Origin of the sequence: Streptomyces sp. R-07 (assembly GCF_049913175.1) — a bacterium.
Taxonomy (GTDB): domain Bacteria; phylum Actinomycetota; class Actinomycetes; order Streptomycetales; family Streptomycetaceae; genus Streptomyces.
The window spans coordinates 505,201-962,283 of sequence record NZ_CP183978.1 but is presented as its reverse complement, the minus strand read 5'-3'; the positions used below and the strand labels follow the sequence as shown (position 1 = coordinate 962,283).

At 73.3% G+C, this 457,083-nt stretch carries 389 protein-coding genes, 6 pseudogenes and 1 riboswitch (2 of these 396 cut by a window edge); of the genes and pseudogenes, 191 read left to right on the top strand and 204 right to left on the bottom strand.

Going from position 1 to position 457,083, the window contains the following annotated elements; genetic code table 11:
• Positions 1–940, bottom strand: partial view of an MFS transporter gene (locus ACN9M0_RS04480; protein WP_426403149.1) — the 5' portion only. The gene continues 311 nt to the left of window position 1, outside the view; only the first 940 of its 1,251 coding nucleotides appear in the window; its start codon is at positions 938–940; the stop codon falls past the left edge of the window.
• Positions 941–1,197: 257 nt separating this feature from the next.
• Here ACN9M0_RS04480 and ACN9M0_RS04475 point away from each other — a divergent pair, with 257 nt between their 5' ends.
• Positions 1,198–2,778: a glycosyltransferase family 39 protein gene (locus ACN9M0_RS04475; RefSeq protein WP_426403148.1), complete on the top strand. Its 1,581-nt coding sequence runs from the start codon at positions 1,198–1,200 to the stop codon at positions 2,776–2,778.
• A gap of 64 nt (positions 2,779–2,842) precedes the next feature.
• Here the strand turns inward: ACN9M0_RS04475 and ACN9M0_RS04470 are convergent, their stop codons facing one another.
• From ACN9M0_RS04470 to ACN9M0_RS04445, 6 genes are all read right to left on the bottom strand, one after another.
• Complete coding sequence (locus tag ACN9M0_RS04470; RefSeq protein ID WP_426403147.1) at positions 2,843–3,607, bottom strand: PP2C family protein-serine/threonine phosphatase; 765 nt, start codon at positions 3,605–3,607, stop codon at positions 2,843–2,845.
• The gene (locus ACN9M0_RS04465; RefSeq protein WP_426403146.1) at positions 3,604–4,362 is read right to left on the bottom strand and encodes an FHA domain-containing protein; all 759 of its coding nucleotides are present in this window, start codon (positions 4,360–4,362) and stop codon (positions 3,604–3,606) included. The genes ACN9M0_RS04470 and ACN9M0_RS04465 overlap by 4 nt, the downstream gene beginning before the upstream one ends.
• Positions 4,350–5,030, bottom strand: coding sequence for a 4Fe-4S single cluster domain-containing protein (locus ACN9M0_RS04460; RefSeq protein ID WP_426403145.1), 681 nt, complete (start codon positions 5,028–5,030; stop codon positions 4,350–4,352). Before ACN9M0_RS04460 ends, ACN9M0_RS04465 begins: the two co-directional genes overlap by 13 nt.
• Positions 5,027–6,985: an AAA family ATPase gene (locus ACN9M0_RS04455; RefSeq protein WP_366039753.1), complete on the bottom strand. Its 1,959-nt coding sequence runs from the start codon at positions 6,983–6,985 to the stop codon at positions 5,027–5,029. Before ACN9M0_RS04455 ends, ACN9M0_RS04460 begins: the two co-directional genes overlap by 4 nt.
• 64 nt (positions 6,986–7,049) lie before the next feature.
• Positions 7,050–8,354, bottom strand: coding sequence for a hypothetical protein (locus ACN9M0_RS04450; RefSeq protein ID WP_426403144.1), 1,305 nt, complete (start codon positions 8,352–8,354; stop codon positions 7,050–7,052).
• A complete protein-coding gene (locus ACN9M0_RS04445; protein WP_426403143.1) occupies positions 8,351–10,570 on the bottom strand; it encodes a protein kinase domain-containing protein in 2,220 nt (739 codons plus the stop codon). The genes ACN9M0_RS04450 and ACN9M0_RS04445 overlap by 4 nt, the downstream gene beginning before the upstream one ends.
• Before the next feature lie 262 nt (positions 10,571–10,832).
• Between ACN9M0_RS04445 and ACN9M0_RS04440 the strand changes: the two genes are divergently transcribed.
• The 8 genes from ACN9M0_RS04440 (at position 10,833) to ACN9M0_RS04405 (ending at position 17,737) form a co-directional block, all read left to right on the top strand.
• Positions 10,833–11,660 carry a PhzF family phenazine biosynthesis protein gene (locus tag ACN9M0_RS04440; RefSeq protein WP_399699876.1) on the top strand — a complete coding sequence of 276 codons (828 nt, stop codon included), beginning with the start codon at positions 10,833–10,835 and terminating at the stop codon, positions 11,658–11,660.
• Between the two features lie 74 nt (positions 11,661–11,734).
• Complete coding sequence (locus ACN9M0_RS04435) at positions 11,735–12,580, top strand: HipA family kinase (RefSeq protein ID WP_366039748.1); 846 nt, start codon at positions 11,735–11,737, stop codon at positions 12,578–12,580.
• Positions 12,577–12,960, top strand: coding sequence for a DUF3037 domain-containing protein (locus tag ACN9M0_RS04430; RefSeq protein ID WP_366039747.1), 384 nt, complete (start codon positions 12,577–12,579; stop codon positions 12,958–12,960). Before ACN9M0_RS04435 ends, ACN9M0_RS04430 begins: the two co-directional genes overlap by 4 nt.
• 168 nt (positions 12,961–13,128) lie before the next feature.
• Positions 13,129–13,890: a 3-oxoacyl-ACP reductase FabG gene (gene fabG / locus ACN9M0_RS04425; RefSeq protein WP_366039746.1), complete on the top strand. Its 762-nt coding sequence runs from the start codon at positions 13,129–13,131 to the stop codon at positions 13,888–13,890.
• Between the two features lie 32 nt (positions 13,891–13,922).
• Positions 13,923–14,690 (top strand): SDR family oxidoreductase, encoded by a 768-nt coding sequence (locus ACN9M0_RS04420; protein ID WP_366039744.1) that lies wholly within the window; start codon positions 13,923–13,925, stop codon positions 14,688–14,690.
• A gap of 148 nt (positions 14,691–14,838) precedes the next feature.
• Positions 14,839–16,416: an ABC transporter substrate-binding protein gene (locus ACN9M0_RS04415; RefSeq protein ID WP_366039743.1), complete on the top strand. Its 1,578-nt coding sequence runs from the start codon at positions 14,839–14,841 to the stop codon at positions 16,414–16,416.
• Between the two features lie 93 nt (positions 16,417–16,509).
• Positions 16,510–17,193, top strand: coding sequence for a uracil-DNA glycosylase (gene ung / locus ACN9M0_RS04410; protein ID WP_399699869.1), 684 nt, complete (start codon positions 16,510–16,512; stop codon positions 17,191–17,193).
• Between the two features lie 70 nt (positions 17,194–17,263).
• Complete coding sequence (locus tag ACN9M0_RS04405) at positions 17,264–17,737, top strand: hypothetical protein (protein WP_366039741.1); 474 nt, start codon at positions 17,264–17,266, stop codon at positions 17,735–17,737.
• Between the two features lie 74 nt (positions 17,738–17,811).
• Here the strand turns inward: ACN9M0_RS04405 and ACN9M0_RS04400 are convergent, their stop codons facing one another.
• The 3 genes from ACN9M0_RS04400 to ACN9M0_RS04390 form a co-directional block, all read right to left on the bottom strand.
• Positions 17,812–18,300, bottom strand: a complete 489-nt coding sequence (locus ACN9M0_RS04400) for a hypothetical protein (protein WP_399699866.1) — start codon at positions 18,298–18,300, stop codon at positions 17,812–17,814.
• A gap of 119 nt (positions 18,301–18,419) precedes the next feature.
• On the bottom strand, positions 18,420–18,956 hold the full coding sequence (locus ACN9M0_RS04395; protein ID WP_399699864.1) for a DinB family protein: 537 nt from the start codon (positions 18,954–18,956) through the stop codon (positions 18,420–18,422).
• 161 nt (positions 18,957–19,117) lie between these two features.
• Complete coding sequence (locus tag ACN9M0_RS04390; RefSeq protein WP_399699861.1) at positions 19,118–19,735, bottom strand: TetR/AcrR family transcriptional regulator; 618 nt, start codon at positions 19,733–19,735, stop codon at positions 19,118–19,120.
• A gap of 100 nt (positions 19,736–19,835) precedes the next feature.
• Between ACN9M0_RS04390 and ACN9M0_RS04385 the strand changes: the two genes are divergently transcribed.
• Positions 19,836–21,194 (top strand): FAD-dependent monooxygenase, encoded by a 1,359-nt coding sequence (locus tag ACN9M0_RS04385; RefSeq protein ID WP_399699858.1) that lies wholly within the window; start codon positions 19,836–19,838, stop codon positions 21,192–21,194.
• Between the two features lie 60 nt (positions 21,195–21,254).
• Entirely contained in the window at positions 21,255–22,160 is a 906-nt protein-coding gene (locus ACN9M0_RS04380) for a Gfo/Idh/MocA family protein (RefSeq protein WP_426403142.1), read from the top strand.
• Here ACN9M0_RS04380 and lnt (ACN9M0_RS04375) read toward each other — a convergent pair.
• On the bottom strand, positions 22,105–23,760 hold the full coding sequence (gene lnt / locus ACN9M0_RS04375; protein ID WP_426403141.1) for an apolipoprotein N-acyltransferase: 1,656 nt from the start codon (positions 23,758–23,760) through the stop codon (positions 22,105–22,107). The two genes, ACN9M0_RS04380 and lnt (ACN9M0_RS04375), sit on opposite strands and share 56 nt — an antisense overlap.
• 213 nt (positions 23,761–23,973) lie before the next feature.
• Positions 23,974–24,420, bottom strand: a complete 447-nt coding sequence (locus ACN9M0_RS04370; protein ID WP_366039733.1) for a nuclear transport factor 2 family protein — start codon at positions 24,418–24,420, stop codon at positions 23,974–23,976.
• Positions 24,421–24,498: 78 nt separating this feature from the next.
• On the opposite strand from ACN9M0_RS04370, the gene ACN9M0_RS04365 reads away from it, so the two are divergent.
• On the top strand, positions 24,499–25,092 hold the full coding sequence (locus ACN9M0_RS04365) for a flavin reductase family protein (RefSeq protein WP_366039732.1): 594 nt from the start codon (positions 24,499–24,501) through the stop codon (positions 25,090–25,092).
• A gap of 4 nt (positions 25,093–25,096) precedes the next feature.
• Here the strand turns inward: ACN9M0_RS04365 and ACN9M0_RS04360 are convergent, their stop codons facing one another.
• The gene (locus tag ACN9M0_RS04360) at positions 25,097–25,972 is read right to left on the bottom strand and encodes an undecaprenyl-diphosphate phosphatase (protein ID WP_366039731.1); all 876 of its coding nucleotides are present in this window, start codon (positions 25,970–25,972) and stop codon (positions 25,097–25,099) included.
• A 303-nt stretch (positions 25,973–26,275) separates the two neighbouring features.
• Here ACN9M0_RS04360 and ACN9M0_RS04355 point away from each other — a divergent pair, with 303 nt between their 5' ends.
• A complete protein-coding gene (locus ACN9M0_RS04355) occupies positions 26,276–26,731 on the top strand; it encodes a VOC family protein (RefSeq protein ID WP_366039730.1) in 456 nt (151 codons plus the stop codon).
• A 21-nt stretch (positions 26,732–26,752) separates the two neighbouring features.
• Here ACN9M0_RS04355 and ACN9M0_RS04350 read toward each other — a convergent pair.
• Positions 26,753–27,627 (bottom strand): IS5 family transposase gene (locus ACN9M0_RS04350; protein WP_426403140.1). Its coding sequence is split into 2 segments (ribosomal slippage): positions 26,753–27,244 and positions 27,247–27,627, totalling 873 coding nucleotides; the frame shifts between segments, so codons are not numbered across the junction.
• A gap of 44 nt (positions 27,628–27,671) precedes the next feature.
• Complete coding sequence (locus tag ACN9M0_RS04345) at positions 27,672–28,433, bottom strand: TVP38/TMEM64 family protein (RefSeq protein ID WP_426403139.1); 762 nt, start codon at positions 28,431–28,433, stop codon at positions 27,672–27,674.
• 96 nt (positions 28,434–28,529) lie between these two features.
• On the opposite strand from ACN9M0_RS04345, the gene ACN9M0_RS04340 reads away from it, so the two are divergent.
• The 3 genes from ACN9M0_RS04340 to ACN9M0_RS04330 all read left to right on the top strand — a co-directional run bounded on the left by ACN9M0_RS04340 (position 28,530) and on the right by ACN9M0_RS04330 (position 31,099).
• Positions 28,530–29,231: a DNA alkylation repair protein gene (locus ACN9M0_RS04340; RefSeq protein ID WP_366035639.1), complete on the top strand. Its 702-nt coding sequence runs from the start codon at positions 28,530–28,532 to the stop codon at positions 29,229–29,231.
• Between the two features lie 48 nt (positions 29,232–29,279).
• Complete coding sequence (locus tag ACN9M0_RS04335) at positions 29,280–30,149, top strand: patatin-like phospholipase family protein (protein WP_426403138.1); 870 nt, start codon at positions 29,280–29,282, stop codon at positions 30,147–30,149.
• A 104-nt stretch (positions 30,150–30,253) separates the two neighbouring features.
• Positions 30,254–31,099, top strand: a complete 846-nt coding sequence (locus tag ACN9M0_RS04330) for a spermidine synthase (RefSeq protein ID WP_366035637.1) — start codon at positions 30,254–30,256, stop codon at positions 31,097–31,099.
• Here the strand turns inward: ACN9M0_RS04330 and ACN9M0_RS04325 are convergent.
• Positions 31,061–32,497: an MFS transporter gene (locus ACN9M0_RS04325; RefSeq protein WP_366035636.1), complete on the bottom strand. Its 1,437-nt coding sequence runs from the start codon at positions 32,495–32,497 to the stop codon at positions 31,061–31,063. The two genes, ACN9M0_RS04330 and ACN9M0_RS04325, sit on opposite strands and share 39 nt — an antisense overlap.
• A 177-nt stretch (positions 32,498–32,674) precedes the next feature.
• Positions 32,675–33,796 (bottom strand): hypothetical protein, encoded by a 1,122-nt coding sequence (locus ACN9M0_RS04320; protein ID WP_366035635.1) that lies wholly within the window; start codon positions 33,794–33,796, stop codon positions 32,675–32,677.
• A gap of 106 nt (positions 33,797–33,902) precedes the next feature.
• On the opposite strand from ACN9M0_RS04320, the gene ACN9M0_RS04315 reads away from it, so the two are divergent.
• Together ACN9M0_RS04315 and ACN9M0_RS04310 are read left to right on the top strand one after the other, a co-directional pair.
• Entirely contained in the window at positions 33,903–34,358 is a 456-nt protein-coding gene (locus ACN9M0_RS04315; protein WP_399699834.1) for a DUF4442 domain-containing protein, read from the top strand.
• Positions 34,359–34,598: 240 nt separating this feature from the next.
• Positions 34,599–35,252, top strand: coding sequence for a DedA family protein (locus tag ACN9M0_RS04310; RefSeq protein ID WP_366035537.1), 654 nt, complete (start codon positions 34,599–34,601; stop codon positions 35,250–35,252).
• 95 nt (positions 35,253–35,347) lie between these two features.
• Here ACN9M0_RS04310 and ACN9M0_RS04305 read toward each other — a convergent pair whose 3' ends face one another.
• The gene (locus tag ACN9M0_RS04305) at positions 35,348–35,875 is read right to left on the bottom strand and encodes a gamma carbonic anhydrase family protein (protein ID WP_366035536.1); all 528 of its coding nucleotides are present in this window, start codon (positions 35,873–35,875) and stop codon (positions 35,348–35,350) included.
• A 131-nt stretch (positions 35,876–36,006) separates the two neighbouring features.
• Between ACN9M0_RS04305 and ACN9M0_RS04300 the strand changes: the two genes are divergently transcribed.
• Positions 36,007–36,774, top strand: coding sequence for an acyltransferase (locus ACN9M0_RS04300; RefSeq protein ID WP_366035535.1), 768 nt, complete (start codon positions 36,007–36,009; stop codon positions 36,772–36,774).
• 46 nt (positions 36,775–36,820) lie between these two features.
• Here the strand turns inward: ACN9M0_RS04300 and ACN9M0_RS04295 are convergent, their stop codons facing one another.
• Positions 36,821–37,684: an EamA family transporter gene (locus ACN9M0_RS04295; RefSeq protein ID WP_399699827.1), complete on the bottom strand. Its 864-nt coding sequence runs from the start codon at positions 37,682–37,684 to the stop codon at positions 36,821–36,823.
• A 104-nt stretch (positions 37,685–37,788) separates the two neighbouring features.
• Between ACN9M0_RS04295 and ACN9M0_RS04290 the strand changes: the two genes are divergently transcribed.
• A complete protein-coding gene (locus ACN9M0_RS04290) occupies positions 37,789–38,361 on the top strand; it encodes a helix-turn-helix domain-containing protein (RefSeq protein WP_399699825.1) in 573 nt (190 codons plus the stop codon).
• A 243-nt stretch (positions 38,362–38,604) separates the two neighbouring features.
• On the top strand, positions 38,605–39,168 hold the full coding sequence (locus ACN9M0_RS04285; RefSeq protein ID WP_366035532.1) for a YbaK/EbsC family protein: 564 nt from the start codon (positions 38,605–38,607) through the stop codon (positions 39,166–39,168).
• Positions 39,169–39,181: 13 nt separating this feature from the next.
• Here ACN9M0_RS04285 and ACN9M0_RS04280 read toward each other — a convergent pair whose 3' ends face one another.
• From ACN9M0_RS04280 to ACN9M0_RS04270, 3 genes are all read right to left on the bottom strand, one after another.
• Positions 39,182–39,622 carry a CoA-binding protein gene (locus ACN9M0_RS04280; protein WP_366035531.1) on the bottom strand — a complete coding sequence of 147 codons (441 nt, stop codon included), beginning with the start codon at positions 39,620–39,622 and terminating at the stop codon, positions 39,182–39,184.
• Between the two features lie 111 nt (positions 39,623–39,733).
• Complete coding sequence (locus ACN9M0_RS04275) at positions 39,734–41,233, bottom strand: carboxylesterase/lipase family protein (protein ID WP_366035530.1); 1,500 nt, start codon at positions 41,231–41,233, stop codon at positions 39,734–39,736.
• Between the two features lie 68 nt (positions 41,234–41,301).
• Positions 41,302–42,789, bottom strand: a complete 1,488-nt coding sequence (locus tag ACN9M0_RS04270; protein ID WP_426403137.1) for a long-chain-fatty-acid--CoA ligase — start codon at positions 42,787–42,789, stop codon at positions 41,302–41,304.
• Between the two features lie 198 nt (positions 42,790–42,987).
• On the opposite strand from ACN9M0_RS04270, the gene ACN9M0_RS04265 reads away from it, so the two are divergent.
• The 4 genes from ACN9M0_RS04265 to ACN9M0_RS04250 all read left to right on the top strand — a co-directional run bounded on the left by ACN9M0_RS04265 (position 42,988) and on the right by ACN9M0_RS04250 (position 49,463).
• Positions 42,988–44,388 (top strand): PucR family transcriptional regulator, encoded by a 1,401-nt coding sequence (locus tag ACN9M0_RS04265; RefSeq protein WP_426403136.1) that lies wholly within the window; start codon positions 42,988–42,990, stop codon positions 44,386–44,388.
• 9 nt (positions 44,389–44,397) lie between these two features.
• Positions 44,398–45,024 (top strand): YigZ family protein, encoded by a 627-nt coding sequence (locus tag ACN9M0_RS04260; protein WP_366035527.1) that lies wholly within the window; start codon positions 44,398–44,400, stop codon positions 45,022–45,024.
• Between the two features lie 228 nt (positions 45,025–45,252).
• The gene (locus ACN9M0_RS04255) at positions 45,253–46,419 is read left to right on the top strand and encodes an exonuclease SbcCD subunit D (RefSeq protein WP_366035526.1); all 1,167 of its coding nucleotides are present in this window, start codon (positions 45,253–45,255) and stop codon (positions 46,417–46,419) included.
• Positions 46,416–49,463, top strand: a complete 3,048-nt coding sequence (locus tag ACN9M0_RS04250) for an AAA family ATPase (RefSeq protein ID WP_426403135.1) — start codon at positions 46,416–46,418, stop codon at positions 49,461–49,463. Before ACN9M0_RS04255 ends, ACN9M0_RS04250 begins: the two co-directional genes overlap by 4 nt.
• Here ACN9M0_RS04250 and ACN9M0_RS04245 read toward each other — a convergent pair.
• The 3 genes from ACN9M0_RS04245 to ACN9M0_RS04235 all read right to left on the bottom strand — a co-directional run bounded on the left by ACN9M0_RS04245 (position 49,453) and on the right by ACN9M0_RS04235 (position 52,284).
• Positions 49,453–49,902: an Lrp/AsnC family transcriptional regulator gene (locus tag ACN9M0_RS04245; protein WP_366035524.1), complete on the bottom strand. Its 450-nt coding sequence runs from the start codon at positions 49,900–49,902 to the stop codon at positions 49,453–49,455. The genes ACN9M0_RS04250 and ACN9M0_RS04245 overlap by 11 nt on opposite strands.
• A gap of 131 nt (positions 49,903–50,033) precedes the next feature.
• The gene (locus tag ACN9M0_RS04240) at positions 50,034–51,737 is read right to left on the bottom strand and encodes a DUF885 domain-containing protein (protein WP_366035523.1); all 1,704 of its coding nucleotides are present in this window, start codon (positions 51,735–51,737) and stop codon (positions 50,034–50,036) included.
• Between the two features lie 49 nt (positions 51,738–51,786).
• Positions 51,787–52,284 carry an Lrp/AsnC family transcriptional regulator gene (locus ACN9M0_RS04235; RefSeq protein ID WP_030686247.1) on the bottom strand — a complete coding sequence of 166 codons (498 nt, stop codon included), beginning with the start codon at positions 52,282–52,284 and terminating at the stop codon, positions 51,787–51,789.
• Between the two features lie 59 nt (positions 52,285–52,343).
• Between ACN9M0_RS04235 and ACN9M0_RS04230 the strand changes: the two genes are divergently transcribed.
• On the top strand, positions 52,344–53,570 hold the full coding sequence (locus ACN9M0_RS04230) for a trans-sulfuration enzyme family protein (protein ID WP_399699808.1): 1,227 nt from the start codon (positions 52,344–52,346) through the stop codon (positions 53,568–53,570).
• Here the strand turns inward: ACN9M0_RS04230 and ACN9M0_RS04225 are convergent.
• The 5 genes from ACN9M0_RS04225 to ACN9M0_RS04205 all read right to left on the bottom strand — a co-directional run bounded on the left by ACN9M0_RS04225 (position 53,482) and on the right by ACN9M0_RS04205 (position 62,818).
• On the bottom strand, positions 53,482–54,936 hold the full coding sequence (locus tag ACN9M0_RS04225; protein ID WP_426403134.1) for a GNAT family N-acetyltransferase: 1,455 nt from the start codon (positions 54,934–54,936) through the stop codon (positions 53,482–53,484). The genes ACN9M0_RS04230 and ACN9M0_RS04225 overlap by 89 nt on opposite strands.
• A gap of 76 nt (positions 54,937–55,012) precedes the next feature.
• A complete protein-coding gene (locus tag ACN9M0_RS04220; protein ID WP_426405281.1) occupies positions 55,013–58,009 on the bottom strand; it encodes a DUF6493 family protein in 2,997 nt (998 codons plus the stop codon).
• A gap of 129 nt (positions 58,010–58,138) precedes the next feature.
• Entirely contained in the window at positions 58,139–59,509 is a 1,371-nt protein-coding gene (locus ACN9M0_RS04215) for an SWIM zinc finger family protein (RefSeq protein ID WP_426403133.1), read from the bottom strand.
• Positions 59,510–59,564: 55 nt separating this feature from the next.
• The gene (locus ACN9M0_RS04210; protein ID WP_426403132.1) at positions 59,565–61,157 is read right to left on the bottom strand and encodes an alkaline phosphatase D family protein; all 1,593 of its coding nucleotides are present in this window, start codon (positions 61,155–61,157) and stop codon (positions 59,565–59,567) included.
• A 251-nt stretch (positions 61,158–61,408) separates the two neighbouring features.
• Entirely contained in the window at positions 61,409–62,818 is a 1,410-nt protein-coding gene (locus tag ACN9M0_RS04205; RefSeq protein ID WP_426403131.1) for a PLP-dependent aminotransferase family protein, read from the bottom strand.
• 161 nt (positions 62,819–62,979) lie between these two features.
• Between ACN9M0_RS04205 and ACN9M0_RS04200 the strand changes: the two genes are divergently transcribed.
• Complete coding sequence (locus ACN9M0_RS04200) at positions 62,980–64,188, top strand: pentapeptide repeat-containing protein (RefSeq protein WP_426403130.1); 1,209 nt, start codon at positions 62,980–62,982, stop codon at positions 64,186–64,188.
• A gap of 7 nt (positions 64,189–64,195) precedes the next feature.
• On the opposite strand, the gene ACN9M0_RS04195 is transcribed toward ACN9M0_RS04200, so the two are convergent.
• Entirely contained in the window at positions 64,196–65,224 is a 1,029-nt protein-coding gene (locus tag ACN9M0_RS04195; protein WP_426403129.1) for a saccharopine dehydrogenase family protein, read from the bottom strand.
• Between the two features lie 108 nt (positions 65,225–65,332).
• Here ACN9M0_RS04195 and ACN9M0_RS04190 point away from each other — a divergent pair, with 108 nt between their 5' ends.
• Positions 65,333–66,322 carry a helix-turn-helix domain-containing protein gene (locus ACN9M0_RS04190; protein WP_366035516.1) on the top strand — a complete coding sequence of 330 codons (990 nt, stop codon included), beginning with the start codon at positions 65,333–65,335 and terminating at the stop codon, positions 66,320–66,322.
• A gap of 48 nt (positions 66,323–66,370) precedes the next feature.
• A pseudogene (locus tag ACN9M0_RS04185) lies at positions 66,371–66,775 on the top strand (EamA family transporter); the annotation flags it as partial.
• A 480-nt stretch (positions 66,776–67,255) separates the two neighbouring features.
• On the opposite strand, the gene ACN9M0_RS04180 reads toward ACN9M0_RS04185, so the two are convergent.
• Positions 67,256–68,086 carry an alpha/beta fold hydrolase gene (locus ACN9M0_RS04180; protein WP_366035515.1) on the bottom strand — a complete coding sequence of 277 codons (831 nt, stop codon included), beginning with the start codon at positions 68,084–68,086 and terminating at the stop codon, positions 67,256–67,258.
• A 143-nt stretch (positions 68,087–68,229) separates the two neighbouring features.
• Between ACN9M0_RS04180 and ACN9M0_RS04175 the strand changes: the two genes are divergently transcribed.
• On the top strand, positions 68,230–69,129 hold the full coding sequence (locus ACN9M0_RS04175; protein WP_426403128.1) for an RNA polymerase sigma-70 factor: 900 nt from the start codon (positions 68,230–68,232) through the stop codon (positions 69,127–69,129).
• A gap of 259 nt (positions 69,130–69,388) precedes the next feature.
• Entirely contained in the window at positions 69,389–70,129 is a 741-nt protein-coding gene (locus ACN9M0_RS04170) for a GntR family transcriptional regulator (protein WP_366035513.1), read from the top strand.
• A gap of 161 nt (positions 70,130–70,290) precedes the next feature.
• On the opposite strand, the gene ACN9M0_RS04165 is transcribed toward ACN9M0_RS04170, so the two are convergent.
• Positions 70,291–71,448 carry an ROK family transcriptional regulator gene (locus ACN9M0_RS04165; protein WP_366035512.1) on the bottom strand — a complete coding sequence of 386 codons (1,158 nt, stop codon included), beginning with the start codon at positions 71,446–71,448 and terminating at the stop codon, positions 70,291–70,293.
• Positions 71,449–71,610: 162 nt separating this feature from the next.
• Between ACN9M0_RS04165 and ACN9M0_RS04160 the strand changes: the two genes are divergently transcribed.
• Positions 71,611–72,048, top strand: coding sequence for a hypothetical protein (locus ACN9M0_RS04160; RefSeq protein ID WP_366035511.1), 438 nt, complete (start codon positions 71,611–71,613; stop codon positions 72,046–72,048).
• A gap of 42 nt (positions 72,049–72,090) precedes the next feature.
• On the opposite strand, the gene mug is transcribed toward ACN9M0_RS04160, so the two are convergent.
• The 3 genes from mug to ACN9M0_RS04145 all read right to left on the bottom strand — a co-directional run bounded on the left by mug (position 72,091) and on the right by ACN9M0_RS04145 (position 74,970).
• A complete protein-coding gene (gene mug / locus ACN9M0_RS04155; protein ID WP_399699787.1) occupies positions 72,091–72,585 on the bottom strand; it encodes a G/U mismatch-specific DNA glycosylase in 495 nt (164 codons plus the stop codon).
• Positions 72,586–72,647: 62 nt separating this feature from the next.
• On the bottom strand, positions 72,648–74,090 hold the full coding sequence (gene purB, locus ACN9M0_RS04150) for an adenylosuccinate lyase (protein WP_426403127.1): 1,443 nt from the start codon (positions 74,088–74,090) through the stop codon (positions 72,648–72,650).
• 97 nt (positions 74,091–74,187) lie between these two features.
• On the bottom strand, positions 74,188–74,970 hold the full coding sequence (locus ACN9M0_RS04145) for an SGNH/GDSL hydrolase family protein (RefSeq protein ID WP_366035508.1): 783 nt from the start codon (positions 74,968–74,970) through the stop codon (positions 74,188–74,190).
• A gap of 64 nt (positions 74,971–75,034) precedes the next feature.
• Here ACN9M0_RS04145 and ACN9M0_RS04140 point away from each other — a divergent pair, with 64 nt between their 5' ends.
• Positions 75,035–76,054, top strand: coding sequence for a maleylpyruvate isomerase family mycothiol-dependent enzyme (locus ACN9M0_RS04140; protein ID WP_426403126.1), 1,020 nt, complete (start codon positions 75,035–75,037; stop codon positions 76,052–76,054).
• 241 nt (positions 76,055–76,295) lie between these two features.
• On the opposite strand, the gene ACN9M0_RS04135 is transcribed toward ACN9M0_RS04140, so the two are convergent.
• The 8 genes from ACN9M0_RS04135 to bioB form a co-directional block, all read right to left on the bottom strand.
• A complete protein-coding gene (locus ACN9M0_RS04135) occupies positions 76,296–77,315 on the bottom strand; it encodes a hemolysin family protein (RefSeq protein ID WP_399699781.1) in 1,020 nt (339 codons plus the stop codon).
• On the bottom strand, positions 77,312–78,661 hold the full coding sequence (locus ACN9M0_RS04130) for a hemolysin family protein (protein WP_426403125.1): 1,350 nt from the start codon (positions 78,659–78,661) through the stop codon (positions 77,312–77,314). Before ACN9M0_RS04130 ends, ACN9M0_RS04135 begins: the two co-directional genes overlap by 4 nt.
• Positions 78,662–78,833: 172 nt before the next feature.
• Entirely contained in the window at positions 78,834–79,262 is a 429-nt protein-coding gene (locus tag ACN9M0_RS04125; RefSeq protein ID WP_366035504.1) for a GNAT family N-acetyltransferase, read from the bottom strand.
• A 41-nt stretch (positions 79,263–79,303) separates the two neighbouring features.
• Positions 79,304–79,966: a class I SAM-dependent methyltransferase gene (locus ACN9M0_RS04120; protein ID WP_426403124.1), complete on the bottom strand. Its 663-nt coding sequence runs from the start codon at positions 79,964–79,966 to the stop codon at positions 79,304–79,306.
• Positions 79,967–79,978: 12 nt separating this feature from the next.
• Positions 79,979–80,323, bottom strand: a complete 345-nt coding sequence (locus ACN9M0_RS04115) for a VOC family protein (protein WP_366035502.1) — start codon at positions 80,321–80,323, stop codon at positions 79,979–79,981.
• Positions 80,324–80,354: 31 nt separating this feature from the next.
• A complete protein-coding gene (gene bioD / locus ACN9M0_RS04110; protein WP_366035501.1) occupies positions 80,355–81,086 on the bottom strand; it encodes a dethiobiotin synthase in 732 nt (243 codons plus the stop codon).
• A gap of 203 nt (positions 81,087–81,289) precedes the next feature.
• Entirely contained in the window at positions 81,290–82,570 is a 1,281-nt protein-coding gene (locus ACN9M0_RS04105; protein WP_426403123.1) for an adenosylmethionine--8-amino-7-oxononanoate transaminase, read from the bottom strand.
• Positions 82,563–83,810: a biotin synthase BioB gene (bioB, locus tag ACN9M0_RS04100; RefSeq protein WP_426403122.1), complete on the bottom strand. Its 1,248-nt coding sequence runs from the start codon at positions 83,808–83,810 to the stop codon at positions 82,563–82,565. The genes ACN9M0_RS04105 and bioB overlap by 8 nt, the downstream gene beginning before the upstream one ends.
• 143 nt (positions 83,811–83,953) lie before the next feature.
• On the opposite strand from bioB, the gene ACN9M0_RS04095 reads away from it, so the two are divergent.
• From ACN9M0_RS04095 to ACN9M0_RS04085, 3 genes are all read left to right on the top strand, one after another.
• Positions 83,954–85,132, top strand: a complete 1,179-nt coding sequence (locus ACN9M0_RS04095; protein ID WP_366035498.1) for an 8-amino-7-oxononanoate synthase — start codon at positions 83,954–83,956, stop codon at positions 85,130–85,132.
• A 170-nt stretch (positions 85,133–85,302) separates the two neighbouring features.
• Positions 85,303–85,740, top strand: coding sequence for an ATP-binding protein (locus tag ACN9M0_RS04090; RefSeq protein ID WP_399699771.1), 438 nt, complete (start codon positions 85,303–85,305; stop codon positions 85,738–85,740).
• A 23-nt stretch (positions 85,741–85,763) separates the two neighbouring features.
• A complete protein-coding gene (locus ACN9M0_RS04085; RefSeq protein ID WP_366035496.1) occupies positions 85,764–86,282 on the top strand; it encodes a hypothetical protein in 519 nt (172 codons plus the stop codon).
• A 69-nt stretch (positions 86,283–86,351) separates the two neighbouring features.
• On the opposite strand, the gene ACN9M0_RS04080 is transcribed toward ACN9M0_RS04085, so the two are convergent.
• The 3 genes from ACN9M0_RS04080 to ACN9M0_RS04070 form a co-directional block, all read right to left on the bottom strand.
• Positions 86,352–86,828: a C40 family peptidase gene (locus ACN9M0_RS04080; RefSeq protein WP_366035495.1), complete on the bottom strand. Its 477-nt coding sequence runs from the start codon at positions 86,826–86,828 to the stop codon at positions 86,352–86,354.
• A 3-nt stretch (positions 86,829–86,831) separates the two neighbouring features.
• Positions 86,832–86,953, bottom strand: a riboswitch (cyclic di-AMP (ydaO/yuaA leader).
• A gap of 400 nt (positions 86,954–87,353) precedes the next feature.
• Positions 87,354–87,659, bottom strand: coding sequence for a hypothetical protein (locus ACN9M0_RS04075; protein ID WP_366035494.1), 306 nt, complete (start codon positions 87,657–87,659; stop codon positions 87,354–87,356).
• Between the two features lie 7 nt (positions 87,660–87,666).
• Entirely contained in the window at positions 87,667–88,284 is a 618-nt protein-coding gene (locus ACN9M0_RS04070) for an ATP-dependent Clp protease proteolytic subunit (RefSeq protein WP_366035493.1), read from the bottom strand.
• 65 nt (positions 88,285–88,349) lie between these two features.
• On the opposite strand from ACN9M0_RS04070, the gene ACN9M0_RS04065 reads away from it, so the two are divergent.
• Positions 88,350–88,628, top strand: coding sequence for a type II toxin-antitoxin system Phd/YefM family antitoxin (locus ACN9M0_RS04065; protein ID WP_366035492.1), 279 nt, complete (start codon positions 88,350–88,352; stop codon positions 88,626–88,628).
• Between the two features lie 75 nt (positions 88,629–88,703).
• Here the strand turns inward: ACN9M0_RS04065 and ACN9M0_RS04060 are convergent, their stop codons facing one another.
• Positions 88,704–89,702 (bottom strand): ABC transporter permease, encoded by a 999-nt coding sequence (locus ACN9M0_RS04060; protein WP_366035491.1) that lies wholly within the window; start codon positions 89,700–89,702, stop codon positions 88,704–88,706.
• A 105-nt stretch (positions 89,703–89,807) separates the two neighbouring features.
• On the opposite strand from ACN9M0_RS04060, the gene ACN9M0_RS04055 reads away from it, so the two are divergent.
• The 8 genes from ACN9M0_RS04055 (at position 89,808) to ACN9M0_RS04020 (ending at position 96,920) form a co-directional block, all read left to right on the top strand.
• Entirely contained in the window at positions 89,808–90,443 is a 636-nt protein-coding gene (locus tag ACN9M0_RS04055) for a TetR/AcrR family transcriptional regulator (protein ID WP_366035490.1), read from the top strand.
• A gap of 163 nt (positions 90,444–90,606) precedes the next feature.
• Complete coding sequence (locus ACN9M0_RS04050; protein ID WP_030686168.1) at positions 90,607–90,909, top strand: urease subunit gamma; 303 nt, start codon at positions 90,607–90,609, stop codon at positions 90,907–90,909.
• A 14-nt stretch (positions 90,910–90,923) separates the two neighbouring features.
• On the top strand, positions 90,924–91,319 hold the full coding sequence (locus tag ACN9M0_RS04045) for an urease subunit beta (RefSeq protein WP_426403121.1): 396 nt from the start codon (positions 90,924–90,926) through the stop codon (positions 91,317–91,319).
• Complete coding sequence (locus ACN9M0_RS04040; RefSeq protein ID WP_366035488.1) at positions 91,312–93,033, top strand: urease subunit alpha; 1,722 nt, start codon at positions 91,312–91,314, stop codon at positions 93,031–93,033. Before ACN9M0_RS04045 ends, ACN9M0_RS04040 begins: the two co-directional genes overlap by 8 nt.
• A complete protein-coding gene (locus ACN9M0_RS04035) occupies positions 93,033–93,695 on the top strand; it encodes an urease accessory protein UreF (protein WP_366035487.1) in 663 nt (220 codons plus the stop codon). The genes ACN9M0_RS04040 and ACN9M0_RS04035 overlap by 1 nt, the downstream gene beginning before the upstream one ends.
• 86 nt (positions 93,696–93,781) lie before the next feature.
• Positions 93,782–94,459 carry an urease accessory protein UreG gene (gene ureG, locus ACN9M0_RS04030; RefSeq protein ID WP_366035486.1) on the top strand — a complete coding sequence of 226 codons (678 nt, stop codon included), beginning with the start codon at positions 93,782–93,784 and terminating at the stop codon, positions 94,457–94,459.
• Positions 94,456–95,199 (top strand): urease accessory protein UreD, encoded by a 744-nt coding sequence (locus ACN9M0_RS04025; protein WP_426405280.1) that lies wholly within the window; start codon positions 94,456–94,458, stop codon positions 95,197–95,199. Before ureG ends, ACN9M0_RS04025 begins: the two co-directional genes overlap by 4 nt.
• A 143-nt stretch (positions 95,200–95,342) precedes the next feature.
• Positions 95,343–96,920, top strand: a complete 1,578-nt coding sequence (locus ACN9M0_RS04020) for an alpha/beta hydrolase (RefSeq protein ID WP_366035485.1) — start codon at positions 95,343–95,345, stop codon at positions 96,918–96,920.
• A gap of 61 nt (positions 96,921–96,981) precedes the next feature.
• Here ACN9M0_RS04020 and ACN9M0_RS04015 read toward each other — a convergent pair whose 3' ends face one another.
• Positions 96,982–98,019 carry an NAD-dependent epimerase/dehydratase family protein gene (locus tag ACN9M0_RS04015; protein ID WP_426403120.1) on the bottom strand — a complete coding sequence of 346 codons (1,038 nt, stop codon included), beginning with the start codon at positions 98,017–98,019 and terminating at the stop codon, positions 96,982–96,984.
• 64 nt (positions 98,020–98,083) lie between these two features.
• A complete protein-coding gene (locus ACN9M0_RS04010) occupies positions 98,084–98,788 on the bottom strand; it encodes a lysophospholipid acyltransferase family protein (RefSeq protein ID WP_399700020.1) in 705 nt (234 codons plus the stop codon).
• 93 nt (positions 98,789–98,881) lie between these two features.
• Between ACN9M0_RS04010 and ACN9M0_RS04005 the strand changes: the two genes are divergently transcribed.
• Positions 98,882–99,895 (top strand): DUF3048 domain-containing protein, encoded by a 1,014-nt coding sequence (locus tag ACN9M0_RS04005; RefSeq protein WP_426403119.1) that lies wholly within the window; start codon positions 98,882–98,884, stop codon positions 99,893–99,895.
• 15 nt (positions 99,896–99,910) lie between these two features.
• Here ACN9M0_RS04005 and ACN9M0_RS04000 read toward each other — a convergent pair whose 3' ends face one another.
• The 5 genes from ACN9M0_RS04000 to ACN9M0_RS03980 form a co-directional block, all read right to left on the bottom strand.
• Positions 99,911–100,111, bottom strand: coding sequence for a hypothetical protein (locus tag ACN9M0_RS04000; protein ID WP_366035482.1), 201 nt, complete (start codon positions 100,109–100,111; stop codon positions 99,911–99,913).
• A gap of 205 nt (positions 100,112–100,316) precedes the next feature.
• Positions 100,317–101,267, bottom strand: a complete 951-nt coding sequence (locus ACN9M0_RS03995) for a cytochrome c oxidase assembly protein (protein ID WP_366035481.1) — start codon at positions 101,265–101,267, stop codon at positions 100,317–100,319.
• 102 nt (positions 101,268–101,369) lie between these two features.
• Positions 101,370–102,395: a 6-phosphofructokinase gene (locus ACN9M0_RS03990; protein ID WP_366035480.1), complete on the bottom strand. Its 1,026-nt coding sequence runs from the start codon at positions 102,393–102,395 to the stop codon at positions 101,370–101,372.
• A gap of 158 nt (positions 102,396–102,553) precedes the next feature.
• Positions 102,554–103,282: a type 1 glutamine amidotransferase gene (locus ACN9M0_RS03985; RefSeq protein WP_366035479.1), complete on the bottom strand. Its 729-nt coding sequence runs from the start codon at positions 103,280–103,282 to the stop codon at positions 102,554–102,556.
• Positions 103,283–103,301: 19 nt separating this feature from the next.
• Positions 103,302–104,549, bottom strand: coding sequence for a Mur ligase family protein (locus ACN9M0_RS03980; protein ID WP_366035478.1), 1,248 nt, complete (start codon positions 104,547–104,549; stop codon positions 103,302–103,304).
• Positions 104,550–104,675: 126 nt separating this feature from the next.
• Here ACN9M0_RS03980 and def point away from each other — a divergent pair, with 126 nt between their 5' ends.
• The gene (gene def, locus ACN9M0_RS03975) at positions 104,676–105,242 is read left to right on the top strand and encodes a peptide deformylase (protein ID WP_426403118.1); all 567 of its coding nucleotides are present in this window, start codon (positions 104,676–104,678) and stop codon (positions 105,240–105,242) included.
• Positions 105,243–105,273: 31 nt separating this feature from the next.
• On the opposite strand, the gene ACN9M0_RS03970 is transcribed toward def, so the two are convergent.
• Entirely contained in the window at positions 105,274–105,921 is a 648-nt protein-coding gene (locus ACN9M0_RS03970; RefSeq protein WP_366035476.1) for a TetR family transcriptional regulator, read from the bottom strand.
• Positions 105,922–106,085: 164 nt separating this feature from the next.
• Here ACN9M0_RS03970 and ACN9M0_RS03965 point away from each other — a divergent pair, with 164 nt between their 5' ends.
• Entirely contained in the window at positions 106,086–107,300 is a 1,215-nt protein-coding gene (locus ACN9M0_RS03965; RefSeq protein ID WP_426403117.1) for an acyl-CoA dehydrogenase family protein, read from the top strand.
• A gap of 7 nt (positions 107,301–107,307) precedes the next feature.
• On the opposite strand, the gene ACN9M0_RS03960 is transcribed toward ACN9M0_RS03965, so the two are convergent.
• Positions 107,308–107,775 carry a VOC family protein gene (locus ACN9M0_RS03960; protein ID WP_366035474.1) on the bottom strand — a complete coding sequence of 156 codons (468 nt, stop codon included), beginning with the start codon at positions 107,773–107,775 and terminating at the stop codon, positions 107,308–107,310.
• Between the two features lie 144 nt (positions 107,776–107,919).
• Here ACN9M0_RS03960 and ACN9M0_RS03955 point away from each other — a divergent pair, with 144 nt between their 5' ends.
• A complete protein-coding gene (locus ACN9M0_RS03955; protein WP_366035473.1) occupies positions 107,920–109,293 on the top strand; it encodes a cytochrome P450 in 1,374 nt (457 codons plus the stop codon).
• 52 nt (positions 109,294–109,345) lie between these two features.
• Here ACN9M0_RS03955 and ACN9M0_RS03950 read toward each other — a convergent pair whose 3' ends face one another.
• Positions 109,346–110,113 (bottom strand): putative protein N(5)-glutamine methyltransferase, encoded by a 768-nt coding sequence (locus ACN9M0_RS03950; protein ID WP_366035472.1) that lies wholly within the window; start codon positions 110,111–110,113, stop codon positions 109,346–109,348.
• Positions 110,106–110,588: a glutathione peroxidase gene (locus tag ACN9M0_RS03945; RefSeq protein WP_366035471.1), complete on the bottom strand. Its 483-nt coding sequence runs from the start codon at positions 110,586–110,588 to the stop codon at positions 110,106–110,108. The genes ACN9M0_RS03950 and ACN9M0_RS03945 overlap by 8 nt, the downstream gene beginning before the upstream one ends.
• 36 nt (positions 110,589–110,624) lie before the next feature.
• On the opposite strand from ACN9M0_RS03945, the gene ACN9M0_RS03940 reads away from it, so the two are divergent.
• Positions 110,625–110,852: a DUF6011 domain-containing protein gene (locus ACN9M0_RS03940; protein WP_366035470.1), complete on the top strand. Its 228-nt coding sequence runs from the start codon at positions 110,625–110,627 to the stop codon at positions 110,850–110,852.
• Here the strand turns inward: ACN9M0_RS03940 and ACN9M0_RS03935 are convergent.
• Entirely contained in the window at positions 110,841–111,575 is a 735-nt protein-coding gene (locus ACN9M0_RS03935; protein WP_399699747.1) for a hypothetical protein, read from the bottom strand. The genes ACN9M0_RS03940 and ACN9M0_RS03935 overlap by 12 nt on opposite strands.
• Positions 111,576–111,724: 149 nt before the next feature.
• Between ACN9M0_RS03935 and ACN9M0_RS03930 the strand changes: the two genes are divergently transcribed.
• Positions 111,725–112,795 (top strand): RNA ligase (ATP), encoded by a 1,071-nt coding sequence (locus tag ACN9M0_RS03930; RefSeq protein WP_426403116.1) that lies wholly within the window; start codon positions 111,725–111,727, stop codon positions 112,793–112,795.
• Between the two features lie 10 nt (positions 112,796–112,805).
• Here ACN9M0_RS03930 and ACN9M0_RS03925 read toward each other — a convergent pair whose 3' ends face one another.
• Entirely contained in the window at positions 112,806–113,669 is an 864-nt protein-coding gene (locus ACN9M0_RS03925; protein WP_366035467.1) for an acyl-CoA thioesterase, read from the bottom strand.
• Positions 113,670–113,681: 12 nt separating this feature from the next.
• Positions 113,682–116,243, bottom strand: coding sequence for a DEAD/DEAH box helicase (locus ACN9M0_RS03920; RefSeq protein WP_366035466.1), 2,562 nt, complete (start codon positions 116,241–116,243; stop codon positions 113,682–113,684).
• Between the two features lie 83 nt (positions 116,244–116,326).
• Here ACN9M0_RS03920 and ACN9M0_RS03915 point away from each other — a divergent pair, with 83 nt between their 5' ends.
• Complete coding sequence (locus ACN9M0_RS03915; RefSeq protein ID WP_366035465.1) at positions 116,327–117,118, top strand: metal-dependent hydrolase; 792 nt, start codon at positions 116,327–116,329, stop codon at positions 117,116–117,118.
• A gap of 20 nt (positions 117,119–117,138) precedes the next feature.
• Here ACN9M0_RS03915 and ACN9M0_RS03910 read toward each other — a convergent pair whose 3' ends face one another.
• Complete coding sequence (locus ACN9M0_RS03910; RefSeq protein WP_366035464.1) at positions 117,139–117,897, bottom strand: TetR/AcrR family transcriptional regulator; 759 nt, start codon at positions 117,895–117,897, stop codon at positions 117,139–117,141.
• 110 nt (positions 117,898–118,007) lie between these two features.
• Here ACN9M0_RS03910 and ACN9M0_RS03905 point away from each other — a divergent pair, with 110 nt between their 5' ends.
• Positions 118,008–118,715, top strand: coding sequence for an NAD(P)-dependent oxidoreductase (locus tag ACN9M0_RS03905; RefSeq protein WP_426403115.1), 708 nt, complete (start codon positions 118,008–118,010; stop codon positions 118,713–118,715).
• A 60-nt stretch (positions 118,716–118,775) separates the two neighbouring features.
• Here the strand turns inward: ACN9M0_RS03905 and ACN9M0_RS03900 are convergent, their stop codons facing one another.
• Positions 118,776–120,560, bottom strand: coding sequence for an ABC transporter ATP-binding protein (locus ACN9M0_RS03900; protein WP_426403114.1), 1,785 nt, complete (start codon positions 120,558–120,560; stop codon positions 118,776–118,778).
• Positions 120,557–122,368, bottom strand: a complete 1,812-nt coding sequence (locus ACN9M0_RS03895) for an ABC transporter transmembrane domain-containing protein (RefSeq protein ID WP_426403113.1) — start codon at positions 122,366–122,368, stop codon at positions 120,557–120,559. Before ACN9M0_RS03895 ends, ACN9M0_RS03900 begins: the two co-directional genes overlap by 4 nt.
• Positions 122,369–122,560: 192 nt before the next feature.
• On the opposite strand from ACN9M0_RS03895, the gene ACN9M0_RS03890 reads away from it, so the two are divergent.
• Complete coding sequence (locus tag ACN9M0_RS03890; RefSeq protein ID WP_366035460.1) at positions 122,561–124,174, top strand: peptide-N4-asparagine amidase; 1,614 nt, start codon at positions 122,561–122,563, stop codon at positions 124,172–124,174.
• 50 nt (positions 124,175–124,224) lie between these two features.
• Here ACN9M0_RS03890 and ACN9M0_RS03885 read toward each other — a convergent pair whose 3' ends face one another.
• The 3 genes from ACN9M0_RS03885 to ACN9M0_RS03875 all read right to left on the bottom strand — a co-directional run bounded on the left by ACN9M0_RS03885 (position 124,225) and on the right by ACN9M0_RS03875 (position 129,307).
• Entirely contained in the window at positions 124,225–125,640 is a 1,416-nt protein-coding gene (locus ACN9M0_RS03885; protein ID WP_366035459.1) for a Gfo/Idh/MocA family protein, read from the bottom strand.
• A 241-nt stretch (positions 125,641–125,881) separates the two neighbouring features.
• The gene (locus ACN9M0_RS03880) at positions 125,882–128,806 is read right to left on the bottom strand and encodes an FAD-binding and (Fe-S)-binding domain-containing protein (protein ID WP_399699729.1); all 2,925 of its coding nucleotides are present in this window, start codon (positions 128,804–128,806) and stop codon (positions 125,882–125,884) included.
• A gap of 39 nt (positions 128,807–128,845) precedes the next feature.
• A complete protein-coding gene (locus ACN9M0_RS03875; protein WP_366035457.1) occupies positions 128,846–129,307 on the bottom strand; it encodes a MarR family winged helix-turn-helix transcriptional regulator in 462 nt (153 codons plus the stop codon).
• A gap of 89 nt (positions 129,308–129,396) precedes the next feature.
• Here ACN9M0_RS03875 and ACN9M0_RS03870 point away from each other — a divergent pair, with 89 nt between their 5' ends.
• Positions 129,397–131,241 (top strand): ABC transporter ATP-binding protein, encoded by a 1,845-nt coding sequence (locus tag ACN9M0_RS03870; RefSeq protein ID WP_366035456.1) that lies wholly within the window; start codon positions 129,397–129,399, stop codon positions 131,239–131,241.
• A 288-nt stretch (positions 131,242–131,529) separates the two neighbouring features.
• Positions 131,530–132,417, top strand: coding sequence for an endolytic transglycosylase MltG (gene mltG / locus ACN9M0_RS03865; protein ID WP_426403112.1), 888 nt, complete (start codon positions 131,530–131,532; stop codon positions 132,415–132,417).
• 9 nt (positions 132,418–132,426) lie between these two features.
• Here the strand turns inward: mltG and ACN9M0_RS03860 are convergent, their stop codons facing one another.
• The 6 genes from ACN9M0_RS03860 to ACN9M0_RS03835 form a co-directional block, all read right to left on the bottom strand.
• A complete protein-coding gene (locus tag ACN9M0_RS03860; protein WP_399699719.1) occupies positions 132,427–133,527 on the bottom strand; it encodes an NAD(P)-binding domain-containing protein in 1,101 nt (366 codons plus the stop codon).
• Positions 133,528–133,586: 59 nt separating this feature from the next.
• Positions 133,587–134,798 (bottom strand): LLM class flavin-dependent oxidoreductase, encoded by a 1,212-nt coding sequence (locus tag ACN9M0_RS03855; protein WP_426403111.1) that lies wholly within the window; start codon positions 134,796–134,798, stop codon positions 133,587–133,589.
• On the bottom strand, positions 134,798–135,829 hold the full coding sequence (locus ACN9M0_RS03850) for an ABC transporter substrate-binding protein (protein ID WP_366035452.1): 1,032 nt from the start codon (positions 135,827–135,829) through the stop codon (positions 134,798–134,800). Before ACN9M0_RS03850 ends, ACN9M0_RS03855 begins: the two co-directional genes overlap by 1 nt.
• Before the next feature lie 35 nt (positions 135,830–135,864).
• Entirely contained in the window at positions 135,865–136,599 is a 735-nt protein-coding gene (locus ACN9M0_RS03845; protein WP_366035451.1) for an ABC transporter ATP-binding protein, read from the bottom strand.
• A complete protein-coding gene (locus tag ACN9M0_RS03840; protein WP_366035450.1) occupies positions 136,572–137,432 on the bottom strand; it encodes an ABC transporter permease in 861 nt (286 codons plus the stop codon). Before ACN9M0_RS03840 ends, ACN9M0_RS03845 begins: the two co-directional genes overlap by 28 nt.
• Before the next feature lie 114 nt (positions 137,433–137,546).
• Positions 137,547–137,630 (bottom strand): putative leader peptide, encoded by an 84-nt coding sequence (locus ACN9M0_RS03835; RefSeq protein ID WP_351816447.1) that lies wholly within the window; start codon positions 137,628–137,630, stop codon positions 137,547–137,549.
• 180 nt (positions 137,631–137,810) lie between these two features.
• Between ACN9M0_RS03835 and ACN9M0_RS03830 the strand changes: the two genes are divergently transcribed.
• Genes ACN9M0_RS03830 through ACN9M0_RS03820 form a run of 3 tightly spaced genes read left to right on the top strand, consistent with a single transcriptional unit; the run spans position 137,811 to position 141,586 of the window.
• The gene (locus tag ACN9M0_RS03830; protein WP_366035449.1) at positions 137,811–138,947 is read left to right on the top strand and encodes a hypothetical protein; all 1,137 of its coding nucleotides are present in this window, start codon (positions 137,811–137,813) and stop codon (positions 138,945–138,947) included.
• Positions 138,948–138,987: 40 nt separating this feature from the next.
• A complete protein-coding gene (locus tag ACN9M0_RS03825; RefSeq protein WP_399699707.1) occupies positions 138,988–139,536 on the top strand; it encodes an FABP family protein in 549 nt (182 codons plus the stop codon).
• 58 nt (positions 139,537–139,594) lie between these two features.
• Positions 139,595–141,586 (top strand): prolyl oligopeptidase family serine peptidase, encoded by a 1,992-nt coding sequence (locus ACN9M0_RS03820; protein ID WP_426405279.1) that lies wholly within the window; start codon positions 139,595–139,597, stop codon positions 141,584–141,586.
• Between the two features lie 9 nt (positions 141,587–141,595).
• Here ACN9M0_RS03820 and ACN9M0_RS03815 read toward each other — a convergent pair whose 3' ends face one another.
• Complete coding sequence (locus ACN9M0_RS03815) at positions 141,596–142,579, bottom strand: LuxR family transcriptional regulator (RefSeq protein WP_366035446.1); 984 nt, start codon at positions 142,577–142,579, stop codon at positions 141,596–141,598.
• Between the two features lie 160 nt (positions 142,580–142,739).
• Here ACN9M0_RS03815 and ACN9M0_RS03810 point away from each other — a divergent pair, with 160 nt between their 5' ends.
• The 3 genes from ACN9M0_RS03810 (at position 142,740) to ACN9M0_RS03800 (ending at position 146,182) form a co-directional block, all read left to right on the top strand.
• Complete coding sequence (locus tag ACN9M0_RS03810; RefSeq protein ID WP_426403110.1) at positions 142,740–144,152, top strand: aminopeptidase P family protein; 1,413 nt, start codon at positions 142,740–142,742, stop codon at positions 144,150–144,152.
• A 148-nt stretch (positions 144,153–144,300) separates the two neighbouring features.
• Positions 144,301–145,704 (top strand): sialidase family protein, encoded by a 1,404-nt coding sequence (locus ACN9M0_RS03805; RefSeq protein WP_426403109.1) that lies wholly within the window; start codon positions 144,301–144,303, stop codon positions 145,702–145,704.
• Between the two features lie 28 nt (positions 145,705–145,732).
• Positions 145,733–146,182 (top strand): STAS domain-containing protein, encoded by a 450-nt coding sequence (locus tag ACN9M0_RS03800; protein ID WP_426403108.1) that lies wholly within the window; start codon positions 145,733–145,735, stop codon positions 146,180–146,182.
• On the opposite strand, the gene ACN9M0_RS03795 is transcribed toward ACN9M0_RS03800, so the two are convergent.
• The gene (locus ACN9M0_RS03795; RefSeq protein WP_366035653.1) at positions 146,113–146,826 is read right to left on the bottom strand and encodes a response regulator transcription factor; all 714 of its coding nucleotides are present in this window, start codon (positions 146,824–146,826) and stop codon (positions 146,113–146,115) included. The genes ACN9M0_RS03800 and ACN9M0_RS03795 overlap by 70 nt on opposite strands.
• A 2-nt stretch (positions 146,827–146,828) precedes the next feature.
• Positions 146,829–148,142, bottom strand: a complete 1,314-nt coding sequence (locus tag ACN9M0_RS03790) for a sensor histidine kinase (RefSeq protein ID WP_426403107.1) — start codon at positions 148,140–148,142, stop codon at positions 146,829–146,831.
• A 222-nt stretch (positions 148,143–148,364) separates the two neighbouring features.
• On the opposite strand from ACN9M0_RS03790, the gene ACN9M0_RS03785 reads away from it, so the two are divergent.
• The 5 genes from ACN9M0_RS03785 (at position 148,365) to ACN9M0_RS03765 (ending at position 154,287) form a co-directional block, all read left to right on the top strand.
• Entirely contained in the window at positions 148,365–149,066 is a 702-nt protein-coding gene (locus tag ACN9M0_RS03785; protein WP_366035441.1) for an ABC transporter ATP-binding protein, read from the top strand.
• Positions 149,063–151,480 (top strand): ABC transporter permease, encoded by a 2,418-nt coding sequence (locus tag ACN9M0_RS03780; RefSeq protein ID WP_426403106.1) that lies wholly within the window; start codon positions 149,063–149,065, stop codon positions 151,478–151,480. The genes ACN9M0_RS03785 and ACN9M0_RS03780 overlap by 4 nt, the downstream gene beginning before the upstream one ends.
• A gap of 81 nt (positions 151,481–151,561) precedes the next feature.
• Positions 151,562–152,077: a PadR family transcriptional regulator gene (locus ACN9M0_RS03775; RefSeq protein WP_426403105.1), complete on the top strand. Its 516-nt coding sequence runs from the start codon at positions 151,562–151,564 to the stop codon at positions 152,075–152,077.
• A gap of 102 nt (positions 152,078–152,179) precedes the next feature.
• The gene (locus ACN9M0_RS03770) at positions 152,180–153,394 is read left to right on the top strand and encodes a DUF2306 domain-containing protein (RefSeq protein WP_426403104.1); all 1,215 of its coding nucleotides are present in this window, start codon (positions 152,180–152,182) and stop codon (positions 153,392–153,394) included.
• Positions 153,391–154,287 carry a hypothetical protein gene (locus tag ACN9M0_RS03765; RefSeq protein ID WP_399699687.1) on the top strand — a complete coding sequence of 299 codons (897 nt, stop codon included), beginning with the start codon at positions 153,391–153,393 and terminating at the stop codon, positions 154,285–154,287. Before ACN9M0_RS03770 ends, ACN9M0_RS03765 begins: the two co-directional genes overlap by 4 nt.
• Before the next feature lie 36 nt (positions 154,288–154,323).
• On the opposite strand, the gene ACN9M0_RS03760 is transcribed toward ACN9M0_RS03765, so the two are convergent.
• On the bottom strand, positions 154,324–154,875 hold the full coding sequence (locus ACN9M0_RS03760; RefSeq protein ID WP_426403103.1) for a hypothetical protein: 552 nt from the start codon (positions 154,873–154,875) through the stop codon (positions 154,324–154,326).
• A gap of 132 nt (positions 154,876–155,007) precedes the next feature.
• On the opposite strand from ACN9M0_RS03760, the gene ACN9M0_RS03755 reads away from it, so the two are divergent.
• From ACN9M0_RS03755 to ACN9M0_RS03735, 5 genes are all read left to right on the top strand, one after another.
• Positions 155,008–155,586 (top strand): isochorismatase family protein, encoded by a 579-nt coding sequence (locus ACN9M0_RS03755; protein WP_366035435.1) that lies wholly within the window; start codon positions 155,008–155,010, stop codon positions 155,584–155,586.
• A gap of 520 nt (positions 155,587–156,106) precedes the next feature.
• A complete protein-coding gene (locus ACN9M0_RS03750; RefSeq protein ID WP_366035434.1) occupies positions 156,107–156,466 on the top strand; it encodes an ArsR/SmtB family transcription factor in 360 nt (119 codons plus the stop codon).
• Between the two features lie 68 nt (positions 156,467–156,534).
• On the top strand, positions 156,535–158,196 hold the full coding sequence (locus tag ACN9M0_RS03745; RefSeq protein ID WP_426405278.1) for a SulP family inorganic anion transporter: 1,662 nt from the start codon (positions 156,535–156,537) through the stop codon (positions 158,194–158,196).
• Positions 158,193–158,579: an anti-sigma factor antagonist gene (locus ACN9M0_RS03740; protein WP_366035432.1), complete on the top strand. Its 387-nt coding sequence runs from the start codon at positions 158,193–158,195 to the stop codon at positions 158,577–158,579. Before ACN9M0_RS03745 ends, ACN9M0_RS03740 begins: the two co-directional genes overlap by 4 nt.
• 197 nt (positions 158,580–158,776) lie before the next feature.
• On the top strand, positions 158,777–159,136 hold the full coding sequence (locus ACN9M0_RS03735; RefSeq protein ID WP_366035431.1) for an ArsR/SmtB family transcription factor: 360 nt from the start codon (positions 158,777–158,779) through the stop codon (positions 159,134–159,136).
• Positions 159,137–159,166: 30 nt separating this feature from the next.
• Here the strand turns inward: ACN9M0_RS03735 and ACN9M0_RS03730 are convergent, their stop codons facing one another.
• Positions 159,167–159,697: a carboxymuconolactone decarboxylase family protein gene (locus ACN9M0_RS03730; protein WP_366035430.1), complete on the bottom strand. Its 531-nt coding sequence runs from the start codon at positions 159,695–159,697 to the stop codon at positions 159,167–159,169.
• A 350-nt stretch (positions 159,698–160,047) separates the two neighbouring features.
• Between ACN9M0_RS03730 and ACN9M0_RS03725 the strand changes: the two genes are divergently transcribed.
• The 3 genes from ACN9M0_RS03725 to ACN9M0_RS03715 all read left to right on the top strand — a co-directional run bounded on the left by ACN9M0_RS03725 (position 160,048) and on the right by ACN9M0_RS03715 (position 163,730).
• On the top strand, positions 160,048–160,251 hold the full coding sequence (locus ACN9M0_RS03725) for a hypothetical protein (RefSeq protein WP_426403102.1): 204 nt from the start codon (positions 160,048–160,050) through the stop codon (positions 160,249–160,251).
• 69 nt (positions 160,252–160,320) lie between these two features.
• Positions 160,321–160,632, top strand: a complete 312-nt coding sequence (locus ACN9M0_RS03720) for a phosphoenolpyruvate hydrolase family protein (protein ID WP_426403101.1) — start codon at positions 160,321–160,323, stop codon at positions 160,630–160,632.
• Positions 160,633–160,778: 146 nt separating this feature from the next.
• Complete coding sequence (locus ACN9M0_RS03715) at positions 160,779–163,730, top strand: AAA family ATPase (protein WP_426403100.1); 2,952 nt, start codon at positions 160,779–160,781, stop codon at positions 163,728–163,730.
• Here the strand turns inward: ACN9M0_RS03715 and ACN9M0_RS03710 are convergent.
• Positions 163,712–165,472, bottom strand: coding sequence for a protein kinase domain-containing protein (locus ACN9M0_RS03710; protein WP_426405277.1), 1,761 nt, complete (start codon positions 165,470–165,472; stop codon positions 163,712–163,714). The genes ACN9M0_RS03715 and ACN9M0_RS03710 overlap by 19 nt on opposite strands.
• A 53-nt stretch (positions 165,473–165,525) precedes the next feature.
• Complete coding sequence (locus ACN9M0_RS03705; protein ID WP_426403099.1) at positions 165,526–167,256, bottom strand: hypothetical protein; 1,731 nt, start codon at positions 167,254–167,256, stop codon at positions 165,526–165,528.
• 323 nt (positions 167,257–167,579) lie between these two features.
• Between ACN9M0_RS03705 and ACN9M0_RS03700 the strand changes: the two genes are divergently transcribed.
• Positions 167,580–169,640, top strand: a complete 2,061-nt coding sequence (locus ACN9M0_RS03700) for a SpoIIE family protein phosphatase (RefSeq protein WP_366035424.1) — start codon at positions 167,580–167,582, stop codon at positions 169,638–169,640.
• A 6-nt stretch (positions 169,641–169,646) separates the two neighbouring features.
• Here ACN9M0_RS03700 and ACN9M0_RS03695 read toward each other — a convergent pair whose 3' ends face one another.
• From ACN9M0_RS03695 to ACN9M0_RS03680, 4 genes are all read right to left on the bottom strand, one after another.
• Positions 169,647–170,264, bottom strand: coding sequence for a DinB family protein (locus ACN9M0_RS03695; RefSeq protein ID WP_399695630.1), 618 nt, complete (start codon positions 170,262–170,264; stop codon positions 169,647–169,649).
• Positions 170,265–170,369: 105 nt separating this feature from the next.
• Positions 170,370–172,370: an ABC transporter permease gene (locus ACN9M0_RS03690; protein WP_426403098.1), complete on the bottom strand. Its 2,001-nt coding sequence runs from the start codon at positions 172,368–172,370 to the stop codon at positions 170,370–170,372.
• A gap of 134 nt (positions 172,371–172,504) precedes the next feature.
• A complete protein-coding gene (locus tag ACN9M0_RS03685; RefSeq protein ID WP_366035421.1) occupies positions 172,505–172,900 on the bottom strand; it encodes a TOBE domain-containing protein in 396 nt (131 codons plus the stop codon).
• A 277-nt stretch (positions 172,901–173,177) separates the two neighbouring features.
• Complete coding sequence (locus ACN9M0_RS03680; RefSeq protein WP_399695626.1) at positions 173,178–173,657, bottom strand: Lrp/AsnC family transcriptional regulator; 480 nt, start codon at positions 173,655–173,657, stop codon at positions 173,178–173,180.
• 182 nt (positions 173,658–173,839) lie between these two features.
• Between ACN9M0_RS03680 and ACN9M0_RS03675 the strand changes: the two genes are divergently transcribed.
• The 3 genes from ACN9M0_RS03675 to ACN9M0_RS03665 all read left to right on the top strand — a co-directional run bounded on the left by ACN9M0_RS03675 (position 173,840) and on the right by ACN9M0_RS03665 (position 178,952).
• Entirely contained in the window at positions 173,840–176,020 is a 2,181-nt protein-coding gene (locus ACN9M0_RS03675) for a PAS domain-containing protein (protein WP_426403097.1), read from the top strand.
• 268 nt (positions 176,021–176,288) lie between these two features.
• Positions 176,289–177,788: an FUSC family protein gene (locus ACN9M0_RS03670; protein ID WP_426405276.1), complete on the top strand. Its 1,500-nt coding sequence runs from the start codon at positions 176,289–176,291 to the stop codon at positions 177,786–177,788.
• 108 nt (positions 177,789–177,896) lie between these two features.
• Entirely contained in the window at positions 177,897–178,952 is a 1,056-nt protein-coding gene (locus ACN9M0_RS03665) for a lactonase family protein (protein ID WP_426403096.1), read from the top strand.
• 114 nt (positions 178,953–179,066) lie between these two features.
• On the opposite strand, the gene ACN9M0_RS03660 is transcribed toward ACN9M0_RS03665, so the two are convergent.
• Both ACN9M0_RS03660 and ACN9M0_RS03655 read right to left on the bottom strand, forming a co-directional pair.
• Positions 179,067–179,990, bottom strand: coding sequence for a sirohydrochlorin chelatase (locus ACN9M0_RS03660; protein WP_366035417.1), 924 nt, complete (start codon positions 179,988–179,990; stop codon positions 179,067–179,069).
• A gap of 50 nt (positions 179,991–180,040) precedes the next feature.
• Positions 180,041–181,156 (bottom strand): N-acetylglucosamine kinase, encoded by a 1,116-nt coding sequence (locus tag ACN9M0_RS03655; RefSeq protein WP_426403095.1) that lies wholly within the window; start codon positions 181,154–181,156, stop codon positions 180,041–180,043.
• 97 nt (positions 181,157–181,253) lie between these two features.
• On the opposite strand from ACN9M0_RS03655, the gene ACN9M0_RS03650 reads away from it, so the two are divergent.
• Positions 181,254–181,931 (top strand): uracil-DNA glycosylase, encoded by a 678-nt coding sequence (locus ACN9M0_RS03650; protein ID WP_366035415.1) that lies wholly within the window; start codon positions 181,254–181,256, stop codon positions 181,929–181,931.
• Positions 181,932–182,023: 92 nt separating this feature from the next.
• On the opposite strand, the gene ACN9M0_RS03645 is transcribed toward ACN9M0_RS03650, so the two are convergent.
• Positions 182,024–183,106, bottom strand: a complete 1,083-nt coding sequence (locus tag ACN9M0_RS03645) for a WD40/YVTN/BNR-like repeat-containing protein (protein WP_399695619.1) — start codon at positions 183,104–183,106, stop codon at positions 182,024–182,026.
• Between the two features lie 98 nt (positions 183,107–183,204).
• Positions 183,205–184,281 carry an NADH:flavin oxidoreductase/NADH oxidase gene (locus ACN9M0_RS03640; protein ID WP_399695617.1) on the bottom strand — a complete coding sequence of 359 codons (1,077 nt, stop codon included), beginning with the start codon at positions 184,279–184,281 and terminating at the stop codon, positions 183,205–183,207.
• A gap of 123 nt (positions 184,282–184,404) precedes the next feature.
• On the opposite strand from ACN9M0_RS03640, the gene ACN9M0_RS03635 reads away from it, so the two are divergent.
• Positions 184,405–184,764, top strand: coding sequence for an ArsR/SmtB family transcription factor (locus ACN9M0_RS03635; protein WP_366035412.1), 360 nt, complete (start codon positions 184,405–184,407; stop codon positions 184,762–184,764).
• Positions 184,765–184,773: 9 nt separating this feature from the next.
• Here the strand turns inward: ACN9M0_RS03635 and ACN9M0_RS03630 are convergent, their stop codons facing one another.
• Positions 184,774–185,424, bottom strand: a complete 651-nt coding sequence (locus ACN9M0_RS03630) for a DUF305 domain-containing protein (RefSeq protein WP_399695615.1) — start codon at positions 185,422–185,424, stop codon at positions 184,774–184,776.
• 176 nt (positions 185,425–185,600) lie between these two features.
• Here ACN9M0_RS03630 and ACN9M0_RS03625 point away from each other — a divergent pair, with 176 nt between their 5' ends.
• Positions 185,601–187,139 carry an LVIVD repeat-containing protein gene (locus ACN9M0_RS03625; protein WP_366035410.1) on the top strand — a complete coding sequence of 513 codons (1,539 nt, stop codon included), beginning with the start codon at positions 185,601–185,603 and terminating at the stop codon, positions 187,137–187,139.
• Here ACN9M0_RS03625 and ACN9M0_RS03620 read toward each other — a convergent pair.
• The 4 genes from ACN9M0_RS03620 to ACN9M0_RS03605 all read right to left on the bottom strand — a co-directional run bounded on the left by ACN9M0_RS03620 (position 187,118) and on the right by ACN9M0_RS03605 (position 190,380).
• Positions 187,118–187,789, bottom strand: a complete 672-nt coding sequence (locus tag ACN9M0_RS03620; protein ID WP_366035409.1) for a TetR/AcrR family transcriptional regulator — start codon at positions 187,787–187,789, stop codon at positions 187,118–187,120. The two genes, ACN9M0_RS03625 and ACN9M0_RS03620, sit on opposite strands and share 22 nt — an antisense overlap.
• Positions 187,790–187,918: 129 nt before the next feature.
• Positions 187,919–188,617 carry a phosphatase PAP2 family protein gene (locus tag ACN9M0_RS03615; protein WP_366035408.1) on the bottom strand — a complete coding sequence of 233 codons (699 nt, stop codon included), beginning with the start codon at positions 188,615–188,617 and terminating at the stop codon, positions 187,919–187,921.
• Positions 188,618–188,719: 102 nt separating this feature from the next.
• Positions 188,720–189,655: a M56 family metallopeptidase gene (locus ACN9M0_RS03610; RefSeq protein WP_366035407.1), complete on the bottom strand. Its 936-nt coding sequence runs from the start codon at positions 189,653–189,655 to the stop codon at positions 188,720–188,722.
• 140 nt (positions 189,656–189,795) lie between these two features.
• Positions 189,796–190,380, bottom strand: a complete 585-nt coding sequence (locus tag ACN9M0_RS03605) for a DUF5134 domain-containing protein (protein ID WP_366035406.1) — start codon at positions 190,378–190,380, stop codon at positions 189,796–189,798.
• A gap of 171 nt (positions 190,381–190,551) precedes the next feature.
• Here ACN9M0_RS03605 and ACN9M0_RS03600 point away from each other — a divergent pair, with 171 nt between their 5' ends.
• From ACN9M0_RS03600 to ACN9M0_RS03580, 5 genes are all read left to right on the top strand, one after another.
• Positions 190,552–191,103, top strand: a complete 552-nt coding sequence (locus ACN9M0_RS03600; RefSeq protein ID WP_366035405.1) for a GNAT family N-acetyltransferase — start codon at positions 190,552–190,554, stop codon at positions 191,101–191,103.
• A gap of 157 nt (positions 191,104–191,260) precedes the next feature.
• Positions 191,261–192,667, top strand: a complete 1,407-nt coding sequence (locus ACN9M0_RS03595; protein ID WP_366035404.1) for a DUF6421 family protein — start codon at positions 191,261–191,263, stop codon at positions 192,665–192,667.
• 32 nt (positions 192,668–192,699) lie between these two features.
• On the top strand, positions 192,700–193,461 hold the full coding sequence (locus ACN9M0_RS03590) for an SDR family NAD(P)-dependent oxidoreductase (protein WP_399695720.1): 762 nt from the start codon (positions 192,700–192,702) through the stop codon (positions 193,459–193,461).
• Positions 193,458–194,537, top strand: coding sequence for a threonine aldolase family protein (locus ACN9M0_RS03585; RefSeq protein WP_366035403.1), 1,080 nt, complete (start codon positions 193,458–193,460; stop codon positions 194,535–194,537). The genes ACN9M0_RS03590 and ACN9M0_RS03585 overlap by 4 nt, the downstream gene beginning before the upstream one ends.
• 74 nt (positions 194,538–194,611) lie before the next feature.
• Complete coding sequence (locus ACN9M0_RS03580) at positions 194,612–195,211, top strand: transglutaminase family protein (protein ID WP_399695605.1); 600 nt, start codon at positions 194,612–194,614, stop codon at positions 195,209–195,211.
• Between the two features lie 30 nt (positions 195,212–195,241).
• On the opposite strand, the gene ACN9M0_RS03575 is transcribed toward ACN9M0_RS03580, so the two are convergent.
• The gene (locus tag ACN9M0_RS03575) at positions 195,242–195,964 is read right to left on the bottom strand and encodes a lysophospholipid acyltransferase family protein (RefSeq protein WP_366035401.1); all 723 of its coding nucleotides are present in this window, start codon (positions 195,962–195,964) and stop codon (positions 195,242–195,244) included.
• 223 nt (positions 195,965–196,187) lie between these two features.
• On the opposite strand from ACN9M0_RS03575, the gene ACN9M0_RS03570 reads away from it, so the two are divergent.
• From ACN9M0_RS03570 to ACN9M0_RS03545, 6 genes are all read left to right on the top strand, one after another.
• Positions 196,188–196,499 carry a TlpA family protein disulfide reductase gene (locus tag ACN9M0_RS03570; protein ID WP_366035400.1) on the top strand — a complete coding sequence of 104 codons (312 nt, stop codon included), beginning with the start codon at positions 196,188–196,190 and terminating at the stop codon, positions 196,497–196,499.
• Positions 196,500–196,831: 332 nt separating this feature from the next.
• On the top strand, positions 196,832–197,362 hold the full coding sequence (locus ACN9M0_RS03565) for a flavin reductase family protein (protein ID WP_366035399.1): 531 nt from the start codon (positions 196,832–196,834) through the stop codon (positions 197,360–197,362).
• 199 nt (positions 197,363–197,561) lie between these two features.
• Positions 197,562–198,347: an electron transfer flavoprotein subunit beta/FixA family protein gene (locus tag ACN9M0_RS03560; protein WP_366035398.1), complete on the top strand. Its 786-nt coding sequence runs from the start codon at positions 197,562–197,564 to the stop codon at positions 198,345–198,347.
• Positions 198,348–198,410: 63 nt separating this feature from the next.
• The gene (locus ACN9M0_RS03555) at positions 198,411–199,373 is read left to right on the top strand and encodes an electron transfer flavoprotein subunit alpha/FixB family protein (protein WP_366035397.1); all 963 of its coding nucleotides are present in this window, start codon (positions 198,411–198,413) and stop codon (positions 199,371–199,373) included.
• A gap of 156 nt (positions 199,374–199,529) precedes the next feature.
• Entirely contained in the window at positions 199,530–200,819 is a 1,290-nt protein-coding gene (locus ACN9M0_RS03550) for a DUF6986 family protein (protein ID WP_426403094.1), read from the top strand.
• Positions 200,820–200,895: 76 nt separating this feature from the next.
• Positions 200,896–202,800, top strand: coding sequence for a serine/threonine-protein kinase (locus ACN9M0_RS03545; protein ID WP_426403093.1), 1,905 nt, complete (start codon positions 200,896–200,898; stop codon positions 202,798–202,800).
• A 125-nt stretch (positions 202,801–202,925) separates the two neighbouring features.
• Here ACN9M0_RS03545 and ACN9M0_RS03540 read toward each other — a convergent pair whose 3' ends face one another.
• Positions 202,926–203,960, bottom strand: coding sequence for a LacI family DNA-binding transcriptional regulator (locus ACN9M0_RS03540; RefSeq protein WP_366035394.1), 1,035 nt, complete (start codon positions 203,958–203,960; stop codon positions 202,926–202,928).
• 144 nt (positions 203,961–204,104) lie between these two features.
• On the opposite strand from ACN9M0_RS03540, the gene ACN9M0_RS03535 reads away from it, so the two are divergent.
• Positions 204,105–205,061: an ROK family protein gene (locus ACN9M0_RS03535; RefSeq protein ID WP_426403092.1), complete on the top strand. Its 957-nt coding sequence runs from the start codon at positions 204,105–204,107 to the stop codon at positions 205,059–205,061.
• Between the two features lie 12 nt (positions 205,062–205,073).
• Here the strand turns inward: ACN9M0_RS03535 and ACN9M0_RS03530 are convergent, their stop codons facing one another.
• On the bottom strand, positions 205,074–205,256 hold the full coding sequence (locus tag ACN9M0_RS03530) for a hypothetical protein (RefSeq protein ID WP_399695594.1): 183 nt from the start codon (positions 205,254–205,256) through the stop codon (positions 205,074–205,076).
• Between the two features lie 137 nt (positions 205,257–205,393).
• Between ACN9M0_RS03530 and ACN9M0_RS03525 the strand changes: the two genes are divergently transcribed.
• A complete protein-coding gene (locus ACN9M0_RS03525) occupies positions 205,394–206,428 on the top strand; it encodes an NUDIX hydrolase (protein WP_399695592.1) in 1,035 nt (344 codons plus the stop codon).
• Positions 206,429–206,556: 128 nt separating this feature from the next.
• Here ACN9M0_RS03525 and ACN9M0_RS03520 read toward each other — a convergent pair whose 3' ends face one another.
• Both ACN9M0_RS03520 and ACN9M0_RS03515 read right to left on the bottom strand, forming a co-directional pair.
• Complete coding sequence (locus tag ACN9M0_RS03520) at positions 206,557–207,258, bottom strand: MBL fold metallo-hydrolase (RefSeq protein ID WP_426403091.1); 702 nt, start codon at positions 207,256–207,258, stop codon at positions 206,557–206,559.
• A 97-nt stretch (positions 207,259–207,355) separates the two neighbouring features.
• Positions 207,356–208,720, bottom strand: coding sequence for a dipeptidase (locus ACN9M0_RS03515; protein WP_366035390.1), 1,365 nt, complete (start codon positions 208,718–208,720; stop codon positions 207,356–207,358).
• A 163-nt stretch (positions 208,721–208,883) separates the two neighbouring features.
• Between ACN9M0_RS03515 and ACN9M0_RS03510 the strand changes: the two genes are divergently transcribed.
• Positions 208,884–210,428 carry a geranylgeranyl reductase family protein gene (locus tag ACN9M0_RS03510; RefSeq protein ID WP_426403090.1) on the top strand — a complete coding sequence of 515 codons (1,545 nt, stop codon included), beginning with the start codon at positions 208,884–208,886 and terminating at the stop codon, positions 210,426–210,428.
• Between the two features lie 79 nt (positions 210,429–210,507).
• Here ACN9M0_RS03510 and ACN9M0_RS03505 read toward each other — a convergent pair whose 3' ends face one another.
• Positions 210,508–211,005: a nitroreductase family deazaflavin-dependent oxidoreductase gene (locus tag ACN9M0_RS03505; RefSeq protein ID WP_366035389.1), complete on the bottom strand. Its 498-nt coding sequence runs from the start codon at positions 211,003–211,005 to the stop codon at positions 210,508–210,510.
• A 140-nt stretch (positions 211,006–211,145) separates the two neighbouring features.
• On the opposite strand from ACN9M0_RS03505, the gene ACN9M0_RS03500 reads away from it, so the two are divergent.
• From ACN9M0_RS03500 to ACN9M0_RS03490, 3 genes are all read left to right on the top strand, one after another.
• The gene (locus tag ACN9M0_RS03500) at positions 211,146–211,841 is read left to right on the top strand and encodes a TetR/AcrR family transcriptional regulator (protein WP_426403089.1); all 696 of its coding nucleotides are present in this window, start codon (positions 211,146–211,148) and stop codon (positions 211,839–211,841) included.
• 135 nt (positions 211,842–211,976) lie between these two features.
• Entirely contained in the window at positions 211,977–213,188 is a 1,212-nt protein-coding gene (locus tag ACN9M0_RS03495) for a sensor histidine kinase (RefSeq protein WP_426403088.1), read from the top strand.
• Between the two features lie 71 nt (positions 213,189–213,259).
• Positions 213,260–213,925, top strand: coding sequence for a response regulator transcription factor (locus ACN9M0_RS03490; protein ID WP_366035387.1), 666 nt, complete (start codon positions 213,260–213,262; stop codon positions 213,923–213,925).
• 68 nt (positions 213,926–213,993) lie between these two features.
• On the opposite strand, the gene ACN9M0_RS03485 is transcribed toward ACN9M0_RS03490, so the two are convergent.
• Complete coding sequence (locus ACN9M0_RS03485; protein ID WP_426405275.1) at positions 213,994–214,749, bottom strand: maleylpyruvate isomerase family mycothiol-dependent enzyme; 756 nt, start codon at positions 214,747–214,749, stop codon at positions 213,994–213,996.
• A gap of 72 nt (positions 214,750–214,821) precedes the next feature.
• Positions 214,822–216,054 carry an MFS transporter gene (locus tag ACN9M0_RS03480; RefSeq protein WP_366035386.1) on the bottom strand — a complete coding sequence of 411 codons (1,233 nt, stop codon included), beginning with the start codon at positions 216,052–216,054 and terminating at the stop codon, positions 214,822–214,824.
• 82 nt (positions 216,055–216,136) lie between these two features.
• On the opposite strand from ACN9M0_RS03480, the gene ACN9M0_RS03475 reads away from it, so the two are divergent.
• Both ACN9M0_RS03475 and ACN9M0_RS03470 read left to right on the top strand, forming a co-directional pair.
• Positions 216,137–217,363 carry an ROK family protein gene (locus ACN9M0_RS03475; protein ID WP_366035385.1) on the top strand — a complete coding sequence of 409 codons (1,227 nt, stop codon included), beginning with the start codon at positions 216,137–216,139 and terminating at the stop codon, positions 217,361–217,363.
• 370 nt (positions 217,364–217,733) lie between these two features.
• Positions 217,734–218,183, top strand: a complete 450-nt coding sequence (locus ACN9M0_RS03470) for a hypothetical protein (RefSeq protein WP_426403087.1) — start codon at positions 217,734–217,736, stop codon at positions 218,181–218,183.
• A 177-nt stretch (positions 218,184–218,360) separates the two neighbouring features.
• On the opposite strand, the gene ACN9M0_RS03465 is transcribed toward ACN9M0_RS03470, so the two are convergent.
• The gene (locus ACN9M0_RS03465; RefSeq protein WP_426403086.1) at positions 218,361–219,830 is read right to left on the bottom strand and encodes an MFS transporter; all 1,470 of its coding nucleotides are present in this window, start codon (positions 219,828–219,830) and stop codon (positions 218,361–218,363) included.
• Positions 219,831–219,980: 150 nt separating this feature from the next.
• Between ACN9M0_RS03465 and ACN9M0_RS03460 the strand changes: the two genes are divergently transcribed.
• Positions 219,981–220,547, top strand: a complete 567-nt coding sequence (locus ACN9M0_RS03460; protein ID WP_366035382.1) for a TetR/AcrR family transcriptional regulator — start codon at positions 219,981–219,983, stop codon at positions 220,545–220,547.
• 115 nt (positions 220,548–220,662) lie between these two features.
• Here the strand turns inward: ACN9M0_RS03460 and ACN9M0_RS03455 are convergent, their stop codons facing one another.
• Positions 220,663–221,136: an SRPBCC family protein gene (locus tag ACN9M0_RS03455; protein ID WP_399695576.1), complete on the bottom strand. Its 474-nt coding sequence runs from the start codon at positions 221,134–221,136 to the stop codon at positions 220,663–220,665.
• Positions 221,137–221,247: 111 nt separating this feature from the next.
• On the opposite strand from ACN9M0_RS03455, the gene ACN9M0_RS03450 reads away from it, so the two are divergent.
• On the top strand, positions 221,248–222,030 hold the full coding sequence (locus ACN9M0_RS03450) for an SAM-dependent methyltransferase (RefSeq protein ID WP_426403085.1): 783 nt from the start codon (positions 221,248–221,250) through the stop codon (positions 222,028–222,030).
• Between the two features lie 52 nt (positions 222,031–222,082).
• Here the strand turns inward: ACN9M0_RS03450 and ACN9M0_RS03445 are convergent, their stop codons facing one another.
• Positions 222,083–222,613: a DUF4865 family protein gene (locus ACN9M0_RS03445; RefSeq protein ID WP_426403084.1), complete on the bottom strand. Its 531-nt coding sequence runs from the start codon at positions 222,611–222,613 to the stop codon at positions 222,083–222,085.
• Here ACN9M0_RS03445 and ACN9M0_RS03440 point away from each other — a divergent pair.
• The 3 genes from ACN9M0_RS03440 to ACN9M0_RS03430 all read left to right on the top strand — a co-directional run bounded on the left by ACN9M0_RS03440 (position 222,545) and on the right by ACN9M0_RS03430 (position 224,568).
• Positions 222,545–223,672 carry a recombinase family protein gene (locus ACN9M0_RS03440; RefSeq protein WP_426405274.1) on the top strand — a complete coding sequence of 376 codons (1,128 nt, stop codon included), beginning with the start codon at positions 222,545–222,547 and terminating at the stop codon, positions 223,670–223,672. The genes ACN9M0_RS03445 and ACN9M0_RS03440 overlap by 69 nt on opposite strands.
• Positions 223,673–223,982: 310 nt before the next feature.
• The gene (locus ACN9M0_RS03435) at positions 223,983–224,207 is read left to right on the top strand and encodes a hypothetical protein (RefSeq protein WP_366035378.1); all 225 of its coding nucleotides are present in this window, start codon (positions 223,983–223,985) and stop codon (positions 224,205–224,207) included.
• A 13-nt stretch (positions 224,208–224,220) separates the two neighbouring features.
• Complete coding sequence (locus tag ACN9M0_RS03430) at positions 224,221–224,568, top strand: hypothetical protein (protein ID WP_426403083.1); 348 nt, start codon at positions 224,221–224,223, stop codon at positions 224,566–224,568.
• A gap of 52 nt (positions 224,569–224,620) precedes the next feature.
• Here the strand turns inward: ACN9M0_RS03430 and ACN9M0_RS03425 are convergent, their stop codons facing one another.
• Together ACN9M0_RS03425 and ACN9M0_RS03420 are read right to left on the bottom strand one after the other, a co-directional pair.
• A complete protein-coding gene (locus ACN9M0_RS03425; protein WP_030224074.1) occupies positions 224,621–224,830 on the bottom strand; it encodes a hypothetical protein in 210 nt (69 codons plus the stop codon).
• Between the two features lie 454 nt (positions 224,831–225,284).
• On the bottom strand, positions 225,285–225,839 hold the full coding sequence (locus ACN9M0_RS03420) for a TetR/AcrR family transcriptional regulator (protein WP_399695717.1): 555 nt from the start codon (positions 225,837–225,839) through the stop codon (positions 225,285–225,287).
• A 168-nt stretch (positions 225,840–226,007) separates the two neighbouring features.
• Between ACN9M0_RS03420 and ACN9M0_RS03415 the strand changes: the two genes are divergently transcribed.
• The 3 genes from ACN9M0_RS03415 to ACN9M0_RS03405 are packed head-to-tail and all read left to right on the top strand — an operon-like array spanning position 226,008 to position 229,629.
• Positions 226,008–226,286 (top strand): SHOCT domain-containing protein, encoded by a 279-nt coding sequence (locus tag ACN9M0_RS03415; RefSeq protein WP_366035376.1) that lies wholly within the window; start codon positions 226,008–226,010, stop codon positions 226,284–226,286.
• Positions 226,283–227,074 carry an ABC transporter ATP-binding protein gene (locus ACN9M0_RS03410; RefSeq protein WP_426403082.1) on the top strand — a complete coding sequence of 264 codons (792 nt, stop codon included), beginning with the start codon at positions 226,283–226,285 and terminating at the stop codon, positions 227,072–227,074. Before ACN9M0_RS03415 ends, ACN9M0_RS03410 begins: the two co-directional genes overlap by 4 nt.
• On the top strand, positions 227,071–229,629 hold the full coding sequence (locus tag ACN9M0_RS03405) for an ABC transporter permease (protein WP_366035374.1): 2,559 nt from the start codon (positions 227,071–227,073) through the stop codon (positions 229,627–229,629). Before ACN9M0_RS03410 ends, ACN9M0_RS03405 begins: the two co-directional genes overlap by 4 nt.
• A 17-nt stretch (positions 229,630–229,646) precedes the next feature.
• On the opposite strand, the gene ACN9M0_RS03400 is transcribed toward ACN9M0_RS03405, so the two are convergent.
• Positions 229,647–230,240, bottom strand: a complete 594-nt coding sequence (locus ACN9M0_RS03400; protein ID WP_366035373.1) for an ATP-binding protein — start codon at positions 230,238–230,240, stop codon at positions 229,647–229,649.
• 208 nt (positions 230,241–230,448) lie between these two features.
• Complete coding sequence (locus tag ACN9M0_RS03395) at positions 230,449–230,748, bottom strand: hypothetical protein (RefSeq protein ID WP_366035372.1); 300 nt, start codon at positions 230,746–230,748, stop codon at positions 230,449–230,451.
• 187 nt (positions 230,749–230,935) lie between these two features.
• Here ACN9M0_RS03395 and ACN9M0_RS03390 point away from each other — a divergent pair, with 187 nt between their 5' ends.
• A complete protein-coding gene (locus tag ACN9M0_RS03390) occupies positions 230,936–232,066 on the top strand; it encodes a PLP-dependent cysteine synthase family protein (RefSeq protein WP_399695564.1) in 1,131 nt (376 codons plus the stop codon).
• Here the strand turns inward: ACN9M0_RS03390 and ACN9M0_RS03385 are convergent.
• The 3 genes from ACN9M0_RS03385 to ACN9M0_RS03375 form a co-directional block, all read right to left on the bottom strand.
• Positions 232,026–232,526 carry an SRPBCC family protein gene (locus ACN9M0_RS03385; RefSeq protein ID WP_366035370.1) on the bottom strand — a complete coding sequence of 167 codons (501 nt, stop codon included), beginning with the start codon at positions 232,524–232,526 and terminating at the stop codon, positions 232,026–232,028. The two genes, ACN9M0_RS03390 and ACN9M0_RS03385, sit on opposite strands and share 41 nt — an antisense overlap.
• A 390-nt stretch (positions 232,527–232,916) precedes the next feature.
• Complete coding sequence (locus tag ACN9M0_RS03380) at positions 232,917–233,354, bottom strand: SRPBCC family protein (RefSeq protein ID WP_366035369.1); 438 nt, start codon at positions 233,352–233,354, stop codon at positions 232,917–232,919.
• Positions 233,351–234,178, bottom strand: coding sequence for a DeoR/GlpR family DNA-binding transcription regulator (locus ACN9M0_RS03375; RefSeq protein ID WP_366035368.1), 828 nt, complete (start codon positions 234,176–234,178; stop codon positions 233,351–233,353). Before ACN9M0_RS03375 ends, ACN9M0_RS03380 begins: the two co-directional genes overlap by 4 nt.
• 134 nt (positions 234,179–234,312) lie before the next feature.
• Between ACN9M0_RS03375 and ACN9M0_RS03370 the strand changes: the two genes are divergently transcribed.
• On the top strand, positions 234,313–236,712 hold the full coding sequence (locus ACN9M0_RS03370; RefSeq protein ID WP_426403081.1) for a hypothetical protein: 2,400 nt from the start codon (positions 234,313–234,315) through the stop codon (positions 236,710–236,712).
• Here the strand turns inward: ACN9M0_RS03370 and ACN9M0_RS03365 are convergent.
• The 4 genes from ACN9M0_RS03365 to ACN9M0_RS03350 form a co-directional block, all read right to left on the bottom strand.
• Positions 236,682–239,087, bottom strand: a complete 2,406-nt coding sequence (locus ACN9M0_RS03365; protein ID WP_366035366.1) for a right-handed parallel beta-helix repeat-containing protein — start codon at positions 239,085–239,087, stop codon at positions 236,682–236,684. The genes ACN9M0_RS03370 and ACN9M0_RS03365 overlap by 31 nt on opposite strands.
• Positions 239,088–239,304: 217 nt before the next feature.
• Positions 239,305–239,913: an Rv1733c family protein gene (locus tag ACN9M0_RS03360; protein WP_366035365.1), complete on the bottom strand. Its 609-nt coding sequence runs from the start codon at positions 239,911–239,913 to the stop codon at positions 239,305–239,307.
• Positions 239,914–240,021: 108 nt separating this feature from the next.
• A complete protein-coding gene (locus tag ACN9M0_RS03355; RefSeq protein ID WP_426403080.1) occupies positions 240,022–240,855 on the bottom strand; it encodes an MOSC domain-containing protein in 834 nt (277 codons plus the stop codon).
• A gap of 79 nt (positions 240,856–240,934) precedes the next feature.
• Positions 240,935–241,432 carry a DUF6643 family protein gene (locus ACN9M0_RS03350; protein WP_366035363.1) on the bottom strand — a complete coding sequence of 166 codons (498 nt, stop codon included), beginning with the start codon at positions 241,430–241,432 and terminating at the stop codon, positions 240,935–240,937.
• Positions 241,433–241,748: 316 nt separating this feature from the next.
• Between ACN9M0_RS03350 and ACN9M0_RS03345 the strand changes: the two genes are divergently transcribed.
• The 3 genes and pseudogenes from ACN9M0_RS03345 to ACN9M0_RS03335 all read left to right on the top strand — a co-directional run bounded on the left by ACN9M0_RS03345 (position 241,749) and on the right by ACN9M0_RS03335 (position 243,711).
• A complete protein-coding gene (locus tag ACN9M0_RS03345; RefSeq protein ID WP_426403079.1) occupies positions 241,749–242,132 on the top strand; it encodes a hypothetical protein in 384 nt (127 codons plus the stop codon).
• A 91-nt stretch (positions 242,133–242,223) separates the two neighbouring features.
• Positions 242,224–242,667, top strand: a complete 444-nt coding sequence (locus tag ACN9M0_RS03340) for a DUF5819 family protein (protein ID WP_366035643.1) — start codon at positions 242,224–242,226, stop codon at positions 242,665–242,667.
• Between the two features lies 1 nt (position 242,668).
• Positions 242,669–243,711 (top strand): annotated as a pseudogene (locus ACN9M0_RS03335) (HTTM domain-containing protein).
• A 23-nt stretch (positions 243,712–243,734) separates the two neighbouring features.
• Here the strand turns inward: ACN9M0_RS03335 and ACN9M0_RS03330 are convergent.
• Positions 243,735–244,931, bottom strand: a complete 1,197-nt coding sequence (locus ACN9M0_RS03330; protein ID WP_366035359.1) for a glycosyltransferase — start codon at positions 244,929–244,931, stop codon at positions 243,735–243,737.
• Positions 244,932–244,989: 58 nt separating this feature from the next.
• Here ACN9M0_RS03330 and ACN9M0_RS03325 point away from each other — a divergent pair, with 58 nt between their 5' ends.
• The 8 genes and pseudogenes from ACN9M0_RS03325 to ACN9M0_RS03290 all read left to right on the top strand — a co-directional run bounded on the left by ACN9M0_RS03325 (position 244,990) and on the right by ACN9M0_RS03290 (position 251,538).
• On the top strand, positions 244,990–245,784 hold the full coding sequence (locus tag ACN9M0_RS03325; protein ID WP_366035358.1) for a glutamate racemase: 795 nt from the start codon (positions 244,990–244,992) through the stop codon (positions 245,782–245,784).
• Between the two features lie 75 nt (positions 245,785–245,859).
• The gene (locus ACN9M0_RS03320) at positions 245,860–246,426 is read left to right on the top strand and encodes a hypothetical protein (RefSeq protein ID WP_366035357.1); all 567 of its coding nucleotides are present in this window, start codon (positions 245,860–245,862) and stop codon (positions 246,424–246,426) included.
• A 118-nt stretch (positions 246,427–246,544) separates the two neighbouring features.
• On the top strand, positions 246,545–248,143 hold the full coding sequence (lnt, locus tag ACN9M0_RS03315) for an apolipoprotein N-acyltransferase (RefSeq protein WP_366035356.1): 1,599 nt from the start codon (positions 246,545–246,547) through the stop codon (positions 248,141–248,143).
• A gap of 41 nt (positions 248,144–248,184) precedes the next feature.
• Positions 248,185–248,667: an NUDIX hydrolase gene (locus tag ACN9M0_RS03310; protein WP_366035355.1), complete on the top strand. Its 483-nt coding sequence runs from the start codon at positions 248,185–248,187 to the stop codon at positions 248,665–248,667.
• Between the two features lie 55 nt (positions 248,668–248,722).
• Entirely contained in the window at positions 248,723–249,574 is an 852-nt protein-coding gene (locus ACN9M0_RS03305; protein WP_366035354.1) for a 3-hydroxybutyrate dehydrogenase, read from the top strand.
• 68 nt (positions 249,575–249,642) lie between these two features.
• A pseudogene (locus tag ACN9M0_RS03300) lies at positions 249,643–251,163 on the top strand (GAF domain-containing protein); the annotation flags it as partial.
• 51 nt (positions 251,164–251,214) lie between these two features.
• Positions 251,215–251,313 (top strand): annotated as a pseudogene (locus tag ACN9M0_RS03295) (PucR family transcriptional regulator); the annotation flags it as partial.
• On the top strand, positions 251,287–251,538 hold the full coding sequence (locus ACN9M0_RS03290) for a PucR family transcriptional regulator (protein ID WP_399695716.1): 252 nt from the start codon (positions 251,287–251,289) through the stop codon (positions 251,536–251,538). The pseudogene ACN9M0_RS03295 and the gene ACN9M0_RS03290, both read left to right, overlap by 27 nt.
• Before the next feature lie 58 nt (positions 251,539–251,596).
• Here ACN9M0_RS03290 and ACN9M0_RS03285 read toward each other — a convergent pair whose 3' ends face one another.
• The 6 genes from ACN9M0_RS03285 to ACN9M0_RS03260 form a co-directional block, all read right to left on the bottom strand.
• The gene (locus tag ACN9M0_RS03285) at positions 251,597–252,964 is read right to left on the bottom strand and encodes an MFS transporter (protein WP_366035352.1); all 1,368 of its coding nucleotides are present in this window, start codon (positions 252,962–252,964) and stop codon (positions 251,597–251,599) included.
• A 221-nt stretch (positions 252,965–253,185) separates the two neighbouring features.
• Positions 253,186–253,350: a DUF4389 domain-containing protein gene (locus tag ACN9M0_RS03280; protein WP_426403078.1), complete on the bottom strand. Its 165-nt coding sequence runs from the start codon at positions 253,348–253,350 to the stop codon at positions 253,186–253,188.
• A gap of 199 nt (positions 253,351–253,549) precedes the next feature.
• A complete protein-coding gene (locus ACN9M0_RS03275; protein WP_366035351.1) occupies positions 253,550–255,301 on the bottom strand; it encodes a beta-galactosidase family protein in 1,752 nt (583 codons plus the stop codon).
• Positions 255,302–255,448: 147 nt separating this feature from the next.
• Positions 255,449–256,789, bottom strand: coding sequence for an ABC transporter substrate-binding protein (locus ACN9M0_RS03270; protein WP_366035350.1), 1,341 nt, complete (start codon positions 256,787–256,789; stop codon positions 255,449–255,451).
• Positions 256,790–256,863: 74 nt separating this feature from the next.
• Complete coding sequence (locus ACN9M0_RS03265) at positions 256,864–257,817, bottom strand: carbohydrate ABC transporter permease (RefSeq protein WP_366035349.1); 954 nt, start codon at positions 257,815–257,817, stop codon at positions 256,864–256,866.
• 4 nt (positions 257,818–257,821) lie between these two features.
• Positions 257,822–258,748, bottom strand: coding sequence for a carbohydrate ABC transporter permease (locus ACN9M0_RS03260; RefSeq protein WP_426403077.1), 927 nt, complete (start codon positions 258,746–258,748; stop codon positions 257,822–257,824).
• Between the two features lie 272 nt (positions 258,749–259,020).
• On the opposite strand from ACN9M0_RS03260, the gene ACN9M0_RS03255 reads away from it, so the two are divergent.
• Positions 259,021–260,019, top strand: a complete 999-nt coding sequence (locus ACN9M0_RS03255; RefSeq protein ID WP_366035642.1) for a LacI family DNA-binding transcriptional regulator — start codon at positions 259,021–259,023, stop codon at positions 260,017–260,019.
• A gap of 97 nt (positions 260,020–260,116) precedes the next feature.
• Here ACN9M0_RS03255 and ACN9M0_RS03250 read toward each other — a convergent pair whose 3' ends face one another.
• Positions 260,117–261,112 carry a LacI family DNA-binding transcriptional regulator gene (locus ACN9M0_RS03250; protein WP_426403076.1) on the bottom strand — a complete coding sequence of 332 codons (996 nt, stop codon included), beginning with the start codon at positions 261,110–261,112 and terminating at the stop codon, positions 260,117–260,119.
• A gap of 429 nt (positions 261,113–261,541) precedes the next feature.
• Here ACN9M0_RS03250 and ACN9M0_RS03245 point away from each other — a divergent pair, with 429 nt between their 5' ends.
• On the top strand, positions 261,542–262,981 hold the full coding sequence (locus ACN9M0_RS03245) for an RICIN domain-containing protein (protein WP_366035347.1): 1,440 nt from the start codon (positions 261,542–261,544) through the stop codon (positions 262,979–262,981).
• A gap of 144 nt (positions 262,982–263,125) precedes the next feature.
• Positions 263,126–265,546, top strand: coding sequence for an RICIN domain-containing protein (locus tag ACN9M0_RS03240; RefSeq protein WP_426403075.1), 2,421 nt, complete (start codon positions 263,126–263,128; stop codon positions 265,544–265,546).
• Between the two features lie 36 nt (positions 265,547–265,582).
• Here ACN9M0_RS03240 and ACN9M0_RS03235 read toward each other — a convergent pair whose 3' ends face one another.
• A complete protein-coding gene (locus ACN9M0_RS03235) occupies positions 265,583–266,707 on the bottom strand; it encodes a cytochrome D1 domain-containing protein (RefSeq protein ID WP_366035345.1) in 1,125 nt (374 codons plus the stop codon).
• Between the two features lie 298 nt (positions 266,708–267,005).
• On the opposite strand from ACN9M0_RS03235, the gene ACN9M0_RS03230 reads away from it, so the two are divergent.
• On the top strand, positions 267,006–268,790 hold the full coding sequence (locus tag ACN9M0_RS03230; protein ID WP_366035344.1) for a fibronectin type III domain-containing protein: 1,785 nt from the start codon (positions 267,006–267,008) through the stop codon (positions 268,788–268,790).
• Here ACN9M0_RS03230 and ACN9M0_RS03225 read toward each other — a convergent pair.
• From ACN9M0_RS03225 to ACN9M0_RS03205, 5 genes are read right to left on the bottom strand one after another with little or no spacing between them, the layout of a single operon-like run.
• Positions 268,732–269,973, bottom strand: a complete 1,242-nt coding sequence (locus ACN9M0_RS03225) for an endo-1,3-alpha-glucanase family glycosylhydrolase (RefSeq protein WP_366035343.1) — start codon at positions 269,971–269,973, stop codon at positions 268,732–268,734. The two genes, ACN9M0_RS03230 and ACN9M0_RS03225, sit on opposite strands and share 59 nt — an antisense overlap.
• A complete protein-coding gene (locus ACN9M0_RS03220) occupies positions 269,970–271,295 on the bottom strand; it encodes a hypothetical protein (RefSeq protein WP_426403074.1) in 1,326 nt (441 codons plus the stop codon). Before ACN9M0_RS03220 ends, ACN9M0_RS03225 begins: the two co-directional genes overlap by 4 nt.
• A complete protein-coding gene (locus ACN9M0_RS03215) occupies positions 271,292–272,680 on the bottom strand; it encodes an alkaline phosphatase family protein (protein WP_426403073.1) in 1,389 nt (462 codons plus the stop codon). The genes ACN9M0_RS03220 and ACN9M0_RS03215 overlap by 4 nt, the downstream gene beginning before the upstream one ends.
• Positions 272,677–274,377 carry an ArnT family glycosyltransferase gene (locus ACN9M0_RS03210; protein ID WP_426403072.1) on the bottom strand — a complete coding sequence of 567 codons (1,701 nt, stop codon included), beginning with the start codon at positions 274,375–274,377 and terminating at the stop codon, positions 272,677–272,679. Before ACN9M0_RS03210 ends, ACN9M0_RS03215 begins: the two co-directional genes overlap by 4 nt.
• Entirely contained in the window at positions 274,374–277,037 is a 2,664-nt protein-coding gene (locus ACN9M0_RS03205) for a glycosyltransferase (RefSeq protein WP_426403071.1), read from the bottom strand. The genes ACN9M0_RS03210 and ACN9M0_RS03205 overlap by 4 nt, the downstream gene beginning before the upstream one ends.
• A 187-nt stretch (positions 277,038–277,224) precedes the next feature.
• Between ACN9M0_RS03205 and ACN9M0_RS03200 the strand changes: the two genes are divergently transcribed.
• The 4 genes from ACN9M0_RS03200 (at position 277,225) to ACN9M0_RS03185 (ending at position 282,062) form a co-directional block, all read left to right on the top strand.
• The gene (locus ACN9M0_RS03200; protein ID WP_399695530.1) at positions 277,225–278,040 is read left to right on the top strand and encodes a TetR/AcrR family transcriptional regulator; all 816 of its coding nucleotides are present in this window, start codon (positions 277,225–277,227) and stop codon (positions 278,038–278,040) included.
• A gap of 204 nt (positions 278,041–278,244) precedes the next feature.
• Positions 278,245–279,540, top strand: coding sequence for an esterase/lipase family protein (locus ACN9M0_RS03195; protein ID WP_366035337.1), 1,296 nt, complete (start codon positions 278,245–278,247; stop codon positions 279,538–279,540).
• 45 nt (positions 279,541–279,585) lie between these two features.
• Positions 279,586–280,611, top strand: coding sequence for an alpha/beta hydrolase (locus ACN9M0_RS03190; protein WP_366035336.1), 1,026 nt, complete (start codon positions 279,586–279,588; stop codon positions 280,609–280,611).
• Entirely contained in the window at positions 280,608–282,062 is a 1,455-nt protein-coding gene (locus ACN9M0_RS03185; RefSeq protein WP_426403070.1) for a carboxylesterase/lipase family protein, read from the top strand. The genes ACN9M0_RS03190 and ACN9M0_RS03185 overlap by 4 nt, the downstream gene beginning before the upstream one ends.
• Before the next feature lie 15 nt (positions 282,063–282,077).
• Here the strand turns inward: ACN9M0_RS03185 and ACN9M0_RS03180 are convergent, their stop codons facing one another.
• Together ACN9M0_RS03180 and ACN9M0_RS03175 are read right to left on the bottom strand one after the other, a co-directional pair.
• The gene (locus ACN9M0_RS03180) at positions 282,078–282,641 is read right to left on the bottom strand and encodes a DUF1707 SHOCT-like domain-containing protein (protein WP_366035334.1); all 564 of its coding nucleotides are present in this window, start codon (positions 282,639–282,641) and stop codon (positions 282,078–282,080) included.
• Positions 282,638–283,267, bottom strand: coding sequence for a TetR/AcrR family transcriptional regulator (locus ACN9M0_RS03175; RefSeq protein WP_426403069.1), 630 nt, complete (start codon positions 283,265–283,267; stop codon positions 282,638–282,640). Before ACN9M0_RS03175 ends, ACN9M0_RS03180 begins: the two co-directional genes overlap by 4 nt.
• Before the next feature lie 155 nt (positions 283,268–283,422).
• Here ACN9M0_RS03175 and ACN9M0_RS03170 point away from each other — a divergent pair, with 155 nt between their 5' ends.
• The 4 genes from ACN9M0_RS03170 to ACN9M0_RS03155 all read left to right on the top strand — a co-directional run bounded on the left by ACN9M0_RS03170 (position 283,423) and on the right by ACN9M0_RS03155 (position 287,503).
• Complete coding sequence (locus ACN9M0_RS03170; RefSeq protein ID WP_426403068.1) at positions 283,423–284,202, top strand: class I SAM-dependent methyltransferase; 780 nt, start codon at positions 283,423–283,425, stop codon at positions 284,200–284,202.
• 190 nt (positions 284,203–284,392) lie between these two features.
• Positions 284,393–284,890 carry a hypothetical protein gene (locus ACN9M0_RS03165; protein WP_426403067.1) on the top strand — a complete coding sequence of 166 codons (498 nt, stop codon included), beginning with the start codon at positions 284,393–284,395 and terminating at the stop codon, positions 284,888–284,890.
• 207 nt (positions 284,891–285,097) lie between these two features.
• Positions 285,098–285,652, top strand: coding sequence for a hypothetical protein (locus tag ACN9M0_RS03160; protein WP_366035330.1), 555 nt, complete (start codon positions 285,098–285,100; stop codon positions 285,650–285,652).
• Positions 285,653–285,841: 189 nt separating this feature from the next.
• On the top strand, positions 285,842–287,503 hold the full coding sequence (locus tag ACN9M0_RS03155) for a long-chain fatty acid--CoA ligase (protein ID WP_366035329.1): 1,662 nt from the start codon (positions 285,842–285,844) through the stop codon (positions 287,501–287,503).
• Between the two features lie 161 nt (positions 287,504–287,664).
• On the opposite strand, the gene ACN9M0_RS03150 is transcribed toward ACN9M0_RS03155, so the two are convergent.
• The 7 genes from ACN9M0_RS03150 to ACN9M0_RS03120 all read right to left on the bottom strand — a co-directional run bounded on the left by ACN9M0_RS03150 (position 287,665) and on the right by ACN9M0_RS03120 (position 315,087).
• Entirely contained in the window at positions 287,665–288,099 is a 435-nt protein-coding gene (locus tag ACN9M0_RS03150; protein WP_366035328.1) for a hypothetical protein, read from the bottom strand.
• Entirely contained in the window at positions 288,096–289,178 is a 1,083-nt protein-coding gene (locus ACN9M0_RS03145; RefSeq protein WP_366035327.1) for a flavin-containing monooxygenase, read from the bottom strand. The genes ACN9M0_RS03150 and ACN9M0_RS03145 overlap by 4 nt, the downstream gene beginning before the upstream one ends.
• Positions 289,179–289,321: 143 nt before the next feature.
• Positions 289,322–302,530, bottom strand: coding sequence for an amino acid adenylation domain-containing protein (locus ACN9M0_RS03140; RefSeq protein ID WP_426403066.1), 13,209 nt, complete (start codon positions 302,528–302,530; stop codon positions 289,322–289,324).
• Positions 302,531–302,669: 139 nt separating this feature from the next.
• Complete coding sequence (locus tag ACN9M0_RS03135) at positions 302,670–312,068, bottom strand: SDR family NAD(P)-dependent oxidoreductase (protein WP_426405273.1); 9,399 nt, start codon at positions 312,066–312,068, stop codon at positions 302,670–302,672.
• Positions 312,069–312,479: 411 nt separating this feature from the next.
• Complete coding sequence (locus ACN9M0_RS03130) at positions 312,480–312,833, bottom strand: hypothetical protein (RefSeq protein WP_366042418.1); 354 nt, start codon at positions 312,831–312,833, stop codon at positions 312,480–312,482.
• Positions 312,830–313,429 carry an RNA polymerase sigma factor gene (locus ACN9M0_RS03125; RefSeq protein ID WP_366042417.1) on the bottom strand — a complete coding sequence of 200 codons (600 nt, stop codon included), beginning with the start codon at positions 313,427–313,429 and terminating at the stop codon, positions 312,830–312,832. The genes ACN9M0_RS03130 and ACN9M0_RS03125 overlap by 4 nt, the downstream gene beginning before the upstream one ends.
• A 251-nt stretch (positions 313,430–313,680) precedes the next feature.
• Entirely contained in the window at positions 313,681–315,087 is a 1,407-nt protein-coding gene (locus ACN9M0_RS03120; RefSeq protein ID WP_426403065.1) for a PLP-dependent aminotransferase family protein, read from the bottom strand.
• Between the two features lie 55 nt (positions 315,088–315,142).
• On the opposite strand from ACN9M0_RS03120, the gene ACN9M0_RS03115 reads away from it, so the two are divergent.
• A complete protein-coding gene (locus tag ACN9M0_RS03115; protein ID WP_399695712.1) occupies positions 315,143–316,324 on the top strand; it encodes an MFS transporter in 1,182 nt (393 codons plus the stop codon).
• Positions 316,325–316,419: 95 nt separating this feature from the next.
• On the opposite strand, the gene ACN9M0_RS03110 is transcribed toward ACN9M0_RS03115, so the two are convergent.
• Positions 316,420–316,773: a PRC-barrel domain-containing protein gene (locus tag ACN9M0_RS03110; protein WP_366042415.1), complete on the bottom strand. Its 354-nt coding sequence runs from the start codon at positions 316,771–316,773 to the stop codon at positions 316,420–316,422.
• A gap of 398 nt (positions 316,774–317,171) precedes the next feature.
• Here ACN9M0_RS03110 and ACN9M0_RS03105 point away from each other — a divergent pair.
• The 5 genes and pseudogenes from ACN9M0_RS03105 to ACN9M0_RS03085 all read left to right on the top strand — a co-directional run.
• A pseudogene (locus ACN9M0_RS03105) lies at positions 317,172–317,324 on the top strand (DUF6766 family protein); the annotation flags it as partial.
• 125 nt (positions 317,325–317,449) lie between these two features.
• Complete coding sequence (locus tag ACN9M0_RS03100; protein ID WP_426403064.1) at positions 317,450–318,268, top strand: ribonuclease BN; 819 nt, start codon at positions 317,450–317,452, stop codon at positions 318,266–318,268.
• Positions 318,269–318,439: 171 nt separating this feature from the next.
• On the top strand, positions 318,440–319,525 hold the full coding sequence (locus ACN9M0_RS03095) for a chitinase (RefSeq protein ID WP_426403063.1): 1,086 nt from the start codon (positions 318,440–318,442) through the stop codon (positions 319,523–319,525).
• Positions 319,526–319,837: 312 nt separating this feature from the next.
• Positions 319,838–321,253: an amidase gene (locus tag ACN9M0_RS03090; protein WP_366042412.1), complete on the top strand. Its 1,416-nt coding sequence runs from the start codon at positions 319,838–319,840 to the stop codon at positions 321,251–321,253.
• A 149-nt stretch (positions 321,254–321,402) separates the two neighbouring features.
• Positions 321,403–321,828: a VOC family protein gene (locus ACN9M0_RS03085; RefSeq protein WP_366042411.1), complete on the top strand. Its 426-nt coding sequence runs from the start codon at positions 321,403–321,405 to the stop codon at positions 321,826–321,828.
• A gap of 31 nt (positions 321,829–321,859) precedes the next feature.
• Here ACN9M0_RS03085 and ACN9M0_RS03080 read toward each other — a convergent pair whose 3' ends face one another.
• The 7 genes from ACN9M0_RS03080 to ACN9M0_RS03050 all read right to left on the bottom strand — a co-directional run bounded on the left by ACN9M0_RS03080 (position 321,860) and on the right by ACN9M0_RS03050 (position 330,616).
• Positions 321,860–322,333 carry an SRPBCC family protein gene (locus tag ACN9M0_RS03080; RefSeq protein ID WP_366042410.1) on the bottom strand — a complete coding sequence of 158 codons (474 nt, stop codon included), beginning with the start codon at positions 322,331–322,333 and terminating at the stop codon, positions 321,860–321,862.
• Positions 322,330–322,851, bottom strand: coding sequence for an RNA polymerase sigma factor (locus ACN9M0_RS03075; protein WP_426403062.1), 522 nt, complete (start codon positions 322,849–322,851; stop codon positions 322,330–322,332). Before ACN9M0_RS03075 ends, ACN9M0_RS03080 begins: the two co-directional genes overlap by 4 nt.
• Positions 322,838–323,278 carry a DUF3995 domain-containing protein gene (locus tag ACN9M0_RS03070; protein WP_366042408.1) on the bottom strand — a complete coding sequence of 147 codons (441 nt, stop codon included), beginning with the start codon at positions 323,276–323,278 and terminating at the stop codon, positions 322,838–322,840. The genes ACN9M0_RS03075 and ACN9M0_RS03070 overlap by 14 nt, the downstream gene beginning before the upstream one ends.
• Positions 323,279–323,393: 115 nt before the next feature.
• Positions 323,394–324,668: a DUF2201 family putative metallopeptidase gene (locus ACN9M0_RS03065; protein WP_426403061.1), complete on the bottom strand. Its 1,275-nt coding sequence runs from the start codon at positions 324,666–324,668 to the stop codon at positions 323,394–323,396.
• Entirely contained in the window at positions 324,665–325,918 is a 1,254-nt protein-coding gene (locus tag ACN9M0_RS03060) for an AAA family ATPase (protein WP_426403060.1), read from the bottom strand. The genes ACN9M0_RS03065 and ACN9M0_RS03060 overlap by 4 nt, the downstream gene beginning before the upstream one ends.
• 41 nt (positions 325,919–325,959) lie before the next feature.
• Positions 325,960–327,411, bottom strand: a complete 1,452-nt coding sequence (locus tag ACN9M0_RS03055; RefSeq protein WP_426403059.1) for a hypothetical protein — start codon at positions 327,409–327,411, stop codon at positions 325,960–325,962.
• Between the two features lie 61 nt (positions 327,412–327,472).
• Complete coding sequence (locus ACN9M0_RS03050) at positions 327,473–330,616, bottom strand: AfsR/SARP family transcriptional regulator (protein ID WP_426403058.1); 3,144 nt, start codon at positions 330,614–330,616, stop codon at positions 327,473–327,475.
• A 231-nt stretch (positions 330,617–330,847) separates the two neighbouring features.
• On the opposite strand from ACN9M0_RS03050, the gene ACN9M0_RS03045 reads away from it, so the two are divergent.
• Positions 330,848–331,393, top strand: coding sequence for a hypothetical protein (locus tag ACN9M0_RS03045; RefSeq protein ID WP_366042696.1), 546 nt, complete (start codon positions 330,848–330,850; stop codon positions 331,391–331,393).
• Between the two features lie 242 nt (positions 331,394–331,635).
• Complete coding sequence (locus tag ACN9M0_RS03040) at positions 331,636–333,180, top strand: PQQ-binding-like beta-propeller repeat protein (RefSeq protein ID WP_366042697.1); 1,545 nt, start codon at positions 331,636–331,638, stop codon at positions 333,178–333,180.
• Between the two features lie 19 nt (positions 333,181–333,199).
• On the opposite strand, the gene ACN9M0_RS03035 is transcribed toward ACN9M0_RS03040, so the two are convergent.
• Positions 333,200–333,895: an NADPH-dependent F420 reductase gene (locus tag ACN9M0_RS03035; RefSeq protein ID WP_366042701.1), complete on the bottom strand. Its 696-nt coding sequence runs from the start codon at positions 333,893–333,895 to the stop codon at positions 333,200–333,202.
• A 180-nt stretch (positions 333,896–334,075) separates the two neighbouring features.
• Between ACN9M0_RS03035 and ACN9M0_RS03030 the strand changes: the two genes are divergently transcribed.
• Complete coding sequence (locus tag ACN9M0_RS03030) at positions 334,076–336,670, top strand: MFS transporter (protein ID WP_426403057.1); 2,595 nt, start codon at positions 334,076–334,078, stop codon at positions 336,668–336,670.
• 134 nt (positions 336,671–336,804) lie between these two features.
• Here the strand turns inward: ACN9M0_RS03030 and ACN9M0_RS03025 are convergent, their stop codons facing one another.
• The 4 genes from ACN9M0_RS03025 to ACN9M0_RS03010 all read right to left on the bottom strand — a co-directional run bounded on the left by ACN9M0_RS03025 (position 336,805) and on the right by ACN9M0_RS03010 (position 341,075).
• The gene (locus ACN9M0_RS03025) at positions 336,805–338,193 is read right to left on the bottom strand and encodes a DEAD/DEAH box helicase (protein ID WP_366042699.1); all 1,389 of its coding nucleotides are present in this window, start codon (positions 338,191–338,193) and stop codon (positions 336,805–336,807) included.
• A gap of 94 nt (positions 338,194–338,287) precedes the next feature.
• Positions 338,288–338,491, bottom strand: a complete 204-nt coding sequence (locus tag ACN9M0_RS03020; RefSeq protein ID WP_033201600.1) for a cold-shock protein — start codon at positions 338,489–338,491, stop codon at positions 338,288–338,290.
• Positions 338,492–338,744: 253 nt separating this feature from the next.
• A complete protein-coding gene (locus ACN9M0_RS03015) occupies positions 338,745–339,509 on the bottom strand; it encodes a DUF817 domain-containing protein (RefSeq protein ID WP_426403056.1) in 765 nt (254 codons plus the stop codon).
• Positions 339,510–339,629: 120 nt separating this feature from the next.
• On the bottom strand, positions 339,630–341,075 hold the full coding sequence (locus ACN9M0_RS03010; RefSeq protein ID WP_366040467.1) for a glyceraldehyde-3-phosphate dehydrogenase: 1,446 nt from the start codon (positions 341,073–341,075) through the stop codon (positions 339,630–339,632).
• A 138-nt stretch (positions 341,076–341,213) separates the two neighbouring features.
• Here ACN9M0_RS03010 and ACN9M0_RS03005 point away from each other — a divergent pair, with 138 nt between their 5' ends.
• Positions 341,214–344,159, top strand: a complete 2,946-nt coding sequence (locus ACN9M0_RS03005) for an AfsR/SARP family transcriptional regulator (RefSeq protein ID WP_366040466.1) — start codon at positions 341,214–341,216, stop codon at positions 344,157–344,159.
• Positions 344,160–344,229: 70 nt separating this feature from the next.
• Complete coding sequence (locus ACN9M0_RS03000; RefSeq protein ID WP_366040465.1) at positions 344,230–344,769, top strand: AMIN-like domain-containing (lipo)protein; 540 nt, start codon at positions 344,230–344,232, stop codon at positions 344,767–344,769.
• A 28-nt stretch (positions 344,770–344,797) separates the two neighbouring features.
• On the opposite strand, the gene ACN9M0_RS02995 is transcribed toward ACN9M0_RS03000, so the two are convergent.
• Together ACN9M0_RS02995 and ACN9M0_RS02990 are read right to left on the bottom strand one after the other, a co-directional pair.
• Entirely contained in the window at positions 344,798–345,829 is a 1,032-nt protein-coding gene (locus ACN9M0_RS02995; protein WP_366040464.1) for a serine hydrolase domain-containing protein, read from the bottom strand.
• A gap of 103 nt (positions 345,830–345,932) precedes the next feature.
• Positions 345,933–347,735 (bottom strand): VanW family protein, encoded by a 1,803-nt coding sequence (locus tag ACN9M0_RS02990; RefSeq protein WP_366040463.1) that lies wholly within the window; start codon positions 347,733–347,735, stop codon positions 345,933–345,935.
• 160 nt (positions 347,736–347,895) lie between these two features.
• Between ACN9M0_RS02990 and ACN9M0_RS02985 the strand changes: the two genes are divergently transcribed.
• From ACN9M0_RS02985 to ACN9M0_RS02965, 5 genes are all read left to right on the top strand, one after another.
• Positions 347,896–348,693 (top strand): IclR family transcriptional regulator, encoded by a 798-nt coding sequence (locus tag ACN9M0_RS02985; RefSeq protein WP_366040462.1) that lies wholly within the window; start codon positions 347,896–347,898, stop codon positions 348,691–348,693.
• Positions 348,694–348,738: 45 nt separating this feature from the next.
• Complete coding sequence (locus tag ACN9M0_RS02980) at positions 348,739–349,068, top strand: putative quinol monooxygenase (RefSeq protein WP_366040461.1); 330 nt, start codon at positions 348,739–348,741, stop codon at positions 349,066–349,068.
• A gap of 95 nt (positions 349,069–349,163) precedes the next feature.
• Positions 349,164–350,198, top strand: a complete 1,035-nt coding sequence (locus ACN9M0_RS02975) for a LacI family DNA-binding transcriptional regulator (RefSeq protein ID WP_366040460.1) — start codon at positions 349,164–349,166, stop codon at positions 350,196–350,198.
• 142 nt (positions 350,199–350,340) lie between these two features.
• Complete coding sequence (locus ACN9M0_RS02970) at positions 350,341–354,807, top strand: aminotransferase class I/II-fold pyridoxal phosphate-dependent enzyme (protein ID WP_366040459.1); 4,467 nt, start codon at positions 350,341–350,343, stop codon at positions 354,805–354,807.
• Positions 354,804–355,589: a class I SAM-dependent methyltransferase gene (locus tag ACN9M0_RS02965; protein WP_366040458.1), complete on the top strand. Its 786-nt coding sequence runs from the start codon at positions 354,804–354,806 to the stop codon at positions 355,587–355,589. The genes ACN9M0_RS02970 and ACN9M0_RS02965 overlap by 4 nt, the downstream gene beginning before the upstream one ends.
• On the opposite strand, the gene ACN9M0_RS02960 is transcribed toward ACN9M0_RS02965, so the two are convergent.
• The 4 genes from ACN9M0_RS02960 to ACN9M0_RS02945 form a co-directional block, all read right to left on the bottom strand.
• On the bottom strand, positions 355,584–356,672 hold the full coding sequence (locus ACN9M0_RS02960) for a glycosyltransferase family 4 protein (protein ID WP_366040457.1): 1,089 nt from the start codon (positions 356,670–356,672) through the stop codon (positions 355,584–355,586). The two genes, ACN9M0_RS02965 and ACN9M0_RS02960, sit on opposite strands and share 6 nt — an antisense overlap.
• Before the next feature lie 87 nt (positions 356,673–356,759).
• A complete protein-coding gene (locus ACN9M0_RS02955; RefSeq protein ID WP_426403055.1) occupies positions 356,760–357,632 on the bottom strand; it encodes a PIG-L deacetylase family protein in 873 nt (290 codons plus the stop codon).
• Positions 357,614–359,449 carry a glycosyltransferase family 4 protein gene (locus tag ACN9M0_RS02950; RefSeq protein WP_366040455.1) on the bottom strand — a complete coding sequence of 612 codons (1,836 nt, stop codon included), beginning with the start codon at positions 359,447–359,449 and terminating at the stop codon, positions 357,614–357,616. Before ACN9M0_RS02950 ends, ACN9M0_RS02955 begins: the two co-directional genes overlap by 19 nt.
• Positions 359,450–360,198: 749 nt before the next feature.
• Positions 360,199–360,993, bottom strand: a complete 795-nt coding sequence (locus ACN9M0_RS02945) for a glycosyltransferase (RefSeq protein WP_366040454.1) — start codon at positions 360,991–360,993, stop codon at positions 360,199–360,201.
• Positions 360,994–361,192: 199 nt separating this feature from the next.
• Here ACN9M0_RS02945 and ACN9M0_RS02940 point away from each other — a divergent pair, with 199 nt between their 5' ends.
• From ACN9M0_RS02940 to ACN9M0_RS02915, 6 genes are all read left to right on the top strand, one after another.
• Positions 361,193–363,034: a glycoside hydrolase family 15 protein gene (locus ACN9M0_RS02940; RefSeq protein ID WP_366040453.1), complete on the top strand. Its 1,842-nt coding sequence runs from the start codon at positions 361,193–361,195 to the stop codon at positions 363,032–363,034.
• 46 nt (positions 363,035–363,080) lie between these two features.
• Complete coding sequence (locus ACN9M0_RS02935) at positions 363,081–363,371, top strand: hypothetical protein (protein ID WP_366040452.1); 291 nt, start codon at positions 363,081–363,083, stop codon at positions 363,369–363,371.
• Positions 363,372–363,519: 148 nt separating this feature from the next.
• On the top strand, positions 363,520–364,593 hold the full coding sequence (locus ACN9M0_RS02930) for a phosphatase PAP2 family protein (protein WP_366040451.1): 1,074 nt from the start codon (positions 363,520–363,522) through the stop codon (positions 364,591–364,593).
• A 43-nt stretch (positions 364,594–364,636) separates the two neighbouring features.
• Positions 364,637–366,862 (top strand): NADP-dependent isocitrate dehydrogenase, encoded by a 2,226-nt coding sequence (locus ACN9M0_RS02925; protein ID WP_426403054.1) that lies wholly within the window; start codon positions 364,637–364,639, stop codon positions 366,860–366,862.
• A 119-nt stretch (positions 366,863–366,981) separates the two neighbouring features.
• Positions 366,982–367,275 (top strand): hypothetical protein, encoded by a 294-nt coding sequence (locus ACN9M0_RS02920; RefSeq protein WP_366040449.1) that lies wholly within the window; start codon positions 366,982–366,984, stop codon positions 367,273–367,275.
• A 108-nt stretch (positions 367,276–367,383) separates the two neighbouring features.
• Positions 367,384–368,868: a sigma-70 family RNA polymerase sigma factor gene (locus tag ACN9M0_RS02915; protein WP_366040448.1), complete on the top strand. Its 1,485-nt coding sequence runs from the start codon at positions 367,384–367,386 to the stop codon at positions 368,866–368,868.
• A gap of 10 nt (positions 368,869–368,878) precedes the next feature.
• Here ACN9M0_RS02915 and ACN9M0_RS02910 read toward each other — a convergent pair whose 3' ends face one another.
• From ACN9M0_RS02910 to ACN9M0_RS02895, 4 genes are all read right to left on the bottom strand, one after another.
• A complete protein-coding gene (locus tag ACN9M0_RS02910) occupies positions 368,879–369,703 on the bottom strand; it encodes a CAP domain-containing protein (protein ID WP_426403053.1) in 825 nt (274 codons plus the stop codon).
• 138 nt (positions 369,704–369,841) lie between these two features.
• Positions 369,842–370,714: a universal stress protein gene (locus tag ACN9M0_RS02905; protein WP_366040446.1), complete on the bottom strand. Its 873-nt coding sequence runs from the start codon at positions 370,712–370,714 to the stop codon at positions 369,842–369,844.
• Between the two features lie 198 nt (positions 370,715–370,912).
• Entirely contained in the window at positions 370,913–372,256 is a 1,344-nt protein-coding gene (locus ACN9M0_RS02900) for an acyl-CoA dehydrogenase (RefSeq protein ID WP_426403052.1), read from the bottom strand.
• A gap of 158 nt (positions 372,257–372,414) precedes the next feature.
• On the bottom strand, positions 372,415–372,870 hold the full coding sequence (locus tag ACN9M0_RS02895) for an RrF2 family transcriptional regulator (RefSeq protein ID WP_366040444.1): 456 nt from the start codon (positions 372,868–372,870) through the stop codon (positions 372,415–372,417).
• Between the two features lie 468 nt (positions 372,871–373,338).
• On the opposite strand from ACN9M0_RS02895, the gene ACN9M0_RS02890 reads away from it, so the two are divergent.
• Entirely contained in the window at positions 373,339–374,202 is an 864-nt protein-coding gene (locus ACN9M0_RS02890) for a glutathione S-transferase C-terminal domain-containing protein (RefSeq protein ID WP_366040443.1), read from the top strand.
• A 19-nt stretch (positions 374,203–374,221) separates the two neighbouring features.
• On the opposite strand, the gene ACN9M0_RS02885 is transcribed toward ACN9M0_RS02890, so the two are convergent.
• On the bottom strand, positions 374,222–375,259 hold the full coding sequence (locus tag ACN9M0_RS02885) for an NAD-dependent epimerase/dehydratase family protein (RefSeq protein ID WP_366040442.1): 1,038 nt from the start codon (positions 375,257–375,259) through the stop codon (positions 374,222–374,224).
• Between the two features lie 142 nt (positions 375,260–375,401).
• Here ACN9M0_RS02885 and ACN9M0_RS02880 point away from each other — a divergent pair, with 142 nt between their 5' ends.
• Both ACN9M0_RS02880 and ACN9M0_RS02875 read left to right on the top strand, forming a co-directional pair.
• Positions 375,402–375,641: a DUF5133 domain-containing protein gene (locus tag ACN9M0_RS02880; RefSeq protein WP_366040441.1), complete on the top strand. Its 240-nt coding sequence runs from the start codon at positions 375,402–375,404 to the stop codon at positions 375,639–375,641.
• A gap of 93 nt (positions 375,642–375,734) precedes the next feature.
• Entirely contained in the window at positions 375,735–378,122 is a 2,388-nt protein-coding gene (locus ACN9M0_RS02875) for an excinuclease ABC subunit UvrA (protein WP_366040440.1), read from the top strand.
• Positions 378,123–378,307: 185 nt separating this feature from the next.
• Here the strand turns inward: ACN9M0_RS02875 and ACN9M0_RS02870 are convergent, their stop codons facing one another.
• Together ACN9M0_RS02870 and ACN9M0_RS02865 are read right to left on the bottom strand one after the other, a co-directional pair.
• The gene (locus ACN9M0_RS02870) at positions 378,308–378,916 is read right to left on the bottom strand and encodes a DUF6058 family natural product biosynthesis protein (protein WP_366040471.1); all 609 of its coding nucleotides are present in this window, start codon (positions 378,914–378,916) and stop codon (positions 378,308–378,310) included.
• A 147-nt stretch (positions 378,917–379,063) separates the two neighbouring features.
• Complete coding sequence (locus ACN9M0_RS02865; RefSeq protein ID WP_366040439.1) at positions 379,064–380,326, bottom strand: D-alanyl-D-alanine carboxypeptidase family protein; 1,263 nt, start codon at positions 380,324–380,326, stop codon at positions 379,064–379,066.
• A gap of 490 nt (positions 380,327–380,816) precedes the next feature.
• On the opposite strand from ACN9M0_RS02865, the gene ACN9M0_RS02860 reads away from it, so the two are divergent.
• Both ACN9M0_RS02860 and ACN9M0_RS02855 read left to right on the top strand, forming a co-directional pair.
• Positions 380,817–382,775 carry a potassium channel family protein gene (locus ACN9M0_RS02860; protein WP_426405272.1) on the top strand — a complete coding sequence of 653 codons (1,959 nt, stop codon included), beginning with the start codon at positions 380,817–380,819 and terminating at the stop codon, positions 382,773–382,775.
• A gap of 109 nt (positions 382,776–382,884) precedes the next feature.
• Positions 382,885–384,090: a cytochrome P450 family protein gene (locus ACN9M0_RS02855; protein WP_366040469.1), complete on the top strand. Its 1,206-nt coding sequence runs from the start codon at positions 382,885–382,887 to the stop codon at positions 384,088–384,090.
• 114 nt (positions 384,091–384,204) lie between these two features.
• Here ACN9M0_RS02855 and ACN9M0_RS02850 read toward each other — a convergent pair whose 3' ends face one another.
• The 5 genes from ACN9M0_RS02850 to ACN9M0_RS02830 form a co-directional block, all read right to left on the bottom strand.
• On the bottom strand, positions 384,205–384,450 hold the full coding sequence (locus tag ACN9M0_RS02850; protein ID WP_366040438.1) for a hypothetical protein: 246 nt from the start codon (positions 384,448–384,450) through the stop codon (positions 384,205–384,207).
• A gap of 62 nt (positions 384,451–384,512) precedes the next feature.
• The gene (locus ACN9M0_RS02845; RefSeq protein WP_366040437.1) at positions 384,513–384,989 is read right to left on the bottom strand and encodes an NUDIX domain-containing protein; all 477 of its coding nucleotides are present in this window, start codon (positions 384,987–384,989) and stop codon (positions 384,513–384,515) included.
• Between the two features lie 66 nt (positions 384,990–385,055).
• A complete protein-coding gene (locus ACN9M0_RS02840; protein ID WP_426403051.1) occupies positions 385,056–386,261 on the bottom strand; it encodes an FAD-dependent oxidoreductase in 1,206 nt (401 codons plus the stop codon).
• A complete protein-coding gene (locus tag ACN9M0_RS02835; RefSeq protein WP_426403050.1) occupies positions 386,258–387,706 on the bottom strand; it encodes an FAD-dependent oxidoreductase in 1,449 nt (482 codons plus the stop codon). The genes ACN9M0_RS02840 and ACN9M0_RS02835 overlap by 4 nt, the downstream gene beginning before the upstream one ends.
• Positions 387,703–389,304 carry an FGGY family carbohydrate kinase gene (locus ACN9M0_RS02830; RefSeq protein WP_366040468.1) on the bottom strand — a complete coding sequence of 534 codons (1,602 nt, stop codon included), beginning with the start codon at positions 389,302–389,304 and terminating at the stop codon, positions 387,703–387,705. Before ACN9M0_RS02830 ends, ACN9M0_RS02835 begins: the two co-directional genes overlap by 4 nt.
• A gap of 302 nt (positions 389,305–389,606) precedes the next feature.
• On the opposite strand from ACN9M0_RS02830, the gene ACN9M0_RS02825 reads away from it, so the two are divergent.
• Positions 389,607–390,581 (top strand): hypothetical protein, encoded by a 975-nt coding sequence (locus ACN9M0_RS02825; RefSeq protein WP_366040434.1) that lies wholly within the window; start codon positions 389,607–389,609, stop codon positions 390,579–390,581.
• Between the two features lie 83 nt (positions 390,582–390,664).
• Positions 390,665–392,197 carry an amino acid permease gene (locus ACN9M0_RS02820; protein WP_366040433.1) on the top strand — a complete coding sequence of 511 codons (1,533 nt, stop codon included), beginning with the start codon at positions 390,665–390,667 and terminating at the stop codon, positions 392,195–392,197.
• 79 nt (positions 392,198–392,276) lie between these two features.
• Here the strand turns inward: ACN9M0_RS02820 and ACN9M0_RS02815 are convergent, their stop codons facing one another.
• Entirely contained in the window at positions 392,277–393,035 is a 759-nt protein-coding gene (locus ACN9M0_RS02815) for a GntR family transcriptional regulator (RefSeq protein ID WP_366040432.1), read from the bottom strand.
• Between the two features lie 184 nt (positions 393,036–393,219).
• Here ACN9M0_RS02815 and ACN9M0_RS02810 point away from each other — a divergent pair, with 184 nt between their 5' ends.
• On the top strand, positions 393,220–394,560 hold the full coding sequence (locus tag ACN9M0_RS02810; RefSeq protein WP_366040431.1) for a DUF2252 domain-containing protein: 1,341 nt from the start codon (positions 393,220–393,222) through the stop codon (positions 394,558–394,560).
• 138 nt (positions 394,561–394,698) lie between these two features.
• Here ACN9M0_RS02810 and ACN9M0_RS02805 read toward each other — a convergent pair whose 3' ends face one another.
• The 3 genes from ACN9M0_RS02805 to ACN9M0_RS02795 all read right to left on the bottom strand — a co-directional run bounded on the left by ACN9M0_RS02805 (position 394,699) and on the right by ACN9M0_RS02795 (position 398,819).
• Positions 394,699–396,093: an FAD-dependent oxidoreductase gene (locus ACN9M0_RS02805; protein WP_366040430.1), complete on the bottom strand. Its 1,395-nt coding sequence runs from the start codon at positions 396,091–396,093 to the stop codon at positions 394,699–394,701.
• 118 nt (positions 396,094–396,211) lie between these two features.
• Positions 396,212–396,757 carry a PadR family transcriptional regulator gene (locus ACN9M0_RS02800; protein ID WP_366040429.1) on the bottom strand — a complete coding sequence of 182 codons (546 nt, stop codon included), beginning with the start codon at positions 396,755–396,757 and terminating at the stop codon, positions 396,212–396,214.
• A gap of 46 nt (positions 396,758–396,803) precedes the next feature.
• Entirely contained in the window at positions 396,804–398,819 is a 2,016-nt protein-coding gene (locus ACN9M0_RS02795; RefSeq protein ID WP_426403049.1) for an FAD-dependent oxidoreductase, read from the bottom strand.
• Positions 398,820–399,138: 319 nt separating this feature from the next.
• Between ACN9M0_RS02795 and ACN9M0_RS02790 the strand changes: the two genes are divergently transcribed.
• Positions 399,139–400,458: a hypothetical protein gene (locus ACN9M0_RS02790; RefSeq protein ID WP_426403048.1), complete on the top strand. Its 1,320-nt coding sequence runs from the start codon at positions 399,139–399,141 to the stop codon at positions 400,456–400,458.
• 167 nt (positions 400,459–400,625) lie between these two features.
• Here the strand turns inward: ACN9M0_RS02790 and ACN9M0_RS02785 are convergent, their stop codons facing one another.
• The 4 genes from ACN9M0_RS02785 to ACN9M0_RS02770 all read right to left on the bottom strand — a co-directional run bounded on the left by ACN9M0_RS02785 (position 400,626) and on the right by ACN9M0_RS02770 (position 404,071).
• Entirely contained in the window at positions 400,626–401,057 is a 432-nt protein-coding gene (locus tag ACN9M0_RS02785; RefSeq protein ID WP_366041934.1) for a PTS-dependent dihydroxyacetone kinase phosphotransferase subunit DhaM, read from the bottom strand.
• The gene (gene dhaL, locus ACN9M0_RS02780) at positions 401,054–401,674 is read right to left on the bottom strand and encodes a dihydroxyacetone kinase subunit DhaL (protein ID WP_399695452.1); all 621 of its coding nucleotides are present in this window, start codon (positions 401,672–401,674) and stop codon (positions 401,054–401,056) included. Before dhaL ends, ACN9M0_RS02785 begins: the two co-directional genes overlap by 4 nt.
• A gap of 26 nt (positions 401,675–401,700) precedes the next feature.
• Positions 401,701–402,693, bottom strand: coding sequence for a dihydroxyacetone kinase subunit DhaK (gene dhaK, locus ACN9M0_RS02775; protein WP_426403047.1), 993 nt, complete (start codon positions 402,691–402,693; stop codon positions 401,701–401,703).
• Between the two features lie 505 nt (positions 402,694–403,198).
• Positions 403,199–404,071, bottom strand: a complete 873-nt coding sequence (locus ACN9M0_RS02770; RefSeq protein ID WP_426403046.1) for an alpha/beta fold hydrolase — start codon at positions 404,069–404,071, stop codon at positions 403,199–403,201.
• A gap of 440 nt (positions 404,072–404,511) precedes the next feature.
• Here ACN9M0_RS02770 and ACN9M0_RS02765 point away from each other — a divergent pair, with 440 nt between their 5' ends.
• Entirely contained in the window at positions 404,512–405,978 is a 1,467-nt protein-coding gene (locus tag ACN9M0_RS02765; RefSeq protein WP_426403045.1) for a chlorohydrolase family protein, read from the top strand.
• A gap of 71 nt (positions 405,979–406,049) precedes the next feature.
• Here the strand turns inward: ACN9M0_RS02765 and hutG are convergent, their stop codons facing one another.
• Both hutG and hutU read right to left on the bottom strand, forming a co-directional pair.
• A complete protein-coding gene (hutG, locus tag ACN9M0_RS02760) occupies positions 406,050–407,036 on the bottom strand; it encodes a formimidoylglutamase (protein WP_426403044.1) in 987 nt (328 codons plus the stop codon).
• A gap of 10 nt (positions 407,037–407,046) precedes the next feature.
• Positions 407,047–408,723 (bottom strand): urocanate hydratase, encoded by a 1,677-nt coding sequence (hutU, locus tag ACN9M0_RS02755; RefSeq protein ID WP_426403043.1) that lies wholly within the window; start codon positions 408,721–408,723, stop codon positions 407,047–407,049.
• Positions 408,724–409,001: 278 nt separating this feature from the next.
• Between hutU and hutC the strand changes: the two genes are divergently transcribed.
• Positions 409,002–409,778, top strand: coding sequence for a histidine utilization repressor (gene hutC / locus ACN9M0_RS02750; protein ID WP_426403042.1), 777 nt, complete (start codon positions 409,002–409,004; stop codon positions 409,776–409,778).
• Between the two features lie 10 nt (positions 409,779–409,788).
• Here hutC and ACN9M0_RS02745 read toward each other — a convergent pair whose 3' ends face one another.
• The gene (locus tag ACN9M0_RS02745) at positions 409,789–410,595 is read right to left on the bottom strand and encodes an IclR family transcriptional regulator (RefSeq protein WP_366041926.1); all 807 of its coding nucleotides are present in this window, start codon (positions 410,593–410,595) and stop codon (positions 409,789–409,791) included.
• 62 nt (positions 410,596–410,657) lie between these two features.
• Between ACN9M0_RS02745 and ACN9M0_RS02740 the strand changes: the two genes are divergently transcribed.
• The 3 genes from ACN9M0_RS02740 (at position 410,658) to hutH (ending at position 412,932) form a co-directional block, all read left to right on the top strand.
• A complete protein-coding gene (locus ACN9M0_RS02740; protein ID WP_426403041.1) occupies positions 410,658–410,987 on the top strand; it encodes a hypothetical protein in 330 nt (109 codons plus the stop codon).
• A gap of 8 nt (positions 410,988–410,995) precedes the next feature.
• Positions 410,996–411,184 (top strand): hypothetical protein, encoded by a 189-nt coding sequence (locus tag ACN9M0_RS02735; protein WP_426403040.1) that lies wholly within the window; start codon positions 410,996–410,998, stop codon positions 411,182–411,184.
• Between the two features lie 212 nt (positions 411,185–411,396).
• A complete protein-coding gene (gene hutH / locus ACN9M0_RS02730) occupies positions 411,397–412,932 on the top strand; it encodes a histidine ammonia-lyase (RefSeq protein ID WP_426403039.1) in 1,536 nt (511 codons plus the stop codon).
• Between the two features lie 258 nt (positions 412,933–413,190).
• Here hutH and ACN9M0_RS02725 read toward each other — a convergent pair whose 3' ends face one another.
• On the bottom strand, positions 413,191–413,958 hold the full coding sequence (locus tag ACN9M0_RS02725) for an IclR family transcriptional regulator (protein ID WP_366041922.1): 768 nt from the start codon (positions 413,956–413,958) through the stop codon (positions 413,191–413,193).
• A 169-nt stretch (positions 413,959–414,127) separates the two neighbouring features.
• Here ACN9M0_RS02725 and ACN9M0_RS02720 point away from each other — a divergent pair, with 169 nt between their 5' ends.
• Complete coding sequence (locus tag ACN9M0_RS02720; protein ID WP_426403038.1) at positions 414,128–414,694, top strand: HutD/Ves family protein; 567 nt, start codon at positions 414,128–414,130, stop codon at positions 414,692–414,694.
• A 77-nt stretch (positions 414,695–414,771) separates the two neighbouring features.
• Positions 414,772–416,094 carry a TerD family protein gene (locus ACN9M0_RS02715; RefSeq protein WP_426403037.1) on the top strand — a complete coding sequence of 441 codons (1,323 nt, stop codon included), beginning with the start codon at positions 414,772–414,774 and terminating at the stop codon, positions 416,092–416,094.
• A gap of 342 nt (positions 416,095–416,436) precedes the next feature.
• Here ACN9M0_RS02715 and ACN9M0_RS02710 read toward each other — a convergent pair whose 3' ends face one another.
• Entirely contained in the window at positions 416,437–416,559 is a 123-nt protein-coding gene (locus tag ACN9M0_RS02710; protein WP_426403036.1) for a DUF3885 domain-containing protein, read from the bottom strand.
• A 337-nt stretch (positions 416,560–416,896) separates the two neighbouring features.
• Between ACN9M0_RS02710 and ACN9M0_RS02705 the strand changes: the two genes are divergently transcribed.
• From ACN9M0_RS02705 to ACN9M0_RS02695, 3 genes are all read left to right on the top strand, one after another.
• Positions 416,897–417,784 (top strand): hypothetical protein, encoded by an 888-nt coding sequence (locus ACN9M0_RS02705; RefSeq protein WP_426403035.1) that lies wholly within the window; start codon positions 416,897–416,899, stop codon positions 417,782–417,784.
• A gap of 839 nt (positions 417,785–418,623) precedes the next feature.
• Entirely contained in the window at positions 418,624–419,850 is a 1,227-nt protein-coding gene (locus ACN9M0_RS02700; protein WP_426403034.1) for a globin domain-containing protein, read from the top strand.
• Complete coding sequence (locus ACN9M0_RS02695) at positions 419,847–420,647, top strand: pyridoxamine 5'-phosphate oxidase family protein (protein WP_399695430.1); 801 nt, start codon at positions 419,847–419,849, stop codon at positions 420,645–420,647. The genes ACN9M0_RS02700 and ACN9M0_RS02695 overlap by 4 nt, the downstream gene beginning before the upstream one ends.
• A 32-nt stretch (positions 420,648–420,679) precedes the next feature.
• Here ACN9M0_RS02695 and ACN9M0_RS02690 read toward each other — a convergent pair whose 3' ends face one another.
• Together ACN9M0_RS02690 and ACN9M0_RS02685 are read right to left on the bottom strand one after the other, a co-directional pair.
• Positions 420,680–420,808, bottom strand: coding sequence for a hypothetical protein (locus ACN9M0_RS02690; protein ID WP_399695428.1), 129 nt, complete (start codon positions 420,806–420,808; stop codon positions 420,680–420,682).
• 72 nt (positions 420,809–420,880) lie between these two features.
• Positions 420,881–421,453 (bottom strand): antibiotic biosynthesis monooxygenase, encoded by a 573-nt coding sequence (locus ACN9M0_RS02685; RefSeq protein WP_366041915.1) that lies wholly within the window; start codon positions 421,451–421,453, stop codon positions 420,881–420,883.
• A gap of 215 nt (positions 421,454–421,668) precedes the next feature.
• Between ACN9M0_RS02685 and ACN9M0_RS02680 the strand changes: the two genes are divergently transcribed.
• Complete coding sequence (locus ACN9M0_RS02680) at positions 421,669–422,154, top strand: VOC family protein (protein ID WP_366041914.1); 486 nt, start codon at positions 421,669–421,671, stop codon at positions 422,152–422,154.
• A 46-nt stretch (positions 422,155–422,200) separates the two neighbouring features.
• On the opposite strand, the gene ACN9M0_RS02675 is transcribed toward ACN9M0_RS02680, so the two are convergent.
• Positions 422,201–423,589: an FAD-binding oxidoreductase gene (locus tag ACN9M0_RS02675; RefSeq protein WP_366041913.1), complete on the bottom strand. Its 1,389-nt coding sequence runs from the start codon at positions 423,587–423,589 to the stop codon at positions 422,201–422,203.
• A gap of 213 nt (positions 423,590–423,802) precedes the next feature.
• Between ACN9M0_RS02675 and ACN9M0_RS02670 the strand changes: the two genes are divergently transcribed.
• Together ACN9M0_RS02670 and ACN9M0_RS02665 are read left to right on the top strand one after the other, a co-directional pair.
• Positions 423,803–424,249: an SRPBCC family protein gene (locus ACN9M0_RS02670; protein WP_399695425.1), complete on the top strand. Its 447-nt coding sequence runs from the start codon at positions 423,803–423,805 to the stop codon at positions 424,247–424,249.
• Positions 424,246–424,578, top strand: a complete 333-nt coding sequence (locus ACN9M0_RS02665) for an ArsR/SmtB family transcription factor (RefSeq protein ID WP_366041911.1) — start codon at positions 424,246–424,248, stop codon at positions 424,576–424,578. The genes ACN9M0_RS02670 and ACN9M0_RS02665 overlap by 4 nt, the downstream gene beginning before the upstream one ends.
• Positions 424,579–424,696: 118 nt before the next feature.
• Here the strand turns inward: ACN9M0_RS02665 and ACN9M0_RS02660 are convergent, their stop codons facing one another.
• Positions 424,697–426,166, bottom strand: coding sequence for a multicopper oxidase family protein (locus tag ACN9M0_RS02660; protein ID WP_426403033.1), 1,470 nt, complete (start codon positions 426,164–426,166; stop codon positions 424,697–424,699).
• A gap of 226 nt (positions 426,167–426,392) precedes the next feature.
• Between ACN9M0_RS02660 and ACN9M0_RS02655 the strand changes: the two are divergent.
• Together ACN9M0_RS02655 and ACN9M0_RS02650 are read left to right on the top strand one after the other, a co-directional pair.
• Positions 426,393–427,181 (top strand): annotated as a pseudogene (locus tag ACN9M0_RS02655) (sensor histidine kinase); the annotation flags it as partial.
• Complete coding sequence (locus ACN9M0_RS02650) at positions 427,166–427,813, top strand: LuxR C-terminal-related transcriptional regulator (protein ID WP_426403032.1); 648 nt, start codon at positions 427,166–427,168, stop codon at positions 427,811–427,813. The pseudogene ACN9M0_RS02655 and the gene ACN9M0_RS02650, both read left to right, overlap by 16 nt.
• Before the next feature lie 10 nt (positions 427,814–427,823).
• Here the strand turns inward: ACN9M0_RS02650 and ACN9M0_RS02645 are convergent, their stop codons facing one another.
• From ACN9M0_RS02645 to ACN9M0_RS02635, 3 genes are read right to left on the bottom strand one after another with little or no spacing between them, the layout of a single operon-like run.
• Positions 427,824–428,189, bottom strand: a complete 366-nt coding sequence (locus tag ACN9M0_RS02645) for a DUF952 domain-containing protein (RefSeq protein WP_366041908.1) — start codon at positions 428,187–428,189, stop codon at positions 427,824–427,826.
• A gap of 49 nt (positions 428,190–428,238) precedes the next feature.
• Positions 428,239–429,177 (bottom strand): LysR family transcriptional regulator, encoded by a 939-nt coding sequence (locus ACN9M0_RS02640; protein WP_399695418.1) that lies wholly within the window; start codon positions 429,175–429,177, stop codon positions 428,239–428,241.
• Positions 429,178–429,209: 32 nt separating this feature from the next.
• The gene (locus ACN9M0_RS02635; protein ID WP_399695417.1) at positions 429,210–430,196 is read right to left on the bottom strand and encodes a GlxA family transcriptional regulator; all 987 of its coding nucleotides are present in this window, start codon (positions 430,194–430,196) and stop codon (positions 429,210–429,212) included.
• A gap of 113 nt (positions 430,197–430,309) precedes the next feature.
• On the opposite strand from ACN9M0_RS02635, the gene ACN9M0_RS02630 reads away from it, so the two are divergent.
• Positions 430,310–431,260, top strand: a complete 951-nt coding sequence (locus tag ACN9M0_RS02630; RefSeq protein ID WP_366041936.1) for an NADP-dependent oxidoreductase — start codon at positions 430,310–430,312, stop codon at positions 431,258–431,260.
• A 31-nt stretch (positions 431,261–431,291) separates the two neighbouring features.
• On the opposite strand, the gene ACN9M0_RS02625 is transcribed toward ACN9M0_RS02630, so the two are convergent.
• On the bottom strand, positions 431,292–432,068 hold the full coding sequence (locus ACN9M0_RS02625; RefSeq protein WP_399695416.1) for a methyltransferase domain-containing protein: 777 nt from the start codon (positions 432,066–432,068) through the stop codon (positions 431,292–431,294).
• Positions 432,069–432,123: 55 nt separating this feature from the next.
• Here ACN9M0_RS02625 and ACN9M0_RS02620 point away from each other — a divergent pair, with 55 nt between their 5' ends.
• The 3 genes from ACN9M0_RS02620 (at position 432,124) to ACN9M0_RS02610 (ending at position 434,048) form a co-directional block, all read left to right on the top strand.
• Positions 432,124–432,558 carry a MerR family transcriptional regulator gene (locus ACN9M0_RS02620; RefSeq protein WP_399695414.1) on the top strand — a complete coding sequence of 145 codons (435 nt, stop codon included), beginning with the start codon at positions 432,124–432,126 and terminating at the stop codon, positions 432,556–432,558.
• A gap of 191 nt (positions 432,559–432,749) precedes the next feature.
• Entirely contained in the window at positions 432,750–433,646 is an 897-nt protein-coding gene (locus ACN9M0_RS02615) for a maleylpyruvate isomerase family mycothiol-dependent enzyme (protein ID WP_426403031.1), read from the top strand.
• 102 nt (positions 433,647–433,748) lie between these two features.
• On the top strand, positions 433,749–434,048 hold the full coding sequence (locus ACN9M0_RS02610; protein WP_366041904.1) for a DUF1876 domain-containing protein: 300 nt from the start codon (positions 433,749–433,751) through the stop codon (positions 434,046–434,048).
• Between the two features lie 326 nt (positions 434,049–434,374).
• Here ACN9M0_RS02610 and ACN9M0_RS02605 read toward each other — a convergent pair whose 3' ends face one another.
• Positions 434,375–434,977, bottom strand: coding sequence for a CBS domain-containing protein (locus ACN9M0_RS02605; protein WP_426403030.1), 603 nt, complete (start codon positions 434,975–434,977; stop codon positions 434,375–434,377).
• A gap of 186 nt (positions 434,978–435,163) precedes the next feature.
• Between ACN9M0_RS02605 and ACN9M0_RS02600 the strand changes: the two genes are divergently transcribed.
• A complete protein-coding gene (locus ACN9M0_RS02600) occupies positions 435,164–436,432 on the top strand; it encodes a YncE family protein (RefSeq protein ID WP_426403029.1) in 1,269 nt (422 codons plus the stop codon).
• A 65-nt stretch (positions 436,433–436,497) separates the two neighbouring features.
• Here the strand turns inward: ACN9M0_RS02600 and ACN9M0_RS02595 are convergent, their stop codons facing one another.
• From ACN9M0_RS02595 to ACN9M0_RS02580, 4 genes are all read right to left on the bottom strand, one after another.
• A complete protein-coding gene (locus ACN9M0_RS02595) occupies positions 436,498–438,567 on the bottom strand; it encodes a discoidin domain-containing protein (protein ID WP_426403028.1) in 2,070 nt (689 codons plus the stop codon).
• A gap of 123 nt (positions 438,568–438,690) precedes the next feature.
• On the bottom strand, positions 438,691–439,284 hold the full coding sequence (locus tag ACN9M0_RS02590) for a TetR/AcrR family transcriptional regulator (protein WP_366038229.1): 594 nt from the start codon (positions 439,282–439,284) through the stop codon (positions 438,691–438,693).
• A gap of 824 nt (positions 439,285–440,108) precedes the next feature.
• Positions 440,109–440,396, bottom strand: coding sequence for a peptidase inhibitor family I36 protein (locus ACN9M0_RS02585; RefSeq protein WP_366038230.1), 288 nt, complete (start codon positions 440,394–440,396; stop codon positions 440,109–440,111).
• Positions 440,397–440,972: 576 nt separating this feature from the next.
• Positions 440,973–442,073, bottom strand: a complete 1,101-nt coding sequence (locus ACN9M0_RS02580; protein ID WP_426403027.1) for a serine hydrolase domain-containing protein — start codon at positions 442,071–442,073, stop codon at positions 440,973–440,975.
• 224 nt (positions 442,074–442,297) lie between these two features.
• Between ACN9M0_RS02580 and ACN9M0_RS02575 the strand changes: the two genes are divergently transcribed.
• Positions 442,298–442,720 (top strand): DUF6193 family natural product biosynthesis protein, encoded by a 423-nt coding sequence (locus tag ACN9M0_RS02575; RefSeq protein WP_399695403.1) that lies wholly within the window; start codon positions 442,298–442,300, stop codon positions 442,718–442,720.
• Between the two features lie 160 nt (positions 442,721–442,880).
• On the opposite strand, the gene ACN9M0_RS02570 is transcribed toward ACN9M0_RS02575, so the two are convergent.
• Positions 442,881–444,380: an IS1182 family transposase gene (locus ACN9M0_RS02570; protein WP_426403026.1), complete on the bottom strand. Its 1,500-nt coding sequence runs from the start codon at positions 444,378–444,380 to the stop codon at positions 442,881–442,883.
• Positions 444,381–444,485: 105 nt separating this feature from the next.
• Here ACN9M0_RS02570 and ACN9M0_RS02565 point away from each other — a divergent pair, with 105 nt between their 5' ends.
• Entirely contained in the window at positions 444,486–445,838 is a 1,353-nt protein-coding gene (locus tag ACN9M0_RS02565) for a sensor histidine kinase (RefSeq protein ID WP_399695402.1), read from the top strand.
• Between the two features lie 53 nt (positions 445,839–445,891).
• Positions 445,892–446,536 carry a response regulator transcription factor gene (locus tag ACN9M0_RS02560; RefSeq protein WP_366038331.1) on the top strand — a complete coding sequence of 215 codons (645 nt, stop codon included), beginning with the start codon at positions 445,892–445,894 and terminating at the stop codon, positions 446,534–446,536.
• Between the two features lie 31 nt (positions 446,537–446,567).
• On the opposite strand, the gene ACN9M0_RS02555 is transcribed toward ACN9M0_RS02560, so the two are convergent.
• Together ACN9M0_RS02555 and ACN9M0_RS02550 are read right to left on the bottom strand one after the other, a co-directional pair.
• Positions 446,568–447,428, bottom strand: a complete 861-nt coding sequence (locus ACN9M0_RS02555; RefSeq protein WP_426403025.1) for a hypothetical protein — start codon at positions 447,426–447,428, stop codon at positions 446,568–446,570.
• A gap of 557 nt (positions 447,429–447,985) precedes the next feature.
• The gene (locus ACN9M0_RS02550; protein ID WP_426403024.1) at positions 447,986–448,567 is read right to left on the bottom strand and encodes a GNAT family N-acetyltransferase; all 582 of its coding nucleotides are present in this window, start codon (positions 448,565–448,567) and stop codon (positions 447,986–447,988) included.
• A 113-nt stretch (positions 448,568–448,680) separates the two neighbouring features.
• Here ACN9M0_RS02550 and ACN9M0_RS02545 point away from each other — a divergent pair, with 113 nt between their 5' ends.
• Both ACN9M0_RS02545 and ACN9M0_RS02540 read left to right on the top strand, forming a co-directional pair.
• Entirely contained in the window at positions 448,681–448,875 is a 195-nt protein-coding gene (locus ACN9M0_RS02545; RefSeq protein ID WP_426403023.1) for a hypothetical protein, read from the top strand.
• A gap of 802 nt (positions 448,876–449,677) precedes the next feature.
• Positions 449,678–451,954, top strand: a complete 2,277-nt coding sequence (locus ACN9M0_RS02540; protein ID WP_426403022.1) for a collagenase — start codon at positions 449,678–449,680, stop codon at positions 451,952–451,954.
• A 35-nt stretch (positions 451,955–451,989) separates the two neighbouring features.
• Here ACN9M0_RS02540 and ACN9M0_RS02535 read toward each other — a convergent pair whose 3' ends face one another.
• The 3 genes from ACN9M0_RS02535 to ACN9M0_RS02525 form a co-directional block, all read right to left on the bottom strand.
• Positions 451,990–452,658 carry a deoxynucleoside kinase gene (locus tag ACN9M0_RS02535; RefSeq protein WP_366038238.1) on the bottom strand — a complete coding sequence of 223 codons (669 nt, stop codon included), beginning with the start codon at positions 452,656–452,658 and terminating at the stop codon, positions 451,990–451,992.
• 399 nt (positions 452,659–453,057) lie between these two features.
• The gene (locus tag ACN9M0_RS02530; protein ID WP_366038240.1) at positions 453,058–453,735 is read right to left on the bottom strand and encodes a GntR family transcriptional regulator; all 678 of its coding nucleotides are present in this window, start codon (positions 453,733–453,735) and stop codon (positions 453,058–453,060) included.
• Between the two features lie 66 nt (positions 453,736–453,801).
• Complete coding sequence (locus tag ACN9M0_RS02525; RefSeq protein WP_366038241.1) at positions 453,802–455,007, bottom strand: CaiB/BaiF CoA transferase family protein; 1,206 nt, start codon at positions 455,005–455,007, stop codon at positions 453,802–453,804.
• A gap of 159 nt (positions 455,008–455,166) precedes the next feature.
• On the opposite strand from ACN9M0_RS02525, the gene ACN9M0_RS02520 reads away from it, so the two are divergent.
• A complete protein-coding gene (locus ACN9M0_RS02520; protein WP_399695394.1) occupies positions 455,167–456,348 on the top strand; it encodes an acyl-CoA dehydrogenase family protein in 1,182 nt (393 codons plus the stop codon).
• 22 nt (positions 456,349–456,370) lie between these two features.
• Here ACN9M0_RS02520 and ACN9M0_RS02515 read toward each other — a convergent pair whose 3' ends face one another.
• Positions 456,371–456,910: an FBP domain-containing protein gene (locus ACN9M0_RS02515; protein ID WP_426403021.1), complete on the bottom strand. Its 540-nt coding sequence runs from the start codon at positions 456,908–456,910 to the stop codon at positions 456,371–456,373.
• A gap of 35 nt (positions 456,911–456,945) precedes the next feature.
• Positions 456,946–457,083 carry the end of a PLP-dependent aminotransferase family protein gene (locus ACN9M0_RS02510; RefSeq protein ID WP_366038244.1) on the bottom strand. 1,332 nt of this gene lie beyond the right edge of the window, so only the last 138 of its 1,470 coding nucleotides appear in the window; its start codon lies beyond the right edge, outside the window; its stop codon occupies positions 456,946–456,948.

Here is a 457,083-nt window from a genome sequence, read left to right as displayed (position 1 = left end):
TGCCGAGCGGCACGCCGCGCGGTGCGTACGCCATGACGCCGGCGACGGCCGCGAAGACCCAGGTCGAGCCGATGACCAGGGCCCCCGGTGACAGCGCCGCCGCGTGCAGACGGTCGGCGATCAGGGCGCCCGCCAGGCCGCCCGCACCGAAGCACGTCATCATCAGGCCCATCTGCCCGGGCGCGACGTTCTCCTCGCCCGACACGATGAGGACGAGCACGACCAAGGTGTGGAACGCGAGGTTCACGCCGACGATCCAGGCCATCGTCGCCCGTATGGTCGGCATGCGCAGCAGCAGCCCGAACCCGCCTGCCCGCGGTGCGGCAGAGGCCGCGGCCTCCGCGTCGGCCGGCGGAGCGTCGGCCCGGCGCGGCAGGTGCAGCGCCGCCAGCGCCGCGAACGACACCGCGAGCGCCGACGTGTTCAGCGTGAACGGCAGCACCTCGTGCAGCCCGAACAGGAAGCCGGCCAGCGCCGGGCCGATCAGCAGCGCGGCGAACGGCCGGGCCGCGTTGCGCGCCAGCGCCTGCGGCAGCATCTTCTCCGGCACGACCTGGGGCAGGGCCGCGTTCTCGGCCGGTACGAAGATGCCGGCGGCCGCACCCTCGATCACCGCCACGAGCAGGATCTGCCACAACGGGCAGTCGCCCAGCAGGACGGCGACGGCGACGCTGAGCATCGCCACCGTACGGACGCCCTGGGTCGCCACCATCACGCGCTTGCGGTCCACGCGGTCGGCGAGCGCCCCGGCCGGCAGGCTGACCAGCGTGCGGGCGCCGGCAAGCACCGCGGCGACGCCGGAGACCGCGGCCGCCGAACCCCCGTGGGCGAGCACGAGGAGCGGAAACGCGATGTACGCGATCTCACCGGCCATCTCGGACAGGAACATGCCCGACCAGAGGATGCGGTAGTTCCGGTTGCGCGGCAGGGGTGTGGTCATGCCGTGCCTTCCCTGTGAGACGGCAGCAGTCGGCACCGAGTCTTCCGGCGGCGGGGCGGCCCCCGCCATGAGGTTGACCCGTGGACGAAACTCCGAGGCCAGCCGCGTCGCGCCCCGGGGGAAGGCCACGGCCTGCGCAATGTCGGCACGGTTCAAGTTCGTTGAGGACAGAGGTGCGCGCCTCGATATTTGAGGGCTGAGTCGTGTCCGACATCCGGCACGGCAGCGAGCTACGACGGAACGGAACGGAGTCCCCTATGACTTTCGTGAAGGTGGCCGCTTCCCCGGAACAAGAGGCGTCCACGCCGCCGGAGGGCCTGACCCCCGTGCCGTGGCGAACGGTTTCGCTGACCGCCGCCGCGATGACCGTGTGCCTGCTGGCGCTGGCCACCCGGCACGGCTACCACGTGGACGAGCTCTACACCCGGGCGGCGAGCCGCCATCTCGCGTGGGGCTACATCGACCAGCCGCCGCTCGTCGCGCTCGTCGCCAAGGCCGAGATGGCGGCGTTCGGGGACAACCTCTTCGGCTTCCGCGTGGTGCCGGCGCTGATGGCCGCCGTCGCCGTGCTGTTCGCCCCGCTGATCGCCCGCGAGCTGGGCGGCGGCTCCCGGGCCCAGGCACTCGCGGGGTTCATGGCCTTCGCCTCGGGCCTCGTCATGTACACCGGCCACATCATGGGCACGAACAACTGGGACGAGCTGTCCTGGCTCGCGGCGTCCTGGCTGCTGATCCGCATGGTGCGCACCCGCGACACCCGCCTGTGGTGGGCCGTCGGCGTCGTGGTCGGCGTCGGTCTGACCGCGAAGTACCTGCTGGTCCTTCTACTCCTCTGCCTCGGGGCGGGACTGCTGGTGTTCGGACCCCGGTGGGTGTTCCGGACCTGGCGCTTCCCGGCCGCGGTCGGCGTGGCCGTGGCCATCGCCTCGCCGGTGCTGATCTGGCAGATCACGCACGGCCTGCCGCAGCTGGAGATGAGCGCAGCCCTGTCCAAGGCGCTGGAGACCCTGTCCCGCAGCACCTTCCTCCCGATGCAGCTGCTCCTCATCGGCCTCTTCCTGAGCCCGGTGTGGATCGCCGGTCTCGTCGGACTGCTGCGTCGTCCCGAGTGGCGCCCCTACCGGTTCGTCGGCTGGGCGTACCTGCTGATGGTGGTCGTCCTGCTGGTCATCGGCGGGCAGGGCGCGTACACGACCTCCCTGCAGTTCGTCCTTCTCGCCGCGGGGGCCGTGGTCGTCGACCGGTGGGCGCGCGGCGTCACGCGGCTCGCGGTGATCGGCGGGCTGACCGCGCTCAACGCGGTGAGCAGCGCGGTCCTGCTGCTGCCGACGCTCCCGATCGACACGTACGCGAACACTCCCGTCCTCAGCGACATGGCCATCGTCCAGTTCGACCAGGTCGGCTGGCCCGCGATGACCCGGCAGGTGAACGACGTCTACCGGTCGCTGCCGCCGGAGGAGCAGGCGCACACCGTCATCTACGGCAACCACTACGGCCAGGCCGGCGCGATCGACAAGTGGGGGCCGCAGTACGGGCTGCCGAAGGCGTACAGCGGCCACAACTCGTACGCCGACTTCGGCCTGCCCGGCGAGGACAAGACGACCGTCATCACGATCGGGGCCGACCCGAAGCAGTTCGGCACGCTCTTCCGGTCGTGCGAGAAGCGCGGCGCGTACAGGAACGACCTGCCGGTCTCCGACGACGGCCAGGGGTTCATGGTGTGCCGCGGCCCGCTGAAGCCCTGGCCGCAGCTGTGGGAGCAGCTGCGCTGGATCGGATTCCAGTGCCCGTACACGGCCGAGGCGGTGACGGCCGACAGCGCCAAGAGCTGCGACTGATCCGGTACGGGGGACGGGACGCGGGGGACGGAGCCCCCGGTACGACGGCCCCCGCCGTCCCCTCTCAGCAGCGCACCAGCAGGGCGGTGATGTTGTCCCGGCCGCCGGCGTTCATCGCGGCGACCCAGAGGGCCTTCACCGCCCTGACGTCGTCCCGGGAGTTCTCGGCGAGGATCCGTTCCATCTCCGCCACGTCCACCAGGTCCGACAGCCCGTCACTGCAGATCAGCCACCGGCCGCCGGGAACGAACCGCTCGGTGCCGGTGTGCGGGTGGACGGGCTCGAAACGGGCGGCACCGCCGAGCGCCTGCAGGACCAGGTGCGTACGGTCGACGGCTCGTCCCGGCCCGTCCCGGTCCGCCGCCGGGGAGTCGTCCACCGACACCTGGCCCAGATAGCCGTCGTCCTCGCGGTAGAGCCGGGAGTCGCCCACGTTGAACCAGGACACCCGGTGGGGGGTCAGCCACAGTCCCGCGGCCGTGGTCCCCGCACCGGCGCACGCCGGATCCGTCTCGGCCAGCTCGTACAGCTCCGCGTTGATCTCCCGGAGCAGGTCGCCGGCCCCGGCGCTCCGGGGCGCGCGCTCCGCCAGCCTGCGGACGGCGAGGGCCGAGGCGACCTCGCCGGCGCTGTGGCCGCCGAGCCCGTCGGCGACCGCGACCACGGTCGCCTCCTCGACCAGCAGGCGCACCACGACGGGATCGACGGTGTCCACACCGGCGGCGGTCAGCGCCCCGATGACGAACGCGTCCTCGTTGCCCTCGCGGACGGCTCCGCGGTGCGTCATCGCGGTGACGGTCACCTCGACCACCTCGCGCGACCCGGTCATCGCCGGTCCGCCTCACCCGGCCGCTCGACCGTGATCCCGAGGTTGCAGTCCGCGGCCAGCCGGAGAACGTCGCCGTCCCGGAGGGGTGTCCGGGCACCGGGGCCGATCGGGCTGCCGTTCACGAAGGTGCCGTTGGTGGAGTGCTCGTCCCGCACCCATGCCGTGCCGTCCGGTTCCAGACCGACGGTCGCGTGCTGCCGGGACACGTTGTCGTGGCGCTCCAGCAGGCCGCGCGTCGTGTGGGCGGCCGGAGCGCGGCCGAGGAGCAGGGTGCTGCCCGGCGTCACGGTGCGCTCCACCGCGCCGAACCGGATCCGCAGGACGGTGGTGGGGACGTCCCGGCGGGTCGCCCGCACCTCCACGGCCCGTTCCCCGGAGACGTCGGTACGGGACGGGCGCACCTCGCCCGAGACGTCGGTACGGGACGGGCGCACCTCGCCCGAGACGTCGGTACGGGACGGGCGCACCTCGCCCAGCATCCGCTGGCAGACCACGCACACCTGATTGGTCGGCACCGGGACCGCGGCTCCGCAGTGCGGGCAGACCCGGGGCTCCTCCTCCCCGGCCCGATCGGCCCGATCGGCCTCGTCCACGGGCCCCGGGGTCTCCACCCCGGCGGCGGGCGTGTGCGGGGGCGGCCCGGGCAGCGGGTACCGGGCGACGACGGGACGGCTGAGGTTTCCGGAGCATCCCCGGCAGACGAGATCGTCGTCCTCCGCCGCCAGGCCACAGGTCGAACAGGTCAGCTGCGCCACGACACCTCCTCCATGGTGATGCCGGCCGACCTCAGCCGGGCGCTCAGGCGGTCCATGTCGCCCCGGCGGGGGACGCCGATGAACCAGATGCGGCCGTCGGCCACCGCGACCTGCATGGGCGGTGCGTCGGCGACGGAACCGGTCGTCCCCTCGTACCGCTCGCGCCCCAGAGCGGTCAGCGCGGTCAGACGCTGGTTGCTCGACCCCCTCCAGCTCGGTCCCGGGGTGTTGAGGCGCTCGACGTACGGACCGGTGAGCACCGCGTCGCACAGGCCGAGGAGCGCGGAGTGATCCTTCTCCAGCCGGGCCAGGGAGTACCCGCTGTAGACGAGCACGTCCACGGGCGCCGGCCGCTCGCGGCGCCAGGCGTGGACCCACTCCAGGAGTGCGCCGAGCGCCTCCGGCTGCTGGAAGGGCTCTCCCCCCGAGACGGTGATCCCGTCGAGCGGATCGGGCAGGCCGGAGAGCCAGTCCTGGACCTCCGCGAGGTCCACGAGCGTGCCGGGGTCGGCTGCCCAGGTGTCCTGCGAGACGCACCCGGCGCAGCCGATCGTGCAGCCCTGCGTCCAGATCCCCGCCCGGGTCCCGGGGCCCAGCGAGGTCACCGGGTAGTGCGCCTTGTTCAGCATCAGCCGGACGGGGCGGGGGGAGGAGGGGGAGTCCGTCATGCCAGCTCCACGGAGACGATGTCGCCCTCGCGCCGCAGGCCGGTCACCCGGACGCGCTCACCCGCCGCCGGGTCGCGGTCGAACAGGGCACGGGCGAGGGGATTGACGAACTGCGATTCCAGGGCCATGCCGATGCCCCGGCCGCCCATGTGCGGGTCGTCGGTGCAGCGCTTGCGCAGCACGGCCCGGGCCTCGGATCCGACTTCCAGGACGATGCCCTGCTCCTCGTGGACCCGGGAGACGATGTTGTCGAGCTGGAGGTCGAAGATGCGGGCCGCCGCCTCGCCGTCGACGAAGTCGAACACCACGATGTTGTCCCCGAAGCGGTTGAGCAGCTCCGGCCGGCCGAGGATCCGGGTGAAGTGGTCGTTGATCGCCGCCTTCATGCGCTCCTCGATCTCCTCGTACGGCATGCCGGGGTGAACGTGCGGCACGAGCCGCCCGTCGCCGTCCTCGACGCTCGTGCCGAGGTTGGAGGTGAACACGAGGACGGACTCGGAGAAGTGCACCGTCGAGCCACGGCCGTCCGTCAGCCGGCCGTCCTCCAGGATCTGCAGGAACTTGTCCAGGATCCGCGGGTGGGCCTTCTCGATCTCGTCGAACAGGATCACCCTGAAGGGCCGCTGACGCACCGCGTTGGTCAGCTCGCCCCCCGCCTCGAATCCGACGTACCCCGGTGGCGCCCCGATCAGCCGGTCCCCGGCGTGCTCCGAGGAGAACTCGCTCATGTCGAACCGCAGATAGGCGGACTCGTCCGCGAAGACCAACGACGAGACCGCCTTGGCCAGTTCGGTCTTGCCCACGCCCGTGGGGCCGGCGAAGAACAGTACGCCACGCGGCCGGGCCGAGGACCGGGACTGCTGCGCGCCGGACAGGCCGAGGGCCGCCCGCTTCAGGATGTCGAGGGTCTTGGTGACGGCCTGCGGCTGCCCGACGACGCGCTGCGGGATCGAATGCTGGCCGTCGGTGATCCGCTTGCGGAGGTACTCCCGCTTCCACGGGTTGTCCATGACACCGAGTTTGTAGATGCGGATGGCGTCCGGAAGCTCCGCCATCGTCAGGCCGCGGTCCCGGGCCAGGCGGGTGACCTCGATCATCGCCTGCAGGGTGAGTCCGTCCGTCTGCGCCGCGAACGCCTCGCACGCCTCGGTCGCCCGCGCGTCCGAGTCGAGGTCCGTGACGCCGAAGAGCTTCATCAGCAGGCGCGCGGTGGCCTGCCGGTCGCCCAGATCCGGCACCGGGAGCCCGATGGACCGGATCTGGTCGTTGCCGGAGGTGAGCCAGGCCGGCAGGTCACCCTCGCGGTCCGCCAGCCAGATCACCGGGTTGTACAGGGGGGTCGTACGGCCGCTCGGCGCGCCCACCGGGACGGCGATCCGGGAGAGCCTGGCGGAGAACCTGAAGAAGTCCCGCTCGTTCGGCTCCATCTCGGTCGCACTGCGCGCGATGCGGGAGGCGTCGTCGATCGCGAGCGCGGCCCGGATCTGCTGTGCGGGACGGGCCAGTTCGGCCATGAGGGCACGCAGGGCCTCCAGCGAGGGAGGCACGCCCGGCCGCGGAGGCCGGGGAAGCAGCCGGGACATGGCCGCCTCGGCTCGTGCGGTCTCCTCGGCCGAGGTCCCGGCCGGGAGGTGCACCCGGAGACCGTCCACGGGGTCGTGCACGAGCAGGCACGCGTAGCCGTTCGTACGGAGCGTCTGCCAGAGCAGGTCGAGCAGCGACAGCAGACGCGGGCGTGCGTCGCCGGACTCCCGGACGAGGAAGCTGTCGTGGCGGTTGCCCCACAGCACGAACTGCGCGTGGACGGGCAGCGTCGCCTCGAACTCCCGGACGAACGGCGGCCCCGATGTCGGCGGGAGCGGCCCTGTCGTCGGTGGGAGCAGCCCTGCCGTCTGCGGGATCGGCCCCGCCGTCGGCGGGACGCCGGCAGGTGCGCGTGTGTCCTCGGCGGACAAGGAATTCCCTCCAAGTGTTGCCGGCTTCCGGTCCGGAACCTGTCAGTTCAGTCGTTCGGGCGGATCAACGATCGCGCTCCCGGTACCTGGGCCGGGCCCGTGTGCCCGCCGCCACCGGGGGCACGACCAGGGGCACGGGAACCTGTCCGGGCGGGACCGCGACCTGAACGTCCGTGCTCAGCCCCGCCCGTGCGAGCCGGTCCCGCAGTTCATGGAAGTCCTGGCACCACCGCTCCTCGCGTTCGACGTCGATGTGCGCGTCGTCGTCGCCGCCTCCGGCCGCGGTGCGCACCACCGCCGTACGCATCTGACCGCCCTGCTGGTCGATGACCAGGTTGACCGCGTGCTCGGGCCACTCGCTCCGGGACAGGCGCAGGGAGCCGTCCCTGACGGTGAGCGTCTCGAAACCCTGGCCGACGTGATAGCCGAGGTCGGTGAGGGCGTCGGTCACCGTGTCGACCACGTACTGCTGCTCGGCCTCCGCGTCGGCCGCCGCCCGGCAGTCGGCCACCCGCCGGCGCAGTGGCTCGTCGAGGGCGCGGCGGCCGGCGGCGACCTCCGCGAGCAGAGCCCGTACCGGGTCCACGTCCGCCTCCCGGGCGTGCTCGAGGTCATGGAGGAGCCCGATCGCCTCGTCGGCATCGCGTCGCCTCGTCTCCGCGGCCGCGTTGGCACGCTGCACCCGGAGCCTCGTCTCGGTCAGCCAGGTGCGTGCTTCGTCGAGCGTGGCCGCCTCGGCCGCTCGCGCCGCGGCCAGCCGGGCGTCCGTCCGGTCGCCGGTGCCGCAGTCCGGGAGGAGGCGGGACAGGACCCGGGTCAGGGTCCGTTCGACATCCTCGCGCGCGGTTTCGTCCGCGTGCTCGGCTTCGGCCTCGTGCGCGGAGCCCACGGTGCCGGAGGCGTCCGGCTGGTCCGCGAACAGCTCGGCGGCATCGACCGGACGGCGCTCGGCCGTGCGCCCGGTCATGCCGGCGAACAGTTCCGTCGCGACGGCGCGAGCGGTCTGTTCCTGGAGTTCCCGCTCCGCGGTCGCCAGCGTGCGGTCGGTCTCGGCGCACCAGGCTTCCAGCTCGGCCGTGGACTGCGTGCCGAGGCGCAGCGGCTCGGGAGGCCGCACGGTGATGGCGGAGCCGTACTGCTCCCCGAGGTCCTCGCGGGACGCGGTGAGAGCCGCGAGGCGTGCGTTGCGCGTCCTCACCGCGCGTACGGCCGCGTCCCGGGCGGCCGCGGCGCGGAGGGCCGCCTCGCGGGCGGCGTCCTCACGGCGCCGGGTGGCCTCGCGCAGCGCGGCGTTCCGTGCGACCGCGCGCAATGCCTCGGGGCTGAGGGACTCGTCGAACTGGTACGCCGTGCATTTGGGCCCGCTCATCGTTCCCCCAGAACCTGTGTCCGCTGTGCCTCGTGCGCCGTACGCCAGTCCCGGTACCGGACGAAGGACCACATCCCGTATCCCGCCGCGACCAGGAGGGGAATCGGCGACCAGACCCGCAGTGTGACGATCGCCCAGGTCACGGTGGCGAGGGCGAGGTAGAGGAGGCAGCCCCCGCCGCAGGCGATCGTGCTCCGCCGCATGGGCTGCAGGTGCGTCGCCACCGCTCTCCGCCGGCCGGGCAGGCGACGGAGCACGTCGGCGAGGCGGGACTGGAGGGACCACCCCGGGTGGTAGGCCTGTCCGAGTCCCGCCGCCAGTACCAGTTCACAGGCGAGCGGAACTCCGCAGGTCACCGCCGCGGCGGGGATGAACCGCGGCAGGAACTCCTCGTCGCCGATCAGGGCTCCCAGGATCAGCGGCAGACCGACCGGCAGGGCGAACAGCAAGGCGACTCCGCCGAGGGCGCGCAGCATGGCCCCTCCGGTGGCGGACTGCCTGTGTTCCTCGGCTTCCCGCCACTCGCGCCGATGGGTCGTCGCCGCGGCTTCGTGCGCGCGGCGCAACTCCTCCAGGCGGCGGGCCTCGGCGACGGCGGTCGGCAGCGTGCGCGTGGCCGCCAGGTGACGGACGGGGTCCCCGCCGTCGGCGAGCAGCGCGTCGAACCAGCCGGTCCTGCCCCGTACGGACGCCGCGGAGGATTCGACCCGCTGTCGTAGGGCCCGGGCCCATTCCGGGGCCACCGCGATGGCCAGCGCCTCCACCCGGATCTCGGAGTCCATGAGTTCTCTCCGGATCCTGGGCGGCAGCACGGTCGACTCCCGCAGCCCGTCCCACCGGGCCTGCAGGCCGCGCCAGCGGTGGTTCACGTCGGCGAGCCGGTCGGCACCTTCGCCGAAGGTCGCGAGGGTGGCGAGCACGTCGCGGTCGTACAACTCGTCGACGAGCTCTCGCGCGGTCCGGCGTCCGGCGTCGTCCTGGGTGGAGGAGGCCTGTTCGGCGAGTGCGAGCAGATCCTCGGGAAGCATGCGCCTGCCGCGGTAGACGGGCGGCATCGTCGGATCGAGCCAGTGCAGCAGCCGCAGCACCTTCGCGTCCGGCGCGTCCGGCCCGGGCAGGTGGATGTCGATCAGGTCCACGAGGTCTTCGAGGTCGTCGTGCTCGGGATCCTCGAACTGCGCCAGCCAGTTGCGCAGTTGGCGCCAGCCCTGGCTGGGGTCGTCCCCGTCTCCCATGGAGACGAAGAACCGGCGCGCGGCGGTCTGCCAGTCCGCGGCCAGGGCCCGGGCCAGCGCTGTCCGCTCCGTGTACTTCACCCCGTGGAACTGCAGGGGCTTGAGGCCGGTCGTGCCCGCCGCCTCCGTGCCGGGGGCGGGTGATTCCTCCGCCACCTCCGGGGTGCCGCCGCCGAGCCACCCCCGCACCTCGGAGGCGCCCCACCGGCGGCCCGGGTCCCTGACCAGCAGCCCGCCGCACAGCAGCCGTACCCGCTCGTCCGGCACATCCGACACGTCGACCGGCCGGGTGGCCAGATGGTGCCGGACCGCCTGCTCCGACAGACCGTCGAACGGCGCGCGTCCCGTGGCCAGTTGGCGGGCGATCGCCCCCACCGCCCACCAGTCCTGCGAGCCGGACACCTCCGCGCCGAACAGATACTCCGGGGCCGCATACGCCAACGTCCCGAACACGCGCTGCGTGAACCGGGACGTCTCGTCCAACGACTTGCTCACGCCGAAGTCCGCCAACGCCAACTCCAGCGGTTCCCTGCGGCGTAAGAGCACGTTCGAGGGCTTGAGGTCGCCGTGCACGATGCCCGCGCCGTGCAGCTGCGCCACCGCCTCCGTCAACTGGGAGACGACACCGGACAGGGCGGCCGGCGACATCACGGCCCCGGCCCCGACCAGGTCCTCCAGCGAGCCCGAGGAGAGGTACTCCGACACCTCGAAGTCACGCCCGTCCGAGAAGCCCGTCTCGATCACCCGCACCACGTGGCGGGTGTCGAGACCCCGCAGGCGCTCCCAGACCTCGGGGGCGACCCGGACCCCGCTGCGGTACACCTTCGCGACGAACTCACCCCCCGCCGCGTCGCGGACCAGCAGCACATCCGCCTCACGCCCCTGGTGGGGTAACTCCCCGACCACCACGAACCGTTCGGCCAGGGCCGCCGGCAGTCGCAGCAGAGCCGCGGACGGTCCGCCGTCGTCGCGACGCGTCACCGCGGCATCGGGCACCCCGCCGGGACGGGCATCGTCGCGACGCGTCACCTCAGAGGACACAGCCCACTCTTCCAAACCCGTCACCCCCGCCGGAGGATCTTATCCGTCCGGGTCTCTGCCCGAACGTGCCGGAGATGAACATCAGCCCCACTCGATCTCCTCGCAGCCGCGCACGGCGTCGGGCCCGCCGGAACTGCACACCAGTCCACTTCCCTCGGATTGGACTTGGTCCGGTCGTGATTGGCGCCCCTAGGGTCTCGGTATGCGAATCCACGTCGTAGACGCCTTCACCGACAAGCCCTTTGCCGGAAACCCCGCGGGTGTGTGCCTGCTCGATGCCGGAGACTGGCCCCCGGTCGCCTGGATGCAACAGACCGCCACCGAGATGAACCACTCGGAGACCGCCTTCGTGCGGCCGCTCCCCGACGACGAGAGCGCCGACTGGGAGATCCGCTGGTTCGCCCCACTCGTCGAGACCAATCTGTGCGGCCATGCCACATTGGCCACGGCGCACACGCTGCGGCGGGAGCGGGGGATCGTCGGCGCGATGCGCTTCCGCAGCCGGTTCAGCGGCATCCTCACCGCCCACGCACACGAGGACGGCAGCATCACCCTGGACTTCCCGGCCGCGCCCGGCACCGAAGTCCCCGTGCCGACAGGCCTGTCGGAGGCTCTGGGGGTGAAGCCGGAGGCCACCTTCCGCACCGGTGCGCTCGGTGACCTGTTGACCGTCCTGCCCGACGAGGCCACCGTCCGGGCCGTGACCCCCGACCTCGACGCGACAGCCGACCTGACCCGCCGTGAAGGCCTGCGCGGCGTCATCATCACGGCCCCTGCGTCCGGACCCGGCCTGGAACACGACTTCGTCTCCCGCTTCTTCTCACCCGCCGAGGGCATCCTCGAGGATCCGGTCACCGGCAGTGCCCACACCGCTCTGGCCCCCTACTGGTCGGCCCGGCTCGGCAGCAGCCGGCTCACCGGCCTTCAGGTGTCCGCCCGCACCGGGCTCGTCAGGACCGCCGTGCACGGTGACCGCGTCCATCTCACCGGGTACGCCGTCACCGTCCTCGACGGAACCCTGCACGTCTGACCGGCCGGCCCGTCGAGCTCCCGAGGATCGTGCCTCTTCGATGGTGAGGCCGACTGAATGGATAGCCTGGGAAAATGCTTACCGAAGTGACAGCGACCCGCTATGTCACGCCCTTGCGTGAGGGCGGCTCGCTCCCCGGGATCGTCGAGGCCGACGACTCCGGCACGTACGTCATGAAATTCACGGGCGCCGGCCAGGGCCGCAAGACCCTGGTCGCCGAGGTCATCTGCGGCGAGCTCGCCCGCAGGCTCGGCCTGCGGGTGCCGGAGCTCGTCACCATCCAGCTCGACCCGGTCATCGGGCTCTCCGAGCCCGACCAGGAGGTGCAGGAGCTGCTCAAGGCGAGCGGCGGGCTCAACCTGGGCATGGACTTCCTGCCCGGCTCGCTGGGCTTCGACCCGCTCGCGTACGAGGTCGACCCCCGGGAGGCCGGCCGGGTCGTCTGGTTCGACGCGGTGATCAACAACGTCGACCGGTCCTGGCGCAACCCGAACATGCTCGTCTGGCACGGCGACCTGTGGCTCATCGACCACGGCGCCACCATGATCTGGCACCACAACTGGCCGGGCGCCCAGACCTCCGCCGCGAAGCCGTACGACGCCTCCGACCACGCGCTCGCCCCCTTCGCCCCGGACGTCGCCGCCGCGGCCGCCGAGCTCGCGCCGCTCGTCACCCGCGAGCTCCTGGAGGCGGTCGCCGCCGACGTCCCCGACGAGTGGCTCGTCGACGAGCCGGGCTTCGACAGCACGGACGAGGTGCGCGCCGCGTACGTCGGGGCGCTGCTGCCGCGCGCCGCCACCATCCACGAGCGGATCACGCTCGGACCGCGCACCGACGGCCGGCCGCAGCAGCCGCCCGGCTGGCTCGCCGAGCGCCTCGCGCCCCGGACGCACTCCACCGAGAAGGACAGCACGACGTGACCGACCGCGATGTCTTCGAGTACGCGCTGCTGCGCGTCGTGCCGCGGGTGGAGCGCGGTGAGTGCTTCAACGCGGGAGTGGTCGTCTACTGCCGCGCCCGGTCCTTCGTGGCCGCCCGTACCCATCTGGACGAGGCCAAACTGAGTGTGCTCGACCCGGCGGCCGACGTGACCGGGGTGCGGGCCGCGCTGCGCGCCGTCGAAGGGGTCTGCCTGGGCGGTGACGCGGCGGGTCAGGCCGCGCGCGACGACGCGGGGCGGCGCTTCCGCTGGCTGATCGCGCCGCGCTCCACGGTCGTGCAGCCCGGCCCCGTCCACACGGGTCTGACCGCCGACCCCGAGGCCGAGGTGGAGCGGCTCCTCGACCTGCTCGTCCGGTAGGGCCGGGCGAGTGACCTGGTGCACCCGGTGGGCCGTTGACACCGGGTGCCAGGGCTTCTAGCGTCTCGTTCTGCGGACGATACTAAGCGGTCGCTCATGTGCGGGACGCAGGAGCGGCGACCGGTCCGGCCGCGACCAGGGACGAACCAAGGGCGAGGAGAACCAAGCATGTCCACCACCGAGCAGCGCGTAGCCGTCGTCACGGGTGCCGCACGGGGTATCGGCGCGGCCACCGCGCTCCGCCTCGCGGCCGAGGGCCGCGCCGTCGCCGTACTCGACCTCGACGAGGCGGCCTGCAAGGACACCGTCGAGAAGATCACCGCCGCGGGCGGCACCGCTCTCGCGGTCGGCTGCGACGTCTCGGACAGCGCGCAGGTGGAGGCCGCCGTCGCGCGGATCGCCGCCGAGCTCGGCGCGCCGACGATCCTCGTCAACAACGCGGGCGTGCTCCGTGACAACCTGCTCTTCAAGATGTCCGAGTCCGACTGGGACCTCGTCATGAACGTCCACCTCAAGGGCGCCTTCCTGATGGCCAAGGCCGTCCAGAAGCACATGGTGGACGCGGGCTTCGGCCGGATCGTCTCGCTCTCCTCCTCCTCGGCGCTCGGCAACCGCGGCCAGGCCAACTACTCGGCCGTCAAGGCGGGCCTGCAGGGCTTCACCAAGACCCTCGCCAAGGAGCTCGGCAAGTTCGGCATCACCGCCAACGCCGTCGCCCCGGGCTTCATCGTCACCGAGATGACCGCGCAGACCGCCGAGCGCGTCGGCATGGGCTTCGAGGAGTTCCAGGCGGCCGCCGCCTCCATGATCCCGGTGCAGCGGGTCGGCCGCCCCGAGGACGTCGCCCACGCGATCGCGTTCTTCACGGGCGACGACGCCGGCTTCATCTCCGGCCAGGTCATGTACGTGGCCGGCGGCCCGCTCAACTGACCCGTCGGCATCGGCATCCAGAGGAGACGGACATGACCGCACAGGAACGGCCGGAGCTCTCCGGCAAGGTCGCCCTCGTCACCGGCGCCAGCCGGGGCATCGGCTACGGCGTCGCCGAGGCGCTGGTCGCCCGCGGTGACCGGGTCGTCATCACCGGGCGCGGTGAGGAGGCCCTCAAGGAGGCCGTGGAGCGGCTCGGGGCCGACCGGGCCATCGGCGTCCCCGGCAAGGCGCACGACGAGGCTCACCAGGCCGCCGCCGTCGAGGCGGCGATGGACGGCTTCGGCCGTCTGGACTTCCTCGTCAACAACGCCGGCACCAATCCCGTCTTCGGGCCCATCGCGGACCTGGACCTCGGAGTGGCCCGCAAGGTCTTCGAGACGAACGTGATCTCCGCGCTCGGCTTCGCCCAGCGGAGCTGGCACGCCTGGCAGAAGGAGCACGGCGGGGCGATCGTGAACATCGCCTCGGTCGCCGGCGTCTCCGCCTCGCCCTTCATCGGCGCGTACGGAATGAGCAAGGCCGCGATGATCAATCTGACCCTCCAGCTGGCGCACGAGTACGCGCCGCTCGTGCGGGTCAACGCGATCGCCCCGGCCGTCGTGAAGACGAAGTTCGCGCAGGCGCTCTACGAGGGCCGTGAGGCGGAGGCGGCCGCCGCCTACCCGCTCGGTCGGCTCGGCGAGCCCGCGGACATCGGTGGCGCGGCCGCCTTCCTGACCTCGTCCCAGTCGGAGTGGATCACCGGCCAGACGCTCGTCGTCGACGGCGGCATTTTCCTGAACGCCGGAGTCGGGTGACCGATAATCGGACACTTTCCGGATTTCGTGTCCGGATTGACCCCGGTTATCTATTGAATGCCTCAAGTGCCCCGTCAGACTCGAACATTGACCTGGCGGGGTGCTGCGGTATCGTCGGCCGACCCCTGGCTGAACGAGGAGCGTGCACGTGTTCAACCGGACCAGTCTGCAGGCCGCTGCAGCCCTTGTGTCCATATCCCTGGTAACCGGATGCGGTGTCTTCTCGGACAGTGAATCCGCCGGGGATCAGAGAATCACCGTCGGTACGACGAGTTCTCCCACCACGCTTGATCCGGCCGCTGCCTGGGACAATTCCTGGGAGCTTTTCCGGAATGTCTTCCAGACCCTGGTGGCTTTCCCGACCGGCAGCACCACCCCGCAGTCGGACGCCGCCGAATGCAAGTTCACGGACACCTCCAGCCGGGTCTTCGAGTGCAAGCTCGTGGAGGGCCTCACGTTCTCCAACGGGCACAAGCTGGACGCCACGGCCGTGCAGTACTCGATCGAGCGCATCCGCACGATCAACCACAAGGGCGGCCCCAACGGCATGCTCGGCTCGCTCGACAAGATCGACACCGTCGGCGACCGCACCGTCGTCTTCCGGCTCAACAAGCCGGACGCGACCTTCCCCTTCGTCCTCGCCACTCCCGCGATGTCGCTGGTGGACCCGGCCGAGTACCCGGCCGACCAGCTCCGCAAGGACGGCAAGATCATGGGCTCCGGGCCGTACGTCCTGGACTCGTACACCGAGCGCGAGAAGGCGGAGCTGACGAAGAACCCCACCTACAAGGGCTTCGCCGACCGCAAGAACGGCGGCGTCACGATCCGCTACTTCGACGACTCCGACGCCATGGTCGCCGCCCTCCGCAAGAAGGAGATCGACGCCACCTACCGCGGCCTCACCGCCGAGGAGGTCGTCGCCCTCCAGGAGGACAAGCCCGAGAACAAGGGCCTCCAGATCGTCGAGTCGACCGGCGCAGACATCCGCTACCTGGTCTTCAACACCCAGGACGAGTCCGTCGCGAAGCTCCCCGTCCGCAAGGCCATCGCCCAGCTCGTCGACCGCGACGAACTGGTGAACAAGGTCTACCAGGGCACCGCCGAGCCCCTGTACTCGATGGTGCCCAAGGGCATCGCCGCCCACACCACCAAGTTCTTCGACCGCTACGGCTCGCCGAGCCAGGAGAAGGCGAAGAAGATCCTCCGCAAGGCGGGCATCACCGAGCCCGTCGAGCTGGACTTCTGGTACACCACCGACCGGTACGGCTCCTCGACGGCCGCCGAGTTCACCGAGCTCAAGCGGCAGCTGGAGGAGTCCGGCCTCTTCAAGGTGACCCTGCACGGCAAGCCCTGGAAGGAGTTCCAGGCGGGTTACCAGAAGGGCGAGTACCCGGTCTTCGGCCGCGGCTGGTTCCCCGACTTCCCGGACCCGGACAACTTCGTCGCCCCCTTCGTGGGCAAGGAGAACGTCCTCGGCACGCCCTACGAGAGCCCCCGGATCACCAACGAACTGCTGCCGAAGGCCCGCCGCGAGAGCGACCGCGGGACCGTCACGGACGAGTTCGTGGAGGCCCAGGAGATCATGGTCCAGGACGTCCGGCTGCTGCCCCTGTGGCAGGGCAAGCTGTACATCGCGGCCGGCGAGGACATCGGCGGCGGCGAGCGCGCCCTCGACCCGCAGACGGTCATGCAGATGTGGGAGCTGAGCCGCCGGGCCAGCTGGTAGACGACCCCGGTCAAGGCCCGCGGGGGCCACTGTCAGTGGCCCCCGGTAGGTTCTCGGACGGAGCAACAGGAACGTCCACCGGAGGTTGAGACCGTGACCGACACCAGCATGCTGCCCGAGTCCTGGCGGGGTGTCCTCGGCGAGGAGCTGCAGAAGCCCTACTTCGCCCAGCTCACCGAGTTCGTCGAGGAGGAGCGCGCCAGGGGACCGGTCTTCCCGCCGAAGGACGAGGTCTTCGCCGCCCTCGACGCCACCCCGTACGACAAGGTGAAGGTCCTGATCCTCGGTCAGGACCCCTACCACGGCGAGGGACAGGGCCACGGCCTCTGCTTCTCCGTCCGCCCCGGCGTGAAGACCCCGCCCTCCCTGCGGAACATCTACAAGGAGATGCAGGCGGAGCTCGGCCACCCCATCCCGGACAACGGCTATCTGATGCCCTGGGCCGAGCAGGGCGTCCTCCTGCTCAACGCCGTCCTGACGGTCCGCTCCGGCGAGGCGAACTCGCACAAGAACAAGGGCTGGGAGAAGTTCACGGACGCGGTGATCACCGCCGTCGCCTCCCGCCCCGACCCCGCCGTCTTCGTCCTGTGGGGCAACTACGCGCAGAAGAAGCTGCCGCTCATCGACGAGGAGCGGCACGTCGTGGTCAAGGGCGCGCACCCCTCGCCGCTGTCGGCGAAGAAGTTCTTCGGATCGCAGCCCTTCACCCAGATCGACGCGGCCGTCGCGGCCCAGGGACACGAGCCGATCGACTGGCGCATCCCGGACCTCGGCTGAGCCTCGGCCCGATCCGGGCCGGGTGCGGCTAGCGTCGTCACTCCCAGTGGGTGAGCGGGTGGAGGTCGCGGTGACCGAGCAGCAGCAGGTGTCGGACGACGGAGTCATGACCAGGATCGGGCAGGCCATGATGCTGCTCCACGGCGGCGACCGCGAGGAGGCCCGCAACCGCTTCGGGGTGCTGTGGCAGCAGATCGGCCCGGACGGCGACCCCCTGCACCGCTGCACCCTCGCGCACTACATGGCGGACGCCCAGGACGATCCCGACACCGAGCTGGCCTGGGACCTCCGGGCGCTGAGCGCGGCCGAGGGCCTCGCCGAGGAGCGGCTCGCCGCGCACGACTCGGCGGCCGCCCTCCGGGCGCTCTACCCCTCGCTCCATCTGAACCTGGCCGCCGACTACGTCAAGCTCCAGCGGCTCGACGCCGCGCGGGTCCATCTGGACCGGGCCCGCGCGGCGTCGGACCACCTCGACGACGACGGCTACGGGAGCGGTGTCCGGGCCGCGATCGAGCGCCTGGAGCTACGACTCAGGGGCGCGTGACGGGGTGCGTCACGGGGCGCCCTGGCCGGGCGTACGACGGGGTACGTGACGGGGCCGGGCCGTACACCGGGGGCTCACCGGCCGTACGTGCCGTGGCAGATCCTGGCCTGATCACTGCCGGGGTCCCAGCCCCCGTACCGCTCGCCCAGGTCGCAGACGTCCGCCCGGGAGACGGGCGGGTTCTTCGGCAGCCCCCTGAGCTCGGGGAGTCCGGGAAGGTCCGGTCCGGCCGCCGGACGCGAACGCTCACGCTGCCGCGGTACGGAGTCGGGGTGCGGGAGCTCCGGCCCGGGAGGCGTCGCCGCACGCCGGTGCCGCCCCGCCGGAGGTGACGCGCGGGGCGCGGCCGACGGCGGGGGAGAGGGGAGCGCCGCTTCGAGGGCCTCGCGGGCCGGGCCCTCGACGATCTGCGGTGCCACGTCCTGGGCGGGGCTCACGGTGTCGGCCGCGGGCGCGGGGGCGGGGGTGGGCGCCGACGGCGGGGCGTCCACCGAGACGCAGCCCGCCAGAGCGGCGACCGCCGCCCCGACCAGGATCTTCGCTGTGGTTCGGGTTCCATGCACCCGCGCAACTCTGCTGGGCCGGAAGGGATCTTCGCGCCCCTACCGGCGGGGAATGCCCCGCACGGGTGGGTCGCGGGCCCGATCTTGACCCGCGCCCCCGTCGCCGGTCGCGCCGGCCGTCAGTCGCCGGTGGCGCCGTCGATCCGCTCGCGGACGAGGTCCGCGTGGCCGTTGTGGCGGGCGTACTCCTCGATCATGTGGAGGTAGATCCACCGGAGGTTGAAGGTGCGGCCGGTGCGGTGCTTGCCCACGCCCAGGTCGTCGAGGTCGTGGCCGGCGGCGAGGGTGCGCGCGTGGGCGATCTCGGCCTGCCAGGTGGCGTAGGCCTCCTCGTAGGTGTCCTCGTCCGTGACGTTGATGTCCCGGTCGTGGTCCTCCTCGGTCTTGTAGATCCAGGGCAGGTCCTCCCCGGAGAGGACCTTGCGGAACCAGCCGCGCTCGACCTCGGCCATGTGCCGGACGAGGCCGAGGAGGTTGAGGTCCGACGGCGGGGCGGACGGGGTGCGCAGCTGGGCGTCGTCGAGCCCCTCGCACTTCCTCGCGAGGGTCACGCGGTGGAAGTCGAGCCACTGCTCCAGCGCCTCGCGCTCGCCCGTGGTGGTGGCCGGGTCGACGCGCGGGACGGTTTCGGTCTCTTCGGTGGTCATGCGGCGCATCGTCCCCCATGATCGCGGGCGACGCCAGCGGTTTCGCGGCCGGCGGGGGGTGCAGGGTTCGCGGCCGGGTGGGGGATCGGTTCGCGGTGGGCGGGGAGGCGGGTTTCGCGGTCGGCTCGAGGTGGGCTCACGGATGACGCGAAACCGGCTCGCCGCTTGCCTCAGGGGCGGTCTCCGAGCATGCCGCGCAGCAACTCGTCGAAGCCGGAGCGCAGTTCCGCGCGGCTCGGCACGGCCGCGTGGAAGGAGCCCGCCGCGCAGGAGAACATCAGCCCCTCGCTCCAGGCGATCAGGGAGAGCGCGTGCCGTTCGGGCTCCGGCGAGCCGGCCGCCGTCATCATCGCGATCAGCGGGGTGTGGAAGACCGATCCGGCCGAGTCGAAGAAGCTCCGGAGCTCGGGGCGGCGGGTGGCCTCCAGGGCCAGCTCGTAGCGGGAGACCAGCAGCGAGCGGTGGTCGGTGAGGTAGCGGTGCAGGGCGAGGGCGAGCGCGTCGACGAGCGCCTCGCCGCCGCTCTCCGGGCCCGGCAGTTCGTGCGGGGTGAGCACCTCGGACTCCCGCTGGACCTGGCGCCGTACGGCCGCCTCCAGGAGGGCCTGGCGGGTGCGGGCGTGATTGGACGTCGAGCCCTGCGGCAGGCCCGCCCGCTCGTCCACGGCGCGGTGGGTCAGGCCCCGCATCCCCCGCTCGACGAGGAGGGCGAGGGCGGCGTCGCCGATCCGCTCGGCGCGGGAGGCGGGGGACTCCGGGGCCGGGGTCCCGGCGATGGCTGCGGTCATGGGGACAACCTACTACCGGCGGGACTACACCTGTAGTACGGTCACGGTGTCGGGCTCACTACACCTGTAGTTGCCCGCCGTCCTGATCCGAGGAGCAGCCATGGAACAGCACCAGCACCGTGCCGTCGTCGTCGGAGCCGGCATCGGCGGACTCACCGCCGCCGTCGCCCTCCACCAGCGCGGCTGGCAGGTCACCGTCCTCGAACGTGCCACCGACCTCACCCCCGTCGGCGCCGGCATCGCCCTCGCCCCCAACGCGCAGCGCGCCCTCGACGTCATCGGCCTCGGCGACCGCGTCCGCGCGCTCTCCGCCTGGCAGGGCGACGGCGGCATGCGCGTCCCCGGCGGCCGCTGGCTCGCCCGCACCGACGCCAAGGCCGCCGCCGCCCGATTCGGCGGGCCCCTCGTCCTCCTCCACCGCGCCACCCTCGTCGAGATCCTCACCTCGGCCCTCCCCGGGGGCGTCGTCCGCACCGGCGTGGCCGCCACCGTCACCGACCCCGGCGACGACCACCGCCCCGCCCGCGTCACCACCTCGGACACCGGGACCGGGGCCCGCAGCGAACTGGAGGCCGAACTCGTCCTCGGCGCCGACGGCATCCACTCGGCGACCCGCAGGACGCTCTTCCCCGACCACCCCGGCCCCCGCTACTCCGGCAGCACCAGCTGGCGCGTCGTCGTCCCCGCCCCCGCCCGGCCCTTCGCCCCGCACGAGACGTGGGGCGCCGGCAGGCTGTGGGGCAGTCAGCCCCTCAAGGACGGCCGGGTCTACGCGTACGCCATGGCCGTCGCGCCCGCCGGCGCCCACGCGCCCGACGACGAGAAGGCCGAACTGCTCCGGCTCTTCGGGGACTGGCACCACCCCGTCCCCGAGATCCTCGCGGGCGTCGACCCCGACCGGATCCTGCGCCACGACGTCCACCACCTGCCCGACGCGTTGCCCGCCTTCCACCGCGGCAGGGTGGCCCTTCTCGGCGACGCCGCGCACGCGATGATGCCGAGCCTCGGCCAGGGCGGGAACCAGGCGGTCGAGGACGCCGTCGTCCTCGCCCACCACGCCCGCACCGCCCCGGACTTCATGCCGGGCCGCGCGCTCGCCGCGTACACCGCCGACCGCCTGCCGCGCACCACCGCCATCGTCCGCAAGGCCGCCCGCACCGGTGCGCTCACCATGCTCTCCGCCCGCCCCGCTGTCGCCCTGCGCTCCGCCGCCGTCAGCGCCGCCTCCCTCTTCGGGCCCGGCCTCGCCCTGCGCGGATTCGACGGCATCTGCGACTGGCACCCGCCCGTCGACCCGGGCACCCCCGCCGAGACCGGGACCGAGACCGAAGCCGAGACCGAAGCCGGGACCGAAGCCGAGACCGAGGCCGAGACCTCAGCCGGGACCGAGGCCGGGACCGGGCCCGAGGCCCGGACCGAGGCCGGCACCGGGACCGATGCGGCGACCCGCCCCAAGTAAGCTGACCTGCGCGTACGGCCGTTACGGCCATGGCCTGCGAACGACGACAAGGGAGACACCGTGAAGGTTGGCTGCATCGGACTCGGCGACATCGCGCAGAAGGCCTACCTTCCCGTCCTCAGCACCCTCCCCGGGGTCGAACTGCACCTCCAGACCCGCACCCCGGCGACCCTGGAGCGGGTGGCCGGCACCCTGCACCTCCCCGCCGACCGGCGCCACGCCGACCTCGACTCGCTGCTCTCCGTCGGGCTCGACGCGGCCTTCGTCCACGCCTCCACCGCCGCCCACGCCGAGATCGCCGGCCGGCTCGTCGAAGCCGGCGTCCCCACGTACGTCGACAAGCCCCTCGCGTACGACTACGCCGACTCCGCGCGGATCGTGGAGCTCGCCGAGAAGCACTCGGTCAGCCTCGCCGTCGGCTTCAACCGGCGCCTCGCCCCCAGCTACGCCCAGTGCCTCGACCACCCGCGCGAGCTGATCCTCCTTCAGAAGAACCGCATCGGCCTGCCCGAGGACCCCCGCACCTTCGTCCTCGACGACTTCATCCACGTCGTCGACACCCTGCGCTTCCTGCTGCCCGGCGAGGTCGAGCACATCGACGTCCGCGCCCGGATCCGCGAGGGCCTCATGCACCACGTGGTGCTCCAGCTCTCCGGCGACGGCTTCACCGCCATCGGCATCATGAACCGGATGAACGGCTCCACCGAGGAGATCCTGGAGGTGTCGGGGCAGGACACCAAGCGCCAGGTGCTCAACCTCGCCGAGGTCATCGACCACAAGGGCCAGCCGACCGTGCGCCGGCGCGGCGACTGGGTGCCCGTGGCCCGGCAGCGCGGCATCGAGCAGGCGGCCGTCGCCTTCCTCGACTCGGTACGGGACGGCCGGGTGCTCAGCGCCCGCGACGCGCTGCTCACCCACGAGCTGTGCGAGCGCGTCGTCCGCGAGGCCCTGGCCCAGGCCGGCTGAGCGCGCCCGCGCCCTCGGCGGCGCACACCGCGCCCACCGTCGCCATCGCGCCGTACAAGGGCCAGTCGCCCCACCGCTCATAGCCCGTCGTCGTGTCCGAGAGCGGCAGCTCGCGCACGACGGCCGCACTCGCGTCGGTGCCGAGCACCGGCCCGGCCAGGCGCCCGTCGGGACCGTACGCGGCGCTGATCCCGGTCAGCGTCGCGTGGACGACGGGACGGCCCGTCTCCGCCGCCCGCAGCGCCGCGAGCGAGGCGTGCTGGGCCGGTGCCCAGCTCTTCTGGAAGGTACTGGTCGACGACTGCACGACAAGCAGGCCGGCGCCGTCACGGGCGAGGCGGCGGCTCATGTCGGGGAAGGCGGACTCGAAGCAGACGAGCGGCCCGACGCGGAGCGGCGGCGCACCGGCCTCGCGGGCGGGCAGGGCCATCACGACGGGACCCGCGCCGCGCCGCCGGTCCTCCTCCGCCGCGCGGCCCGCGGACGTCACCCAGCCGAGGACACCGCGCGCGGGGACGTACTCGCCGAAGGGGACGAGCCGCATCTTGTCGTAGCGGTCGCCCGTGAGCCCCGCAGGGCCGACCAGGACGGCGCTCTTGTAGATGCCGGGCCGATCGGCGCCCCGCGCGTCCACGTTCACCAGGAGCGGCGCGTCCACCGCCCGCGACAGCGCGGCGAGCCGGGCCGCGAGCACCGGGTCACCCGCCGGGTCGGCGCCCACCCCGCTCTCGCCCCACACGACGAGGTCGAGCCGCTGCCCGGCGAGGGAGCGGGTCAGCGCCTCGGCCCGGGCCAGGCGCAGCGCGGGCCCGTCGGGGCCGCCGAACACGCCGGGCTGCACGAGGCCGACCCGTACCGTCCCGCTCTCGCGGGGGACCGGTATGCCCCAGGCCGCCGTCCCCGTGACCAGGGCGCAGCCGGCCAGCCCCGCGACCCCGAGGAAGCGCAGCCCGCGTGCCGTCACCAGCAGGACCACGGACGTGTTCACCGCCACCACCAGGAGGCTCACCAGCCAGACCCCGCCGACCGAGGCGAGGCGCAGCGCCGCCGGGACCTGCCACTGGCTCGCGCCGAGCAGCCCCCACGGGCCGCCGAGTCCCTCCCAGGAACGGGCCAGTTCCACCAGCAGCCAGCCCGAGGGCACCGCGAGCAGCGCCGCGGCTGCCCGGAGCGGCGACGGGGTGCCGCCGAGCAGCGCCCTGACGAGCCACCCCCAGGGCAGCCACAGCAGGCCGAGCAACGCGGCGAGCGGAAGCAGGAACACGTGCAGGCTCGGCAGCAGCCAGTGGTGCAGGGCCAGCATGAATCCGAGGCCGCCGAACCAGCCGTCGAGCCCGGCCCGGCGGGCGTCCGGCGCGGTACGGATCAGCGACAGCCACGGTACGAGCGCCAGGCAGGCCCACCACCAGAGCCCGGGAGCGGGGAACGCGAGCGCGGGCAGGGCGCCGCAGCAGACGGCGAGCAGCGAACGCCAGGCCCCGCGACCGGCGCGGCGGCGGTCGCCGGGGACGTCGCTCCGGCCCGTGCTCCGGCGGCCGCCGCTCGGGCCCGAGGCCTGGTCGGCCGGGTCTCCGCGGCGGCTCACGAACGGACCACGCATGACGTGCCTCCCGTCGACGCTTCCAGTGTCCGCGCTCCGGACCACCCCGGGGCCGTACGCCCTCAGCGGGAGCTCCGGATGCCCGCACCGTCGTACGCCTTCAGCCGGCGCTCCGGATACCAGTGCCGCTGTACGCCTTCGGCCGGAGCTCCGGACGCCCGCAGTGCCCTACGCCCTCAGCGGGAGCTCCGGACTCCCTCGGGCCGTCCGGCGTCAGCGGTGATGGCGCCAGCGTTCGTCGACGACGACCGAGGTGAGCCGCCAGCCGTCGGCGGTGCGGCGGGCCCCGAAGGCGTAACGCCCGCCGCACACGAAGTCCTCGCCGGAGGCGAACCGCATCGGGTTGACGTAGTCGGCTCCGATGTCCGCCCGGTCGCCGGTCTCCGGATAGCCGCCCGGCTCCCGGAACCGCACGCGCCGGTTCACGATGAGGTGCTGGCGTACGGGAAACAGGGGCATCGTCTCGGCGAGCCAGTCGGCGACCTCCGCCGCCGAGCCGTCGATCCCGCCCGAGCCGCGGTAGTCGGCCCTGCCGTCCGGGGCGAACAGCCCCCGGTAGGCGCTCCAGTCGCCGTCGTCCACGGCCGCCGCGTAACCGGTGATCAGGTCGTCGAGGGCGATGCGGTCCATCACGGTCGCGAGGTCCACGCGCTGCGTCATCGGCTCAGTGTCGGGCAGCGGGCGCCCGGGGCCAAGGGGCGTGCAGGGACTGGTGCGGCTCCGGTCATACTGTCGGCCATGCGCGTGAACATCGATCCTGACCTGACCGACCGCACCTCCTTCTACCGGCTGCTCACGGCCACCGTCGTGCCCCGCCCGATCGCCTGGGTGTCCACGACCTCGGCCGACGGGACGGACAACCTCGCCCCGCACTCCTTCTTCACCATCTCCTCGGTGACGCCGCCGGTCGTGCAGTTCACGTCGGTCGGACGCAAGGACTCGCTGCGCAACGTGGAGGAGACGGGGGAGTTCGTGGTGAACCTCGCCCCCGAGGGCCTCTTCGAGCGGATCAACGCCACGGCCACGGACTTCCCGCGCGGGGTGAGCGAGTTCGACGCCTGCGGCATCGAGCGGGAGCCGAGCCTGCGGGTGAAGCCGCCCCGGGTCGCGCTGTCTCCGGTGGCGCTGGAGTGCGAGCTGCACAGCACGCTGCGGATCGGCGACTCGACGGTCGTCTTCGGCCGGGTCGTGCACGCGGCGGTCGACGAGGCGGTCATGGTCGACGGCCACCCCGAGATGACCCTGATGCGCCCGCTGACCCGGCTCGGCAAGAACGAGTGGGGCACCCTGGGCGGCATCGAGGAGATCGCCAGGGTGCCCTACCGGGCCTGACCCGTCAGCCCGCGGACTCGCCGGCGTGCGGGCTCAGCACGCCGGCCGAGACCAGCACGATGAGCAGGATGCCGAGCACGATCCGGTAGATCACGAACGGCATGAAGGACTTCGTGGTGATGAACTTCATGAACCACGCGATCACCGCGTAGCCGACGGCGAAGGCGATGATCGTGGCGAAGATCGTCGGGCCCCAGGAGACGCTGCCGTCCTCCGCCGCGTCCTTCAGCTCCATCCCGCCGGACGCGAGCACCGCCGGGATGGCGAGCAGGAAGGAGTAGCGGGCGGCGGCCTCGCGGGTGTAGCCCATGAGCAGACCGCCGGAGATCGTCGCGCCCGAGCGGGAGACGCCCGGAACCAGGGCCATCGCCTGGCAGACGCCGTAGATCAGGCCGTCCTTCACGCTGAGGTCCCTGAGCGTCTTGCGTTCGCGCGCGGCCCGGTGCCGCCCGCCGGCCTCGTCGCGGGCCGCGAGCCGGTCGGCGATGCCGAGCACGATGCCCATGACGATCAGCGTCGTGGCCGTGAGCCGCAGGTCGCGGAAGGGGCCCTCGATCTGGTCCTTGAACGCGACGCCGAGGACACCGATCGGGATCGAGCCGACGATCACCAGCCAGCCCATCTGGGCGTCGTGGTCGGAGCGCATCGTCTTGTCGGTGAGGGAGCGGAACCAGGCCGTGACGATCCGCGCGATGTCCTTGCGGAAGTAGATCAGGACCGCGGTCTCCGTGCCGATCTGGGTGATCGCGGTGAAGGCGGCGCCCGGGTCGTTCCAGCCGGCGAAGGCCGCGGTGAGACGGAGGTGCGCGCTGGAGGAGATGGGAAGGAACTCCGTCAGCCCCTGGACGAGTCCGAGGATGAACGATTCGAACCAACTCATGGGGCTAGGGCCGTCCCGTTTGTACGTGTGCGGTCAGAAGGTCGTGCGCAGCGTACCGTCCCAAGATGACGGGCCGACGGCGAGGCCTCCCGCGCGGTCCGGGCCCGCTGCGGTCGGGCCTCCCGGACGGTCCCGGCCCGCCGAGGTCAGGCCTCCCGGCTGGCAATCGGGCCCTTCGTCGTCCAGCCCGGTGTCTCGTCGAGGCGCTCTGACCCGTCGCCCAAGGGCCCGATCCGAAAGACGCCCCCTAGGGCCTGTTGTGAAAGTGGATCGTCTGTCAGACCTGCCTGGCAGGCTTCGCGCATGGAGATGACAGTGCAGCTGACGATCGACTGCTCCGATCCGCAGAAGATGGTGGCCTTCTGGGCCGAGGCCCTGGGCTATGTGCCTGAGCCTGCGCCCGACGGGCATGCCACGTGGCGTGCTTATTGGGCGGCGATGGGGGTGCCCGAGGAAGAGTTGCCGGCCGGCGCCGGGGACATTCCGGAGTCGATCATCGATCCCGAGGGACGCGGGCCACGGGTGTGGTTCCAGGAGGTTCCGGAGCCGAAGGCCGCCAAGAACCGGTGGCACTTCGACCTGAAGGTCGGTGGGGGCCGTGACGTCCCACTCGACGTCCGCATACAGCGGGTCAAGGCTACGGTGGAGCGGCTGGTCAAAGCCGGCGCCACCGTGCTGCGGATCAAGGACGATCCGGATGCGGGGTTCTACGCCGCCGCCATGCAGGACCCCGAGGGCAACGAATTCGACATCGTCTGAGGGGCGTTGGAACGGTGCTGGTCACAGCCATTCGTTGATGGCTGCGACCAGGACGGTTGCTTCGTAGCGGACGGCGAGTTTGTCGTATCGGGTGGCGACGGCCCGGCGGCGCTTGAGGCGGTTGATCCCGCACTCGACCGCATGCCGCTGCTTGTAGTCGTCCTTGTCGAACTTCGGCGGCCGGCCGCCGTGCGAGCCGCGCTTGAGCCGGTTGCGGACACGGTCCGCCGGGACCGGGATGGTGGCCTTGATGCCGCGTCTGCGCAGGTAGGAGCGGTTGCTGCGGGAGTCATACGCCTTGTCGGCCCGCACCCGGTCGGGTCGCTTACGCGGCCTGCCGAGCCCCAGCCTCGGTACCCGGATCGCCTCCAGGACCGGCTCAAACTGCGGCGAGTCACCCCGCTGCCCGGCCGTGATCACCACGGCCATGGGCTTCTGTCCCTGCTCGACCGCGAGGTGGATCTTGCTCGTCAGTCCGCCACGGGAGCGTCCGAGTCCGTGGTCGGCAGGCTCGACGAAGACGCCGCCGGGCGGCTCCTTCTGGAGGCCCCCCTTTTCGCCGCGCCGGCGGCGTGCTGGTGGGCCCGGCAGATGGTGGAGTCGACGTTCACGACCCAGGTGATCAGGCCCTTCGCGTCGGCTTCGGACTGGAGCCGGGTGAGGATCCTGGCCCAGGTGCCGTTGCGCTGCCAGCGCCGAAACAGGTCGTAGAGCCGGTCCCACGGCCCGTAGCGTTCTGGCACGTCGCGCCAGGGGGCGCCGGTCCGGGTCCGCCACCGTATGCCGTCTATCAGCTGCCGCCGCGTCCACACCTGCGGACGGCCCGGCTTGATACCCGTCGGCAGCAACGGCTCAAGCCGGGCCCACTGGCTGTTCGTCAGATCCCCACGTCCCACAGGACATGATCATCAACGAACAAGATCCACTTTCGCAACAGGCCCTAGCCGGTGCTGCCGACCCGCTCCCGCTCCGGCTCGGACTCCGGGGCAGCAGCCGGGACGGCGGCCCGGAGGCCGTGCCGTTTGCGCCAGGCCACCACCGCGGCGCCGAGGCCCGACAGGACGATGAACCCCGCCGAGAAGAGGAACGCCGGAGACCCCGGCGAACCGGCCTGGGCGCCCGCCACCACGTACGCCGCCGTGTTCGGCACGGAGCCGAGCGCCGTCGCCAGGAGGAACGGCAGGTACCCCATCCGGGAGACGGCCGCGCAGTAGTTGGCCGCCGCGAACGGCACCCCGGGGAACAGCCGGATCGCCAGCATCGAACGGAACCCGTGCCGGCTCAGCTGCCCGTCCGCCGCCGTCAGCCAGCGGCCCCGCACCAGCGGCCGCAGCGCGTCCTGCCCCAGGAACCGGCCGAGGGTGAACGCGATCCCCGCACCGAGCACCGTCCCCGCGAGGGCTCCCGTCAGACCGGCCGCGGAGCCGAAGAGCGCGCCCGCCGCCAGATTGAGCACCGGGCGCGGTACGAACGCCGCCGCGCACACCCCGTACGCCAGACCGAAGAGCAGCACCGCCCCGGCGCCGCTCGTGTGCGGCGGCCAGCCCGAGGCGAACATCCGCTGCGGCTCGTAGAGCACCACGAGGGTGGCCGCCGTGAGCAGCAGCAGAGCGAGCAGTGAGAGCCGCGAGCGGGGGGCCAGCAGGGCCCGGGAGCAGCGGACGGCGAGGGAGCCCGGCGGCCGGGGCACGGGAGCGAGCATTCGGGGAGAGTAACGGACGCGTCCGTAGGAGCGCCGTAATGTGCGTCATGTCCGTCCGGGCGCGCTCCCGGAGCGCGCCGTGACCGAGAGATCCCCATGACCGACACCGTGCCGCCCACGAGCACCCTCGCCGACACCGTCCTGGAGCGGCTCACCACGGTCTACCCGCCCGCGGGGAACCCCTTCCGGGCCCAGGAGATGGTCGCGTACATGAAGGGCGCCTCCCCCTTCCTCGGCATCCGCACGCCCGAGCGCCGCGCCCTGTCCCGCACGGTCCTCGCCGGCACACCGCGCCCCGACGAGACCGACTGCGCCGCGATCGCCCTGCGCTGCTTCGCCCTCCCCGAGCGCGAGTACCACTACTTCGCCGTCGACTACCTGCGCCGGCACGTGAAGCGCTGCTCCTCCGGCTTCCTGCCCGTCGCCCGCCGGCTCGTCACCACCGTCTCCTGGTGGGACACGGTCGACCACCTCGCCGCCCACGTCGTCGGCGGCCTGGTCGCGGCCGATCCCGCCCTCGCCACCGCCATGGACGCATGGATCGACGACGAGGACCTGTGGGTGGCCCGCACCGCCCTCCTCCACCAGCTCCGTTTCAAGGACGCCACCGACGCCGAGCGGCTCTTCGCCTACTGCCTGCGCCGCTCGGCCCACCCCGACTTCTTCATCCGCAAGGCCATCGGATGGAGCCTGCGCGAGTACGGCAAGACGGCCCCGGCCGAAGTCCGCGCCTTCGTCACCACCCACGGCTCCCGCCTCTCCCCCCTCTCCGTCCGCGAGGCCCTCAAGAACCTCTGACCCCACCCCGGCCGCCGTTCGCGCCAACTGCTGCGCCAGACTCGGTACATGACACGGACGGGGAAGCGGACGGGGAAGCGGACGGCGCTCGTGCTCGGGGCCGGTGGGCTCGTCGGGGCCGGCTGGGAGATCGGTGTGCTGCGGGGGCTCCTCGACGCTGGGGTCGATCTGGCCACAGCCGACCTGATCATCGGCAGCTCCGCCGGCGCGGTCGTCGGGGCGCAGCTCGCCGCCGGCCGCGGCGGGCTCGACGCGCTGTACGAGCAGCAGCTCGACGGCGAGGCCACCGAGCCCGCCGCGCGCCTCGGGATCCCCACGATCCTCCGGTACGCCGTCGCCGTCCTCCGGTCCCGTACCCCCGAGGAGTACGGACGCAGGCTCGGCCGGCTCGCCCTCGCGACGACCACCGTGACCGAGGCGGACCGCCGCGCGACCGTCGCCCGGCGGCTCGGCCGGGTCACCGACTGGCCCGCGCGGCCGCTGCTGATCACCGCGGTCGACTCCGCGACCGGCGAACTCGCCGCCCACGACGAGGACAGCGGCATCCCGCTCGCCGACGCCGTCACCGCGAGCTGCGCCATCCCCGGTCTCTGGCCCCCGGCGACGATCGGCGGACGCCGCTGGATCGACGGCGGCATCCACTCCACGGCCAACGCCCACCTCGCCGCCGGCTACGACCGGATCGTCGTCGTCGCCCCCAGCGCGCAGGGCAACAAGGTCGTGCTCTCCCCGGCCCGGCAGGGTGCCGACCTCGCCGCCGCCGGGGCGCGCGTCGAGGTGATCACGCCCGACGCCGCCTCCCGCAAGGCCATCGGCCGCAACGCGCTCGACCCCTCCCACCGGGCCGCCGCGGCCCGCGCCGGACGGGCCCAGGCCGCCTCCCACGCGGAGGCCGTCGCCGCCGTCTGGACGGGCTGACGTTCCGTACGCCGAGGACAGTGCGGCACCGGGTGTCCGGCCGAGGCCCAGTGGGCCCGGTTCCGGAGGTCGGAGCCCGGCACCGGGGGCGGCACAATGAGAGCGTGAACGAGCACATCCCCGTCATCCGCGAGGTCGACCAGGGCACCGCGCGCCTCATGCCCGACGTCGACCGGGAGCGGGCCTGGCTGCTGACGGTCGACGGCGCGCCCCAGTCGTACGTCGACCTGGACGATCCGGCGTACCTGGAGTTCGAGTACGCGCGGCGCCTCGCCCATGTCGTCGACGGCGCCGCCGAGCCCGGCGCGCCCCTCGACGTCCTGCACCTGGGCGGCGGCGCGCTCTCGCTGCCCCGGTACGTCGCCGTCACCCGGCCCGGCTCGCGGCAGGACGTCGTCGAGGCCGACTCGGGGCTGCTCGCCCTGGTCGAGGAGCACCTGCCGCTGCCCGAGGGCTCGGGGACCACCGTGCACGGGGCGGACGCCCGCGCGTGGCTCGAGGCGGCACCGGACGCCTCGGCCGATCTGATCGTGGGCGACGTCTTCGGCGGCTCGCGCGTGCCCGCGCACCTCACCTCCGTCGAGTACGCGCGCGAGGTCCGGCGCGTCCTGCGGCCCGGCGGGCTCTACGCCGCCAACCTGGCCGACGGAGCGCCCTTCCCCTTCCTCCGCTCCCAGCTCGCCACCTTCGCCGCCGTCTTCCCCGAGCTGGCGCTCGTCGCGGAGCCCGCCGTGCTGCGCGGCCGCCGCTTCGGGAACGCGGTCCTGGTCGCCTCCGGCCGCGCGATCGACATCGCGCATCTCGCGCGCCGCGCGGCGGCCGACGCCTTCCCCGCGCGCGTGGAGCACGGGGAGACGCTCGACCGATTCACCGGCAGGGCGGAACCGGTCCTCGACGCCGGAGCCGTACCGTCACCCGTTCCCCCGGAGGGCGCCTTCGGCATCGGCTGAGGCACCGGGGGCCGATGCGTCAGGGGTCGATGCGCCGGGGGCCGATGCGCCGGGGGCCGGAATGCCCGGGGCCGATGCGCCGGGCACTCCGGCACCCGGGCCGGGGGCACCGTCCAGGCCGCCCGCGACCTCCTTCGTGTGCGGACGCCGCGTCAGGTTCCGTACATCCGGTACGAGGAGGACGAGCGCCGTGACGACCACCATCAGCGCCGCCGCGCCCCACAGCGCCTCGCTCCGGCCGAACGCGCTCTCCGCCGGGCCCGCGAGGGCCGTGGACAGCGGCAGCAGCGCCGTCGAGCCGAACCAGTCGTAGGCGGAGACCCGGGACAGCTTCTCCTCCGGGATCTCCTGGTGCATCGTCGTCATCCACGAGACGCCGAAGACCTCGATCGCGACGCCGCTCACGAACATCGCCGCGGTCAGCCCCGCCGCGTCCAGCGGCACGGCGAGCGCCGCCGAGGGCAGCGCGATCGGGAAGACGCACAGGGTCCCGACGAACAGCATCCGGCGCGGCTTCCACCGGGTCATCAGGACGGCACCCGCGACCGTCCCCGCGCCGTACGCGGCGAGCGCGACGCCCCAGGGGCGCGAGCCGCCCAGCTCGTCCCGGGCGACCAGCGGTCCGTACACCGACTCGACCGCGCCGATCAGCCCCACCACCACCGAGAACTGGGCCACGATCGACCACAGCCACGGCCGCCCGACGAACTCCTGCCAGCCCTCCCGCAGATCGGCGAAGAGCCCGCCGCCGGGAGCGCGCTCCGCGACGCTCCGCACGTCGAGGAAGGCGCGCAGACCGCCCGCGACGGCGAAGGCGAGCGCGTCGATCGCGAGGACCCAGCCCGGTCCGACGAAGGCGACGAGCGCGCCGCCGAGCGCGGCACCACCGATGGCGGCGCCGTGCATCGCCATGCGGAAGACGGCGAAGGCGCGGCTCGCCTGTTCCCCGCTGACGGTGGACATGAGCATGCCCTCGGCCGCCGGGTTGAAGAAGGCCTGGCCGGTGCCGCAGAGCGCGGTGAGCACCATCATCTGCCAGATGCGGGCCTCGCCGGAGAGCACGAGGACGGCGAAGGCGGCCTGCGAGACGCAGTTGAGGGCGTTGGCCGCGACCATCACCCGGTGCCGGGGCACCCGGTCGGCCACCGCGCCGCCGATGAGCAGGAAGAGGACCAGCGGCAGGAACCGCGCCATGGCCACGAGACCGACGTCGCCCGCGTCGCCCCCGGAGTCGAAGACCGCCCAGGTCGTGGCGATCAGCGCGCCGTGCGTGCCGAGGTTGGTCACGATCGTGGCGGCGGTGAGGAGGAGGTAGTTGCGGCCGGCCCATTCGGGACGGCGGGAGGGGCGGGACGAGGGGCGGGACGAGGGGCGAGGGGACGCGGCGGGGGTGTTCACCCCGGGACTATCCCCGGCTCCTCCCCGTACTGCCAACCCGATATCCGGACAGGCGGGCGCCGCGTCGGAGCGCGCCCACCGGAACCGGACGACCGTCACCGACCTGACTCGCCACCGGGACCGGTCGGGGCCGCCCACCGGGACCGGCCGGTCCGGTCCCGGTGGGCGGAGGGTGGATCAGGACTCGGAGGGGGCGAGCCGGACCGTGGAGAGGATCTGCCGGATGACCGCGTCGGACAGCTCGTCCTTGACGCCGTCCGCCCCGTAGAGCACCCAGGTCGAGAAGTCACCGGCGGTGTTCTTGAAGGTGAAGGCGAAGGACTTGCCGTCCGTCTCGCACTTGTTGCGCTTCTTGACGCCCGGCGCCGTCGCGGTCGCCAGGCTGCCGGTGAGACCCGACTTCGTCGTGTACGGCACCGGCTTGGTGATCTTGATGGTGCTCTGCGGCATGTGCTGCGCGTAGCCGCCCCACACCCACGTACCGGCCTCGCCGCGCGCGGCGGACGCGGTGTCCTTGGCGCCCTGGCCGCCCTTGGTGCCGGCGGAGGCCAGGCCCCAGGTCTCGTCGGTGCCGTTCTTGTCGACGTCGTACGTGCACCACTTGCTCTTGAGGCGCGTGGGTCCGGACATCGTCACGAGCGGGCTGCCGTCGTTCTTCTTCTCGTCCTCGAAGAAGGTGATCGACCCCGGCTTCATCACCTCCCACTCCGGCGGTACGTCGAAGAGGGTGCCGTACTTCGGGTTGTAGACGACCTTCCAGCCGGGGATCGTCGGCTGCTGCGCCGCGCCGTCACGCGGGTTGGCGATCCCGGACGACTGGCTCGGGTCGGGCGCCGGGGCGGACGAGGGGTCCCCGGTGGCGGTGACGGACGGCTTGGGGTCGTCCGCGGTGTTCTTCTCGTCGTCGTTGCCGAGCACGAGGAAGCCGGTGACTCCGGCCGCGACGACAACGGCGGTGGCGGCGACGATCGCCACGAGCGTCGTCTGCTTCTTCTTCCCGCCGTCGGGCCCGCCCGGCTGACCGGGGCCCGGCACCGCGTACTGCTGCGGCACGGTCGGCTGCTGGTACGGGTTCGGATAGCCCGGCTGCTGTCCGTACCCCTGCTGCGGGTAGCCGGGCGGCTGCTGCGCCGGCGGCTGCTGCGGATAGCCGGGCTGTGTCGGCGGCTGCGGGTGCCCGGGCTGGGCAGGCGGCTGCTGATACGGGTTCGGCTGCTGGTACCCCGACTGCTGGTAGGGGTTCTGACTCTGGTCCTGCGGGTTCTGCTCGCCCCCGGGCGGCTGCTGTCCTGGCCACATGGCCAGTAACCATAGAGGTGCGGGGTCCGCTCGACCACGTCCGCCCCCGGCCCGGGGGCGGACAGGGGATGGCCAAGGCTGCTACTCGTGGGTAACATCACGGTTCATGAGCGCAGACCAGATGTCCGTCGGCGAGATGCTCGCCGCCACGGTCCCCATGGCCGGAACCCTGAACCTGGAGTTCCTGGAGACCACCGCCGAGCGCGCCGTCGTGCGCCTCCCGGACCAGCCCGCCTACCACAACCACGTCGGCGGCCCGCACGCCGGAGCGATGTTCACCCTGGCCGAGTCCGCCAGCGGCGCCATCGTGATCGCCGCCTTCGGCGACCAGCTGGGCCGCGCGGTCCCGCTCGCCGTCAAGGCCGAGATCGGCTACAAGAAGCTGGCCATGGGCGTCGTCACGGCCACCGCCACCCTCGGCCGCCCCGTCGCCGAGGTCGTCGCCGAGCTCGACGCCGGACAGCGTCCGGAGTTCCCGGTGCGGATCGACATCACCCGCGAGGACGGCGCCGTCACCGGCGAGATGACGGTCGTCTGGACCCTGCGCCCGAACGCCGCCTGACTCCGGACACCGCGCGCCGTGGCCCCCGCCGGAGCGGGGGCCGCACGCGTCATGCGGCCTTGATCCGCCCCCACCGGGACGCGGTGTCCGACTCCCGGCCGACCGGGCCCGGTTGCCTCCGAGACGGGTGACATAGCCCTCACACCGTCGCGTCGAGGCGGGGCGCGCCCGAGCCGGTACGCTGCCCAGGTGTGCCCGACGCGGTGCACGCCCGGTCAGGTCGTCACGGAAGGAACCGCGTTGCACGTCCAGGAGTGGCTGGAGACGATCCCCGCGGTCGCCATCTACGCGCTGGTGGCGGTGGTCATCGGCGTGGAGAGCCTGGGCATCCCGCTCCCCGGCGAGATCGTGCTCGTGAGCTCGGCGCTGCTCGCCTCGCAGCACGGCGAGATCAATCCGTACGTCCTCGGCGCCTGCGCCACCGCCGGCGCGATCGTCGGCGACTCGATCGGTTACGCGATCGGCCGCAAGGGCGGGCGGCCACTGCTCGCCTGGCTGGGCCGGAGGTTCCCCAAGCACTTCAGCGAGGCCAACATCGGGCTCGCCGAGAACTCCTTCGAGAAGTGGGGCATGTGGGCGGTCTTCTTCGGCCGCTTCATCGCCCTCCTCCGCATCTTCGCGGGGCCGCTCGCCGGTGTGCTGCACATGCCGTACTGGAAGTTCCTCATCGCCAACGTCCTCGGCGGCATCCTGTGGGCCGGCGGCACCACGGCCGTCATCTACACGGTCGGCGTCGTGGCCGAGGCCTGGCTCAAGCGCTTCTCCTGGCTGGGCCTCGTCCTCGCCGTGCTGATCGGCATCGCCTCGATGCTGGTCGTCAAGAACCGTGCCAAGAAGGCGGCGGCGCAGCGGGCCGAGGCCGCGGAGCCGGAGCCGGTCCCGGCGACGGACTGAGTGCGGACCCCGTACGCGTACGCGGCGGAGGGCGGCACCCGGGGAAGGGTGCCGCCCTCCGCCGTGCTCGGAGTGCCGTGCTCGGAGTGCCGGCCTCAGACCTCGAAGGCCTCGGCGTGGCCCTTCGCGAGATGCAGGTACATCTCGGCGTTCAGCCGGATGCCCGCCTTCTCCTCGTCGGTCAGCGGGCGGCGCACCTTCGCGGGGACGCCGGCGACCAGCGAGCCCGGCGGGATCTCCATCCCCTGCGGGACGAGCGCCTGGGCGGCGATGAGCGAGCCGGCGCCGATCCGGGCCCCGTTGAGGACCGTCGCGCCCATGCCGACGAGCACGTCGTCCTCGATCACACAGCCGTGCACGGTCGCGTTGTGGCCGACCGTCACGCGGTCCCCGATCGAGACGGGGAAGCCGGGGTCGACGTGGACCGTGCAGTTGTCCTGGATGTTGGAGTCCTCGCCGATCGCGATCGGACCGCAGTCCGCCCGCAGCACCGCGTGGTACCAGATGCTGGCGCGGGCGCCGAGCGTGACCTCGCCGAGCACCACGGAGGTCGGGGCGGTGAAGGCGGTCGGGTCGATCCGCGGCTCCTTGCCGCCCACTCCCTTGATCAACGCCTCTGTCATGGTTCGCTCCTGATCGTCAGCCGTCGTGTCACGCCCGGGGGTGCCCCCGGGCGCAGCCTATGCCGTGCTCATGACGGACATCACAGCGCACCGCACTGATCAGGTACGACGGCTCCGACTACGGTGTCCGGGTGCCCAGGAACAGAAACACGTTCTCATCCCTCGCCGCCTGGCGGCGCCGGGTCCTCGCCCGTGCCGTGCAGGGCGGCTGGCGCTGGGTGCAGCAGGCCGGATCCGTCACCGCCGAACACCCCGGGAAGCTGCGGTTCCGCCGCCTCGGCGCGGGCACCCGGCTCGCCTTCCCGCAGGGCACGGTCTTCGGCGAGCCGTGGATCGAGGTCGGCGAGTGCTGCATCATCGCCGAGCAGGTCACGCTGACGGCGGGCATGCTGCCGGACCTCGACCTCGGGGCGGACACGGTCCTGACCCTCGGCGACGGGGTCGTCCTCGGCCGGGGCAGCCACGTCATCGCCGACGCGAAGGTGACGATCGGCTCGGACACGTACTGCGGTCCCTACGTCTACATCACCTCGACCAACCACAGTTACGACGACCCGGACGAGCCCGTCGGACGCCAGTGGCCCCGCTCGGAACCGGTCTCCATCGGCCCCGGCTGCTGGCTCGGCACCGGCGCGGTGATCCTCCCCGGCGCACGCCTCGGCCGGAACGTCGTCGTCGCGGCGGGCGCGGTGGTGCGCGGCGAGGTCCCCGACCACGCGGTCGTGGCGGGCGCCCCGGCGAAGGTCGTCCGCCGGTGGACGCCGGAGGCCGGCTGGCAGCCCCCGCTCCGGACCCCCGCCCCGACCCCCATTCCGGAACACGTCACCCCGGAACAGCTGGCGGCGCTCGCGGTGTGGGAGGCGCAGCGCTCGGGCAACTCCGAGACCGTGCCGTCGTGAACTGACGTCCTGCGCCGGGCGCCGGCGCCCCCAAGGGCCGGTCGCGCTAGCCTGTCGCCAGGAGGACCGTGCCCACCAGGGCGAGGCCCGCGCCCGCCGCCTGGACGGCGCGGAGGCGTTCCTTGAGGACCCCGCGGGCCGCGAGGGCCGTGATGACCGGGTAGAGGCTGGCGAGGACGGCGGCGACGGTGACCGGGCCCTGCTGGGCGGCGATCGCGTACGTGCCGTTGGCGGCGACGTCCGCGAGGCCCACGAACGCGAGCGCCGGGAGTGCGGCCCGGACGACCCCGGGGCCGCCCTCGGGGAGCGCGCGGCCGCCGCGCTTCACCGAGGCGAACAGGGCTCCGCCACCGACCAGGACGTTGGTGACGCGCTGGACGAACAGGGCCAGGAACAGGCCCGTGACCGTCGTGGACGCCTCGGCGATCAGCGCCATCACCGAGCCGAACCCGAAGGCGGCGACCAGGGTCAGCAGCACCGCCTGGCGTTGCACGGGCGCCCCGCGCAGCTCCGGTCCGCCCGCGAGCACCACGCCGAGGATCGCGACCCCGATGCCCGCGAACTGGAGCAGCCCCGGCCGGTCGCCGACGAGGAGGCCGACGGAGACGGGAACGACGACGCCGAGGGAGCCGAGCGGCGAGACGACGCCCATCGGGCCGAGCGCGAGCGCCTTGTAGAAGGCGAGCATCGCCGCCGGGCCGACGACGCCGGCCCCGACCGCGTACCAGAGCTGGGGTCCCGCCTCGGTCCACGCGCCGGTCGAGAGGACGATCGAGCCGAGGACGAGGACCGCGAGGGCCTGGGAGACCACGACGACGGTCAGGGCGGGGATCCGGCGCGTGAGGAGCCCGCCCCCGAAGTCGGCGAGGCCCCACAGAAGGCTGGTGGCCAGGGCGAACAGGGCGGTCATGGATCCTCGCAGGGGCGTGCGGCAGTACAGTGCAGTGAACCATCGGGTGCACCCCACCGTAGTTCAGTTCATTGAACTCTGTCATCCAAAATATTGGACGGAATGTGTCGGACCTCGACCAGCTCACGCAGTCGCTCGCCCGGAACCTGAAGCGCTGGCGCAAGGAGCGGGGGCTCACCCTGGACGCGCTCGCCGCACGGGCGGGCGTCAGTCGCGGCATGATCATCCAGATCGAGCAGGCCCGGACCAACCCCAGTGTCGGCACCACCGTGAAGCTGGCCGACGCCCTCGGCGTCTCCATCACGACCCTCCTCGACTACGAGCAGGGCCCCCAGGTCCGGCTCGTCCCGCCCGGCCAGGCCGTCCGCATGTGGTCCACCTCCACCGGCAGCCACACCACCCTGCTCGTCGGCACCGAGGCCCGGGGCCCGCTGGAACTCTGGTCCTGGACCCTGATGCCGGGCGACGGCAGCGCCTCCGACCCGCACCCGGAGGGCACGGTCGAACTGCTTCACGTCACCGCCGGGACGCTCACCCTGGTCGTGGACGGCGAGGACCACCTGCTGCCGGCCGGCACCTCCGCCGTCTTCGAGGCCAACGTCGCGCACTCCTACCGCAACGACGGCGACGAGCCGGCCGAGATGACGATGGCCGTCTCCATCCCGCCCGTCCGCTGACGCCCGAAGCCGAAGCCGAAGCCGAAGCCGAAGCCGGGGCTCGAAGCACGAAGCCCAAAGCCGGGAGCCCGGAGCCCGGGAGCCCGAAGCCGGGAGCCCGGAGCCGGGAGCCCGGAGCCGGGAGCCCGGAGCCCGCAGCCGGAAGCCCGCAGCTCGCGCCCCGGCGCTCGGAGCCCGCGACCCGGCGCCCGTACGCTGAGACGGACGTCCGTACTCCGGGCGGCGGTTGTTAGCGTGAGGCGTATGCGCGCACCCATCGGACACTTCGACGACGCCCGGCCCGCCCCCGACTGCCTCGACCTGCTGACCGGCCCGGTCGCGGCCGCCGTCCGCGCCTGGACCGGCCCCGTCCCGGCCGACCGGCTGCTCTACGTGGACACCGACCCGGCCATCGCCGACACGGCCGTCTTCGTGGAGCACCACGGGCCCGATCTCCTCGACGCGTCCGCCAACTGCGTGGTCGTCGCGGGCAAGCGCGGCGAGACGACGACCCTCGCCGCGTGCGTCGTGAAGTCGGCGACCCGCGTCGACGTCAACGGCGTCGTCCGCAAGCACCTCGGCGCCCGCAAGGCCTCGTTCGCGCCGATCGACACCGCGACCGGCGAGACCGGCATGGAGTACGGCGGGATCACTCCCATCGGCCTCCCCGCCGACTGGCCCCTCCTCGTCGACGCCGCCGTCGTCGACACGGAGTGGGTCCTCGTCGGCAGCGGCCGCCGGCGCGGCAAGCTCATCCTCCCCGGCAAGGCCTTCGCCCAACTCCCCGGCGCCGTGGTCCTGGAGGGCCTCGGCGTCCCCGTCGGCTGAACCGTCCGCCGGCTCAGCCCAGGCGCGGTATCTCGATCGCGGGGCAGCGGTCCATGACCATGTCGAGCCCCGCCTCGCGGGTGCGGGCGAACGCGTCGTCATCGATCACGTCCAGCTGGAACCAGACCGCCTTGGCGCCGATCGCGACGGCCTCGTCCGCGACGGCACCCGCCAGTTCGCTGTTCACGAAGACGTCGACGACGTCCACCGGGAACGGGATGTCGGCCAGCGAGGCGTAGCCCTGCTCGCCGTGGACCGTCTCCGCCTTCGGGTGCACCGGGACGATCCGCTTGCCGAAGCGCTGGAGGACGGCCGCCACTCCGTACGCCGCTCGGGCCCGGTTCGAGGAGAGGCCCACCACCGCCCACGTGTCGCCCGTGGAGGTCAGGATCCGCCGCACCGTCTCCGACGCGGAGTACGCGCTGGGGTCCGTGGTCGTCGTGTCTACGCTCATCGCTCTGCTGCCTCTCGTCGGCGCGGCCCGTCCACCCAGTGAACGAGCCGCGCCGGGCCGTGATTCCCGTCCATCCGGACGAGCGGCCCTGAGATGTCCCCTACGGGAGGGTCATCCCTCCCACGCCCGCCGTTCCGCCTCGCGCGGGGCCTCGACCAGGGCCGGCAGGCCCGGGCCGAAGGTCATCACCGGGCGGGCCGAGTCCCACGGCCGCCAGCCCGGGTCGCCGGTCCTCGCGAACGCCACCCAGGCCGCGTGCATGGCCGTGGCCAGGGCTCGGGGCGCGTCCGGGCCGGTCAGCGCGCGCGTCTCCGGCAGGTCGAGCGTGTCGAAGACGAAGCCGAGTTCGAGCGCGTGGCAGGCGCGGAGGTCCAGGACGGGGGAGGGCCAGCCGAACTCGTACAGATACGTCGCGGCGGCCCCGCCGTTCAGCCGGGCGTCCGCGAACATGTTCTGCGGGATCCGCAGCAGCCTGTCCGCCGCGAGCACGCCCAGGACCTCGCCCGGCTTCTCCTGCGGCCGGCCCGCTCGGTACACCTTCGCCACACGAGGCGATATCCGCCCCCTCCGGAGCAGGAACCGCTGCGCCAAGGACCCCACCCGTTCGGTGTGTCCGCCCGGCACGAACCACAGCCGGTACTCGTCCGTGTTCGTGCCCATCAGCAGCTCCACGTCCGCCGAAGCGCCGTCCGCGAGCAGGTCCCCCGGATGGTCCGGCAGGACGTCGCCGTCCACGACGATGTGGAAGGCGTGGCTGCCGAGCACCGGATTGCCCTTGCCCGTCACCGCGGTCTGCGCCGCGAGCAGCCGCTCCGGGTCCACACGGGCGAACGCCTCCGCCGTCGCCGGCACCTTGAGCCGCGCGGCCAACGCCTCCGTGGTCCTCCGGGCCGCGTCGATCGACCGGGCGCTCGGCGCGCCGCTCTGCAGCACGGCCCGCCGGAACAGGCCCTTCGCGAGCGGCGAGGCCAACAGGGCGGCGATCGAGATCGCCCCGGCCGACTCGCCGAACACGGTGACCCGCTCCGGGTCCCCGCCGAAGGCCGTGATGTTCTCCCGTACCCAGGTCAGCGCGGCGATCTGGTCGCGCAGACCGAGATTGGCGGGCGCGTCGGGGAAGACCCCGAACCCCTCGACGCCGAGCCGGTAGTTGACCGAGACGAGGACCACGCCGTCCCGGGCGAAGGCGGTACCGTCGTAGACGGGGACCGCCGATGAGCCGTGGACCAGGGATCCGCCGTGGATCCAGACCATGACGGGACGCCCGCCGTCCCCGGGGCCGCCGTCGTCCGGACCTGCGGCCGACCAGGGAGCCCATATGTTGAGGTTGAGACAGTCGTCGCCCGCGACCTCGGGATCGGGGAGCAGCGCGTCGAGGGGCGGGGCGTACGGGCGCTTGGGCGCCGTCGGCCCGAAGGCGGTGGCCTCCCGCACCCCTTCCCAGGGCTCCGCCGGCTCCGGCGCGCGGAACCGCAGCGCCCCGACGGGAGCCTGCGCGTAGGGGATTCCGAGGAAGGCCGCCACGCCGTCCTTCACGGTGCCGCGCAGAAGACCGTTCCGGGTGCGGACCCCGGGACCGTCCTGGACGTGTTCCGCGACGTACTCCGACATCGATTCACCTTTTCTCAGGTCGACGGTGACGCACCGTCCAGATGATGCGGCCGGGGTGGAGCCTCCGGTCAACCCCGCGACAGCAGCGCGCGCTTGAGGACCTTGCCCGTCGGGCCGAGCGGCAGCTCGTCGACGAAACGCACGATCCGGGGGTACTTGTGGCGGCCGAGCCGCTCCCGCGACCAGTCCACGAGCTCGTCCTCGGAGAGCGGGGCGGCGCCGGCCCGGCGTACCACCACCGCGCACACCTCCTCGCCCTTCGCGTCGTCGGGGACGCCGATCACCGCGACCTCCGAGACGGACGGATGACGGACGAGGACCTCCTCGACCTCGCGCGGGTAGATGTTGAAGCCGCCCCGGATGACCAGGTCCTTCTTCCGGTCCACGATCCGCAGGAAGCCGTCCTCGTCCCGGACGCCCAGGTCGCCCGTGCGGAACCAGCCGTCCACGACCGCCGCCGCCGTCGCCTCCGGGTCGTCGAGGTAGCCGGCGAAGACGTTGTGCCCGCGCACCACCACCTCCCCGGTCCCGCCGTCCGCGAGCAGCCGGATCTCCCCTTCGACGGCCGCGTCCGCGACGCCCACCCCGACCCCCCACACCGGGTGCCCGACCGTCCCGGGCCTGCGGCCGATGTGCGGCTGGTTGAAGGTGGCGACCGGCGAGGTCTCCGTCAGGCCGTACCCCTCCAGGACCTGGGTGCCGAAGGTCGCCTCGAAGCGCTCCAGGACGGCGACCGGCAGCGCCGCACCGCCCGACACGGCGGCGCGCAGGGCCTCAGGACGCAGCCCGGAGACGGCCGCCGCCTCCACCAGGGCGTGGTACATCGTCGGCACGCCCATGAAGACCGTCACGCCCTCGTCGGCGAGGACCCGGAGGGCCGCCGGACCGCTGAACCGGGGCATCAGGACGAGCGTCGCGCCCTGCCGGAGCGTCCCGTTCATCGCGCAGGTCTGGCCGTAGCTGTGGAAGAGCGGCAGACAGCCGAGGACCACGTCGCCCGTGCCGAGGCCCAGCAGGTCCTGGGAGGTCACGGACGCGTTCATGACGATGTTGAGATGGGTCAGCAGCGCGCCCTTGGGGCGGCCCGTCGTCCCGCTCGTGTAGAGGATCACGGCCGTGTCCGACGGCTCGGCCGGCTCGGGCGCGGCCAGCGGCTCCGCGGCCGTCGGCGCGCCCTGGAAGGCGCGCACCCCGGCGGCGCGCGCGGCCTCGTCGGCCACCGCCCACAGCGGTCCGCCGCTCACGACGCCGACCGCGCCGCTGTGCTCCAGGACGTACCGCACCTCGTCGGCCACGAGCAGCGCGTGCACCGGCACGACCGTCGCGCCGGCCGCGAGCGCCCCGTAGTAGACGCGCAGGAACTCGGTCGTGTTCGGCAGCAGGACGGCGAGCCGGTCGCCCGGCTTCACGCCCGCCTCCCGCAGCCCGGCGGCGCAGCGCAGCGCCTCCGTCCACAGCTCCCGGTAGGTGACACGGGTCGCGCCCTCGACGACCGCGATCCGGTCGGGGAAGTGGCGGGCGGACTCGCCCAGCACGCCGGCGACGCTCAGTGACATGACACGCTCCAGGGACGCGGAGCCGACAGCGGGGTGAACACGCCGTCGGCCTTCGGCTGACACGGCACAGAATCCGCCGCGGGACCACCGCGGCGCCATGTGCAGATGCCCACCATGCGACCGGACCGGCTGGGCACCGGCCCCGCCGTCGCGCCCGCCCCGTGGCAATCGCCAAATCCCGGCGTTACCGTGCGAGCCATGACGCACAGCTCGGCCACGGCCGGCGAGCCCGGAGGGGCACGCTCCGGCGGCACCCACACCCCTCTGAGCGGCGCCGGCGGCTCCGGGGCGCTGCGCCGCTCCCTCGCCACGGCGATGCTCGCCGACGTCGACCGGCTCACCGACCGTGCCGTCGACGACATCCGCGCCCACTCCGGTACGTACGCCTCCGGCGCCCCCGTCACCCGCGAGGACCTCTGGGAGATCTGCCGGGACAACCTCCTGCGCGCCCTGGAGGACTTCGGGGGCCTCGCCCCGACCGGCGGCGACTTCGAGTGGGCGGCCCGCGAGACCGGCCGCCGCCGCGCCGAGCAGGGCGTCCCGCTCGACACCGTGCTCCAGGCCTACCGGCGCGGCGGCCGGGTCCTGTGGCAGGTCATGGCCGAGCACCTCCGGGTCCGGGCCGGGCGGGCCTCCGACAGCCGGGACCTCGAACTCGACATGGCGAGCGGCGTCTGGGAGACCATCGACCGCTACTCGGTCGCGATGGCCGACGCGTACCGGATCGCCCAGCTGGAGCTGCAGAGCCGCCAGGACACCCGGCGCGTCGCCCTCTTCGAGGCGCTGCTCGACGGCCGCGCCGACGACCCCGCCGTCGCCTCCGCCGCGGCGGCCGCGCTCGGCGTCCCCGCGCTCGACCGGTACGTCGTCGTGGTCGCCGCGCAGGACCCGGCCGCTCCGCCGCACCCCGCGCCCGCCCTGGAGGCCCAGGGCATGTGGTCCTTCTGGCGGCCCCGCGCGGGGCGTTACGCCGGCATCGTCCGGCTGCCCTGCCGTGTCACGCCCTCCGGACGGCCGACGACAGTGACCGGCCACGGCGCCGACCCGGCCGTACGGACGCTCCTGGCCGTCCTGCGGGAGCGCACCGGCGCCACCGCCGGCGTGTCCCCGGAGTTCGAACGCCTCTCCCAGGCCGGGCGCGCCCTGCGGCTCGCCGAACAGACCCTCCGTACCCTCCCCGCCGGCAGCGGCGAGACCGCCGTCTTCGACGACCGGCTCGCCGAGGTGCTGCTCAGCGGGCGCGCCGACATCGCCGAGCGGATCGTCACCGTCCACCTCGGGCCGGTTCTCGCCACCGGCGGCGAGCGGGCCGCGCTCCTCACGACCCTGCGGGTCTGGCTCGACCACGGCTGCTCCGCCTCCCGGGCCGCCGAGCAGCTCTACTGCCACCGCAACACCGTGCTCAACCGCATCGGCCGCATCGCCGAGCTCACCGGCCGCTCCGGCGAGTCCGGCGCGGCCCGGCTCGGCTGGGCCCTGGCGCTGCGCGCCCTTCCGTACGCCGGACTCGCGCCCGAAGGGACCATGCCGGAAGCGATGGTCCCCGAAGCGGACGCCCCCGGCCCCACCGCCGGAGAGCGCGCGGCCGGCGGAACGTAGGCTGGTCGGATGCAGGAGCAGTACCGCACGCCGGCCCGTGAGGGTGTGCACGAGACCGAGATCAACCGCTCGCGCTTCCTCTGCGCGCTCGCGCCCGTCGCCGACGAGCGGGAGGCGCAGGAGTTCGTCGCGCGGATCCGCAGGGAGCACCCGACCGCCACCCACAACTGCTTCGCGTACGTCCTCGGCGCCGACGCCTCCGTGCAGAAGGCGAGCGACGACGGCGAACCCGGCGGCACCGCCGGCGTCCCCATGCTCCAGATGCTGCTGCGCCGCGACATGCGGTACGTCGCCGCCGTCGTCACCCGCTACTACGGCGGCGTGAAGCTCGGCGCCGGAGGTCTGATCCGCGCCTACGGCGGAGTGGTCGGCGAGGCGATCGACGCGCTCGGCACCGTCACCCGGCAGCGCTTCCGGCTCGCCACCGTCACCGTCGACCACCAGCGCGCGGGCAAGCTGGAGAACGACCTGCGGGCCACCGGCCGCGCCGTCCGGGACGTGCGGTACGCCGAGGCCGTCACGATCGAGATCGGCCTCCCCGACGCGGACGTCCCCGCCTTCCGCGGCTGGCTCGCCGACGCCACGGCGGGCACGGCCACCTTCGAACTCGGCGGCGAGGCGTACGGCGACGCGTGAGGGGACGCGTGAGACGTCACACGTGACGCACCTCACGTGACGAGCCGTCAATGACGCCGCCCCCGTGACGCCCTGCCGTGACCCCGCGCGGCCGGACCCCGGTGCGCGCCCGGCCGTACGTGCCCCCGGGGACGGCCCCCTCCACCCCTCCGGCCGGGATAGCGTGGAGGCCGCACACGACGGGAACGAGCGGCGAGGAGCGGCGCACATGCGGGGTGGGACGGCATCGTGAGGCTCCTGCACACCTCGGACTGGCACCTCGGCCGGTCCTTCCACCGCGTCGGGCTCCTCGACGCCCAGGCCGCCTTCCTCGACCACCTCGTGGCGACCGTCCACGCGCACGACGTGGACGCCGTCCTCGTCGCCGGGGACGTCTACGACCGGGCCGTCCCCCCGCTGCCCGCCGTCGCGCTCTTCGACACCGCCCTGCACCGCCTCGCCGAGGCCGGGGTGCCCACCGTCATGATCTCCGGCAACCACGACTCGGCCCGCCGCCTGGGCGTCGGCGCCGGACTGATCGAGCGGGCCGGCATCCACCTCCGTACCGACCCCGACGGCATCGGCACCCCCGTCGTCCTCTCCGACGGGCACGGCGAGGTCACCCTCTACGGGCTGCCCTACCTCGAACCCGCGCTCGTCCGCGAACGGCTCGGCGCCGAGAAGGCCGGCCACGAGGCCGTCCTCGCCGCCGCCATGGACCGGGTCCGCGCCGACCTCGCCGGCCGCCCCGCCGGCACCCGCTCCGTCGTCCTCGCCCACGCCTTCGTCGCGGGCGGCGCGCCCAGCGACAGCGAGCGGGACATCACCGTCGGAGGCGTCTCCGCCGTCCCCACCGGGATCTTCGACGGCGTCGACTACGTCGCCCTCGGCCACCTCCACGGCAGCCAGACCCTCACCCCGCGCGTCCGCTACTCCGGCTCCCCCCTCGCCTACTCCTTCTCCGAGGCCGACCACCGCAAGACCATGTGGCTGATCGACCTCGACGAGAACGGGACGATCACCTCCGACGTACGCCTCGACTGCCCGGTCCCGCGCCCCCTCGCCCGGATCCGGGGGCGGCTCGACGACCTCCTCGACGACCCCGCGCTCACCCCGCACGAACAGTCCTGGGTCGAGGCCACCCTCACCGACCCCCTGCGGCCGGCCGAGCCCATGGCCCGGCTCACCGAACGCTTCCCGCACACCCTCAACCTGGTCTTCGACCCCGAGCGGTCCGGGGACGACCCGGGCGCCTCCTACGCCCAGCGGCTCCGGGACCGCAGCGACCAGCAGATCGCGGAGGACTTCGTGGCCCATGTGCGCGGCGGCGCCCTCGACGGCGCCGAACGGGCCGTCCTGTACGGCGCCTTCGACGACGTCCGCGTCGACACGGCCGAGCGCGAGGTGGGCCGGTGAGGCTGCACCGCCTGGAGATCACCGCGTTCGGGCCCTTCGGCACCACGCAGAAGATCGACTTCGACACCCTGTCCTCCGCCGGGCTCTTCCTCCTCCACGGACCCACCGGCGCCGGCAAGACCTCCGTCCTCGACGCCGTCTGCTTCGCCCTGTACGGAAGCGTGCCCGGCGTCCGCCAGAACCCCGGCGCCTCCCTGCGCAGCGACCACGCCCCCGTCGGCACGTACACCGAGGTCCTCCTCGAACTGACCGTGGGGGACCGGCGCCTGGAGATCACCCGCCGCCCGGCCCAGCAGCGGCCCAAGAAGCGCGGTGCACCCGGCTTCACCACCGAGAAGGCCCAGACCTGGCTCCGCGAGTACGACCCGGCCACCGGCGAGTGGGCCGGCCTCAGCCGCTCCCACCAGGAGACAGGAGAGGAGATCACCCAGCTCGTCGGCATGAGCCGCGAGCAGTTCTGCCAGGTCGTCCTCCTCCCGCAGGGCGACTTCGCCCGCTTCCTGCGCGCCGACGCCGAGGCCCGCGGCAAGCTCCTCGGCCGCCTCTTCGACACCCGCCGCTTCGCCGCCGTCGAGGAACGCCTCGCCGAACTGCGCCGCGCCGCTCAGCAGGAGGTCGAGGACGGGGACGCACGGCTGCTCACCCTCGCCCACCGGATGACCCAGGCCGCGGGCGGCCTCGACGCGGCCCGCACCCCCGTCGAGGGCCGGCCCGGCGACCCCGGGCTCGCCGAGTCCGTCCTCACCTGGGCCGCCGTCGCCCGCACCGAGGCCCGCGAGGCCCTCGACATCGCGGGCGTGCGCCTCGCCGCCGCCGAGGACGGACGGGCCGCCGCGCGCGCCGCCCTCGACGCGGAGAACGACCTCGCCGCCCGCCAGGCCCGGCACGCCGACGCCCTCCGGCGCCGCGAGCGGCTCACCGCGCAGGCCCCCGAGCGCGACCGCCTCCAGGAATCCCTCGACCGGAGCCTCAAGGCCGACCGGGTCGCCCCCGCCCTCGGGCTGCGCCAGGACGCCGAACGCGAGCACGCCGCAGCGCACACCGCCCGGGAACGGGCCCGTGCCCAGCTGCCCCCCGACCTCGCCGACGCCGGCGCCGAGCAGCTCTCCGCCCTCGAACACCGGCAGCGCGAGGAGCTCGGCGGACTCGACGCCGCCCGCCGCGCCGAGCGCCGCGCGGCCGCCGTCGCCGAGGAGCGCGCCGTACTCGCCCGGGAGGCGCGCGCCGACGAGGACGCCCTCCGGGACGCGGCCGACTGGCTCGCCGGCTGGGAACCGCGCCGCACGGCCCTCACCGAACGCGTCGAGGCCGCCCGCGACGCCGCCGCCCGCGCCGAACACCTCGCCGGCCGCCTGGAGCCCGCCCGCCGGAGGCTCGCCGCCGCCCGCCGCCGTGACGCCCTCGCCGAGGACACCCGGGCGGCCGGGACACGCCTCGCGGAGGCCCGCGAGCGGCGCAACAGCGCCCACGAGAGCTGGCTCGACGTCAAGTCCCGCCGTCTGGAGGGCATCGCCGCCGAACTCGCGGTCACCCTCACCCCGGGCGACGCCTGCCAGGTCTGCGGATCCACCGCCCACCCGGCCCCCGCCCGCACCACCGCCGGCCACGTCGACCGCGCCACGGAGGACGCCGCCTACGCGGCCTACGCCCGGGCCGAGGAGACCCGCACGGCCGCCGAACGCGAGCTGGCCGTCACCCGCGAGTCCTGGTCCGCGGCGCGTACGGAGGTCCTGACGGGGTCGGGGACCGAGGAGTCCGACGCCGAACCCACGGTCCTCGAACTCGCCGCCGAAGTGGAGGAGTTGGCCGGACTCCACGCCGAGGCGCACGCGCTCGCCGGACAGACGCACAGCGCGCGGGAGGCACTCGCCCGGGCCGAGCGCGAGTACGAGGGGCGGGTGGGCGCGCAGCGGGAGGCCGAGCGCAGGGTCGCCGCGCGGACCTCGCGCCGGGAGGCCCTGGAGCGGGAGCAGTCCGCCCTCGACGAGGAACTCGCCCGGGGGCGCGGCGCGTTCGCCAGCGTGGCCGAACACGCCACCCGGCTGGAACGGCGGATCGCCCTCCTGGTCGACGCCGCCGGAACCGTACGCACCGCAGAACTCGCCGCCCAGCGCCTCAAGGAGGCCGACGACCGGCTCGCCGACGCCGCGTACCGCGCGGGCTTCACCACCCCGGCCGAGGCCGCCGGCGCCCTCCTCGGCGAGCGCGAGCGCCGCGACATCCAGCAGCGCGTGGACGCCTGGCAGGCCGAGGCCGCCGCCGTCGCGGACCGGCTCGCCGAGCCCGGCACCGCCGAGGCCGCCGCCCTGCCGCCCGCCGACCCCGCGGCCGCCGAGGCCGCGCACACGGCGGCGGAACGCGCCCTCCGCGAGGCCGACTCCGCCCTGGCCGCCGCCCGCGAGCGGGCCACGGGACTCGCCGGACTCTCCCGGCAGGCCGTCACCGAGGTCCGCCGCCTGGGGCCGCTCCGCGAGGAGTACGACCGGGTGGCCCGCCTGGCCGCCCTCACCGCAGGCACCTCCGCGGAGAACGAGCGCCGGATGCGCCTGGAGTCGTACGTGCTCGCCGCCCGGCTCGAACAGGTCGCGGCGGCCGCGAGCGCCCGCCTCCAGCGCATGTCCTCGGGCCGCTACACGCTCGTCCACTCCGACGCGCGCTCCGGCGGCAAGCGGGCCGGCCTCGGACTGCACGTCGTCGACGCCTGGACCGGCAACGAACGGGACACGGCCACGCTCTCCGGCGGCGAGACCTTCTTCGCCTCGCTCGCGCTCGCCCTCGGCCTCGCCGACGTCGTCACCGACGAGGCCGGCGGGGTCCGCCTCGACACCCTCTTCATCGACGAGGGCTTCGGAAGCCTCGACGAGCAGACGCTCGACGAGGTCCTCGACGTCCTCGACTCGCTGCGCGAGCGGGACCGCAGCGTCGGCATCGTCAGCCACGTCGGCGACCTGCGCCGCCGGATCCCCGCCCAGCTGGAGGTCGTCAAGGCGCGGGAGGGCTCGGCGGTGCGGCTGCGTACCGGAGCGGACGCGCTCAGCGGCTGAGGGAGCGGCGGGGCAGCGGCGAGGAGTAGACGACGCTGGTGGTCACCGCGCCGAGCGTGGCGACCTTCCCGGTGATCGCCTCCAGGTGCTTCATCGAGCGGGCGGCGACCTTGAGGACGAAGCAGTCGTCGCCGGTGACGTGGTGGGCTTCGAGGACCTCGGGCGTGGTGTCGAGCAGGTCGTGGAACGGCTTGTAGTTGCCGTGCGGGTAGCGCAGCCGTACGAAGGCGAGGATGGGAAGGCCCAGCCGGTCCTGGTCGACGATCGCCGTGTAGCCCGTGATCACCCCGGCGTCCTCCAGGCGGCGTACCCGATCGGTCACCGCGGACGGCGACATCGAGACGGCGCGGGCCAGCTCGGCGAAGCTGGCGCGGCCCTCGGACTGGAGGGCTTCGAGGATGCGCCAGTCGGTCGCGTCCGGAGCGTATTCGGTGGTCATGGAGCAGAGAGTGCAGGGGAATCCCCGGCCGATCAAGTGAGCGACCGGGGATTCTCGGCATCAGAGACGCTCGGAGAGGGTCAAGAGCCCCTCGGGAACTCAGGAACCGTCAGGAGACGTTCGAGAGACGGTCAGAGGCGGGAGATCTCGTCCACCAGGTCGTCCAGGCCCAGCGGGCCCTGGGAGAGCGCCGCCATGTGCCAGGCCTTCGCGTCGAACGCCTCGCCGTGCGCGGCCCGCGCGTTGGCGCGGCCCAGCAGCCAGGCGCGCTCGCCCAGCTTGTAGCCGATGGCCTGGCCGGGCATCGACAGGTAGCGGGTCATCTCGCTCTCCACGAAGGACGGCGGGCGGCTGCTGTGCAGCTGGAAGAACTCCTGGGCGAGCTCCGGAGTCCACCGCTCGCCCGGGTGGAAGGGCGACTCCGCGGGGATCTCCAGGCCGAGGTGCATGCCGATGTCCACGATCACCCGGCACGCGCGCATCATCTGGCCGTCGAGGTATCCGAGGCGCCGCTCGGCGTCCGGCAGGAAGCCGAGCTCGTCCATGAGGCGCTCCGCGTACAGCGCCCAGCCCTCCACGTTGGCGCTGACCTTGCCGATGGTCGCCTGGTAGCGGGAGAGCCGGTCGGCGACGTGCACCCACTGCGCGATCTGCAGGTGATGGCCGGGCACGCCCTCGTGGTACCAGGTCGACACCAGGTCGTAGACCGGGAAGCGGGTCGTGCCGTCCACCGGCAGCCAGGTGCGGCCCGGGCGCGTGAAGTCCTCGGACGGGCCGGTGTAGTACGGGGCGGCGGCACCGCCCGGCGGCGCGATCCGGGACTCCACCCGCCGCACCCGCCCGGCGAGTTCGAAGTGGGTGCCGTCGAGGGCCTCGATGGCCTCGTCCATCAGCTCCTGGAGCCAGACCCGGACCTCCTCGACGCCCTCGATGTGGGTGCCGTGCTCGTCGAGGTGGGCGAGCGCCTCCCACGGGCCCGCGCCCGGGAGGATCCGCTCGGCCTCGGTCCGCATCTCGCCGAGGAGCCGGTGGTACTCGGTCCAGCCGTACGCGTAGGCCTGGTCGAGGTCCAGGTCGGTGCCGTTGAAGAAGCGGGTCCAGCGCTGGTAGCGCTCGCGGCCCACCGTGTCCGGCGCGTCGGCGACGGTCGGCGCGTACACGTCCCGCATCCAGTCCCGCAGCGCCTCGACGGCCGCGGTGGCGCCCTTCGCGGCCGCCGCGAGCTCGGCCGTCAGCTCCTCGGGGAGCGTGGCGGGGCCGGCGGCGGCGAACTCCTCGAACCAGCCCGGCTTCCCGCTCGCCCCGCCCGCCCACTCGGTGAGCTGCTCGACGAAGGTGGCGGTGGGGCGCGGCCCGCCGAAGAGCTTGCGCTCCAGGCCCAGCGCGAGCGCGGCCCGGTAGCCGTCGAGGGCGGCCGGGACCGCGCGCAGCCGCGCGGCGACCGCCGTCCAGTCCTCCTCGGTCTCCGTCGGCATCACGGTGAAGACGATGCGGACGCTGTGCGCGGGCGAGCGCATGTTGCTGACCGTGCGGAGGTTCTCCTCGGCCTCGTGCATGGCGATTTCCGCCGTCAGCCGCTCCCGCAGCAGCCGGGCGCACCGCTGCTCGGCGTCGCTGTCCGCACCCGGGGAGCGCTCCGCCTCGTCGAGCCGGGCGAGCGTGCGGCGGGCGAGGTCGGCCACCGCACGTTGTCCGGCGGGCGAGAAGTCCGGCAGCCGTCCGGCGCTCTCCCTGACTCCCAGGTACGTACCGGTGATCGGGTCGAGGGCGATGAGTGCGTCGACGTGGTCGTCGGCGACCTGGCGGGGCAGCTGGCTGCTGGAAGTGTCTGGCATGGGAGTCATCCTGGCGCCTTCGCCGGGCCCGCGTCACCCTCGTCCGGCTTCAGTCGGCTGACAAGGAAGGGCCGGGGGAGGGTGGCAGGAGGGGGCCGCACTCCCACTGCTGGAAGATCAGCCGGGTCTCGACGCGGGCCACCTCGCGGCGCGAGGTGAACTCGTCGAGGACGAGACGTTGCAGGTCGGCGGGGTCCGCGACGGCCACGTGCACCAGGTAGTCGTCGGGTCCCGTGAGGTGGAACAACGCCCGGGACTCCGGGAGGGCCCGGATCCGGTCGACGAACGGACCGATCAGTTCACGCCGGTGAGGGCGGACCTGGACGAGAAGGAGCGCTTCGAGCCCGCGCCCGAGTTTGGCCGGATCCAGTCGTAGCTGGTGTCCGAGGATCACGCCTGTGCGGCGCAGCCGCGCCACCCGGTCGAGGCAGGTGGAGGGTGCGACGCCCACCTCTGCGGCGAGTTCGCGGTAGGTGCTCCGGGCGTCGTTCTGCAGGAGGCGAAGAATGTGCAGATCGACCGCGTCCAGTACGACAGAATCGGCCATCTGGCGAACGTAGCACGGTGCTTTCTCGCTACTTCCCGGTATCCGTTCACAGTGCCGCCATGGACGCCATGGATCACGGCCTCTCGGTCACCCCGAGGGCCCTTGCCACCGAAGCCGTGCACGCCGGCCGCGAAGACCTCGCCGGACTCGGGCTGCACGCCCCGCCGCTCGACCTGTCCACCACCTACCCCTCGTACGACGCCCGGGCCGAGGCCGCCAGGATCGACGAGTTCGCCACCACGGGCGCCCGGCTCGACGGCCCGCCCGTCTACGCCCGGCTCGACAACCCGACCGTCGCCCGATTCGAGGAGGCCCTCGCCCGCCTGGAGGGCGCCGAGGCCGCCGTCGCCTTCGCCAGCGGCATGGCCGCCCTCACCGCCGTGCTCCTCGCACGGGCGAGCCAGGGCCTGCGCCACGTCGTCGCCGTCCGCCCGCTGTACGGCTGCAGCGACCACCTCCTCGACGCCGGGCTGCTCGGCACCGAGGTGACCTGGACCGACCCCGCGGGCATCGCCGACGCGATCCGGCCCGACACCGGCCTCGTCATCGTCGAGTCGCCCGCCAACCCGACCCTCGCCGAGGCCGACATCCGGGCCGTCGCCCACTCCTGCGGCTCCGTCCCGCTGCTCGTCGACAACACCTTCGCCACGCCCGTGCTCCAGCGCCCCGTCGAGCAGGGCGCGCGCATCGTGCTCCACAGCGCGACCAAGTACCTCGGCGGCCACGGCGACGTCATGGGCGGAGTCGTCGCCTGCGACGAGGAGTTCGCCCGTACGCTCCGTCAGGTCCGCTTCGCCACCGGCGGGGTGCTCCACCCGCTCGCCGGCTACCTGCTCCTGCGTGGTCTCTCCACCCTCCCGGTACGGGTCAGGGCGGCGTCCACGTCGGCGGCCGAGCTGGTCCGGCGGCTCGCCACCGACCCCCGGATCGCCCGCGTCCACTACCCGCGGATCGGCGGCGCGATGATCGCGTTCGAGGTGTACGGGGATCCGCACGACGTGATCGCGGGCGTACGGCTCATCACCCCGGCGGTCAGTCTCGGCAGCGTCGACACCCTCATCCAGCACCCGGCCTCCATCAGCCACCGGATCGTGGCCGAGGGAGACCGGCGCTCGGCGGGCGTCAGCGACCGGCTGCTGCGGATGTCGGTCGGCCTGGAGGACGTCGAGGACCTGTGGCGCGACCTGACGCAGGCGCTCAGCGCTCCGCCCGCCGGGCCCCTTCGTGCGGCTGATCCTGCTGCGTCCGCGCAGCCGGTCGAGGCGCTGAGGTCAGCCGCGCGGTGATCACCAGGGTGCCCTCCTCGATCTGGTAGTCGAGGGGGAGGTTCAGCGCCCGCATCGCCGCCACCATCCCGGTGTTGGAGGACTGCGTCACGGCGTACACGCTGTCGCAGCCGGTCTCCTCGGCCATCGCCACGAGCCGGCCGAGGAGCTCGGAGCCGATGCCGCGCCGCTGCCAGTCGTCCTCGACCAGGAGGGCGACCTCGGTCTCGTCGCCGTCCCACAGCAGGTGGCCGAGGGCGACGAGCCGGCCGGAGGCCGTCTGCACGGCGAGCGTGCGCCCGAAGCGCGGGCTGAGCAGGTGGTCGAGATAGCGGTCGGCGTCGCCGACCGGGCCGTGGTAGCGCAGGCTCAGGGTGCGGGCCGAGCAGCGGTCGTGCATGGCGCGCGCGGCGGCCAGGTCGCGCTGGTCGGCGCGGCGGACGGTGATCTCGTTGCCCTCGGGCAGGGTCAGCACGTCCTGGCTGCGCGGGACGCGGGGGCCGAGCCGGGCGTCGAGCTCGACGAGGGCGCGGGCCCGGGCGAACTCGGTCGGGGTGAAGGGCAGATAGGGCCGCTCGATGATGAGCGTGCCGCCGTGCGGGTCGCGCAGCCGCATCACGGACTCCTCCAGGACGCCTTCGACCGGGGCCTGTTCGCCGGTGGGGCGGCCGGTGAGCGAGACGGCGGGCACGGAGTGCAGGGTGCAGCGGCCGAGGAGCTGGCGCAGCGCGAGCGGGAGTTCGGCCGCGTCGAGGGCGGTACGGGTGGCGAGGCCGAGGACCCGGGTGGGGGTGTCGACCAGGTCGTGGGCGTCGGCCCGCTCGGTCCAGGTGTCCCGGCCGCCGGCGGCGGCGGTCTCACGGGCGAGGGCCTGCGCGGAGAGGTCGGCGGGAGCGCGCAGCAGGAACTCGTCGACCGTGCCGTCGGCGAGCGGGTGGGTCTGGAGGGTGAGGATGTCCACGCCGAGCCGGGCGAGGACCGTGCACAGTGCGGCGAGACTGCCCGGGGTGTCCGCGACGGTGGTCCGCATCCGCCAGAGCGTCGTCTCTGCGGTCGGTGTTCCGGACTCCTGTGCCGTCCTCTTCTCGTGCTTCGCGGATTCGCTCATGGCCGGGAGGTCCGAGGTGGGGCGCCCGCCGGTGTCACCGGCGGGCGGGGCATGACTGGCATGGTCGTGCCTCCGCGCCCACCAGGTGTGGAACGCGGTGGTGGCGACCAGCGCGATCGCGGAGAAGACCAGGAGGTAGGGGCCGTCGGGGCCCTTGACGATGGTCTTGGCGATCGTGTCGGCCACCACCACGGCGGTGAACAGGGCGGCGAGCTCGATCAGGTCGTGCCGCCAGTGGTGCGGACGGCGGGTGCTCTTCGAAGACGTCACATCGGTCATGGCTTCACTGTGACCCAGCGGTGTTGCGTGATCACGAACGCTTTGTGACTGACGGGTTAAGCGCCGATCTAGCGGCTTAAAGACCGATTCGGACCGTTTCTGTCAGAGGCTGATCGGCCCCCTGGCGGAGTGCGTTCAGCAGCCGCCTGGCCTGCCCCACCAGCTGCGAGGAACCCCGTCCCGAGGCGAGCGCTTCGAGCCCGGCCACCTCGCCTCCGGCCCCGCACCGCTCCACACAGTCGGCGGCGACCGCGAGGACCTCGCCGAGCCCCCGCACCGGCTTCGCCGCGGCGAGCGGCTCCGGAAGCATCGCCGCCAGCACCGCCCAGACCGTTCCGTACGCCCCCGTCGCGGCCGCCGTCCGGGCCGCGTCCGCCAGCCGGTTCGGCTTGACCGAGCCCTCCGCGACCAGCCACGCCAGCTCCGCGCCGAGCTGCCGGGCGTCCAGCTCGCCCCGCGCCGCCAGGACCAGCACGGCGTCCACCGCCCGCAGCCGGTCGTCGGCGTCCACGCCGCCGAGACCGAACGCCAGGGTCAGCAGGACCGCCCGGCCGACCGGCCCGTCGGCCTCGGCCAGCGCCGTCAGCGGTTCCGTGGCCCCGCGCGCGTCCCCCTCGACACAGCTCGTGAGGGTCGGCAGGAGACAGACAGCGAGCACCTCGCGGTCCGCGGGCAGCACCGTGGACCACTGCGCGCGGCCCTCCACCCAGTGGTGGCAGCGGCGGGGGGTCGCCTCCAGGGCGCCACCGAGCCACTGGAAGGCGGGCGGGAACTCCGCCCGCACGGCCGGGCGCTCGCCGAAGTCCGCCACGAGCCGGTCCGGCAGCCAGTACGTGCGCAAGGCCCGGTTCTCGTCCCGGCGGAGGAACCGCACGCTCGCCCCCACGGCCGCCTCCTCCCGCAGCCAGGCGGCGAGCCGCCCGCCCGCCGGGGTGCCGAGCGCCGCCGCCTCCTCGGCCGCCCGCCCCGCCGACGGGTCGGCCCGCAGGACCCGGAGCAGGGCCTGGGCGAGATCGGCCGGAGCGGGCTCGACGCCGAGGTCCCGGTACTCGCGCAAGCGCTCCACCAGCACCAGAGGGTCGATCGCACCGGTGTGCCAGGTCGGCGTGGCGAGGAGGAACGGCAGCGCGTCCGTGCCGACCAGTCCCGCGGCCTCCCACAGCCGGGCGTCCAGGACCCCGGTCAGGGCCTGGTGGGGACAGGAGTCCGATGGGTGCCCCTTGGACCGGCGGAAGTCGACCAGAGCCTGGTTCAACAGACCGAGCAGACCCGCCAGCACCACATGGACCCCATGGGTCTCGTGGGTGAAGTAGTGGGTCTCCTGCTGCCAGCCGGTCCACGGGAAGGCCTCCCGCACCGCCTCCGTCACGGCCGCCCGGTCCCGGTGCGCGTGCCGCACAAGCCCGTCGAGCGCCCGCTCGAACGCCACGGGCTCCTCGGAGAGCCGCCTCACGACCAGCTCCGCCACCAGCTCCTCGACGGTCGTCGCCGGGGGCGCGACCCGCTGCGCTTCGGGCACGGGCGGCAGGATCTCCTCGTACGGAAGTGTCTCCTCCGCCTCCAGGTCCGCACCGAACAGCTGCTCGGCGGCCTGCCGGTGCGTCGGGCTCAGCAGCCCGGCAGCCTCGGCCAGCTCGCGCCGCACGTCCGCGTCCACGGCCGGCAGATGACGGCCGACCAGCTTGAGGGCCCGCTCCTGCACGTCGGTGTCCTCGTTCCCGAAGGCCTCCGTCACAGCGGGCAACAGCTCCCCGGCCGCGCCGGGCTCCCGCGCCAGCACCTTGCCGACCAGCGCCAACTGGGCCCGCACCAGCTTCTTCTCGGTACGGAAGAGCACCCCGGCCGTCATCTCGGCCAGCGCCCCGACCGGAAACGTCCCCGCCGAGGCGAGCTCCGTCAGGACGTCCTGGGCGTACCCGGCGACCAGCGAAGGCGCGTCGGCCGCGATCCCGATCCAGTCCGGGAGCCGCGCCCGCAGCTCCTCCGCCTCCGGCTCCAGGAGCCGCACCATCTCCAGCGGCAGGCGCAGGTTCCGGATGGGCCCGCCGCGCAGCAGCCGGGACACGCACAGGTCCAGGACCCGGGCCCGGTCCAGGACCCCCTCCCCGACGAGCGTCAGGAGAGCGGAGGGCCAGTGCCTCCCGGGCCGACGACCGAGGGGGCGGGTCAGCCGCTCGGGGGGCTCGGCCATCGCGAGCGCGTGCGCCATCAGGACCGGCGTCTGCGGGTCCTCCCGGAGCCGCTCCAGGAGCCGGTCGTCGGTGATGTGCCAGGTCCAGCCGGTCACGTAACCGTCGGTCGGCGCGACCGTGTACCCGGAGCGGATCACGAGCCCGTGGAGCAGCGGGTAGCTGTTCTCCGCCACGGTCCGACGCGCGGCAAGGCGTGCCGCCAGGTCCGCCGCCCACTCAGGGGTGGGGGCGCCGAGCGCCGCGAGAGCCAGGGGCTTGTCCTCCTCCCAGATCAGCAGGTCCCGCGCGCCGAGCCAGCTCGCGGCGGCCGCCGCCGTCGGGAGACAGCCGGCGCCCGCCACGTACAGCGCGCTGCGGATGCGGTTCGGGTGGTACGGGGGCGTCGCCCACTTCCCGGCCCGCACCTCGGCCCGCAGCGCCTTCAGGCGCGTGAGCGCGCGCTTGCGCGCGGCGGCGTCCAGCGGCACGAGGAGGGCCGGCACCTCGCCGGACCGCCCCGCACAGACGGCGGCGAGCAACTTCTCGACCCCGTCGTCGCCCCGCGCCCCCGCCGTGCCCGCCCCCGCCGTGCCCGACGCCTCTGCCGCACCGACGCCCATGCCGGTGCCGGTGGCTACGCCCATGCCAGCGCCGGTGCCGGTGGCTACGCCTACGCCCGCGCCGGCCGCCGCCCCGTCTCCCTCGCCCGCGCCGGTGGCTATGCCTGCGCCGGTGCCGATCGCCTCGCCCGCGCCCGTGCCGGTCGCCGCGCCCTCAGCCCCGCCCGCGCCGATGGCTACGCCTACGCCCTCACCGATCCCGGTCCCCACGCCCACACCCTCGTCCTCACCCATCGCCGCCCCCACGCTCTTCCCCGTACCGCTCTGCACACCGTCCCCCATCCTGCTCACCACGCCCTTCCGTCCCCTCCGCGTCCCGTTCATCACGCTGTGAAGGCAGCCGACACACCCCGCCGCGCCCCCGCCATCAGGCCGTCTCGGCGGCCGGCCCACCCCGCCTCACCGCCGTCGTCACGCCGCCCCGACGGCCGCCGCACCCTGCCGCGCCATACGGACCGCGAGCGCGTGCTTGCACGGGCCCCGGCGTCCCCGGTGGTCCGCCCACCACTGGCAGGTGCAGTCGAGCACGCCTTCCAACTCCCGCACGCGGTAGCGCCGTTCGCCCGAGGTCACCGTCGCCAGGGTCCCGTCCAGCTCCACCGCACCTTCGGCGACCAGCCGGCGCGCGCTCACGAGACGCGGGTTGTGCCGCTCGGCCCGGTCCGCGTCGTACGGCAGCTCCCGGTGGAAGTAGGCCGCGTCCGCCACGTCGTACCCCACACGCCCGGCCGTGCCGAGCCGGGTCAGAGCCGCCCGCACCCGGTCGACCGTCAGACCGGCCTGCGCCGCGAGATCGGCCGGGTCGATCCGGGGCTCCCAGGCGAGCAGCACCGCGACCAGCTCGGCGTCCTGCGCCGCCTCCTCGGTCGCCAGCGCCTCCAGGACACCGCCCTCGCCGGAGAAGCCCCGCGCGGGGTCGGGCGACAAGGTCAGGGTGAGCCGCATGCCCGGCAGTGTCGCCTCCCACGCGCTCGCCGTGGCCAAGGTGCCGTCCGGCACCGGGCCGTACACCCGCAGCCCCGTCGCATGCCGCAGCACCCGTTCCAGGGCGGCCAGCCGGTCCGGGCCGGGCAGGCACACCGCGCCCGCGCCCGGCCGGGTGGTCGGGCGCAGGGTCCGCCCGGACTGCGCGATCCACAGCGGGCCGCGCCCCCGGGCCCGGCCGCGCGGCAGGGACCGGACGAACCGGACGGCCTCGGGCCCGCTCAGCTCGGCCCGCAGGTCGAACCGGGCCGAGGCGACCTGAGCCTCCGCGAAGCCCCGCAGCCAGCGGTCCGGCAGCGGGACCTTCTTCTCCACGACCGCGCCGGAGAGGGTGGTCACCGCCAATTCCCCGGGGCCGACCCGCAGATGCAGCGGATCGTCCCCGGTCATCCGCGACAGGGCCTCGCGCAGCGGGTCGTTCACGTCGACGTTGGTCGTGCCGTGCCCCGTCTCCGTACCGCCGAGTCCCTCGGCGAGCACGTCCAGGCGGGCGTACACCCCGCCGCAGCCGGAGAAGGACTCGAACCGCAGCCGGTCGCCGTTCCCCGTCACCACCGGGTCCAGCGATCCGGGCCGCGTCAGCTGGTGGTAGCGGGCCGCGGCCACGTCGGCGACCGCGAGCAGACCCCGGGCGGCGATCTGCGGCGAGGCCAGGAAACCCGAGAAGAAACGGGGATGGGCCTCGGCCCCTCCGGGCGTGAGGCCCCCCGCCGTCTCGAGCCCGAGCATCCGGCCGGAGCCCGTGGACTCCAGGACGGACGGGCGGACGTAGGCGAGCGCCTGTACGGATCGCGTCATGGGAACGACGTTAGGGCCACCCACTGACAACGCCCGCGCCCGGGAACGTCACCTGCTACTGCCCGACCCGCCCGGGCTGGAGCACCTTGCTGAACAGCACCGTCCCGCCCTCGGCGCGCAGCCGTACCGTCAGTTCCCCGCTGTGGCCGTCGATGTCGACCTCGCCGAAGTACTGCGGGCTCTCCATCGGCGACAGGTTCGCCCGCTCCGGCGCCCGCACGAACACCCGCTCCGGACCGAAGGTCGCGTCGAGCGCGTTCGCCGGGAACCCGCCCGCCGCCAGCGGCCCGGACACGAACTCCCAGAAGGGGGCGAAGTCCTGGAAGGCCGCCCGCTCCGGCGCGTAGTGCTGCGCCGAGGTGTAGTGGACGTCCGCCGTCAGCCACACCGTGCCGGTGATCCGCCGGTGCTTCACGAACCGCAGCAGCTCGGCGATCTGGAGCTCCCGGCCGAGCGGCGCACCCGGGTCGCCCTGCGCGATCGCCTCGAAGTTCGCCGCGCCGTCCGGGACGACCAGGCCGATCGGCATGTCCGCCGCGAGCACCTTCCACACCGCCCGGGACGCGGCCAGCTCCCGCTTCAGCCACGCCAGCTGCTCGGCACCGAGGATGCCGGTGGCGTCGTCGGCCTGCCGGCCGGGGGAGTTGGCGTTCCGGTACGAGCGCATGTCGAGCACGAACACGTCGAGCAGCGGCCCGTACCGCACCACCCGGTGCATCCGCCGCTCGCGCCCGTCACCGCGCGCGTGGAGCGTGGAGACGGGGAAGTACTCGCCGAACGCGCGCGAGGCCCGGGCCGCGAGCACGTCCACGTCCTTCTCCGTGTAGCGGGGGTCGTCCAGGATCTGCCCCGGGTACCAGTTGTTCCGCACCTCGTGGTCGTCCCACTGCACCACCGACGGCACCTGCGCGTTGAAGGCCCGGACGTTGTGGTCGAGGAGGTTGTAGCGGAAGTTGCCCCGGTACTCGTCGAGGGTCTCGGCGACCTTCGCCTTCTCCGGCGTCGTGACGTTCCGCCAGATCCGCCCGTCCGGCAGGGTCACGCTCGGCTGGATGACCCCGTCGGCGTAGATCGTGTCGCCGCTGCACAGGAAGAAGTCCGGGTCGAGCCGGCGCATCTCCTCGTACGCGCGAAAGCCCCCGATGTCCGGGTTGATGCCCCAGCCCTGTCCCGCGATGTCCCCGGACCACAGGAACCGCACGCCGTCGCGGCGCAGGTCCGGGGCCGTACGGAAGGAGCCGAGTACCGGCTCGCCCGACCGGCGCGGATCGTCCGGGTCGACGAGGGTGACCCGGTAGTGGATCTGCTCGCCCGCCGGAAGGCCGCGCAGGGCGGTCGTGCCGGTGAAGTCCGTGCCCGCCCCGATCAGCGGCCCGAGGTGGCGGCGGGCGTGCCGGAAGGACTCGGTCGCCGAGGTCTCCACGAGCATCCGCGCCGGCCGGTCCGAACGCACCCACACCAGACCGGAGGAGGCCGTGACGTCACCAGCCTGCACGCCCCACTCGGCCCGGGGCCGGCCCGACAGCGCGAACGCCGGTGCGGCGAGGCCGGTGCCGCCGAGGGTGAGCGCCGCCGACGCGGCCAGCGAGCCGCGCAGCACGCTGCGCCGGGCGGGGGAGGGGGAGGAGCCGGGCACGGTCTGGGTCATGGAAGGGCCTCCGAGGGCGGTCGTCTCCGGTCGCGGGTGGTGCGCCGCACCATGCCTAACGGCCGGGTGCGGCTCCCACACGAACCCCGCGTGAACAGATGGCCGTTCAGACGCCCCGGGATCCGGTCACTCCCGCGTGCAGAGGTCTCGCGGGGCCCCGGGATCCGGTCCCTCCCGCGTGCAGAGGTCTCGCGGGGCCCCGGGACGCGGTCCCTCCCGCGTGCAGGGGTCTCGCTGGCCCCGGGGCCCGCTCAATCCCGCGCGCACGCCTCCGCCACGAGCCGGATCCCCGTCGTGACCGACGCGGGAGGCAGATGTGCGTACCCGATGACGAGCCGTACGTCCCCGTCCGCCGGCCGGGCGGTGCCGTACTCCTCCAGGGGCCGCAGGGCCACGCCGGCCTCCGCCGCCCGCGCCAGGAACCGCACGGAAGGCCCGAACCGTCCCGGTACGCGCGCGATGACGTGCAGTCCGGCCGCGATCCCGCTCACCCGGGTGCCGGGCAGGTGCTCGGCCAGCGCGGCGAGCAGCGCGTCCCGCCGTTCCCGGTAGGCGCGTTGGCAGCGGCGCAGCTGGCGGTCGTACCCGCCCCGCGTCACGAACTCCGCGAGGACGGCCTGGTCGAGTACGGGATTGCCGAGGTCCATCGTCCGTTTGCGTTCGACGACCTCGTCGAGCAGCGCCTCCGGGACGAGCATCCAGCCCAGCCGCAGCCCCGGAGCCAGCGACTTGCTGACCGAGCCCGCGTAGGCGACGCGCTCGGGGTCGAGTCCCTGGAGCGCGCCGACGGGGGCACGGTCGTAGCGGAAGTCGCCGTCGTAGTCGTCCTCCAGGACGTACCCGTCCACCGTGCGCGCCCAGTCGAGGAGCGCGGCCCGGCGCTCGGCCGACCAGCTGATGCCCGACGGGAACTGGTGCGAGGGCGTTACGACCACCGCCCGCACCCCGGAGCCGGCCAGCGGCTCCGGACGCAGCCCCTCCTCGTCGAGCGGCAGCCACACCGTCTCCATGCCGGTCGAGGCGAACAGCCGCCCGTGCTCCGGGCTGCCGGGATCCTCGATCCCGACCCGGCGCAGTCCACGCGCGCGCAGGACGAAGCCGAGCAGGGTCGAGGCCTGCGCCACGCCCGAACAGACCACGAGCCGCTCCGGATCGGCCACGACGCCCCGCCGCCGCGTCAGCATCGCGGCCAGCGCCTCACGCAGCTCGGGCAGCCCGCGCGGGTCCGGGTAGCCGAGCGCCGGGTGGGGGAGCCGCGCGAGCACGGACCGCTGCGCCGCCGCCCACGCGCTCCTCGGGAACAGTGACAGGTCGGGGGTCCCCGGACGGAAGTCCACCCGCGTCCCGGGCGCCCCGGCGGCCAGGTCACGGGCCCCGCGCACGGCCGCCCTGGCCGCGCCGCCCACCCAGGTTCCCGCCCCCCGGTCGCTGCGCAGGTACCCCTCGGCCGTCAGCTGCTCGTACGCCTCGGTCACCAGGCCCCGCGAGACCCCGAGGTCGGCCGCGAGCTCGCGGGTCGAAGGCAACCGCGTCCCGGCCGCGAGCCGGCCCGAACGCACCGCCTCCCGCAGGGCTTCCTGCAGCGCCCGGCCCCGCCGCCGCGCCGGAGCGCCGACGGCAGGCAGCAGCAGTTCCCAGGCGGCCTGCCCCTGGCTCGTCATGTCACGTGGCCCTTTCCGCCGCCCCCGCCCCGGGGTTTCTCCGGTCCGTCCCGGTCGCGGCCCCCATGATGCCGGGGCCCCTGGTGCGGCAGCTACGTCGATCGGGTGCATCGGCGGTGTGGCGTCCGCCCGTTCCGGGGTCCGTCGACTGCCATGGTCAGGTGAGGGGACGCACGCGCGGCGGACGGCCGGCCCGGATGGCGTACCGGCGCGAAGGCCGTCGGTGGCGCCGGCGCCGAGGCACGGGCGCATCCGGCGAGGGCCGTGCGGGCGATTCCGGCGCGGGCAGCTCGGGCCGTGCGCAGTGGCCCGTGCTCCTGGTGGCCGTCCTGCCCGGTCTGGCCGCGATGGTGGCCCTGCTCTTCACCTGGCGGGAAGTACGCGTCACCGAACAGGGACAGCTCACCAGCCGGTTCAACGACGCGATCAGCAACCTCGGATCCCCGTCGCTCGACGTGCGCTTCGGCGGCATCTACGCCCTCGAACGCATCATGCAGGACTCGCCGCGCGACCAGCCCAGGATCGTGCTGGTCCTCTCCGCGTACGTACGCCGCCACGCGAGCGTTCCGGCGGCCGGGTTCGCCGTGGAACCGGCGGAGCCGAAGGAGGGGCAGGTGGCACCGGGCCTCCGCCGTCCGCCCACGGACGTGACCGCCGTCGTCAACGTCCTGGCCCACCGCTCCCCCCGCCACGACGGTGACACCCAGGTCGACTGGAGCCGGGCGGACCTCCGGGGACTCTTCCTGACCGCGTGGGCCTTCAAGGACCTCGCGAAGCTGCCCGAGGACGGCGTGTTCCCGCGCGCGCGTGCTCCGTTCGCCTACGTGAACCTCGAAGGCGCGGACCTGCGCCACGCCGACCTGTCAGGGGTCGATCTGCGGAGCGCGTTCGCCTCCGAGGCCAATCTGAGCCGGACGCAACTCCTCGGTGCCGACCTTCGTGAGGCCGATCTGAGCCTGGCCGACCTGACCGAGGCGAACGTGCTCGACACGAACCTGTCCGGAGCGGATCTCAGCGGCGCGATCCTGCGGAGGACGTTCCTGGGGAGGTTCACGGGGACGACGGACGCGGGCGCCCCCCTTTCCGCGAAGCCGTGCGACCTGTCCCGTGCCGTGCTCCGGGACGCGGATCTCACCAGCGCGGTCCTCACCGGGACGACCCTGGCGGGAGCGGACCTGACCGACGCCGACCTGCGGGGAGCCGACCTGACGAAGGCCGACCTCCACGGGGCGAACCTGACCGGGGCGAACCTCAAGGGCGCGAACCTCACGCACGCGGACCTCACAGGGGTCGTGCTGACCGGCGCCGAGCTCACCGGCGCACGTACCGAAGGCGCCCGCGGGCTGCCCGCCTCCGCCGTCCCGGACTGATTGCTCGTCAGGACACGTCCAGGGAGAGGTGCGCGGACAGCGCGCCGAGGAACTCGGGCGCGTCGAACATCTCGCCGGCCGAGGCGACGCCGGTCGTCCGGGTCCGGCCGGTCAGGATCCGGTGGACGGCCTCCACGGCGAGCGGCGCGGTGATGGCATAGATGTCCTGTCCGACGGCCACGGCCCGGCGTTCCGCGCCCCCGGAGCGCACGACCACGTCCACCAGGAAGGTCTGCGCGGACCGGCCGCGCTCGTCGACCGCGGTCGGTGCCGCCGCGTCCGGCGCCGACAGGTCCTGCGCCGCGTCGACCGCCATGTACGTGCGGACCTCGGGCACCGCCAGATGGCTGGGGACGGTCACGACGTCGGCCATGGTGAACTCGCCGATGACGGGCCGGGCGCCCATGGGGGCGGGGAAGGGCCACTCCAGGACCGAGGAGGCGTCGTCGTGGTACTCGAGGCGTCCGCCGGTGTAGCGGACGTGCCGGCCGTTCCGCCGCTCTTGGGAGACCTTGCCCGCCGCGAGGGTCCCCGCCGTGGGGTGCCAGCTGCTGAGCCCGTACGCGACGTGCACCTCGTCGGCCGTCGTCCAGTCGCCCATGGCCGTGGTGGCCAGCAGGTCGCCGAGGCCGCCGTAGAAGGCCATCGCGGGGACGATCACCGTTCCCGCGGCACGGGCACGGTCCGCGAACCGCGCGAAGGTGTCGGCGTTGGCCTCGATCTCGGCCGCCACGTCCACGTACGGGATCCCGGCGCGCAGGGCGGCCTCGATCACCGGCCCGCCGGTCACGGCGAACGGCCCGGCGCAGTTGATCACGGCCGCCGCGCCGGCCAGGGCGCGGTCGAGCGAGGCCGGGTCGTCGACCGAGGCCGGGCGGACGTCGAGCCCCTCGTGGGACGCGGCGAGCGTGCGCAGCTTGCCGGCGTCGCGGCCGGAGAGCACCGGGACGAGCCCGCGCTCCAGGAGTTCCGCGACCACGAAGCGCCCGGTGTGACCGTAGGCACCGAACACCACGACCTTCTGACCCGATTCCATGACTTCTCCCGCCGTTCCCTGTAATCGAATGTTCAACTACATCCATCCTGGCGGCCGGAGAGGAAGCCCGCGAGTGTCCGGAACGCCATGCCCCGTACAATTACGGACATGGGTACCCTCGCGCTGGCCGTCACCGACGGAATGCTGCACTTCGAACTCTCCCTCGCCTACGAGGTGTTCGGATCCAAGCCGGACGCGGTGGCCGTTCCCTGGTACGACGTGAGCGTCTGCGGCCCGGGCCCCGTGCGGGTCGAGCGGTTCCGCCTGGAACCCGACAGCGGGCTCGACCGGCTCCCGTACGCGGACACGGTGATCGTCCCCGGCTGGGCCGACGTCGACCGGGAACCCCCCGCCGAGCTGGTCGACGCGGTGCGCGCGGCCCACGAGGCGGGCGCGCGCATCGCCTCCCTCTGCACGGGCGCGTTCGTCCTGGCCGCCGCCGGTCTGCTCGACGGCCGGCGCGCCACCACGCACTGGGCGCACACCGAGGCCCTGGCCGAGCGTCACCCCCGGGTGGAGGTCGATCCGGACGTGCTCTACGTGGACAACGGCACCGTCCTCACCTCCGCGGGCAAGGCCGCCGCGATGGACCTCTGCCTGCACCTCGTCCGCCTCGACCACGGCTCGGCGGTCGCCAACACGGTCGCCCGCCGCCTCGTCGTGCCCCCGCACCGGGACGGCGGCCAGGCCCAGTTCGTCACCGCCCCCGTCCCCACGAGGGAGGACCACCCGCTCACCGACCTGCTGCCCTGGGCGGTCGAACGGCTCGACCAGCCGCTGACCGTGGAGGACCTGGCCCGCCGGGCACGCATGAGCTCACGCAACCTTGGCCGCCACTTCCGGGCGGCCACCGGCACCACCCCGCTGCAGTGGCTCCTCACCCAGCGGATCCGCCGCGCCCAGGAGCTCCTGGAGGCCACCGACGACAGCGTCGACGCCATCGCGGAGGCCACCGGCATGGGCACCGCCACGACACTCCGCAGGCACTTCAACCGCACCGTCGGCGTGCCCCCGGACACCTACCGCCGCACCTTCCGCTCCCGGACCCGCCCCGACCGCCCCGGGTCCGGCCCGGGGAAGTGGTCCCCGATGGCGTGAGGGAAGTGGACCTTAACCGGGGCCACGCCGCTTCCTAACGTCGGAGGCATGAACGCGAACGCCCTGCGCGGGGTCCTCCTGGTGACCCTCGCCTATGCACTCGTCGGTGCCTCCTTCACCGCCAACAGCCTGCTCGGCTCCTACCCGTACGCGGGTGGGCAGGCGCTCCGCTACGGCGCCGCCTGCCTGCTCCTGCTCCCGCTGCTCGGCCGCGGCGGGCTCGCCCCGCTGCGGCTCCTGACCGCCCGTCACCGGCTGCGGCTCGCCGCCCTCGCGGCCGTCGGCATGGTCGGCTTCAACCTCGCCGTCCTCGCCGCCGAGCGGACCGCCGAGCCCGCCGTCCCCGGCGTCCTGGTCGGCTGCGCCCCCGTCGTCGTCGCCGTCCTGGTCCCGCTGACCGAGGGCCGCAGGCCCGCCCCCGCCGTGCTGTACGGGGCGCTGCTCGTCGCCGCCGGCGCCTTCACCGTGCAGGGCTGGGGGCGGACGGACCTGGCCGGGATCGGCTGGTCGGCCGCGGCGCTCGCGGGCGAGGTGGGGTTCACCGTGCTGGCCGTCCCCGTGCTGCGGCTGCTCGGGCCGAAGCTGCTGACGGCCGCCGTCTGCGGGGTCGGCGCGGCCGAGGCGGCGCTCGTCGGCCTGGTCGTGGACGGCGCCGGTCTCGTACGGATGCCGACGGCCGTGGAGTCGGGGGCCCTGGTCTGGCAGGCGGCCCTGGCCACGGTCGTCGGATTCGTCCTCTTCTACATGGGCGTCCAGCGCGTCGGTATGGAGAGGGCCACTCTCTACACCGGGGCCATCCCGATCGCCGCCGCCCTGAGCGCCGCCCTGGTCGGAGGCGCCGCCTTCGGCCTCCCGCAGGCGGCCGGCAGCCTCCTCGTGGGCGCCGGTGCCGCCCTGGGCACCGGCCTGTTCACCCGCGCGCCCCGGCCGGGCTCAGCGGCTGCCGTCCAGGATCACGCGCGCGACCAGAGCCGGGTCGTCGTTCATCGGCACATGGCCGCAGCCGGGCAGCCGGACGAGGCGCGCGGCGGGCAGGGTGTGCTTGGCGCGGACGCCCTGGCGGCGCAGCAGCAGCCGGTCGCGGCTGCCCCAGGCGACCGTGACGGGAACCGAGGGGATGTCGTCACCGAAGAGGGCGGTCCGGCCCGCGGCCAGGGTCTGGTGGAAGCCGGTGGCCGCGCGCAGCGCGAGCGTCTCGGCGACGACGGCCTCGGGTGACCGGCGGCCGGGCCGCGCGTAGATGGTGCTGGTGAGCACGGTGCGCCCGGCGGCCGTGCGGGAGAGGCGCTCGATCACCGGCACGGGCAGCGACAGGGCGGCGCCGCGCATGGCCCGCAGCGTCCCGAAGGCGTACCGCCGCTCGCCCTCCGACCAGAAGCCGGCGGGGGAGAGGGCGGTGACCGAGCGCACCCGCTTCTCCCGGCCGAGCTCCAGGGCGAGCAGCCCGCCCAGCGAGTTCCCCGCGACGTGCGGCCGCTCGAAGCCGACGGCCTCGCAGAAGGCGCCGAGCACGGGCACGACGGTGGACAGGTCGTACGGGACGCCCTCCGGCAGCCCGTCGGAGGCCCCGAAACCGGGCAGGTCGACGGCGATCACCTCGCGCTCGGCGGCGAGGACGTCCAGCACGGGTTCCCACGCCTGCCAGTGGTGCCCGATGCCGTGGAGCAGCAACAGGGGCTCGCCCGCGCCCCGCCGTTCGTACGCCAGGGACGTGGAGCGGGGACCCGCCGGGGTCTCGATCGTGAACGCGATCCGTGCGGGCATGCGGGCTCCTCGCTTCCTCGTGAACACCGGTGGGGAGTTATTCTTTAGACGTCCCGTCAGTAAGAATTACCGTTCAGTAGCCAGGAGTTCAAGGCCGGAACCGCAAACTGGACAGGACCGGTGGCGTGGGCTGGGATGGACGGGTGCCCACCGACACCGACACCCTCACCGAACTCTTCGAGGAGCACCGTCCGATGCTCCTCGGCGTCGCCTACCGGATGCTCGGCCGCACCGCCGACGCCGAGGACGTCGTCCAGGAGGCCTGGCTGCGCTGGACCGCCGCGGACCGGGACGCCGTCCGCGAGCCGCGCGCCTTCCTCGTACGGATCACCACGCGGCTCGCCATCGACCGCCTCCGCCAGACGCAGGCGCGCCGCGAGTCCTACATCGGCCCCTGGCTCCCCGAACCCGTCGTCACCGACTTCGGCCCCGCCGCCCCCGACAGCGCCGAGCGCGCGCTGCTCGCCGACTCCGTCTCGTTCGCGGTCCTCGTCGTGCTCGAATCCCTCTCCCCACTGGAGCGGGCCGTCTTCGTACTCCGCGAGGCCTTCGGCTTCCCCTACGGGGAGATCGCCACCGCCCTCGACCGCACCGAGGCGGCCGTGCGCCAGCTCGCCGGGCGCGCCAGGCGCCACGTCGACGAGGGCAGACCGCGCTACGACGTCGACCCGGCCGAGCGCCGCGACCTCACCGAACAATTCCTCTCCGCCGCGGCCGGCGGCGACCTCGGCGAGCTCCTCGCGCTCCTCGCCCCGGACGTGCAGCTCGTCGGCGACAGCGGCGGCAAGTCCAAGGCGCCGCTGCGGATCATGGAGTCCGCCGACAAGGTCGGCCGCTTCCTCGCCGCCGTCGCCCGGAACGGCGAGGCCGCGTACGCGGTGCGGTTCCTCGAACTCAACGGCGCCCCGGCCGTCCTCGTCCTCGCCGACGGGAAGCCCGACTCCGTCTTCCAGATCGAGATACGCGACGGCCTCGTCCAGTGCGTCTACATCATCCGCAACCCCGACAAGCTCCAGGGCTTCGCCCGGCTCGCCGACGCCTGACGGAGATCGCGCCAATCGGCCGGAACTCGCCCCGCCTCCCCTCCCGGGAGGCGGGGCTCTTTGCTGCGCGGGGCTCACGAGGGTGCGAACGTCCTGTGAACGATCTAGGTCAGAGGGTCACATTCAGGGACGTCCGACGGAGGATTGGTCTTGACCAAGGGGGTGGCTCGCCTTATGGTCGCAGAGTTAGTGCAGGAACCTTTAATAAACAAGGGCGCGGAAAAACGCCGCGGGACACGGCGAATTGCGGAGGATCAGGGTGGGGACCACGCAGCTGGCATCGGTACCGGAACCGAAGTACCAGCACCTCAAGACAGTGATCGGCGAAGCGCTCGACTCGGACTTCGCCGTCGGGGAGATCCTGCCCAACGAGCGCGAGCTCGCGGCGCGCTTCGGCGTCGCCCGTGCCACGCTCCGCCAGGCCCTGGAGCAGCTGGAGCTGGAAGGCCGCCTGCAGCGCCGCCGCGGCGTCGGCACCACGGTCGCCCCGCCGCGCGTCGGCGTCGACGTCTCCACCACCCAGCACGCCTGGCCCGGCGTCGGCGACGACGTCTGGCAGCCCCAGGACTCCGCGACCGACGTTGCCCCGGCCGCCGTCGCGCGCGTCCTGGAGACCGGCGCCGACGAGCAGCTGCACGTCGTCCGCCGCCTCCGGATCAGCCAGGGCCAGCCGGTCGCGGCCGAGCTGCTCTACGTGCCGGCCGGCTCCGTCCCGGGCCTCAGCGCCATCGACGCGCCCGCCGGCCCCGCCCGTGCCCGCGCCGTCCTCCGCGAACTCCAGCACCTCGCCCTCGACGGCCAGGACCGCTCCGTGGAACTCGGCTCCGCCCGCGCCGACGACGCCAAGGAGCTCGACCGGCTGCCGGGCGCGCCCGTCCTCGTCGTGACGACGCGCTACCTCTCCGCCGGACGCACGGCCGCCGTCTCCGTGGCCACCTACCGCGCCGACACCTGCCGCCTCACCTTCGGCGACTCGGTCGACCTGGTCATGGCCTCGTAACGCCGGAGCCCCGACACCGAGAACACCGGCCCGCCGCCAGGTAACCCCTGGCGGCGGGCCGTGACCGTGCCGTCGCCGGGAACCCCTGGCGGCGGGCCGTGACCGTGCCGTCGCGGGAAACTCCTAGCGGCGGGCCGTGACCGTGCCGTCGCGGGAAACTCCTAGCGGCGGGCCGTGACCGTGCCCTCGACGGCGAAGAGCTGCTCCTCGACGTGGTCGAGCGCGAGTCGCAGGGCGCCCGTGCCCACCGCGGCCTCGCCCAGCAGGGACAGCACCACCCGGGGCGGCCGCAGACAGAACCGCGCCAGCTCCTCGCGCAGCGGCTGGAGCACCCCGTCGAGCCCGGCCGCCCAGCCGCCGACGACCACCAGTTCGGGGTCGATGGCCAGGACCAGGGCCGCCACGTCGTGCACCAGCCGCTGGATGAACCGTTCCACCGCCGCCTCCGCACGCGCGTCGCCCTTGCGGGCCAGCGCGAAGACCTCGGCGACCGCCTGCTCGTCCAGCGGGTGCAGCGGCTCGTCCGTGGTCGAGAGCAGATGCTCGGGGGTGACGCCCCGGCCGAGCAGGTGCAGGGCGCCGATCTCCCCGGCCGCCCCGCCGAAGCCGCGGTGCAGCCGGCCGCCGATCAGCGAGCCCGCGCCGGGGCTCAGGCCGGCGAGCACGAAGACGATGTCGTCGGAGTCGGTCGCGGCACCCTTCCAGTGCTCGGCGACGGCCGCCGCGTTCGCGTCGTTCTCCACGATCACCGGGCAGCGGAAGGAGCGCCGCAGCCGCTCGCCGAGCGCGAGGCCCGTCCAGCCGGGCAGCGCCGTGCCGAGGCGTACGGTGCCGTCGGCCTCCACGATGCCGGGCGTGCCGACGCCGACGGCCCGCAGGTTGGACCGGGCGACCCCGGCCCTGCGCAGCACGTCGGCAACGACCGTACGCACCCGGTCGAGACGCTCGTCCTCGGGCGCCGTCTCCGACACCTCGCGGGACCCGGCGCCGATGATGCGCCCGTCCAGACCGGAGAGCAGGGCGGCCACGCGGTGCGGGCCGATCTCGATGCCGAGCAGGTGACCGGCCTCCGCACGGAAGCGGAACCTCCGCGCCGGACGTCCCTGCCGCCGGGCCTCGCCCTCCTCGGGCGCCGACTCGACGACGAGCCCGCCCTCCATGAGACCCTCGACGACCCCCTCGACCGTGGGCCGCGACAGGCCCGTGATCCGGGTCAGATCCGTGAGCGTGGGCGCGTCGGCGCCGCGCAGCGCATGGAGTACCACCGCGGAGTTGATCCGCCGCAGCAGAGACGGATCCCCGCCGGTCAGCCGCCCCACCGTGTGTCCTCCCAGCTCGTGCACTTCTCAGCCGGATGGTACTCAATGGGTCCGCGCGCGGCGAGTGCCGCCCCCGTGGCCGTCCCGGGCCGGCCGTGCCGGGCCCGCCGCCCGCCTCCTGACGGAACGCCAACTGTCGGTGCCGGCCGCTTTACTGGTCCCATGACCACGGCACGGCACCTGGCGACGATCGACTTACTCCGCACCCGCGCCTTCCCGGCGCGACCGGAGCGATCCGGACCCGTCGAGAGCGGTCCCGGCTTCCACGTCGGGGAGCTCGCGACGAGCGAGGACTTCTGGGAGGACGACGGCACGCGGAGCCTGCTCGTCGAAGAGCAGTACGAGGCGGAGCGGGACGGACTCGCCGCCCTGCTCACGGCCCGCTGGGGCCCGCCGGACGAGGTCGGTCTCTGGTCCGTCCTGGAGCGGACCATGGACGGCGAGGAGATACCGGAGCCCTGGTCCACCCTCAGCAGCCACACGCCGGACGTGACCCTGTGGCGCGTGGACGGACGGTGGATAGGCCTCGGCGTCTCCCACTGGGACAAGGAGCTCCCGTACCAGCTCCTCGCCGTGATCACCGAGGTCGACCCGCCCTAGGGGGTGTCCTGCCGATCAGGGCCGGGCTCGCCAAGGCACCCGCTAGGCGGCCCCGGTCGCCGCCGCCCGCAGCCGGCCGAACTCCTCGGCCATCGTCGCCGCCGTCCAGTGGGCGTTGAGACCGCTCGGGTTGGGCAGCGCCCAGATCCGGGTGGAACCGATCACGCGGTCCTGCGGGCCGATCGTCGCCTTCGGCTCGCCGAAGGCCGTGCGGTACGCCGTGACGCCGACGACCGCGAGCCAGCGCGGCGCCAGCCGCTCCACCTTCTCCACGAGCAGCCGCCCGCCCTCGCGGTACTCCTCGCGGCTCAGCTCGTCGGCCCGCGCGGTCGCCCGCGCCACCACGTTCGTGATGCCGAGACCGTACGTCAGGAGCTCCTCCTGCTCGTCCGGCCGCAGCTGCCTCGGGGTGAACCCCGACAGGTGCAGCACCGGCCAGAAGCGGTTGCCCGGCCGGGCGAAGTGGTGGCCCGTCGCAGCCGTCATCAGACCCGGGTTGATCCCGCAGAAGAGCACGGAAAGGCCGCCCGCCACCACGTCGGGAACGACACGGTCGCGAGCGGCCTCCAGCTCCTGCTGGCTGAACCGGGGAGTCCGGGTCAGAGGATCGCCCCGGGGGTGTAGGCGGCGGCCTCCGGGTGCTGCTTGAGGATCTCCTCGATGCGGGAGACCACCGACGCGACCTGGTCGGCGGCGGCGCCCGTGAAGGACAGCTTGTCCGCCATCAGCTCGTCGAGCTGCGCCCGGTCCAGCGGGATCCGCTCGTCGGCGGCCAGCTTGTCCAGGAGCTCGTTGCGCTCGGCGCCCTGCTCGCGCATGGCGAGGGCGGAGGCGACGGCGTTCTCCTTGATGGCCTCGTGGGCGACCTCGCGGCCCACGCCGGCGCGCACGGCGCCCATGAGGACCTTCGTCGTCGCCAGGAAGGGCAGGTAGCGGTCGAGCTCGCGGGCGACGACTGCCGGGAAGGCGCCGAACTCGTCCAGCACGGTCAGGAAGGTCTCCAGGAGACCGTCGAGCGCGAAGAAGGCGTCCGGCAGCGCGACCCGGCGGACCACGGAGCAGGACACGTCGCCCTCGTTCCACTGGTCGCCGGCCAGCTCGCCGGTCATCGAGGCGTAGCCGCGCAGGATGACCATGAGGCCGTTGACGCGCTCGCAGGAGCGGGTGTTCATCTTGTGCGGCATCGCCGAGGAGCCGACCTGGCCGGGCTTGAAGCCCTCCGTGACCAGCTCGTGGCCCGCCATCAGACGGATCGTCTTGGCGATCGACGAGGGTGCGGCGGCCAGCTGCACCAGCGAGGTGACCACGTCGTAGTCGAGCGAGCGCGGGTAGACCTGACCGACCGAGGTGAAGGCGTGCGCGAAGCCGAGGTGCGCGGCGATCCGCTGCTCCAGGTCGGCCAGCTTGCCGGCGTCGCCGCCGAGCAGGTCCAGCATGTCCTGCGCGGTGCCGACCGGGCCCTTGATGCCGCGCAGCGGGTAGCGGCCGAGCAGCTCCTCCAGGCGGGCGTAGGCCACGAGCAGCTCGTCGGCCGAGGTCGCGAAGCGCTTGCCGAGGGTGGTCGCCTGGGCGGCGACGTTGTGCGAGCGGCCGGCCATGACCAGCTCCGCGTACTCGGCGGAGAGCTTGCCGAGGCGGGCGAGGACGGCGACCGTGCGGTCCCGCACGAGCTCGAGGGAGAGGCGGATCTGGAGCTGCTCGACGTTCTCGGTGAGGTCGCGCGAGGTCATGCCCTTGTGGACGTGCTCGTGGCCGGCGAGGGCGTTGAACTCCTCGATCCGGGCCTTCACGTCGTGCCGGGTGACCTTCTCGCGCTCGGCGATGGAGCCGAGGTCGACCTGGTCGAGAACGCGCTCGTAGTCGGCGAGGGCGGCGTCCGGAACCTCGATCCCGAGGTCCTTCTGCGCACGCAGCACGGCGAGCCACAGCCGGCGCTCCAGCTTCACCTTCTGCTCGGGGGACCAGAGGACGGCGAGCTCCGCGGAGGCGTAGCGGCCGGCCAGAACGTTGGGGATACGGGGCTTCGCAGTCACAGCAGTCACGTGCACAGAGTTTACTGGTGGTTTCTGCAGGCCAGCGCCACGGTCCCGTGTGGAGCTTGCTACGAGACGCAGGTCACGCGCAGGCGTGGGCGCCCCGCTACGGAACGGCCGGGGGTTCGTACGGCAGCAGCTCCGGGCGCTTGGGCGCGCGGCCGTCACCCGACGAGCGGCCGGTCAGGCGCCGTCCGATCCACGGGCCCAGGTGCTCCCTGGCGAAGCGGGCGTCCGCGACCCGGCGGCTCGCCCAGCCTGGCTGTACGGCCGGGGGAAGCGGCGTGCGCCAGTCCTCCTGGGGTGCCAGGCCGAGGGTCTGCCACACGGCCTCGGCGACCCGCCGGTGCCCGTCGGCCGTCAGATGGAGCCGGTCCACGTCCCACAGCCGGGGGTCGCCCAGCGACGGGGCCCCGTACAGGTCGACGACCAGGGCGCCGTGTTCGGCGGCGAGTGCGTCGATGTGGGCGAACAGCTCCTCCATCCGGGGGCGGAAGCGCTCCATGACCGGGCCGTTCCGGCCGGGGCTGCGCATCAGGACGAGCTGCCCGCACGAGGGTGTGAGGCGTTCCACTGCCTCGGTGAGCAGGTCCCGCACCCGGACCATGTCGACCTTGGGGCGCAGGGTGTCGTTGAGACCGCCGACCAGGGTCACCACATCGGCCTTCATGCCTGCGGCCAGGTCGACTTGCTCGTCGACGATCTGCCCGATGAGCTTGCCGCGCACGGCGAGGTTGGCGTAGCGGAAGCCGGGGGCGCGGGCGGCGAGACGGCCCGCGAGGACGTCGGCCCAGCCCCGGTAGGAACCGTCGGCCTTCAGGTCCGACATACCCTCGGTGAAGCTGTCCCCGACGGCGACGAGACTGTTGTACGTGGCATTGATCTTCATGGCGGAGCGATCATACCGTGCGGTATGCGACGGATGCCGTGGAGAACCCGGGAGGGGAAACCCGATGAGCGACGCGCTCCTGAGCACGCTGGCCGAGGCCCTGGCCGAGCTGGTGACGGAGGTCGAGACCTCCGCCGACGAGATCCTCGCACGCGACACGGCCGTGAAGTGGCTGGAGAACACGGCGCAGACCCTGCGCACACTCGGCCCCGCCGACCGCCGCGCCCTCGACGGACTCCTCCGGGAGGCCGCGCTGCGGCATCCGCCCGGCCCCCGGCGCGAGGAGCTCTTGAGCGTGTCCGAGGGCTTCGGCCTCACCGAGGCCCCCCACACCGCCATCTGCGAGGCGGCCCTGGAGAGCGCCCGGCGCTTCGCCGCGACCGTCCGCCCGGCCGACCCGGCGACCCCCGTCCCCACCTGCCCCGGCTGGACCCTCGCGGACCTCACCCGCCACGTCGGCACCGTGCACCGCTGGGCCGAGCACCTCGTACGCACCGGCGCCACCACCCGGGTCCTGGCTCGCGACGTCCCCCTGGACGCGCCGGCCGACCCCGCCGCGTACCCCGGCTGGCTCGCCGCCGGAGCCGAGCGGTTCGCCGCCACCGCGCGCGAGGCCGACCCGGACGCCCCGGTCTGGTCGCCCGGCGCCGACCCGCACGTCCGCCACTACCCCCGCCACGTGCTCTTCGAGACCGTGGTCCACCTCGCCGACGCCGAACTCGCCGTCGCCGGGACGGCGGGACCCCTCGACCCCGGCACGGCAGCGGACGCCATCGACCACTTCCTGGGGAACGCGCCGTACATCCCCCGGATCGCCGAACCGCTGGCCCACCTCGGCCGCGACGGTGCCGTCCTCCGCCTGAGCGCCCGCGACACGGGCGCCGTCTGGACCGTCGCCCTCGGCGGGGGCGGCTTCACCTGGAGCCGGGGGAGCGGCGGTGCCGAGCCGACCGCCGGCGTCGCGGCGGACACCGGGGAGCTGCTGCTCCTGCTGCACCGCCGGTACGGGGCCGACGACCCGCGCTTCACGCACACCGGCGACCGGGACCTGCTCGACGACTGGCTGGCCGCCACCGCGCTGTGACGACGCCCAGCGCGCCGCGCGTTGCGACGCCAGAGGACGCCGGGTTCTGACGGCTCGGGAGGGCACCGGGCTCTGGCGACGCCCAGCGCGCCGCGCGTCACGACGCCGGAGGACGCCGGGTTCTGACGGCTCGGGAGGGCACCGGGCTCTGACGACGCCCAGCGCGCCGCGCTCTGACCACGCCGAGGGGCCCCGGGTGGAAACCCGGGGCCCCTCTCCTTCAGCTCACGGCGTCACGGCGTCACGGCGCCGCCGGGCGCCCCACCAGCTCGCGCAGCACGTCCTCCATCGTCACGAGGCCGGCCGGCTTGCCGTCCTCGTCGAGGACGGCCGCCAGGTGCGTCCGGCTGCGGCGCATCGCGGTGAGGACGTCGTCCAGCGGCGTCGCCGCCCGGACCCGGGCGATCGGCCGCAGCGCCGACACCGGGAACGGCAGGTCGCGCGGGGTGACGTCCAGGGCGTCCTTGACGTGCAGATAGCCCAGGATGCGGCGCTCGGCGTCGAGCATCGGAAAGCGGGAGAAACCGCTCCGCGCCGACAGCGCCTCCAGCTCCTCCGGGGTGGTGCCGACCTGCGCGTACACCACCTTCTCCGCCGGCATCACGACGTCCCGCACGGGACGCCGGCCCAGTTCCAGGGCGTCGTGCAGCCGCTCGGCGGCACGGTCGTCCAGGAGACCCGCGTCGCCCGCGTCGGTGACCATCCGGGCCAGCTCGTCGTCCGAGAAGGTCGCCGAGACCTCACCCTTGACCTCCACCCGCAACAGCTTGAGCAGGGCGTTCGCGAAGGCGTTGATCGCGAAGATCACCGGCCGCAGCGCCCGCGCCAGCGTCACCAGGGGCGGCCCGAGGAGCAGCGCGGAGCGCGTCGGTTCGGCGAGCGCGATGTTCTTCGGCACCATCTCGCCGAGCAGCATGTGCAGATACGTCGCCAGGGCCAGCGCGATCCCGAACGAGATCGTCGCGGCCACGCCGTGCGGCACGCCGACCGCGTCGAAGACCGGTTCGAGGAGATGCTCGATGGCCGGCTCGGCGACGATGCCGAGGACCAGGGTGCAGAGCGTGATGCCGAGCTGCGCCGCCGCGAGCATCGCGGAGACGTGCTCCAGGCCCCAGATGACGCTGCGCGCCCGCCGGTTCCCGGACTCGGCCAGGGGCTCGATCTGACTGCGGCGGACCGAGATCAGGGCGAACTCGGCGCCGACGAAGAAGGCGTTGACGACCAGCGTGAGCAGACCGATCAACAGCTGGATCGCGATCATCGGCCGGCCTCCCCGGACTCGTGCGTGTCGTGCGAGGTGGGGTGCGCGGGGGCGTGCAGCAGCACGCGCGCGGCGCGCCGGCCCGAGGCGTCGACGACGTCGAGCCGCCAGCCGGCCACCTCCACCGTGTCGCCGGCGGTGGGGATGCGGCCCAGCTCCGTCGCGAGGACACCCGCGAGGGTCTCGTACGGGCCGTCCGGCACCCTCAGTCCGATCGTGGCCAGCTGGTCCGTACGGGCGGCGCCGTCGGCGGACCAGAGCGCGCGCCCGTCCGCGTCCTCGCCCGCCTGCGCCAGGTCCGGCGTCTCGTGCGGGTCGTGCTCGTCGCGTACCTCGCCGACGACCTCCTCGACGATGTCCTCCAGGGTGACGACCCCGGCCGTGCCGCCGTACTCGTCGATGACGACGGCCATCGTCTGCTTGCCCGACAGGCGGTCGAGCAGCCGGTCCACGGTGAGCGTCTCGGGGACGAGCAGAGGCTCGCGGAGCATCTCGCCGATCCGGCGGCGGGGCCGCTCCTCGGCCGGTATCGCGAGCACGTCCTTGATGTGGGCGATGCCGACGACCGCGTCGAGGCTGCCCCGGTAGACGGGGAAGCGGGACAGGCCGGTCGCGCGGGTCGCGTTGGCGACGTCCTCGGCGGTGGCCTGCACCTCCAGGGCGGTGACCTGCACGCGGGGCGTCATCACGTTCTCCGCGGTCAGCTCGGACAGGTTGAGGGTACGGACGAACAGCTCGGCCGTGTCCGCCTCCAGGGCGCCCTCCTTCGCGGAGTGCCGGGCGAGCGCCACCAGCTCCTGCGGGGAGCGCGCGGAGGCCAGCTCCTCGGTCGGCTCCATGCCGATGCGGCGCAGGATCCGGTTCGCGGTGTTGTTGAGGTGGCTGATCAGCGGCTTGAAGGCGGCGGTGAACACCCGCTGTGGGGTCGCGACCACCTTCGCGACGGCGAGCGGCGAGGAGATCGCCCAGTTCTTCGGGACCAGCTCGCCGACGACCATCAGGACGACGGTCGAGAGGGCGGTGCCCAGGACGAGGGCGACCGAGGAGGCCACGGAGGACGAGAATCCGAGTGACTCGAGGGGGCCGCTGATCAGCGCGGCGATCGAGGGCTCGGAGAGCATGCCGACGACCAGGTTGGTCACGGTGATGCCCAACTGGGCGCCGGAGAGCTGGAAGGTGAGGGAGCGGACGGCCTTGAGCGCGCTCGCCGCGCCCCGCTCGCTGCGCTCCGCGGCCCTTTCGAGCTCGCCGCGCTCGACCGTGGTCAGCGAGAACTCGGCCGCGACGAACGCGCCGCACGCGAGCGCGAGCAGGAGCGCCACCACGAGCAGAAGCACTTCGGTCATCGGTTCACCTCCGTCCCATGATCAGTCGGCGGGAGGAGGATCGCTCGATGGAGCTGGTCGGAACCAGTGCTACTGGGAGGCTCGCCCATGGGCGGACGCTCACACCTTTCGGTCGTCGGGTCGGGACACCATGGTAAAGGACCGGCAAAGCGGGGTGGTGATCGGCCCGCGGTCACGGGGCGAAGGGCTTCACCCAGCGGCGCCACTGCTCCTGCCGCTCGTATCCGGCGGCCCCCCACGCGGCGTGCGCCGTCTCGTTGGCCACCAGCACCATCGCGTCCGCACGGCGCCCGCCGAGCGCGGCGAAACGATCCTCCGCCGCGCGCAGGAGCGCGGTCGAGATGCCCTGCCGGCGGTGCGAGGGCAGCACGGCGAGCCGGTAGAGCGAGGCCCGCCAGCCGTCCCAGCCGGCGATCACGGACCCCACGATCCGCCCGTCGGGCAGCGTGGCCAGGATCAGCGCCTCGGGATCGCGCTCCAGGAGCCGGGTCACCCCGCGCACGTCGTCCGAGATGGACGTGCCCTCGGCGGACTCCCGCCAGAAGGCCAGGACGGCCTCCGCCTCGTCGGTCAGAGCGGCGCGAATCTTCACATCGATCATGGCCCGAATCCCATCACGCGTCGCGGCGGAGCCGCCAGGGATTACCGCCGTGCCGTCCCCAGGACACAGGGGGAGGACGGCAGCCTCGGGCCCTGCTCCGGGACGTCGAAGGAGCGGTACGAGACGAGGTCGAAGCCCGCCGCCTCGATGGCCGCGAGCGGACTGCGGGAGGTGTGGCAGCCGCCGAAGAGCAGCGGCCAGACCGTGCGGTCGAGGCCCCGCTGCACGCGCGCGAGCCCGGGCGTGTCCGCCACCCCGTGCTCGAAGAACCGCAGCTCGCCGCCGGGCCGCAGGACCCGCCGCAGCTCCGCGAGGACCTCCGGCACGTTCCGGACGGTGCACAGGACCAGCGAGGCCACCGCCGCGTCGAAGGCGCCGTCCGGCCCCGGCAGCGCCTCGGCCGTGCCGGGGAGCACGGTCACCGGGACGTCGGCCCCGCGCGCGGCCTCCTCGGCGAGCCCGCGCAGATGGGGCTCGGGTTCGACGGCCACGACCTCGGTGACCCCGGCCGGGTAGTGCGCGAAGTTCAGACCGTTCCCGGCGCCGATCTCGACGACCCGGCCGGAGAGCCCGGCGAGCAGTTCCGTCCGCAGGGCGCCGAGCCCGCCCCGCGTGTCGGCCGACACGCTGAACCGGGCGTAGAACCGGGCGAACAGCGGATGGTGGACGCGAGGAGCGCGGGACGCCGGACGGTTCGGAGCCATCGGTGCCGCCCCTCAGCCCGTCACGAAGCAGAACTCGTTGCCCTCCGGGTCCCGCATGACCTGGAAGGACCCCTGCTCGTCGGTGACGAGCCCGCCGACCGTGACCGCCCCCAGCGGCAGCACCTCATCGGCCGCCCGTGCCGGATCCGGCACCTCCAGATCGAGATGCAGCCGGTTCTTCGCCGCTTTGCCCTCCGGAACCCGCTGGAAGGCGATCCGTACGAACTCCGGCGGATCCACGTACGACCAGTCGGCGCTCCGGTCGACGGGTTCGCCGCCGAGGAGGCCGGCCCAGAAGCGGACGAGCGCCGCCGGAGCGGCGCAGTCGAAGACGATCTCCTGAACGTGTGCGCGCATACCGTCAGCCTACGGAGATGCGCGCACGCCGTCAGCCTACGGAGAGCGGTGCCGCCTGCGCTCCCGCGAACGCCTCCGCGTCCCACGTGCCGCCGAGCTCCGGCCCCAGCCAGCCACCCGCCGCCGCCCGGAACTCCGCCGGGTCGAGCGCCCCCGACCCCTCCGGTACGGCTCCGAGCAGCGGAGCGCCCGCCGCCTCCGGCAGGTCCGCGAGATTGCAGCGCGCCGCGAGGTCCGGCGCGTCCGGCCAGCTGCCGACGACCACGCCCAGCTGCTCGATCCCACGGGCCCGCAGCGCCTCGGCCGTCAGGGTCGTCGAGTTGAGCGTCCCCAGACCGGCCGGGGCCACCACCAGGACCGGCGCGCCGAGCAGCGCGGCCGCGTCGGCGAGCGTGCCGCCCTCCTCGTCGAAGCGGACGAGCAGCCCGCCCGCGCCCTCCACGAGCACCAGGTCGTGCTCGGCGGCCAGCTTCCGGGCGGCCTCGGCGACCTCCCGGGGGCCGACCGGCGCCATCCCGGCCCGTCGGGCGGCCGTCCCCGGGGCCAGCGGCTCCGGGAAGCGGCCGAGCTCGGCGGAGGCCGCGGCGCCCGAGAGGCGTACGACCTCGTCGGCGTCGCCCTGGTCGTCCGGCCCGACACCCGTCTGCGCGGGTTTCAGGACGGCGACGGAGCGGCCGGCGGCGGTGGCCACGGCGGCGACGGCCGCGGTGACGATCGTCTTGCCGATCTCCGTGCCGGTGCCGCTGATGACGATGATGCGCATGGGGTGTCCTTCCTTGTTCGGTGCGAGGCCTGAGGGTTCAGGCGCGGAAGCCTCTGGCGCCGGCACGGGCGCCGTTCCGTTGTGCCCACCCTCCCCCGAGCTCTCCGCTCCGCTCGAGCAGGGGGGACCCCCATCGCCCTGGGGGCACCTCCCGGACGAAGTCTGGGGGAGGAACGCATGCCACAACGGGGTGGGCACCCCTGTCAGCCTGCTGCCGCAGCCGCCCGTACCGCCGTGCAGATCCGGGCAAGGTCCTCGTCGCTCGTCACGTACGGCGGCATCGTGTAGATCAGGTCGCGGAACGGGCGCAGCCACACGCCCTCCCGGACCGCCGCGCGCGTCGCCGCCGCCATGTCGACCTCGTGGTCGAGCTGGACGACGCCGATCGCGCCGAGCACCCGCACCTCGCGGACGCCCGGCAGGCCGGCCGCCGGGGCGAGCCCGTCCCGCAGACCCGCCTCGATCCGCTTGACCTCGCGCTGCCAGTCCTGGGAGAGCAGCAGGTCGATCGAGGCGAGGGCGACCGCGGAGGCGAGGGGGTTGCCCATGAAGGTCGGCCCGTGCGCCAGGACCGGGACCTCGCCCCGCGAGATCCCGTCGGCGACGCGGCTCGTGCAGAGCGTCGCCGCCATCGACAGGTAGCCGCCGGTCAGCGCCTTGCCCACGCACATCACATCGGGGGAGACGCCGGCCTGGTCGGCCGCGAACAGCGTGCCCGTCCGCCCGAACCCGGTCGCGATCTCGTCGAACACGAGCAGTACGTCGTGCGCGTCGCAGGCCTCCCGCAGCACCCGCAGGTACGCCGGGTCGTGGAAGCGCATGCCGCCCGCGCCCTGCACGACCGGCTCCACGACCACCGCGGCCAGCTCGTGCGCGTGCTCGGCGATCCGGGCGCGCAGCAGCTCCGCGTACGACTCCTCGTACGCGGCCGGCGGCGCGTCCGTGAACACCTGCCGCTGGAGCACTCCCGACCACAGCTCGTGCATCCCGCCCTGCGGGTCGCACACGGACATCGGCTGCCAGGTGTCCCCGTGGTAGCCGCCGCGCCAGGTGAAGAGCCGCTGCTTCTCGGGGCGGCCCAGTGAACGCCAGTACTGCAGGCACATCTTGGCGGCCACCTCGACGGAGACCGAGCCCGAGTCGCTGAGGAACACGTGCCGCAGCGGTTCCGGGGTGATCTCCACGAGCCGGGCGGCGAGCCGGACGGCGGGCTCGTGGGTGAGCCCGCCGAACATGACGTGGCTCATCTTCTCCAGCTGGCCGCGCACCGCCTCGTTGAGCACGGGGTGGTTGTAGCCGTGGACCGCCGACCACCACGAGGACATGCCGTCGATCAACTCGGAGCGGCCCTCGACGGGTTCGGCGAGCCGGAGGCGCACACCGGACGCGGACGCGACGACCAGCGGCTCCGCACGGCCCGGCATGGGGCCGTACGGATGCCAGACGTGCGCCCGGTCCAGGGCGAGGAGCTCGTCGTTACGCATTCGGCGCGAGGTCCGTGCCGGCGCCCCGGCGGCGCACCGCCACCAGGTCGGTGCGGGCCTCGTTCGCCCGGGGCTCTTCGGCGACGGGCGCCGCGTGACCGCCGCAGGGACCGCAGCCGCCGGCCTCCTCCGCGTGCCCACCGCAGCCCGCGCCGTCCGCGGAGGCCTCCGAGCCGCAGCCCGCCGAGGCCATCGAGCCGCAGCCACCCGTCGCACCGGCCGCCGCGAGCGCGTCCGCGCGGTGCTTCGGCAGCGTGGTCGTCCCCGCGCCCTCCACCTCGAAGCCCGCGTCCGCGATCATGTCCAGGTCGGCCTGGCCGGCCTGGCCCTCGCTGGTCAGGTAGTCGCCGAGGAAGATCGAGTTCGCGATGTTCAGCGCCAGCGGCTGCATCGAGCGCAGGTGGACCTCACGGCCGCCGGCGATCCGCACCTCGACGTCGGGGCAGACGAACCGGACCATCGCGAGGATGCGCAGGCAGCGCTGCGGGGTGAGGTTCCACTCCTTGGCGAGCGGGGTGCCCTCGAACGGGATCAGGAAGTTGACCGGCACCGAGTCCGAGTCGAGCTCGCGCAGCGCGTAGACGACGTCGACCAGGTCCTCGTCGGTCTCGCCCATGCCCGCGATCAGACCCGAGCACGCCGACAGACCGGCGGCGTGCGCCTTCTGCACGGTGTCCACACGGTCCGCGTAGGTGTGGGTCTTGGTGATGCCCTCGTACGTCGCCTCGGACGTGTTCAGGTTGTGGTTGTACGCGTCGGCGCCGGCGTCCCGCAGCCGCTCCGCCTGGCCGTCCGAGAGCAGACCGAGGCAGGCGCACACCTCGACGCCCTCGTTCTGCTCCTTGATCGCCTCGATCGTCTTCCCGACGCGCTCCACGTCCCGGTCCGTCGGACCACGGCCGCTGGCCACCAGGCAGACCCGCTTGGCACCGCCCGCGACACCCGCCGCCGCGGCCTGCGAGGCCTCGTCCGGCTTCAGCCACGTGTACTTGAGGATCTCGGCCTTCGAACCGAGCCGCTGCGAGCAGTACGAGCAGTCCTCCGGGCAGAGACCGGACTTCAGGTTGACCAGGTAGTTGAGCTTCACCCGGCGCCCGAACCACTGACGGCGCACCTTTCCGGCGGCCGCCACCACATCGAGCAGTTCGTCGTCGGAGGTCGCCAGGACGGCGAGCGCTTCTTCACGGGTCGGCAGCTCGCGCCGCAGCCCCTTCTCCACCAGCGTGTTCAGCAGGTCCATAACCGCAGATCCTTGCCTACCGCCCACCCCCGGGCCAAGGAGGATCCGAACAAACGCCTCCGATCGAGGTGTGTGGATGACCACATCACGACCTCGGCATCCTCCGGTTAGGGTCTGTGCGCTGCCTACAAAAGGATCGCCGCATGCCACGGGACGACGACGCACGGGCCGCGAGCCCGCGCCGCACCGCCTTCGACTGGACCGACGCCGAGGCGCGCCGCCGGGCCGAGGCCGGTCTCGTCCGGACGCTGCGGCCCCGGGCGGCCGAGTCGGACCTCCTGGACCTGGCGAGCAACGACTACCTCGGCCTCACCCGCCGGCCCGAGGTCACCGAGGCGGCGGCCGAGGCGGCCAGGCGCTGGGGCGCCGGCTCCACCGGCTCGCGGCTCGTCACCGGCACCACCCGGCTGCACACCCGCCTGGAGCGGGAACTCGCCGAGTTCTGCGGCTTCGAGGCGGCCCTCGTCTTCTCCTCCGGCTACACGGCCAACCTGGCCGCGCTCACCGCGCTCGGCGGCCGGGACTCCCTGATCGTCTCCGACGCCTCCAACCACGCCTCGATCGTCGACGGCTGCCGCCTCGCGCGCGCCGAGGCCGCCGTCGTCCCGCACGCCGACCCCGAGGCCGTCGCCAAGACCCTCGACGCGCACCCGGGGCGCCGCGCGCTGGTCGTCAGCGACTCCGTCTTCTCCGTCGACGGCGACAAGGCCCCGCTCCCCGCGCTCGCCGAGGCCTGCCGCGCGCACGGCGCCGGACTCGTCGTCGACGACGCCCACGGCTTCGGCGTCCTCGGCGACGGCGGCCGGGGCGCCCTGCACGAGGCCGGGCTCGCGGGCGACGAGGACGTCGTCGCCACCCTCACCCTCTCGAAGTCCCTCGGCAGCCAGGGCGGCGCCGTCCTCGGCCCGGCCCGGGTGATCGAGCACCTGGTGAACGCGGCCCGCACCTTCATCTTCGACACCGGGCTCGCCCCGGCCGCCGCAGGCGGCGCGCTGGCGAGCCTGCGCCTGATCGCGGCCGAGCCGGGCCTCGCCGAGCGGGCCCGTACCGTCGCCACCACCCTGCACCGGCTCCTGACGGACGCCGGCCTCACCGCGGCCCGGCCCGACGCGGCCGTCGTCTCGGTCCGCGCGCCCTCCCCGGAGGCGGCGCTGCGCTGGGCGGCGGACTGCCGCGAACAGGGTCTGGCGGTCGGCTGCTTCCGGCCCCCGTCCGTCCCCGACGGCATCTCGCGGCTGCGCCTCACGGCCCGGGCCGATCTGACGGACGCGGAGATCGGGCGAGCGGTGGAGACGATCCTGCGGACCGCGCCGGCGGTCTGACGGACCGTCGGGAGGTCCAAGGGCGTTCACGGGCACCAGAGTTCACCGCTTCGGGCGACAGATGGGGACAAATCTTGGTGGAACGCCTGCCGGGGCGGCACCATCGGTGGGACTCTGACGCGAAGCGCGATCCGGGGCGCAGGCTCCGGCGGGAAAGGGACAGGGTCGCCATGGCAGACCACCAGGAAGCATCCGTCACGCTGCCGAGCGATCCCGCGTCGGTCCCCACGGCCCGGCGGTTCGTCGCGGAGGTCCTCGACGGGTGGGGCCTCGACGGGGTCGACGACCTGGCGGACGCGATCCGCCTGATGGTCTCGGAACTGGCCACCAACGCCGTCCTGCACACCTTCGGCCAGTCGCCCACCTTCACGGTCGACGTCCGCCTGGAGCGCGAGGAGCACCTCCACATCGGCGTCACCGACAGCCACCCGCGCTGGCCGCGCCGGCTCCCGGCGGCGGTCCAGCAGGACAACGGCCGGGGCATGGTCATCATCCGCTCCCTGGCGGCGGAGGCGGGCGGCCGCCTCTCGGTCACACCGACCGAGGAGGGCGGCAAGACGGTCTGGATCACCCTTCCCTGGACGGCGGCCCCGCTCGCCCGTCGCTAGCGGGCTCTTCGTACCATCGCCCGATGAGTACCTACGAGGGGATCCACCCCACCGTCCCCGTCCGGGTGGGCGAGCGCGAGGCGGAGATCGACGAGCGGCTCGCGCCCGCGATCGAGGCGATCTGGCGCTCCGGCTTCGACACCTGGACCTGCTGTCAGGACGTCGGCGAGTCCAATGAGAGCTGGGTGGAGAAGCTGCCGCACATGGCGGCGTACGTGGAGTCGCGGCGCGGCTGGATGCTGATCGACTTTCCCGTCGACAGCGGCCTCGCGTTCCTCTCGGCCGTGGCGAACGCCGGCCCCCGCGACGACTTCTACGTCCGGATGACGCACTGGGCCGCCCCCGACGCGTGGCAGGTGGGCATCAAGCCTATGGACGCGGCGATGTTCGACGAGGAGCAGCCCTCGCGCTTCCGTCCGCAGCTCCTCGACGTGAACTTCCCCGGGTACGACCTTCCGGAGCTGACCCGGCGGCTCCACGCGCACGTGGCCGGCGAGCAGGTCCCGCCCGGGCCCGTCGACTGGAGCAGCGTGGGCCGCTGACCCCCTAGGGGGTGAGGGGTCCGGCGGCGCCACCGCACCCCTCACGGACGGACCGCTACGGCTGCCGGATCATCGGACGCGGCCGTAATAGACCTTCGACGTCCAGATCTTGTCGAGCTTCACCCAGGATCCCGTCTTGGGCGAGTGCCAGATCTTGCCGCTGCCGGCGTAGATGCCCACGTGGTAGACGCTCCCGCCGGAGTGGAAGAAGACCAGGTCCCCCTTCTGTCTGCTGGACGCGGAGATGTGCCGGGTCTTGTTGTACTGCTGCTGCGCGGTGCGGGGCAGCGACTTGCCCGCCTTCTTGTACGCGTAGAGCGTCAGACCGGAGCAGTCGAACCGGGTGGGTCCCGTGCTCCCGTACCGGTAGGGGGCTCCCTTCTTGGACGCGGCGACGCTCAGTGCCTTGTTCGCGTATGTCGTCGCTGCCTGGGCCTCGGGTGCCGCACCTGGTGCGAACATCGTGCCGCCGACGGCGGCGAGGGTGAGAGCCGAGACGGCTCCGGCCCGGGACAGCAGGGACGGGACGTGCATCTGCGCAGTCATGCGCAACCCTTCGTCAGCCGCCTGCGAAGGATGACCTGTCGGGTTCGGGCTGGCGAAGATGCCCGGCCGCGGCTGCGGCTTCACCCCAAGGGACGGCCCCGCTGCGGAAACAGCGCGTACGTCCCGTACTGCTCGGGTCCTCCACTCCTGCCGATCCACTCCTGTCGACCAGACATCCGGGACAGCGGCAGGACTCGGCGTCCGCCCGGACCGCCCCGCCGCGGATGGCGGGGGCTTGTCGTCGACAGGGATCTTGACCCACGACATGGGCGAAAACCGAGCTGAAACGGCGATATGTGAGGCTCCTCACGACTGATCCATACGGGTGGACAGACAGCCTTTGTGATCTTCGGAGGTTTGGCCTACGAGCCCCGCACCAGCGGCGGAACGCCCCATTCCGCCAAATGCGTACACCTGTTGCGCAACTCACCCCGCGCATATGTCGACTCGTCGACTACGCCGAACGGGGGAGCGATTCTGCGATCCGTGTCGGCCGTCCGGACCTCGACACGACATGCCGGAATGTCAACTCGCCCGTGTCCGCGGGACGGTGACGCGGTCGGCCCGGCGCTCACCGTCCAACACCCGCAGGGCGCGCGCCAGAGTGTCCGTGTGCACCTCGCTCTCGCCCCGCATATGCATGAGCGTCAGAGCCTCGCGCAGCGCCTCCGCGCGTCCCACCAGGGCCTGCGCCGCTCGTAGGGCCCCATAGGTATGCGTACCCCTGGATGGGTTGATCTTCCCCAGGAGGTCGACGACTTCGAGGTACGCGTCGATCAACTCGCCCTCGGCCCGCGTCAGCGCGGGCAGCGGCGGCAGCTCGGGCACCACGGCCGGCTCACCGCGCCGCGCCGGCGTCGCGCCGGCTCGTGATCACGTGGTCCACCAGGCCGTACGCGACGGCCGACGGCGCGTCCAGGACGGTGAGGCGGTCGATGTCGGCGTCGACCCGCTCCTCGCTCTGCCCGGTGTACTCGGTGAGCATCCCGGCCACCAGGGCGCGCAGCCGGAGCAACTCGCGCGCGTGGATGTCGAGGTCACTCGGCTGCCCCTGGAGGGGCTCGTCCATGGCCGGCTGCCGGAGGGTGATGCGGGCGCCGGGGAGGACGGACCGCTTGCCGGGGGTGCCGGCGGCGAGCAGCACGGCGGCGGTGGACGCGGCCTGACCCAGGCAGGTGGTCTCCACGTCGCAGAAGAGCGACCGCATCGTGTCGTGGATCGCGGTCATGGCGGTGATCGAGCCGCCGGGGGAGTTGATGTAGAGCGCGATGTCCTGGCCGGGGGCCGCGTGGTCGAGGTGCAGGAGCTGGGCGATGACGTCGTTGGCCGAGGTCTCGTCGATGGGTGTGCCGAGGAAGACGATCCGGGATTCGAGGAGCTTCGAGTACGGGTCGAGGGTCCGGGTCCCGAAACTGGTCCGCTCCGTGAACTCGGGCAGGACGTAGCGGGCGTCCATGGGTGAGCACCTCCAGCTGTGTCTGTAAAAAATGTACAGGAAGTACAGGCCGTAAGATGAGGAGCATGACCTACGAGATCCCGGTGACGCAAGCGCGGGCAGAGCTCGCCGACCTCATCAACCGCGTGGTGTACGGCGGCGAGCGCGTCGTCGTCACCCGCCACGGGAAGCCGCTCGTCGCCCTGGTCTCCGCCGCTGACCTGGAAGAACTCGAGGCGGCGGAGAAGCCCGTCGACGAGCAGGTGGTCAGCTCGGTCTCCGCCCTCCGTCCGGTCGACTCCGCTGCCGGCGAACAGCGCCGCTTCGGCATCGCCGCCCACCACCGCGACCCCGGCGCTTCCTGACGCGCCCATCGCAGCAAGAAGCCGCGTACCCCCGTCCGCTACAGCGGGGGTACGCGGCCGTTGTGGGTGCGGGCCTCAGCCCACCGGCACCGGAGCCTGCGCCGGCGCGGCGGCCGCTTCCGCCCCGCGGCGCCGCCCGCCGAGCGCGGTCGCGGTCAGGCCCGCCGCGGCCCAGAGGGAGAGGACGAGGAGCGGGCGGCCCGCCGCCGCGCCCTCGAAGGCGGACACGGACCGGAGCGCCGAGCCGCCGGCGCCCGGCGGCAGCCAACGGCCGAGCGTCCCCGCCCAGGTGGGCAGCAGCTCCGGTGCGCTCGACATCCCCGAGAACGCGTTGCCGAGCAGGATCGTCAGGGCCGCACCGAGTCCGAAGCCGGGCTTGCCGAGCAGCGTGGCGAGTCCCGCGAAGGCCGAGCCGATCGCCAGGACCGTCAGTCCCAGGACCCCCGCCTCCGCCCACCAGTCGCCGGACAGCGCTCCGAGCCAGCTGTCGGCGAGCGCCGCGCCCACGAGCCCGGCGAGTGCCGCCGCGCCCACCATGGTCGCGACCGCCCGGGCCCCGCGCAGTCCGAGCAGGACGGTGGCGGCCCCGGTGGCCGCCCCGGCCAGGGCGAGGGGGAGCAGGCTCGCGCCGAGCACGGCGCCGCGCGGATCGCCCGCCGGTGCGGCGACCACGTCCGTGACCGTGACCGGCGCTCCCGCCGGGGCCTGGGAGGTGACGGCCTCGCGGAGCAGTCCGGCCACGAGGGGGCTCGCCGCCGAGGCGGTGAGGAGTTCCGTTCCGCCCGGGGTGACGACCACGGCGCCGTACACCTCGCGGTCCTCGATGGCGGCCCGCGCGGCGGCGGCGTCCTCGTAGCGGTGGACCTCGAAGGCGCCCTCGTGCCGTCCGAGTCCCCGCTCGACCGCGCCGGCCGCGGCGGCGGGTCCGGCCACGCCGACCGGCAGGTCGCGGGGCGCGATGCGCGCGGCGGGCCAGGCGAAGACCCAGAGGGCGAGGGCGGCGACGACCGGTATCAGTACGAGTACCGCGAGGGTTCTGCGTCCCACGGCTGACGCGGCGGTGGCGGCGGGCATGACGGCCTCGATTCACAGCGAAGGATCGTTCGTTTTACGTGAGCCCCAGCGTGCGCCGCGCCCTGGAAGTTGTCAAGAATGAATATTCGTTTTAGGTTCGGGTGCATGGCACGTGTCTCCCAGGAACACCTCGACGCCCGGCGGCGCCAGATCCTCGACGGCGCGGCGCGCTGCTTCGCCCGCAACGGCTTCCACGCCACGTCCATGCAGGACGTGCTCGCCGAGGTGGGCCTGTCGGCCGGCGCCGTCTACCGATACTTCCGCGGCAAGGAGGAACTGATCGGCGCCATCGCGACCGAGGCCTTCGCCGGGATCCGGGGCGCCTTCGAGGAGGCGTCCCGCGCCACTCCGCCGCCCACCCCCGACGTCCTCCTCGGCGCGGTGCTCCGGCTCTTCCTGGAGGAGCGGATCGAGGGCGCCGACCGGCAGGCCTTCGCGCGCCTGATCATCCAGGTGTGGACCGAGACCCTGCGCAACGAGCGGCTGGCGGAGACCCTCTCCCAGGGCTACGAGGGGATGCGGGTCGCCTGGACGAGTCTGGTGACCGCCTATCGGGAGAGCGGCCTCCTGCACGCCGACGTCCCCGCCGACCACGTGGCCCGCACCCTCATCGCCACCGCCCAGGGCTTCATCGCCCAGCAGGCGCTCTTCGGCGACGTTTCCGTCGAGGTCCTGGAGGACGGGCTGCGTGGCCTGATGTCGATGTCTGCGCCAGGGGGGCGCGCCGAGCCGATCCGATGATCATGAGAATGCAAAGCCTGAGTTAACGAGCCGGAAAAACTTCGGCCCTAACGTGCAATGTCTGACCGTGCACCGCATCTCCGCAGTTCAACAGAGTGTTGACGGTCGGTAGGGTCCCCAGCTGTCCGGGTCCCGTCCCGGTCGACGACTGTGAGGTGGAAGAGTGCAACTGAGCCCGCACGAACAGGAACGCCTGCTCATCCATGTGGCGGCCGACGTGGCCGAGAAGCGCCGGGCCCGTGGCGTGCGGCTCAACCACCCCGAGGCCGTCGCGCTCATCACCTCCCACATCCTGGAAGGCGCCCGGGACGGCCGTACCGTCGCCGAGCTGATGGCCTCCGGGCGCAAGGTGCTCACCCGTGACGAGGTCATGGACGGCATCCCGGAGATGATCCACGACGTCCAGGTCGAGGCCACCTTCCCCGACGGCACCAAGCTCGTCACCGTCCACGACCCCATCGTCTGAACGGGCGGCCGCCGATGATCCCCGGAGAGATCCTGTACGCGGACGGCCCCGTCGCCCTCAACGAGGGCCGCCCCGTCACCCGCCTGACCGTGCTCAACGCCGCCGACCGGCCCGTCCAGGTCGGCTCCCACTACCACTTCGCCGAGGTCAACCCCGGCCTGGACTTCGACCGCGCCGCCGCCCGCGGGCAGCGGCTGCACATCGCCGCCGGGACCGCCGTCCGCTTCGAGCCCGGCATCCCCGTCGAGGTCGAGCTCGTCCCGATCGCGGGCCGCCGGATCGTGCCCGGCCTGCGCGGCGAGACCGCGGGCCCCCTCGATGCCACGGCGAGCGTGGGCCCCCTCGACGCCATCGAAACCGCCGGCTCCCTCGACACCACCGAACAGGACAAGGACGGCGACCGTGCCTGACCTCCACCGCGCCGTCTACGCCGACCTGTTCGGCCCCACCACCGGCGACCGCGTCCGGCTCGCCGACACCGACCTCCTCGTCGAGATCGAGGAGGACCGCTGCGGCGGCCCCGGCCGCGCAGGCGAGGAGGCCGTCTTCGGTGGCGGCAAGGTCGTCCGCGAGTCCATGGGCCAGGCCCGCACCACCCGCGCCGAGGGCGCCCCCGACACCGTCATCACCGGCGCCGTCGTCATCGACCACTGGGGCGTCGTCAAGGCGGACATCGGCATCCGCGACGGGCGGATCACCGCCCTCGGCAAGGCCGGCAACCCCGACACCATGGACGGCGTCCACCCCGACCTGGTCATCGGCCCCGAGACCGAGATCATCGTCGGCAACGGCCGGATCGTCACCGCGGGCGCCGTCGACGCCCACGTCCACTTCATCTCGCCGACCGTCGTCGAGCAGGCGCTCGCCACCGGCGTCACCACCCTCGTCGGCGGCGGCACCGGACCGGCCGAGGGCACCAAGGCGACCACGATCACGCCCGGCCCCTGGCACATGGCCCGGATGTTCGAGGCCCTGGACACCTTCCCCGTCAACATCGGCCTGCTCGGCAAGGGCAACACGACGTCCCGGGAGGCGATGTACTCCCAGCTGCGCGGCGGCGCCCTCGGCTTCAAGATCCACGAGGACTGGGGTGCCACCCCCGCCGTCATCGACGCCTGTCTGGGCGTGTGCGAGGAGACGGGCGCCCAGCTCGCCATCCACACCGACACCCTGAACGAGGCGGGCTTCGTCGGCGACACCCTCGCCGCCATCGCCGGACGCACCATCCACGCGTACCACACCGAGGGCGCCGGCGGCGGGCACGCCCCCGACATCATCACGGTCGTCTCCGAGCCGTACGTCCTGCCCAGCTCGACCAACCCGACCCGGCCGCACACCGTCAACACCATCGAGGAACACCTCGACATGCTGATGGTCTGCCACCACCTCAACCCGGCCGTCCCCGAGGACCTCGCCTTCGCGGAGTCCCGCATCCGGCCCTCCACCATCGCCGCCGAGGACGTCCTGCACGACCTGGGCGCCATCTCGATCATCTCCTCCGACTCCCAGGCCATGGGCCGGATCGGCGAGGTGATCATGCGGACCTGGCAGACCGCCCACGTCATGAAGAAGCGGCGCGGCGCCCTCCCCGGCGACGGCCGCGCCGACAACCACCGGGCCCGCCGCTACGTCGCCAAGTACACGATCAACCCGGCCGTCGCCCAGGGCATGGACCACCTCATCGGCTCGGTCGAGCCCGGCAAGCTCGCCGACCTCGTCCTCTGGGAGCCCGCCTTCTTCGGCGTGAAGCCGCTCATGGTCGTCAAGGGCGGTCAGATCGCGTACGCGCAGATGGGCGACGCCAACGCCTCCATCCCCACGCCCCAGCCGGTGCTGCCCCGCCCGATGTTCGGTGCGCTCGGCCGGGCCGCCGCGGCCGGTTCGGTCAACTTCGTCGCCCAGGCGGCGATCGAGGACGACCTGCCCCGCAAGCTCGGGCTGCACAAGGAGTTCACCGCCATCGGCTCCACCCGGCGGGTGACCAAGGCCGACATGCGCGAGAACGACGCCCTGCCCCGGGTCGAGGTCGACGCCGACACCTTCTCGGTGACCATCGACGGCGAGACGGTCGAGCCGGCCCCCGCCGCCGAACTGCCCATGGCCCAGCGCTACTTCCTCTTCTGATGACACTCTCCGCACTCCTCGTGCTCGCCGACGGGCGGTTCCCCGCCGGCGGGCACGCCCACTCGGGCGGCGCCGAGGCCGCCGTCAAGGCGGGCCGCCTCAAGGACGCCGCCGACCTGGAGTCCTTCTGCCGGGGCCGCCTGCACACCACGGGCCTCACCTCGGCGGCGCTCGCCGCCGGAGCCGCGCACGGCCTCGACCCGTACGAGCTCGACGCGGCGGCCGACGCCCGGACGCCCTCGGCCGCCCTGCGCGCCGCCGCCCGCAGACTCGGCCGCCAGTTGATGCGGGCCGCCCGCGCCACCTGGCCGAGCCCCGAACTCGACGCGCTCGCGGCCGCGTTCCCGCGCGGAGCCCACCAGCCCGTCGTCCTCGGCACCGCCGCGCGGGCCGCCGGACTCGGCCCCGAGGACGCGGCGCACTGCGTCGCGTACGAGACGGTCGGCGGCCCGGCGACCGCGGCCGTCCGTCTGCTCAGCCTCGACCCCTACCAGGCCACCGCCGTCCTCGCCCGCCTCGCCCCCGAGATGGACCAGGTGGCCGCCCGCGCCGCCGCGGCAGCCCGGGAGGGCATCGACGCCCTGCCCGCCGCCTCAGCGCCGCTGCTCGACCTCACCGCCGAGCAGCACGCGGCCTGGCCCGTCCGCCTCTTCGCGTCCTGAGCACCGCCTGAGCAACCCCCGAGCAACCCCCTGAGCACCGCCTGAGCCACCCCCGAGCCCCCCACCCTGATCACCCGGGAGCCCCCATGCACCTCGACCACGGCCACACCCATCACGGCGCCGTCTCCGCCGACGCCCACCGCCCCGACGGCACCCGCCGCGCCCTGCGCATCGGGCTCGGCGGTCCGGTCGGTTCAGGCAAGACCGCCACCGTCGCCGCCCTCTGCCGGGACCTGCGCGAGACCCTCTCCCTCGCCGTCGTCACCAACGACATCTACACCCGTGAGGACGCCGAGTTCCTGCTCCGCAACGCCGTCCTGCCGCCCGAGCGCATCCAGGCCGTGGAGACCGGCGCCTGCCCGCACACCGCCATCCGCGACGACATCTCCGCCAACCTCGAAGCCGTCGAGGACCTGGAGGACACGGTCGGACCGCTCGACCTCATCCTCGTCGAGTCCGGCGGCGACAACCTCACCGCCACCTTCTCCAAGGGGCTCGTCGACGCCCAGATCTTCGTCATCGACGTGGCCGGCGGCGACGACATCCCGCGCAAGGGCGGGCCCGGCGTCACCACCGCCGACCTCCTCGTGATCAACAAGACCGACCTCGCCCCGCACGTCGGCTCCGACCTGGAGCGGATGGCCCGGGACGCCAAGGAGCAGCGCGGCGAACTGCCCGTCGCCTTCACCTCCCTGCGCGGCGAGAACGGCGTCGCGCCCGTCGCCGACTGGGTCCGGGCACAGCTCGCGGCGTGGACCGCGTGAGCCTGCGCGCCACCGCCCGGATCGCCGCCGCCGCCGACGGCGGACTGCCGCTCCTGGTGAGCGACGGCCCCCTCGCCCTGCGCCGCACCCGGGCCGCCGGACCGTACACCCGGGTCACCGTCGTCGGGGCGATGAGCGCCCCGCTCGGCGGTGACCGGCTCGCGATCGAGACCGAGGTACGGGACGGGGCCCGGCTCCTGGTCGACTCGGCCGCCGCCACCCTGGCCCTGCCCGGCCGGAGCGCCGACCCCGCCACGTACGACGTCCGGATCTCCGTCGGCGAGGGAGCGGAACTCCGCTGGCTGCCCGAGCAGCTCGTCTCCGCCGACGGCTCGCACCTGCGGATGCGCACCACCGTCGACCTCGCGCCCACGGCACGGCTCGTCCTTCGCGAGGAACAGGTCCTCGGCCGGCACGGCGAACCGCCCGGCACCCTCACCACCCGCCTCACCGTCCGCCGAGCCGGCCGCCCCCTGCTCGACCAGGAGCTGTCCTTCGGCCCCGGAGCGCCCGGCGGTTGGGACGGCGGCGCGGTCCTCTGCGGCCGACGGGCCACCGGCCAACTCCTCGTCGTCGACCCGGCGTTCGCCGAGAAGCCGGTGGAAGCGCGGCTGTACGGGGAGAACGCCGTGGTCAGCCCGCTCGCCGGACCCGCCGCCCTCGCCACCGCCGTCGCCCCGGACGCGCTCGCGCTGCGCCGGCTCCTCGACGCGGTCTTGTCCGAACTCGCCCCGTTCTGACCCTCTCCCGAAGCTGTACCGCTCAGCGGTACACCGCTCACCGGTTATTGGTTCGGCAAAGAAACACGTGTACGCCCTTTCATCCTGAGCCCCAGGGACGAAAGGATCCCCCGGACACACAGACGCCTTCTGGGGGAGGATCATTGAGACGCACAGCAGTGCTCGGTTCGGCCGGCACTCTGATAGCGGGCACGCTCATGGCGACCGCACTCGCGGCACCGACGGCCGGTGCCGTCACCGGTAACGACCGGGACGACGAGGCGCACGGCGCGACCATCGCCGCCGCCCAGGCCGCCAAGGCCGGAATCGACTGGCAGGACTGCCCGGCAGACTGGGGCATCGCCTCGCCCATCCAGTGTGGCTGGGTCACCGTCCCGGTCGACTACGCCAAGCCCAACGGCAAGAAGATCAAGCTCGCCGTGGACCGCGTCAAGGCCACCGGCACCGCCGGTGAGCGCCAGGGCGCGCTGCTCTACAACCCGGGCGGCCCCGGCGGTTCCGGCCTGCGCTTCCCGAAGCGGGTCACCACCAAGAACCCGATCTGGACGAACACCGCCAAGGCGTACGACTTCGTGGGCTTCGACCCGCGCGGCGTCGGCCACTCGGCGCCCATCTCCTGCGTCGACCCGACCGAGTTCGTCAAGGGTCCGAAGCTCGACCCGGTCCCGGACAGCGAGGCGGACAAGCTCGCCCAGCGCAAGCTGGCCGCCGAGTACGCCAAGGGCTGCGCCGAGAAGAGCGGCGACATGCTGCCCTACATGACGACCCGGAACACCGCGCGTGACCTGGACGTCATCCGGGCCGCGCTCGGCGAGAAGAAGCTCAACTTCATCGGCGTCTCGTACGGCACCTACCTCGGCGCCGTCTACGGCACGCTGTACCCGAACCACGTGCGCCGCATGGTCGTCGACAGCGTGGTCAACCCGGCGAAGCACAACATCTGGTACCAGGCCAACCTGGAACAGGACATCGCCTTCGAGGGTCGTCTGAAGGACTGGATGACCTGGGTCGCCCAGCACGACGCGACCTACCACCTCGGGGACACCCTGGCGGAGGTCCAGCAGCAGTGGGTGACCCTGCGCGCCGCCGCCAAGAAGGCGCCCCTGGGCGGCAAGGTCGGACCGGCCGAGCTCATCGGCTTCTTCCAGAGCGCCCCGTACTACGACTCCTCGTGGGCCCCGGTCGCCGAGGCGTGGAGTGCGTACGCCCAGGGTGACCCGCAGCCGCTGATCGACGGCGCTGCGGCGGACCTCACGGACACGGCCGGCAACATCTCGTCGGAGAACGGCAACGCCGTCTACACCGCCGTCGAGTGCGCCGATGCCGCGTGGCCGACCAACTGGAACAAGTGGAACCGGGACAACTCGGCCCTCCACGAGCAGTACCCGTTCATGACCTGGGCGAACGCCTGGATGAACCTGCCGTGCGCGACCTGGTCCGCACCGCAGCAGAAGCCGACCCAGGTCAAGACCGGCAAGGGCCTGCCGCCGGTGCTCATCGTCCAGTCCGAGCGTGACGCGGCGACGCCGTACGCCGGCGCGGTCGAGCTGCACAAGCGCTTCAAGGGCTCGCGTCTCATCACCGAGAAGAACGCGGGTTCGCACGGCGTCACCGGCCTGGTGAACTCCTGCATCAACCCCAAGGTCGAGACGTACCTGCTCACCGGCAAGGTGGACAGCCAGGACGTGACGTGCGAGCCGCACGCCACGCCCCAGCCGTAACACCCGCACCACAGTGAGGGGCGGTCGCCGCACGGCGGCCGCCCCTCCGCCGTGCGCGGGGTCAGCCGCGCGAGGCCAGCCAGGCGTCCTCCGCCGCGTAGTCGAACCAGTCCTGCCCGTACTTGGCGAGGTTCGGGAACGCCTCCAGCCAGTCCCGGCCCGCGAGCCGTCCCGCCAGCCACTCCACCGTCGCGGGCAGCGACTCCGCGTACCCCACCACCGGCCGGTAGCCCAACTCCCGCTCCGCCGCCGTCATGTCGTACACGATCGGCGCGTCCAGGCCCCACGGCGTCTCACCCACGATGCCCACCGGCGGCGGCCCGTCCACCAGTACCGTCTCGCTCTCCACACCCACGACCGCGTCCACCGCGGCGGCGATCTCCACGACCGTCGGCGCCTCCGGATCGGCGGCGTTCAGCACCCGCGTGCCCGGCCGCGCCGCCGCGAGCCGGATCAGCTCGGCCAGGTTGTCCACGTGCGCCGGATGGAAACGCGACACGCCGCCGTACGCGAGCACCCGCACCGGCCGCCGGTCGAGCGCCCGCTTCACGAAGAACAGCTCGCGCGGCGACCGGCAGTGCGGTCCGTGGATGGCCCCCGCCCGCAGCAGCGTCGTCGGCAGCAGCTCCCCGGCCGCCGTCAGTGCCCGCTCCAGGGCGATCTTCCGGGTGCCGTACGTGCTCTCGCCCGGGGCCACCGTCGCCAGGGACTCCGGGATCGGCACCGGATAGCGCGGGAAACCGTCCGTCTGGTCCTGGGTGTCGAAGCTGCGCCCCTTGTCGTCCTCGTACACCGCCCCGCTGGAGATCACCACCGCCGAGCCGATCCGGTCCGCGAGACCGGTCAACTGGGCGGCGTGCCCCGCGCCGTACGCCACCATGTCCACCAGGACGTCGGTGCCCTCGCCGAGCGCCGACGCCAGCGCGCCCTCCTCGTCCCGGTCCAGCCGGACCGAGCGCACCTCCTCCGCCCATCCCTCGTCCCTGGCGCCGCCCCGGGAGGCGGCCGTCACCTCCCAGCCGTCCGCGACGAGCGCCCGCACGGCCGCCCGCCCCACCTGTCCCGTCGCACCCAGCACGAACGCGTTTCCCTTGGTCATGACCGGGACGCTACGGGCGACCGGGGCGGTGGCCCAGGGGATTGCGCCGTGCGCGGATCCGCCCTCAGCGTTCCCCTCGGGGGAACTTATCGGGGGGTGCGGCGCCACCCGCCTCCGCGGCCTTCACCACCGCCGCGTAGTCGTCCACGTACTCCTGGCCCGACAGCCGCAGGATCTCGTACATGATCTCGTCCGTCACCGCGCGGACCACGGCCTTCTCGCCCGCCGACCCGGCGAACCGCGAGAAGTCCAGCGGCTCGCCGAACCGGATCGTGACCCGGCGGATCCTCGGCACGACCTTCCCCGGCGGCTGGATCTCGAAGGTCCCCACCATCGCGCACGGCACCACCGGGACCCCCGCGGTCAGCGCCATCACCGCCACCCCCACCTTGCCCTTGTACAGCCGCCCGTCGTGCGAACGCGTCCCCTCCGGATAGATCCCCAGCAGCTCGCCGCGGCCGAGGACACCGAGCCCCTCCCGGATCGCCGCCTGCCCGGCCTCCTTCCCGGACCGGTCCACCGGGATCTGCCCGGCGGCCCGGAAGAAGGCGGCCGTCAGCCGGCCCTTGAGACCCGGCCCCGTGAAGTACTCCTGCTTCGCGAGGAAGGTGATCCGCCGGTCCAGGACGACCGGCATCAGGAAGTGGTCGGAGAAGGACAGATGGTTGCCCGCGACGATCGCGGCCCCCTCCTCCGGGATGTGTTCGAGCCCCTCGATCCGCGGCCGGAACAGCAGCCTGAGGAGCGGTCCGAGCAGGACGTGCTTCATCAACTGGTAGAACACCCGCGACCCCCGTTCGTCGTCCGTCACGCCCGTTGTATCCCCGCACGGGCCCGTGGTCCACTGGTGGGGGAGCGTCACATGACAGGCGAGCGCGGGGCCAGGCGCCCCGGCCGCGTCCTCACCGCGCTGCTGTGCGCGCTGACGGCGGCCGGGCTGTACGGCTGCTCCGACTCGGGCCGGCCCGAGCCGAGCCCCACGCCGACCTCCACACCCGCCACGACGCCCGCCACGAAGCCCCCCTCCCTCTCGCCCTTCACCGGTCTCCCCGCGCGGCCCGCCCCCGTCCTGGCCGTGAAGCTCGACAACGTACCGGCCGCCCGCCCGCACACCGGGCTCGGCGCGGCCGACCTCGTCTACGTCGAACAGGTCGAGGGCGGCGTGACCCGCCTCCTGGCCGTCTACTCCTCCCACCTCCCCGACCTCACCGGCCCCGTCCGCAGCGCCCGCGAGTCCGACATCGCGCTGCTCGCCGACTTCGGCCGCCCGGCCCTCGCGTACTCCGGCGCCCAGAGCGCCCTGACCCCCCTGCTCCGGGCCGCACCCCTCGACCTCCTCACGGAGAGCAGCGCACCCCAGGCCTTCCAGCGCTCGGCGCGGCGCCCCGCCCCGCACAACCTCTATCTGCGCCCCGGCCGCGCCCTCGCCGCGGCCCCCGGAGCGGACGACGCCCGGGACATCGGCCTCCGCTTCGGCCCCGCCCCGCCCGGCGGCACCGCCGTCGCGCGGTCGACCGTCCGCTACCCGGCGGCGCGCTACACCTTCACCTGGTCCGCCGCGGACCACGCCTGGCGGGTGGCCATGGACGGCCGCGAGGCCCGCGCCACCGACACCGGCCCGCTCACCCCGGAGACGGTCGTCGTCCAGCGCGTCACGGTCCGCCCGTCCCGCTTCCACGACAAGTTCGGCTCGGTCTCCCCGTACAGCGAGACCGTCGGCACCGGCACCGCGCTCGTCCTGCGCGACGGACGCGCCCACGAGGCGCGCTGGTCCCGCCCGTCGCCCACCTCCGGCACCACCTTCACCACCCCGGACGGCGCGCCCCTGCCCCTCGCCCCGGGCCAGACCTGGATCGTCCTGGCCCCGCGCGCGTAGGAGTGGCTCGGCCGGTCAGCTCGTGGTACCCGGCGGGCGGGGGCGTGGAGCGGGGGGTACGGTGCTGTCCGCCGCCGCCATCCCGATCGTCGCCACGATCAGTACCACCAGGCCGAACCAGAGCCAGCCACTGCTGCCGAGCGCCACCGTGTAGGTCGTCGTCAGCACCAGCGCGGCGCAGGTGAGCACCGTCATCGTCTTCGTGGGACCGGACATGAGCCCGCCCTTCTCCCGACCGAGGCCGTGGAAGCCGTCCAGCCCATCGTGACCCCGCGAGAGGGGCGCGCGCTACTCCCCGGACGCTCCGGCGTGCGCCGGAACGCGAAGCGGGTCCGAGCCGGCGGGCCCTCGAACGCGAAAGGGTCCGGCGCCGCGAGCGGCACCGGACCCTGAGAAGGACCGTGGATCGGGATCCGGAACGTCAGCGGCTCCGCGCCCGCAACGAGGCCAGATACGCGTTGTACGCCTCCAGCTCCTTGTCGCCGTCCCGGTCGGCCGCCCGGTCCAGGCGGACCGCCTGTCGCTGCTCGGAGTGGTACCACTGGTAGACCAGCGCGATCAGGACCAGCACGGAGGGGATCTCGCTGAAGGCCCAGGCGATGCCGCCCGCCGCGTTCTGGTCGGCGAGGGCGTCGATCCCGAGCGAGGCCGGCGGGTTCTTGTACGCCTCCACCAGCGGCTCCGTCGCCATCATCATCGCGATGCCGAAGAACGCGTGGAACGGCATGCCCGCGAACAGCTCCAGCATCCGCATCACGTACCCCGGCCGGTGCGGGCCCGGGTCCACGCCCATGATCGGCCAGAAGAAGACCACGCCGACCATCAGGAAGTGCACCATCATCCCGATGTGCCCGGCCTTCGAGCCCATCAGGAAGTCGAAGAGCGGCGAGAAGTACAGCGCGTACAGGCTCGCGATGAACAGGGAGATGGTGAACGCCGGGTGCGTGATCACCTTCATGTACCGGCTGTGCAGCAGCTTCAGGAGCAGCTCGCGCGGCCCGAGCGAGCCGCGGGCCGCCACCGGCAGCGCCCGCAGCGCGAGGGTCACCGGCGCGCCCAGCAGCAGCAGGATCGGCGACAGCATGGAGATGACCATGTGCTGCACCATGTGCACGCTGAACATGACCATGCCGTAGTCGTTGAGCTTGGTGCACATCACGAGCGCGACGGTCAGCACGCCGACCGTGAAGAGCACCGTCCGGCCGACCGGCCACGCGTCACCGCGCCGCCGCAGCCGCGCCACGCCCCACCCGTACAGACCGAGCGCCGCCAGGCATCCGATCAGGAAGAACAGGTCGGGAGAGAACTCGAGGCCCCGTCCCAGCGTGAACGGCGGCAGATCCGTGGTCATGCCGTGCCCGCTGTGATCCATCCGTACACTCCTGGAGCCCGATTCGCGCTTGTTGTCCGCACCAGACTAGAACCGCCCCCGGCCGCGACTGCGACCGGGGGCGGATGTCACGTACGGGAGTCGTCAGAGCACGCACTCCGCCTCGGCGTACCGGTCGGCCGGGACCGTCTTGAGGGTCTCCACGGCCTGGGCCAGCGGGACCATCGTGATCTCCGTGCCGCGCAGCGCGGTCAGCATGCCGAACTCGCCGCGGTGCGCCGCCTCGACGGCGTGCCAGCCGAAGCGGGTCGCGAGGACGCGGTCGTACGCGGTCGGGGTGCCGCCGCGCTGGACGTGACCCAGGATGACCGGGCGGGCCTCCTTGCCGAGGCGCCCCTCCAGCTCGGCGGAGAGCTGGTTGGCGATCCCGGTGAACCGCTCGTGGCCGTAGATGTCGGTGCCGGCGGTCTTGAAGTCCATCGAGCCCTCGCGCGGCTTCGCGCCCTCGGCGACGACCACGATCGCGAACCGCTTGCCGGCCTCGAAGCGCTCGCCGACCCGGGCGGTCAGCTCGTCGATGTCGAAGGGGCGTTCGGGGACGACGACGGCGTGCGCGCCGGCGGCCATGCCGGAGTGCAGCGCTATCCAGCCGGTGTGGCGGCCCATGACCTCGACGACGAGGACCCGCTGGTGGGACTCGGCGGTGGTCTTCAGCCGGTCGAGGGCCTCGGTGGCGACGGTGACGGCCGTGTCGAAGCCGAAGGTGACGTCGGTGGAGGCGATGTCGTTGTCGATCGTCTTGGGGACGCCGACGATCGGGAGGCCCGCCTCGGAGAGCAGGTTCGCGGCCTTGAGGGTGCCCTCGCCGCCGATCGGGATGATGGCGTCGAGACCGAGGTCGGCGACATGGCCCTTGGCGCGCTCGACGCCGCCGACGAGATGTGCGGGCTGGACCCGCGAGGAGCCGAGGATGGTGCCGCCCCGGGCCAGGATGCCGCCCACCGCGTCGAGATCGAGCTTGCGGTAGTCGCACTCCAGCAGGCCCTTCCACCCGTCGTGGAAGCCGATGACCTCGTCGCCGTGGTCGACGACGGCGCGGTGCACGACGGAACGGATGACAGCGTTCAGACCGGGGCAGTCTCCGCCGGAGGTGAGCACGCCAATGCGCATAGCCCAAAAACCTTTGCAACGTGGGCCGACTCCCGGACCACGTCGTCCGGCTGGATCCCCGCCACCCTATCGCCGCAGGGTGGCGGGGCCGAACCGGATGTCCGCACAGTGGACAACGTACGTTCGTACGAGGGACCGGCGGCGGTGCGCGGATTGACTCAGGCGGGCTGCGTCGCCGCCGCGATGCGCTCGGCGCGCAGGGCCTCGTACCAGCGGTCGTCGGTCGGCGGCAGCGCGTTCACGTCGAGGGCCAGCTTCAGGAGCAGGTCCGCGATCTGCGGGTTGCGGGCCATGACGGGGCCGTGCATGTACGTACCGAAGACGGTGTCGTTGTACGCGCCCTCGGTGCCGTCGCCGGTCCCGTTGCCGTTGCCGTAGACGGTCCGGGCGAAGGGCCGGGCCGTCGGGCCGAGGTGGGTGATGCCCTGGTGGTTCTCGAAACCGGTCAGCTGGGGGAGGCCCAGGCGCGGGTCGATGTCCGCGAGGACGTCGCCGACGCAGCGGGCGCCCTCGCCGCGGGTCGAGATCACGTCGATGAGCCCGAGGCCGGCCTCGCGCTCGCCGAGGTCGTTGATGAACTCGTGGCCCAGGATCTGGTACCCGGCGCAGACCGAGAAGATGATCGCGCCGTTCGAGGCGGCCCGGCTGAGGCCGCCGTCCCGGCGCAGCCGCTCGGCCGCGAGCCGCTGCGGACGGTCCTCGCCGCCGCCGATCAGGTAGATGTCGCCCGAGGTGGGGACCGGCTGGTCGCTGCGGACGTCGACGCGCTCGACGCTCAGACCGCGCTGTTCGGCGCGGCGCTGGACGACGAGGACGTTGCCCTGGTCGCCGTAGGTGCTGAGCAGGTCCGGGTAGACCCAGACCAGGCGCAGGCTGCTGTCACTCATGCTGCAAGTCCTCTACGGGTCAGTTGCCGACGCGGCGGCGGACGTCCTGGAAGGCGGTGTAGTTGGCGATCAGCTCGATCTGCCCGGGCGGGGCCATCGTGACGGCCTCGTCCAGCGTCTCGCAGACGCGGAAGTCCACGCCCGCGACCTCCAGGCGGACCGCCAGGTCCAGCTTCCGGTCGCCGATCACCATGATCGGGTGGCCGGCGAGCCGGCCGTAGTCCACGTCCCACAGCCAGGAGGTGTCCGTGCCGTCGGCGCCCCGCGCGTTCACCGAGAGGATCACCGGTGCGGGCGGCCCGTCGATGAGGGAAAACGTTTCGAGCCAGCCGGCCGGGTTCTTCGCGAGCAGCAGACGCAGGTCGCGGTTCTGGAAGGAGACCACGTCGTAGCGTCCGGCGACCGCCTGCACCTGGTACATGCGCTCCAGGGCCACCTGGGGCGGCACCCCGAAGACCGCGGCGACGGCGGCCGAGGTGGTGGCGTTCGCCTTGTTGGCGCGGCCGGGCAGCTGGAGCCGGATCGGCCAGGCCGAACCGTGCGGGTCGAGCACGTGGTCGCCGCTGAGCGCCCAGCTCGGCGCGGGACGGCGGAAGCCGCACTCGCCGCAGAACCAGTCGTCGCCCGGACGCTGCATCACACCGCCGCAGGCGGGGCACGACCAGGCGTCGTCCTTCCACTCCTGGCCGGCGGCGACCCACACCACGTTCGGGGAGGAGGAGGCGGCCCACACGATGAGCGGGTCGTCGGCGTTGGCGATGACCACGGCCTTGGTGCCGTTGAGGCCCTCGCGCCACTTCTCCGCGAGCATCCGGGTCTCGGCCGCGCGGTCGAGCTGGTCGCGCGAGAGGTTCAGCAGCGCGATCGCCTTGGGCGTGGTGTCCCGTGCGACGCCGGCGAGGTACTTCTCGTCGACCTCGATGACGCCGAACTTGGACTCCGAGCCGCCTGCCAGCGCCGAGGTGATGCCGGCGGGCATGTTGGCGCCCAGGGCGTTCGAGACGACGGGGCCGGCGGCGCGCAGGGCCTCCGCGATCAGCCGGGTCGTCGTCGTCTTGCCGTTCGTCGCCGACACCAGGACGACGTCCAGATGCTGCGCGAGCCGACCGAGCAGGTCCGGGTCGAGCTTCAGCGCCACCCGGCCGCCGATCACCGATCCGCTGCCGCGCCCCGCCGCACGCGACACCGCGGCCGCGGCCTTGCCCGCCGTCACGGCCAGCTTGGCGCGCGGCGACAGCGGCTCTGGATTACCGGGGTGTCCTGACATCGTTCTTGTTCCTCCTTGCGTCGGTCCGGGCTCAGCCTATCGAGATCCGGCCAGCAGCCCGAACAGCGGCACCGCAGAGCGGCCCGCGGAAACCGTGAGGTCACGGCGGACCGTACCCTTACGGCCATGCGAAACCGCCCCATCCCCGGCAGTTCCGGCCTCGTCCGAGCGATGACGCTCCTCGGCGACCCCGTGCTGCACACGCCCTGCGCGCCCGTCACCGACTTCGGACCCGAACTGGCCCGGCTCGTCGAGGACTTGTTCGCCACGATGTACGCGGCGAACGGCGTGGGCCTGGCGGCGAACCAGGTCGGCACGGGCCTGCGGGTCTTCGTGTACGACTGCCCCGACGACGAGGAGAACCGCCACCTGGGCCATGTGGTGAACCCCCGCCTGGTGGAGGCGGACGGCGACGTGATCCGGGGCCCCGAGGGCTGTCTCTCCCTGCCGGGCCTGGAGGCGTCGACGCCCCGCTTCGACCGCGCGGTGGTGGAGGGCGTACGCCTCGACGGCACTCCGGTACGGGTCGAGGGCACGGGTTTCTTCGCCCGCTGCCTCCAGCACGAGACGGACCACCTGGAGGGCGGGGTCTACGCGGACCACGTCACGGGGTGGCGCAAGTCACGTCTGCTGCGCACGATCCGCAAGCAGCCGTGGGGCGGCAAGGCGTCCGTACTGGAGGGAAGTCCCTAGGGGGGTCTGACCATTCCGGTCGGGTCCGGCCCTAGAAGCCGGGCCCGCCCGGGAGGTCGTCCGCCTCGGCGAGGCGGCCCCAGAGCAGGTCGGCCAGGCTCTTGACCAGGTCCGCGCGGGAGCAGGGGCGCTCGCCGAGCCACCAGTCGCCGGCCGCGTGCATCATGCCGACGATGCCGTGGCCCCAGATCCGGGCCTGGGCCTCGGCGGCCGGTCCCAGGTCGACGCGCTCGGCGATGACCTGGCCGAGCTCCTCGCCCATGCGGCGGAGCAGCGGGGCCGAGTGGCGGCCGACGTCGAAGCCCTGCTCGACCTGGCTCGGCTCCTCCGCCGGGTGCATGAGGAAGCGGTAGACCTGGGGCATGGCCTCGATGGAGGCCAGGTAGGTGTCGAGGGTGGACTCGACGCGGCGGCGCCGGTCGGCGGGGGCGTCGAGCGAGGCCCGGAGCGAGGCGAGCAGCGCGTCCGTGTGCCGGGTGGCGAGGGCGCGGTAGAGGCCGCCCTTGTCGCCGAAGTGGCGGTAGAGGATCGGCTTGGTGATGCCGGCCTCGGCGGCGATCGCGTTCATGGACGCCTTGGGGCCGTCCCGGAGCACCACCCGGTCCGCCGCCTCCAGCAGCTCGCGGCGCCGCTGCTCGGCGGGCGTCTGCTGGTCGGTGGTCCGGTGTGCGATGTCCATGTGCGTGTCTCCCCGCCCGTGCGAATTCGTGAGGCTGTCGCAACGTAACACCCGGCCGGGATCCGATGTCGGTCGGGCCGAACCGCTCCCCTGCAGGTTGACAGCCTCTACCCACCGGTAACAGACTGCTGTTACCGCAAGTAACGTCATGCTGGGAGGGAACTATGGGCGAGTTCACGCTCGAACTCAACGAGGACCAGAAGCAGGTCCGCGACTGGCTCCACGGCTTCGCCGCCGATGTGATGCGCCCCGCGGCCGCCGAGTGGGACGAGCGTGAGGAGACTCCCTGGCCGATCATCCAGGAAGCGGCCAAGATCGGCATCTACTCCCTCGATTTCTACGCCCAGCAGTTCTTCGACCCGACCGGCCTCGGCATCCCCATGGCGATGGAGGAGCTGTTCTGGGGCGACGCCGGCATCGCCCTCTCCATCGTCGGCACCGGCCTCGCCGCCGTCGGCGTCCTCGCCAACGGTACAGAGGAGCAGATCGGCACCTGGGTCCCGCAGATGTACGGCGACGCGAACGACGTCAAGGTCGCCGCCTTCTGCTCCTCCGAGCCCGACGCCGGCTCGGACGTCGCCTCCATGCGCACCCGCGCCGTGTACGACGAGGCCAAGGACGAGTGGGTCCTCAACGGCACCAAGACCTGGGCGACCAACGGCGGCATCGCCAACGTCCACGTCGTCGTCGCCGTCGTCGACGCCGAGCTCGGCTCCAAGGGCCACGCCTCCTTCATCGTGCCGCCGAACACCCCCGGCCTCTCCCAGGGCCAGAAGTTCCAGAAGCACGGCATCCGCGCCTCCCACACCGCCGAGGTCGTCCTGGAGGACGTCCGCGTCCCGGGCCACTGCCTCCTCGGCGGCAAGGAGAAGCTCGACGAGCGCCTCGCCCGCGCCCGCGAGAAGGCCAGGGCGGGCGGCGAACGCGTGAAGAACGCCGCCATGGCCACCTTCGAGGCCTCCCGCCCGGCCGTCGGCGCCATGGCCGTCGGCACCGCCCGCGCCGCGTACGAGGTCGCCCTCGACTACGCCAAGACCCGCGTCCAGTTCGGCCGCCCGATCATCGAGAACCAGGGCGTCGCCTTCCAGCTCGCCGACATGGCCACCCAGATCGACGCCGCCCGCCTCCTCGTCTGGCGCGCCTCCTGGATGGCCACCGCCGGCAAGCCCTTCACGGCCGCCGAGGGCTCCATGTCCAAGCTGTACGCGAGCGAGGTCGCCAAGAAGGTCACCGCCCAGGCCATCCAGATCCTCGGCGGCAACGGCTACACCCGCGAGTACCCGGTCGAGCGCATGCACCGCGACGCCGCCATCTACACGATCTTCGAGGGCACGAGCGAGATCCAGCGCATGGTCATCAGCCGCGCGCTCGCGAAGTAGCCGCCGCTCACACCAGGCAGAACTCGTTGCCCTCCGGATCCTGGAGGACCACCGCGTAGTAGTCCATGCCGTTCGGCTCGTCCATCGTGTACAGGACGGTGGCGCCGAGCGCCGTCAGCCGGGCCACCTCGCCGTCCACCCGCTCGCGGCGGAGGGCGAGGGGGACCTCGCGGCCGCCGCCGACCTTCAGGTCGAGATGGAGGCGGTTCTTGACGGTCTTGGGCTCCGGGACCCGCTGGAACCAGATCCGGGGGCCCACGCCCTTCGGGTCGACGATGGACTCCGGGAGCTCCCCGGCGTCCTCGCCGAGCTCGTCCTCCGGCACGCCGATCGCCTCCCAGTACGCCCGCCAGGTGGCGTGCCCGGCGGGCGGCGGGTCGGGGACGTAGCGCAGGGCGTCCAGCCAGAAGGGCACCAGGCGCTGCGGTTCGGCGCAGTCGATGGTCAGTTGCAGTGTCAGCTCGGGTCGTTCCATGGGAACGAGCCTCCCAGACGCCACTGACAGTGGCCTCTTTCGAGCCAACCGGCCAGATCCAGTCGGGTGTTCATGCGTACCTACCGGTGAGTCACCACCTGCGGAAGAATCGTTGCGCACGCGACGATCGAGGGGGAACCGTTCATGGCCGTCACCACAGGTACCGAGGCACCCGAACTCGCGGGACTACCGCTGCTCGGCTCCATGTTCGACCTCAAGAACGACTCGCTGGGCACCTTCCTGCGCGCCCGGCGCGAGCACGGCGACGTCGTGAAGATCACCGCGGGCCCGCCCGGGATCCGCGCCACCGTCTACGGCGTCTTCTCCGCCGAGGGCGCCCAGCAGGTCCTCGCCGGGGAGTCGGCCAACTTCCGCAAGGACAACGCCTTCTACCAGGAGGTCCGCGAGTCCTTCGGCAACGGCCTGCTCACCAGCCAGGACGAGGACTACCTCCGCCAGCGGCGCCTCGTCCAGCCGCTCTTCACCAAGCGCCGCGTCGACGGCTACGCCGCGGCCATAGCAGCGGAGGTCGGCACCCTCACCGGCGAATGGCAGGACGGCGGCGCCGGGACCGTCGACGTCCTCCACGAGATGACCCGGCTCGCCCTGCGCGCGGTCGCCCGCATCCTCTTCGGCACCGACGTCGACACGGCCGTCGAGATCGTCGAACGCAGCTTCCCCGATGTCGGCGCCTACGTGCTGAGCCGCGGCTACTCCCCGCTCAAGGTGCCCCGTGACTGGCCCACCCCCGGCAACCGCAGGGCCGCCGCCGTCCACGAGGCGCTGTACGAGGTCTGCGACCGGATCATCGCCGAGCGGCGCCGCTCCGGCCGGGCCTCCGCCGAGGGCGACGACCTCCTCACCCTCCTCGTCGAGGCCGAGAGCGCCGAGGACGGCAGCTTCGACGCCACCGAGCTGCGCGAGCAGGTCCTCGTCTTCCTGCTCGCCGGCCACGAGACCACCGCCACCTCCCTCGGCTTCGCCCTCCACCTCCTCGGCCGCCACCCCGAGGTGCTGAAGCGGGCCCACGAGGAGGTCGACCAGGTCCTCGGCGGCCGCACCCCCGGCGCCGCCGACCTCGACGCGCTGCCCTACGTCACCCGGGTCCTCAAGGAGGCCATGCGCCTCTACCCCGCCGCCCCCGTCATCGGGCGCCGCGCCGTCGCCGCCACCGAGGTCGGCGGCGTCACCATCCCGGCGGGCGCGGACGTCATCGTCGCCCCCTGGGTCACCCACCGGCACCCCGCCTACTGGGACGACGCGGAGCGCTTCGACCCGGACCGCTTCACGCCCGAGGCGGAGGCGGCCCGCCCCCGGTACGCCTGGTTCCCCTTCGGCGGGGGGCCGCGCGCCTGCATCGGCCAGCACTTCTCGATGCTGGAGTCGGTGATCGCCCTGGCGATGATCCTCCAGAAGTACGGCTTCGAGGCCATCGACACCGAGGTGCCCGTCAGCTCCGCCATCACCCTCCAGGTGGCGGGCCCGGCCCGCTGCCGCCTGGTGCCGAGGACGGCGTAGCCGCTCCCCGTACGGGAGCGGCCCGACCGGGGCCGCTCCCGTCGCCCGCGCCCTACGGCCGGGTCGCGACGACGATCGTCGCCCACCACTCCTCGGAGGTGACGACCCGCGGCGTGAGACCGGCCGCGGACATCACCGCGAGGGCCGTCTCCGCCTGCCGCTCGCTCGTCTCCACCAGCAGGTGGCCGCCCGGCGCCAGCCACTCCGGCGCCTCGGCGGCGACCCGCCGCAGCACGTCGAGCCCGTCCGACCCGCCGTCGAGCGTCACGAGCGGCTCGTGGTCGCGGGCCTCGGGCGGCAGCAGGCCGATCTCCTCGGTCGGTACGTACGGCACGTTGGCGACCAGGACCCCGACCCGCCCCCGCAGCTCGCGCGGCAGCGGGGCGAAGAGGTCACCCTCGTACACCCGGCCGCCGCGCGGCTCCACGTTCCGCCGGGCGCAGCGGACCGCCGCCGGCTCGATGTCCGAGGCATGCACCTCCGCGCCCTCGATCTCGGCGAGCAGCACCGCGCCCGCCGCGCCGGAGCCGCAGCACAGGTCGACGCAGACGGCGCCCGGCCGGGCCAGCTCCACCGCGTGCCCGACGAGGAACTCCGTACGCCGCCGGGGCACGAAGACCCCGCCGTCGACCTCTATCCGCAGTCCGGCGAACTCGGCCCACCCCACGACGTGCTCCAGGGGCAGGCCGGAGGCCCGCCGCTCGACCATCAGGTCGAGCTCGGCGGGCCCGGCGGCCGTCGCGAGGAGCATCTCCGCCTCTTCCTCGGCGAAGACGCACCCGGCGGCCCGGAGCCGTTCGACAACCCCCAGGTCAGACAAGCTGCGCCTCGATCGCGGCCACGACCTCGGGGGCCTCCGGCTCGGTGCGCGGACGGAAACGGATGACCCGGCCGTCACGGCCGATGAGGAACTTCTCGAAGTTCCACTGCACGTCACCGGCCTCGCCCTCGGCGTCGGCGGTCTTCACCAGCTCCGAGTAGAGCGGGTGGCGGCCGTCACCGTTGACGTCCGTCTTCTCCAGGAGGGGGAAGGACACCCCGTACGTCGCCGAGCAGAAGGTCGCGATCTCGTCGGAGCTGCCCGGCTCCTGGCCCGCGAACTGGTTGCAGGGCACTCCGAGCACGGTGAAGCCGCGCTCCCCGTACTCCTTCTGCAGCCGCTCCAGACCCGCGTACTGCGGGGTCAGACCGCACTTGGAGGCGACGTTCACGACCAGGACCGCACGGTCCCGGTAGTCGGCAAGCGAGACCGGCTCACCGGTCAGGGTCTTCAGGGGGATGTCGTACAGGCTCATGGACTGCTCCTCGTCGGAATAGGGTTTGATCTCAGCATGGGAGACGAACCACTGGCAATCGCGATCGATTCCACGCCCGGGGAAGGACCGCGCCGGGTGCACTGCCGCCTCTGCGGCCGCCCCCTGACCGGCGCGGACTCGCGGCGCACGGGCCTCGGCCCCACCTGCGACGCCAAGCTGCACCCCCCGGCCCCGGACATCCGCACCCGCCGCCACGAGGTGGAGCAGGACACCCTCCCGGGCCTGGACCCGTCAGCCGGCTGAGGCGATCAGCTCGGAGTAGGCCACCCACCGCTCCTCCGGGGCGAGCGCGAGCAGCGCGACCTTCCGGCCGAGCAGCGGATCGGCGTGCCCGGCGAGCCGGGGCACGGCGTGCTCGACGAGCCAGGCCTGGAGCTCCGGCAGCAGCGCCTCGCCGTCCATGTCCCAGGGCAGGACGAACGGATCGTCCTGGAGCAGTTCGTCGATCCGGTACGCCACCCACTCGCCGAGGTGCCGATCCTCGGCACCGCCCCGGGGCGCGGCGGCCCAGACGTCCAGCAGAGGCCCCATCGAGCCATGGACGTCCAGGCACAGTTCCCAGACGGCCCCCACGGCGTACATGGGCTCCGGGTCGGCGAGTGTCTCCCGCCACCACACGTGGAGGAAGTCCTCGATCGCCTCCGCCTGCTCGGACGGCCAGTCCCGCCAGGCGGTGCGTCCGAGCCCCGTGGGCACGTACCCCGTCCCGGAGAACCGCCCTGCCGCCACGAAGGCGAGGAACTCCGGCAGCAAACGCCGGACCACGGCCGGATGGTCGTCGAAGTGGCTGGGCACCTCGTGGAAGAACTGCCGCACCAGATCGTCACCCAGGGGTGCTCTCGGCACCGCGAGCAGCGCCAGCTCCTCGGCGCCGTAGCAGTGGAGACAGCCCTCGGCGGGCGCGGTCATCCCGCCGAAGACGGCGTCGACGCGGCGCAGGGCGGAGGCAAGGGCGGGAGGGATCACGGCGTGGTCCTGACGGGACTCCGCCGACGCGATGCGCCGGGCGAAGATCGCGACGTTACCAGCCGTCAAAACCGTTGGGCCACAGGTTTCGTGACCCGCCAGGGTGAGCCGCGATGAGACAGAAACCCGAGCGACCGGAGTCCTGAACCATGTCCACCCTGCGCGTCACCGCCGAAGTCCTGACCGTCCATCCGCATCCGAACGCCGACGCCCTCGAACTCGCTCAGGTCGGGCTCTACCGGGCCGTCGTCGCCAAGGGGGTCTACCGGACGGGGGATGTCGCCGTCTACATCCCCGAGCAGGCCGTGCTGCCCCTGGCGCTCGTCGAGGAGCTGGGTCTGACCGGGCGGCTCGCCGGAGGGAACTCGGACCGGGTGAAGGCGGTGCGGCTGCGTGGCGAGTTGTCGCAGGGGATCGTGTGCCGGCCCGATGCGCTCGCCGGCACCGACCTGGAGCGGGCCGCGGCCGAGGGGGCCGATTTCGCGGAGGTGCTCGGGATCACCAAGTGGGTGCCGCCGATACCGCCGACGATGAACGGGGACGTGGAGGCAGCGCCCGACCTGCTGCCGTGGGTCGACATCGAGAACCTCCAGCGCCATCCGGACGTGTTCGCGCCCGGCGAGCCCGTCGTCCTGACGGAGAAGCTCCACGGCTCGGCCTGCCTGCTGACCTTCCACGCCGATGAGGGGCGCGTCCAGGTCTCCTCGAAGGGGTTCGGGGCGAAGGGCCTCGCGCTCCAGGAGGACCCGCGCAACCTGTACTGGCGGGCCGTCCACGGCCACGACCTCGCCGCCGTCGCCGAGCGGCTCGCGAAGCGCCTCGGCGCCCGCCGGGTCGGTCTCTTCGGCGAGGTGTACGGCTCCGGCGTGCAGGACCTCGCCTACGGCGCCGACGCCCGCTCCGAGTCCGTCGGCTATGCCCTCTTCGACGTGTCCGCCGAGATCGGGGGACAGGTGCGCTGGCTGGACCCGGAGGAGGTGTTCCAGCCCGGTGAGGTTCCGCTCGTGCCGCGGCTGTACTCCGGACCGTACGACCTCGACACGGTCCTGGCGCACGCGAGCGGCCGGGAGACCGTGTCCGGCCGTGAGGCGCACCTGCGGGAGGGCGTCGTCATCCGGCCCGTGGCCGAGCGGTACAGCCCGGTCGTCGGCGGCCGGGCCATCGCCAAGGCGGTCAGCCCGGCCTACCTGACCCGCAAGGGCGGCACCGAGTACGAGTGACCGGGGGAGGTCAGAGCTTCCTGAACAGGCCCTCCTGGACCACCGACACCAGAAGCCTGCCCTCGCGGTCGTAGATCCGGCCCCGCGCGAGTCCCCGGCCGCCCGTGGCGATCGGGGACTCCTGGTCGTACAGGAACCACTCGTCCGCCCGGAACGGCCGGTGGAACCACATCGCGTGGTCCAGCGACGCCATGTCGAAGCCGCGCGGCCCCCACAGCGGCTCCACGGGGATCCGGACCGCGTCCAGGAGCGTCATGTCCGAGGCGTACGTCAGGGCGCAGGTGTGGACCAGCGGGTCGTCGCCCAGCGGCCCGACGGCCCGCATCCACACCGCGGAGCGCGGGTCCGCGCCCTTGACCTCGTCCACGGTCCAGCGCAGCCGGTCCACGTACCGGATGTCGAAGGGCATCCGGCGGGCCATCCGGTCCAGGGACTCCGGCAGCGCGCCCAGGTGTTCGCGGACCTCGTCCGCGAGGTTCGGCAGGGTCTCCGGGTCCGTCAGGTGCCGCGGCGGCAGCTGGTGCTCGAAGGCGCCCTCCTCCGGCTTGTGGAAGGAGGCCGTCAGATTGAAGACCGTCCGGCCCTCCTGCACCGCCGTGACCCGCCGGGTCGTGAACGAGCGCCCGTCCCGCACCCGCTCCACCTGGTACACGATCGGCACGCCCGGCCGGCCCGGCCGGAGGAAGTAGGCGTGCAGCGAGTGCACCGGCCGGTCGCCCTCCGTGGTGCGGCCGGCCGCCACCAGGGCCTGCCCGGCGACCTGCCCGCCGAAGACCCGTTGCAGCGACTCCTGCGGGCTGCGCCCGCGGAAGATGTCGACCTCGATCCGCTCCAGGTCGAGCAGATCCACGAGCCTCTCGGCGGGGTTGGTCACCTCTGAACTCCTCTACAGCTGTCCGACGGACGTCACGCGGACCACCGCCCGGCCCTCTTCGTCGGAGGCCGCGAGGTCCACCTCCGCGCTGATGCCCCAGTCATGGTCGCCGTTCGGGTCGGCGAAGGTCTGCCGGACGCGCCACAGACCGTGCGCCGCGTCCTCCTCGATCGAGAGCAGCTTCGGGCCGCGCGCGTCCGGACCCGTGCCCAGGTCGTCGTACTCGTCCCAGTAGGCGTCCATCGCCTCGCCCCACGCGTCCGCGTCCCAGCCGGACTCGGCGTCCAGCTCGCCCAGCGCGTCCACGTTGTCGAGAGCCGCCAGCTCCACCCGGCGGAACATCGCGTTGCGCACCAGGACCCGGAAGGCGCGGGCGTTCGCCGTGACCGGCTTGACCTGGTCGGCCTTCTCCTGGGCCTCCTCCGCCGTCTGGACCTCCGGGTTGGCCAGCTGCTCCCACTCGTCGAGCAGCGAGGAGTCCACCTGGCGCACCATCTCGCCCAGCCAGGCGATCAGGTCCTCCAGGTCCTCGGTCTTCAGGTCGTCCGGAATGGTGTGGTCGAGCGCCTTGTACGCGCTCGCCAGGTACCGCAGGACGATGCCCTCGGTCCGCGCCAGCTCGTACCAGGAGGTGAACTCCGTGAAGGTCAGCGCCCGTTCGTACATGTCACGGATGACCGACTTCGGCGACACCGGGTGGTCGCCGACCCACGGGTGCGACTTCCGGTAGACGTTGTACGCGTGCCAGAGCAGCTCCTCCAGCGGCTTCGGGTACGAGATGTCCTGGAGCCGCTCCATCCGCTCCTCGTACTCGACGCCGTCCGCCTTCATCTGCCCGACGGCCTCCCCGCGCGCCTTGTTCTGCATCGCGTGGAGGATCTGGCGCGGGTCGTCGAGCGTCGACTCGACGACGGACACCATGTCCAGGGCGTACGAGGGGGACTCCGGGTCGAGCAGGTCGAAGGCGGCGAGCGCGAACGTCGACAGCGGCTGGTTCAGCGCGAAGTCCTGCTGGAGGTCGACCGTGAGCCGGATCGTGCGGCCCTCGGCGTCCGGGGTGTCCAGCTGCTCCACCACGCCGCCGTCGAGCAGCGAGCGGTAGATCGCGATGGCCCGGCGGATGTGCCGCAGCTGGGCCTTGCGCGGCTCGTGGTTGTCCTCCAGGAGCTTGCGCATCGCCTCGAAGGCGTTCCCCGGGCGGGCGATCACCGAGAGCAGCATGATGTTGGTGACCTTGAAGCGGGAGGTCAGCGGCTCCGGCTCGGCGGCGATGAGCTTCTCGAAGGTCGTGTCGCTCCAGGCGACGAAGCCCTCGGGGGCCTTCTTGCGGACCACCTTGCGGCGCTTCTTCGGGTCGTCGCCGGCCTTCGCGAGCGCCTTCTCGTTCTCGATGACGTGCTCGGGGGCCTGCGCCACCACGAAGCCGGCGGTGTCGAAGCCGGCCCGGCCGGCCCGGCCCGCGATCTGGTGGAACTCACGGGCGCGCAGGGTGCGCACCCGGTTGCCGTCGTACTTGGTGAGGGCGGTGAAGAGCACCGTGCGGATCGGCACGTTCACGCCGACGCCGAGGGTGTCCGTCCCGCAGATCACCTTCAGCAGGCCCGCCTGCGCCAGCTTCTCGACGAGCCGCCGGTACTTCGGCAGCATGCCCGCGTGGTGCACGCCGATGCCGTGGCGGACGTACCGCGAGAGGTTCTGGCCGAACTTGGTGGTGAAGCGGAAGTTGCCGATCAGCTCGGCGATCTGGTCCTTCTCCTCGCGCGTGCACATGTTGATGCTCATCAGCGACTGCGCGCGCTCGACGGCCTGCGCCTGGGTGAAGTGCACGATGTAGACGGGCGCCTGCTTGGTCTCCAGGAGCTCCGTCAGGGTGTCCGTGATGGGCGTGAGCCGGTACTCGTACGAGAGCGGCACCGGCCGGGTCGCCGAGCGGACCACCGAGGTCGGCTTGCCCGTGCGCCGGGTCAGGTCCTTCTCGAACATCGACACGTCGCCGAGCGTCGCCGACATGAGGATGAACTGCGCCTGGGGGAGTTCGAGCAGCGGGATCTGCCAGGCCCAGCCGCGGTCCTGCTCGGCGTAGAAGTGGAACTCGTCCATGACGACCTGGCCGATGTCGGCGTACTTGCCGTCCCGCAGGGCGATCGAGGCGAGGACCTCCGCCGTACAGCAGATGATCGGGGCGTCCGCGTTCACGGAGGCGTCTCCGGTCAGCATGCCGACGTTCTCGGTGCCGAAGAGCTTGCACAGGTCGAAGAACTTCTCCGACACCAGCGCCTTGATCGGCGCGGTGTAGAAGGTCACCTGGTCATTGGCGAGCGCCGCGAAGTGCGCACCCGCCGCGACCAGCGACTTTCCCGATCCGGTGGGTGTGGACAAGATCACGTTGGCCCCGGAGACGACCTCGATCAGCGCCTCTTCCTGGGCCGGGTAGAGCGTGATGCCCCGGTCCTCGGCCCAGGAGGAGAAGGCCTCGAAGAGGGCGTCGGGGTCGGCGGTCGGCGGCAGCTGATCGATAAGGGTCACGCCCCCATCTTGCCCGCATTCCGTTCGGATGAGGGAACCGGCCATCATCAGTCTTGATCACGGACGATAGGCTCGTCCGTCGACCGGTCGTCAACTGAGCGCCGGCAGGGGAGAAACGGGGCGGGCCAACCATGATGGGACCGGCGCACTCACTGTCCGGAGCTGCGGCCTGGCTGGGCGTCGGAGCGGCCGCGGCCGCCTTCGACCACCCGATGCCGTGGCCGGTTCTCGTCGTCGGCGCGCTCCTCTGCGCGGGCGCGGCCCTCGCGCCCGACCTCGACCACAAGTCGGCGACCATCTCCCGCGCCTTCGGTCCCGTCTCCCGGGGGCTCTGCGAGATCGTCGACAAGCTGTCGTACGCCGTCTACAAGGCCACCCGATCCTCCGCCGACCCGCGCAGGTCCGGCGGGCACCGGACCCTCACCCACACCTGGCTCTGGGCGGTCCTGATCGGCGCCGGGGCCTCCGTCGCGGCCGTCACCGGCGGCCGCTGGGCCGTCCTCGCGATCCTCTTCGTGCACCTCGTCCTCGCCGTGGAAGGCCTGCTGTGGCGGGCGGCCCGGATGTCCAGCGACGTCCTGGTCTGGCTGCTCGGCGCCACAAGCGCCTGGATCCTCGCGGGCGTCCTCGACAAGCCCGGCAACGGCGCGGACTGGTTCTTCACCGGCCCCGGCCAGGAGTACCTGTGGCTGGGCCTGCCCATCGTCCTCGGCGCCCTCGTGCACGACATCGGCGACGCCCTGACCGTCTCGGGCTGCCCGATCCTCTGGCCCATCCCCGTGGGCCGCAAGCGCTGGTACCCGATCGGCCCGCCGAAGGGCTTGCGCTTCCGGGCCGGCAGCTGGGTCGAGCTCAAGGTCCTGATGCCCGTCTTCATGCTCCTGGGCGGCGTCGGCGGGGCCTCGGCGCTGGGGTTCTTCTAGCGACTCGTGGCTGTCGCCGGTCAGCCGTCCGTACTCCTGCCGGTGCGCGGAACACCGAGGGTCGTCACCAGGCGGGACAGTTCCTCCTGGAAGAGCTTGTCCGGGCTCGCCGTCTGGCGGCCCAGGTGGCCGTACACCTCCAGGGCCACCAGTCCGTGCAGGTGGCCCCAGAGGCGCAGCGCCAGGGCCACACCGGCGGGCGGCAGGTCGGGGAAGGCCGGGCGCACCTTGTCGAGGAGTCCGGCGTCGAAGTCCGACCAGGTGAACGCGCTGTCCCGGTAGAGGGTTTCGGCGTACGGCCAGGCCGCCGCGGCGAGTCCGGCGAGCCCGGTGCACACCCGGCGGGCCGCGTCCGGGGCGGGGCCCGCCTCGGGGGCGCGGTAGCCGGGCACGGGGTCGCCGTAGACGAGGCGGAAGCCCTCGGGGTTCGTCAGGGCCCAGGCGCGGAACGCGCGGGCCCAGGCCAGGATCCGGGCGGCCGGGTCCTCCGCGGGGGCGGTGGCCCAGGCCGTCTCCACCGCGTCGGCGAGCGCCGAGTACACGTCGTCGATGAGTGTGGTGACCAGGTCGTCGCGGGTGGCGAAGTAGCCGTAGATCGCGTTGGCCGTCATGCCCATCTCGCGGGCGATGGCCCGCAGGGTGATGGCGTCGGGGCCGCCGGATGCCATCAGACGCAGGGCCGTGTCCTTGATCTCGGCCGTGGTCTCGGCCCGTAGCCGCTCGCGGCGTCCCCGTGCGGCCGGAGCAGTCCCGCTCCGTGTGTCCGATGTTCCGCTCATGCGGCCACCCTATCGGTTCCTTGGCGGGTGTATGGAAACTGCACGCCGTGAACTTCACGGCGTATAGTTTTTTCACGGCGTCACGTCAGATGTGATCACAGGGGAGAGTCATGCACATCGGAGTCATCGGAGCCACCGGCACCATCGGCAGCCGCGTCGTCGCGGAGGCACTGGAGCGCGGGCACCACATCAGGGCCTTCAGCCGCGACGCCACCGAGGCGGCGGCAGGGGAGACCCGCCGGAACATCACCTGGGCGAGCCTCGACGTCCTCGACCCCGAGGCCGTAGCCGCCGCCCTGCCCGGACTCGACGTCCTCGTCAGCGCCTTCCAGCCCGGGAACGCCGCCCGCGACCTCGCGGACACCGTGCGCCGCTCCATCGCCGACGCGGGCGTCTACGTCACCGCGGCGCGGGCCCTGCTCAAGGCGCTGGAGAACCACCCCAGGACCCGGCTGATCGTGATCGGCGGCGCGGGCAGTCTGGAGGTCGAACCCGGAGTGGTCCTCGCCGACGCGGAGGACCGTCTCCACGAGACCCTCGACGCGGTGGGCCTGCCGCGTGACTACGCGTCAGCGGTACGAGGCCACCGGGACGCCCTGGACGTGCTGCGCACCTCGAACCGCCGGTGGACCTACTTCAGCCCCGCCGAGGACATCGCGCCCGGCGAGCGCACCGGCCGCTTCCGCATCGGCGAGGACCAGCCGGTCCGTGACGCCGAGGGCCGCAGCCGCGTCTCGGCGGAGGACGCGGCCGTCGCCCTCGTCGACGAGGCGGAGCTGCCCCGTTTCGTACAGCGCCGCTTCACGATCGGCTACTGAGCGGCGCCGGGCCGGACCGTCGCACGACGGCCCGGCCCGGGTCTGCCCGGGCCCGTCGCGTCAGCCGTGCCAGGACCGCCACAGCGCCGCGTACGCCCCGTCCGCCGCGACCAGCTCGTCGTGGCTGCCGAGCTCGCTGATCCGGCCCGCCTCGACCACCGCGATCAGGTCGGCGTCGTGCGCGGTGTGCAGCCGGTGGGCGATGGCCACCACCGTGCGCCCGTCCAGGACCCGGCCGAGCGAACGCTCCAGATGCCGGGCCGCGCGCGGGTCGAGCAGCGAGGTCGCCTCGTCGAGGACCAGCGTGTGCGGGTCCGCCAGGACCAGGCGGGCCAGCGCGATCTGCTGGGCCTGCGCCGGGGTCAGCGCACGGCCGCCCGAGCCGACCTCGGTGTCCAGGCCCTCGTCCAGGCCCCGCGCCCAGCCCTCCGCGTCCACCGCGGCGAGCGCGGCCCACAGGTCGGTGTCGGTGGCCCCGGTCCTGGCCAGGAGGAGATTGTCGCGGAGGGAGCCCACGAAGACGTGGTGCTCCTGGTTGACCAGGGCCACGTGCTCGCGGACCCGCTCGGCGGGCATCCGTGACAGCTCGGCGGCGCCGAGGGTGACCGAGCCCTCCCGCGGGGCGTAGATCCCCGCGAGCAGCCGGCCCAGGGTCGACTTGCCCGCGCCGGACGGACCGACCAGGGCGAGCCGGGTGCCGGGCGCCACCTTCAGGGACACCTCGTGCAGCACGTCGACGCCCTCGCGGTAGCCGAACCGGACGTCGTCCGCCCGGACGGCCCGGCCCTCCGGCCGTACCTCCGTGTCGCCCGCGGCCGGCTCGATGTCGCGGACGCCGACCAGCCGGGCCAGCGACACCTGCGCGACCTGGAGCTCGTCGTACCAGCGGAGCACGATCCCGATCGGGTCCACCAGCATCTGCGCGAGCAGCGCGCCCGTCGTCAGCTGCCCCACGTCGATCCAGCCCTGGAGCACGAACACCCCGCCGAGCAGCAGCACCGCGCACAGCACGGTCGTATGGGTGAGGTTGACGACGGGGAAGAGCACCGAGCGCAGGAAGAGGGTGTACCTCTCCCACGCGACCCACTCCGAGATGCGCCGGTCCGACAGCGCGATCCGCCGCGCCCCGAGGCGGTGCGCCTCGACCGTGCGGCCCGCGTCGACGGTCTCGGCGAGCGCGGCGGCCACCGCCGCGTACCCCGCGGACTCCGCGCGGTACGCGGACGGCGCGCGCTTGAAGTACCACCGGGCGCCCACGATCAGCAGCGGCGCCGCGAGCAGGGCGGCGAGCGCGAGCGGCGGCGCGGTCACCGCGAGGCCGCCGAGCAGAAGGCCCGCCCAGACGACGCCGATGGCCAGCTGGGGCACGGCCTCGCGCATCGCGTTCGCCAGCCGGTCGACGTCCGTGGTGATCCGGGAGAGCAGGTCGCCCGTCCCGGCCCGTTCGAGCACGCCCGGCGGCAGGCCGACCGCGCGGACGAGGAAGTCCTCGCGCAGGTCCGCGAGCATCTCCTCGCCGAGCATCGCCCCGCGCAGCCGGACGAGCCGCACGAAGACGGTCTGGACGAGCAGCGCGACGGCGAACAGCGCGACCGTACGCTCCAGATGGAGGTCGAGCGCCCCGTCCGCGAGCCCGTCCACCACCGAACCGAGCAGATACGGTCCGGCCATCGAGGCGATCACGGCGACCGCGTTCACCCCGACGAGCAGCGCGAAAGCCCGGCGGTGCCGGCTCAGCAGCTCGCGGACGTAGCCGCGGACCGTCGCGGTCCCGGCGACGGGCAGTGTCGTCGCCGTCTTCGGGGCCGCCGGGTCGTACTCCGGCCGCGGCACCAGGCCGATCATGCCGATTCCCCTTCCAGTGCTTCGAGTTCGCCGACGCGGGGGGCCGGGGCGGCGAGTTCCTCGTCCGTCTCGCGGGTCACGACCGCGCGGTAGCGGGGCTCCGTGGCGAGCAGGTCGCGGTGCGTGCCGACGGCGACCGCCTGGCCGTCGTGGACCAGGACCACCCGGTCGGCGCGGTCCAGGAGCAGCGGCGAGGAGGCGAGGACCACGGTGGTCCTCGTCCTGCGCAGCTCCGCGATCCCGGTGGCGACGGTGGCCTCGGTGTGCGCGTCCACGGCCGAGGTGGGCTCGTCGAGGACGAGCACCTCAGGGTCGGTCACCAGGGACCGGGCCAGTGCGAGCCGCTGCCGCTGGCCGCCGGAGAGCGAGCGGCCCCGCTCGGTGATGCGGGTGCGCATCGGATCGCCGCCCGTGTCGACGGAGGCCTGCGCGAGCGCGTCGAGGACGTCGTCGCAGCGGGCGGCGGAGAGCGCCTCCCCGGCCCGGACGGCTCCCGACGCGGGCACGTCGAGCAGCTCGCGGAGGGTGCCCGAGAGCAGGACGGGGTCCTTGTCCTGGACGAGGACGACGGTACGGGCGTCCTCCAGGGGCAGTTCGTCGAGCGGCACCCCGCCGAGGAGCACCGAGGTGTGGTCGGCGTCCGGCTCGGCCGGGTGGCCGCCGAGCCGGTCCGCGAGCCGCCCGGCCACGTCCGGATCGCCGCAGACCACGGCCGTGAAGAGACCGGCCGGGGCGCGCAGCCCGGTCAGCGGGTCGTACAGGTCGCCCGTCGCCTCGCGCCGCCCGTCCTCGGCCTCCGCCGTGGTGGTCGTCGTGCGGGCCAGGGCGAGGACCCGGGCGGCCCGCTTCGCGGACGGCCGGGAGAAGGAGAAGGCCATCGCGATCTCCTCGAAGTTGCGCAGTGCGTGATGGGTGAGGGCCACCGCGCTGTAGACCGTGACCAGCTCGCCGACCTCGATCCGCCCGTCGAGCGCGAGCCGGGTCCCGTATGCCACGACGGCGATCAGCAGGAGGCCCGGCAGCACGACCTGGATGGCGGCGATCAGCGCCCACATCCGCGCACTGTGCACGGCGGCCCCGCGGACCTCCTGGGAGGCGGCGCGGTAGCGGCGGAGGAACAGCTCCTCGCCGCCGATGCCGCGCAGTACCCGCAGCCCGGCGACGGTGTCGGACGCCAGCTCGGTGGCCCGGCCCGCCTTCTCGCGCTGCACGTCCGCCCGGCGGGTCGCGCGGGGGAGCAGCGGCAGCACGGCGAGCGCGAGGACGGGGATGCCGACGGCCACCACGACACCCAGGGCGGGCTGGTAGACGACGAGGCCCACGCAGATGACCACCAGGGTGACGGCGGCCGCGGCGAACCGGGAGAGCGCCTCGACGAACCAGCCGATCTTCTCGACGTCGCCGGTGGAGACGGCCACGACCTCGCCCGCGGCGACCCGCCGGCTCAGGACGGAGCCCAGTTCGGCGGTCTTGCGGGAGAGGAGCTGCTGCACGCGGGCGGCCGCGGTGATCCAGTTGGTGACGGCGGTGCGGTGGAGCATCACGTCACCGGCCGCGATCGCCGCCCCGAGGACCACGAGCAGCACCCCGGCGAGCGCGAGCCGTCCGCCGTCGCGGTCCACGACCGCCTGCACGGCCAGGCCGACTCCGAGCGGAAGGCCGGCGATGCCCAGATGGTGCAGCAGCCCCCAGAGCAGGGACTTCACCTGCCCGCCGAGCTGTTGGCGGCCGAGCCAGAGCAGGAACCGGGTGCCCGAACGGACATCGGGGACCCCTGGGTCGGCATAGGGAAGATCTCGAATCTGCATGGCGTCCCAGGGTCTCCGGGTCTGTCTGGGGGATCGCGCGCCGGAGGTGTGCGACGGCGGGGTGGAAACCGTGCAAGGTTCGCTTTTTCGCCGGGGAGCGGCAATCGATTTTCCCCAAGGGGGAACAGATCGCGCCATGTCCGCTCATCGTCCTCTGGACCACGCCGCAGGACCGCGCTTCACTTCCGCCCCATGAGATCACTCAAGATCACGCGCGTGATCGGCGGTCTGGTGCTCGTCGCCGGCGCGCTGTTGACCGCCCATCCGGCCGCCGCCGACGGTCCGAACGGCCCGACGCCCCCCGCCGAGTTCACCAGCGACTGGCACGACCCGGTCACCGCCGCCCCGCCCGTCGACACCCCCGGGACCCGCAGCTGCGAGGTCACCCTCGCCGCCGCCCAGTTCCGCGACTTCACCCCCTACCAGGGGAGTTACACCCCGCCGAAGGAGTGCGGCACGGGCGCCCGCTGGAACAAGGTCGTCCTGCGCCTCGACGGACAGGTCAAGGGCCGTCAGTACGACCGTCTGGGCTACCTCACCCTCGGCGGCGTCGAGCTCCTCCGCACCTCCACCCCCGAGCCCTCTCCCGACGGCATCAGCTGGTCCGTCGAGAAGGACGTCACCCGCTACCGCGACACGCTCAGCCGCCCGCAGCCGGTCGAGATGCTCATCGGCAATGTCGTGAACGAGACGTACACCGGTGTCATCGACGTCCGCGTGACCCTCACCTTCCACACCGCCGAGGGCCGCGTGAAGCCCGCCGCCGGCACGCCCGACCGGGTCGTCCCGCTCGCCGGCGCCACCCTCACCACCCCGCGCAACACCGAACGCGTCCTCGCCGAGGTGTACGCCACCGGATCCGGCGGGGGCTGCGAGGAGTTCTGGTACCTCACCGTCCCCGACGCCGCTCCGTACTCCTGCAAGGCCACGGACGGGCCCTACCGGGAGGTGCGGATCTCCGTCGACGGCAAGGTCGCCGGCATCGCGGCCCCGTTCCCGCACGTGTGGACCGGCGGCTGGTCCAACCCCTTCCTCTGGTACGTGACGCCCGCGCCGCGCGCCTTCGACGTGCAGCCGATCGTCTACGACCTCACGCCCTTCGCCGCCCTGTTCAACGACGGCGCGGCCCACCGCGTCGAGGTCTCCGTCGCCGGCGTCCCCGCCGGGCAGTCCGGCTGGAGCGTCCCCACCAACGTGCTCCTCTGGCAGGACGAGGGCAGCGAGGTCGTCACCGGCGCCCTGGACCGGCACGAGCTCGGCACCCCGCGCAACTCCGCCGTGTACACGGCCGGTTCGCCGGACGTCCTGGAGACCACGGGCGGCGACACGCTCACCGTCGCCGGGCACCTGAACACCTCGCACGGCCGTGTCGCGACGACCGTCACCCGTACCGTCGACCACCGCTCCACCCACCGCTGGGGCGCCGACGAGAACCCGGACGCGCTGACCGCCCGCTGGAGCGACGACGAGACCGTGACCGTCGGCCGGACCGCGACCCACACCCGGCGCACGTACACCATGGACGGCGAGATCGGCGTCGACGCCGCGAACCGCCTGCGGACCGAACTCACCGTCGGCGACCGCGCCGCCGTCGACGTCGTCCGGGCCGGCAAGCGGCTGTCCTGGTCGCGCCTGGACGACACGTACACCGGCGACGCCTCCTTCAACCTCGGCGTCCCGCGCGACCAGCGGCACGCGGTCGGCACCAGCACCGAGCGCTACCGCCTGTACGGCTCCGCCGGCTGCTACGACCGGAGCCTGACGTCCGTCCAGGGCACGGTCACCGAGGACCTGCGGCGCTGCTGAACACGACGGTGCCGGCCCCTCGTCCCCGAGGGGCCGGGCCGTACCGCCGGTCAGGCCGGCTTCGCCGAGTCCACGCCCGAGCGGGCCTTGCGCCACTCGCCGCGCGTGAAGTCGGGGATCTCCTGCGGCGCCCCGTTCGCCTTGATCGAGGCGTGGCTCAGCGGCACCGGCGCCGTCCAGGTGGCGGCGTCGTACACGTCGAAGTCCGGCGGGAGACCCAGCTGGAGACACTGCGTCAGGCGGTAGAGCATGATGTAGTCCATGCCGCCGTGGCCGCCCGGCGGATTGGCGTGCTCCTTCCACAGCCAGTGGTCGTACTCGGCCGCGTACGCCGCGAAGTCGCCCCACGCGTCGTCCTTGTGGTCCGGCTCCAGATAGATCCGGGCCGGGTAGTCCTCGAAGACTCCCCGCGTCCCGCCCAGGCTGTTGATCCTGCTGTACGGGTGCGGGGTGGAGACGTCGTGCTCCAGGCGGATCAGCCGGCCCTTGGCCGTCCGGACCATGCTGATCGTCCGGTCGCTCTCGATGTACGTCTCCTTCCAGCTCGGGTCGCCGGGAGGCATGTGCGCCGCGCGGTACTCGGCGAGCCCCAGGGCGGGGGTCCCGAAGCTGCTGATGCTCACCACCCGGTCGCCCCGGTTGACGTCCATGTAGTTGGCGACCGGACCGAAGCCGTGGTTGGGGTAGAGGTCCCCGCGCAGCCGCGTGTGCCACAGCCGGCGCCAGGGCCCCTCGTAGTACGTCGGAGAGAACATCAGGCCGCGCAGGTCGTGGTTGTACGCGCCCGCGCCGTGCAGCAGCTCCCCGAACCGGCCGGCGTGCGCCATCCGCAGCACCCGCATCTCGTTCCGTCCGTAGCAGCAGTTCTCCAGCTGCATGCAGTGGCGGCGGGTCTGCTCCGACAGGTCGACCAGCTCCCACAGCTCTTCGAGGCGCATCGCGATCGGGCACTCCACGCCGACGTGCTTGCCGTTCAGCATCGCGGCGCGGGCGATGGCGAAATGACTGTCCCAGGGCGTGGCGACATGGACGAAGTCGATGTCGGTGCGGGCACAGAGGTTCTCGTAGTCCTCCTCGCCGTGGGTGTACACGGCGGGCGCGGGCTGCCCCGCGGCGACGACCTTCGCGGCGGCCTGCTCGGCCTTCTCGCGCACCGGGTCGCAGACCGCGACCACCCGCACCCAGGGCAGGGCGAGATAGAGGCCGATCATGCTGCCGCCCCGGTTGCCGAGGCCGACGAGCCCGACGCGGACGATGGCGCGGCCCTCGAAGGGGACCCCGGCCATGGTGGCGCCCCGGCGCTTCGGCACGGCCGCCGCCGCTGACACCGAGGGAGCCGATCCGGTGGCGGCGCCGGCGGTCTGCCCGCCGCCCGCGACGGCGATGCCGAGTCCCGCCCCGGCCGCTCCCGCCGTGGTCCTGAGGACCTTTCGGCGGCTCGGGGTGTGCGGGGTCTGCTCGTTCATGGAACCTCCCGGAGCTGTGTGCACGGTTGTTTCATGGAGCCCGCACAGGACCCTCGCCCCGGTGGCCGACGGTGCGCAAGGGCGCCGATAGGACTCTCGCGACGGGTGGTTGGACTTTACTGTTCCGGTTCCCCCGTCGAGCCGCACCGGCCGCCGATGATCACCCGAACATACGAAGGGCCCCTCACCGCTCGGGGTGAGGGGCCCTGGTCGCCCGGGGATAAGGCGGGCTGACGGCAGGTCAGGGACGGGTGGCGTGCTCCAGGCCGAGGAGCACCGATCCGTAGCTCCGGCCCGTCGCCCGGTCCATCCCGATCTCGCACATCCGATTGGCCGAGAAATGCGCGTCGAACGGGCGGGACATGACCTCCGCCGCCTCGCGGGCCGTCGCCGAGGCCGTCAACTCCGGGTGCAGCATCCCCCGGTCCCCGGCGAAGGCGCAGCAGCCCGCGTCGACCGGGACGACGACCTCCTCCGCACACGCCTCGGCGAGCACGGTGAGCTTCTCCTCGTCGCCCAGGTGCCGCATCGAGCAGGTCGGATGGACCACGGCCGAGGCGACCCGGCGCCGGACGTCGAGCCGGGGGAGCAGCTCGTCCGCCGCCCACACCAGCGAGTCGAGGACGGTCAGTTCGGCGTGCAGCTCCCGGTTGTCCTCCGTCAGGTACGGCACCACCTCGTGCGCGATGCCCAGGGTGCACGAGGAGGCGTCCACCACGAGCGGCAGCTTCCCGCCCGCCGTCCACCCCCACGCGGCCTCGACGATCCGGTTCGCCATCACCTCGTTCCCCCGCTCGTACCCCTTCGAGTGCCAGATCGTCGCGCAGCACGTTCCGGCCACGTCGTCCGGGATCCACACCGGCAGCCCGGCCCGCGCGGACACCGCGACGACGGCCTCCGGGAGCGAGGGCCCCCGCGCGCCCTCCGGGTCGCCGAAGATCCGGTTCACACAGGCCGGGTAGTAGACGGCGACCGCCGCCGGACGGTGCGTGCGGGGCAGCCGCCGCGCCGCCGCGCCGGGGACCTCCGGCAGCCACTCCGGTACGAGGTCGGGGCGGACGGCCTTGCGGGCCAGGCCCGTCACCGATTCCAGGACGCGGTCGCCGATCCGGTCCGCGGCGGCGACGGCGAGCCGCGCGGAGGCCTCCACCGCGCGGAAGTTCTTCGCGGTCAGCGCGGCGATCCGCTCCTCGCGCGACGAGTGCCGCTCGTGCCGGAACTCCTTCATGAGCGCCCCCGTGTCGATCCCGACCGGGCAGGCCAGCTTGCACGTGGAGTCCCCGGCGCAGGTGTCGACGGCGTCGTAGCCGTACGACTCCAGGAGCCGGGCCTCGACGGGGGAGCCGTCGGACTGGCGCATCATCTCCCGGCGCAGCACGATCCGCTGCCGCGGAGTGGTCGTCAGGTCGTGGCTGGGGCAGGTCGGTTCGCAGAAGCCGCACTCGATGCAGGGGTCGGCGATCCGCTCCACCGCGGGGATCGTCTTCAGGCCACGCAGATGGGCCTGCGGGTCGCGGTCCAGGACGATCCGGGGGGCGAGCACACCGGCGGGGTCGATGGCCTCCTTGACCCGCCACATCAGATCGGTCGCCTTCGTCCCCCACTCCAGCTCCAGGAAGGGCGCGATGTTGCGGCCGGTGGCGTGCTCCGCCTTCAGCGAGCCGTCGAAGCGCTCCACGGTCAGCTTGCAGAACTCGTCCATGAAGGCCGCGTACCGCTCGACGTCGGAGGGGTCGGCCGCGTCGAAGGCGAGCAGGAAGTGGAGGTTGCCGTGGGCCGCGTGGCCGGCCACGGCCGCGTCGAAGCCGTGCCGCGCCTGGAGGTCGAGCAGCGAGGCACAGGCCTCCGCGAGCCGGTCCGGCGGCACCGCGAAGTCCTCGGTGATCAGGGTCGTACCGGAGGGGCGGGAGCCGCCGACCGCCGTCACGAAGGCCTTGCGGGCCTTCCAGTAGCCGGAGATCCGGCCCGGGTCCCGGGTGAACGCGTTCTCCACGGAGGCCACCGGGGCGACCAGGTCCAGGCCGGCGAGCACGGCCTCCGCCGCCCGCTCGTACGCCTCCAGGGCCGGCCGGTCCGGGGCCCGGAACTCGACCAGGAGCGCCGCCGTCTCCTTCGGCAGCTCCGCCCAGTCGGCGGGCACGCCCGCCACGCTGACCGAGGCCCGCAGCGTGTTGCCGTCCATCAGTTCGACGGCAAGCGCCCCGGCCTCGTTGAACAGGGGCACGGCCGCGGCGGCGGCCGGCAGCGAGGGGAAGAACAGCAGGGCCGTGGACACCTCGCGGTCCAGCGGCAGGGTGTCGAAGACGACCTCGGAGATGAAGCCGAAGGTGCCCTCGGAGCCGACCATCAGACCGCGCAGGATCCGCACCGGGGTGTCGCCGTCGAGGAAGGCGTCGAGCCGGTAGCCGTTGGTGTTCTTGATCGCGTACTTGGCGCGGATCCGGGCGGTCAGCTCGGTGTCCGCCTCGATCTCCGCCTTCAGCGCCATCAGCTCCGCGCACAGCCTCGGCTCGGCGTGCGCGAGCTCCTCGTCGGCGTCCGGGTCCGCCGTGTCGACCACGGTCCCGGACGGCAGCACGACGGTGAGGGAGGAGACGGTCCGGTACGAGTTCCGGGTGGTGCCGGCCGTCATGCCCGAGGCGTTGTTGGCGACGACCCCGCCGATCGTGCAGGCGATCGCGCTGGCCGGATCGGGCCCCAGGACCCGCCCGTGCGGGGCGAGCGCGGCGTTGGCCCGCACCACGGTGGTGCCGGGCCGGATCCGGGCCCGGGCTCCGCCGTCCAGGACCTCGACGCCCGCCCAGTGGCGGCGCACGTCGACCAGGATGTCCTCGCCCTGCGCCTGCCCGTTGAGGCTGGTCCCGGCGGCCCGGAAGACCACCTCGCGGCCCTTGCCGTGGGCGTACGACAGGACGGTGGAGATGTCGTCGATGTCCTCGGCGACCACGACGACCTGCGGGACGAAGCGGTACGGGCTCGCGTCCGAGGCGTAGCGCACCAGGTCGGAGATCTTCGACAGGACCTTCCCCCGCCCGAGGAGCTCGGTGAGCTCCTCGCGCAGCCGCCGCGGCGTGCCCCGGGCCTGGAGCTCCGGCACGCGGTCCGGGGCGGGGGTCCGCTTCGTACCGGGACGGAGGGCCTGCGGGTTCGGCTCGAGCAGCGGCATGTCACGGCTCCCCTTCGGCGCGTCCCCGCACCCGACGGGTCAGCAGCCGCGCTCCGGGCCGGGGTCGACCAGGGCGGACAGCAGACCTTCGAGCACCTCGCGCTGATCGACGGTCAATGGAGCAAGGATGTCCTCTGCGGCGGCCCGGCGCGCGCTGCGCAGCTCGCGCAGCGTGGCGCGGCCCGTGTCGGTGAGCTCGATCCGCACCACCCGGCGGTTGCTCGGGTCGGGCACGCGGCGCACCCGGTCGCCGGCTTCCAGGCCGTCGACGAGACTGGTGACGGCCCTCGGGACGACCTCCAGGCGGGCCGCGAGGTCGGCCATCCGGGGCGGCTCCCCGAAGTGCGCGACCGTGCGCAGCAGCCGGGACTGCGCGGGTGTGATGCCGACCGGCTCCAGGTGGCGCTTCTGGATGCGGTGCAGGCGCCGGGTGAGCCGCAGCAGCTGCTCGGCGAGAAGCCCGTCGGTGTCGGTCCCGCGCGGACGGTCGGAGGTGCTCATGCGGGAACAATATCAGGACCATGTTCATTGTGAGCATAGGTAACAATGAGCTAGGGTCTCATCGACCGTCGAACCTCCCGAAGGAGCCCATGCGCCCCCACGACCAGTCCGACTGGACGCCCCCGCCCCGCGACTCCGGCCAGCCCAAGGAGCCCGCCCAGGTGCGGCGGATCCTGCGGCTCTTCCACCCCTACCGTGCGCGCCTCGCGCTCGTCGGCCTCCTGGTCGGCGCCGCCTCGCTCGTCTCGGTCGCCTCACCGTTCCTCCTCCGGGAGATCCTGGACGTCGCGATCCCCCAGGGCCGCACCGGGCTGCTCAGTCTGCTCGCCCTCGGCATGATCGCCACCGCCGTCCTGACCAGCGTCTTCGGCGTGCTCCAGACCCTCATCTCGACCACCGTCGGCCAGCGCGTCATGCACGACCTGCGCACCGGGGTCTACGAGCAGCTCCAGCGGATGCCGCTCGCCTTCTTCACGCGCACGCGTACGGGCGAGGTCCAGTCCCGCATCGCCAACGACATCGGCGGCATGCAGGCGACCGTGACCTCCACGGCCACCTCCCTCGTCTCCAACCTCACCGCCGTCGTCGCGACCGTCGTCGCCATGCTCGCCCTCGACTGGCGCCTCACCCTCGTCTCGCTGCTCCTGCTGCCCGTCTTCGTCTGGATCAGCCGGCGCGTCGGCCGCGAGCGCAAGAAGATCACCACCCAGCGCCAGAAGCAGATGGCCGCCATGGCCGCGACCGTCACCGAGTCCCTCTCGGTCAGCGGCATCCTGCTGGGCCGCACCATGGGCCGTGCCGACTCGCTGACCAGGTCCTTCGCCGAGGAGTCCGAGCGCCTCGTCGACCTGGAGGTGCGCTCCTCGATGGCCGGACGGTGGCGGATGTCCACCATCGGCATCGTCATGGCCGCCATGCCCGCCCTGATCTACTGGGCCGCCGGCATCGCCCTCGGCTCGGGCGGCTCGGAGATCTCGCTCGGCACGCTCGTCGCCTTCGTCTCGCTCCAGCAGGGCCTCTTCCGGCCCGCCGTCAGCCTGCTCTCCACCGGGGTGCAGATGCAGACGTCCCTCGCGCTCTTCCAGCGCATCTTCGAGTACCTCGACCTGCCCGTCGACATCACCGAACCCGACGAGCCGGTCCGGCTGCCGAAGATCCGCGGCGAGGTCTCCTTCGAGAAGGTCGAGTTCCACTACGACCCCGAGGGGCAGAGCCGCCCGACCCTGGACGGCATCGACCTGACCGTCCCCGCCGGCGGCAGCCTGGCCGTCGTCGGCCCCACCGGCTCCGGCAAGTCCACCCTCAGCTACCTCGTGCCCCGGCTGTACGACGTCACCGGCGGCCGCGTCACCCTCGACGGGGTCGACGTGCGCGACCTGGACTTCGACACCCTCGCCCGCGCGGTCGGCGTCGTCTCCCAGGAGACGTACCTCTTCCACGCCTCCGTGGCCGACAACCTCCGCTTCGCCAAGCCGGACGCCACCGACGAGGAGATCGAGGCCGCCGCGCGCGCCGCCCAGATCCACGAGCACATCGCCTCGCTCCCCGAGGGGTACGACACCCTCGTCGGCGAGCGCGGCTACCGCTTCTCCGGCGGCGAGAAGCAGCGCCTCGCCATCGCGCGCACCATCCTGCGCGACCCGCCGGTACTGATCCTCGACGAGGCGACCAGCGCCCTCGACACCCGCACCGAGCACGCGGTGCAGCGCGCCATCGACGCCCTGTCGGCCGGCCGCACCACCATCACCATCGCGCACCGGCTCTCCACCGTCCGCGACGCCGACCAGATCGTCGTCCTCGAAGCGGGCCGGATCGCGGAGCGCGGCACCCACGAGGAACTGCTCGCCCGCGACGGGCGGTACGCGGCCCTGGTCCGCCGCGACGCCCGCACCGAACAGGCGAACGTGGGAGCGGTTGTTCCCCAGAACGTGTGATCGTGCCGGGATTCGTTGCCCGGCCCCCGTACGGCATCGGAAGATTACGGAGTGCGAGCGACGGGCTGCAGACCGCGACCGCACCGTCCCACTGATGTACCTGTACGAGGAGAAGCACCATCATGAACGTCATCACCGACCTGCTCGCCGGCGTCTTCCACTTCCTGGGATGGCTCGTCTGACGATCGCAGTGCCCGGCGCCGTCGGCCCCCCGTCCCAGGGGGCCGGCGGCGCCGCCGCGTGCGCGGGTTCCCCGGATTCGCGTGCGGACCGGGCTAGCGTGCGGCCATGACGTACCGGACGCCGTCACCGTACGCACCTCCCCGCCGTCCCCGCCGCCCCTCCCTGCCCCGGCCTCCCCGCCGCGCCCGCCTCACCCGGCGCGGCCGCCTGGCACTGCTCCTCGTAGCCGTCCTCACCGTGGCCGTCGCCGTCACGGTCCCGCTGCTCCTCACCCGCGGCGGACCGGCCGTCGAACAGCCCCGCGCCTTCCTCGTCCCGGAGGGCTGGCGGGCCGGCCAGGTCTACACGGCCGTCGACCGGGCCCTCCACCTGCCCGAGGGGACCACCCGGAAGGCCGCGACCACCCCCGGCGTCCTCCCGCTGCCCGCCGCGGCCGGCGGCAACCCCGAGGGCTACCTCTTCCCGGCGACCTACCCGGTGCTCTCGGCCACCACCCCGGAGGCGCTGCTGCGCTTCATGGTGGACACCGCGGAAAAGCGCTACGGCACCGCTCGGATCACGGAGGGGGCACGGGCGCACGGACTCAGCGTGTACGAGACGGTCGTCGCGGCCAGCATCGTGCAGGCCGAGGCCGACAACCCGGAGGACATGGCGAAGGTGGCGCGGGTCGTCCACAACCGGCTCGCGCGGGGCATGGCGCTCCAGATGGACTCGACGCTCCACTATGCCCTCGGCCGCAGCACCGTCGACACGAGCTTCGAGGACACGAAGTCCGAGAGCCCGTACAACACCTACGCGCGCAAGGGCCTGCCGCCGACGCCGATCGGCAACCCGGGGGACGAGGCCCTGGACGCCGTGATCCGCCCGGCGGACGGCGACTGGCTCTACTTCGTCACGGTGGCCCCCGGGGACACCCGCTTCACCGCCGACTACGCGGTCCACCAGGCGAACGTGGCCGAGTTCAACGCCAACCGGGGCGCCGCCCAGCAGTGAACAGGCAGGTCAGGCGGTCGGGACGGCGACCCGGTCGCCGCGCAGGAGGCGACGGATGTCGGAGACGGCCGTGCGGCCGGCCCGGTTGGCGCCGATCGTCGAGGCCGAGGGGCCGTAGCCGACGAGGTGGACGCGCTCGTCCCGTACCGCGCGGGTGCCCTCCACCTGGATGCCGCCGCCCGGCTCCCGCAGCCGCAGCGGCGCGAGATGGTCGATCGCCGCCCGGAAACCGGTCGCCCACAGGATGACGTCCACGTCGACGCTCCGGCCGTCGTCCCAGGCCACCCCGGTGGGGGTGATCCGGTCGAACATCGGCAGCCGGTCCAGGATCCCGCGCGCCTGTGCCGCGCGGATCGCGTCGTTGAGGGGAAGCCCGGTGACCGACACGACGCTCTGCGGCGGCAGCCCGCGCCGTACCCGGTCCTCGACCAGGGCGACGGCCGCGCGCCCCTCCGCCTCGCCGAACTCTCCCTCGCGGAAGACGGGCTCCCGCCGGGTCACCCAGGTCGTCCCCGCGGCGACCTCGGCGATCTCCATCAGGTGCTGGGTGCCGGAGGCACCGCCGCCCACGACGAGCACCCGCTTCCCGGCGAACGCCTCCGGGCCCGGGTAACCGGCGGTGTGCAGCTGGCGGCCCCGGAAGGTCTCCTGCCCCGGATAGCGCGGCCAGAACGGACGGTCCCAGGTGCCGGTCGCGTTGATCAGGGCCCGGGTCGCGTACACGCCCTCCGAGGTCTCGACCCGGAGCCGGCCGCCCTCGCCCTCCCGGACGGCCGTGACGTCGACGGGCCGGTGGACCCGCAGGCCGAAGGTCCGCTCGTACGTGTCGAAGTACGCGCCGATCACCTCCGAGGAGGGGCGCGCGGGATCGGCACCGGTCAGCTCCATGCCGGGCAGCGCGTGCATCCCGTGGACCTTCCCGTACGTCAGGGACGGCCAGCGGAACTGCCAGGCGCCGCCCGGCTCGGGGGCGTGGTCCAGGACGACGAAGTCCCGGTCCGGCTCCAGGCCGGCGCGCCGCAGGTGGAAGGCGGCCGAGAGCCCCGCCTGCCCGGCGCCGATGACGACGACGTCCACCGCCCTGACCTCTTCGAACCCGAAATCGTTCACGTTTCCACCAACCGGGGCGGGGGCGCGGTTCTTCCCGCCCCCGCCCCGCGCGTCACCGTCTACCGCCCGCCGGGGACGAGCAGCGGTGCGCCGCCCGGGGCCGAGGCCGGGCGGCCGTTCGCCGCCGGGACGCCGAGCAGCGGGGAGGTGGGGGCCGACGGCAGGAGCCCGCGCGCCGCCAGCTCGGGCGTCACGCCCTCGCCGAACCAGTACGCCTCCTCCAGGTGCGGGTAGCCGGACAGGACGAAGTGCTCCACCCCCAGGGCGTGGTACTCCTCGATCCGGTCCGCCACATCGGCGTGGCTGCCGACCAGCGCCGTCCCGGCCCCGCCCCGTACCAGACCGACGCCCGCCCACAGGTTCGGCGAGATCTCCAGCCGGTCGCGGTCCAGCGAGCCGCCGCCGTGCAGCGCCAGCATCCGCTGCTGGCCGACCGACTCGCTCCGGCCGAGCAGTTCCTGCGCCGCGGCGATCGTCTCCGCGTCGAGATCGGAGAGCAGCCGGTCGGCCGTGGCCCAGGCCTCGCGCGCCGAGTCGCGCGAGATCGTGTGCAGCCGGATCCCGAACCGGACCGTCCGGCCGCGTTCCTCCGCGAGCCGCCGGATCCAGTCGATCTTCTCCTTCACCTGCCACGGCGGTTCGCCCCACGTCAGGTACACGTCCGCGTGCTCCGCCGCGACCGGACCGGCCGCCGCGGACGAGCCGCCGAAGAAGATCTCGGGCAGCGGGTCCGGCGGCAGCGCGGTGAGCCCGCCCTCGATCCGGAAGTGCTCGCCGTCGAAGTCGAACGGCCGCCCGCCCCACACGCCCCGCACCACCGACAGGAACTCGGCCGTGCGCGCGTACCGCCGGTCGTGGTCGAGGTGGTCGCCGAAGCGGCGCTGCTCGGCCGAGTCGCCGCCCGTCACGACGTTGAGCAGCAGCCGGCCCCGGGTGATCCGCTGGTACGTGGACGCCATCTGGGCCGCCAGCACCGGAGAGATCACCCCCGGCCGGAACGCCACCAGGAACTTGAGCCGTTCGGTGTGCTGGGCGAGCGCGACCGTCGTCAGCCAGGCGTCCTCGCACCACGTGCCGGTCGGGGTCAGCACGGCCTCGAAGCCGAGCTGCTCGGCCGCCTTGGCGATCTGGACGAGATAGTCGATGTCGGGTGCGCGCACCCCGGACACGGTCCGGTTCCGGGTGATCCCGCCGTCCGTGTAGGCGTGCCGGTCGACGAGGGTCCGGCCGTCGCCGCCGGTCGGCAGGAACCAGTGCAGATGGACGGTCATCAGGAGGCCTTTCCGTAGCTGCGCGCCGGGGTCGTGGACGGCGGCAGGTCCTTGTTGAAGCGGGTGTCGACGTAGTCGGCGAAGCGGAACGTGCGGGGGATGAGCTTCAGCGCGGCGAAGGTGTCGGCGATCTCCTGCTCGGAGGCGAGCGCCGCGGCGTCGAGGGCGACGGGGATGCGGGTGCCGTTGCTGCGCTTCACGGCGGCCAGGGCCACCTCGTACGGCAGTCCGGTCTCCTTCGCCCAGACCTTCGCCCACTCCTCGGGGTGGTCGGACACCCAGCCCTGGGCGCGGCGCAGCCGCTCGACGAAGTCGCCGATCGCCTTCGACTTCTCCGCGTCGGCCAGCGCCGCCGGGGCGGCGACCTGGAAGCCGAGGCCGTTGACGACCCCGCGCCCGTCGGTCAGCACCCGGCCCTTGCCACTCAGCAGGACCTGGGAGGTGTACGGGTCCCACACCGCCCACGCGTCGACCTTGCCGCCGGCGAACGCGGCCAGGGCGTCGGCCGGCTGCAGCAGGCTGACCCGGACGTCGGCCAGGGAGAGGCCCGCCTTCCGGAGGGAGGCGATCAGCTGGAAGTGGGCGGAACTGCCCTGGGCGACGGCGACCTTCTTCCCCTTCAGGTCCCGCGCGGTGCGCAGCGGCGAGTCCTTCGGGACGAGGATCGCCTCGCCCGCGGAGTCGCCGTGCGTCGCGGCGACCACGGTGATCTTCGAGTCGGCTCCGGCGGCGAAGACCGGCGGGGTGTTGCCGACGGAGCCGAAGTCGACGGCTCCGGCGTTCACCGCTTCGAGGAGCGGTGGGCCGGAGGTGAACGTCGACCACTTCACCCGGTACGGGAGGTCGTCGAGCTCACCGGCGGCGCGCAGCAGGGCCTCGGCGCCGCCCTTCTGGTCGCCGACGTTCAGGACGAGGGAGCCCTTGCCGTCGGAGTCGGAGGTGTCGCCGGCCGCGGAGGCACCGGAGCAGGCGGAGGCGAGCAGGGCGAGCGGCACGAGCAGCGCCGCGGCGGAGCGTCGGAAGGACGTCATGGTTGTCTCCTCGGGGGACGGTGGGGATACATCGGTCAGGCCCTCGCGCTTCCGGCGAACTCGCCCTCGTTCACGCCGAGTTCGGCGAGCAGGCGGGTGCGGAGCGCGACGAGCGCGGGATCGCCGGGGGAGCGGGGCCGGTCCAGGTCGACGGCGGTGTCGTACGCGATCACGCCGTCCCGCATCACCAGCGCGCGGTCCGCGAGCAGCAGTGCCTCGTCGACGTCGTGCGTGACGAGCAGGACCGTGCAGCCGCGCCGCTGCCACAGCTCGGCCACGAGCCGCTGGGCCTTGATCCGGGTCAGCGCGTCGAGCGCGCCGAACGGCTCGTCGAGCAGGAGCAGGTCCGGGTCCCGTACCAACGCCCGGGCGAGGGAGGCGCGTTGGGCCTCGCCGCCCGACAGGGTCTTGGGCCACGCCGCCGAACGGTGGCCGAGCCCCACCTCCGCGAGCGCCTGCTCCGCCACCGCCCGGCCCGGCTTCCCCGGCAGTCCGAGCAGCACGTTCCGCCAGACCTTCTTCCAGGGCATGAGCCGCGGCGCCTGGAAGGCGACCGCGCGGCGGCGCGGCACGAGGACCGTGCCGGAGATCTCCCGGTCGAGCCCCGCGAGGATCCGCAGCAGCGTCGACTTGCCGCAGCCGCTGTGCCCGAGCAGCGCGGTGAACTGCCCGGCGCGCAGGGTCAGATCGAGCCCGTCGACGACGGGACGCCCGTCGAAGGAGCGGGTGAGACCCTGGACGGTCACTGCCCCGTGAAGGTCGGTCGCCATTGCAGCAGCAGCCTTTCGAGAGTACGGACGAGGGCGTCGGCGAGCAGGCCGAGGAAGGCGTAGACGACCAGGCAGACGACGATCACGTCCGTGCGGAAGAACTCCCGCGCCTGGTTCATGAGGAAGCCGATCCCGGCGTCGGCGTTGATCGACTCGCCGAAGACCAGCGCGAGCCAGGCCGTGGCCAGGGAGTAGCGAAGGCCGGTCATCGCCCCGGGCAGCGCGCCCGGCAGGACGACGTGCCGGACCAGACCCCACCGGCCGAGCCCCAGGGACTCGCCCGCTTCCACCAGTTGGGCATCGACGGCCCGGATCCCGGCGTACACGTTCAGATAGAGGTGGAAGGCGACACCGAGGGCGATCAGCGCCACCTTGGGCGCCTCCCCGATCCCCAGCCAGATGATGAACAGCGGGATGAGCCCGACCCACGGCACCGTCCGCAGCATCTGCACGGGCGCGTCGACGAGATCCTCCCCGAGCCGCGAGAGCCCGGACACCAGGGCCAGCGCGATCCCGGCCACCCCGCCGAGCAGCAGACCCACGGCGACCCGCCGCAGCGAGACCCCCATCGCGGTCGGCAGCGTCCCGTCCCCGGCCAGCTCACCGGCGGCCCGGGCGACGGTCCCCGGCGAGGCCAGCACGTCCGCCGGCAGCACCCCCGTCGCACTGCACGCCTGCCAGAGGAGGAGCAGCAGCACCGGGCCCACGGTCCGGCGCAGCCAGCGCGGAACGGACGGGCCTCGTCCCGGGCGCCGGGCGGGGGTCAGGGCCTCGACATCCGGCAAAGGCGATATGTCGGGCAGAGATCGGGGCGGGGCATGGTCGACCGTCATGACGGACTCCGGGGGAGAGGGAGATGTGGGTACGCCTCAGCGCCCGTGGGCGCGGAACGGACACGCGCGCACGGCGATCAGGGCGTCAGGAGGTGTGGTGAAGGTGAGAGGGCGTCAGCAACCGCGGCGACACGCGGCGGAGGCCACCCGCAGCAGGTCGATGTGACCGCGCGTGGTGAGCAGGGCTGTACGCAACATGGCGCGAACGTAGCGGTCGTCGCGCGGCGGGTCAACGGTGTCTCGGCCCCTGGACGCGCGATCCGCACGGCCCTCGCCTGCTGAACCGACGTACGACCGTGCCCCACACGTGATGACCACCCCCTAGTCTCCAGCTGACCAGGGCTGTTCGGACAGCACCTTCACGACGGGGGACAGGGCATGACATACCGGCGCGCGGTGATACCCGCACTCATCGGCGGGCTGCTGCTCGCCGCACTCCTGTGGTGGGCGGGGGCGAGCGCCGAGGCGCTGCACCTGCCCGGCAGCGGAGGGACCCTCGGCCCCGAGGCGGTCGCCGAACTCCAGCGCTGGCTGACCCCCTGGTCGTACGACCCCCCGGCCTTCCTCGACTCCGGTGCGCAGGTGTCCGGCTACGTCGGCGACACCACGGGCGGCGACAACCGCGACCACTACGGCGGCCTCTACACGACCGCGCTCCAGATCCGGTACGGCGCCGTCCTCGTCATCTTCGTGCTCGGGGCACTGCTCCTGCTCCGCAGGCTGCCGCCGGTACGCGGACGCACCACCGCCGCGTTCCTCGCCCTGTGGGCCTGGGGAGCGGTGGCCGGGACCCTGGCGGTCACCCTCTCCGCGCCCTGGCTCATCGCCTCGACGGGGCACGGCAGTTACCGCTTCCTTCCCCAGCTGGCCAACGTGATCGCCGGAGGACGGCAGCTCCCCGTCGCCGTCGGACTCGTCGCGGCCGGAGCGACCGTCCTCGTCGCGCGGATCACCGGCGAAGGCGCGGGGCCGCTGCCCCGCACGGACGTCCCGGCCCGCGCCGCGCGCCTGGCCGCCACCGCGGGGACCGCCGTGATCGCGCTGTCCGTGGTGGTCCTCTCGTACCAGTCGGTCGCCGCGGCCCTCCAGACCTACTCCCCGGACGGCGGATTCCTCGCCGAACCCGGCGACCTGCTGCGCCAGTGGCTGCTGCTCGGAGCCTGGGCCGGCCCGGCGGGCGGCCCGATCGGCGACTGGCTCCTCTACCGCGCCTCCGACGTCCTCCTCCTCGCCGTCGTCTGGTGGGCCCTGCGCCGCCTCCCCGGACTCCTCACCCGGGCCACGCTCCCGGCCATGGCGGCCGGCGCGGTCTGCGCCACCGTCCTCGGTCTCCTCGCGAGCCAGCTCCTGCGGATCGTGGTCGTCCAGACGGGCCCCCAAGCAGGCCTCCTGTACTCCTCCGCCGGCCTCGGCAACGGCATCCCGGCCGCCCTGACCTGCGGCCTGGCCGCCGGCGTCCTCGCCACCGCGGTGCTCCGAGCCTCCCTGCGGGGCGCGCCGGACCCCGCGCCCTAAGCTGCCGTACGGCACAGGTCCCGACCCAGGAGCGCACCTCATGAACGACCGAGACCGGCAGCACCCGTACCCCGACGCGTTCCGGGCGGACGAGGCGCCCGCGCCGCACGCGCTGCTCGCGCCGGTGGCCGCGCTGCTCGGGACCTGGACCGGGCGGGGGCGGGGCGGCTATCCGACGCTCGCCGAGGAGTTCGCGTACGAGCAGGAGGTCACCTTCAGCCACGACGGCCGGCCCTTCCTGCACTACGAGGCGCGGGCCTGGCTGATCGACGAGGACGGCACCCCGCTGCGGCCTTCGGCCCGGGAGAGCGGCTGGTGGCGGCTGCAGCCCGAGGGCCGGGTGGAGGCGCTGATCACCCAGCCCACCGGCATCGCGGAGATCGCCGTCGGCAGCGCGGACGGCGCCACCGTCGACCTCACCACCCACGAGGTCGCCCTCGCGCCCACCGCCAAGCAGGTCGACGCCACCCGCCGCCGCTACACCCTCGCCGACGAGGACACCCTCGACTTCGTCCACGACCTCGCCGCGGTCGGCCGGCCGCTCCAGCACCACCTCGCGGTACGGCTCCACCGGGAGAAGCGGCGCTGACGCGGGGTCCCGGCGGCCGGGCCTGCACAATACGGGGGTGAGCGATGACGACCCGTACATGTGGCTGGAAGACATCTCCGGCGAGGACGCCCTCGCGTGGGTGGCCGAGCGGAACGCCGAGACGGCGGACGTGCTGGCCGCCGACGCCGGGTTCGCCCCGCTGAAGGAGCGCGTGCGGGAGGTGCTCGACGCCTCGGACCGCATCCCGTACACCGTGCGGCGCGGCGCCTTCCTCTACAACTTCTGGCGCGACGCCGAGCACGTGCGCGGGGTGTGGCGGCGCACGACCCTGGAGCAGTACCGCAAGGACGCGCCCGAGTGGGAGGTGCTCCTCGACGTCGACGCCCTGGCCGCCGCCGAGGGCGAGAAGTGGGTGTGGGACGGCGCGCGGGTGCGGCGTCCCGCGTACGACCGGGCCCTGATCCGGCTCTCCCGGGACGGCGGGGACGCCGTCGTGGTCCGCGAATTCGACCTCGTCGCGCGGGAGTTCGTCGCGGACGGCTTCGAGGTGCCGGAGGCGAAGACACGGATCGGCTGGATCGACGCCGACACCGTCTTCCTCGGCACCGACACCGGACCGGGCTCGCTGACCGACTCCGGCTACCCGCGCACCGTCCGCAGATGGCGCCGCGGCACGCCGGTCGAGGAGTCCGAGCTCGTCTACGAGGCCGAGGACACGGACGTGTCGGCCTGGGGGTACCGCGACAGCACGCCCGGCTTCGAGCGGGACTTCGTCGGCCGCTCGCTCGACTTCTTCCGCAGCGAGACGTACCTCCTGGAGCCCGGCGGCACGCCCGTACGCATCGACGTCCCCGACGACGCCGTCGTCGACGTCCACCGCCGGCACCTGCTCGTCACCCTGAAGTCCGACTGGCTCGGGCAGCCGACCGGCTCCCTCCTCGCGTTCGGCTTCGACGCCTTCCTCGCGGGCGACCGCACCCCCGAGGTGCTGTTCACCCCGGACGAGCGGACGGCCCTCGCCGGGCACGCCTGGACCCGCCGCCACCTGATCCTGGAGACGATGCGGGACGTCAGCACCCACATCGAGGTCCTCACCCCGGGCCGCGACGGCGCCGGCTGGACGCGTACCCCGCTCGTCGGCGTCCCGGCGCTGTCCGCCGCGAGCGTCGTGGGCACGGACCCGGACGTCTCCGACGAGTACTTCCTCGACGTGTCGGGCTTCCTCCAGCCCTCCAGCCTCCACCGCGGGCACATCGGCGCCGACACGGAGGTCCTCAAGCAGGCCCCGGACCGCTTCGACACCGCCGGCCTCACCGTGGAGCAGTACTTCGCGACCTCCCCCGACGGCACCCGCGTGCCGTACTTCGTCATCGGCCCCGACCACACCGCCACCGGCCCCGGGCCCACCCTGCTCTACGGCTACGGCGGCTTCGAGGTCTCCCTCACCCCCTACTACGGCGCCGTCACCGGCCGGGCATGGCTGGAGGGCGGCGGGACCTACGTCATCGCGAACATCCGGGGCGGCGGCGAGTACGGACCGGACTGGCACCAGGCCGCGCTACGTGCGGACCGGCCGCGGGCCTTCGAGGACTTCGCGGCCGTCGCCGAGGACCTCGTCGCCCGGGGCATCACCACCCCCGACCGGCTCGGCGCGTCGGGCGGCAGCAACGGCGGCCTCCTCATGGGCGCGATGCTCACCCGCTACCCCGAGCTGTTCGGCGCGATCGTCGCGCAGGTCCCGCTGCTCGACATGACCCGCTTCCACAAGCTCCTCGCGGGCGCGTCCTGGATCGCCGAGTACGGCGACCCGGACGACGAGACCGACCTCGCCCACCTGCGCGAACTCTCCCCGTACCACCGCCTCACGGCCGACCGGAGCTACCCGCCGGTGCTCCTGATGACCTCCACCCGCGACGACCGCGTCCACCCCGGACACGCGCGGAAGACGGCCGCCCGGCTGCGGGAACTCGGTCACCCCGTCCTGTTCCACGAGAACACCGGCGGCGGCCACGCGGGCGCCGGGGACAACGAACAGGCCTCCCACAACAGCGCCCTCGTGCACACCTTCCTCCGGAGGCACCTGACCTGACCCCGGGTGTCAGAGCCATCCGGCGCGCTGCGCCTGCAGCGCCATCTGGAAACGGCTCGTGGCACCGAGACGCGCCATGAGGACCTGGATCCGGCGGAAGAGCGTACGGCGGCTGACCCCGATCTCCCGGGCGATGACGTCGTCGCCCGCGCCGCCGGCGAGCAGCCGCAGCAGCCGGCGGTCGGCCGGCAGCAGTCCGGCCGGCCGGACGGAACGGCCGTGCAGTGGCAGCGCGCTCTGCCAGGCCTGCTCGAACAGCGCCACGAGCGCCGACAGCAGGCCGCACGGCTGCACCACGAGCATGCTGTTGTGCACGTCGGCCTCCTTGATGGAGAGCGAGACCATGGCGTACGACTCGTCGATGATCACCAGCTTCACCGGAACCGACGGCAGCACCCGCGCCTGCTCACCCGCCTCCACGCACGGCTCGATCGACCCCTCCAGCTGCCCCGGGTACTCGAGCGACGCCTGCGAGTAGACGACCCGCTGGGTCACCCCGCGCGCCAGCGTCGCCAGCGCGTCGTCGGTGGCGCTCGGCAGCGGGAAGTACGGGGGAGAGTCCAGCTGCCGGATCTCCTCGCGCGCGCTGGCCCAGGCGTGCCGCATACGGGGACCGACCGCGTCCCCCGTCACCACCTCCACGAGATCGTCGTGGTACGCGGCCAGCCGCTGCCGCCGGAACGACTCGAAGGCGCCCCCGACGGTGATCCGCGACTCGTCGAGCTCGGCCGCCCGGTGCCGACCCAGGATCTCCAGACCCGCGGCGGGAGGAACCGGGGCCACCAGGTCCGGGCCCTGCGCCGCCGGACTCGCGAGCCCGGCGTCGACCAGTTCGCCGTACGCCGCGGACAGCGCCGCACCGTCGAGACCGGCCGCGGAACCGATGGCGCTCAGCGGCGCGGGACCGAGGTCCAGGAGCCGGAGGTAGACCCGCCGGGCCTCGTCGCCGATCCCCAGAAGCCGGAGCGCCTCACTGAGCTTCGCGTTCGCCATGGACCGCATTATCGACCCGCCCAGGCCGCCCCCGCCGCCCGGGGTGTGGCCGATCCGTGCCACTGGCCGATCCCGGCACCCGGCGGGCGCGCGCCGCAGTACCGTCCGGGTGCCGTCGACGAGCGGCGGCCGAGAACGTACCCGGAAGAAGGTGCAGGACGTGGCGAAGAGCCGTAAGAACGGCCTCTACAACGGCGTCTCCGAGGAGCTTTCCGCTCTGATGAGGACCGGCTGGGCGGACACCGAGCGGCACGACCTCGAACCGGCCGAGCAGGCCCCGTACGCGGCCGCCCGCCGCGCCGCGCTCTCCGCCCTCTTCCCCGGCGAGCGCCTGGTCGTCCCCTCGGGCAAGCTCAAGTACCGCTCCAACGACGACAACTACCCGTTCCGCCCGTACTCCGGCTACGTGCACATGACCGGCGACCAGACCCGCGACGGCGCGCTCGTCCTCGAACCCCGCGCCGACGGCGGCCACGACGCCTACTGCTACCAGCTGCCCCGCGACAGCCGCGACAACGACGAGTTCTGGATCGGCTACACCGCCGAGCTGTGGATGGGCCGCCGCCGCTCCCTCGCCGAGTCCGCGACCGTCCTCGGCCTGCCCTGCCGGGACGTCCGCACCATCACCGAGGACCTGACCGCCGGCTCCGGCGTGCCGACCCGGATCGTCCGTGGCATCGACCCGGCCCTCGAAGCCGCCGTCACCACCGACGAGGAGCGCGACATCGAGCTGGAGGGCGCGCTCAGCGACCTCCGCCTCGTCAAGGACGCGTGGGAGCTCGGCGAGATGCGCAAGGCGGTGGACTCCACCGTGCGCGGCTTCACCGACTGCGTCGCCGAGCTCTCCCGGGCGATCGCCTCGTCCGAGCGGTGGATCGAGGGCACCTTCTTCCGCCGCGCCCGCCTGGAGGGCAACCACGTCGGCTACGGCTCGATCTGCGCCGCCGGCGACCACGCCACGATCATGCACTGGACGGACAACGACGGCCCGGTGCGCCCCGGCGAGCTGCTCCTCCTCGACGCCGGCGTGGAGACGCACTCCCTCTACACCGCCGACGTCACCCGCACCCTCCCGATCAGCGGCACCTTCACCCCGGTCCAGCGCCAGGTGTACGACGCCGTGTACGAGGCCCAGGAGGCGGGCATGGCCGCGGTGAAGCCGGGCGCGCCGTACCGCGACTTCCACGAGGCGTCCCAGCGCCACCTGACGGCCCGTCTCGTCGAGTGGGGCTTCATCGAGGGTCCCGTCGACCGCGCGTACGCCCTCGGCCTCCAGCGCCGCTTCACCATGGCCGGCACCGGCCACATGCTCGGCCTGGACGTCCACGACTGCGCGCAGGCCCGCACGGAGGAGTACGTCGACGGCGTCCTCGAACCGGGCATGGTGCTCACGGTCGAGCCCGGCCTGTACTTCCAGCCGGACGACCTGACCGTGCCCGAGGAGTGGCGCGGCATCGGCGTCCGGATCGAGGACGACCTGGTCGTCACCGAGGAGGGCCACGAGAACCTGTCGGACGGTCTGCCGCGCTCCTCGGCCGAGGTCGAGGCCTGGATGGCCCGGTTCGCGGGCTGACACCCGCCGTCGTCCACGAGGGGCCGTCCGCGCGGACGGCCCCTCGTGTTGTCCCGGCGTTCGGCCGGAGGCGTCCCGGAGTTGGGCGCGGCGCCTTCCCGGCCGGAGACCCTTGGGGCAAGAGGTGTGCGTGGCGGCAGGGGGACCCGTGAGGCGCGTGACCGTGGGGACCTCGGGGAAGGTCGTCCTGCCGCTCGTGGGGCTCGCCCTCGCGGGTCTGGCCCTCGTCGGTCCGGGCGCCCTCGGGGAGCGCCCGGACCCACCGGCCGGGCGGCCGGGGCCGCGGTACGTGTGCGAGGTGTCGGTCCCGTACACCGCCGGGGCCGGCGGCTACGCGAGCTACCGCATCCCCGCGGCCGTGCGGACCGGCGCCGGGACGGTGCTCGCCTTCGCCGAGGGCCGTACGGGAGGGGCCGGGGACAGCGGCGACATCGACGTCGTCGTGCGCCGGTCGGAGGACGGCGGCTGCACCTGGGGGCCGTTGCTGGTCGTCGCCGACGGGCGCGGGGACACGCGCGGGAACCCGGCACCGGTCGTCGATCCGCGCTCGGGCGACGTGGTGCTGCTCAGCTCGTACAACGGCGCGGAGGCGACGGAACGGCGGATCCTGCGCGGTGAGGTCCCCGCGGCCCGCGGCCGCCGGGTCTTCGTCCAGCGCAGCTCCGACGACGGTCGGACGTTCTCCGCGCCGCGCGAGATCACCGCGCGCGTGAAGGAGCCCGGCTGGCGCTGGTACGCCACCGGGCCGGGCCACGCCCTCGCCCTGACACACGGCCCGCACGCCGGACGGCTCGTCGTGCCCGCCAACCACTCGGCGGCGCCGCCCGAGGGGTCGGGGGACACCGGTGAGGAGCCCCGCTACTACGGGGCGCACGCGCTCTACAGCGACGACGGCGGCCGGTCCTGGCGTCTCGGCCTCGTCGACGACAGCTACGACGGGCTCGTCAACGCCAACGAGTCGACCGTTGCCCAACTCCCCGACGGGAGCCTGTACTTCAGCTCCAGGGACCAGCTGGGGAGCAGCCCGGGCAACCGCGCGGACGCCTTGTCGTACGACGGCGGCGCGAGCCTCGGCCGTCCCTTCGCGCCCCAGCACGCCCTGGACCGCGTGCCCGTGGTGCAGGGCAGCCTGCTCCACGTGGGCGGCCGTGACGGGATCCTGCTGTTCTCGGCCCCCTCGGTGCCGGACGCCCGCGCGGAGCCGGCCGTCTGGACCAGCGCGGACGGCGGACGGACCTTCACGAAGGCGCTCACGGTGGACCGGCGGAAGGCCGCCTACTCGGACCTGGTGCCGCTGGACGCGGCGACGGTCGGCCTCCTCCACGAGACCGGGACGAGGAGTCCGTACGAGACCGTGGAGTTCCGCCGCATCCCGCTGGCGTCGCTCACCGGCGCCGCACGCCAGCCCCTTCCGAAGGGCCGTCACTCCGTACACAGAGGCGATTCCCGTGCGTCCGAACGAGAGAAGAAGGGCCGGATGTTCACCGATTCAGGTGACAGCGGCCGAGGCGAAACGTCCCTCCCCGCAGCGGGGCGGCCACGCTCGACGTGACACATGGAGCCACCCTGTGGAGCGTCCGATGCAGTTGATTCCCCGTCATGACCCGTACCTCGTCGTCCGCTCGACCGGCGGTGTCACCGTCGCGGCCCTCCGGGGCGAGCTCGACCTCGTCCTGGTGCGGCACCTGCGGCCCGAGCTCGACGCCCTCGTCCGGGAGTCCGACGCCCTGACCGTCGACATCCGGCGCCTCACCTTCTGCGACGCCACCGGGCTCGGACTCCTGGCCCACTGCGCCGGGCGCGTGAGCCGGCGCGGTGCGCGCTGGCGGCTCGTCTGCGACCAGCCGTGGATCCTGCGGCTCATCCGTCTGACCGCGCTGAGCGACCTCCTCCGCCCCGAGGCCGGACCGCCGGACCAGTCGGAGGCACTGGGTTCCGTCGACCGGCCGCCGTACGGCGGTCAGGCGGCTCCGCCCGGCCCGGTGGTTCCGCTGCCGTCCGAGCCCGGAGTGACGAGACCCGTCTCGTAGGCGGCGATCACCGCCTGGGCCCGGTCGCGCAGCCGGAGCTTCGACAGGATGCGGGCGACGTGTGTCTTCACCGTCGCCTCGCTCAGCCGGAACCGCACGGCCAGTTCGGCGTTGGTGTGGCCGCGCGCCAGAGCTTCGAGGACCTCCAGCTCGCGCGGGGTGAGCGTGGCCAGTTCGCGGTGCGGCGCCGCAGGCCGCGTCCCCGGCCCCGCACCGGACGCGGCGAAGCGCTCCACCAGGCGGCGCGTGATCGCCGGGGCGAGCAGGGCGTCCCCGGAGCGGACGAGCCGGACCGCCGCCGTCAGGTGCTCGGGGGTGACGTCCTTGAGCAGGAAGCCGCTGGCACCCGCCGCGAGCGCCGCGTACACGTACTGGTCGAGGTCGTAGGTGGTGAGGACGACGATCCTCGGCGGCGCCGCCTCGCCCGCGAGGATGCGGCGCGTGGCCTCCAGGCCGTCCGTGCCCGGCATCCGGATGTCCATCAGGACCACGTCCGGCCGGGTCCTGCGGACCGCCGCCACCGCCGCGTCGCCGTCGGCGGCCTCCGCGACCACGTCGATGCCGTCGGCGGCGAGGATCATCCGGAAACCGGTCCGCACCAGCGCCTGGTCGTCGACGATCACCACGCGCGGAGCGTCGGCCACGGTCACGGAACCTCCCACGGAATCACCGCACGGACCCGGTACCCGCCGTGCGGGCGGCTGCCCGCGTCGAGCGTACCGCCGTACACCGCGAGCCGTTCCCGCAGTCCGAGCAGCCCGTGACCGCCGCCCGGCTCCGCCGTCCGCAGCCGGCGCCCGCCCGTGTCGGACACCTCCACCCGCACCCGGTCCGCCCCGTACTCCACCGTCACCGACACCCGCGCGCCCGCCGCGTGCTTCACCGCGTTCGTCAGCCCCTCCTGCACCACCCGGTACGCGGCGAGGTCCACCCCGGCGGGCAGGGCGGCCGGCTCGCCCCGCACCTCGACCTCCACCGCCGTCCCGGACGTGCGCACCCCGTCCGCCAGCTCCGTCAGCCGGCCGAGACCCGGCTGCGGGGCGAGATCCACGTCGGCCGCCGGATCGGGCCCCTCCGCGGCCATCGTCAGGAGCCCCATGACGTGCCGCAGTTCCGACATCGCGGTCCGCCCCGCCGCCTCCACCGCCAGCATCGCCTCCCGGGCCAGCTCGGGCGAGGTCGCCAGGACCGTGCGCGCCGCACCGGCCTGGATCGTCATCATGCTCACGTTGTGGGTGACCACGTCGTGCAGCTCCCGGGCGATCCGGGACCGCTCCGCCTCCACCGCCCGGCGCAGCGCCGCCTCCTGCGCGTCCCGCAGCGCCCGCTCGCGCTCCCGCCACAGATGGACGCCGTGCGAGGCGAGCGCGATCGGGAGCAGCACGAGCACGGGCACGAGATCGCTGTCGACGTCCGGGACCAGGGGGAAGACCGCGTACAGCAGCGCGCCGGCCAGGAACGAGGCCACCACGGCCTTCCGGTGCGGGCTGTACATGGCCGCGCTGTACGCCGCGACGAGCCCCGACGCGAACGTGATCCGCGTGGCGTCGTCGGCGGCGTCCCCCAGGTGCAGGACCACCGCCGCGATCGTCACCACCCAGTAGACGGCGAGCGGGAACCGGCGCCGCAGCAGCAGTGGCAGCGCGGTCAGCAGCGCCGCCCCGACCTCCCAGGCCTCCACCGGCGGCAGCAGGTGCTCCACGGCGGGCACGGGCCGCGGCCCTCCCGGGAACGGGGCCTCGGGCGGCAACGGGATCTGCCCCGGCACCGGCGTCTTGCTGCCCGCCAGGTCGGGCCGGAGCTCCACGTACGAGCGGTTCAGGTTCCCGGCGATCGTGGCGACCGCGAGCGACAGGGCGAGCAGCCCGTCGGCCGCCCACGCCCAGCGGGACAGCGGGGGCGGCGCGCCGATGGTCCGCGCCCCGCGCACCCGGCCGATGAACTCCTCGTACCTGCTCACCGGTGCAGTGTGCCAAGCGGGCGCGCCCGGCGAATCGGCCCGGGGGACCAGGGCGCCGTCCCCGGGACGTACATCGCGCGGATGACGGGCCCGCGCCTCCGCCGCACACGGTACGGATCTTCGCCACCACGGCCGACGCGCCCCGGGGCGGACCGCTCCTAGCGTCGGTCCTGGCCCGGCCGGCCCCGACCGCACCTTCCGACCCCCAGCCCTGGAGGGCCCATGACCCCGTCCGAAGCGGAGCCCCTGATCGAACTGCGCGAGGTCGGCCGGACCTATCACGACGGTCCCGCCGCGCTCTCGGACCTCGACCTGACCGTCGTACGCGGAGAGGCGCTCGCCGTCCTCGGCCCCTCCGGCAGCGGCAAGTCGACCCTGCTGAACCTCCTCGCCGGCCTCGACCGGCCCAGCACAGGCCGGGTGACCGTGGACGGCGTGCGCGTCGACGCACTGAACGAGTCCGCCTCCGCGACCTACCGGCGCAGCCGCATCGGCATGGTCTTCCAGTTCTTCAACCTCCTCGACGACCTCACCGTCACCGACAACGTGCTGCTCCCCGCCCAGCTCGCGGGGATGCCCCGGGCGCGGGCGGCGGCGCGGGCCGCCGAACTCCTCGAACGGCTCGGCGTCGCCCGGCACGCGCGCGTACACCCCGGCCGGCTCTCCGGCGGCGAGCGGCAGCGCGTCGCCGTCGCACGGGCCCTGATGAACCGGCCGCCGCTGCTCCTCGCCGACGAACCCACCGGAGCCCTGGACACCGCCTCCGGCGCGGAGGTCCGCGACCTCCTGCGCGAACTCAACGCCGAAGGGCAGACCCTCGTGCTCGTCACCCACGACCTGGCCCTCGCGGAGGCGTGCGCGACCCGCACGATCGAACTCGTCGACGGCCGCATCGCCCGGGACGTCGCGGCGGTGGCCCGATGAGCGCGCCCTCGGGCGGCTCCGCCCGGCGGTTCGTGCCGCGCGGCGGAGCCCTCGGGAGGGTCGTGCGCGCGGGCGTCGGCCGACGCCGCACCCAGACGGCGGTGATGGTCCTGACCACGCTGCTCTCCGTCGCCTCCGCCGTGCTCGCCGTCGGCCTCCTGGTCGCCTCCTCCGCCCCCTTCGACCGGGCCTTCGCCCAGCAGCGCGGCGCCCATCTGACCGTGCGGTTCGACGGTGCGGCCGTCACCGCGGAGCAGCTGGCCGCCACGGCGCACGCGCGCGGGGTGGCCACCGCCTCCGGGCCCTTCGCCGTGGCCTCCGTACGCCTCCGTACGGACGGAGTGGCGCTGCCCGGGTTCGAGCCCCCGCCGCTCACGGTGGCCGGCCGTGCCTCCGCCGACGGGCCCGTGGACGCCGTCTCCCTCATCGAGGGCCGCTGGGCCACGGCTCCCGGCGAGATCGTCCTGGAGCGGGGATCGCGACCGCCGGGCGCGGACACGGGCAGCCGGCTCACCACCGGCGGGGTGACGCTCACCGTGGTCGGCATCGCCGGGACGGCCGGCCAGAGCGCCGACGCCTGGGTCGTTCCCGCACAGCTCACGGCACTCACGGCCCGCACGGGAGGACGGCCCCCCGCCTTCCAGATGCTCTACCGGCTCACCGCCGCAGGCACGCGCGCGGAGGTCGCGGCGGCCGGCCGGACGATCACCGCCGCCGTGCCGGCCGGTGCGGTCGTCGGCAGCCGGTCCTACCTCGACGTCCGCGAGTCCTCGGAGAAGAACACGGCGGCCTTCGTGCCCTTCGTGACCGCCTTCGCCCTTCTCGGCCTGGGCATGTCGGTCCTGGTGATCGGCATCGTGGTGAGCGGCGCAGTGAGCGCGGCGACCCGCCGGATCGGCATCCTCAAGTCCCTCGGCCTGACCCCGTACCAGGTCGGCAGGGCGTACGTGGCCCAGGCCCTGATCCCGGGCTTCGTGGGCGCGGTGCTCGGTGTCGCCCTCGGCAACCTGCTCGCCGTGCCCCTCATGGCGGAGGTGGCGGAGACGTACGGGACGACGGAGACGCTCATCCCCCTCTGGGTGGACCTCGCGGTGCCCGCCGGGGCCCTCGCGCTGGTCGCCCTCACCGCCTTCGGGCCCGCGCTGCGCGCCGCCCGGCTGCCGACCGCGACGGTGCTCCGCCTCGGTCCCGCCACCGGCGGCGGCCGGGGACTCAGGATCCGCGGCCTCATCGGCCGGCTTCCGCTGCCCCGCCCGGTGACGCTGGGGCTCGCCGCGCCCCTCGCCCGCCCGGCGCGCGCGGCGAGCACCGCCGCCGCGGTGACCTTCGGGGCGCTCGCGGTGACCTTCGCGGTGGGTCTCGGCAGCACCCTGGTCGCGGTCAGGACCGACGGGGACCCCGACCGGGGCGGCGACGTCACCGTCCACACCCTGGCCCGGCCGCACGGCGCGCCGGACGCGGGACCGGGGGAGGCGCCGATGCCCATGAAGCCGGCCGACCCGGCCGCCGTGGCGGAGGCGATCGCCCGGCTCCCCGGGACCGCCTCCGTGTACCGGACCGCCGAGACCCAGCTGGAGGTCGCGGGACTCAAGGGCGGCGCCACGGTCGTCGCGTACGAGGGCGACACCGCCGACAGCACCCGCACGATGGTCTCGGGGCGCTGGTTCGCGGCCCCGGGGGAGGCCGTGGCCCCGACGCGGTTCCTGAGGACCACCGGGACCCGGGTGGGGGAGTCGGTCGCCCTGTCCGACCAGGGGCGGACCGTTCGGGTGCGGATCGTCGGCGAGGTCTTCGACCTGGGCGACGACGGCATGACCGTACGGACCGCGGCCGCGTCCGTCGCCGCCCTGAACCCCCGCTCCATGCCGTCGGACTTCGCCGTCACCGTCACCGCCGGCACGGACGCGGCGGAGTACGCCGAGCGGCTGGACGCCGCGGTGTCCCCGCTCGGGGCCGAGGCCGCCGTCACCGAGGCGGGCAAGTCGAGCGTCATCCGGGCCATGCAGGCCCTGGTCGTCATGCTCACCTTGATGCTGGTCGTCGTCGCCTGCCTCGGCGTACTGAACACGGTGGTCCTCGACACCCGTGACCGCGTCCGCGATCTGGGCGTCTTCAAGGCCCTGGGGATGACCCCGCGCCAGACCGTCGCCCAGGTGCTCACCTCCGTCGGCGCCATCGGGCTCGTCGCGGGCGCGGTCGGCGTGCCGCTGGGCGTGGCACTCCACGGCTGGGTGATGCCGGCGATGGGCCGCGCGGTCGGCACCACCATCCCGCCCGCGGACATCGACGTGTACGGCACCCCCCTCCTCGTGCTCCTCGCGACGGCCGGTGTCGTGATCGCGACGGCCGGCGCGCTGCTCCCGGCGGGCTGGGCGGCCCGTACGGCGACGGCGCGGGCGCTGCGGGCGGAGTAGGGCGGGCGGGGCGGCGGAGGAGGGCCGGGCGGGGGGGCTTCCGCAGGTCGCCCCGCCGATCCGCCGCGATACGGTCGCCGCATGTCTGAAGTCCGGTTGACCACGCCCTCCTTCCTCGTGCTCGGCATCATCGACAAGCTGGGCGAGGCCAGTCCGTACGACGTGAAGGTGGAGGCCGCCCGGACGGTGGCCCCGTTCTGGTCCATGCCGCACGCGCAGGTGTACGCGCAGTGCGACCGGCTCCTGGAGGCGGGGCTGCTCTCGGAGGTGCGGCAGCCGGGCGGCCGCAACCGGCGTCTGATGAGCCTCACGGAGGAGGGGGCGGCGGCGCTGCGCGGCTGGCTGGCCGACCCCTCCTTCGTCCCGGTCGAGGCCCGCGAACGGGGCATCCTCAAGCTGTGGTTCGGCGCCAGCCCGCGTGTCCACGCGCCGGTCCAGATCGACGAGCACAACAGGACCCTGGACGAGTACGAGGGACTGGCGCACGACGTCGGCGAGTTGCTGACGCGCGGGCAGCGCGAGGCGCTGGAGTTCGGCATCCGGTATGAGCGGATGATGGTCGATTTCTGGCGGTGGGTGGAGAGCCGCGAGCCCTGACCCCGCCGACGACTGCTTGTTACCGACCGGTTGACCCCGGTCGCCCCCGGCCCTACCTTCCTCCATAGTCCAGAAAGGACTATCGGTGAAGGGGGAATCGCCATGGGCCGCACGACCAGCACGCGAGGGGGGTGGGGGAGGGCGGCCACCGTCGCCGTGACGGTGATCTGCCTGGCGTACGCGCCCGTCGCCATGACCGAACTCTGGCCGTACGCGACCCCGGGAGCGCCCGCCGTCGGCGAGTGGCTCCTCGGCCGGTCCGTCTCCCCGGAGTTCGTCGCCGAGGCCGTGCGCGACCGGATGGGACCGTACGAGCGCAGCCTGGCACCCCTGATCGTGCACTCGGTCCTCGGCGGCCTCCTCATGCTCCTCGGCCCCGTACAACTGCTCTCCGCGGTCCGGCGGCGCGTCCGGCTGCACCGGATCGCCGGGACCGTCTTCGCCGTCACGGTGTACGTGTCGATGGCGGGCGCCGCCCTCTACCTGGTGCGCACCCCACCGGCCGAGGCCTTCAGCGGGGCCGCGTTCTGGATCGTCCTCGCCACGATCCTGGTCGGCACCGTCGGCAGCGTGACCTTCGGCGTCCTCGCCGCCCTCCGGGGCCTCCCGGACCTCCACCAGCGCTGGATGCTGCTCTGCTACGGCTTCCTGATGACCGCTCCGCTGCTGCGGCTCGAATGGGGACTGCTGCCCTCCCTCTACCCCGGGCTCGACATGAAGGACATCAACCGCGTCGCGATCATGCACCTCGGCGCGCTCGTCTCCTTCGGTGCGCTCCTCGCCTCCCGCGCCCTCGACCGGCGGGCCGCCGTCCCCGGCCTGACCGGCACCTGGTGCCCGCTGCCGGTGCGGGTGGCCGCCCACCTCGCGGGCGCCGCGGGCCTGGTGTGGATCACCGTGGCGTTCCTCGACGAGGGAACCGCCGGGCGGCGCCTGCTGGTCGCGTACCTCGTCCCGTACGCCGTGACGTACGCCGTCATCGCCGTGCGGGCGACCCGCGCCGGCTCCCGGGGCGCCCACTGGGCGCGCGAGGAGTGGTCGCTGCACCTCACCGCCCTCTGCCTGGCCCCCGCCTTCTCGGCGGTGACCGTGCCCGTACTCGAACGGACCCTGGGCCTCGACCGGATCACGGCCCTCACCGCGGGCGTCGGCATCGGCTGCGGCATGCTCGCCTACGCCGCCGTCACGGTGGTGAGCCTGCGGATCCTGTACGCCCGCGAACTCCTCAAGCGACAGGGCGAGTTCGCCGAAGCGCCGCCGAGCCGGGCGAAGGCCCCGGCGACGGCGGGCGCCGCACCGGAAGGAGGCCAGGGATGAGCGCCACCCCACAGGAGACGGCCACGACCACCGGAACCCCCGACGGCCGGGAACTCTCGCCCGCCGTCGTGGTCCTGAGCGGCGTCGTCGGAGGCATCAGCGTCACCGTCGGCACCCTGCTCGCCGTGGCGAGCCTGACCGGGCACGCGGCGGGCGCCTGGGTGTCGCCCGAGGCGCTGAGCCCCGGTCTCATCGGGGCAGCGATGGCGGGCGTGGCACCCGCGCTGTTCACCCTCGGCCGGGCCCGCGTCTGGGAGGAGGTCCGCTCCCTGGTGCTGCCGCTCGCGATCGTCCTCGTCGGCCTCTTCACGGTGACCCTCCTCAACGCCGGAAACCTCCAGGCCGTACGGGGCGGCCCGCTGTTCCTCGCCCTGTTCAGCCTCGGCTGGGTCGCCACCCTCGGCGTCCTCGCCCTCGCCGCGGTCGGCTGCCTGGCCGCGCAGTACCGCAGACGCCCCGGCACCGCCGGCGGGGGCACGGAGAGGCCGCGTCCGCTCGCTCCGCTGCCCGCCTGGTCGAAGCCGCCGCTCGCCGTCCTCGGCTCGGCATGGCTCGGCATCGGCGCCGGCCTGCTGTTCTTCCCCGCGTTCTGGGGCGCCCTGCTGCCGTGGACGGTGAACCGCGCCGACGCGCAGGGCCTCGGCGTGTGGGCGCTCGCGCTCGGCGTCGGCGTCCTCGGCTCCCTGGTGGAGGACGACCTCGCCCGTATCCGCCCCGCCCTCCGGGCCGTCCCGGCGGTGGCCCTCGCCCTCGCCGTGGTCCTCGCCGCGCACGCCTCCACGGTCGACTGGACCTCGGGCCCCGGCACCGCCCTCGTCTTCCTCGTCGCCGGACTCCTCGTCACGGGCGCCTCGGGTCACTGGCTGCTCACACGGGCAACGCGGAGGCCCTAGGACCGGTCCCGGATTCGGAGTGGGCGTGCTCGCGGCTCAGGGCCGCCAGCGCGGCGCCTCGTCGTCCGGGGCGTCCGGGCTCGCGAAGTGGAAGGGCACCGCGAGGTGTTCGGCCAGGGCCCGGCCGGCCGCGTCGGCGGCCACCGCCTCCGGGCGGGCCGATCCTCCGTCCCACGCGTCCCGGCCCAGATGCCGAACGGCCGTCTCCCGGTAGATCGTGGCGAGGTGGTGCTCGCCCGCGGGCTCGGTGGTGACGGCCAGAAGGATCACGAACCAGTCGTGGACGGTGTCGCCGTCCCAGATCGCCTCGATCGCGGCCACCGGCCCCCGGCAGCCGGAGGCCCGCGCGGCCAGCGATTCCAGGTCGAGCGGGCTGAGAGGGGTGCGCGCGACCCGGTCGCCGTGGTGGAGGTACCGGTCGTGGACGACCTTCTCCGCCTCGTGGAGGCCGAGGCCACGGCTCCGGCAGGCCTCCCAGACGACCCGCGCCGCCTGGAGACGGCGGTCCTGGAGGACGTACCCGTCGACCTCACCGCGAATGCCGTCCGGCAGAAGCTCCCAACACTCGGACGTCGTCGACTCGGCCACGCGGATCCTCCCCTTGTCCCTGGCCCGAGAGGATACCCGCAGGTCCGGGGAGTGCGCCCGGGGATTTCCGCCCCCTTCCGGCGGGGCGAAACCCCGTGGCGCACGGGGCCGTCGGGCGGCGATGATGACCGGATGACCCAGCGCGTGCGGCCCGTGGATGCCCTGATCGTCGTCGACGTGCAGTCGGCCTTCGTCGCCGGCGAAGGGGCCGTGCCCGCCGCCGCCCGGCTCGTCGACCGGACGAGCGACCTGATCGCCCGGGCCCGACGGGACGGCGCGTTCATCGCCCACCTGCAGAACGACGGACCGCCCGGCGCCGAGGACGAACCGCACACGCCCGGCTGGGAGCTCCACCACCCCGTCCAGCCCGGCCCCACCGAGGTGGTCATCCGCAAGCCCCACGACGACGGCTTCGCGGAGACCGCGCTGGGCGCGGTGCTCACCGACGCGGGGGTACGGGCGGTCGCCGTGTGCGGCGTGATGTCGGAGATGTGCGTCCAGGCCACGGCCCGTACGGCCCTGGCGCTCGGCTACCGGGTCGTCGTCCCGCACGACGCCCACGCGACCCAGGACATCCCGCCGGCTCCGGGCATCGGCGAGGCCGTCCCGGCCGCGACGGTCTCCCGCGTCGCGGCGTACGCCCTCGGGAGCGACGCGGAGACCACCGTCCCCACCGCGGGCGTCACCTTCACGGCCCCTACGGCACCCTGAGACCGCGTCGGGTCCGGCACTCCGAGCGAACGGAACGCGCCACGCGCCGCCCCGGCACGACGGCGAGCGGGCTGTTCAAAGGCTTGGCGATCTCTCTGCGGTGGTGGCGGGTCGCCTCGTCGGCGTCCCGGCTGCGCCCAGGACGCGGCCGGCGACCACAGCACCGCACTGACCACCCTGCGCGCCGCCCACCTAATGCTGACGGACTGCCGTGACCCGCGCATGGCTGCCAGGGCCACGGCCGCCCCGGCGTCACCCTCGACCACCTCGGCGCCACCGAGGAGGCCGTCCGCGCCCTGGGGGAAGGCAATGGATCCGCGGCCCGGTCCCGGGCCGACCGTGACCCCATCCGTTCGGCCCGCCCGACGGCCCGGTCTCCGTGGCCCGGTCTCCGTGGCCCGGCCAAGGACTGCGGAATCCATGAATTGCATAATTCTGCAATTCGATACATCCTGGTCCGGCTGCGCCCGTAGGTAGCCGCGGGCGCAGCACCCCGCCCCACCCCCTCGGAGGAGAGTCCGTGCCTGTCCCGCTGTACCAGGCCAAGGCCGAGTTCTTCCGGATGCTGGGCCACCCGGTCCGCATCCGGGTCCTCGAACTGCTCCAGGACGGACCGATGCCCGTACGCGAGCTGCTCGCGCGGATCGAGGTCGAGCCCTCGGCCCTCTCCCAGCAGCTCGCCGTGCTGCGCCGCTCCGGAATCGTGACGTCCACCCGCGAGGGCTCGACCGTCGTCTACACGCTCGCGGGCGGCGACGTGGCCCAGCTGATGCAGGCCGCCCGGCGGATCCTCACCGAGATGCTCGCCGGGCAGGGCCAACTCCTCGCCGAGCTCCGCGAGAGCGAGCCCGGCACCACCCCTACGGTCGCGGCCCGGTGACCGCCGCCGCGGCCAGAGCGTGGGGCCGGGTCCGCGCCCTGCTGCCCGTGCGCGCGGACCTCGTCGCCATGACCCGCACCCCGCGACGTGACCTGGTCGCCGGACTGACGGTCGCCGTCGTCGCGCTGCCCCTCGCGCTCGGCTTCGGGGTCTCCTCGGGTCTCGGCGCCGCCGCGGGGCTCGCGACGGCCGTCGTCGCCGGGGCGCTCGCCGCGCTCTTCGGCGGATCGAACCTCCAGGTCTCCGGACCCACCGGCGCCATGACGGTGGTCCTCGTCCCCATCGTGGCCCGGTACGGCCCCGGCGGCGTGCTCACCGTCGGCCTGCTCGCCGGCCTCATCCTCATCGCGCTCGCCCTGGCCCGCGCCGGACGCTACATGCGGTACGTCCCCGCCCCCGTGGTGGAAGGCTTCACCCTGGGCATCGCCTGCGTGATCTTCCTCCAGCAGGTGCCGAACGCCCTCGGCGTCGCCCCGCCCGAGGGCGAGCGGGTCCTCGTCGTCGCCTGGCGCGCCGCCGCGTCCTTCGCCACCGCGCCGAACTGGACCGCGCTCGGCCTCTCCGCCGGGGTCGCGGCGGTCATGCTGGCCGGTGCGCGCCTCCGGCCCGGTGTGCCCTTCTCCATCGTCGCGGTGATCGCCGCGACCGTCGCCGCCCGGCTCTTCGACCTGCGGGACGCCACGCCCATCGGGGACCTCCCCGGCGGTCTCCCCGCTCCCTCCCTCGCCTTCCTCGACCTCTCGGCCCTGTCCTCGCTGCTCGCCCCCGCCGTCGCGGTGGCCGCGCTCGCCGCGCTCGAGTCGCTCCTGTCCGCCACGGTCGCCGACGGCATGACGGTGGGTCAGCGGCACGACCCGGACCGGGAACTGTTCGGCCAGGGCCTGGCGAACCTGGCCGCGCCCCTGTTCGGCGGCGTCCCGGCGACCGCCGCCATCGCCCGTACGGCGGTGAACGTGCGGACCGGCGCGGCCTCCCGGCTCGCCGCCCTCACCCACGCCGCCGTCCTCGCGGTCGTCGTCCTGGCGGCCGCGCCGCTCGTCTCGGAGATCCCGCTCGCCGCGCTCGCCGGGGTCCTGCTCGCCACCGCGATCCGCATGGTCGAGGTCGGCTCGCTGCGCGCGATGGCCCGGTCCACCCGCTCCGACGGCGCCGTCCTCGGCCTGACGGCCGTCGCCACGCTGGCCCTCGACCTCGTGTACGCGGTGATCATCGGCCTGGTGGTCGCGGGCGCCCTCGCGCTGCGCGCCGTCGCCCGGCAGGTCCGCCTCGACCGGGTGGACCTGCGGTCCGAGCTGCCGGGCGAGCACGGCGACGAGGAACACACCCTGCTGGCCGAGCACATCGTCGCGTACCGCATCGACGGCCCGCTGTTCTTCGCGGCGGCCCACCGCTTCCTCCTGGAGCTCTCGGAGGTGTCCGACGTCCGGGTCGTCATCCTGCGCCTGTCCCGGGTCACGACCATGGACGTCACCGGGGCGCTCGTCCTCAAGGACGCCGTGGAGCGGCTCGAACGCCGGGGCATCGCCGTGCTCGCCTCCGGGGTACGGGACGACCAGCGGCGGGTCCTCGACTCGGTGGGGGCGCTGGACGTCCCGCGCCGGGCGGGACACGAGTACGCCACCACCCCCGAGGCCGTCGCCGGCGCGCGCGCCCATCTCCACGGCGCCGGTCTGCTCCCCGCCCGCGCTTCCGCCATGACCCCCGTACGAGAGGGAAGACGACCCACATGACCATCGAATGGCGCTACACCGTGCAGCAGGACCTCGGCGTGCTGTCCCTGGCCGGCTTCCTCGGAGCCGACGCCCTGGGGCGGTTCACCGGGGCCGTGGGATGGGCGGTCGCCCGTGGCGCGGGGCCGGTCGTCCTCGACCTCACCCGGCTGCGGGGCTGGTCGGTGGGCGGGCAGCTCGCCGTCGCCGAGGCGGCCGTACGGCTGCGGGCCGTCGGGCGGAGCCTCGAACTGGCCGCGATCCCCGCCGACGGGTCCCTCGTGCCCGAGAGCGACGTCCCCGCCGTCCCGGTCCACCGCGACCTGGCCGCCGCGCTCGCCGCCCACCGGGGCGCGGGCGCGGAGCAGCGCGCCTGGCACAGCGACGCCTGGCCGAGCGCGTGACGTGACCTCGTGCCCCGCACCCCGGCCTCGTCCCACCCGACCCGGGGCTGACCTGACCTGACCCGACCTGACCGGGGCGGACGTGAGGTGAGAGGATCCGTTCCGGCCCGCCCCGTGTACGTCCTGACTGTCCGTAGGGGCGAGGATGGGGACATGGTGCAGAGTGCTGGGTCGACGCGAGGCGCGGGGTGGGTGCGATGAGTACGCCCCTCTATCAACTGAAGGCGGAGTTCTTCAAGACGCTGGGGCACCCCGTCCGCATCCGCGTCCTGGAGCTGCTCAGTGAGCGTGAGCACGGGGTCGCCGAGATGCTGCGCGACACGGGTGTCGAACCGGCCTACCTCTCCCAGCAGTTGGCCGTACTGCGCAAGGCCAACCTGGTCGTCGCCCGGCGCGAGGGCGCGGCCGTGTACTACGCGATGACGAGCCCACAGGTCGCGGAGCTGCTGCGGGTCGCCCGCACGATCCTCTCCGGCGTGCTCGCGGGCCAGGCGGAACTCCTCGCCGACCTCCGGGCGGCAGGCCCGGCCCGCACGCCGGGGGAGACGGCCCCGTAGCCGCCGCTCTTCCTCCGATCCTTCAGCCGATCACTTCTCGGCCTCCGGCTGGATGCCCGCGAGGAGGTTGAAGGCGCCCGTCAGGAGGTTGAGGGTGACGACGCCGACCACCTCGGCGACGACCCGGTCGCTCCAGCCGTGGGCGCGGACCTCGGCGACGTCCTCGTCGGAGAGGGAACCGGGCTCCGCGAGGACCCGCAGCGCGAGGCCGATGAGGGCGGCCTCGCGCGGGTCTGTCGACGTGCCCTGACGGGCGAGTTCGATGTCGGTCTCGGTCAGACCCGCCGCGCGGCCGGCCTCGCGGTGCGCCTCGCGGCAGGTGCCGCAGCCGATCCACTCCTGCACGGCGAGCGAGAGCTTCTCGCTCAGGGCGCGGGGGATCTTCACCCGCTTCATGGCCCGCGACAGGCTGAGATAGCCGTCGAGCAGCGCGGGCGAGTGCGCCATCGTGGACACCATCTCGCCGACGGAGCCGTGCCGTCCGACGATGTCGGTCAGCAGCTCGCGTGCGCGGCCGGGTGCCTGCTCGGGGGTGAGCGCGGTCAGCCTTCTCGTGGTCACGGAACCTCTCCTCTACATAGCCTGTATACCCGTGGGGGGTATAACGTCGGGAGGGTGGGGAGAGGTTCCCGGCGAACGCGTGCGGGCGGCCTCGGCCCGCGTTCGATCTTCTTCGTGGGGCATGAGACCGTCTGGTCGTGCCAGAGACGACGAGTGGGTCGGGGGCCGCCTTGGCCGAGGCGTCGTCTCCTTCGTGGACGCGACGTGCCCGTGCCGGGCGTGACCTTGCTTCCTTCGCTGAAGTCCCCGAGGCCGCGGAAACCCTGCTGCGGCTGCTGCTGGACGCCGAGGACACGGCGGTGACCCGCCGGACGGCAGAGGCCCTGGCGCGGGTGGGAACGGTGGCCGCCATGAGGCTCGTCGCTCTCGCGGCCGCCGAGGCCGACGACAACCAGGCCGACTGGCTGCAGACCGGGGTGCACGACGCGCTCGTGGACTCGGACGGTCGGCTGGACGTCGCGGCGGTCTGCGGGAAGCTCGCCCGCGACCCGGAAGAAGCTGTCCGGCGGGGTGCCGCAGCTCTCTCGGCGTGGACGGCCGCCGAAGGGCGCTGACCCGGGGGTGCGGGTGCTCGTGTCAGCAGGCAGCGTCGGGCACGACCGGCCGTCCCCGCGCCGACGACGGTGACTGTGCTGTTCGCGCGGGTGCGCGGCCGGGCACGCGGTGCACCGGGGCCTCGGCCGCGTCCCGCTGTCCCCGCGGCTCGGCCCTGCGCCTGCCGCGGGCCTCGGGCAGCCGGTCGAGCAGGCGGACGGCGACGAGCTGGTCCACAACCGAGCGGGCCAGGGTCCACCGGGGCCGTCCAGGAGATGCACGACGCCGCCGAGCGGGTGAACCCCGACGTCCTCGTCCTCTGCCACGGCGGGCCCATCGCCGAACCCGAGGACGCGCGGTACGTCCTGGAGCACACCACCGGCGTCGTCGGCCTCTTCTGAGCGGCCTCGATCGAACGCCTGCCCACGGAGCGCGCCATCACGGAACGGACCCGCGCCTTCAAGGTCCTCGGCACCGGCTGAAGGCGTTGTCGGTGGCGTGCCGTACAACTGAGAGCGGGGACAGGAGCGGCACAGGGGGACGGCACATGGACACATTCGCGGACCTGGGGTTGACCGACAGCCCGCACATGCCCTCGGCCGACAGCGCGTCCATGCCCTCGGGCGACCACGCGTCCATGCCCTCGGCCGGGCGGGCGCCTTTGGGCGGGCGGGACCGGGAACTCGACCGGCTCGACGCGCTGCTGCGCGCCCGGAGCGGCGGCGCGGGGCCGGCGGCCGTGGACGTCACGGGCGAGCCGGGCATCGGCAAGACCCGTCTGCTCACCGAGTTCGCCGTACGGGCCCGGCGGCGCGGGGCGACGGTCCTGCGCGGCAGGGCGGGCCAGGCCGTGGCGGACGGCACCCCCTTCGAGCCCTTCGTGGACGCCTTCGCCGACCTGGACCACCTCGACCGCGCCACCGCTCCGGACCTGGCCGGACTCGCGGAGCTCGTCGAGTCGTCACCGGTCGCCGCCGGGTGGGGCGCGCGGGTGCGGCGGATCGCGGCGGCGCTGGGCCGGGTTCCGGCACCCGGGCTCGTGCTGGTGCTCGACGACCTCCAGAGTGCGGATCCCGCGTCCGTCGCCCTCGTGGACCATCTCCTCCGGCACCCGACGAGGGCGCCCGTCCTCCTCGTCCTGGCCCGGCGCGAGCGCCAGACCCCGCCCGCTCTGGCCTCCGCCCTCGCGCGCGCCGAGGACGCCGGGTCCCTCGCGAGGCTGAAGCTCGCCCCGCTGACGCCCGAGGACTGCGCCGGGGGGCTCGCCGCCGGGCTCCCGCCCGAGCTGGCGCGGGAGATCCACGCGGCCAGCCGAGGGAACCCGCTCTACTACCGGGCTCTCGCGCTCGCCCGCACGTGCAGGGGCGAGGCGCCGGCCACCGGACCGGTGGCCACCCTGCTCGACGAACTCGCCCCGCTCGGCCGGGCGGAGCGGTCGGCCGTCGAGGCGATCGCCGTGCTCGGCGACCGCGCGACACCCGAACTGCTCACGACCGTCACCCGGGACGGGCACCGTCCCGCGACCGGGGAGGTGGTCGGTGAGGCGCTGCGGGAGTTGGCGCGCCGCGATCTCGTCCGCGCCGGCCCGGACGGCCGTGTCCTCCTGCGGCATCCCGCGCTGCCCGAGCTGCTCCTCGGCGCGCTCGACCCGTGGCACCGGCGGGAGCTGCACCGGCGGGCCGCGGCGGCGCTCGCCGCGGCCGGGGCGCCCGTGACCGAGCGCGCTCCGCACCTCGTCCGGGCCGCGACCGCCTGGGACCCGGCCACCGCCGCCGAGCTGGCCGAGGCCGCCGAGCGGATCGGGGCCGCCGACCCCGCGCGCGCCGCCGACTGGCTGGGTGCCGTGCTCGGCCTGCTGCCCGACGCGCCCGAACACCACAGCACCCGACGCGAACTGACGCTCCGGCGGGCCCGCGCCCTCGGCTCGGCGGGGCGCGTCGCGGAGAGCCGGGACCTCCTCCACCACCTCATCGACGGCAGCCAGGGCGAGGGAGGACCGCAGGACGAGGAGCTGCGGACCTCGGCCGTGCTGCTCTGCGCGTTCATGGAGCGTCACCTCGGCCGCTACCCCGAGGCGGACGCCCTGCTCCGCCGCGAACTGGAGCGCACCCCCGGCCCCCGGCCGGACCTGAGGAACTGGCTCGTCGTCGAGTGGGGCTGCCGCGCCCTGTTCGCCGCCCGCTACCCCGAGGTCCGCCGCGTGGTCGCAGCGAACCTCGACGAGGCCCGGCGGCGGCGCGACGACGCCGGGACGGCCGAGGTCCTGAGCCTGTCCGCCCTCGGTGAGGTGTACGAGGGCGAGACCGCCGCCGCCCGTGCGCACGCCACCGAGGCCGCGGCCCTCACCGACGCCTTCACCGACGGCCGACTGGCCGACCACGCCGAGTCGTTGGTGCGCCTCGGCTGGAGCGAGGCCTTCCTGGAGCGGTACGGGACGGCCGAGCGGCACGCCACCCGCGGCATCGCGATGGCCCGCCGCGCCGGACGCCCCTTCGCCCTCTCGCAACTCCTGCTCTGCTCGGCGTACGTCCACCTGCTGACCGGCAGGGTCGGCACCGCGCTCGACCAGGCCGAGGAGTCCCTCGCGGTGGCCCGCACCCTCGGCGGCGCCGAACTCATCGGCTTCAGTGGGGCGATCCGGGCCACCGTGCTCCTCCACGCCCGGCCGCTCGGCGATCCCGAGGTCCGGGCCGCCGCGGAAGAGGCCGCGGCGACCGTCGGGACCGCCGAAGGCTGGTGGGCCACCCAAGCCCGCTGCATGCTCGCCCACGCGGTCCCGCTCGACCGGGACCCCCACCGGGTGCGGGAGGTGCTCGTGCGCGCGGGGGGCGACCGGAACCTCTCCCGGCTCCAGCCCTCCCTGCGCCCCGGCTATCTCGAAGTCCTCACCGGCGCGGCCCTCGCCGCGGGGGACCTCCCGGAGGCCGAGCGGGCCGCCCGCCGGGCCCGCGCGGAGGCGGAGCCGCTGGGCCTGCCCGTCCAGCGCGGTGCCGCGCACCGCGCCTGGGGGCGGGTGCTGGCCCACCGGGGTGAACCGGCTGCCGCCGCCCGGGCGTTCACGGAGGCGGCCAGGGACAGCGTGAGCTCCGGCGCGACCCTGCGGGAGGCCCACAGCCTGCTCCTCGCCGTCCCCCAGCTCCAGGCCTCGGGCGACGGGCCGCAGGCCGCCGCCGTGTGGCGACGAGGCCGACGGCTGGCCTCCCAGGGCGGCGCCCGCATGCTGGTCGACCTGGCCGACCGCACCCGGCCCGTACCGCCCCGAGGCGACGGCACCGGCGGCCGGCTCGCCGTCCTCACCCCGCGCGAGCGGGAGATATCGGCCCTGGTGGCCGAGGGGCTCACCACCCAGGCGGTCGCCGACCGGCTCTGCCTGAGCCCCCGCACGGTCGAGAGCCATGTCGCCCGGGTCTACCGCAAGACGGGCGTGGAGACCCGGGCGGGACTGGCCTCGCTGGTGGTCAGGGACGGGACGGCGGGCGGTCAGTCCTTGCGGGGATAGGTGGCGGTCACCCGGCCCTTCCTGTCTGCCTTCAGATAGGCCACGCCGTACGTGTCGGACAGGTAGACGCTCAGCCCCGCCTCGCTCCCGAGCATGGTCGAGCCCGGGGTGAGGACGAGATAGCGGCTGGTCGGCTCGTCGACGCCCAGCTCCTTGTCCGCGCGCTTCATGAGCGCCGGCAGCGCGTCCCACGAGAACGCGTCCAGGTCCGCCGGGACGGAGCCCGGGAAGGCGGTGCCGCCGGGCCCCTCCCGGACGGCCACGTCACCGCCCCGGTACACGTACCGGTCGTAGCGCTTCGTACTGCCCTTGACCAGCGACTCGGCCACCGCGTAGTCGGGGTACACGACGAAACCGGTGACCTTCGCCCCGCCCGAGGCCGCCTTGACGGCGGCCACGGCGGTCCGGACCCCCTTCGCCGTCAGCAGGTCGAGCTTCTCCGGAGCCGTCTCCTTCGCGGGCGCGGACGACGACGCGGGCCGCCGCGCGGCCGGGCCCTGCTGCGAGGGCGGAGCGGTGCTCGGCCCGCTGCCCGGGTCGGCGGGGCGCCACTCCCAGCTCATCGCGGCCACGGGGATGCCGACGGCGAGCGCCACCACGGCGGCCGACGCGAGGAACCGGCCGACGCGCCCCCGCCGACGCCGTACACCGGAGGGCACGGGACCGGCCCCCACCGCAGCGGTCCCCACCGGCCCCACCGGCCCCACCGGCCCCACCGGCGCGGCTCCCACCGGATCGGGGCCTGTCGGTGGCGCCCCCACCGGATGGGAACCTGTCAGCGCGGCTCCCACCGGATCGGGACCCGTCGACGCGGCCCCCACCGGAGCGGTGGTCGGCGGCGCCAGCCGGAACGACGTCGTCTCCCCGCCTCCGGAGTCCACCGCCCCCTCGGCCACCGCCCCCTCGGCCACCGGGCTCTGGGCCACCGGGCTCTGGGCCACCGGGCTCTGGGCCACGGGGCTCTCGGCCACCGGATTCTCCGCCACGACGGCCGCCAGCGCGCGGTCGAGTTCGTCCGTGTCCGGCCGGGTGGCAGGGTCCCGTACGAGCAGCCGGGTCAGTACGTCGGTCAGCGCACCGGCCCGTACGGGAGGAGGCACGTCGTCGGAGAGGACGGCGGCGAGGGTGGCCAGGGTGTTCTCCCTGCGCAGCGGGTGGTGGCCCTCCACCGCCACGTACAGGAGCATGGCGAGCGACCAGAGGTCGGCGGCCGGGCCGGTCGTGCCGCCCCGGATCCGCTCCGGTGCCATGTAGTCCGGTGAGCCGATGATCGAACCCGAGGCCGTCAGGACGGTGGACTCGCGGATCGCCGCGATGCCGAAGTCGGTGAGCACCGGACGCCCGTCCGGACGCAGCAGGACGTTGGCGGGCTTCACGTCCCGGTGCTCGATGTCCCGCTCGTGGGCGGCGCGCAGGGCGGACAGCAGTTCGCGGCCGAGCGCGGCGGCCTCGGCCGGCGTCATCGTCCCCCGGTCGAGCCGGTCCTGGAGGGAGCCGCCGGTGACCAGCTCCATCACGAGCCACGGGTAGGTTCCTTCTCCCGCGTCCACGATGTGATGGATCGTCACCACGTTGGGGTGGTCGATCCTGGCCAGGGCACGTGCCTCGCGGAGCACGCGCGCCCGCAGGGTCCTGGCGCCCTCGACGTCGTACTCGGCCATCGCGGGGTCCGGCGGGCGCACCTCCTTGAGCGCCACGTCACGGTGGAGGGCCAGGTCGCGGGCGCGCCACACCGTTCCCATCCCGCCGCCGCCCAGCCGCTCAAGCAGCTCGAAACGGCCGTCGATCACTCTGCTCACACGCACCCCTGTACTCGGGTCACACTCTGCTCCTCGGGGCGTCGCAGGCCGGGCGGCCCGGCCCCGCCCACCTCGCCGTACACGTTCGTCTGGTAGCGCCCGGGCCCGTACGGCTCCGGGAGGCGGCGCAACCACGTCCGGGCGCCGCCCGCGCCCGTGTCACCGCCGCCGGGCAGCCCGCGCCGGGCCTCCCGCAGGGCCTCCTCCACGACCACCTCGGCGGCGTCCGCGCCCCACACCTCCCGTACGTGCCGGGCCCGGGCGCGCAGGGAGCGTGCCGTGGCGGCGTGGTCGCCGACGGACCGCCACAGGTCGGCCGCCCGCTCGCAGGCACGGGCCGCCTTCTCCGGCGACCCGGCCGCGCCCAGCGCGTGCGCCGTGAGCCGGCTGAGGGCCGCGCCGTGGCGCCGGTCGTCCCACCGCCGGACCTCGGCCGCCGCGCACGCGAACTCCCGTGCAGCCCGGGCGGGTTCGCCGAGACGCAGCGCGCAGTACGCGAGCCAGGCCCTGGCCCGTACACGCGCCGTCTCGTCGCCGTCGCCGTCGTCGCCGTCGTCGTCCTCGGCGAGCCCGGAGAGGGTCTGCTCCAGAACGGCGGCGGCCGGGCGCCAACGGCCGTGCTCCGCCTGCGCGATGCCGAGCGCCAGGCGCGCGAGCGTACTCAACTGCCGGTCACCGGCCACCGCGTCGGCGTGCCGGACGGCCTCCCCGAGAAGCGCGACCACCTCGCCCCCGACCGGCCCGCGGTCGTGCACGTCCTCGTCGTCAGCGGGTCCGCCGTCGTGCCCGGCCGACCCGACAGCGGCCCCGGCGACCGTCCGTGCCAGCGCGAGACAGAGCCGTGCCCGGTCGGCACCACGGAGCGGCGGGGCGGGTCGAGGAGCGGGGGCCGTCGCGCCGAGGGCGCTACGGAGCCGTGCGGCCGCCTCCTGGTGGGCGCCCGCGGCGCGGAGCATCCCGGCGAGGAGGAGCTCGCTCTCGATGGCGGGCCACGTCCGGCCCCCGGCGTGGTGGTCCGCCACCGCGGCCCGCAGCTGGGCGAGGGCGGCGGCCGGGTCGTCGGGCGCGGTGACGCGGCCGAGCAGCGCACGGGCCTCGGCGAGCGCGCCGAGAACGGCGGGCGCCTCCCGGTGCGGCGCGGCGAAGGCGATCAGCCGTGCCAGCTCCGCCCGCAGCGCGGTGGCCTCGGTGAACGGGTCGGGGCCGGTGTCGAGCAGGTCCGCGCGGGCCCGGCAGCGGAGCAGCAGCACCGTGGCGGTCTCGGCGGTGGTGGCCCGCCCGACGGCGTGCAGCGCGGTCGCCCGCTCGCCCAGTTCCGCGAGCCCGGCGCAGACCGTCGCCCCCGGTTCCGGGCCGCTGAGCAGGGCCCGCGCCCGCGAGACCAGCGCCTTGCCGCCCCGGCCTGCCCGTTCGTGCCGGTCGGCGGCGAGGGAGAAGAGCGGGCCCGCCGCCGCCCGGGCCCGGCCCCGGCAGTCGAGCGCGGTCGCGTCCAGGGCGTCGGCGTGGTCGCCCGGAGTGAGGGAGCCGCCGGCGCGCCGCAGGGCCGTCGCCGCCCGTTCCCAGGCACCGCCGGCCGAGGGGTGGCCTTCGGCGGTGTACCGCCGGGCCCGGTGGAGCAGCTCGTACGCGTCCTCCCGCTCGTCGCCCGCGCCGGAGCCCCGGTCGCCGGACCCCCGGCCGTGCGGAGGCACGCCGAGGCGGTACTCGTCGGGCGAGCGGCTGCTCATGCGGGCTGCTCCGGGAGAGAGGAGGCGGGGGGCGGGGACGCCCGTACACAGAGGTACACAGAGGTCGGACCGACTCTCGCAGCCCCGCACCGGCCCGCACATCCGTAGAACTACGGAACCTTCACCGGCACCCCCGTGCCAGGCCCGGCGAGGTCCGCACCGACCGGGGCGGGGCCCTCGGTGGCGTACCGAGGAGACCGGGACGGGGCTCCGGCGGCGTACCGATCGGCCGCACTGCGCAGCGCCCGCCGTCAGCTCCTCGGCTAGGGTGATTCGGTAGGTATTGCGCCCCCTGGGGCCAGGCCGATGCGTAGGTCGATGCGTTGGAGACTCATCAGTCGTCGAGCAGGGTTCCGCAGCCGCCCCGGGCGGCCGTCGGGGATGCGGGCGTGCTCCGCGAGCTGCTGCCGATCGCCCTCTGGCGGGAGGACGCCGAGGGCCGCATCGTCGAGTGGTCGCTCGCCGCGCAGGACCTCCTCGGTCACCGGCCCGAGCACGTGCTCGGGAGGCTCGCGACCCCGCTCCTCGTCCCCGACGCCAACCGCGAGCTCGCCGACCGGCTCACGCACCGGGTCCAGGCGGGCGAGACCATGGTCGGCACGCTGCCCGTCCGCCACCGCGACGGCCACACCGTCACCATGGAGATGTGGATCGTCCCGGCCGCCGACCCGGAGGGGCGACCGGGGGCGATGCTCATCGCCGTGGAGACTTCCGAGGTCCTGCGGATGCGGGAGAACCTGGCGGCGATGGAGAGCCTCTTCACCCAGTCGCCCATAGGGCTCGCCCTGCTCGGTCCCGACCTGCGCTTCCTGCGCGTCAACGACGCCCTGGCCCGGATGAACGGCGTCTCGGCCGCCCGGCACGTGGGCCACCGCCTCACCGAGGTCGTGCCCGGCGTCAACGCCGCCGGGCTCGAATCCCTCATGCGCCAGGTCCTGGAGAGCGGTACGGCCGTGGTGGACGCCCGCCGGGTCGGCCGTACCCCCGCCGACCCCGACCGCGACCACATCTGGTCCTGCTCGTACGCCCCGCTCGTCGACCGCGCCGAACGGCGGCCGCTCGGGCTCATCGCCTCCCTCGTCGACATCACCGAGAGCCAGGAGGCGCACATCGAGGTCGAGCGGGCCCGCCACCGCTTCGCGCTCCTCGCCGAGGCGGGTGCCCGGATCGGCACCACCCTGGACCTGAAGCAGACGGCGGAGGAGGCCGTCCGCTTCCTCGTGCCCCAGCTCGCCGACTCGGCCGACGTGCAGATGCTGGAGTCCGTCCTCGAACCCGACGACCCGGTCGCCTCCACCCGCGGTGTGCTGCGGCGGCTCGCGGCCCGCTTCCCCGACCCGACCGCCCCGACGGCGCTCCTCGCCCCGGGCCAGACCTTCCAGATCCCGCTCGACTCGGTGTACGAGCAGGTGGTCGTCCGGGGACGGCCCACGAACCTCTACACCTCGGACATCCCGGAGCTCTTCACCGATCCGCGCACCGAGGCGCTCCGCAGCTACCTCGCCACCCGCATCGGTTCGGCGCGGCTCGTCCCCCTGGTGGCCCGGGGGCAGGTGCTCGGGGCGATCACGGTGACCCGGCTGCGGACCCGCGAGCCCTTCGACGCGGAGGACTGCGTCCTCATCGACGAGGTCGTCGCCCGCGCCGCCCTCAACATCGACAACGCCCGCCTCTACACCACCCAGCGCGAGGCCGCCCTCACCCTGCAGCGCAGCCTCACCAACAACGCGCTGCCCGACGTCACCGGCCTCGAACTCACGGGCCGCTACCTCCCGGCGAGCTCCCACGACGTCGGCGGCGACTGGTTCGACGTCATCGCGCTGCCCGGCGGCAGGACGGGTCTCGTCATCGGCGACGTGATGGGCCACGGCATCCACGCGGCGGCCGTCATGGGCCAACTGCGCACCGCAGTACGGACCCTGGCCCGCCACGACATCGCCCCGGACCGCATGCTCAGCTCCCTGGACGCCGTCGTGGCCGACCTCGGCGAGGACGAGATGGCGACGTGCGTCTACGCGGTCCACGACCCCGCCACCGGCGGCTGGGTCATCGCCCGCGCGGGCCATCCGCCGCCGGCCGTCGCCACCCCGGACGGCACCATCACCTTCCTCGACGGACCGCCCGGGACGCCGCTGGGCACCGGAGCCCACGACTTCGGTACGGAGGAGGTCGCCCTGCCCGGGGGCGGACTCCTCGTCCTCTACACGGACGGTCTCATCGAGGCCCGCGACCGGGACCTCGACCAGGGCATGCGGCAGCTCGCCGAGGCCCTGCGGCCGCTCGACCGGCCCCTGGACACGCTGTGCGACGAGGTCATCGGGCGGCTCCTCGCGGGGTCCGCGCAGGACGACGTGGCGATGCTCCTCGCCCGGACCACCCGCTGAACCCCGCTACGCGCGGAGCCGGTGGAGGTCGCGGAGGAGGGCGATCTCCGCGCCGTGGTGCAGGAGCTCCTGGTTCACCCACCAGACGATCTCCAGGAAGGGGTTCTCCGCGTCGCTGCCGTGCGGGTAGGTGCAGTGGCCCACGGTGTCGAGCGCCTTGTCGTCGGCGGACAGCAGCGCCTCGCGCCAGGCCGTCGCGGCGGCGTCGAAGGCCGGGAGGGCGGTGGCGACGTCCCCGGTGACCGGGAAGTCGTCGCGGGTCAGGCTCCGGCTGCCGTTCGTGTGGTCGGCGCGCAGCGCGAGCATCTCGGAGAGGTGGTTCAGGCGCCAGGCGATCGTCGTGAACGGCGGCGGCGTGGGGTGCGGCGGCGGCGTCGTGTCCCGGCCCCAGTGGCCGGCGCCCACCAGGAGGGCCGCGCGCGGTCCCGGCCCGTCGGCGTGACGCCGGACGGACCAGCAGCCGGGCGCGGGCTCCCAGAGGTACTCCGCGTCGGTCATGGGACCGACCTCGACGTCCGTACCGTTGCCGCTGTCCATCACCGGTCCCGCCATCCGGTCCGTGAGCCGCCGCCGGGCGAAGTCGAACTGGTCGAGGAGGGGCACGAGCCGCTCGGGCAGGGTCACGGGACGCTCCGGATCACACGGGGACAGGGCCGTCGTACCCTGCCACAGGACTCCGCCCGGCGCCCCCGAATTTCCTTTCCCGGCAGGGCCGTTGAGGAGGGGTCCTCACAGCGGTACGACGGTCACCTCGGTCGCCTTGACGCCCGTCCACACCGGCACCCCGTCCGCGAGGCCCAGATCGGCGGCGGCCTGCGGGGTGATCTCGGCGACGAGGTCGGGGGCGGCGTCGGAGGTGACGAGGACCCGCAGCCGGCTGCCGCTCGCGGTGATCTCCCGTACGGTCCCGGGCCAGACGTTACGGGGGCTGCCCCCCGGCTTCTCGCGGTGCACGGCCACGGCCTCGGGCGCGATGATCGCCAGCGCCGGGGTGCCGGCCGGCGGCTGCTCGGCGGTGATCAGGGTGCCGCCCCCGTCCAGGGCGAGCCCCTGGGCGGAGCCGGTGCCGGGCCACGCGTTCCGGCCGAGCATCCGCGCCACCCAGGGAGAGCGGGGGTGCCGCGAGACCTCGGCGGGAGAGGCGTCCTGAAGGGTGTGCCCGTCCTGCAGGACGAGGACCCGGTCGGCGAGGGACACGGCCTCGACGGGGTCGTGGGTCACGATGAGGCACACCCCTCCGAAGCCGGCGAGGTGGCTGCGCAGGGTGTGCCGGACGTGGGCCCGGGTCGTCTGGTCGAGGGCCGCGAGCGGCTCGTCGAGCAGCAGCAGCCGGGGACGGGCGGCGAGCGCGCGGGCCAGGGCGACGCGCTGGGCCTGGCCGCCGGACAGCTCGGCCGGACGGCGGTGGGCGAGGTGCCCGACCGTGAGCCGGTCGAGCCAGGCCTGCGCCTCGCGCCGCGCCTCTGCGCGCGGCACTCCGCGGGCCCGGAGGCCGTACGCGGTGTTGGCGAGCGCCGACAGATGGGGAAAGAGGGCACCGTCCTGCGGGACCCACGCCACCCGGCGCCGGTGCGGGGGCAGCTCCGTGACATCGGCGTCGCCGAGCCGGAGCGCGGCGTGGGCGCGGGGGGTGAGGCCGAGAAGGGCGCGGAGCAGAGTGGTCTTGCCCGCGCCGTTGGGGCCGACGACGGCGACCGTGGTGCCGGGCTCGGCGTCCAGGGTCAGCTCGGTGAAACCGGTGACGTCGGCGTGCAACGCCCAGCGGCCGGCGTCCTCGCCGGGCAGGGCCCCGACGGCCGGCGCCCCGGGCCCGCCGTGCGCTCCCGGCAGGGCCTCGACGGGAGCGGCCTGGGTGCCGGCCCCTGGAACGGCAGGTTCCTCGGCCGGTGCCACGGACACGGCCCGGGCCCGGCCGCCGGACGGGGCGCCCGTCCAACGGCCCCGCAGGGCGACCAGTACCGCCATCGCGATCGCGAGAAGCAGCAGCGACACGGAGGTCGCCGCCTCCGGCTCGTCCTGGAGCAGGAGATAGACCTGGAGCGGCAGCGTCTGGGTGGTGCCGGGCAGGTTCCCGGCGAAGGTGATCGTCGCACCGAACTCGCCCAGCGCCCGCGCCCAGGTGAGCGCGGCCCCGGCGAGCAGACCCGGGGCGACCATCGGCAGCGTGACGGTGAAGAACACCCGCACCGGCGAGGCACCCAGGGACGCCGCCGTCTCCTCGTACCGCGGCCGGAGACCACCCAGCGCGCCCTCCAGGCTGATGACCAGGAACGGCATGGCCACGAACGTCGCGGCGACCACCGCGCCCGAGGTGTGGAAGGGCAGGGTCACCCCGAAGGTGCTCTCCAGCCAGGGGCCGACGACGCCGCGCCGCCCGAACGCGAGCAGCAGCGCCACACCGCCGACCGTCGGCGGCAGCACCATGGGCAGCAGGACGAGCGACCTGACGATCGCCTTGCCCCGGAACGGCACCCGGGCCAGCAGCCAGGCGAGCGGCACACCGAGCAGCAGCGACAGGCCGAGCGCCCAGAAGGAGACGAGCAGGGACAGCTTGAGGGCCTCGACGGTGCCGGGACTCGTCAGATGCGCTCCGAACGAGCCCCACTCCGTGCGGAGCAGGACTCCGAGGAGCGGAAGCAGCAGGAACGCGACGGCGAGCAGCGCGGGCACGGCGAGGAGCAGCGGGGTGCGCGGCCCGCGACCGGAGGTCCGGCCCTGAAGGCGTTTCATCGTTCGTTCCAGGAGTGCTCGGAAAGGCGGTGTGGGGGCTGTCCGTCCCCCCGGACGCGGACAGCCCCCACCGACGGCTCCGGGACCACGGCCCTGCGGAAGTCACCTTCCGGAGGCGCGTGTCCCGGAGAGAATCAGGTCCGGTCGATGTGCACGCTGGTCGACTTCACGCGAGCGGTGGCCTGCATGCCGACCTCGAGGCCCAGCTCCTCCACCGCCTCGCGGGTGAGCAGCGAGACGAGCCGGTGCGGACCGGCCTGGATCTCGACCTGGGCGGCGACGTCGCCGAGCTTGACGGCGGTCACGATGCCGGGGAAGGCGTTGCGGGCCGAGGTGTACGACCCCTCCTCGTCCCCGGGCGCGCTCTGCCCGACCTCGATGGAGAAGGCGGCCAGATCGCGGCCGTCGACGAGACGCCGGCCGTTCTCGTCGCGGTGGGTCGTGACCCGGCCCGCGTCGGCCCAGCGGCGTGCCGTGTCGGGGCTGACGCCGAGCAGGCGTGCCGCCTGACCGATGGTGTAGGACTGCATGGCGGCCACGTTAGGCCGTACGGGATCTCATCTGCAAGCGATCAAGGGTCTTCTCATGGCATCTGCCAGCTCGCTTGGATGAATACCCAAGGGGGCAGCGACTCTCGGGTTGTACCCGTAACGCCGGCCGACGGCCTCGACCAGCGGCTCAGGTCGTCCCCGAACGCCGGCCGGCGGCCTCGACCAGCGGCTCAGGTCGTCCCCGAACGCCGGCCGGCGGCCTCGACCAGCGGCTCAGGCCGTTCCCGAATGCCGGCCGGCGGCCTCGACCAGCGGCTCAGGCCGTTCCCGAACCCCGGCCGACGGCCTCGACCAGCGGCAGCAGCCGGTGCGCCACCCGCTCGCGCAGCGCGATCTCGGTGCGGGTGCGGACCACCCCGGGCAGCTGGATCAGCCGCTGGATGACGTCCTCCAGGTGCCCGGCGTCCCGGGCCACCACCCGGGTCAGGAGATCGCCGCCGCCGGTGATGGAGAAGGCCTCGACGATCTCCGGCACCCCCGCGAGCGCGTCGCCGACCTCGTCGAGATGCCCCTGGGTCACCTCGACGTGCACGAAGGCGAGCACCGGGTGCCCGAGGGCGGCGGGGGAGAGGACCGGCCCGGTCGCCGTGATCACCCCGTCCCGCTCCAGCCGGTCGATCCTCGCCTGCACGGTGCCCCGCGCCACCCCCAGGATCCGCGCGTACTCGCGCACGCTCGTCCTCGGCTGCTCGATCAGCAGCCGCAGGATGCGCGTGTCGAGCTCGTCCACCGCCATGCGCCGCCGCCTCCTTCGCCCCCACTCGTCCGATTTCCGACTGTACCCACGGGGGCGGCGGGCTCCGTGATCCGGTGCGGCGGGACGGGCTCTCCGTTCGCGGGACGGGCGGATCTGGGGCAGGCTCGTCGGACCGGCTGAGGCGCGGCCGCGCGTGCCGTGCTTCCCGGCGGGAGCGACGAGTGAACGCGGACCGTGAACAGGACGAGGAGACCGGGCCCGGCGGCGGCCACGACGCCGGACTCTGGGTGACCGCCGCCTCCGGCGCCGACGCCGGCACCTGGGGCGACGCCGTCCTGGACGCGGTCTTCACCCAGTCCGACGTCGGACTGCACGTGCTCGACACGGACCTGCGCGTCGTGCGTGTGAACACCGTCGCCGCCGGACTCCACGGCATCCCCGCCGAACGCGTCCTCGGCATGCGTGCGGTCGAGGCGTACGCCTCGTTCGCGGGTGTCCGCGTCGACGAGGCCGTCCTGCGCGAGGTCCTCGCCACGGGCCGTTCCTCGACCGACTGGCTCGTCGTCGGGCATGCGCCCGGCGCCGAGCACGTCGAGCACGTCTTCTCCGCCTCCGTGCACCGCCTCCAGGACGGCGCGGGCAAGGTCCTCGGCGTGGTCGTCACCAGCACCGACGTCACCGACCGTGAACGGGCGCGGGCCCGGCTGCGGCTCCTCCGCGACGCCCGCGAGCGGATCGGCACCACCCTCGACGTGGAGCGCACCGCCCGGGAGCTCGTCGACGTCACCGTGCCGGCCTTCGCCGACTCCGTCGTGGTCGCCCTCACCGACGCCGTCCTCCGGGGGCAGGATCCGGCCCTCCAGTCACGGAACACGGTCCCGCTGCTGCGGTGCACCGCCACCGGCAGGACGGAGTCCGGACCGCGGGTACCGGAGGCCGGTGCCCTCCTGCTGCCGGGGATCTTCGGGGACCGGCTGCCGACGGCCGCCCGCCCCTTCCCTCCGGAGGCGACGAGCGACGACCGGGCGAGGCGCCTCGTGGTGCCCCTGACCGTACGCGGGCAGATCTTCGGCGCGGTCGCCTTCCGGCGTTCCGACGCCTCCGCACCGTACGGCCCCGACGACCTCGCCCTCGCCGACGGGGTCGCGGCCCGCACGGCGACCTGCCTGGAGAACGCGCTCCGGTACACCCGCGAACACATCGTCATGACCGCGCTGCAGAGCTGGCCACCGCCCAAGGAGGAGGCCACCCAGAGCGCCGTCGACGTCGCCCGCCGCCACCGGCCCGGTGGCAGCGGCGCCGGCTCCTGGTGCGACGTGATCCCGCTGCCGGGCGCGCGGGTGGCCCTCGTCGTGGGACAGGTCGAGGCCCCGGGGCCGGGCGCGGTCGCCACCATGAGCCGTCTGCGGACCGCCGTCCACAGCCTCACCACGCTCGACCTCGACCCGCACGAACTCCTCGCCCGCCTCCACGCGACCACCCTCCGGCTCGCCGCGGAACGCGAGGACATGGCCGTGGCGGGAACCCTCGCCGCGGACCCCCTCTCCGCCGACCCGCCTGCCCCCACCCCTCTGTCCGCCGCCCCGATGTCAGTAGCCCCGCTCGCCGCCGAGCTCCCGGAGCCACCGTCCGCCGCGGCCCCCGAGGCGGCGCCCGCGGGCCTCCACCCCACCGCCGGCTGCACGATCGCCGTCCACGACCCCGTCGACGGGCGGCTCGACATCGCGCGCGCCGGCGCCTCGCTGCTCGTCGTCGTCCACCCCGACGGATCGGCGGACCCTCACCCGCTCGACGACGGGCCCCTCCTCGGCGGCGAAGGCCCGCCGTTCGCCTGCGCCACGCTCTTCCCGCCCGAGGGCAGCACGCTCTGCCTGGCGTCCCGCGGCGACGGGCCCCGGACGGAGGAGCTCATGGCGGCCCTGGCCCACCCGCAGCGCGACCCGGAGGCGATGGCCGACGACGTGGAACGGCTCCTCGCCCCCGACCGGGTCCTGCTCCTCGCCCGCACCCGCCGACTCCCGACGGACGAGCTCGCCGAGTGGGAGGTCCCGCACGACCTGTCCGCCGTGGCCACCGCACGGGCCCACGTCGAGGAGCGCCTCAAGCGGTGGAACCACCCCGCCGACCCGTTCACGGTCACGCTCGTCGTCAGCGAGCTCGTCACCAACGCCCTCCGGTACGGCGCCGCCCCGGTCACCCTCCGCCTCATCGCCGACGGCCCGTCCCTCACCTGCGAGGTGAGCGACGCCGGACAGGCCGCACCCCACCTCCGCCATGCCAAAGCCGTCGACGAGGGTGGCCGCGGCCTGCTGATCTGCGCCTCCCTCTCGGACAACTGGGGCGTGCGCTACACCGACGACGGCAAGACCGTCTGGGCCGAGGTGGGCGGGGGCGGCACCTGAGGAGTGGTCCGTTGGTCCGCGAGTGGCCCGGACCCGGGCCGATCCACTGGGCCAATGGCTCATCGGACCGGTGTCGAGTTGAGCCGGCGGCACCCGGATGGTTTCCTTGTCCTATCCAGGTACTTTCGGCGCCGCGCAGCGCCGGGGCGGCGACGAGGCCGGTCCGGACCGCGGCGCCTTCGTCGTGTCCGCGTGCTCCCACCACCCCGGGACGCCGCGCGGCAGGACGGAAGGCAAGACAAGGGGGCGGCTGACCGCCGTGAAGAGGATGTTCGTGGCGCCGGATCCGGGGCGCGTCAGGTTGAAGAACTCGCTGCGGGCCGTGATCGGCATCGCGCTCGCCGTCGCGCTGGCGGAGCTCGCCGGGCTCTCGCTGACCGCTTCCATCACCGGCGGCCTCGCCGCGCTGCTCGCGCTGTTCACCGTGACCGACGCCACCGTCCGCGCCCAGGCCGGGACGACCCTGCTCCTGCCGGCCGCCGGGTTCCCCGTACTCGCCGTGGCCACCGCGCTGCACGACCTGACCCTGCTCAGGGACCTCGCCTTCCTCGCGGTCGTCTTCTGCGGCGTCTACGCCCGCCGCTGGGGCCCGCGCGGCCACGCGCTGGGGATCTTCGCCTTCATGAACTTCTTCACCACCCAGTTCCTGCACGCCGTGCCGGGCCAGCTCCCCGAGCTCTACGCCGCCGTCGGCATCGCCCTGGCGGCGGCCGCCGCGGTGCGCTTCGTCCTGTGGCCGCTGGAGCGCCGTACGCCCCCCGCCGCCGCACCGGCCCCGCTGCCCGGCTCCGGCCTCTCCCGCGTGACCACCCGGCAGGCCGTGCAGGCCGCGGCCGCCTGCGCCGTGGCGCTCGGCATCGGCCAGGTGCTGTCCGAGGACCGCTGGTACTGGGCCGTCGGCACGACCTGGTGGATCTTCGTGAACACGGTGTCGCGGGGCGAGACGCTCGTACGGGGCTTCCGCCGGGTCCTCGGCACGGTGATCGGCATCGCCGTCGGCATGGTCGTCGCCATCCCGCTGCACGGCGCCCCGGCGCCCACGGCCGTCCTGGTCGCGCTGTGCGTCTTCGGGATCTTCTACGCCGCGCCCGTCTCGTACAGCTGGATGATGCTGGCCGTCACGGTCATGGCCGGTCTGCTCTACGGACTCCTCGGCTTGCTGGACCCGGCGCTGCTCGTCCTGCGCTTCGAGGAGACCGCCGTCGGTGCCGTCTCCGCCGCGCTCGCCGTGCTCCTGATCCTCCCGGTCACCACCCACGCGATCAACGACGCCTGGATCCAGCGGGCCCTTCAGGGCGTGCGCGCGGCCACCTCCGCCTCCCTGCGCCGGCTGTCCGGCGAACCGGACGCCGACCCGACGCCCCACGCCGCCGAACTGGAACTGCTGCTCGGACGCGTACGCCTGTCCCTCGCGCCCCTCGTCCACCCGCTGAGCCCCTTCCGGGGCCGGAAGGCCCGTGCCCGCCAGGTCCTGGCGCTCCTCGACGAGTGCGCGGAGGAGGTTCGGGGACTCACCGCGGTGGCGGCCGATCCGGCCGCGAGCCACGACGCCCGGCTCGCCGCGGCCTGCTGGCGCGTCGAGGCGGCCGTGGAGCGGCTGACGTCGCCGCACGGCGGCCGGGACTCCGCTGACGGGGTGCCGTCCGTCGCGGTCGCCCCGGCCGCCGGTCAGGGCGCGCTCGGCCACGTCAGCGGTCTGGAGAAGCTCCTCGCCGCGCTGGACGAACCGCTGCGCACGCCGCCGGGCTCCCTGCTGGTCCGCTCCTGAATCTCTGGGCTCCGCACTGGCTCCTCCCTTTGGTCTAGACCGCCTGCTACCGTCGGCCCGAGGAGACGGCCGGTCGACCCGACCGGTCCCGGGGACAGGGGAGGCGCCGTGGGCGGCACAGGGGCGGTTCAGGGCCGGAGCGGGGTGCGGGCGTACATCGGCTCCTTCACCTCGGGGGGCGGACGCGGCGTCCTCGCCGCCGACGTGGACGCGGAGACGGGCGCGCTGACCGTGACCGGCGGCAGCGACGCCGTCCCCGACCCCTCCTTCCTCGCCCTCGCCGGCCCCGTGCTCCATGCCGTGTCCGAGACCGAGGCGGGCGCCGTGGCCGCCTTCGACGTCACCGGACCCGCACCCCGGCCGCTCGGTGCCCCCGTCCCCGTCGACGGCGCGGGCCCCACCCACCTGGCCCTCGCCGCCGGCCACCTCCTCACCGCCAACTACACCTCCGGCAGCGTCACCGCCCTGCCGCTGGCCGGGGACGGCACCGCCCGCCCCGCCACGGCGGTCCTGCGGCACGAGGGCAGCGGTCCCGTCGCCGACCGCCAGAGCCGCCCGCACGCCCACCAGGTGCTCCCCGACCCCAGCGGCCGCTGGGTCGTGAGCGTGGACCTCGGCACCGACTCCGTACGGATCTGCGCCCTCGACCCCGCGACCGGGGAGCTCACCCTCCACGGCGAGACCACGCTGCGCCCGGGCACCGGGCCCCGCCACCTCGCCTTCCACCCGGCCGGTACGCACGCGTACGTCCTGAACGAGCTGGAGCCCATCCTCACCGTCTGCCGCTGGGACGCGGCGAAGGGCGTGCTCGAACCGCTCGGCGAGACCCGCGTCGTCCCCGGGGGCGCCACCGGCCCCAGCTACCCCTCCGAGGTGGTCGTCGCCCCCGACGGCCGCTTCCTCTGGGCCGCAGTGCGCGGCGACGACACCCTCGCCGTGCTCGCCCTCGACGCGGACGGCGCCGGGGCCGGTCTCGTCGCCACGGTGCCCTGCGGCGGCACCTGGCCCCGCGACCTCGCCCTCGACCCGTCCGGGCGGCGCCTGTACGCGGCGAACGAGCGCTCCGGCGACGTCACCTGGTTCACCCTCGACCCGGAGACCGGAATCCCGTCGCGCGCGGGCGCGATCGAGGCCCCGGCGGCCTCCTGCGTGGTCTTCGGCTGAGGCCTCCGGGGAGTTCGGGGGAGGGCACGACGAAGGGCCCGCACCGGACGATTCCGGAGCGGGCCCTTCCGTACGACACGAGGTCGTGGGCCACCCAGGGCCTCAGAGCGGGCCTCAGAGCGAGGGCGCGCCCTGCGGCTGCTGCGGCGGGATGCCGAGCGCGGCCGTGTACTGCGAGAGCACCAGCTTGCCGATGGCCGGGTAGGCGCCCAGCGGTTCGGCGGCGGCGCACCCGGCCTCCTTCGACGCCTCGTCGAGGAGACCGTCGGCCAGCTCGGGGCCGATCAGGTACGGGGCGAGGGCCAGCTGCTCCGCACCGGCGGCGCGCAGCTGCTCGGCCACGGAGGCGATGGAACCCTCCTGGTCGAGCGCGGCGGCCATCACCGGGACGGCGAGGCGCGCGGCGAGCAGCATGCCGGTGATGCCGGCGGCCTGCACGGCCTCCTCGCCGCCGACCGTGGCCAGGATGATGCCGTCGGCGGCCGTCGCGACCGTGAAGAGGCGGGCGCGGTCGGCGCGGGCCAGACCGGCCTCGGAGAGGCGCACGTGCAGCGCCTCGGCGAGCAGCGGGTGCGGGCCGAGCACGTCGGTCAGCTCAGCGGTGTTGCCGCCGTCCATCAGGCCCTGGCGGACCTGGCGCATGTGGGCGCTGTCCGGGCCCGCGAGCAGCGGGACGACGACCGCGGCCGGGCCCGTCGGGGCGGTGGCCTCGCGGCCGGCGGCCAGGGCCAGCTCGTACCGCTCGGTGCGCAGCGTGGCGGCCGCCGTCAGGACGGAGGCGAGCGAGGCGTACTCGGTGTCGTCGCCCTCCAGGAAGCCGATCGCGGCCTCCAGGCCGGGCAGCTCGGAACGGGCGATGCTCACGACCTCTTCGGCCAGCGAGCGTATGGCGGCGGACGGCGCGCCGGGCACGGCGAGAACCAGCGCGGGAGCGCCCTCGGGCGCCGCCGCGGGTTCGGGGCGACGGTGCCGCCCGGACTGGCGGGGTCGAGGCATTCGTACAGGCAGGCCGGAAGCAGGCCCAGTGGGGGAGCTCATGGCGCCGCATGCTACTGGTTTCGCCCGCCGCACCGTTGGCTGAGGTGCGGTCACGCGCCTTCTGCCCCCGTATGTCCGCTCTCGGCGGCGGCGTCCATTCCGTTTCCCTTTCGTCCCCGCCCCGGCCGGGCCTCGTCCCGGCCCGGCGCACCGCCCCCCACCTGGGCGGAAGGGACTGCCTGGTGTGCTCCGACGCCGAACAGGCGGAGCAGCGCCGGGTCTTCCGGCAGGCGCAGGGTGCCCGCGGCGAGTGCGGAGGCGAGGGTGACCGCCCCGGCGAGCGGATCTCCCGCCGGCTCCACGGTCCGGGCCCGCGGAACCAGCTCTGCGAGGGCGGTCCGCAGCGGTGCGAGCAGGGACTCGCCCATCTTGAAGAGCCCCCCGGTGAGGGCCACCTGAGCACCCGGCTCCGCCGGGCACGCTGCCTCGGCAGCCTCGGCGATGTGCGCGCCGGCCCGCGCGAGGATGCCGGCCGCCACGGGGTCCCCCGCGGCGCAGTGCGCCACCTCGGGGGCGAAGGAGGCGAGCACCGCGGGCCGGTCCGTACGCGGGTAGAGCACGCCCGGCAGTCCGGACGCCGGTCCGAAGAGCTTCTCGGCCCGGGCCAGGAGCGCCGCCGACCCCCCGCGCCGCCCGTCGTGCGCGCGCATCGCCGCCTCCAGGCCCGCCCGGCCGATCCAGGCGCCGCTGCCGCAGTCCCCGAGGAGGTGTCCCCAGCCGTCGGCCCGCCGCCAGGACGTCAGATCCGTGCCGAGCGCGATCAGCCCCGTACCGCCCGCGACGACGACGCCCGGTCGCTGCCCGAGCGCCCCGGCGTACGCCGTGACCGCGTCGGCCGCGAGCGCGAGGCGGCGCACGCCCCAGGCATCGGCGAAGGCGCCCGGCAGTTCGGCCCGCAGTTCGTCCCCGAGGGTCGCCATCCCGGCGGCGCCCACGGCCACGGCGGCGACCGGCCGCGCCCCGTCCGGCCGCCGCAGTGCGGCGACGGCCGGCAGGACCTGCTCCAGGAAGTGCGCCGCGGAGATCCCGCCCGGCCCCGTCCGCACCGGCTCGCGCGAGACGACGGTCTCCAGGACGGCACCGGTGGCCGCGTCGGCGAGCGCGATCCTCAGCCCCGAACCCCCCGAGTCGACGCCCACGACGACACCTGATGCGGCTTCGCTCACGGAGACCACGACACACCGTCCTCACGGGCAGTCGGAAAGGTGCTCGGCAGTCTAGGAGGCGGGCCACTGTCGGTGTACGCCGGTAGAGTGACGGATCGTGACAGCGCGACCCTTGAACGAACTGGTGGAGCCCGGCTGGGCGGAGGCCCTGAGCCCCGTCGCGGAGCGTGTCGCCGCGATGGGCGACTTCCTGCGGGCGGAGATCGCCGCCGGCCGGACGTACCTGCCCTCGGGGCAGAACGTGCTGCGGGCCTTCCAGCAGCCCTTCGACGAGGTGCGGGTCCTGATCGTGGGTCAGGACCCCTATCCGACACCGGGGATGGCGATGGGGCTGAGCTTCTCGGTCGCGCCCGAGATCCGTCCGCTTCCCGGCAGCCTGGAGAACATCTTCCGGGAGCTGAACACCGACCTCGGCCTGCCCCGGCCGTCGAACGGCGACCTGACGCCGTGGACCCGCCAGGGCGTCCTGCTCCTCAACAGGGCGCTGACCACGGCCCCGCGCAAGCCCGCCGCCCACCGCGGCAAGGGCTGGGAAGAGGTGACGGAGCAGGCCATCCGCGCGCTGGCCGCCCGTGGCAAGCCCCTGGTGTCGATCCTCTGGGGCCGCGACGCCCGCAACGCCCGCCCGCTCCTCGGCGATCTGCCGGCGATCGAGTCGGCGCATCCGTCCCCGATGTCCGCCGACCGCGGCTTCTTCGGCTCGCGCCCCTTCAGCAGGGCGAACGAGATGCTCCTCGGCATGGGTGCCCAGCCGGTCGACTGGCGCCTGCCGTAGACGCGGAGGGGTGCCGGACAGGCCGGCGCCCCCGTCAACGGGTCAGAAGGAGACGTTCCGGTCGACCCCGCCACACCGAACCTGAGTCTCCGTCAGATCACCGCCGCCCGCACGCACAGCACGTCCGGCAGGTGCTCCGCGAGGAGCTGCCAGCTGTCCCCGTCGTCGGCGCTCGCGTACACCTCGCCGTTCCGGTTGCCGAAGTAGACGCCCGCCGGGTCCGCGTCGTCCGTGCACAGCGCGTCCCGCAGCACCGTGCCGTAGTGGTCGCCCTCGGGCAGCCCGCGGGACAGCGGCTCCCAGGTGGCCCCGGCGTCCGTCGTGCGGTAGACGCGGCAGCGGCGGCCCGCCGGCACCCGGTCGGAGTCCGCGGTGATCGGGAAGACGTAGGCGGTGTCGGGGCGGTGCGGGTGCGCGGCGACCGCGAACCCGAAGTCGGAGGGGAGGCCCGAGCCGATGTCGGACCAGCTCGCGCCCGCGTCGTCGCTGCGGAAGACCCCCCAGTGGTTCTGGAGGTAGAGGCGGTCCTTGTCGCCCGCGTCCTGGGCGATCTTGTGGACGCACTGACCGAACTCGGGGTTCGGGTCGGGCAGGAAGACGGCGGACACCCCTTGGTTGGAGGGCGCCCACGCCGCCCCGCCGTCCCGCGAGCGGAACACGCCCGCGGTCGACACCGCGACCGTCAGCGCCTCCGGGTCGCGCGGGTCGGTGACGACCGTGTGCACCGCCTCGCCGCCTCCGCCGGGCACCCACTTCGAGCGCGTCGGGTGCTCCCAGAGCGGGCGGACGAACTCGAAGGACTCGCCGCCGTCCGCCGACCGGAAGAGCGCGGCCGGCTCGGTCCCCGCGTACACGACGTCGGGGGAGTGCTCCGGGGCCGGGTGCAGCTGCCAGACGCGCTCCAGGGAGGCCCCCGTGTCCTCGGGGAACTTCACCGCGGGCCGGGCCGGCTCGGTCCAGCTCCGGCCGAGGTCGTCGGAGTGGAAGACGGAGGGGCCCCAATGGGCGCTGTCCCCGCCCGCGAGCAGGCGCGGGGTCGGCCGCCGGGTGTCGATGGCGACCGAGTACACCGCCTGCGCGGGGAAGCCGGGATCGTCGAACTCCCATCGTCCGTCGTGCCTCCGGCCGATGAAGAGGCCCTTGCGGGTGCCTACGGTGAGGAGTACGTCGGGCATGGCTGCCACCTCCAGGGACGCCGTTGTCACTGATACGGGCCAGTCTGCACCCGGCCACTGACAACGACCCCCGGAGACACTCCCGGCCGGCCGTGCCGTCAGATAGCCCAGGCGTACTGCGACGGGGCGGGGGTCCGCGCGCCCAGCTCGCGGGCGGCGCGGCGCGGCCAGGAGGCGTCGCGCAGCAGCTCCCGGCCGAGGAGGACCGCGTCGGCCTCGCCGTTGGCGAGGATCTTCTCGGCCTGCCCGCTCTCGGTGATCAGGCCGACGGCGGCGACGGGCAGCCCGGTCTCCGCCTTGACGCGGGCGGCGAAGGGCACCTGGTAGCCGGGGCCCACCGGGATCTTCGCCGGTCCGCCGTTGCCGCCGCTGGAGACGTCGAGGAGGTCGACGCCGTGCTCGCGCAGGAGGGCGGCGAACCGCACGGTCTCGTCGACGGTCCAGCCCTGCTCCTCCAGCCAGTCGGTGGCGGAGATCCGGAAGAGGAGGGGCAGCTCCTCGGGCCAGACGGCCCGCACGGCGTCGACGACCTCCAGGGCGAGGCGGGTCCGGTTCTCGAACGAGCCGCCGTAGGCGTCCGTGCGGTGGTTGCTGTGCGGGGAGAGGAACTCGCCGATGAGGTAGCCGTGCGCGCCGTGCACCTCCAGGACCTCGAAGCCGGCCTCCAGGGCGCGCCGGGCGGCGTCCGCGAACTGCCCGGTGATCTCCCGGATCCGCTCCGCGGTCAGTTCGGTCGGTACGGGGTAGCCCTCGGCGAACTCGACCGGGCTGGGTCCGACGGGCTGCCAGCCCTCGCGGTCGACCGGACCGCGGCCCTCCCAGGGGCGGTTGGTCGAGGCCTTGCGGCCGGCGTGACCGATCTGGATGCCGGGCACGGTGCCGTGTTCCTTGAGGAATCCGGCGATCCGCCGCAGTCCTTCGGTCTGGGCGTCGTTCCAGAGGCCGAGGTCCGCCGGGCTGATGCGGCCCTCGGGGGCGACGGCGGTCGCCTCGACGAGGATCAGTCCGGCGCCGCCGGTGGCTCGGGCCGCGTAGTGGGCGAAGTGCCAGTCGCCAGCGACGCCCGCGTTCGGTCCGCTCGTCTCCGCCGAGTACTGGCACATGGGCGCCATCCAGACCCGGTTGGGCACGGTGACGGAACGCAGGGTGTACGGCTCGAACAGGGCGACGCTCATGACGGACTCCGTTTCGGGATGCCTCGAAGGTGCTCGTACGATAGGCATCGTAGTACGGCACCTGTCAAACTACGAGAGTCCTCGTACAATGGGTCGCATCCCGGATGAAGTGGAGCCGCCGCCATGACGACCACCACCAGCCCGCGCGTCCTCGAACACCCCACGCGCGACCAGATCCGCCTCGAAGAGGTGCTGCACGCCCTCGCGGACGCCGTGCGCCTGCGGATCGTGCGGGACATGGCGCGCGAGGGCACCGAACTGAGCTGCTCGTACTTCGACCTCCCGGTGACCAAGTCCACGACCACGCACCACTTCCGGGTGCTCCGCGAGAGCGGCGTCATCCGGCAGATGTACCGGGGCACCGCCAAGCTCAACTGCCTGCGCAGGACGGACCTCGACGCCCTCTTCCCCGGCCTCCTCGACTCCGTCCTGTCAGCCGCCGGCGCCCAGGCCGGGCGCGAGGCGGGGGCGGAGACGGACTGACGCCCGCCCCTACAGCGAGCGCATCCGGTTGATCTCCGAGGTCTGCTGGGCGATGACGTCGTTCGCCATCTCCTCCACGAGGACGTTGTTCCCCTCGCTCAGCACCTCGGCGGCCATGGTCACGGCCCCCTCGTGGTGCGTGATCATGAGCTTGAGGAACAGCTCGTCGAAGGCCGTCCCCTTCGCGTTCCTCAGCTCCTTCAGCTGGTCCTCGGTCGCCATGCCCGGCATCGAGTGATGGTCGTGGGCGCCCTGTTGGCGCGGACCGCCGTTGTTTTTCAGCCAACCTTCCATCGCGTCGATCTCCGGCCCCTGCGCCGCCGCGATCCGCTCGGCGAGCTTCTTCACCTTCGGGGAGGACGCCCGCCCCGGGGCCAGTTCCGTCATCGTCAGGGCCTGCCGGTGGTGCGCGATCATCATCTGCGCGTAGCGGAAGTCCGCGCCGTTCGGGCTCTCGTCGGGGAGCAGCCGGGCGGCCTCCTCGGGGGATATCCGCCGGGCCGGTTCACCGGGCTTCCCCGGTGCCACCACCGCGGGCCCCGTCGAGGCCCCGGCCCGCGGCGTGTCCTTGTCGGGCCCCGACTCGCAGGCTCCCAGGGCGAGTACGGCGACGGCGGACAGGGCCACGGCGACGACGGCACGCTGACGGCGGATCAACAACGCGACCTCCAGGTGTTCTTGCGGGGACAGTGACCGTTCCTAGCACTTTTCTCGGGGGGACCGATCAAAAACCTTCATTACGTCTGTGTTGCCATCTGTTGAGATGTGCACGCCACGGAAGATACTGCCGGGGTCCCACCCCCGTTCACAGCCGAACGGATACCCAGGAGGACGGAGTGACTTCGTTGCGTACCCCGCGTACCACGTCCGACACGCGCGACCCGCGTGCCCGGTTCAGACGCCTGGGTGTGGCATCCGCCGCCGCAGGGCTGCTGGCCACACTGCTCGCGGCAGTCCCCGCGGCCGCCACCCCCGACCCCGGGGACGCCGGCCCCGAACAGGCCACCGTCTCCTCGCAGCAGGCGGCCGAGGCGCGCTCCGCCATCCAGAGCGGCGACATACCCGGCGTGGACGAGATCGTCCACAGCCAGAACATCGAGCACCTGGCGAACGTCCCCAAGGACGCCCTCAAGGGCCTCAACTCGGACCTCGCGTTCCAGGGCAAGTACGCCTTCGCCGGCAACTACGACGGCTTCCGGATCTTCGACATCAGCGACCCGAAGGCCCCGAAGACCGTCGCGCAGGTCCTCTGCCCCGGTTCCCAGAACGACATCTCCGTCTCCGGGAACCTCGTCTTCCTCTCCACCGACTCCTCCCGGAGCGACAACTCGTGCGCCAGCACGACGCAGCCCGCCTCGGTCAAGGAATCCTGGGAGGGCATGAAGATCTTCGACATCAGCGACATCACCAACCCGAGGTACGTCGCGGCCGTCGAGACCTCCTGCGGTTCGCACACCCACACGCTGGTGCCGAAGCGCAAGGACGTCTACATCTACGTCTCCTCGTACTCGCCCAACGCGGCCTTCCCGGACTGCCAGCCCCCGCACGACGGCATCTCGGTCATCAAGGTGCCCCGCAAGGCGCCCGAGCAGGCGGCGGTCGTCAACTTCCCCGTCCTCTTCCCGGGCGACGGCCCGGACGGCGGCGGCAACCCCGGCGCGCCCACCAACCCGGGCGTCTCCAAGACCACCGGCTGCCACGACATCACCGTGCTGCCGGAGAAGGACCTCGCGGCCGGCGCCTGCATGGGTGACGGCATCCTCTTCGACATCGAGGACCCCGAGCACCCGCGCGTGATCGACCGGGTCCAGGACAACGTCAACTTCGCGTTCTGGCACTCCGCGACCTTCAACCAGAAGGCGAACAAGGTCGTCTTCACCGACGAGCTCGGCGGCGGCGGCGCCGCCACCTGCAACGCCGAGGTCGGCCCGAACCGGGGCGCCGACGGCATCTACGACATCGTCGGCAAGGGCGACAAGCGCAAGCTCGTCTTCCGCAGCTACTTCAAGATCCCGCGCCACCAGGCCGACACCGAGAACTGCGTCGCCCACAACGGCTCGCTGATCCCCGTCAAGGGCAAGGACCTCATGGTCCAGGCCTGGTACCAGGGCGGCGTCTCCGTCTGGGACTTCACCGACTCCTCCGCCCCGAAGGAGATCGGCTACTTCGAGCGCGGCCCGCTGTCCGCCACCACCATGGCGACCGGCGGCTCGTGGTCCGCGTACTACTACAACGGCTACATCTACTCGAACGACATCGCGAAGGGCTTCGACGTCCTGAAGCTCTCCGACCGTCGTACGGACCCGGCGAAGCGGATCCGGATGGACGAGCTCAACGTCCAGACCCAGCCGGACTACTTCGACTTCGACGACTGACCGGCACCGTGACGGCCGGATGACGGCCTGAGCGCCGGCGCGCCGTCGGGCGGACCCCCGTCCGGCGGCGCGCCCGCCTCCCAGTCGAGCCCGTACCGGAGGAACAGCTCCGACCGCAGGCGTGCCAGCGGCATCGGGGCCCCCGGCAGCAGTACCGCCACCACCGCGCCCATGAGCAGCGCGCGCAGCAGCGGGTAGTCCTTGTCCACGTCCGCGGAGCCGTACCGCGTGACCGTGTCCCGCAGCAGGAAGGCCAGGCGCTGCTGCTCCTGGCACTGCACGAACCCCTCGGCCTGCAGTATGCCCGCCATGTGGGTTCGCATCAGGGTGGGCCGCGTCACCGCGAGCCCCAGGATCGCGTCGATCGCGCGGGCCAGCCGCTCGCGGCCGTCCTCCGTGCGCGGCTCGCGCTCCAGCGCCTCCTCCAGGGTGAGGTGCATCAGCCGGTGCACCGCCGCCTGGAGCAGCTGCCGCTTTCCGGGGAAGTAGTACGAGATCAGCCCCCGCGCCGTACCGGCCCGCTCCGCGATGTCACCGAGAGTGGTCGCCTCGTAGCCGTGGGCGTCGATCAGCTCCACGGTGGCCTGGAGAATCCGCTCGCGCGACCGGCGCCGAAGCTCTTCATTGACCGATGGGCTACGCGGGGACATGCTGGACTCCTGCGTTGACTGGCTGCCGGCCAATATACTCGGCGCATCCCGTCGGCATGCCCGTGTGGCATACCGCCGGGGATGCCGTCTGTTCTGGGCGACACGGGGGATCGTCCAGAACAGGCGGCTTCATCGTGTTTCTCCCATTCTGCTCCCGCTGCTCCCCGCCTCGCCGGTGTCGTCTCCGGGGGCCGTCCGGGCCGCTCGGCGCCGCTCGCTCCACCGGTACGTGAGCACCGCGGCGGCCACACAGCACCAGCCGAGCAGCCAGCCCTCGACGACGTCCGAGGGCCAGTGCACCCCCAGGTAGACCCGCGTCCAGCCGACCCCGAGCACCGAGACGGCGCCGGCACCGGCCAGGGTGCCCCAGCCGTGCCACCCGTCCCGCCAGCGCACGGCGAGCACCCAGAGCAGCAGCCCGCAGGTGACCGCCGCCGTCATCGCGTGCCCCGAGGGGAAGGCGGCGTACCGCGCCGAGTCCACCGGGTCGGTCCACTGCGGCCGCTCCCGCCCCACCAGCGACTTGAGGGCCTGCTGGAGCCCGACGGCCAGCAGGCTCGTCCCGGCCACCCACAGGGCCGCCCGCCGCTCCCGCCGCCACCACAGCAGCACCGCGGTGACGGCGGCCAGGGCACGCATCGTCCACGGGTCCCACACCCAGTCGCTGAGGACCCGGTTGACATGGGTGAATCCGGGGTGGGCGAGGGCACTGCGGTGGAGCGCCTCGGCGACCGACCGGTCGAAGGAGAGCAGCGGCGACCATCCCACGGCGACGAGCACGAGCAGCAGAACGGCCAGGACTCCGGAGACCACGACGGAGGAGCGCATGCGCCGATCCTGCCCGACGATCAGCCCCGCGCGGTCGTCCGCACGGCCGGCGCGCGTCGCCGTCCGGGCCCCGTCCGCCGTGCGTGCCGTCACCCGCCGCCGCTAACCCAGCGCCCTGAGCGCGGGCACGAAGGCCACGAGCACGGGGACCACGGGCACCAGCGACGCGGCAGCCGTCAGCCGGAGCCGGCGCCCGGCGGTGAGCCGGGGCGCCGCGGTCAGCAGCCGGTTCACCCGCTGCGGCAGATCGGCGGTGGGGCCCGGCCCGGGGCCGAACACTCCCCGGTCCTCGTTCAGTTCGACCAGCGCGAGCGCGATCGTCAGCCGTCCGAAGCGGCGCGAGGCCACGTCGTCGGCGGCCAGCTCCACCAGGCGGTGCATCTCCTCGCGGAAGGCGGCGAAGACCGGGATCCCCGGGAACCCGGCGGCCAGCGCCCCCGACCAGTGCAGCAGCCAGTCGTGCCGCGCCCGGGCGTGTCCCTGCTCGTGCGCCAGGACCGCGTCCAGCTGACGCCCCTTCAACCGCCGCAGCGCCGCCGTCGTGATGACCAGCTGGGGCGCGGAACCAGCCATCCACCAGGCGTCCGACCGCTCGCCCTCCAGGACCACGAGCCGCTCGCTGCCCGGCCGCTCACCGGGCAGCAGGGGCGCGCGGACCAGCAGATCGCAGCGGCGCTGCCTGCGCCGGGCGCGGGCCCGGCCGATCTCCCGGCCCAGCATCGCCCCGGACCAGAGCCCGCCGGCCGCGAGGACCACCGCGAGCACCGCTGACCAGGGGCCGGACGTGCCCAGTTCGTACGCGTCGACCACCGCGCGCGGCGCGCCCGCGAAGACCTGCCCGCGCACGGCCTGCCAGGCCGTGGACGCGCTGAACGTCATGGAGAGGGCGAAGCTCAGCAGCACGGCCGCGACCACGCACTGCCACACCCACAGGGCCACCACGGGTTCTCGCTCGACCCAGTCCGCCCGGGACAGCAGCCGGGGGGCCGCGAGGGCGGTCAGGACGCCGAGCAGGAACAGCGCGAGGGAGACCCACATGGCGTCAGCCTATGAGCGCGGTACTCGCCGGGGGTATGGCCTCGTACGGCAAGTGACGTACGCCACGGTTTGGTTGGCCGGAAGGCGCCGCCGCGGGGCCGGATCCCATGAGGGCCCAACGGGCCGGGGCGGCAACGGACTCACAGGGTCACGAGCATCGCCAGCATGGCGAGCGCCATCGAGAGCCGGCAGGCGAGCGCCAGCTCCGGCCGGCTGGCCCAGGCGCGACCGGAAGGCGCCGGGCCGATGGGCCCGGTCCCGCCGGCGGTCGCCGCCACCGGCACCAGCCGCGTCCCCGAGCGCAGCACGTACACCGCGTAATAGAGGAGGAGCCCGCCGGTGAGCACGGGTATGCCGCCCGTCGTCCCCGCCGTGTGCCCCGTGTGCGCCCCCGCCGCGCCGGGCGCCGCCATCGCCACCGCCATGTAGACCATGGCGAGCGAGCCGATCAGGTGGTGCAGATGGTGACCGCCGCGCCGGACCGCCAGGAGGCCGTGCAGCGTCGCCGCGCCGAACACCGCCGCGTACACCGCCCAGCCCCACTCCGGCGGGGTCAGGACCGCGGCGGGCAGCGCCATGGACGCCATCCCGAAGGCCATCACCGCCTCGCCGCCCGCGGCCCGCCGGTCCTCACCCTCGCAGACGCGCATCCGCAGCAGGCAGTACGCGCCCGTCGCCGCGCACAGCGCGACCATCAGCCAGCCGGACAGAGCCGGTCCGTGCACGGCACACCTCCCCCTCGACGCCGTCCCCTCCGGGGACGAATGCCCGCCTCCCGGGAGTCGCACGCGGGCGCACGGGCGCGCACAGGTGTACGAGGGGGAGTGAAAGGCGCGCGCGTTAGGCTCGGGACGATCGCGCACGCCGATCGTCAGCGCCCGAGGGGAGCCCCGTACATGGACACCGCCACGTCCCAGGAGACCGGCCGGATCAGCTACCGAGAAGGGGTCCTGGACGACGTCCCGGCCCTCGTCCCGCTCGTCGAGTCGGCCTACCGCGGGGACGCCAGCCGGGGCGGCTGGACCACGGAGGCGGATCTCCTCCAGGGGCAGCGCACCGACCCCGAGGGCGTGGCCGCGGTCATCACCGCCCCCGACAGCCGGCTCCTGGTCGTCGAGCGCGACGGGGAGCTCGTCGCCTGCTGCCAGCTGGAGCACCGGGGCGAGGCCGCCTACTTCGGCATGTTCGCGGTCCGCCCCGAACTGCAGGGCGCGGGTCTGGGCAAGCAGATCATCGCGGAGGCCGAGCGCCGGGTGCGCGAGCTGTGGGGCGCGCGCGAGATGCACATGACGGTCATCTCCGTGCGCGAGGAGCTGATCGCCTGGTACGAGCGGCGCGGCTACCGGCGCACGGGCCGGACGACCCCCTTCCCGTACGGCGACGAGCGCTTCGGGCTGCCCCAGCGCGACGATCTGGAGTTCGAGCTGCTGATCAAGCCGCTGAGCTGATCCGCACGGCGGAAGAGTGGCCTCAGCCCTGACGGACAGGAAAAACTTCTGCCGTCAGGGGGGTCGCACAGGATAATTTCTCTTGGCTCCCCTTGTGGGAACGAAGCGTCAATGGTTACGTTGTCTTGACGCGAGGTTCTCCTGTGGAGGAAGAGGCATGACGGAAATTCTTGTGCAGGACGTGACCGGTGGGGGGATATCCACCGACGCCCGTGTGATCGACCACCCGGCCTGGGCCGAGCTCAAGAATGCCGTGGAGGAGATCCGTCCCTGGCAGAGCGCGGACGGTTCCATCGACTTCGAGGCCGAGGGCGCTCCCGCCCGCGCGCTCGTCGAGCTGACCGTGGACCGCCTGGTCGCGGCCGTCGAGCAGCTCTCCCCGCTCGTCCCGCACGACGGCGCCTACCACCGCGCCCTCGTCGCGGACCTGCGCAAGTGGGTCGAGAGCGGCTTCACCGTGCCGGACTTCCTGGACTCCCTCATGGAGTTCCACCCGGCCGCCGGCCGTGCCGACGGGCTCCAGCACCTCGTGCTCTTCCCGATGTACACGCAGAACGGCAACCTGGACCGCAACTTCGAGGCCGTCGTGCTCCGCATGGTCTGGCCGGAGTGGCTCTCCGAGCTGGAGCGCACCCGCTACGACAACCCGGGCTTCTGCGGCATCACCTTCGAGGACTTCACCGCCGGGTACGACACCAACTCGGCCGTCCTCTTCCCGGAGACCGTCGCCGTCCGCGAGGTCCCCGAGCGCTTCACCTGGGGCGGCATCTTCTGCGACCGCGAGGCCGCGCGCTTCCGCAAGGTCACCGAGGCCGCGGTCGACACCCTCGGTGTCGAGCTGCCCGAGGACATCGCCGTCATGCTCGGCGACCAGGAGCGCTGCCAGCAGGCCTTCGCGCTCTGGGACCTGGTCCACGACCGTGCCCACAGCCGCGGCGACCTGCCCTTCGACCCGTTCATGATCAAGCAGCGCCAGCCCTTCTGGATGTACGGCCTGGAGGAGCTCCGCTGCGACCTCACCGCCTTCAAGGAGGCCGTGAAGCTGGAGGCCGAGGGCAACGGCCACGGCCGTGACGTGCAGTACGCGGTCCTCTTCGACCGGATGTTCCGCTTCCCGCTCACCGGTGACCGCACCCGCAACTACGACGGTCTGGGCGGCCAGCTCCTCTTCGCGTACCTCCACAAGAACGACGTGGTGCGCTGGACGGACAACATCCTCACGATCGACTGGGAGCGGGCCCCCGAGGTCACCAACCGCCTCTGCTCCGAGATCGAGACCCTCTACCGCGAGGGCATCGACCGCCCGAAGCTGGTCCACTGGTTCAAGGCGTACGAGTTCGTCTCCGCCTACCTCGCCCCGCACCCGGGATCGAAGTGGGCCAAGGGTCCCGACGCCCTCGACCTGTCCCTCCCGCCGCGCAAGCTCGTCGACGACGTGCTTCCGGACGAGTTTCCGCTCAGCATGTTCTTTGAGGCCCTCGCCAAGAAGCTGAAGGGCGTGATCGCCGACACCAAGGGGATCACCGCCGCCGACGTCCCGAGCACCGAGCGGGTCGCCGCGTGAGCGACCTCACCGAGCACACCGAGGAGGCGCCCATGATCGCCAACGGAAACGGCGGGCCGCTCGACGGCGCCGTCATCGCGGTCGCCGGTGCGGCCGGCCCCGCGGGCCGCGCCACGCTGCTGCGTCTCGCCGAGGCCGGCGCGACGGTCGTCGCGTCCGACGCCGACCCCGCGCGCCTCGCGGAGGCCGTCGACGCCGCCCGCTACGCGCACGGCGGAGCCAAGGTCGTCGGCGACACCGTCGACCTCCTCGACCTGGACGCCACGCGCGACTGGGCCTCGAAGACCGAGAAGGAGTTCGGCCGGATCGACGGCCTGGTCCACCTCGTCGGCGGCTGGCGCGGCGCCCCCTCCTTCACGGAGAGCGATCTCGCGGACTGGGACTTCCTGGAGAAGCTCCTGATCCGTACCGTCCAGCACACCTCGCTCGCCTTCCACGACGGGCTGCTGCGCGCCGGCGGGCGCGGCCGGTACGCCCTGATCAGCCAGTCCGGCGCGCACAAGCCGGTCGCCAACAACGCCGCGTACAACGCCGGCAAGGCGGCCGCCGAGGCCTGGACCCTCGCCATGGCGGACTCGTTCCGCAAGCTGGGGGGCGAAGAGGGCCCGCAGGCGGCGGCTGCGATCCTGGTGATCAAGGCATTGGTGCACGACGCGATGCGCGCCGAACGCCCCAACGCGAAGTTCGCGGGCTTCACCGACGTGAAGGACCTGGCCGAGGAGATCGCCGGGCTCTGGGACAAGCCCGCCCAGGAAGTGAATGGACAGCGTCTGTGGCTGACCCCCAAGCCGTGACCGCGGCACTCGGCCCCAGGACCGACGCACGTCGTCACCACGACCCGTCGGTCCGGGGCTTCGCCAGCGACAACTACGCCGGCGCCCACCCCGAGGTCCTCGCGGCCCTCGCCCTCGCCAACGAAGGCCACCAGGTCGCCTACGGCGAGGACCAGTACACCGAGCACCTCCAGCGGATCATGCACAGCCACTTCGGCCCCACCGCCGAAGCGTTCCCGGTCTTCAACGGGACCGGGGCGAACGTGACCGCCCTCCAGGCGCTCACCGACCGCTGGGGCGCCGTCATCTGCGCCGAGACCGCCCACATCAACGTGGACGAGGGCGGCGCGCCGGAGCGGATGGGCGGCCTCAAGCTGCTCACCGTCCCGACCCCGGACGGCAAGCTCACCCCCGAGCTGATCGACCGGCAGGCCTGGGGCTGGGAGGACGAGCACCGGGCCATGCCCCAGGTCGTCTCGATCACCCAGAACACGGAGCTCGGCACCGTCTACACGGTGGAGGAGATCCGCGCGATCGTCGAGCACGCCCACGCCAAGGGCATGAAGGTGCACCTCGACGGGGCCCGCATAGCCAACGCGGCCGCCTCGCTCGACGTGCCGATGCGCGCCTTCACCAACGCGGTCGGCGTGGACGTGATCTCGTACGGCGGGACGAAGAACGGCATGCTCTTCGGCGAGGCCGTCGTCGTCCTCAACCCCGACGCGGTCAGCCACATGAAGCACCTGCGCAAGCTGTCCATGCAGCTCGCCTCGAAGATGCGCTTCGTGTCGGTGCAGCTGGAGGCCCTCCTCGCGAAGGACCTGTGGCTGCGCAACGCCCGCCACGCGAACGCGATGGCCCAGCGCCTCGCCGCCGGGGTGCGCGAGCTCGACGGGGTGGAGATCCTCTACCCGGTGCAGGCCAACGCGGTCTTCGCCCGCCTCCCGCACGAGGTGAGCCGACGCCTGCAGGAACGGTTCCGCTTCTACTTCTGGGACGAGGCCGCCGGCGATGTCCGCTGGATGTGCGCCTTCGACACCAAGGAGGACGACGTGGACGCCTTCCTCCAGGCCCTGAAGGAAGAGCTGGCCCGCTAGCAGCGAGTGCATGAATATACGGCCGGACGGAAAGTCATTGACTCCGTCCGGCCGTCTTCGTAGGGTCATCCCGCATGGAGCTGATTCAGCAGAATCCCGATATCCAGGCATACCTTGCGTCGAGCGAGACCGTCGACCACGAGCACCCGCTCGTCAGGGAGGTGTCCGACCGCCTCGCCGACGATCATCCCGACGCATACTCATACGCCGAAGCGGCCTATGCGTTCGTACGCGACACCATCCCGCACTCCATGGACTCCGGCGATCTCCGCGTCACCTGGCGCGCCTCCGACGTCCTGGAGACGCGCACCGGCATCTGCTACGCCAAGTCCCTCGCGTACGCCGCGCTCCTGCGGGCCCGCGGCATCCCCGCCGCCCTCTGCTACCAGCGGCTCACCGAGGACGACGGCTCGGACCCGGTGGTCCACGGCCTCGTCGCCGTCCTGCTGCCCGGCGAGCGCGCCTGGGCCCGCCAGGACGTGCGGGGGAACAAGCCGGGCGTCGACGCCCGGTTCTCGACGGCGGAGGAGCGGCCGGCCTGGACCGTACGGCCGGAGCTCGGCGAACTGGACTATCCGGAGCTGTACGCCGAGCCGCACCCGGTCGTCCTGGGCGCGCTCAAGGCCGCTCCGGACCGCCCCACCCTCGACAGGACTCTGCCGACGGAGCTCTGACGGCCGGGGCGGCCGGGAGAAACGGTTCCGTCAGCCGGCTTCCTTGACCTGGGCCGGCGTCGGAGCCGTACCGCCGAGGTGCGCGGGCACCCACCAGGTGTCGCTCGCGTCCTTCGGACGGACCGGGTAGGCACGCTGCGCGGCCTCCAGGAGCTCCTGGCAGCGCTCGCGCAGCCGCCGGGTGATCGCGCCCGCGTACTGGTCGGCGGGGGCCTCGACGGGCTCGCCCACGCGGATCGTGACCGGGATGTGGCTGCGCTTGAAGTTCCGGGGCCGGCCCTTCGTCCACAGTCGCTGGGTGCCCCACAGCGCCATCGGGATCAGCGGGACGCCCGCCTCCTGCGCCAGGCGCGCCGCACCCGTCTTGAAGCTCTTCAGCGTGAAGGACTGGGAGATGGTCGCCTCGGGGAAGACGCCGATGATCTCGCCGGCCCGCAGCGACTCCAGGGCGTGCTGGTAGGCGTGCTCGCCCTGGGAGCGGTCCACCGGGATGTGCTTCATGCCGCGCATGAGCGGTCCCGAGACCTTGTGCCGGAAGACGGAGTCCTTCGCCATGAAGCGCACGAGGCGCTTCTGCGGCAGGGCCGCGAGACCGGTGAAGATGAAGTCCAGATAGCTGATGTGGTTGCTCACGAGCACCGCGCCGCCGGTCCGGGGGATGTGCTCGGAACCCTGCGTGTCGATCTTCAGGTCGAGCGCCTTGAACAGGGTCAGTGCGGCGCCGATGACCGGTCGATAGACGAGTTCTGCCATCGGAGAGGAACCTCTTCTTCATGTGCCCGGAGCGGGTTCTCCCGGCGAAGTTACGCGGCCGTAGGTTTTCGGCTTTGGGCAGATCGTGCCCCATGTGGGGCCCCGTGACCAGTCCAGACGGCTTCGTACAGGGAGATTCTCGTCACTCGCGGTGGCCATGGCGGGAATCGATCGGTGACGTGCGACGCTGCACCTGAGGAACGGGCGAGCGAAGGGGAGAGGGATGACCGAGGTCCTGGGGCCGGAGGTGCTCGGCGCCGCGCTGGGGGAGAGGGCCACCCTCGTCCAGTTCTCGACCGCCTTCTGCCAGCCCTGCCGGGCCACCCGCCGCACCCTCGCCGAGGTGGCCGCGATGGTGCCGGGTGTGGGGCACGTGGAGATCGACGCCGAGGAGCGGCTCGACCTGGTCCGCGAGCTCGGCATCGCCCGTACCCCCACCGTCCTCGTCCTCGACGCCGTGGGGCGCGTCGTCCGCAGGGCCGCCGGACAACCCCGCAGGGCGGACGTCATCGCGGCCCTGGGCCAAGCGGTCTGACGCCGTGACCGCGTCGTGCGGCGGTCCGTCCGGCGCTGTGACCGTGTCCTGCGCCGGTCCGTCCGACGTCGTGACCGTGTCCTGGGCCGGTCCGTCTGACGCCGTGACCGTGTCCTGGGCCGGTCCGTCTGACGCCGTGACACTTCTCCCACATCCCGGTACGCACTTGACTGCACCGTCCACGGATCGTCACCCTGACGGAGTGCCCATAGAACTCCTTCTCTACGGCCGGGCCCACGTGGATCTGGCCCGCAACGCGAGCGCGCGCTGTCCGGGTGTCTGACCACCCCAGGACCCCTCTCATGACGCCGCCCTCGCAGAAGGACAACTCCATGACGGTTTCGCCGGACCTCCAGCTCAGTACGATTCCCTCGATCGGCGCACCCCGGCAGGCCTCTCCCGATCTGCTCCGCTCCGTCTTCCGCCGCCACGCGGCCGGTGTCGCGGTCATCACCGCGCACGGCGAGCGACCCGTCGGCTTCACCGCCACCTCGCTCAACTCCGTCGCCGCCGAACCCCCGCTGATCTCCTTCGGGGTGGGCACGACCTCCTCCAGCTGGCCGGTGGTCTCCGAGGCCGAGTTCATCGGCGTGCACATACTCGGCGAGCACCAGCAGGAGCTCGCGGCCACCTTCGCGCGCAGCGGCGCCGACCGCTTCGGCGAGGGCACCCGCTGGAGCGTCGGCCCCGAGGGCGTGCCCGTGCTCGACGGCGTCCTCGCCTGGCTGGTGTGCCGCGTGGTGGCCCGGGTGCCCGCCGGCGACCACCGGATCGTCATCGCCCAGGCGGTCGCCGGGGACCCGGACGGGGCGGGCCGGCCGCTCCTCTACCACCACGGCCGCTTCAACGCGTTGCGCGACTGAGAGTTCCCGTACGCGCCGCTCTCCGCGCGTTGGCAAGGTCACATGCCTGAGCGCTTGCTCACTGGTAACGGACTGGGTGTACTGACGAGTAATATTTCGGTCGGGGCGTCCGGCGCCCCGACCGGAAACCCGCCCTTCAGGCGCCTATGCTGCGAGCAACAAGGCAGCCCAGTTATGACGATGCAGTAGGAGAGCCGGCGTGAGCTTGAGGATCGTTGTCTGTGTGAAGTACGTGCCCGACGCCACCGGCGACCGGCACTTCGCCGATGACCTGACCGTCGACCGCGACGACGTCGACGGCCTTCTGTCGGAGCTCGACGAGTACGCCGTCGAGCAGGCGCTGCAGATCGCCGACGAGGCCGACGACGCCGAGGTCACCGTGCTCACGGTCGGCCCCGAGGACGCCAAGGACGCGCTGCGCAAGGCGCTGTCCATGGGTGCCGACAAGGCCGTCCACGTCGAGGACGACGACCTGCACGGCACCGACGTCATGGGCACCTCGCTGGTGCTGGCGAAGGCGATCGAGAAGGTCGGCTACGACGTCGTCATCGCCGGCATGGCCTCCACCGACGGCACCATGGGTGTCCTCCCCGCGATCCTCGCCGAGCGTCTGGGCGTCCCGCAGGTCACCCTGCTCTCCGAGGTCAAGATCGAGGACGGCGTCGTGACGGGCCGCCGTGACGGCGACACCGCCTCCGAGCAGCTGGAGGCCCGGCTTCCGGCCGTCGTCTCCGTGACGGACCAGTCGGGCGAGGCCCGCTACCCGTCCTTCAAGGGCATCATGGCCGCCAAGAAGAAGCCGGTCGAGGCCCTGGAGCTGGACGACCTGGACATCGACGCGGACGAGGTCGGCCTCGCCGGCGCGTGGACCGCGGTCGACTCCGCCGCCGAGCGTCCGGCCCGCACCGCCGGCACGATCGTCAAGGACGAGGGCGAGGGCGGCAAGCAGCTTGCCGAGTTCCTCGCGAGCCAGAAGTTCATCTAGCCGCTGGGCTCGCGTGAGCCGCTGAAGTCCGCCCCCTTTTCGTTCGCAGGAGATTGAAGTCCCATGGCTGAGATTCTCGTCTACGTCGACCACGTCGACGGAGCCGTCCGCAAGCCCACCCTGGAGCTGCTGACCCTCGCCCGCCGCCTGGGCGACCCGGTCGCCGTCGCGCTGGGCAACGGTGCCGCCGACACCGCCGCCGCGCTCGCCGAGCACGGCGCGGTGAAGGTCCTCACGGCCGACGCCCCCGAGTTCGCCGAGTACCTCGTCGTCCCGAAGGTCGAGGCCCTCCAGGCCGCGTACGAGGCTGTCTCCCCGGCCGCCGTGCTCGTCCCCTCCTCCGCCGAGAACAAGGAGATCGCCGCCCGCCTCGCGGTGCGCATCGGCTCCGGCATCATCACGGACGCCGTGGACCTGGAGGCCGGTGACGAGGGCCCGGTCGCGACGCAGTCCGCGTTCGCCGCCTCCTTCACCACCAAGTCCCGTGTCTCCAAGGGCACTCCGGTCATCACGGTCAAGCCGAACTCGGCCCCGGTCGAGGCCGCCCCGGCCGCCGGCGCCGTCGAGGCCCTCTCCGTCTCCTTCTCGGAGAAGGCCCACGGCACCAAGGTCACCTCCCGCACCCCCCGCGAGTCGACCGGCCGCCCCGAGCTGACCGAGGCCGCGATCGTGGTCTCCGGTGGCCGCGGCGTCAACGGCGCCGAGAACTTCGCGATCATCGAGGCGCTCGCCGACTCCCTCGGCGCGGCCGTCGGCGCCTCCCGCGCCGCCGTCGACGCCGGCTGGTACCCGCACTCCAACCAGGTCGGCCAGACCGGCAAGTCGGTCTCGCCGCAGCTGTACATCGCCTCCGGCATCTCCGGCGCGATCCAGCACCGCGCGGGCATGCAGACCTCGAAGACCATCGTCGCCATCAACAAGGACGCCGAGGCCCCGATCTTCGACCTCGTCGACTACGGCGTCGTCGGCGACCTCTTCGACGTCGTCCCGCAGCTCACCGAAGAGGTCAAGACCCGCAAGGGCTGATGACCTGCGGTTCTGTCGGTCCCGGGGGCCGCACGGCGATCATTCGCCGTGCGGCCCCCGGCCGTTTCGGACAACCATTGACTCAGGTCCCGACGGCCTACTAACTTCGCTATACGGATTGTTGATTCCGTGCAGCGGAAAACAGGAGGATGCAGGATGGGTCAGCAGGAGAAGGTGTCGACGAGCCTCGCGGGCGCGGTCAGCGAGGGCATCAGCGCCTCCCTCGCAGCGGTGGACGCCGAGCTGGACCGCCGCTACCCGGGAGACCCCGGCACTCGCCAGCCCGTCCACACCGTCTACGTCCCCGGCAACGTCTTCGACGCCGGCACCATCCGCTCCTGGGGCGACCAGGCCCTCGCCGCGCTCGACGAGCACGCCCCCGACGCCGCCTCCTTCGCCGCCGTCCTCGGCCTCTCCGACGACCTCGCCGAGGACGTCTACGGCCGCGTACGCGCCAAGCTGGAGCGCGAGCCCATCGAGGACCTCCGCGTCGACTTCGAGGACGGCTACACCGGCCAGGACGAGGACCAGGACGCGGCCCGCGCCGCCCGCCTGATCTCCGAGGCGTACGCGAACGGCACCGCGGCCCCGTACATGGGCATCCGGATGAAGTGCATGGAGTCCGCCGTACGCGACCGAGGCATCCGCACCACCGACGTCTTCCTCACCGGCCTCCTGGAGAACGGCGGCCTGCCCGACGGCCTGGTCCTGACCCTCCCCAAGGTCACCTACCCCGAGCAGGTCTCCGCCTTCGTCCGCCTCCTGGAGGCCTTCGAGAAGGCCCACGGCCTCGACGCGGGCCGCCTCGGCTTCGAGATCCAGATCGAGACCAGCCAGTCCATCCTCGCCACCGACGGCACCGCCGCCGTGGCCCGCATGATCGGCGCCGCCGAGGGCCGCGCCACCGGACTGCACTACGGCACCTTCGACTACAGCGCCTGCCTCGGCGTCTCCGCCGCCTACCAGGCCAGCGACCACCCGGCCGCCGACCACGCCAAGGCGATCATGCAGGTCGCCGCCGCCGGCACCGGCGTCCGCGTCTCCGACGGCTCCACCAACGTCCTGCCCGTCGGCTCCACCGAGCACGTCCACGAGGCCTGGCGCCTGCACTACGGCCTCACCCGCCGCGCCCTCGCCCGCGCCTACTACCAGGGCTGGGACATGCACCCCGGCCACATCCCCACCCGCTACGCCGCCGTCTTCGCCTTCTACCGCGAGGGCTTCGAGGCCGCCGCCAAGCGCCTCTCCGCCTACGCCAACCACGCCGGCGGCGACGTCATGGACGAGCCCGCCACCGCCAAGGCGCTCAGCTCCTACCTGCTCCGCGGCATCGACTGCGGCGCCCTCGACACCGCCGAGGTCGACGCCCTCACCGGCATGAACCGCACCGCCCTCGACCGCTTCGCCGCCCCGCGCCGAGGCGACCTCACGGCCTCCGCCGAGTAACCGGCCGCCCACAGCGGGTCGACCGCCGCCCCGTACTCTGTACGCGTCCAACGCAGTCACAGGGAACGGGGCATCGGTGTCATCGGGGGATTACGAGCGGCTCGCCGGCCGCTACAGAGCGGTGCGGCAACTCGGGCGCGGCGGCATGGGCGTCGTCTGGCGCGCGGTCGACGAGGTCCTCGGCCGCGAGGTGGCCGTCAAGGAACTGCGCACCTACAACGACGCGGCGGGACCCGAACTGGAGGACCTGCGGCTGCGGATGCAGCGCGAGGCGCGGGCAGCGGCCCGGGTGCGGCATCCCGGAGTCATCGCCGTCCACGACGTGACCGAGCACGAGGGCCGGCCGGTCATCGTCATGGAGCTCATCGACGGCCCCTCCCTCGACGGCGTCCTCGCCGAACGGGGCACCCTCGACCCCCGGGAGGCGGCGCAGATCGGCGCCGCCGTCCTGGAAGCGCTGGCTGCCGCGCACGACGTGGGTGTGCTCCACCGCGACGTGAAGCCCGGCAACGTCCTCCTCGACCGCGGGGGCCGGGTCGTCCTCACCGACTTCGGCATCGCCACGATGGACGACCCCGGCGACGGCTCCGCCACCCACCTGACGCGCAGCGGAGAGATCGTCGGCTCGCTCGACTACCTGGCGCCCGAGCGCGCCCAGGGGCAGCAGCCGGGACCCGCCTCGGACGTCTGGGCGCTCGGCGCCACCCTGTACGCGGCCGTCGAGGGCGCATCCCCGTTCCGCCGCACCTCCACCTGGCAGACGCTGAACGCCATCGTGGTGGAACCCCTGCCGGCCCCGCGCCGCGCCGGCCCCCTCGCCCCGGTCCTGGCCCGGCTCCTCGACAAGGATCCGACCCGGCGCCCGGACGCCCGGACGGCCGCTCGCCTGTTGACCGCGGTCGCGGAGGGACGGGACGCGACGGCGTCGGGCTTGGAGGGCGTGGAGGGCTTGGAGGGCGCGGGGGGCGTGGCGCCGGGCGGACCGGCCGGGGCGCCCGCCGCCGCCCCGTGGCCCGGCGGCCCCGACACGCCGGCCCCTGGTGCCTCGCATCTGTGGGCGCCGACCGAGCACGACGCCCTACCGCACCGCCCCGAGGGTTTCGGACCGGTCGTGCCGCCGGCCGCGGGGCCGGCCATGGGCGTGCCCGGCCCGGCCGGCCCCGGTGGCCCGGTACCGGTGTCCGGGATGCCGTACGGGCCCGCGGCGCACAGCGCCGGTGCAGCGCCGACCCGGCGCTCCGCCACGCGCGGGCGGCCCGGGCGGAGCCGCTCGGGCGTCCTGGTCGCCGCGGCGGTCGCCGCCGTCCTGCTGGTCGGCGGCGGCGTCACGTACGCCCTGGTCGGCCGGGACGGCGGCCCGGAGCAGGGGCAGTTGGCCGACGGGCAGTCGCCGACGAGCCCGGGCGCCGACCCCGGCCGGGTCCTCGACCCGGGAACGCCCGGGTCGGGAGCGGCCGCCACCAAGAGCCCGTCCACGTCCGCGAAGCCCTCCGAGGGGGACACGAAGAAGCCGTCCTCCGCGAGCCCGACCCGGTCCTCGTCCCGGTCGTCGTCCTCGTCTCCGTCCTCGCCCTCGTCCTCGTCGCCGTCCCCCGCGAGGACCACCAAGGCGCCGGTACCGGGCGGCAGTACCGGCGGAACGTCCGGCGGCGGCTCGAGCACGACGGGCGGCGGCGGTACGTCCCCGACCCCCGCGTCCGGCGGCTGCACGCCCAGCGGCGGCGGGAAGTACGACTGCGAGGTGTGGCGCACCGAGAAGACGTACCGTCACGACGGCGGCGAGATGGGCGTCCTGAACGCCGGCACGAACTACTTCTACTGCCAGGTCGACCTGGGCCGCCGCGAGACATACGGCGAGTGGACCAACATCTGGTGGGCCAGGACCGACGACGACAGCGGCAACACCAACGTGTACTTCAGCGTCGTCTACCTCAAGGGCGGTGACAACGACCAGCCCGTGCCGGGCCTCCCGGTCTGCTGACCCCGCCGTACGGCTCGCCCGTAGCCGTGGTCCCGGATCGTCACGCGGCCTTCCGGGGGCGGGACCGCCCGGGGTGCGGGCGGGGGCGCGGAGTCCGGCGCGGCCGCACGAGGCCGGGCCGGGCGTCAGTCCTCGGCCGGCGGGATCTCGCCCGAGCCGCGGGCGATGAGGCGGGTGGTCAGGACCACCGTGGCCGGCGGCTCGTCCGCGCCCTCCAGGCGCCGGAAGAGTCGTTCCGCCGCCGTCCGGCCGAGCGCGGCGGCGTCCTGGGCGACGACCGTGATGGCCAGCAGATCGGCGAGCTCGATGTCGTCGAAGCCGACGAGGGCGACAGGGCGTCCACGGCCGGCGAGGACCCGTACGGCGGTGACCGTCACCCGGTTGTTGCCCGCGAACAGCGCCGTCACCGCCCCCGGCCCGGAGAGCATGGCCTCGGCGGCCTCCGCCACCCGCTCCGGATCGGTCGGGCCGAGCGACACCCACGCGTCGGTCACGTCGAGGCCCGCGTCCTCCATCGCCGCCCGGTAGCCGCGCAGCCGCTCCTTCGCCGTGTGGATACCGGGCCGGTCGCCGATGAAGCCGATCCGCCGGTGGCCGTGTGCGATGAGATGCGCCACCCCGGCCCGCGCGCCGCCGAAGCTGTCCGAGAGGACGACGTCCGCGTCGATCCCGCCCGCGGGGCGGTCGACGAACACGGTGGCGACGCCCGCCCGGATCTCCGGCTCCAGATAGCGGTGGTCGCTGCCCGACGGGATGATGATCAGTCCGTCCACGCGCCGTGCGCAGAGCGCGAGCGCCAACTCCTGCTCCCGGTCCGGGTCCTCGGCGCTGGAACCGTTGAACAGCAGGGCCCCGTGCGCCCGCGCGACCTCCTCGACCGCCCGGCTGAGCGGCCCGTAGAAGGGGTCGGCGAGATCCTCCAGGACCAGCCCGACGGTCGCCGTCCTGCCCTTGCGCAGGACCCGGGCGCTGTCGTTGCGGCGGAAGCCGAGGGCCTCGATGGCCTCGCGCACCCGGTGCTCGGTGTCCGGAGTGACGCCCGGTTCGCCGTTGACGACCCGGGACACCGTCTTGAGGCCGACGCCCGCCCGGGCGGCGACGTCCTTCATCGTGGGCCGATTGCCGTAGCGGGGCTCGGTGCGGCGGGCGATGTCGGCCACGGTCTGTGGTTCCTCCGAAGCGTGTCGAGCGAGGAGTGTCGAGTCGATCTCGGTTCGAGCATAGGCCCTGGACAACGTTGTCATCACTGGGAGACTGTACGGAACGACTTTCCGTTCCCGTCACCGGCTGGAGACTTCGCGCCCATGGACACCGACCCCGCCACGGGCCTCGTCGCCGCTCTCGACATCGGAGGCACCAAGATCGCCGGCGCCCTGGTCGACGGGGAGGGGCGCGTCCGCGTCCGGGCCCAGCGACCCACGCCCGCGCGTGAGGACGGCGAGACCGTGATGGCGGCGGTCGAGGCGGTGCTCGCCGACCTCGCCGCCGACCGGCTGTGGGAGTCCGCCGGGGCCGTCGGCATCGGCAGCGCGGGCCCCGTCGACGCCTCCCGGGGGACCGTCAGCCCGGTGAACGTGCCCGGCTGGCGCGACTACCCACTCGTCGAACGGGTCCGCCGGGCCACGGGCGGCCGGCCGGTCACCCTCGTCGGCGACGGCGTGGCCATGACCGCCGCCGAGCACTGGCTCGGGGCCGCCCGAGGGCACGCCAACGCCCTGTGCCTCGTGGTCTCCACGGGCGTCGGCGGCGGCCTGGTCCTCGACGGCCGGGTCCACCCCGGACCCACCGGCAACGCCGGTCACATCGGCCACATCCCGGTGGACCTCGACGGCGAGCCCTGCGCGTGCGGCGGGCGCGGCTGCGTCGAGCGCATCGCCAGCGGCCCGCACCTCGCCCGTCGCGCCCTGGAGAACGGCTGGCGGCCGGGGCCGGACGGCGACGTCTCCGCCGCCGCCGTGGCCGCCGCCGCGCGCGCCGGGGACCCGATCGCCGTCGCCTCGTTCGAGCGCGCGGCCCAGGCGCTCGCGGCGGGCATCGCCGCCACCGCCGCTCTCGTCGAGATCGACATCGCGGTCGTCGGCGGCGGGGTGGCGGGCGCCGGCGAGGTCCTCTTCGCCCCGCTCCGGCGCAGCCTCCGCACCTACGCCACGCTCTCCTTCGTCCGGAACCTGACGGTCGTCCCCGCCGTCACGGGCACGGACGCGGGACTCCTCGGCGCGGCGGCGGCGGGCGGGGGAGCCTGGGCGAGCTCCGCTTCCTGACGCCGGCGCCCGTCACTCCTCCCGTACCCGCTCCGGCGCCCTCTGCTCGACGATCACCAGGAACGTGTCGGACTCCAGGTCCATCACCACCCGGGCCGGCAACCCCTCCTCGCGCCGCGCGCCGGCGAACTCCTCCGCCGGCCAGCTGCCCCGCGGGCCGCCGGCCGGAAAGCGTTCGAGAACCGTACGACTCATCTCCGCACCCCCTCGTGCTCGCCGTTCTCAACGACGGCCGCCCGGAAGTGTCACGCACACGCTGAGACATGTGTTCGTGGTTTCCGTGGCAGGGTGTTGCGGGCAAGCCACTGGGGGCTATCGAAGAGGGGGAAGACGTGATCGTCTGGATCAACGGTACGTTCGGCGCGGGAAAGTCCAGCACCGCGCGCGAGCTGGTCGATCTGATCCCGAACAGCACCCTGTACGACCCCGAGCTCACCGGCGGGGGGCTGCGCCGGCTCCTCCCGGCCAAGCGGCTGGCCGAGGTCGAGGACTACCAGGACCTGCCGATCTGGCGCCGTCTGGTCGTCGACACGGCCGCCGCCCTGCTCGCCGAGGTCGGCGGCGTCCTCGTGGTCCCGATGACCCTGCTCCGCCAGGAGTACCGGGACGAGATCTTCGGCGGGCTCGCCGCCCGCCGCATCGACGTGCGCCATGTGCTGCTCGCCCCGGAGGAAACGATCCTGCGGGCCCGGATCGACGGTCGCTCCGAGTACGGGGACCCCGAGGTCGACGCACGCGTCCGGGAGTGGTGCCACCAGCACCTGCCCCCGTACCGCGCCGCCCTCGACTGGCTCGCCGCCGACGCGTACACGCTCGACACCTCGGCACTCACCGCGGCCGAGGCCGCCCGGGCCGTCGCCGACGCGGTCCGGGCCGGGCGGGCCGCGCCGTGCGGCATCGTCCAGACGCCCGAGCCGACCGGTGAGACCCTCGCCGCCGGCGTCCTGCTCTTCGACGAGCAGGACCGCTTCCTGCTCGTCGACCCCACCTACAAGCCGGGCTGGGAGTTCCCCGGCGGGGTCGTCGAGCCCGGCGAACCCCCGGCCCGGGCCGGCATGCGCGAGGTGGCCGAGGAGGTCGGCCTCGAACTCGACGCCGTGCCCCGGCTGTTGCTCGTCGACTGGGAACGCCCGAAGCCCCCCGGCTACGGAGGGCTGCGCCTCCTCTTCGACGGCGGCACCCTCCGTACCGCCGACATCGAGCGTCTCCACCTCCCCGGCGCCGAACTGCGCGGGTGGCGCTTCGTCACCGAGGAGGAGGCCGCGGACCTGCTGCCCCCGGTCCGCTACCGCCGCCTCCGCTGGGCGCTGCGCGCCCGCGAACGCGGCACGGTCCTCAACCTGGAGGCGGGGGCCCCGGTGGGCTGACACCCAGCGGGCCCCGCTGCTCTGAAGACCCCCGGGGTCCGGTTGGCTGAGGACCCCAGGGCCCGGTGGGCTGAGATCTCACGGGGCCCCGGTGGGCTGGGACCCCACGGGCCCGGTGGGTCGAACTCCTACGGCTGGGCCGTCGCCGCGGCGGCCGTCAGCCGGGCCGCCGTGTCCGTGGTCACCGGTGCCCCGTGCCCGCAGCACAGCACCGAAGGGGCGAGCTTCGCGAGCGCCCGCATCGAGTCCAGGGCGAGGGCGCGGTCGACGTGCAGGACGCCGAACATCACGTCCGGCACCGAGGCCACCGTGTCCCCGGTGAACAGCACGCCGTGGCGCGGGAGATGGACGGCGATGGAGCCGGGGGTGTGACCGGGCGCGTGGACCACCACGGCACCGTCGCCGAAGCCGAGCTCCTCGCCGTCCTCGACCTCCCGGTCGACCCGCGTCGGCGGCGCCTCCGGGGAGGTCAGGCCGTGCTCGAAGATCGGGACCTCCCAGTCCAGGACGTCCGGTTCCGGGACCGGGGCCTCGCCCCGGATCATCGGCGCGTCGAGCCGGTGCGCGAGGATCTCGGCCCCGTGCCGGTCCGCCAGCTCCTGGGCCGAGCCCACGTGGTCCCGGTGGCAGTGGGTCAGTACGATCCGCCGCAGCCGGTGCGGATCCAGGCCGGCCGACCGTATCGCCGCCGCCGTCCCGTCCGCCGTACCGGCCCAGCCGGCGTCGATCAGGGTCAGTTCCTCCTCGTCCTGCCACAGGTACGCCTGACCGATGGAGAAGTCGAGGAGATGCAGCCGCGGGGTGATCCTGGTGAGTTCGATGGATGCCATACGGCGAACCTACGCATCCGCGCAGGTCCGCCGTACGCTTCTACGCTCTCGGCGAGCTTCGCCGAGCGCTGAACCCGATGCCGGATCCGACCCGTCGTCAGCTCTGCTTCGAACGCGCGTAGTTGACGAGGAAGTGCGCCTCGGCGACCGAGAGCCGCTCCAGCTCCTCCGGCGAGACGGACTCGTTCGGCGCGTGGATCTGCGCCTCCGGCTCGCTCAGACCGATCAGCAGGATCTCCGACTCCGGGTAGAGCGAGGCCAGCGTGTTGCACAGCGGGATCGAGCCGCCCATGCCCGCCGTCTGCATCTCCTCACCGGGGTACGCGATCCGCATCGCCTCGGCCATCGACGCGTACGCCGGGCTGGACGTGTCCGCCTGGAACGGCTGGCCCTGGCCGACCTGCTCCAGGGACACCCGGGCGTCCCACGGCGTGTGCTTCTCGATGTGCGCGAAGAGCAGCTTCGTCACCTCGGCGGAGTCCTCGCCCGGCGGCACCCGCAGGCTGATCTGCGCGCGCGCCGACTTCGGCACCGACGGGGTCGCGCCGGCCACCGGGTGGGCGTCGATGCCGATGACCGTGACCGCGGGACGCGCCCAGATCCGGTCGGCGACCGTGCCGGCACCCGGCAGGGACACGCCCGAGAGCACCTTGGCGTCCTGACGGAAGTCCTCCTCCGGGTACTGGAGGCCCTCCCACACCTGGTCGGCCGCGAGGCCGTCGATGACGGTGGAGCCGTCCGGGCCCCGCAGCGAGTCCAGTACGCGGATCAGCGCGGCCAGCGCGTCGGGCGCGGCGCCGCCGAACTGACCGGAGTGCAGGTTGCCCTCCAGGGTGTCGATCGTGACCCGGATCATCGTCATGCCGCGCAGGGTCGCCGTCACCGTCGGCAGGCCCACGCGGAAGTTGCCCGCGTCGCCGATCACGATGGTGTCGGCCGTGAGCAGCTCGGGGTGCTGCTCCGCGTACCGCTCGAGACCGCCGGTGCCCTGCTCCTCCGAGCCCTCGACGATGACCTTGACGGTCACCGGCACGCCGCCGTTCGCCTTGAGGGCGCGCAGCGCGAGCAGGTGCATGATGAAGCCGCCCTTGCAGTCGGCGGTGCCCCGGCCGTACCAGCGGCCGTCCCGCTCGGTCAGCTCGAACGGCGGGGAGAGCCAGACGGACTCGTCCAGCTTCGGCTGCACGTCGTAGTGCGCGTACAGGAGGACGGTCGGCGCGCCGGCCGGGCCGGGCAGGATGCCGTACACGGCCTGCGAGCCGTCCGGGGTGTCGAGCAGCGCCACGTCCTGGAAGTCCTCGGCGCGCAGGGCGTCCGCGACCCAGTTCGCCGCGGCCTCGCACTCGCTGCGGGGCGCCACGGCCTCGTCCGCCACCGACTCGAAGGCCACCAGCTCCGTGAGCTCGGCCTTGGCCCGGGGCATCAGTGACCGGACGGTCTCGGCGATCGGATTCGAGGTCATGGGCACGCTCCTGATGGGTGCGACGTTACGACGTGGGGAAGGGCGCCCGTCGTATGTCGTGGTACGGCGAACGCAGCGTCGATCCTACGGGCGGGGTCCTGGCTACCGCGCCGTAGGATGCGTCAGGAGCAGACCACCGGTCGGATCAGGAGCAGAAACACACGTGAGCAGCGAGCACGCAGAGAACGCCGGTCCGGAGCACAACGAGCCCGAAGGCGCGGCTCCCGAGGCCGCGCGCACGGAGCCCGAAGGCGCGGATGCCGAGGCCGTCGAGAGTACGGACGCGGAGCCGGCGCACCTGCAGGATGACGCGGCGTCGGACGAGGCATCGGCCCCGGCGGCCGACGAGTCGGCGGACGTCTGGGACGTCGTGGTCGTCGGCGCCGGCCCGGCCGGGGCGTCCGCGGCCTACGCCGCGGCGGTCGCCGGCCGTCGGGTGCTGCTCCTGGAGAAGTCCGAGCTGCCCCGGTACAAGACCTGCGGAGGCGGCATCATCGGCCCCTCGCGCGACTCGCTCCCGCCGGGCTTCGAACTGCCCCTCCAGGACCGCGTCCACGCCGTCACCTTCTCCCTCGACGGCCGCTTCGCCCGCACCCGCCGCTCGCGCCGGATGCTCTTCGGGCTCATCAACCGTCCGGAGTTCGACGCGCAGCTCGTCGAGCACGCGCAGAAGGCCGGCGCCGAACTGCGGACCGGCGCCACGGTGACCCGGGTGGAGCAGCACGGCCCGGCCGTGCCGGACCGGCGGACCGTCGCCGTGGTCCTCGCCGACGGCGAGACCGTCCTGGCGCGCGCGGTCGTCGGTGCCGACGGCAGCGCCAGCCGGATAGGCGCCCACGTGGGGGTGAAGCTCGGCCAGGTCGACCTGGGTCTGGAGGCGGAGATTCCCGTACCGCCGTCCGTGGCCGAGGACTGGAAGGGCCGCGTCCTCATCGACTGGGGCCCGATGCCCGGCAGTTACGGCTGGGTCTTCCCCAAGGGCGACACGCTGACCGTCGGCGTCATCTCGGCGCGCGGCGAGGGCGCCGCCACCAAGCGGTACATGGAGGACTTCGTCGCCCGGCTCGGCCTCGCCGGTTTCGAGCCCACGATCTCCTCCGGCCATCTGACGCGCTGCCGCACCGACGACTCGCCGCTCTCCCGCGGCCGGGTCCTCGTCTGCGGTGACGCGGCCGGTCTCCTGGAGCCGTGGACGCGCGAGGGCATCTCGTACGCGCTGCGCTCGGGGCGGCTCGCGGGCGAGTGGGCGGTGCGGGTCGCCGAGTCGAACGACGCGGTCGACGCGCGGCGCCAGGCCCTGAACTACGCCTTCGCCATCAAGGCGGGGCTCGGTGTCGAGATGGCGGTCGGTCGACGGATGCTCGCCGTCTTCGAGCGCCGGCCGGGGCTGCTGCACGCGACGATAACGGGACTGCGGCCGGCCTGGAACGCCTTCGCCGACATCACCCGCGGTTCGGCCACGCTCGGTGCCATGGTCCGCTCGAACGGCATGGCCCGGCGGGCCCTGGAGCTCCTCGACAAGCGCATGGACACCTCGTCCGGTGTCGGCCCGGCGGGTCGGGGCGTCAGCCCGCGCGAGCGTGCGGCGACCGGGCCGGAGGGTGCGGAAGGCCTGGAGGGCGCGGAAGGCGTGGAGGGTGCGGAAGGTACGGAGGGCACGGAGGGTGCAGCCGGCACGGGGACCCCGGAGGCCCCGGAGAAGGTCTGACGGATCGGTGTGCGCGGCGTGAGGTGAACCGCCGCGGACACCCCCGGTCCACGAGTACGGGCTCCGCCGCCCCGCCGCGTCACGCGGCCGGGGTGGCGGGGCCCGTCGTCGTGATGCGGAAGACGGGGTGCTTCGGCGCGATCGCCCGCAGCTCCGCGTCGGAGGAGTCGGGGCCGACGCCGTCGAAGAAGACGCCGACCTCGGCCTTCCAGCGCTTGAGGTAGGCGCGGAGCAGCGCCGGCTTGTCGTCGTCGCCCACCTCGACGGCGGTGAACTCCTGCATGTGCTTGCCGAGGTGAAGCTGCCCGCCGCCGGCGGCCCGCATGTTGTGGGTCCACTGGACGTGGCCGCGGGGGGCGACGAGGTACTGGGCGCTGTCCACCGTCAGGAGGTTGACGGGGGTGCGGCGCCATTCGCCGCTCTTGCGGCCCCGGACGGCGAGGACACGGGAGCCCCAGACGCTGATGCCGCGGCGGGTCATCCAGGCGACGGCGCGGTTGAAGACGTTCACCGTGAACCAGCCGGGCTTCTTGACGTGGGGGGTGGCGGGGGAGGGGGTGGCGGGCTGAGCGGACATGAGGGCCTCCTGTGGAATCCGGTGGGATCAAACTGTGAGCACTGCTCTCGCTTGAGATCAGTGTGCACGGTTTGGTGCTCACAAGCAAGAGCGGTGCTCTCGTTTCGTTGCAGTGCTCCGAAAGTGGCACACTGCTCTCCATGACGACCGTTCGAGGAGCCCGCGCCCGCGCCCGCATCGAGATCACCGCCGCCATCAAGGACGAGGCCCGCACCCAGCTAGCCGCCGAAGGCGCCGCCAAGCTGTCCCTGCGCGCCGTCGCCCGCGAACTGGGCATGGTGTCCTCCGCGCTCTACCGCTACTTCCCCAGCCGCGACGACCTCCTCACCGCCCTCATCGTCGACGCCTACGACGCCGTCGGCGCCGCCGCCGAAAGGGCGGCCGCCGAGGCCGAGACCGAGCGGCCCCTCGACCGCTGGACCACCGTCTGCCGGGCGGTCCGCGCCTGGGCCGTCGCCCACCCCCACGAGTACGCCCTCATCTACGGCTCCCCCGTCCCCGGCTACACCGCCCCCCAGGACACGATCGTCCCCGCCTCGCGCGTCGGCCTCGTCCTCATCGGCATCGCCCGCCAGGCCCACACCAGCGAGGGTCTCGTCCTTCCGCCGCTGGCGGAAGCCCTGCGCCCCGAAGCCGTCCGCATGAGCGCCGACTTGGTCCCGGACCTCCCCCCGGCCCTCACGGTCGCGCTCGTCGCCGCCTGGTCCCAGCTCTTCGGCCTCATCTCCTTCGAGCTCTTCGGCCAGTTCCACCGCGTCGTCGAGGACCGCGACACCTTCTTCGCGACGGCGGCCCGCCGCCTGGGCCAGGACGTGGGGCTGCTCCCGCGCTGCTGACCCGCCCGCGGCGGCGCCGCCTCCGCGGGACGCCCCGCGGGGTGCGGCGGCCTCGCAGCTACTCCCGCGGGAGTACGGGTGACCACCCCGCCGGGCTGACGTGCGGGCGGGGTGGGCGCGGTTAGCGTGGCCCGTATGGACGCCGGTATGCACGAGGAGCGGCCGGGCGGGCCCCGGCGCGCGCCCTGGGAGTGGGGGGAGCGGGGCGGCGGTGGCCTGCCCTGGCGGTCCACGCTGCTGATCGCCGTCCTCGTCATGGTGGGGACCGGCTTCTCCGCACGGAACCAGCCCGACCGGGAGACGCTCGACGCCCTCGGGCGGGTCCTGCTCCTGCTCGGGGCGGTCCCGCTGCTGTTCCGTCACCGCAGGCCCGTGCCGGTGGTCTTCGCCGTCGCGGCCGTCACCCTCGGCTACCTCGCGGCCGGCTACCCGTACGGCCCGGTCTTCGCCCTGATCGCCGTCGCCTGCTTCGCGGCCGTCGTCCACGGCCACAGGACCGCCGCCCGGTGGGCCATCGGCCTGCTCCTGGTAGGCCATCTGCTGTACTCGCACTGGTTCTACCGGTGGCTGCCCCCGGCCGGTGACGGGCCCGCGCCCTGGGGGCAGGAGCTGCCGGCCGTCGCCTTCGCCGTCGCCGTGCTCGCCGCGTCGGAGGTCGTCCGGGTACGGCGCGAGCAGGGCGCCCAGCAGCGGGCCGAACGGGCCGCCGCCGAGCGGCGCCGCGCGGACGAGGAGCGGCTCCGCATCGCCCGCGAACTCCACGACGTGCTCGCCCACTCGATCTCCGTGATCAACGTGCAGGCGGGCGTCGGTCTGGCCCTCCTGGACTCCGACCCCGAGCAGGCCCGCACCGCGCTGACCACCATCAAGGCAGCCAGCAAGGAGGCGCTCGGCGAGGTGCGGCAGGTCCTCGACACCCTCCGTACCCCCGGCGACGCCCCCCGCGCGCCCGCGCCCGGCCTCGACCGGCTCCCCGAACTCGTCGAGCAGGCCGCCGCCGCGGGCCTCACCGTCAGCGTCTCGACGAGCGGCACCCCCGCCGCCCTGCCGCCCGGCGCCGACCTCGCCGCCTTCCGGATCGTGCAGGAGGCGCTCACCAACGTCGTGCGCCACTCCGGTTCGCGTACCGCCCGGGTACGGATCGGACACGGCTCCGGGCGCCTGGAGCTGACCGTCGACGACGACGGCCCCGCCACCGGTACGGAGGCCGGCGGCAGCGGCAACGGACTCGCCGGAATGCGGGAGCGGGCCGCCGCCCTCGGCGGGACCATCGAGGCGGGCGCCCGCCCGGACGGCGGCTTCCGCGTCCACGCCGTGCTCCCGCTCCGCCCGCGGGAGACGCCGTGACGGGAGGAGACCCGGTGGAAGCCGGCGCCCCCGTGCCGGCCGAAGAACCCCTGACCCGAGGAGAACCGTCCGTGATCCGTGTCCTGCTCGCCGACGACCAGTCGCTGGTACGGGCGGGGTTCCGCGCGCTGCTCGACGCCCAGCCCGACATCGAGGTGGCAGGCGAGGCCGCCGACGGCGACGAGGCGGTGGAACGGGTCCGCGCCCTGCGCCCCGACGTCGTCCTCATGGACATCCGGATGCCCCGGCTCGACGGTCTGGAGGCGACCCGGCGCATCACCGACGACCCGGACCTCGCCGGGGTCCGGGTCGTCATGCTGACCACCTTCGAACTCGACGAGTACGTCTTCGAGGCGATCCGCGCCGGCGCCTCCGGCTTCCTCGTCAAGGACACCGAGCCGGAGGAGCTGCTGAGGGCCGTGCGCGCCGTCGTCCACGGGGACGCGCTGCTCTCCCCGGGTGTCACCCGCCGGCTCATCGAGGAGTTCGCCGCCCGCTCCAAGGCCCCGGGGGCGACGGCCGCGCTCGGCGCGCTGACCGAACGGGAGCGGGAGGTGATGGCCCTGGTGGGGATCGGCCTGTCGAACGAGGAGATCGCCCGCCGTCTGGTCGTGAGCCCGCTCACCGCCAAGACCCATGTGAGCCGCGCCATGGTGAAGCTGGGGGCCCGGGACCGCGCCCAACTCGTCGTCCTCGCCTACGAGTCGGGCCTGGTCCGTCCCGGCTGGCTGGGCTGAGGGGCCCCGGTGCGGGACGCGCCCCGACCCTCGTACCCCTGATCCGGCATCCCCGGTGGCCGCGCCGCTCAGCCCCAGGTGATCGCCGAGGTCTCCCGCCACACCCGGACGAGTTCCTCGTCGCCGGTCAGCGTCACGGCGCCCGCCGGCAGCCGGTTCCACAGGGTCAGGTACAATCGGTCGGCGGGGCCGGTCAGTTCGGTGTCGGCCGGGCCGCTCGCGCCGCCCTCGCCCCGCTCCGTCCGCGGCGGCTCCGTCGGCGACAGGCGCACGGTCCAGACGTCGCCGGTGTCCGTCGCCCGCACCCGCAGGACGCGGGGTTCGGCCGTGCGGACGCGGCTGCGGTCGCGGGCGTGGAAGGCGCCGAGCAGTTCGTCGACGCCGTCGGCGGCGACCGCCGGATCCACCGGCCCCGGACCGCCCGCGAGCGCCGACTCGGCGTCCGCGCGGTGGACGGTCGTCTCGTGCGCCTGCCGCCGCGCCCAGAAGGCCAGCGGCGAGGGCGCCGGGAGGAAGGTCCAGCACTCCAGCGCCTCGGGCGCGGTGCGCAGGGCGTCGACCAGACGCGCGTGCCCCTCGCGGAAGTACGCGAGGAGCTCTTCGCCCTCCAGCGTGGTCTCCTCCTCGGGCGGGTGGTACGCGCTGCGGGCCTCGGCCACGAGGGTCGTGGCCCAGCGGTGCACCATGGTCGTGTGCCGGAGAAGGTCCCGGACCTGCCACCCGGGGCAGGTCGGCACCTCCGCGTCCGGCCCGGCCTCGGCGGCCGCGTCCGCGAGGCCGCGGCCGGCCGCCTCCAGCGCGTCGATGTACTCCGTGATCTTCAGGGTGTCCCCGGTGTTCTCGTCCATGGGCCGGATTCTGGCAGGCGACGGTCGCCGTGCGCGCGGCGCGGCGGCTCAACTGTCCCGGGACGCTCCCGCGTTGCGCGCCCCGTAGCCCATGGCCGCCGCACCGGCCGCGAGCACGGCGACCGTCGTGAGGGCCACCGGCAGGGAGAACCAGTCGGTGAGGAAGCCGATCGAGGGCGGGCCGAGCAGCATGCCGCCGTAGCCGAGGGTGGAGGCCGTCGCGACCCCGCCGGGGCCGGCGACGGCGCCCGCGCGGGCCACGGCGACGGGGAAGATGTTGGCGAGGCCGAGGCCGGTGATCGCGAAGCCGAGGAGCGTGGCCCAGACGCTCGGCGCGAGCGCGCCGAGCAGCATGCCCGCGGCGGCGGTCGCACCGCCCGCGACCAGGGTGCGGGTCTGCCCGAGGCGTTCGAGCAGCGCGGTACCGGAGAGCCGGCCGGCGGTCATGGTCAGCGCGAAGACGGAGTACCCGGCGGCGGCCACCCCCGGATGCGCGTGCAGGTCCTGCGCGAGGTGGAGGGCGCCCCAGTCGGCCAGTGCCCCTTCGCCGTACGCCGTGCAGAGCGCGATCACCCCGAAGACGAGGACCGTACGGCGCGCCCCGGCCGGCCGCGTGCCGGAGGTCCCGGGAGCCGTCGGCGCCGGCAGGGTCTCGGGGAGCACGGGGGAGGGGTGGCGCAGGAGTACGGGACCGGCGGCGGCCGTCAGGGCCAGGCCGAGGACCGTGAGGCCGAGGAGATGGACGGTGGGGGACAGACCGCCGGCGAGCAGTCCGCCGAGGCCGGCGCCGAGCATGCCGCCGAGGCTGAACGCGGCGTGGAAGCTCGGCATCACCGGCCGCCGGAGCGCGGTCACGAGGTCCACGGCCGCGCTGTTCATGGCGACGTTGATCCCGCCGTACGCGGCGCCGAAGACGAGCAGTACGAGTCCGAGCGCCAGCGGGGACCGGGTGAGCGCCGGGAGGGCGACCGAGAGGGAGAGCAGGACGGCGGTGGCGACGGTGACGGCGTGGGAGCCGTACCGGCGGCAGAGCCGGCCGGTCAGCGTCATCGTGATCACGGCGCCGGCGGAGACGCCGAGGAGGGCGAGGCCGAGGTCGCCGGCCGAGGCGCCGGTCTGCTGCTTGACGGCGGGGATGCGGACCACCCAGCCGGCGAACAGGAAGCCGTCGAGGGCGAAGAAGAGGGTCAGGGCGGAGCGGAGGCGGGACAGGGAGCGGGTGGCGGTGTCTCCGCCGGGACCCCCCGATACGGCCGTCCGTACTTTGTTTAGTAGCGGCACAAACTCAGGATAGGGGGCGAGGGGCGGGGGAATCAACCGGGCGGGGGCGGCGTCCCGGTCCGATCATGGGAGACTCACACCCATGAACGGCAAGGCGACGACGACCCGCACACGGCTGGACAGGGGGCGTAACGCGCTCGGCCCCGCGCTGGAACTGGTGCACACCGGCAGGGCGCCGACCCGGGCCGTCCTCACCGCCGAACTCGGCGTCACCCGGGCCACCGCCGGCGCCGTCGCCGCCGAGCTGGAGGCGCTCGGCCTCATCCGCGTCGACTCCAACCCCGGCGCCGCCGCGGGCTCCCAGGGGCGGCCCTCGCACCGCCTCGCCGTCGACGAGAAGGGCCCCGTCGCCCTCGCCGCCCAGGTCCACGCCGACGGTTTCCGCGCCGCGCTCGTCGGGCTCGGCGGCACCATCGTGGCCACCGCCCCCGGCTGCGTCACCGTCTCCGCCGACCCCGCCCAGGTCCTCGGCGCCGTCGTCGACGCGGGCGCCGCGCTCCTCGCGGACAGCGGCCGCCGGTGCGTCGGAGCCGGACTCGCGGCGCCCTCCGCCGTGGCCGAGCCCGAGGGCACGGCGCTGAACCCGCTCCACCTCGCCTGGCCCGCCGGGGCGCCCGTCCGGGAGATCTTCGCCGAGCGGGTGCGGGCCGCCGGCATCGAAGGCCCCGCCTTCACCGGCAACGACGTGAACCTCGCCGCCCTCGCCGAGCACCGCCACGGCGCCGGGCGTGGCGCCCGGGACCTGCTCTGCGTCGCCACCGGCCACCGGGGTGTCGGCGGCGCGCTCGTCCTCGACGGGCGCCTGCACACGGGGAGTTCGGGCCTCGCCCTGGAGGTCGGCCATCTGACGGTCAACCCCGAGGGCCGCCCCTGCCACTGCGGCAGCCGCGGCTGCCTGGACGTCGAGACCGACCCGCTCGCGTTCCTCACGGCCGCGGGCCGGACCCCCGGCCCCGAGGTCTCCCTGCTCCAGCAGTCCCGTGACCTGCTGCGCGCGAGCCCCGACGACCCCGGTGTCCGGGTCGCGGTGGGGGAGCTGATCGACCGCCTGGGCCTGGGCCTCGCCGGCCTCGTGAACATCCTCAACCCGGACCGGATCATCCTCGGCGGACTCCACCGCGAGCTCCTCGACGCCGACCCCGAGCGGCTCCGCGCGGTCGTCGCCGACCGCAGCCTCTGGGGCCGCAGCGGCGGTGTGCCGATCCTCCCCTGCACCCTCGACCACAACAGCCTGGTCGGCGCCGCCGAACTGGCCTGGCAGCCGGTGCTCGACGACCCGCTGGCCGCACTGGGGCGCGAGGCGGCCTGAGTCCCCGTTCCGCCGTGCTCCACGGTCGCCGCGGACGGCCCGATCCGGTCCGCCCGGTCCTCGGTGAACCACGGCGCACCGTCGGGGCCGGGCGCGACGACGGTCGGCCCGCGGGTGGCGTCCAGGGACCTTCGATGAGGGGGGTTGTGGCAGGGTCATTACGGCCGCCTCCGGGCCGTGGAGGGTCCAGGTCGACCGCCATCAGTCCCTGCGGTTGCGGTACTTCGCTGCGGTACGGCCGTGACGACCCACGGGACTCCGCCCCCCGTCAGCCCGTGCTTGAACATGTTCAAATTCTATGCCAGGCTGCGGAACAGTCCTTGATCTCCCGGTCGCGCACGCGACCTGTAGCAGTCGCTGGAGGTGGAGCGTGTTCCGTTCCTGCCGGACCGCGCTGGTCCTCCTTGCCATGGCTCCCGCACTCACGGCCTGCAGCTGGTTCTGGCACCGGCCGCCGCCCGAGGGCGAGTCCGTCGTGCTGAAGCCGGCCGACCTCACGGCCACATGGACCGACGCCGACGGCGGCACCCTGACGCTGAAGCCCGATGGAACCTTCACCGCCACCGACGTATGCGGGGACTGGATGGGCGCCTCGGACTGGAACTGGACAGGACCCCGGTCGGGATCGGGCACATGGAAGGGCGACTCCGGCAAGACAGGGACGGCCGTCCACCGGTCGTTCGACACCAAAGGCCCCAAGGGGGATGACGTGGGAGACGTCCTCAGCGCTCTGCGGCTTGGAAAGACTCTGATGCTCTGGACCCGCGTGGGCGACGAAGACAACGACGATCCCCACTGCATTCTGACCAGAGATCTTTGACAGCTGACGGCGATCAAGATCCGCTTCGACCGTGCCTTCACCAGCGTGGTGAGCAGCGGGCGCCGCCTGGACCCTTGGGCAAGGGCGTATCGGCCGCCCGAAGCCAACGCCCGCAGCCGCTCGATGTCGACGCCCTCGGCGCGCAGCCGCTTCTCCCGGCCTTGGCGGTTGTCCTTGTCAACGGCTGTTCGCCGGTGCCTCGTTCGAGGTGGTGATCGCATCTGGATCGGTCGAACGTCGCGGCGCCGCGGAGCCTGCCGCGGGCTCGGACCTCGTCAGCCACAGGCCGGTGAACACCGCGGTGGCCAAGGTGACGGCGCCGGCCGCGACGAAGGCGCTGTTGATGCCGGCCTCGAAGGAGGCGCCGCCGGACTGCCGGGTGCGGACGATGGCTCCGAGTACCGCCACGCCGAGCACCGCGCCGATCTGCCGGGTGGTGCTGCTGATGCCTGAGGCGAGGCCGCCTTCCTGCGGCCTGACCGCCTGGATGGCGGCTCCCGTCAGTGGAGACAGGGTCAGGGCGAAGCCGATGCCGATGACTCCCAGCCGCCACCACACGTTCCCGTAGCCGGTGTCGGCGTGCACCATGCCGAGCGCCAGCAGTCCCAGGCCGGCCAGGGCCAGGCCGATGGTGACCACGATGCGGAAGCCGTGCCGGGCGGCGAGCCGGCCGGCGTACGGGCTGACGATCACCATGGCGAGGGAGACGGGGAGGGTCTGCAGGCCGGCGCGCAGGATCGAGCTGCCCTGGACGTACACGAAGAACTGGGAGAAGAAGAACGACGAACCCATGAGCGCGAACCCCACCACGACCATGGCGGAGTTGGACACGGTGAACAGGCGCTGCCGGAACAGCCCCAGCGGCAGCATCGGGGTGGAATGACGCGCTTCGACGGCGGCGAAGGCGGCGAGGAGGATCACCGCGGCGGTGAAGCTGCCCAGGATCAGCGGCGATGTCCAGCCGCGGGCACCACCCTCGATCAGCCCGTAGGTCAGCGCCCCCACCCCCAGAACGGACAGCGTCGTCCCCGGGATGTCGATCGCGGGGGCGCTCGGATTGCGGGACTCGCCGAGGTGTCGCAGGCCGACCAGCAGCAGGACCACGCCGATGGGCAGATTGACCAGGAAGATGGCGGGCCAGCCGAAGGCTTCCGTCAGCACGCCGCCGGCGACGGGGCCTGCGGCCAGACCGATTCCGCTGAGTCCGGCCCACAGCCCGATCGCCCTGATCCGTTCTTGCGGCACGGGATAGGCGGCGGCGAGCAGGGCCAGCGAGGCAGGGCTCAGCGCAGCGGCCCCGATGCCCTGCAGCACCCGGCCGACGACCAGCCAGCCGACCGAGGGGGCGAGGCTGCACAGCACCGACGCGGCGGTGAACACCACCACGCCGGTCAGGTACACCCGCTTGCGGCCGAACCGGTCGGCGAAGATGCCGCCGGACAGCAGCAGCATGGCGACCAGCAGCACGTACGCGTCGACGATCCACTGCAGACCGGTCAGCTGAGTGTGCAGCCGGTGCTGCATGTCGGGCAGTGCCGCTCCGACGATCGTGTTGTCGAGCAGGACCATGAACTGGCCCAGACAGGTCACCGTGAGCAGCACGACCCGGTGCGATCGACTGCCTACGGTCGCATGCGATGCAGTCATGGGGATTCCCCTCAATCGGTCATTGCGCCCGGCCGCGGTCGACGTGGGTGGCGATACACCTGAGCGCTCTAAAGCAGTCGGCGACTGCGTTAGGTGACTGTAAGGAGGCTCGCCCGCAAACGCAAGTCACGACTGCGTTAAGGTGGGGGCATGAACGAGCGACAGCGAGCCCGACGGCCCGGCGGGCGCAGCGCCCGCGTCGCCGCGGAGGTGCACCAGGCCGTGACCGACCTGATCAGCGAGCGCGGCTACGGCAACTTCACCGTCGGCGAGGTCGCGGCCCGCGCGGGCGTGGCCGACAGCAGCATCTACCGCCGGTGGGGCAGCCTGGAAACCCTGCTCACCGAGGTGGCGCTCGCCCGCCTCAACGCGCAGTCGCCGATGCCCGACACCGGGAGCCTGGCCGGCGACCTGCGTACGTACGCGGCCAACGTGGCCCGCGAGATCACCGGACCCGACGGTCTGGCGGTGGTGCGCCTGGCCGTGGCCCTGTCGAGCGGCGGTCAGCAGGGCCTGCAGGCTGGTGACGACCTCCGCGCCGAACGCATGCGGCAACTGCAGTCCATGCTCGATCGCGCCCGCGAACGTGGCGAGCCCGCACCCGACGCGCTCGGCGTGCTGGACCACATCCTGGCCCCGATGTACATCCGCGTCCTGTTCGGCATGGGCCCGCTCACCCCGGAGTACATCGACGGGCTGGTCGACCGATTGCTGTGACCTCGACCCGGTCCCCGGGTTCACCCCTCGGACACGGTGCCCCGGGTGGCGTCCGGACCCGGGGAGATCGTCCCCGCCATGCGCGAGGCGCTCGCGAGGGAGCGCGGCCGGCGGGTCATTCCCCCGGGTCGGGACGCCCCTCCGCCAGCGCGGCCAGCCGGTCCAGGGCCATGCGCGTGCCGGTCTCGTTCTCGGTGGCCGGAACGGCGTCCGGCACCCCCTCGTGGACGACCTGGACCTCGGTCCCGCCCTCGATCGCCGTCAGCGTCGTCGTGAGGATCATGGTCCCGTGCAGCGAGGGGTCCGGCGACTCGAACTCGATGCTCTCGACGACCCGTTCGTACGGCACGAGCTCCAGGAAGGTGCCGTGGTACGTGTCCGTGCGGGCCCCCGACTTCCCGGCGCCGTCGGGCGACCCGTACCGCAGCGACACCCGGAAGGCGCCCCCTTCACGTGCCTCGAAGGTGTGCACCCGGCAGGTCATTCCGTACGGAACCCGCCAGCGGGCCACGGCGTCCGGATCGAGGAGCGACCGGTAGACGACCGAGGCCGGGGCGTCGATGTGGCGCGATACGCGCGTGGTGTACACGCCTTCCAGGCTAGGCGCGGGGGCCGTCAGGCGGCACCTCATGGGCGTCCGGGCGCGGGTGGGGCCGAAAGGTGGTGCGCGGGGAGACGGGACGACGTACCGTTGCGCTTCATGATCACTTCCGAAACCGCAGCCGCATCCGATCTCCCTCCGCGTCTCGGCAGCCTCACCTTCCACGGACCCCTCTCCGAGGCCCGCGCCACCCGCATGATCGAGCGCCTCGCCGCCGCCGCGCCCGCCGACGTGCTCGACATCGGCTGCGGCTGGGGCGAGTTGCTCCTCCGCGTCCTGGAGGCGGCCCCCGCCGCCAAGGGCGCCGGTATCGACATCAACGCCGAGGACCTGGCTCGCGGCCGGGCCCTCGCCGAGGAGCGCGGGCTCGCCGACCGCGTCGAGTTCGTCGAGGAGTCGGCGCTCGGCACCGACCGGGGCCCCGTCGACGCGCTCCTCTGTCTCGGGTCCAGCCAGGCGCTCTGCGACCCCGAGCTGCCGTACGACCCGGCCGCGGCCCTGCGCGAGCTGCGCCGGCTCGTCCGGCCCGGCGGGCGGGTCGTCCTCGGTGAGGGCTTCTGGGAGCGCACGCCCACCGAGACGGAGCTCGCCGAGATGTGGCCCGGCGCGAACACCGGCGACCACGTCTCCCTCGGCGCCCTCGTCGACCTCGCCATCGAGGCGGGTTTCCGGCCCGCGTGGATCGAGACGGCGAGCGCGGACGAGTGGGACGAGTTCGAGTCCGGCTACCGGTACGACACCGAGGTCTGGCTCGCCGCCCACCCCGACCACCCGCTCGCCGCCGAGACGCGCGAGCGCGTCGACCGGCAGCGTTCCACCTGGGTGAACGGCTACCGGGGCGTCCTCGGCATCACCTACCTCACCCTCGTCGCCGTCGCCTGATACGACCGGGTCACCACGACCTGGTCATCACTGCCGGGTCACCGCGACCGGGTCACCACTGCCGGCCGGCGCCCAGCGCCGCCCGGCCCGGTGCCGACAGGTGCAGTACCCGGAAGCGCTCGCCCTCGTCGGCGGGCGCCTCCGGGCCCGCCCACAGGGTGAAGGCCAGCAGTTCCCAGTGGCGCGGGTCCACCGCGAGGGCGGAGGCCACCGCCCCGTCCCGTCGCGCCTCGCGCGCGTGCCGCGCCACCGCCTCCGCGACGGCCTCGCCCGGCGGGACCCCCTCCCCGAGCGGAGTCCTGCGGCGCGTCGCGGCACCCGGCGCCGACGCGGCCGCCGGCCCCTCCTCGTACGCGAGGCCCGTCCAGTGCTGCACCACCGGCCGGCCGAAGTCGTTCACGATGCCCTGGAAGCCCGGCCCCCAGAGGAAGGAGTTCATGCCCTCGGGGGAGGCCCACAGATAGAACGGCGCGTACTGGTTCACGGGTGAACCGGCCTCCCGCTCCCGGATCAGATACGCCTTGAGGCCGAGCCCGGGGAAGGCGTCGAGAAGCGAGAGCGTGCGCTCACGTTCCGAGCCCAAGAAGAGCGTGGGCGTCGCTGGGCTTCGGACAACGGCTACGTCGTCCGTAAGGTCTGGGCGGACAACCTGAGCGCCTATACCGACACGGTTAGGCCGGAGTTCGACAAGGCGATTGCGGCGCTCAGGGAGGATGAGGTCCCCGCGCTGTGGTGTTACGCCTGCGACCGCCTCTCGCGAAAGGGAGCGGGTGCAGTGATACCGCTCTTGGACTCGGGGAAGCGAATTGTCTTCGACTACGAACGACTCGACTCCGCTGATCCTCGCGATCGACGGGACATCATCAACCGCGCAGAGGAGGCCCGAGAATATTCGGCATTCCTGTCACACAGGGTCTCCGACACCAAGACTCGGCAACGTAACGAGGGTGCATGGTTGGGCGCCGCTCCATACGGCTATGAGGTCGCCGACGAACTGAGCCGAAAGCTTCGGCACGGTGCGAATTGGCCGACACTGATTGAGATCTTCGAGAAGACGGCTCAGGGGATGTCGGCGCGCTCCATTGCTATGGACTTCAATAGTGCCAAACCGCCTATTCCGTCACCGGATGGGAAGGCATGGGGCGGTTCCACGATCCATCGCATGATCCAGAGCCCCGTGTACGAGGGATGGCAGGCTGTGGCACTCAAGAAAGGCGGCCGTTCCACCCCTTACCGCGACGCCAGCGGGCACAAGATCTCTGTGCTGGCGGACGGAGAGGATCCCGTCCCTCCGGAGTTGGTTAAGAAGGCTCGAATGGCCGTCGCCGGCCACTGGGCTGTCGCGCCGGAGTGCAGGTCCGGCAAGCCCAAGCATCTTCTTTCTGGCCTTCTCCGGTGCGCAAGTTGTGGCGGGGGCGCTGCGATCCACGGGCGCTCCTACCGCTGCTACAACTTCACGGTGGGCAAACCATGCGCGGCCCCTATGTCTGCGATGCGCAGCCTCGTCGAGGAGTACGTATACGGCAAGTGGCTGGAGGCCGTCCTACGGGCGGATCTGCGGGACGCCGACCCCCTGATGGTGGCTGTGGCAGAGCGCTGGGTGGCGCTCACCAAGCCCGAGGAGACTACTGCGGAGCACTGACGGCGCGGAGACGGCACTCGAAGCACTCGGCAAGCGCCTGGCGGAGTTCCTGGCGGAGGTGAAGTAGCCAGCCGCCGACCTGAACGGCGCCCGGTCCGCGGAGGAGGCTATCCAGGGTGGTGGTAAGGCTCCTGCGGCGTGAAAGACGCTGAAAGAGATGCTGGGGGCGCTCCGGAACATCCGAGAGGCTCAGCTCGCCATTCTGAGGCCGCTGGGCGACGGTCACCGTCTCCTGGAACTCCGTCAGAAGGGGTACTTCGAAGCGGCCGGTATCGCTCCTGACGGCGTCCCCGGAGACATCCTTCGTGCCATGACGTCGGGGCATTACGACGTCAACCATCTCGTCTACATCGCCGATCTCCCCAACGTGTGGGTGCCGACGAGCTTCGAAGCGCTGGAGGCAGAAGACGTCGTGGACTGCGGCGTACCAGACGACTCCGTCATCGACTACACCCCGCGCGAGCGGATCATCCCCGCGCACCCTGAGCCGGTACGCCACGGCCATGAGCGCGCCCCCGCCCTGACCCTGAAGTAGAGAGGCAACACCCATGAATGAACCCACCCCTGAGCAGCTCGCGGCCGGCGAAGCACATGGACTGACCCCGCTCATGTGCGCGTTCCTGCGCGGCGAGACTGACGAGGAACTCCAGGCGGACGCTGTGGCGTTCCTCGAAGCCTTCGGTACACCCGAACAGCCCGCACCTGTCTACCGCTCCGGCGGTCCCCGCGGAGTCGACGTGGCGAGTTCGGGCGGACGAGGGAGCGTCAGTGCTGGCACCGCCCTCTACCGCGAGCGTCACGGGCTCGACGAGGACGGCAAGAGGCCCGAGAAGAAGCCGGTGCCGACCGGAAACCGCAACCCGTTCGCTGAGAACGGCTACAGCATGGAGCGCTGAGGGGCTCCGCGCCTCGGAGGGGCAACCCTGGGGGCCGCCCCTCCCGAAGGCGTTAGCGCTTGAGGTACTGGAGCACGATAAGGCCAGCACCCGTAACCGCGAGGCACGCGGTCCCCGCCTTGGTGAGGCCATCAAGAACGGTGCCACCAAGTTCGGTGACGACGATAAAGGAAAGAAGGCCAACCACCGCACCGACGAGCATCACGATGATGATGTCGCGAACCGGGTGCGCACAGATAGTGGTGGTGCCGCTGGACGTCACGCTGTTTCCTCCCGAGTGTCACTGACGCGTACTGCATGGAGACATGCCTCACCTGTCGGTGTGGTCTCCAGCTAGGAGCCGACAAGGCAGCTCCTGGGCCTACGCCGCCACGGCGAGGCCAAATACGATCAGTTCGTCCTTTTCGGATTCGGGAAGGGTCAGGTGCGTGTGTAGGTTTCCAGCCGGTACACACGCTCAATAAGCTACAGCACGGCCAACTGCCCGGCAAGTAACCGTTGTTCGGCGACGCAGAGGCTACAGGTAGCAGGGGGGTGACCCCCAACCGGCGGATGCCAAGACCGTACAGGTGCTGGTCCTCTCTGTCTGTACGGGGCTGGGGGATCTGAGCGAGCCTGCGCGGACGCGCCTGGCGCTAGGGCGGGAGACGCCTACACAGCCCCTCCTAGGGGGCACTGAGGGTCGACCCTGCCCCTAAAGCGTGAGGCGGGCGCGGTCAGGCGGCGAGCAGGGCGAGCAGCCCGCGTACGGCGCTGTCGAAGGGCGCCCGCGAACCCGTCGCGCGGGCGAGCACGTACCCGCCCTGCACGGTCGCGAGGACCGTCGCCGCGATCTCGTGCGGATCGAGGGCGACGCTCAACTCGCCGCTGTCCAGGCCCTCCTGGACGACCTCGGCGAGCCTGCCGCGCACCCGGCCGAGCACCTCCTCGACCGGTGCGCGCAGCTCCGGGTCCGCGATCACCTCGGGGTCCATGGTCAGCCGCCCCACCGGGCAGCCGCGCAGGACGTCACGCTCGCGCAGCAGGTACGCCTCGATGCGGGCGTACGCCGAACCCCCGCCGCCCAGCACCGTGTCGGCCGCCGCCCCCAGCTCCTCGGCCGAGCGCCGGATCGCCGCGAGCGCCAGGTCCTGCTTGCCGGCGAAGTGGTGGTACATGCTGCCCTGGCCCGCCCCCGCCGCCTGCTGGACGGCCTTGGGGCTGGTGCCGACGTAGCCCCGCTCCCACAGCAGCTCGCGGGTGGCCTCGATCAGCCGCTCCGAGGTGTTCATGGTCATGACGACACTGTACATACCAGTAGGTACAGAACGGAAGGAGCGTCGACCGGGGCGATGTACTCCCGGTGTCGTACGTCAGGAGCCGCTGCCCGTACGACGACCCGGACCCTCTTCCGGAGGGAGCCTCGAACCACGGACACATCACCGAGGAGCTGAACCCTCATGAACACACTCGCCTACGCGGGCCCCGGCCCGTGGGTCCTCTTCTTCCCCCTCGTCTGGGCCGCCGTCGTCATCGGGATCGTCACCGTCGCCCGCCGCGCAGGCTGGCGCCGGGGCAGGCCGTGGCGCGACGCCGGGCCCGACGAGCGCTCGCCCATCGCCCTGCTCGGCCACCGGTTCGCGGCCGGGGAGATCGACGAGGACGAGTACTGGCGGCGCCTGACCGTCCTGGAGGAGCAGTTCGGCCGCGCCGCGGACCCCAAGGGGCGCCGGACATGACCACCCCCGCCCCGCTCCCCGCCGCCCGGGTCGTCGACGCCGTCAAGGTCTACGGGCGCGGCGACACCGAGGTCAGGGCCCTCGACGGGGTGAGCGTCGGCTTCCCCGCCGGCCGCTTCACCGCCGTCATGGGCCCGTCCGGCTCCGGCAAGTCCACCCTCCTGCACTGCGCCGCCGGACTCGACACCCTCACCTCCGGCGCCGCCCTCGTCGGCGACACCGACCTGTCCACGCTCGACGACCGGCGCCTCACCCTGCTGCGACGCGACCGGATCGGTTTCGTCTTCCAGGCCTTCAACCTGCTGGCGACGCTCACCGTCGCCGAGAACATCACCCTGCCGCTCGACCTCGCGGGCCACGCCGTCGACCGGGAGCGCTTCGACCGGCTCGTCGACACCGTCGGCCTGCGCGACCGCCTCCACCACCGGCCGGGCGAACTCTCCGGCGGACAGCAGCAACGCGTCGCCGTCGCCCGCGCGTTCGCCGGCGAACCCGACGTCGTCTTCGCCGACGAACCCACCGGCAACCTCGACTCGCGCTCCGGCGAGGAGGTCCTCCGCCTGCTCGGCCGTACGGTCCGCGACACCGGGCGTACCGTCGTCATGGTCACCCACGACCCGGTCGCCGCCGCCCACGCCGACGAGGTGATCTTCCTCGCGGACGGGCGGCTCGTCGACCGCATGACCGGCCCCACGGCCGACCGCGTCCTCGACCGCATGAAGGCCTTCGACACGGGAAGCGCGACGCCCGCCACCGGCCTGACGACGGTCCCCGGAGGTGCGCCATGAACACCCCCGCCACCCTGCGGCTCGCCCGCTCCTCGCTGCGCGCGCACCGGCGCCGCTTCCTCGGCACCTTCGTCGCCGTCCTCCTCGGCGTCGCCTTCCTCACCGGCACCCTCGTCATGGGCGACACGCTCCGCGCGAGCTTCGACTCGATGTTCACCGGCGCCACCCGCGGCACCGACGCCGTCGTCCGCAGCGCCGTCACCGTGACCGCCGCCGGCGAGGCCCAGGGCACCCGCGGTCCCGTCGACGCCGCCCTCGCCGAGCGCCTCGCCCGGATCCCCGGAGTCGCCGCCACCGCCCCCCGGATCGAGGGCGCGGGCCAGCTGCTCACCGCCGACGGCACCCCCGTCGGCGGCAAGGGCCCGCCCACCCTCGCCGGCAACTGGATCGAGGACCCCGCCCTCAACCCGTACCGCCTCGCGGAAGGACGCGGGCCGAGCGCCCCCGGCGAGGTCGTCGTCAACCGGGGCGCCGCGAAGACGGCCGGTCTCGCCGTCGGCGACACGACGGTCCTGCGCACCCCCGACCCGGTGAGGGTCACCGTCGTCGGCCTGGCCACCTTCGGCGGCGCCGACGGCATGGGGCAGGTCACCTGGACCGGTCTCACCCGCGCCGACGCCGAGAAGTACCTGACGGCGCGCCCCGGGGAGGCGACGAGCATCGCCGTCCGCGCACGGCCCGGCGTCTCCCAGGAGGAGCTGGTGGCGGCGCTGGGGCCCGCCCTGCCCGACGGCGTCGAGGCGATCACCGGACAGCGGGCCGCCGAGGAGAACACCGAGATGATCTCGGGCCGCTTCCTCGACCTCTTCACCACCTTCCTGCTCGTGTTCAGCGGCGTCGCCGTCCTCGTCTCCGTCTTCACCATCCACAACACCTTCGCCGTCCTCGTCGCCCAGCGGACCCGCGAGAACGCCCTGCTCCGCGCGATCGGCGCCGCCCGCCGCCAGGTCGTCACGGGCACCCTCGCCGAGGCCCTCACCGTCGGACTGCTCGCCTCCCTCGCCGGGCTCCTCGCCGGGATCGGCGTGGCCGCCGGCCTCCAGGCGCTGTTCCCCGCGATCGGCTTCCCGTTCCCCGACGGCGCCCTCGTCGTGACCGGCACCTCGCTCGCGCTCCCGCTCGGCGTCGGGCTCGCGGTCTGCGCCGGTTCGGCGCTCCTGCCGGCCGTACGGGCCGGGCGCACCGCCCCCCTCGCCGCGCTCCGCGAGACGGACCTGGACGGCTCGGGCACCTCCCGCCGCCGCGCGCTGATCGGCGGCGCCCTGCTCGCCACCGCCGTCGGGGCAGTTCTCGCGGGCGTCCTCGGCACCCCGTCGCTGTGGCTCGCCGCGACCGGGGCCGCGCTCGCCGTCGCCGCGTTCGTGGTCCTCGGACCGGTCGCCGCCTCGCTCGCCGTACGGGTCCTCGGCCGCCCGCTGCGCGGCGTCAACCGCGGCCTCGCCCGCCGCAACGCCCTGCGCAGCCCCGGGCGTACGGCGGCGACCGCCACCGCCCTGATGATCGGGGTCGCCGTCGTCACCCTCTTCACGGTCTTCGGCGCCTCCCTCAAGGCCACCATGGACCGCACGGTCGACCGCTCCTTCGCCGGTGACGTGGCGATCGGCGCGCCCTCGTTCGGCGCGGGCGGCAGCGGGCTCAGCCCCCGCCTCGCCCCGGCGGTCGCCGCGCTCCCCGAGGTGGACACCGCCGTGGGCCTGGGGCGCGGTGTCGCGGAGGTGGACGGCCGGGGCCGCGCGCTCACGGTCACCGACCCGGCCGCGCTCGCCCGCACGCTCGACCTGGGGGAGGTACGGGGTTCCCTCGCCGGACTCGGTACGGACGGGCTCGCCGTCGCCGCCGACGAGGCCGCCGACTCCGGTCTCGCGCCCGGCCGGACCGCCGTACTGACGTTCACCGACGGCAGCCGGCACACCTTCACGGTCCGCGCGGTCTACGAACGCTCCGACCTCGCCGGCGACTACCTCGTCACCCGGGCGGCCTGGGCGCCGCACCGCACCCAGGACGCCGACCGCCTCGTCGCCGTGTCCTTCGCGAAGGGGGTCGGCGCCGGGGAAGGCAAGGCCGCCGTGACCGAGGTCGCCGACCGCTACGGTCATCCGGAGGTGCAGACCCGGGAGGAGTACGCGGAGGCCTCGGCGGGCGGCATCGACATGATGCTCACCCTCGTCTACGCGCTCCTCGCGCTCGCGGTCCTGATCGCGCTGCTCGGCATCGCGAACACGCTGACCCTCTCCGTCCACGAACGGACCCGCGAACTCGGCCTGTTGCGGGCCGTCGGGCAGACCCGGGCCCAGCTGAGGGCCATGGTCCGCTGGGAGTCCGTCCTGGTCGCCGCCTTCGGGACGGTCGGCGGGCTCGCGCTCGGCGGCTTCCTCGGCTGGGTCCTCGTGCGCGCCTCGGGCGGCTCCGGCGACAGCGCCCTCGCGTTCGCCGTACCGGCGGTGCGGCTCGCGGCCGTCGCCCTGGTCGGTCTGGTGGCGGGGGCCGTCGCGGCCTGGCGCCCCGCCCGCCGGGCGGCCCGCCTGGAGATCCTCCGGGCGATCGCCACGGAGTGACGCCCCGTCGGGGTTCCTCAGCCCGCCCGGCCCGCCAGGACCGGGCGGGCCACCGACGGAGCGGGGACCGGCTCGGCCGGGGCGCTGAGCGGCACGCCGGGGAGCCGGCTGTAGCCGACGCCCGCGAGCAGGCCCTCGGTCGTGGCGGCGTACACGGCGCGCGCGCACTCCTCCACGGGGTCGCCGACGGGCGGCGCCGTGAGGGTGAACCACACGACCTTGCCGTCGACACCGCACGGGCGGATGCCCCAGCTCTCGCTGACCGCCCCGACGATGCCGAGACCCCGGCCGGAGGTGGCGAGCGCGTCGAGGTCGTCCAGGGGCCCGAGCGCATCCGCACGCCGGACTTCCGGCAGCCGGGGATCGTGGTCCCGGACCGAGACGGTGAGCCGGTCGAGCAGCAGCTCGATCTCGACCCTGCAGTCCTTGTCCGGCTGGGCGTGACGGTGCACGTTCGTCAGCAGCTCGGTCACGCCGAGGACGGCCTGGTCCACCAGGGCGTCCAACTGCCAATGTCGAAGGTGCGCGGAGATGATGCGGCGGACCTGTCCGATCCGCGACGGCAGGGCCTGAAGCTCCACCGCGTAGTACCTGCTCGGCTCGCTGATCACGGCTGCGACTCCCCGAAGTGGTCCGGAAGAAGACGAAGATTCGGATCTGTCTCTGCGGTACAGAAGATTTCTGCGCTGCAGAAGATTGCTGCGGTACAGAAGGGGCGGTGACCTGATCGCAGCGTCACCACCGCTGAACCCTCAGTGAGGTGGGTTCCAGCCTGGACCAGCCGTGACCGCCCCGCAACTCGCCGCGAGCCGTCGCAGCTCAGGGCCTCCGTGCCGCCCGCTTGAGCGCGTCGAGGAAACGTCCCGACGTCTCCGCCTTGCCGTCCTGCAAGGTCAGCCGGTACCGCGTGCCGTTCACGGTCGCCACCGTCTCGTCCGCCTTCGCGAACCACGGCCGTCCCGCCCGTACCGCCGTCACCGGCGCGCTGTCGATCTCGCTGCCGTAACTCGTCAGGAGCGCGAGGCGTCCGTCCTCGATCCGCACCTCGCCCGCGCGCGTCAGCGAACGCGGCCAGCGTGCGATCCGTACACCCCTGGCGCTGAACTCGGGATCCGCCATGCCGATCCGCCCCTTTCACCCGGTTGCCGTACCCAGTGTGCCGGGCCTTCGCCGCCGGCACCAGTAGCCCTCCGCGAGCCCGTCCACAAGGCAGGCCTATGGATCGTCAAAGGGAACGTTTGCCCAGGTGAGAGCGGTATTGTCGGCGGTGGGGGACCCCTGAGGCGAGACATGAGGAGAGGGACGGATGAGCACCACCCACGAGACCGCGGCCGCCGCTGTGGCCACCGTCGACGTCGACCGCACCGACCCGGCGTACCGGTCCTGGCTGAAGGAGGCCGTGCGCAAGGTCCAGGCCGACGCCAACCGCTCCGCCGACACCCACCTGCTGCGCTTCCCCCTTCCCGAGAAGTGGGGCATCGACCTCTACCTCAAGGACGAGTCCACCCACCCCACCGGCAGCCTCAAGCACCGCCTCGCCCGCTCCCTCTTCCTCTACGGCCTCTGCAACGGCTGGATCCGCCCCGGCAAGCCCGTGATCGAGGCCTCCAGCGGCTCGACCGCCGTCTCCGAGGCGTACTTCGCGAAGCTCATCGGCGTCCCCTTCATCGCCGTCATGCCCCGCACGACCAGCCCGGAGAAGTGCCGGCTCATCGAGTTCCACGGCGGGCAGTGCCACTTCGTCGACGACTCGCGCACCATGTACGAGGAGGCCGCCGCCCTCGCCGAGCGCACCGGCGGCCACTACATGGACCAGTTCACCTACGCGGAGCGGGCCACCGACTGGCGCGGCAACAACAACATCGCCGAGTCGATGTACCAGCAGCTGAAGCTGGAGCGGTACCCGGAGCCCGCCTGGATCGTGGCCACCGCCGGCACCGGCGGCACCTCGGCGACCATCGCCCGCTACGTCCACTACATGCAGCACGACACCCGGATCTGTGTCGCCGACCCCGAGAACTCCTGTTTCTTCGACGGCTGGACGCACCACGACCCGAACGCCACCGCCGACTGCGGCTCCCGCATCGAGGGCATCGGCCGCCCCCGCATGGAGCCGAGCTTCGTGCCCGGGGCCGTCGACCGCATGATGAAGGTCCCCGACGCGGCCAGCGTCGCCGCCGTCCGCGCCCTGGAGACCGCCATCGGCCGCAAGGCGGGCGGCTCCACCGGCACCGGCCTGTGGAGCGCCTTCAAGATCGTGGCCGAGATGGTCGCCCACGACCGCACCGGCAGCGTCGTCACCCTGATCTGCGACGGGGGCGAGCGCTACCTCGACAAGTACTACTCCGACGACTGGCTGGCCGCCCAGGGCCTGGACATCGCCCCGTACACCGCCGCTATCGAACGCTTCCTGGAGACGGGGGCCTGGCCGGAGTGAGCCGCCGGTCCAGCCGGCGCGCCGCGTCCCGGAAGGACAGCCCCACGCCCGGCGCCGCGAGGCGCAGCGCGAGCCGGAACGGGGCGGCGCCGTCGGCGGCCATGGTCCACCGCAGACGGGTGCCGGGCCCGGCGGGGGAGAGGACCCACTCCTCCGCCATGGCCGTCACGCCGGGGGCGTTCGTCGCGTCCACCCGGTACGCGTAGCGCAGGTCGGGCTCGGAGGCCAGGATCGTCTCGTCGAAGGCGATCCCGCCCCGCAGCCGGATCGCCCGGCCCGCGCCGTCGCCCGTCGGGACGGCGGAGGTGACGGCGGTGAACCAGGACGGCAGGCTCCCCACCTCCACGGCCACCGACCGGTAGACGACCGACGGGGGCGCGGCCAGGTTCGCGGTGAAGACCAGGCGGACGGGTGCGGACGCGGTGAAGTCGAGCTCCACCGGCCTCAGTCGACGTGCCATGGACCCTCCCGGGGTACGCGAGCGGATTCAGCACCCTAACTGACGTACTGTCAGTAGCACAGAGCCCCTGCGCGGCCAATCGCCCGCGCCTCCCCGTGTGGGCAATCGTCCCGCTGGGGCGGGACGGGTGGGCACACGGGACGGCGCCCTCGGCGGCGCCTCCGCCTTCTGCGCCTGGACCGCACCACGATGCGCGCCGTACCCGCGGTGCGGGTTCAGGCGCGGGAGCCTGGGCCCGGAACGGGGCGCCGTCCGTCGTGCCCACCCGTTCCGCACCTTGCGGAACGTATGCCCACGACGGGGGTGGCGGGGGTGCCGCCTCAGCGGACGTGCCCACAACGGGGTGGGCGGGGGTGCCGAACCGGCGTGGTGGCTGTCCGCGGCGGGGGCTCAGTGGCGTAGCAGGCCGTCCAGTGCTCGGCCGAACAGGGTCCGGCCCGCCCGCGTGAGCAAAGGGTCGAAGGCCCTCGGGACGCCCCGTACCGAGAGCTCCTCCGTCCACTCCACCCGGCTCCCGCCGCCCCCCGTCCCCGTCACCTCGACCAGCGCCCAACCCCGTACGACCCGGCCGGACTTCTCCAGTCGGCAGGTGCCCGGCCGGCCGGCCGCCGGGGGTTCCCAGCGCACGACCTCCATCGGGTCGTCGAAGGACAGCCGGCCGATGCCCGTCCGGGCGACGAACCGCGTGCCCACCCCGTCGCGCCCCGGCGTCAGGACCCTCGTCCGGGTCAGCGGCACCTGGCGGCCGTGCGCCGGCCAGTCCGTGAGCCGCCGCCACACCTCCTCCGGCGCCAGCGGCACCGTCCGCTCGACCCGGAAGAGGCTCACGCGGGCTCCTCGCCCGCCACCACCACCCCCGGCAGGTGTTCCACGACCTCGGCCCGTACTCCCTCCGGCAGGCCGCGGTCCGTCACCCACGTGTCGACCTCGTCCAGCGCGGCGAAGGAACTCAGTCCCACCGTCCCCCACTTGGTGTGGTCGGCGACCACCACGACCCGCCGCGCCGAGCGCATCAGGCAGGTGTTGGTCTCGGCCTCCGCCAGGTTCGGCGTCGACAGGCCCGCCTCCACCGAGATGCCGTGCACCCCCAGGAACAGCAGGTCGAAGTGGAGCGAGCGGATCGCCCGGTCGGCCACCGGCCCCACCAGTGCGTCGGACGGCGTCCGCACCCCGCCGGTCAGGACGACCGTCGCCGCCCCGCGCCGCGCCTCGCCCCCGCCGCCCGTCTGCTGGGCCTCGTGGAACACGTCGGCGACCCGCACCGAGTTGGTGACCACCGTCAGGTCCGGCACGTCGAGCAGGTGACGGGCGAGCGCGTACGTCGTCGTCCCGCCGGACAGGGCGATCGCCGTGCCCGGCCCGACGAGGGCGGCGGCCGTCCGGGCGATCTCGTCCTTGGCGCTCGGTTCGAGGACCGACTTCGCCTCGAAGCCCGGCTCGTGGGTGCTCGCCTCGACCACCGGGACGGCCCCGCCGTGCACCTTCGCGAGCATGCCCTGCCGGGCCAGCGCGTCCAGGTCGCGGCGGATCGTCATGTCCGAGACGTTGAGACGACGGGTCAGTTCGTTGACCCGTACACCGCCACGCCGCCGTACCTCGTCGAGGATCAGGGCACGCCGCTGCTCCGCGAGGAGGTTCTGGTTGTCAGTCACCGCCGGGGCCGGTCCTTCCGCAGGAGTCAAGGGGATGAGCGTCGGATTCGGTGAGAGACCGTGCGCGTTCGCACGGCCTTCCGCGATCCTGTTGCCGACGTCGCATCTTCCCACCCTGAGAGGAAGTCCCCTCAGTGTCCCCTGCCACACCCGCTCCGGAGAGCGGGGGCGCGGCGCTCGAACTCCTCGTCCACGGAGTCGGCGGAGCCACCCCCCAGGACATGCTCGACGACCCGAGGACCGTCCGGGTCACCGGCGACCGGACCGCCGCCATGTACCGGCGCGGCGAGGACCTCGACGCCGAGGACCACCCCGAGCGGTACGCGGCGCGCCCCGTCCCGGAGGCGTACTGCTGGTCCAACCTGACCTCGGGCGACGGTGCCCGCGCCCTGTGGCTGCTGCTCCTGCCCTTCATGGTGGCCAACCTGGCGCACTGGATGCGGCCGCCCGCAGAGGGCCGCCCGGGGCTCGTGCGGCTCTACGGGGTCCTCGTCCGCCTCGTCGCCCTCACCCTCACCGTGCTCCTCACGGCCGCCGTCTGCGAGGTCGCGCTCGACCTGACGGCCTGGCAGTGCGCCGCCACCGCCGCCTGCGCGGACGCCCACTCCTGGCTCGGCTTCCTCTCCGCCGGGCGCGGCGGCTGGTGGTCCGAGCCCGGCCGCCGCCTCGCCGTCGCCGCCGTGGTGCCGACCGCGCTCGTCGGCCTGCTCTGGTACCTCTCCAACCGGACCTGGAGCGCGTACGAGGCGCAGCGCCCGCCCACCGGCTACGACGCCCCCGTCCCCGAGCCTCCCACCGACACGGAGGCCGCGGACTCCGCCGATCCCGGCGGACCCGTCGAGCTCCGTCCCGCCCTGGGCCGCCCCGGCTTCTGGTACGGCCGCCGGCTCGTGGCCCGGCTCAGGGCAGCCCACACCGCCGCAGGTTTCCTCACCGTCGCCGCCGCCCTCGTCACGGCCGCCGCCCGCCACGACGCCGACGCCCCCGGCCTCCGGACCGTCCTCGGCTGGGCCCTCCAGGCCGCCGTCGCCGTCCTCGCCGTCGTCGTGGTCTGGGTCGTCTGCCGGCGCGGCCGCAGCGAGAGCCGACTCGACCTGCGCGTCGAACACGCCCTCGTCTCCTGGCTCCCCGCCGCCTCCCTCACCCTGCTGGCGCTCACCGCCGTGCACGCCGGCTGGTCCCGCCCCGACTGGATCTCCTCCGGAACCCTCCCCGGCGACGCCGTCTTCGGCGCCCTCACCCTCGTCCAGGGCGGCCTCGTCGTCGCCCTCGGCGTCGTCGCCCTGTTCCTCCAGCGGCCCCGCAAGGACCCCCGTACCGCGCTGCGCGGACTCGGCGGCCCCGCCGTCGCCATGCTCGCCTGCGCGCTCGGCGGGGTCATGTCCGGGGGAGTGGCGCAGCGCGTCGCCGACTGGCTCGACGGCCCCGCCACCCCCGGCATGGGCGACCGGGGCGTCCCCAGGATCGGCCCGCCGGTCCTCCTCAGCTGGCAGGCCTCGGTCATCCCCGTCCTGCTCCTGCTGCTCCTCGCGCCCGCCGCCCTCCTCGCCGTACGGACCCTCCTCGACGCCCGTCGCCTGCGCTCCTCCGTCGAGGCCGACTACGACGCCGCCGGCGAAGGCGACCCGGTCCGTACGGGACAGATCGCGGCCTGCCGGGCCCGCGCCTCGCTCACCGACTCCGCGCCCGTCCTCGTCGGCGTCGTCTCGGGGGCGACCCTGCTCCTCGGGGCCGTGTCCGTCGTCGGTGCCTGGGCCAGCGGAAACGTGCCGGGGCGCGCCTTCGACGGGGCCGGCCCCGCGATCGCCTCCCTCGCGTCCGCCACCCAGGCCCTCGGGTCCTGGATGATCGGCCTCGGCTTCCTGCTCTTCGTCACCTGGGGCCGCCGCGCCTACAGGGACGCCTCCGCCCGCCGTACCATCGGCATCCTCTGGGACGTCGGCACCTTCTGGCCCCGCGCCGCCCATCCCTTCGCCCCGCCCTGCTACGCCGAGCGCGCGGTGCCCGACCTCACCTGGCGGATGAGCTCCTGGACCCTGGGCACCGGCGGCCGGCTCGTCATCTCCGGGCACTCCCAGGGCAGTGTCCTCGCCGCGGCCGCCGTCTGGCAGCTGCAGCCCGCCACCCGGCGCCGGGTCGCCCTGCTCACCTACGGCTCACCCCTGGAGCGGCTCTACGGCCGCTGGTTCCCCGCGTACTTCGGCCCCGAGGCGCTGCGCGCCCTGAACCGTACGGTGCACTGCTGGAGCAACCTGTACCGCGCCACCGACCCCATCGGCGGCCCCGTCCGGGTCCCCGCCGAGGACGGCCGCCCGGTCGTCGACGCAGCGGTGCTGCTCGACCCGGTCGCGTACGGCCGCACCCGTGAACACCCCTTGCCCGAACCGATCCTGGGCCACTCCGACTACCAGGCCGATCCGGCGTTCGCCCGCCGCCGCTCCGCCCTCCTGGATCGGCTCCCGCCCGCCCTGCCGCATCAGCGCGATGCGAACGCGTCTGTGGATCAGGGGAGTTCGGGCAGATCCTCCGGGTAGAGCAGGGTCAGGTCGTCCGTGCTCGCCTCGGCGAGCGCGGCGACCCGGCCCGCGTGCTGCTCCACCATCGACTCGAAGGTCTGGCGTGCCGTACGGCCGTTGCCGAAGGCGGGACCCTTGGGTAGCTTCTCGAAGTACGTGAGGAGCGCGTCGTCCGTGCCCGGGGCGAGCCGGTACTCGTGCTCGTCCGCCTGCTGGCCGACGATCCGCAGCAGCTCGTCCGGCTCGTAGTCGCCGAAGGTGATGGTCCGTGAGAAACGGGACGCCACACCGGGGTTGACGGTGAGGAAGCGCTCCATCTCCGCCGTGTACCCGGCGACGATCACCACCACCGCGTCCCGGTGGTCCTCCATCAGCTTCACCAGCGTGTCGATCGCCTCACGTCCGAAGTCACGGCCCGAGTCCTCCGGTGAGAGCGCGTACGCCTCGTCGACGAACAGGACCCCGCCGCGCGCCCGGTCGAACGCCTCCTGCGTGCGGATCGCCGTCGAGCCGATGTGCTCGCCGACCAGGTCCACCCGGGAGACCTCCACCAGGTGCCCGCGCTCCAGGACCCCGAGCGAGGCGAGGATCTCGCCGTACAGCCGGGCCACCGTCGTCTTGCCCGTTCCCGGGTTGCCCGTGAAGACCAGATGACGCCGGACCGAGGCCGCCTTGAGCCCCGCCTCCTGGCGCCTGCGCCCCACCTCGATCATGTTGGTGAGGGTCCGCACCTCCAGCTTGACGCTCTCCAGACCCACCAGCGCGTCCAGTTCGCCGAGCACGTCCTGCGAGGAACGGGCCTCCGGCGCCGGCTCCGGCGCGGCCGGCACGACCGCGGGGGCGCGCGGCGTGGGCACCGTGCCGAGCAGCCCCGCCGACTGCGTGGCCGTCAGGACCGTACCCCCGTCGGGTACGGAGGAGCGGACCGCGCTCTCGTCGCTGGTGCAGTCCTCCGCACTCGCGCCCTCCTCGGGGAACTCGTAGCCGCCGCGCGCGCACCGCTCCGTACGGCACTTGCGCAGGGTCGTCCGGCAGCCGTCCGTCACGTGGAAGCCGTACCCGCCGCTGCCCGTCACCCGGCAGCCGTGGAAGGAGCCGCGCCCCTCCGCCGACACGTAGAAACCGGCCTCGGCGGGCGAGGTGACCACGCACCGGTCGATCGTGGGGTCGGCGCCCTTGGTGACGATGACCCCGGTCTGCACGGAGTCGATCGTGCAGCCGCCGAGGGTGCCGCCGCTGCCGTGGTCCCGGAACCAGGCACCGGTGGACGCCTCCCGGATCCGGCAGTCGTCGAGCTGGGCCGTGGCCCCGTCGCTCACCGACACCGCCGTGTTCCGCACCTGCGTCAGATCGCTGTCGACGACGTCCACGCGCGAGCCCCGGTCGAGGACGAACAGCGCGTCGGGTACGTCGTGCACCCGGCAGGCGTCGAGGACGGCGGTCGCCCCGTCGCTCACCCACACCGCCGGGTAGTCGCCCGTACTGTCGTGGATCTCGCACTGGTTGGCGTCCACCCGCGTCCCCGGGTCCCACACCGACAGGCCGTTGCGCCCGAAGCGGCGGACGGTCGACCGGGTGAGCGTCAGGACCGAGCGCGAGCGCAGGTCGACGGCGTTCTCCGGGACGTCGTGGATGTCGCAGTCGGAGAGCGTGAGCACCGCGTCCGTGTCGAGCGTGATGCCGTCCGCCGAGGTGCGGTGCACCGACGAGTCGGTGAGGTGCGCGGTGGCGCGGGCCGCGATCTGCAGACCGGCGCCCTTGATCTCGTACACCTCGCAGCCGACGCCCTCCAGACCGCTGCCCTCGCCGGTCACGGCGATCCCGGCGCCGGAGGCGTGGTGCACCCGGCACCGCTCGAGACGCGGATGCGCCCCGCCGCGCACCGAGACGCCGGCCTGCCCGGCGGAGACCACCTCGCACTCCTCGAACACCCCGCCCGCGCCGTCGAGCACGGCGATGCCGACACCGGCGGGATTGTCGATCGTGCAGCGGCGGACCGTCGGCCGGGCGGCGCCCCGCACCTCGATCCCGGCGGCCGAGCGGGTCATGATCCGCAGGTCGAGCAGTTCGGGCGTGCCGTCCTCGACGAGCAGCGCGGGGGCGGCCACGTCCTGCCCCTCGATGTGCAGGTCCTGCACGGTGACGGAGGCGCGGAGGGTCAGCGGCACCCCGTCCGGGGGCGCGATCCGCACCGAGCCGACCCCGCCCTCGGGCCCGCGCAGGGTCACGGCTCGCCGGATCACGAGGTTCTCCCGGTAGGTCCCGGGCGCGACGGTGAGCACGTCCCCGTCGCCCGCGGCCTCCAGGGCGGCGGCGAGAGAGGGGTACTCACCCGTGCGGCGCCGCCACCGCGATGTGCCGGTGTGCGTCACCTGGACCGTGCCCTGTGCCATGGGTGTGTCCTGCCCCCGCCTCATGCCTCGCCGCTGATCCGATGCCCCACCGTAGCGCGCGCGGCGCCCCCGGGTTGACGGGTCGACGGCCCCCGCACGCACCGGGGCCCACCCGCCGCCGGGCATGCGTCACCGCCGGTCCGGGGCGGTCCGGAGCGGTCGAGGTCGGTCGGGGAGCGGTCGAAGTCGGACGGGCCGCCGTGCGGGAGGGCCGGGGTCAGCTACCCGTGCCCGTACGACCCCAGTCGGGACCCGCCGCCGCCCACGCGCGGTCGAGCCGCGCGTACCGCCGCACCACCAGTCTGCGGACGGCGAGGCGGCGGACGAGCTCCACCAGGAGACCGACGAGGAGCGCGGCCGTCAGGCCGGCGATGACCGCGTGCGCCCGAGCCGTCCCCGCCTGCATCGGCGCCGCCACCGGGCGCCCCTCCCGGTCCGTCCACAGCCGGAAGGCGGCGCCGGGCGCGGAGTGCTGCCGGGCCGTCGCCACCGTCCCCGTACGCGCCGAGCCGTCGGGCGCGGTCCAGCGGGCCACGACCGAACGCCGCAGCCGCTCCTCCCCGGCGGTCTCGACGGACCGGGCACCGCTCACGGGCCCGTCGGCGAGCCGCACGACCCGGGCCGTGGTAGCCACCCGTTGTTCCTGCTGCGTGCGGACCGCGCGCGACAGCGAGCCGTACGCCGATGAGCCCGCCGCCCAGCCCGCCAGGGGCACGGCGAGGCAGAGCAGCACGGCCGCCGCGAAGGCGACCCACGCCTCGACGAGATCAGTGGTCCGGCGCAGGGGATTGTGCCGCCAGCGCCAGAGTCCGGTGGCTGCACGCACGTGTGGACCCCCTCGTTGTTCGCCGCTCCTCCAACGAGTGTGCCCCCGGGCCTGGTTCCCCGCCTGTCGGGCCGGTGAATGTGATGCGCGCCCCGAAGGGCCGGATCCTCAGTCGAGGATCTTCACGGCGTCGCCGACCCGGACCGTGCCGGTGTGTTCGGGGACGAGGTTCTGGCCGAAGAGGACCCGGCCGTCGCTCTTGCGGTGCAGCGCGAGGGTCCGCAGGGGCTCCTTGCCCCGCTCGGCGGTGAGCTGGTCGGTCGTGGTGACCACGCAGCGCCCGCAGGGCCTGGCGACCCGGAAGGTGACCTCTCCGACGGCGATCCGCGTCCAGCCGTCCTCCGCCCAGGGGGCGGTGCCCTCGATCACCAGGTTCGGCCGGAACCGGTTCATCGGCAGGGGGCCCTCGTGGGCGTGGTCGCCCTGGGCGATCAGGGAGTTGAGGGCGTCGAGCGAGGAGGTGGTGGCGACGAGCAGCGGATAGCCGTCCGCGAAGCTCACGGTCTCGCCGGGCAGCGCGTAGTCGGGATCGACCGGACGCCGGTGCTCGGGCGCGTCCATGTGCACGAGCCGTATGTCGCTCTCCAGGTACTCCGAGAACCAGGCGGCCGCGGCGGGGCCGGCCGGGACCGCCTCCACGAGCTGGTCGAAGATCTCCACCGTGACGGTCGGCGTGACCGGTGGGGGCGTCGGTACCTCGACGGCCAGCGTCGGGTGGCCGGGCGCGGACAGGGAGACCCCGCCGCCCGGCAGCGGCTGCGCCGTGGCCAACGCCATCCGGGGGTGACGGCGTTGGGTCACGACCTTGCCCGCCGCGTCGACGGCGGTCCAGCGGCGGTCCCCGGCCAGCCCCCAGGGCTGGACCTCGGCCTCCGTGGCCGCCAGTGCGCGCATGGCCTTCACCGGGTGGACGTGGACGGAGCGGAGCACAGGAGTCGGCATGCCCTCATCCTGCCAGCCACCCCGCCACCGACGTCGGCCGGTGCGCGAAGACCGGTCCGTGACCGGTCGGTCACCCCGGTCAGTAACCCCCGCCCTGGTAGGGACGGTTGTACGGGTCGTCGTACGGCGCGGGGGCCGGGACCGGCGCGGGCCGGGGAGCCGCCGGACGCATCGCCTCGTAGCCGGCGGCGGCCGGGCGGGGCTGCTGCGGGTACTGGCCGCCCGGGTAGCCGCGCGGGGCGACCGGCTGCTGCGGGATGTACGGGGCGGGGGCGTGCTGCAGAGGGACGGGAGCCATCTGCGGCGAGGGCTGCGGGTAGCCGTACCCGCCGCCATAGGCGGGGGAGGGCTGCGGGCTGGGCGCCGCCGGGAGGGCGGGCAGTGCCGCGGGAAGCGCCGGCAGGTAGGAACCGCTTCCGGCGCCGGCGTAACTGCCGGTGTCGTAGGCGGCGGGCACTCGGATCGGGGCGATCTGAGGCGTGCCCCGCTCGGCGACCAGGGAGTCGTAGATCGGGGTGTCCGGGAAGGACGGCGCGGTGTGGTAACCGCCTCCATAGGTGGAGCGGGGGGAGGTCATGGCACATAAGTTAAGCCCACGATGTGCTGGTTGGGGAGTCCCTATCTTCGGGTCATCCGTTTTACGCTATTTTTGGCCGCCTGACCTGCCAAAACATCGTCAAAGCTTTGGTTGACGGCAAGGGGATTTCCCCTCGGAGTACCCGCGGGTAACGAGAAGTGGCGGACCGACTTCAAAGGGCGACATTCTCGCGGCCCGCGGATGCGGTGAAGTCGCCTTCCCGGATTTCTTGATCATTCGACGGTGTCACCGTCCCCTCGCCGACCCGGCCGCGCCGCTCCCGCGGGGGTCGCCACCACGCGCGCTGACGCTCGGCATGGTCGGTGCTTCGCAGGCCCTCGGCGGCGAGGCCCGGACGGTGACCTCCACGCGCGGTGGTGAAGGCGGCCATGACGAGGGCGGCGACCACGTCGTCATCGACAAGTCGAAGACCAACCTCGACCGCAGCTGCCAGGGTGGCACGTTCGGCTACTGCACGCAGAAGGTGAACTTCGCGCCCAAGATCCTGGGCGACGTCTCCCTGATCGGCACGACCGGCCTCATCGGTCTCACCGGCACGACCGGCACGACCGGCACGACCGGCACCGACGGTACGACCGGCACCACGGGCACGACGGGGACGGACGGCACGAACACGCCCCCGCCCGGGGACGCCGAGTGGTGTTCGCCCGGTTTCTGGAAGAACCACCTCGACGCGTAGGGGCCGACCGGCATCAGCCCGGACACCACCTACAGCTCCGTCTTCGGCGCCCCTCCGCCGCGCTCCCCGCAGGGCGTCATGCAGACGGAAACTGTTCGCCCCGAACCCGATGCAACGCAACGACGCCGTCGGAGCCCGCGTGAACACCCAGGGCCCGGACGGCCGTTACCACGTCAGCGAGTGGATCAACCTCACCGCCCAGGACATCGCGGCGATCCACGGCAACCCGGCCCCCAGCCGCACCGACCAGAACATGCTGCGCCGCGCCTGGGACGCCTACGTCGCCACGCACAGCCTGCGGGACGACCGGCCCAAGGGCACGCGCGGACAGCTGACCCGCGACTACCTGGAGCGCGTGGTGCTCCAGCGCACCGGCAGCACCTGGAAGGGCGAGCGGATCGTCTCCGTCCAGGTGGCGGGCCGGTTCACGATGGTGGACCCGCCGGGCTGGAGCTCCGAGCAGGCGTCCGACACCACCGACTACCGGCTGCTGCCCTGGTGGACGGTGACCGATCAGGACCACAGGAGCCTGTGACATGACCACGCACACCCCCACGGCCACCGCCACGGCCGTTCGAGCGACCGAGCGCCTCGGGCGGCTCCTGCCCAAGATCACCACCGTCCGGGCCCCCTACCAGGCCGCCGTCTTCAGGATCGGCCTGTCCGCCGTGGTCCTGGCCTTCCTCCTGCGGGAATGGCCGCACCGTCACGTGCTGTACGGCGACCGCAGCCCGCTCTCCTTCGACCTGGCCCAGGCCCTGGTCCGCGAGGAGCGCACCTTCACCGTCCTGACATGGGGCGACGGCGCTCTGTGGTTCGAGACCGTCTACGCCGTCACCATCGCCGCCGCGCTCGCCGTCCTCCTCGGATGGCGCACCAGGGGCACCACCGTGCTGCTCATGGCCGGGGTCCTGTCGATCATCAACCGCAACACCCTCGTCGGGGACGGCGGCGACAACGTCGTGCGGATCGTGGTCATCTACCTGGTCTTCACGCGCTGCGCCCACGTGTGGTCCCTCGACGCCCGGCGCGCGCGCATCCGCCGGGACCAGCCGCACCTCGACCCGACCGGCATGCTGCTGTGGGCGGCGGCCGTGGCGGTGCTCGTACCGCTGTCCTCGTGTGCCTGATCTACGCGACGGCCGGCTGGTACAAGATCCAGGGAAGCCGCTGCCAGGAGGGCAGCGCCCTCTACTACGCCCTGCACCTGGACTACTTCGCGCCCTGGCCCGCGCTCTCGGGGTACCTGGCCGGCAGCACCCTCACGGTCCTGGTCCTGAGCTACGCCACCGTCATGGTGCAGGTGGCCTTCCCCTTCACGCTCGCCAACCGCAAGGTGAAGAACGTGCTGCCGGCCGCGATGACGGCCGAACACCTCGGGATCGCCGTCGTCCTCGGCATCCCCTTCCTCTCGCTCGCCATGGTCGTGTGCGACGCGGTGTTCCTTCCCACCTCCCTCCTGGTCGCGCTCGGCGCCCGCTGCGGCCGACTCGCCCGATCGCGGTCCGGCGGTCCCGGCGGGGTGCCCCAGCCGCGGCCCGCGGCGCCGCTCCCCGTGCCGGAGAAGTCAGCTTCGTGAAGGGGCCGCGGAAGGCGGGGCGTTCACCGGTCGGGCGCCGCCTCCGGGCGCGCGTACGTCCGGCCCTTCCACGCCGCGCCCCGGCCCCGGTAGTGCCGCACCGCCGAGTCCACCGTCATCAGGAGATAGAGGAACGCGGTGAACGGCAGCAGCGGAGCGAGCCACAGCGGCTGCCGGTAGTAGCGGAGCATCGGCACGTACGTCCCCGCCATCACCGCCCACGCCGCGCCACCGGCCCACGCCGCCGCCGCGTCCCCGCCCCACACACCCGTCACCAGGGCCACCGGCGGGACGAGATAGACGAGCGCGAGCCCCGCCACCGTTCCCAGCAGCAGGAGCGGGCTGTGCCGCAGCTGCGCGTACGCGCTGCGCGCGATCATCCGCCACAGCTCGCCGAGCCCCGGATACGGACGGACGCTGTCGACCCGGTCCGCGAGCCCCAGCCAGATCCGTCCTCCCGCCCGCCGCACCGCCCGCGCGAGCGACACGTCGTCGATCACCGCCTGCCGGATCACCTCCGGCACGTCCGCCGCCACCGCCGTCTCCGTCCGCAGCAGCACACAGCCGCCCGCGGCGGCCGTCGCCAGGGGCCGCGCCCGGTTGATCCAGCGGAAGGGATAGAGCTGGGCGAAGAAGTAGACGAACGCCGGAACGACCAGCCGCTCCCACACGCTCGCGATCCGGAGCCGGGCCATCTGCGACACCAGGTCCAGGTCGTTGTCCACGGCCGCCGCCACGAGCCGCCGCAGGCTGTCCGGCTCGTGCGCGATGTCCGCGTCCGTCAGGAGCAGGAACTCGGGCCCACGCGCGCGTGCCAGTGCCATGCCATGCCGCAGCGCCCACAGCTTCCCCGTCCAGCCCGGCTCCGGCTCGCCCGGCGACGCCACGGTCAGCCGCAGCCCGCCGTACCGGCCGGACAGCTCGGCCGCGAGCCTCCCCGTGCCGTCCGTGCTCCCGTCGTCGACGAGGAAGACCTCCGCGACCCCCGGATAGTCCTGCGCGAGCAGCGACGGCAGGCTCAGCGGCAGCACCGCCGCCTCGTCCCGCGCCGGCACCACGACGGCCACCCGGGGCCAGCCGTCCGGCGGCGTCCCCCGCTCCCGTGGCGTCCGCCGCTCCGGCGGCAGCCGCTGATCCGTGCGCCAGAAGAAGCCCTGGCCGAGGAGCAGCCAGACCCAGGCGGCCAGGGAGACGATCGAGAACCAGGCAAGGGTGCTCATTCGCGGCAGTCTGCCCCAGATCGCGGGGCTCGCAAGGCTCATCGGCTAGGGTGACCGGGTGAAGATCGCGCTCATGGACTCCGGAATCGGCCTCCTCCCGGCGGCGGCCGCGGTGCGGCGGCTCCGGCCGGACGCGGATCTGCTCCTCTCCAACGACCCCGACGGCATGCCGTGGGGCCCGCGCACCCCCGAGGACCTGACGGGGCGCGCCCTCGACGTCGCCCTCGCCGCCGCGGAGCACCGTCCGCAGGCGCTGATCGTGGCCTGCAACACCGCCACCGTGCACGCCCTGCCCGCCCTGCGCGCCGCCCTCGAACCGAACATCCCCGTCATCGGCACCGTGCCCGCGATCAAGCCGGCCGCCGCCGCCGGCGGCAAGGTCGCCATCTGGGCCACCCCCGCCACGACCGGCAGCGCCTACCAGCGCGGACTCATCCGCGACTTCGCCGACGGCGCCGAGGTCACCGAGGTGCCCTGCCCCGGGCTCGCCGACGCCGTGGAGCACGCCGACCGGGACGCCGTGGACGCCGCCGTCGCCGCCGCGGCCGCGCTCACCCCGCCCGACGTCCGCGCCGTCGTCCTCGGCTGCACCCACTACGAACTGGTCGAGGAGCGGATCCTCGCCGCCCTGGAGGCCCGCAGGCGGGCCGGGCTGCCGCCGATCGTCTTCCACGGCTCCGCCGACGCCGTCGCCGCGCAGGCCCTGCGCCGGATCGGCGCCGAGCCCGCGCCCGACGCGGACCCCACCGGCACCCTCTCCGTCCTGCTCAGCGGGCGGCCCGGACAGCTCCCCGCCACCGCCCTCGGTTACGCGGAAGGGCGCGCCCTCGCGGCCACGGCCGTCGCGCGCTGAAAGAGCTCACCGAGCGTCATCGGGCGGCTCCGCTCCGCCGCGCTGGTCCGGCCGATCCTGGGTACTCTTCCAGGTATGAGGGAGTACTCCCGGAAACCACGCGCCGACGAGCTCGCGCCCGTCGTCTGGACCGGCCGTGCCACCAACCGCTTCCAGTGGGTGGCGGCGGTCGCCGGTGCCGCCTGCATGGCCCTGGGCATCACCCTCGCCGTCGAGTCCCCGTGGACCTCCGGCATCGCCGCCCTCCTCATGGCGGTGATCGGCTGCGTCGCGGCCGGGCTGCTCGTCCTCTTCGGCACCCTCGCCTTCGTCCACGTGGCCGTGAAGGTCGACGACCGCGCCATGGAGGTCCGCTGCGGCCACATCGGCGTGCCGCGCCGCCGCATCCCGCTCGCCCAGGTCGTCGGCGCCGACTTCGCACCGAGCGTCACCCCGCGCCAGTGGGGCGGCTGGGGCTACCGCTGGCGGCCCGAGAAGGGCACGGCAGTGATCGTCCGGCGCGGGGAGGGCCTGGTCCTCCGCCTCGGTGACGGCCTCACCTTCACCGTGACGGTCGACGACGCCGAATCCGCGGTCCGGGTCATCCGCGACCGCCTCCGCCACCCGGCCCCGCCGGTCCCGCCCGCCGCGACCGGCGTGTGACCCGGGCGCGACCCGGATGTCACCCGGTGGGCGAGAGGAGCCCGGGCCGGTCACACCGGCTCCGAGGCGACCCGTACCGCCCTCCTCGTGGACAGGAACGACCCGTAGACTCCGCCAGGTGAGCGCCACCATCACCCCCGTCGACGCGTCCGGAACCGACACCGCACCCACGCCGGGTTCCCGGCTGCGGCGGTTCGTGCGGCCCGGGGCGGCCCTGCTGTCCGGATTCCTGCTCTACCTGAGCTTCCCGCCGCGCCCCCTGTGGTGGCTCGCGCTGCCCGCCTTCGCGCTGCTCGGCTGGACCCTGCGGGGCCGCCGGCTCCGCGCCGGCTTCGGCCTCGGCTACCTCGCCGGGCTCGGCTTCCTGCTCCCGCTCCTCGTGTGGACCGGCGAAGAGGTCGGCGCCGGCCCGTGGCTCGCCCTCGCCGCCGTCGAGGCGCTCTTCGTGGCCGCCGCGGGCCTCGGCATCGCGGCCGTCTCCCGGCTCCCGTGGTGGCCGTTCTTCGCCGCCGGGGTGTGGATCCTCGCGGAGGGGGCACGCGCGCGCGTGCCCTTCGGCGGTTTCCCCTGGGGCAAGGTCGCCTTCGGGCAGGCGGACGGCGTCTTCCTGCCGCTCGCCGCCGTCGGCGGCACGCCGGTGCTCGGTTTCGCCGTCGCGCTCTGCGGCTTCGGCCTGTACGAGGCGTACCGGCGGGTCCGCGCGTACCGGGACACCGGCACCGTCCCGCGCGGCCCGCTCGCCGCGGCGGCGCTCTCGGTCCTCCTCCCGGTCACCGGCGCCCTCGCCGCGCTGCCGCTCGTCGACGACTCCGCCGAGGACGGCACCGCCACCGTCGCCGCCGTCCAGGGCAACGTCCCCCGCCTCGGCCTCGACTTCAACTCCCAGCGCCGGGCCGTCCTCGACAACCACGTGGCCCGCACCCGCGAGCTCGCCCAGGCCGTCAAGGAGGGCCGCGAGCCGCAGCCCGACTTCGTGCTGTGGCCGGAGAACTCCTCCGACATCGACCCGTACGCGAACGCCGACGCGGCCGACGTCATCGACGGCGCCGTCAGGGCGATCGGCGTGCCCACCGTGATCGGCGCCGTCGTCGCCCCCGAGACCGGCAAGCTCCGCAACACCCTCATCGAGTGGGACCCCGAGCGCGGCCCCGTCGCCACGTACGACAAGCGGCACGTGCAGCCCTTCGGCGAGTACATCCCGATGCGGTCCTTCGTACGGATCTTCAACAGCAACGTCGACCGGGTGAGCCGCGACTTCGGCGCCGGCACGAAGGTCGGTGTCTTCGACCTCGCCGGCACCAGGGTCGGCCTCGCGACCTGCTACGAGGCGGCCTTCGACTGGGCCGTGCGCGACACCGTCACGCACGGCGCCCAGCTGATCACCGTCCCCAGCAACAACGCGACCTTCGGCCGCACCGAGATGACCTACCAGCAGCTCGCGATGAGCCGGGTGCGCGCCGTCGAGCACAGCCGGTCGGTCGTCGTGCCCGTCACCAGCGGGGTCAGCGCGATCATCCGCCCCGACGGCGAGATCGTCGCGCAGACCAAGATGTTCACCCCGGACGTCCTGGTCGAGAAGGTGCCGCTGCGCTCCTCGCAGACGCCGGCGACCCGCCTGGGCACCCTGCCCGAGGCGCTGCTCGCGGCCCTCGCGGCGGCCGGTCTCGGCTGGGCGGCCGCCCGCGCGGTGCGCGCCCGCCGGAACCGGGCGGTCTGAGGCGCCCTGGCGCCGACCCGTAGATGATCTAGGGTCGGGGGATGGGTACTCCTGACTTCATCCGCGAACTGCGCAAGACCGCCGGGCATCAGCTGCTCTTCCTGCCGGGCGTCAGCGCCGTCGTCTTCGACGACCGGGGCAGGGTCCTGCTCGGCAAGCGGGCCGACAACGGGCTCTGGGCGGTCATCGGCGGCATCGTCGACCCGGGGGAGCAGCCCGCCGACGCCGTGGTGCGCGAGGTGTACGAGGAGACCGCCGTGCGCTGCGTGACCGAGCGGATCCTGCTCGTGGAGACCCTGAGCAAGCCCGTCGTCTACCCGAACGGCGACACCTGCCAGTACATGGACGTCGCGTTCCGCTGCCGGGCGGTGGGCGGCGAGGCTCAGGTCAACGACGACGAGTCGACCGAGGTCGGCTGGTTCGGGGTGGACGAGCTGCCGGAGATGAAGCGTTTCTCGTATCTCAGGATCGAGAAGGCGCTCGCCGACGAACCCACATGGTTCCGCACCACAGCAACCAGCTGAACTATGGGCGCGGCACACATCGGTGGGGGAGGGGCCCGTTCATAGGGTGCGGAGCATGAGCGCCCCCCTCACCACCCCCGTCACCGTCCCCGGCACCGCGCTCGGTGCCGACGCCGCCTCGCCCCTGCCCCGCCCCGCGGGCCTCGCCCTCGACCTCACCGGCCGCACCGCGCTCGTCACCGGCGCGGCCGGCGGCATCGGGCGCGCCTGCGCACTGCGGCTCGCCGCCGCCGGGGCCCGGGTCAGAGCCGTCGACCGGGCCGCCGAAGGCCTGGAGACCCTGGCCGAGGAGGCCGGCGCGCTCCCCGGCGACCTCGAACCCCGCCTCCTCGACCTGACCGACCTGGACGCGGCGGAGGCGGTGGCCGCCGGCACCGACATCCTCGTCAACAACGCCGGGATCCAGCTGGTCCGCCCCATCGAGGAGTTCCCGCCGGACGTCTTCCACACCGTGCTCACCGTGATGCTGGAGGCGCCCTTCCGGCTCATCCGGGGCGCCCTGCCCCACATGTACGGCCAGGGCTGGGGGCGGATCGTGAACCTGTCCTCCGTCCACGGGCTGCGCGCCTCCGCCTTCAAGTCCGCCTATGTGGCCGCCAAACACGGTCTGGAGGGCCTCTCCAAGACCGCAGCCCTCGAAGGCGCGCCGCACGGGGTCACCTCGAACTGCGTCAACCCCGGCTACGTCCGCACCCCGCTCGTCGAACGGCAGATCGCCGACCAGGCCGCCGCCCACGGCATCCCGCCGGAGCGGGTCCTCGCCGAGATCCTCCTCAAGGACTCGGCGCTCAAGCGGCTCATCGAACCGGAGGAGGTCGCCGAGGCCGTCCTCTACCTCTGCACCCCCCAGGCCTCGTTCATCACCGGCACCTCCCTCACCCTCGACGGCGGCTGGACCGCCCACTGAGACGGACCCCTGTGAAGCTTGTCCACAGGGGTGGTGCGAGCACACGTACGGCAGGTATCCCTGTGTCCATGTCCCACGAACACGTCTCCTACCTGGAACTCCTCGCCCGAGGAGCCGCGACGGAGGCCTACGACCGGCCCGTGCTGCTCGCCCGCGCGAGCGGCGCGGGCCCCGAGGCGCTGGCCGGGCTCGAAGAGGCCAAGCAGCTCGCGCTGCGGGTCCGGGCCGAGCTGGAGGGGCGGCGCCGCCGCGAGGCGGAGCTCTCCGCCCTGTTCGCCACCGCCCACGACCTCGCGGGACTCCGCGACCTCGACGCGGTGCTGCGCGCCATCGTGCAGCGCGCCCGCTCGCTCCTCGGCACCGAGGTCGCCTACCTCAGCCTCAACGACCCGGCCGCCGGCGACACGTACATGCGGGTCACCGAGGGCTCCGTCTCCGCCCGCTTCCAGCAGCTGAGGCTCGGCATGGGGGAGGGGCTCGGCGGCCTGGTCGCCCAGACCGCCCGCCCCTACGTCACCGACGACTACTTCGACGACGCGCGCTTCCAGCACACCCGGACCATCGACACGGCCGTACGCGACGAGGGCCTCGTCGCCATCCTCGGCGTGCCGCTCAGCCTCGGCAGCCAGGTCATCGGCGTACTGTTCGCCGCCGACCGCAGGGCCAGGGTCTTCGAGCGCGAACAGGTCGCGCTGCTCGGCTCCTTCGCCGCGCACGCCGCCGTCGCCATCGACACCGCCAACCTGCTCGCCGAGACCCGCTCGGCCCTCGCCGAGCTGGAGCGGGCCAACGACATCATCCGCGAGCACAGCGCCGTCATCGAGCGGGCCTCCGAGGTCCACGACCGGCTCTCCGAACTGGTCCTGCACGGCGGCGGCGTCCACGACGTGGCCGAGGCCGTCTCCGAGGTCCTCGGCGGCACCGTCGAGTTCACCGAGTCCGGCGCCGGCTCCGCCCGCCGCGCCGGGGGCCACGCGGTCCGCGAGGGCGACGACTGGGTGGCCGCCGTCTCCGCCGGCGGTGAGACCCTGGGCGCCCTCGTGCTCCACGGGCAGCCCGACCTCGACCCCGTCGACCAGCGCACCCTGGAGCGCGCCGCCCTGGTGACCTCGCTGCTGCTGCTCGCCCGCCGTTCGGCCGGCGAGGCCGAGCAGCGGGTGCGCGGCGAGCTCCTGGACGACCTCCTCGACGCCCCCGACCGGGACCGCCGCCTGCTGCGCGAGCGCGCCGCCCGCCTCCGTACCGACAGCGAGGCCCCGCACGTCGTGCTCGCCGCCCGCATCGACGGGGCCGCGGACGGCGCCGCCGACAGCGACGCCGGCCGCCGGGAGAGCGCCGACCGCCAGCGGCTGTGGTCGGCCGCCTCGCACCTGGCCGCCACCCGTCACGGACTCGCCTCGGCACGCGACGGCGGTACGGTCCTGCTGCTGCCGCTCGGCCCGGGGGAGAGCGCCGCCGACCTCGCCCGCCAGACCGCCAGGAGCCTCGGCGGCGCGCTGCGCGAACCGGTCACCGTCGGCGCCTCCGCGCCCGTACGGACGCCCCTCGACCGCCCGGACCAGGTGGCCGTGGCGTACGCGGAGGCCCGCCGCTGCCTGGACGCGCTCGTCCTGCTGCACCGCTCGGGCCAGGGCGCGGCCGCCGAGGACCTCGGCTTCCTCGGCCTCCTCCTCGCCGACGGCCGGGACATCGACGGCTTCGTGGGCCGGACGATCGGGCAGGTCGTCGCGTACGACCGGAGCCGCGGCACCGACCTGGTCCGCACCCTGGACGCGTACTTCGCCAGCGGCATGAGCCCGGCCCGCACCAAGGACGAACTCCACGTCCACGTCAACACGGTGGCCCAGCGCCTGGAGCGCGTCGGCCGGCTCCTCGGCCCCGACTGGCAGTCCCCGGCCCGCGCCCTGGAGATCCAGCTGGCACTGCGCCTGCACGCCCTCTCGGACGCGGTCACCGGGAAGTGACGCACAAGGCCCTGTGCCCCGCTCATGATGAGCGGGGCACAGGGCTTCGCGAGGCGGATCAGACGTCGGCGCGGACGCGGGCGTCCTCGGCGGTCCGCTCGTCGGTCTCGCCGAGGTCCCGGTCCCGGGTCTCGCGGGCGCAGGCGATCGCGACGACCGTGAGCAGCGCGGCGGCGATCACGTACAGGGCGATCGGGGTCGAGCTGCCGTAGTCGGCGAGGAGCGCGGTCGCGATGAGCGGCGCGGGGGCCCCGGCGGCCACGGAGGAGAACTGGGCACCGATGGAGGCGCCCGAGTAGCGCATCCGGGTCGCGAACATCTCGGAGAAGAAGGCGGCCTGCGGCGCGTACATCGCCCCGTGCAGGACCAGACCGACCGTGACGGCGAGCAGCAGCGAGCCGAAGCCGCCGTGGTCGATCAGGAGGAAGAACGGGAACATCCAGGCGCCGACGCCGACCGCGCCGACCAGGTAGACGGGGCGGCGGCCGATCCGGTCGGAGAGCGCGCCCCAGGCGGGGATGACGGCGAAGTGGACGGCGGAGGCGATGAGGACGGCGTTGAGGGCGGTCTGCTTGCTCAGGCCGACCTGGGTCGTCGCGTACACGAGGATGAACGCGGTGATCACGTAGTACGAGATGTTCTCCGCCATGCGGGCGCCCATCGCGATCAGCACGTCCCGCCAGTGATGCTTCAGCACCGCGACCAGCGGCATCTTCTCGGCCTGTCCGGCGACCGCCTTGCGCTCCTCGGCGGCGGCGAGCGCCGCCTTGAAGACCGGTGACTCGTCGACCGAGAGCCGGATCCACAGGCCGACGACCACCAGGACGCCGGAGAGCAGGAAGGGAACGCGCCACCCCCAGGAGGCGAAGGCGGCGTCCGAGAGCAGCGCGGTCAGCGCGGACAGCACACCCGTCGCGAGCAGTTGCCCGGCCGGCGCCCCGGTCTGCGGCCAGGAGGCCCAGAACCCGCGCCGCTTCGCGTCCCCGTGCTCGGACACGAGCAGGACGGCGCCGCCCCACTCACCGCCGAGCGCGAAGCCCTGTACCAGGCGCAGCGCCGTGAGCAGCACCGGGGCGGCGGACCCCACGGTGGCATACGTCGGCAGCAGCCCGATCGCGAACGTCGCCCCGCCCATCATGAGCAGGCTCAGGACCAGCAGCTTCTTCCGCCCGAGCCGGTCCCCGTAGTGCCCGAAGACCAGCGCGCCCAGCGGCCGTGCGGCGAAGCCGACCGCGTAGGTCAGGAACGACAGCAGCGTCCCGACCAGCGGATCGGACTCCGGGAAGAACAGCTTGTTGAACACGAGGGCGGCGGCCGACCCGTACAGGAAGAAGTCGTACCACTCGATGGTCGTGCCGATCAGGCTGGCGGCGACGATGCGCTTGAGGGATCCGGGTGGCGTCGGAGCGGTTGTTGCGGCGGCCATGTGCACCACTTCCAGGCATGTGCGGGGACGTTTCGGTGTCGCCACACCGTAGGAAGGCGCAGGTCAGAGGCGTATGTGGTGGGACACCATAGTTCAGGGCGCTGGAGTGCGCTCCGCTGCTATGAGAGGCCGGGCCGACTGGGTGCTGGCCAACCTGCCCGATCGGCACCGCGTTCGCCGCCCGCACCGACGGACCACCTCCGGCGCGCCGGGCGGCGCGGTCAGCGGACGGCGTCCGAGTCCGGCTCGGTGCCGCCCTGGTCGAGGCGGAAGGGCGGGTAGGCGTCCGTCATCAGGCTCGCGTAGGCGGCGACGCGCAGGACCCAGCGGTTCAGTCCGGTGATCAGGTCGAACAGGTCACGCGGATACCGGTCGGTGAAGGCCACGGCGAAGCCGGCGAAGAGCGCGAGCCGGGTGACCAGGCCGCCGCTCCACCAGCCCCCCGGCGCGCATGCCGCCGGTGAAGAAGACGAGCGCGGTCGCGGCGGGCACGGGCCCGCCGGTTCCCGCCCGCGTGCGCAGGCGGGCCGGGAACGGCGGAACGTCCTCCCGGGTGCCGGGAGGGCGGAGCGGAGGCGGGTTCGTCTACTCCTCCGTGGGGCCGAGGTCGGGCGTGTCGCGGAGGTCGACGGTGCGGGCCCGGGGGCCGGCGTGGAGTTCCAGGACGACGATCTCGTTCGTCCCGGGGCGAAGGACGGGAGCCGGGACGTAGAGCGAGCGCTGGGGGCCGCGGGACCAGTAGCGGCCGAGGGCGAAGCCGTTGACCCAGGCGTTGCCCTTGGTCCAGCCGTCGAGGTGGAGGAAGGTGTCGGCCGGCTCGGTGACCTCGAAGGTGCCCCGGTGGAAGGCCGGGCCGACCGGGGTCGTCGTGGTGGCCGAGAAGGGAACGTCCGCCGGCGTGGTGAGCGGGAGCGACCGGTTCGTCCAGGACGACGGCTCGACGCCGTCGACGAGGACCGCGCCGAGAAGCCCCTTGCGGTCGTGGATGCCTTGGCCGTAGTTCACCCGACCCTGGTTCTCCACCAGGATCGAGAGCACGCTGCCGGCACGGGGGGCCGTGAAGGACAGCGCGTGCTCGTGGTTCTCCCTCTCCAGGACGCCCACCGGCTGTCCGTCGACGAAGACCTGGGCGCGGTCGCGGACCTGCTCGATCTCCAGCAGCGCGGGGCCGCGCAGGGTCAGGGTGGTCTCGTAGAGGACGAAGCCGAAGTCCTGCTCCAACTCCTCCATGGTCAGCGGCCGCCGGGAGTCGATGGCCGGTGCCGGCGTGGCCGCGCTCGGCAGCAGCTCGGCGCTCTCCGTCAACGCGACCGCCGGGACGGCCAGCTTGGTGCCCGGAGCGGGGACGGGACCGCTCGGCACGGGCGCGTACTTGGCGATGATGTCGCGGAACGCGGTGTACTTCGGCGTCGGGTCGCCGGCCTCGTCGAGCGGGGCGTCGTAGTCGTAGGAGGTGACGGTGGGGCGGTAGGTGTGCTTGTCGTTGGCGCCGTTGGTGAAGCCGAAGTTGGTGCCGCCGTGGAACATGTAGAGGTTGACCGAGGCGCCGGTGGCGAGGGCCTCGTCCAGCTCGCGGGCGGCGTCGTCGGGGTCGCGGACCACGTGGCGGGCGCCCCAGCGGTCGAACCAGCCGATCCAGAACTCCGTCGTCATCAGCGGCCCCTCGGGGCGCTGCGCGCGCAGAGCGGTCAGGTGGTGGGCCGAGCGGCTGCCGAAGTTGGCGGTGGCGAGGACGCCGGGCAGGGCGCCCCGCTCCAGGTCGACCGGCTGGTCGCAGGTGAAGAGGGGGACGTCGACGCCGCAGCGGCGGAGCGAGTCGGCGATGTGTTCCAGGTAGGCGGTGTCGTCGCCGTAGGCGCCGTACTCGTTCTCCACCTGTACGGCGAGGACCGGGCCGCCCTGTGAGGCGAGGTACGGCCGGAGCGGGGTGAGGAGGCGGTCGAAGAAGTCGTCCACCGCGGCCAGGAACCGGGGGTCGCGGGAGCGCAGCCGTATGTCCGGCTCGGTGAGCAGCCACGAGGGCAGACCGCCGCCCTCCCATTCGGCGCAGATGTACGGGCCCGGCCGGAGCAGCACGTACAGGCCCTCGGCGGCGGCGAGTTCGAGGAATCGGGGGAGGTCCAGTCCGCCGTCCAGTACGAAGCGGTCGGGGCGGGGCTGGTGGAGGTTCCAGGGGACGTAGGTCTCGACGGTGTTGAGTCCCATGAGCCGGGCTTTGCGGAGCCGGTCCTGCCACTGGCCGGGGTGGACACGGAAGTAGTGCAGTCCGCCGGACAGGAAGCGGAAGGGCCGGCCGTCGAGCAGGAATCCGGCCTGGTCCATCTGGAGATCGGGCATGCGCTGTGTGCTCCTGTACGTGAAGGGGTCGTGCGGGGCCTGGACGTAGCCTCAAGGCGTTTGCGCAAACACGCAGGGTGTGGCGATCCCTGCCCACGGGCGCGCGGGGCGGAGGCGCGACGCGGCTCCGCCCCGCGGTGCACGGGCCTACTTGTTGACGGTGAAGCCCTGGTCGTTGCCGTACTTGACGCTGACGTCCTGCCAGGCCTTGAGGCCGTCGGAGAGCTTGGTGGGGGAGACGTAGGCCTTGCCGGCGGTGTCGTTGAAGACGGAGTTGGCGTAGACCTGGAAGGGCAGGTAGGACCAGTCCTTGCCGACGTTGCGGGCGGATTCGGCGAAGATCTGGTTGGCCCGCTGGCCGCCGAAGTAGGGGAACTCGGTGTTGAGGAACGCCTCGGATTCGAGGTCGGCGCGGGTGGCGGGGAAGGCTCCGGCGGCGACGCGACTGCCGGCGCCGGTGCCGGTGGTGGCGAACTCGGTGAAGGCGTAGGCGAGTTCCTTGTTCTTGGCGGCCTTCGGAATGGCGAGGGAGCTGCCGCCGTTCTCGGCGCTGGTCTTGTCGCCCTTGGTCCACTGGGGGAGGGGGGCGACGCGCCAGTCGCCGGAGGCGGAGGCGACGCCGGAGGTGAAGTTGGCGGGCATCCAGGCGCCGATGGAGAGGGTGGCGATGGAGCCGTCGGCGAGTCCCTTGTACCAGGCGTCGCTCCAGGAGCTGACGGGCGCGAGGAGCTTCTCGTCGAGGAGCTTCTGCCAGGTGCCGGTGTACTTCTGGGCGCCTTCGTCGCCGAAGTCGATGGTGACGTCGGTGCCCTGGGTCTTGTAGGGGCGGCCGCCGGCCTGCCAGATGAGGCTGGTGGTGGCGCCGGCGTCGCCGGTGTCGTTGGTGATGAACAGCTTCGGGTCGGCCTTGTGGAGGGTGCGGGCGGCCTCCACGTACTCGTCCCAGGTGGTCGGCACCTTGACGCCGTGCTTGTCGAAGACCTTCTTGTTGTAGAAGAACGCCATCGGGCCGGAGTCCATGGGCAGGGCGTAGATCGCCTTGTCCTCGGTGACCGCGGTCCACGGGCCCGTGGTGAAGCTGGTGGCGTACCGCTGGGCGCCGTAGGGGGAGAGGTCCTCGACGGTCTTGCCGGTGGTGAACTGGCCGAGGGCGTAGTACTCGACCTGGGCGACGTCGGGGGCGCCGGAGCCGGCCGCGATGGCGTTCTGCAGGGCGGTGTACTGCTTGTCGCCGGTGCCGGCGTTGACGAGTTCGATGTCGACCTTGGGGTACTTCTTCTCGAAGTCCTCCGCCACCTTCTTCAGGGTGGGTTCCCAGGCCCACACGGTCACCTTGCCGCCCTTCTCCAGTGCGGCCGCGACGTCCTTCGGGCCGCTGTCGGAGGCCCCCGCGTCCGAGGCGTCGGAACCGCAGGCCGTGACGGTCAGCGTGAACGTGGTGAGTGCGGCGAGTGCGCCGAGCAGTCTGCGGGCGGTGTGCGTGCGCATGAAGGTGCTCCTGGTCGGTGGGGTGAGGAGGGAGGGACTTCGGGGAGGGAAGGCGGCGGATCAGGTGGGGGCCGTCATTCCTTGACGCTGCCGGCGGCCAGGCCGGACTGCCAGTACCGCTGGAGGAGGAGGAAGACGGCGACGATCGGGACGATCGTGAGGAGGGAGCCGGTGATGATGAGGTCGAAGACGGCCTCGCCGCCGGCGGTCTGGGCCTGGGCGTTCCAGGCGTTCAGTCCGAGGGTGAGCGGGTACCAGTCGGGGTCCTTGATCATGATCAGCGGCAGGAAGTAGTTGTTCCAGGTCGCGACCATCGAGAACAGCAGGACGGTGACGATGCCGGGCGTCAGCAGGGGCAGGGCGATCCGGAGGAAGGTGCGGAGCTCCCCGGAGCCGTCGATGCGCGCGGCCTCCAGGAGTTCTGTGGGGACGGCCTCGGCGGCGAAGACCCACATGAGGTAGAGGCCGAAGGGGGAGATCAGCGACGGGATGATGACCGCCCACGGGGTGTTGGTCAGGCCCATTCCGCTGAACATGAGGAAGGTGGGCACCGCGAGGGCGGTGCCGGGGACGGCGACGGCTCCGATGACGACCGCGAAGATCGCTTTGCGGCCGGGGAAGTCGTACTTGGCGAGGGCGTAGCCGCCGAGGACCGCCAGCACGGTGGCGCCGCCCGCGCCGGCGAAGACGTACAGCAGGGTGTTGAGGAACCAGCGGACGAAGACGCCGTCGTCGTAGGTGAGGGTGCGGGTGATGTTGTCCCACAGGTTGACGTCGTCGGCGAACCAGAGTCCGGAGGAGTCGAGCAGGCCCTTCTGGTCCTTGGTGGCGTTGATCAGCAGCCAGGCCAGTGGCAGCAGGGTGTAGACGAGGACGAGACCGGTGACGAGGGTCAGCGGGATGCTGGGGCGGGGGTGGAGCGGCGTGTGCGGGAGGCGCTTGCGCTTCGCGGCGGAGGCCCGGGCGGGGGCCGGCCGGGGCGTGTCGGCGGGGCCTCCGGCCGTGGCGGTGGTGAGGGGGGTGGTCATCGGCTCAGCCCTTCCGCATGCCGCGCGGCTGGACCGTGTACGCGATGATCGCGGTGATCACGCCCATCACGATCGCGACGGTCGCCGCGTAGTTGTGCTGCTGCCCGGCGAAGGACAGCGAGTAGGTGTAGAGGTTCGGGGTGAAGTCGCTGGTGATGGCGTTGGGTGCGAGCTTCTGCAGGATGCTCGGCTCGTTGAAGAGCTGGAAGCTGCCGATGATCGAGAAGATCGTGGCGATGACGAGGGCGCTGCGGATGGCCGGGAGCTTCACCGAGCGCACCACCCGCCACTCGCCGGCGCCGTCGATCGCCGCGGCCTCGTACAGCGAGCGGGGGACGACCTTGAGGGCGGAGTAGAAGATGAGCATGTTGTAGCCGACGAACTCCCAGGTCACGATGTTGCCGAGGGAGGCGAGGACCAGGGACGGCGACAGCGGGTCCGGGAGAGCGACTCCGAAGGCGTCGTCGACGTTGCCGACGAGCCCGAACTGCGTGCCGTACATGAAGCCCCAGATCAGGCTGGCGACGACGGCGGGGACCGCGTACGGAAGGAAGATCGAGACCCGGAAGAACGCCGTGCCGTACAGCCGCCCGCTGTCGATCGCGAGGGCGACGAGGAGGGCGATGCCGAGCATGACCGGCACCTGGACCAGGAGGAAGAGTCCGACCCGGGTCAGTCCCTCCCAGAAGCGGGGGTCGGTGAGCGCCTCGGTGTAGTTGTCGAGGCCGACGAAGGACGTGCCGCCGATGAGCCGGTCCCGGAAGAAGCTCAGGTAGAGGGCGTAACCGATCGGCGCCAGGAACACCAGGCCGAAGACCGCGACGAACGGGCCGGCGAAACCCCATCCCACCCAGGCTTCCTTGCGGAGGCGGAAACGGGCTCGTGGGCGAGGCGGTGGGGCCGCCTGTGCCGACGTCGACAGGAGCGTCATGGTGGTTCCTTGCGTCGATGACCGAGCGGTCGGGAGACGGGGAGCGAAGGGGTGGGGCCTGTGGCCGGGAACCGCCCCGGTGAGAGGCTGACCGACGAGGAATGTTTACGCAATCATCGGTAATGTGATGGTGACATTCCCGCTGGGGGCCGTCAAGCACGAACTGGCAGTGAATGAGAGGGATTCGAGTGACTGAACAGAACGCGACCGGCCGGCCGGCGGCCGAGGGCGCCGGCCGACGGGGGACGCGAACCAGACCGCGCCGCGTCTCCATGGCGGACGTCGCCCAGCGCGCGGGGGTCTCCTCGCAGACGGTGTCCCGCGTCTCCAACGGCGACGCGGCCGTCATCGAGGCGACCCGCCAGAGGGTCCTCGACGCGATGAAGGAGCTGGGCTACCGCCCCAACAGTGCGGCCCGCGCCCTGAAGCGTGGTGACTTCCGGGCCATCGGCGTCATCATCGGAGGGCTCACCAGCACGGGCAACGTCCGCACGCTGGATGCCGTCACCGGCTCGGCGTCCCGCGCCGGCTACGCGGTCACCCTCATCCCGCTCGACGCGCCCACGCAGGAGAACGTCAAGGGGGCGTTCACCCGCCTCGACGAGCTGGCGGTCGACGCCGTCGTACTGATCATGGAGGTGCACCTGCTGGACGCCATGGCCCTCACCCTGCCGCCGCACGTCAAGGTGGTCGTCGTGGACTCGGACGCCACAGGACGCTTCCCGGTGGTGGACACCGATCAGCGGCAGGGCGCCCGCTCCGCGGTCCGGCACCTGATCGGGCTCGGCCACGGCACGGTGTGGCACGTCGCGGGCCCGGAGGAGTCCTTCGCCGCAGGCCGTCGCGCCGAGGCGTGGGAGGCGACGCTGCGCGAGGAGGGGTGCCCCGTGCCTCCCGTGCTGCGCGGGGACTGGGCCCCCGAGTCGGGTTACGAGGCGGGCCTGAGGCTCGCCGAGGAGGACTCCTGCACGGCGGTGTTCGTGGCCAACGACCAGATGGCGCTGGGGGTGTTGCGGGCCTTCCACGACCGGGGCGTGCGCGTCCCCGAGGACGTCAGCGTCGTCGGCTTCGACGACGTCCCCGAGGCGGCGTCCTTCATCCCGCCGCTGACGACGATCCGTCAGGATTTCGCCGAGGTCGGAGCGTTGTGCGTCGACGCCGTCCTGCGGGAGCTGGCGGGCGAGACGGTGACGGGGGTGCAGCTCGTGGCGACCACCCTGGTGGAACGGGACAGCACGGCGTCCCCCGGTCCGCGCGGGCGGGAGCGCTGAGACCGCACGGCCGGAGAGCAGGGCGGAAGGCGAATCGGCTTTCCGGGCGGGGGAGTTGCGCGGCCGGCCCGCGGGTGGCGGCGCGGACGGGACGGCTTCAGGCCCTGGCGCCCGGCCGCGGCGGAGCCGTGCTCGAACGCACCACGAGGACGGGTTCCACCGCCCTGCGGCGCGGTCCGTCCGTACGGCCTTCGATCTGGTCGAGCAGCAGCGCGACGCAGTGCTTGCCGACCACCTCGAAGTCCTGGTGCACCGTCGTCAGGGGCGGATGGAGGTACGCGGCTTCGGCGATGTCGTCGAAACCGGCCACGCTGACGTCGCCGGGCACGCTCTTGCCCGCCTCGTGCAGGGCGCGCATCAGACCCATCGCCATCTGGTCGTTCGCGGCGAAGACGGCCGTCACCTCCGGCCGCCGGGCGATGTCGAGGCCGGCCCGGTACCCCGACCTCGCCGACCAGTCCCCGTACATCACCGGTGGGACGGGCGCGCCCGCGTCCGTCAGGGTCCGCTGCCAGGCCTCGGCGCGCCGGCGCGCGGCGAAGGAGTCGGGCGGGCCGGCGAGGTGCCGGACCGTACGGTGGCCGAGGCCGAGCAGGTGGGAGACGACGCTGTGGGAGCCGTGGGCCTGGTCGAAGTCGACGTTGGGGTAGCGGTGGCCGGTGTCGCCGTCGGCGACGACCACCGGCATCGACGGCGGCAGGCGCAGCGACGGGGTGTCGAGCATCTGTGACTCGATCAGCACGATGCCGTCCACGGACTGCAGCATCAGGTGCTGGAACGCATGGCGCACGGCGGCCTCGGTCTGGGCCCGTACACCCATGAAGTTCACGGAGAAGTCGGCCTCGCGAGCGGCGTCGGCGATCGCCCCGAGCGTACGGGCGTTGCCGTGCGCGCCCACGTCGAAACTGACCACGCCCAGCGCCCCGAAACGGCCGGTGACCAGCGCGCGGGCCGCCGTGTTGGGGCGGTAGCCGAGCGTCTGCATGGCGGAGAGCACCTTCTCGCGGGTGGCGGAGTCGACGTTCTGCCGGTTGTTCGCCACCCGGGAGACCGTCTGCGAGGAGACGCCCGCCATCGTGGCGACGTCCGCCATGGACGGCCACTGGCGGGCCGGTCGTGAGCGGGGCGACCGTGTTCTGTTGTCCGTCGCCATCGCATGACCTTCCGTCCTCGGACATCGAGGGCCGCCCGTGCGGGCGGCCCTCGATGTTGGCGTAAACATAGCAGCCGGTCAAACTTCGGTGGATCGCGTCCGAATCCTTGACAGCCCCTGCCGCCCCTCCCACACTCTCGTCCCAAGCACTCGTGTTAACGCGAACACGACAAGGCGACACCTTCCTGTAACGGGGTGACCACCTTCCGTCGGTGACGCCGGGCCCCTCCGGCGACCGCCTCCTGTTCGGCATGCGCTCCCACGAGCGCGCTCCCCGCAGCCGCAGCCGCAGGCACCCGCACCGGAGGTACGCCCCCGCCTGCCCCGTCCGCCACGCCAGACACCCCCCCGACCGCGAGGTACGCGATCATGCGACGCACATCCTCGGGAACGGCCACCGTGCTCACTGCGCTCTGTGCCGTTCTCCTGTCCCTGCTGGGCACCGCCGGCACGGCCCATGCCGCGACCGTGACCGTCACCAACGCCACCCAGTTCACCGACCCGGCGGGCGACCCCGTCCACGCCCACGGTGGCGGGGTCGTCAAGGTCGGCTCGTACTACTACTGGTTCGGCGAAGACCGCAACGCCGACAACAGCTTCCGGTACGTCTCGGCCTACCGCTCGACGGACCTGAAGACGTGGGAGTTCCGCAACCACGTTCTCAGCCAGGCGACCGATCCGGAGCTCCAGGGCGCCAACATCGAGCGTCCCAAGGTCATGTACAACGCCTCGACCGGCCAGTTCGTGATGTGGATGCACAAGGAGGGGAGCGCCTCCGACTACTCCGAGGCGCGGGCCGCGGTCGCGGTCTCCTCGACCGTCGACGGCGACTACACCTGGCGCGGCAGCTTCCGTCCGCTCGGCAACATGTCCCGGGACATCACCACGTTCGTCGACACCGACGGCACCGGCTACATGATCTCCGCCGCGAACGAGAACGCCGACCTGCACGTCTACCGACTGACCCCGGACTACACCGACATCGCGGCGCAGGTGCAGAAGCTGTGGGCCGGGCAGTCGCGGGAGGCACCCGCGATGTTCAAGCGCGACGGCGTCTACTTCCTGCTCACCTCCGGCGCCACCGGCTGGGGACCCAACCAGCAGAAGTACGGCACCGCCACCAGCGTCACCGGCACCTGGAGCGGCCTGCAGGACATCGGCGACTGGAACACGTACGGGACCCAGACCGCGTACGTCCTCCCCGTCCAGGGCACCTCCGGCACCTCGTACCTCTACATGGGCGACCGCTGGGGCAACTCCATGGGCGGCACGGTCCAGGACTCCCAGTACGTCTGGCTCCCGCTGAAGTTCCCCACCGACACCACCATGACCATGGACTACTACCCGCAGATCACCGTGGACACGGCCGCCGGCACGGTGCAGGGCCTCGGAACGTGGGAGACGCTGACCGCCTCGCACAGCGGCAAGTGCGCCGACGTCGCCGACCGTTCCACCGCCGACGGCGCCGCCCTCATCCAGTGGAGCTGCGCCCACAGCGTCAACCAGCAGTTCTGGCTGAAGTCCGCCGGCAGCGGCCGGGTGCAGATCGTGGCCCGGTACAGCGGCAAGTGCCTCGCCGCCCGCGACGGGTCGAACGCCGACGGCGCGGCGATCGTCCAGTACTCCTGCAACGGCACGGCCGCCCAGCAGTGGAAGGTGGGCGGCTCCGGCAGCACCGTGCAGCTGTCCGCCGTCCAGAGCGGCAAGTGCCTCGACGTCACCAACACGTCCACGAGCGACGGCACGCCCCTCATCCAGTGGAGCTGCAACAGCGGCGCCAACCAGAAGTGGCTCCGCACGGCCGCCTGACCGCGGCCCGGACCGCATCGGGCAGGCCCCGGCCCCGCGTCGTGGCCTGCCCCGTCCTCGACCGTTCGTCCCGCCCACCGGGCCGCGCCGGCCCTTCGCCGGCGGCCCCCTCGGCGATCAACGATCCACTCAGGGAGACCGACCATGTCCTCCACCCGTGAACGACCCCCGAACCGCATGCCCAGGAGCGGCGCGGTCCTGGGCACCGCCGCCGTGGCCGCGCTCCTCGCCACCGGCCTCACACCCGTGACCCCCGCGGCGGCCGAGAGCACCGGGCAGGCGGTGACCGTCCGGCCCGACCCCAGTTACCAGCAACAGCCGTTCCAGGGCTGGGGCACGGCGCTCGCCTGGTTCGCAAACGTCACCGGAGGCTGGCCGGACGCCCAGCGCAACGCGCTCGCCGACGCCCTCTACGGCGCGGACGGCCTTGGCTTCACCATCGCCCGCTACAACATCGGCGGCGGCGACAGTTCCGAGACCACCCCCTACATGCGGCCCGGCGCCGCCGTGCCCGGCTGGTGGAACCGGCCCGGGCCCGAATCCCCCGACTGGTGGGACCCGGACAACCCCACCCACTGGAACCCGAACGCCGACGCCGCACAGCGCTGGTGGCTCACCGCCGCCAAGGCGAGGGGCGCCGACACCTTCGAGGCGTTCTCCAACTCCGCGCCGTACTTCATGACGAACAGCGGTCTCGTCTCCGGAGCGCAGGACCCCGGCAAGGACAACCTCCGCTCGGACCAGTACGAGCGGTTCGCCGCGTACCTCTCCGGAGCACTGCAGCGCGCGCAGACCGCCACCGGCGTCACCTTCGACTCCCTTTCCCCCGTCAACGAGCCGGGCACCGACTACTGGCGCGCCGGCGGACGGCAGGAAGGCTCCCACTGGGACCCCGCCTCACAGGCCCGCATGATGACCACCATGCGGGCCCGGCTGAACGCCGACGGCATCACCACCCCCCTCGCCGCCATGGACGAGACCAACCCGAACGTCTTCCGCAACGACTGGGACAACTACGACACGGCTGCCAAGTCCGCGGTCGGCAGGCTCAACACCCACACGTACGGCACCAACGGCCGTACCGGCGTCCGGGACATCGCCAAGGGGACGGCCACCCCGCTGTGGATGTCCGAGGTGGACATCGGCGGCAGCGTCGGGCAGAGCTTCACCGACATGAGCCCCGCCCTCGACCTCGCCCGGCACGTCAACGAGGACTTCCGCGAGCTGGAACCCCGCGCCTGGGTCCTCTGGCAGGCGGTCGAGGACTACGAGAACATGACCCCGGCGCACGAGAACTCCAACTGGGGCCTCATCCAGACCGACTTCACCCCCGCCGACGCCGCCACCGAACCCCTCCGCAAGAACAAGAAGTACTGGGCGATGGCGAACTACACCAAGTTCGTCCGTCCGGGCGCCCGCGTCATCAACACCGACGACGCCGACACCTTCGCCGCCCTGCGACCGGCCGGACAGGGCGCGGTCGTCGTCCACACCAACCCCACCGGTGAGCCGCAGCGGCTCACCCTGAACCTCGCCGGGTTCCAGTCCGTGGGCACGGGGGCCGTACAGCGCTACACCACCGACGGCACCAAGGACCTGCAGCGCGAGAGCGACCTCACCCCCGCCGGAAGGACGCTCACCGCGACCGTGGGCCCGGGCTCCGTCACCACGTTCGTCCTGCCCGGAGCGACGGGCGTGAACGCCTCCGACACCACGGCTCCCACCGGCGCCGCGCGGCAGCTGCTCAACGACAACAGCGGCAAGGCCCTCGCCGTCGCCACGAGCAACGGCCGGAGCGCACTGGTCCAGCGCACCTCAAGCCCCGGCACCGCGGCGCAGCAGTGGACGTTCACCAAACTCGCCACGACCGACTGGGGCAGCACCGCGGCCTACCGCATCACGAGCGTCGCCGACGGCAAGGCGCTCGCGGCCCAGGGCGACGGCCTCGCCCTGGTGGCCCCGGGCACCTCGGCCGAGCAGAAATGGATGCTGTCCACCACGGGAGACGGTCACCACACCCTCGTCAACAGCGCCGGCGGCAAGCTCCTGGACGTCAGCGGCGAGTCCACCGCCGACGGCGCGCCCGTCGGCGTCTACCGTCCGACGACCGGGGCCAACCAGTCCTGGACCCTCCGCCTCGTCGCCGCCGACACGTGGACGCCCCTGCGCATGCGGCACAGCGGCAAGTGCCTGGACGTGAGCGGCGCCTCCCCCGCGGACGGGGCCCAGGTCGTCCAGTACACCTGCGGCGGCGCGACCAACCAGCAGTGGTCCATGCGCCCCACCGGCGGCGGCTACGTCAACGTCGTCGCCCGGCACAGCGGCAAGTGCCTCGACGTCACCAACGAGTCGACCGCCGACGGCGCGACCGTCTTCCAGTACGGCTGCAACGGCGGCGCCAACCAGCAGTGGTCGGTGCACAGGTCGTCCGACGGCTACCTCACCCTGCTGGCCCGCCACAGCGGCAAGTGCCTGGACGTGAGCGGAGCCTCCACGGCGAACGGCGCCGAGGCCGTCCAGTACGCCTGCGGCACGGTCACCAGCCAGCAGCTCACCACCTCCTAAAAGGATCGGCCGGTGGTCCGGCTCCCCTGCTGAGCGTCAGCGCGAGCCTGCCCGGTCCTGGCCCGTCTTCCAGTGGACGTGCCGCTTCGTGCCCGCCCGGGTGGGCACCGGCTCAGGCTCGGCCTCGGCGGCCACGCTCATCGGTCCCGCGCCGACCGTCGTGATGCCCATGACCCGGTCGGTCTCGGTGTCGACATGGACCGCGGAGTGCGAGCCGAGGCCGGTGGCCACGTACAGCTGCCGCCCCTCGTAGCCCAGCGCGAGACCCTCCGCGCCCCCGGGGACGCGGAAACTCCGCGCGACGGTGCCGACCGAGGTGTCGATGACCGACACCTCGTCGTTGCCGAAGCCGGCACTCACGTACACCGACGCCCCGTCGGGCGCCACGGCCAGCGACTCCGCGCCGGCCTCGACCGGCACGGAGTCGAGGACGGTGGCCGCACGGGCGTCGAGGACGGACACGTACTCGGTCCCGTTGCCCGTGCTCACGTACGCCAGCGAGCCGTCCGGGCTGACGGCCACGTCGTAGGCGGCCATGTCCGTGCCCAGCGGAACGGTCGCCACGACCCGGCCGGGGGCGGCGGCGATCACCGACACGCTGCCGGACAGCAGGTTGGCGACGTAGACGCGCCTCCCGTCGGGGGAGACCGCAACGCCCTTGGGGAACGAGCCGACCCGGACCGTGCGTACGACCCGGTCGCGGCGGGTGTCGATGATCGAGACCGTGCCGGAGTCGGCATTGGTGACGTAGGCGCGCCGGCCGTCCCGGCTGACGGCGACGCCCTCGGGCCGGTCGCCGACCCGGATGGTGCCGACCACCTTGGCCCGGGCGGTGTCGAGGACGGTGACCGTGCGCGAGCCGCTGCCGCCGGTCACGTAGGCGCGGTGCCGCTGCCAGGAGACGGCCACGTCGGCCGCGCCGGCCGGCACCGCCACCGTGTGGGTGACCTTCTTGTCGTCGGTGTCGAGGAACGACACGGTCCTGGCGGTGGCGTTGGACACGTAGGCGCGGTCGGACGCCGGCACGTCGTGCGGCGGCCGCGGCGTCGCCGTCGCGGGCGCGGCGGCCGTCGAGGCGGCGGCGGCCACGACGGCCACGGCCGCGCGGAGCCACCGGACGGACCGACGGCGGGGGGCTTCCTGAACGTCGCGTGCCGGCACGGGGGGCCTCCAAGGGGGCAGCGATCGGGCAGCCCCCGGCACGGGTGCGGGAGCGCATGGGTCCTGTCCTTCTTTCCGCACCGGGCGGGAGGCGAGACCGAAGGACACGCCTTGTCGCCCGACCGGCCGACGCCACGGGCCCCGACCGAGTGAATGCGGTGCCTCGCGGACCGCGGTCCGGCCGCGCTGGCCCGCCCCGGCCGCCGGCCGCCCGTACGTTCCCGAGGGTGCCTCCGTCCACCCGTCTCCTGGCCGACGCCCTCGACCGGCCGCAGCGGAGGCTGAAAGGACCCGTGCCATGCCTGTGCTCGCATCCGCCGGACGACGCCGCGGCTTCCAGCTCGCCGGCGCCGCCGTGGCGCTCGGCGCCCTGTCGGCGGCCCTCGGCGTGCCCACCGCCGCCCACGCCGACCTGCCCGGCGCCTCGCCGGTACTCACCCGGGCCCCCTACCTCACGGATCTGACGCCCACCTCCACCCGGGTGACGTGGGCGACCACCACCCGCAGCCGGCAGACCGTGAAGTACGGGCCGCTCGGCAACTGCACGGCCAACTCCGTCACGTCCGCCGCCCTCGGCACCACCATCACCGTCAACGGCGTCACCGAGTACACCAACTCGGTGACCGTGCCGAACCTCAGCCCCGACACCCCGTACTGCTACCGGGTCTACACCGGCGACGCCACGCCCATCGACCTGCTCGGCACCAACCCCTCGCCCGAGTTCACCACGATGGTTCCGGACGGCTCGCCGACGCCCTTCACCTTCGCGGTGCTCGGCGACTGGGGCGACACCACCAGCAACGGCGTCAACAGCGGCGCGGTCAACCAGGACCAGGCCAACGTGATGTCCCGGCTGGCCGCCAGCGGCGCCCGTTTCGCGCTGTCCACCGGAGACGTGGCCTACCCCAGCGGCAGCCAGACCAACTACGGCGACCTCCAGCAGTCCGGCGTCAACATCAGCGCGGTCTTCGCGCCCGAGTACTACGCCGCGCCAGGCCAGAAGGTGCCGATGTTCGCCGTCAACGGCAACCACGGCCGCAACACCACCCTCCTGCCGACCTGGCCGGAGAGCGCCGTCACCGCGGCCTCGAACGGTGTCTACTCCCAGGTCAGCTACCCGTCGTTCTTCGGCAGCACCCCCGCGTCCTACCCGACGACGTACTACGCCTTCACCAGCGGCGGAGTCCGGTTCTACATGCTCGACACGTCCTGGAGCGACAGCAACACCGGCACCGCCGACGGGAACAACTGCCAGGGCACCGACCACTGCGCCATCTACCAGGTGGACGCGGCCGCACACTGGGCGACCACCTCGGCCGAGTACCAGTGGCTCCAGCAGGACCTCGCCGCGCACCCGGGCGGCGTCAAGGTGGCCGCCTTCCACTTCCCCCTGCGCTCCGACGACCCGACCGAACCGGACGACGACTACCTGAAGAACAACGTGGGCAGCACCAACACCCTGGAGCAGCTGCTGCACGACAACGGCGTGAACCTGGCCTTCAACGGCCACTCCCACATCTACCAGCGCAACGTCGCCCCGCCCGGAGGCGTGCCGAGCTACGTGACCGGCGGCGCCGGCGCCAAGCTCAGCTCGATCGGCGGCCACGGCTGCTCCCCGACGGACGCCTACGCCCGCGGCTGGTCCTACAGCTCCAACGTGGGCAAGCGCTGCCCCACCTCGGTACCGATCCCGGCCGCCGACGCCAACGTGCACCACTTCCTGCTCGTCACGGTCAACGGCTCGACGCTGACGGTGACCCCGACGGACTCCCTCGGCAACACCTTCGACGCACAGACCTACGACTTCTCCGCCGACGGCACCGCGCCGTCCGCGCCGTCCTCGCTCACGGTGACCCGGTCCGCCTCCACCACCATGAAGCTGACGTGGGGCGCGGCAACCGACAACCGGCGGGTCGCGACGTACGACGTGTACCGCAACGGAAACTACGTGGCCACCGTCCCCCAGGAGGTGCGCACCTTCAGTGACAAGACGGCCGTGTGCCCCGCTTCCTACACCTACGAGGTCAGGGCGCGCGATCTGGCCGGGAACACCGCCGCGAGGTCCGGCGCGGTGACCTGCTGACCGCTGGTCCGGGGCCCGTCCGCCGCTCCGCGGCCGGCGCGGGCCCCGGACCCGCCGTGCGCCGCAGGCGGCGCACCGCGAGCGGGGTGATCAGCAGCATGGGGGCGGCCAGGCCGGCGAACGCCCAGTAGGCGCGGGAGGGGTCCGGCGAGGCTGCGGAACGGCGGGGGCTGTTCCCGGACGGGGCGGTCGTGGGGTCGCCGAGACCGTCACCCGACGCGACGGTGGCGGGGACGCCGCGCAGCTCGCGCAGCACCTGCAGATAACGGTCTCCGTTGTCGCGGGAGGGCTCGACATGGGTGTTCTCGGAGAACTCGTTCCAGCTGATCAGCCCGATGACCTCCGGCGAGGACCGGAGCGCGGCCGAGTACTCGGCCGCCAGCGTCGCACCGTTCCGGCGGGGGACGGGCTCGGAGCCCCCGACGAGCCGGGCGTCGAAGCCGGGCGCGCAGGGAGCCAGCCAGATCTTGTGGTCGGCGTGCACGGCCCGCGCCATGTCCTGGAGCTTCTCGGCGTAACGGGGAGTGGTCTCGGGATCGGGCGAGGACCAGTAGTAGGCGTCGCCGTCGGTGACGTCGGCGATCCGCCGGTAGCCGTCGACGTTCTTCTCGCTGGCCAGCACCCGCAGTTCGCCGCGGACGCCGGAGGTGACGCGGGCGACGTCGTCGTGCGAGTAGCGCCAGGTGCCGCTCCAGACCGTCAGCGGGCGGCCGCCGACGCGCAGCATGGCGGGGCTGTCGGCGAAATGGTCCCGGAAGTACCCGAAGTCGGCGGCGACCTGGGCGACGGGCAGCGGGCGGCGGTAGAAGTCCAGGCTCTGGTAGATCAGGGCGAGCTTGAAGTCCCGGGCCTCGGCGGCGTCGACCAGCGCGCGCAGCCGCCGGTCGTTCACGGTGCCGTGCTTCCACCCGACGATGAACCCGTCGATCCCCGCGGACTTGGCCTCGGTGATCTGGCGGTCGATCACCGCCGCGTCGCCGCTGGAGTACGGGCCGGCGAGCGGCAGGTCGGTCTTGGCCCGCTGCCAGGAACCGGCGCTGAACCACTGGTAGTAGTAGGCGAGCAGCGGCGGACGCGAGCTGTCGTCGGCGGGTGCGACGGGGAGCCGGGGGCCGGGTGACGTGGCACCGGTGCCCGGCAGGCACAGCAGCAGCGCCGCGAGGAGCGCGTGGAGCAGCCTCATCGGGGGGCCGCCCCGGGCGGTGACGGGTCGTGCGCCTCCCCGGCTCCCCCCGGCCGCTCGGACCGCCCCGGTGGCACGGCCCCGTCCGGCGTCACGGGCTCACGCGGCTCCATGGCTTCCTGCCGCGCCCCGGCGCCGGGCGCCGGACCCGCGGCGGTGCGGCGGGCCCGGCTCCGGAACCTCAGCCGGATCGCGACCGGCACCCCGACGAGCACCAGTCCGACGGCGGTGAGGACGAGCACGTCGGCCCGGCTGATCACCGTCAGATCGGCCGTGACCGCCTGGGACAGCTGCACCTCGCGCGGGCTCGTGCTGCCACCGGGGGCCTTGACCTCGACGCTGTACCGGCCCCGCGGCAGGTGGGTCAGGACGGCGGTGTGGTCCGGCCCGAGCGGCACCGTCTGCGCCTTCCCGTTCGGGCCGGTGACGGTCGCCTGCTTGCCCGCCGCCGAGCCGAACAGCGCGTCGTGGGCGGTGACGGTCAGGTCGTGGAAGGCGCCGGTGAAGGTCACGTGCCGGTCCGTGTCCGGCCGGAAGCCCTGCCGTCCGGCGTCGGCGATCTCTGCGCCGTCGTAGACGAGGCTCCGCAGGGTGTAGCCGATCGGCACGGGCGTCAGGCTGCTGTCACGGAAGACGGGCATGACGCCGTTCAGCCACGTGGTGCCGGACACGGACAGGTCGGTGGTGCGGTTGTCGGAGCCCCTGACCCTCACCGCGGAGACCAGGGACGGGTCCAGGGGCGCGCCGTGCTGGTCGGCGAAGGAGACGGTCACCGGGTACTGGACGGTGAACCCGGCCGTGATGGTGTAGTCGGCGCGCAGCGGCAGCCCGTCGACACGGGTCCGGAACGCCTGGTCCGGGTCGCGCTGACCGGCCCAGCGGGCGAAGCGGTAGCGGGCGTCCGGGGTGTTCACGGAGGTGTCGAGCAGTCGCAGCGACTGGCGCTCCGCGGTACGCGCGCCGGTGTACGAGGCGGTGCCGTCCGCGCCCGTGACGAGGGTGGTGCCGGCGAACACCATCCGGACCCCGGGAACCGCGGGAACCGTGCGGAAGGTGACGGTGACGGCCGACGCGGCGAGGTCCGGGTGGAGGGTGCCGACGGAGGATGGGGAGGGGAGGGCAGGCCCGGCGGTGGGGGAGTGGCCGTTGGCGGTCGGGGAGGGGCGGTAGGCGGTCGGCCCGGCGGCGGGGGAAGGGCTGTAGGCCGTCGGCCCGGCAGTGGCGGAGTGGCCGTACGCGGTCGGACCGGCGGCCGCCATCAGCAGGGCCGCGAGCGGCGCGAGGACGGCGACCCCGTGGCGGTGGACGCTACGGCGGTTCACGGCGGGCTCCCTTCCGGCCCGTGGGACGGCTGCGACGGGCCTGCCGGAGCCGGCGGCCCCGCGGAGCGCCTGCGGGCGGCGAGGAGCGCGGCGACGGTGACGACCACCGCGGCTCCGACGAGCACCCCGCCGTACAGCCCGTACACGATGGCCGCGTTCACCGGCCGCACGGCGGGACGCGCGGTGGGGACGGCGAGCACTTCGGGGGGCCGTGGAGCGGAAGAGAAGTCGAAGGCGGCGGCGAGGCCCACGGCGGTGGCGTCCCGCCCGCCGAGCGGTGCCAGGTTCCAGTTGTCCTCGATGAAGCGCAGCGCCGACGACGAGTCGAGCACCCGGTGGTCGACGTGTCCGGCCGGCGCGTAGGCGCTGATCAGGACGGCCGGCACGCGCAGGCCGCGCGGACCGTCGGCGGCGGTCGGCGGGGCCACGTGGTCGTACCAGCCGCCGGAGCCGTCGTAGCTCCACAGCAGGGCCGAGCTGTCCCAGTAGGGGCTGAGGGCGAGCTGGGTGGCCAGCGAGCGGATCAGCTTCTGGCCGGGGGCGACGGACCGCGCGGAGGTCTCGGAGGAGCCCGAACTGGAGACGTACGCCACCGACGGCAGGGTGCCGTTGTCGAGGTCGCGGTAGTACTGGTCCAGGTCGACGATGTGGGAGGCGAGGGCGGGGTCGTCGAGGAAGCGGGCCTGTCCGAGCAGCGGGACGCGGACCTGCTGGGTGGCGCCCGGGGCCCGGAAGTTCTCGGTGGGCCGGTAGTCCTCGACGTAGAACTTCCAGCTGACGCCCGCCTGCTGGAGCCGGTCGAAGATGGTGGGGCGGTCGTCCGCTGACGGGGCGGCCGCCGAGACCCAGTAGGAGCGTTCGGCGGCGGTGCCGTACGGGACGGCGGAGAAGAACCTGTCGAAGAGCACGTAGCGCTGGGCGGCGGCCCAGGTGAAGGACAGGTCCCGGGCGTCGTAGTGGCCCATGACGGTCGTGCCGTCCCGGCCCTGCCGGGTGTACGCGGACACGAAGCCGTCCATGCGCCCGCCGTTCACCTGCTGGGCGATGATGCTCCGGCTCGGGGAGAGCGGGGCGGGTGCCATGTCGTGCAGCGCGTACGGCCGCACGCAGTCGGAGGCGGGGCCGCCGACGCTGCGTGGCTGGCACGTTCCGGCGGGAATGCCGTCGGCGCCGGGGTACGTGCCGAAGTAGTTGTCGAAGGTGCGGGGGCCCTGCATCAGGTAGACGAAGTGCTGGATGGGGGTGGCCGCGCGATGCTCGGCGGCGCTCCCGGCGCCCGGGTCGGGGTCGGCGCGGGCCCCGGTGGCGGCCGTGGCGGCGGTGGGGCCGAGCAGCAGTGCCGCGCCGGTCAGTGCTGTCAGCAGACGGACGCTCAGCCGCTTCATGACACACGCACCTGGTAGATGACGATGACCGGGGCGGGCGTCGGGTCGGCGGAGGACGTGGGAACCCGCAGGGCGGACGTGTAGACGGCGGTGCCGTGGTACTTGGCGACCAGCTGCCGGATCTTCTCGCCGTAGAACGGGGCGCGGTGGGCGGTGTAGGAGTCCCAGACGAGGTACTGGAACTCGCCGTCGCGCAGCGAACGGTCCGGGTTGGGCACCGGCGTGTACGACGGGTTGCGGTGGAGCGGGTTGACGCTCACCGACAGCGCCGAGACGGGCTTGCCCCCGTAGAACTGGAGCACGTTGGCGGTCGAGGGGCCGGCGGCGAGCAGCTGCGCCCCGACGGGCACGTGGTCGCGCACCCACTGGCCCGCCTCGCGGCCGCCCGGCAGGCCGCCTGAACCGGCCAGGAATCTGCCGTTCGGAGCGGAGGTGATGCGGGCGGCGGACGGCAGGGCGAGGGACAGCGCGACGGCGAGCGTGACGAGGACGGCGCCGACGGCGGAGAGCAGGCCGGGCCGCAGCCGCAGGCGGTCGGGCCGCAGGCGCAGCCGGATTCGGCCGGGCCGCAGCCGGAGTTCGGCGAGGGCGCCGAGGGCGCGGCCGGCCAGTACGGCGAGCGGCGGCGCGATCGCCAGCAGGTAGGGGAAGCCCTTGACGGGCCACAGGGTGAAGAACAGGACGGGCGCCGCGATCCAGCAGAGCAGCAGGCCCTCGCGCCAGCCCGTGCGGTGGCGCAGCAGGACCAGTCCGGCCGCGGCGGCCACGAGGGTGGCCCAGCCGAGGGCCTGCGGCACCGTCCCGGCGTAGAACCCCATGGGGTGGTTGGCGCGCCGGAAGAGCTGCCACTGCAGGTAGTTCTGCCCGGTACCGGTGTGGCCCGCGAGCCACATCGAGAGCGGGAAGGCGAGGACGACGAGGCAGAGGACACCGGTGGCCAGAAGGGCGTGCCGCAGCCGGATCCGCACCGAGCGGCTGAGGACGAAGAAGACGTACAGGCCGCAGACGAGGACCAGCGCCGTCTCCTTGGAGAGCACGGCGGCTCCCAGCGCCCCCGCGGCGGCGAGCAGCCAGGGGAGACCGTCGCGGCGGTCGCTCTGGACGTACCGTACGACGCAGTACAGCGCCAGCGTGGCGCACAGTGTCATCAGCCCGTCGAGCAGCACCTGACGGGTCACCACCACGTGGTACGGCATGACGGCGAGCAGCAGCGCGGCGGCGAGCCCCGCGGCGCGGCCGTAGAGCCTGCGGGCCAGCAGATACGTGAGGGCGACGGTCACCACGCCGATGGCGGCGGCGACCGCGCGGGCGGTGAAGTCGTCGGCGCCGCCGCGCAGGAAGAGCGACAGGAAGCCGGTGAACAGCACGGGGTGGGCGCGGAAGACCGGGAAGACCGGTTGCATCGTCGGGTCGCCGGCGAGGGAGGCGGCGGTGCCCGTGTAGACGGCCTCGTCGCTGTTGAAGCCGACCGTGGTGAGCTGCCAGAACCGCAGGAAGGCGGCCAGGGCGAGGATGGCGGTGAGCGGCAGGGCGCTGCGCAGCGCCCAGGCGGTGGTGCGGCGCCGGCGGGCGGTGCGGAGGTCCTGGCGGGCCGGGGAGCCGGCCGCCCCCGGCGGGGCGTCACCCGTGGTGCGCGAGCGGGTGTCGGTGCCGGGGGAGGCCGGCGCGTCCGCGGTGGAGTACGCGGGACGGATCATGGCGTGCTCCCGCCGGGGTTGTTCTCCCGGAAGGCGCCGGAGTCGGTCCGGGCGGCGGTGTACGGGGGCAGGCCGCCGGAGCGCAGGGGCACGGGCCGATCGCCCTCCGGAGCCTCCGGCATCCAGTGCGGCCACGGGTGCCCGTCGGCCACGGGGGCCGCATGGCCGTTGATCGCCGGCCGGTCCGCGTCGAGCAGCCGGGGTATCTCGTCGGCCCAGCCGAAGCGGTCGGAGGCCAGGACGCGGGTCCGCACGCCGGAGAGGAAGCCGGCCAGGACGTCCCGTTCGCGGCTGCGCAGCTGGGCGTGGTCGAGCCCGTCCACGGTGATGGCGGGGGCGAAGTACCTGAACGGCGGGAAGCCGTAGGCGTCCTCGGTGTTGAGGAGCAGCCGGCTGACGGTCTCGGCGTGGCCGAGGTCGCTCAGGCGGGGCGTGCCGCGCTCGATGACGAACAGTTCGGTCACCTTGACCGCGCTGCTCAGCCGGCAGGACACGAGCCGGTCGACGGCGTACTTCGGTGGTGGTACGAGGATCTGCGTGACCGCGTTGATGCCCATGATGGGCAGGTTGTGCCGGGCCAGGGTGAAGGCGAAGGAGCGGCCTTCCTTGGAGTGCAGGCGGCTCTGCCGCTGCAGCCGGTGCCATTCGTGCGGGGTCAGGTCGTCGGAGCGTACGGCGTGCAGGGTGTGCGCGCTGATGGTGAGCGGCTTGGGGAAGCACAGGGCGTTGCCGGCGGCGTCGATCACGGTCATGTCGTCGGACAGGAACCGCCCGTCGTGTTCGCTCAGCAGCCGCAGGACGGTGGACGTCTTGCCGGTGTCGGTGAGCGCGGAGAGCATCACGCCGGTGCCGCCCAGTTCGACGCACGCGGAGTGCAGGAGCATCCGGTCGCGGGCGACGAGCACGAAGCGCAGCAGCGCCTCCAGGACGTTGGTGTAGACGACGTGCGGGGAGCGGGCGAGCAGCGGGCTGACGACGACGGCGATGGGGTCGCCGATGTCGACGCGGAAGTTGGCGCCGAACCGGCCGAGCTGCTCCTCGTACTGCACGGTGGTGGGCCGGGATGCGCCGTGGCCGGGGATCTCGGTCATGACGGCGCGGTGGCGCGGGAACCGGCGGCCGACGTCGCCGACGCGGACGGTGATGTCGCAGGCCTCGGGCGGCACCCACTGGGCGCGGAAGAACTCCAGCTCGGGCAGCCGGATCTGGGAGCCGATGGTGACGGTGCCGGCGATGTCGTAACGGTAGGTCAGATAGCGCGGGCGCTTGGGGTGGGCCGGGGCGGGCGATGAGGTCGCGGGCGCGGTGGCGGGGCCGGTCGTGGGGCCGGTCGTGGAGGGGGAGGGCGCTGTGGCGGGGGAGACAGCCGCGGAACCGGGGGCGGTGGCGCCGGGGGCGACGAGCACGCGCACGGGGTCGCGGCGGGCCGCGGCGTCACGGGGGCCGCGGTAGATGATCAGGTCGCTGAAGAGGAACCGGGCGACGAAGAGCACCACGAGGCTGAGGACGTTGGCCGTGAGCAGCCCGATCCCGGAGCGGACGAAGACCTCCAGGAGCGGCAGCCGGCCGAGCAGCAGCAGGTTGTTCAGGGCGAGGAAGGCGATGCCGCGGACGAGGACCGCGCGGCGGTCACCGCCCCGGCCGCCGCGGTAGACCAGGGTCTCGAGGAGGGCGAAGTTCCACAGGGACGACACCTGGGTGGCGAGCGTGGCGCTGAGGAGGTGCTGGATTCCGGCGACGGAGTGGAAGAACCACAGGGCGGCGGTGTTGACGACGATGCCGCTGAGGCCGATGAGCCCGAAGGCCAGGAACCGCGCGGTGGCGCCGAGGCCGGGGCGGCCGGGTACCGCGTGGCGGCCCGGGTCGCCGCGGCGCGCCCCGCCGGGGTCGGGTCGGCGCAGCCGGGCCAGATGCCGCAGGAACCGTACGCCTTCGCGCAGCGAGGCCTTGGAGGTGCCGGCCGCACGGGGGGCGAATCGGTAGGCGACCTCGGCGACCCGTGCGCCCGGGTGCCGGACGAGGAGTTCGAGGAGGACCTTGAAGCCGAGGGGGCTGAGCCGGTCCAGGTCGATCGCGGCGGTACGGAAGGCGAAGAGCCCGCTCATGGGGTCGCTGACGCCGGCCAGCCGGCAGGGGAAGACCGCCTTGGTGAGGAGCGTGCTGCCGTAGGAGACGAGCCGGCGCGTGGGGCCGTCGAGCCCGTCACCGGTTGATCCGGAGCCCGCGTAGCGGGTGCCGATCACGATGTCGACGCCGTGGCCCAGGGCGGTGCGGGCGAGCGCGGCGGCCGCCTGCGGGGGGTGCTGGAGGTCGGCGTCCATGACCAGGGCCCATTCGCCCCGGGCGTGGCGCGCGCCGGAGAGGACGGCCCCCGCCAGGCCGCCCTCGCGGGCGCCCTCCGCCCGGTGGAGCATGCGGACCGGCAGTCGGCAGTCCGGGGCGTGCCGCGCGGCCGTCGCCGGTGTGTCGTCGTCGCTGTCGTCGACGAACAGGATCTCGACGGGCAGCCCGTCGAAGGCCGGTTCCAGGGCGCGCAGCAGCAGTGGGACGGATTCGCGCTCGTTGCGCGTCGGGATGACGAGCGTCAGACGGGGCCGGACGAGCGGGCGCGGGTCGTTCAGCTCGGAGCACTCGGTGCGGGAGATGCGATTGCCGTCCATGTCAGCGGCCTCCAGCGGGGACAACGCAGAGCTGCTGTCGCCGTACGTCTACGTTTTAAACATACATATTGCGCCGCCTTGTCTCCCTTGTCAACGCATGTCCATTTACAACGTATACATACAGATTGCAATCATTCGGATATAGTCGGGGACAGTCGCAACGCGACTTGGAGCCCGGAGGCAGGCCATGGCGAGCAGTACTCAGCCGGACCGCAGGAAGGTGGACATCGGCCACCCCACGGAGCGGCGTCGCGGCCGGCGTCGGCTGAGCCGTGAACGCGTGCTCGCCGCGGCCCTCGACGTGGTGGACCGCGAGGGCCTGTCCGCCCTGAGCATGCGGCGGGTCGCCGCCGAGCTCGATGTCGAGGCGATGGCGCTGTACCGCTACGCCCCCAGCAAGGACGCCCTCCTGGACGGGCTGGTCGAGCAGCTCTACATGGAGCTGCACGAGGACCTCGCCCGCGAGGAACCCGCCCCCCTCGGCCAGGCGCCCGATCTGCCCGAATGGCGTGCCGAACTCCGCCGCGACGCCTGCGCCCTGTACCGGATCGCCCTCGCCCACCCGCAGGTCGTGCCGCTGCTGGCCACGCGGCTGCTCGCCGTCCCGCTGGCCCGCCGCCCGCTCGCGGTGCTGCAGGCCCACGAGCGGGTGCTGACCCTCCTGGACCGCGCCGGGCTCGACGAACGCGGCGTCGTCACCGCCTACCGGACGGTCACCGGGTGGGTGCTCGGCTACATCTTCAGCGACCTGCGGGCCATGGTCGAGAACCCCGACGAGCCCGATCCGGCGTTCCGCCTGGGCCTGCACCTGATGCCGGCCCGCGAGCTGCCCCGGCTGCGCGAGACCGCGCCCTTCCTGGCCGAGAAGGGCGGCTACCAGGAGCTGACGGACGGCCTCGACGCACTGCTCGACGGCATCCTGGCCGCGTCCGCCGCGCGCGCGGCGCAGGCGGCGCAGACGGACCAGAAGGACCAGGCGGACCAGAAGGACCAGGCGGAGTAGACGGACCAGGCGGGTCAGGAGACGGATCCCGCCGAGGTCGGTGCCTTCGATGCCGTGTAGTCCCCAGTCATGCCCACTTCTCGCTTTGTGTGGCTCGACCACATGCCCCGCTGACGGCCCGCCCGCCTAACGTGTGCAGCTCCCGATGCCGGGACAGGCATGGGGAGGGCGCGCCCAGAGCGCACGAGTGGGGGAGGTCGGGACGTGGCCGACAGACGGAGTCCGGGACGCCGGTGGCGACTGCGCGCAGCCCGCGTCATGGCCGTGGCGGGCGTCGTCGCGGCCGCCCTGGTGGGACCGCCCGCGGCCGCCGCCACGCCGCCCGCCTACCTCACGCTGGAGGCGGGGTACGGCGCCGGGACCGTCACCAACGGCTGGGAGCGGGTCGAGCGCTATCTCGACACGACCAGTGGATTCCGTACCGAGGGGTATCCGGCGGACGGCCGCGGGGACCAGGACGGCAAGCGCGTCACGTACTTCGGCGGCGTCTCCCGGCCTTCCTCGGGCCGGTTCCTGCTCTACTCGGCCCCCGGCTGGAACACCGGCAGCCGCACCACGCCGGTCCTCCTCGTGCACGGCGCGAACGACACCGCGGACCGCGCCTGGGCCAACCCCGGCGAATCGGGCGGCTACGGCTGCGGCGCCGCCTCCTGCCCCTCCACCGGGCTCATGCAGTACCTCTCCGAGCGCGGTCACCGCGTCTTCGCCGTCGGCTTCGCGCACAAGCAGGGCGACAACCTCATGCAGGCGCAGGTCGTCGGTGACGCCATCGCCGTCATCAAGGCGAAGCTCGGCGTCGCCGCGGTGGACCTGGTCGGCTGGAGCAAGGGCCAGATGTCGACCCGCGCGTACGTGTCGTCCCTGAAGCCGAGCTGGGGACGGCCGTACGCCGGTGACGTACGCCGGCTGGTCACCCTCGGCGGCCCGAACGGCGGCTACGACTACCCGTACGCCCACGGCTGGGCCCACGACGTCTCCATCTGGCCGGAGTGCGGCGGCAAGATCAACGCGCCCTCCCCGCACTCCCACATGACCTGCTACGGCCTCTACACCGCGCACCCCGAGTTCTCGATGACCCCCTCCGGCGGTCAGGACAACTATCCCGGTCAGCGCCAGATGCTGGCCCGCTGGGACGGGGTGTACGGCGTCGACGGCGCCGCCCAGGACTGGTACACGACCTACTACGGGGGCCAGGGCTTCTACACCGCGGGCGGCGGCATCCAGGCCGCGATCGACGCCGGATCGCTGATCGGCCCGCTGCACAGCGCCGGAGTGCCGGCCTCCGTCACCACCTACCTGCTGGCCGGCGGATCCGCCGACGTCCTCGGCATCTTCAACGAGAACCGCGGCCCCAGCGACGGCGTCGTCTTCGTCTCCAGCGCGCTCGACAGCACCGGCATCCCCACCGTCGGCGGCAAGGCCACCATCGCGACCGCCAACCACCTCGAACTGGGCTGGCACAGCGCGGCCGCCGCCCAGGTCGCCACCTGGCTCTCCTGAAGGAACCGAAGACCGAAGGACCCGAGGACCCAAGGACCCGAGGACATGACCACACTTCACACCCGCCGTATCGCCACCGGCAGACTGACCCAGCAGATCACCGAGGCCAGGACCGAGGGAGAAGCCGTCGTCTTCGTCCACGGCAACGTCTCCTCCTCCGCCTTCTGGCACACCACCCTGACCGCGCTGCCCGCCCCCTACCGCCCCCTCGCCGTCGACCTGCGCGGCTTCGGCGGCACCGACGCGCTGCCCGTCGACGCCACGCGCGGCCTGCGGGACTACGCCGACGACCTCGCCGAGCTGCTCACGGCCCTCGGCATCGAACGGGCCCACCTGGTCGGCTGGTCCATGGGCGGCGGCGTGGTCACGCAGTTTCTGCGCGACCACCCGGCCGCGGTGCGCTCCCTGACCCTGGTCAGCCCGGTCTCCCCGTACGGCTTCGGCGGAACGCACGGAGTGGACGGAACCCTCAACTCCGAGGACGGGGCGGGATCGGGCGGCGGCACGGCCAACCCGGACTTCGTCCGGCGGCTCGCCGAGGGCGACCGCGGCGGGGACTCCCCGACCTCGCCGCGCTCCGTCCTGACGACCTGTTACGCCAAGCCGCCGTTCCGGACCGAGCACGAGGACGCGTACGTCGAGTCCATGCTCGCCACGCGCCTCGGCGACGACCACTACCCGGGCGACAGCACGACGTCCGACGCCTGGCCCGGGATCGCGCCCGGGACGCGCGGCGTCCTCAACGGCATGGCCCCGATCCACTTCCGTGTCGACGACCTGCACCTGATCGACCCCAAGCCGCCCGTGCTGTGGATCCGGGGCGAGGACGACATCATCGTCTCGGACACCTCGATGTTCGACCTGGCGCACCTGGGCGCGATCGGCGCGGTTCCGGGCTGGGACGGCACCCCGGCGCAGCCGATGCTGGCGCAGACGCGGCACGTCCTCGACCGCTACGCGGCGGCCGGCGGCACGGTGCGGGAGGTGGCCGTGGCCGACGCCGGGCACGCGGTGCACCTCGAACGCCCCGAGGAGTTCGGCAAGGCCCTCCTCGAGGTCCTGTCGGCATGACGGTGTGCCGTACCCGGCAGGGGGAGGTGCGAGGCCGCACCTCCCCCGACGGAGTGACCTCCTTCCTCGGCATCCCGTACGCCGCTCCGCCCTTCGGCGCGCGACGGTTCCGGGAGCCCTTCCCGCCGGAGCCCTGGACGGGTGTACGCGACGCCACGGCCCACGGGCCGACCGCGCCGCACGCCCCGTACGCGCCGCCCTTCGACGTCCTCATCCCGGAGACCACGGTCTCGGGCGAGGACTGTCTGAGCCTCAACATCTGGACCCCGGCCCCGGAACCGGGTGCCGGCCTCCCCGTGATGGTGTGGCTGCACGGAGGGGCGTTCACCAACGGCTCCGGCTCGGCGTCCGGGTACGACGGGAGCGCCTTCGCCCGGGACGGCGTCGTCTGCGTCACGCTCAACTACCGCCTGGGGGCGGACGGTTTCCTGCGCCTCCCCGGCCGCACCGACAACCGTGGTCTGCTCGACCAGATCGCCGCACTCCGCTGGATCCGGGACGGCATCGCCTCCTTCGGCGGCGACCCGGACAACGTGACGGTCTTCGGGGAGTCGGCGGGGGCGATGAGCATCGGCGCGCTGCTGACCACGGAAGCGGCCCGGGGGCTCTTCCACCGGGCGATCCTGCAGAGCGGGGCCTGCCACCACTTCCTGCGCCCGCCGTCGGCCGAGCTGATCGCGGCCCGGCTGGCGGAGAAGCTGGGCATCGAACCGGCCCCGAAGGCCTTCGAGGCCGTCGACCTGTCGGAACTGCTCGCGGCCCAGGCCGAGTTGCGGGCGGAGGTGACCTCCGACCCGGACCCGGCGCGATGGGGCGAGGCGGTGCTCAACATCATGCCCTTCGAGCCGGTCCTGCCGGGTCTCACCCTCCCCGGCCCGGACTGCGGAGTCGACCTCCTCATCGGCAGCAACCGCGAGGAGTACCGCCTCTTCCTGGTCCCCACCGGGCGTCTCGACGTCTTTCCCGAGACCTCGCTCCGCGCCATGACCGCGGCCTACGGCCTCGACCCGGACGAAGCCCTCCCCGTCTACCGGGCCGCCGCCCGACCGGGCGCGACACCCGGCGAGATCCTCGACGCGGTGGCGACCGACTGGTTCTACCGGATCCCCGCCATCCGCCTGGCCGAGTCCGTCCCGGGCTCGTACCTCTACGAGTTCTCCTGGCGCTCCCCCCGGTTCGACGGCACCCTCGGGGCCTGCCACGCGATGGAACTGCCCTTCGTCTTCGACCGCCTCCACGACCCGTCGTACGCACCCCTGCTCGGCGCCGACCCGCCCCAGGTACTCGCGGACGCCATGCACGGAGCGTGGGTCTCCTTCGCGAAGACGGGCAGCCCCGGCTGGAAGGCGTACGACAGGACGAGTCGTACGACGATGGACTTCACCACGACCCCCGCACCGGTCACCGACCCCCGCGCGCGGGAACGGCTCCTCTGGGAGGGCGTGCGCTGAGGGGTTCGAGGGCTGCTACTTCTTGCTGCGGGTGACGACCGCGCCGAAGAGGGCCAGGCCCTTGATCACGACACGCGGTGTGCCCGGCCTGCCGATCCTGCGCGCGGCCCGCTTGTCGAAGACGCCGAAGAACCCGAGACCCCGCACCTCGACCTCGATGTCGTCCGGGACGACGATCCTGGTGCCGCCCCACAGGGCGACGGCGCGGATCTCGGTGTCCTGGCTGCTGAAGCGCGCCTCGGTGAGGTCGATCCTGCCGCCGCCCCACATCGACCAGAGCGTCATGCGGGGCGGCACGACCCAGGCGCCCCTGCGCTCGAAGCCGCCGAAGACGCCCGCGACGAAGCCGCGCGAGGTCGGTGGCCGGTCCACCACGAGCGCGTCACGCGGACCGGGCTGCGGCAGACCGCGGCAGGCCTTCTCCAGATCGCCCCGGGTGCGGGAGGCGTGCACCTCGTCGAGACGTGCCGTCAGGTCCTCCAGCGGCAGCCGGCCGTTCTCGACGGCGGCCCTCAGCCGCTCCTCCGCGTCGAAACGCTCACGGTCCGAGGCGAGGATGTCCAGGTCGTGCCGGGTCATGGCGTCAACCCTCCGAGATAGGCGATGAGGACAGAAGACAGAGCTCTCCGATACGCGACGTCGTGCCCGGGCTCGGCCGGGTCGTGCCCGAGGTCGGCGAGCCAGTAGCGCCGGCCGAGCACATAGCCGTACGCGCCGGACATGGTCAGCAGGACGAGCATCTCGATCCGCGCCCGGTCGGGGCCCTCGGGCGGAGGGAGCACCGAGCGGACGCCCTCCTCGATCACGTCGACCAGGCGGGAGAGGTTCGTGGGGGAGTCCGGGGCCGTCTCGTCGTCCCAGCCGTGGAGCTGGGACCACGTCCACAGCCGGACGTACCGCTCGTCGGCGAGGATCTCGAAGAGCACCTGCGTCATACCGTCCGCGTACGGCACGCTCCCGTCGGCCCGCATGCGCTTCCGTACGAGCTCCCGCTTGCGCTCGTTCTCGCGCTGGAGGACGGCCCGCACCAGCGCCCGGTAGGTCCCGAAGTAGTGGGTGACGAGTCCGTGGGTCACCCCGGCCGCCTCGGCGACCCGGCGCAGTCCCGCACCGTCGGGTCCGTGCCGCGCGATGAGCTCGGTGGCGGCGTCCAGGATCTCGGCACGTGCCTGATCCGGGGTGCGCCGGCGTCGTGCGGCGGTCATGGCACCTCCCTGTTGGCACGGTGGACAATATGTTGTCGTCCACTCTGACAACAAGATCGGCGCAGGTCAACTCGCCCTGGATACCGCATACATGGCCGTCTTCGGAGTCGCGAAGCGGGGTGGACGTCGTTCGGCGGCATGGTTACCGTCGCCGCATGGATCGGAACGAACATTCACATCACGCCTCTTCGTTCGGCGCCGCGGCCGTCGCCTATGCCGCGCACCGTCCCGACTACGCGCAGGACGCGGTGTGCTGGGCGCTCGAATCCGCGCCCGGACCGCGGGTGCTCGACCTCGGCGCGGGCACCGGCAAGCTGACCGCCACGCTGGTCGAGACGGGCGCCGAGGTCGTCGCGGTCGAACCCGACCCGGCGATGCTGGCCGAACTGCGCCGCGCGCTCCCGGACGTCCGCGCCCTGCGGGGCTGCGCCGAGTCGATCCCGCTGCCGGACGGGTCCGTCGACGCCGTGGTGGCCGGCAACGCCATGCACTGGTTCGACATGGCCGTCGCGGGGCCCGAGATCGCCAGGGTCCTGGCGCCCCAGGGTGTACTCGCGGGCCTGTGGAACGTCATGGACGACGAGGTCGAGTGGGTCGCCGGGCTCGCGGAGGTCAGCGGGAGCGAGGTGATCGGCCCGCGCGACACGCCCGCCTCCTGGCGGGCCGAGACGGGGGGCATGCACCTGCCCAGGACCGGAGGGGTCGCGCGGTTCGGCTCGCCGGAGCAGGCCGGATTCCCGCACGGGCAGAGCCGGACGGCCGAAACCCTCGCCTCGACGCTCGCGACGCGTGCGGGCGTCCTGGTCATGCTCGAGCCGGAGCGAGAGGCCCTGCTCGGCCGGATCCGCGCGTTCCTCGCGAGCAGGCCGGAGACCGCCGAGGGCGAGTTCACCCTCCCGATGCAGACCGGTGTGCTGCGCGTACGGCGGCTGTGAAGCATCCGTGAGGGTCCAGGTGTCGGTCGGTGAAAACGGCCGGCCGGAATGACTCGACGGAACGGCCTTCAGTCAGGGAAACTGATCGACAACAGGCCATCAGAGTGGCCTAGTTCGACAAGAACTGACAATTGCGGGGGATGACATGGCAACACTTACTCGTCGTTGGTCGGCGCGCATAGCAGGCGTGATGGCCGGAGCGGCACTGGTCGTGGGCGGCACGACCGGCGTCTCGAACGCCGCCACGACCCCTCCCGGGCCGAGCCCGTTCGACGCCGTCGGGACCTACGGGGTGGTCACGACCACGCACCCGGACACCGTGGGCTGTAATGGCTACAAGGTGGTCGGGTCGGGGACCGTCACCGGCAACCGGATCACCGGCACCGGCACCTGGTCGCAGACGGAGGACGCGTGCACCGCGACCGTCCCCGGTCAGTGGGACATCAACGGCAAGGTGACGGTCACTCAGACCGACGGCTCCCACCTCTACTTCACCTACCACCTCAACGCGCCGCTGACGTCGGACACCATGGTGTACCCGACCGGCACCTTCACGATCACCGGTGGCGACGGGGCGTTCGACGAGGCGGTCGGCAGCGGCAAGATGAACGCCACGGTCAACCTGCTGGACAAGGCTCACGTCACCGCCAACCTGTCCGGATCCATGGGCTTCCGCTGGCAGATCTGACCCAGGGTCACCTAGCGGCGGATGGCGTCCTGTCGATGTCCTCCGCCGTCGGAGCCGGCCTCGTCGCCATCGAGGCCGGCTCCGCCATTCCGTTCGCGACGCACCTGCCGAATGTCTCGACGGAAGACTCCTCGATCGGGGAAACTGTCCTCAACAGCCCTTCAACGGGGCTTAGTTGGGCAAGATCTGACAAGTTCGGGGGAGAACATGGCAAGAGTTGCCCGCCACTGGTCTGCGCGCATAGCGGGCGTGGTGGCCGGATCGGTACTGATCGCCGGTGGTACGGCCGGCGTCACGTACGCCGCTGAGACCGGCCCCTCGGCCGTCGTCGCCGAGACCTACCTGCCCACGGTCGAGATCACCAACAATTTCGCGGTGGTCGCGACCACGCATCCCGACACCGTCGGCTGCAACGGCTACAAGGTGACCGGGACGGGGACCTCCACCGGCAAGCCGGTCACGACCGCCACCTGGACCCAGGACGAGGTGGTGTGCACCGCGACCGTCCCCGGCAAGTACGACATCAAGGGGACCGCGACGATGACGGAGGCCGACGGCGACAAGCTCACCATCAGCTACGCGCTCCTCGCGCCGCTGACGTCGGACACCATGGTCTACCCCTCGGGCACGTTCAAGATCATCGGCGGCACCGGCAACTACGCCTTCGTGGCCGGCAGCGGCAAGATGAACGCCCGGGTCAACCTGCTGGACCACGACCACGTCAGCAGCTCCCTGCTCGGAGACATCCAGTACCTGGGCTGATCCGACCGTCGGTCGGACCGTGACGGGTGGCGGCGCGGCGCCGCCACCCGCCGTCAGAGCCGGCTCCGCCTCAGGGGCCGGCTTCCTCTTTGCGACCGCCCATGTGACCGCTTAGTGACCGCCTTTGTGACCGCTTAGGTGACAGCTTTTGTGACCGCCATGACACCGCGTACTCCAAGGGGCCGCACCATGAAGAGCACGATGCAGGACCGTGAGCTGCTCGTCCGCGACATCCTCGCGCACGGGCAACGGGTGTACGGAGACAGCCGGGTGGTGCGATGTGCCGACGGGCCGGCCGCACGGTCCTCACAGTCCTTCGCCGACATCGCCCGCCAGGCCGAGCAGCTCGCCGCGGCGCTCACCCGGCTGGGTGTCCGGACCGGCGAGCGGGTCGCCACGCTCGCCTGGAACACCCCCGAACACCTGGTGGCGTACCTCGCCGTGCCGAGCATGGGCGCGGTGCTCCACACCCTCAACCTCAGGCTCCACCAGGACCAGCTGGGCTACATCGTCGAGCACGCCGAGGACGCCGTCATCCTCGTCGACGCGAGCCTTCTGGACATGCTCACACCCCTGCGGGACCGGCTCGGCGGCGTGCGCCACGTGGTCGTCATCGGCGACGCGCCGGAGCCTGACCTGCCCGCGCACATCGCCGTGCACCGCTGGGACGCCCTCCTCGCGGCCGAGCGGCCCGGCTTCGACTGGCCCGACCTGGACGAGCGGGAAGCGGCGGCGCTCTGCTACACGACCGGCACCACCGGCAACCCCAAGGGCGTGGCCTACAGCCACCGCTCGATCATCCTGCACACGCTCGGCGTGTCCACCGGTGCCGGATTCGCGATGCACCAGGGCGACCGCGTCCTGCCGATCGTCCCGATGTTCCACGCCAACGCCTGGGGCTGGCCGTACGCCGCCTGGCTGGCGGGCTCCGACCTGATCATGAACGGCCGGCAGCTGCACACCCCGGACCTGGTACGGATCATCAACGAGGAGCGGCCCACCGCGGTCGCGGCGATCTGCACGATCTGGAACAGCCTGGTGCACCACGGCGAGGAGCACCCGCTGGACCTGAGCGGCGTACGGCTCGCGGGCTGCGGCGGCGCGACCCCACCGCGCGCGCTGCTCAAGCAGCTCAAGGACCGCTACGGGGTCCGCCTGAAGCAGGGCTGGGGTTTGACCGAGACAAGCCCGCTCGCCACCTTCGCGGTCCCCCCGCACGGCACGCCGGACGAGGACGAGGTCGACTGGCTTGCCAAGAGCGGCCGCGTGATGCCCTTCGTCGAGGTCCGCCTCATCGCGGAGGACGGCACCGAACAGCCCTGGGACGGCTCCTCGGTGGGCGAACTGGAGCTGCGCGGGCCGTGGGTCACCGGCTCGTACTTCAACACCGAGGACGCCCCGGAGAAGTTCCACGACGGCTGGCTGCGGACCGGCGACCTCGGAGTGATCGAGCCGGGCGGCTGGGTGGTGGTCAGCGACCGGCTCAAGGACGGCATCAAGAGCGGTGGCGAGTGGATCTCCACCATCGAGCTCGAGAACGCGATCATCGAGCACCCCGCGATCCTCGAGGCCGTCGTGGTCGGTGTGCCCGACCCGCGCTGGGAGGAACGCCCGCTGGCCTGCGTGTCGTTGGTGCCCGGCACCGCGGTCGGCGGGGACGAGCTGCGGGAGTTCCTGACCGGTCGGGTGGCGCGCTGGTGGGTGCCGGAACGGTGGTCGTTCGTGGACGCGGTGCCCAAGACCAGCGTCGGCAAGTACGACAAGCGGGCCGTGCGCGCCTTGTACGGGGAGGGGGCGCTGGACGTCTGGATCCCGGGCGAGCCCGGCGGGCAGGTGCCGACCGCGCAGTGAGCACAGGGAGCGGCGCCCCGGATCACCCGGGGCGCCGCTCCCTCCGTACGTCTCAGGCGGCCGCGGCGCGCGCTGCCCCCTCGTACGTCGCGGACGGCCGTCGCGCGCGATGCCCCCCGTACGTCTCGGACAGCCGTCGCGCGAGCCGCCTCCCGTACGTCTCAGGCCGCCGTGGCGCGAGCCGCCTCCGTCAGCAGCTCCCGCTGCTCGTCGGGGCCGAGGGCCAGCTCTCGTACCAGCCGCAGCGTCAGGACGAGATGGGCCTGGATCTTCCTCTCGGGACCCAGGACCTCACCGCCCTGCGCCGTCTCCGCGCCCAGGCCCTCGGCGAACAGGCGCTCCAGGGCCGCCGCGTCGAAGTCCTCCGCGCCGGCCTCCAGCGAACCGAGGAACTCCGCGACGTAACCGCTGATCTCCCGCGGTGCCGCGCCCTGCGGGAAACGGCGACGGGCCGCGAGCCCGAAGGCGGCGCCGACCGACCGCCCGTACTCCGGGTCGGTGGGGTCGAGGGCGGCGGACTTCTGCGCGAACCCGATGAAGTCGAACGCCAACAGCGCGCCCAGTACGTCGAGTTCGGTCGTGGTGGCGGTGGTCATGACGGCTCGCCTTCTGCCGTGGGAGCGGTGGTCGTGGTGCTCTGGGCCGCGGCGGTGACAGCCGCGGCGACGCGTTCGGCGTCCCGGCCGACGAAGCCGATCAGGGCCGAGCCGCGGGTACGCATCCGGTAGAGGCCCAGGAAGTGGCTGCCGGCCACGGCGCCCAGGCCCTCGGTCTGCCGGGGCTGCCCGGAGTCGTCGAGCATCTCCGGGTCGAGCCAGCCCCAGTCCGTCCGGTAGCCGGTCGCCCAGATCACCGTGGACGGCTTGACGCGCTCGCCGTCCGCGGCCACCAGCTCGGCGCCCTCGGCGGCGGTGATGCGGCCGACCGTCCGCATCTCGCCCGCCGCGACGAGCCCGGGCACCCGGTCGCCGACGATCGGGTCGGGTGCCTGCATGTTCACCGGAAGGCTCATCACACCGATGACGCTCATCCACCAGAACATGTCCCGTCCGACGACGGTCTGCGGCAGGGGCGGTGAGGCCTTCTCGCTGCAGCTGAGCACCACGCTGTGGGTCGCGGACAGCTCCGCGGCTATCTGCCGGCCGGAGTTGCCGTCGCCGACGACCACCACGGTGCCCGGCGGCACCTGGGCGGGGCCGCGGTAGTCGCTGGTGTGCAGGGTGGGCACGTCCGGGCTCAGCCCGGCGGCGAACTCCGGAAGCCGGGGCGTGCCGAACGGGCCGGTCGCGATCACGACCTGCTCGGCCCGGCAGTCGCCGTGCGCGGTGGTCAGCAGATAGCCGTCACCGTCCCTGCGCAGCGACAGCACCCGGTGGTCGGTGAGCACCGGGATGTCGAACCGCTCGGCGTAGTCCCGCAGATACGCGACGACCTCGTCCTTGCCGGGGTAGTGCGCGCCGTCGCCCGGGAAGGGCAGGCCCGGCAGCCCGGAGAACTGCGCGGACGTGAACAGCTTCAACGAGTCCCAGCGCTGCTGCCAGGTCTCGCCGACCTCGCCGCCCGCGTCGAGGACCACACACCCCACACCGGCCTGACGCAGGTGGTACGCGGCGGCGAGACCCGACTGGCCCCCTCCGATGACGGCGACCGGCACGGTGGCCGGCAACGCGCTCATCGGCTCGCTCCGGCGCTCTTCCGGCCGGCCTGATCAATTCGCATTCGATTGTCCTCACTTCGTGGACCTGGACTCCGCAGGACCGGCAGGACCGGTCCGGGGGACCGGCCGGGCCGCCTGCGAGGCGGCCCGGCCGGTTCGGGTCAGTGGGCGTCGAGGGCCCGTCGCAGCTCGCCGGCCAGGACGCGCAGCCGCTCGCCGCGCATCACCGTGTAGTGGTCGCCGGGTACGTCGACGAGGGTGGCGTCGCCGGGGAAGTACCGCATCCAGCGCGACGAGGTCTCGACCGTCGCGCCGCCGTCCGCGGCCCGCAGCGACACCACTCGCCCGGCGAAGCCGCTGGGCGCGTAGCGCAGGAGGGCCCGGTAGTTGCTCCGGAACCGGCCGACGATGCAGCTCAGCGTGTCGAGGTCGATGTCCTCGGACAGTGCCCCCGCGGCACGCGCCTCGGCGTGCAGGACCTCCACCGGCGGGCGGCCGTCGAAGGCCTCCGGCGCCAGCTCCCAGTCCACACCGGCAAGACCCGCCAGGTCCCGGGCGAACCAGGACAGCAGCGTCTCGTCGGAGACGGGCGCCCCCTCGGCCGGTCCGGGCTCCACCATCAGGTCGATCACGGCGAGCAGTTCCACCTCGGCGCCCGCCGCGGTGAGCTGGGCCGCCATCTCCAGGGCGATCACCCCGCCCATCGACCAGCCGCCGACCCGGTACGGGCCGTCCGGCAGCGCCTCGCGGACCGCGGCGGCGTAGTGCGCGGCCATGGCCTCCACGCTGTCCAGTTCCGTGTCCGGAAGCTGCAGCGCGTAGAACGGCTGGTCATCGCCGAGGAGTTCGGCGAGCTCCGCGTAGCAGAGCACGTCACCGCCGACCGGATGGACGAACACCAGGGGAGTCCGCGATCCGCCGGTGCGGACCGGAACCAGCGCCTTGCGGCCCGCGTCGCCGTCGCCGGCCTCCCGGACCGCCTGGGCGAGCAGCTCGATCGTCGGCCGGGCGAAGAGGCTCGACAGCGGCAGGCTGCGGCCCAGACCGCGGGCGATCCTGGCCATCAGCCGCACCGCGAGCAGCGAGTCCCCGCCGAGCTCGAAGAAGCTCGCGGTCACCCCGATCTCGGTCACGCCGAAGAACTCCGCCCAGATCTCCGCGAGCCGGCGCTCCACCTCGTCGCGGGGAGCGACGAAGCCGGCGCCTTCCGCGGCGATCTCGTCCGGTGCGGGCAGGGCCGCCCGGTTGACCTTCCCGTTGTCGCTGAGCGGCAGCTCGTCCAGGACGAGGACGCGCTGCGGCACCAGATGCGACGGGACCAGCGCGCGCAGCGCCTCGGTGATCTGCTGCTCGGTGTCCGCACGCCCCTCGTCGAGGACGACGTACGCGATCAGCCGCTTGGGGCCGTGCTGTTCGCCCGCCGCGACGACCGCGGCGCTCCGCACGCCCTCGCACTGGGTGAGAGCGGCCTCCACCTCGCCCAGCTCGATCCGGTAGCCCTGGATCTTGACCTGGGAGTCCAGCCGGCCGAGGAACTCGATGGTGCCGTCGGGCAGGAAGCGCCCCATGTCGCCGGTGCGGTAGAGACGCTCACCGGTGACCGGGTGGTGCAGGAACGCGGCGTTGGTCTTGGCCTCGTCGTTCAGGTAGCCGCGGGCCAGCCCGACCCCGGCGATGTACAGGTCGCCCGGCACCCACACGGGGCAGGGCCGCATCGTGCTGTCGAGCACGTGGAAGCGCTGGTTACGCATCGCCTTGCCGTACGGAATGCTCACGCAGTCGTCCGGGACGTCACCGATCGGGTGCAGGATCGACCAGATCGACGCCTCCGTGGCGCCGCCGAGGCTCCACAGCTCGGCCTCCGGAAGCAGCAGACGGATCCGGCCCGGCAGCGACACCGGGATCCAGTCACCGCTCATCATGACCAGCCGCACCGGCAGCCCGGTGAGGCCGTTCGAGAGGGAGTGCTCGGTGAACATCTCCATCAGCGCGGGCACGCTGTTCCAGATCGTCACACCGTGCTCGGTGACGAGCTCCGCCCAGCGGGCGGGCTCGCGGTGCGCGGCCGGCTCGGGCAGGACGAGGGCGCCGCCCACCGAGAGCAGTCCGAAGACGTCGTACACCGACAGGTCGAAGTGCATCGCGGACAGTCCGAGGGCCCGGTCGGCCGCGGTGACGCCGTACCGCTCGTTGACGTCGACCACCGTGTTCAGGGCCGCGCCGTGCTCGATCATCACGCCCTTGGGCAGCCCCGTGGAGCCCGAGGTGAAGATCACGTAGGCGAGGTCGCCGGGCTTGGCACCGGACTCCCCGAGCGGGCGTTCCTCACCCTGGTCCTCGGCCCGCACCACGGTCCTGGCCACGCCCTGCGGCCAGTCGGCCGTGTCGTCCACCCACGGCTGGGTGACGACGCTGCTGATCCCGGCGCTGTCGAGCAGCACGTGCAGCCGCTCGGCGGGCACCCGGGCGTCGATCGGGACGTACGCCGCCCCGGCCCGCAGGATGCCGAGCGCCGTGACGACCTGCTCCCAGCCCTTGTCCATGACGATCGCCACCAGGTCGCCGGGACCGGCTCCCTGGTCCCGCAGCGCGTGCCCCACCTCGTTGGACCTGCGGTCCAGCTCCCCGTACGTCAGGGTCAGCGCCTGCGAGATGACGGCGGGCGCGTCGGGCGTGGCCGCGGCCTGGGCGAGCACCGCGTCGTGCAGCAGGCCGTCGGGCACGAGCCCGTCGGTCGCGTTGGCCGCGGCCCGTACGTCCAGATCGGCGGCCGGTACGAGCGCCGGCCTCGGCCGCTGCCAGGCCGCCGGGTCGACGCACAGCTCGTGCAGCATCCGCTGGTACGCGGCGAACATGGCGTCCACGCAGCCCGCCGGGAACAGCTCCTCGATCACGTCCCAGTTCAGGACGAGTTCACCGGCCTCCTCGACCGCCTGGTGGTCCAGCCACACCTGGGGGGTGCGGACCGAGCTGCTCACCTGGCGGCCGTTCTCACCGATGCCGGCCAGGTACTGCACGACTCCGCGCTGCTCGCTGTCCTGCTGGCCCGCGAAGTTCACCAGGCTGGTGAAGACGACCGGCGCGGCGGCCCGCACCGAGGCGCCCCGCGACCGGTTCATCTCCCGGAGCACCTGCACACCGCTGACCTGGCTGTGCTCCATGTCGCTCCACAGCCGGGCCTGCACGTCGTTGGCGCGGGCCGCGAACGTGTCGTCGGCCGAGTCGCGGATCTCCAGCATGAGGGTGGTGGAGAAGTTGCCGATGACGTCGCCGACCTGCGGGTGCAGCGGCAGCCGGTTGAAGTACAGCAGGTTCAGCGAGAAGTCGGGAGTCGCGCTCCACTCCGCGATGACCTGCGCGTACGCGGTGCACAGGGCCGCCGAGGGGCTGACCCCGGCCGTCGCCGCGTGCTCCTTGAACCGGGCCCACTCCTTCTTCGGGACGGTCGCACCACGGTGGTTGAACACCGGCCGGTCCAGGCTCGACGGGGCGACGGCCAGCGGCAGCTGCGGCGCCGGAGGCAGGGTGTCGAGCCGGTCCCGCCAGTAGGCGAGCGCCCGGTCGTACTCGGGACCGCACTCCTGCTCCCGGGCCTGCCGGACGTAGTCCCGGTAGCGCAGCTCCAGCTCGGGCAGCTCCTCACCGCGGTAGTGCGCGGCCCACTCCTTGAACAGGATCGACGTGCTGAAACCGTCGATGATCAGGGCGTCGAAGCCGGCGTGCAGCCGGATCACCCGGTCGTCGATCCGGGTCACCCGCACGTCGAACAGCGGCCAGCGGGCCGTGTCGAACACCTGGTGCCGCATCTCCTCGTGGACGGCGACCAGAGCGGCCTCGCGCTCGGCCGGGTCCAGGGAGGAGACGTCGGTCGTACGGATCTCGTAGTCCGGGACCTCGCGCTGCACGCGCTGCTCGCCCTCGGCGGTGAAGACGGCCCGCAGCATGTCGTGGCGGTCGACCATCGCCCGGAAGGACGCGCCGAGCCGGTCCAGGTCCACCTGCTCCAGGTCGATCTCGATCTGGAAGTAGGTGGAGGTGTTGCCGAGTTCGAAGGCGTCCCCACGGCCGACGAGGTAGGCCTGCTGGAGATCGGTCAGACCGAACGGCTCGTAACGGTCCGCGTCGTCACCGGGGACCGTCGGGCTTGCGCCGTCGGTCTCCGGGGTCTCCGGCGTCTCCGCCTCCGTTCCGGCACCGAGGGCGGCGAGCACGTCACCGGCGATGTCCTCGGTGCTGCGGCCGTTCAGGAACGCCGTCATCGGCAGCAGGACGTCGAACTCCTTGTTCAGCGTCGTGCGGATCTTCATCGCGATCAGCGAGTCCAGACCGAGCGCCTGCAGCGACTGCACGACGTCGAGCCGGGCCGCCACGGTGCCCAGCGCCTGGGCGACGGTCCGCGCCACGAGGGCCCGCACCGCGTCGGGAGCCACCGCGGGCGCTTCGACCGGTGCCGGTACCGGTGCCGGTGCCAATGCCGGGGCGGTGGCCGGGGCCGTCGGGGCTGTCGCTCGCCGGAGCGCTCCGGACGCGACGGGGGACACCCGCTCGACCGTGGGTGCCGGGGCGGTGGCGGGTTCCGCCGCCGGCCGGTTCAGGGCCGGGATGAACCGCACGCCGCAGGCCTCGGCGACCAGCCGGCCCTGCGCGGAGACGAGCCGGATACGCGCCCGGGTGCCGTCCTCGAACAGTTCGGCATGACATCGAAGCCCGTCCTGGACGCCACCGCGGTCGTAGTGGACGAAGCGGTCGAGACCGGCCGGCACGAGGGCCGGGCCGTCCATCGGGAAGCAGGCCAGCGCCGTCTGGAACATGGCGTCGACGAGGCCCGGGTGGATCAGGTAGCCCTCGGCCTCGCCGGGCAGGGCGGACCGGATCTCGGCCGTGGCCTCGCCCCGGCCGAGCCGGATCCGCTCCACCCAGCGGGCGGCGGAGCCCAGATACAGGGCGCGCTGCCACAGCAGCCGGTACAGCTCGTCGCCCGTCAGCTCGTGGCCCGAACCCACCGACGCGAACGCCACCGTGGGGGCGGAAGGCGCACCGGCCTTGGCCCGGCCCTGCGCGTGCAGCTGCCAGCCGCCGGCCGCGTCCTGCGCGTAGTAGCGGAACCGGTCCTCGTCCACGATGAGCTGGGCGGCGCGCTCGTCACCGGCCGCCGACCGGTCGACGCCGACCGGGTCCAGCACCAGATCGACGGGGAGCTCCAGGTCCTCCAGGGACACCGGGCCCGGGCCTGCGAGCTCGGTGACCGCCTCGATCAGCGACTCCACGAGCACACCGGCGCTGACCACCGGTCGTCCGCCGACCACGAAGTCACCGAGGCAGGGGTGCGCCACCGCGTCGAGCCGCGGGGCGAACTGTGCCTGGGCGAGCGGCGACGACGGCATCCGTACGCCCAGCAGGTCTCCCCGCTCGGCAGGCGGGGACGACGGTCGCGGCTCGCTGCGCGGAGCGGCGGCGGCTTCGTTCAGGAGCCAGAAGTGCTGCCGCTGGAAGGGGTACGACGGCAGCTCGACGACGTGGGCGTCGTACGGCGAGAGCAGCGTGGGCCAGTCGACGGCGACCCCGTGGGACCAGGCCTCGGCGGCCGATGCGACGAAGCGGTCGAGCCCGCCGGTGTTGCGCTGGAGGGTGCCGACGACGGCGCCGGTGTCGGCGAGGGTCTCGGTGATGCCGGAGACGAGGACGGGATGGGCGCTGACCTCGACGAAGACGACGTCGGGAGCCGCGAGCTGTGCCACGACCTCCGCGAGCCGGACTCGGCTGCGGAGATTCCGGAACCAGTACGCCGCGTCCAGTTCGGCGGTGTCGAGCACGCCACCGGTCACCGTGGAGTGGAAGGCGATCCGGCCCGAACGGGGCGCGACGCCTTCCAGCTCGTGGGCGAGGGTGTCGCGGATCTCGTCGACGTGTGCGGAGTGGGAGGCGTAGTCCACGGGGATGCGACGCGCCCAGACCCCGGAGGCCTCGCACCGGGCGAGCAGCTCGTCGAGCGCTTCGGGCTTGCCCGCCACGACCGTGGACGAAGGGCCGTTGACCGCCGCGACGGAGATACGTCCGTCCCACGCGGTGAGGAGCTCCTCGGCCTGCGCCTCGGGGACGCTCAGCCAGGCCATGCCTCCGCCGCCGGAGAGGACGCGCAGGGCCTTGGAGCGCAGGGCGACGACGCGGGCGCCGTCCTCCAGGGAGAGTCCTCCGGCGACGACGGCGGCGGCGATCTCGCCCTGGGAGTGACCCACGACTGCCGTCGGGTTGACGCCGGCGGCGCGCCACAGGGCGGCGAGGCCGACCATCATCGCCCAGGAGGCGGGCTGGACCACGTCGACCCGGTCCAGACCGGGGGCGTCGTCCTCGCCGCGCAGAACGGCCGTGAGCGACCAGTCCACGAACGGCGCCAGGGCGGCTTCGCACTCGCCAATGACGCGGGCGAACTCGGGCGAGGATTCCAGCAGGGCCGTGGCCATGCCCACCCACTGCGAGCCCTGCCCCGGGAACACGAACACGACAGGAGCGCCGGACGTGCGGCCCGGCTTCGCACCGGAGACCGCCGCGGTCACGCCGTCGATCTCCCCGGAGGCCAGGGCGTCCAGGCCGGCGAGCAGCCCCTCGCGCCCGTCGGTGCCGGGAAGCACGGCCCGGGACTCGAAGGCGGAGCGCCCGGTGGCCAGGGAGAGCGCCACGTCGGCCGGGCTGAGCTCCGGCCGCGCCCGTACGTACGCGGCCAGCCGCTCCGCGGCCTGGGCGAGCGCGTCCGAGGAGCGCGCCGACACCAGCCACGGCAGGGCCGCGCCGTCCGCCCGGACCTCGTCGTCCTGCGTCGTCTCCTCGACCGGCAGGTCGGCAGGGGCCTCCGCCAGGATGATGTGGGCATTGGTTCCGCTGATGCCGAAGGACGACACGCCGGCGCGGCGGATCCTGTTGTCCGTGGCGGGCCAGGGGCGGGGCTCGGTGAGGATCTCGACGCCGCCGTCGGCCCAGTCGACGAGCTCGCTGGGCTTGCCGACGTTGAGGGTGGCGGGGAGTTCGCCGTGGCGCAGGGCCATGACCATCTTGATGATGCCGCCGACACCGGCAGCCGCCTGCGCGTGGCCGAGGTTGGACTTGAGGGACCCGAGCATCAGGGGTCGGCCGTCGCGCTCACGCCCGTAGGTGGCGAGGAGGGCCTGCGCCTCGATCGGGTCGCCGAGGACCGTTCCCGTACCGTGCGCCTCGACGGCGTCGACACCGGAGAAGGTCACGCCGGCGTCCTGGACGGCGGCCCGGATGACGCGTTCCTGGGCGGGGCCGCTGGGTGCGGTGAGTCCGTTGGAGGCGCCGTCCTGGTTGACGGCCGAACCGGCCACCACGGCCAGGACCGTGTGGCCCAGGCGGCGGGCGTCCGACAAGCGCTCCACGACGAGGACACCGACGCCCTCGGCCCACGCCGTGCCGTCCGCGTCCGCCGAGAACGACTTGCACCGGCCGTCGGCCGCGAGGCCCCGCTGGCGCGAGAACTCGATGAAGGTGTTGGGCGTGGACATCACCGCGGCGCCGCCGGCGAGGGCGAGCGAGCACTCGCCCGACCGGAGGGCGCGGACCGCGAGGTGCAGCGCGACGAGGGACGACGAGCAGGCCGTGTCCACGGTCAGGGCGGGACCCTGGAGGCCGAGGGTGTACGCCACCCGGCCGGTGGCGACACTGCCGGCGGTGCCGGTCAGGAAGTGGCCCTCGGCCTCCTCCGGGAGCCGGCCGCCACCGCCGTAGTCGTGGTACATCACGCCGGCGAACACACCGGTGTCACTGCCGTGCAGCGAACCGGGCGTGATGCCCGCCCGCTCCAGGGCCTCCCACGACACTTCGAGCAGCAGCCGCTGCTGCGGGTCCATCGCCAGGGCCTCGCGCGGCGAGATCCCGAAGAAGCCGGGGTCGAACTCGCCGGCCTCGTGGAGGAATCCGCCGTGCCGGACGTACGACGTGCCGGAGTGGTCCGGGTCGGGGTGGTAGAGGTTGTCGAGGTCCCAGCCACGGTCGACCGGGAACTCCGTGACGACATCGCGCTGTTCGGCGACGACCCGCCAGAGCGCCTCGGGCGAGTCGACCCCGCCCGGGAAGCGGCACCCCATGCCGACGATCACGATCGGATCGTCGTCCGTTCGCGGGACGACCGCGGCGACGGGCTGTGCGGGGGTGCTCTCGGCACGTTCCCGTGCGAGCCCGAGCGTGAAGTCGACGACGGCGGCCGGCGTCGGGTGGTCGAAGACCAGGGTGGCCGGAAGGCGCAGGCCGGTGGCGGAGTTGAGGCGGTTGCGCAGCTGCACCGCGAGCAGCGAGTCGATGCCGAAGCTCTTGAACGGCTGGTCCGGGTCGATCCCGTCCGGCGAGTCGCTGCCGATGACGGCGGCGAGCTGGGTGCGGACGACGTCGAGCAGCAGGCGGCGGCCTTCCTCCTCGCTCATCCGGCCGAGCTTGCGGCGCAGGCCGGACTCACCCCCGCGCCGCTGCGGGACCCGCACCAGGGAGCGCAGCACCGGGGACAGGGTTCCGGCGAGCGCGTCGGAGCGCAGTGCGGCCGGGTCGAGGCGGGCCGGTACGAGCATCGGCCGGTCGTCGGCGAGCGCCCGGTCGAGGAGCCCGAGGCCCTCGTCGGTGGAGAGCGGGGCGATGCCGCGGGTCGAGAGGGTGTCGTCGTCCAGGTGGCCGGTGAGGCCGGTGCGTTCGGCCCACAGGCCCCACGCGAGGGAGGTCGCGGGGCGGCCGGCGGCCCGGCGGCGGGCGGCGAGCGCGTCGAGGAAGACGTTGCCCGCGGCGTAGTTGGCCTGGCCCGGGTTGCCGAGCACACCCGCCACCGAGGAGAACAGGACGAAGGCGGCGAGGTCCTGGTCGGCGGTCAGCTCGTCGAGGTGTGCGGCGGCGTCCACCTTGGGCCGCAGGACGGCCGCGAGGCGGTCCGGGGTCAGCGACCCGACCACGCCGTCGTCGAGCAGGCCGGCGGTGTGGACGACGGCGGTCAGCCGGACGCCGGTCAGCAGCTGCGCGAGCGCGTCCCGGTCGGCGGTGTCGCAGGCCGCGAGGGTGACCTCGGCGCCCGACTCGGTGAGTTCGGCGGCGAGTTCCGTGGCTCCCGGGGCGTCGGCGCCGCGACGGCTGACCAGGAGCAGGTGGCGGGCGCCGTGCCGGGTGACCAGGTGACGCGCCACCGACGCGCCGAGCACGCCGGTTCCGCCGGTGACGAGCACCGTGCCGTGCGGGTCGAGCGGGGTGACGCCGGCCGGGTCGGCGGCGGAGGTGTGCCGGACGAGCCGGGGAGCGAGCAGTGCGCCCGCCCGCAGGGCGAGCTGGGGCTCGGTGAGCACGGCCCCGGGCACGGTGCCGGACTCGTGCGCCTCGTCCGAGTCCAACAGGACGAAGCGGTCGGGGTGTTCGGACTGGGCGGTCCTGATCAGGCCCCACACGGTGGCCTGGGCGGGGTCGTCGACCTCGGGGCCGGCGGCGCCGTCGGTCAGCACCAGCAGGCGGGAGCCGGTGAAGCGGGCGTCGGCCAGCCACTCCTGGACCAGGTCGAGCGCCCAACGCGCCGCCTGGTGGGCGGTCTCGGCGAGGCCGGTCCCCGTGCTGTCGGAGTCCTGCGGCGAGCCCGGACATCGTGTCGTGACCGGACATCGAACGGCGACCAGCTGCGGCACGGAGTCCGGGACGTCGGCCAGGTCGGCGACCAGGCACACGTCGACGGCGGCCGCGCCGGCGGGGACCGGCTGCCACTCGAGACGGAACAGCGAGTCGGTTCCGCGTCCGGCGGCCAGGTCGGCGGTGAACGGACGCATGGTGACGGACTCCGCGGACAGCACGGGCTTCCCCGAGCCGTCGGTGACGCGCAGGGTCACACCGTCCTCGCCCCGCGCGGCGAGCCACACCCGCAGGGTGGCCGCACCGTCCGTGTAGCGGGTGACGCCGGACCAGGAGAAGGGCAGGACCGTACCGCCGTCCTCGCGGAGCAGGCCGACCGCGTGCAGGGCCGCGTCGAGGACCGCCGGGTGCACCCCGAAGGACGTGGCGTCCAGCTCGGCGGGCAGCCCGACCTCGGCGAAGACGTCGCGGCCGGAGCGCCAGGCGGCGCGCAGGCCCTGGAAGGCGGGGCCGTAGTCGTAGCCCGCCTCCGCGAGGGTGTCGTAGCGGCTCTCGACGTCGATCTCCTGGGCGCCGGGCGGCGGCCACTCGACGAGGTCGAAGTCCGCGGTGTCGTCGTCGAGGTCGAGCAGCGCGGCGGCGTGCCGCGTCCAAGGGGTGCCCGCGTCGGCGTCCTGCGGCCGGGAGTGCACGGCCAGCTCCTGCTGCCCGTTCGCGGCCGGCGGTTCGACGGTCACCCGCAGCTGTACGGCTTCGCCGGGCGAGAGCACCAGCGGCGCCTGGAGGGTCAGCTCGGCGAGCCGTCGCCGGCCCACTCGCGCGCCCACGGCCATCGTGAGTTCGAGGAACGCGGTGCCGGGCAGCAGTACGGTGCCCTGCACGGCGTGATCGGCGAGCCACGGCTGCGTGTCGAGGGCGAGCCGCCCCGTGTAGACCAGCCGGTCCTCCTCGACCAGCTCGACCACGGCGCCGAGCAGCGGGTGCCCGGCCGAGGTCAGACCGAGCCCGCGGGCGTCGGTCGAGGCGGGCTCCGGCTCCAGCCAGTAGCGCTGGCGCTGGAAGGGGTAGGAGGGCAGCTCGACGGAGTGGGCGCGGTAGGGCCGCAGGACGGTCGGCCAGTCGACGGCGACCCCGTGGGACCAGGCCTCGGCGGCCGATGCGACGAAGCGGTCGAGCCCGCCGGTGTTGCGCTGGAGGGTGCCGACGACGGCGCCGGTGTCGCCGAGGGTCTCGGTGATGCCGGAGACGAGGACGGGATGGGCGCTGACCTCGACGAAGACGACGTCGGGAGCCGCGAGCTGTGCCACGACCTCCGCGAGCCGGACTCGGCTGCGGAGATTCCGGAACCAGTACGCCGCGTCCAGTTCGGCGGTGTCGAGCACGCCACCGGTCACCGTGGAGTGGAAGGCGATCCGGCCCGAACGGGGCGCTACGCCTTCCAGCTCGTGGGCGAGGGTGTCGCGGATCTCGTCGACGTGTGCGGAGTGGGAGGCGTAGTCCACGGGGATGCGACGCGCCCAGACCCCGGAGGCCTCGCACCGGGCGAGGAGCTCGTCGAGTGCTTCGGGCTTGCCCGCCACGACCGTGGACGAAGGGCCGTTGACCGCCGCGACGGAGATACGTCCGTCCCACGCGGTGAGGAGCTCCTCGGCCTGCGCCTCGGGGACGCTCAGCCAGGCCATGCCTCCGCCGCCGGAGAGGACGCGCAGGGCCTTGGAGCGCAGGGCGACGACGCGGGCGCCGTCCTCCAGGGAGAGGCCTCCGGCGACGACGGCGGCGGCGATCTCGCCCTGGGAGTGGCCGACCACGGCGCTGGGGTTCACGCCGCTGGCGCGCCACAGGGCGGCGAGGCCGACCATCATGGCCCAGGAGGCGGGCTGGACGACGTCGACCCGGTCCAGACCGGGTGCGCCGTCCTCATCGCGCAGGACTGCGGTCAGGGACCAGTCGACGAACGGCGCGAGGGCCGTCTCGCACTCGGCGATGACGCGGGCGAACTCGGGCGAGGATTCCAGCAGGGCCGTGGCCATGCCCACCCACTGCGAGCCCTGCCCCGGGAACACGAACACGGCCCGGGAAGCGGACACGCCGTTCTCACCGTCGATCTCCCGGGAGGCCAGGGCGTCGAGGCCGGCGAGCAGCCCCTCGCGCCCGTCGGTGCCGGGAACCGCGGCCCGGGACTCGAAGGCGGAGCGCCCGGTGGCCAGGGAGAGCGCCACGTCGGCCGGGCTGAGCTCCGGCCGCGCCCGTACGTACGCGGCCAACTGCCCGGCAGCCTCGGCCAGCGCGTCCGACGAACGCGCCGACACCAGCCACGGCAGACCCGCACCCTCCAGCGGAACCGTGTCGGTCGGCGTCGCCTCATCGGCCGGCTGCTCGCTCGGAGCCTCCGCGAGGACGACGTGGGCGTTGGTGCCGCTGATGCCGAACGAGGAGACGCCCGCGCGCCGGACCCTGCCCTCCTCGGCGGGCCACGGACGCGGCTCGGTGAGCACCTCGACGCCACCCCCGGCCCAGTCCACCAGCTCGCTGGGCTTGCTGACGTTCAGGGACGCGGGGAGTTCGCCGTGGCGCAGGGCCATGACCATCTTGATGACGCCACCGACACCGGCGGCGGCCTGGGAGTGCCCCAGGTTCGACTTGAGGGACCCCAGCATCAGGGGCCGGCCGTCGCGCTCCTTGCCGTACGTGGCGAGCAGGGCCTGCGCCTCGATGGGGTCGCCGAGGACCGTTCCCGTACCGTGCGCCTCGACGGCGTCGACACCGGCGAGGGACACGCCGGCGTCCTGCACCGCGGCCCGGATGACGCGCTCCTGCGCGGGGCCGCTGGGCGCGGACAGTCCGTTGGAGGCGCCGTCCTGGTTGACGGCCGAACCGGCCACCACGGCCAGGACCTCGTGGCCGAGCCGCCGGGCGTCCGACAGGCGCTCCACGATCAGGACACCGACGCCCTCGGCCCACGCCGTGCCGTCCGCGTCCGCCGAGAACGACTTGCACCGGCCGTCGGCCGCGAGCCCCCGCTGCTGCGAGAACTCGACGAAGATGCCGGGCGTCGACATGACCGTCACACCACCGGCGAGCGCCAGCGAGCACTCGCCGGACCGCAGGGCGTTCACCGCGAGGTGCAGCGCGACGAGGGACGACGAGCAGGCCGTGTCCACCGTCAGGGCCGGACCCTGGAGGCCCAGGGTGTACGCGACGCGGCCCGAGGCCACGCTCGACGTCGTCCCCGTGAGACCGAAGCCGGTGGCACCCGCACCCGCCTCACCGAGACGCGGACCGTACTCCTGGGCGATCGCTCCGAGGAACACGCCCGTCGACGTGCCGTGCAGCGAACCGGGCGTGATGCCGGCCCGCTCCAGGGCCTCCCACGACACCTCGAGGAGCAGCCGCTGCTGCGGGTCCATCGCGAGGGCCTCGCGCGGCGAGATCCCGAAGAACGCGGGGTCGAACTCGGAGGCGCCCGTCAGGAAGCCGCCGTTGCGGACGTACGACGTGCCGGAGTGGTCCGGGTCGGGGTGGTAGAGGCCTTCGAGGTCCCAGCCCCGGTCGGTCGGCAGACCCGAGATGACATCGCGCTGCTCGGCGACGACCTGCCACAGCGCCTCGGGCGAGGCCACCCCGCCCGGGAAACGGCACCCCATGCCGACGATCACGATCGGATCGTTGGTGCCGGCCTCCAGCTCACGGACCCGCTGACGGGACTGGTGGAGATCGACGGTGAGGCGCTTGAGGTATTCGACGAGTTTTTCGTTGTCCGTTGTTGTCATGGTGATGGTGCCCCCGTAGGCGTCGTGAAGCCGTGCGTCCGCGCGGGTTCGGGCGTGGCTGCCCGGGCGGCGTGCCGGAGCACGCCGCGCGCAGCGAACTGGATGAGAAGGGTGAGGGTCCGGCGATGCGGACGTGGGGTCAGAGTTCGGAGTCGATGAACGCGAAGAGTTCGTCGACCGACGCCGACTGGACCCGTGCGGACAGATCGTCGTCGTCGGCCGTGGCCCGCTGGGCCGGGACCCGGGCCACCAGGGCCTGGAGTCGCTGGACGATCTCGGCCCGGACGTCGTCCCGGGTGTCGTCCGGCAGCTCGACGAGTGCCGCTTCCAGCCGGTCGAGTTCGACCAGGCCGGGGACGGACGTCGAACCGTCGGAGCCGCCCTCGGACTCCGTGTCGGCCGGGGCCAGTTCGTCGTGCAGATGAGCCACGACGGCCAGCGGTGTCGGGCAGTTGAAGAGGAAGGTGGCGGGCAGCCGCAGACCGGCGCTGGTCTGCAGCCTGTTGCGCAGTTCCACGAGGGTGAGTGAGTCGCAGCCCATGTCCTTGAAGGGCCGGTCGGCGGGGATGCCGGCCGCAGAGGAGCGGCCGAGCACGGCGGCGGTCTGCACCCGGACGAGGTCGAGGAGGAGCTCCTCGCGCTCGGCCGGGTTCAGCACGGCGAGCCGGTCGCGCAGGGTCTCGGTCGTCCGGGGCGCCGCCGCGGTCGGCGCCTGCGCCGGTCGGGGGGCGGCCGGAGCCAGTTCCCGCAGCACGGTGGGCAGTTGAGCTCCCAGCGCGCCGAGCGCGGCACGGTCGAGGGGCGCGGGGACGAGCGTGGGGGAGTCCACGCGCAGGGCCGCGTCCAGCAGGGCCAGGCCCTCGGCCCGGTCGATCGGCGCGAGGCCGGTCCGGGCGATCCGGCCGCGGTCGGCCTCGGACAGGGCGCCCGCCATTCCGGAGGCACCCGGCCTGCCCGCACTGTCCGCCCACATGCCCCAGGCCAGCGAGAGCGCCGGGAGCCCCTGCGCCGTGCGGTGGTGGGCCAGGGCGTCCAGGGAGGCGTTGGCCGCGGCGTAGTTGCCCTGGCCGGCGCCGCCGATGACGCCCATGACGGAGGAGAAGAGGACGAAGGCCGCGAGGTTCTGGTCCGCGGTCAGCTCGTGCAGATGGCGGGCCGCGGTGGCCTTGGCGGCGAGCACGGTGTCGAGACGCTCGGGGCTGAGCGCGGTGATCACGCCGTCGTCGAGCACACCCGCCGCGTGGAAGACGGCGGTGAGCCGCACGCCGGCAAGGAGTCGTGCGAGCGCGTCACGGTCGGCGGTGTCGCAGGCCGCGAGCGTGACCTCGGCCCCCAACTCGGTGAGTTCGGCGGAGAGTTCTTCCGAGCCGGGTGCGTCGGGTCCACGGCGGCTGACCAGGAGCAGGCGACGGGCGCCGTGCTCGGTGACCAGGTGCCGCGCGACAAGGCCGCCGAGGGCACCGGTGGCGCCGGTGATCAGGACCGTGCCCTCCGGGTCGAGGACAGGGGGAAGGGTGAGGACGACCTTGCCGATGTGGCGCGCCTGGCTGACGTACCGGAAGGCGTCCGGTGCCCGGCGGACGTCCCAGGTGCTCACCGGCAGCGGCGTCAGAGCCCCCGAAGACAGCAGGCTCATCACGGCCGTGAGCATGTCGCCGATGCGCTCGGCCGGTTCCTGGAGCAGGTCGAAGAAGCGGTAGTCCACCCCGGGGTGGTCGGCCGCGACCAGCGCCGGGTCGCGCAGATCGGTCTTGCCCATCTCCACGAAGCGGCCGCCGTGCGGCAGCAGCCTCAGGGACGCGTCCACGTACTCACCGGCGAGGGAGTTCAGTACGACGTCCATGCCGCGGCCCTCGGTCGCCGCGCCGAACGCGGCTTCGAAGTCGAGGGTGCGGGAGGACGCCAGGTTCGCCCCGTCCAGGCCGAGATCGCGCAGGGCGTCCCACTTGCCGGGGCCCGCCGTGCCGTAGACCTCGGCGCCCAGGTGCCGGGCCAGCTGGACGGCGGCCATGCCGACGCCGCCGGCGGCGGCGTGGATCAGGACGCGCTCGCCCGAGGTCAGGCCGGCGAGGTCGACCAGCGCGTGGTAGGCCGTCAGGAACACGATCGGAGCGGACGCCGCCTGGGCGTACGTCCAGTCGGCGGGCATGACGGCGACCAGCCGGTGGTCGGCGACGGCCGTCGGACCGAACGCCCCGGAGAGCAGGCCCATGACCCGGTCGCCGACGGCGAGACCCGTGACGCCGGGCCCGACCTCGGTGACCACACCGGCCCCTTCGAGGCCGAGCGGACCGGGATCGCCGGGGTAGAGACCCAGTGTGCCCAGGACATCGCGGAAGTTGACGCCCGCGGCGCGCACGGCGATGCGGACCTCGCCGTCGCCCAGCGGGGCCAGTGCCTCGGGGAACGGTTCGAGGGCGAGGTGGTCCAGGGTGCCGCGCTCGCGCACCACCATCCGCCAGGCGGCCGTGCCGGCCGGTGGAACCAGGGCGCTGCCGGCCGTCGCAGGACCGAGCCGGGGCACGAGCAGGGCCCCGTCCCGTACCGCGAGTTGAGGCTCTGCGCCGATGAGCGGCAGCGCGGTGCGGCAGTCCTCGGCCGTCTCCACGTCGAGGAGTCCGACCCGGCCGGGGTTCTCGGTCTGCGCCGAGCGCGCCAGCCCCCAGACGGCCGCGATGTCGGGGTCCGCGTCGGCGTCCGGCGCGGTGGCCACGGCATGCCGGGTGACGAGCACCAGGCGGGAGTCGGCGAACCGGTCGTCTGCCAGCCAGGCCTGGAGCAGAGCGAGCGCCCGGTGCGGGGCGGGTTCCGTGAGATCCGCGCTGTCCGTGAGGTCCGCGAGCGGGGCGAACACCACCGAGGGGACGAGCAGTCCGCCCTCGACGGCCTGGCCCAGTGCAGCGAGGTCCGCGTAGCGAGGGCCGACGCCCAGGTCGGTGGAGCCGAGCGCGACGGCGCGCGGCGACGGTTCCGGGTCGCCCGTGGCGGGCTTCCAGTCCAGGCGGTGGAGCGAGCGCGGGACGGCCACGTCGTCGCTCACCGGGCGGAGGACCAGCTCCTCGACCTCGGCGACCACCGCGTGGGACTCGTCGAGCAGGGTCAGCGACACCGCGTCCGGTCCCGTGCCGTGGATCAGTACACGGGCGGAACGGGCGCCGGGCTGGTGGACGGTCACGCCGCGCCAGGAGAAGGGCAGCAGCCGGCGGCCGCCGTCGTCCAGGGCGGTCATGACGAGGGGGTGCAGGGCCGCGTCGAGCAGCGCCGGGTGCAGCCCGTAGGAGGCGGCGTCGGTGACGGTGGCCGGCAGGGCGACCTCGGCGAGGAGGTCGGTGCCGTCCCGCCACGCGGCGCGCAGGCCCTGGAAGACCGGACCGTAGGCGTAGCCCGAGGCGGCCAGTTCGTCGTAGCAGCCGTCGACGGGCAGCGGTTCGCCCTCGGTGGCGGTTCGGGCCGCGGCGGGAGCGGGGGCTCCGTCGTGCGGGGCGAGGGCGCCGGTGGCGTGCAGGGTCCACGGCTCGACGGCGCCGTCCGGCGTCTCGGCGCGGGCGTGCACGGTCACCGCGCGCTGACCGTCGTCGCCGGGCGCGGCCACGACGACCTGCACCTCGGTGCGGCCCTCCTCCGGGATCACCAGGGGAGCGAGCAGCGTGAGTTCGGCGACATGCGGCGTACCGGTCTGCGAGCCCGCGCGGGCGGCGAGTTCGAGGAAGGCGGTGCCGGGCAGCAGGACCGAGCCGAGGACGGCGTGGTCGGCGAGCCAGGGGTGGGTACGGCGGCCGAGCCGGGCGGTCAGGACCGCCTGCCCGGATTCGGCGAGCTCGACGGTGGGCCCGAGCAGCGGGTGCCCGGCCGGTCCCTCGGTGCCGTGCGCGGTGAGCCAGTAGCGCTCCCGCTGGAAGGCGTACGTGGGCAGGGCGGGCGTCCGGCCCGGGCCGAAGACGGCCTTCCAGTCCGGGCTGCGGCCGCGGACGTACAGGGAGCCGAGGGCGGAGGCCAGGGTGCGGCGCTCGGGCCGGCCGCGGCGCAGCACGGGGACGAACGCCAGCGCGTCGTCGTCCAGACAGTCCTGGCCAAGGGCCGACAGCACACCGTCCGGACCGAGTTCGAGGAAGGTCCGCATCCCGAGGTCGTGGAGCGCGGCGAGGCCGTCGGACATCCGCACCTCCCGGCGCACCTGCCGCACCCAGTAGTCGGCGGTGACGTCGACGGGCCGGCCGGTGACGGTGGACACCATGGGGACGCGCGGCTGCGCGTAGCTGATCCCCGAGGTGACGGCGGCGAAGTCGTCGAGCATCCCGTCCATGCGGTGGGAGTGGAAGGCGTGGCTGACGACGAGCCTGCGGGTCTTGCGGCCGGTGGCGGCGAACGTGGCGGCGATCTCCTCGACGGCCTCGACGTCGCCGGAGACGACGACGGCCAGCGGGCCGTTGACGGCGGCGATGCTCACCTCGTGCTCGCGGCCCACGAGGAGCGCGCCGACCTCGTCCTGCGAGGCCTGGACGGCCATCATCGCGCCGCCGGACGGCAGCGCCTGCATCAGCCGGCCGCGTGCGGCGACGAGGGCGCAGGCGTCGGGCAGGGTGAGGATCCCGGCGACGTGAGCGGCGGCGAACTCGCCGATGGAGTGGCCCAGTACGGCGTCGGGGGCCAGGCCCCGGTGTTCGAGGAGCCGGAACAGAGCGACCTGGAGGGCGAAGAGAGCACACTGGGTGTTCTCGGTCCGGTCGAGCGCGTCCGCGTCGTGGAACATCACCTCGCGGATCGGCGGCATGCCGGGCACGGAGGCACGGCAGGCGTCGAGTTCGGCGCACACCGCGTCGAGGGCGGCGGCGAAGACCGGCTCGCTCTCGTACAACTCCCGTCCCATGCCGACGCGCTGGCTGCCCTGACCGGTGAAGAGGTAGGCGAGTCCGTCGTCGGTGCGCGCCGTGCCGAGGGCCAGGGCGGAGTGCCCCTCGCCGCGGCCGAGCGCCGCAAGCGCCGCGACGGCCTCCGTGCGGTCCTCGGCGGTGACGGCCGCGCGGTGGTCGAGAGCGGTACGGGTGGTGGCGAGGGCGCGGCCGAGGTCACGGGCGGACACCTCGCCGAGGACGTCGAGCGCGTCGACGAGTGCGGCGGCCTGGGCGCGGAGCGCCGGCTCGGTACGTCCGGACAGCACCCACATGGCGTCGGCGACGTCGTCCCCGGCGTCGGTGCCGGGCGTGACGGGCTCGGCGGGAGCCTCCGCGAGGACGACGTGGGCGTTCGTACCGCTGATGCCGAAGGACGACACGCCGGCGCGGCGGATCCTGTTGTCCGTGGCGGGCCAGGGGCGGGGCTCGGTGAGGATCTCGACGCCGCCGTCGGCCCAGTCGACGAGCTCGCTGGGCTTGCCGACGTTGAGGGTGGCGGGGAGTTCGCCGTGGCGCAGGGCCATGACCATCTTGATGACGCCACCGACACCGGCGGCGGCCTGGGCGTGCCCCAGGTTGGACTTCAGCGACCCGAGCATGAGGGACCGGCCGTCGCGCTCGCTGCCGTAGGTGGCGAGGAGGGCCTGTGCCTCGATGGGGTCGCCGAGGACGGTGCCGGTGCCGTGGGCCTCGACGGCGTCGACACCGGAGAAGGTCACGCCGGCGTCCTGGACGGCGGCCCGGATGACGCGTTCCTGGGCGGGGCCGCTGGGTGCGGTGAGTCCGTTGGAGGCACCGTCCTGGTTGACGGCCGTGCCGGCCACCACGGCGAGCACGGTGTGGCCGAGGCGGCGGGCGTCCGAGAGGCGCTCGACGACGAGCACGCCGACGCCCTCGGCCCAGGCGGTGCCGTCGGCGTCCGCCGAGAACGACTTGCACCGGCCGTCGGTCGCGAGCCCGCGCTGGCGCGAGAACTCGACGAAGATGCCGGGTGTCGACATGACCGTCACACCGCCGGCGAGGGCGAGCGAGCACTCGCCCGACCGGAGGGCGCGGACCGCGAGGTGCAGCGCGACGAGGGACGACGAGCAGGCCGTGTCCACCGTCAGGGCGGGACCCTGCAGGCCCAGGGTGTACGCGACGCGGCCCGAGGCCACGCTCGACGTCGTCCCCGTGAGACCGAACCCGGCGGCGCCCGCACCGGCCTCGCCGAGCCGCGGACCGTACTCCTGGGCCATGACACCGGCGAACACCCCGGTCTGGGTGCCGCGCAGGGAGTCGGGGGCGATGCCGGCGCGCTCCAGGGCCTCCCAGCACACCTCGAGGTAGGCGCGCTGCTGCGGGTCCATCGCCAGCGCCTCGCGCGGCGAGATCCCGAACAGTTCGGCGTCGAACTCCGCGGCGCCTTCGAGGAAGCCGCCGTTGCGCACGTAGGTGGTGCCCACGTGGGCGGGGTCGGGGTGGTAGAGGCCGTCGAGGTCCCAGCCCCGGTCGGCCGGGAATCCCGAGATGACGTCGCGCTGCTCGGCGACGACCCGCCACAGAGCCTCGGGGGAGTCCACCCCGCCCGGGAAGCGGCAGCCGATGCCGACGATCACGACGGGGTCGTCCTGGTCCGCACGGGCCTCGGGGGCCGCCGCGTCCTGCTGGGAGTCGGCGAGCACCGCGGCCAGCCGGGCGGGGCTCGGGTGGTCGTAGACCACGGTGGTGGGGAGCTTGCGCCCGGTGGCGGTGACGAGCCGGTTGCGCAGCTCGACGACCATCGCCGAGTCGATGCCCAGCTCCTTGAACGTCCGCCGGGGCTCGACCTCGGCGACGGAGTCGTAACCGAGTACGGCGGCGGTGTGCGCCCGTACCAGTTCCAGGGCGGCGGGGCCGGTCAGCGAGCGGTTCGGCTCGCTCTCGTGGTCGTCCGCGGTGTCCTCGGGGAGCGCCGCAGGCCCGGACGACACGGCGGCCGTCGGCAGGGCCCGGGCGGCGTGGGGCTGCCCGGAGATCCAGTGGCGGCGGCGCTGGAAGGCGTACGTCGGCAGCTCGGCCCGCCCGGTACCGGCGGGCAGGACGGCGGACCAGTCCACCTCGGCGCCGTCGCAGAACGCCTCGCCGAACGCGAGCAGCAGTCGCTGCGGTCCGCCCTCCCCGCGGCGCAGGGTGCCCAGTGCGGCGACCGGCAGGTCGGCTGCCTCCGCGGTCTGCTGGACGGCGAGCGCCAGGACGGGGTGCGGGCTCATCTCGATGAACAGCTCGTGCCCCGCGTCGAGGAGCGCGCGTACGGCGGGCTCGAACCCGACGGGCTCCCGCAGGTTGCGGTACCAGTAGTCGACGTCCAGCTCGGAACCGTCGAGGGCCGTGCCGGTGACGGTGGAGTGCAGCGGCACGCTACCGGTGCGGGGCGCGATCCCGGCGAGCTCGGCCGGCAGCGTGTCGCGCACGGCGTCGACGTGCGGGCTGTGCGAGGCGTAGGCCACCGGGACGCGCCGGGTGCGGATGTCCTTCTCGCCGTACTGCGCGGCGAGGGCGTCCAGGGCGTCCCCGTCACCGGCGACGACGGTCATGCCGGGCGAGTTGACGGCGGCCACGCTCAGCCGCGGGTGTCCGGCCAGGTCGGCGCGGACCCGGTCGGCGGGGAGCGACACGGTGAGCATGCCGCCGCCGCGTCCGGCGAGCGCGCCGAGGGCCGTGCTGCGTACGGCGATCAGCCGGGCCGCGTCGTCCAGGGTGAGGGCGCCGCTGACGGTGGCGGCGGCGATCTCGCCCTGGGAGTGGCCGACGACCGCGGCCGGTTCGACGCCCGCGGCCCGCCACAGTGCGGCGAGTCCGACCATCACGGCCCACAGGGCGGGCTGCACGACGTCGTCGCGGTCGAGGGCGGGCGCGCCGTCGCGCCCGCGCAGGACGTCGGTCAGGGACCAGTCGCGGTACGGGCGCAGGGCGCGCTCGCAGTCCTCGACGACCCGGGCGAACACGGGTGCGCTGTCGAGGAGTTCGGCGGCCATGCCGGCCCACTGCGAGCCCTGGCCGGGGAAGACGAACACCGCCTCGCGGACGGCCCGGTGACTGCTGCCCTCGACGACGGCCGGGGTCACCCGGGCGTCGACGACCGCGTCGAGGGCGGTCAGCAGGGCGTCCCGGTCGCCGCCGGTCAGCACGGCCCGGTGGCTGAAGGCGGTCCGGTCGTGGGCGAGGGCCCGGGCGATCCCGGCGACGTCGAATTCCGGGTGCTCGGTGAGGTGCTCGCGCAGCCGGGCGGCCTGGGCGCGCAGCGCCTTGTCACCGCGTCCGGACAGCACCCACGCGAAGGACTCGGATTCATCCGATCCATTTGTGTGGTCCGGCTTGTCCTCGACGGTCGAGGAGGCCCCGCCCGGCCATTCGCCGAGTACCAGATGGCAGTTCGTACCGCCCATTCCGACCGAGGTCACACCCGCGAAGAGCGGCCCATCGGGATTCGGCCACGGCCCGGTTTCGGTGGCGGCGGCGAGTCGCAGTTCCTCGAACGGGATCTGCGGATTGGGGGTGAGATAGTTGAGCGTTGGAACGAGTTCCCGCTCTTTGAGGCAGAGAATCGTCTTGACGAGCCCCGCTATGCCCGCGGCCCCTTCGAGGTGGCCGATGTTCGTCTTGACGGAGCCGAGCCTGAGCGGATTGTCCGGGGTTCGGGAAGAGGCGAACACGGCGCCCAGAGCAGAGGCTTCGATGGGATCGCCGACCCGGGTGCCCGAACCGTGGATTTCGACGTACTGAACTTCTTCCAGCGGTATTCCGGAGTTTACCCAGGCGTCACGTATGACGCGTTCCTGGGCTTTCGCATCGGGGGTGGGAAGCGTGTCGCTCGCGCCGTCGCTGCCGACGGCTCCGCCGTGCAGCAGACAGTGGATCCGGTCCCCGTCGGCGAGGGCCCGGCTGAGCAGCTTCAGCGCCACCACACCGCCGCCCTCACCCCGGACGTAGCCGTTCGCCCGGGCGTCGAGGGAGTGACATCGGCCGTCGGGCGAGAGGCTGCCGAAGGCCGCCAGGGCCTGGGTGCTCTCCGGGGCGAGGTTGAGGTTGACGCCGCCGGCCAGCGCCGTCACGGACTCGCCGCGGCGCAGGCTCTCGCAGGCGAGATGCACCGCGACCAGCGAGGACGACTGCGCGGTGTCGACCACCATGCTGGGGCCCTGCAGTCCGAGGACGTAGGAGACCCGGTTGGCGATGATGCCGCGATGTAAGCCGGTCACGGTGTGCGCGGAGGTCGCGTCGGGGCCGGCCGCGTGGGTGAGGGCCGCGTAGTCGTCGGCGATCGCGCCGACGAAGACGCCGGTGGCGGTGCCGGCGAGCGTGGCCGGGACGATGCCGGCGTCCTCCAGCGCCTCCCAGGCGAGCTCGAGGACGAGCCGCTGCTGCGGGTCCATCGCGGCGGCTTCACGCGGGGATATCCCGAAGAATTCGGCATCGAAGGCGTCGACCCGGGGAAGGAATCCGCCGGGGCGCGGCGACCCGTCGTCGAGAGTGGCGAGGTGCGCGCGATCCGCGGGCGGCTCCGCTATGGCGTCGCGGCCGTTCCTGAGGAGATTCCAGAATTCGGCGGGATTCGCTCCGCCGGGAAATCGGCAGGAGAGTCCGACGACGGCAACGGTCCGGTCGTCGATCTGATGGGATGTCAGGTGTTTTTGTTGATCCCCGAACGGCTGTGTCGGGGTCCCCTCCACATCACCTGATGGGCTTCCCGCGCCGGCCGATGGTGATGCTGCCGCCTCAATCTGGGCATGGCGGATCATGGTGTTCTGCTCCCCCCGTGAAGCACGATCTACGGCGTTGCCGACCAGGCGGCCCTGCCATACGCAATCTCGATTCGGACCCTAGCACCGAGGCGGCGCTCCGTAAACCAATGGCCAGAGCGGGGAGTTGGTATGCAAAACGAATGTGACGGTTAATCCGGGGGACGCTTGCGTGACTTCCGGGGGAGATGTATCGAGCCACTGCCGGCGCACGGCCGATACCTCCCGACCCGCTGACGCGCCACCCCGACAGGAGGGTGGAGATCAGCTTGGGCGGGAGGTCGGAATCCGCGATTCCTACTTGGCTTTCGCCGCCGGGTCGGCCTTCGTCAGGGTGCAGACGCCGTCCACGCACTGACGCTCGAGACGCCCGCGCGAGATGGTCTGCGCCAGGCCGACCATCCAGCAGGTGGGGCAGCCGCGGAAGGCGATCAGGGCCAGCGGAGCCGCCAGCAGGCTGGCCGGGCCGACGACGGGCACCATGGCGATCGAGCCGATGATCAGCCCGAAGCCGATGACGCCGCGCGCCAGGTGGCGCGGGACGGACTTGCTGGCGAAGTTCGGCGCCGCGGACGGTGCGGCGACCGTGGTCGGTGCGATGACCGGGGACTTCGTGCCCTCGGGGGGCTTCACGATGTTCACGGTGTTCATGGTCGTGACTCTCCTTCGACTGGCTGGTCGATGGCTTGATCTGATGCCTGGTCGGTCGCTTCCAGCGCGTGACGCAGCGCCGCGCGTGCTCGGTGCAGCCGTGACTTCATCGCGGCGGTGCTCAGGCCGAGCGTCCGGGCGACGGTCTTGCCCGGCAGGCCCTGCACGTCCCGCATGATCAGGACCTGTCGCTGCTCACGGGGAAGGGCGCTGACCGCGGCCGCGATCCGCTCCACCTCCAGTCGGTAGAGCACGGCCTCCTCCGCGGACGGTTCCGCGCATGTCTCCGGCTCGGCCGAACCCTCCTCGCGCATGGCGATGAGCGTCCGTACCTGCCGGAGGCACTCGTTGCGTACGATCCGGAACATCCATGAGGCAAGCGCGCCGGTGGCCCGCAAGGTGCCGATCTTCCGGTAGAGGATGATCAGCGCCTCTTGTGCCGCGTCCTCCGCGTCCTGCGGCGAGGCGCACAGCGATATGGCGAACTTGCGCACATGCGGCTGCGATTCCATGACGACGGTGGTGAGCGACGTGACGTCGCCGTCCTGAGCGGCCTTGATCAGCCGCTCGTCAGGCCAGGGGAAGCGTTGGTTCATGTGCTACTCATACCGGAAGGCGCCCCGCGCGCAGGCGCTGGTCAGCTTCGGCTCTTGTTGAAGCGCCGCATCAGGTGCCAGCTGCACGCACCCACGAGCACTACGCCGATCACGATGATGGCAGTGACCATAATTGCTGTTCCTCCCGGTTTCGCCCGGCCCGTTCGGCCGGTACACACATAAGAGACGGGGAGGTGCCGAGAGGATTCGCCTCCCGCCGAAGTTTTTTTCGGAAGGTTCCGGGGCGGGCGCTAACGGCCGCCGAGGAGGTCGCCGACCGCCGCGACACCTGCGGTGATGGCGCGCTCGCCGACGTTGCCGAAGCCCAGGACCAGCCGCACCGGCTCCGTGGCGTGCGAGGCGCGGCAGGTGCTCATACCGTAGAGACCGACGGACCGGGCACGGGCCGCGGCGACGAGCGCCTGCTCGTCGGCCGGCCGTGTGAGGTGGGCGACCGCGTGGAAGCCCGCCGCGAGGCCGGACACCCCGACCCCGGGCGCATGCTCGGCGAGCGCCGCCACCAGGGTCTCGCGCCGCGCCGCGTACGTCGTCCGCATCCGGCGCAGGTGCCGGTCGAAGCGGCCGGACTCGATCATTCTGGCGAGGGCCAGCTGGTCGAGGGCGGGCGACCCGCGGTCGCTCAGCCGCTTCTGCTCGACGACCGTCCCGATGAGCGCGGCCGGGCAGAGCATCCACCCGATGCGCAGCGCCGGCGCGAGGGACTTGCTCACGGTGCCCAGGGAGATCACACGGTCGGCGGCGAGCCCCTGCAGAGCGCCCACCGGCCCCCGGTCGTAACGGAATTCGGCGTCGTAGTCGTCCTCGACGATCACCGCGTCCCGACTCCTGGCCCACTCGATCAGAGCGAGCCGCCGCTCGGGCGCCAGGGCGACGCCGGTGGGCCACTGGTGCGCGGGGGTCACGACGACGGCGCGGGCACCGGTCGCGGCGAGCGCCCGCACGTCGATGCCGCGCTCGTCGACCGGTACGGGGACCGCCGACATGCCCGCCCCGGACGCGGCGGCGGAGACGGTGGCCGGCGAGCCCGGGTCCTCGTAGGCCACCGTGCGGACACCCGTACCGGCCAGGGCGCGCAGCGCGAGACCGAGGCCCTGCGCGTAGCCGGAGCAGATCACGATCCGCTCCGGGTCCGCCGCGGCGGCGCGCACCCGCCGCAGATACCCGGCGAGGACCTCCCGGAGATCCGCACTGCCGCGCGGGTCTCCGTACCCGAGCGCCGACGTCGGCATGGCGCGCGCCGCCTCGCGGGTGGCCCACAGCCAGTCCGCGAGCGGGAATCCGGCCAGGTCCGGGACGCCCCAGGTGAAGTCGGCCAGCAGACGCGAAGGGGCCGGGGGCGGTGACGCGGGCGCCGGTGGCGCCCCCGCGCCCGAGGCGACCCGGGTGGCGGAGCCGACCCGTGTCACCAGATATCCCTCGGCCTGCAGCTGGGCGTAGCACTCCTGCACGAGCCCGCGCGACACCCCGAGCATCCGGGCGAGTTCGCGGGAGGACGGCAGCCGTTCACCCACCCTCAGCCGGCCGCTCCGGATCGCGTCCCGCAGTCCGAGTTCCAGCTGGGACCGCAGCGGCGCTCCGCTGTCCCGGTCGACGACCAGCAGCAGCTCGGGCGACAGACCGGACCACTCCAGAGGCATGGAATCGGATCTTACCGACGACCCGCCCGGCCCCTAGCGTCGTCGGGTGACCAAGATGCTCAACTTCCAAGCGGAGGGCGCCGCTTCACGGCCGCCCCTGGTGACGCGGCCCCTGCTGCTGCGCTTCGTCTCGATCATCGGCGCCTCGACGAGCTTCTACCTGCTCCTGTCGGTCGTCCCCCTCTACGCCGAGGCGACCACCGGGGGCCACGGCGACACCGCTGGGCTCACCACGGGCGCCCTGATGCTGGCCACGGTCGGAGGCGAGCTGGCCACTCCCCGGTTCGTCGCCCGCTTCGGCTACCGCCTCGCGCTGGTGGTGGGACTGGTCCTCCTCGGTGCGCCCGCGTTCGCGCTCTCCTTGTCCGGGGGAGCGCTCTGGATCGCGGCGGTCTGTGCCCTGCGGGGTCTGGGCTTCGCCCTCACGGTCGTCGCGGGCGGCGCCCTGACGGCGTCGCTCATCCCGGCCGAGCGCCGCGGCGAGGGTCTCGCGCTCGTCGGCATCGTGTCCGGGGTTCCCTCGCTGGTGGCGCTGCCGCTGGGGGTGTGGCTGGCGGCGCACGTGGGGTACGGGCCGGTCTTCGCCGCCGGCGCCGTTGCCGCACTCGCCGCCATCGTCTCGGTACCTGGCCTGCCGGACCGGGACCAGACCTCCGGGCGGTCGCTCGGGGTGACGGCCGGCTTCCGTACAGCCGCGCTGTTGCGGCCGACCCTCGTCTTCGCGGCCACGGCGCTCGCCGCCGGAATTCTCGTCACCTTCCTCCCGCTCGCCGTCCCCTCGGCCTCCGCGGGCGTCATCGCCACGGCCCTGTTCGCCCAGTCCGCGGCGGCGACCGCGGCCCGCTGGGTCGCCGGCCGGTACGGCGACCGGCACGGACCGGCCGCGCTCCTCCTGCCGGGCCTCGTTCTCGCGGCCGCGGGAACGCTGCTCACGTCCCTGACGCGCAGTCCGGTCGCCGTCGTCATCGGCGTGGCCCTGTTCGGGGTCGGCTTCGGCGTCACCCAGAACGCCACCCTGACGCTGATGTACGCGCGCGTCTCCGCGTCCGGTTACGGCACCGTCAGCGCCCTGTGGAACTTCGCCTTCGACGCCGGCATGGGCGTCGGGGCCGCCGGCTTCGGGCTCCTCGCGAGCCGCACCGGCTACCCGGCGGCCTTCGCCCTCACCGCCGCGCTGATGCTCACGGCCCTCGTCCCCGCCTGGCGCGACCGCCGGACGGAGAGTTCCCCTGACTGAGCGGCCGCCGGGCCGGGAACTCCTGCGACCGGCCGACCGGCCGACCGGCCGACCGACCGACCGGGCCGGGAACTCCCGCGGCCGACCGGCCGCCGTCACATGTGCGGCTGGCCGTAGTACCGCGCGAACTGCTCCAGATAGTTCGGCTCGTCGGCGTGCTTCGCCTGGTCGAAGTCGGGGGCGTCCTTGATCTGGTCCTTCGTCCGGTCGACGTACACCTTCTCCTCGACCGTGTCGATCAGCTCGATCGTCCCCGCCGGGAGGAGGACACGCCTGCCGAAGATCCAGACCCCGACGTCGACGACCAGATAGGAGGAGCCGACGTCCTCGGAGTGCTTGTCGATCTTCCCGATGGCGCCGTCGGTGGCCTCGACCTTGTAGCCGACGAGATCCACTCCGGCCTGGTAGCCGGAGCCCGGGCGGTAGTTCCAGATGTCGAACTCACTCATCGTGGCACCCCCTCTCTGCCTCCACCTCCATGGTCTCGTGGGTCACCGCCGCACGCACGTCGTCACCGGCGGTGACCCGGACAGGCGAGGCGCGTGGCCATACGGCCGCCCGTCCCTTGCCGACACCGCCCGGAGGGGCACCGTGAAGGACTGAGAGTCCCCGTGGTCCTGGGAGCGATGACGGCCGTGGTCGTCCTGTCCGCCTGCGGCGCGCCGCAGGCACGCCAGGACGGAGCGACCCGGGCGGGCCGGTTCTTCGAGGAGTCACTCGGCTCCGGGAACGTCCGCGTGGCGTGCGGGCCGCTTGCTCCGGAGAGACGTGAGCAGCTCGAGGAGGGCGAGGGGAAGCCGTGCGAGGAGGCGCTGCCGGCGCAGGGCCTGCCGCGCGGCGGCCGTGCGCCGACTTCTGGAACCGGTTCCTGCAGAACTGGCAGTCGGAACTCCTCGCCGTGGCGGCGATGGCGATCCTCTCCGTCTACCTGCGCCAGCGCGGTTCCCCCGAGTCCAAGCCCGTCGGCGCCGCGCACGAGGCCACCGGCGTCGAGGGCTGACGCGGTCCCCGCCGCGCGGCGTACCGGCGCGGCGGGAACCGCGTCAGCCGGAGCCGGGGTGGGTGCCCACCGAGCCGTGCCGTTCCCGTATGGCTCGCGGAGGCGCGCGGTTCTACCGTGGAGGGATGGTCTCCCGACCCGCCGGGATACGGTCCCGGGCCGGGCGGATACGGAGCGTGATCCGCCGGTTCCGGGCCGGGCATCGATGGGCGCCGGTCAAGGACCTCGACCTGTGGCAGCGTTCGCTGGGGTTCGCGGCGCTCGCCTTCCTCACCCTGGTGCCGCTCCTGATCGTCGAGTCGGCGGCGGACGCGGAGAGCGGGAAGGGGTTCGCGCAGTGGGTCGGTGACGGCATCGGAGTCTCCCAGGCCGCCAGGGCGGAGATCGAGCGGCTGTTCGCGCTGCCCGGTCAGGTGCGGCGGTCCACGACGGCGTTCGGCCTCACCCTGCTCGCCGTCTTCGGCCTCAGCTTCGGCACGGTGGTGCAGAGCGGGTACGAGAAGGTCTGGGACCTGCCTCCGGCCCGCTGGCGGGCCCGGTGGCGGCACGTGCTGTGGCTGACCGTCCTCCTCGGGGTCCTCTACCTGTTCGCGGTCGCCCCGTTCTGGCACGGGGCCCCGGCCGGCGGCGTCGTCTCCCTGCTGAGCGGCACGCTCTTCTTCTGGTGGTCGCAGCGACTGCTGCTCGGCGGCCGCGTCGCGTGGACCGCGCTGTTGCCCGGTGCGGTGGCCACCACGCTCGGACTGCTCGGGCTGAGGGTCTTCTCGCGGTTCGTCTTCTCCCCGCTGATCGCGTCCAGCGCCGTCACGTACGGCCCGTTCGGCGCGTTCCTCGTCCTGGAGTCCTGGCTCGTCGCCGTGGGCGTCGTCGTGTTCGGCGGCGCGCTGACCGGGCGCCTGATCGAGGACGAACTTCGTCGTGGGTCCCGAGCGTCGAAACGGTGAGGGCGAAGCCCGGGACCACCGCCGTCGGCGTGAGGGGCCGTGTACGGGCGTGGAGCGGGCGCGTAACTCCCTTGTCTGCAGGGGTGGTTGACGAAAGGTCTGGACCAACCTACGGTCTGCTGGAGCGCGCGCCATGCCCAGGACCACCCCCCCACGTCCCCAGGAGCACGCATGCCAGGCCCTCGGATCACCCGTGTCCTCGGAGCGGGTCTCGTCACCCTGCTCGCCGCCGCCGTCCTCGCAGGACCCGCCGCCGCCGAGGGGGCGAAGCCCGCCGCGGCCCCGTCGTCCGCCGCCGCGGACACCTGCGCCCTCAAGCCGAAGCCCGCCGGGAAGGTGCTCCAGGGGTACTGGGAGAACTGGGACGGCTCGGCCAACGGCGTGCATCCGCCGTTCGGCTGGGCGCCCATCGACGACCCGCGCTTCGCGGCGCACGGCTACAACGTCATCAACGCCGCCTTCCCCGTGATCCGCTCGGACGGGACGGTGCTCTGGGAGGACGGCATGGACAGCACCGTCCGCGTCGCCACCCCGGCGGAGATGTGCCGCGCCAAGGCGGCCGGCGCGACCCTCCTGTTGTCGATCGGGGGCGCCGCCGCCGGGATCGACCTGAGCTCCCGCGCCGTCGCCGACCGCTTCGTCGAGACCGTCGTGCCCCTCCTGAAGACGTACAACTTCGACGGGATCGACATCGACATCGAGACCGGTCTCGTCGGCAGCGGCAGCATCGGCACCCTGTCCACGTCGCAGGCCAATCTGGTGTACATCATCGACGGGGTCCTCGCCCGCATGCCCGCCGGTTTCGGGCTGACGATGGCGCCGGAGACCGCGTACGTCACCGGCGGCAGCGTGGCCTACGGGTCGATCTGGGGCGCGTACCTGCCGATCGTGAAGAAGTACGCGGACAACGGACGCCTGTGGTGGCTGAACATGCAGTACTACAACGGCAGCATGTACGGATGCTCCGGTGACTCCTACTCCGCCGGCACCGTCGCCGGGTTCGTCGCCCAGACCGACTGCCTGAACCGCGGCCTCGTCGTCCAGGGCACCACGATCAAGGTTCCGTACGACAAGCAGGTCCCCGGCCTCCCGGCCCAGCCGGGCGCCGGCGGCGGGTACATGGCGCCGTCGGCCGTCGCCCAGGCCTGGAACCACTACGGCGGCTCGCTCAAGGGCCTGATGACCTGGTCGGCCAACTGGGACGGCTCGAAGGGCTGGACCTTCGGAGACAACGTGAAGGCACTTCAAGGCCGCTAGGGCCTGTCTGACCGTTCCCGCCGGGTCCGGCCCGCTCGGCACGCACTCCCCCGTAGCCCTTGGGGCACGGGAGGTGCCCCCGCGCCGCACGGCCGAAACACCCGAGTAGCTCCGCCCCCGCTCTCGGCTTCGCTCGAGCGGGGGGACCCCCATCGAGGGCGTCCCGCACGCCGATCGCACGCACCGAACGCCCCGGCCCGATCCGACGCGAATTGTCAGACAGGCCCTCGGGGGTCGCGAACCCCTCGCCTGTTACTTGCCGGTAGGCAATGATGGTGGGTGACCATCCACACGGCCGGGGCTGAGGTAGCGGTGACGACTTTCGACGAACGGACCAGGGTGCACGCCTTCCGGGACGACGCCCTGGGAGAGCACGACGCCGTCGGACTCGCCGAGGCGATCCGGCGCGGCGAGGTCGGCGCCGCCGAGGCCGCACGGGACGCGGCCGAGCGGGTACGGGTCGTCGAGGAGCGGCTCCACGCCGTCCAGGTGCACGCCGACGCCCCGGCGCACGCCGACGCCACCGGCGGCGCCTTCGCGGGCGTCCCCACCTTCGTCAAGGACAACACCGACTACCAGGGGCTGCCCACGGGCCACGGCAGCGAGGCCTTCACGCCGAGGCCGGCGCGCCGGCACGCGCCGTTCGCCCGGCAGTTCCTGAGCAGCGGCGTCACGGTGCTCGGCAAGACCCGGCTGCCCGAGTTCGGCTTCAGCCCGACCACGGAGTACGAGAACGCCGAGCCCGTCCGCAACCCCTGGAACACCGGCCACTCCGCGGGCGGTTCCTCGGGCGGCAGCGCTGCGCTCGTCGCCGCCGGAGCGGTGCCGATCGCCCACGCCAACGACGGTGGCGGCTCCATCCGGATCCCCGCCGCCTGCTGCGGGCTCGTCGGCCTCAAGCCGACCCGCGGACGGGTCGTGCCCAACGCCCAGAGCCGCCAACTGCCCCTGGACCTCGTCGCCGACGGCATCGTGAGCCGTTCCGTACGGGACACCGCCGCGTTCCTCGCCTCCGCCGAGACGTACTGGCGCAACCCGAAGCTGCCGCCCCTGGGCCTGGTCGAAGGCCCCTCCGGGCGGCGGCTGCGCATCGGCTTCCTGCTGGACTCGCCGAACGGCGTCGCCTCCGACACCGCCACCCGCGAGGCCGTCGAGGAGACGGCGGCGACGCTCGAACGGCTCGGGCACACCGTGGAGCCGGTCGAGATGACCATCGACCCGCGCTTCACCGAGGACTTCCTCACCTACTGGGGAATGCTGTCGTTCCTCCTCGGCGCCACCGGCCGGACCCTCGGCGACGGCTTCGAACGGCAGCGCATGGACGGCCTGAGTCGCGGGCTGCGTGAGACGTACGTGGAGAACTGGCGGCGCACCCCGGGCGTCCTGCGGAGGCTGAAGCGCACGAAGGAGGCGTACGCGGCGGCGTTCCGCGGACTCGACCTCCTCCTCACGCCCGTCCTCGCCCACCCCGCGCCGCCGATCGGCCACCTCGCCCCGGCCGTCCCCTACCCGACGCTCATCGAACGGATCCTCGCGTACGTCGCGTTCACCCCGGTCGACAACGTGGTCGGCACCCCGTCGGTCTCGCTGCCCAGCACCCGGGCGACGGACGACGGGCTGCCCGTCGGCGTCATGTTCTCCGGCCGCCCCGGCAGCGAACGGACCCTCCTCGACGTCGCGTTCACCCTGGAGGCGGACCGGCCGTTCCGGCGGATCCAGGACCTCTGAACCCGGAGAGCCGCCCCCGGTGACGGGACGGAGGGCCGGCTGAGGCAACGGGTCGAATCCGGCCGGCCGGCCGGGGCGTCGCCCCGGCCGGCGCCGGCGCCTCATCTACCCTCTGCCGGAACCACCGCTCTGTTCTGAAGGGGAATCCCGTGCCCTCTCGGCTCAACCCGTACATCACCTTCGACGGCGACGCCCGGCAAGCCATGGAGTTCTACAAGGAGGTCTTCGGCGGCACCCTGGCGCTCAACACCTACGGGGAGTCGTTCGGCGACAAGGAGGCCGGAGACACCTCCGGCAAGATCATGCACAGCATGCTCGAGACCGACAGCGGCTTCACCCTCATGGCCGGGGACCTCCCCCCGGGCATGCCGTACCAGCCCGGCACCAACATCGCGGTGAGCGTCAGCGGGGAGGACGCCGACGAACTGCGCGGCTACTGGGACGCGCTCTCCGGCGACGGCACGGTCTCCGTCCCGCTGGAGAAGCAGATGTGGGGCGACGTCTTCGGCATGTGCACGGACCGCTTCGGCATCACCTGGATGGTCGACATCACCACCACGCGGGACGCCTCCTAGGGATGTCCTGCCGATCAGGGTCGGACAGCTCCTAGCCGCTGACCCGTTCGGCCAGGCGCACCATGGCCTGTTCCAGTTCACGGCGCGCCCCGAACGGGACGAGCGCGGCGCGCCCCGGGACGCGGACACCGCCGGTGAGCGCCACCCGGGTCCGGCCGCCCTCGTCCACCGCCGCCATCCCGATCACCAGGAACCGGCTCTGCATCCAGCACCAGCCCGGCCGCAGGACGCCGTGGAACCGGGCCCGCAGGCCGTAACGGCTGTGGGCGAGGGCCTCCACCCGGTCCCCGTCCCGGCGCAGGACCCGCACCGACCGCATGTCGGGCTGGAACTCCCCGAAACCGCCCTCCAGATCGCCCATGACGCCCCACACGGCGTCGACCGGCGCGGGAAGCACCCGCTCCACGATCCGCGCGCCCCGGACACCCGCGGCCATCACCCGCAGCCGCCGCACGTCGTCGATCACCGGGCCGTCCCCCTCGCCGCTCGTCTTCTCGTCGCTCACGCGGACCACGCCCTTCGGAAGCTCTGCCGTGCCCGGTGCAACCGGGACTTCGCCGTGCCGGCCGGCACCCCGAGGAGTGCCGCCGCGGCCTCCTCGTCCATCCCCTCGACGTCCCGCAGCACGAGCACCGCCCGGTGCGCGGGCGACAGCCGGGCCAGGACGTCCCCGATGTCGGCGGCCAGCTGCGGATCGCCCCGCTCCGGCACGTCGGGGAGCTCCGCCGGCCGCGCCCGCGCGGCCCGCCTGGCGACCCGTACCGCCTCCCGTACGGAGATCGCCCGCACCCACCCGTACAGCGCCTCGGGCTCCCGCAGCGACCGCAGCGAGGTGAAGACGGCGACCAGCGCCTCCTGCGTGGCGTCCGGCCCGTCGTCGAGGGCGATCGGCCGGCAGATCCGCGCGATGTACGGGGTGAGGTGGTCGAGCAGGTCGTGCAGGGCCAGAGTGTCGCCGCGCCGGGCTGCTCGGACGAGCGCCACACCCCGGTCGACGGGATCGGCGACCTCAGCGGGCGGCACGCAGCGCCGCCCATCCGAAGACCAGGCTCAGGGGCGTGTACAGCAGCGCGTTCAGCCAGGGGAACGCCGCCCCGGATCCGTCCCGGCCGACGACGATCCACACCAGGCCGGCCGCCGCACGCAGCAGCATCCCGCCCGCCACGGCGTACGTGACGAGGCGAGGGATCCGGCGGCCGCGGACGCCGCGCGCGTGGGCGGCCACGGCGACCGCCGCGCACCCTTCGAGCACGGCGAGCGGCAGCACCACCGCAGGACCGAAGGACACGACACTGCCGAGGACGGCGAGCGAGAGGCTCCGCTCGTCGGCGGCGGGCCAGGTCAGGCCGGTGGCCCAGTAGACGTGCGTCAGCGCGAGGACGGCGAGCAGGACGGCGACGGCACGCCCGCCGCCGGCCGCGCGAGGCCGCTCGATGTCGATGACCGCCATGGGGTCCCTCCGTATCGGGATAGTGGTCGAGATCGTGTCGGCGCCGAAGGGCGCCGACACCTGAAGGAGGACCCGTCCCCCGCGAACGTTCCGTGTGATCCGGGTCACGCGCCGCCTACCGCCCGATGTCGACCACCCGGGCCCAGTCCGGCGGCCCGGCCGGCACATGGTCGGGATCGTCCTCGCTCCACGAACGGAACGACCGCGCACGGGGGAACAGACCCACCACCGTCCGGCACGCCGGGCGCGTTTCGGGCCACGGCGTCTGACCGTCGGTCAGGACCACCAGCACGTCCGGCTTCGGGCGCGCCCGCAGGGCCGCGGCGAAACCGGTGCGGAGATCCGTGCCGCCCCCGCCCAGGAGCGGGATGCCCTCGGCGCGGCACAGCGGATGGACGACCCGCGCCGCCGCGTCGCACGGCAGCACGGTCACCAGGTCGCGACGGCCGCCCACCGCCCGGGAGATCGCCGCGACCTCCAGGAGCGCGCTGCCCAGCTCGGCGTCGCTGACCGAACCCGAGGTGTCGATGACGACCGAGACCCGGGGCGGGCTGCGCCGCAGGCTCGGCAGCACGGCGCCGGGCACCGAGGCCGAGCGCCGCGAAGGCCGCCCGTACGAGTAGTCGTCCCCGGCGCCGGAACCGTAGGCCGCCGACCTGACCGCCGCCCCCAGCAACTCCCGCCAGGCCTGCGGCGGATGGAAGGCCTCCTCGGCCCACCGTCGCCACCCCATCGGCGTGCTGCCCGGCAGGCCGGTGATCGCCTGGGCCACCCGGAACCGGACGGCGTCCTGCTCCTGGGCGCTCAGCCCCCGGGCGCCGTCCGCTCCGAGGTCCCAGGCCCGTTCGAGACCGTCGGCACCGCTGCCGCAGTCCAGCCAGCCCGCGTCCCTCGTCCGCGGGCCGAGCTGGAACTGCCGCAGGTAGTCCTCCATGAGCTCCCCCTCGGGAAGCCCCAACAGCCGTGGATGGACGGCCCCTTCGGGCATGGGCAGCCCGTCGCCGAACACGTCGTCGTTGATCTCGCAGTCCGCGGCGATGTTCATGCGCAGCCGCTCGCCCGAACCCGTCAGGCCGCGCTCCCGCGCCACCCGGTCGCTGCGCCCGTGGTGGTCGCGGAGCAGGTGCGTCACCTCGTGCACCCACACCCCGGCGAGCTCGTGGACCGGGGTCCGGTCGACGAACCCCGGCGAGACGTAGCAGCGCCAGTGGCGGTCCACGGCCATCGTCGGCACCGCCCGCGACTCCACGGTGTGCAGGGCGAACAGTGCGGTCGCCAGATACGGCCGGACGCGTACGGCGTGCAGGCGGGCGGCGTACAGCTTCTCCAGGTCCAGCGAACCGGCCGTGACGTCCCCCGCCGTGTCCGCCGCCGTCGCGCGCGGCGTCATCGCCCCGCCCCCGGGCCTGCCGCCGTGCCCGCCGCCACGCGCTCGCCCGCCCGGTCCGCGCGCCGGGACAGGGACACGACGCCGGCGAGCCGCTCGATCGAGGCCGGAACGTCCCAGTCCTCCCGGCGCAGTCCGGCGAGCGTCGTCGCCGGCACGACCACCAGATCCGGGGCCCCCGACTCGAGGGCACGGGCGAGCAGCGCCCACGCCGCGTCCCAGCGGTTCTTCTCCGGGCGGCGGGCGACCGCCTCCACGACCCCCTCAAGGGCCGCCTGACGACGGTCCCCGCGCTCGGGCAGCTCGGCACCCTCGGGGTCGGCGAGGAGCAGTTCGGGATCCGGGAGGTCCATCCGGTCGAGCCAGGCCAGGAGTTCAAGCCCCGGCCCGTCCCCGACGACCCCCCTCACCAGCTGCGAGAGCACGTCCCGCTCGACACCGGCCGCGGTCGCGAAGGCGATCAGACGCAGCGCCATCTCCCAGCTCCGGGGCGAGGGCCACGGACCGCCCCGCATGGCCTCGCTGTTCGGCAGCCGGTGCACGAGCGCCGGGCGGGCCGTCAGCAGACCGCAGACCGCCCGCCGCGCCACGTCCACGGCCTCGGTCAGCTTCTCCGGGTCAAGTCGGGGGAGCGTGGTGCGCGGCCAGGTGCCCCCGAGGCCGCGCACCACGACCTCGACGTCGTGGGTCCACCGCAGATGGACGAAACGGTTGGCGAGCGGCGGGCTCAGCTCCCAGCCGTCGGCCGCCGAGGACCGCGGATTGGCGGCGGCGACGATCCGTACGTCGGGCGGGAGGACCAGCGTCCCGATCCGCCGCTCCAGGACGAGCCGGAGCAGCGCCGCCTGGACGGCCGGGGGAGCGGTGGACAGCTCGTCCAGGAACAGCAGGCCCCGGCCTGTCCGCACCAGGCGCACGGCCCAGTCCGGCGGGGCCATCGGCACGCCCTGTTCCGCGGGGTCGTCCCCGACGATGGGCAGCCCGGAGAAGTCGGTGGGCTCGTGCACGCTCGCGATGACCGTGGTCAGCGGCAGGTCGAGCGAGGCGGCGAGCTGGGTCAGGGCGGCGGTCTTGCCGATGCCCGGCTCACCCCACAGGAGGACCGGCAGATCGGCGGCCACCGCCAGGGTCAGCGCCTCCAGCTGGGGGTCGGGCCGGGGCTCGGTGGTGGTGTCGCGCAGCAGGGCCGACAGAGCGCCGGCGACGTCGAGTTCGGAGGACGGCGCCGGGGCCGAGGACACGGGTGAGGGCATGGGAGATCACCTGGGGAAGGAGGGCGGAACCGAGGTTTCCGTCAGCGGGAGGAGGAAGAAGAGAAAGCGGACACGGCGTGGCGCGGGTGGGCGCCACGCGCGCGCGTGCGGCGGCTGTCCGGACGGATGCGGCGGGTGGGTACGGAAGGGGGCGCGAGCTCCCGGCCGGGAGCGGGGCCGGCGAGCCCGGCCCGGTAGAGCCCGTACGTGACGCGCCGCCGCGCCGCCGCCTCAAGGGCGTCCCGGAGTGCGCCGTCGCGCAGCAGAGCGGCGGGGCCGAGCAGGCCCTCGACGACGGCCAGCGCACCGGCGACGTCACCGTGGTCGAGCCGCTCGCGCACACCGGTGAGGCAGTCCGGACGCCGGTGCGCCTCGTCGACGGCCCGTACGCAGGGGAGCGCGGTGCCGGTCAGCGCGACGAGGAGCTCCTCGCGCCGGAGTTCGGCCGGGTCGTGGTCCAGCGGTGTCAGGACCCCGTCGACCAGGCCGATCCGGTGCCGGGCACCCCGGCACTCCACGAGGCGCGGCGCACCCGCCCGGTCGGGCGGACGGGGCGGTCCGGCCGGTACGTGGCCGGGTACGAGCGCGGCGGCGACCAGCGGGTGCAGCTGCCCGGCCTCCACGAGACCGGCCCGCAGCAGCGCCAGGTCGGGCGGCTGCCAGGTGGCCGCGTCCGGCAGGACGGGCACCCGGGCGAACGCGCGCCGGGCGGCTGCGCTCCCCGGCGCCGGCCGGGGCGGCGCCGGGGGTGCGTCCCCGGCCGGGTCGCCGTCCAGGAACAGCCGGTGCTGTGTGCCCAGGCGTACGGCCACCGGACCCGCCGGTCTGCCCTCGGCGCGCAGCAGGATCGCCGCCTCGTCCGCCCAACGGTCCACGGCGCAGGGGAGCCCGCCCTGCGGAAGATCCGGCGAAGGAACGTCGCGGGGCGGTCCGTCGGCCCCGGAGCGCGTGCGCAGTTCGCCGGCCCGGCTCGCGTCCCAGAGGTGACGGTGCAGGTCGAGCCGGAACCGGGGGTGCGGATGGGGGTGGGGGTGCGCAGGCGCGGGGTGGTGGCCGGTGCCGGACGGGGACCGGTCCCAAAGCGCGAGGCTGATGCGCTGGCCGGAGTCCGCCCAGGCGGGCGGGGTCCGGGCCACCAGATGCACGGGGCCCGTGCCGTCGCGTCCCCCGGTGTCGTACCGGGCGAGAGCGACGGTGAGTCCGGGGCGGAGCAGCCCGTCCGGGGCGATCCTCGGCATGTGCCAGCGCAGCAGGTCCGGGGCCAGTCGGCGCAGATCGGCCCGCACGCGGGCCGCGAGTTCCGTACCGTGACCGCGCGCCAGCGCGCGGAGGTCGAGATCGACGTCGACGTGGGCGGCGGCGCAGGCCCCGGCCCAGTCCCCGGCCTGACGGCGGGTGGTCGCGGTCTCGATCATGGAGGGCGGCACGGCGAACTCGCGCACGCGCAGCCAGCGGGAGAGGTGGGAATCCTCGTACGCGGAGGGAGTGGCCATCAGCACTCACCTGTTGCGGACGGGACCCCCGATCTGTGAAGGGTGTGAGTCGTCATCGCGATCATCGTACGGGCTTTCGCAGGGGGACGGCACCCTCTTTTCCGTGCGTGCCGTCCAGGCCCTCGCGTGCCCGGCCGTACTGCTGGGGATGGTCCATGGCGCCGGGCAGGGCGAGGGCCGTCCGGAACTCCTGGTGGGCCTCGGCGCGACGGCCCGCCGCCGCGTAGGTGCTGCCGAGTCGGATGCGGATCTCCATCTCCAGCCAGGTGCTGGTGTGTTCGGTGAGCGTGGACAGGGCCTCGTGGTGGGTTTCGACGGCCGCGTGCAGTCGGCCCCGGCCGTGCTCGGCGGCGGCGAGCTGCGACAGCGCGGCCGCACGCAACGTCGGATCCCCCGCCTGCTCGGCGAGTCCGGCGGCCCGCCGCAGCAGGTCCGCGCTCTCCGTGTGGCGGCCCAGGGCGCGGTGGGCGTCGGCGACGAAGCACAGGGACTGGGCGATCGTCCGGGGGCGGCCGTTCTTCTCGGCGAGGGCGAGAGCGGCGCCGTAGTGGTCGAGGGCCTCCTCGGGCCGGCCGCGCAGGGCGTGGATCGCGCCGAGGTTGCAGGCCGAGACCCCGGTCAGCCAGTCGTCGCCGAGGCCGGCCGCCAGCTCCAGGGCCCGGTTCAGGAGGCCGAGGGCCTCGTCGACCCGGCCCAGCGGCCACAGCGCCACGCCCGTCCCGGCGATCGCGCGGGCCTCGTTCCGCGGGTCGCCCTGGTCGCGGGCCTGCCGCAGGGCCTCCGTGAACCAGCCGTGCGCCTGCCGGAACCGCCCCCGGTGGATGTCGACGATCCCCATGCAGCTGCGCAGCGCGGACGCCGGCCGCCCGTCGGTGGCCATGTCCGCGCAGGACAGCGCCAGTTCGAGCGAGGCCCGGGCCTCGTGGTGATGGCCTTGGCGGAGCTGGTGGTCGACCAGGGCCTCGGCGAGCCGGCAGGCGTGGTCGTACTCGCCCGCGGCGGCAGCGGAGGCCACCACGTCGACGAGTTCCCCGCCCGCCGCGTCCAGCCACTCCGAGGCCTCCCGCTGGCCGCCGAAGGGGGACCCGGCGGCGCCGGGTGCGGCGGGGAACGTCTCGGGACCCCAGTCGCCCGCGATCCGGCCGGCCGCCGTGTAGAGGCCCAGCAGCGCCGCACGGTCCGCGGCCGCCTCCTCGGGTGACGCGGCGGCGAGCTGCCGGGCGTGCGCCCGGACGAGATCGTGCAGCCGGTAGCGGCCGGGGTGCGGCTCCTGGAGCAGGCTCGCGTCGACCAGGTCCTCCAGGACCGCCTCGGCGTGCGCACGGGGACGGCCGAGGACGGAGGCGAGGCCAAGCCCGTCGAAACGGACCGTCGGCACGACCCCCAAGGCCCGGAACCCGCGCCGCAGTTCCGGTTCGAGCCGGTCGTACGACAGACGGAAGGCGGCCTCCACACTGCGGTCCTCCGCCCGCAGCTCGCCGAGGCCGCCCGTGCCGTCGGACATCCGGCCGGCCAGGAACTCCAGGGTCCAGGACGGTCGGTTCTGCAGCCGGGCGCTCGCGATCCGCAGCGCCAGCGGCAGCCCGGCGCAGCGCCGGGCGAGCTCCAGGGCCGCCTCGGGCTCGCGGTCCGCGCGGGACTCCCCGAGGAGCGTGCGGAGCAGACCGACCGCGTCGCCGTCGTGCAGGGGCTCCACGGTGACCCGCAGATCGGCGTCGAGACCGGGCAGGCGCTGCCGGCCCGCGACGAGGACGCGGCTCCCCGGTCCCGCGGGCAGCAGCGGCCGCACCTGCTCGGCGCTCCGGGCGCCGTCCACGACGAGCAGCAGCCGCAGCCCGCTCGTGGCCGCGCGCCAGGCCGTGACCAGGTCGACCAGGCTGTCCGTACGGTCCGTCCTGTCCGCGCCGTCCCTGTCCGTGCCCGTACTGTCAGCGTCCGCGCCGTCCGTGCCCGTGCCCGGACCGTCCTCGTCCGCGCCGTCCGCGTCCGTGGGGAGTTCCTCGCCGCCCCGTACCGTGCGGAGCAGCCGGCGCAGGGCCCGCTCCGGGCCGACGCCCGCACGGGCGGCGCCGTACGCCTCCAGGTCCACGAACAGGCACCCGTCGGGGTGGTCGGCGGCGAGGGTCCAGGCGGCGCGCACGACCAGCGCGGTCTTGCCGACCCCGGCCGTCCCGTCCACGGTCGTCACGGTCACCGCGCCCGGGCGGACCGGGCCGGTCAGGAGGGCGAGTTCGGCCTCGCGCCCGACCAGACAGGCGGTGTCGCCCGGGAGTTCGTTGCGGCGGGGACGGCCGGCACGGCGTGACCCGCCGGCGTCGACCGGCTCGGCGGGCTCGTGATGCGCGGGCGGCGCCTGCCCCGCGAGGGCGCCCGTCACGGGCGCTTCCTCCGCGGGGGCGTCCCGCAGGGCGTACGCGGCGGCCGTCCGGGCCCGTGCCCCCGGCCCGAGCAGCAGCGTGTCGTCCCGGCGCAGCACCGCCTGGTGCATCCGCCGCAGGTCCTCGCCGGGCTCCACGCCCAGCTCGTCGAGGAGCCGGGCGCGGGTCTCCCGGTAGACGGCGAGCGCCTCGGCCTGCCGGCCGCTGCCGTACAGCGCGCGCATCCGCAGGGCGGCGAGGGGCTCGTCGTACGGCAGGGCGAGCGGCGCCGCCATGAGGCCGTCCAGGGCCTCCGGGTGCCGCCCGAGCAACACGAGGCACTCCGCGCGCTCCTGGTGCAGGGCCCGGCGCAGCCGGGTGAGGCGCTGCCGCTCGGTTTCGGCGAGCGGACCCGGCAGGCCGGGCAGGGGCTCGCCGCGGAGCAGTTCGAGTGCCCGCCCGCCCGCGTCGAGGGCGGTGGCGAGGTCACCGGAGGCCTTCGCGTGCCGGCCGAGCGCCGCCTGCTCGGCGAGCTCGGCGAGGTCGGTCCGTGCCCCGCCGGGCGCGAAGCGGTAGCCGCCGCGCCCGCCGCCGATCACCGACCCGTCCGGCCCGAGGTCCGGCAGGTCCAGTGCCCTGCGGAGCGCGTAGACGTAGCTCGGCAGGACGCGGTGGCCCGTGCCCGGCGGTTCGGCTCCCCAGACGTCGTCGAGGAGCTGCCGGTACGTCACGAAGCCCGGGGCGCGCAGGACCAGGGCGGCGAGCACCGCCTGCCGCCGTACCGGACCCAGGGCGACCGGCACCTCGCCGCGCAGGGCCCGGACGGGCCCGAGCAGGTCGATCCGCAAGGCCCCGCTCGTTGCGTCCGGGCCCGTGTCCCGGCCCTCCGGCTCCCCGTTCACGTCGTCGCCCCCACGTCCCCCGTGCGTGCGGTGCCCGCACCGCTTCCCAAGTCCTTCGCTTCAGCAGCATTTCATCGGCCTTGCAGCGGGCCGCGCGAGGGTGGGCCCCGTCGGGCCGGCTGCCGCCGTGGGGGCGGCAGCCGGTCCCGCGTCGTCGAGAGCGAAGGACACACCGTCATGTCACAGGCCAGCAGCACGCCCGGCGCGCGGCCCACCCGGCGCGGCCGATGGGAGCGCTACCGGGTCACCCACCCGTTCTCCGCGCGGGACCAGGCCGGTCTGTGGGGCGCGATCGTGGGGGTCGTCGCGCTCGCCGTCCTGCTCGGCTGGGCGCTCGATATGAAGGGCGGCGTCGTCATCGTCGCGGCGGTCCCGTTCATCGTCTCCTGGTACGAGAACCGTCGTACGGCCTTCCAGTTCGACGCGGCCGGCGCCCGGTTCGGCACCGTGCTGGTGCCGTGGAGCGACCTCACCCAGTTCGTCGTGGCCACCCCGGAGGGCGCGCCGCACGTTCTGATCGGCGCGCGGCTGCGCCCCGGCGTCGCCCTGCCGGCGGGCGGGGCCGTACCGGCGCACGACCCGGCCATCCCCGCGCCGGTCCATGTCGCCGTCCCCCGCGCCAAGTTCGACCTGCGGAAGATGGTGAGCAAGGCACGCAGGTACGCGCCGTCCCACGTCCAGATCGTCGTCGCCGATCCGTCGGGCGAACGCGTCGCGAACTAGGGCCTGTCTGACCATTCCCGCCGGGTCCGGCCCGCTCGGCACGCACCTCCCGTAGCCCTTCGGGCACGGGAGGTGCCCCCACGCCGCACGGCCGAAACACCCGAGTAGTTCCGCCCCCGCTCTCGGCTTCGCTCGGGCGGGGGACCCCCATCGAGGGCCTCCCGGCGCACGCCGATCGCACGCACCGAACGACCCGGCCTGATCCGACGCGAATGGTCAGACAGGCCCTAGGAGCTCAGCCGATGCACCTCCCGCCGCAGCCCTGGTACACCCCGCGCCCGCCGCAACAGACGGTGCCGGACAACCCTTACGCCCCGGAGGGGTACACCCCGCCCGGGCCGCCGCCCCGGCGCGGACGCTTCGGCAGGGGCCCGGTGATCGCCACGGTCGTCGCCCTGCTGCTCCTGGCGACGGGCGGTGGCGTGTACGCCGTCAAGGGCGGCTGGTGGAGCGGTCCGTCCGCACCGGTCGCGGAGCGGACCCCGCACCCCTCCGGGACGCCGACCCCGCCCCGTACCCCCGCCGTCCGCACGCCCGAACCGAAGCGGATCCCGACGACCGAGGAGATCAACGCGGGGCGGAAGCCGGGCGACGCGACGGCGTGGATCGTCGACGACCGGACCGATCTGCCCCGGCGCTCCATCGAGGTCCACGACCTGTGGACCGTCGGCGACACCGTCGTCCAGGCCCTCTACAAGAGGGTCACCGCCTTCCGCCTCTCGGACGGCGCCGAGCTGTGGAGCGTGCGCCTGCCCGCGCCCGTCTGCGAGACACCCGCCGCCCCGACGCCGGACGGCAAGGTGGTCGTGGTCCACCAGAACCGCGAGGCCTGGCGCGGAGCCCGCTGCAACCAGCTCCAGATGATCGACCTGCGCACCGGGAAGGCCGGCTGGCACAAGCAGCTCGCCGAGACCGGCTCCATGGACGACACGATCATCGTGAACAGCGCCCTGAGCGGAGACGTCCTCGCCGTCGGCCAGAGCATGAAGGCCGCCGCGTACCGCGTCGGCGACGGGACCAAGCTCTACGACATCCCCATGGAGAAGAACGGGAGGTGCTACCCCGACGACGTGGCGGGCGGCGCCCGGCTCCTGGTGAAGTCCGACTGCGCGATCAGCGTCGACCGGACGAAGAACCACAGCCTGCTCCGCGCACTCGACCCGCACACCGGAAAGGCCCTCTGGGACTTCAGGACCCCACCGGGGACGGAGATCGGCAAGGTGCTCTCCGTCGACCCGGTCGTCTTCACCACCTTCCGCGGGGCACGCGGGGACAACTGGCGCGTCGTCGCCCTCGGGCCGGGCGGGAGGCTCCGCACCACCATCGACCCCGGCGCGAAGGGCTTCAAGCTCTGCGCCGACGCGGGGGATTCGGGCGAGGACATCCAGGACTGCCCGGGCACGCTCGTCGGCCGGAACGCCGTCTACATCGGCGGTACGGACCAGGTCGGCGCCTACGACCTCGGGACCGGGAAGCTCGTCTGGGGCATCAAGTCCGCGGACAGCACCCTCCACCCCCTGCACGCGGAGGCGGGCTCGTCCGCACTCGTCTACGAGGCGGCCTCGGCCGGCCGGCCGGGCGGGATCGTCCGGCTGGGCCCGGGAGGCGTGGACACCGAGGAACGGGTCCTGAACCACCCGGAGTCCGCCCGCTCCACGGAGCGCGGCATGCTCGCCGGACACCTGGCCTACGCGAACGGCCGGATCGTGATCACGCCGTCGGTCGTGAGCGGCGACGACGTGTCGCACGAGGCCCGCATGCTGTCCTTCGCGCCCGCGGCGCCCTGAGCGGCCCGGGACGCGGACCTCACCCGCGGAAGGCGGCGGGGCGCTCGGGGGAGGCCTCGGCGAGGGCCTCGGTGACCGCGTCCACGCCGGCGCGGAGCCCGTAGACGGGGGTGTCGGGCTGCTGGCGCCAGGACTCGTCGATGCCGCCCGCGTCGACGGTGTCGAAACCGAGCTCGTCGATCAGCGCGCGGACGGTGTTCTTGGCGGCCTCGTCGTCGCCGGCGACGGGCACGGCGATGCGCTCGGGGTCACCGGCCGGTCGGGGCCGCTCCAGGATGTCCTGGGCGTAGGTGCCGTTGAACGCCTTCACGACCGGATGACCCAGGTGGTTCTGCGTCCAGCGGCTCTCGGTCAGGCCCTCGTCCTCGATGGCGGCGATGCGGCCGTCGCGCTCCCTGGGGTAGTAGTTGCCGGTGTCGACGACGACGAAGCCCTCGGCGGCGCCGTCCAGGACCTTCTCGGGCAGGTCCGGGATGTGCTTCAGGGGGATGGTGACGACGACGAGCTCGGCGTCGCGGGCCGCCTCCGTGACGGCGACCGGGGTCGCTCCGGTCTCCGCGGCGAGCGCCGCGAGGGTCTCGGGGCCGCGCGAGTTGGCCACGGACACGTCGTGGCCGAGGGCGGTGAGGCGGCGGGTCAGGTTGCCGCCGATGTTTCCGGCGCCGATGATGCCGATCTTCATGAGCTGTCCTTCGTGGGTGCGGGCGGACTGGATCCGGGACCGGGGCCACGAGCTCCCCGTCGGTCAGGCTGAACGCCGCGAGGGGGAGGTTTCTTCCGGGCGGACCGTACGGAAGTGAAGGAACGGAGGAGGTCGGTCGCTCTCCGTCGTGATGTGGCCCATGGTTCGGTTGATCCCGCACGGGGCCGCCGCCGCCTCAACTATGTTACTGACGTGGACCAGTTGATCACCGAAGATCCGACGCGCATCGGCCCGTACCGTCTCATCGCCCGGTTGGGCGCGGGCGGGATGGGACTCGTGTACCTCGGCAGGTCGGAGGCCGGGCGGACGGTCGCCGTGAAGGTGGTGCAGGCCGAGCACGCCCAGCACCCCGAGTTCCGCCGGCGCTTCGCGCGCGAGGTGGCGGCCGCCCGTCGGGTGGGAGGGGAGTGGACGGCGGCCGTGCTCGACGCCGACACCGAGGCGCCGGTGCCGTGGGTGGCGACCCAGTACATCCCCGGCCCCGATCTGACCACCGTGGTGGCGAAGGACTTCGGTCCGCTGCCCGAGCACTCGGTGCGCACCCTCGCCAACCGGCTCGCCGTGGCACTGCAGTCCGTGCACGGCGCCGGGCTGATCCACCGCGACCTGAAGCCGTCCAACGTCCTGGTGACCGTGGACGGACCGCGCGTGATCGACTTCGGGATCGCGCGGGCCATGGACGGCCTCGGCGGGGACAGCCTGCACACCCGCACGGGCATGCTGATCGGCTCGCCCGGCTTCATGTCGCCCGAGCAGGTGCGCGGGCTCGAACTGACCCCGGCCAGCGACGTGTTCTGCCTGGGCGCCGTCCTCGTGTACGCCGCCACCGGCCGGCTCCTCTTCGGCGCCACCGACACCGGCCTCAGCGCGCACCTCTTCCGGATCGCCGAGGAGGAGCCGGACCTGACCGGCGTGCCGGACTCGCTGATCGATCTCGTACGGGCCTGCCTGCACAAGGACCCGGCGCTGCGCCCCACGCCCGCCGAGGTGGCGGAGCGCACGGCGACCGACCGGGCCGAGGAGTGGCTGCCGGGCTCCGTGCTCGCCCAACTCGGGCGCCGTGCCGCCCAACTGCTGGACTTCGCGCCCGAGTCGCGGGTCACGCCGCAGGACCCGCGCATCCCGTCCCAGCCCCAGGCGTACCCGCCGCCGCCCGCCTACATCCCGACGGCGCCGGTGGGCGGCAGTCCGGTGCAGCCGGGGTTCGGGCCGGCCGTCGGTACCGTGCCGGGCGCCTGGGGGGCGCCCACCGCCCCGCCCGGCCTGTCGGGCCCTTCCCCCCGGCGCTGGTGGGGCCTGGTCGTCGCCGCGCTCGCGCAGTTCCTGGTCCTCGTCGGTTCGGCGGGCACGAACGTGGCGCTGCCGGTCATCCAGGCCGACCTGCACCTCTCCGTCGACGACCTCGGTCCGTTGTCCCTCGCCTACGGGGCCGGCTTCGGCACACTGCTCCTGCTCGGCGGACACCTCACCGATCTCCTCGGCCGCAAACGGGCGGCGATCATCGGCCTCATCGGCTTCGCCGCCGCCTCCGTGTTCGGCGGCCTCGCCCCCTCCGCCGGCATGCTCGTCACGGCGTACGCCCTGCAGGGCGTGTTCGCCGCGCTGCTCTCCTCGGCCGCGCTCGGCCTGGTGGGCGGCGGCTTCACGGACCCGAAGGAGCGGGGCACGGCCTTCGGGGTCTACGCCGCGATCGCCGGCGGCGGACTGGCCGCCGGCGCGTTCACGGGCGGCTGGCTGGTCGAGAGCCTCAGCTGGCGCTGGTCGCTGTTCGCCGCGGTCCCGCTCGCGCTGATCGCGCTCATTCCCGCCTTCCTGCTCGTCGACGACCGGTCGAGCGGTGCCCCGGCCCGCGTCGACGTGGGGGGCGTGCTGCTCGGCACCGGCGCGCTGGCCGCCCTCGTCCTCGGCTTCCACCGGGCCGAGGCGGTCTACGGTTCCCAGAGTGCGGGCCGCGGCTGGACCGAACCCCTGACCGTGCTCCTCCTGCTGGCCGGTGCGGGCCTGCTCGTGACCTTCGTGTGGTGGCAGACCAGGCCGAGCGGCACGCTCGTCCCGGCGGAGCTCTTCAGGGACCGTGACCGTGCCGGCTCCCTCCTCGTCCTGGCGCTCGTCGGCATGGGCACGCCCATCCTGTTCCTCATCCTGTACATGTATCTGCAGGGCGCCCTCGGATACAGCCCGTCCGAGCTGGGCAGCGCCCTGCTGCCGATGGCCCTCGCCGTCGCCGTCGCCACCCAGGTCTCGGGCTTCCTGCAGGGCCGGGTCGCGCCCCGCCTTCTGATCGTGCCGGGACTGGTCCTGGCGGCCGTCGGCGTGGGACTCCTGGCCCGCCTCGAGATGGACGCCTCGTACGCCGCCCTGGTGCTGCCCACGCTCCTCCTCGCCGGTCTCGGGCTCGGCCTGGCCCTGGGGCCGCTGCTCGCCACGGCGACCGGCGCGGGCGGTCCGCAAGGCTCCGGAGGCACGGCGGGGACGGTCCTGGCGGCCCAGAACATCGGCGCCTGGCTCGTCGTCCCGCTGTTCGGCAGCGTCCTCGCGTCAGTGGTCTCGGGCCGACTCGACGGTGTGTCGGGCATTCCGGAGAACTTCTCCGGAGCCGTCCGGAGCGGCGTCCTGATCGACCCGCACAGGGTCCCGCAATCGCTGGCCGCGGTCATCACGCAGACGAACGACGCCATCCTGAGCGGCTACTCCGTCGCCCTCTGGTCCATGGCCGGGCTCCTGCTCCTCGCGAGCCTCCTCGCAGGTCTGCTGATCAGGACCAGGGCCCCGGAACGGTCGCGGTAGGCGCGAGCTCGCGGGAGCAGGTCCACAGGTCCTCCGGCGAAGGACAACAGTCGAGCCCGGGACGGACGTCCCGGGCTCGATGCATGCGCGGCGGTTTCGAGCACGCCTGTTCGAGGCGTGTGGAACCCGCTCGGTCAACCGCCCCGGCGGACCTTCGCGGCCCGGCGGGCCTCGGCGGTCTTGCGGGCCTCGGCGGCGCGGCGGGACTCGTTCTTGGCGCGGCCGGGCCGGCCGGGGACGGTGCCGATGCCCCGGAAGGCCGCGCCGCCGCGCTTGACGCCCTCCTGGCTCGGCGCGCTGCCGTCGACCGGGACGCCCGAGGGCTTCCGGGCGCCGGTGATACGGGTCAGCTCGGCCTCGCCGGAACGGACCCTGGTGACGCGGGGCCGGATCCCGGCTTCCGCCATGAGACGGGCCACGTCCTGGCGCTCCTCGGGCATGACCAGCGTGACGACCACGCCGGACTCCCCGGCGCGCGCCGTGCGGCCGCCGCGGTGCAGGTAGTCCTTGCCGTCGGCCGGCGGGTCGACGTTGACGACGAGGTCGAGCTCGTCGACGTGGATGCCGCGCGCCGCCACGTCGGTGGCGACCAGGACGGTGATCTCGCCGGACTTGAAGCGGTCAAGGGTCCGGGTCCGCAGCGGCTGCGACTTGCCGCCGTGCAGCGCCGCGGCCCGCACGCCGCTGCCGAGGAGGTGCTTCGCGAAGCGGTCGACGGCGGCCTTGGTGTGCAGGAACATGATCACGCGCCCGTCGCGGGCGGCGATCTCCGTGGCCGTGGCGAACTTGTCCGCGCCGTGCACGTGCAGCACGTGGTGCTCCATCGTGGAGACGGCGGCGGCCGAGGGGTCGACGGAGTGCTCGACGGGGGCCTGGAGGTAGCGCTCGACCACCTGGTCCACGTCACGGTCGAGCGTGGCGGAGAACAGCAGTCGCTGGCCGCCCTGCGGCACCTGGTCGAGGAGCTCGGTGACCTGCGGCAGGAAGCCCATGTCGGCCATCCGGTCGGCCTCGTCGAGGACGGTGACGGCCACCCGGTCGAGACGGCAGTCCTTGCGCTCGACGAGGTCCATGAGCCGGCCGGGGGTGGCGATCAGGACCTCGGCGCCGTCGCGCAGCGCGCCGGCCTGCCGTCCGATCGACATGCCGCCGACGACGGTGGCCAGGCGCAGCTTCATCGCGTCGGCGTAGGGGGCGAGGGCGTCCGTGACCTGCTGGGCCAGCTCGCGGGTGGGCACCAGGACCAGGGCGAGCGGCTTGCGGGCCTCGGCCCGGCGCCCGGCGGTGCGGGCGAGGAGCGGCAGGCCGAAGGCGAGCGTCTTGCCGGATCCGGTCTGCCCGCGTCCGAGGACGTCGCGGCCCGCGAGGGCGTCCGGCAGCGTGGCGGCCTGGATCGGGAAGGGCGCGTCGACACCGAGGCGGGTGAGCTCCGCGAGGAGTCCGGCCGGCAGACCGAGCTCGGCGAAGGTCACGGCCGGCGTGGGCGCGGGGCGCGCGTCGTCCGTGGGGGGCGTGGTCGTCATGCGGCACCTGGTCCGTCGAAAAGTCTGGAAAAAGCGACGGGCCGGGGCCCCCACCACACGGGTGGGGACACCGGCCGCGTCGGACGTGTCAACGTCAGGCGGGGAGGATGTTCTCCGCCTGGGGGCCCTTCTGGCCCTGCGTGACGTCGAAGGTCACCTTCTGGCCTTCCTGGAGCTCACGGAAGCCGGAGGTGGCGATGTTGGAGTAGTGGGCGAACACGTCCGGGCCGCCACCCTCCTGCTCGATGAAGCCGAAGCCCTTTTCCGAGTTGAACCACTTCACGGTGCCAGTAGCCATGTCATATCTCCTTCGGGGCGTAGCCCTGGGATCCGCACTGTGCGAACCCCGGCGTCGCCGTGATGATTGCCCCGTCCGGAAAACTGCACCGAAAACACAGCAAGTGCCTGACGATGTCGTATCGTCGAAGGCACTTGTAAGTATGGGAACCACGACTGCAACTGATCTCGACTGTAGCACGGCCTCCGGCGGGCGTGCACGAAAATGTCCGAATTTCCCGATCACTGAACCTGATCGATGAAAAAAGATCCACTCAGGCGAGCCTGCGGCCGCCGCGTGCGGTCAGGACGAACGTGACGGTGATGAGCAGGGCCCAGGCGCCGAACTTGGTGAGGGACACCGGCTGCCAGCCGTGCAGCTGGTCCGGGTAGCTCCAGGCGCCGACGTACGTGGCCGCGTTCTCGGCGACCCAGAGGAAGAAGCCGATCAGGCCGAAGGACAGGGCGAGGGGCATCCGGTGGTCGCGCTCGCCGACCCGGAACCGGACCCAGGTCCGCGCCGTCGCGGCCAGGAGCAGCGCGGCGAGGGCCCAGCGGGCGTCGGGCAGCCAGTGGTGGCTGAAGAAGTTCACGTACACGGCCGCGGCGAGCACCGCCGTGGCCCGGGGCCGGTAGCCCGTGAGCCGCAGGTCGAACAGGCGCCAGGCCCGGCACACGTAGCTGCCGAGCGCCGCGTACAGGAACCCGCCGTACAGCGGTACGCCGCCGAACTTCGTCAGCGCGTCCTCCGGGTAGCTCCACGAGCCCATCCGGACCTTGACCAGCTCGAAGAGCAGGCCGATGGCATGGCATCCGGCGATCACGGCGACGTCCCGGCCGGTGTCCCAGCCGAGCCTCCACGCCAGGACGGTGAGCCCGATGCCGTACAGGAGGAGCAGGTCGTAGCGGGCGACCGGCAGTTCGGGCAGCAGGGCCGAGACGGCTATGCCGCCGACGAGCGCGACGGCGAAGGCGCAGCAGCGCGCCTCCAGGACCGCGAAGCGCAGCAGCTGACGTGTCCCGTGGGTGAGCGTTCTCATGGCGGGAGGGACGCCGGCGGGCCGTGATCGGTTCGCGGGTCGCGTCACGGCGAAACGGCGGCGCGCCGCACCCCGGACGGGAGGTGCGGCGCGCCGCCGTGCTGGTGTGCCTGCCGGAGATCAGACCGCCGGGGACGGGAAGGTCGGGTACTCCACGCCGGAGACGTGCTGGACGACCCGGATGACCTGGCACGAGTAGCCGAACTCGTTGTCGTACCACAGGTACAGGATCGCGTTGTCGCCGTCGACCTTGGTCGCGCCGGCGTCGACGATGGACGCGTGGCGCGAGCCGACGAAGTCCATCGAGACGGCGTCGGGGGCCGTGGTGAAGTCGATCTGGCGCTTCAGCGGCGAGTGCAGCGAGACGTCGCGGAGGTACTCGAGGACCTCCTCGCGGGTGGTCTCGCGGCCCAGGCGCAGGCTCAGGATCGCGATCGAGACGTCCGGGACGGGGACGCGGATCGAGCTGCCCGTGATCGGGGCCTTGAGGTCGGGCAGCGCCTTGGCGACGGCCGAGGCGGCACCGGTCTCGGTGATCACCATGTTGAGCGGCGCGGAACGGCCGCGACGGTCGGCCTTGTGGTAGTTGTCCAGGAGGTTCTGGTCGTTCGTGAACGAGTGGACCGTCTCCACGTGGCCGCGCAGCACGCCGTACTCGTCGTCCATGGCCTTCAGCGGCGGGACGATCGCGTTCGTGGTGCAGGAGGCGCAGGACAGGATCTGCTCGTCCGGCTTCACCGTGTCGTGGTTGACGCCGTGCACGATGTTCGGCACGTCACCCTTGCCGGGCGCGGTCAGGACGACCTTGTCGATGCCGGGGCGCAGGTGCTTGGAGAGGCCCTCGCGGTCCCGCCACTTGCCGGTGTTGTCGATGAGGATGGCGTTCTCGATGCCGTACGCCGTGTAGTCGACCTCGGAGGGGTCGTTGGCGTAGATCACCTTGATCGTGTTGCCGTTGGCGACGATGGTGCTGTTCGCCTCGTCGACCGTGATCGTGCCCTGGAACTGGCCGTGGATGGAGTCGCGGCGCAGCAGCGAGGCGCGCTTCACGAGGTCCTGGTCGCCGCCGCCGCGGACGACGATCGCGCGCAGGCGCAGACCGTTGCCGGAGCCGGCCTTCTCGATGAGGAGACGGGCGACGAGACGGCCGATGCGGCCGAAGCCGTAGAGGACGACGTCGCGTCCGTCACGGCGCTCGATCTTGTTCTCGCCGGTGGCGCCGGCGACGGCCTCGGCGGTGAACTCCGCCACCGAGAGACCGCGGTCGTCGGTCTTGTAGTCGGCGGCCAGCACACCGATGTCGATCTGGCAGGGGCCCAGGTCGAGGGTGGTGAGCGTCTGGAGGAACGGCAGCGTCTCGGTGACCGAGAGCTCCTCGCCGTCGATCTGCCGGGCGAAGCGGTGGGTCTTGAGGATGCTGACCACCGACTTGTTCACCAGGGAGCGGCTGTGGACCAGGACGGTGACGTCCTGCTCCCGGTGCAGCTTCCCGATGATCGGGATCATCGATTCCGCGATCTCCTCGCGGTTCTTCCAGCTGGTGAACGAGTCGTCATTGACAGTCACAAGATTATCTTTCGAGCTAGGCGGCGCTCATATGGTAACCCCCGGCCGGTTTGATCAATCAAGGGGTGCCGAACCGTACGATGGGTCACGTGGGAAACCGCCCCGGTCGGGCGGACCCACCTACCAGGATGCGGGGGCATGGTGGTGAAGTTCGGGCTGCTCGGATCACTCGTCGTCCACGACGGGACGGAACTGCGGCCGGTCACCGGCCCCAAGGTCCGCGTCCTCCTCGCCGCACTCCTACTCCAGGCCAACCGCACGGTCTCCCGGGACGCCCTCAAGGAAGCCCTCTGGGGCGCCTCCGTCCCCGCCAGCGCCGACGCCGCCCTCGCCAACCACCTCACCAGACTCCGCCGCGTCCTCGCCGCCGCCGACGGCGGCACCGACGAGCGGCTGCGCACCGTGGCCCCCGGCTACCAGCTGATCGTCCACGAGGACGAGCTCGACGCCGACACCTTCGAGGCCCGGGTCCGGGCCGTCCGGCAGGCGCACCGGCGGGAGGACTGGGAGGCGGTCCGCCGCGAGACCGACCTCGCCCTGTCCCTGTGGCGCGGCGCCCCCCTCGCGGACCTCGCCCCCTTCTCCGACACCGAGGCACCCGCACTCCGGGTCCACCAGCTCACGGAGGCGCGCCTCCAGGCCCTCGAATGGAGCTTCGACGCCGAGCTGTCCCTCGGCCGCCACCAGGAAGCCGTAGCCCCGCTCACCACCCTGGCCGGGGAGCACCCGCTGCGCGAGGGCTTCCACCGGCGCCTCATGCTCGCCCTGCACCGCTCCGGCCGTCAGGCCGAGGCCTTCGCCGTCTTCCACCGGCTGCGCCGGAACCTGGTCGACGAGCTCGGCACGGAACCCGGCACCGCCGTCCGGGAGGCCCACGCGGAGGTGCTCGCGGGAGAACCCGCGCCCCGCCCCCGTATCCCCGCCGCCGTGGCCCGCCCGCCCTTCCAGCTGCCCTGCGAGGGGGACGCCTTCACGGGCCGGGAGGCCGAGGCCGCGGCCGTACGGGCGCTGCTGGGCGTCCCGGCCGAGGGCGCCGCGAGCGGACCGGACCCCGCGCGCGTCCGGGCCGTCGTCATCTCAGGTATGGGCGGCGTCGGCAAGACCGCCCTCGCGGTCCACGTGGCGCACCGGGTGCGCGAGGCCTTCCCCGACGGCGCCCTCTACGCCGACCTGCGCGGCTACTGCTCGGGCGGGGCGCGCACGGCCCACGAGCTGCTCGCCCGGTTCCTGTCCGACCTGGGGGTCCACCAGGACGCCCTGCCCGAGGACACCGACGACCGCGCCCTCCTCCTCCGGTCGGCGCTCGCCGAGCGCCGCGTGCTCCTGGTCCTCGACAACGCGCGCAACGCCGCCCACGTGGCACCCCTGCTGCCGGCCGGCGGGCACAGCGCCGCCCTGATCACCAGCCGCCAGCTCCTCGCCGACCTGCCGGGCTCCGCCAAGGTCCCGCTGGACCCGCTGCCCGAGTCCGACCAGCACGCGCTCCTCGCCAAGCTCGCCGGCGCCGAGCGGGTACGGAGCGAGCCCGAGGCGCTGGCCGACATCATGGGCGCCTGCGGGGGCCTGCCGCTCGCCCTGCACATCGTCGGCGGCCGGCTCGCCTCCCGGCCCTCCTGGCCCCTCGCGCTCCTGGCGAAACGACTCACCCCGCACCAGGGGCGGCTCGACACCCTCGCGATGGGGACCTTCGACGTCCGGCGCACCTTCGCCATGAGCTACGTGGCCATGCGGGACAGCGAGCAGCCCCTGGAGCGCGAGGCCGCGCGGGCCTTCCGGCTCCTGGGCCGGGTGTGGTCGGCCCACGCGGTCACCCCGCAGTCCGCCGCGGCGCTCCTCGACGTCACGGAGGCCCGGGCCGCCGCCGTGCTCGACGTCCTCGCCGACGCCCACCTCGTCCTCAACCCCGAGCCCGACCGGTACCGACTGCACGACCTGCTCGGCGAGTACGCCGCGCAGCGGGACGACGAGGACACCGAGGCGGAGCGCACCACGGCCCTCCTCCGGCTGCTCACCTGGTACGCGGCGGCCCTCGCGGCCGCGACGCTGGCGGCCACCCGCGAGACGCAGTCCCCGCCCCCGCCGGCCGAGAAGGCCGTGAAGAACCTGTCGCTGCCCGAGTTCGCGGACGACGACGAGGCGATCCGGTGGACCGAGCGGGAGCTGCCGGCCGTCCGGGACGCCCTCACCCGCGCCGGGGAGCTGGGCCGCTCCGACATCGCCTGGCGGCTCGCCGTGGGCCTCTTCGGCCATGCGAGCACGCACTGGTGGACGGGGGAGTGGGACGACTGCCTGGAGCAGGCCATGGACATCGCCCGCAGGCACGACGACCGGCTCGGGCAGGCCTGGCTGCACCGGCGCACGGCCGTCGCCCACGGCATGGCCTTCCGGAACGAGGCCTGTCTGAAGCACCTGCGGGTCGCCCTGGACCTCTTCACGGAGCGCGCGGACCTCACGGCCCAGGCGTCGATCCTGGGCAACATGTCGGCGGTGTACCTGCAGATCGGGGACTCCTCGCAGGCACTCGTCCACGCCGAGCGCTCCCGCGACCTCTACCACGCGACCCGGAACACCCGCGGCGAGGCGCTCCTCCTCAGCCGGATCGCCGACGTCCACAGGCTGCGCGGCGAACCGGACCTCGCGGCCGCGGACTACCGCCGGGTCATCGAGCTGATCAGGGGGACCGGCCACGGGGTGTTCCTCGCCACCCTCCTCACCAACTACGGCGACGTGCTGCGGGTCCTCGGCGACCGCGACGAGGCGTTCGAGGTCCTGGCGGAGGCGCTCTCCATCCGGCTCCGGATGCACGACCAGGGGGGTACGGCCGACTGTCTCGTCTTCACGGCCCGGGCCCACCACCACTTCGGGGAGTGGGACGCCGCCCAGGAGACCTGGGAGTCGTGTCTGGAGCTCGCCCGCCGGCACAACCTGACGAAGCGGGTCGACGAGTGCCTGGAAGGTCTGAAGGCCCTCGCGTCCCAGGCGCTGACGGACGGGACCGTCCCCCAGGGGCGTCCCGCGTACCCGGGAAGCCCCGGGACGTCCTGGAGACGGCCGGGACGGGGGAGCGAGGGCCCGCGGTCCTAGGGTCGGGACGGCGGTGGGCTTCGAGGCCCGCCGGCCTCCCCATTTCCCTTCACCCGTCACGGAGTTCGGCATGTCCACGTCCGCAACACCCCTGCGTCTCCTCGCCCTCGGCGGTGCCCTCGCCTCCGCCCTGCTCGCCGGTCCCGTCCCGTCGGCCTCCGCCGCCACGACCGTGGCGCCCGCCGCTGTCTCGGTCACCCCGGAGTGCGAGTCGGCCTGCTTCCTCGACGTACGGACCGGCGCCCACACGGACTTCGACCGGGTCGTCGTCGACCTCGGCGGTCCCAGCCTCCCGACCATCCTGGAGACGACGACCAACACTGTCGGCATCTACACCGAGAGCGGCGAGGAGCCCAAGCGCCTCCCCCTCGAAGGCAAGTCGTACCTGACGCTGCGGCTCATGGGCGTCAACAACATGACGACCAGCTACCAGGACTCGTTCACCGGCCCCACCGTGCAGCAGCTCGCCCTCCCCTCCGTCAAGGGCTACGGCCTGGCCGGCGGATACGAGGGGTACTTCGGCTTCGGCCTGGCCCTCGGCGACTACAGCAGCTACAAGGTCTTCACCCTCACCAGCCCCAACCGGCTCGTGATCGACGTCTACCACTGAGCCGACGCGCGCCGCTGACGGGTGCCGGTCACCGGAAGGCCAGGGTCCGGAAGACGTCCCTGACCCGGCCCAGTGGGCCGGGGTCACGGGTGAGACGGAGCCGGTTGGTGAGCAGGACGGCCCAGCGGCCGCGGGTGGGCGAGACCCACAGGGCCGTGCCGGTGAAGCCGAAGTGCGCCCAGACGTCCTCCGCCGGTTCGGTGCCCGGCGCCGGATGCCAGAACAGCCCGCGCGGCGGGACGAGTTCGCCGGTGTGGACGCGCAGCGACGCGGCCGTCCACCCGGCGGAGAAGGTGCCGGGCACCGGGTCGAGCAGGTGCCGCAGGAACCGGCCGATGTCGGCGGTGGTCGTGAAGACCCCCGCGATGCCGCAGGCACCGCCGAGGAGCCGGGCCGAGAAGTCGTGGACGGTGCCCCGGAGCGGGGCGCCGCTCTCCTCGTCGTACTCGGTCGGCGCGCACCGCTCCCGGTCCTCGGCGGGCAGCGGCCCGTACCGGGTCTCCGTCATGGCCAGGGGCGTCCAGACCCGGTCCTCGGCGAGCCGGGGGAGCGGCTGCCGGGTGAGGTGCTCGGTGAGGTAGCCGAGGATCAGCGCCGCCCGGTCGGTGTACGCGACGGCCTCCCCGGGCCGGTGCCGGAGCGGTTCGGCGAGGACGCCGTCGCGGACGTCCTGCGGATCGGAGCCGTACAGGTGCCGGAGGTTGGCGCGGAGCGGCAGGCCCGCGGTGTGGGTGAGCAGGTGGTGCGCCGTGGCCCCGGCGAGCGGCCGGCCCGCGGCCTCCGGCCAGTACGAGCCGAGCGGGGCGGCCGGATCGAGCTTCCCTGCGTCGACGAGGGTGCCGGCGACCGCCCAGACCGCGAGGATCTTGGTGAGGCTCGCGACGTCGAACAACGTGTCGGGGAGCGCCGGTCCCCCGGGGCGCGCCGGGTCCAGCAGCCCGACGGCGCCGGAGGAGAGGGTCGCGCGGGCGTCGCCCACGGCCCATGCGGCACACGGGTACGTGCCCGCGCGCGCGGCCTCGCCGAGGAGCCGCTCGAAGGGGTCGCTGCGCTGTGCCAAGGCGTGCCTCCGGCGGTCCGGGGAGGTTCGGGGCGGCCCTCCGAGGGGTCGACGGGCCGCGCTCCGAAGTCATGCCCCGGCGGTACGGGAAGACACCCTTCCGTCAGTGGCCGCCGCCGGCCTGTCGGCCGCCCTGCCCGGTGTCCCCTCCGCCGTCCTCGGCGACCGGCTTGCAGGTCACCTCGTCGCGCGGGGTGTAGTGGGTCTTGTAGGTCTCCCGCTTGACCTCGGTGCCGCCGTTCTTGAACACGCGGTCCACCGAGATGTCGAAGCCTTCGAGGGGCGGCTGCGGCACACAGGCCTCGCCGGTGCCCTCGCGCTTCGTGGGCTGCGTGAGGTTGGTGCGGGGTCCGGCGACCGCCTCCACCGAGTCGTACTTCTTCGTGCCGAGGAAGCTCACGGTGACCGAGGAGTCCGTGGCGCTCGCCTTGATGTAGATCGGCTTGCCCGTGTCGTTGCGGAACTTCAGGTCGAGCGTCCCCCAGGCGACGGTCGCCTCGCGGCCGGCCGGGTAGCGCTCGATGTAGAAGGAGTGCGCGCCGTGCTCGACGGGCTGCACCCCGGCGAAGAACATGGCGTTGTAGACGGTGGTGGCCATGGCCGACACGCCGCCGCCGGGCGCGGAGCGGTACTGGCCGTCGAGGATCATCGTGCCGTCCACGAAGCCGTTGTCCGGGGTCCGCTCGCCGACCGTCTTGTTGAAGCTCCACACCTCGCCGGGCTGCACCAGCGAGCCGTTGATGAGCTCGGCGGCCCGGCCGATGTTCGTCGTGCGGTACGGGGCGCTGGGGAAGTTCACCGTGAACGTCGACATCTGCTCGGTGATGCCCAGGCGGGCCAGAGAGGCTGAGCTCAGCTCGGGCTCGGTGACCTTGGTGGCCACCGGAGCCGTACGGGCCGCGTCGCCGGACTTGGCGAGCAGCGGGCGCACGGCGTCGCCGAGGGCCTTCGCGGTCACCTCGTGGCCCTGGCGGCCCTCCGACTCCACGACGACCTTTCCGTCCCGTACCCCGAGGGACGCCTCCTCCGGCGCGCCGTTCAGCGCGGCGAGGGGGCGCGCCACGTCCGGGTCGCGCAGCAGGGCCTCCTCGTCGAGGGAGGCGGTGAGGCGGCCGTCGGCGTTCTTCACGGTGAGGTGGTCGCCGAGGGTGGCGGGGGAGATCCGCAGCCGCTCGCCGCCCGCCGTGAGCGTCACCGGGCCGGAGACGGCCGGCTTCGCGTACGTGTCGAGGAAGCGGGACACCTCGGCGGCGGGCAGCTCGGGCTCGGTCACGGCGACGGGCAGCGTCACCGCAGCGGCGCCCGTGGCGGCCGGGTAGGCCGCGCGCAGGGTCTCGGCGGCCTGCCCGGTGTCCAGCTTGCGGCCCGTCACCGGCTGGGTGGCGACGGCCTCGCCCGCACGGAAGGCGACGGACCCCTCGCGGACCGTCCGGTCGTTCTTCTTGGCCAGCTCGGCCACGGCGGCCCGCGTCTTCGCCTCGTCGTACGCGAGGACCGGCCGGACCTCGCGCTCCCCGGAGGAGAAGAGCCGTCCGATGACGGTGACGGGGTCCCGGGACGGGTCGGCCGCCAGGTCGGCGGTCTTCGCCACGTCCACCGTCAGGCCGGCGGTGGCCGGGTCCACGGTGGAGGCCTGGTCGCCGACCCGCACGGATATCGGCGCCTTCCAGGAAGCCGGGGCCGCGGCCGTCAGCTTGGCCTCGGCCTCGGCGCGGCTCATGCCGCCGATGTCCACGCCGTCGACCCGGGTGCCGGCGGATATGTCGTCCCCGGTGGCGAGCAGCCCCGCCACATACAGGCCGCCGGCGGCGACGGCGACCACACCCGTCGCGATCGCCGCCGTCCGGAGATGCGGACGGCGCCCCTCACGGGGCGTCGGGGCAAGGTCGGTCCTGGAGCGGGGCACACGCTCTCCCGGGGCGTCGGGGACTGGGGCAACCACACGACGGTACGCCGAAAGAGTGTCTTATGCACATAAAGGCGGTTTGACCTGCGGGGATACGGAGCGGGGCAAATCGGGCACGGAGCGTGCGGCCGAGCGGGTGACGGCCCCCTAAGCTGGAGCGATGCCTGCCACCCCCGGCCCCGGGCATCCGGGGCCCCAGTCCGTCGACCGGGCCCTCGCCGTCCTCGACGCCGTCGCCGACGCGGAGCGGCCCGTCGGGGCGAAGGCGCTGGCCCGGCGGCTCGGCTGCGCCCTCTCGACCGTCTACCACCTGACCGGGCCCCTGCTCGCCCGCGGCTACCTCGTCCGCACCACCGAGGGGTACGCGCCCGGACCCCGCGTCCCGGCCCTGCACCGCTCCCACCAGCGGCACCACGGCCTCGGCGCCGGAACCGGCGAACTCCTCGGCCGGCTGCGGCGGGCCACCGGCGCCGAGGCGTACCACACCGCCTACCGCGACGGCCTGATCACCGTCGTCGACACCACCGCCCCCGTCACCGACGCCGGCCACCCCTTCACCCCGGGCCCCGAGGTCCGCGCCCACGCGACCGCCCACGGGAAGGCGCTGCTCGCCGCGCTGCCGCGCCCGCTGCGCCGCCGCTACCTGGCGGAGCACGGCATGGCCCGCTTCACCGAGCGGACGATCACCAGCGCCGAGCGCTTCGAGGCCGAGGTGGACCGGGTGCGCGGACAGGGCTTCGCCGTCTCGGTGGGCGAGGCCGACCTCGCGTACACCTGTCTCGCCGTCGCCCTGCCCGACCGCGGCGACGGCATCGTGCACGCCCTGTCCGTCTCCCTGCCCACCGCCGAGTTCGGGCGGCGCCAGGGCGAGATCCGGGCCGCGCTGACCCGCGCCGCCCCCGCCTTTCCGGCACCTGGCTTTCCCGCACCTGCCTTTCCGACCCTGCCGGAATCCTGAGCCGTCCCGCTCGCCCCACCGTCCCGGCCGCCGCAGAGTGGACGCATGATCTTCATCGCCGTCCGGTTCACCGCCCGCCCCGACCACGCCGACCGCTGGCTCGACCTCGTCGACGACTTCACCCGCGCCACCCGCGCGGAGCCCGGCAACCTCTTCTTCGACTGGTCCCGCAGCGTCGACGACCCGAACGTCTTCGTCCTCCTGGAGGCCTTCGCCGACGCCGAGGCGGGCGCCGCCCACGTCGCCTCCCCGCACTTCACGGCCGGACTCGCCGCCATGGCCGGAGCCATCGCCACCACCCCCGAGATCATCAACGTCGAGGTCCCGCAGCAGGGCTGGGGCGCCATGGCCGAACTCGCCCCGACCGACGCCTGAGCCGTCTCCCGGCACCCCGCGGCCCGCGCCGCCCCGCCTGGTAGGTTCGCGTGCACACGCAGGCGGGGCGGCGGGCCCGAAGGGAGAAGCGGCACATGGCGGTGAGCGGGCGGCAGACCGGCAGGCCCACCCTCGAGGAGGTCGCGGCCCGGGCCGGAGTCGGCCGCGGCACGGTCTCCCGGGTCATCAACGGCTCCCCGAAGGTGAGCGAACAGGCCAAGGCCGCCGTCGAACGGGCCGTCGCCGAACTCGGCTACGTCCCCAACCGCGCCGCCCGTGCCCTCGCCGGCAGCCGCACCGACGCCGTCGCCCTCGTGATCCCCGAGACCGAGGCGCGCCTCTTCGCCGAGCCGTACTTCCTCGACATCATCCGCGGCGTCAGCACCGAACTCGCCGACGCCGACAAGCAGCTGCTCCTGACCCTCATCCGCAGCGAACAGGAGCGGCAGCGCTTCGAGCAGTACCTCGCCGCGCAGCGCGTCGACGGCGTCCTCCTCGTCTCCGTGCACGGCGACGACCCGCTGCCCGACCAGGTCCGCGCCCTCGGCCTGCCCGCCGTCCTCAACGGCCGCCGCACCGAGGCCGAGCGGGTCGCCTTCGTCGACTCCGACAACACCGGCGCCGGCCGGACCGCCGTCGCCCACCTCGCCGCCCGCGGCAGGCAGCGGATCGCCACCGTCACCGGACCCCTCGACATGTACGTGGCCCGCTGCCGCCTCGACGGCTACCGCGAGGGCCTGACGAACGCCGGACTCGAACCCGACGAGACGCTCGTCGCCCACGGCGACTTCACCGAGGAGGGCGGCCGGCGCGCCATGCGGGAACTCCTGGACCGCAGGCCCGACCTGGACGCCGTCTTCGCCGCCTCCGACGTGATGGCCGCCGGCGCGCGGAGCGTGCTCCGCGAGGCCGGCCGCCGGGTCCCCGAGGACGTCGCCCTCGTCGGCGTCGACGACTCGGCCGTCGCCCGGCACATGGACCCGCCTCTGACGAGCGTGCGCCAGCCCATCGAGGAGATGGGCCGCACCATGGCGCGCCTGCTCCTGCAGGAGATCGCCTCGCCCAGCGACCCCGACGAACAGCCCCGCCGGATGCTGCCCACCGAACTGGTGGTCCGCGCCTCCTCCTGACGGGCGACAGCGCCCCCGACCGGCCCCGCCGGTGCCGAGATGCAGCCGCCCCGGGGGCCCCGGAGAATGGACACCGTACGGGGTCCGTATCCGCGACCAGGGCGCTCCGACGGCGTCCGACCCTGCGAGGGGGCGGTGGACGATGTCGCTGCGCCGGCCGAACCGGCCGCTCACCGCGTCCGGAAGACTGCGCGCCGGGACCCTCGTGTACCTCCTGATCGTGACCCTGCTGACCGTCGCGTACCTGGAATTCCCCGCCCGCCACACCACCCTGTGGGCGCTCATCGGCCTCAGCGGCGTCATCGCCATCCTCGTCGGCGTCCGTCTTCACCGGCCCGCCCGGCGCTGGCCCTGGCTGGTGCTCGCCGCGGCCAACCTCACCTTCGTCAGCGGCGACACCGCCTACAACGCCCTGGAGTCCTTCTTCGGCCAGACCAGACCCTTCCCGTCCGTCGCCGACGCCCTCTACCTGGCCACCTACCCGCTGTTCGCGATCGGCCTCTTCGGTTTCATCCGCTACCGGGCCGTCGGCCGTGACCTCGGCGTCGTCCTCGACGCGCTGATCCTCACCTCGGGCCTCGCGCTGCTCTCCTGGGTCAACCTCATCACCCCGCTCGCCAGGAGCGAGGGCATGAGCTGGATCGAGAAGGCCATCTCCATCGCGTACCCCCTCGGCGACGTGCTGATGCTCGCCATGCTCGCCCGGCTCCTCGTCCCCGGCGGCCTCCGCTCCCGGTCCGTGCAGCTCCTCACCCTGGGCACCTGCGGCATCCTGGCCTCCGACGTCATCTACAGCGCCCTCCAGCTCAAGGGCACCTGGCAGGTCGGCACGCCCTGGGACCTCGGCTGGGTCGTCTTCTTCACCGCCTGGGGCCTCGCCGCCCTCCACCCCTCCATGACCGGCCTCACCGAGCGCGCCCCGGAACCGGCCCCCCACGTCGCCGAGCGGCGCCTCGCGCTGCTCGCCGGAGCCTCCCTCGTCGCCCCCGCCCTGCTGCTCCTCCAGTCGCTGCGCCACGACGAGAGCAAGGACATCGCCGTCATCGCGATCTTCTCGGCCCTGATGTTCCTGCTGGTCCTCGCCCGTCTCCGGGGCATGATGAGCGACCACGGCAAGGCCGAGGCCCGCGAGCGCAGCCTCAGGCTCGCCGCCGCCTCCCTCGTCGCCGCCCTGAGCCCGCGTGAGGTCGCCGGAGCCGTCGAGACGGCCTCCGCCACCCTCTTCGGCCCCAGCACCTCCCACCAGGTCCTCCTCTTCACCCGGGACCGCCGCGGCGGACTCACCGCCGTGGCCACGGCGGAGCACCCCTGGAGCTGCCGCACCGACGAGCTGATCCGGCCCCGCGGCACCGCCTGGCACGAGCTCCTCGCCGAAGGCGCCCGGCTGCTCCCCCTGACCCGGCTCGACCCGTCCGTCGCCGCCGAGATCACGCCCGAGACCCACGTCCTGCTCTGCCCGCTGGAGCTCCAGGCCCCCGCCGGAGGCGAACCGCTGCTCGGCGTCATGCTCTTCGCGGGAACCGAGAAGAAGCTCGCGGAGATCTCGGGACCCGCCCAGTCCCTCGCCTCCCAGGCCGCGCTGGCCCTCGAACGCTTCGGGCTCAGCGAAGAGGTCAACCGCCGCACCAGCGAGGCCTACTTCCGCACCCTCGTGCACAACACCTCGGACGTCATCCTGATCGTCGACGACGACGACACCATCCGGTACGCCAGCCCCTCGGCCGATTCCATGTTCGGCCGCTCCCTGCTCCCCGGCACCCCCCTCACCGACCTCCTCGCCCCCGCCGACACGGCGAGCGCCCTGCGTCTCGTCGCCGACGCGCGTGCCCGCGGCGCCTCCGCCGCCCGCGACGACTGGAAACTGCTGCACGGCGGCTCCGAGGAACTGGAGGTCGAGGTCCGGTGCAGCAACCTGCGCGACGAGCGCACCGTCCACGGCCTCGTCCTCACCCTCCGCGACGTGACCGAGCAGCGGAAACTGGAACGGGAACTGACCCACCGGGCGTTCCACGACTCCCTCACCGGACTCCCCAACCGCGTCCTGCTCCTCGAACGCATCGAGCGGGCGCTGCTCCGCGGCCGCCGCGAGTCCACCCTGACCTGCATGCTCTTCGTCGACCTCGACGACTTCAAGGTCGTCAACGACACGATGGGACACTCCGTCGGCGACGAGCTCCTCGTCGCCGTCGCCCGCCGCCTCAGCTCGGTCCTGCGGCTCACCGACACCGCCGCCCGGCTCGGCGGCGACGAGTTCGCCGTCCTCATCGAGGGCGCGCGCGAGCCCCGCGACGCCGAGGCCCTCGCGGCCGAGATCGTGCACACCCTCAGTCAGCCGTTCCACCTCACCGACGGCGCCGTCTCCGTGTCGACCAGCGTCGGCATCGCGACCGTGCTCGACAGCGCCCACGCGGAGGAGCTCCTCGGCCACGCCGACCTCGCCCTGTACGCCGCCAAGGCCGCCGGCAAGAAGCGGTGGCGGCTCTTCCACCCCGAGCTCCACTCCCGGCTGGTCGCCCGCCACGAACTCCAGGCGGGCATGGACACCGCCATCGCCGACCACGCCTTCGCCCTGCGCTACCAGCCGATCGTCGAGGTGGAGGACGGCGCGCCGGCCGGTCTCGAAGCGCTCATCCGCTGGCCGCACGCCCGCCGGGGCATGGTGCCGCCCGACCAGTTCATCACCCTGGCCGAGGAGAGCGGCCACATCATGCCGCTGGGCGCCTGGGTCCTCGAACACGCGGCCCTCGACATCGCCCGCTGGCAGCGCGCCCACCCCCGCCACACCCCCCTGCGGGCCAACGTGAACGTCTCCGCCCGGCAGTTCCGCGACCCCGGGTTCCTCGAAGAGGTACGGCGCGCCCTCCGCTCCTCCGGCCTCGCGCCCGGCTCGCTCGTCCTGGAGCTCACCGAGACCGTCCTCATGCGCAAGGACGCCCAGATACGGACCACCATGGCCGCCCTCAAGGACCTGGGCGTCGCCATCGCCATCGACGACTTCGGCACCGGATTCTCCTCGCTCAGCTACCTCCGCGAGTTCCCCATCGACGTCCTCAAGGTCGACAAGTCGTTCATCGACGACATCACCACCGACCCGCAGCAGGTCGCCCTCGTGGAGGGCATCGTGCGCATCGCCGACGTCCTCGGCCTCCAGGTCGTCGCCGAGGGGATCGAGCACGAGGAGCAGCGGGCGCTGCTCGCCGAGATGGGCTGCCGGTACGGGCAGGGCTACCTCTTCGCCCGCCCCATGACCGCCCACCAGGCCGAGTCCTACCTGCACCGCGCCCCGCCCGCCGCCGCCGGTCCGCCCGTGCGGCCCGCGGGGCCCGCCCCGGCCGTCCGCACCGTCCGGCCCCCGCGCGAGTCCCGGTGGCGGGACCTGGAACACCTGCAGCGGACCAGCCTCATGTGCGACGCCGTCATCGACGAGATCGACGGCCGCCGCATCCGGGTCGGCGACGACTGGCTCGTCGACTTCGCCTCCTGCAACTACCTCGGCTTCGACCTCGAACCCGACATCATCGAAGCCATCGAACCCGAGGTCCGGCGGTGGGGCACCCACCCCAGCTGGTCCCGGCTCATCGGCAGCCCCCGCCTCTACCCCCGCATCGAGGAGCGGCTCACCGAACTCCTCGGCGCCCCCGACACCCTGCTGCTGCCCACCATCACCCTCATCCACCAGTCCGTCATCCCGCTCCTCGCCGGCACCGGACAGGTCTTCGTGGAGGCACAGGCACACCGCACCGTGTACGACGGCTGCGTCGCCGCCCGCGGAGAGGGCGCGGAGGTCCACCGCTTCCGCGCCGACCGGCCGGACGAACTCGCGACGCTGCTGCGCGGCGCGCCCGCCGACGCCGGCCGGCTCGTCTGCATGGACGGCGTCAACAGCATGACCGGCAACTTCCCCGACCTGCCCGTCCTCGCCCGCATCTGCCGGGAGAACGGCGCCCTGCTGTACGTCGACGACGCCCATGGCTTCGGCGTCATCGGGGAGCGCCGGGCCGGTGAGACCAGCCCCTACGGCTCGCGCGGCAACAGCATCGTCCGCCACTTCGGCGAGACCTACGAGAACGTGGTCCTGGTCGGCGGCTTCTCCAAGGCCTTCTCCTCCCTGCTCGCCTTCCTCGCGGTGCCGCACTGGCTCAAGGACCACCTCAAGGTGGCGGCGGCCCCCTACCTGTACTCGGGGCCCTCGCCGACCGCCTCGCTCGCCACCGCCCTCGCCGGACTCGACGTCAACGACGAACGCGGGGACGAGATCAGGGCCCGTCTGTACCGCAGGACGGCCCGCGTCCTCGCCCATGTGCGGGGCCTGGGCATCGCCACCCCCAACACGGACGGCCTGCCGATCGTCGAGATCCCGCTCGGCGACGCCCGGGACCTCGACGCCGTCGCCACCTTCCTCTGGGAGCACGGCATCTACGTGACCCTCGCGTCCTACCCGCTCGTCCCGCGCGACCGGGTCGGCTTCCGCATCCAGATCACGGCCGCCAACACCGACGAGGAGATCGAGCAGTTGTGCGCCGCCCTCACGGAGCTCGCCGAGCGCTTCACCCTGCAGCCCGTCGCGGCCGCCCGCCCCGTCGCGGCCGTCCGGCCCGCGGAGGAATGATGGACCGGACCCCGCAGAGCCCGCCGGAGACCGGCCGGGCGGTACGCCGCAACCGGGACGCCGACTGGGACGTCTGGCCCGTCGACGACTACCTCGCCGAGAACTACCGCAGCCTCCACCCCTACGACGTCGGCGTCATCCGCCACCACGCGGCCCGCTACCGGCGCTTCGCCCCCGGCAGCCTGTCCCGCACCCTGGAACTCGGCGCCGGCCCCAACCTGTACCCGCTGATGCTCGCGGGCGCCGCCGCCCGTGGCGTCGACGCCCTCGAACCCAGTGCCGCCGGCGTCCGCTACCTCCGCGAACAGCTCGCCCACGGCATCGACGACAGCTGGCGGCCCTTCTACGCCCTGTGCCGCTCCCTCGACCCCGCCCTCCCTTCGGACCCAGCGGAGGCGCTCCGCGGGGTCCGGGTCGTCCGCGGCACCGCCGACGACCTCGTCCCCGGCACGTACGACCTCGCCTCGATGCACTTCGTCGCCGAGAGCGTCACCGAGGACTTCGGCGAGTTCACCGCCCTCTGCGACGCCTTCGTCCGCGCCGTCCGCCCCGGCGGCACGCTCCTCGCCGCCTTCATGGAACGCATGCCGAGCTACCGCATCGGCACCGGCCCGGTCTGGCCCGCCTGCCCGGTCGACGAGGCCGCCCTGCGGGCCGTGTTCGCCCCCCGTACCACCGGCCTGCGGATCGTCAGGCTCGAGAAGGACCGCACCCTGCCCGAATACGGGGACACGGGCGTCCTGCTGCTCACCGGCGAAGCGGCGGCTTCCGCGCCGTCATGACAGCAGCTCCCGGTAGAGCGCCGCGTACCGGGCGGCGAACCGCTCGGGGCCGAAGTGGTCCTCGACCAGGGCCCGCCCCCGCTCCGCGAGCATGTCCCAGGAGCGCGGCTGGTCGAGCAGCCACGCCAGCTGCTGCCCGGTGCGGCGTCCGTCGCCCGCCGGGGCCCGCAGCACCGCGTGGCCGAAGTCGGCGAACTGGGGGAGGTCGCTGAGGATCGAGGGGCGGCCCGAGGCAAGCGCCTGGAGCACGGTGAGCGGGATGTCCGCATGCGCGCCGAGCACGGCCGGCGGGAAGAGAAGCACCTGGACGGAGGCGAGCAGGGCGTGCATGTCGTCGACGTACCCGCGCACCTCGACGTCCGTCAGCCCGGCCGCGCCGGCCTGCTCGCGCAGGGCCTCGTCGAGGGCCCGGGTGTCCTGCCCCGGCCGCCCGCGCATGGCGAGCACGAGCCGGAACCTGGCCCCTTCCCGGTGGGCCTCCGCGGCCGCCTCGATCGCGGTCTCCGCCCCGCCGTGCGGATCGTGGTGCCCGGTGAAGAGGACCGTGGGGAATCCCTCCGGTCGCGGCAGGTACGGCCACTCGTCGAGACCGATCATGGGCGGTATGACGCGGACGTCGCCGAATTCGGCGGCCCGCAGCCGACGGGCCATCGACTCGGACAGGGCGACCGTCGTCCCGAGCGGCCGGGCGCGCCGGAGACGGCGGTTGTCCGTCACACCGGGCACGGTGTGCACGACCGGCCGTCCGCCGAGCAGCAGCGGACGCAGCCAGGAGAAGGCCGGGAAGGCGCGGCCGATGGTCAGGAAGGCGTGCACGAGGTCGACCCGGTGGGCGAACAGGGCCCCGGCGAGCGCGGACTGCACCCGCGCGGGGACGTGCGTGACCCCGTCCCGGGAGAGGACGCGGACCGGCCGTCCGCGTGCCGGAGCCCCCTGCCGGCCCGGCCACTGGGCGAACCACACGAAGTCCACGTCGGGCAGCGCCCCGAGGACGTCGGCGGCCAGCCGCACGTCACAGCCCCCCGGCCCGTCCAGCGGACCACTGGTCAGGAGCAGGACACGGGGCCGCTCACCGCGGAGCATCGGGCACCTCCGCGACGGCAGGCCCCGGCGTCGGCGTCGGCGTCGAGGTCACGGCGGGCGCGGGCACATGGACCGTGTGGCGGACGGTCACGGTACCCTCCCGGCGGTCCGGGCCCGCGTGCCGGGCAGGCGGTCGGCGGTCCGGCGCACGGTCTCGGTCCCGGCCTCGGGCAGCAGGTACACCTCGGGCGCGCGCGGGATGCGGCCCCCGGGGAACAGCGCCTCGGCCTGCGTCCGGTAGCCCCGGATCAGCTCCGCCTTGCGGTCGAGGTCCCGTTCCCAGGCGCGGGCCACCAGACGGTGCCGGCCGGTGAACTCCGTGTCGGCGGCGGCCGTCTGGTCGTACGGGAAGTCGCTGTAGTACACGACCCGGCGGCCGCTGCGCTCGGCGGCGGTGCGCACCAGGACGTGGTCGGCGTGCCCGCCCACGCCCAGGGGCGCGAGCACCAGGCCGCCGGAGCGGGCGGGCAGCAGCGCGTCGATCGTCTCCCCGGCGTCGCGGAGGGTCTCGGCGTCGTGCGCGGCGACCCGGCCCCGGGCCAGGTGCAGCCGGTACGTCGGGTACACGTGCGCCAGTTCGGGGAGCAGCCGGGCCAGCCGCTCCGTACCCGGGCGGACCCGCGGCAGCCGCCGGAACAGCCCGTCGACCAGGCCCACATGGCGCCAGTCGACGCCGAGCAGTTCCAGGACCCGCCGGTCCTCCTCGCGCCGGTCGGCGAACAGCTCCTCCGCGTCACCGGCCCGGGTCCGCTTCAGGTACTGCCGGGCGGAGCGGGTGTACGGCGGCGGTGCGGCCTCCGTGAACAGCGTGGCGACCGTCACGGGGGCCCGCCGCCCCGCCCAGCCGAGCAGCGCGCCGCAGGACAGCACGGCGTCGTCCAGGTGCGGTGAGAGCACGAGTATCGGGACGTCTGAGCCGAGGACTGTCCGGACGAACGCGGTCAGCGGGTCGTCTGCCATGACGCACCCCTCTTCCTCGGCCGCCGCGCGGCGGCGGGTGAGTCCACGAGCCGGTGGGCCAGGGCGAGATACCGGCCCGTCATCTCGTCCCACGTGTAGTGCTGCGCCGCGATTCCGGCGCGGTGGCCGAGCCGGCGGCGGAGCGCGGTGTCCGTGGCCAGTTCGGTCATCCGCGCGCCGAACGCCGCCACGTCGAACGGGGGCACGGCCACGTCGCCGCCGTCGCGCATCCAGCGCAGCGCGGGCAGGTCGAAGTGCAGTACGGGCTTGCCGTACGACATGCCCTCCAGGGCCGCCAGACCGAAGGTCTCGTGCCGCGACGGCATCACCAGGAAGGCGCTGTCGCGCAGGAGCTGGCGCCTGCGCTCGTCCCCGGCGTACCCCACCCAGTGGATCCGGGGCTCGGTACCGCCGGCGTGCGCGGCGACGAGCGCGGCGAGGCGGCGTTCCTCGACGGGCGTGCCGCTGCCGGCGAGCAGCAGGTCGAGCGGGGGCCGGGCCCGGCCGTAGGCGTCGAGCAGCAGGTCAAGCCCCTTGACCCAGGTGTCGATCCGGCCCAGGAAGAGGATGAACTGTCCGGCCCCCAGCTCGGCCTTGTCGAGGAGGCGCTGGTCCACTCCGTCGGGGATGACCTGCACGTCGGCCCGGCGGCTCAGCCTGCTGATCACCGCCCCGTCCGCGGGGTTGTGCGTCACGATGTGCCGGTAGCAGCGCAGCCCGAGCCGTTCGACCAGCAGAAACGGAAAGTGGCAGCGCTGCTGCGCCTCCGCGCCGCGGCCCTGGTCGATGCCGATGACGGGGGCGCGGGTCGCCAGGGGCAGGAAGCTCGTCGAGAGCGGGGGAGTGAAGTTCTCCAGCCACAGATCGTGCCGGATCCGGCGGGCCACGAACGGCAGCGCCGCGAGGAACAGCAGCTGTCCGGCGCGCGGTCCGGCCCGGCCCACCGGCAGCCGGACGTACCGGATGCCGTTCCGGTCCTCGGTGCCGCCGCGGCGGCCCGCCGTCACGACCGTCACCTGGAAGTCCTCGGCGAGCCGCCGTGCCACCTTCCCGGCCATCAGGGCCCCGCCGCCGCGGTGGGCGGGGTTGCCGACGTCGTCGTAGATCGACAGCACCACGTGCCGCCGCTCCCCGGCCGCGACGCGCTCCGGTTCGGCGGCGACCCGCTTCCCCGCCTCGTCGAGGATCCGCTCCAGGGCCGTGCCGGCCACGAGGGACAGGGGCCGCTCGCCGTCGAGCCGCGCGATCCGCGGCAGCCGCCGCGACCAGCTCCGGTAGCGGGCCCACCAGACGGTCGGCGGTCCCGCGATCTCCTCCGTGCGGCGGCCCCGCAGCGTCTCGGGCCCGGTCTCCACCAGCAGGGTCAGACCGTAGCCGTCGGCGATCCGGCGGAAGGCGGCCGCCGCCTTGGACGAGGCCGGCAGGTCGAACCGCACCAGGCCGTCCAGCGGTCCGCGGTCCGTGAGGACCACGGCCTGCCCGCCGTGCGCCCGCGCCCGCGCGAGCAGCCGGGCGAGTCCGATCCGGGCCGTGAGCCCGGAGGCTTCGAGGAACGCGTGGGCGCGGCGCAGCCGGGGTCCCCGGCGCTCGGGATCCGAGGCGCGCCGTGCCCACTCGTCCCCCTCCGGTTCCCCCGCATCCCTCACGCGTGGCGGAACCGGAGACCGGCGGCACAGGAAGCAGCCGTGGCAGGGGAGAGCGACGGTGGTGACACCGTGTTCGCGGAGCAGCGTCCCGAGACGGGACGCCAGCGAGGAAGTGACCGCGCCGTCGGGTCCCGACACCGCGACGAGCAGAGGGCCCCGGAAGGTCGTCATGACCCCCGCCTCCCACCCGATGTGCTGCCCTCGCGCGCGGCGAGGATCCCGTCGCGGCACGCCCGGGCACGCGAGCCGGGGTACCGCGACGGAACGGGGGTGACGTGCCATGCGAAGTGCCGGGAGTTCTCCCGGCGGGGCGCGGGGCACAGGGTCACGCGCGTGATCAGGGCATGGGCGAGGGCGGCGTCGCTCCCCCGGGGAATCGGGGCGTGGGCGAGGGGAGCGTCACCGCGGCGGGGAACCGGGGTGTCGGCGGCGTTAGTCAGCCCGGGAGTCGAGGCATGGTCGACGGCACCGTCACGTGGGGCGGGGTCGGCCGAGGTGCGGGAGCGGGGTGTCGCGGCTGGTCCGGACGGGCCGGCTGATCGGCCCGAGCGGCGGCCGCCGCTCGCGGTGTGCGTCCTGGCCGTGCGGGCGCGCCGCCGCCGCGCGGCTCCGCGCGGCCTGCAGGCGAGGCTCCGGGGCGGAGGGACGCCGAGGCGGGTCCGGTCGGAGGCCCGGCGGGCCGGGTGGGCGGTCGGAGGGTGCGGGGAGCTGCAGAGCGAACGGCGCCGGAAGTCGGCGAGGGGCCAGTCGGTCACCCGTCGCAGAGGGTGCGGAGCGGGTGCCACCGGCGTTCGGCTGAGGGGGCTGGAGGTCACGATGAGCCTCTTCCGTCAACCGACCCTGCCGAGGGAATGCCCTCAGGGTCCGGTCTGTCATGAAATCTGCCTTCCTTTACGGTTAGCACCCTTCGGAGTGGTTCGTCAACCGGAGGAGCCGCGGGGGCCGCGGAAAGGCCCGTGCGCCAGGCGCGACAGGGCGTTGTGCGGCCGCTCGCGGAGGAGGGTGCCGAGGATGCGGGCGCCGTCGCGGATCGTGCGGGGGTGCGACGGGCCGTGACGGCGCCCTTGAGGGCGCGGCTGTTCGAGACTCGGCACCTCGGCGACGCGCAGCCCGTAGTGCAGTGCGTGCATGACCAGTTCGGCGCCGAGCTCGACACCGTCCTCGCGCAGGTCGAGGAGGTCGACGAACGGGCGCCGGAACGCGCAGAATCCGTACCAGAGATCCGTGAGGTGCTGACCGTACAGCCGGCGGGCGAGCCGCAGCAGCGCGCGGTGCCCGAGGCGCCTCGACAGCGGATAGTCGGCGTAGTCGCCGCCCGCGATGAAACGCGATCCCTTGACGAAGTCGTAACCGCTTTCCAGGTAGTGCAGGTAATGCGGGATCTCCTGCGGCGACATGCTTCCGTCGGCGTTCATCAGGACGATCAGGTCCCCGGTCGCCGCGAGCAGCGCCGCGTGCGGGATGTCGCCCCGGGTGAAGTCCCAGTCCGGGAGCCGGAGCACGGCGAGCCCCTCGCGCACACCGCCTTCCTCGGCGGGACCGCCGATCAGGACGACCTCCCGCACGCTCGGCGGCACCTGGTCGAGGAGCCGGTCGAGCGCCGCTCCCGGGCGTCCGTCACCGGGGCGGACCGTGAGGACGAGACTCACCGTCCGGGTGCCGGAAAGAGGCGATCGGTCGGTCGACCGGCGCAGGGGGTGCGAATCGCTGCTCATCGGGAATCGCTACTCATCGGTTCGGCCTCACTCGTCGGTTCGGCCTTTTCGGGCGGATGGCCCGCGTTCTTCAGAATCCAGCGCCCGGGGCGATGCCGTCAAGAAAAGCGGATGAATATGCGGCCGCCCGCGAAGGAATGACCCGCCCTCTTGTCCGGTCGTTTCTGCACGCGTTCCGCGAGAGGAATACAATCCGGTCATGGCAGGGCGAATTGAGGACTACGCCCTCGTCGGTGACCTGGAGACCGCCGCGCTCATCGGGACCGACGGGTCCGTCGACTGGTGGTGCGCGCCCCGCTTCGACTCGCCCGCCTGCCTGGCGGCCCTCCTCGGCGATTCGGACCACGGCCGCTGGATCCTCGCCCCCGTCGGCAACGGGCGCTGCACGCGCAGGAGTTACCGCGGCGACACGCTCGTCCTTGACACGATCTGGGAGACCCTCACCGGAACCGTCCGGGTCACCGACTTCATGCCGCCGCGCTCCTCCGGGGAGGGCGCCCCGAGGATCGTCCGCGTCGTCGAGGGGATCGCCGGACGGGTCCTCGTACGGGGCGAGTTGAGGGTCCGCTTCCACCACGGCAGCATCGTGCCCTGGACCCGCTCGACGGATCCGCACACCGTCGTCTCCGTCGCCGGACCCGACGCCGCCCACCTCTCCTGCGGGCCCGGCGTCGAACTCGACGTCACCCCGGAACGTACGAGCTGCGAGTTCACCGTCACGGCCGGCCGTCGGGTGACCTTCGTCCTCGGCTGGAGCCCCTCGCACGCCCCCGCGCCGCCGCCCTGCTCGCCGGCCGACGTCGCCGCCGCCCTCAGCCGCACCCTCGCCTTCTGGAACGACTGGGCCGCCGCCCTCCGTTACGAGGGGCCCGCGCGCGAGGCCGTGCTCCGCTCCCTGCTCACCCTCAAGGCCCTCACGTACGCCCCCACCGGCGGCATCGTCGCCGCCGCCACCGCCTCCCTCCCCGAGTCCATCGGCGGCGGGCGCAACTGGGACTACCGCTTCTGCTGGCTGCGCGACTCCACCTTCACCCTCTCCTGCCTGCTCCGCAGCGGATACCGCAGGGAGGCGCTGGCCTGGACCGGCTGGCTCCTGCGCGCCGTCGCGGGCGACCCCGCCGACCTCCAGCCGCTGTACGGGGTCGAGGGCCAGCGACGGCTCCCCGAGACGCACGCCGACTGGCTGCCCGGCTACGAGAGTTCACAGCCCGTCAGATTCGGCAACGCGGCCGTCGGCCAGTTCCAGCTCGACATCTACGGCGAGGTCCTCAGCACCGTCTACTCGGCCGTCCGCGCCGGCGTCTCACTCGACCCCGCGACCTGGGCCCTGGTGGCCTCGCTCCTGGAGTACCTCGGCGAACGCTGGCGGGAACCCGACGAGGGCATCTGGGAAGTCCGGGGCCCGCGGCGCCATTTCGTCCACTCCAAGGTCATGGCCTGGGTCGCCGCCGACCGTGCCGTCCGCCTCGCCCGCGTCGCCGGACTGCGCGGCTCCCTCGCACGCTGGCAGGCGCTCCGCGCCGAACTGCACGCGGAGATCTGCGCCCGCGGATGGAGCGAGGAACAGGGCTCGTTCACCCAGTACTACGGGAGCCGGGAGGTCGACGCCACCGCCCTGCTGATCCCCCGGCTCGGCTTCCTCCCCGCCGGCGACCCCCGCGTCCTCAGCACCGTCCGGGCGATGGAACGGCTCGGCGACCACGGATTCCTGCGCCGGTACGGCGACGTCAGGGACGGCGGCACGCACGGGCTCGACGACCTCGGCGGCACCGAGGGGACCTTCGTCGCCTGCACGTTCTGGTACGCCGACGCCCTCGCCGTCACCGGGCGCGCCGACGAGGCCCGGGCCGTCTTCGAACGGCTCCTGGACGTCCGCAACGACGTCGGGCTCCTCGCCGAGGAATGGGACCCGGTGGCCCGCCGTCAGCTCGGCAACACGCCGCAGGCGCTCAGTCATGTCGCCCTGGTGAACACGGCGTTCACCCTGTACGGCACGCGCCGCCACGACCGCGACCGCTCCCACCACCTCGCTGTGGCATGATCGCGCCGACCTCCGGCACGGAGCCGGCGGGACAGGGGAGCCGGCCATGGACTGGTACGTCGTCATACCGAGCGCACTGGCGCTCCTTCTCGTGGCCTCGGGAACGGCCGCGCTCCGCACCGGCTGGATGACGCACTGGCAGCGCAGGCGCGTCGTCCGGACGGCGCCGCACGGCTGGGGACAGCTGGTCTTCGGCGCGGCGATGGCGGTCCAGGCGTGGGGACAGCTCGCGGACGACCCCGCCTTCCGCGCCGCCCTGGGCGTGGCGACCGTCCTCGGCCTGCTCGGCGGGTGCGTCCTCCTGGTCCTGGCACAGGTCCCGCGCCGGGACCGCTGACCCCGCCCCCGCCCCGCTCCTGCGGCGGGCGCCGCGACGTGCGGTCTCCCGGGCGGACGCGGACGCGGCCCCCCCGGTCCCACCCTTCGACGTGTCGTTCGGGTGAGTCCAGCGGGCGCCGCGGCCGCGCGTGGGTTCGAATCGGGGCATGGCTTCCAACGACAGGCTCCGCGCCGGCGGCTCCCCGAGGCCGCTGGAGACCGGTGACACCTGGTGGTACGCCGCCGTGGCCGGCGAGGCCGCCGGCTCGTTCAGCACACGGGTCCGCACCCGGACCCGGCGTGCCTGCCTCGGGGCCGTCCTCCTCCTCACGGTCGTCTACGCGGGACTCGTGCTCACCGCGACCGGACGCCGCTGGGGCGACGCCGCCGTGACCGGCCGGCGCGCCGACTCCGCCGCCACCACGGTGCTCCGCGAACACCCCTCCCTCGCCGGGTTCACCACCTTCACCCTGGTCCTCGGCTCCGCCCTCCTCCTCGCCGTCGGCCTCATACGCAAGCGGTACGCCCTCACCGGCGCCGCCGCCGGCGCGGTCGTCACCGCCCTCGCCGTCACCGGACTCCTCCAGCGGTACGCGCCCCGGCCCCGGCTCGTCGACACCGCCGGCGCCCTCGTCCCCAGCGGCTTCCCCAGCGCCCAGACCACGCTCGCCCTCGGCATCGCCCTCGGCCTGGTCCTCGTCGTCCCCTACCGGCTCCGCGCCCTCGCCGTCGGCGCCGCCACGCTCTGGGCAGCCGCCGTCGGCGCGTACACCATCGCGGCGGGACAGCACCGGCCCGGCGACGTCATCGCCGCCGCCCTCGTCGTCCTCGCGGTGATCTCCGGCCTCCTCGCGTTCCTCGCCCGCAAGGGCAAGGTCCGCCCCGGCCCACGCCGCGGGCCCGCCCTGCCCGGCCTCCCCGTGACCGTCCCGCTCGCCCTCCTCGCCCTGGCCGGCCTCGGCGCCGGGCTCTGGCTGCTCGGGGACACCCTCGCGCTGCCCGCCACCGCCCCGTACGATCCGGCCGAGCTCCGGCTCGCCCACCGCTGCGGCCAGGCCCTCGCCGCGGGAGTGGTCGCCGCCGCCGGACTGATCCCGCTCGCCCTGCTGCGCCGCGTCGACCTGGACGGCGCCCCCGCCTCGTACCGGCTCGGCGGGCCCTTCGTCGAGGCCGCCGGCGACCTGCGCGACGCCGAGCCCATGGGGCCCTTTACCGAGGACCGCGATCACGAGATATCTTGATGTCGAGCAATCTCGCATACGCAGACGTGGAGCGGAGCACCCGGTGACTGACTCGACCATCATCTACACCCACACTGACGAGGCGCCTGCCCTGGCGACGTACTCGTTCCTGCCCGTGATCCAGGCGTATGCCTCGCAGGCCGGAGTCACGGTCGAGACGCGTGACATCTCCCTCGCGGGCCGCATCATCGCCGTCTTCCCCGAGTTCCTGGAGGAGGGCCAGCGCATCGCCGACGCCCTCTCCGAGCTCGGCGACCTGGCCAAGACGCCCGGCGCCAACATCATCAAGCTGCCGAACGTCTCGGCGTCCATCCCGCAGCTCAAGGCCGCGATCGCCGAGCTCCAGGCGCAGGGCTACGCCCTTCCGGACTACCCGGACGACCCGAAGACGGACCAGGACAAGGACGTCCGCGCCCGCTACGACAAGATCAAGGGCTCGGCCGTCAACCCGGTCCTGCGCGAGGGCAACTCCGACCGCCGCGCGCCGGGCTCGGTCAAGAACTACGCCAAGACCCACCCGCACCGCATGGGCGCCTGGACCCCCGAGTCCCGGACGAACGTCGCCACGATGAGCGAGAACGACTTCGCCTCCACGGAGAAGTCCGCCGTCATCGCCAAGGACGACACCCTCCGCTTCGAGTTCACCGCCGCCGACGGCACCGTCAGCGAGCTCCGCGAGCCGCTGAAGGTCATCGCCGGCGAGGTCGTCGACGCCGCCGTCATGCGCGCCGCCGCCCTGCGCACCTTCCTCAGCGAGCAGGTCGCCCGCGCCAAGGCCGAGAACGTGCTCTTCTCCGTGCACCTCAAGGCCACGATGATGAAGGTCTCCGACCCGATCGTCTTCGGCCACGTCGTGCGCGCCTTCTTCCCGGCGACCTTCGCCAAGTACGGCGAGGTGCTCGTCGCCGCCGGCCTGTCCCCGAACGACGGCCTCGGCACCGTCCTGGGCGGCCTCGGCGCCATCCCGCACGGCCTCGGCGACGAGATCAAGGCCTCCTTCGAGGCCGAGCTCGCCGCGGGCCCGGCCCTCGCGATGGTCGACTCCGACAAGGGCATCACCAACCTGCACGTGCCGTCCGACGTCATCGTCGACGCCTCGATGCCGGCCATGATCCGCACCTCCGGCCACATGTGGGGCCCGGACGGCCAGGAGGCCGACACCCTCGCGGTCCTCCCGGACCACAGCTACTCCGGCGTCTACCAGGCCGTGATCGAGGACTGCCGCGCCCACGGCGCCTTCGACCCGTCGACGATGGGCTCCGTCCCGAACGTCGGCCTCATGGCGCAGAAGGCCGAGGAGTACGGCTCCCACGACAAGACCTTCGAGATCGCCCAGGCCGGCACCGTCCGCCTCGTCGACTCCGAGGGCGACGTCGTCCTGGAGCAGGAGGTCGCCGAGGGCGACATCTTCCGCGCCTGCCAGACCAAGGACCTGCCCATCCAGGACTGGGTCAAGCTCGCCGTCACCCGCGCCCGCGCCACCGGCGCCCCGGCCGTCTTCTGGCTGGACGAGAACCGCGGCCACGACGCCCAGATCATCGCCAAGGTCAAGCAGTACCTGCCGGAGCACGACACCGAGGGCCTGGACATCCAGATCCTGTCCCCGGTCGAGGCCACCAAGTTCTCCCTGGAGCGCATCCGCCGCGGTGAGGACACCATCTCGGTCACCGGCAACGTCCTGCGCGACTACCTGACCGACCTCTTCCCGATCCTGGAGCTGGGCACCAGCGCCAAGATGCTGTCGGTCGTCCCGCTCATGGCGGGCGGCGGCCTCTTCGAGACCGGCGCCGGCGGCTCCGCCCCGAAGCACGTCCAGCAGCTCGTCAAGGAGAACTACCTCCGCTGGGACAGCCTCGGCGAGTTCTTCGCCCTGGCCGCCTCCTTCGAGCACCTCGCGACCAGCACGGGCAACACCCGCGCCCAGGTCCTCGCCGACACCCTCGACCGCGCCACCGGCACCTTCCTCAACGAGGACAAGTCGCCGACCCGTCGCCTCGGTGGTATCGACAACCGCGGCAGCCACTTCTACCTGGCCCTCTACTGGGCCCAGGAGCTGGCCGCCCAGACCGAGGACGCGGAGCTGGCCAAGGCCTTCGCCCCGCTCGCCGAGACGCTGGCCGCCAACGAGCAGAAGATCGTCGACGAGCTCATCGCCGTCCAGGGCTCCCCGGCCGAGATCGGCGGCTACTACCAGCCCGACCCGGCCAAGGCCGCGGCCGTGATGCGCCCGTCCGCCACGTTCAACGAGGCCGTCGCGTCCCTCGCCTGACCGGCGCGAGACCCGTCGCCCCCATCGGCGCGCGACCCGCACCGCCCCGGCCGGAACTCCTCCGGCCGGGGCGGTCCCGTCGGTGGCGCATCTCACCTCCGGGTGTGACCCTGGAGGGCATGAGCTGGGCATCTTGGACGACCGCCGGTGTCTACACCGGGCGAGGTGGGGTGCTGACCGACGAGGCGGGCGTCGTCACGGGCGATCTGACCGTGCACACGACGTTCGCCGAGCGCGAGGCACGCGTGGCCGTGCAGTACAGCGGCGCATCCGACTGGTTCACCATGTCGGGCAGTCCCGTTCCGTGCGGATCGGAGGAGGAGAGCCGCGAGCTGCACGACGCCGTCGTGGCGGCCGTCCGGGAGGGCGACGGGGCCACGGTCCCGAGACTGCCCGCGGCGCCACCGGTGTAAGGTCCCGCGCCGGGCACCGGAAGAAGTACCGGAAGAACTGTTATCCCTCCCACGCCCACGGGTCTCCGAAAGACGGGGGACTCGGACCAGGGATGAGGGAGCAGACCCATGCACAGCGACGAGCGACGCACCACCGCCCTTGTGGAGGCGGCCAGGGCCGGTGACGCGGACGCCAGGGACGCGCTGGTCCGCGCCCACCTGCCGCTCGTCCACAACATCGTCGGCCGGGCCCTCGACGGCCACGCCGACACGGACGACATCGTCCAGGAGACGATGGTCCGCGCCCTCGACCGCCTCACCGGCCTGCGCGACGCCTCCCGCTTCCGGTCCTGGCTCGTCGCCATCGCCATGAACGGGATACGGCGCCGCTGGCACGAACGCCGGCAGGCGCCCGTCCCCGGCCTCGAGCGGGCCGCGGACCTCGCCGACCCGGCCGGCGACTTCACCGAGCTGACCATCCTCCGGCTCGGCCTCTCCGGGCAGCGCCGCGACGTGGCCCGCGCGACCCGCTGGCTCGACGAGGACGACGCCGAACTCCTCGCCCTGTGGTGGCTGGAGGCCGCCGGCGAACTCACCCGCGCCGAGCTCGCCGAGGGTCTCGGCGTCACCCCGCAGCACGCCGCCGTCCGCGTCCAGCGCATGAAGGAACGCCTGGACACCGGCCGCGCCGTGGTCCGCGCCCTCGACGCGCTGCCGCCCTGCCCGCAGCTCACGGAGACCCTCACCGGCTGGGACGGCAGCCCCTCCCCGCTCTGGCGCAAGCGGATCGCCCGCCATCTGCGCACCTGCGCCGCCTGCACCTCCCGCGCGACCGGGCGCAGCGGCCTCGCCCCCGTCGAGGGCCTCCTCGTCGGCATCGGCCTCGTGCCGCCCTTGACGGTCGCGGCGACGCTCACGGACGGACCCGCCACGGAGTACGTCGCCCACACGTCCGCCCCGCCCGAGACGACCGGCACCACCGGAAGGTTGACCCCGCTGCGCCGCGCCTCCGTCGCCGGCGCCGCGGCCGTCGCCGTCCTCGGGGCGGTCGCCCTCCTCGTACCGCCGGAGCCCGAGGCACGGGTCAGGCCCGACCGGCCCGTCGCCGCGCCCGAGGCGACCACCGCCCCGGCCCCGGCCTCCCCGAGCCCGGCGGCCACCGTCCCCGCGCCCACGCCGACGACCGCCGCCCCCACACCCCGGCGCACCCCGCGTCCCGCGCCGTCCGCCGACCCCGGGGAGCGGGTCACCGCACTCGTCAACCGGCTCCGGGCGTCGGCCGGTTGCGCCCCGCTGCGAACCGACTCCCGCCTGGTCCGGGCGGCCCGCGACTACGCCCGCGACATGGCCGCACGCGGCTACTACGGGCACAGCAGCCCCGAGGGCGACTTCGCGGACGCCCGCATCACCGCCGCCGGATACGACTGGAGCGCCTGGGCCGAGAACCTGGCACGCGGCGCGACCGACCCGGAGACCGTCGTCGAGGACTGGCAGGACGGGGCGATGCACGAGCAGAACATGCTCGACTGCCGGTACCGGGACACCGGCGTGGCATCGGTTCCTGGTCCCGGCGGCACGATCTGGGTGCAGAAGCTGGCCGCCCCGGCCTCCTGACGGGAGACTCTCAGCGTCTGGCGCCGAAGTCCTGCACCCACCAGGGGCCGTTGGCGGCGAGGGTCACCCCGACGCCGATGTCCCTGAACGAACAGTTGAGGATGTTCGCCCGGTGGGCGGGACTGTCCATCCAGTCCGCCATGGCCCGGGCCGGGGTCCTCGGCCCGCGGTGGATGTTCTCCCCCCACGCCGACCACGCGTACCCGGCGCCGCTCATCCGGTCGCCCGCGTCCCGGCCCTCCGGGCTGTGGTGCTCGTAGTAGTCGCGGGCTGCCATGTCGTCCGCGTGCCCCTGGGCGGCCGTCCGCAGATGCCCCTCGGAGCGCAGCGGGCCGCAACCGGCCTTCTCCCGCTCGGCGTTGGCGAGGGCGACGACGTCCTGCACGAACCGCGCGGCCTTCCCGGCGGCGGCGGACATGGGTTCCTGCCGGGAGACGGCCACGGCGGCGGGCCTGGGCTCCTGACGGGAGACGGAGCCGGTGGCGGACCCGGGTTCCTGACCCGGGGCGGAGACGGCGGCCGTCGTTCCCGTGGCCGGGGTGGCCACGTACATCCCCGTCGCCACCGTGAGCGCCGCCGCCGCGGAGCCGGCCAGGAGGACGGCGGTACGGAAGGACGGACGGCGGGGGCCGCGCCGCCGCGCCCCGCCGCCCCTGCGGTGGCGGCCCCCGACGGGCCCAGCCGGTTCGGACCGCCGAGGGTCGTCGAAGCCGTCGAAGCCGTCGAAGCCGTCGAAGTCATCGGAGCGATCGATGCCGTCGAAACGATCGAAGCGGTGGGGGCCTTCGGGGTGTTCGGGGTCTTCGGAGTGACCGGGAAGGTCGTGGTGCCGCATGGAGCTCCGCTCTCTCGCCGAGGTCGCCGGAAGGGCCGGCGCTGGGAGAGCCACCGGGGCGACGGCGGTAAGACTTTCCGGCCCCGGCCGCCCCGACACTCCTCGTCAACGCGACGCGTCAACCCGCGTACGAGCCTGTCAGCCCTGCGGGAGAACCGCCACCGGGCAGGGCGCGAGGTGCAGCGCCGCGTGCGCCACCGAACCGATCCGCGGCCCGACGGCCCCGCGCCGGGCCCGCCGGCCGACCACCAGGAGCTGGGCGCCTCCCGAGGCGGAGAGCAGCACCTGCCCCGCGCTGCCCAGCTCGACGTGCTCGGTGACCGGCACGTCGGGATACCGCTCGCGCCAGGGGGCGAGCGCCTCGCGCAGCGCCTTCTCCTCGTACGGGACGAGTCCGCCGGCCTCGTCCGCGAGCCGCATCGAGGCCGGGCTGTACGCGTAGAGGGGCGGCAGGCTCCACGCGCGCACCGCCCGGACCGCCGCCCCGCGCGCGGCGGCGGTCCCGAAGGCGAAGCCGAGAGCGGCCGCGCTGTCCTCGGGGCTGCCGAGCTGACCGACCAGCACGTATCCCGAGGGCGGTTCGGCCGGCTCGCCGTCACGGGACCGGACGGCGACGACGGGGCGGGTGGCGGCGGCGATGATCTGCTGCCCGTACGAGCCGAGCAGGAAGCCGGCGACGGCGCCGTGGCCGCGCGAGCCGATGACGAGCATCTCGGCCCGGTCCTCGGTGCCGAGCAGCGCGGCCACCGGGGTGTCGGGGAGCACCTCGGCCGTGAGCGCGAGCTCCGGGTGGCGCTCGGCGACGGTGGCCTCGGCCTCGCGCAGGACGGCGTACGCCGCGCGCTGCTGGGCCTCGGGGTCCTGGGCGAGGGGGAGGTCGAGCGGTTCCCAGCGCCACGCGTGCGCGAGCCGTAGCGGGAGGCCCCGGTGCAGGGCCTCACGGGCGGCCCAGTCGGCCGCGGCGAGGCTCTCGGGGGAACCGTCCACTCCTGCGACGATCTCACGACTCATCAGGCTGCCTCCGTCGGTGCGGTGACGGGCCCGCCGGGCGGCCGGCCCTCCTCCGTCCAGCTTGGGCCCATCGGCGGCTTGACGAGAGGGCCGGACGTCCCGACATGCCGGTCCGTCCGTCCTTTTGTCGCGCCCTTCGTCGCGTCCCCTGTCACGTCCATCGTCACGTCCTTCGTCGCGCGGGATCTTCTCAAGGGCTCAGGCCAGGAGGGTGAGCCGGGCGTGGGTGCCGTTGAGGTAGTGGTCCCCGATGTCGCGGAGCCGGTGGGCCGCCTGCGTGGGGGCGGTGAGCGCACGGGCGTTGCGCCAGAACCGGTCGAAGCCCGGCCCGCCGCCCCGGGAGTCGGCCCCCGTCGTGCCGTCGACGAGTTCGAGGACGCGGGTGGTGATGTGGACGGCGGCCCGGCCGGTGACGGTCTCGGCCGCCGCCACGAGGACGGCGATGTCGGCGCGTTCCTCCAGGCCGAGCGAAAACTCGGCGTGCAGCCCCCGGGCGAGGGCGTCCGTCGCCCGCTCCACCACCGCGGCGGCGGCGTGCGCGGCGGTCGCCAGCTCCCCGTAGGCGAGCAGGAGGTACGGGTCGTCCCCCGCTGCCGGCGCGGCGCCGTCCGCGGCCGACGGGCCTCCCGCGCGGTCGGCCGGGACCGGTCCCGCCTGTCCGGCGCGGCTGATGTCCCGGGCCTCGGCGAGCGCCCCCTCGGCGATGCCGAGCCCGACCTGGACGAGGAGGAGCCGCAGGGCGAGCGGTGCGAGGGAGGTGAAGGGGGCGACGGCGTGCTCGTCGTGCGGGAGGGCCCCGAGGACCTGCCCGGCGTCCACCGGGACGTGCTCGAAGGTGACGGTGCCCGCCCCGGCCAGGCGCTGTCCGACCCGGTCCGTACCGGCGTCGGTGAACACGCCCGGGTGGGCCGGGTCCACGAGGACGACGAGCAGGTCGCCGGTGCCTCCGGGCCGTGCGCCGACGACGAGCCGGTCGGCGACCGTCACGCCGGAGGCGAAGGTGCGGCGTCCGTCGAGGATCCAGCCGCCGCCGGGCCCGTCGTCGGGTGTGAGCGTGAGGCCGGGTCCGGCCTCGGAGCGCGGCGGTTCGACGCCGCCGGCGAGCAGCCAGCGCTCCTCGGCCGTACACACGTCGAGGGCGAGCGCGGGGGAGCGTGCGTCGTCGGCTTCGTGCGCGGGGCCGAAGAAGCGGCTGCTCCAGGACAGCGCGTAGTGGTGGGCGAGGAGTTCGCCCACCGAACTGTCGGCGGCGGAGATCTCCCGTACGACCGCTCCGGCGGCCCGCCAGTCCGCTCCGCGCCGGCTCGGTCCCGGCGCCGTGAGGAGAGCGGGCAGTCCGGCCTCCTGGAGCCGGGCGACCTCGTCGAAGGGCGCCTTTCCGGCCCGGTCCCGGGCCAGGGCGTCGACGGCCAGGTCGTCGGCCAGCTCGCGGGTGACGCGGGGCCAGATCTCGTCGTCGGCGGGCCGGTCTACGCCCCGGCCGGGCGGTGCGGAGGCGGTGCGTATCGCTGCTCTCTTCGGCGATCTCCTGGGCGTACTCACGTCACCTCACCTGATCCCTAGTATCCCCACTGGAATAGTAGGGATAGTGGCAGAGGTGACCGCGTGGCCCCAAGGGGCGTCCATAGGTTGGACAGGGTCGTCCTGACGCGTGAGACGGAGTCAGGATCGCGCAGGTGGCGGGAGCTTGCCCCCGTCCGTCACGGGTTGGTCCACGCCTCCGGGTCGTCCGCGAGCGCGAGGATCCCGGCCGGCAGCTTCGCCGCCGCGACCTCCGCGAGCGACACCCCGAGCACCTCGCGGACACCGGCCCGCAGCGCGATCCACAGCGTGAGCAGCGACTCGGCGGGCCCCGTGTACGACAGGTCCGGCGGCCGCTCCCCGCGTACGGAGACCAGCGGACCGTCCACGCAGCGGATGACGTCCGCGACCGAGATCGTCTCGGCCGGACGGGCCAGCCAGTACCCGCCGTTGCCGCCGCGCTGGCTCTGCACCAGACCTCCCTTGCGCATGTCGCCGAGGATGCCCTCCAAGAACTTGTGCGAGATGTCCTGGTCCGCGGCGATGGCCTCGGCCTTCAGCGGCCCCGCGTCCTGGGCTGCGGCGAGCTGGAGGGCGGCCCGCACCGCGTAGTCGGCCCTGGCTGAAATGCGCATGCGCGCATTATTCCGCACGGGCGTGACCGGATCCGTGCGCCCGGAGCCGCCGTCCGTGAGACGGGCGCACCGCGCCCTTGACGTCACCCGTGACCAGCCGGACACTCAGGGACGGGAAACCCGAGCGAACAGGTAGGAAATCATGGGACGCACCGGCCGGAGGGACACCTGGCCCGCCGCGCCCCTCCCGCGTTCGCTTCCCCTCACGTCCCGCCGGCACATCGATCTGCTGCGGGTCTGCAGCGCCGCGAGTCGCCGTTCCCGCCCGGGCGTCCCCCCGTCCGCCGAGGCCTGACCCGCACCACAGGGCCCCGGCGCCGCCGCGATCCGCCCCGTCTCCTCTTCCCGTACCTCTGCTGCCTCCGGGCCCCGTGCGGCCGACGCGTCGCACCGCCGCGACAGAAGCCGTCGCGACCGAACGCGTCGCACGCCGCCCGACCCAGCACCGAGCACCCCCGAGGGAGAACCATGTCCGTCGTCGTCCCGTCCTCGCTCCTGCCCGCCTCCGCCCTACCCGCCTTCCGCGGCCGGATCGGCCGCGACGCGAGCAGCGGCCACTACGCCGTCCCGCACCGCTACCGCCTGCACGTCGACCCGGCCGACCCCCGGTGTCTGAGCATCGCCCTCACCCACGGCCTGCTCGGACTCGACGACACGCTCCCGCTCACCGTGTTCCCCGGCACCCCCGACACGCCCGACGGCGGGTACGCCGCGCTCCGCCCGCTGTACGAGGCGAGCGCCCACCTCTACCAGGGGCCGGCCGCCGCACCCGTCCTCAGCGACGGGTGGACCGGACGGATCGTCAGCACCCACGTCCCCGACATCCTCCGGGACCTCGCCCTGCGCTTCCGGGGCGACGGCCCCGACCTGCTGCCCGAGGAACACCGCGACGCCATCGAGGCGATCGCCGACCTGTGCGAGCGGAGCATCAACCGGGCCGCCCAGCGCGCCGGCGAGCTCGGACTCGACGACGAGGCCGCCCACCGCGACCCGCTCACCGTCCTCCTCGCCGCGCTCGGCTCCCTGGAGCGCCGCCTCGCCCGCCGGCCGTACGTCCTCGGCGACACGCCGACCGCCGCCGACGTGCACGTCTGGGTCACCCTCGTCCAGCTCGACACCGTCCACCGCTGGCACCTCGACGCCGCCGCCATGGACCGGGTCGCCGGGCACCCCGCGCTGTGGGCCTACGCCCAGCGGCTCGCCGCCCGCCCCGAGTTCGCCCGCCACCTGGACACCGACGCCGTCCTGCGCCGCCACCGCGCCCACTGCCGCGGCCGCGAGGCCGCGGGCGCGGCGATCCGCCTCGTCGACTGGTCCGCCGCACCGCGCTGACGCGCATGCCGGGTGCCCGTCAGCCGATGCGGTGGCCCGCCATCGGGGCCGTATCGTCGCCCGCGCCCGAGCGGACCCCCCGCAGGAACGCCTCCAGGGCCTCCAGCGAGCTCGCCGCCGGCTCCCAGCCCAGCTCCCGCCGGGCCCGCTCGGTGGCGAGCAGCGGCAGGTGCCGCAGCGCGTCGAAGAGCCCGGGCGAGGCCGGGGCGAGCCGCAGCCGCCACGCCGCCGACAAGGCCCCCCGTACCGCACCGGCGGGCACCTTCACCGGCCGGGCGTGCAGCAGCCCGCCCAGCGCCGCGGCGTCGATCACCGGCTCCGCGGCGAGGTTGAACGGGCCCCGGACGTCCCTCAGGAGCGCCCTCCGGTAGGCGTCCGCCGCGTCCTCCGTGTGCAGCACCTGGAAGCGGAGCCCCTCGAACTCCGGGAGCAGCGGCAGCAGATCGGGCCGTACCAGCTGCCCCGGGAAGAACCGGCCGGCGAAGATCCGCCGCTGGCCGCTCGCCGACTCCTCCTTGAAGAGGAACGCCGGACGCATCCGGACCACGCGGATCAGCGGATGGTCCCGCTCGAAGGTGTCCAGGACACGCTCCAGATAGGCCTTCTCCCGGGTGTACGCGGCGCCCGGCCAGCCGTGCGTCGGCCACGCCTCGGACACCGGCGCGCCGCCCTCCGGACCGGGGGAGTACGCGCCCACCGAGGAGGCGTGCACCAGCACCGGCACCCGCGCCGCCGCCACCGCGTCGAAGACGCGGACCGCGCCCAGGACGTTGGTCCGCCAGGTCTCCACCGGGTCGTGGGTCGGCCCGAACCGCCAGGCCAGGTGCACCACCGCGTCCGCGTCCGCGACGTACTGCGCGAGCCGGGGCTCGTCCCCGTCCCGGGAGAGGTCCAGCTCGGCCCACTCCACCCCCGGGAGGTCGAGGCCCGGCCGCCGCCGGGCGAGACCGAGGACCGAGCCGATGCCCGGATCACGCGCCAGGATCCGGACCAGGCTCGTTCCCACATTGCCGGTGGCGCCCGTGACGACCACGCGCGAAATCGTGCTCGGGTTCATGTCTCCGACCCTCCGCCATGGGCGGCGGAAGCGCACTCCGGCAGCCGTTCCCCGCCCCACGGTCACACAGGGTGTCCGTGCGGGTCGCGGGGGTGGCCGACGGCCGGGACTATGGAGCGACTCAGGAGACAGGAGAACGGCCATGCTGCTGCCCGACAGGAACACCGTCGACCGGCTGCTCCGGCACTTCCGCGCACAGGAGCGGACCGTGCTGGACAGGCCGACCGACCTGTCGGCCCGCCGGCGCTTCGAGGACACGGCGTACACCCTGTGCGTCCTGATGGGAGTGCGCACCGCCCGCGAGGCCGTCCTCGCCGCGGAACGGTACGTGACGACGCCAGAGATCAGGAATCGAGAAGCGTGGCCACCGTGCCGCCACTAGCGTGACTGTCACGACCTTCGCTCACGTGCCCGACGGGCTCGGCCACGGGCGTGGAGGATCACCGTCAGGTACTGCGCGAACGCGGGAGACACGATGAGCAAGGCCCTGAGGGCGGACCAGCAGGCGTCCGTGCCCCACGCCGCCGACCGGCACGACCTGATCCGCGTGCACGGAGCGCGCGAGAACAACCTCAAGGACGTGAGCATCGAGATCCCGAAGCGCCGGCTCACGGTCTTCACCGGCGTCTCCGGCTCGGGCAAGAGCTCCCTCGTGTTCGACACGATCGCCGCGGAGTCGCAGCGGCTGATCAACGAGACGTACAGCGCCTTCGTCCAGGGCTTCATGCCGACGCTCGCCCGGCCCGAGGTCGACGTCCTCGAAGGCCTCACGACCGCGATCATCGTCGACCAGCAGCGCCTCGGCGCCGACCCCCGCTCCACCGTCGGCACCGCCACCGACGCCAACGCGATGCTGCGGATCCTCTTCAGCCGGCTCGGCAAGCCGCACATCGGCCCGCCCAGCGCGTACGCCTTCAACGTCCCCTCGGTCCGGGCCAGCGGCGCGATCACCGTCGAGCGCGGCAACAAGAAGACCGAGCGGGCGACCTTCGAGCGCACCGGCGGCATGTGCCCCGGCTGCGAGGGCCGCGGCACGGTCTCCGACATCGACCTCAGCCAGCTCTACGACGACGCCAAGTCGCTCGCCGAGGGCGCCCTCACCATCCCCGGCTACACCGCGGGCGGCTGGAACTACCGGCTCTACGCCGAGTCCGGCTTCGTCGACCAGGACAAGCCGATCCGCAAGTACACCAAGAAGGAACTGGCGGACTTCCTCCACCACGAGCCGGTCAGGATGAAGATCGCCGGCATCAACATGACCTACGAGGGTCTGATCCCGCGCATCCAGAAGTCCTTCCTGGCCAAGGACAAGGAGGGCATGCAGCCCCACATCCGGGCGTTCGTCGAGCGGGCCGTCACCTTCACCACCTGCCCCGACTGCGACGGCACCCGGCTCAGCGAGGGAGCCAGGGCGTCGAAGATCAAGCGGATCAGCATCGCCGACGCCTGCGCGATGCAGATCAGCGACCTCGCCGACTGGGTCCGCGGCCTCGACGAGCCGTCCGTGGCACCGCTGCTCACCGCCCTCCAGCTGACCCTCGACTCGTTCGTGGAGATCGGCCTCGGCTACCTCTCCCTGGACCGGCCCTCGGGCACGCTCTCGGGCGGCGAGGCGCAGCGCGTCAAGATGATCCGCCACCTCGGCTCCTCGCTCACCGACGTCACCTACGTCTTCGACGAGCCCACCATCGGCCTGCACCCGCACGACATCCAGCGGATGAACGACCTCCTCCTCCAGCTGCGCGACAAGGGCAACACCGTGCTCGTCGTGGAGCACAAGCCGGAGGCGATCGCGATCGCCGACCACGTCGTCGACCTCGGCCCCGGCGCCGGTACGGCGGGCGGCACCGTCTGCTTCGAGGGCACCGTGGAGGGACTGCGCGCCGCCGACACCGTCACCGGCCACCACCTCGACGACCGGGCCGCCGTCAAGGACACGGTGCGCGAGCCCACCGGCAGGCTGGAGATCAGGGGCGCCTCCACGCACAACCTCCAGAACGTCGACGTCGACATCCCCCTCGGGGTCCTCGCCGTCGTCACCGGCGTCGCCGGCTCCGGCAAGAGCTCGCTCGTGCACGGATCGATCCCCGCCGGCGAGGAGGTCATCTCCGTCGACCAGAGCGCGATCCGCGGCTCCCGGCGCAGCAACCCCGCCACGTACACCGGGCTGCTCGACCCGATCCGCAAGGCCTTCGCCAAGGCCAACGGCGTCAAGCCGGCCCTCTTCAGCGCCAACTCCGAGGGCGCCTGCCCCACCTGCAACGGCGCCGGCGTCATCTACACCGACCTGGGCATGATGGCCGGCGTCTCCTCCACCTGCGAGGACTGCGAGGGCAAGCGGTTCCAGCCCGCCGTGCTCGAATACCTCCTCGGCGGCCGGGACATCAGCGAGGTGCTCGCCATGCCGGTGACGGAGGCCGAGGAGTTCTTCGCCTCCGGCGAGGCGCACACCCCGGCCGCGCAGCGCATCCTGGCCCGGCTCGCCGACGTCGGGCTCGGCTACCTGAGCCTCGGCCAGCCGCTCACCACGCTCTCCGGCGGCGAGCGGCAGCGGCTCAAGCTGGCCACGCACATGGGCGACAAGGGCGGCGTCTACGTCCTCGACGAGCCCACCACCGGCCTCCACCTCGCCGACGTCGAGCAGCTCCTCGGCCTGCTCGACCGGCTCGTGGACTCCGGCAAGTCGGTCATCGTCGTCGAGCACCACCAGGCCGTCATGGCGCACGCCGACTGGATCATCGACCTCGGTCCCGGCGCGGGCCACGACGGCGGAAAGATCGTCTTCGAGGGCACCCCCGCCGACCTCGTCGCGGCCCGCTCCACCCTCACGGGCGAGCACCTCGCGGAGTACGTCGGCGCCTGACGGGGGCGCGACCGGCGACCCGGCGGGCCCGGCCACCCGCGGCGCGGTGACCCGTCGACCCGCGACCCGCGACCCGCGACCCGGCGACCGCCGACCGACCGGCGACCCCGCGACCCGGCGACCGCCGACCGACCGGCGAACCCCGCGACCCGGCTACCCGGCGGCCTCGGCCACCGGGTCGCCGCTCAGCGGGGTGCCTGAGGGAAGAGCGCCCGGGGCGCGTCCACGCAGGTGTCCCGCGAGGTGGGGCCGCCGAAGCGCAGCCGGTCGTACGCCGTGAACGCCGGCTCCAGGTCGTCGAGCGCGTCCACGCGCGCGTGGAGCGCGACACGCCACTCGGGCGAGGGGTCGGCCCCCGCAGCGGCGAGGCCCGCGGTGATCTCCGCCGTCAGCTCGTCCTTCCTGCGGATGTTCGCCGGGGTCACCGCGTGCAGGCAGACGTACCGGCCGCTCACGTACGCCGCCCACTCCTCGTCCCCCCGCGCCCGGTCCTCCCAGTGCCCGGTGAACCACGCGCGCAGGCGGTCGGTGCCACCCGCCGCGTCGGCGAGGGCGAACAGATCGCGCGGCACCATCTCGGCGCCGTCCGACCGCAGATAGCCGGGCAGCGGCAGCAGTCCCGCCAGCATCAGCCGCCGGACCTCGTCGGCGTCACGGCCGAGCGCGGCGCACAGCGTGACCAGCGGGACGAACTGGGCGGTGACGTACGCGTCGTCGGCCGCGGTCATCGGATGGTCGCCGTTCACCTCGCGGAACCGCTCGGCGATCCGTGCGGCGGGCGTCAGGTCCGTCATCGCGTCACTCATCGCGTCACTCCCTCGGGGAAGGCCGTCCGGGGCGGTCCCGGGCGGTGTTCCCGCAGGCTAGAAGCCGGACCGTACGGCCCCCACCGAACGGTCGCCGACACGACCGGGCCCGGATGCCGTCCCGGGACGTGCGCCTCAGGCCCCGTGGGCCGTCCTCCGCCGCCACCCCCACAGGGCGAGCGCGGCGGCGCAGGCCGAGCCCACCAGGGTCAGGGGCAGTCCGGCCGACGGGCCCGCGGGCTCCGCCTCCGGTGACTTCCTCACGGGCGCTGCCACCGCTTCGGCCCCGAACCGGGGCGCCACGGGCGCCGTCTCCTTGCCGTGTCCCTCGCGGGCCACCGACACGGCCCTCGTGCCCGGGTCGGCCGCGGCCTTCACCCGTACCGGAGCGAGGGAGCCCACCGGACGCACCCGCCCCGCGGCCTCGAAGCCCCAGTCGAGCAGCTCGCGCGCCTCCTCGTACACGGTGAACCCGCCGCCCTCCTGCGGGTTCATCACCGAGACGACCAGCGTCCGGTCGCCGCGCCGGGCCGCCGAGACCAGGGTGTTGCCCGCGTTGCTCGTGTAGCCGTTCTTGATCCCGAGGAGCCCCGGGTAGCGGGACACCCCGTCCGCGCCCGTCAGCAGCCGGTTGGTGTTGGCGATGCCGTACGACCAGGAGCCCGCCGGGAAGTCCGCGTACGCCGTCGAGCAGTACCGGGCGAAAGCGGGGTCCTGGAGTCCGGTCCGGCCGAACACCGCCAGGTCGTACGCGGAGGACACCTGGCCGGGGGCGTCGTAGCCGTCGGGGGAGACCACGTGCGTGTCCTCGGCGCCCAGCGAGCGGGCCTTCTCCTGCATCTGCCGGGTCATCGACTCCCAGCCGCCGTTCATCGCCGCCAGGACGTGCACGGCGTCGTTCCCCGAACTGAGGAAGACGCCGTTCCACAGGTCCGAGACCTTGTACGTGTACCCCTCCTTCACCCCGACCAGGCTGCTGCCCGCCCCGATCCCGGTCAGCTCGGCATCGGCCACGGTGTGCAGCTCGGACGGCTCGTGGTGGGGGAGCGCGGTGAGGGCGAACAGCGTCTTGAGGGTGCTGGCCGGCGGCAGCTTCCGGTGCGCGTTCCGCGCGGCCAGCACCTCGCCCGAGGAGGCGTCCGCCACCACCCACGACAGCGCGGAGACCGAGGGCACGGCAGGTGCGCCCGGCAGCCGCTGCACCTGGGTGCCCTGCCGGTCGAGCCGTGCCGGGTCGACGTACTGGCGCGCGGGCGGCGTGGGCTCGCCGACCGAGGACGCCGAAGCCGTGGGGGCGAGAGGAGTGCCGGGGGAGGCGACGGCCGCCGGAACGGGCAGCACGAACAGCAACGCCGCGGAACCGGCGGCGGCATGACGGACAGCTGACGTGACGATCATTCAGCCACCGTAGGAAGGGCGTGCGGACCGCGCAGATCGGAGTGCGCCGACCGGCGTAGCGGATGTGGCGTACGGCGGCGCGTCGTGCGTCCGCCCGAGTGGTGCCCGGGGCCCGGCCCCGCCGTCCACGTCCCGGACGGCTCCGCCGTGGTCCCGCCCCGAACCGTCACCGACGCCCCGTCACCCGGGGCCGGGCTCCTCCGGCGGCGTCCGCGCGGCAACCGGGGTGCCCGGCCCCTCCGGTGGCGCCCGCCCGACCCCGGCGCGAGGCCCCGGACCTGCTGTCGGTGGCGCAGGGCATTCTTGTGACGTGCCCTCACACCCGTACCAGAGCAACGCCGTTCCGGATCCCGCCACCGGAGCGGCCCCCGCCGAACCGGCGGTCCGGTCCGTCCCCGGCCCCGCCCGGTCCGCCGGAACCCCCGCCGGCCCGTTCGGCGCGCCCGCCCTCCGGACCGAGCGGCCGTCCCGCACCGCCCCCGCCGGGCACATGATCGTGTGCGGCGACGACGCCCTCGCCCACCGCCTCGCGCGCGAGCTCCACGAGGTGTACGGAGAGCAGGTCACCCTCCTGGTGCCGGCACTGCCCGACGCGCCCCGCACACCCGCCGGCCGCACCGGCCGGGCGCTCGCCCTCTTCGGACGGGTCACCGCCGCCGTCACCCGCACCACCGCGGCCGGAGCGACGGCCGCGTTCCCCGGAGACGGCGCCGACCCCACCGGCACATTGCGGGTCGTCGAGGCGGCGGAGGCGGACGACCGGGCACTCACGGACGCCGGAGCGGAGCGCGCCGCCGCCCTCGCCCTCGTCCACGAGGACGACGAGACCAACATCCGGGCCGCACTCACCGCCCGCCGTCTCAACCCCCGGCTGCGCCTGGTGATCCGGCTCTACAACCGCAAGCTGGGCCAGCACCTCGAAACCCTCCTCGACCAGGCCGCCGCCGTCGCCGAACCCGGCCTCGACCCGGAGAAGCTCGACGCCGCGACCACGGTCCTCTCCGATGTCGACACCGCCGCTCCCGGCCTCGCCGCGGCCGCCGTCGCGGGCACCAGCAAGGTCGTCCAGGCCGGCGGACTGCTGCTGCACGCCGTCGACCGGCAGCCCGTCGCGGGCCAGGCACCCGACCCCGGGCTCTGCACGCTCGCCCTGCTCTCCGCCACCTCGGGCGACCCGGCGGGCTGCGAGGGCTCCGAGCGCAGCGGCGACGCCGGCCCCCGCCTCCTGCCGGACGACCGGACGGTCGCCGCCGCCACCGGCCGGGCCGCCGTCACCCTCGAAGCGGTCACCCCGGCGGGCCCGGCCCTTCCGGCGGCCCGCCTCGCCGCCTCCGCGCTGCCCGTCGCCTCGCTCTTCTCCCGCCGCCTGCGCTGGTCCCTCGCCGGTGCCGGCGCCGCCGTCCTCGCGCTCGCCCTCGCCTCCACCCTCATCACCGGTGACCACCCCCTGCACGCCGCCTATCTGACGCTCCTCGACATCTTCGCCATCGGAGATCCGGCCGTCGGCGAGCCGACCGGCCGTCAGGTCCTGCAGATCCTCGCCGGGTTCGTCGGCCTCCTCCTGCTGCCGGTGATCGTCGCCGCCCTCCTCGAAGGCCTCGGCACCTTCCGTACCGCGACCACCCTGCGCCGCCCGCCGCGCGGACTCTCCGGCCACGTCGTCCTCCTGGGGCTCGGCAAGGTCGGCACCCGCGTCCTCGCCCGGCTCCGCCGACTGAACATCCCGGTGGTGTGCGTCGAATCCGACCCCGAGGCCCGGGGGATCGCCGTCGCCCGCCGGCTGCGCGTCCCCACCGTCATCGGCGACGTCACCGAGGAAGGCGTCCTGGAGGCCGCCCGCATCCACCGCGCACACGCCCTCCTCGCCCTGACCAGCGTCGACATCACCAACCTGGAGGCCGCGCTCTCGGCCCGCGCCGTCACCCCCGACCTGCGGGTCGTCCTGCGCCTGTACGACGACGACTTCGCCACCGCCGTCTTCCGCACCCTGCGCACGGCCCACCCCGGGGCCCTCACCCGGAGCCGCAGCGTCTCGCATCTCGCCGCGCCCGCCTTCGCGGGCGCCATGATGGGCCGGCAGATCCTCGGAGCCGTACCCGTCGAGCGCCGCGTCCTCCTCTTCGCCGCCGTGGACGTCGCGGACCACCCGCTCCTGGACGGCCGGACGGTCGCCGAGGCCTTCCGCCCCGGCGCCTGGCGGGTCATCGCCCTCGACGGCGGCGGCCGCGGCGCCTCCGGCCAGGGCTGGCGGCTCGGGCCCGAGCGTCTCCTCGGCGCGGGGGACCGGGTCGTCGTGGCCGCGACCCGCCGGGGCCTGGCAGAACTCCTCGGCCGCGGCGGCAGGGACAGCCGCGCCGGCCGGAGCGAACGACGCGACCGGCACGATCCGCACGCCCCGGCCGGCGGGGACGGTGAGCCGGACAACTCCGTACGAACGGAGCGTGGTTGACCGTAGGATCTGACCGCTCACGTGCCGATACGGCCCGCATCCGCAGTCAGGAGTCCCTTCCTTGAACACACCGCACACCACGCCGGCCCCCGGCCGCCCGCCGCACCGCATGGACCCGGCGGGCGGCTGCCCGCACGCGGCGAACGCCCGGCTGCTCGCCGAGGGCGCCGTGGCCCCGGTGGTCCTGCCCGGCGAGATCGAGGGCATGGCGGTGCTCGGCCATGACGCGCTGCGCGACTTCCTCTCCCACCCCGACGTCGCCAAGGGACCCCAGCACTTCACCGCCCTCACCGAGGGCCGCATACCCGACGGCTGGCCGCTGCGGACCTTCGCCACCGTGCCCGGCATGACCACCGCCGACGGCGCCGACCACCGCCGGCTGCGCACCCTGGTCAGCAGCGCCTTCACCGCCCGCCGGGTCGAGGAGCTCCGCCCGCGCGTCGAGACGGTCACCGCCGGACTCCTCGACGGACTCGCGGAGGCCGCCCGCGCCGGCGACGGCGTCGCCGATCTGCGCCGCCACTACGCGCTGCCGCTACCGCTCGGCGTCATCTGCGAACTCCTCGGCGTCGACCCGGCCCACCAGGACCGGCTGCACCACCTGTCCAGCCTGGTCGTCGCCACCGACACCGAGCCCGCGCGGGCCGTCGCGGCCAACCGCGAACTCGTCGAGCTCCTGGCCTCGATCGCCGCAGCCAAGGCCGCCGCACCCGGCGACGACCTCACCAGCGCCCTCATCGCCGCCCGGGACGAGGGCGGCGACCGGCTCAGCCAGCCCGAACTCATCGGCACCCTGCTCCTGATGATCATCGCGGGCCACGAGACCACCCTCAACCTCGTCACCAACGCGGTCCGGGCGCTCTGCGCCCACCGCGACCAGCTCGCCCTCGTCACCGAGGGCCGGGCCGACTGGGCCGACGTGGTGGAGGAGACCCTCCGCTGGGACAGCCCGGTCAGCTACTTCCCCTTCCGCTACCCCACCCGCGACCTCACCGTCGACGGCACCCTCATCCCCCGGGGCACCCCCGTCCTCGCCGGGTACTCGGCGGCGGGCCGCGACACGAAGGCCCACGGCCCGGACGCCGACCGCTTCGACATCACGCGCGCCGCGACGGCGAAGCACCTCTCGCTCGGTCACGGCCCCCACTACTGCCTGGGCGCCCCGCTCGCCCGGATGGAGGCCGCGATCGCCCTGGAGGCGCTGTTCACCCGCTTCCCCGACCTGGACCTGGCGGTCCCGGAGGCCGAGCTGATCCGCCACTCCGGCTTCGTCGGCAACAGCGTCCGCGCCCTCCCCGTCCGCCCGGTCGCCTGACGGCACCGGTCCCGGCACCGGAGAACGGCCCGCCAGGGCCGGGGCGCCCGTCAGGACGCCGGGCGGCCGTGGCGGGCGCCGCTCCGTACTCCCCGCGCCGCGCGGCGCGCCGCCTCAGCCGGTGCGCCCCCAGGCGGTCGCGGGGGAGGCCCGCAGGGAGGAGACGAGGCGCAGCAGCCGGTCCTCGTTCCCGGCGAGGCCCGCGGCGCGGAGCGCCTCGTCGGCCTCCGCCATCGGGTGGGTGAGCATCACCCCCGCGTACGGGGCGAGCTGCGGGTCGGTCAGCACGGCCTGCGTGGACTCGAGCAGCCGCAGGTACGCCTGGGCGGCCGCGCGCTCGGTGGCGGTGATCGTGGTCATGTCGGGCTCCCTCTCGACAGTTCGGCGCTCACCACCCTCTCCTACGGGTCTGACAATCGGGCTCAGGCCCGCCCGCCGAGGTGCTCCGACAGCCGTTCCAGGAAGACCCGCTGACCGGACACGAGCAGCGGAGCCGCGGCCTCCGGGGCGAACCAGCCCACCCGGTCGATCTCCGGGAACTCCTCCTGGTTTCCGGACCGGGGCGGCCATTCCATGAAGAAGGTCCCGGGCACCACCTCGGCCGGGTCGAGATCGCCCTCCACGGCCCACACGGTGACGAGCTTTCCGTTCCGCTGACGGGTCTCACCGAGGGCGAACCACTCGCCCTCGGGGGCCGGGAGACCCAGCTCCTCCTGGAACTCCCGGCGCGCCGCCGCCTCGGGAGCCTCGTCGGGCTCGTACTCCCCCTTGGGGATCGACCAGGCCGACTCCTCGCGGGAGCCCCAGAAGGGCCCGCCCATGTGGCCGATGAGAACCTCGACGCCGCCATCCGACGTACGGCGGAAGACCAGAAGACCCGCGCTGCGCTTGTCCGGCATGCGCCCCAGTCTGACCGACGGGCCCGTCCGCCGCAGCCCCGCCTGCGTGGTCCCGTCCCCGGGTCGTCACTCCTCGGCGTCGACCGTCACCGGGCCGGCCGCGAGGTCCACGCCGCTCGTCCAGCGTGTCCCGAGCCGTACCGAGCGCCAGGGGACGAGCGTCCCGCTCAGCCGTTCCCGCCGCAGCGGGGCGCCGTCCTGGGTGACGGTCAGGACCGGGCGCACGAGTCGCCGCTCCGGCCGCACGAGCAGGGGCGCGCCGTCCGGACCGAGGAGACCGGGTGTCACCCACCGCAGCGGGCCCGCCGTCGTCACGGGCACCCCGGCGGCCGGCCAGGGGCGGCCGTCGAGGCGTTCGAGCACCGCCTCCGCCACCGCCCGCCCCTCGGCGGCGGCCACGAGCGCAGGCTCCGCCCCGCGCAGGAGGTTGCCGACGGCGAAGACCCCGGGCTCGGCGGTACGGAAGCCATGGTCCGTCACGGGGCCACGGGTGCCCGGGTCGAGCGGCAGCCCGCGGGCGCGGACGAGTTCGTGGTCCGGGATCCAGTCGCCGGTGAAGACCACCGTGTCGCACCGGAGCACGCCCGTCCGCCCGTCCTCGCCCCGCACCGCGACCCCGGTCAGGCGGCCGCGTCCGAGCAGTTCCGTCACGACCGTGCCGGCGAGGACCGGGACGCCCGCGAACGCGACGGCGGGGGAGGGGAGTCCGGTGACGACGGCCGCGACCTCCACCCCGGCCGCGCGCAGCGTGCGCACCGCGGCGCGGGCCACCGGGTCGCCGCCGACGACGACCGCCCGCCGCCCGAGGTGCTCCCGTCGGGGTCCGAACCGCAGGACGGTCCGCTGGAGTTCGCCGGTGGTCAGCACCCCGGCGGGCCGTGTGCCCGGGACGAGCCGGGCGCTGCGGGGCCGCTCGCGGGCCCCGGTGGCGAGGACCACCGCGCGGGCCCGGACGCGTTCGAGTCCGGTCGGGGCGGTGACGTCCATCGTGAGGGGTCCGGCCCAGCCGGTGGCCGAGACGCCGGTTCGGACGGATGCGCCCGCGCGCACCGCCTCCCGTACCGCGCGCCGGGCGTACGCCGGGCCGTCCAGGGCGCGCCCGAGGGCGTCCGCGCCGAACCCGGGCCTGGCGCAGTGCCGCGGTACCCCGCCGGCCGCGGCCTCCCGCTCCAGGACCTCGACGCGGCCCGCGCCCGCCGTCGCGAGCCGGGCGGCCGCGGCGAGCCCGGCGGGCCCCGCGCCCACCACGAGGACGTCGACCGTACGGTTCACCGGGACCCCTCCCCGTACCGCACCGGGCGACGCTCTTCCGGCGGCCGCTCCTCGAAGAGCGCCCGCACCTCCGCGCCGCAGTGGTGGCCCTGGCAGCGGCCGCCCCGGGCGCGCGTCCTGCGCCGCAGCCCGTCGAGGCCGCCGGGCGGGATGGTCGAGGCGAGCGCGGCCCGGATCTCGCCCCGGGTGACCCGCTCGCAGTGGCAGACGATCGCACCGAACTCCGGGTCTCGGGCGATGAGTTCGGCGTCGCGGTACGGGCGGGGGAAGGCCTCGCCGAGGTTCGGCATCCGGACCGGGGCGAGCGGGCGGGCCGGACCGGGGTCGAGGCCGCAGTCCGTGAGGAGGCCGAGCACGTGCTCGGCGATGGCCAGGGAGGCGGTGAGCCCGGTGGAACGGATCCCGCCTACGGTCACGTACCGCAGCGGAGGGTGGGCGGCGATCCGGTAGTCCTCCTGTCCGGTGGCGGCCCGCAGTCCCGCGTACACGGCGGTGACCTCCTCGTCGAGGAGTGCGGGAAGGATCCGGCCGCCCTGCTCGCGCAGTCCGGCGACACCCTCCGCCGTCGTGCCCGTGGCGGTCTTGTCGTCCAGGTCCTCGGCGGTGGGTCCGAGCATGACGTTCCCGTACACGGTCGGCGAGATGAGCACGCCCTTGCCGAGCGGCCCGGGTACGGGCAGCAGGATGTGCCGGACCAGGTCGCGGGCGAACTTGTCGAAGACGAGGAGCTGTCCCCGGCGCGGTGTGACGGTGAAGTCCTCCCGGCCGACCAGCGCGTCGAAGGAGTCGGCGTGGAGGCCGCAGGCGTTGACGAGGTGCCGGGTCCGCAGCACCCCGCGCCGGGTGACGAGCCGGTGGTACGGATCACCCGGACGCACCTTCTCCACCCGGCAGTTCAGATGCAGGTCAACCCCGGAGCGGACGGCCTGCGTGGCGTACGCGAGGGTCGTCGTCCACGGGCAGATCACCGACTCGCCCGGCACCTGCAGGGCACCCAGTGCGCCGGACCCCAAGTGGGGCTCACGAGCGGCGAGTTCGGTGGCCGAGAGGAGCCGGGTGGTGCGGTGGCCGTTGCGCTCGGCCTTCTCCGCGAGGCGGGGGAGCGTCGCCCGCTGCTCCTCGTCCCAGGCGACGAGCAGCGCGCCCAGCGGCTCGACGGGGATGCCGGCCTCCCGCGCGTACCCGTTGAGCAGGCGGTGTCCCTCGCGCACGAGCCGGGCCTCCAGCGTGCCGGGCACGGCGTCGAAACCGGTGTGCAGGATGGCCGTGTTGGCCTTCGAGGTGCCGTCGCCGACGTCGTTCGCGGCCTCCACGAGCGCGATCCTCAGCGGGTGGCGGGCCAGCGCGCGGGCGATCGCGGAACCGACGACCCCCGCACCGACGACCACGACGTCGTACTCCGCGGCTTCGCCGACGGGGAGCGGGCCGGTCCGGGTCACGCTCATACGGCCCCGCCGACGACCCCGGCCCGGCCATCGGTCCCGGAACCCGGACCCGTCGCGTCAAGGCCCGCAGCGCCGAGGCCCGCAGCGTCGAGGCCCGTACCGCCAAGTCCCTCGGCGCCCTGCCCCGTGCCGTCCGGGCCTGTGGCGCCAGAGCCCGCGCCCCCCGACCGTTCCACCAGGGCCGACACCTCCGCGCGGAAGCGGGCGAGGCGCGACTCCGCCTCGTCGGCCGAGATCCGGGGCTCGTACACGGCCGAGGGCTTCCACTCCGGCACGGCCTCGCGGAGCGTGAGCCCCGGCTCGTGTCCGAGCCGGGCGACCGTGCCCACCCCGAGCGCCGTGGCATCCGGCAGCGAAGAGACCTCGACGGGCCGTTGCAGCAGATCGGCCTGCGTCTGCATGAGGAGGGCCGACCGGGTCAGGCCGCCGTCGGCGCGCAGCGAGGTCAGCGGCGCGCCCCGGTCCGAGGCGGCGGCCGCGGCGAGCTCCACGACCTGGGCGGCGATGCCCTCGCACAAGGCGCGCACCAGGTGGCCGGGTCCGGTGTCCAGGCCGAGTCCGGTGAGCGAGCCGCGCACGTCCCCCCGCCACCAGGGAGCGGCGAGCCCCGCGAACGCGGGGACGAAGGTGACGCCCCCGCTGTCCGGAACGGCGCCGCCGACCGCGTCGAGCTCCCCGGCCCCGGCGATCACGCCCAGGTCGGTGAGCCAGCGCACGGCCGAGGCGACCGTGTACACCTGGCCGTCCAGGCAGTGGGTCACGCGCCCGCCGAGGCGCCACGCCACGCAGCTCACCAGACCGGAGGCGGCACGCCGGGGCTCGGGACCGGTCTGCGCGAGGAGGAAGGCGCCCGTGCCGTAGGTGCACTTGGCGGCGGCGGGGTCGTCTGCGCTCTGCGTGAGCAGCGCCGCCTGCTGGTCCACCAGGAGCCCGGTGAGCGGCAGCGCGGGGCCGAACGCGGTCGTGGTGCCGACCGGGGTGTCGCAGTCCACGACCCGGGGGAGCGCTTCGCCGCCGAGCCCGTACAGGTCGAGGGCGGTCTCCGACCAGGCGACCGTGTCGAGGTCGAGGAGCCCGGTCCGTCCGGCGGTCGCCGCGTCCGTGACGAACGCGCCGGTGAGCCGGTGGACGAGCCAGGCGTCGCTGGTGGTGACCACGCCGGCGCCGGTGGCGTGGCGGCGGATCCAGGCCATCTTCGGCGCGGCGAAGTAAGGGTCGACCGGAAGGCCGGTGAGGTGGCGCAGCTCCTCGGCGTGGGCGTCGAGACCGGCACAGACGGAGGCCGCCCTGCGGTCCTGCCAGACCAGCGCGTCGGTGAGCGGTTCCCCGGTTGCGGGGTCCCAGGCGAGCACGGTCTCGCCCTGGTTGGCGAGGCCCACGGCGACGACGGGCGCGTCCGCCTCGGCGAGCGCCGCCCGCCCGGCGGCCACCACAGAGTCGTACAGCTCACGCGGGTCGACCTCGACCAGGCCGCCCGGCAGGTAGCGGGGCCGGACCGGAGCCGTCCCGGTGCCGATGACTCCGCGCTCGGGACAGAGGACGAGGGCCTTCGTGCCCGAGGTCCCCTGGTCGACGGCGAGTACCGCTCCGCCCGTCATCCCGCTGCTCCCGTCGTCGGACCGCTCGGTGATCATCCGGTCACCGAAAAGGGTCAGGGTGCCGTCGCCGGGGGCCTTCGTCAAGACGTGCGGGCCGACCACGTCAGGTCGCCCGGTCTACCTGAGAGTAAGTCAAATTCGGTCGCTGTCTTAATAGTTACTGTCGCAAAAGAAAGTGGACGGGTCGCATCCAGAGCCCTCTATAGTGATCGCCGATCAACGGCCGGGACGCCCGCCGGGGGACTGACCACCCCCTCCACCCACCGAGGACCCATGTCATCCACACCACGCCCCACCCCCTGATGGCCGGACACGGCTTCCGGCCCGTCTATCACCCCGCCGGACACGACCACGCCCTGCGCAACGCCGTCCAGGACTTACGCACCGGCCGCTGGGTGTCCATGGCCCGGCTGCTCGACGAGACCTCCGACTGGGACGCCTGGACCCGGCGCACCCAGGTCCTCGCCGCCGTCGCCGCGGGCAGCGACGTCGTCCCCATCTGGCGCGCCGAGCAGCCCGAGAGCCTCGCCGCCACCGTGATGCAGAGCCGGGTCGGCGTCGAGCGTGCCGTCCGCGCCCACCGCGCCGGTCACGCCCGGACCCGGGAACTGTGGCAGGAGGCCTGGACCGCCTGCCGCGAGGCCGCCGGCCGGTCGCCCGCCGACCCCGTGCCCTGGGTCGGCCTGCTCGCCCTCGCCGCCCTCGACGGCCGCCAGCGCATGGCCGAGCACCGGGCCACCCCGCCGGCCCCCATGCTGCCGCCCGGCCCCTGGGGCCTGCTCGCCGAGGTCGAGAAGCGCGACCCGCACAACCGCGAGGCCCACCACCGCATGCTGCAGTTCGTCTACGCCCGACGCTCCGGACCCCTTTCCGAGGCCGTCAACTACGCCCACTGGGCCGCCAGTTCGGCGCCCGTCGGCTCCTCCCTGCACGTCCTCCCGCTGTACGTGCGCGTCGAGCGCTACCGGCGCGAGCGCGGCCACGAGCGCGCCCTCGACCTCCACTGGGTCGCCGAGGACGCCGTACGCGACGCCCAGCGCGCCCTGGACACCTGGTTCCTCTTCTGCGCCACCGACGAGGCCTCCCTGCTCGACCTCAACCACCTGGCGCACGCGCTGTTCGGAGCCCTCCGCTTCGCCGACGCGTCCCGGGTCTTCGAGGCGCTCGGCCCGTACTACACGACCCTCCCCTGGGCCTACCGCACCGCTCACCCGGACGACCGCGCCCTCGCCGAGGAGGTCTTCCTGCGCGCCCGCTCCCGCTGTCTCAGCGGCTGACGCGCCGCCCTCCCCGGCCCCCCTCGGCACCACCCCAGGCTTCCACCCCCCACCCCCGCTCCCCCCGTCCCCCGGAGGTCCCCATGTCCCGCACCGAAGCCCCCACCGACGCGATACGCAAGCCGCCGCCGGCCCAGGACGACGAGGCGAGACTCAGAGAGCTCGGCTACCAGCCCGTCCTGGCCCGCCGCATGGACGGCTTCGGCAACTTCGCCATCAGCTTCTCGGTCATCTCCGTCCTCTCCGGCTGCATGACCCTCTACGGCTTCGGCATGGGCACCGGCGGCCCCTCCGTCATGCTGTGGGGCTGGGTCGGCGTCGGCCTCTTCGTCCTGTGCGTGGGCCTCGCCCTCGCCGAGGTCACCAGCGCCTACCCGACCTCCGGCGCCCTCTACTACATGGCCGACCGGCTCGGTGGGCGCCGCTGGGGCTGGTACACCGGCTGGCTGAACCTGCTCGGACTGCTCGGCGCCATCGCCGGCATCGACTACGGCGCCGCCCTCTTCACCGGAGCCTTCCTCAACCTCCAGTGGGGCTTCGTCCCCACCCCCGGCTCCACCTTCCTCATCTTCCTGGCGATCCTGCTGCTGCACGCCGGACTCAACCTCTTCGGCGTCCGTCTCGTCAGCGTCCTCAACTCCGTCAGCGTCTGGTGGCACCTGCTCGGTGTCGCGGTCATCGTCGGCGCGCTCGCCTTCGTCCCCGACCAGCACCAGTCGGTGGACTTCGTGTTCACGAAGTTCGTCAACGACACCGGCTGGGCCAACCCGTTCTACGTCGCCGCGATCGGCCTGCTCCTCGCCCAGTACACCTTCTCCGGCTACGACGCCTCGGCGCACCTCTCCGAGGAGACGTCCAACGCCTCCGTCACCGCCGCCAAGGGCATCGTCCGCTCCATCTGGGTCTCCTGGCTCGCCGGCTTCGCCCTCCTCGCCGGACTCACCTTCGCGATCCAGGACTACGCGGCCACGCAGAACAGCGCCACCGGCGTCCCGCCCGCCCAGATCTTCCTGGACGCGCTCGGCCCCGGCGGCGCCGCCGCCCTGCTGCTCGTGGTGATCGTCGCCCAGCTCTTCTGCGGCAACGCCGAGGTGGCCGCCGCGAGCCGCATGGTCTTCGCCTTCAGCCGCGACAACGCCCTTCCCGGCTCGGCGCTCTGGCGCAAGGTCAGCGGCAGCACCCAGACGCCCGTCCCCGCCGTCTGGCTCGCGGTCGCCGTGGCCGCGCTGCTCGCCGTCCCCTCGCTGTACTCGGCCACCGCCTACGGCGCGGTCACCGCGATCAACGTCATCGGCATCACCCCCGCGTACGCCATCCCGATCTACCTGCGGCTGCGCGCCGGGAACCGCTTCGTCCCCGGCCCGTGGAGCCTCGGCCGCTGGAGCCGGCCGATCGGCTGGATCGCCGTCGTCTGGGTGGCGCTCGTGACCGTCCTCTTCTGCCTGCCGCAGAAGTCCCCGGTGAACGTCGACACCATGAACTACGCGGCCATCGCGCTCGCCGTCGTCCTCGTCCTCGCCAGCGTCTGGTGGTACGTCGCCCGCCGCTCGTACGGCACGCCGACCGCGTACGGAACGGCCCGCGAGGAGGCGGACATCGCCGAGGGCATCGTCTGACGCCGCCCCTCGGCCCAGGGGCGTGTCCGAGCGATCGGACACGCCCCTGTCTGCGTACTGCGGCCCGGACCGGGTCCCGTCAGGCGCTGAACTCGTAGGTCCAGGCGGCCGACTGGGCGGAGAAGTCGATGTCCGTGATCTCCAGGGCGTGTCCGTGCTGGTCGCTGACGACCCGGTGGACGACCAGCCGGGCCGCGCCGCCGGCCGTCGTCAGGGCCGGGCCGGGCGGGACGCCGACCGACTCGCGGTGGGTGATCCGCAGCCCCGCCTGATGCATCCAGTGGTAGAGCAGTCGCAGGTCGGGCTGTTGGCGGCAGTCCCTGCCCCGCCGGTACCGGGACAGCTGGGGGATCTCGGCGACGGCCGGCCGGGAGAACCACGACACCGCCCGCTGGAGCGCCGCCCCGTGCGGCCCGAGCACCGTGTGCCGGTGGACCAGCGTCGGTTCGCCGGGGCTGAGCAGGAGCCGCGGCGCCAGGGGAGTGGGCGGCGGTTCCCAGGTGAGCGAGGCCCGCACCAGAGCCTCGGCCGCCTGCGGCCCGCCGGGGAACGTCGGCCGGCGTGCCGCGAGGGCCGGCGTGAGCGGCTCGGGCCCGGTCCCGTCGGCGGCGGCGAAGGTGCCGCGCCGGTCGGTGACCACGAGCCCTTCCTCCCTGAGGAGTTGGAGCGCGCTGCGGACCGTCTGCCGGTTGACGTGGTAGCGCTGCGAAAGCGATCGTTCCGACGGGAGCCGGCTGCCGGGGGAGATGCGCCGCTGGGCGAGGTCCTCGCGCAGGGCGGCGGCGACCCGGAGATAGAGCGGCACTTCCGCCGCCGCCTCGGAATCGGGCTCGGCCATGATCAACCCTCTCTTTGCTCAGCGTGACAGCGTGGGCCGTGTGGGTGATCAATTCCTATCATTGGTCTAAACCATTTAGCTAGGCCGGTCCGGCAGAGTGGCCGAAACGAGCGCCGCGCCGTGTAATGAGGTTCCAGGTGACGGGGCCGACGTTGCGGCGGCGGAAAGAGGCGGGTGAGGCCGGATGACGATGCCGTCGGAACGCGCCGCTCGGGGCAAGGCGGCCCGCAAACACGTCCCCCGCTCCTCCCACGGCCGCTGGATACCCAGCTCGCAGCGCCCCGACCCGCTGGACGTCCTGGAGGGCCAGTCCGTCGACCGGCTACCCGACCTCGTCCCCCTCCGCTACGGCAGGATGGCTGTCTCCCCCTTCGCCTTCCTGCGCGGCGCCGCCGCCGTCATGGCGGCCGACCTCGGCGCCCAGCGCCACACCGGGCTCACCGTCCAGCTCTGTGGCGACGCCCACCTCCTGAACTTCGGGGTCTACGCCTCACCCGAACGGACGCTCCTCTTCGACGTGAACGACTTCGACGAGACCCTCCCCGGCCCCTTCGAGTGGGACGTGAAGAGGCTCGCCGCCAGCGTCACCGTCGCCGCCCTCCAGAACGGCAGCGCCAAGCCCAAGGCCCACCGCGCCGCGCTCGTCGCCGTCGAGTCGTACCGCACGCACATGCGCCGCCTCGCCGGGCTCGGCGAACTCGCCGTCTGGTACGAGCGGATCTCCGCCGACGACATGCTTCCGCTCGTACGGAGCGGCGAGCGGTCCCGCCTCGCCCGCCGGCTCGACCGGGCCCGCCGCCGCACCAGCCTCCAGGCCTACGCCAAGCTCACCGAGACGGACGAGGCCGGGAACCGGCACATCGTCGACGACCCGCCGCTCCTCGAACGCACGACGGACATCGACCGGGTCACCCTCGGCAAGATCTTCAGCGACTACCGCAGCTCCCTCGCCGAGGAGCGCCGCGTCCTCCTCGACCGCTACCACTTCGTCGACGCGGCCCGCAAGGTCGTCGGAGTCGGCAGCGTCGGCACCCGCTGCTTCGTCCTCCTCCTCGAAGGACGCGACGACAGCGACCCGCTCATCCTCCAGATCAAGGAGGCCGGCCGCTCCGTCCTGGAGCCGTACCTGGCGCCGACCGCCTACCCGCACCAGGGCCGGCGCGTCGTCTGCGGCCAACGGCTCACCCAGGCCGCGAGTGACATCTTCCTCGGCTGGATGACCGGACCCGAGCAGCGCCACTTCTACTGGCGGCAACTGCGCGACATGAAGGGCTCCGCCGAGGTGGAGACGATGTCCCCGGCCGCCCTGCGGGACTACGCGCGGCTCTGCGGCCGGGCCCTGGCCCGCGCCCACGCCCGCTCCGGCGACCGGATCGCCATCGCCGCCTACCTCGGAGCCTCGGACGTCTTCGACCGCGCCGTCGCCGACTTCGCCCTCGTCTACGCGGGGCAGAACGCCGACGACTACGCGGCGCTCGGCGCGGCCATCGCCGCCGGCATGGTGACGGCGGCCCCGGGCGCCTGAACCGCTCCGAGTGGAGCTCACGGGTGGCGGGGAGTCCACGGAGGGACCCGATCAAATGTCCGAAGAAGGCACCGTACGAGCTCGGCACGTGAGCCGAGGCGAGGGGCGGCGGCATGTCCACCGCCGTCCCTCGTCGTGCTAGCCCTCCGTACGAAGCAGCGGCGGGTCGGCGGGGGTCTCCGGGACCGGGCCGAAGAGCACTTCCCTGGCCACCGCCGGCGTGAACAGCACCGACAGCGGCGCGATCAGGCTCAGCGCCTCCCGGAACGGCGCGCCCACCACCGGGTTGCCCGCGGCCCGCGCCTGCACCCGGCGCAGGTACCAGCCGACCGCCTTGTCCGCCGGACCGGGCCGCGCCGCGTCACCCGTGGCACCGGGCATCTTCTTGTCGGCGCCCGCCGAGATGTCCCAGGCCTGCTTCGAGGCGTCGAGCAGCGCCCGCTGCACCTGCCGCGTGGTCGGGGTGCGCTTCGGGTCGGCCAGCGCCCGGCGCAGCGCGAGCGCGGTGAGCGCGGCGACCGCCATGCCCTGCCCGTAGATCGGATTGAAGGCGCAGAGCGCGTCGCCGGTGGCGAGGAAACCGGCCGGCCGGCGGCCCGGGCGGTCGTACCGGCGCCGGATGTTGGCGGTCCCGCGGAAGCCGTACACCGGGGACTCCGGCTCGGATCCGGCGAGCCAGTCGCTGATCACCGGGTGCGGCAGCCGCTTCGCGTACTCCTCGAACGCGCCCTCCTCGGTGGGCGGTTCGTCGCCGCGCAGCCCGGAGAGGGTGATCAAGTGGCGCCCGTCGCCGAGCGGCAGCACCACGCCGCCGTACACCTGGGAGGGGTTGGGCACGATGTTGTAGCCGAGCGCGTCCGTCTCGGGGGCGTCGCCCCGCATGCGGTAGACGCGGGTGCTGTACGCGAGACCGGTGTCGATGGTCTCCTCGTGCGGGGCCTCGGCGCCGATCGCCGCCAGCCAGTCCGCCGCCTTCGTGGACCGCCCGGAGGCGTCCACGACGAGATCGGCCTCCAGGACGCGCGTCTCCTTGCCGGTGCCAGCGCCGCGCTCGCGCAGCCGGACGCCCCGGACGCGCGAGGAGTCACCGGTCAGGCCCACCGTCTCGGTGCCCTCGACCAGTTCGATGCGCGGGTCGGCGAGGACCCGCTTGCGCACCAGCCACTCCAGCTGGGGGCGCGGGCCGGTGTAGAAGTGCGCGGTGGCGGCGCTCCGGCGGAACCACGTGCCGTTCTGCCACTGGATCATGTCCTCGGGCATGCCCACCTTGGGCGCGCCGAGCCCGCTCAGCTCCGTCATGAAGCCCGGGAGCAGTTCGTCGAGCGCCTGCTGCCCGCCCGCGATGAGGACGTGGAGGTGCCGGCCCTGGGGGACGCCCGGCCGTGCGTCGGGCCCCTCCGGGAAGCGGTCGCGCTCGACGACCGTCACCTTCTCGGCGTGCTCGGCGAGTACCCGAGCGGCAAGCAGTCCAGCGAGACTTCCCCCGATGACCACCGCGTGACGTGTCGCGCGGCGCCCCAAGTCGTCGGCCATACCCGCCCCTTCGTTTCGTGGAACTACAACTGCCCAGTATCCACGCCGGGGTCCCTGTCGCCAGGGGGTGCCTTGTCGAACAGGCCAGGCTGGCGACGCCTGATGGACAGGACACCCCCTAGTCCGCGGCCTCCGGCCCGAGCTCCGTGAGTGCGCTCGTCAGCCACTCCACCCAGAACCGCTCCAGATCCACCCCGCCCCGCAGGACGAGGTGGCGCAGCCGGTCCGGTTCGGTGCGGCGGCGTTCCGCCGGGAAGTCCCGGGCCTCGATGACGAGGTACTCGTCCAACTGCTGCCGGTGCAGGGCGAGATGCCGCTCCAGCTCCGCCCGGAGCCCCGCCGCTCCGACCATCGCAGCGGCCCGCATCCGCAGCAGCAGGGAGGAGCGGAGCGGCTTCGGGTCCTCGGACCTGGCGACCCAGTCGCTCAGCTCCGCCCGGCCGGCGGGCAGCACCTCGTACTCCTTCTTCTGCCCCCGCGCGGGCACCGGAGCGGGCAGGGCACGGATGTGCCCCGCCTGCTCCAGCTTCCCGAGCTCGCGGTAGATCTGCTGGTGCGTGGCCGACCAGAAGTAGCCGATCGACTTGTCGAAGCGGCGCGTCAGTTCGAGGCCGGAGGACGGCTTTTCGAGCAGCGCGGTGAGGATCGCGTGCGGGAGGGACATGCTCGCATCCTAGGTTCGGCCGGCCACGGAGATCACGGAGCGGCGGTCACAGGGTGGCGGCGAGCCGGGTGCCCTGGTCGATGGCCCGCTTCGCGTCCAGCTCGGCGGCGACGTCCGCGCCGCCGATGAGGTGCGCCGGGCGGCCCGCCGCCACCAGCTCCTCGTAGAGGTCGCGGCGCGGCTCCTGGCCGGAGCAGAGCACGATCGTGTCGACGGGCAGGAGCTGGGGCTCGCCGTCGATCGTGAGGTGCAGGCCCGCGTCGTCGATCCGCTCGTACGACACGCCCGCCACCATGGTGACGCCCCGGTGCTTGAGCTCGGTGCGGTGGATCCAGCCGGTCGTCTTGCCCAGGCCGGCGCCGACCTTGGAGCTCTTGCGCTGGAGCAGGTGCACCTGGCGCGGCGGCGCGTTCCGCTCGGGTGCGCGCAGTCCGCCCCGGTTCTCGTACGCGGTGTCGACGCCCCACTGGCGGAAGTACGTCTCGGGGTCCTGGCTCGCGCCCTCGCCGCCGTCCGTGAGGAACTCGGCGACGTCGAAGCCGATGCCGCCCGCGCCGATGATCGCGACCCGGTCCCCGACCGGCGCGCCGTCCCGCAGCACCTCGAGGTAGCTGAGGACGCTCGGGTGGTCCTGACCCGCGATCCCGGGCGTGCGGGGGGTGACGCCGGTCGCGACGACTACCTCGTCGTAGCCCTCCAGGTCGGCGGCGGTCACGTACGTGTTCAGGCGGACGTCGATGCCGTGCTCGGCGAGCTGGACGCGGAAGTAGCGCAGCGTCTCGTCGAACTCCTCCTTTCCGGGCACCCGCTTGGCGACGTTCAGCTGGCCGCCGATCTCGGCGGCGCCGTCGAAGAGGGTGACGGAGTGGCCGCGCTCTGCCGCCGACACCGCGCAGGAGAGTCCGGCCGGGCCCGCGCCGACGACCGCGACGCGCTTGGCGAGGCGGGTGGGGGAGAGGACGAGCTCGGTCTCGTGGCAGGCGCGCGGGTTGACCAGGCAGGAGGTGATCTTGAGGTTGAAGGTGTGGTCCAGGCAGGCCTGGTTGCAGCCGATGCAGGTGTTGATGGTGTCCGCACGGCCGGCCGTGGCCTTGGCGACGAAGGCGGGGTCGGCGAGGAACGGGCGGGCCAGCGAGACCAGGTCGGCGCGGCCGTCGGCGAGGATCTCCTCGGCGACCTCGGGGGTGTTGATGCGGTTGGAGGTGACGAGCGGCACGGAGACGGCGCCCATCAGCTTCTTCGTCACCCAGGTGTAGGCGCCGCGCGGCACGGAGGTGGCGATGGTGGGGATGCGCGCCTCGTGCCAGCCGATGCCGGTGTTGATGATGGTGGCGCCCGCGGCCTCGATCTCCTTGGCGAGCCGGACGACCTCCTCCAGGGTGGAGCCGCCGGGGACGAGGTCCAGCATGGAGAGGCGGTAGACGAGGATGAAGTCCTCGCCGACGCGCTCGCGGATCCGGCGGACGATCTCCAGCGGGAAGCGGACGCGGTTCTCGTACGAGCCGCCCCAGCGGTCGGTGCGCTGGTTGGTCGCGGCGGCGATGAACTCGTTGATCAGGTAGCCCTCGGAGCCCATGACCTCGACACCGTCGTACCCGGCCTCCTTGGCGAGCTCCGCGCAGCGCGCGTAGTCCTCGACGGTCTGCTCGACCTCGGCCTCGGTCAGCTCGTTCGGTACGAAGGGGCTGATGGGCGCCTTGATCGGGCTCGGGCCGACGAGGCCGGGGTGGTAGGCGTACCGGCCGAAGTGCAGGATCTGCATCGCGATCCGGCCGCCCTCGGCGTGGACGGCGTCGGTGATCAGCCGGTGCTCGGCGACCTCCTCGGCCGTCGTCAGCTTGGCCCCGCCGTCCCAGGGGCGGCCGGCCTCGTTGGGCGCGATGCCGCCGGTGACGATGAGCCCGACGCCGCCCCGGGCGCGCTCCGCGTAGAAGGCGGCCATGCGCTCGAAACCGTGCTCGGTCTCCTCCAGGCCGACGTGCATCGACCCCATGATCACCCGGTTGGGCAGGGTGGTGAACCCGAGGTCGAGCGGGCTCAGCAGGTGCGGGTACGGGGTCATGGGGGGCGCCTCCTCGCGCAGGGGTCGTCGACCTCAGTTCTAGGCGACCCCGCGCGCCTTCTGCAACTAGTTGCAGAAGATTCCGGGAGTGATGTCTACTACTCGGTAGCATGCGGGTCCCGTTCGGTGATCCCCCGGGCACAGGGGGTGAGGGAGCGCGAGCAGGCGTGTGGGCGCCCGATGTCACCGTCGCTCCGACTCCCTTCAGGGGAGGGGACGAGCGACCCCGGCGTGGCGCGCCGGGCACGGAAATCGACTGGCGGATCGTCACCGTGTCCGAGCCGGACGCAGGGCCGGCTCACGAACGGGATCGGTGATCATGAGACACAGGTTCACATGCGGCCTGCCCCTCAGAAGCATTCTCCTGGCAGGGGCGCTCACCCTGGCGCCCGCGGTCGGCGCCGAGGCCCACCACGGGCTCGGGCAGGCGGCTGACCCGAGGCTCTCCCTCACCAAGGTCGCGGACGCCGCCTCGGTCGACGCCGGATCCACCATCGGCTACACCATCGCGGTGACCGTCCGAGGACCGGGCAATGCCGTCCGCGCCGCCCTGACCGACCCTCTGCCCCCGGGCGCCGGTGTTCAGTGGCAGATCACTCCGTCCTACGGCGGACCGGGAGGATGCGTCCTCCAGGGGCCGGTCGGGAGCCAGACCCTGCACTGCGCCTTCGGTACCCTGCGGCAGGGCGCCCGGGCCGTCGTCCACGTCGCCGGCACCACGACGGCGGCGAGCTGCGGCACCTACCCGAACACCGCGACGGCGAAGGCGCGCAACACCCCGCCCGTCAGCGCGTCCGCCTCGACGACGGTCGTCTGTCCGCCGCCGTCCCCCGTGCTGAGCCTGGCCAAGACCGCGGATGCCGCATCGGTCAGCGCCGGCGACCCGATCGGTTTCACCGTCACCGCACACAACGCGGGCGGCGGCGACGCGACCGGAGTCACGGTCAGTGACCCGCTGCCCGCCGGCCCCGGCATCACCTGGACCATCGACCCGGCCAACCCCGCCTGCTCCATCAGCGGAGAGGCCGGTTCCCAGACACTCTCCTGCTCCTACCCCGACCTCCCGGCCGGAGCGAGCGACTCCGTGCACGTCGAGAGCCCCACGGTTTTCGAAAGTTGCGGGACGTACGGCAACACAGCCACCGGCACCAGCGGCAACGGCGGCAGCGCGCAGGCCACGGCCGGCACCACCGTGATGTGTCCCGTCATGGGCCTGGGCGAGACCGCGGACGCCGTGAGCGTCAGCGCCGGCGACCAGATCGGCTTCACGGCCACCGTCGACAACACCGGCCCGGGGACGCTCAGGGGCGTCACCTTGAGTGACCCGCTCCCGGCGGGCCCGGGCATCGCGTGGTCGCTGAGCCCCGCCGTCACCGGGTGCGTGATCAGCGGCGCGGGGGCTGATCAGGTGCTCGACTGCGAGTTCGGTGACGTGCCTTCCGGAGGAGCGGTCTCCGCTCATGTGGTCAGCGCCACGACCACGAACAGCTGCGGGACGTACCTCAACACCGCCACGGCGGTCGCCACCAACCACCCCACCGAACAGGCGTCGGCGTTCACGAACGTGCTGTGCCCCGCACCGGCCGCCGGCCGCACGGTCCCGGACGCGTCGACCACGCGCCCCGGTGCCCGGCGCTGAGATACGGCTTCTGAGGCATCCGGCCGGGCGGGCCCGACCCACTCCCGCCCACCGGCCCGCGCCGCCCGGCCCGGGCACGAGCGACCGGCCCGGGGGCCATGCGGCGTGGCCCTCGGCCCACATGCGCCGGGGGGGGGCGAGCCGACGGCGTCGGCTCGCCCCCCGGGTCACTCCTTGCGGTAGCCGTAGGCCTCCGAGGCCGCCGCCGTCACCGCGTCGAGGTCCCCGCCGGCGCTCGCCGTCACCAGCGCGGCGACCGCGCCCTCGACGAACGGCGCGTCCACCAGGCGGGTGCCCTCGGGGAGTTCGTCGCCCTCGGCGAGCAGTGCCTTCACGGTGAGGACCGCGCTGCCCAGGTCGACCAGGAGGGCGACCCCGGCACCCCGGTCGACGGCCTTCGCCGCCTCGCAGATCAGCTCGGAACTCGTCCCGAGCCCACCGTCCGGCGTCCCGCCCGCGGGCAGGACCGGCGCGAGGTCACCGCCGCCCGCGAGGCCGCGGGCCAGCTCGGCCACCGCCGTAGCGACCGCCGCGCTGTGCGAGACGAGCACGATGCCGACGGGCGCCGCGACCGGGGCGTCCCCGGTCGTGGGGCTCATCGCGCCTCCTCCGCGCCCGCGGTGTCGGCGAGCGCCGCGAAGAGCAGCGCCGACGAGGTCGCGCCCGGATCCTGGTGCCCGATCGACCGCTCCCCGAGATAACTGGCCCTGCCCTTGCGCGCCTGGAGGGGCACGGTCGCCAGGGCGCCCTCCTCGGCGGCGGCGCGGGCCGCCTCGTACGAGCTCCGCAGCCCTTCCACGGCCGGCACGAGCGCGTCCAGCATCGTCTTGTCGCCCACCTGGGCACCGCCCAGCTGCGACACGGCGGCCACGCCGGCGGCCAGCGCCTCCGCCAACCGCTCCCGGGTGACCTCCCCGTCCTCGCCCAGGGCCTTCCCGGCGCGCCGCAGCAGCGTCCCGTACAAGGGTCCCGAAGCGCCGCCGACCGTGGAGATGAGCTGCCGTCCGGCGGTGACGAGCACCGCGCCCGGGGTCGCCGGCGGCTCCTTCGCCAGGGTCTCCGTCACAGCGGCGAACCCCCGCTTCAGATTGGCGCCGTGGTCGGCGTCGCCGATCGCCGAGTCCAGCTCGGTGAGCCGGTCCGCCTCCCGGTCGACGTCCTCGGCCACCGCGGCCAGCCAGCGCACAAGGAACCCGGCACCGAAGGTCTCCGCCATGTCGCTCCCCCTTCCCATCGCCCGTCTCACCGGCCCCAGCGCAGCGCGGGCGTCTGCACCGGAGCGTCCCACAGACGCAGCAGCTCCTCGTCGACCTCGCACAGGGTCACCGAGCAGCCCGCCATGTCCAGCGAGGTCACGTAGTTCCCGACCAGTGTCCTGGCCACCGGTACCTTCCGCTCGGCGAGCACCCGCTGCACCTCCGCGTTGAAGCCGTACAGCTCCAGGAGCGGGGTCCCGCCCATCCCGTTCACCAGCGCGATGACCGGCCCGGACGGGCGCAGGTCCTCCACGACGGCGTCGACGGCGAAGTCGGCGATCTCCCGCGAGGTCATCATGGCCCGCCGCTCCCGGCCCGGTTCGCCGTGGATGCCGATCCCCAACTCCAGCTCCCCGTCCGGAAGATCGAAGGTCGGACTGCCCTTGGTGGGGGTGGTGCAGGCGCTCAGCGCCACGCCGAAGGACCGGGACCGCTCGTTCACCCGGCGGGCGATCGACTCCACGCGCTCCAGCGGGGCACCCTCCTCGGCGGCCGCGCCCGCGATCTTCTCCACGAAGAGGGTGCCGCCGGTGCCGCGCCGGCCCGCCGTGTACAGACTGTCCGTCACCGCCACGTCGTCGTCGACGAGGACCTTGGCGACCTGGATCCCCTCGTCCTCGGCGAGCTCCGCCGCCATCTCGAAGTTCAGCACGTCACCGGTGTAGTTCTTGACGACGAACAGCACCCCGGCGCCGCTGTCGACCGCGGCCGCGGCCCGCACCATCTGATCGGGCACGGGCGACGTGAACACCTCACCGGGACACGCGGCCGCCAGCATCCCGGGCCCCACGAACCCCCCGTGCAGGGGCTCGTGACCGGACCCGCCGCCGGACACCAGCGCCACCTTCCCCGCCACGGGGGCGTCCCGCCGCATCACCACGCGCCGCTCCACGTCCACGGTCAACTCGGGATGCGCCGCGGCCATCCCCCGCAGCGCATCGGCGACGACGGTCTCCGGAACGTTGATCAGCATCTTCATGCGTATCTCCTCGTGAGGCTGGCAGATGAGCCCCTGACCCTGGGTTGTGGCAGGTCAGGGAGGGTGGACGGAGTTCTCGATCTCGGCGGTCCGTGTCGGTCCGGGGCGGGTTCCGGCGGTACTGATGCTGACTCGATGCTTCTAACGACTCGGAGACGCTTGCCTGCGCCCGCACGGCCTGCTCCCATCCTGCTCTGTCCGGTATCCCTGTGCACACGTCGGCGAGTTGCGCGAAGAACTCGCATCCAAGTGGCAGGCCTCACGGGAGCACCTGAGGCTGGGGCTGTCGCACGCGGCGTTCGCCGAGTTGTAGGGAGTCCACCGCTCCGCCGTCTCGGGCGCGATCCGCGAGGTCCGGGCGCTGCCGGTGAGCCGCGGCTTCGCCGTTCCCGAACGGTCCGGGGTTCGTACGCGGGAGGACGTGTTCGCCGCCTACGCCGAGGCGGAAGAGGTCAGCCTGCGGATCGAGTCCACACCTGCCCCGCTGATCCCTTCCCCCATTGACTCAGCCTCCAGGAGCAGACCGGGAAGAACGGGGGCCGGCGGTGTGGGCGAGGATCGCGGGGACGATCGTCGGCCAGTCGGCCCGGTCGACCCCGTGGCCGGCGCCTTCCACGGTCAGGAGTCTTCCCCCGGGGATCAGTTCCGCGAGCGCCTCGCCGTGCCGGAGCGGGAACAGGGGGTCGGCGGTCCCGTGGATCACCAGCGTGGGAACGGCGATCGACGACAGGGGCTCTCGCGGGAGCTCGCCCTCCGGGAGCGAGTCGTGGTTCCGTGCGGCGGCGAAGTCGCGGGCACGCTCGATGTCGCGACGGACAAGGCTCCGGGCGGCGGCCTCGTCGAACGGGCGTCGGTCCCCGGCGAGGACGCGCGCATAAGCGACCTGGTACTCGATCACCGAGTCCGCATCCGACCAGTCGATCTGAGCCGACGAGACGAACCGCGTGAACTCCTCGGTCGGCGGCGGAAGTTCACGGTCGGTGGGCACTGCTGCGGACGTGCTGATCAGTACGAGGGACAGCACCCGGTCCGCATGGTCGAGGGCCAGCAGCTGGGCGAGTGCTCCTCCGGCCGACACCCCCACGACATGGGCGGCCCGGATCTCGTGGGCGTCGAGCACGCGGGCGGCGTCCCCGACCAGGTCCGCACCGTTGTATCCGGGTCGTCCCGGCTCGTAGGTGACCGACCGGCCGGTGTCGCGGTGGTCGTAACGGATCACGAAGCGCCCGCCCTCGGCCAGCATCCGGCAGAAGCCCTCCTCCCACCAGAGCATCGAAGCGCCGGTGCCCATGACCAGCAGGACGGGTGGATCCGACGGGTCGCCGAAGGCCTCCGTGCACAGCTCGATGCCGTCCACCTCGATCACACGCTCGGCCATCGCTGCCGCTCCCTTCCGGATCCCCCATGATGCGTCCACGGCAGGCGAAACTCGTCGCGCCGCGGCGCTCGGGGTGCTGACCTTCCGGCTCGCCGCGCAGCGGCGGAACCGCGACGGACTCGACCGGCGGCGGGCGCACCCGGACGAGAAGCTGGTGGCCGCGCGGGCAGGGGGCGCCGCGCGATCACCGACCACCGCCGGAAGCCCGTGGCGCCGTAGTCGACCGCCGCCGGTAGCCCGTGGCCCGGTACCCCGCCCGGGCGGGGTGGGGGCGCCGGGCCTGGCTCAGTCGCGTACCAGAGCCGGCTGGTCCGTGAGCCAGTGCTCGCCGGGCCGTAGCGGTATACCAAAGATCTTCGGCTCCGCTAGGGTGAGGTGAGTGGCATTGATGCTGGCTTTCATGGTCGTCAGTTCGGTGTACCAAATGCGAAAGGCTGCCGATGAAGACCTTGGTGACCGCCGCCTGGGTGATCGCCCACGACGGACGCTCGCACGTGGAGATCCCCGACGGCGCCGTGCTGATCGACGGCGACACGATCGTCGAGGTGGGCGGACGGACCGAACTCGGCCGGCGCCAGGCCGACGAGCGCATCGACCTCGGTCATGCCGTGCTCACCCCCGGCCTGATCGACCTGGACGCGCTCACCGACATCGACCACCTGATCCTGGACTGCTGGGCGTCGCCCGAACTGGCCGACGGCTACGTCTGGTCCGCCGAGTACGCCACCGCCCCGCGGGCCGTGTTCGACGCCGGGCAGCGGCGCACCGTGCGCGAGTACGCCCTGACCCAGCTCGCCCTGCACGGGATCACCAGCTACATGCCGATCGCCTCCGAGGTGCACAGCGACTGGGCGGAGACCTACGAGGACTTCGTGGCGACGGCCGAGATCTCCCGGCGCCTGGGGCTGCGCGGCTTCCTCGGGCCGTCCTTCCGGTCCGGGGTCAACGTGATCGGCGCCGACGGCGGCCGTGCCGTGCACTTCGACGAGGAAGCCGGCCGGCGCGGTCTGGCCGACGCCCTGCGGTTCCTGGACCACGTCGAGCAGCTCGCCGATCCGCTGGTCACCGGGGTGCTGCTGCCGTGCCGGATCGAGACCCTCACCCCCGGCCTCCTGCGCGACGTCGCCCGGGCAGCGGACCGGCGCGGCGCCCTGGTGCGCCTGCACGCCCTGCAGGGGAACGCCGAGCGCGACTACGTCCGGCGCACCTACGGACGCACCCCGCTGCAGCTGATCGCCGACTCCGGGCTGCTGTCCGACCGGCTGATCGTCCCGCACGGCGTCGTCCTCGACGTGCACCCCGATGTCCACGGGACCGACACCGGCGACATCGCCGTGCTCGCCGACGCCGGCGTCTCGATCGTCCACTGCCCGCTGACCAACGCCCGCTACGCCCACCACCTGCACACCTTCGGCGACTACCGGGCCCGGGCAGTGAACCTGTGCCTGGGGACCGACTCCTTCCCGCCGGACCTGATCCGGGGCATCGACACGGGCACACAGGTCGCCAAACTCCAGGCCCGCGACCTCGGACAGGGCCATCTCGCGGGCTACTTCGAGGCCCTGTGGACCGGCGGGGCGGCCGCGCTGCACCGGCCGGACCTCGGCCGGCTCGCCGCCGGAGCCACCGCCGACCTGGCGGCGTTCGCCCTCGACGACTTCCGCATGGGCGTCACCGAGGACCCGCTGCGCACCCTGGTGCTCAACGGCACCGCCCGCGACGCCGTCCTGACGATGGTCGCGGGCCGGGTGGTCATGCGGGACGGCCGGATCCCCGGTGTCGACCTCGACGCGCTGCGGAGGGCGGGCCAGGAGCTGTTCGAGGTGATGCGCGCGGCCTACCCGGAGCGCGACCACCGCCGGCGCACGGCCGACGAGCTGTTCCCGCCGGTGTTCCCACGAGGCTGAGAGCGGCGCGTGGTGCGATCGCCGGGCCGCGGCTGTCCATGGTCACGCGGCCCGGCGACCGGCTCGGTGGGTCACCCCCGAAGGGGCGCCCCGGTCCTGGTGGTCAGGATGCGGTGCACGAGGCGAGCGCCCGCCCGCGCCGTGCGGTGGTCGATGTCGAGGCCCGGGTTGAGCTCGGCGACGTCGCACACCGCCAGCTTCCCGCTCGCGGCGACCGCGGCGCAGACCCGCTCGACGACCTCCATCCGTACGCCGTACGCGGCGGGCGCGCTGACACCCGGAGCCGCGGCGGCCGGCAGGACGTCGAGGTCGATGCTCAGGTGCACCACATCGCTGCCGGCGAGGAACTCCTCGACGAACGCGTCGACCCGGTCCACATCGAGCAGTCCGCAGTCGGTGTCCGGCAGATACCGCACACCGAGCGCGTCCGCGGTGCGGAACAGCCGGGCGGTGTTGCTCGGCTGGCTCACGCCGAGCACCCAGTAGTTCAGCCGCCGGCCGGACCGCTCCTCGTCCCGCGCCATCTGCAGGAACGGCGTACCGGAACTGGGCCGGACCTCGTCGCGCAGGTCGAAGTGGGCGTCGAGGTTGAGGACCCCGAGCCGGGCGCCCTCGCGCAGCGCCCGGGTGCCGGCGAGACCGCGGTAGCTTCCGTACGCGACCTCGTGACCGCCGCCGAGCACCACCACGGGGTGGCCGCCGTCGACGAGCGGGGTGATCACCCGGCCCAGGCGCTCGTGCCCGGCCTCCAGGTCGCCGTCGGCCACGGCGACGTCGCCGACGTCCCGTGCCCGCAGCGGCCACGGCAGGGCCATCGAGGCGAGCGCGCCGCGCAGCGCCCGGGGGCCGTCCGCCGCGCCCTGGCGGCCCTGGTTGCGCCGTACGCCCTCGTCGCTGCGGAAGCCGACGAACACGGGGTCGCCCGGCTCGGCGTGGGCGGGGGAGCGGCCGACGACGTGGTGCCAGCGGAGGGTGTCGTCGCCGGGGCCGTCGCTTCGGCCGGTCCAGGGCTCGGGCGTCAGGTCCACGGCTGCCGTGGTGTCGATGTCCGTTGTCATGGGGTCTCGGTCACCGCCCGTCGTTCTCGGTCATCGGGACGCGCACGCCGCGCTCCTGGGCGACGGTGGCGGCGTACTCGTAGCCGGCGTCCACGTGGCGGATGACGCCCATGCCGGGGTCGTTGGTCAGGACGCGGGAGAGCTTCTCGGCGGCGAGCTCGGTGCCGTCGGCGATGCAGACCTGGCCGGCGTGGATGGAGCGGCCCATGCCGACGCCGCCGCCGTGGTGGATCGACACCCAGGACGCGCCGGAGGAGGTGTTCACCAGGGCGTTGAGCAGCGGCCAGTCGGCGATGGCGTCGGAGCCGTCGAGCATCGACTCGGTCTCGCGGTACGGGGAGGCGACGGAGCCGGAGTCCAGGTGGTCACGGCCGATCGCGAGCGGCGCGGACAGCTCGCCGGAGGCGACCATCTCGTTGAACTTCAGGCCGGCCAGGTGCCGTTCGCCGTAGCCGAGCCAGCAGATGCGGGCCGGCAGGCCCTCGAACGCGACGCGCTCGCCGGCCAGCTTCAGCCAGCGGTGCAGGTGCTCGTTCTCCGGGAACAGCTCCATGATCGCCCGGTCGGTGGCCTCGATGTCCTTGGGGTCGCCCGACAGCGCGGCCCAGCGGAACGGGCCGAGGCCCTCCTCGAACAGCGGGCGGATGTGCGCCGGGACGAAGCCGGGGAAGTCGAACGCCCGCTCGAAGCCGGCCTTGCGGGCCTCGTCGCGGATCGAGTTGCCGTAGTCGAAGACCTCGGCCCCGGCGTCCAGGAACCCGACCATCGCCTCGACGTGCTTCGCCATGGACCAGCGGGCGCGCTCGGTGAACTGCCCGGGGTCCTTCGCGGCCAGCTCGTGCCACTCGTCCACGTCCACACCGATCGGCAGGTACGACAGCGGGTCGTGCGCCGAGGTCTGGTCGGTGACGATGTCGATCGGGGCGCCCATCTCCAGGAGGCGCGGGAACACCTCCGCGGCGTTGCCCCGCACACCGATCGACAGCGGCCGGCCGGCCTCCTTGGCCTCGATGGCGAGGCTCAGCGCGTGGTCGAGGTCCATCGCGGCGACGTCGAGGTAGCGGTGGGCGATCCGGCGCCCGATACGGGTCGGGTCCACGTCCACGCAGATCGCGACGCCGTCGTTCATCGTCACGGCAAGCGGCTGGGCCCCGCCCATGCCGCCGAGACCGGCGGTGAGGGTGATGGTGCCGGCCAGGCTGCCGCCGAACTTCTTGCGGGCGACCGCGCCGAACGTCTCGTACGTGCCCTGCAGGATGCCCTGGCTGCCGATGTAGATCCACGAGCCGGCCGTCATCTGCCCGTACATGGTCAGGCCCTGCGCCTCCAGGGACCGGAACTGCTCCCAGTTCGCCCAGTCGCCGACCAGGTTGGAGTTGGCGAGCAGGACCCTCGGCGCCCACTCGTGGGTACGCATCACGCCGACCGGCTTGCCCGACTGCACGAGCAGCGTCTCGTCGTTCCGCAGCGTCTTCAGGGTGCGGACGATGACGTCGTACGCGGCCCAGTTGCGGGCGGCCTTGCCGGTGCCGCCGTAGACGACCAGGTCCTCCGGGTGTTCGGCGACCTCGGCGTCGAGGTTGTTCATCAGCATGCGCAGGGCGCCCTCCTGCTGCCAGCCGAGGCAGTTCAGTTCGGGGCCGCGGGGGGCGCGGATGCTGCGAGCATCGGGGGAAACGCTGGACATGGTGCCTCCAGAGCGGGGATCGCCGGGCGGGGACCGGCGGGGGCTTCGCTTCCCATGACAGACAACGGCGCGGGCGGGAGCCAGCGGCCTCCGCCGGGTTTCTCGGATCCGAGAACGCGCCTCTGCCGGGCCGGTGCCTTGAGGTCGTTCCCGTCAGGTCGTCTCCTGGCAGGTCGTCTCCCGGCAGGTCACGGCCCCGGTCGCGGCCCCGGTCGCGGGGGCCGCCACCCCCTAGAATCGTGACCGGAGCCCGTGGGCCGGGCCGGGGGGAGCGACGGGTGACGGGGACGGTGAACGGAGTGGGCGCGGAGGGCGCGGACCTGGCCAGGCTGTACGCGGAAGGGGCGGCGGGTTCGGCGCCGGCGTACCAGCGGGTGAAGGACCTGGTCGTCGAGCAGATCACCCGGGGGCGCTGGAGCGAGGGCGACGCCCTGCCCTCGGAGAGCCAGTTCGTCGAGTCGCTGGGTCTGTCCCGGATGACGATCAACCGGGCGCTGCGCGAACTGAGCACCCAGGGAGTGCTCCGCCGGGTCATGGGAGTCGGCACCTTCGTCGCCCCGCGCAAGGGCAGTTCCGCGCTGGCCGAGATCCACGACATCGCCGACGAGGTCCGGCGCCGGGACCACCGCCACCGCGCCGAGGTGGTCTTCCTGCGGGAGGAGACCGCGGGGCCGGACATCAGCGGCCAGTTCGGTCTCGACCCGCGGCGGGCCGTCTTCCGGTCACGCGTGGTGCACTTCGAGGACGACGTGCCGATCCAGCTGGAGGACCGGTACGTCGACCCGCGGTTCGCCCCCGGATACCTGGACCAGGACTTCACCCGGCGTACGCCCTTCACCTTCCTGTCCGAGGCGGCTCCGCTGGGCCGGGGCGAGCACATCGTGGAGGCGGTCCTCCCCTCGGCGGAGGAGGCGGAGATCCTCGGCATCGCGCCGTCGGAGCCGTGCCTGCTGATCCACCGCCGCACGTGGTCGCAGGACGCGCTCGTGAGCATCGCGCGGCTGTTGCATCCCGGGTCGCGCTACCGGCTCCAGGGCACGTTCGACCAGCACTGAAGCCGGTGCCCTAGGAGGGCGCGCGGCCCGAGACCGCGGCCGTGAGCCGCGCCGCCCCCTGCGTCAGGGCGTCCCGCATGTGGTCGGCGTCGTGGCGGCAGTAGTGCCGGTGCCAGGTGCTGCTCAGCGCGGCGACGGGCCGCTCGTTGTGGTCGAACGCCGCCACCCCGATCGACCGGAGCCCCTCGGAGACCAGCTCGACCTCCTCCGACCAGCCCCGCTCGCGCTCCTCGGCGAGCTGCCGCCGCAGCTCCGGCAGCGAACGCGGCCCCCGTCCCGTTCGGGTGATGAGGCTGCCCGGCCGCGGGAAGAGCGCCCGCAGCTGCGCCTCCGCCGAGTGGGCGAGGAGGGCCCGGCCGCTGGCCGTCAGGTGGGCCGGGAGGCGGACGCCGATGTCGGTGACCAGGGGGGTGTCGACCTCGCCCGCCTGGCCGGCGGTGGGGCGCTCCTTGAGCAGGTAGACCGTCTCGGCGCCGTAGAGGATGCCCAGGTGGACCGTCTGGCCGAGCCGGTTCGACAGGGTGCGCAGGATGGGGCGCGCGACGCGTTCCAGGGGTTCGTGGCGCAGATAGGCCGAGCCGATCTCGAAGGACGAGACCCCCAGTCCGTACGCCTGCTCCTTGGGTACGTACGTCACGAAGCCGCGCTCCACGAGCACCGACAGGATGTGGTACGCGGAGGACCGCGGGATGCCCAGATCCCGAGCCAGCGCCCCGGCCCGTACGAGCCCGGGGCGGCCCGCGAGATGCAGCAGGATGTCCAGCGCGCGCCCGACCGCGGGCGAGGCGCTGCTCGACGTCGACTCGTGTTCACGCATCGGTCCACCTCCCGACGGCCTGTATATACAGGACTATACAAGGTGCCTTCCTGCTCCGGGGCGTGTTCATCGGGCTCGGCTCGGCCATCGGGACCGGGCTCTTCCACGGTTCCTCCGCGTCCATCCAGACCGCCGGACCCGGCGTCCTCCTGGCGTACCTGATCGGCGGCGCCGCCGTCTTCCTCGTCCTGCGCTCGCTCGGCGAGATGGCCGTGCGCGACCCCTGCGCGGGCTCCTTCGGCGAGTACGCCACCAAGTACCTCGGGCGGCTGGCCGGTTTCGTGACCGAATGGACGTACGCCTTCGAGAGGGTCATCGTCTGTCTCGCGGACGTCACGGCGTTCGGCGTCTACATGGGCTCGAGACCTTCGCCTCCCTCGGCCTCGGGCTGAACTGCCTGATGCCGGAGAGCATCTTCCTCGTCATCTCCTCCATCGCGACCTTCGCCACGGTCTGGGTCTGGATGACGCTCCTGCTCGTGCAGTTCGCCGCACGCCGGAAGATGTCGCCGGAGGAGTCGGCCGCGCCCGGAACCGGGCAGCCGGCAGACGCGTCGTCGCCGGAAGCCGTCCGGGCGGCGCGGACGTAACCCGACTCGCCCTCCCGCGAACGCCCCATGACGCGCCCGGCTCCGGCCCGCGCGTCATGGGGCGCTCTGCTGCGCCGCCACCTCCACCGGCCAGGAAGTGTCCGGGATCCCAGACGATCCCCGCGGCCCCCACCAGTGAATGTCTGGGATCCCGGACATCAAGTCCCCTCGGATGCTCGCGTCCGGACCCCCGCGTGGGACTTCATGGAGACATGACTGTTGTTGTGAATGTCCACGCCCTGGATGCCGACGAGGTCGTCGCCGTCGCCCGCCACAACGAGCCCGTGGCTCTCGCCCCGGAGGCCCTCAAGGAGATCACCCGCAGCCGCGAGGTCATCGAGGCCCTGGCCGAGGACGTCACGCCCCACTACGGCGTGTCGACGGGCTTCGGCGCGCTCGCCACCCGCCACATCCCCACCGCGCTCCGCGCCCAGCTGCAGCGCAGCCTCGTCCGCTCGCACGCGGCCGGCAGCGGCCCCGAGGTCGAGCGCGAGGTCGTCCGCGCCCTGATGCTGCTGCGCCTCTCCACCCTCGCCACCGGACGCACCGGCGTACGCCCGGAGACCGCCGAGGCCTATGCCGGGCTGCTCAACGCCGGCATCACCCCCGTCGTCCGCGAATACGGCTCGCTCGGCTGCTCCGGCGACCTCGCCCCCCTCGCCCACTGCGCGCTCGCGATCATGGGCGAAGGAGAAGTGCGGGACGCGGAGGGCGCGCTGCGCCCCGCGGCCGAGGCGCTCGCCGCCGCCGGCCTCACCCCCGTCGTCCTGCAGGAGAAGGAGGGCCTCGCCCTCATCAACGGCACCGACGGCATGCTCGGCATGCTCGTGCTCGCCTGCCACGACCTGCGGCTGCTGCTGCGCACCGCCGACATCAGCGCGGCGATGAGCGTCGAGGGACAGCTCGGCACGGACGCGGTCTTCGCCGCCGACCTGCAGGCCCTGCGGCCCCACCCCGGCCAGTCCGACAGCGCCGGCAACCTGCGTGCCCTGCTCGCCGGTTCCGGCATCATCGCCAGCCACCGCGGCCCCGAGTGCACGCGCGTCCAGGACGCGTACTCGCTGCGCTGCACCCCGCAGGTCCACGGCACCGTCCGCGACACGCTCGCGCACGCCGAACTGGTCGCCTCGCGCGAGCTCGCCAGCGCCGTCGACAACCCGGTCGTCACCCTCGACGGACGGGTGGAGTCCAACGGCAACTTCCACGGCGCGCCCGTCGCCGCCGTCCTGGACTTCCTGGCCATCAGCGTCGCCGACCTCGCGTCGATCGCCGAACGCCGCACGGACCGCTTCCTCGACGTGGCGCGGAACCACGGCCTCAACGCGTTCCTCGCCGACGACCCCGGCGTCGACTCCGGCCACATGATCGCCCAGTACACCCAGGCGGCGATCGTCTCCGAGCTCAAGCGGCTGGCCGCCCCCGCCTCCGTCGACTCCATCCCCTCCAGCGCCATGCAGGAGGACCACGTCTCGATGGGCTGGGCCGCCGCCCGCAAGCTCCGCCGCGCCGTCGACGGCCTCACCCGCGTCATCGCCGTCGAGCTCTACACCGCCGCCCGCGCCCTGGACCTGCGCGCCCCGCTGACGCCGGCACCGGCCACCGGCGCGGTCCGCGACGGCCTGCGCGAGGTGGTCGAGGGCCCCGGCACCGACCGCTGGCTCGCCCCTGAGATCGAGGAGGCCGTGCAGTACGTGGCCTCCGGCCGGGCCCTGGCCGCCGCCGAGTCCGCGGCGGGCCGCCTCACCTGAGGAAGCGGTACGGCTTCGGCGCACCGCGCGCGGGCCGGCGTTCGACCGGCCCGACGCGCCGAGTGCGGTGCGGCGTCACGCGAGCGGCCCGACGGACTGCGTGCTGTCGGCGTACCTCGACGGCCCGGCGTACCGCGAACGGCCCGGCGTACCGCGAACGGCCCGGCGTACCGCACGCGGTGCGCCGGGCCGGCCTGGTTCGGTACGCCGGGCCGGCCTGGCTCGGTGCCGGCGGGCGCCGTCGGCCGGAGGGACGCCTCAGACCGCTCCCGCCCCGCCCACCCGCCGGCTCAGCTCCGCCGCGGTACGAGCCACCTGCGCGGCGATGTCGCGTTGCTCCTCCGGATCCACGGCCTGGGCGGAGAAGGTGACCGCCACGCCCGCGATCGGATGGGCCCGGTGGTCCAGGACGGCGGCCGCGACCGAGGAGAAGCCCGCGGTGACCTCGCCCTCCTCCGTCGCGTAACCCCGCCGCCGTACGTCCACGAGCAGGCTGCGCAGCGCCGAGAGGGACCGGGGCCCGGACTCGTTGCGGAGCACGAAGGCCGACGGGTCCGGGAACAGCGCCCGCACCTGCGCCTGCGACAGCCGCGCGAGCACCGCCCGGCCGCTCGCGGTCAGATGCGCCGGAAGCCGGACCCCGACCTCGGTGACCAGCGGCGCGCGGCCCGGAGCGCGCTCCTCGATCACGTAGATGACCTCGCGGCCGTGCAGCACCGCCAGATGCGCGTTGTGCCCGGTGCGGTCGACGAGCTTCGCGAGGGGCACCCGGGCCAGCCGCTGGAAGGGCTCCTGGCGGCTGTAACCGGAACCGAGCTCGAAGGCGCTGACGCCGAGGCCGTACCGGCGCTCCTCCGGCAGGTGCACCACGAATCCCTCCTGCGCGAGCGTGTCGAGCAGGTGATAGGTCGTCGACCGGGGCAGCCGGACGTCGCGGCTGATGGCCGCGGCCGGCACGGGACCGGCCTGCGTGGCGAGATACCGCAGGATGGCGAGCACCTGGGCGGCGGCGGGAACCGTGGACATGCCGCGAGCGTACGCGTGCGCCGCCACCCCGATACGGACCGCTTCGAGGTGTCTGGAATACGAGACGCAATGTGGCGCGTGGGGGTGGCGGGCGCGCCGCGGCCTGATGCTTGATGACCATGGATCCACGAAGGACGACGCATCACCGAAGCACCGAGGGAGCTGCAGGATGACCGCAGGACGACTGCTGAGGGCGGACGACCGGCCTGCGAGCCGCTGGCTCAACGGCGGAGGCGTGACCCGCGAGATCGCCGCGGGCCCCTCCGGCGCGGGTCTGGGGGACTTCGCCTGGCGGGTGAGCCTCGCCGACGTCGAACAGGGCGGTCCGTTCTCCTCCTTCCCCGGCGTGGACCGGACCATCATGGTCGTGGACGGGCCCGGGATGGAGCTGACCGTCGACGGCGTCGCGCACACCGTCGCCGACCCGTACGAGCCCTTCGTCTTCTCCGGGGACGCGGTCACGGACTGCCGGCTCCTGGACGGCCCCATCGTCGACTTCAACGTGATGACACGGCGCGCCGTCGCGACGGCCGATGTGCGTGTCGTACGAGAGGGCTTCACGGTCGCCCCGCGGAAGGGGGCGGTCACGCTGGTGATCGCGCTGACGGGCACGGTGACCGTCGACGAGTCCGGCGCCACCCTCGACCGGTTCGACGCCGCCGTGCTCTCCGAAGGCGACGCGGCCACCGTCCACGTCGACGGCGCGGCGGCCGTCGTCACCGTCACGCCCGCCTGACGGGCCGGTCCCTGGCGCAACGTACGACTGCGCCGAAGATCTTTCTTCACACCGTCTTCACTGCCACCATGGGCCGCATGACGCAGATCATCAAGGGCGCCAACACCCCTGTCCCGGCGGTCCCGTTGCGGATCGCCGTGGGCCGGCACCGGGCTCCGGGCGCACCGCACGTGGACGCCGCCGCCCTGCTGCTCGACGCGACCGGCACGGTGCGCGGCGACGCCGACATCGTCTTCCACGGGCAGCCCGCGCATCCGTCCGGCGCCGTGCGGCACGTGGGCACGGGTGAGGGCGGCGAGCAGGTCGCCGAGTGGCTGGAGCTGGACCTGCCGCGCGTCGAACCGGCCGTCCAGCGGGTGCTGATCGCCGGGTCCTGTGACGGCGGGGTGTTCGGGCAGGTCCCGGGCCTGTACGCGCAGGTGGTGTCGGCCGACGGCGCGATGGTGGCCCACTACGCCGTGACGGACGCCTCCAGCGAGACGGCCTTCGTGCTCGGGGAGTTCTACCGGCGTGACGGGGCGTGGAGGTTCCGCGCGGTGGGCCAGGGGTACGACTCGGGGCTTGAGGGGCTGGCGACGGACTTCGGGGTCGTGGTGGCGGAGGCCGAGGTGCCGGTGGCTGCTCCGCCGGCGTCAGGACCGGTGCCGCTGAAGGGCGTGAACAAGGCGGATTCGGTGCGCGTCGGGGAGGCCGCGCCGTCGGGGCCGGCGCCCGCGATGACGGTCCCCCCTCTGTCCAAGCCGACGGTACCGGCGCCCTCCTCACCCGTCGCGGCCCCACCCGCCCTCGCCACCCCAGCCGATACGTCCTCCTGGACGGCCGGCCTCTTCGAGTTCGAGCCGCGCGTCTACAGCGGCAAGGGCGGGAAGACGATCACGGTGGACGTGCCGTTCCCGAAGGACTCGGGACCGGTGATCCTGGAGGCACGGCTCCAGGACTACCGCTTCCTCCGCGTCGAGATCTCCGGCCGCTCCGACGACGTCTTCAACAACGACCTGCCCGACTTCTACGGACGCGCCCTGCTCGTACCGCCGCGCAAGGGCGGCCCGCTGAAGATGAAGGTGAGCCACTCCGGGAAGTGGGAGCTCACCGTCCTGCCGTTGTCGGCGGCCCGCCCGATCGGCACCGGGACGATCCAGGGCAGCGGCCGCGAAGTCTTCGTCCACACGGGACCGGCGGCCGAGCTGAAGGTCCGGGCGAAGGACCCGCACAGCGGCTGGTTCCAGATGCATTCCCACCAGGGCGACACCCCCGAGGAGCTCAGAACCCCCGCGGAGCGGCTCGTCTACGCCTGGAACGGCCGCCGGGTCAAGGAGAAGGCCCGGATCCCGAACGGTCCGCTGCTGCTGGTGATCGACAAGAGCCGGCACCATTGGGAGCTCACCATCGAGGCCGACTGAGCAGCAGCGGAGCCCCGAGGGTGCCGCCGCCGACGCGCCTCAGCCGTCTTCCGAGGGACGGTCCGGTGCGCGGGTCCCTGCCCGCCGTGCCTCCAGAGCGGCCTTGGCCGCCGCGGCCTCCTGTGCGACTTGCTCCGTCAACAAACGCACACGAGCCGCTCGTTCCGCACCGGTCAAGCCCGTGAGCCCCAACCTGGCGTCACGCTCCTCCTGGGACATCACGCCCCTCCTCTCCTTGGTGCCCTCATCGTCCCCGGCCCGCAACCGGCTGTGAAGCCCTGCCACGCACGGGACTGACGTCTTTCCGCGGGTCATGTGGGCGAGCGGGGTGGTCTGGGCCTGTCAGAGACCTGCCGGATGGCTGGGGAGCCAGTCGGCATGCCGGTCACGCATCCGGTCCCGTTCCTCGGACGGGGTGAGGAAGACGTCGGCGCCGCCGTCGTAAGGACGGTGGATGCGCCTCATCCGGGTATCAGTGATGAGAACTCCCGCCACAATAGTCGGCGCCGGGTCGGGGCGGCGGAACCTCAGCGTCGTGCGCCCAGTGCGGCGTGATGACGTACACGTCCATGCCGGCCCAACTCGTCGAGGACGGTGTTGTAACGCTCCAGAACGACGGCGTACTCGCTCTCGTTCGCTGCGTACCGCTGTCACTGGTGTGCGCTGTGACGGTGGAAGCCCGTCGGGGCTCCACGCGTTCCGGTCGGTTGTTCGGGTCCGTACCGACCCGAGCGGGTGATCGGTGTCGGTTCCGTCGGAGGTTCGGCGCGGTCGGGCGGGCGGGGCGGTCGCACAGTGGGGTGTGGATGTCGAGCAGGTCACCGATGAGTTGTACGGGCTGAAGCCTTCCGAGTTCACCGCCGCGCGGGAGGTGTACGTCGCCGAGGCGCGCCGGGCGGAGGACACCGTGGCCGCCAAGGCGATCGCGGCGCTGCGGCGGCCCGTGCTCGCGGCGTGGGTGGCGAATCTGCTGGCCCGTCAGCAGCCGGAGGAGGCCGAGCGGTTCCTCGCGCTCGGGGAGACGCTTCGCGAGGCTCACCGGGCGCTCGACGGCGAGCAGCTCCGTGCCGCGAGCCGTCAGCAGCACCAGCTCGTCACCGGACTCGCCCGGACCGCCGCCGGCCTGGCCCGCGAGGCCGGGCAGCCGGTCAGCGACACGGTGCTGCACGAGGTCGAGCAGACCCTCCAGGCCGTGCTCGCCCACCCGGACGTCGCCGAGCAGTGGGCGAAGGGGCGGCTGGTGAAGGTGCCCGACGCCGCCGTCGACTTCACCGCGATCCTGCCCCGGGCCGTGCCCGCCCGGCCCGCGGCGGCCGCACCGGCCGCGGCGAAGCCTCCGGCGCCGGAGAGGGCGGCCGATCGTGAGGACGCGCGACGGGAGCGTGAGCGCCGGCGGGCACGTACCGCGGCCGAGGAGGCCGAGGCCGTGGTCGACCGGCGCGAGCGCGAGCTCGCCGGTGTCGTGGACGAGCAGCGGGCAGCGGCGCTGAAGACCGAGGAGGCGGCCGAACGGGTCCGCGCTCTGGAGCGCGAACTCGTCGAGGCGAAGAAGGCCGAGCGGGAGACGAAGGCGGCCGCGACGGCGGCCGGCCGGGCCGTGCAGTCCGCCGAACGCGCCCTCGCCGAGGCACGCCGGGCTGCCGAGCGGGCCGTCCGCGAAGTCGAGCGTCTGGAGAAGGGGTCAGAGTAGCCCGGGAGGTTCTCGGGTCGGATTGCCGGGCTCCCCGTCAGCGTGTCGTGTTGACGACCGCCGGGTCGTCGACACGACGCGTCTCGCACCCAGAGACGTGAAGGCCTTTCAGGATGTGTGGAGGAGTTCTGTTCGCCCGGTGAGTCTTCCGTCGGTGAATCCCCGGCACAGGTGCCGCCGAACGGCTCGCCGCCTCCCTTCAACTCGCCGGTAACCCGCTCTGACCTGGGGAAATGAGTGGCCGGGCATGGTCCTCGTCTCCATCCGAGCCGGTCCGGCGAGGCGGGTATGGTCTCGTCCGTTCACTCGTCCGGGTGTACGGAAACCGACCCCAGGCCGGAAGTTCGACCGAAGACCGAAGACGTTCGAGGCGAGGCAGACCGATGGCAGTTCCGACCACCCCGTCGGCCGGCGGCGACAGAACCGGTGGGGGAGGTGGCGGTGCGGGCTGGTTCGGGTGGACCCCCGCAGAGTCCCCTGAGGCTCCGCGGCCCCCGCACCCGGACGCCCAAGAGCCCGCCCCGGAGGCCGTGCGCCCGTACGTCCAGGATGCGGCCCCGTCCTCCGTGCGCCCATACGTGCAGGAACCCTCCCCCGTACGCCCGTACGTACGCGCATCGCCCCCCGCGTCCATCTACCAGGACGGCCGACCGCCGAGCCCCGGCCCGGCGCACCGGGAGGAGGAGCGCCCCCAGCCGGCCCCGGGCCCGGCGCGCCCCGCGGAGGGCCGCTCGGAGTCCGGTCCCGTACGCGTTCCAGGGCAACGCCCGGCAACCGCTCCCGTACGCCCGACGAAGAGCGGCCCGGCCGCGGGCCCGGGGCCGGTTTCCGCTCCTGCCATGCCCGGCCTGGCTGCGGGTCCGGGTCCGGATTCCGTTCCCGCCGCGCCCGGCCCGGCTGCGGGCCCGGGTCCGGATTCCGCTCCCGCCGCGCCCGAAGGCGTCTCCGACACCACCCTGCTGCGCCGCACCATGGCCGAGATCGAGCCCATCGCCGACAAGGTCACCTCGTACTTCTACGCGCAGCTCTTCCTCCGGCACCCCGACCTGCGGGCCCTCTTCCCCGCCGCGATGGACGCCCAGCGCGACCGGCTGTTCAAGGCGCTGCTCACCGCCGCGACCCACGCGGACGACGCCGCCACCCTGACCACCTACCTGACCCATCTCGGCCGCGGGCACCGGAAGTACGGCACCCTCCCCGAGCACTACCCGGCCGTCGGCGAGGCCCTGATCTGCGCCCTGGCCTGCCACGCCCCGTCCAGTTGGGGGCCGCGGACCGAAGCAGCGTGGGTGAGCGCGTACACGACGATCTCCCAGATCATGATCGACGCGGCCACCGCGGACGAGCTCCGGGCGCCCGCCTGGTGGCAGGCGGAGGTGGTCGGCCACGAGATGCGGACACCGGACGTCGCGGTCGTCACCGTCCGCCCCGACCAGCCGTACCCCTTCCTCGCCGGGCAGTACACCGCACTGGAGACGCCCTGGTGGCCGCGCGTCTGGCGGCACTACTCCTTCGCCTCCGCGCCCCGTTCCGACGGCGTGCTCTCCTTCCATGTGAAGGCCGTACCGGCGGGCTGGGTCTCCAACGCCCTGGTCCACCGGGCCAGACCCGGGGACGTCATCCGCCTCGGCGCCCCCACCGGCTCCATGACCGTCGACCACAGCACCGACAACGGACTGCTCTGCCTCGGCGGCGGCACCGGCATCGCGCCCATCAAGGCCCTGGTGGAGGACGTGGCCCAGCACGGGCGGCGCCGCTCGGTCGACGTGTTCTACGGCGCCCGCCGCAACGACGACCTGTACGACATCGAGACCATGCTCCGGATGCAGCAGTCGCATTCCTGGCTCTCGGTCCGCCCCGTCGTGGACGACAGCCCCGCCGGCCTGCTGTCCGGCGGGCTCCCCGGCGCCGTACGCGAGCACGGCCCCTGGCACACGTACGACGTCTACCTGTCCGGCCCGCCCGGCATGATCCGCCGCGGCGTCGACACCCTCCTGGGCATCGGCGTCGCCAACCACCGCATACGGCACGACTCCATCGAGGAACTGGTCGGGGCAGCGACGTGAGCACTTTCGAACAGACGGAGCAGCTGCAGGCGCCACCGCTGCGCACCACCCGCCCGGGCAGCGACGGCGAGCACCTGGTCCAGCAGCGCATGCGCACCGCGGAGCGCGCCGACCGCTTCTACGCCGAGCAGGTCCTCGACCGGCTCAACCCGCGGATGCGGGAGTTCGTCGCGCGACAGGAGATGTTCTTCCTGGCCACCGCCGACCGGCACGGCGACTGCGACAACACCTTCCGCGCCGGGCCGCCCGGCTTCCTCCACGTCCTGGACGACGGGACGCTCGCCTACCCCGAGTACCGGGGCAACGGCGTCCACGCCAGCCTGGGCAACATCGAGGAGAACCCGCACGTCGGCCTCCTCATGGTCGACTTCTTCCGCGACCGCGTCGGACTCCACGTCAACGGCCGGGCCAGGGTGGTGGCCGACGACGAGATGCGCCGCGCCCACTCCGGGCTCGCGGTCGACCCGGTGCCCGGCCGGCGCGCCCTGGTCTGGGTGGAGATCGCCGTCGAGGAGGCGTACATCCACTGCGCCAAGCACATCCCGCACCTGGAGAAGGTCCCTCGGCACGGCCGCCCGGGCCGCCCCTGGGGAACGGACGACGTCCGGCGCAAGGGCGGCGACTACTTCGGGGCGGCCGCCGAAGCGCCGGAGCGCGGCGTGTTCCTGCCGCCGCCCCGTGCGTGCGCGTCGAGTTGGCGGGCGGAGGCGGAGCGGGTGGTGGCGAGGGCCGCGGACCGTTCCTCGGGCGACGGCGCGTTCAGCGGCTGGTTCAGCCGCGGCCCCTCCACGCGGTAGGGGGCCATCCGGAGGGGCTGAGTCTCAGAGGCTCAGACCGGGTCGGTGGTGAGCGAGGGTGTCGGACGGCGGAAGCCGCGGGTGAGCAGCAGCAGGTGGCCGAAGCCGGCGGCGAGCCAGCAGCAGACGATGGCCAGGGCGACCGGGCTGAGCATCGTCATCAGGTACACGGTCACGGAGGCGCCGAGTACGGGTACGACGACGAGCCGCGGCGGTGGTTGTCCCCCCGGGCGCTACGGCGTGAGCCAGTCGCGCAGGAGCCTGCTGACCGTGGGCATGGCCACGTACGTCATCAGCACGTTGAAGACGCACGCGACGACGGCGCTGCTCAGCAGGACGGGGAGCGCGGTGAGGTGGGGGGTGAGGAAGAGGCTGCCGAGCACGGAGATGGGGTAGATCGCCAGCGTCGCGCTGATCGCCATCTTCCAGCGGGGCGGCGCGGGCCGCGTCGAGCCCGGTTTCGCGAACCAGGTCTCCATGCCGGTGAGCCTGCGTCGGGCGATCTCGGTGTGGTGGTGCCCCTGGCAGTCGGCGAACCAGGCGGCCCGCTCCGGGGAATCCTGCCACGCCCGGCAGGCTTCCGCGTCCCGGAAGCGGTGGACGAGGAACCAGGGGGCGTCGCCGCCGGAGGAGCGGAAGAGCCCGTATCCGAGGTGCCCGGGGAAGGTGGCCGCCGTGTCGAGGATGCCCTTCGCCCACCGCTCGAAAGCGGCTTCGTGACCGGGCTCCACCCGGCGGGCTATCAGCAGGGTCACTTCGCCGGTGTCGGCGGGGACGGTGGCGTGCTCAAGGCTGACCGCGGTCACAGAAACTCCTCATGATCACAGCGCGCCCGCCCACAGCCTACGCCGCCACCGATCCGGCTCGGTTCGGGCCGCCGCCGTCGTCGGCCATGGGCCCTTCAGGGCATCCGGCGCCGGGCCGCAGCGCGGCGTCGGAGCGTGGCCCGCCGGTTCGGGATATCAGTGGTCGCAGACGGCGGTCGGCGGTGATCGCCACTCTTCCGAAAGGCGGGACTCCGGTGACCGTCAAGCCCCTTCCCGAGGGATATCCGCGCGTCACGCCGTACCTCTGCGTCGACGGAGCCGCGGCGGCGATCGACTTCTACGTGGGCGTGCTCGGTGCGACCGAGCGGATGAGGATGCCCGCGCCCGACGGCAGGATCGGCCATGCCGAGCTGGAGCTCGGCGACTCGCTCATCATGCTCGCCGACGAGTACCCGGACATGAACTTCCGCTCGCCGAAGACGCTGGGCGGCACGCCCATCACCCTGCACGTGTACGTCGAGGACGTCGACGCGGTCTTCACCGAGGCCCTCGCCCTGGGCGCCAAGGAGCTGTCACCGGTGAAGAACGAGTTCTACGGCGACCGCACCGGTCAGCTGGAGGACCCCTTCGGCCACCGCTGGAACCTTGCCTCGCACGTCGAGGACGTCTCTCCGGAGGAGATGGAGAAGCGGGCCACGGAGGCCATGCGGGCCATGCAGTCCGACCGGGACGGCGGTTGAGGCGCCCGCCCAGGGCGTCGTACTCCTGAGCCCGCCCGCCGGCTCTTCAGCTCTCCGCCGGGGTGATGTTCTGGTTGTGGTGGAAGACGTTGTCCGGGTCGTAGGTCCGCTTCACCTCGGCCAGCCGGTCGTAGTGGCCGCGGTACGTGGCCCGGACGCGGTCCTGGTCCTCGTCCGCGCCGAGGAAGTTGACGTAGGCGCCACCCATCGAGTGCGGGTGGAGCGCCTCCCAGTAGTCCACCGCCCAGGTGCGGATCGCCTCCGCGTCGGACGCTTCGGCGCTGATGCCGCCGATCACGCCGGACCAGATCGCGTCCCGGTAGGCCCAGGCCGTGTCCATGGGGCCCACGCGGTGGGCCGCGGCGTCGACGGGGTAGAGGTGCATCGTCGACAGCTCGGTGGGGATGTTCTCCAGGAAGGTGCGGTGGACGTCGATCGCCTCCTCCGGGATGCCGTCGAAGAAGTCGCCGCGCCAGTACCACTGGAGGCCCTTCGGGATCAGCTCGTCGAACATCGCCTGGAGGGCCGGGTACGGGACCGGCGTCGCGAAGTGGAAGGCGGGCGGGGCCGGATCGGCGACGGAGGCGAACGCCTTCGCGAGGCTCTCCTCGTCCGTCGGGCCCGTGGAGCACCACACCACGCCGCACATCTTCTTCCCGTGGATCTCCTCGGGGAAGGGCGGTTCGGGCGCGACCGTCAGCGTGGCGAAGAAGCCGTTCAGGTCCTCCGGCGCGGCCGGCAGGAACTCCCGGTACCAGCGCAGCACCGCCCCGATGTGCTCCGGCTCCCACAGGGTGACGGCGAGCCCCACGGTGTGGACCGGATGCAGGGCGTACGTGAAGGAGGTCGCCACGCCGAAGTTTCCGCCGCCGCCGCGCAACGCCCAGAAGAGGTCGGGGTGTTCGTCCGCCGACGCGGTGACGAAGGAGCCGTCGGCGAGGACCACGTCCGCCGCGAGGAGGTTGTCGATGGTGAGCCCGTACGCGCGGGTGAGGTGCCCGTGGCCGCCGCCCAGCGTCAGCCCGCCGACCCCGGTCGTCGACATGATCCCGGCGGGTGTCGCGAGCCCGAAGCCGTGCGCCTCGTGGTCCAGGTCCCCGAGTTGGCTGCCGCCGCCCACCAGGGCGGTCCGCGTGGCGGGGTCCACCCGCACCCAGCGGATGGCCGACAGGTCGAGCATCAGGGAGCCGTCGACCAGGCACAGGCCGCCGCCGCTGTGTCCGCCGCCGCGGACCGCCAGGTCCATGCCGCTCTCCCGGGCGAACCTCACGGCCGACCGTACGTCCGACGTGTCCGCGCACCGCGCGATGACGGCAGGGCGCCGGTCGATCGTCGCGTTGTAGATCTTCCGGGCCTCGTCGTATCCCGTGTCCTCCGGGCCGATGACCTCGCCGCGCAGCGCCTCGCGCAGGGTCTCCACCGCCGTGCCGCCCATGGCCACTCCTCCGGGGCACCCCTGCCTGCCGGCCGTGCTACCCCTTCAGTCTGCGCCCGCCGTCCGGGCCCCGCGAGCTCATGATGCGCAACCGTACGGTTGCACCTCGCCCCTCGGTGTGCAACCCTGGAGTTGCAGGACGTGCCGCACGGCATGTCGCACGAGGGTCGGCGGACTCGCCGGCCACGCATCCCACGCGGAGAGGATTCCCTCATGAGCGAGGACCGGATCGAACGCGAGATCCTGATCGACGCGCCCCTGGAGCGGGTGTGGACCCTGGTCGCCCAGCCCGGATTCTGGGTGGCCGACGAGGCGAGCCTGGCCGGGACCGTGGCACGCGAGGGCGAGAGCATGGTGGCGCGGAACCCGGAGTACGGGGACTTTCCCGTCCGGGTGGAGAAGGTCGAGCCGCCCGCCTATCTCGCCTACCGGTGGGCCAGCGCCTTCCCCGGCGAGGGGCTGACCGACGGGAACAGCACGCTGGTCGAGTTCACCCTCGCCCCGGAGGGTTCCGGCACCCGCCTCAAGGTCGTCGAGAGCGGCTTCGCCGCGCTGGCCGGCTCGGAGGAGCTTCGGGCCAAGGCGGTGCGGGACAACTCGGGTGGCTGGCCGCAGGTGCTCGACGCGTTCAAGAAGCGCGTCGAACAGTCGTCCTCGTGACGGAGGAACCCGCCCGGGACCCCGCCGACCGTGTCTTCGGCGCCCTCGCCGACCCGACCCGGCGTGCCCTGCTCGACCTGATCGCCGAGCAGGGCGGGGCCACCGCGACGTCCCTCGCGGACCGGTTCCCCGTGTCGCGCCAGGCGATCGTCAAGCACCTGGCCGTCCTCGACGCGGCCGGCCTGGTCACGGCGGCCCGCGTAGGCCGTGAGGTCCGCTACACGGTCCGCCCGGACGCGCTGGACGCGACGGCCCGCTGGATGTCGGCGCTCGCCTCCGAGTGGGACCGCCGGCTGGCGGCGATCAAGCGGATCGCCGAGAACGGCTGATCCGCGCCGGGGGGATCCACACCGGGGGATCCGCGCCGGGGGATCCGCGCCGGCGCGGGCGTGACCAGTGGGTGCGAGCTGCGGGCGCGAACGCCGGGGGTTCCCTGTCCTGACCGCCTCACCGGACCCGGAAGTTGGCCATCATCCCCATGGCCGAGTGGTCGAGCATGTGGCAGTGGTACACGTAGTCGCCCCGGAAGCCGTCGAACGTCACGTGCAGCTTCACCGTCTCGCCCGGCATCACCCGGACCGTGTCCTTCAGGCCCGCCTCGGTGGGGCCGGCGGGCCGGCCGCCGCGTTCCAGGACCCGGAACTGGACCAGGTGCAGATGGAAGTTGTGCGAGGCGCGCTTGTTGGCGTTGGTGACGTTCCAGATCTCGGACGAGCCGAAGGCCACGGTGGTGTCGACGCGCTCGGGGTCGTACATCTGCCCGTTGATGAACCCCCGGGGATCGGGGCGGCCGTCCTCGTCCATGCTGAGTTCGATGTGACGGGTGACGGCGGCCTTGGGCAGGGCGGAGGCGGGCGGCAGGTCGCGCAGGACGTGGGGGACCTTGCTGGGGTCGTCGGCGGTGCGTACGACGTCGAAGCGGAGCACCTTGCCGACCTGCTCGGGCCGGCCGGGGCCGGTGTTCGTGAGCACCAGCCGGGTGCCGACGGGGTGGCGGGAGAAGTCGATGACCACGTCGGCGCGTTCGCCCGGCGAGAGCGTGAGGACGGGCACGGCGACGGGGCGTTCGAGCAGGCCGCCGTCCGAGCCGATCTGGGTGAGCGGAGTGCCGTCGGACAGGCTCAGCGCGAAGATCCGCAGGTTGGAGCCGTTGAGCAGGCGGAAGCGGTACTTGCGGGCCGCCACCTCGAAGTGGGGGGTGGGCCTGCCGTTGGCGAGGATGGTGGTGCGGGTCCGGTCGCCCATCGTGTACGCCAGTTGTCCGTGCTCGTCGAAGCGCGCGTCGCGGATCGTGACGGGGACGTCGTACCGGCCCTTGGGCAGGGGGAGGCTCTGCTCGAGGTCGTCGGTGAGCAGGTACATGCCGGACAGCCCGCGGTAGACGTGCTCGGCCTCCATGTGGTGGGCGTGGTCGTGGAACCACAGCGAGGCGTGGGACTGCCGGTTGGTGTACATGTACGTCCGCGAGGTGCCCGGGGCGAAGACGTCCATCGGGTTGCCGTCGGAACTGGGCGGCACGCTCCCGCCGTGCAGGTGGACGGAGGCGGGCATGTCGAGGCCGTTGCGGTGGCGGACGAGGACCCGGCGCCCGGAGCGGGCGTGGATGACGGGCCCGGGGAAGCTCCCGTCGTACGTCAGGACCTCGGTGGCGGTGCCCGGCAGGATCTCGGCGGTGGCCTTGCGGATCGTCAGCTCGTAGCAGTCAAGGCCGCCCGTCGAGGACAGGGGGCGCAGCACGCGCGGGACCGGCATGGCCATGGTGAACGCGGGCGGCACGGGGTCCTGCGCACGGTGGGGACCGGCCGGGAGCAGGGCCTCGGCCGCGTGTGCCTCGCCCCCGGCGCGGAGGCCGGGGGCGAGGAGCGGCAGACCTGCGGCGGCGAGAGCTCCACCGAGCGCGCTACGACGGGTGATCAACGACTTCCTCCCGGGATGTGGGCGGTACGTGACGCCGGACGAGTGGCTTCCGGCAGGCCGGCCGACACCCTCTGATCCAGGTCTAACCGAGAGCGGGAGGAAGCGCACGGCGATGGCGCCCAGGTGGCCCGCACCGCGTCGTCGCAGGCCGCGGCCCATCAGCCGTGCTGCCCGGCGCGCGGGCCGGTTCGGTCCGCCGCCGCACCAGGTACTCCGTGCGGGGTGCCGCCCCGCACCGGGACTCCTCGGCCTGGCGGTCGCCGCCGGTGTCGCCCCGTACGCCTGGAGGACGCTCGAACCGGTCGCCGTGCGCTTCCTCCGCCCGTCGGCCGCGATGGCGCTGGCGGAACGGGTGGAGGAACTGACCGCCCAGCGCGCCGATGTGACGAACGCTCAGGTCTCCGAGATCCGCCGGATCGAGCGGGACCTGCACGACGGGGCACAGGTCCGTCTGGTCGGCCTGGGGCTGTCCCTGGCGACGGCGGAGAAGCTGATGGAGACCGACCCCGGCCGGGCGAGGGCACTGATGCGGGAGGCGCGAGCGGGCGCCACCGCGTCCCTGACCGAGCTCCGAGAACTCGTCAGGGGCATCAACCCGCCCGTCCTGAGCGACCGGGGGCTCGTCGACGCCGTCCGCGCCCTCGCCCTGGACTGCCCTCTCGACGTGACGGTCGGCGCGGACCTTCGGCACCGCCCGGACCCTCCGGTCGAAGCGGCCCTGTACTTCGCCGTCGCCGAACTGCTGAGCAACGCGGTCGAACACGCCGGGGCGACCCGCGTCCGGATCTCCCTCGCCGGCGACACCCCCACGGACGCGGCCGGGGGAAGAGCCGCGGCCGCCGGCATCGTCATCGAGGTCGAGGACGACGGCCGTGGCGGAGCCCACGTCCGGGACGGGGGTGGCCTCGCCGGGCTGCGCCGCCGTCTCGCCGCCTTCGACGGCACCCTGGAGATCACCAGCCCGGCAGGCGGTCCGACCCGCGCGATCCTGGAGGTGCCATGCGCATCGTCGTAGCCGAAGACCTCTACCTGTTGCGCGAGGGGATGGTCCGGCTCATCGAGGCCTACGGACACGAGGTGGTGGCGACGGCGACCACCGGCCCCGAGACGCTGCAGGCGCTGCTCGCGCACCGGCCCGACGTCGCCGTCGTCGACGTCCGCATGCCACCGACCCACACGGACGAGGGCCTGCGGGCGGCCATCGCCGCCCGCGCCGAACTGCCAGGGCAGCCCGTCCTGATCCTGTCCCAGTACGTCGAGCAGCTCTATGCCAGGGAGCTCCTGGCCGACGGCTCCGGCGGCATCGGCTACGTCCTGAAGGACAGCGTGTTCGAAGCCGACCAGTTCATCGACGCTCTGGAACGCGTCGCGGCCGGCGGGACCGCGACGGACCCGGCCGTCATCGCCAGGCTTCTGACCGGCGCGCCCTCGGACCGGCGCCTGGAGAAGCTCTCCGAACGCGAGCACTCCGTGCTCGGCCTCATGGCCGAAGGGCTGTCCAACCAGGTCATCGCCCAGCGCCTGTTCCTCAGCGAGAGCGCCATCGGGAAGCACACGACCTCGCTCTTCGGCAAGCTCGGCATCGTCGACGACGGCACCAACAACCGCCGCGTCCTCGCCGTCCTGGCCTACCTGAACAAGGACTGACCGCGCGCCGTCAGCCGGTCGTCCTCGCCAGCCCCGTCGCCCGGCCGTCCCCGTCCCACGTGATCTCCAGGATCTCGTCGACGGCGGCGCGGTCGATCGGGCCGAACACGTGCGGGAAGAGCGTCTCCTCGGAGACCCCGGGCGGCGGGGTCGGCGCGGCGGCCTCCCACTCCGTCCTCGCCGCGAGCCTGCTCTCATCGAGGAGGAGGACCAGGAGCGGTCTGGAGGCGCTGCGGTAGAAGGCGTTGACGACGGCGAGCGTGGTCGGCACGTCGGGGGAGCAGTGGACGAAACCTTCCTCCGCGAGGGAGACGGGCGCGTAGGGCTCCTCGGGCCGGGCGGACCATTCGGCGGGCGTGACAACGTGGTAGATCATGTTCCGGTTATACCGCCCGGCGCCCTCCGTGGGGCCGTGGGCCCCGGAGTCACCACGTGCGCCCCGCCTCGATCAGCAGATCCCGGACGCGCGTCACGTCCGGGTTGTCGGGCCGGCCCGGGCGCTGGACGAGGTAGCCGGTGTTGATCGGCGGGTCCTCCGGTTCGTGCAGGGGTACGAGGGTGCCCGAGGCCAGTTCGGCATGGCAGAGGTAGCGCGGCAGGACGCTGAACCCCGCTCCGGCGACGACCGCGGCGAGGACCCCGCGCAGATCGGGGACGGTCACGGCGGCGGGGCGGGACAGCCGCGTCCCGAACACGTGCCGCCAGTAGCGGCGCGCGATGGGCAGGTCCTCGGCGTACGAGACCAGCGGGACGGCGTGCAGGGCCGCCGGCCCTTCGAACGCCAGCCGCTCCTTCACGCGGTCGGCCCACACGGGAGCGGCGACCAGGACGAACTCCTCGTCCGTCAGCGGTACGGCGGTCAGCGCCCGCCCGCGCGGCCGGAAGGTCGCGATCACCAGGTCGTGCCGGCCCGCGCGCAGCTCGTCGAGCAGCGGCTCGGTCAGGCCCGGGCTGACCCTCAGCCGTACGCCCGCGGCGGTCAGCGGGGCGAGGGCGGGCAGGGCGCGCGTGCAGAGCAGCTCGGCCGGGCCCGCCAGATGGACGGGGGCGGTCCGCTCGTGGGGCGCGGCCTCGTGACCCGTCACGGCGGCGAGCGCGTCGAGGGGCCCGGCGACCCGGGCCGCGAGCTCGTGGGCGACGGTGGTCGGGGCGACACCGCGCGGCAGCCGCTCGAAGAGCTCGCGGCCCGTCTGCCGCTCCAGGGCGCGGATCTGGGTGGTCACCGTCGGCTGGGACAGACCGAGCAGCCCGGCGGCCGCGGTGAACGAACCGGAGCGGTGCACCGCGAGGAAGGTCCGCAGCAGGTTCAGGTCGGCCACCGGCTGCGCCATGTCCCCCACGCCATCGGAATCCTTATGCCTCATGCTCGAAGCCTACCCAGCGGCCTATGGCGGTTCTAGGGGGTGAGCGCGGCCTCGCCCCGGAAGGTGCGCCGGTAGGCGAGCGGGGAGACGCCGATCGCCGCGTGGAGGTGCTGGCGCAGCGAGGTGCCGGTGGCGAAGCCCACCTGGCCCGCGATGTCGTCCACGGCGAGGTCCGTGGACTCCAGCAGATGCCGGGCGCGGCCCACCCGCTGCTGGATCAGCCAGCGGCCGGGGCTCATGCCGACCTCCTCGTTGAAGCGGCGGGCGAAGGTCCGCAGGCTCATCCGGGCGTGGCCGGCGAGCTCGCTCAGCGCGAGCGGTTCGTGCAGGTGCTCCAGCGCCCACTGCCGGGTCGCCGAGGTCCCGCTCGCGGTGGTCTCGGGCACCGGCTGCTCGATGTACTGGGCCTGACCGCCGTCCCGCCAGGGCGGTACGACGCACACACGGGCCACGTGGTTGGCGACGGCGGCGCCGTGGTCCTTCCGCACGAGGTGCAGACAGACGTCCACGCCGGACCCGGCGCCCGCCGAGGTCAGTACGTCGCCGTCGTCGACGAACAGCACATCCGGGTCGAGGGCGACCTGTGGGAACCACGCGCGGAAGGCGGAGGCGAGCGCCCAGTGCGTGGTGGCGGGGCGGCCTTCCAGGAGCCCCGCGGCGGCGAGGACGAACGCGCCCGTGCAGATGGACACGAGACGGGCGCCGGCGGGTACGGACGCCAGCGCCTCGGTGACGCCGGCGGGGAGCTCGCGGGAGAGGAGGGAGAGATCGAAGGGCGGGAGGATCACGGTGTCGGCCGTGCGGAGCGCCTCGGGGCCGTGGTCGGGCGTCACCGAGAAGTCGGCGTTGGTACGGACGGGCCGGCCGTCGACCGAGCAGGTCAGGACCTCGTAGCGCCCGTCCGCCGACCCGAACACGCGGCTCGGGATGCCCAGCTCGAAGGGGTACACCCCGTCCAGCGCGAGGACGACGACGCGATGAGGGCGACCCGCGGCAGGCACGGCAGGCATGGCGGGCATGGCCGGATGCGTGGCCGAATGCATGGCAGGATCCCTTCGAAAGATGGCAATCATGCCATGGTACGCGGCGGGGGCCGGCGGCGAGTCTTGACGGCATGACGAATCACCCCACCATGCGCGCCATCAGCCAGGACACCTACGGCACCACCGAGGTGCTCCAGGAGGTCGTGGTCCCGCGGCCCGTGCCCGGCCCCAGCCAGATCCTCGTCGCCGTCCGCGCGGCCGGCGTCAACCCGACCGACTGGAAGCACCGCACCGGCGGCCTCTTCCTCGACCGCCTGCCCCTCGTCCTCGGCTGGGACGTCTCCGGCGTCGTGGAGGCCGTCGGCTACGGCGTGACCGTGTTCAAGCCCGGCGACGAGGTCTTCGGGATGCTGCCGTACCCGTACGGCGTCGGCTCCCACGCCGAGTACGTGACAGGCCCCGCCCGCGCCTTCGCCCACAAGCCCGCCGAGATCGACCACGTCCAGGCCGGCGCCCTGCCGCTCGCCGCCCTCACCGCGTACCAGGCGATCGTCGACACCGCCCAGGTCGGCCCCGGGCAGCGGGTCCTGATCCACGCGGCCGCCGGCGGCGTCGGTCACCTCGCCGTCCAGATCGCCAAGGCCCGGGGCGCGTACGTCATCGGCACCGCGAGCGCCCCGAAGCACGAGCTGGTCCGCTCCCTCGGCGCGGACGAGGTCATCGACTACCGCACCACCGACTTCGCCGAGGTCGTCCAGGACGTCGACATGGTCCTCGACCCGATGTCCGGCGACACCCGCAGCCGCTCCCTCGATGTGCTGCGGCCCGGCGGCACGCTCGTCTCCCTGCTCGCGCCCGCCGACCCGGACGAGCAGGCCAAGGCGGCCGCGCGGGGCGTCCGCGTGGAGACCCTCCTCGTCGAGGCCGACCACGCGGGCATGAACGCCATCGCCTCCCTCGCGGCCTCCGGCGCCCTCCGCCCCCACATCGAGGCCGTCTTCCCCCTCGCCGAAGCCTCCAAGGCCCACACCCTCGGCGAAACCGACCGCACCACGGGCAAGATCGTCCTGACGGTCACGGGGCCTCCTGCCGGGGCCTGAGCCTCGCCCCCCTGCGGAGGCGGCCAGCCGATCAGCGGCCCCGTGTCCCGGACGCCGTGAAGAGGGGGACCGCCAGGAAGAAGCGGTTCGTGGTGGCGCGGGTGGTCTGGTCCGTCGTCCAGGCCGCCGCCTCTTCGGGGGAGACGGCCCCGGCCCGTACCGCCGCCTCCGCGAGGCCCGTCGCCAGGGGGAGCCAGCGGGCGTCGGTGAGGACGGCGGTGGAGACCTCCACCGTCACCTCGCCGAACCCGTGGTCCAGGAGCAGACCGCGGAAACGGCGCGCGACGCGCGGCCCGGGCACCCGGTCCGCGCGCGCGTGCACGATCGTCCGGGTGAGGGCACCGTCCTCCGCGTCGAGGACACACGTGTCCCAGTCCTGTCCCGTGAGCACGGCCCTCCCACCCGGCGCGAGGACCCGGCGCGCCTCCGCGAGCGCCGCCCCCGGCTCGGGCAGCTCGTGCAGCACCTTGTCCGCGCGGTACGCGTCCCAGACGCCGTCCTCGTACGGGAGCGCGGCCGCCTCGGCGACGGCGAACACCTGCCCCGGGTGGCGGCGCCGGGCCGCGGCGATCATCTCCTCGTCCCGGTCGACTCCCGCGGCGACGGCCCCGAGGGCGGCCGCCTCCGCGACGGCGAGACCCCCGCCGCAGCCCACATCGAGCAGGCGGGTACCCGCCGCCACCCCCAGGAGTTCGTACGAGCGGGCCCGCAGCGCGGCCGCCCCAGGCGCGTGGTCCACGGCGTCCAGGACGGCGAGCAGGGGAGGGCGGTGGTCGCGGCCCGAACGGGCCGCCGGTGTGATGGACATGGTGACCACGCTGGTGGTTAATGCCGACATGAAGTCAAGCGGTACGCCCCCGACGATGAGCATCGGCGAACTCGCGGGCCGGTTCGGTCTGGCCACCCACGTGCTGCGGCACTGGGAATCCGCCGGACTCATCGAGCCCGCCCGCGATCCCCACGGCCGCCGCCGCTACGACGCCACCCACGTCACCCGCGTCGCCGTCGTCCTCCGGGCCAAGGGAGCGGGTCTCGCGCTCGACGACATCCGCGAACTGCTGCGGGCCGGCGACCCGGGGGCCCGCCGGCAGCGCCTCGAAGCGCATCGCGAGGAGCTCCGGCGCCGGCTGGCGGCAGCCCAGGCCTGTCTCGACCTGGTCGAATGCGCGCTGGGCTGCGCCCACGACGACCTCGCCGACTGCCCCCGCTTCCGGGACGTCGTCGCCGCCACGGCCGAGGGCGGACACCTTCCCGCCGCGACCGGTGCCGACGGCCCTACTCGCTGGTACGGTCCCTGACCTACCGGTGCTCCACGCGGGAGCGACCGGAGCCAGGGAGGGGCGGATCCATGACGCGGCGAACGGACGAGGTGCTTCCCGAAGGAGGTGCCGAGGGCGGGGTGGTTCCCGCAGGATCTGCCGAGGGCGGGGCGGTTCCCACAGCGCTTGCCGGGGGCGGGGTGCCGACCGAAGCGCTTGCCGAAGGCGGGGTGCTTCCCGCAGGAGCCGCCGGGGGCGGGGTGCTTCCCGCCGTGCTCACCGAGGGCGGGGTGCCCACCGAAGCGCTTGCCGAGGGCCGGGTGCTTCCCGCAGGGCTCGCCGAGGCGATACGCGGGGCCGCGGACGACATCGCGGCGGTCCTGCGCACGGCGCCGCCGACCGGCGCCGGGGACGTCGGGCCGCTTCCCGTGCCCCGGTCCACCTGGACCGTCGGGGAGGCCGCCGCCCACCTGGCCCAGGCGAACGCCCTCATGGCCGACCTGGCCGCCGGCCACGACCGCCCCTACGGCGACGGCACCCCCGGCAGCCTGGCCGAGGCCAACGAACGCGCCCTCGCCGGCTTCGGTGAGCGCGCACCCGGTCCGCTCGCCGAGATGATCACGGCTCAGGCCGCCGCGTTCCTCGACCGGATCGAGGAGCGCGACCCGGACGAACGCCTCTCCACGCCGCTCGGCCGCATGAGCCCGGCCGTCCTCGGCTCGTACCTGCTGACCCACATGCTCGGCCACGGCTACGACCTCGCGCTCGCCCTGAACCGCCCCCACATGCTCGACGCGCGCCGGGTCGAGCTCACCCTGCCGTTCATGATCGAGGCGATGCCCCGGGTCGCGGACCCGGCCGCCGTCGCCGGTCTGACCGCCCGCTTCGCCGTACGGCTCCGGAACGGCCCGGCCTTCGGCGTCACCGTCACGGACGGCGCGGTCCAGGTCGCCCACGAACCGCCCGCGCGGCCCGACTGCACCATCTCCACGGAGCCGGTCGCCTTCCTCCTCCTCGGCCTCGGGCGGATCGACCCCTGGCCCGTGATCGCCCGGGGCAAGGCGCTCGGCTGGGGCCGCAAGCCCTGGCTCGCTCCCCGCTTCCCCCGCCTCTTCCGCGCGCCCTGACCCCCGTCCCCGCGCGGTCCCGCCTCCGCCGATGGATCCTGGAGGTATCGGAAGGGGCCGTGCCTCGGTTCCGCGCGGCCCTGCGATGTGAGGAGGCGGACCATGACCCGCACGCTGGAGTGGACGGTCGGCCTGGAACTGACCGAGGAGAGCGGCAGGACGAAGGCCGAGGCAAGGCTGAGCACCGGCAGCTCGACCCTCACGGGGCACGGCTCCGCGCGGTGCAACCCGGCGGACGTGGACGTGCCGGCGATCGGCGACGAACTCGCCGCGAGCCGGGCGATGAAGGACCTGGCGGGCAAGCTCATGCGGGAGGCCAACCGGGAGATGGAGGCGGTGGGCGCCGGGACCGTACCCCAGCACACCGGCCCCGGGTACGGCTGGCCGGAGGCGGTCTCCTGACGGAACCGTCTCCCACGCCGGGAGCCCGCCGGGCCGTTGACGCCCCGCCGGGCTCCCGAGCCGCGGCCGGAGGACACCGACGGGGGCCCTGACCCGGGGCCGGCGGACTTCCGGCCTGGGACCCTGACCCGCTGTCCGGAGGGCCCTGCCCGAGGACCTGACCAGCGGCCGCAAGGCTCCGCCCGGGCTCCCGCGTCGCGCCGGGAAGCCCCCGCTCGGGCTCCCGCGCCGCGCCGGAAAGCCCCCCCGCGGCCCCTCCTGGGACGCGCCCGGCCCCCTCCCTGGGACGCGCCCGGCCTCCTCCTGGGACGCGCCGGGGCCCCCTCCTAGGACGTGCCCGCGCCCTCCTCGTACGTCATCCGGTCCACGACCTCCACCACCCCGTCCACCGTCTCGCACAGGCGGACCAGGATCGGGCCGAGGCCCTGGCGTTCCAGGGTGCCGCTCAGCGTCACCCGGCCCTCGTCGACGTCGATGTGCACGGCCGAGGGGGAGAGGCGCAGGATGCGGACGATCACGTCCTCGCGGATCTCCTCCTGGATCGAGCGGTCCCTCCGCAGGAACAGCTGGAGCAGATCGCTGCGGCTGAGCACCCCGATCAGCCGGCCGTCCGCGTCCACGACCGGGAGCCGCTTCACCCGGTGCCGCTCCATCAGGCGGGCGGCCTCGGTCGCCGTCCAGGAGGGCCGGGCCGTCACGGCCGGGGTCGACATCATGGCTTCCGCCGTGCTCGGTCCGTCCTTCGCCGTGTGGCGCCGCAGCAGGTCCGCCTCGGAGACGACACCCACCGGCCGGTTCTCCTCGTCGACCACCGGGACCGCGGTGATGCCGTACTCGTCGAGGAGCCGTGCGATCTCCTTGAACGACGTCCCGCGCTGCACCGCGACCGCGGTGGGCGTCATCAGGTCCGCGACGCTGCGGTGCCTCATTGTCCGTTCCGTCCCTTCTGCGTTCCAGGTTCCATGGTCGCGCACCGCGGGTCGTGGGGGCGCGAGGGGGTGGGCGGGACGGGCCGGAAGGCTGGTGGGAACCGGGGTGCGACAGGGGCTTGTGGGCGTGACGCGGCCGTGGTTACCTCCGGTAAGTCGTCGTCGCGCCACGGAAGAAGGACCCCCATGCCCTCTCCCCGCCCCACCGGGACCCGCCGCTTTCTGGGAGCTCTCGCGGCCTCCCTCACCCTCGTCGCCGCGTCCGCGGGCGCCGGTTCGGCAACAGTCCCGGGACCGGCCGCGTCCGCCGGGCTCCGTGAGGTGATGTTCGTCGGCAACAACTGGGACGGCACTGCCGACGTCATCGCCTCACGCGGCGACTTCCACCGCATCGGCCGCGTGAACGTGATCCCCGACAAGGAGGAGCGCCTCCGCGAGATCTATCTGAACCCCGTCAAGCTCGCCTTCTTCCTCGGCGTCCGCAGCGGACCGGGCGAGGGTCACGACCAGTTCGTCGACGACATGTACGCCACTCCCGACGGCTCCGCCATGGTCGTCTCCCGCCCCAGCTTCGCCGACGTCGTCTCCCTCGACCTCCGCACCGGACGGATCAACTGGCGTTTCCCCGTGGCCGGTTACCGCGCCGACCACATGGCCGTCTCGCCCGACGGCACCCGCGTCGCGGTCTCCGCCTCCACCGCGAACACCGTGCACGTCCTGGACATCGCCACCGGACGCCAGGTCGGCTCCTTCACGACCGGCGACAAGCCCCACGAGAACATCTTCACCTCCGACGGCCTGCTCTGGAACATGTCCATCGGCGAGGTCACCACCGCACTCGACGCCCCGTGGCTCGACTGGACGAAGGGCGACCGGAAGATCACCGTCGTCGACGCCCGCACCTTCGAGACCGTCCGCGTCATCGACATGCGCGCCCGCCTCGACGCCTTCGGGCGCGGCGACCTCTCCGACGCCGTGCGCCCGCTCGTCTTCACGCCGGACGAGAAGAAGATCTACTTCCAGGTCTCCTTCTTCAACGGCTTCCTGGAGTACGACATCGCCACGGACCGGATCACCCGGCTCAAGACCCTCCCCGGCAGCCCGGCGACCGACCCCGACCGCACCACCTGGGTCAACGACTCGCGCCACCACGGCCTTTCGATGAGCCCGGCCGGCGACAAGCTCTGCGTCGCCGGGACGATGGACGACTACGCCACCGTGGTCGACCGGGAGACCCTCAGGGGGGGCCCTCTCGTCGAGGCCTCCAAGCCCTACTGGGCGACCGTGAGCGGTGACGGGAAGTCCTGCGTCATCTCCGAGAGCGGCGCCGACCGGGTCACCGCGATCGACTTCGGAACCGGGCAGCGGGTGACGAGCGTGGACGTCGGCGACCACCCCCAGCGCGTACGACTCGCCCGCGTCCCCGCCGACTGGACCGGTCCCACGGCCGGCTGACCCACCCTCGGAGCAGGAAGAAGGGGCCTGCCGGACGCCGTCCGGCAGGCCCCTTCCCTCTGTGCTCAGGACCGGTTGACCGCCACCTCGTAGAGCGAGTAGCCCCAGTCCGTGGCCCGCCTCAGCCCGTGGACACGCACGTAGCGGGCCGGCTGCGAGGCGAACTCCGCCGTGTCGTAGCCACCGTCACCGGCGTCCGTGGACCACACGTTCCGCCAGGTAGTGCCGTCGTCCGACAGCTCGATCCGGTACTCCCGGGCATAGGCCCGCTCCCAGTCGAGCGTGACCCGCCCGACCCGGCGCACCGAGCCCAGGTCCACCTGGAGCCACTGGTCGTCCGACCACTCGCTGGCCCAGCGCGTCCCCGTGTCGCCGTCGACCGTGAGACCCGGCGAGAAGTTCACGAAGGGGTTCCACCACTGGGTCGTGCTGGCCGACACCGGCTGCCCGGCCGCGAGGTTCACGCCCGGCTCGTGGACCTCGGTCCGCTTCCAGGTGGTCAGGTACGACTCCGCTCCCCGCGACAGCTCGTCCACGACGCCCTGGCCGCCGGGGGTGAGCCGGATCTGCTCGATCCAGTCCGGCACGAGACCGTTGTGCGCGGCACCGTCGGTGTTGAGGTCCCAGGTGCGCTCACCGGTGACCTGACGGTCGAGGACCGAGCCTCCGTCGAAGCTGCGGAAGGGGTACTTCACCGCGTTCGGCGCGTCGGCTCCGACCGGGCCCGGCCAGCCGCCGACCCCGTTCATGTCCGTGCCGTAGCCGAACCCGACTCCGTACTTCTTCCGAAGCTCCGCCTTCTGCGCCGCCTCACCGACGAAGCCCTCGGCGCTGTGCATGTACGAGGCGGCGAAACCGCCGAGGCGGTAGAGCCGCTCGGTCCAGTCCAGGTCCATCCAGCTGTGGCTGGACAGGACGCCCGGGTACTCCTCGGCCTCCAGCATGTCGAGCGCCCGCCCGGCGGCCTTGACGCTCATGTGGTCGAGCTCCAGCATCATGCCGCGCTGGATCATGCCCTTCAGGGCGTACTCCCCGAGCCGCGTCAGACCGCGGGTGTTGCACTTGGCGTCGGAGGCGTACGAGGGGACGCTCACCCCGGCCGGCAGCTTCTCGGCCATCGCGGCCGGTGCGGCGGCGAGACCGATCGGGTTGTCGTGCTGCGGGCCCGCGCACTTCTCGGTGGCCCAGAAGGTGCCCGTGGAGAGGAACTGGCCGATGTTGACCGCCACGCCCGTCGTCCCGCTGTCGAAGCGGACGCCGCACAGCGCGTTGTCGAACTTGTGGCAGAGGAACATGCTGCGCACGCCGAGCGCGTACAGCTCGTCGAGGCCCTTGTCGATGTCTGCCTGGCTGCACTGGGCGATGTCGAGGATCTGCTTGCAGCCGAAGGGCTCCGAGGTCTCGACGCCGAGGACGACGGCGAGCTTGCCCTGCTGGATCACCGAGCGGGCCTGGTCGGCGCTGGTGACGATCCGGAACCAGCCCTTGCCGGGGCCGCCGTACATCCCGTCGATGTAGTCCTGCAGCTCGTACGTCTTCCGGGCTTCGAGACGGATCGCGGTCATCTCGTCGCAGCTGCGGTCCCGGGGCAGGAGCGAGCAGATCAGCCCGTTGGTCACCAGGTCGTTGACGAGCACCCGCTGACCGCCGCGCCAGGCGCGCTCGACCCAGGCGTAGTAGTTCTGCTGGTGGCTGAGCGAGTTGTTGGCGGGCCAGTCCTTGAACGTCGGCCAGCCGACCGGGTCGTGCTTCCCGTTGTCACCGCCCGTGAGGTGCTCGAAGAGAGCCCCCGAGCCGTCCGGGTAGTGCTCGGGACAGTCCTTGAGGGCGTCGGCGACGCCCGCCGTCGAGAACGTCTGGCCGCAGATCATCCGGCCGCCGAAGCCCTCGTTGGACATCAGGTGGTTGTGCGCGTCGATGAACCCGCGCACCTTCCCCTGCGCGTCCGTTCCCGTGAACGGCGCACCCGTGACGTTGATCTGCGAATCGGGCGCCGGCCGGGACGTGGCTTCCCACCACGCCCCGCCGGCGGCGGCGGGGACCGGGGCGGAGCCGAACAGCACCGCCGCCAGGGCCAGGAACAGCGCCAGGAGGGCGGATCTGCCGCCGGTCCTGCGCGAAAAGGGTCGAGTCATGAGCTGCGATGCCTCCGGACGGTGGGGGTGTACCGGGCGCCCCGAGGATCGCGTTACCGGAGGTACGAGTCAAGAGTCCGGGTCAAATGACCTGATGAAAATCAACGGACCCCCGCGCGGACCTCACCCCTCGAACAGGGAAACGAGTTGATCTGCCGTCAGGTCGAGATGGTCGGCTGCCGCGCGCTTGTCGCCGAGGACGAGGAACTGCAGGGTGAGCCCGTCGATCGCCGCCGCCAGATACCGCGCGAGCACCTCCACCGGCACCCGCGGCTCCAGCCCCCGCACCCCGCGGACCTGCTCGATCAGCGCCGCCGCCGACACCACGTACTGCTCGTACTGGGCGCGCGCCAGATGCTCGAACCCGGGCTCCCGCAGGGCGTACTGGGTGAGGTCGTACGTCAGCATGTGCTCGCCCGGGTGGGCCGTGACATGGTCCCAGTACGTCTGCAGACCACCCCGTACGGTCTCGCGCAGCGTCGCACCCGGCTCGACCGCCGACATCACGCGCACCACGTAGTTGCCGGTGATCGTTTCGATCGCGGCTTCGAGCAGCGCCTGCTTGGAGTCGAAGCAGTAGTGGAAGACGCTGAGCGAGACTCCCGCCTCGGCGCAGATCGACCGGGTGGTGGTCCTGGCGACGCCGTCCCTGGTCATCGCCCTGATCGCGGCCTCGACCAGCTGTCTGCGTCGTTCGGCCGACGGCATCCGCGCCATGGTTCCTCCTCGCGTCCGGCGCAAGGGTAACCGCAGCCCCACGCACCACGATCCCCACCGGGCACCGGTCCGTGAGCCGTCAGTCCGCGCCCGATCTCCGAGCCGCCGAGGTCGGCCCCGCCCGCAGCGCGCGAAGACGGGGACGCCGCGCAGGGAGGCCACGTCGGTCGCCGGATCGCCGGATCGCCGGATCGCCGGTTCGCGGGATCGCCGGTTCGCGGGATCGCGGGATCGCGGGATCGCCGGATTACGGGATCGCCGGATTACGGGATCGCGGGATCGCGGGGGACCGGCACGGGCACCTGGGCGACCCGACGGCCAGGCCCGGCCGCCATGACCACGAGGCGAACCATTCCTGCGAGGCGAGGACCGCCACGGGGGCGAAGCGACGGGGATGCGGTCGGCCTCCCGTCGTGACCTCGGCCGAGGTGTCGCGGGCGACCACGTTCAGGGCGATGCGATCGCCGAAGAGGTGCCGGAAAGGTGTCGGCCTGCTGCGCGAACGGCGTGGGTGTGCAAGGCGGGCGCGGAAAGCGAGGAGGCAGCCGATCTGTTCCCTGACGCGCGTCGGACGGGGTAGGTCGCTGGCCGGGGCGTGTCCGTAGGCGGACATGGGCGAAGTCCCTGGCCTGCGGAGGGCGAGATGGCCGGGGCCGGTTGAGTCGACCAACGCCGCCCATGGGCCGGATCGGTCGGCATCAGCAGTTCGATCCGACCCGCGCGGCGTCAGTGATCGTTGACCGGAAAGCCTGCCCGATCGGCTGACCGGCCTGTCAGAGAGGAGCGTGCAGGTCTCTGACCAGGGCTGCTTCGGGGCAGGAAGGTCAGCATGCCCCTACATGCAGGGAGCTGATGTTGTCGTTCCGGTTGTACTGAGAGGTGTTGCCCTGCCAGTTCCCCACGGCCCAGGTGGCGCCGTCGCGGTTGATGTTCAGCCACGTGCAGAACGTTCTGCCCGTCCTGTTCCACACCGAGGAGATCTGGTCGTTCAGGTTGAAGTCGCGGAGGTCGTCGGAGCCCGTCTGGAACCGGGCCATCCTGCCGAGGCCGCCGGCATCCTCCCAGGCGCAGAACCAGCCGACCGGGCAGTCCTGGTATGCGGTGATCGACACGTCTCGTTCGACAGTCGCCGTAGATGCCTGGGCGGTGGGCACAGATGCCACCATTCCGGCCGCCGCAAGTCCTAACGCGGCACAGAGCCTTGTGAATCGTTGCATGGGGTGTGGTCCCCTCTTTCGATTCGATCGATACAAGGCCGGGAAGTCCGGCCGTTGCCTTGTTCCTCAGGGGAGCGAGGCATCCCCTACGCAGGGTCTCGCCGCCTTGGGTGGGATACCCGGCGCTTGTGTGATTCTGACCGAAATGCACACACCCACATCACAGGCGACTTCCAGAACTCGCCGCCGAACGCCGGGTCCCGACCAACGCGCATCACGCAGCATCTGGCCTGCGAGTCGAGGTCACCCACGGCACCAACCTCAGCAAGCAGGGTGGTGAACGCGGTTTCCAGGCACCGTCGGAGGCCCCGATCCGCAGCCGATCGCCGACGCGCCCGTCGATGCATCCGCCATTGAGCCGGAGCAGCCGATGACGACGAGAGCGTCCCTAGGAGGTCTCGGCCCGTGGTGGTTCGCGTGAGCGCGACCCCCGTCCGTCGGGAGGACTGGCAGAGGCAGGGCGGCGGTGCCTCAGAAGGCGGCGGCCGCTATGCCCAGGTAGCGCCTCGTGATCTCCCTTTCGTCGGTGGTGAGCGGCACCAGTGAGTACACGACGCTCCGGCGGAGGTCGCGGGTGGCGAAGACGCCGTTGGTGGAGCCGCCGTAGCTTCCGCTCTTGCCGTACACCTCGGTGCCGTCCGGGAGCTTCGCGTACTGCACCCCGCCACGGGTGAATCCGCGCTCGGCATGCCGGGGGAGCTCGAAGAGCAGCTTCTGCTGGGCCGGCGGCAGGAGTCGGCCACGCAGCAGCTCGCTCAGGAACCGTTCCAGGTCGGGCGCGTCGGAGACCATTCCGCCCTCGGCCCAGGGCCACGGGTCGGTGGGCGGAAGCTGCGGTGCCAGGGCCGGCGCGCGAAGTTCCGTCTCCCCCCACCCGGGGACGTAGGTGTGGCCCAGGCCCAGCGGGCGGACGATGCGGCGGCTCACCTCGTGCGCGTAGGAGTGATGGGTGACCTTCTCGATCACCATGCCGAGGACGAAGTAGTTCACTCCGTTGTAGACCTGCGGGATGTCGGGTCCGGTGACGGGTTCACCGGCCTGGGGGCATTCGGTGACCGTCTTCACCAGGTCGGCCGGGGTGTACACGGCGTTCGGGTCCCAGCAGACGGCACGCGGCAGGCCGCTGGTGTGGCTGATCAGCTGTGCCACGGTGATGGGCTGCCAGTGAGCCGGAAACGTGCCGGGCAGGAGCTCCTGCACGGGGGTGTCGAGGGAGAGCCTGCCCTCGGCTACGAGCTGGAGCACGACGGTGGAGGTGAACAGCTTGGTGATGCTGCCGATGCGGAAGGAGGCGGCCGGGTCCGTGGAGACCGCGCCCATCGTTCCCGTCCACCGTCCGTCGCGCCCGCCGACGCGGGCCATGGCTCCCGCGAACAGCCCGTCGGCGGGGGTGCCGAGCGAGGCCTGGAGCGCGGCCGGGTCTATCTGCTGAGTGGCGCCGAGGGTAGCGGCCGGAGCGGGGCGCTCCCGGGCCGCCGCACTGGCGGGGAGTGCGGCCGTGACCGTCACCAGGGCGGCGCTCGCGGCGGTCAGGACAATCCAACGGGGGCTTCGGGAAAGGCGCTTCGTCATGTCTTTCAGTCTGGCTTCTGCGCTGGTGGCGACCTATCGGGGATGCCCCTGGAACGCCCCTGAGCCGCCCCCTGGGGCGTGACCGCCTCCGTGCCGGTTCGGCCTCAGGGGGCACGCGGAATATGGATCCCCGTGGCCAACAGGTGGGCGCTTTCTGGTCCGAGCCTCAGCAGGGCGATGACGGCTGTTTGATGACAGGGCGGCGGGGTCCCGCACAATGCGGTATGACGAACATCGTCGACGCAGCCTGGTACAAGGTCCTGACCACTTATGGTGAACCTTCCCGACCGGAAGGATCACCGCTTCTGAAGCCGTTCGCCGAGCTGGTGCGGGTAGCGTGTGCCGAACCGGTTCTCCGTCAGCTCTTCCCCTGGACCGGTATGTGGGAGCTGCACTTCAGCAGGTGCACGGAGATGAACCACACCTGGGACATCCCGTACATCGGCACACTGAGAGACGGCCGGTACTACGTCGAAGGACCAAGCCGAAGCAGCCCGCGGATCGCCGAGACAGACAGCGCGCAGGCCGCAGTGGCGATGGTCATCGATCGCCTGCCATCAGGCTGCGGCCCGGCCTTCATCGGCAATGCAGGGGAACTGGCCGCTTACGAGAAGGCAGGAGACGCAGCTAGGAGCGTGTCTCAGTAACGGGCAACTGACCGGGTGGTCGTGATCGGCGGGATCGCTCGCGGTCGCCAACATATCCTGCGGTGATCGGTGATCGGTGATCGGTGATCGGTGATCGGTGATCGGTGGCCGGTCCTGCCGGTCTAGAAATCGGCCCGGACAGGGCCGGTGGCTGCGCCGGTCAGGCGATCACTGCGGCGAGTCCTGCGGTTTGGGCGTGCTGGAAGGCTTTGCGGAAGTTGTGGCAGGCGGCCAGCAGCCGCCACTCTCCTCGGGCTCCGGCTTCGCCGCGCAGGAGGAGCTGGCGGCCGTTCTGGCAGGTCATGATCTGACCGAAGACGGGTTCGACGATGGCCTTGCGGCGGCTGTATGCCTTCCGGCCGGGCTTGGTCCGCAGCTTGCGGGCCATGCGTTCCTTGAGGGTGGCGTTCTTGGGGATGCGTCCGCGTGGTGCGGGCGGGACCTGCTCGTCGTGGGCGAGTCGGCCGGTGGCCATGAACGTGTCGGTGCCGCAGGCGAGTTGGCGCTCCCGGGCGGCCTCAAGGTTGGTCTCGGAGCAGTAGCCGGCGTCGACCAGGGCCTGCTTGGGGTGGACGCTGGTGTTTGCCGCGGGCTGGTCGAGCATCGTGGTGTAGTTCAGCGCGTCCGAAGGGTTGGTCGTCACGTCCGCGGCGGTGATGACCTGGTGTTCTTCATCGACGACGGCCTGGGCGTTGTAAGCCTGGATGTAGGCGCCGTCGCTGTTCTTCATGATCCGGGAGTCGGGGTCAGCGAAGTTGGCCTGGGCCTTGGGCTTGGGCCGTGCGTTGGCTGCTGCCTGCTCGCCGGCGTCGGCGACGGCCCGCTCGTCGCCGGTGCCGGCACGCTCCTGGCGGCGGCGTTCCTTGTCTTCGGCGTGAGCGCGTGCCTTCTCGGCGGCCTCGGCCTCGATCTGCGCGCGGGCGGCCTGCAGCTTCGCCAGACGCTTCTCGCGTCGGTCCAGCTCGGCGGGCAGGTCCGCTTCCTTGCCGTCCACGCCGAAGGTCTCGTCCTCGGCCTTGTCGGCGGCCTCCGCGTCGGCCAGCAGGCCCTGGGCCTTCGCCTCCAGCCAGGCGATCTCGGCCTCGATGCGTTCTTCCTTGTCGACCAGGCGGCCGTAGCTCATCGCCTTGTGCTTGGAGGCACTGGCCTGCAGTTTCGTGCCGTCCAGGGCGACGCGGCCCATCTTGACCATGCCGAGCTTGGTCGCGAGGTGCAGGGACTGGGTGAAGAGGTCGGCAAGGGCGTCCAGGTGGCGGCGGCGGAAGCGGGATATCGAGCGGAAGTCCGGGGCCTGGCCGGCGGCCAGGTAGCGGAACGCGATGTCGTCGGCGCACTTGCGCTCGATGGCGCGTGAGGAGCGGACGCCGGTGGTGTAGCCGTAGATCAGGAGCCGCAGCATCAGTCTGGGGTCGTAGGGCGGGTAGCCGCGCTTCTCGGTGTAGTCGGCAAGGATCGGCCCCAGGTCCAGCACCTCGTCCACCAGGTCAGCGACGAAGCGGGCCAGGTGGTCCTCGGGCAGCCAGTCGTCCAGCGATGGGGGCAGCAGCAGGACCTGGTGCGGGTCGAACGCACGGAACTGCTTGTCGACCGCCACCGCACGGCCCTGCGGCTGCTTCTTCTCGACTGGCTCGACCTCGAACAGCCCATCCCCACCACGCATACCGTCATCATCCAGCATGAATGATGACGAAACGCAGGCGGGTTGTCGGTTGCCGGGACGCCTCGGTGAGGCTTCGCCGACTTCGATCGCGATTATGCTGGGCGCGTGGCTGAGTCGTCGTCTTCCGTGGTCGCGGGCGTGGCTGCGGGTCGGTGGCGGCTGGGGGCCCGGTTCGCGGTGCGCTTGGGACGCCGCACTCTTCTGGACTCGTTGTACCTGCTGACCGCGCCGGTCAGTGCCGCGTTCGGGCTGCTGCTGGTGCTAAGCGGCCTGTTCGTTGGCACGGTCGGTCTGCTGTTGCCGAGCGGGTCGCCGGTCATGACCAGTGCTACGGAACTGGCGCGGTGGTCCGCCGACGTGGAACGGTGGCGGATCGCCAAGGTGCGCTCCCAGGCCGACGGGGCGCGGGGCGCGCGTCGGCGTCCGAGGCCGAGGGGGACAGCCGCCGCGTCCGACCCGGGGCTGTGGCTCGACGTGGCACACACGGTGCTGGTACTCCCCGTCGTCGTGGTCACGTCGGCGGTAACGGCGCTGTGGTGGTTCGTCGGCGTCGCCGCTGTCACGTCTCCCCTGCGCAGCCCGTATGCGACGCCCGGGCCGCTGCGGCCGATGAACCTGTACGTGGGCGGTCCCCAATCCCACATCGCGTTGAGCCTGGGGCTGACGTCGCCGGACGAGCGGGTCGCCTTCGCGGTCACGCTCGGCCTCCTCGTGCTGGCCACCGTGCCGCTGGTGACCCGGGTGGGCGTCGCCGCTCAGGCCGGGCTGGGGAAGGCACTATTGTCCGACCTGTCGGCACTGCACCGCAGGATCAACGGGCTGGAGCAGGAGCGGGACACCGCCCGCGCACAGACCCTCGCCGCGGTGACGGCCGAGGCTGCCGCCCTGCGCCGACTCGAACGCGATATCCACGACGGCCCCCAGCAGCGTCTGGTCCGCCTGGCGATGGAGCTGGGCCGCGCCGAGCACCACTTCGACAGCAGGCCGGAAGCCGTGCGGGAGGCGCTCGCCGACGCGATCGTCCAGACTCAGGAGACGCTGGAGGAGCTACGGGCCCTGTCGCGCGGCATCGCCCCGCCGATCCTCGCCGACCGCGGCCTGCAGGCGGCGCTCGCCGCGCTTGCCGCGCGCTGTGTCGTATCCGCTGAGCTCGACCTCGGCCCCCTGAACCGTCGGCCGGACGCCGCAGTCGAGACGGCCGCGTACTTCGTGGTCGCCGAGGCCCTGACCAATGTGGCCAAACACAGCCACGCCCACCGGTGCGCCATCGGAATGCGCCACGGCGATGGAATCCTGCGGGTCTGGGTGACGGACGACGGCGTGGGCGGCGCGGCCGTGGCCAAGGGATACGGCCTGCGGGGCCTGGACGACAGACTGCACGCGGTCGGCGGCCAGCTGCGGGTCGCCAGCCCCGACGGCGGCCCGACCACGATCACCGGGGAACTGCCATGCCACTGACCTCGGCCGAAACAGATGCCGAAGCACCGCGGGATCGCGCGGCCCGCAGTCCGCTGCGGATCGTCGTGGCCGATGACGCGGTGCTGCTGCGTGAAGGCCTGGTCCGACTGCTCACCGAGGACGGGCACCATGTGGTCGCGGCGGTCGGTGACGGCCCCGCCCTGGTCGAAGCGGTGCTCGCCCACCGCCCGGACGCGTCGGTCGTCGACGTACGGATGCCGCCGACCCACACGGACGATGGCCTGCGTGCAGCGATCAGCGCCCGCGCGCAACTGCCCGGCACCCCCGTACTGGTACTCAGCCAGTACGTGGAGGTGTCGTACGCCGCCGAGCTGCTCGCGGACGGCTCTGGCGCGGTCGGCTACCTGCTCAAGGACCGGGTCGCCAGAGTCGAGGAGTTCCTGGACGCCCTAGACCGGGTCGCCGGTGGCGCGACGGTGCTCGACCCCCAGGTCGTCTCCCAGCTACTGGCCGGCCAGCGCCGACAGGACCCGCTGCAGGCACTGACCGCGCGTGAACGGCAGCTCCTGGCGCTGATGGCCGAGGGCCACTCCAACACCGCCATCGCCCGGCAGTTGGCGCTCTCCAACAGCGCGGTGGAGAAACACATCGGCAACGTCTTCGCCAAACTCGGCCTGCCGCCCGACGACGCCCAGCACCGCCGAGTCCTCGCCGTCCTCGCCTACCTCCGCTCCTGACCGGGCCCGTCCGCCGATCAGCCGCGAGGCGTCACAGGCCGCCCTTGTAGAAGCCCAGGAGGGCCGGCGCCGGGTCCGCCGCGGTGTCCGTGTTGGCCAGTGCGACGACGATCACGATCAGCGCGAGCACGGCCGAGAGGACGCCGAACGACCTCATCGTGCGCCGGGTCCGCCCGTTCGACCTGTCCGCCGCAGCGAACCTCCGCCACGCCATCACGCTCAGGCCGATCAGGGCGACCGCTACGACGGACGCCAAAGCGGCGAGCACCGCGTGGTACCGGCCGAAGTCGTCGACCATCACCTTGAGGGCGACCGCGTTCTCGTCGCTCGGGCTCGGGTAGTGGGCCAGGCCCTGCTTGATCTGATCGATCGCACCGGCGAGTTGGCCACTGGGTGCGCCGAGCGGGAGCAGCGCGGTCGCCGAGGAGAAGGGGGCCATCGCACCTTGGACATTCGCCATCAGCGCCGCCAGTGACACCAGCGCAAGCACGCTGACGAGGATGGCAGCCGAGGCGAGGCCCCTACCTCCGGCTCCAGGACCGCTGGACCTCAGGAACGCCTTCCAGAGCCGGACGGCGAGGGCGACGAACACGATCAGCAGGGCCGCGGCCAGGACGCCCTTGACCACGTGGAAGCGGAACCAGCAGTCGACAACCCGCTGCAGGTCCGGGGGGAATCCTTGGTCCCCGGACGTCCAGTATGTGACGAACGCCGGGCTCAGGGCGTCGACGAGGTTCCGCTGCGAGGAGAGGCCGCCCTCCGTCCCGATCGCCGCCAGCCTGCTCGGGGCGAGGACGAAGGCGGCACCGAGTGCCACGGCGAGGGCGACGAGCACAGCCAGTGCCCGACCAGGCACCTCCGCTGATCGCGACAGGGCCTTATGAGTGCGCATGGAGGGTCCTTCGGCTCGATCGGGCATGGGGCAGCGCCCGAACCACGTGGTGGGCGGGCCCCTCGTCATGCCGATTACGATGTCGCGCTGTCGATCAACCGGTCACTGAGGTACGCCATCCATCTGGGGTGTGGCCTGCCACACCCCAGCCGAGCAGGGCGGACGGGCCGCGCACCGCTGCACCTGGTCCCGTGTCGGTGTGAGTCCCGCCTTCATCTCGCAGAGTCCACCGGTGGCCAGTTGCGGCTGAGCGGTTCGGGAGCAGGACCGAAGGAGGTGCCGACCTGGTCGCCGACCTGTGCGGCGGCGTACCGCCAATCGCCCGAAGTTGCTCGTTACTGACCCACACTCCTAGGGGCGGTCCACCGTCTTAGCTGAAGCAGAAACCAGGACCTCCCGTGTGCCCGAAACTCACTGAAGACAGCGAAATACGGCCCTTATCTGCCTACTCGGCCTGTCCACTGGCGACTTCGTGCAAAAGCCAAACCTGTGGATCACGCCATGGCCCATGCCTGACCAACCGTTTCGTTTGGTTCGCGGGTGGCCATCTGGACCCGTCATGAAGGATGGCCTCCCCGGGCGGGCTGGTAAGGGAGGGTGAACGGCAGTCCGAGGTCCACAGGCAGCAGGGCGCCGATCCAGCTGTCCCTCAGGCTTTCGTTGCTGGACTGCGCTGCGCGCAGCAGGCCCTCCATGGTGAAGCCGGCCTTCTTCGCTACCGCCCACGAGCCCCAGTTCCCAGCCTCCGCCCGCCATTCGAGACGCTGGACATCCCGATCGGTAAAGGCCCATCTGGCCAGGGCGAGTACTGCCTCGGTGGCATAACCTCGGCCTCGATGTTCCGCCACCGTCCAGTACCCGACGCCCCATGTCCCGGCGTGGCAATGGATGTTGGCGGACGCCACCAAGGTGGCACTGTCCCGAGCTACCACTGCGAAGTGATACATCGTGTCGTCCTGCCAGCCACGCGGTACCGACTCGCCCAGGTAGAAGGCGGCGTGTCGGCGTTCGTAGGGCGTGGGGAGGTCCGTCCACCACTGGATATCGGGATCTTGACACGCCGCCAAGACCGCGTCCTCATCGCTGGGATCGTGGGGGCGCAACAGCAGGCGCCGGGTCGTCAGCGAGACGGGTTTCATGTGCGTAGATTCTGCTGGCTGGTAACCCGTCAGGCCATCGATTTGTGGCGGCCTTCCGCCCTGCCTTCCGCAGCCCGCGACGGCGTGCTCACCGCGGGGTCTTACGGCACCCGATGGCGGCGCTCGGCCGGCCGGCGGCAGCGTTCGATGCGGTCACCGCGTCGAACGCCCCGCGTAGTTCGCGGGCTAGGGTGACCCCCGCGATTACCATTTACGACACCTTTGGCACCCAGAACCACACGGCTGAGGAGCTTGCCGGGCTGCTTGCCCCGCTCCTCGGCGTGGTCTTCGTCGAGCGCGACAGCTGATTCCGAGGCGGCTATCTCAAGGCCGAGGAAGGCCAGGCCGAGATCGAGATCCAGCCCAACGCCATCCCTGGAGACGGCGAGGAAGACGACCTCTACGCAACGGAGCACGCGGCGTTCCAGACCCTCGTGCTGGTCACCGGCCCGGAACCGGACCGCACGCTCAACACTGCCCTCGCCTCCGTCGAAGGGCTCGAAGTACTGGTCCGCGAAGAATCCTGAGCCGTTGATCCGCGCCTGTCGAGGGCCTCCAGGTCGGCCCGTACGGGTGTGTGGGGGCGGAGCCGGCGGGCCGTATGTCGGGTCGGGCGAGCTTGGGGTTGCGGTCCGGCCCGGTAGCGGTGTGTGTCGGATCCGTTCGGCGGCTGGGGCGCTGAGCGATCGGCGGCCGAGCTGACTGGAACGTTCACCTTCGTGTCGGTCGGCCAGGCAGCGCGAGCCGCTGGTGGGGTGGCCGGTGCCAGGGGTGAGTCGTCCTGAGGCGCGTGCACCGTCCGCCGCCTTCGGCGGCGCGCTTCCGCGCCCCGACCACGGCGTCGTGAGTGTCATCCAAGCGGTCATGTCCGGGCGCAGGGGGTCCGCGACGCGTGCCTCGACGCGTGCCCAGTCAGGGGGAGTTGGCAACTTTTCCGTTGTCGGGGTCGACGAATCCGGCCAGAAGGCTTCCAGAACAATGCGACATGTGAAATTTTACACGTCACGTGTCAACTGCCCCGTGCTTCCCAGCGCGTGGCCACAACGGCCCCGGAGGCCCCCACAGATGCATCCCTTCCGGATACCGAAGACCCGCGCGCGAAGACTTCCCGTGCTCGGCGCAGCCGTCTTCATCACGCTCGGTCTGTTCGCGCCGCAGAGCCAGGCCGCCGCCGCCCCCGTCGGCGTCACCGCTCCCGCCGGTGCGAACCCAGGAGGAAGCGCGGCGCCGCGGGCGATCCCTGTCCCCAAGTCGCCCCATGCGATGAGCAACAACCCCCGCTTCCGGCTCTCCTCGCAGGACCGCGCCGAGGAGTCCGGCCCGGCTGCGGCGCCCGCTGTCAAGGCGGGTAAGTCGTCGTCGGCCGCCGCCGCGGACGCGTGCGGCGACCTCTCCGGCGTCATCGACTCCACCGGCAGCACGCTGGTTCAGCGACTCAAGGCGCTCCCACAGATCAGCTGTACCTACCCGCTGTTCAACCTCACCGGGGAGAGCGCGCGGAAGGCCTTCCGCGAGGCCCAGATGGTGACCGTCGCCAACGCGCTGCGCGACGACTCGGCCTCGTACGCGGGCAACAACAGCACCTCCACCGGGCAGTTGGTCATGTTCCTGCGCGCCGGTTACTACGTGCAGGACAACAACGCGGACGTCGTCGGTGACTACGGCACGGCGCTGGAGGGCGCGGCGCGCGGCGCGCTGGACGCCTTCTTCGCCGCCCCGCGCAGCAAGGACGTCACCGACGCCAACGGCGAGATCCTCAACGAGGTCGTCACGCTGATCGACAGCACCCACGAGGCAGGCCGGTACGCCGGTGTCGTGAAGTGGATGCTCGGCAGCTACGACGGTACGTGGCCCGGTCAGATGAACCTCGCCATGCAGCACGTCGAGTGGGTCGTCGAGAACGGCTTCAAGGCCAAGAACGACGAGCGCGGCTGGCGGTCCGCCCTCAAGGCCGACCCCGCCGTACTCGACACCTGGGCCCGTTTCATCACGCGCAACGGTGCGCAACTGAACCGTCTCGACGTCGTCAGCAACGTCGGCCGCTACCTCGGCTACGCCCTCGACGTCCCCGAGCTGAAGGACCGGGTCCGGCCGCTCCTGAAGGACCTGATCAACCGGTACCCGAACGTCGGCCCCACCGCGCCGATCACCATGAACCTGGGCTGGTACACGCGCCAGTACGACCGGGGCAACTGCGCGGCCTACGCCATCTGCGACCTCGGCGAGCGCGTGCTTCCCGAGGTGCTGCCGATCCAGCACACGTGCAACGCGGAACTTAAGATCCGCGCCCAGGACATGTCCCCCGACCAGCTGACGAGCACCTGCACGAGCCTCGTCGGCGAGGACGCCTACTTCCACCGGGTCATCGGCGACAAGGGCGCCATCCCCGGTGACGTGAACACCGACCTGGAGGTCGTCGTCTTCGACGACTACACCCAGTACGCGCTGTACGCCTGGGCCATCTACGACATCGACGTCGACAACGGCGGCATGTACGAGGAGGGCGACCCGGCCGTTCCCGGCAATCAGGCCCGCTTCATCGCCCACGAGGCGAGCTGGCTGCGCCCCGATTTCCAGATCTGGAACCTCAACCACGAGTACACCCACTACCTCGACGGCCGCTCCAACATGTACGGCGACTTCGAGGCGGGCATGACCACGCCGACCATCTGGTGGGTCGAGGGCATCGCCGAGAACATCTCGTACGGCTACCGGGGCGAGCGCAACGCCGACGCGATCGCCGAGGCCGGCAAGAACACGTACAAGCTCAGCGACCTGTTCGACACCGTGTACGGCCAGGACGAGGACCCCGCCGTCAACTCGAACCGGGTCTACCGCTGGGGCTGGCTCGCGGTCCGCTACATGCTCCAGAAGCACCCCGCGGACGTCGGGACCGTGCTCGGCAAGTACCGCACCGGTGACTGGACCGGGGCCCGCACCGTCCTGAAGCAGACCATCGGGACCCGCTACGACGCGGACTTCGCGACCTGGCTGACGACCGACTGCGCGACCGACGACTGCGGTCCGCTGCCGGAGGCCCCGGCCACCGCCGCCCCGCTCTGCACCATCAGCGACCCGCGTCAGTTCGACCAGAACTGCCGCCGGGACGGCCTCGCCGCCTCCGCCGGCAACTACAGCTACCACTTCGTGTACCTGCCGGCCGGCGTCAAGCAGCTGACGATCACCAGCAGCGGTGGCACCGGCAACGCCGACCTGTACTACGGCGGCGGCAGCTGGGCCACCACCAGCAACTACCAGGCGAAGTCCACCGGCGCCGGGAACGGCGAAACCCTGACGATCGACAACCCGCCGTCGGGCTGGGTCTACTTCAGCCTCGCCGCCGCGCAGGACTTCAGCGGGGTGAGCCTCTCCACGCAGTCCAGGTGAACCGCTTCGCCGGGGCCTCCCAGGCCCCGGCGAGCTCACGCTCGGAGAGCAGCTCCGGTCGCCGTCAGGGCGTCCTTGACCTCGCGCGCCACGCGGGCCGCGTCGTCGGGGTTGTTCACCACGTCCGTGTGGTTCATGTCGATGACGAGGACCTCGCTGGCCGAGTAGTGCTTGTGGACCCAGTCGTCGTAGCCGGACCACAGCGTCCGGTAGTACTCGACGAGGCTCTCGTCCTGCTCGAAATCGCGCCCCCGCAGCCCGATGCGGTGCAGGACCGTCTCGAAGTCCGCCTTGAGGTAGACCATGAGATCGGGTGCCTTGCGGTACGGCAGGCCCTCGATCTCGCGCATCATCTCCTCGAGCAGCCCCTCGTACACCTGCATCTCGAGGGAGCTGATCCGGCCCAGTTCGTGATTGACCTTGGCGAAGTACCAGTCCTCGTAGATGGACCGGTCGAGCACGTTGTCGCCCTGCCTGTACGCCTCCTTGATCGCGGCGAACCTGGTCTGCAGGAAGTAGAGCTGGAGCAGGAACGGGTAGCGCTTCGCCTCTATCTCCTCGGGGCTCGCCGAGTAGAAGAGCGGAAGGATCGGATTGTCGTCCACGCTCTCGTAGAAGACCTCGCTGCCCAGCTCCTTGGCGAGCAGTTCGGCCACGCTCGTCTTGCCGATTCCGATCATGCCTCCGACGCAGATCACCGGCATACCTCACTTCTCCCTGGGGGTCTTCTGTTTCGTGGGCGGGCGAGCTGGGCTTCCCGCACCACTGAGACGCACGCCGGTGGTCACGCGATTCCCCGGGATTTCCGTGATCGACGTCACGAGGACCGTCAGGACCGAAACCCGCTCCGGATCAGACCGCTCTCCTCGACGGGGTGGGCCGACCGTTCCGCAGCTGCCGCGCGCAGCGACAGGCCGCAGCCCGCGGCCGCCTTGAATCTTAGATGACGATTTCGCCCCGTGGTGGCCGGTGCACGGGGGCCGGGCCTGCGGTGCTTTCAGCCCCGTTCCGGGTCTTCCGGCAGGCGGTGCTTCAGCCTCGTTCCGGGTCTTCCGGCAGGCGGTGCTTCAGCCTCGTTCCGGGTCTTCCGCCACGCCGTGCTTTCAGCCCCGTTCCGCTTCCGGCGCCAGGACCTCGCGCAGCGCGGACACCGCGTGGGCCCGGTGCTCGTCGAGCCAGCGGACGGTGGCTTCCTCGTCGCCGTGGCGGAGTGCCGAGATCACGGCGCGGTGCTCCCGTATGGCCTGCTTCCGGTGCGGGGACTCGGTGTAGTAGAGGGAGCGGTACGCGTCGGTGGCGTCCCACAGCGTCGTGATGAGGCGGACCAGGCGCGGCATCCCGGACGCCTCGATCAGGGTGAAGTGGAAGAGCCGGTTCGCCGCAGCCATCGCGGCCACGTCTCCCTCGTCGGCGGCCCGCTCCACCTCGCGCTGGATCCGTTCGATCCTGCCGACCGTGCCCTCCGGCATCCGCCGCACGGCCATGCGTACCGCCTCGGTCTCCAGGAGTTCCCGGATCCGGTAGATCTCCTCCAGGTCGTCGAGGGAGAGCTCCGCGACGAAGTAGCCCCGGTGGACGTGATGGACCACGAGACCTTCGGCCTCCAGGGCCTTGAGGGCCTCCCGGAGCGGGACCCGGCTCACCTCGAAGCGTGCCGCGAGGGCTTCCTGGCGGATCGGCCCGCCGGGCCTCAGCTCGCCGGTGGTGATGGCGCGCCGCAGTTCCTCCAGGACGAACTGCTGGGCGGTCTGCGGCCGCCGCTTCTGCACCGCGCTGCTCATCGCCTGTGACCTTCCGTTCCCTCACGTCGCCGCCGGTGGATGCGGCCACCGGTGCCGACCATCTTCCTACGCACTGCCGTTCGCCGCTGAGCCCCTGTGGACAACTCGCCCCAGCTCCGACCGCACGCCGTCCGTGTGCTCACCGAGGCGCGGGGGAGCGGTGCGGTAGGAGGGCGGGGTGGCGTCGAGCCGGATCGGGTGGGCGACCTGACCGGGACCGGCCGCGGACTCGGGTACGCGCGGGGCGAGGCCCAGCCGGTCGGCGAGGTCGAAGGCGGCCGCCAGGTCGTTGATCGGCCCGCAGGGCACGCCGGCCGCGGTGAGCTCCTCGAACCAGTCTTCGGCGGTACGGGTGCCGAGCGGGCCGGCGAGGGCCTCGACCAGCTCCTCCCGGTGGGCGACCCGGGCCGTGTTCGTGGCGAAGCGGGGGTCTCCGGCCAGCTCCGGCCGGCCGAGCCGCTCGCACAGGGCCCCGAACTGCCGGTCGTTGCCCACGGCGAGGACCAGCGGCCGGTCCCGCGCCTCGAACACCTCGTACGGGGCGATGCTCGGGTGCCGGTTGCCCATCGCGCGCGGCACGACCCCCGCCCCGAGGTGGGCGGCGGCCTGGTTGGTGAGCGCCGAGAGGAGGGAGCTCAGCAGGGAGACCTCGACCCGCTGGCCCTCGCCGGTGCGCTCCCGGTGCCGCAGGGCGGCGAGCACGCCGAGGCCCGCGTGGAGGCCGGTGATGACGTCGACCAGGGCGACCCCCGCCTTCGTGCCCTGCCCGTCCGGTTCTCCGGTCATGCTCATGAGGCCGCCCATGGCCTGGACGAGCAGGTCGTAGCCCGGCAGCCGGGCGCCCTCGGCGGTGCCGAAGCCGGTCACGGAGCAGTAGACGAGCCCGGGGTTGCCCGCCCGTACGTCCTCGTATCCGAGGCCGAGCTTCTCCATCGTGCCGGGGCGGAAGTTCTCGACGAGGACGTCCGCGCGGTCCACGATCGCGCGTGCGGTGGCGAGGTCCTCGGGGTCCGTGAGGTCGAGCGCCACGGAGCGCTTGTTCCGGTTCACGCCGAGGAAGTACGTGGCCTCGCCGGCGGCGAACGGCGGGCCCCACGCGCGCGTGTCGTCGCCGGAGCCCGGTCGCTCGATCTTGATGACGTCCGCGCCCAGGTCGGCGAGGAGCATCGTCATGTACGGCCCGGCGAGCACCCGGCCGAAGTCGGCGACGACGATCCCGGAGAGGGCGCCGCTCGGCGGCGTCCCTGGTGTGCCCGGCCGATCTGCGCGCATTCCGCTGTCCCTCGCTTCTGCTTGAGCCGCCGGAGTCCGGATATTGGATCCAATCGGGACCGTACGGTTCGGACCTCGGATTTTCAATACTGGATCCAATATCCGATCTGGGGCTACGCTTCGGCTCGCCGAGTTGCCACAGTCGCCAGGAGGCCGTCCGTGAAGTCGCCGTCCACCCCCGTCCACCCCTTCGACCTGCTCGCCGTCGACGGACTCCTGACCGACGAGGAGCGGGAGATCCGGAACACCGTGCGCGCCGTCGCCGACCGCGAGCTGCGGCCGCACGTCGCCGGCTGGTTCGAGAAGGGCGAGATCCCCGCCCGCGAGCTCGCCCGCACGCTCGGCGGCATCGGCGTCCTGGGCATGCACCTGGAGGGCTACGGCTGCGCGGGCACCAACTCCGTCGCGTACGGCCTCGCCTGTCTGGAGCTGGAGGCCGTCGACTCCGGACTGCGCTCGCTCGTCTCCGTACAGGGTTCCCTCGCCATGTACGCGATCTGGAAGTACGGCTCCGAGGAGCAGAAGCAGCGCTGGCTGCCGAAGATGGCGGCGGGCGAGTACATCGGCTGCTTCGGGCTCACCGAGCCGGACGCCGGCTCTGACCCCGGCGCCATGCGGACCAACGCCAAGCGGGACGGCTCCGACTGGGTGCTCAACGGCACCAAGATGTGGATCACCAACGGTTCGGTGGCCGACGTCGCCGTCGTCTGGGCGCGGACCGAGGACGGCGTCCGCGGCTTCCTCGTCCCGGCCGGCACCCCCGGCTTCAGCGCCCCCGAGATCAAGATGAAGCTCTCGCTGCGCGCGAGCGTCACCAGCGAACTGGTCCTGGAGGACGTCCGCCTCCCCGCCGACGCGATGCTGCCCGAGGCCCGCGGCCTCTCCGGCCCGCTCGGCTGCCTCAACGAGGCGCGCTTCGGCATCGTCTTCGGGGCGCTCGGCGCCGCCCGCGACTGCCTGGAGACGGCGATCTCCTACGCCAAGGACCGGATCGTCTTCGACCGCTCCCTCGCCTCCTACCAGCTGACGCAGCAGAAGCTCGCCGACATGTCCGTCGAGCTCGGCAAGGGCATGCTCCTCGCCCTGCACCTCGGCCGGCTCAAGGACGCCGGTGCGCTCACCCCCGAGCAGGTCAGCGTCGGCAAGCTGAACAACGTCCGCGAGGCGATCGCGATCGCCCGCGAGTGCCGCACGATCCTGGGCGCCAACGGCATCACCCTGGAGTACCCGGTGCTGCGCCACGCCAACAACCTGGAGTCGGTGCTCACCTACGAGGGCACGAGCGAGGTGCACTCCCTGGTCATCGGCAAGGCGCTCACCGGCGAGCAGGCCTTCCGCTGAGCCGAGCGACCGTCCAGGTCGTTCAGCCCGCCGTCACCCGGTCGACGAACGCGTCCAGGTTGCCCGTCAGCCGGGCGACCTGCTCGTAGAGGGTGAGGGACTCCTCGTGGCGCCGGCCGCGCAGCTTCGGCTGCCGCCTGCCCCGGACGTAGAGGGAGCAGGCGAGGTCGGCGCAGAGGTAGATCCCGACGGTGTTCCCCTCGCGGCCGCGGGCCCCGGCGAGGGGCGCCACCAGGAGCGTGACGCCCGAGGATGCGTGCCCGGTCAGACAGACCTGGCACATGCTCGACTTCACGGCGCTGGTCCGGCCGGTGGCCGGGACCCGCAGGGTCACGCCGACCGGCCCGTCCGCGCGGGGCACGACCAGGTGCGCCCGCAGGGGCGCGCCGGGGTCGACCCAGCCGAGGAAGTCCAGGTCGTCCCAAGGGAGTTCGGCGAAGTCGAGGGGCAGCTTGAGTCGCGCCGCCTCGCCCTTGGTGCTGTTCACGAAGGACGAACGGATCTGCGTGTCGGTCAGTGGTTCCACTCGGTGGACCGTACACGGACCGCGGGAGGCGGGCATCCGAATATGAGGCCCGCCGGATCCGCCGGACCCTTTCAGGCCACCCAGTCCGGCAGGGCCGGGTCGGCGAAGTGACCCGGGCTGCCGTCCAGGGCCGCCGCGAGCCGCTCCGCCGCCGGTTCGTACACCTCGACGGGCAGGGTGAAGGGAATCCGCAGCCGGTGCTCGTGCGT

Bases quoted from the DNA above. Each gene is read 5' to 3' on its own strand.
- ACN9M0_RS04475 (WP_426403148.1), top strand. From the start codon at position 1,198: ATGACTTTCGTGAAGGTGGCCGCTTCCCCGGAACAAGAGGCGTCCACG.
- ACN9M0_RS04470 (WP_426403147.1), bottom strand. From the start codon at position 3,607: ATGACCGGGTCGCGCGAGGTGGTCGAGGTGACCGTCACCGCGATGACG.
- ACN9M0_RS04460 (WP_426403145.1), bottom strand. From the start codon at position 5,030: ATGACGGACTCCCCCTCCTCCCCCCGCCCCGTCCGGCTGATGCTGAAC.
- ACN9M0_RS04450 (WP_426403144.1), bottom strand. From the start codon at position 8,354: ATGAGCGGGCCCAAATGCACGGCGTACCAGTTCGACGAGTCCCTCAGC.
- ACN9M0_RS04440 (WP_399699876.1), top strand. From the start codon at position 10,833: ATGCGAATCCACGTCGTAGACGCCTTCACCGACAAGCCCTTTGCCGGA.
- ACN9M0_RS04435 (WP_366039748.1), top strand. From the start codon at position 11,735: ATGCTTACCGAAGTGACAGCGACCCGCTATGTCACGCCCTTGCGTGAG.
- fabG (WP_366039746.1), top strand. From the start codon at position 13,129: ATGTCCACCACCGAGCAGCGCGTAGCCGTCGTCACGGGTGCCGCACGG.
- ACN9M0_RS04420 (WP_366039744.1), top strand. From the start codon at position 13,923: ATGACCGCACAGGAACGGCCGGAGCTCTCCGGCAAGGTCGCCCTCGTC.
- ACN9M0_RS04395 (WP_399699864.1), bottom strand. From the start codon at position 18,956: ATGCGCCGCATGACCACCGAAGAGACCGAAACCGTCCCGCGCGTCGAC.
- ACN9M0_RS04390 (WP_399699861.1), bottom strand. From the start codon at position 19,735: ATGACCGCAGCCATCGCCGGGACCCCGGCCCCGGAGTCCCCCGCCTCC.
- ACN9M0_RS04385 (WP_399699858.1), top strand. From the start codon at position 19,836: ATGGAACAGCACCAGCACCGTGCCGTCGTCGTCGGAGCCGGCATCGGC.
- lnt (WP_426403141.1), bottom strand. From the start codon at position 23,760: ATGCGTGGTCCGTTCGTGAGCCGCCGCGGAGACCCGGCCGACCAGGCC.
- ACN9M0_RS04370 (WP_366039733.1), bottom strand. From the start codon at position 24,420: ATGACGCAGCGCGTGGACCTCGCGACCGTGATGGACCGCATCGCCCTC.
- ACN9M0_RS04365 (WP_366039732.1), top strand. From the start codon at position 24,499: ATGCGCGTGAACATCGATCCTGACCTGACCGACCGCACCTCCTTCTAC.
- ACN9M0_RS04360 (WP_366039731.1), bottom strand. From the start codon at position 25,972: ATGAGTTGGTTCGAATCGTTCATCCTCGGACTCGTCCAGGGGCTGACG.
- ACN9M0_RS04355 (WP_366039730.1), top strand. From the start codon at position 26,276: ATGGAGATGACAGTGCAGCTGACGATCGACTGCTCCGATCCGCAGAAG.
- ACN9M0_RS04345 (WP_426403139.1), bottom strand. From the start codon at position 28,433: ATGCTCGCTCCCGTGCCCCGGCCGCCGGGCTCCCTCGCCGTCCGCTGC.
- ACN9M0_RS04340 (WP_366035639.1), top strand. From the start codon at position 28,530: ATGACCGACACCGTGCCGCCCACGAGCACCCTCGCCGACACCGTCCTG.
- ACN9M0_RS04335 (WP_426403138.1), top strand. From the start codon at position 29,280: ATGACACGGACGGGGAAGCGGACGGGGAAGCGGACGGCGCTCGTGCTC.
- ACN9M0_RS04320 (WP_366035635.1), bottom strand. From the start codon at position 33,796: ATGTGGCCAGGACAGCAGCCGCCCGGGGGCGAGCAGAACCCGCAGGAC.
- ACN9M0_RS04315 (WP_399699834.1), top strand. From the start codon at position 33,903: ATGAGCGCAGACCAGATGTCCGTCGGCGAGATGCTCGCCGCCACGGTC.
- ACN9M0_RS04305 (WP_366035536.1), bottom strand. From the start codon at position 35,875: ATGACAGAGGCGTTGATCAAGGGAGTGGGCGGCAAGGAGCCGCGGATC.
- ACN9M0_RS04295 (WP_399699827.1), bottom strand. From the start codon at position 37,684: ATGACCGCCCTGTTCGCCCTGGCCACCAGCCTTCTGTGGGGCCTCGCC.
- ACN9M0_RS04285 (WP_366035532.1), top strand. From the start codon at position 38,605: ATGCGCGCACCCATCGGACACTTCGACGACGCCCGGCCCGCCCCCGAC.
- ACN9M0_RS04280 (WP_366035531.1), bottom strand. From the start codon at position 39,622: ATGAGCGTAGACACGACGACCACGGACCCCAGCGCGTACTCCGCGTCG.
- ACN9M0_RS04275 (WP_366035530.1), bottom strand. From the start codon at position 41,233: ATGTCGGAGTACGTCGCGGAACACGTCCAGGACGGTCCCGGGGTCCGC.
- ACN9M0_RS04270 (WP_426403137.1), bottom strand. From the start codon at position 42,789: ATGTCACTGAGCGTCGCCGGCGTGCTGGGCGAGTCCGCCCGCCACTTC.
- ACN9M0_RS04265 (WP_426403136.1), top strand. From the start codon at position 42,988: ATGACGCACAGCTCGGCCACGGCCGGCGAGCCCGGAGGGGCACGCTCC.
- ACN9M0_RS04260 (WP_366035527.1), top strand. From the start codon at position 44,398: ATGCAGGAGCAGTACCGCACGCCGGCCCGTGAGGGTGTGCACGAGACC.
- ACN9M0_RS04245 (WP_366035524.1), bottom strand. From the start codon at position 49,902: ATGACCACCGAATACGCTCCGGACGCGACCGACTGGCGCATCCTCGAA.
- ACN9M0_RS04240 (WP_366035523.1), bottom strand. From the start codon at position 51,737: ATGCCAGACACTTCCAGCAGCCAGCTGCCCCGCCAGGTCGCCGACGAC.
- ACN9M0_RS04235 (WP_030686247.1), bottom strand. From the start codon at position 52,284: ATGGCCGATTCTGTCGTACTGGACGCGGTCGATCTGCACATTCTTCGC.
- ACN9M0_RS04230 (WP_399699808.1), top strand. From the start codon at position 52,344: ATGGACGCCATGGATCACGGCCTCTCGGTCACCCCGAGGGCCCTTGCC.
- ACN9M0_RS04225 (WP_426403134.1), bottom strand. From the start codon at position 54,936: ATGACCGATGTGACGTCTTCGAAGAGCACCCGCCGTCCGCACCACTGG.
- ACN9M0_RS04220 (WP_426405281.1), bottom strand. From the start codon at position 58,009: ATGGGGGACGGTGTGCAGAGCGGTACGGGGAAGAGCGTGGGGGCGGCG.
- ACN9M0_RS04215 (WP_426403133.1), bottom strand. From the start codon at position 59,509: ATGACGCGATCCGTACAGGCGCTCGCCTACGTCCGCCCGTCCGTCCTG.
- ACN9M0_RS04210 (WP_426403132.1), bottom strand. From the start codon at position 61,157: ATGACCCAGACCGTGCCCGGCTCCTCCCCCTCCCCCGCCCGGCGCAGC.
- ACN9M0_RS04205 (WP_426403131.1), bottom strand. From the start codon at position 62,818: ATGACGAGCCAGGGGCAGGCCGCCTGGGAACTGCTGCTGCCTGCCGTC.
- ACN9M0_RS04195 (WP_426403129.1), bottom strand. From the start codon at position 65,224: ATGGAATCGGGTCAGAAGGTCGTGGTGTTCGGTGCCTACGGTCACACC.
- ACN9M0_RS04190 (WP_366035516.1), top strand. From the start codon at position 65,333: ATGGGTACCCTCGCGCTGGCCGTCACCGACGGAATGCTGCACTTCGAA.
- ACN9M0_RS04180 (WP_366035515.1), bottom strand. From the start codon at position 68,086: ATGCCCGCACGGATCGCGTTCACGATCGAGACCCCGGCGGGTCCCCGC.
- ACN9M0_RS04160 (WP_366035511.1), top strand. From the start codon at position 71,611: ATGACCACGGCACGGCACCTGGCGACGATCGACTTACTCCGCACCCGC.
- ACN9M0_RS04145 (WP_366035508.1), bottom strand. From the start codon at position 74,970: ATGAAGATCAATGCCACGTACAACAGTCTCGTCGCCGTCGGGGACAGC.
- ACN9M0_RS04140 (WP_426403126.1), top strand. From the start codon at position 75,035: ATGAGCGACGCGCTCCTGAGCACGCTGGCCGAGGCCCTGGCCGAGCTG.
- ACN9M0_RS04135 (WP_399699781.1), bottom strand. From the start codon at position 77,315: ATGATCGCGATCCAGCTGTTGATCGGTCTGCTCACGCTGGTCGTCAAC.
- ACN9M0_RS04130 (WP_426403125.1), bottom strand. From the start codon at position 78,661: ATGACCGAAGTGCTTCTGCTCGTGGTGGCGCTCCTGCTCGCGCTCGCG.
- ACN9M0_RS04125 (WP_366035504.1), bottom strand. From the start codon at position 79,262: ATGATCGATGTGAAGATTCGCGCCGCTCTGACCGACGAGGCGGAGGCC.
- ACN9M0_RS04120 (WP_426403124.1), bottom strand. From the start codon at position 79,966: ATGGCTCCGAACCGTCCGGCGTCCCGCGCTCCTCGCGTCCACCATCCG.
- ACN9M0_RS04115 (WP_366035502.1), bottom strand. From the start codon at position 80,323: ATGCGCGCACACGTTCAGGAGATCGTCTTCGACTGCGCCGCTCCGGCG.
- bioD (WP_366035501.1), bottom strand. From the start codon at position 81,086: ATGCGCATCATCGTCATCAGCGGCACCGGCACGGAGATCGGCAAGACG.
- ACN9M0_RS04105 (WP_426403123.1), bottom strand. From the start codon at position 82,570: ATGCGTAACGACGAGCTCCTCGCCCTGGACCGGGCGCACGTCTGGCAT.
- bioB (WP_426403122.1), bottom strand. From the start codon at position 83,810: ATGGACCTGCTGAACACGCTGGTGGAGAAGGGGCTGCGGCGCGAGCTG.
- ACN9M0_RS04095 (WP_366035498.1), top strand. From the start codon at position 83,954: ATGCCACGGGACGACGACGCACGGGCCGCGAGCCCGCGCCGCACCGCC.
- ACN9M0_RS04090 (WP_399699771.1), top strand. From the start codon at position 85,303: ATGGCAGACCACCAGGAAGCATCCGTCACGCTGCCGAGCGATCCCGCG.
- ACN9M0_RS04085 (WP_366035496.1), top strand. From the start codon at position 85,764: ATGAGTACCTACGAGGGGATCCACCCCACCGTCCCCGTCCGGGTGGGC.
- ACN9M0_RS04080 (WP_366035495.1), bottom strand. From the start codon at position 86,828: ATGACTGCGCAGATGCACGTCCCGTCCCTGCTGTCCCGGGCCGGAGCC.
- ACN9M0_RS04070 (WP_366035493.1), bottom strand. From the start codon at position 88,284: ATGGACGCCCGCTACGTCCTGCCCGAGTTCACGGAGCGGACCAGTTTC.
- ACN9M0_RS04065 (WP_366035492.1), top strand. From the start codon at position 88,350: ATGACCTACGAGATCCCGGTGACGCAAGCGCGGGCAGAGCTCGCCGAC.
- ACN9M0_RS04060 (WP_366035491.1), bottom strand. From the start codon at position 89,702: ATGCCCGCCGCCACCGCCGCGTCAGCCGTGGGACGCAGAACCCTCGCG.
- ACN9M0_RS04055 (WP_366035490.1), top strand. From the start codon at position 89,808: ATGGCACGTGTCTCCCAGGAACACCTCGACGCCCGGCGGCGCCAGATC.
- ACN9M0_RS04045 (WP_426403121.1), top strand. From the start codon at position 90,924: ATGATCCCCGGAGAGATCCTGTACGCGGACGGCCCCGTCGCCCTCAAC.
- ACN9M0_RS04035 (WP_366035487.1), top strand. From the start codon at position 93,033: ATGACACTCTCCGCACTCCTCGTGCTCGCCGACGGGCGGTTCCCCGCC.
- ureG (WP_366035486.1), top strand. From the start codon at position 93,782: ATGCACCTCGACCACGGCCACACCCATCACGGCGCCGTCTCCGCCGAC.
- ACN9M0_RS04015 (WP_426403120.1), bottom strand. From the start codon at position 98,019: ATGACCAAGGGAAACGCGTTCGTGCTGGGTGCGACGGGACAGGTGGGG.
- ACN9M0_RS04010 (WP_399700020.1), bottom strand. From the start codon at position 98,788: ATGAAGCACGTCCTGCTCGGACCGCTCCTCAGGCTGCTGTTCCGGCCG.
- ACN9M0_RS04005 (WP_426403119.1), top strand. From the start codon at position 98,882: ATGACAGGCGAGCGCGGGGCCAGGCGCCCCGGCCGCGTCCTCACCGCG.
- ACN9M0_RS04000 (WP_366035482.1), bottom strand. From the start codon at position 100,111: ATGTCCGGTCCCACGAAGACGATGACGGTGCTCACCTGCGCCGCGCTG.
- ACN9M0_RS03995 (WP_366035481.1), bottom strand. From the start codon at position 101,267: ATGGATCACAGCGGGCACGGCATGACCACGGATCTGCCGCCGTTCACG.
- ACN9M0_RS03990 (WP_366035480.1), bottom strand. From the start codon at position 102,395: ATGCGCATTGGCGTGCTCACCTCCGGCGGAGACTGCCCCGGTCTGAAC.
- ACN9M0_RS03985 (WP_366035479.1), bottom strand. From the start codon at position 103,282: ATGAGTGACAGCAGCCTGCGCCTGGTCTGGGTCTACCCGGACCTGCTC.
- ACN9M0_RS03980 (WP_366035478.1), bottom strand. From the start codon at position 104,549: ATGTCAGGACACCCCGGTAATCCAGAGCCGCTGTCGCCGCGCGCCAAG.
- def (WP_426403118.1), top strand. From the start codon at position 104,676: ATGCGAAACCGCCCCATCCCCGGCAGTTCCGGCCTCGTCCGAGCGATG.
- ACN9M0_RS03970 (WP_366035476.1), bottom strand. From the start codon at position 105,921: ATGGACATCGCACACCGGACCACCGACCAGCAGACGCCCGCCGAGCAG.
- ACN9M0_RS03965 (WP_426403117.1), top strand. From the start codon at position 106,086: ATGGGCGAGTTCACGCTCGAACTCAACGAGGACCAGAAGCAGGTCCGC.
- ACN9M0_RS03960 (WP_366035474.1), bottom strand. From the start codon at position 107,775: ATGGAACGACCCGAGCTGACACTGCAACTGACCATCGACTGCGCCGAA.
- ACN9M0_RS03955 (WP_366035473.1), top strand. From the start codon at position 107,920: ATGGCCGTCACCACAGGTACCGAGGCACCCGAACTCGCGGGACTACCG.
- ACN9M0_RS03945 (WP_366035471.1), bottom strand. From the start codon at position 110,588: ATGAGCCTGTACGACATCCCCCTGAAGACCCTGACCGGTGAGCCGGTC.
- ACN9M0_RS03940 (WP_366035470.1), top strand. From the start codon at position 110,625: ATGGGAGACGAACCACTGGCAATCGCGATCGATTCCACGCCCGGGGAA.
- ACN9M0_RS03930 (WP_426403116.1), top strand. From the start codon at position 111,725: ATGTCCACCCTGCGCGTCACCGCCGAAGTCCTGACCGTCCATCCGCAT.
- ACN9M0_RS03920 (WP_366035466.1), bottom strand. From the start codon at position 116,243: ATGATGGCCGGTTCCCTCATCCGAACGGAATGCGGGCAAGATGGGGGC.
- ACN9M0_RS03915 (WP_366035465.1), top strand. From the start codon at position 116,327: ATGATGGGACCGGCGCACTCACTGTCCGGAGCTGCGGCCTGGCTGGGC.
- ACN9M0_RS03910 (WP_366035464.1), bottom strand. From the start codon at position 117,897: ATGAGCGGAACATCGGACACACGGAGCGGGACTGCTCCGGCCGCACGG.
- ACN9M0_RS03905 (WP_426403115.1), top strand. From the start codon at position 118,008: ATGCACATCGGAGTCATCGGAGCCACCGGCACCATCGGCAGCCGCGTC.
- ACN9M0_RS03900 (WP_426403114.1), bottom strand. From the start codon at position 120,560: ATGATCGGCCTGGTGCCGCGGCCGGAGTACGACCCGGCGGCCCCGAAG.
- ACN9M0_RS03895 (WP_426403113.1), bottom strand. From the start codon at position 122,368: ATGCAGATTCGAGATCTTCCCTATGCCGACCCAGGGGTCCCCGATGTC.
- ACN9M0_RS03890 (WP_366035460.1), top strand. From the start codon at position 122,561: ATGAGATCACTCAAGATCACGCGCGTGATCGGCGGTCTGGTGCTCGTC.
- ACN9M0_RS03885 (WP_366035459.1), bottom strand. From the start codon at position 125,640: ATGAACGAGCAGACCCCGCACACCCCGAGCCGCCGAAAGGTCCTCAGG.
- ACN9M0_RS03880 (WP_399699729.1), bottom strand. From the start codon at position 128,806: ATGCCGCTGCTCGAGCCGAACCCGCAGGCCCTCCGTCCCGGTACGAAG.
- ACN9M0_RS03875 (WP_366035457.1), bottom strand. From the start codon at position 129,307: ATGAGCACCTCCGACCGTCCGCGCGGGACCGACACCGACGGGCTTCTC.
- ACN9M0_RS03870 (WP_366035456.1), top strand. From the start codon at position 129,397: ATGCGCCCCCACGACCAGTCCGACTGGACGCCCCCGCCCCGCGACTCC.
- mltG (WP_426403112.1), top strand. From the start codon at position 131,530: ATGACGTACCGGACGCCGTCACCGTACGCACCTCCCCGCCGTCCCCGC.
- ACN9M0_RS03855 (WP_426403111.1), bottom strand. From the start codon at position 134,798: ATGACCGTCCATCTGCACTGGTTCCTGCCGACCGGCGGCGACGGCCGG.
- ACN9M0_RS03850 (WP_366035452.1), bottom strand. From the start codon at position 135,829: ATGACGTCCTTCCGACGCTCCGCCGCGGCGCTGCTCGTGCCGCTCGCC.
- ACN9M0_RS03845 (WP_366035451.1), bottom strand. From the start codon at position 136,599: ATGGCGACCGACCTTCACGGGGCAGTGACCGTCCAGGGTCTCACCCGC.
- ACN9M0_RS03840 (WP_366035450.1), bottom strand. From the start codon at position 137,432: ATGACGGTCGACCATGCCCCGCCCCGATCTCTGCCCGACATATCGCCT.
- ACN9M0_RS03835 (WP_351816447.1), bottom strand. From the start codon at position 137,630: ATGTTGCGTACAGCCCTGCTCACCACGCGCGGTCACATCGACCTGCTG.
- ACN9M0_RS03830 (WP_366035449.1), top strand. From the start codon at position 137,811: ATGACATACCGGCGCGCGGTGATACCCGCACTCATCGGCGGGCTGCTG.
- ACN9M0_RS03825 (WP_399699707.1), top strand. From the start codon at position 138,988: ATGAACGACCGAGACCGGCAGCACCCGTACCCCGACGCGTTCCGGGCG.
- ACN9M0_RS03820 (WP_426405279.1), top strand. From the start codon at position 139,595: ATGTGGCTGGAAGACATCTCCGGCGAGGACGCCCTCGCGTGGGTGGCC.
- ACN9M0_RS03815 (WP_366035446.1), bottom strand. From the start codon at position 142,579: ATGGCGAACGCGAAGCTCAGTGAGGCGCTCCGGCTTCTGGGGATCGGC.
- ACN9M0_RS03800 (WP_426403108.1), top strand. From the start codon at position 145,733: ATGCAGTTGATTCCCCGTCATGACCCGTACCTCGTCGTCCGCTCGACC.
- ACN9M0_RS03785 (WP_366035441.1), top strand. From the start codon at position 148,365: ATGACCCCGTCCGAAGCGGAGCCCCTGATCGAACTGCGCGAGGTCGGC.
- ACN9M0_RS03780 (WP_426403106.1), top strand. From the start codon at position 149,063: ATGAGCGCGCCCTCGGGCGGCTCCGCCCGGCGGTTCGTGCCGCGCGGC.
- ACN9M0_RS03775 (WP_426403105.1), top strand. From the start codon at position 151,562: ATGTCTGAAGTCCGGTTGACCACGCCCTCCTTCCTCGTGCTCGGCATC.
- ACN9M0_RS03770 (WP_426403104.1), top strand. From the start codon at position 152,180: ATGGGCCGCACGACCAGCACGCGAGGGGGGTGGGGGAGGGCGGCCACC.
- ACN9M0_RS03765 (WP_399699687.1), top strand. From the start codon at position 153,391: ATGAGCGCCACCCCACAGGAGACGGCCACGACCACCGGAACCCCCGAC.
- ACN9M0_RS03755 (WP_366035435.1), top strand. From the start codon at position 155,008: ATGACCCAGCGCGTGCGGCCCGTGGATGCCCTGATCGTCGTCGACGTG.
- ACN9M0_RS03745 (WP_426405278.1), top strand. From the start codon at position 156,535: ATGACCCGCACCCCGCGACGTGACCTGGTCGCCGGACTGACGGTCGCC.
- ACN9M0_RS03740 (WP_366035432.1), top strand. From the start codon at position 158,193: ATGACCATCGAATGGCGCTACACCGTGCAGCAGGACCTCGGCGTGCTG.
- ACN9M0_RS03735 (WP_366035431.1), top strand. From the start codon at position 158,777: ATGAGTACGCCCCTCTATCAACTGAAGGCGGAGTTCTTCAAGACGCTG.
- ACN9M0_RS03725 (WP_426403102.1), top strand. From the start codon at position 160,048: ATGAGGCTCGTCGCTCTCGCGGCCGCCGAGGCCGACGACAACCAGGCC.
- ACN9M0_RS03715 (WP_426403100.1), top strand. From the start codon at position 160,779: ATGGACACATTCGCGGACCTGGGGTTGACCGACAGCCCGCACATGCCC.
- ACN9M0_RS03710 (WP_426405277.1), bottom strand. From the start codon at position 165,472: ATGGGAACGGTGTGGCGCGCCCGCGACCTGGCCCTCCACCGTGACGTG.
- ACN9M0_RS03705 (WP_426403099.1), bottom strand. From the start codon at position 167,256: ATGAGCAGCCGCTCGCCCGACGAGTACCGCCTCGGCGTGCCTCCGCAC.
- ACN9M0_RS03690 (WP_426403098.1), bottom strand. From the start codon at position 172,370: ATGAAACGCCTTCAGGGCCGGACCTCCGGTCGCGGGCCGCGCACCCCG.
- ACN9M0_RS03685 (WP_366035421.1), bottom strand. From the start codon at position 172,900: ATGCAGTCCTACACCATCGGTCAGGCGGCACGCCTGCTCGGCGTCAGC.
- ACN9M0_RS03680 (WP_399695626.1), bottom strand. From the start codon at position 173,657: ATGGCGGTGGACGAGCTCGACACGCGCATCCTGCGGCTGCTGATCGAG.
- ACN9M0_RS03670 (WP_426405276.1), top strand. From the start codon at position 176,289: ATGTTCGTGGCGCCGGATCCGGGGCGCGTCAGGTTGAAGAACTCGCTG.
- ACN9M0_RS03660 (WP_366035417.1), bottom strand. From the start codon at position 179,990: ATGAGCTCCCCCACTGGGCCTGCTTCCGGCCTGCCTGTACGAATGCCT.
- ACN9M0_RS03645 (WP_399695619.1), bottom strand. From the start codon at position 183,106: ATGCCCGACGTACTCCTCACCGTAGGCACCCGCAAGGGCCTCTTCATC.
- ACN9M0_RS03640 (WP_399695617.1), bottom strand. From the start codon at position 184,281: ATGAGCGTCGCCCTGTTCGAGCCGTACACCCTGCGTTCCGTCACCGTG.
- ACN9M0_RS03635 (WP_366035412.1), top strand. From the start codon at position 184,405: ATGACGACCACCACCAGCCCGCGCGTCCTCGAACACCCCACGCGCGAC.
- ACN9M0_RS03620 (WP_366035409.1), bottom strand. From the start codon at position 187,789: ATGTCCCCGCGTAGCCCATCGGTCAATGAAGAGCTTCGGCGCCGGTCG.
- ACN9M0_RS03615 (WP_366035408.1), bottom strand. From the start codon at position 188,617: ATGCGCTCCTCCGTCGTGGTCTCCGGAGTCCTGGCCGTTCTGCTGCTC.
- ACN9M0_RS03610 (WP_366035407.1), bottom strand. From the start codon at position 189,655: ATGTGGGTCTCCCTCGCGCTGTTCCTGCTCGGCGTCCTGACCGCCCTC.
- ACN9M0_RS03600 (WP_366035405.1), top strand. From the start codon at position 190,552: ATGGACACCGCCACGTCCCAGGAGACCGGCCGGATCAGCTACCGAGAA.
- ACN9M0_RS03595 (WP_366035404.1), top strand. From the start codon at position 191,261: ATGACGGAAATTCTTGTGCAGGACGTGACCGGTGGGGGGATATCCACC.
- ACN9M0_RS03590 (WP_399695720.1), top strand. From the start codon at position 192,700: ATGATCGCCAACGGAAACGGCGGGCCGCTCGACGGCGCCGTCATCGCG.
- ACN9M0_RS03580 (WP_399695605.1), top strand. From the start codon at position 194,612: ATGGAGCTGATTCAGCAGAATCCCGATATCCAGGCATACCTTGCGTCG.
- ACN9M0_RS03575 (WP_366035401.1), bottom strand. From the start codon at position 195,964: ATGGCAGAACTCGTCTATCGACCGGTCATCGGCGCCGCACTGACCCTG.
- ACN9M0_RS03570 (WP_366035400.1), top strand. From the start codon at position 196,188: ATGACCGAGGTCCTGGGGCCGGAGGTGCTCGGCGCCGCGCTGGGGGAG.
- ACN9M0_RS03565 (WP_366035399.1), top strand. From the start codon at position 196,832: ATGACGGTTTCGCCGGACCTCCAGCTCAGTACGATTCCCTCGATCGGC.
- ACN9M0_RS03555 (WP_366035397.1), top strand. From the start codon at position 198,411: ATGGCTGAGATTCTCGTCTACGTCGACCACGTCGACGGAGCCGTCCGC.
- ACN9M0_RS03550 (WP_426403094.1), top strand. From the start codon at position 199,530: ATGGGTCAGCAGGAGAAGGTGTCGACGAGCCTCGCGGGCGCGGTCAGC.
- ACN9M0_RS03535 (WP_426403092.1), top strand. From the start codon at position 204,105: ATGGACACCGACCCCGCCACGGGCCTCGTCGCCGCTCTCGACATCGGA.
- ACN9M0_RS03530 (WP_399695594.1), bottom strand. From the start codon at position 205,256: ATGAGTCGTACGGTTCTCGAACGCTTTCCGGCCGGCGGCCCGCGGGGC.
- ACN9M0_RS03520 (WP_426403091.1), bottom strand. From the start codon at position 207,258: ATGGCATCCATCGAACTCACCAGGATCACCCCGCGGCTGCATCTCCTC.
- ACN9M0_RS03515 (WP_366035390.1), bottom strand. From the start codon at position 208,720: ATGACCTCGAATCCGATCGCCGAGACCGTCCGGTCACTGATGCCCCGG.
- ACN9M0_RS03505 (WP_366035389.1), bottom strand. From the start codon at position 211,005: ATGTCCGCTCAGCCCGCCACCCCCTCCCCCGCCACCCCCCACGTCAAG.
- ACN9M0_RS03500 (WP_426403089.1), top strand. From the start codon at position 211,146: ATGACGACCGTTCGAGGAGCCCGCGCCCGCGCCCGCATCGAGATCACC.
- ACN9M0_RS03495 (WP_426403088.1), top strand. From the start codon at position 211,977: ATGGACGCCGGTATGCACGAGGAGCGGCCGGGCGGGCCCCGGCGCGCG.
- ACN9M0_RS03475 (WP_366035385.1), top strand. From the start codon at position 216,137: ATGAACGGCAAGGCGACGACGACCCGCACACGGCTGGACAGGGGGCGT.
- ACN9M0_RS03465 (WP_426403086.1), bottom strand. From the start codon at position 219,830: ATGACTGCATCGCATGCGACCGTAGGCAGTCGATCGCACCGGGTCGTG.
- ACN9M0_RS03460 (WP_366035382.1), top strand. From the start codon at position 219,981: ATGAACGAGCGACAGCGAGCCCGACGGCCCGGCGGGCGCAGCGCCCGC.
- ACN9M0_RS03450 (WP_426403085.1), top strand. From the start codon at position 221,248: ATGATCACTTCCGAAACCGCAGCCGCATCCGATCTCCCTCCGCGTCTC.
- ACN9M0_RS03435 (WP_366035378.1), top strand. From the start codon at position 223,983: ATGACGTCGGGGCATTACGACGTCAACCATCTCGTCTACATCGCCGAT.
- ACN9M0_RS03430 (WP_426403083.1), top strand. From the start codon at position 224,221: ATGAATGAACCCACCCCTGAGCAGCTCGCGGCCGGCGAAGCACATGGA.
- ACN9M0_RS03420 (WP_399695717.1), bottom strand. From the start codon at position 225,839: ATGAACACCTCGGAGCGGCTGATCGAGGCCACCCGCGAGCTGCTGTGG.
- ACN9M0_RS03415 (WP_366035376.1), top strand. From the start codon at position 226,008: ATGAACACACTCGCCTACGCGGGCCCCGGCCCGTGGGTCCTCTTCTTC.
- ACN9M0_RS03410 (WP_426403082.1), top strand. From the start codon at position 226,283: ATGACCACCCCCGCCCCGCTCCCCGCCGCCCGGGTCGTCGACGCCGTC.
- ACN9M0_RS03405 (WP_366035374.1), top strand. From the start codon at position 227,071: ATGAACACCCCCGCCACCCTGCGGCTCGCCCGCTCCTCGCTGCGCGCG.
- ACN9M0_RS03395 (WP_366035372.1), bottom strand. From the start codon at position 230,748: ATGGCGGATCCCGAGTTCAGCGCCAGGGGTGTACGGATCGCACGCTGG.
- ACN9M0_RS03390 (WP_399695564.1), top strand. From the start codon at position 230,936: ATGAGCACCACCCACGAGACCGCGGCCGCCGCTGTGGCCACCGTCGAC.
- ACN9M0_RS03385 (WP_366035370.1), bottom strand. From the start codon at position 232,526: ATGGCACGTCGACTGAGGCCGGTGGAGCTCGACTTCACCGCGTCCGCA.
- ACN9M0_RS03365 (WP_366035366.1), bottom strand. From the start codon at position 239,087: ATGGCACAGGGCACGGTCCAGGTGACGCACACCGGCACATCGCGGTGG.
- ACN9M0_RS03355 (WP_426403080.1), bottom strand. From the start codon at position 240,855: ATGCCGACTCCTGTGCTCCGCTCCGTCCACGTCCACCCGGTGAAGGCC.
- ACN9M0_RS03350 (WP_366035363.1), bottom strand. From the start codon at position 241,432: ATGACCTCCCCCCGCTCCACCTATGGAGGCGGTTACCACACCGCGCCG.
- ACN9M0_RS03345 (WP_426403079.1), top strand. From the start codon at position 241,749: ATGGTCGGTGCTTCGCAGGCCCTCGGCGGCGAGGCCCGGACGGTGACC.
- ACN9M0_RS03330 (WP_366035359.1), bottom strand. From the start codon at position 244,931: ATGAGCACCCTTGCCTGGTTCTCGATCGTCTCCCTGGCCGCCTGGGTC.
- ACN9M0_RS03320 (WP_366035357.1), top strand. From the start codon at position 245,860: ATGAGGGAGTACTCCCGGAAACCACGCGCCGACGAGCTCGCGCCCGTC.
- ACN9M0_RS03310 (WP_366035355.1), top strand. From the start codon at position 248,185: ATGGGTACTCCTGACTTCATCCGCGAACTGCGCAAGACCGCCGGGCAT.
- ACN9M0_RS03305 (WP_366035354.1), top strand. From the start codon at position 248,723: ATGAGCGCCCCCCTCACCACCCCCGTCACCGTCCCCGGCACCGCGCTC.
- ACN9M0_RS03285 (WP_366035352.1), bottom strand. From the start codon at position 252,964: ATGGCCGCCGCAACAACCGCTCCGACGCCACCCGGATCCCTCAAGCGC.
- ACN9M0_RS03275 (WP_366035351.1), bottom strand. From the start codon at position 255,301: ATGCCCGATCTCCAGATGGACCAGGCCGGATTCCTGCTCGACGGCCGG.
- ACN9M0_RS03270 (WP_366035350.1), bottom strand. From the start codon at position 256,789: ATGCGCACGCACACCGCCCGCAGACTGCTCGGCGCACTCGCCGCACTC.
- ACN9M0_RS03265 (WP_366035349.1), bottom strand. From the start codon at position 257,817: ATGACCACCCCCCTCACCACCGCCACGGCCGGAGGCCCCGCCGACACG.
- ACN9M0_RS03260 (WP_426403077.1), bottom strand. From the start codon at position 258,748: ATGACGCTCCTGTCGACGTCGGCACAGGCGGCCCCACCGCCTCGCCCA.
- ACN9M0_RS03255 (WP_366035642.1), top strand. From the start codon at position 259,021: ATGGCGGACGTCGCCCAGCGCGCGGGGGTCTCCTCGCAGACGGTGTCC.
- ACN9M0_RS03250 (WP_426403076.1), bottom strand. From the start codon at position 261,112: ATGGCGGACGTCGCCACGATGGCGGGCGTCTCCTCGCAGACGGTCTCC.
- ACN9M0_RS03245 (WP_366035347.1), top strand. From the start codon at position 261,542: ATGCGACGCACATCCTCGGGAACGGCCACCGTGCTCACTGCGCTCTGT.
- ACN9M0_RS03240 (WP_426403075.1), top strand. From the start codon at position 263,126: ATGTCCTCCACCCGTGAACGACCCCCGAACCGCATGCCCAGGAGCGGC.
- ACN9M0_RS03230 (WP_366035344.1), top strand. From the start codon at position 267,006: ATGCCTGTGCTCGCATCCGCCGGACGACGCCGCGGCTTCCAGCTCGCC.
- ACN9M0_RS03225 (WP_366035343.1), bottom strand. From the start codon at position 269,973: ATGAGGCTGCTCCACGCGCTCCTCGCGGCGCTGCTGCTGTGCCTGCCG.
- ACN9M0_RS03215 (WP_426403073.1), bottom strand. From the start codon at position 272,680: ATGAAGCGGCTGAGCGTCCGTCTGCTGACAGCACTGACCGGCGCGGCA.
- ACN9M0_RS03210 (WP_426403072.1), bottom strand. From the start codon at position 274,377: ATGATCCGTCCCGCGTACTCCACCGCGGACGCGCCGGCCTCCCCCGGC.
- ACN9M0_RS03205 (WP_426403071.1), bottom strand. From the start codon at position 277,037: ATGGACGGCAATCGCATCTCCCGCACCGAGTGCTCCGAGCTGAACGAC.
- ACN9M0_RS03200 (WP_399695530.1), top strand. From the start codon at position 277,225: ATGGCGAGCAGTACTCAGCCGGACCGCAGGAAGGTGGACATCGGCCAC.
- ACN9M0_RS03190 (WP_366035336.1), top strand. From the start codon at position 279,586: ATGACCACACTTCACACCCGCCGTATCGCCACCGGCAGACTGACCCAG.
- ACN9M0_RS03185 (WP_426403070.1), top strand. From the start codon at position 280,608: ATGACGGTGTGCCGTACCCGGCAGGGGGAGGTGCGAGGCCGCACCTCC.
- ACN9M0_RS03180 (WP_366035334.1), bottom strand. From the start codon at position 282,641: ATGACCCGGCACGACCTGGACATCCTCGCCTCGGACCGTGAGCGTTTC.
- ACN9M0_RS03175 (WP_426403069.1), bottom strand. From the start codon at position 283,267: ATGACCGCCGCACGACGCCGGCGCACCCCGGATCAGGCACGTGCCGAG.
- ACN9M0_RS03170 (WP_426403068.1), top strand. From the start codon at position 283,423: ATGGATCGGAACGAACATTCACATCACGCCTCTTCGTTCGGCGCCGCG.
- ACN9M0_RS03165 (WP_426403067.1), top strand. From the start codon at position 284,393: ATGGCCGGAGCGGCACTGGTCGTGGGCGGCACGACCGGCGTCTCGAAC.
- ACN9M0_RS03160 (WP_366035330.1), top strand. From the start codon at position 285,098: ATGGCAAGAGTTGCCCGCCACTGGTCTGCGCGCATAGCGGGCGTGGTG.
- ACN9M0_RS03155 (WP_366035329.1), top strand. From the start codon at position 285,842: ATGAAGAGCACGATGCAGGACCGTGAGCTGCTCGTCCGCGACATCCTC.
- ACN9M0_RS03150 (WP_366035328.1), bottom strand. From the start codon at position 288,099: ATGACCACCGCCACCACGACCGAACTCGACGTACTGGGCGCGCTGTTG.
- ACN9M0_RS03145 (WP_366035327.1), bottom strand. From the start codon at position 289,178: ATGAGCGCGTTGCCGGCCACCGTGCCGGTCGCCGTCATCGGAGGGGGC.
- ACN9M0_RS03140 (WP_426403066.1), bottom strand. From the start codon at position 302,530: ATGACAACAACGGACAACGAAAAACTCGTCGAATACCTCAAGCGCCTC.
- ACN9M0_RS03130 (WP_366042418.1), bottom strand. From the start codon at position 312,833: ATGAACACCGTGAACATCGTGAAGCCCCCCGAGGGCACGAAGTCCCCG.
- ACN9M0_RS03125 (WP_366042417.1), bottom strand. From the start codon at position 313,429: ATGAACCAACGCTTCCCCTGGCCTGACGAGCGGCTGATCAAGGCCGCT.
- ACN9M0_RS03120 (WP_426403065.1), bottom strand. From the start codon at position 315,087: ATGCCTCTGGAGTGGTCCGGTCTGTCGCCCGAGCTGCTGCTGGTCGTC.
- ACN9M0_RS03115 (WP_399695712.1), top strand. From the start codon at position 315,143: ATGCTCAACTTCCAAGCGGAGGGCGCCGCTTCACGGCCGCCCCTGGTG.
- ACN9M0_RS03110 (WP_366042415.1), bottom strand. From the start codon at position 316,773: ATGAGTGAGTTCGACATCTGGAACTACCGCCCGGGCTCCGGCTACCAG.
- ACN9M0_RS03100 (WP_426403064.1), top strand. From the start codon at position 317,450: ATGGTCTCCCGACCCGCCGGGATACGGTCCCGGGCCGGGCGGATACGG.
- ACN9M0_RS03095 (WP_426403063.1), top strand. From the start codon at position 318,440: ATGCCAGGCCCTCGGATCACCCGTGTCCTCGGAGCGGGTCTCGTCACC.
- ACN9M0_RS03070 (WP_366042408.1), bottom strand. From the start codon at position 323,278: ATGGCGGTCATCGACATCGAGCGGCCTCGCGCGGCCGGCGGCGGGCGT.
- ACN9M0_RS03065 (WP_426403061.1), bottom strand. From the start codon at position 324,668: ATGACGCCGCGCGCGACGGCGGCGGACACGGCGGGGGACGTCACGGCC.
- ACN9M0_RS03060 (WP_426403060.1), bottom strand. From the start codon at position 325,918: ATGCCCTCACCCGTGTCCTCGGCCCCGGCGCCGTCCTCCGAACTCGAC.
- ACN9M0_RS03055 (WP_426403059.1), bottom strand. From the start codon at position 327,411: ATGGCCACTCCCTCCGCGTACGAGGATTCCCACCTCTCCCGCTGGCTG.
- ACN9M0_RS03045 (WP_366042696.1), top strand. From the start codon at position 330,848: ATGTCACAGGCCAGCAGCACGCCCGGCGCGCGGCCCACCCGGCGCGGC.
- ACN9M0_RS03040 (WP_366042697.1), top strand. From the start codon at position 331,636: ATGCACCTCCCGCCGCAGCCCTGGTACACCCCGCGCCCGCCGCAACAG.
- ACN9M0_RS03025 (WP_366042699.1), bottom strand. From the start codon at position 338,193: ATGACGACCACGCCCCCCACGGACGACGCGCGCCCCGCGCCCACGCCG.
- ACN9M0_RS03020 (WP_033201600.1), bottom strand. From the start codon at position 338,491: ATGGCTACTGGCACCGTGAAGTGGTTCAACTCGGAAAAGGGCTTCGGC.
- ACN9M0_RS03015 (WP_426403056.1), bottom strand. From the start codon at position 339,509: ATGAGAACGCTCACCCACGGGACACGTCAGCTGCTGCGCTTCGCGGTC.
- ACN9M0_RS03005 (WP_366040466.1), top strand. From the start codon at position 341,214: ATGGTGGTGAAGTTCGGGCTGCTCGGATCACTCGTCGTCCACGACGGG.
- ACN9M0_RS03000 (WP_366040465.1), top strand. From the start codon at position 344,230: ATGTCCACGTCCGCAACACCCCTGCGTCTCCTCGCCCTCGGCGGTGCC.
- ACN9M0_RS02985 (WP_366040462.1), top strand. From the start codon at position 347,896: ATGCCTGCCACCCCCGGCCCCGGGCATCCGGGGCCCCAGTCCGTCGAC.
- ACN9M0_RS02980 (WP_366040461.1), top strand. From the start codon at position 348,739: ATGATCTTCATCGCCGTCCGGTTCACCGCCCGCCCCGACCACGCCGAC.
- ACN9M0_RS02975 (WP_366040460.1), top strand. From the start codon at position 349,164: ATGGCGGTGAGCGGGCGGCAGACCGGCAGGCCCACCCTCGAGGAGGTC.
- ACN9M0_RS02970 (WP_366040459.1), top strand. From the start codon at position 350,341: ATGTCGCTGCGCCGGCCGAACCGGCCGCTCACCGCGTCCGGAAGACTG.
- ACN9M0_RS02965 (WP_366040458.1), top strand. From the start codon at position 354,804: ATGATGGACCGGACCCCGCAGAGCCCGCCGGAGACCGGCCGGGCGGTA.
- ACN9M0_RS02960 (WP_366040457.1), bottom strand. From the start codon at position 356,672: ATGCTCCGCGGTGAGCGGCCCCGTGTCCTGCTCCTGACCAGTGGTCCG.
- ACN9M0_RS02955 (WP_426403055.1), bottom strand. From the start codon at position 357,632: ATGGCAGACGACCCGCTGACCGCGTTCGTCCGGACAGTCCTCGGCTCA.
- ACN9M0_RS02950 (WP_366040455.1), bottom strand. From the start codon at position 359,449: ATGACGACCTTCCGGGGCCCTCTGCTCGTCGCGGTGTCGGGACCCGAC.
- ACN9M0_RS02945 (WP_366040454.1), bottom strand. From the start codon at position 360,993: ATGAGCAGCGATTCGCACCCCCTGCGCCGGTCGACCGACCGATCGCCT.
- ACN9M0_RS02940 (WP_366040453.1), top strand. From the start codon at position 361,193: ATGGCAGGGCGAATTGAGGACTACGCCCTCGTCGGTGACCTGGAGACC.
- ACN9M0_RS02935 (WP_366040452.1), top strand. From the start codon at position 363,081: ATGGACTGGTACGTCGTCATACCGAGCGCACTGGCGCTCCTTCTCGTG.
- ACN9M0_RS02930 (WP_366040451.1), top strand. From the start codon at position 363,520: ATGGCTTCCAACGACAGGCTCCGCGCCGGCGGCTCCCCGAGGCCGCTG.
- ACN9M0_RS02920 (WP_366040449.1), top strand. From the start codon at position 366,982: ATGAGCTGGGCATCTTGGACGACCGCCGGTGTCTACACCGGGCGAGGT.
- ACN9M0_RS02915 (WP_366040448.1), top strand. From the start codon at position 367,384: ATGCACAGCGACGAGCGACGCACCACCGCCCTTGTGGAGGCGGCCAGG.
- ACN9M0_RS02910 (WP_426403053.1), bottom strand. From the start codon at position 369,703: ATGCGGCACCACGACCTTCCCGGTCACTCCGAAGACCCCGAACACCCC.
- ACN9M0_RS02905 (WP_366040446.1), bottom strand. From the start codon at position 370,714: ATGAGTCGTGAGATCGTCGCAGGAGTGGACGGTTCCCCCGAGAGCCTC.
- ACN9M0_RS02895 (WP_366040444.1), bottom strand. From the start codon at position 372,870: ATGCGCATTTCAGCCAGGGCCGACTACGCGGTGCGGGCCGCCCTCCAG.
- ACN9M0_RS02890 (WP_366040443.1), top strand. From the start codon at position 373,339: ATGTCCGTCGTCGTCCCGTCCTCGCTCCTGCCCGCCTCCGCCCTACCC.
- ACN9M0_RS02885 (WP_366040442.1), bottom strand. From the start codon at position 375,259: ATGAACCCGAGCACGATTTCGCGCGTGGTCGTCACGGGCGCCACCGGC.
- ACN9M0_RS02880 (WP_366040441.1), top strand. From the start codon at position 375,402: ATGCTGCTGCCCGACAGGAACACCGTCGACCGGCTGCTCCGGCACTTC.
- ACN9M0_RS02875 (WP_366040440.1), top strand. From the start codon at position 375,735: ATGAGCAAGGCCCTGAGGGCGGACCAGCAGGCGTCCGTGCCCCACGCC.
- ACN9M0_RS02870 (WP_366040471.1), bottom strand. From the start codon at position 378,916: ATGACGGACCTGACGCCCGCCGCACGGATCGCCGAGCGGTTCCGCGAG.
- ACN9M0_RS02865 (WP_366040439.1), bottom strand. From the start codon at position 380,326: ATGATCGTCACGTCAGCTGTCCGTCATGCCGCCGCCGGTTCCGCGGCG.
- ACN9M0_RS02860 (WP_426405272.1), top strand. From the start codon at position 380,817: ATGATCGTGTGCGGCGACGACGCCCTCGCCCACCGCCTCGCGCGCGAG.
- ACN9M0_RS02855 (WP_366040469.1), top strand. From the start codon at position 382,885: ATGGACCCGGCGGGCGGCTGCCCGCACGCGGCGAACGCCCGGCTGCTC.
- ACN9M0_RS02850 (WP_366040438.1), bottom strand. From the start codon at position 384,450: ATGACCACGATCACCGCCACCGAGCGCGCGGCCGCCCAGGCGTACCTG.
- ACN9M0_RS02845 (WP_366040437.1), bottom strand. From the start codon at position 384,989: ATGCCGGACAAGCGCAGCGCGGGTCTTCTGGTCTTCCGCCGTACGTCG.
- ACN9M0_RS02835 (WP_426403050.1), bottom strand. From the start codon at position 387,706: ATGAGCGTGACCCGGACCGGCCCGCTCCCCGTCGGCGAAGCCGCGGAG.
- ACN9M0_RS02830 (WP_366040468.1), bottom strand. From the start codon at position 389,304: ATGACGGGCGGAGCGGTACTCGCCGTCGACCAGGGGACCTCGGGCACG.
- ACN9M0_RS02825 (WP_366040434.1), top strand. From the start codon at position 389,607: ATGGCCGGACACGGCTTCCGGCCCGTCTATCACCCCGCCGGACACGAC.
- ACN9M0_RS02820 (WP_366040433.1), top strand. From the start codon at position 390,665: ATGTCCCGCACCGAAGCCCCCACCGACGCGATACGCAAGCCGCCGCCG.
- ACN9M0_RS02815 (WP_366040432.1), bottom strand. From the start codon at position 393,035: ATGGCCGAGCCCGATTCCGAGGCGGCGGCGGAAGTGCCGCTCTATCTC.
- ACN9M0_RS02810 (WP_366040431.1), top strand. From the start codon at position 393,220: ATGACGATGCCGTCGGAACGCGCCGCTCGGGGCAAGGCGGCCCGCAAA.
- ACN9M0_RS02805 (WP_366040430.1), bottom strand. From the start codon at position 396,093: ATGGCCGACGACTTGGGGCGCCGCGCGACACGTCACGCGGTGGTCATC.
- ACN9M0_RS02800 (WP_366040429.1), bottom strand. From the start codon at position 396,757: ATGTCCCTCCCGCACGCGATCCTCACCGCGCTGCTCGAAAAGCCGTCC.
- ACN9M0_RS02795 (WP_426403049.1), bottom strand. From the start codon at position 398,819: ATGACCCCGTACCCGCACCTGCTGAGCCCGCTCGACCTCGGGTTCACC.
- ACN9M0_RS02790 (WP_426403048.1), top strand. From the start codon at position 399,139: ATGAGACACAGGTTCACATGCGGCCTGCCCCTCAGAAGCATTCTCCTG.
- ACN9M0_RS02785 (WP_366041934.1), bottom strand. From the start codon at position 401,057: ATGAGCCCCACGACCGGGGACGCCCCGGTCGCGGCGCCCGTCGGCATC.
- dhaL (WP_399695452.1), bottom strand. From the start codon at position 401,674: ATGGCGGAGACCTTCGGTGCCGGGTTCCTTGTGCGCTGGCTGGCCGCG.
- dhaK (WP_426403047.1), bottom strand. From the start codon at position 402,693: ATGAAGATGCTGATCAACGTTCCGGAGACCGTCGTCGCCGATGCGCTG.
- ACN9M0_RS02770 (WP_426403046.1), bottom strand. From the start codon at position 404,071: ATGGCCGAGCGTGTGATCGAGGTGGACGGCATCGAGCTGTGCACGGAG.
- ACN9M0_RS02765 (WP_426403045.1), top strand. From the start codon at position 404,512: ATGAAGACCTTGGTGACCGCCGCCTGGGTGATCGCCCACGACGGACGC.
- hutG (WP_426403044.1), bottom strand. From the start codon at position 407,036: ATGACAACGGACATCGACACCACGGCAGCCGTGGACCTGACGCCCGAG.
- hutU (WP_426403043.1), bottom strand. From the start codon at position 408,723: ATGTCCAGCGTTTCCCCCGATGCTCGCAGCATCCGCGCCCCCCGCGGC.
- ACN9M0_RS02745 (WP_366041926.1), bottom strand. From the start codon at position 410,595: ATGCGTGAACACGAGTCGACGTCGAGCAGCGCCTCGCCCGCGGTCGGG.
- ACN9M0_RS02735 (WP_426403040.1), top strand. From the start codon at position 410,996: ATGCCGGAGAGCATCTTCCTCGTCATCTCCTCCATCGCGACCTTCGCC.
- hutH (WP_426403039.1), top strand. From the start codon at position 411,397: ATGACTGTTGTTGTGAATGTCCACGCCCTGGATGCCGACGAGGTCGTC.
- ACN9M0_RS02725 (WP_366041922.1), bottom strand. From the start codon at position 413,958: ATGTCCACGGTTCCCGCCGCCGCCCAGGTGCTCGCCATCCTGCGGTAT.
- ACN9M0_RS02720 (WP_426403038.1), top strand. From the start codon at position 414,128: ATGACCGCAGGACGACTGCTGAGGGCGGACGACCGGCCTGCGAGCCGC.
- ACN9M0_RS02715 (WP_426403037.1), top strand. From the start codon at position 414,772: ATGACGCAGATCATCAAGGGCGCCAACACCCCTGTCCCGGCGGTCCCG.
- ACN9M0_RS02710 (WP_426403036.1), bottom strand. From the start codon at position 416,559: ATGAGGCGCATCCACCGTCCTTACGACGGCGGCGCCGACGTCTTCCTC.
- ACN9M0_RS02700 (WP_426403034.1), top strand. From the start codon at position 418,624: ATGCCCGGCCTGGCTGCGGGTCCGGGTCCGGATTCCGTTCCCGCCGCG.
- ACN9M0_RS02690 (WP_399695428.1), bottom strand. From the start codon at position 420,808: ATGACGATGCTCAGCCCGGTCGCCCTGGCCATCGTCTGCTGCTGGCTC.
- ACN9M0_RS02675 (WP_366041913.1), bottom strand. From the start codon at position 423,589: ATGGGCGGCACGGCGGTGGAGACCCTGCGCGAGGCGCTGCGCGGCGAG.
- ACN9M0_RS02670 (WP_399695425.1), top strand. From the start codon at position 423,803: ATGAGCGAGGACCGGATCGAACGCGAGATCCTGATCGACGCGCCCCTG.
- ACN9M0_RS02650 (WP_426403032.1), top strand. From the start codon at position 427,166: ATGCGCATCGTCGTAGCCGAAGACCTCTACCTGTTGCGCGAGGGGATG.
- ACN9M0_RS02645 (WP_366041908.1), bottom strand. From the start codon at position 428,189: ATGATCTACCACGTTGTCACGCCCGCCGAATGGTCCGCCCGGCCCGAG.
- ACN9M0_RS02640 (WP_399695418.1), bottom strand. From the start codon at position 429,177: ATGAGGCATAAGGATTCCGATGGCGTGGGGGACATGGCGCAGCCGGTG.
- ACN9M0_RS02635 (WP_399695417.1), bottom strand. From the start codon at position 430,196: ATGCCCGCCATGCCTGCCGTGCCTGCCGCGGGTCGCCCTCATCGCGTC.
- ACN9M0_RS02630 (WP_366041936.1), top strand. From the start codon at position 430,310: ATGCGCGCCATCAGCCAGGACACCTACGGCACCACCGAGGTGCTCCAG.
- ACN9M0_RS02625 (WP_399695416.1), bottom strand. From the start codon at position 432,068: ATGTCCATCACACCGGCGGCCCGTTCGGGCCGCGACCACCGCCCTCCC.
- ACN9M0_RS02620 (WP_399695414.1), top strand. From the start codon at position 432,124: ATGAGCATCGGCGAACTCGCGGGCCGGTTCGGTCTGGCCACCCACGTG.
- ACN9M0_RS02610 (WP_366041904.1), top strand. From the start codon at position 433,749: ATGACCCGCACGCTGGAGTGGACGGTCGGCCTGGAACTGACCGAGGAG.
- ACN9M0_RS02605 (WP_426403030.1), bottom strand. From the start codon at position 434,977: ATGAGGCACCGCAGCGTCGCGGACCTGATGACGCCCACCGCGGTCGCG.
- ACN9M0_RS02600 (WP_426403029.1), top strand. From the start codon at position 435,164: ATGCCCTCTCCCCGCCCCACCGGGACCCGCCGCTTTCTGGGAGCTCTC.
- ACN9M0_RS02595 (WP_426403028.1), bottom strand. From the start codon at position 438,567: ATGACTCGACCCTTTTCGCGCAGGACCGGCGGCAGATCCGCCCTCCTG.
- ACN9M0_RS02590 (WP_366038229.1), bottom strand. From the start codon at position 439,284: ATGGCGCGGATGCCGTCGGCCGAACGACGCAGACAGCTGGTCGAGGCC.
- ACN9M0_RS02580 (WP_426403027.1), bottom strand. From the start codon at position 442,073: ATGACGAAGCGCCTTTCCCGAAGCCCCCGTTGGATTGTCCTGACCGCC.
- ACN9M0_RS02575 (WP_399695403.1), top strand. From the start codon at position 442,298: ATGACGAACATCGTCGACGCAGCCTGGTACAAGGTCCTGACCACTTAT.
- ACN9M0_RS02570 (WP_426403026.1), bottom strand. From the start codon at position 444,380: ATGCGTGGTGGGGATGGGCTGTTCGAGGTCGAGCCAGTCGAGAAGAAG.
- ACN9M0_RS02555 (WP_426403025.1), bottom strand. From the start codon at position 447,428: ATGCGCACTCATAAGGCCCTGTCGCGATCAGCGGAGGTGCCTGGTCGG.
- ACN9M0_RS02550 (WP_426403024.1), bottom strand. From the start codon at position 448,567: ATGAAACCCGTCTCGCTGACGACCCGGCGCCTGCTGTTGCGCCCCCAC.
- ACN9M0_RS02545 (WP_426403023.1), top strand. From the start codon at position 448,681: ATGGCGGCGCTCGGCCGGCCGGCGGCAGCGTTCGATGCGGTCACCGCG.
- ACN9M0_RS02535 (WP_366038238.1), bottom strand. From the start codon at position 452,658: ATGCCGGTGATCTGCGTCGGAGGCATGATCGGAATCGGCAAGACGAGC.
- ACN9M0_RS02530 (WP_366038240.1), bottom strand. From the start codon at position 453,735: ATGAGCAGCGCGGTGCAGAAGCGGCGGCCGCAGACCGCCCAGCAGTTC.
- ACN9M0_RS02525 (WP_366038241.1), bottom strand. From the start codon at position 455,007: ATGCGCGCAGATCGGCCGGGCACACCAGGGACGCCGCCGAGCGGCGCC.
- ACN9M0_RS02515 (WP_426403021.1), bottom strand. From the start codon at position 456,910: ATGCCCGCCTCCCGCGGTCCGTGTACGGTCCACCGAGTGGAACCACTG.